Source organism: Dactylosporangium sp. NBC_01737 (genome assembly GCF_035963215.1).
Taxonomy (GTDB): Bacteria; Actinomycetota; Actinomycetes; order Mycobacteriales; family Micromonosporaceae; genus Dactylosporangium.
Genome location: NZ_CP109153.1, coordinates 7802755 through 8264127 on the forward strand (window position 1 = coordinate 7802755; position 461373 = coordinate 8264127).

The 461373-nt window shown below is 71.9% G+C and carries 357 protein-coding genes and 9 pseudogenes (2 of these 366 cut by a window edge); 209 read left to right on the forward strand and 157 right to left on the reverse strand.

What is annotated here, in order from left to right:
• Positions 1–2194, forward strand: the 3' portion of a protein-coding gene (locus tag OHA72_RS35590; protein ID WP_327000433.1) for a tetratricopeptide repeat protein. 1331 nt of this gene lie to the left of the window's left edge; only the last 2194 of its 3525 coding nucleotides appear in the window; its start codon lies off the left edge, out of view; it ends in the stop codon at positions 2192–2194.
• 55 nt (positions 2195–2249) lie between these two features.
• Here OHA72_RS35590 and OHA72_RS35595 read toward each other — a convergent pair whose 3' ends face one another.
• The 3 genes from OHA72_RS35595 to OHA72_RS35605 are packed head-to-tail and all read right to left on the reverse strand — an operon-like array spanning position 2250 to position 3662.
• A complete protein-coding gene (locus OHA72_RS35595) occupies positions 2250–2828 on the reverse strand; it encodes a dihydrofolate reductase family protein (RefSeq protein WP_327000434.1) in 579 nt (192 codons plus the stop codon).
• Positions 2829–2853: 25 nt separating this feature from the next.
• Positions 2854–3207, reverse strand: coding sequence for a YciI family protein (locus OHA72_RS35600; protein WP_327000435.1), 354 nt, complete (start codon positions 3205–3207; stop codon positions 2854–2856).
• Between the two features lie 41 nt (positions 3208–3248).
• A complete protein-coding gene (locus OHA72_RS35605; RefSeq protein ID WP_327000436.1) occupies positions 3249–3662 on the reverse strand; it encodes a DUF6069 family protein in 414 nt (137 codons plus the stop codon).
• A gap of 297 nt (positions 3663–3959) precedes the next feature.
• On the opposite strand from OHA72_RS35605, the gene OHA72_RS35610 reads away from it, so the two are divergent.
• Both OHA72_RS35610 and OHA72_RS35615 read left to right on the forward strand, forming a co-directional pair.
• Positions 3960–5309: a DUF4832 domain-containing protein gene (locus OHA72_RS35610; RefSeq protein WP_327000437.1), complete on the forward strand. Its 1350-nt coding sequence runs from the start codon at positions 3960–3962 to the stop codon at positions 5307–5309.
• A gap of 21 nt (positions 5310–5330) precedes the next feature.
• Positions 5331–7994 carry a fibronectin type III domain-containing protein gene (locus tag OHA72_RS35615; protein WP_327000438.1) on the forward strand — a complete coding sequence of 888 codons (2664 nt, stop codon included), beginning with the start codon at positions 5331–5333 and terminating at the stop codon, positions 7992–7994.
• Between the two features lie 47 nt (positions 7995–8041).
• On the opposite strand, the gene OHA72_RS35620 is transcribed toward OHA72_RS35615, so the two are convergent.
• Positions 8042–9484, reverse strand: a complete 1443-nt coding sequence (locus tag OHA72_RS35620) for an MFS transporter (RefSeq protein WP_327000439.1) — start codon at positions 9482–9484, stop codon at positions 8042–8044.
• 116 nt (positions 9485–9600) lie between these two features.
• Between OHA72_RS35620 and OHA72_RS35625 the strand changes: the two genes are divergently transcribed.
• Positions 9601–10188, forward strand: a complete 588-nt coding sequence (locus OHA72_RS35625; protein ID WP_327000440.1) for a TetR/AcrR family transcriptional regulator — start codon at positions 9601–9603, stop codon at positions 10186–10188.
• On the opposite strand, the gene OHA72_RS35630 is transcribed toward OHA72_RS35625, so the two are convergent.
• Genes OHA72_RS35630 through OHA72_RS35640 form a run of 3 tightly spaced genes read right to left on the reverse strand, consistent with a single transcriptional unit; the run spans position 10145 to position 13625 of the window.
• On the reverse strand, positions 10145–11695 hold the full coding sequence (locus OHA72_RS35630; RefSeq protein ID WP_327000441.1) for an AMP-binding protein: 1551 nt from the start codon (positions 11693–11695) through the stop codon (positions 10145–10147). The genes OHA72_RS35625 and OHA72_RS35630 overlap by 44 nt on opposite strands.
• A gap of 5 nt (positions 11696–11700) precedes the next feature.
• Positions 11701–12828, reverse strand: a complete 1128-nt coding sequence (locus OHA72_RS35635) for a DUF5938 domain-containing protein (RefSeq protein ID WP_327000442.1) — start codon at positions 12826–12828, stop codon at positions 11701–11703.
• Between the two features lie 2 nt (positions 12829–12830).
• Entirely contained in the window at positions 12831–13625 is a 795-nt protein-coding gene (locus tag OHA72_RS35640) for an SDR family NAD(P)-dependent oxidoreductase (protein WP_327000443.1), read from the reverse strand.
• A gap of 138 nt (positions 13626–13763) precedes the next feature.
• Here OHA72_RS35640 and OHA72_RS35645 point away from each other — a divergent pair, with 138 nt between their 5' ends.
• The gene (locus OHA72_RS35645) at positions 13764–14390 is read left to right on the forward strand and encodes a TetR/AcrR family transcriptional regulator (RefSeq protein WP_327000444.1); all 627 of its coding nucleotides are present in this window, start codon (positions 13764–13766) and stop codon (positions 14388–14390) included.
• 749 nt (positions 14391–15139) lie between these two features.
• Here the strand turns inward: OHA72_RS35645 and OHA72_RS35650 are convergent.
• Positions 15140–15817, reverse strand: a pseudogene (locus tag OHA72_RS35650) (serine/threonine-protein kinase); the annotation flags it as partial.
• Positions 15818–16003: 186 nt separating this feature from the next.
• Complete coding sequence (locus OHA72_RS35655) at positions 16004–16225, reverse strand: hypothetical protein (protein WP_327000445.1); 222 nt, start codon at positions 16223–16225, stop codon at positions 16004–16006.
• 166 nt (positions 16226–16391) lie between these two features.
• On the opposite strand from OHA72_RS35655, the gene OHA72_RS35660 reads away from it, so the two are divergent.
• The 4 genes from OHA72_RS35660 to OHA72_RS35675 all read left to right on the forward strand — a co-directional run bounded on the left by OHA72_RS35660 (position 16392) and on the right by OHA72_RS35675 (position 21608).
• Positions 16392–17630 (forward strand): sensor histidine kinase, encoded by a 1239-nt coding sequence (locus OHA72_RS35660; protein WP_327000446.1) that lies wholly within the window; start codon positions 16392–16394, stop codon positions 17628–17630.
• The gene (locus OHA72_RS35665) at positions 17618–18277 is read left to right on the forward strand and encodes a response regulator (RefSeq protein WP_327000447.1); all 660 of its coding nucleotides are present in this window, start codon (positions 17618–17620) and stop codon (positions 18275–18277) included. Before OHA72_RS35660 ends, OHA72_RS35665 begins: the two co-directional genes overlap by 13 nt.
• Before the next feature lie 74 nt (positions 18278–18351).
• A complete protein-coding gene (locus tag OHA72_RS35670; protein ID WP_327000448.1) occupies positions 18352–19137 on the forward strand; it encodes an ABC transporter ATP-binding protein in 786 nt (261 codons plus the stop codon).
• Positions 19134–21608 (forward strand): FtsX-like permease family protein, encoded by a 2475-nt coding sequence (locus OHA72_RS35675; protein ID WP_327000449.1) that lies wholly within the window; start codon positions 19134–19136, stop codon positions 21606–21608. Before OHA72_RS35670 ends, OHA72_RS35675 begins: the two co-directional genes overlap by 4 nt.
• Positions 21609–21777: 169 nt before the next feature.
• Here OHA72_RS35675 and OHA72_RS35680 read toward each other — a convergent pair whose 3' ends face one another.
• Positions 21778–22461, reverse strand: coding sequence for a peptidoglycan recognition protein family protein (locus OHA72_RS35680; protein ID WP_327000450.1), 684 nt, complete (start codon positions 22459–22461; stop codon positions 21778–21780).
• A gap of 186 nt (positions 22462–22647) precedes the next feature.
• On the opposite strand from OHA72_RS35680, the gene OHA72_RS35685 reads away from it, so the two are divergent.
• From OHA72_RS35685 to OHA72_RS35695, 3 genes are all read left to right on the forward strand, one after another.
• A complete protein-coding gene (locus OHA72_RS35685; RefSeq protein WP_442788370.1) occupies positions 22648–23376 on the forward strand; it encodes a lysozyme in 729 nt (242 codons plus the stop codon).
• A 202-nt stretch (positions 23377–23578) separates the two neighbouring features.
• Positions 23579–24943: a ricin-type beta-trefoil lectin domain protein gene (locus OHA72_RS35690; RefSeq protein WP_327000451.1), complete on the forward strand. Its 1365-nt coding sequence runs from the start codon at positions 23579–23581 to the stop codon at positions 24941–24943.
• 220 nt (positions 24944–25163) lie between these two features.
• Positions 25164–26366, forward strand: a complete 1203-nt coding sequence (locus OHA72_RS35695; protein WP_327000452.1) for an MFS transporter — start codon at positions 25164–25166, stop codon at positions 26364–26366.
• Between the two features lie 14 nt (positions 26367–26380).
• On the opposite strand, the gene OHA72_RS35700 is transcribed toward OHA72_RS35695, so the two are convergent.
• Positions 26381–26533, reverse strand: coding sequence for a hypothetical protein (locus OHA72_RS35700; RefSeq protein ID WP_327000453.1), 153 nt, complete (start codon positions 26531–26533; stop codon positions 26381–26383).
• Positions 26534–26628: 95 nt separating this feature from the next.
• On the opposite strand from OHA72_RS35700, the gene OHA72_RS35705 reads away from it, so the two are divergent.
• From OHA72_RS35705 to OHA72_RS35730, 6 genes are all read left to right on the forward strand, one after another.
• On the forward strand, positions 26629–26907 hold the full coding sequence (locus OHA72_RS35705) for a hypothetical protein (protein WP_327000454.1): 279 nt from the start codon (positions 26629–26631) through the stop codon (positions 26905–26907).
• Entirely contained in the window at positions 26908–27585 is a 678-nt protein-coding gene (locus OHA72_RS35710; RefSeq protein WP_327000455.1) for a caspase family protein, read from the forward strand.
• On the forward strand, positions 27477–27890 hold the full coding sequence (locus tag OHA72_RS35715; RefSeq protein WP_327000456.1) for a hypothetical protein: 414 nt from the start codon (positions 27477–27479) through the stop codon (positions 27888–27890). The genes OHA72_RS35710 and OHA72_RS35715 overlap by 109 nt, the downstream gene beginning before the upstream one ends.
• 148 nt (positions 27891–28038) lie before the next feature.
• Complete coding sequence (locus OHA72_RS35720; RefSeq protein ID WP_327000457.1) at positions 28039–29244, forward strand: hypothetical protein; 1206 nt, start codon at positions 28039–28041, stop codon at positions 29242–29244.
• A gap of 27 nt (positions 29245–29271) precedes the next feature.
• Positions 29272–30711 (forward strand): alpha/beta hydrolase, encoded by a 1440-nt coding sequence (locus OHA72_RS35725; protein ID WP_327000458.1) that lies wholly within the window; start codon positions 29272–29274, stop codon positions 30709–30711.
• Between the two features lie 113 nt (positions 30712–30824).
• Positions 30825–31934: a LacI family DNA-binding transcriptional regulator gene (locus OHA72_RS35730; protein ID WP_327000459.1), complete on the forward strand. Its 1110-nt coding sequence runs from the start codon at positions 30825–30827 to the stop codon at positions 31932–31934.
• Positions 31935–31941: 7 nt separating this feature from the next.
• On the opposite strand, the gene OHA72_RS35735 is transcribed toward OHA72_RS35730, so the two are convergent.
• The 7 genes from OHA72_RS35735 to OHA72_RS35765 all read right to left on the reverse strand — a co-directional run bounded on the left by OHA72_RS35735 (position 31942) and on the right by OHA72_RS35765 (position 39998).
• Positions 31942–33807, reverse strand: coding sequence for a glycoside hydrolase family 127 protein (locus OHA72_RS35735; RefSeq protein ID WP_327000460.1), 1866 nt, complete (start codon positions 33805–33807; stop codon positions 31942–31944).
• A complete protein-coding gene (locus tag OHA72_RS35740; protein ID WP_327000461.1) occupies positions 33804–34688 on the reverse strand; it encodes a carbohydrate ABC transporter permease in 885 nt (294 codons plus the stop codon). The genes OHA72_RS35735 and OHA72_RS35740 overlap by 4 nt, the downstream gene beginning before the upstream one ends.
• Positions 34685–35563, reverse strand: a complete 879-nt coding sequence (locus tag OHA72_RS35745; RefSeq protein WP_327000462.1) for a carbohydrate ABC transporter permease — start codon at positions 35561–35563, stop codon at positions 34685–34687. The genes OHA72_RS35740 and OHA72_RS35745 overlap by 4 nt, the downstream gene beginning before the upstream one ends.
• 9 nt (positions 35564–35572) lie before the next feature.
• Positions 35573–36895 carry an ABC transporter substrate-binding protein gene (locus tag OHA72_RS35750; protein WP_327000463.1) on the reverse strand — a complete coding sequence of 441 codons (1323 nt, stop codon included), beginning with the start codon at positions 36893–36895 and terminating at the stop codon, positions 35573–35575.
• A gap of 190 nt (positions 36896–37085) precedes the next feature.
• Positions 37086–38156 carry a maleylacetate reductase gene (locus OHA72_RS35755; RefSeq protein WP_327000464.1) on the reverse strand — a complete coding sequence of 357 codons (1071 nt, stop codon included), beginning with the start codon at positions 38154–38156 and terminating at the stop codon, positions 37086–37088.
• Positions 38153–39034, reverse strand: coding sequence for an intradiol ring-cleavage dioxygenase (locus OHA72_RS35760; RefSeq protein ID WP_327000465.1), 882 nt, complete (start codon positions 39032–39034; stop codon positions 38153–38155). The genes OHA72_RS35755 and OHA72_RS35760 overlap by 4 nt, the downstream gene beginning before the upstream one ends.
• Positions 39035–39422: 388 nt before the next feature.
• Positions 39423–39998 carry a hypothetical protein gene (locus OHA72_RS35765; protein ID WP_327000466.1) on the reverse strand — a complete coding sequence of 192 codons (576 nt, stop codon included), beginning with the start codon at positions 39996–39998 and terminating at the stop codon, positions 39423–39425.
• Positions 39999–40198: 200 nt separating this feature from the next.
• Between OHA72_RS35765 and OHA72_RS35770 the strand changes: the two genes are divergently transcribed.
• Positions 40199–40804, forward strand: coding sequence for a hypothetical protein (locus tag OHA72_RS35770; protein WP_327000467.1), 606 nt, complete (start codon positions 40199–40201; stop codon positions 40802–40804).
• 10 nt (positions 40805–40814) lie between these two features.
• Here OHA72_RS35770 and OHA72_RS35775 read toward each other — a convergent pair whose 3' ends face one another.
• A complete protein-coding gene (locus tag OHA72_RS35775) occupies positions 40815–41948 on the reverse strand; it encodes a uroporphyrinogen-III synthase (RefSeq protein WP_327000468.1) in 1134 nt (377 codons plus the stop codon).
• A gap of 254 nt (positions 41949–42202) precedes the next feature.
• On the opposite strand from OHA72_RS35775, the gene OHA72_RS35780 reads away from it, so the two are divergent.
• The 7 genes from OHA72_RS35780 (at position 42203) to OHA72_RS35810 (ending at position 48626) form a co-directional block, all read left to right on the forward strand.
• Complete coding sequence (locus OHA72_RS35780; RefSeq protein ID WP_327000469.1) at positions 42203–42673, forward strand: TOBE domain-containing protein; 471 nt, start codon at positions 42203–42205, stop codon at positions 42671–42673.
• A 10-nt stretch (positions 42674–42683) separates the two neighbouring features.
• Complete coding sequence (locus OHA72_RS35785) at positions 42684–44024, forward strand: ABC transporter substrate-binding protein (RefSeq protein WP_327000470.1); 1341 nt, start codon at positions 42684–42686, stop codon at positions 44022–44024.
• The gene (locus tag OHA72_RS35790) at positions 44024–45295 is read left to right on the forward strand and encodes a carbohydrate ABC transporter permease (protein WP_327000471.1); all 1272 of its coding nucleotides are present in this window, start codon (positions 44024–44026) and stop codon (positions 45293–45295) included. Before OHA72_RS35785 ends, OHA72_RS35790 begins: the two co-directional genes overlap by 1 nt.
• On the forward strand, positions 45292–46209 hold the full coding sequence (locus OHA72_RS35795) for a carbohydrate ABC transporter permease (RefSeq protein ID WP_327000472.1): 918 nt from the start codon (positions 45292–45294) through the stop codon (positions 46207–46209). The genes OHA72_RS35790 and OHA72_RS35795 overlap by 4 nt, the downstream gene beginning before the upstream one ends.
• Before the next feature lie 95 nt (positions 46210–46304).
• Complete coding sequence (gene treS / locus OHA72_RS35800; RefSeq protein ID WP_327000473.1) at positions 46305–48026, forward strand: maltose alpha-D-glucosyltransferase; 1722 nt, start codon at positions 46305–46307, stop codon at positions 48024–48026.
• A complete protein-coding gene (locus OHA72_RS35805; RefSeq protein WP_327000474.1) occupies positions 48016–48432 on the forward strand; it encodes a hypothetical protein in 417 nt (138 codons plus the stop codon). The genes treS and OHA72_RS35805 overlap by 11 nt, the downstream gene beginning before the upstream one ends.
• Positions 48420–48626, forward strand: coding sequence for a hypothetical protein (locus OHA72_RS35810; protein ID WP_327000475.1), 207 nt, complete (start codon positions 48420–48422; stop codon positions 48624–48626). The genes OHA72_RS35805 and OHA72_RS35810 overlap by 13 nt, the downstream gene beginning before the upstream one ends.
• Before the next feature lie 65 nt (positions 48627–48691).
• Here the strand turns inward: OHA72_RS35810 and OHA72_RS35815 are convergent, their stop codons facing one another.
• On the reverse strand, positions 48692–48841 hold the full coding sequence (locus tag OHA72_RS35815) for a hypothetical protein (protein WP_327000476.1): 150 nt from the start codon (positions 48839–48841) through the stop codon (positions 48692–48694).
• A complete protein-coding gene (locus OHA72_RS65025; protein ID WP_442788371.1) occupies positions 48811–49188 on the reverse strand; it encodes a hypothetical protein in 378 nt (125 codons plus the stop codon). The genes OHA72_RS35815 and OHA72_RS65025 overlap by 31 nt, the downstream gene beginning before the upstream one ends.
• Positions 49189–49295: 107 nt before the next feature.
• Between OHA72_RS65025 and OHA72_RS35825 the strand changes: the two genes are divergently transcribed.
• Positions 49296–51869: a caspase, EACC1-associated type gene (locus tag OHA72_RS35825; protein WP_327000477.1), complete on the forward strand. Its 2574-nt coding sequence runs from the start codon at positions 49296–49298 to the stop codon at positions 51867–51869.
• 63 nt (positions 51870–51932) lie between these two features.
• Positions 51933–52202, forward strand: coding sequence for a hypothetical protein (locus tag OHA72_RS35830; protein WP_327000478.1), 270 nt, complete (start codon positions 51933–51935; stop codon positions 52200–52202).
• Between the two features lie 11 nt (positions 52203–52213).
• Here the strand turns inward: OHA72_RS35830 and OHA72_RS35835 are convergent, their stop codons facing one another.
• Positions 52214–53134, reverse strand: coding sequence for a hydroxymethylglutaryl-CoA lyase (locus OHA72_RS35835; protein ID WP_327000479.1), 921 nt, complete (start codon positions 53132–53134; stop codon positions 52214–52216).
• 165 nt (positions 53135–53299) lie between these two features.
• Here OHA72_RS35835 and OHA72_RS35840 point away from each other — a divergent pair, with 165 nt between their 5' ends.
• Positions 53300–53710: an FAS1-like dehydratase domain-containing protein gene (locus OHA72_RS35840; RefSeq protein WP_327000480.1), complete on the forward strand. Its 411-nt coding sequence runs from the start codon at positions 53300–53302 to the stop codon at positions 53708–53710.
• Positions 53707–54126, forward strand: coding sequence for a MaoC/PaaZ C-terminal domain-containing protein (locus OHA72_RS35845; RefSeq protein WP_327000481.1), 420 nt, complete (start codon positions 53707–53709; stop codon positions 54124–54126). Before OHA72_RS35840 ends, OHA72_RS35845 begins: the two co-directional genes overlap by 4 nt.
• Before the next feature lie 46 nt (positions 54127–54172).
• Here the strand turns inward: OHA72_RS35845 and OHA72_RS35850 are convergent, their stop codons facing one another.
• Both OHA72_RS35850 and OHA72_RS35855 read right to left on the reverse strand, forming a co-directional pair.
• Complete coding sequence (locus tag OHA72_RS35850; protein WP_327000482.1) at positions 54173–55264, reverse strand: CaiB/BaiF CoA transferase family protein; 1092 nt, start codon at positions 55262–55264, stop codon at positions 54173–54175.
• Positions 55257–56504, reverse strand: coding sequence for a CaiB/BaiF CoA transferase family protein (locus tag OHA72_RS35855; RefSeq protein ID WP_327000483.1), 1248 nt, complete (start codon positions 56502–56504; stop codon positions 55257–55259). Before OHA72_RS35855 ends, OHA72_RS35850 begins: the two co-directional genes overlap by 8 nt.
• A 146-nt stretch (positions 56505–56650) precedes the next feature.
• Between OHA72_RS35855 and OHA72_RS35860 the strand changes: the two genes are divergently transcribed.
• Positions 56651–57442, forward strand: a complete 792-nt coding sequence (locus tag OHA72_RS35860; protein ID WP_327000485.1) for an enoyl-CoA hydratase-related protein — start codon at positions 56651–56653, stop codon at positions 57440–57442.
• On the opposite strand, the gene OHA72_RS35865 is transcribed toward OHA72_RS35860, so the two are convergent.
• Genes OHA72_RS35865 through OHA72_RS35890 form a run of 6 tightly spaced genes read right to left on the reverse strand, consistent with a single transcriptional unit; the run spans position 57430 to position 63612 of the window.
• The gene (locus OHA72_RS35865) at positions 57430–58635 is read right to left on the reverse strand and encodes an acyl-CoA dehydrogenase family protein (RefSeq protein ID WP_442788372.1); all 1206 of its coding nucleotides are present in this window, start codon (positions 58633–58635) and stop codon (positions 57430–57432) included. The two genes, OHA72_RS35860 and OHA72_RS35865, sit on opposite strands and share 13 nt — an antisense overlap.
• Before the next feature lie 4 nt (positions 58636–58639).
• Entirely contained in the window at positions 58640–59674 is a 1035-nt protein-coding gene (locus OHA72_RS35870) for a phosphotransferase family protein (protein ID WP_327000487.1), read from the reverse strand.
• On the reverse strand, positions 59671–60501 hold the full coding sequence (locus tag OHA72_RS35875) for a crotonase/enoyl-CoA hydratase family protein (protein WP_327000488.1): 831 nt from the start codon (positions 60499–60501) through the stop codon (positions 59671–59673). Before OHA72_RS35875 ends, OHA72_RS35870 begins: the two co-directional genes overlap by 4 nt.
• Positions 60498–61679 carry an acyl-CoA dehydrogenase family protein gene (locus OHA72_RS35880; RefSeq protein ID WP_327000489.1) on the reverse strand — a complete coding sequence of 394 codons (1182 nt, stop codon included), beginning with the start codon at positions 61677–61679 and terminating at the stop codon, positions 60498–60500. Before OHA72_RS35880 ends, OHA72_RS35875 begins: the two co-directional genes overlap by 4 nt.
• A 17-nt stretch (positions 61680–61696) precedes the next feature.
• A complete protein-coding gene (locus tag OHA72_RS35885; protein ID WP_327000490.1) occupies positions 61697–62884 on the reverse strand; it encodes a thiolase family protein in 1188 nt (395 codons plus the stop codon).
• 32 nt (positions 62885–62916) lie between these two features.
• Positions 62917–63612: an SDR family NAD(P)-dependent oxidoreductase gene (locus tag OHA72_RS35890; RefSeq protein WP_327000491.1), complete on the reverse strand. Its 696-nt coding sequence runs from the start codon at positions 63610–63612 to the stop codon at positions 62917–62919.
• 233 nt (positions 63613–63845) lie between these two features.
• Between OHA72_RS35890 and OHA72_RS35895 the strand changes: the two genes are divergently transcribed.
• The 3 genes from OHA72_RS35895 (at position 63846) to OHA72_RS35905 (ending at position 65951) form a co-directional block, all read left to right on the forward strand.
• The gene (locus OHA72_RS35895) at positions 63846–64469 is read left to right on the forward strand and encodes a TetR/AcrR family transcriptional regulator (protein ID WP_327000492.1); all 624 of its coding nucleotides are present in this window, start codon (positions 63846–63848) and stop codon (positions 64467–64469) included.
• Positions 64466–65230 carry an SDR family NAD(P)-dependent oxidoreductase gene (locus OHA72_RS35900; RefSeq protein WP_327000493.1) on the forward strand — a complete coding sequence of 255 codons (765 nt, stop codon included), beginning with the start codon at positions 64466–64468 and terminating at the stop codon, positions 65228–65230. Before OHA72_RS35895 ends, OHA72_RS35900 begins: the two co-directional genes overlap by 4 nt.
• A 64-nt stretch (positions 65231–65294) precedes the next feature.
• Entirely contained in the window at positions 65295–65951 is a 657-nt protein-coding gene (locus OHA72_RS35905) for a GntR family transcriptional regulator (protein ID WP_327000494.1), read from the forward strand.
• Positions 65952–65962: 11 nt separating this feature from the next.
• Here OHA72_RS35905 and OHA72_RS35910 read toward each other — a convergent pair whose 3' ends face one another.
• From OHA72_RS35910 to OHA72_RS35960, 11 genes are all read right to left on the reverse strand, one after another.
• Positions 65963–67084: an alpha/beta hydrolase gene (locus OHA72_RS35910; RefSeq protein ID WP_327000495.1), complete on the reverse strand. Its 1122-nt coding sequence runs from the start codon at positions 67082–67084 to the stop codon at positions 65963–65965.
• Positions 67081–68004, reverse strand: a complete 924-nt coding sequence (locus OHA72_RS35915; RefSeq protein ID WP_327000496.1) for an enoyl-CoA hydratase/isomerase family protein — start codon at positions 68002–68004, stop codon at positions 67081–67083. Before OHA72_RS35915 ends, OHA72_RS35910 begins: the two co-directional genes overlap by 4 nt.
• The gene (locus OHA72_RS35920) at positions 68004–69437 is read right to left on the reverse strand and encodes a 4-hydroxyphenylacetate 3-hydroxylase N-terminal domain-containing protein (protein WP_327000497.1); all 1434 of its coding nucleotides are present in this window, start codon (positions 69435–69437) and stop codon (positions 68004–68006) included. The genes OHA72_RS35915 and OHA72_RS35920 overlap by 1 nt, the downstream gene beginning before the upstream one ends.
• Before the next feature lie 34 nt (positions 69438–69471).
• The gene (locus OHA72_RS35925; RefSeq protein ID WP_327000498.1) at positions 69472–71043 is read right to left on the reverse strand and encodes a class I adenylate-forming enzyme family protein; all 1572 of its coding nucleotides are present in this window, start codon (positions 71041–71043) and stop codon (positions 69472–69474) included.
• A 14-nt stretch (positions 71044–71057) separates the two neighbouring features.
• A complete protein-coding gene (locus OHA72_RS35930) occupies positions 71058–71348 on the reverse strand; it encodes a hypothetical protein (RefSeq protein WP_327000499.1) in 291 nt (96 codons plus the stop codon).
• Entirely contained in the window at positions 71345–72532 is a 1188-nt protein-coding gene (locus OHA72_RS35935) for an acyl-CoA dehydrogenase family protein (RefSeq protein ID WP_327000500.1), read from the reverse strand. Before OHA72_RS35935 ends, OHA72_RS35930 begins: the two co-directional genes overlap by 4 nt.
• 2 nt (positions 72533–72534) lie before the next feature.
• Positions 72535–73752 carry an acyl-CoA dehydrogenase family protein gene (locus OHA72_RS35940; protein ID WP_327000501.1) on the reverse strand — a complete coding sequence of 406 codons (1218 nt, stop codon included), beginning with the start codon at positions 73750–73752 and terminating at the stop codon, positions 72535–72537.
• A 50-nt stretch (positions 73753–73802) separates the two neighbouring features.
• The gene (locus OHA72_RS35945; protein ID WP_327000502.1) at positions 73803–76520 is read right to left on the reverse strand and encodes an ABC transporter permease subunit; all 2718 of its coding nucleotides are present in this window, start codon (positions 76518–76520) and stop codon (positions 73803–73805) included.
• Positions 76521–76522: 2 nt separating this feature from the next.
• A complete protein-coding gene (locus OHA72_RS35950; RefSeq protein WP_327000503.1) occupies positions 76523–77248 on the reverse strand; it encodes an ABC transporter ATP-binding protein in 726 nt (241 codons plus the stop codon).
• A 30-nt stretch (positions 77249–77278) separates the two neighbouring features.
• A complete protein-coding gene (locus OHA72_RS35955) occupies positions 77279–78484 on the reverse strand; it encodes an ABC transporter substrate-binding protein (RefSeq protein ID WP_327000504.1) in 1206 nt (401 codons plus the stop codon).
• An 80-nt stretch (positions 78485–78564) separates the two neighbouring features.
• Positions 78565–79704 carry an LLM class flavin-dependent oxidoreductase gene (locus tag OHA72_RS35960; RefSeq protein ID WP_327000505.1) on the reverse strand — a complete coding sequence of 380 codons (1140 nt, stop codon included), beginning with the start codon at positions 79702–79704 and terminating at the stop codon, positions 78565–78567.
• 341 nt (positions 79705–80045) lie between these two features.
• Here OHA72_RS35960 and OHA72_RS35965 point away from each other — a divergent pair, with 341 nt between their 5' ends.
• On the forward strand, positions 80046–80774 hold the full coding sequence (locus tag OHA72_RS35965; protein WP_327000506.1) for a TetR/AcrR family transcriptional regulator: 729 nt from the start codon (positions 80046–80048) through the stop codon (positions 80772–80774).
• A 41-nt stretch (positions 80775–80815) separates the two neighbouring features.
• Complete coding sequence (locus tag OHA72_RS35970; RefSeq protein ID WP_327000507.1) at positions 80816–82009, forward strand: flavin reductase; 1194 nt, start codon at positions 80816–80818, stop codon at positions 82007–82009.
• A 180-nt stretch (positions 82010–82189) separates the two neighbouring features.
• On the opposite strand, the gene OHA72_RS35975 is transcribed toward OHA72_RS35970, so the two are convergent.
• Positions 82190–83116: a zinc-binding alcohol dehydrogenase family protein gene (locus tag OHA72_RS35975; protein WP_327000508.1), complete on the reverse strand. Its 927-nt coding sequence runs from the start codon at positions 83114–83116 to the stop codon at positions 82190–82192.
• A gap of 81 nt (positions 83117–83197) precedes the next feature.
• Between OHA72_RS35975 and OHA72_RS35980 the strand changes: the two genes are divergently transcribed.
• Entirely contained in the window at positions 83198–83629 is a 432-nt protein-coding gene (locus OHA72_RS35980) for a MarR family winged helix-turn-helix transcriptional regulator (protein ID WP_327000509.1), read from the forward strand.
• Positions 83630–83700: 71 nt separating this feature from the next.
• Here OHA72_RS35980 and OHA72_RS35985 read toward each other — a convergent pair whose 3' ends face one another.
• The 5 genes from OHA72_RS35985 to OHA72_RS36005 form a co-directional block, all read right to left on the reverse strand.
• On the reverse strand, positions 83701–84033 hold the full coding sequence (locus OHA72_RS35985; RefSeq protein WP_327000510.1) for a YnfA family protein: 333 nt from the start codon (positions 84031–84033) through the stop codon (positions 83701–83703).
• A 64-nt stretch (positions 84034–84097) separates the two neighbouring features.
• A complete protein-coding gene (locus tag OHA72_RS35990; protein WP_327000511.1) occupies positions 84098–84412 on the reverse strand; it encodes a mercuric ion transporter MerT in 315 nt (104 codons plus the stop codon).
• A complete protein-coding gene (locus OHA72_RS35995; protein ID WP_327000512.1) occupies positions 84409–84858 on the reverse strand; it encodes a MerR family transcriptional regulator in 450 nt (149 codons plus the stop codon). The genes OHA72_RS35990 and OHA72_RS35995 overlap by 4 nt, the downstream gene beginning before the upstream one ends.
• Positions 84855–85751, reverse strand: a complete 897-nt coding sequence (locus OHA72_RS36000; protein ID WP_327000513.1) for a MerR family transcriptional regulator — start codon at positions 85749–85751, stop codon at positions 84855–84857. Before OHA72_RS36000 ends, OHA72_RS35995 begins: the two co-directional genes overlap by 4 nt.
• On the reverse strand, positions 85748–86095 hold the full coding sequence (locus OHA72_RS36005) for a hypothetical protein (protein ID WP_327000514.1): 348 nt from the start codon (positions 86093–86095) through the stop codon (positions 85748–85750). The genes OHA72_RS36000 and OHA72_RS36005 overlap by 4 nt, the downstream gene beginning before the upstream one ends.
• A gap of 235 nt (positions 86096–86330) precedes the next feature.
• On the opposite strand from OHA72_RS36005, the gene OHA72_RS36010 reads away from it, so the two are divergent.
• Positions 86331–86714 carry a VOC family protein gene (locus OHA72_RS36010; protein WP_327000515.1) on the forward strand — a complete coding sequence of 128 codons (384 nt, stop codon included), beginning with the start codon at positions 86331–86333 and terminating at the stop codon, positions 86712–86714.
• Between the two features lie 331 nt (positions 86715–87045).
• Positions 87046–87279: a helix-turn-helix domain-containing protein gene (locus OHA72_RS36015; RefSeq protein ID WP_327000516.1), complete on the forward strand. Its 234-nt coding sequence runs from the start codon at positions 87046–87048 to the stop codon at positions 87277–87279.
• Positions 87280–87985: 706 nt separating this feature from the next.
• On the opposite strand, the gene OHA72_RS36020 is transcribed toward OHA72_RS36015, so the two are convergent.
• Positions 87986–89080: an IS630 family transposase gene (locus tag OHA72_RS36020; RefSeq protein WP_442788373.1), complete on the reverse strand. Its 1095-nt coding sequence runs from the start codon at positions 89078–89080 to the stop codon at positions 87986–87988.
• A gap of 49 nt (positions 89081–89129) precedes the next feature.
• On the reverse strand, positions 89130–89462 hold the full coding sequence (locus OHA72_RS36025; protein WP_327000518.1) for an ArsR/SmtB family transcription factor: 333 nt from the start codon (positions 89460–89462) through the stop codon (positions 89130–89132).
• Between the two features lie 329 nt (positions 89463–89791).
• On the opposite strand from OHA72_RS36025, the gene OHA72_RS36030 reads away from it, so the two are divergent.
• The 3 genes from OHA72_RS36030 to OHA72_RS36040 all read left to right on the forward strand — a co-directional run bounded on the left by OHA72_RS36030 (position 89792) and on the right by OHA72_RS36040 (position 91475).
• Entirely contained in the window at positions 89792–90499 is a 708-nt protein-coding gene (locus OHA72_RS36030; RefSeq protein ID WP_327000519.1) for a cellulose binding domain-containing protein, read from the forward strand.
• 473 nt (positions 90500–90972) lie between these two features.
• Positions 90973–91224 (forward strand): hypothetical protein, encoded by a 252-nt coding sequence (locus tag OHA72_RS36035; RefSeq protein WP_327000520.1) that lies wholly within the window; start codon positions 90973–90975, stop codon positions 91222–91224.
• A complete protein-coding gene (locus OHA72_RS36040; protein WP_327000521.1) occupies positions 91221–91475 on the forward strand; it encodes a hypothetical protein in 255 nt (84 codons plus the stop codon). Before OHA72_RS36035 ends, OHA72_RS36040 begins: the two co-directional genes overlap by 4 nt.
• 102 nt (positions 91476–91577) lie before the next feature.
• Here OHA72_RS36040 and OHA72_RS36045 read toward each other — a convergent pair whose 3' ends face one another.
• Both OHA72_RS36045 and OHA72_RS36050 read right to left on the reverse strand, forming a co-directional pair.
• Positions 91578–92207 (reverse strand): response regulator, encoded by a 630-nt coding sequence (locus OHA72_RS36045; RefSeq protein ID WP_327000522.1) that lies wholly within the window; start codon positions 92205–92207, stop codon positions 91578–91580.
• Complete coding sequence (locus OHA72_RS36050) at positions 92204–93415, reverse strand: sensor histidine kinase (RefSeq protein ID WP_327000523.1); 1212 nt, start codon at positions 93413–93415, stop codon at positions 92204–92206. Before OHA72_RS36050 ends, OHA72_RS36045 begins: the two co-directional genes overlap by 4 nt.
• A gap of 76 nt (positions 93416–93491) precedes the next feature.
• Between OHA72_RS36050 and OHA72_RS36055 the strand changes: the two genes are divergently transcribed.
• Positions 93492–93683, forward strand: coding sequence for a hypothetical protein (locus OHA72_RS36055; RefSeq protein ID WP_327000524.1), 192 nt, complete (start codon positions 93492–93494; stop codon positions 93681–93683).
• A gap of 38 nt (positions 93684–93721) precedes the next feature.
• On the opposite strand, the gene OHA72_RS36060 is transcribed toward OHA72_RS36055, so the two are convergent.
• From OHA72_RS36060 to OHA72_RS36070, 3 genes are all read right to left on the reverse strand, one after another.
• Positions 93722–94534, reverse strand: coding sequence for a VOC family protein (locus tag OHA72_RS36060; RefSeq protein WP_327000525.1), 813 nt, complete (start codon positions 94532–94534; stop codon positions 93722–93724).
• A gap of 43 nt (positions 94535–94577) precedes the next feature.
• Entirely contained in the window at positions 94578–95831 is a 1254-nt protein-coding gene (locus OHA72_RS36065) for a hypothetical protein (RefSeq protein ID WP_327000526.1), read from the reverse strand.
• Positions 95832–95915: 84 nt separating this feature from the next.
• Positions 95916–97442, reverse strand: a complete 1527-nt coding sequence (locus OHA72_RS36070; protein ID WP_327000527.1) for a GAF domain-containing protein — start codon at positions 97440–97442, stop codon at positions 95916–95918.
• Between the two features lie 351 nt (positions 97443–97793).
• Here OHA72_RS36070 and OHA72_RS36075 point away from each other — a divergent pair, with 351 nt between their 5' ends.
• The 3 genes from OHA72_RS36075 to OHA72_RS36085 all read left to right on the forward strand — a co-directional run bounded on the left by OHA72_RS36075 (position 97794) and on the right by OHA72_RS36085 (position 103496).
• Entirely contained in the window at positions 97794–99932 is a 2139-nt protein-coding gene (locus OHA72_RS36075; RefSeq protein ID WP_327000528.1) for a winged helix-turn-helix domain-containing protein, read from the forward strand.
• A gap of 82 nt (positions 99933–100014) precedes the next feature.
• A complete protein-coding gene (locus OHA72_RS36080; protein ID WP_327000529.1) occupies positions 100015–100386 on the forward strand; it encodes a DUF4259 domain-containing protein in 372 nt (123 codons plus the stop codon).
• A gap of 407 nt (positions 100387–100793) precedes the next feature.
• On the forward strand, positions 100794–103496 hold the full coding sequence (locus OHA72_RS36085) for an RICIN domain-containing protein (protein WP_327000530.1): 2703 nt from the start codon (positions 100794–100796) through the stop codon (positions 103494–103496).
• Positions 103497–103635: 139 nt separating this feature from the next.
• Here the strand turns inward: OHA72_RS36085 and OHA72_RS65030 are convergent, their stop codons facing one another.
• A complete protein-coding gene (locus OHA72_RS65030) occupies positions 103636–103806 on the reverse strand; it encodes a hypothetical protein (protein ID WP_442788758.1) in 171 nt (56 codons plus the stop codon).
• Here OHA72_RS65030 and OHA72_RS36090 point away from each other — a divergent pair.
• The 3 genes from OHA72_RS36090 to OHA72_RS36100 all read left to right on the forward strand — a co-directional run bounded on the left by OHA72_RS36090 (position 103724) and on the right by OHA72_RS36100 (position 105294).
• Positions 103724–103990: a hypothetical protein gene (locus OHA72_RS36090; RefSeq protein WP_327000531.1), complete on the forward strand. Its 267-nt coding sequence runs from the start codon at positions 103724–103726 to the stop codon at positions 103988–103990. The two genes, OHA72_RS65030 and OHA72_RS36090, sit on opposite strands and share 83 nt — an antisense overlap.
• 651 nt (positions 103991–104641) lie before the next feature.
• Entirely contained in the window at positions 104642–105121 is a 480-nt protein-coding gene (locus tag OHA72_RS36095) for a hypothetical protein (protein ID WP_327000532.1), read from the forward strand.
• A gap of 2 nt (positions 105122–105123) precedes the next feature.
• Positions 105124–105294 carry a hypothetical protein gene (locus tag OHA72_RS36100; RefSeq protein ID WP_327000533.1) on the forward strand — a complete coding sequence of 57 codons (171 nt, stop codon included), beginning with the start codon at positions 105124–105126 and terminating at the stop codon, positions 105292–105294.
• Between the two features lie 132 nt (positions 105295–105426).
• Here the strand turns inward: OHA72_RS36100 and OHA72_RS36105 are convergent, their stop codons facing one another.
• The 3 genes and pseudogenes from OHA72_RS36105 to OHA72_RS36115 form a co-directional block, all read right to left on the reverse strand.
• A complete protein-coding gene (locus tag OHA72_RS36105) occupies positions 105427–106728 on the reverse strand; it encodes a hypothetical protein (RefSeq protein ID WP_327000534.1) in 1302 nt (433 codons plus the stop codon).
• A gap of 388 nt (positions 106729–107116) precedes the next feature.
• Positions 107117–108217, reverse strand: a pseudogene (locus OHA72_RS65035) (FtsX-like permease family protein); the annotation flags it as partial.
• A gap of 28 nt (positions 108218–108245) precedes the next feature.
• Positions 108246–109871 (reverse strand): hypothetical protein, encoded by a 1626-nt coding sequence (locus OHA72_RS36115; protein ID WP_327000536.1) that lies wholly within the window; start codon positions 109869–109871, stop codon positions 108246–108248.
• 339 nt (positions 109872–110210) lie between these two features.
• Between OHA72_RS36115 and OHA72_RS36120 the strand changes: the two genes are divergently transcribed.
• Both OHA72_RS36120 and OHA72_RS36125 read left to right on the forward strand, forming a co-directional pair.
• Positions 110211–110501, forward strand: coding sequence for a hypothetical protein (locus OHA72_RS36120; RefSeq protein ID WP_327000537.1), 291 nt, complete (start codon positions 110211–110213; stop codon positions 110499–110501).
• A gap of 207 nt (positions 110502–110708) precedes the next feature.
• The gene (locus OHA72_RS36125; RefSeq protein ID WP_327000538.1) at positions 110709–111218 is read left to right on the forward strand and encodes a hypothetical protein; all 510 of its coding nucleotides are present in this window, start codon (positions 110709–110711) and stop codon (positions 111216–111218) included.
• On the opposite strand, the gene OHA72_RS36130 is transcribed toward OHA72_RS36125, so the two are convergent.
• Positions 111196–112641, reverse strand: a complete 1446-nt coding sequence (locus tag OHA72_RS36130; protein ID WP_327000539.1) for a class I adenylate-forming enzyme family protein — start codon at positions 112639–112641, stop codon at positions 111196–111198. The genes OHA72_RS36125 and OHA72_RS36130 overlap by 23 nt on opposite strands.
• On the reverse strand, positions 112631–114175 hold the full coding sequence (locus tag OHA72_RS36135; protein ID WP_327000540.1) for an NAD(P)-binding domain-containing protein: 1545 nt from the start codon (positions 114173–114175) through the stop codon (positions 112631–112633). Before OHA72_RS36135 ends, OHA72_RS36130 begins: the two co-directional genes overlap by 11 nt.
• A 62-nt stretch (positions 114176–114237) precedes the next feature.
• Between OHA72_RS36135 and OHA72_RS36140 the strand changes: the two genes are divergently transcribed.
• The 31 genes from OHA72_RS36140 (at position 114238) to OHA72_RS36290 (ending at position 160318) form a co-directional block, all read left to right on the forward strand.
• Entirely contained in the window at positions 114238–115716 is a 1479-nt protein-coding gene (locus OHA72_RS36140; RefSeq protein WP_327000541.1) for an aromatic amino acid ammonia-lyase, read from the forward strand.
• Positions 115717–115721: 5 nt separating this feature from the next.
• Entirely contained in the window at positions 115722–117263 is a 1542-nt protein-coding gene (locus tag OHA72_RS36145) for an NAD(P)-binding domain-containing protein (RefSeq protein ID WP_327000542.1), read from the forward strand.
• A 1-nt stretch (position 117264) separates the two neighbouring features.
• Positions 117265–118293 carry an alpha-hydroxy acid oxidase gene (locus tag OHA72_RS36150; RefSeq protein ID WP_327000543.1) on the forward strand — a complete coding sequence of 343 codons (1029 nt, stop codon included), beginning with the start codon at positions 117265–117267 and terminating at the stop codon, positions 118291–118293.
• Positions 118287–119624 (forward strand): cytochrome P450, encoded by a 1338-nt coding sequence (locus OHA72_RS36155; RefSeq protein WP_327000544.1) that lies wholly within the window; start codon positions 118287–118289, stop codon positions 119622–119624. The genes OHA72_RS36150 and OHA72_RS36155 overlap by 7 nt, the downstream gene beginning before the upstream one ends.
• Positions 119621–120895 (forward strand): cation:proton antiporter, encoded by a 1275-nt coding sequence (locus tag OHA72_RS36160; RefSeq protein ID WP_327000545.1) that lies wholly within the window; start codon positions 119621–119623, stop codon positions 120893–120895. The genes OHA72_RS36155 and OHA72_RS36160 overlap by 4 nt, the downstream gene beginning before the upstream one ends.
• A 54-nt stretch (positions 120896–120949) precedes the next feature.
• Positions 120950–121612, forward strand: a complete 663-nt coding sequence (locus OHA72_RS36165; RefSeq protein WP_327000546.1) for a response regulator transcription factor — start codon at positions 120950–120952, stop codon at positions 121610–121612.
• Entirely contained in the window at positions 121609–122664 is a 1056-nt protein-coding gene (locus OHA72_RS36170) for a sensor histidine kinase (protein WP_327000547.1), read from the forward strand. The genes OHA72_RS36165 and OHA72_RS36170 overlap by 4 nt, the downstream gene beginning before the upstream one ends.
• Positions 122601–122936: a sensor histidine kinase gene (locus OHA72_RS36175; RefSeq protein ID WP_327000548.1), complete on the forward strand. Its 336-nt coding sequence runs from the start codon at positions 122601–122603 to the stop codon at positions 122934–122936. The genes OHA72_RS36170 and OHA72_RS36175 overlap by 64 nt, the downstream gene beginning before the upstream one ends.
• Before the next feature lie 107 nt (positions 122937–123043).
• Positions 123044–123814, forward strand: a complete 771-nt coding sequence (locus OHA72_RS36180) for an IclR family transcriptional regulator (RefSeq protein WP_327000549.1) — start codon at positions 123044–123046, stop codon at positions 123812–123814.
• A gap of 189 nt (positions 123815–124003) precedes the next feature.
• On the forward strand, positions 124004–125476 hold the full coding sequence (locus OHA72_RS36185) for an aldehyde dehydrogenase family protein (RefSeq protein WP_327000550.1): 1473 nt from the start codon (positions 124004–124006) through the stop codon (positions 125474–125476).
• Between the two features lie 5 nt (positions 125477–125481).
• Positions 125482–126555: a quaternary amine ABC transporter ATP-binding protein gene (locus OHA72_RS36190; RefSeq protein ID WP_327000551.1), complete on the forward strand. Its 1074-nt coding sequence runs from the start codon at positions 125482–125484 to the stop codon at positions 126553–126555.
• A complete protein-coding gene (locus OHA72_RS36195; protein WP_442788374.1) occupies positions 126555–128543 on the forward strand; it encodes an ABC transporter permease subunit in 1989 nt (662 codons plus the stop codon). The genes OHA72_RS36190 and OHA72_RS36195 overlap by 1 nt, the downstream gene beginning before the upstream one ends.
• 28 nt (positions 128544–128571) lie before the next feature.
• A complete protein-coding gene (locus tag OHA72_RS36200; protein WP_327011736.1) occupies positions 128572–129552 on the forward strand; it encodes an ABC transporter substrate-binding protein in 981 nt (326 codons plus the stop codon).
• A gap of 103 nt (positions 129553–129655) precedes the next feature.
• Complete coding sequence (locus OHA72_RS36205; RefSeq protein ID WP_327000552.1) at positions 129656–132091, forward strand: GcvT family protein; 2436 nt, start codon at positions 129656–129658, stop codon at positions 132089–132091.
• Positions 132088–133293, forward strand: a complete 1206-nt coding sequence (locus tag OHA72_RS36210; protein WP_327000553.1) for a sarcosine oxidase subunit beta family protein — start codon at positions 132088–132090, stop codon at positions 133291–133293. Before OHA72_RS36205 ends, OHA72_RS36210 begins: the two co-directional genes overlap by 4 nt.
• A gap of 16 nt (positions 133294–133309) precedes the next feature.
• Positions 133310–133579 (forward strand): sarcosine oxidase subunit delta, encoded by a 270-nt coding sequence (locus OHA72_RS36215; protein ID WP_327000554.1) that lies wholly within the window; start codon positions 133310–133312, stop codon positions 133577–133579.
• Positions 133576–136413 carry a 2Fe-2S iron-sulfur cluster-binding protein gene (locus OHA72_RS36220; RefSeq protein WP_327000555.1) on the forward strand — a complete coding sequence of 946 codons (2838 nt, stop codon included), beginning with the start codon at positions 133576–133578 and terminating at the stop codon, positions 136411–136413. Before OHA72_RS36215 ends, OHA72_RS36220 begins: the two co-directional genes overlap by 4 nt.
• A complete protein-coding gene (locus OHA72_RS36225; RefSeq protein WP_327000556.1) occupies positions 136403–136960 on the forward strand; it encodes a sarcosine oxidase subunit gamma in 558 nt (185 codons plus the stop codon). Before OHA72_RS36220 ends, OHA72_RS36225 begins: the two co-directional genes overlap by 11 nt.
• Positions 136957–137271 (forward strand): bifunctional 3-phenylpropionate/cinnamic acid dioxygenase ferredoxin subunit, encoded by a 315-nt coding sequence (locus OHA72_RS36230; RefSeq protein ID WP_327000557.1) that lies wholly within the window; start codon positions 136957–136959, stop codon positions 137269–137271. Before OHA72_RS36225 ends, OHA72_RS36230 begins: the two co-directional genes overlap by 4 nt.
• Positions 137268–138467, forward strand: a complete 1200-nt coding sequence (locus OHA72_RS36235) for an NAD(P)/FAD-dependent oxidoreductase (RefSeq protein WP_327000558.1) — start codon at positions 137268–137270, stop codon at positions 138465–138467. Before OHA72_RS36230 ends, OHA72_RS36235 begins: the two co-directional genes overlap by 4 nt.
• Positions 138464–139585: an aromatic ring-hydroxylating oxygenase subunit alpha gene (locus OHA72_RS36240; RefSeq protein ID WP_327000559.1), complete on the forward strand. Its 1122-nt coding sequence runs from the start codon at positions 138464–138466 to the stop codon at positions 139583–139585. Before OHA72_RS36235 ends, OHA72_RS36240 begins: the two co-directional genes overlap by 4 nt.
• Positions 139582–141246: a choline dehydrogenase gene (gene betA, locus OHA72_RS36245; protein ID WP_327000560.1), complete on the forward strand. Its 1665-nt coding sequence runs from the start codon at positions 139582–139584 to the stop codon at positions 141244–141246. Before OHA72_RS36240 ends, betA begins: the two co-directional genes overlap by 4 nt.
• A 105-nt stretch (positions 141247–141351) precedes the next feature.
• Positions 141352–142482, forward strand: a complete 1131-nt coding sequence (locus OHA72_RS36250; RefSeq protein ID WP_327000561.1) for an ABC transporter substrate-binding protein — start codon at positions 141352–141354, stop codon at positions 142480–142482.
• 8 nt (positions 142483–142490) lie between these two features.
• Positions 142491–143411, forward strand: a complete 921-nt coding sequence (locus tag OHA72_RS36255; protein WP_327000562.1) for an ABC transporter permease — start codon at positions 142491–142493, stop codon at positions 143409–143411.
• Positions 143399–144316, forward strand: coding sequence for an ABC transporter permease (locus OHA72_RS36260; protein WP_327000563.1), 918 nt, complete (start codon positions 143399–143401; stop codon positions 144314–144316). The genes OHA72_RS36255 and OHA72_RS36260 overlap by 13 nt, the downstream gene beginning before the upstream one ends.
• Positions 144313–145368 carry an ABC transporter ATP-binding protein gene (locus OHA72_RS36265; protein ID WP_327000564.1) on the forward strand — a complete coding sequence of 352 codons (1056 nt, stop codon included), beginning with the start codon at positions 144313–144315 and terminating at the stop codon, positions 145366–145368. The genes OHA72_RS36260 and OHA72_RS36265 overlap by 4 nt, the downstream gene beginning before the upstream one ends.
• Positions 145369–145755: 387 nt before the next feature.
• Positions 145756–151164 (forward strand): AAA family ATPase, encoded by a 5409-nt coding sequence (locus OHA72_RS36270; protein ID WP_327000565.1) that lies wholly within the window; start codon positions 145756–145758, stop codon positions 151162–151164.
• A complete protein-coding gene (locus OHA72_RS36275) occupies positions 151161–152540 on the forward strand; it encodes an MFS transporter (RefSeq protein ID WP_327000566.1) in 1380 nt (459 codons plus the stop codon). The genes OHA72_RS36270 and OHA72_RS36275 overlap by 4 nt, the downstream gene beginning before the upstream one ends.
• A 5-nt stretch (positions 152541–152545) precedes the next feature.
• Entirely contained in the window at positions 152546–154993 is a 2448-nt protein-coding gene (locus OHA72_RS36280) for a glycoside hydrolase family 3 protein (protein WP_327000567.1), read from the forward strand.
• Between the two features lie 481 nt (positions 154994–155474).
• Complete coding sequence (locus OHA72_RS36285; RefSeq protein ID WP_327000568.1) at positions 155475–155999, forward strand: hypothetical protein; 525 nt, start codon at positions 155475–155477, stop codon at positions 155997–155999.
• Positions 155996–160318, forward strand: coding sequence for an HAD-IC family P-type ATPase (locus OHA72_RS36290; protein WP_327000569.1), 4323 nt, complete (start codon positions 155996–155998; stop codon positions 160316–160318). Before OHA72_RS36285 ends, OHA72_RS36290 begins: the two co-directional genes overlap by 4 nt.
• Before the next feature lie 73 nt (positions 160319–160391).
• Here the strand turns inward: OHA72_RS36290 and OHA72_RS36295 are convergent, their stop codons facing one another.
• Together OHA72_RS36295 and OHA72_RS36300 are read right to left on the reverse strand one after the other, a co-directional pair.
• The gene (locus OHA72_RS36295; RefSeq protein WP_327000570.1) at positions 160392–161972 is read right to left on the reverse strand and encodes a Na+/H+ antiporter; all 1581 of its coding nucleotides are present in this window, start codon (positions 161970–161972) and stop codon (positions 160392–160394) included.
• 285 nt (positions 161973–162257) lie between these two features.
• Positions 162258–163217 (reverse strand): SMP-30/gluconolactonase/LRE family protein, encoded by a 960-nt coding sequence (locus tag OHA72_RS36300; RefSeq protein WP_327000571.1) that lies wholly within the window; start codon positions 163215–163217, stop codon positions 162258–162260.
• 96 nt (positions 163218–163313) lie between these two features.
• Here OHA72_RS36300 and OHA72_RS36305 point away from each other — a divergent pair, with 96 nt between their 5' ends.
• From OHA72_RS36305 to OHA72_RS36325, 5 genes are all read left to right on the forward strand, one after another.
• A complete protein-coding gene (locus OHA72_RS36305) occupies positions 163314–163754 on the forward strand; it encodes an Lrp/AsnC family transcriptional regulator (protein WP_327000572.1) in 441 nt (146 codons plus the stop codon).
• 50 nt (positions 163755–163804) lie between these two features.
• On the forward strand, positions 163805–163954 hold the full coding sequence (locus tag OHA72_RS36310) for a hypothetical protein (RefSeq protein ID WP_327000573.1): 150 nt from the start codon (positions 163805–163807) through the stop codon (positions 163952–163954).
• Between the two features lie 285 nt (positions 163955–164239).
• Positions 164240–164512 carry an SHOCT domain-containing protein gene (locus tag OHA72_RS36315; protein WP_327000574.1) on the forward strand — a complete coding sequence of 91 codons (273 nt, stop codon included), beginning with the start codon at positions 164240–164242 and terminating at the stop codon, positions 164510–164512.
• Between the two features lie 1489 nt (positions 164513–166001).
• Complete coding sequence (locus tag OHA72_RS36320) at positions 166002–166859, forward strand: universal stress protein (RefSeq protein ID WP_327000575.1); 858 nt, start codon at positions 166002–166004, stop codon at positions 166857–166859.
• Entirely contained in the window at positions 166859–167782 is a 924-nt protein-coding gene (locus OHA72_RS36325) for a universal stress protein (protein ID WP_327000576.1), read from the forward strand. Before OHA72_RS36320 ends, OHA72_RS36325 begins: the two co-directional genes overlap by 1 nt.
• A gap of 220 nt (positions 167783–168002) precedes the next feature.
• On the opposite strand, the gene OHA72_RS36330 is transcribed toward OHA72_RS36325, so the two are convergent.
• Together OHA72_RS36330 and OHA72_RS36335 are read right to left on the reverse strand one after the other, a co-directional pair.
• Positions 168003–168467, reverse strand: coding sequence for a CoA-binding protein (locus OHA72_RS36330; protein WP_327000577.1), 465 nt, complete (start codon positions 168465–168467; stop codon positions 168003–168005).
• Positions 168468–168519: 52 nt separating this feature from the next.
• Entirely contained in the window at positions 168520–169596 is a 1077-nt protein-coding gene (locus OHA72_RS36335; protein WP_327000578.1) for an Acg family FMN-binding oxidoreductase, read from the reverse strand.
• Between the two features lie 178 nt (positions 169597–169774).
• Between OHA72_RS36335 and OHA72_RS36340 the strand changes: the two genes are divergently transcribed.
• Positions 169775–170740, forward strand: coding sequence for an Acg family FMN-binding oxidoreductase (locus OHA72_RS36340; protein ID WP_327000579.1), 966 nt, complete (start codon positions 169775–169777; stop codon positions 170738–170740).
• Positions 170741–170797: 57 nt separating this feature from the next.
• Here the strand turns inward: OHA72_RS36340 and OHA72_RS65040 are convergent.
• Positions 170798–171028 (reverse strand): annotated as a pseudogene (locus OHA72_RS65040) (hypothetical protein); the annotation flags it as partial.
• Between OHA72_RS65040 and OHA72_RS36345 the strand changes: the two are divergent.
• The 4 genes from OHA72_RS36345 to OHA72_RS36360 are packed head-to-tail and all read left to right on the forward strand — an operon-like array spanning position 171027 to position 172303.
• Positions 171027–171272, forward strand: coding sequence for a hypothetical protein (locus OHA72_RS36345; protein ID WP_327000580.1), 246 nt, complete (start codon positions 171027–171029; stop codon positions 171270–171272). The pseudogene OHA72_RS65040 and the gene OHA72_RS36345 overlap by 2 nt on opposite strands.
• A gap of 47 nt (positions 171273–171319) precedes the next feature.
• Positions 171320–171556, forward strand: a complete 237-nt coding sequence (locus tag OHA72_RS36350; RefSeq protein WP_327000581.1) for a hypothetical protein — start codon at positions 171320–171322, stop codon at positions 171554–171556.
• The gene (locus OHA72_RS36355) at positions 171556–172137 is read left to right on the forward strand and encodes a CBS domain-containing protein (protein ID WP_327000582.1); all 582 of its coding nucleotides are present in this window, start codon (positions 171556–171558) and stop codon (positions 172135–172137) included. The genes OHA72_RS36350 and OHA72_RS36355 overlap by 1 nt, the downstream gene beginning before the upstream one ends.
• Before the next feature lie 28 nt (positions 172138–172165).
• Complete coding sequence (locus tag OHA72_RS36360; RefSeq protein WP_327011737.1) at positions 172166–172303, forward strand: DUF1918 domain-containing protein; 138 nt, start codon at positions 172166–172168, stop codon at positions 172301–172303.
• A gap of 84 nt (positions 172304–172387) precedes the next feature.
• On the opposite strand, the gene OHA72_RS36365 is transcribed toward OHA72_RS36360, so the two are convergent.
• From OHA72_RS36365 to OHA72_RS36385, 5 genes are all read right to left on the reverse strand, one after another.
• Positions 172388–174271, reverse strand: coding sequence for a glycoside hydrolase family 9 protein (locus tag OHA72_RS36365; protein ID WP_327000583.1), 1884 nt, complete (start codon positions 174269–174271; stop codon positions 172388–172390).
• Between the two features lie 124 nt (positions 174272–174395).
• Positions 174396–175241, reverse strand: a complete 846-nt coding sequence (locus tag OHA72_RS36370; RefSeq protein WP_327000584.1) for a universal stress protein — start codon at positions 175239–175241, stop codon at positions 174396–174398.
• A 15-nt stretch (positions 175242–175256) separates the two neighbouring features.
• Entirely contained in the window at positions 175257–176135 is an 879-nt protein-coding gene (locus OHA72_RS36375; RefSeq protein WP_327000585.1) for a universal stress protein, read from the reverse strand.
• Between the two features lie 260 nt (positions 176136–176395).
• Complete coding sequence (locus OHA72_RS36380; protein WP_327000586.1) at positions 176396–177577, reverse strand: (Fe-S)-binding protein; 1182 nt, start codon at positions 177575–177577, stop codon at positions 176396–176398.
• Positions 177574–178998, reverse strand: coding sequence for an FAD-binding oxidoreductase (locus OHA72_RS36385; protein WP_327011738.1), 1425 nt, complete (start codon positions 178996–178998; stop codon positions 177574–177576). Before OHA72_RS36385 ends, OHA72_RS36380 begins: the two co-directional genes overlap by 4 nt.
• Before the next feature lie 54 nt (positions 178999–179052).
• Between OHA72_RS36385 and OHA72_RS36390 the strand changes: the two genes are divergently transcribed.
• Positions 179053–179889 carry a FadR/GntR family transcriptional regulator gene (locus tag OHA72_RS36390; RefSeq protein WP_327000587.1) on the forward strand — a complete coding sequence of 279 codons (837 nt, stop codon included), beginning with the start codon at positions 179053–179055 and terminating at the stop codon, positions 179887–179889.
• Positions 179890–180477: 588 nt separating this feature from the next.
• Here OHA72_RS36390 and OHA72_RS36395 read toward each other — a convergent pair.
• Positions 180478–180906, reverse strand: a complete 429-nt coding sequence (locus OHA72_RS36395) for a CBS domain-containing protein (protein ID WP_327000588.1) — start codon at positions 180904–180906, stop codon at positions 180478–180480.
• 896 nt (positions 180907–181802) lie between these two features.
• On the opposite strand from OHA72_RS36395, the gene OHA72_RS36400 reads away from it, so the two are divergent.
• Positions 181803–182501: a phosphate signaling complex PhoU family protein gene (locus OHA72_RS36400; RefSeq protein ID WP_327000589.1), complete on the forward strand. Its 699-nt coding sequence runs from the start codon at positions 181803–181805 to the stop codon at positions 182499–182501.
• Here the strand turns inward: OHA72_RS36400 and OHA72_RS36405 are convergent.
• Positions 182481–183530 carry a Rossmann-fold NAD(P)-binding domain-containing protein gene (locus OHA72_RS36405; RefSeq protein WP_327000590.1) on the reverse strand — a complete coding sequence of 350 codons (1050 nt, stop codon included), beginning with the start codon at positions 183528–183530 and terminating at the stop codon, positions 182481–182483. The two genes, OHA72_RS36400 and OHA72_RS36405, sit on opposite strands and share 21 nt — an antisense overlap.
• A gap of 98 nt (positions 183531–183628) precedes the next feature.
• Between OHA72_RS36405 and OHA72_RS36410 the strand changes: the two genes are divergently transcribed.
• The 3 genes from OHA72_RS36410 to OHA72_RS36420 all read left to right on the forward strand — a co-directional run bounded on the left by OHA72_RS36410 (position 183629) and on the right by OHA72_RS36420 (position 190102).
• The gene (locus OHA72_RS36410) at positions 183629–187255 is read left to right on the forward strand and encodes a hydantoinase B/oxoprolinase family protein (RefSeq protein WP_327000591.1); all 3627 of its coding nucleotides are present in this window, start codon (positions 183629–183631) and stop codon (positions 187253–187255) included.
• The gene (locus OHA72_RS36415) at positions 187252–187551 is read left to right on the forward strand and encodes a hypothetical protein (RefSeq protein ID WP_327000592.1); all 300 of its coding nucleotides are present in this window, start codon (positions 187252–187254) and stop codon (positions 187549–187551) included. Before OHA72_RS36410 ends, OHA72_RS36415 begins: the two co-directional genes overlap by 4 nt.
• A gap of 154 nt (positions 187552–187705) precedes the next feature.
• The gene (locus OHA72_RS36420) at positions 187706–190102 is read left to right on the forward strand and encodes a glycoside hydrolase family 65 protein (protein WP_327000593.1); all 2397 of its coding nucleotides are present in this window, start codon (positions 187706–187708) and stop codon (positions 190100–190102) included.
• A 158-nt stretch (positions 190103–190260) separates the two neighbouring features.
• On the opposite strand, the gene OHA72_RS36425 is transcribed toward OHA72_RS36420, so the two are convergent.
• Positions 190261–190620 carry a hypothetical protein gene (locus tag OHA72_RS36425; RefSeq protein ID WP_327000594.1) on the reverse strand — a complete coding sequence of 120 codons (360 nt, stop codon included), beginning with the start codon at positions 190618–190620 and terminating at the stop codon, positions 190261–190263.
• 1 nt (position 190621) lies between these two features.
• Between OHA72_RS36425 and OHA72_RS36430 the strand changes: the two genes are divergently transcribed.
• The 12 genes from OHA72_RS36430 to OHA72_RS36485 all read left to right on the forward strand — a co-directional run bounded on the left by OHA72_RS36430 (position 190622) and on the right by OHA72_RS36485 (position 204671).
• Positions 190622–193207 carry a heavy metal translocating P-type ATPase gene (locus OHA72_RS36430; RefSeq protein WP_327000595.1) on the forward strand — a complete coding sequence of 862 codons (2586 nt, stop codon included), beginning with the start codon at positions 190622–190624 and terminating at the stop codon, positions 193205–193207.
• 511 nt (positions 193208–193718) lie between these two features.
• Positions 193719–196067 carry a carbamoyltransferase HypF gene (gene hypF, locus OHA72_RS36435; RefSeq protein ID WP_327000596.1) on the forward strand — a complete coding sequence of 783 codons (2349 nt, stop codon included), beginning with the start codon at positions 193719–193721 and terminating at the stop codon, positions 196065–196067.
• A 62-nt stretch (positions 196068–196129) separates the two neighbouring features.
• Entirely contained in the window at positions 196130–196363 is a 234-nt protein-coding gene (locus tag OHA72_RS36440; protein ID WP_327000597.1) for a HypC/HybG/HupF family hydrogenase formation chaperone, read from the forward strand.
• Complete coding sequence (gene hypD, locus OHA72_RS36445) at positions 196360–197499, forward strand: hydrogenase formation protein HypD (RefSeq protein ID WP_327000598.1); 1140 nt, start codon at positions 196360–196362, stop codon at positions 197497–197499. The genes OHA72_RS36440 and hypD overlap by 4 nt, the downstream gene beginning before the upstream one ends.
• Complete coding sequence (hypE, locus tag OHA72_RS36450) at positions 197496–198557, forward strand: hydrogenase expression/formation protein HypE (RefSeq protein WP_327000599.1); 1062 nt, start codon at positions 197496–197498, stop codon at positions 198555–198557. Before hypD ends, hypE begins: the two co-directional genes overlap by 4 nt.
• 67 nt (positions 198558–198624) lie before the next feature.
• The gene (locus OHA72_RS36455; protein WP_327000600.1) at positions 198625–199782 is read left to right on the forward strand and encodes a 4Fe-4S dicluster domain-containing protein; all 1158 of its coding nucleotides are present in this window, start codon (positions 198625–198627) and stop codon (positions 199780–199782) included.
• Complete coding sequence (locus OHA72_RS36460) at positions 199779–200240, forward strand: cyclic nucleotide-binding domain-containing protein (protein WP_327000601.1); 462 nt, start codon at positions 199779–199781, stop codon at positions 200238–200240. Before OHA72_RS36455 ends, OHA72_RS36460 begins: the two co-directional genes overlap by 4 nt.
• Entirely contained in the window at positions 200237–201052 is an 816-nt protein-coding gene (locus OHA72_RS36465) for an FAD/NAD(P)-binding protein (protein ID WP_327000602.1), read from the forward strand. Before OHA72_RS36460 ends, OHA72_RS36465 begins: the two co-directional genes overlap by 4 nt.
• Positions 201052–201840 (forward strand): NADH-quinone oxidoreductase subunit B family protein, encoded by a 789-nt coding sequence (locus OHA72_RS36470; protein ID WP_327000603.1) that lies wholly within the window; start codon positions 201052–201054, stop codon positions 201838–201840. The genes OHA72_RS36465 and OHA72_RS36470 overlap by 1 nt, the downstream gene beginning before the upstream one ends.
• On the forward strand, positions 201837–203138 hold the full coding sequence (locus tag OHA72_RS36475; protein WP_327000604.1) for a Ni/Fe hydrogenase subunit alpha: 1302 nt from the start codon (positions 201837–201839) through the stop codon (positions 203136–203138). Before OHA72_RS36470 ends, OHA72_RS36475 begins: the two co-directional genes overlap by 4 nt.
• Positions 203135–203689: a hydrogenase maturation protease gene (locus tag OHA72_RS36480; protein WP_327000605.1), complete on the forward strand. Its 555-nt coding sequence runs from the start codon at positions 203135–203137 to the stop codon at positions 203687–203689. Before OHA72_RS36475 ends, OHA72_RS36480 begins: the two co-directional genes overlap by 4 nt.
• A 391-nt stretch (positions 203690–204080) precedes the next feature.
• Positions 204081–204671: a protein kinase domain-containing protein gene (locus OHA72_RS36485; RefSeq protein WP_327000606.1), complete on the forward strand. Its 591-nt coding sequence runs from the start codon at positions 204081–204083 to the stop codon at positions 204669–204671.
• 91 nt (positions 204672–204762) lie between these two features.
• Here the strand turns inward: OHA72_RS36485 and OHA72_RS36490 are convergent, their stop codons facing one another.
• The 13 genes from OHA72_RS36490 to OHA72_RS36550 all read right to left on the reverse strand — a co-directional run bounded on the left by OHA72_RS36490 (position 204763) and on the right by OHA72_RS36550 (position 219223).
• A complete protein-coding gene (locus OHA72_RS36490) occupies positions 204763–205830 on the reverse strand; it encodes an MSMEG_0565 family glycosyltransferase (RefSeq protein ID WP_327000607.1) in 1068 nt (355 codons plus the stop codon).
• Positions 205827–206651, reverse strand: a complete 825-nt coding sequence (locus tag OHA72_RS36495) for a carbon-nitrogen hydrolase family protein (protein WP_327000608.1) — start codon at positions 206649–206651, stop codon at positions 205827–205829. The genes OHA72_RS36490 and OHA72_RS36495 overlap by 4 nt, the downstream gene beginning before the upstream one ends.
• Positions 206648–207469 carry a carbon-nitrogen hydrolase family protein gene (locus OHA72_RS36500; protein WP_327000609.1) on the reverse strand — a complete coding sequence of 274 codons (822 nt, stop codon included), beginning with the start codon at positions 207467–207469 and terminating at the stop codon, positions 206648–206650. The genes OHA72_RS36495 and OHA72_RS36500 overlap by 4 nt, the downstream gene beginning before the upstream one ends.
• Positions 207466–208815, reverse strand: a complete 1350-nt coding sequence (locus OHA72_RS36505) for an MSMEG_0567/sll0787 family protein (protein WP_327000610.1) — start codon at positions 208813–208815, stop codon at positions 207466–207468. The genes OHA72_RS36500 and OHA72_RS36505 overlap by 4 nt, the downstream gene beginning before the upstream one ends.
• Positions 208812–209864 (reverse strand): MSMEG_0568 family radical SAM protein, encoded by a 1053-nt coding sequence (locus OHA72_RS36510; protein WP_327000611.1) that lies wholly within the window; start codon positions 209862–209864, stop codon positions 208812–208814. Before OHA72_RS36510 ends, OHA72_RS36505 begins: the two co-directional genes overlap by 4 nt.
• Position 209865: 1 nt before the next feature.
• Positions 209866–210378 (reverse strand): MSMEG_0572/Sll0783 family nitrogen starvation response protein, encoded by a 513-nt coding sequence (locus OHA72_RS36515; RefSeq protein ID WP_327000612.1) that lies wholly within the window; start codon positions 210376–210378, stop codon positions 209866–209868.
• 9 nt (positions 210379–210387) lie between these two features.
• Entirely contained in the window at positions 210388–211188 is an 801-nt protein-coding gene (locus tag OHA72_RS36520) for an amidohydrolase family protein (protein ID WP_327000613.1), read from the reverse strand.
• A complete protein-coding gene (locus tag OHA72_RS36525) occupies positions 211185–212498 on the reverse strand; it encodes an MSMEG_0569 family flavin-dependent oxidoreductase (protein WP_327000614.1) in 1314 nt (437 codons plus the stop codon). Before OHA72_RS36525 ends, OHA72_RS36520 begins: the two co-directional genes overlap by 4 nt.
• Complete coding sequence (locus OHA72_RS36530) at positions 212495–212773, reverse strand: MSMEG_0570 family nitrogen starvation response protein (protein ID WP_327000615.1); 279 nt, start codon at positions 212771–212773, stop codon at positions 212495–212497. Before OHA72_RS36530 ends, OHA72_RS36525 begins: the two co-directional genes overlap by 4 nt.
• Positions 212774–213032: 259 nt before the next feature.
• Positions 213033–215411 (reverse strand): cellulase family glycosylhydrolase, encoded by a 2379-nt coding sequence (locus OHA72_RS36535; protein WP_327000616.1) that lies wholly within the window; start codon positions 215409–215411, stop codon positions 213033–213035.
• 243 nt (positions 215412–215654) lie between these two features.
• Positions 215655–216794 carry a hypothetical protein gene (locus OHA72_RS36540; protein WP_327000617.1) on the reverse strand — a complete coding sequence of 380 codons (1140 nt, stop codon included), beginning with the start codon at positions 216792–216794 and terminating at the stop codon, positions 215655–215657.
• Positions 216794–217183 carry a type III secretion system chaperone family protein gene (locus tag OHA72_RS36545; RefSeq protein WP_327000618.1) on the reverse strand — a complete coding sequence of 130 codons (390 nt, stop codon included), beginning with the start codon at positions 217181–217183 and terminating at the stop codon, positions 216794–216796. The genes OHA72_RS36540 and OHA72_RS36545 overlap by 1 nt, the downstream gene beginning before the upstream one ends.
• An 810-nt stretch (positions 217184–217993) precedes the next feature.
• The gene (locus OHA72_RS36550) at positions 217994–219223 is read right to left on the reverse strand and encodes an MFS transporter (protein WP_327000619.1); all 1230 of its coding nucleotides are present in this window, start codon (positions 219221–219223) and stop codon (positions 217994–217996) included.
• 75 nt (positions 219224–219298) lie between these two features.
• On the opposite strand from OHA72_RS36550, the gene OHA72_RS36555 reads away from it, so the two are divergent.
• Together OHA72_RS36555 and OHA72_RS36560 are read left to right on the forward strand one after the other, a co-directional pair.
• Positions 219299–219802, forward strand: a complete 504-nt coding sequence (locus tag OHA72_RS36555) for a MarR family winged helix-turn-helix transcriptional regulator (protein ID WP_327000620.1) — start codon at positions 219299–219301, stop codon at positions 219800–219802.
• 56 nt (positions 219803–219858) lie between these two features.
• Positions 219859–220479 carry a YdeI/OmpD-associated family protein gene (locus tag OHA72_RS36560; RefSeq protein ID WP_327000621.1) on the forward strand — a complete coding sequence of 207 codons (621 nt, stop codon included), beginning with the start codon at positions 219859–219861 and terminating at the stop codon, positions 220477–220479.
• 34 nt (positions 220480–220513) lie between these two features.
• Here OHA72_RS36560 and OHA72_RS36565 read toward each other — a convergent pair whose 3' ends face one another.
• The 5 genes from OHA72_RS36565 to OHA72_RS36585 form a co-directional block, all read right to left on the reverse strand.
• Positions 220514–221677 (reverse strand): MFS transporter, encoded by a 1164-nt coding sequence (locus OHA72_RS36565; protein ID WP_327000622.1) that lies wholly within the window; start codon positions 221675–221677, stop codon positions 220514–220516.
• Between the two features lie 110 nt (positions 221678–221787).
• The gene (locus OHA72_RS36570; RefSeq protein ID WP_327000623.1) at positions 221788–222030 is read right to left on the reverse strand and encodes an aldo/keto reductase; all 243 of its coding nucleotides are present in this window, start codon (positions 222028–222030) and stop codon (positions 221788–221790) included.
• A gap of 252 nt (positions 222031–222282) precedes the next feature.
• Positions 222283–222966, reverse strand: a complete 684-nt coding sequence (locus OHA72_RS36575; protein ID WP_327000624.1) for a response regulator — start codon at positions 222964–222966, stop codon at positions 222283–222285.
• Entirely contained in the window at positions 222963–224174 is a 1212-nt protein-coding gene (locus tag OHA72_RS36580; protein WP_327000625.1) for a sensor histidine kinase, read from the reverse strand. Before OHA72_RS36580 ends, OHA72_RS36575 begins: the two co-directional genes overlap by 4 nt.
• A gap of 159 nt (positions 224175–224333) precedes the next feature.
• Positions 224334–226499: an MMPL family transporter gene (locus OHA72_RS36585; RefSeq protein ID WP_327000626.1), complete on the reverse strand. Its 2166-nt coding sequence runs from the start codon at positions 226497–226499 to the stop codon at positions 224334–224336.
• A 528-nt stretch (positions 226500–227027) separates the two neighbouring features.
• Here OHA72_RS36585 and OHA72_RS36590 point away from each other — a divergent pair.
• A complete protein-coding gene (locus tag OHA72_RS36590) occupies positions 227028–227231 on the forward strand; it encodes a hypothetical protein (protein ID WP_327000627.1) in 204 nt (67 codons plus the stop codon).
• Between the two features lie 119 nt (positions 227232–227350).
• On the opposite strand, the gene OHA72_RS36595 is transcribed toward OHA72_RS36590, so the two are convergent.
• The 3 genes from OHA72_RS36595 to OHA72_RS36605 all read right to left on the reverse strand — a co-directional run bounded on the left by OHA72_RS36595 (position 227351) and on the right by OHA72_RS36605 (position 230409).
• Positions 227351–228262: a glutaminase gene (locus OHA72_RS36595; protein WP_327000628.1), complete on the reverse strand. Its 912-nt coding sequence runs from the start codon at positions 228260–228262 to the stop codon at positions 227351–227353.
• An 851-nt stretch (positions 228263–229113) separates the two neighbouring features.
• Positions 229114–230001 carry a universal stress protein gene (locus OHA72_RS36600; RefSeq protein WP_327000629.1) on the reverse strand — a complete coding sequence of 296 codons (888 nt, stop codon included), beginning with the start codon at positions 229999–230001 and terminating at the stop codon, positions 229114–229116.
• 45 nt (positions 230002–230046) lie between these two features.
• Positions 230047–230409 (reverse strand): DUF488 domain-containing protein, encoded by a 363-nt coding sequence (locus OHA72_RS36605; RefSeq protein WP_327000630.1) that lies wholly within the window; start codon positions 230407–230409, stop codon positions 230047–230049.
• A gap of 530 nt (positions 230410–230939) precedes the next feature.
• On the opposite strand from OHA72_RS36605, the gene OHA72_RS36610 reads away from it, so the two are divergent.
• Positions 230940–231401, forward strand: a complete 462-nt coding sequence (locus OHA72_RS36610) for a cupin domain-containing protein (protein WP_327000631.1) — start codon at positions 230940–230942, stop codon at positions 231399–231401.
• Positions 231402–231642: 241 nt separating this feature from the next.
• On the opposite strand, the gene OHA72_RS36615 is transcribed toward OHA72_RS36610, so the two are convergent.
• Together OHA72_RS36615 and OHA72_RS36620 are read right to left on the reverse strand one after the other, a co-directional pair.
• Positions 231643–231909, reverse strand: a complete 267-nt coding sequence (locus OHA72_RS36615; RefSeq protein ID WP_327000632.1) for a hypothetical protein — start codon at positions 231907–231909, stop codon at positions 231643–231645.
• A 47-nt stretch (positions 231910–231956) separates the two neighbouring features.
• Complete coding sequence (locus OHA72_RS36620) at positions 231957–232313, reverse strand: hypothetical protein (protein ID WP_327000633.1); 357 nt, start codon at positions 232311–232313, stop codon at positions 231957–231959.
• 894 nt (positions 232314–233207) lie between these two features.
• Here OHA72_RS36620 and OHA72_RS36625 point away from each other — a divergent pair.
• Positions 233208–234017, forward strand: coding sequence for a CBS domain-containing protein (locus OHA72_RS36625; protein WP_327000634.1), 810 nt, complete (start codon positions 233208–233210; stop codon positions 234015–234017).
• An 84-nt stretch (positions 234018–234101) separates the two neighbouring features.
• Here the strand turns inward: OHA72_RS36625 and OHA72_RS36630 are convergent, their stop codons facing one another.
• Together OHA72_RS36630 and OHA72_RS36635 are read right to left on the reverse strand one after the other, a co-directional pair.
• Positions 234102–235655 (reverse strand): NAD(P)/FAD-dependent oxidoreductase, encoded by a 1554-nt coding sequence (locus OHA72_RS36630; protein WP_327000635.1) that lies wholly within the window; start codon positions 235653–235655, stop codon positions 234102–234104.
• 210 nt (positions 235656–235865) lie between these two features.
• Complete coding sequence (locus tag OHA72_RS36635) at positions 235866–236174, reverse strand: hypothetical protein (RefSeq protein ID WP_327000636.1); 309 nt, start codon at positions 236172–236174, stop codon at positions 235866–235868.
• Between the two features lie 442 nt (positions 236175–236616).
• On the opposite strand from OHA72_RS36635, the gene OHA72_RS36640 reads away from it, so the two are divergent.
• Positions 236617–237216 (forward strand): TraR/DksA family transcriptional regulator, encoded by a 600-nt coding sequence (locus tag OHA72_RS36640; RefSeq protein WP_327000637.1) that lies wholly within the window; start codon positions 236617–236619, stop codon positions 237214–237216.
• A 226-nt stretch (positions 237217–237442) separates the two neighbouring features.
• On the opposite strand, the gene OHA72_RS36645 is transcribed toward OHA72_RS36640, so the two are convergent.
• From OHA72_RS36645 to OHA72_RS36655, 3 genes are all read right to left on the reverse strand, one after another.
• Entirely contained in the window at positions 237443–238321 is an 879-nt protein-coding gene (locus OHA72_RS36645; protein WP_327000638.1) for a universal stress protein, read from the reverse strand.
• On the reverse strand, positions 238318–238590 hold the full coding sequence (locus tag OHA72_RS36650) for a hypothetical protein (RefSeq protein ID WP_327000639.1): 273 nt from the start codon (positions 238588–238590) through the stop codon (positions 238318–238320). Before OHA72_RS36650 ends, OHA72_RS36645 begins: the two co-directional genes overlap by 4 nt.
• Positions 238591–239145: 555 nt before the next feature.
• Positions 239146–240387, reverse strand: a complete 1242-nt coding sequence (locus OHA72_RS36655; RefSeq protein WP_327000640.1) for a PucR family transcriptional regulator — start codon at positions 240385–240387, stop codon at positions 239146–239148.
• A gap of 706 nt (positions 240388–241093) precedes the next feature.
• Between OHA72_RS36655 and OHA72_RS36660 the strand changes: the two genes are divergently transcribed.
• Both OHA72_RS36660 and OHA72_RS36665 read left to right on the forward strand, forming a co-directional pair.
• Entirely contained in the window at positions 241094–241357 is a 264-nt protein-coding gene (locus OHA72_RS36660) for a hypothetical protein (protein ID WP_327000641.1), read from the forward strand.
• Positions 241354–242871 carry a heparan-alpha-glucosaminide N-acetyltransferase domain-containing protein gene (locus OHA72_RS36665; RefSeq protein WP_327000642.1) on the forward strand — a complete coding sequence of 506 codons (1518 nt, stop codon included), beginning with the start codon at positions 241354–241356 and terminating at the stop codon, positions 242869–242871. Before OHA72_RS36660 ends, OHA72_RS36665 begins: the two co-directional genes overlap by 4 nt.
• Positions 242872–243506: 635 nt before the next feature.
• Here the strand turns inward: OHA72_RS36665 and OHA72_RS36670 are convergent.
• Complete coding sequence (locus OHA72_RS36670; RefSeq protein ID WP_327000643.1) at positions 243507–245399, reverse strand: sensor histidine kinase; 1893 nt, start codon at positions 245397–245399, stop codon at positions 243507–243509.
• A 199-nt stretch (positions 245400–245598) separates the two neighbouring features.
• On the opposite strand from OHA72_RS36670, the gene OHA72_RS36675 reads away from it, so the two are divergent.
• Both OHA72_RS36675 and OHA72_RS36680 read left to right on the forward strand, forming a co-directional pair.
• The gene (locus tag OHA72_RS36675; protein ID WP_327000644.1) at positions 245599–245862 is read left to right on the forward strand and encodes a hypothetical protein; all 264 of its coding nucleotides are present in this window, start codon (positions 245599–245601) and stop codon (positions 245860–245862) included.
• Positions 245859–246005 (forward strand): hypothetical protein, encoded by a 147-nt coding sequence (locus OHA72_RS36680; protein WP_327000645.1) that lies wholly within the window; start codon positions 245859–245861, stop codon positions 246003–246005. The genes OHA72_RS36675 and OHA72_RS36680 overlap by 4 nt, the downstream gene beginning before the upstream one ends.
• Positions 246006–246029: 24 nt before the next feature.
• On the opposite strand, the gene OHA72_RS36685 is transcribed toward OHA72_RS36680, so the two are convergent.
• Positions 246030–246329 carry a hypothetical protein gene (locus tag OHA72_RS36685; protein ID WP_327000646.1) on the reverse strand — a complete coding sequence of 100 codons (300 nt, stop codon included), beginning with the start codon at positions 246327–246329 and terminating at the stop codon, positions 246030–246032.
• Between the two features lie 539 nt (positions 246330–246868).
• Between OHA72_RS36685 and OHA72_RS36695 the strand changes: the two genes are divergently transcribed.
• On the forward strand, positions 246869–247228 hold the full coding sequence (locus tag OHA72_RS36695) for a VOC family protein (protein ID WP_327000647.1): 360 nt from the start codon (positions 246869–246871) through the stop codon (positions 247226–247228).
• Positions 247229–247489: 261 nt separating this feature from the next.
• Here the strand turns inward: OHA72_RS36695 and OHA72_RS36700 are convergent, their stop codons facing one another.
• Together OHA72_RS36700 and OHA72_RS36705 are read right to left on the reverse strand one after the other, a co-directional pair.
• Complete coding sequence (locus tag OHA72_RS36700) at positions 247490–248407, reverse strand: hypothetical protein (RefSeq protein WP_327000648.1); 918 nt, start codon at positions 248405–248407, stop codon at positions 247490–247492.
• A gap of 284 nt (positions 248408–248691) precedes the next feature.
• Positions 248692–249648, reverse strand: a pseudogene (locus OHA72_RS36705) (transposase); the annotation flags it as partial.
• A gap of 659 nt (positions 249649–250307) precedes the next feature.
• Between OHA72_RS36705 and OHA72_RS36710 the strand changes: the two are divergent.
• Positions 250308–250607, forward strand: coding sequence for a MerR family transcriptional regulator (locus tag OHA72_RS36710; RefSeq protein WP_327000649.1), 300 nt, complete (start codon positions 250308–250310; stop codon positions 250605–250607).
• A gap of 185 nt (positions 250608–250792) precedes the next feature.
• On the opposite strand, the gene OHA72_RS36715 is transcribed toward OHA72_RS36710, so the two are convergent.
• The 4 genes and pseudogenes from OHA72_RS36715 to OHA72_RS36730 all read right to left on the reverse strand — a co-directional run bounded on the left by OHA72_RS36715 (position 250793) and on the right by OHA72_RS36730 (position 254932).
• Entirely contained in the window at positions 250793–252085 is a 1293-nt protein-coding gene (locus OHA72_RS36715) for a GAF domain-containing sensor histidine kinase (RefSeq protein WP_327011739.1), read from the reverse strand.
• 119 nt (positions 252086–252204) lie between these two features.
• Positions 252205–253204: pseudogene (locus OHA72_RS36720) on the reverse strand (PTS transporter subunit EIIC); the annotation flags it as partial.
• Between the two features lie 16 nt (positions 253205–253220).
• Entirely contained in the window at positions 253221–254174 is a 954-nt protein-coding gene (gene pfkB / locus OHA72_RS36725; RefSeq protein WP_327000650.1) for a 1-phosphofructokinase, read from the reverse strand.
• A complete protein-coding gene (locus tag OHA72_RS36730) occupies positions 254171–254932 on the reverse strand; it encodes a DeoR/GlpR family DNA-binding transcription regulator (protein ID WP_327000651.1) in 762 nt (253 codons plus the stop codon). The genes pfkB and OHA72_RS36730 overlap by 4 nt, the downstream gene beginning before the upstream one ends.
• An 877-nt stretch (positions 254933–255809) precedes the next feature.
• Here OHA72_RS36730 and OHA72_RS36735 point away from each other — a divergent pair.
• From OHA72_RS36735 to OHA72_RS36780, 12 genes and pseudogenes are all read left to right on the forward strand, one after another.
• Positions 255810–256328 carry an integrase core domain-containing protein gene (locus OHA72_RS36735; protein ID WP_327000652.1) on the forward strand — a complete coding sequence of 173 codons (519 nt, stop codon included), beginning with the start codon at positions 255810–255812 and terminating at the stop codon, positions 256326–256328.
• Between the two features lie 122 nt (positions 256329–256450).
• On the forward strand, positions 256451–258256 hold the full coding sequence (locus tag OHA72_RS36740) for a cellulase family glycosylhydrolase (RefSeq protein ID WP_327000653.1): 1806 nt from the start codon (positions 256451–256453) through the stop codon (positions 258254–258256).
• Between the two features lie 159 nt (positions 258257–258415).
• Positions 258416–259723 carry an ABC transporter substrate-binding protein gene (locus OHA72_RS36745; protein WP_327000654.1) on the forward strand — a complete coding sequence of 436 codons (1308 nt, stop codon included), beginning with the start codon at positions 258416–258418 and terminating at the stop codon, positions 259721–259723.
• 84 nt (positions 259724–259807) lie between these two features.
• Positions 259808–260773, forward strand: a complete 966-nt coding sequence (locus OHA72_RS36750; protein ID WP_327000655.1) for a carbohydrate ABC transporter permease — start codon at positions 259808–259810, stop codon at positions 260771–260773.
• Positions 260770–261618: a carbohydrate ABC transporter permease gene (locus OHA72_RS36755; RefSeq protein WP_327000656.1), complete on the forward strand. Its 849-nt coding sequence runs from the start codon at positions 260770–260772 to the stop codon at positions 261616–261618. Before OHA72_RS36750 ends, OHA72_RS36755 begins: the two co-directional genes overlap by 4 nt.
• Complete coding sequence (locus OHA72_RS36760) at positions 261615–262442, forward strand: hypothetical protein (protein ID WP_327000657.1); 828 nt, start codon at positions 261615–261617, stop codon at positions 262440–262442. The genes OHA72_RS36755 and OHA72_RS36760 overlap by 4 nt, the downstream gene beginning before the upstream one ends.
• Positions 262439–263455, forward strand: coding sequence for a LacI family DNA-binding transcriptional regulator (locus OHA72_RS36765; protein ID WP_327000658.1), 1017 nt, complete (start codon positions 262439–262441; stop codon positions 263453–263455). The genes OHA72_RS36760 and OHA72_RS36765 overlap by 4 nt, the downstream gene beginning before the upstream one ends.
• 98 nt (positions 263456–263553) lie before the next feature.
• Positions 263554–264207, forward strand: a pseudogene (locus tag OHA72_RS36770) (site-specific integrase); the annotation flags it as partial.
• Between the two features lie 2744 nt (positions 264208–266951).
• Positions 266952–267365, forward strand: a pseudogene (locus OHA72_RS65045) (discoidin domain-containing protein); the annotation flags it as partial.
• A gap of 694 nt (positions 267366–268059) precedes the next feature.
• Positions 268060–268344: a discoidin domain-containing protein gene (locus tag OHA72_RS65050; protein WP_442788759.1), complete on the forward strand. Its 285-nt coding sequence runs from the start codon at positions 268060–268062 to the stop codon at positions 268342–268344.
• Between the two features lie 212 nt (positions 268345–268556).
• Positions 268557–269447 (forward strand): annotated as a pseudogene (locus OHA72_RS65055) (glycoside hydrolase family 43 protein); the annotation flags it as partial.
• A 48-nt stretch (positions 269448–269495) separates the two neighbouring features.
• Positions 269496–270596 carry a glycoside hydrolase family 88/105 protein gene (locus OHA72_RS36780; RefSeq protein ID WP_327000660.1) on the forward strand — a complete coding sequence of 367 codons (1101 nt, stop codon included), beginning with the start codon at positions 269496–269498 and terminating at the stop codon, positions 270594–270596.
• 152 nt (positions 270597–270748) lie between these two features.
• Here OHA72_RS36780 and OHA72_RS36785 read toward each other — a convergent pair whose 3' ends face one another.
• Together OHA72_RS36785 and OHA72_RS36790 are read right to left on the reverse strand one after the other, a co-directional pair.
• Positions 270749–271003, reverse strand: coding sequence for a hypothetical protein (locus OHA72_RS36785; RefSeq protein WP_327000661.1), 255 nt, complete (start codon positions 271001–271003; stop codon positions 270749–270751).
• A 708-nt stretch (positions 271004–271711) separates the two neighbouring features.
• Positions 271712–273559 (reverse strand): sensor histidine kinase, encoded by a 1848-nt coding sequence (locus tag OHA72_RS36790; protein ID WP_327000662.1) that lies wholly within the window; start codon positions 273557–273559, stop codon positions 271712–271714.
• A 716-nt stretch (positions 273560–274275) separates the two neighbouring features.
• Here OHA72_RS36790 and OHA72_RS36795 point away from each other — a divergent pair.
• Complete coding sequence (locus OHA72_RS36795; protein WP_327000663.1) at positions 274276–274545, forward strand: hypothetical protein; 270 nt, start codon at positions 274276–274278, stop codon at positions 274543–274545.
• Positions 274546–274567: 22 nt separating this feature from the next.
• On the opposite strand, the gene OHA72_RS36800 is transcribed toward OHA72_RS36795, so the two are convergent.
• Positions 274568–274885, reverse strand: a complete 318-nt coding sequence (locus tag OHA72_RS36800; RefSeq protein WP_327000664.1) for an MmyB family transcriptional regulator — start codon at positions 274883–274885, stop codon at positions 274568–274570.
• Between the two features lie 443 nt (positions 274886–275328).
• Between OHA72_RS36800 and OHA72_RS36805 the strand changes: the two genes are divergently transcribed.
• A complete protein-coding gene (locus OHA72_RS36805; protein ID WP_327000665.1) occupies positions 275329–275781 on the forward strand; it encodes a hypothetical protein in 453 nt (150 codons plus the stop codon).
• Positions 275782–276707: 926 nt separating this feature from the next.
• On the opposite strand, the gene OHA72_RS36810 is transcribed toward OHA72_RS36805, so the two are convergent.
• Positions 276708–277631, reverse strand: a complete 924-nt coding sequence (locus OHA72_RS36810) for an aldo/keto reductase (RefSeq protein ID WP_327000666.1) — start codon at positions 277629–277631, stop codon at positions 276708–276710.
• Between the two features lie 132 nt (positions 277632–277763).
• Here OHA72_RS36810 and OHA72_RS36815 point away from each other — a divergent pair, with 132 nt between their 5' ends.
• Positions 277764–278681, forward strand: coding sequence for a helix-turn-helix transcriptional regulator (locus tag OHA72_RS36815; RefSeq protein ID WP_327000667.1), 918 nt, complete (start codon positions 277764–277766; stop codon positions 278679–278681).
• A gap of 241 nt (positions 278682–278922) precedes the next feature.
• Here OHA72_RS36815 and OHA72_RS36820 read toward each other — a convergent pair whose 3' ends face one another.
• A complete protein-coding gene (locus OHA72_RS36820) occupies positions 278923–279774 on the reverse strand; it encodes a helix-turn-helix transcriptional regulator (protein WP_327000668.1) in 852 nt (283 codons plus the stop codon).
• Between the two features lie 86 nt (positions 279775–279860).
• Between OHA72_RS36820 and OHA72_RS36825 the strand changes: the two genes are divergently transcribed.
• Positions 279861–280643: an SDR family NAD(P)-dependent oxidoreductase gene (locus tag OHA72_RS36825; protein ID WP_327000669.1), complete on the forward strand. Its 783-nt coding sequence runs from the start codon at positions 279861–279863 to the stop codon at positions 280641–280643.
• Between the two features lie 90 nt (positions 280644–280733).
• On the opposite strand, the gene OHA72_RS36830 is transcribed toward OHA72_RS36825, so the two are convergent.
• From OHA72_RS36830 to OHA72_RS36855, 6 genes are all read right to left on the reverse strand, one after another.
• Complete coding sequence (locus tag OHA72_RS36830; protein ID WP_327000670.1) at positions 280734–282521, reverse strand: sensor histidine kinase; 1788 nt, start codon at positions 282519–282521, stop codon at positions 280734–280736.
• A 183-nt stretch (positions 282522–282704) separates the two neighbouring features.
• Positions 282705–283208: a GAF domain-containing protein gene (locus OHA72_RS36835; protein ID WP_327000671.1), complete on the reverse strand. Its 504-nt coding sequence runs from the start codon at positions 283206–283208 to the stop codon at positions 282705–282707.
• A gap of 120 nt (positions 283209–283328) precedes the next feature.
• A complete protein-coding gene (locus OHA72_RS36840; protein WP_327000672.1) occupies positions 283329–288878 on the reverse strand; it encodes an AAA family ATPase in 5550 nt (1849 codons plus the stop codon).
• A 111-nt stretch (positions 288879–288989) separates the two neighbouring features.
• On the reverse strand, positions 288990–289337 hold the full coding sequence (locus OHA72_RS36845) for a DUF6401 family natural product biosynthesis protein (RefSeq protein WP_327000673.1): 348 nt from the start codon (positions 289335–289337) through the stop codon (positions 288990–288992).
• Positions 289338–289564: 227 nt separating this feature from the next.
• The gene (locus tag OHA72_RS36850) at positions 289565–290485 is read right to left on the reverse strand and encodes a mechanosensitive ion channel family protein (RefSeq protein ID WP_327011740.1); all 921 of its coding nucleotides are present in this window, start codon (positions 290483–290485) and stop codon (positions 289565–289567) included.
• Between the two features lie 142 nt (positions 290486–290627).
• A complete protein-coding gene (locus tag OHA72_RS36855; protein ID WP_327000674.1) occupies positions 290628–290909 on the reverse strand; it encodes a hypothetical protein in 282 nt (93 codons plus the stop codon).
• 701 nt (positions 290910–291610) lie between these two features.
• Here OHA72_RS36855 and OHA72_RS36860 point away from each other — a divergent pair.
• Genes OHA72_RS36860 through OHA72_RS36875 form a run of 4 tightly spaced genes read left to right on the forward strand, consistent with a single transcriptional unit; the run spans position 291611 to position 300913 of the window.
• Complete coding sequence (locus OHA72_RS36860) at positions 291611–293782, forward strand: glycosyltransferase (protein WP_327000675.1); 2172 nt, start codon at positions 291611–291613, stop codon at positions 293780–293782.
• A 45-nt stretch (positions 293783–293827) separates the two neighbouring features.
• Positions 293828–297703, forward strand: coding sequence for a PA14 domain-containing protein (locus OHA72_RS36865; RefSeq protein ID WP_327000676.1), 3876 nt, complete (start codon positions 293828–293830; stop codon positions 297701–297703).
• Positions 297700–299175 carry a glycosyltransferase family 2 protein gene (locus OHA72_RS36870; RefSeq protein ID WP_327000677.1) on the forward strand — a complete coding sequence of 492 codons (1476 nt, stop codon included), beginning with the start codon at positions 297700–297702 and terminating at the stop codon, positions 299173–299175. The genes OHA72_RS36865 and OHA72_RS36870 overlap by 4 nt, the downstream gene beginning before the upstream one ends.
• Positions 299165–300913, forward strand: coding sequence for a glycosyltransferase family protein (locus tag OHA72_RS36875; protein ID WP_327000678.1), 1749 nt, complete (start codon positions 299165–299167; stop codon positions 300911–300913). Before OHA72_RS36870 ends, OHA72_RS36875 begins: the two co-directional genes overlap by 11 nt.
• 46 nt (positions 300914–300959) lie before the next feature.
• Here the strand turns inward: OHA72_RS36875 and OHA72_RS36880 are convergent, their stop codons facing one another.
• Positions 300960–301217, reverse strand: a complete 258-nt coding sequence (locus OHA72_RS36880) for a hypothetical protein (RefSeq protein ID WP_327000679.1) — start codon at positions 301215–301217, stop codon at positions 300960–300962.
• A 558-nt stretch (positions 301218–301775) separates the two neighbouring features.
• Between OHA72_RS36880 and OHA72_RS36885 the strand changes: the two genes are divergently transcribed.
• The 4 genes from OHA72_RS36885 to OHA72_RS36900 are packed head-to-tail and all read left to right on the forward strand — an operon-like array spanning position 301776 to position 308910.
• A complete protein-coding gene (locus OHA72_RS36885; protein WP_327000680.1) occupies positions 301776–303044 on the forward strand; it encodes an ABC transporter substrate-binding protein in 1269 nt (422 codons plus the stop codon).
• A gap of 18 nt (positions 303045–303062) precedes the next feature.
• On the forward strand, positions 303063–304040 hold the full coding sequence (locus OHA72_RS36890; protein ID WP_327000681.1) for a carbohydrate ABC transporter permease: 978 nt from the start codon (positions 303063–303065) through the stop codon (positions 304038–304040).
• Positions 304041–304066: 26 nt separating this feature from the next.
• Positions 304067–304930 (forward strand): carbohydrate ABC transporter permease, encoded by an 864-nt coding sequence (locus OHA72_RS36895; RefSeq protein ID WP_442788760.1) that lies wholly within the window; start codon positions 304067–304069, stop codon positions 304928–304930.
• Positions 304927–308910, forward strand: coding sequence for a glycoside hydrolase family 38 N-terminal domain-containing protein (locus OHA72_RS36900; protein ID WP_327000683.1), 3984 nt, complete (start codon positions 304927–304929; stop codon positions 308908–308910). Before OHA72_RS36895 ends, OHA72_RS36900 begins: the two co-directional genes overlap by 4 nt.
• A gap of 19 nt (positions 308911–308929) precedes the next feature.
• Here the strand turns inward: OHA72_RS36900 and OHA72_RS36905 are convergent, their stop codons facing one another.
• The gene (locus OHA72_RS36905; RefSeq protein WP_327000684.1) at positions 308930–309751 is read right to left on the reverse strand and encodes a cellulase family glycosylhydrolase; all 822 of its coding nucleotides are present in this window, start codon (positions 309749–309751) and stop codon (positions 308930–308932) included.
• A 428-nt stretch (positions 309752–310179) separates the two neighbouring features.
• Here OHA72_RS36905 and OHA72_RS36910 point away from each other — a divergent pair, with 428 nt between their 5' ends.
• Positions 310180–311913: an aminotransferase class V-fold PLP-dependent enzyme gene (locus OHA72_RS36910; protein ID WP_327000685.1), complete on the forward strand. Its 1734-nt coding sequence runs from the start codon at positions 310180–310182 to the stop codon at positions 311911–311913.
• 76 nt (positions 311914–311989) lie between these two features.
• Here OHA72_RS36910 and OHA72_RS36915 read toward each other — a convergent pair whose 3' ends face one another.
• The 5 genes from OHA72_RS36915 to OHA72_RS36935 form a co-directional block, all read right to left on the reverse strand.
• A complete protein-coding gene (locus OHA72_RS36915) occupies positions 311990–312598 on the reverse strand; it encodes a hypothetical protein (protein WP_327000686.1) in 609 nt (202 codons plus the stop codon).
• 8 nt (positions 312599–312606) lie between these two features.
• On the reverse strand, positions 312607–315567 hold the full coding sequence (locus OHA72_RS36920; RefSeq protein WP_327000687.1) for a CHAT domain-containing protein: 2961 nt from the start codon (positions 315565–315567) through the stop codon (positions 312607–312609).
• A 73-nt stretch (positions 315568–315640) separates the two neighbouring features.
• Complete coding sequence (locus OHA72_RS36925; RefSeq protein ID WP_327000688.1) at positions 315641–318280, reverse strand: tetratricopeptide repeat protein; 2640 nt, start codon at positions 318278–318280, stop codon at positions 315641–315643.
• The gene (locus OHA72_RS36930) at positions 318231–318545 is read right to left on the reverse strand and encodes a hypothetical protein (protein ID WP_327000689.1); all 315 of its coding nucleotides are present in this window, start codon (positions 318543–318545) and stop codon (positions 318231–318233) included. The genes OHA72_RS36925 and OHA72_RS36930 overlap by 50 nt, the downstream gene beginning before the upstream one ends.
• Positions 318546–318548: 3 nt before the next feature.
• Positions 318549–319139: a hypothetical protein gene (locus OHA72_RS36935; protein ID WP_327000690.1), complete on the reverse strand. Its 591-nt coding sequence runs from the start codon at positions 319137–319139 to the stop codon at positions 318549–318551.
• On the opposite strand from OHA72_RS36935, the gene OHA72_RS36940 reads away from it, so the two are divergent.
• The gene (locus OHA72_RS36940; protein ID WP_327000691.1) at positions 319102–320100 is read left to right on the forward strand and encodes a CHAT domain-containing protein; all 999 of its coding nucleotides are present in this window, start codon (positions 319102–319104) and stop codon (positions 320098–320100) included. The two genes, OHA72_RS36935 and OHA72_RS36940, sit on opposite strands and share 38 nt — an antisense overlap.
• A 3-nt stretch (positions 320101–320103) precedes the next feature.
• On the opposite strand, the gene OHA72_RS36945 is transcribed toward OHA72_RS36940, so the two are convergent.
• Complete coding sequence (locus tag OHA72_RS36945) at positions 320104–320877, reverse strand: ATP cone domain-containing protein (protein ID WP_327000692.1); 774 nt, start codon at positions 320875–320877, stop codon at positions 320104–320106.
• Between the two features lie 546 nt (positions 320878–321423).
• Here OHA72_RS36945 and metG point away from each other — a divergent pair.
• Complete coding sequence (gene metG / locus OHA72_RS36950; protein ID WP_327000693.1) at positions 321424–323232, forward strand: methionine--tRNA ligase; 1809 nt, start codon at positions 321424–321426, stop codon at positions 323230–323232.
• 20 nt (positions 323233–323252) lie between these two features.
• Here metG and OHA72_RS36955 read toward each other — a convergent pair whose 3' ends face one another.
• From OHA72_RS36955 to OHA72_RS36965, 3 genes are all read right to left on the reverse strand, one after another.
• A complete protein-coding gene (locus tag OHA72_RS36955) occupies positions 323253–326960 on the reverse strand; it encodes a CHAT domain-containing protein (RefSeq protein WP_327000694.1) in 3708 nt (1235 codons plus the stop codon).
• A 29-nt stretch (positions 326961–326989) separates the two neighbouring features.
• A complete protein-coding gene (locus OHA72_RS36960) occupies positions 326990–327718 on the reverse strand; it encodes a hypothetical protein (RefSeq protein WP_327000695.1) in 729 nt (242 codons plus the stop codon).
• 336 nt (positions 327719–328054) lie between these two features.
• Positions 328055–329611, reverse strand: coding sequence for a hypothetical protein (locus OHA72_RS36965; protein ID WP_327000696.1), 1557 nt, complete (start codon positions 329609–329611; stop codon positions 328055–328057).
• Between the two features lie 318 nt (positions 329612–329929).
• Here OHA72_RS36965 and OHA72_RS36970 point away from each other — a divergent pair, with 318 nt between their 5' ends.
• From OHA72_RS36970 to OHA72_RS36995, 6 genes are all read left to right on the forward strand, one after another.
• Positions 329930–330643 carry a response regulator transcription factor gene (locus OHA72_RS36970; RefSeq protein ID WP_327000697.1) on the forward strand — a complete coding sequence of 238 codons (714 nt, stop codon included), beginning with the start codon at positions 329930–329932 and terminating at the stop codon, positions 330641–330643.
• A complete protein-coding gene (locus OHA72_RS36975) occupies positions 330644–331660 on the forward strand; it encodes a sensor histidine kinase (RefSeq protein ID WP_327000698.1) in 1017 nt (338 codons plus the stop codon).
• Positions 331661–331750: 90 nt separating this feature from the next.
• On the forward strand, positions 331751–332374 hold the full coding sequence (locus OHA72_RS36980; RefSeq protein WP_327000699.1) for a hypothetical protein: 624 nt from the start codon (positions 331751–331753) through the stop codon (positions 332372–332374).
• Entirely contained in the window at positions 332338–333114 is a 777-nt protein-coding gene (locus tag OHA72_RS36985) for a hypothetical protein (RefSeq protein WP_327000700.1), read from the forward strand. Before OHA72_RS36980 ends, OHA72_RS36985 begins: the two co-directional genes overlap by 37 nt.
• Positions 333115–333211: 97 nt before the next feature.
• Entirely contained in the window at positions 333212–333883 is a 672-nt protein-coding gene (locus OHA72_RS36990; RefSeq protein ID WP_327000701.1) for a hypothetical protein, read from the forward strand.
• Positions 333880–334824 (forward strand): hypothetical protein, encoded by a 945-nt coding sequence (locus tag OHA72_RS36995; RefSeq protein ID WP_327000702.1) that lies wholly within the window; start codon positions 333880–333882, stop codon positions 334822–334824. Before OHA72_RS36990 ends, OHA72_RS36995 begins: the two co-directional genes overlap by 4 nt.
• Before the next feature lie 18 nt (positions 334825–334842).
• Here OHA72_RS36995 and OHA72_RS37000 read toward each other — a convergent pair whose 3' ends face one another.
• The 3 genes from OHA72_RS37000 to OHA72_RS37010 are packed head-to-tail and all read right to left on the reverse strand — an operon-like array spanning position 334843 to position 342234.
• Positions 334843–337869 carry an AAA family ATPase gene (locus OHA72_RS37000; RefSeq protein WP_327000703.1) on the reverse strand — a complete coding sequence of 1009 codons (3027 nt, stop codon included), beginning with the start codon at positions 337867–337869 and terminating at the stop codon, positions 334843–334845.
• A gap of 2 nt (positions 337870–337871) precedes the next feature.
• Positions 337872–341033 carry a hypothetical protein gene (locus tag OHA72_RS37005; protein ID WP_327000704.1) on the reverse strand — a complete coding sequence of 1054 codons (3162 nt, stop codon included), beginning with the start codon at positions 341031–341033 and terminating at the stop codon, positions 337872–337874.
• A 37-nt stretch (positions 341034–341070) separates the two neighbouring features.
• Complete coding sequence (locus OHA72_RS37010; protein WP_327000705.1) at positions 341071–342234, reverse strand: hypothetical protein; 1164 nt, start codon at positions 342232–342234, stop codon at positions 341071–341073.
• A gap of 222 nt (positions 342235–342456) precedes the next feature.
• Between OHA72_RS37010 and OHA72_RS37015 the strand changes: the two genes are divergently transcribed.
• Genes OHA72_RS37015 through OHA72_RS37025 form a run of 3 tightly spaced genes read left to right on the forward strand, consistent with a single transcriptional unit; the run spans position 342457 to position 344991 of the window.
• Positions 342457–343167 (forward strand): LuxR C-terminal-related transcriptional regulator, encoded by a 711-nt coding sequence (locus OHA72_RS37015; RefSeq protein WP_327000706.1) that lies wholly within the window; start codon positions 342457–342459, stop codon positions 343165–343167.
• 11 nt (positions 343168–343178) lie between these two features.
• Positions 343179–343784 (forward strand): helix-turn-helix transcriptional regulator, encoded by a 606-nt coding sequence (locus tag OHA72_RS37020; RefSeq protein ID WP_327000707.1) that lies wholly within the window; start codon positions 343179–343181, stop codon positions 343782–343784.
• A gap of 10 nt (positions 343785–343794) precedes the next feature.
• Positions 343795–344991 carry a S8 family serine peptidase gene (locus OHA72_RS37025; protein WP_327000708.1) on the forward strand — a complete coding sequence of 399 codons (1197 nt, stop codon included), beginning with the start codon at positions 343795–343797 and terminating at the stop codon, positions 344989–344991.
• Positions 344992–345127: 136 nt separating this feature from the next.
• Here OHA72_RS37025 and eccCa read toward each other — a convergent pair whose 3' ends face one another.
• A complete protein-coding gene (gene eccCa, locus OHA72_RS37030) occupies positions 345128–349120 on the reverse strand; it encodes a type VII secretion protein EccCa (RefSeq protein ID WP_327000709.1) in 3993 nt (1330 codons plus the stop codon).
• Between the two features lie 171 nt (positions 349121–349291).
• Here eccCa and eccD point away from each other — a divergent pair, with 171 nt between their 5' ends.
• The 12 genes from eccD to OHA72_RS37090 all read left to right on the forward strand — a co-directional run bounded on the left by eccD (position 349292) and on the right by OHA72_RS37090 (position 379586).
• A complete protein-coding gene (eccD, locus tag OHA72_RS37035) occupies positions 349292–350719 on the forward strand; it encodes a type VII secretion integral membrane protein EccD (protein WP_327000710.1) in 1428 nt (475 codons plus the stop codon).
• 3 nt (positions 350720–350722) lie between these two features.
• Positions 350723–352126 carry a type VII secretion protein EccB gene (gene eccB / locus OHA72_RS37040; protein WP_327000711.1) on the forward strand — a complete coding sequence of 468 codons (1404 nt, stop codon included), beginning with the start codon at positions 350723–350725 and terminating at the stop codon, positions 352124–352126.
• 51 nt (positions 352127–352177) lie between these two features.
• Positions 352178–352513 (forward strand): hypothetical protein, encoded by a 336-nt coding sequence (locus tag OHA72_RS37045; RefSeq protein WP_327000712.1) that lies wholly within the window; start codon positions 352178–352180, stop codon positions 352511–352513.
• A gap of 50 nt (positions 352514–352563) precedes the next feature.
• Entirely contained in the window at positions 352564–352860 is a 297-nt protein-coding gene (locus OHA72_RS37050; protein WP_327000713.1) for a WXG100 family type VII secretion target, read from the forward strand.
• A 117-nt stretch (positions 352861–352977) separates the two neighbouring features.
• Positions 352978–353346, forward strand: a complete 369-nt coding sequence (locus OHA72_RS37055) for a hypothetical protein (RefSeq protein WP_327000714.1) — start codon at positions 352978–352980, stop codon at positions 353344–353346.
• 28 nt (positions 353347–353374) lie between these two features.
• A complete protein-coding gene (locus tag OHA72_RS37060; RefSeq protein ID WP_327000715.1) occupies positions 353375–355222 on the forward strand; it encodes a hypothetical protein in 1848 nt (615 codons plus the stop codon).
• Between the two features lie 23 nt (positions 355223–355245).
• Positions 355246–355683: a YbaB/EbfC family nucleoid-associated protein gene (locus OHA72_RS37065; RefSeq protein ID WP_327000716.1), complete on the forward strand. Its 438-nt coding sequence runs from the start codon at positions 355246–355248 to the stop codon at positions 355681–355683.
• Positions 355676–356017 carry a hypothetical protein gene (locus OHA72_RS37070; RefSeq protein WP_327000717.1) on the forward strand — a complete coding sequence of 114 codons (342 nt, stop codon included), beginning with the start codon at positions 355676–355678 and terminating at the stop codon, positions 356015–356017. The genes OHA72_RS37065 and OHA72_RS37070 overlap by 8 nt, the downstream gene beginning before the upstream one ends.
• Before the next feature lie 7682 nt (positions 356018–363699).
• Positions 363700–377277, forward strand: a complete 13578-nt coding sequence (locus OHA72_RS37075) for a hypothetical protein (RefSeq protein WP_327000718.1) — start codon at positions 363700–363702, stop codon at positions 377275–377277.
• Between the two features lie 200 nt (positions 377278–377477).
• Entirely contained in the window at positions 377478–377726 is a 249-nt protein-coding gene (locus OHA72_RS37080) for a hypothetical protein (RefSeq protein WP_327000719.1), read from the forward strand.
• 574 nt (positions 377727–378300) lie between these two features.
• Positions 378301–379032: a hypothetical protein gene (locus OHA72_RS37085; RefSeq protein WP_327000720.1), complete on the forward strand. Its 732-nt coding sequence runs from the start codon at positions 378301–378303 to the stop codon at positions 379030–379032.
• 44 nt (positions 379033–379076) lie between these two features.
• Positions 379077–379586, forward strand: coding sequence for a sigma-70 family RNA polymerase sigma factor (locus OHA72_RS37090; RefSeq protein ID WP_327000721.1), 510 nt, complete (start codon positions 379077–379079; stop codon positions 379584–379586).
• Positions 379587–379701: 115 nt separating this feature from the next.
• Here OHA72_RS37090 and OHA72_RS37095 read toward each other — a convergent pair whose 3' ends face one another.
• The gene (locus OHA72_RS37095; RefSeq protein WP_327000722.1) at positions 379702–379956 is read right to left on the reverse strand and encodes a hypothetical protein; all 255 of its coding nucleotides are present in this window, start codon (positions 379954–379956) and stop codon (positions 379702–379704) included.
• 39 nt (positions 379957–379995) lie between these two features.
• Entirely contained in the window at positions 379996–380388 is a 393-nt protein-coding gene (locus tag OHA72_RS37100; protein WP_327000723.1) for a hypothetical protein, read from the reverse strand.
• Positions 380389–380571: 183 nt separating this feature from the next.
• Between OHA72_RS37100 and OHA72_RS37105 the strand changes: the two genes are divergently transcribed.
• A complete protein-coding gene (locus tag OHA72_RS37105) occupies positions 380572–380868 on the forward strand; it encodes a hypothetical protein (RefSeq protein WP_327000724.1) in 297 nt (98 codons plus the stop codon).
• 31 nt (positions 380869–380899) lie between these two features.
• On the opposite strand, the gene OHA72_RS37110 is transcribed toward OHA72_RS37105, so the two are convergent.
• Complete coding sequence (locus OHA72_RS37110) at positions 380900–382573, reverse strand: helix-turn-helix domain-containing protein (RefSeq protein ID WP_327000725.1); 1674 nt, start codon at positions 382571–382573, stop codon at positions 380900–380902.
• A 102-nt stretch (positions 382574–382675) separates the two neighbouring features.
• Here OHA72_RS37110 and OHA72_RS37115 point away from each other — a divergent pair, with 102 nt between their 5' ends.
• The 3 genes from OHA72_RS37115 (at position 382676) to OHA72_RS37125 (ending at position 387411) form a co-directional block, all read left to right on the forward strand.
• Positions 382676–385102: a helix-turn-helix domain-containing protein gene (locus OHA72_RS37115; RefSeq protein ID WP_327000726.1), complete on the forward strand. Its 2427-nt coding sequence runs from the start codon at positions 382676–382678 to the stop codon at positions 385100–385102.
• Between the two features lie 119 nt (positions 385103–385221).
• Positions 385222–386169, forward strand: a complete 948-nt coding sequence (locus OHA72_RS37120; protein ID WP_327000727.1) for a phosphotransferase family protein — start codon at positions 385222–385224, stop codon at positions 386167–386169.
• Positions 386170–386304: 135 nt separating this feature from the next.
• Positions 386305–387411, forward strand: a complete 1107-nt coding sequence (locus OHA72_RS37125) for a glycoside hydrolase family 18 protein (protein ID WP_327000728.1) — start codon at positions 386305–386307, stop codon at positions 387409–387411.
• A gap of 33 nt (positions 387412–387444) precedes the next feature.
• On the opposite strand, the gene OHA72_RS37130 is transcribed toward OHA72_RS37125, so the two are convergent.
• Positions 387445–387579: a hypothetical protein gene (locus OHA72_RS37130; RefSeq protein ID WP_327000729.1), complete on the reverse strand. Its 135-nt coding sequence runs from the start codon at positions 387577–387579 to the stop codon at positions 387445–387447.
• Between the two features lie 15 nt (positions 387580–387594).
• Here OHA72_RS37130 and OHA72_RS37135 point away from each other — a divergent pair, with 15 nt between their 5' ends.
• On the forward strand, positions 387595–387735 hold the full coding sequence (locus OHA72_RS37135) for a hypothetical protein (RefSeq protein WP_327000730.1): 141 nt from the start codon (positions 387595–387597) through the stop codon (positions 387733–387735).
• Positions 387736–387802: 67 nt separating this feature from the next.
• Here the strand turns inward: OHA72_RS37135 and OHA72_RS37140 are convergent, their stop codons facing one another.
• Both OHA72_RS37140 and OHA72_RS37145 read right to left on the reverse strand, forming a co-directional pair.
• A complete protein-coding gene (locus OHA72_RS37140) occupies positions 387803–388204 on the reverse strand; it encodes a DUF8820 family protein (RefSeq protein WP_327000731.1) in 402 nt (133 codons plus the stop codon).
• A gap of 33 nt (positions 388205–388237) precedes the next feature.
• Entirely contained in the window at positions 388238–389395 is a 1158-nt protein-coding gene (locus tag OHA72_RS37145; protein ID WP_327000732.1) for a DUF6745 domain-containing protein, read from the reverse strand.
• A gap of 61 nt (positions 389396–389456) precedes the next feature.
• On the opposite strand from OHA72_RS37145, the gene OHA72_RS37150 reads away from it, so the two are divergent.
• From OHA72_RS37150 to xylB, 3 genes and pseudogenes are all read left to right on the forward strand, one after another.
• On the forward strand, positions 389457–390374 hold the full coding sequence (locus tag OHA72_RS37150; protein WP_327000733.1) for a leucine-rich repeat domain-containing protein: 918 nt from the start codon (positions 389457–389459) through the stop codon (positions 390372–390374).
• The gene (locus tag OHA72_RS37155) at positions 390371–392248 is read left to right on the forward strand and encodes a hypothetical protein (RefSeq protein ID WP_327000734.1); all 1878 of its coding nucleotides are present in this window, start codon (positions 390371–390373) and stop codon (positions 392246–392248) included. The genes OHA72_RS37150 and OHA72_RS37155 overlap by 4 nt, the downstream gene beginning before the upstream one ends.
• Positions 392249–392369: 121 nt before the next feature.
• Positions 392370–393758 (forward strand): annotated as a pseudogene (gene xylB, locus OHA72_RS37160) (xylulokinase).
• Here xylB and OHA72_RS37165 read toward each other — a convergent pair.
• Genes OHA72_RS37165 through OHA72_RS37175 form a run of 3 tightly spaced genes read right to left on the reverse strand, consistent with a single transcriptional unit; the run spans position 393755 to position 397294 of the window.
• Complete coding sequence (locus tag OHA72_RS37165) at positions 393755–394621, reverse strand: SDR family NAD(P)-dependent oxidoreductase (protein ID WP_327000735.1); 867 nt, start codon at positions 394619–394621, stop codon at positions 393755–393757. The pseudogene xylB and the gene OHA72_RS37165 sit on opposite strands and share 4 nt — an antisense overlap.
• A complete protein-coding gene (locus OHA72_RS37170; RefSeq protein WP_327000736.1) occupies positions 394585–395697 on the reverse strand; it encodes an FAD-dependent monooxygenase in 1113 nt (370 codons plus the stop codon). Before OHA72_RS37170 ends, OHA72_RS37165 begins: the two co-directional genes overlap by 37 nt.
• Positions 395698–395728: 31 nt before the next feature.
• Positions 395729–397294, reverse strand: coding sequence for an AMP-binding protein (locus OHA72_RS37175; protein ID WP_327000737.1), 1566 nt, complete (start codon positions 397292–397294; stop codon positions 395729–395731).
• Between the two features lie 224 nt (positions 397295–397518).
• Between OHA72_RS37175 and OHA72_RS37180 the strand changes: the two genes are divergently transcribed.
• Genes OHA72_RS37180 through OHA72_RS37190 form a run of 3 tightly spaced genes read left to right on the forward strand, consistent with a single transcriptional unit; the run spans position 397519 to position 401257 of the window.
• Positions 397519–399072 carry an AMP-binding protein gene (locus tag OHA72_RS37180; RefSeq protein ID WP_327000738.1) on the forward strand — a complete coding sequence of 518 codons (1554 nt, stop codon included), beginning with the start codon at positions 397519–397521 and terminating at the stop codon, positions 399070–399072.
• Positions 399060–400016, forward strand: a complete 957-nt coding sequence (locus OHA72_RS37185; RefSeq protein WP_327000739.1) for a UbiA family prenyltransferase — start codon at positions 399060–399062, stop codon at positions 400014–400016. The genes OHA72_RS37180 and OHA72_RS37185 overlap by 13 nt, the downstream gene beginning before the upstream one ends.
• Positions 400017–400045: 29 nt before the next feature.
• Positions 400046–401257, forward strand: coding sequence for an LLM class flavin-dependent oxidoreductase (locus OHA72_RS37190; RefSeq protein ID WP_327000740.1), 1212 nt, complete (start codon positions 400046–400048; stop codon positions 401255–401257).
• On the opposite strand, the gene OHA72_RS37195 is transcribed toward OHA72_RS37190, so the two are convergent.
• Both OHA72_RS37195 and OHA72_RS37200 read right to left on the reverse strand, forming a co-directional pair.
• Entirely contained in the window at positions 401169–401921 is a 753-nt protein-coding gene (locus OHA72_RS37195; protein WP_327000741.1) for an SDR family oxidoreductase, read from the reverse strand. The two genes, OHA72_RS37190 and OHA72_RS37195, sit on opposite strands and share 89 nt — an antisense overlap.
• Entirely contained in the window at positions 401918–402640 is a 723-nt protein-coding gene (locus tag OHA72_RS37200) for a transmembrane-type terpene cyclase (RefSeq protein WP_327000742.1), read from the reverse strand. Before OHA72_RS37200 ends, OHA72_RS37195 begins: the two co-directional genes overlap by 4 nt.
• Before the next feature lie 218 nt (positions 402641–402858).
• On the opposite strand from OHA72_RS37200, the gene OHA72_RS37205 reads away from it, so the two are divergent.
• Positions 402859–403533 carry a transmembrane-type terpene cyclase gene (locus OHA72_RS37205; protein WP_327000743.1) on the forward strand — a complete coding sequence of 225 codons (675 nt, stop codon included), beginning with the start codon at positions 402859–402861 and terminating at the stop codon, positions 403531–403533.
• A gap of 72 nt (positions 403534–403605) precedes the next feature.
• Here OHA72_RS37205 and OHA72_RS37210 read toward each other — a convergent pair whose 3' ends face one another.
• Entirely contained in the window at positions 403606–405030 is a 1425-nt protein-coding gene (locus OHA72_RS37210) for a DUF6851 domain-containing protein (protein WP_327000744.1), read from the reverse strand.
• Positions 405031–405301: 271 nt separating this feature from the next.
• Positions 405302–407431 (reverse strand): MMPL family transporter, encoded by a 2130-nt coding sequence (locus OHA72_RS37215; RefSeq protein ID WP_327000745.1) that lies wholly within the window; start codon positions 407429–407431, stop codon positions 405302–405304.
• Positions 407432–408227: 796 nt separating this feature from the next.
• Between OHA72_RS37215 and OHA72_RS37220 the strand changes: the two genes are divergently transcribed.
• Entirely contained in the window at positions 408228–410102 is a 1875-nt protein-coding gene (locus OHA72_RS37220) for a LuxR C-terminal-related transcriptional regulator (protein ID WP_327000746.1), read from the forward strand.
• Positions 410103–410111: 9 nt separating this feature from the next.
• Here OHA72_RS37220 and OHA72_RS37225 read toward each other — a convergent pair whose 3' ends face one another.
• Positions 410112–412739 carry a LuxR C-terminal-related transcriptional regulator gene (locus OHA72_RS37225; protein WP_327000747.1) on the reverse strand — a complete coding sequence of 876 codons (2628 nt, stop codon included), beginning with the start codon at positions 412737–412739 and terminating at the stop codon, positions 410112–410114.
• Between the two features lie 404 nt (positions 412740–413143).
• On the opposite strand from OHA72_RS37225, the gene OHA72_RS37230 reads away from it, so the two are divergent.
• From OHA72_RS37230 to OHA72_RS37265, 8 genes are read left to right on the forward strand one after another with little or no spacing between them, the layout of a single operon-like run.
• The gene (locus OHA72_RS37230) at positions 413144–414232 is read left to right on the forward strand and encodes a polyprenyl synthetase family protein (RefSeq protein WP_327000748.1); all 1089 of its coding nucleotides are present in this window, start codon (positions 413144–413146) and stop codon (positions 414230–414232) included.
• A complete protein-coding gene (gene mvk, locus OHA72_RS37235; RefSeq protein ID WP_327000749.1) occupies positions 414232–415284 on the forward strand; it encodes a mevalonate kinase in 1053 nt (350 codons plus the stop codon). Before OHA72_RS37230 ends, mvk begins: the two co-directional genes overlap by 1 nt.
• Entirely contained in the window at positions 415274–416293 is a 1020-nt protein-coding gene (gene mvaD, locus OHA72_RS37240) for a diphosphomevalonate decarboxylase (protein ID WP_327000750.1), read from the forward strand. Before mvk ends, mvaD begins: the two co-directional genes overlap by 11 nt.
• The gene (locus OHA72_RS37245) at positions 416290–417408 is read left to right on the forward strand and encodes a phosphomevalonate kinase (RefSeq protein ID WP_327000751.1); all 1119 of its coding nucleotides are present in this window, start codon (positions 416290–416292) and stop codon (positions 417406–417408) included. Before mvaD ends, OHA72_RS37245 begins: the two co-directional genes overlap by 4 nt.
• Positions 417405–418496, forward strand: a complete 1092-nt coding sequence (fni, locus tag OHA72_RS37250) for a type 2 isopentenyl-diphosphate Delta-isomerase (RefSeq protein ID WP_327000752.1) — start codon at positions 417405–417407, stop codon at positions 418494–418496. The genes OHA72_RS37245 and fni overlap by 4 nt, the downstream gene beginning before the upstream one ends.
• A complete protein-coding gene (locus OHA72_RS37255) occupies positions 418493–419554 on the forward strand; it encodes a hydroxymethylglutaryl-coenzyme A reductase family protein (RefSeq protein WP_327000753.1) in 1062 nt (353 codons plus the stop codon). Before fni ends, OHA72_RS37255 begins: the two co-directional genes overlap by 4 nt.
• Positions 419555–419556: 2 nt before the next feature.
• Positions 419557–420732, forward strand: coding sequence for a hydroxymethylglutaryl-CoA synthase (locus OHA72_RS37260; RefSeq protein WP_327000754.1), 1176 nt, complete (start codon positions 419557–419559; stop codon positions 420730–420732).
• Positions 420733–420762: 30 nt separating this feature from the next.
• The gene (locus tag OHA72_RS37265) at positions 420763–421653 is read left to right on the forward strand and encodes an aromatic prenyltransferase (protein WP_327000755.1); all 891 of its coding nucleotides are present in this window, start codon (positions 420763–420765) and stop codon (positions 421651–421653) included.
• Between the two features lie 6 nt (positions 421654–421659).
• On the opposite strand, the gene OHA72_RS37270 is transcribed toward OHA72_RS37265, so the two are convergent.
• The 3 genes from OHA72_RS37270 to OHA72_RS37280 form a co-directional block, all read right to left on the reverse strand.
• Positions 421660–423627 (reverse strand): multicopper oxidase family protein, encoded by a 1968-nt coding sequence (locus OHA72_RS37270; protein WP_327000756.1) that lies wholly within the window; start codon positions 423625–423627, stop codon positions 421660–421662.
• Positions 423624–424088, reverse strand: a complete 465-nt coding sequence (locus OHA72_RS37275; protein ID WP_327000757.1) for a DUF6220 domain-containing protein — start codon at positions 424086–424088, stop codon at positions 423624–423626. Before OHA72_RS37275 ends, OHA72_RS37270 begins: the two co-directional genes overlap by 4 nt.
• Positions 424089–424188: 100 nt before the next feature.
• Positions 424189–426180 (reverse strand): anthranilate synthase family protein, encoded by a 1992-nt coding sequence (locus OHA72_RS37280; RefSeq protein WP_327000758.1) that lies wholly within the window; start codon positions 426178–426180, stop codon positions 424189–424191.
• Between the two features lie 227 nt (positions 426181–426407).
• On the opposite strand from OHA72_RS37280, the gene OHA72_RS37285 reads away from it, so the two are divergent.
• Genes OHA72_RS37285 through OHA72_RS37325 form a run of 9 tightly spaced genes read left to right on the forward strand, consistent with a single transcriptional unit; the run spans position 426408 to position 435165 of the window.
• Positions 426408–427679, forward strand: coding sequence for an aspartate kinase (locus OHA72_RS37285; RefSeq protein WP_327000759.1), 1272 nt, complete (start codon positions 426408–426410; stop codon positions 427677–427679).
• A gap of 15 nt (positions 427680–427694) precedes the next feature.
• A complete protein-coding gene (locus OHA72_RS37290; protein ID WP_327000760.1) occupies positions 427695–428519 on the forward strand; it encodes a 2-amino-3,7-dideoxy-D-threo-hept-6-ulosonate synthase in 825 nt (274 codons plus the stop codon).
• 29 nt (positions 428520–428548) lie between these two features.
• Complete coding sequence (locus OHA72_RS37295; RefSeq protein ID WP_327000761.1) at positions 428549–429652, forward strand: 3-dehydroquinate synthase II family protein; 1104 nt, start codon at positions 428549–428551, stop codon at positions 429650–429652.
• Positions 429653–429660: 8 nt separating this feature from the next.
• A complete protein-coding gene (locus OHA72_RS37300) occupies positions 429661–430464 on the forward strand; it encodes an amidohydrolase family protein (RefSeq protein ID WP_327000762.1) in 804 nt (267 codons plus the stop codon).
• Positions 430461–431777, forward strand: coding sequence for a phenylacetate--CoA ligase family protein (locus tag OHA72_RS37305; RefSeq protein ID WP_327000763.1), 1317 nt, complete (start codon positions 430461–430463; stop codon positions 431775–431777). The genes OHA72_RS37300 and OHA72_RS37305 overlap by 4 nt, the downstream gene beginning before the upstream one ends.
• 10 nt (positions 431778–431787) lie before the next feature.
• On the forward strand, positions 431788–432978 hold the full coding sequence (locus tag OHA72_RS37310; protein ID WP_327000764.1) for an FAD-dependent monooxygenase: 1191 nt from the start codon (positions 431788–431790) through the stop codon (positions 432976–432978).
• Positions 432975–433763 carry a 2,3-dihydro-2,3-dihydroxybenzoate dehydrogenase gene (locus OHA72_RS37315; protein ID WP_327000765.1) on the forward strand — a complete coding sequence of 263 codons (789 nt, stop codon included), beginning with the start codon at positions 432975–432977 and terminating at the stop codon, positions 433761–433763. Before OHA72_RS37310 ends, OHA72_RS37315 begins: the two co-directional genes overlap by 4 nt.
• 32 nt (positions 433764–433795) lie before the next feature.
• Entirely contained in the window at positions 433796–434449 is a 654-nt protein-coding gene (locus OHA72_RS37320; RefSeq protein WP_327000766.1) for an isochorismatase family protein, read from the forward strand.
• A gap of 14 nt (positions 434450–434463) precedes the next feature.
• Positions 434464–435165, forward strand: coding sequence for an SDR family NAD(P)-dependent oxidoreductase (locus OHA72_RS37325; RefSeq protein WP_327000767.1), 702 nt, complete (start codon positions 434464–434466; stop codon positions 435163–435165).
• Here the strand turns inward: OHA72_RS37325 and OHA72_RS37330 are convergent.
• Positions 435158–435898: a DUF6081 family protein gene (locus OHA72_RS37330; RefSeq protein WP_327000768.1), complete on the reverse strand. Its 741-nt coding sequence runs from the start codon at positions 435896–435898 to the stop codon at positions 435158–435160. The genes OHA72_RS37325 and OHA72_RS37330 overlap by 8 nt on opposite strands.
• Before the next feature lie 183 nt (positions 435899–436081).
• Here OHA72_RS37330 and OHA72_RS37335 point away from each other — a divergent pair, with 183 nt between their 5' ends.
• The 9 genes from OHA72_RS37335 to OHA72_RS37375 all read left to right on the forward strand — a co-directional run bounded on the left by OHA72_RS37335 (position 436082) and on the right by OHA72_RS37375 (position 445840).
• Positions 436082–436417: a DUF485 domain-containing protein gene (locus OHA72_RS37335; RefSeq protein WP_327000769.1), complete on the forward strand. Its 336-nt coding sequence runs from the start codon at positions 436082–436084 to the stop codon at positions 436415–436417.
• Positions 436414–438123 (forward strand): sodium:solute symporter family transporter, encoded by a 1710-nt coding sequence (locus tag OHA72_RS37340; RefSeq protein WP_327000770.1) that lies wholly within the window; start codon positions 436414–436416, stop codon positions 438121–438123. The genes OHA72_RS37335 and OHA72_RS37340 overlap by 4 nt, the downstream gene beginning before the upstream one ends.
• A gap of 61 nt (positions 438124–438184) precedes the next feature.
• The gene (locus tag OHA72_RS37345; protein WP_327000771.1) at positions 438185–439783 is read left to right on the forward strand and encodes an FAD-dependent monooxygenase; all 1599 of its coding nucleotides are present in this window, start codon (positions 438185–438187) and stop codon (positions 439781–439783) included.
• A gap of 29 nt (positions 439784–439812) precedes the next feature.
• Positions 439813–440829: a beta-ketoacyl-ACP synthase III gene (locus OHA72_RS37350; protein ID WP_327000772.1), complete on the forward strand. Its 1017-nt coding sequence runs from the start codon at positions 439813–439815 to the stop codon at positions 440827–440829.
• Positions 440830–440884: 55 nt separating this feature from the next.
• The gene (locus OHA72_RS37355) at positions 440885–441133 is read left to right on the forward strand and encodes an acyl carrier protein (protein WP_327000773.1); all 249 of its coding nucleotides are present in this window, start codon (positions 440885–440887) and stop codon (positions 441131–441133) included.
• Between the two features lie 264 nt (positions 441134–441397).
• The gene (locus OHA72_RS37360; protein ID WP_327000774.1) at positions 441398–442621 is read left to right on the forward strand and encodes a 3-deoxy-7-phosphoheptulonate synthase; all 1224 of its coding nucleotides are present in this window, start codon (positions 441398–441400) and stop codon (positions 442619–442621) included.
• Positions 442622–442959: 338 nt separating this feature from the next.
• Positions 442960–443757, forward strand: a complete 798-nt coding sequence (locus OHA72_RS37365) for a ParB/RepB/Spo0J family partition protein (RefSeq protein WP_327000775.1) — start codon at positions 442960–442962, stop codon at positions 443755–443757.
• Between the two features lie 179 nt (positions 443758–443936).
• On the forward strand, positions 443937–445163 hold the full coding sequence (locus OHA72_RS37370) for a sensor histidine kinase (protein ID WP_327000776.1): 1227 nt from the start codon (positions 443937–443939) through the stop codon (positions 445161–445163).
• Positions 445160–445840, forward strand: a complete 681-nt coding sequence (locus tag OHA72_RS37375) for a response regulator transcription factor (protein ID WP_327000777.1) — start codon at positions 445160–445162, stop codon at positions 445838–445840. The genes OHA72_RS37370 and OHA72_RS37375 overlap by 4 nt, the downstream gene beginning before the upstream one ends.
• An 11-nt stretch (positions 445841–445851) precedes the next feature.
• Here the strand turns inward: OHA72_RS37375 and OHA72_RS37380 are convergent, their stop codons facing one another.
• Genes OHA72_RS37380 through OHA72_RS37390 form a run of 3 tightly spaced genes read right to left on the reverse strand, consistent with a single transcriptional unit; the run spans position 445852 to position 457273 of the window.
• The gene (locus OHA72_RS37380; RefSeq protein WP_327000778.1) at positions 445852–446763 is read right to left on the reverse strand and encodes an ornithine carbamoyltransferase; all 912 of its coding nucleotides are present in this window, start codon (positions 446761–446763) and stop codon (positions 445852–445854) included.
• Positions 446764–446765: 2 nt separating this feature from the next.
• The gene (locus tag OHA72_RS37385) at positions 446766–453791 is read right to left on the reverse strand and encodes a non-ribosomal peptide synthetase (RefSeq protein WP_327000779.1); all 7026 of its coding nucleotides are present in this window, start codon (positions 453789–453791) and stop codon (positions 446766–446768) included.
• Entirely contained in the window at positions 453788–457273 is a 3486-nt protein-coding gene (locus OHA72_RS37390; RefSeq protein WP_327000780.1) for a non-ribosomal peptide synthetase, read from the reverse strand. The genes OHA72_RS37385 and OHA72_RS37390 overlap by 4 nt, the downstream gene beginning before the upstream one ends.
• 152 nt (positions 457274–457425) lie before the next feature.
• Here OHA72_RS37390 and OHA72_RS37395 point away from each other — a divergent pair, with 152 nt between their 5' ends.
• Positions 457426–457629, forward strand: a complete 204-nt coding sequence (locus tag OHA72_RS37395) for a hypothetical protein (RefSeq protein WP_327000781.1) — start codon at positions 457426–457428, stop codon at positions 457627–457629.
• Here OHA72_RS37395 and OHA72_RS37400 read toward each other — a convergent pair.
• Positions 457608–461373: the final stretch of a non-ribosomal peptide synthetase gene (locus OHA72_RS37400; RefSeq protein WP_327000782.1), read on the reverse strand. Its footprint extends 4043 nt past the window's final position; only the last 3766 of its 7809 coding nucleotides appear in the window; the start codon falls outside the window, past its right edge; it ends in the stop codon at positions 457608–457610. The two genes, OHA72_RS37395 and OHA72_RS37400, sit on opposite strands and share 22 nt — an antisense overlap.

Consider the following 461373-nt stretch of genomic DNA (forward strand, 5'->3'; position numbering starts at 1 on the left):
GAAGCTGCTGACGCTGCTGGTCGAGGCGGCGGGCCGGTGGCAGCATCTTGCCGTCGGGTACCTGTACCCCCTGCTGCGGACCCGGCCCGACCTTGCGCTTGCGACGTCGTCGGCGACGCTCAGCACCCTCGCGGCGCTGCCCGACGCCGACATCGACGCGCTGGCAGCGGTCGAGTCGACCTTTCCGGCCGAGTCGCGACTGGACCTCGACGTCGGGTTCGCCGCGATCAGCACCCGGGTGACAGCGCACCGCCTCACCACGACCGACGATCCGCAGCAGCAAGCGGGTCTGTATTTCAACCTCAGTCTCCGGCTTGCCGGTGCCGGTGATCTGGACGCCGCGCTGACCGCGGCGCAACGCAGCGCCGACCTGTACCGGAGCCTGCCTCGTGACGACGCCGACCTGGCCGCCCACGTGACGCTCGCACGGGCGCTGAGCAACCATGCGGGCTGCCTTCAAGCGGTCGGCCGCAACGAGGACGCGCTGGCGACCATGACGGAGGTGATGGCGATCCATGCGCGCTTCATCGGGGAGCTGCCGAGCATCCTGCCCGACGTGGCACACGCAGTCTCACGGCTTGCCATCGTCCTGCACCTCGCCGGGCGGCGCACCGAAGGCATCGAGGCTGCCGACCAGGCAGCCGCCGCCTACCGCGAACTGGCCCGGCACCATCCGGGCAGCTTCGACCACGAGCTGGCGACGGTGCTGTACAACCTGGGGATCCACCGCTCGGAACTCGGTCAGCACGTGGAGGCGTTGCAGACGACCGAGGAGGCGACGGCGCTCTACGAGCGGCTGGCCGGCACGGACCCGGCACAGTTCATGGTGCTGTACGCCGAGTCGCTGAGCAACCTTGCGATCCATCGCGCGGGCGTCGGTCGGTACGCCGATGCCATCGACGCCGCAGCGCGGGCCGTCGACATGGTGCGGCGGGCCGCCGCCGTCAATCCCACGGTCGAGGCGAGGCTCGCCGTGGTGCTGGAGAACCTGGCGCTGCGACAGCACGAGTTCGGTGCGCCTCAGGACGCTGTGGAGACCGGCGCCGAAGCGATCGGGATGTACCGGCGTTTCGCCGTACGCTGGCCGGCGGCGTACGACCCGTTGCTCGCCCGGGCGTTGCTCAACGCCTGCGGGCCGCTCATCGCGGTGCGGGAGCTCGAACGGGCGCTGGCGGCCGCACACGAGAGCGCGCAGGTGTACTCGCGACTCGCCGGGGCGACGCCGATGGCGTTCGAGTTCGACCGATGCCGCGCACAGTTGAACGTCGGCGCGGTGCTCGCGAAACTGGAGCGCTGGGACGACGCCGCCGCCAGCATCGAGAGCGCGGTGCCCGTGCTGCGCCGAGGCGCCGTGGAACAACCCGACGCGTTCGCGCCGGACCTCGCCGCCGCGCTGTCCAACCTCGCCGCCGCGTACACGAAGCTCGAACGCTGGCAGGACGCCCTCGCCTCCGTCGAGGAGGCGATCCGCATACTCAGGCAACCGGAGCGGCAACGCGCGGAAGTCCTGCGGCCGCGACTGGACGCCGCCGAGCAGGCGCTGGCAATCCTGCACCGCGAACACCCGACCCACCGGGCGGAGCGCCTGCTTCGCCAGCTGGCGAACGCGGGCTCTGCCCGCTGCGCCGGTGCGCTCGGTGAGCTCGAATATCGGCGCGGCCGCCTCGACGTCGGCGAGCGGTGGCTCACCGTCGCGGCCACGACCGGTGACCGGCGGGCGATCACGATGCTGGTGCATCTGCTGATGACACACGGCCGGGCCTTCGAGGCCGAGGAGTGGCTGCGGCGGGTGCCGGCGGCGGACGCCGCAGAGATCCGCGCGGTGCTCGGCGGCGGGCCAGAGTCCGAGGAACGCCTCAGACGGGCCGCGGGGTCCGGAGACGTCGAGTCGATGTGGCAGCTCAGTCTCCTGCTGCAATGGCGCGGCCGGCCGACGGCGGCGAACGGCTGGCTCCGCATGGCCGCCGCCGCCGGGCATGTGGACGCCATGGCCCACCTGGGCAAGGTCCTCTCCAGCGGTCCGCGGGTGCGTGAGGCCGAGGCGTGGCTTCGCCGGGCGATCGCGCTCGGCCACACGGAGGCGATGCGCACCCTGGGACTGCTGCTCGGCCGGCAGCGCCGGTACGCTGAATCGCGGCAGCTGCTCGACCGGATGCAGGGCGCACGGCCTCGCCGGAAGAGGCCCAGACGCTGACCTGGGTGCGGACATCGCAACCACGGCGCGGGCTCCTGCTCACCGCGCTGACCGCTCAGCCGTGCAGGGCGGGCCGGTAGATGAGTTCCTGGGTGCGGCCGTCGAGCGTGCGGGTCTCGACCAGCTCCAGGTCGAAGTCGGCCGCGCCCTGGAAGATCGGCTCCGTGCCGGTCCGGCCGGTGATGACCGGGAAGAGCGTCACCTGGACGAAGTCGACCAGGCCGGCGGCCATGAGCGCCCGGTTCAGCGACAGGCTGCCGTGCGATCGCAGGGGCACCCCGGACTCCTGCTTGAGGCGGGCGACGACGTCGGCGGCGTCGCCGCTGACGATGGTCGCGTCCGGCCAGTCGAGGGGTCCTTGCAGGGTGCTCGACACCACGGTCGCCGGGCAGTTCACCATCCGGGTGACCCAGGCGTCGCGGACCTCGGACTCCTCGGTGCTCGCGGCCAGCAGCTGCGAGAACACGCGGTACGTGTCGGCGCCGAAGACCATGCGCTGGTCCTCGGCGTACAGGGCGAGCCGGCGCTCGAGCAGCTCGGGGCCCTGCTTGCCCCAGTAGCCGGTCCAGTCGCCGCCGGCGGTGCCGAAGCCGTCGAGGCTGGAGAAGACGTCGAAGGTGTACGTGGCGGTCATGATGTGCTCCTTTGCGTGTTGGTGTTCAGGCCTGGGACAGCTCGTCGAAGGGGCGCACCTCGATCGGGCCGCAGGCCGCCGCGCACTTCGCGGCCCAGGCCAGGGCCTCGTCCAGGTCGGCGCACTTGATGACCCAGAACCCGGCGATGTGTTCCTTGGTCTCGGCGAACGGCCCGTCGGTCATGCTGGCGGTGCCGTTGTCGACCCGGACGACGGTGGCCCTGTCCGGTGCCAGGAGGCCTCCGGCGAAGACCCAGGCCCCCGCGGCCTGCAGTTCGTCGCTGATGCGGGCGGTCTCCCTGAACATGGTCTGCGTCTCTTCGTCGGACATCTCGGGCGCGCCCTCGACGACGTGCACGGACAGCAGGTACTGCTGCATGACGGGTCCTCCAGAGGATTCGACGGTCGGATGGCGGCGGGTCAGGCGTGCAGGCGGCGGGCGACGGCGGGGATCACGATCGCGGCCGCGACCAGGTGGGTGAGCATCAGCAGCGCCTTGGTGGCCGGTTCGGCGACGGCGACGGCGTCCGGGACCAGCGACAGGACGGTCAGCGCCACCGTCGTGCGCAGGAACGTGCCCCGCGGGCGGCGGGCGAAGCGGGACAGTGCCGCTGCGATGACCACGCCGAGCATGGAGAAGACCGCGGTCAGCATACCGAACCCGGTGACCGGGATCGGCGCGCCGCCCAGGTCCAGGCTGATCCCCGCGGCGTGGCCGGCGGCGGCGACGGCCATGGTGGCGGCGCTCGCGGCGGCCGCGGCGGCGGCACCGGTGCCGGCCAGCGCCGCGATGCTCGACGTGGTGGCGCGGGTCGTGTTCACGGCGGCGGTCATCGTGCCCTCCAGCTGGGGTTCTGGTCCGGCTCGGTGCCGGGCTCTCACCAGGGCTACGAAAAGCGCCGGCCCCGATCGACAGGTCGGCCGGAATTTTTTGAAAACTTTCCGGGGCCGCCGCGCCGGCGGAGGGGCGCGAACGACCGATGTTGGCTCTTGCCAGCCGGCCGGTTCTCGAATAATGATGTAGTCCTTCGTAAGTTCGTCTACACCTCTGCGTAAAGCTTGCCGCCAAAGCCGAGAGGGTGACCGACGCGTCGTGCACTCGCGCGCCCTCTTCCGAGTCGAGGAACCCCTATGAGACGAGCCCTGTGCCTCACCGTCGCCCTGCTCACCGCCCTCACCCTCGCCGCCGGCGCCCCCGCCGCGGCCCACCCCGCCGAAGCGCGGTGGAAACCCCTCACCTACACGTCGGCGCCCGCCGACAACCCGCTCAAGGGCTTCATGCCGTTCGCGGGGGAGTACCAGACGTTCCCGCACAGCATGGAGTGGTTCTACCTGCCGCTGCGCGACGTCATGAGCGGACCGCGGCAGTTCCGCTGGGACGCCTTCGACGCGCAGCTCAACGCCGTCGCCGGTCGTGGCCACCAGGCCGTCTTCCGGTTCTACCTCGACTACCCGGGCAAGCCCACCGGCATCCCGCAGTACCTGCTCGACGCCGGCCTCGTCACCCGGCCGTACCCGGACTTCGGCAACAACGGCGTCAGCGTCGCGCCCGACTACAACGACCCGCGCCTGGTCACCGCCCTGGAGAACTTCATCACCGCGCTGGGGCGCCGCTACGACGGTGACCCTCGCATCGGGTTCATCACCCTCGGGCTCATCGGCTTCTGGGGTGAGTGGCACACCTGGCCCTACGACGGCTGGACCCAGCCCGAGAACTGGATGCCGGGCACCGACGTGCTCACCCGGATTCTCGCCCGGTACGAGGCCGCGTTCGACAAGACGTTCCTGCTCGCCCGGTACCCCAGCCCGCAGAACAAGCCACTGGACATCGGCTACCACGACGACTCGTTCGCGTTCGAGACGCTGCCGGCGCAGTCGTGGCACTTCATGCAGCGGCTCATCGACGAAGGCGTCACCGACAAGTGGCGCACCCAGCCGATCGGCGGCGAGCTGCGCCCGGAGATCCAGTCGTGCCTGTGGGACGAGCCCGTCAGCTGCACGCAGTACGAGAGCTATGCCGAATCCGTCGCGCAGACCCACGCGTCCTGGCTGATCAACCACGCCGCGTTCACCGGCACCGGGTTCACCGGCGACAAGTACCAGCGGGCCGTCGCCGCCGCGAAGTCCCTCGGCTACGAGCTGACCGTCACCGAGGCGGCGCTGGGCCGCGACCGGGTCTCCGTCCGCGTCGCCAACCGTGGCGTCGCACCGTTCTACGCCGACTGGCGCACCGAACTGGCCGCCGTCGACAGCCACGGCCGGATCGTGCGGCGCTGGCACACCGCCTGGAACCTGACCGGCATCCAGCCCGGTCAGGACCCGGCCACACTGTCCGCCCGCATCGACACCGGGGGCCTGCGCCCCGGCCGGTACACGATCGTCATGCGCGTGGACAACCCGCTGCGCAATGGCATCCCGCTGCGCTTCGCCAACACCGCCCAGAACAACAGCACCGGCTGGCTCACGCTCGGCACCGTCTGATTCTGGAAGGGAACCCCGCCCATGCGACCCCTGCGCACACTGGTCGCCGCCGCCACGGCGACCCTGCTCCTCGCCCTGCTGCCCGCCGGAGCCGCCACCGCGGCCCCGGCGGGCCCCCCGCCCCGGCCCGCCGCCGGGCCCGGCCCCGACACCAGCCTCACCACCCACGCCTACGGCTACGCCGACGCCCCGCTCGGGCAGCCGCTGAAAGGCTTCGCCCCGTACCTGTTCCCCGGCGACAACCTGTCCACGAAGTACCCCGGCGGGCTCGTCTGGAGCTACTTCGCCCTCAACGAGGTCATGAAGGACCCTGCCAGCTGCGCAGTGTTCGACTGGAGCGTCTTCGAGAAGGCCCTGGACGAGGCCGCCGTGTGGGGGCGGCAGGTCGCGTTCCGGTTCTACCTGGAATACCCCGGCGGCAGCGGTACCCACCCCGGCAACGGCATCCCGCCGTGCCTGAACGGCAAGACGGCGTTGCGCACCAACGGTTTCTGGGGCACCGTCAGCCCCGACTACGACGACCCCGACGTGATCGCAGCGCTGACCAGCTTCATCACCGCGTTCGCCGGCCGCTACGACCGGGCCGGCCCCGGCGGCACCGCCGACCCGCGCATCGGGTTCATGTCCCTCGGCCTGGTCGGGCTGTGGGGCGAGTGGCACACCTGGCCCTACGACCGCGACGCCGCCGACGGCTACCCGGACCTGATGCCCACCGACGCCACCATCCACACCATCATCGGCGCCTACGACGCCGCGTTCGCCAACATCCAGCTGGAGGTGCGCTACCCCCTCGCCGGCACGGAGACGGCGAACATCGGCTTCCACGACGACTCCTGGCCCTACAAGGAGTGGCGCGGCGGGCAGCTGAAGAGCATGACCCTGCCGGTCTCGATGAACGGCTGGGACGACGCGTTCCTGCAGCTGCAGCTCAACACCGGCACCGAGAACCGGTGGGCCACCCAGTCCATCGGCGGCGAGGCCCGGCCGGAGATCCAGGGCAGCCTCTACACCGACTGGCCAGGCGGCTCCGGCCAGGTCGACAACGTCCTCGCCGCGACCGAGCTCACGCACATCACCTGGATGATCAACCAGACCGGCGCCGGTGGCTACAGCACCAGCGACCCGAAGGTCGCCGCGGGCGTGCGCGCGATGGGCTACAACCTGCACATCCCGCAGGCGAACTTCAACGCCACCGCGGCCGGCACGTTCAAGGTCGGCGTCACCATGCAGAACACCGGCGTCGCCCCGTTCTACTACCCGTGGACGACCGTCATCGGGCTGCGCAACGCCGCCGGCGCCGTCGTCAAGACCTGGGACACGTCCTGGGACCTGCGACAGGTGCAGCCGCTGAAGATCCGGGCGTTCCCCGACTGGAACGTCGGCGCCGACCCGACCTACCTCGACTACGGCCGGCCGGTCAACTTCTCCGCCACGCTCAGCACCGCCGGCGTGCCCGCCGGGTCGTACAGCCTGGTCATGAAGGTCCGCAATCCACTGGAGACGGTCACGCCGGAGGTGCTGCGGGCCCGGCCGGCCGCCAGCCGCCTCACCGACTGGATCATCGACCAGTGGCGCCCGGCGCTGCCGCTGTCGTTCGCCAACGCCAACCAGGGCACCGACGGGTGGGTCAACCTCGGCCCGATCTCGACGACCGGCACCTGCACCGGTGACTGCGCCGCGCCGTCGGCGCCGTCCGGGTTGGCGGTGTCCGGGGTGACGAACACCAGCGTCTCACTGGCCTGGTCGCCCTCGACGGACAACGTTGGCGTCACCGGCTACCAGGTGTTCCGCGACGGCACCCAGGTCGGCACCGTGACCGGGACGGCGTACACCGACACCGGCCGCTCGCCCGGGCAGACATACCAGTACACGGTGCGGGCGGTCGACGCCGCGGGCAACGTGTCGGGACCGTCGGCGGTGGTGCCGGCGACGACCAGCGGCTGCTCCGGTGACTGCACCGCACCGACGGCACCGACACTGATCTCGCCGGCGAAGACCGACACGAGCGTGTCGCTGTCCTGGTCGGGTGCCACGGACACCGTCGGTGTCACCGGCTACGACGTGTACCGGGGGTCCACATTGGTCGGTGCACCGGGCGGCACCACCTACACCGACACGGGACTGACGGCGAACACCGCGTACAGCTACACGGTCAAGGCCCGCGACGCGGCCGGGAACCGTTCCGTGGCCAGCAACACGGTGACGGTGACGACCGCCGCGGCCCCGGCCGGCCTGGTGCTGGACGACTTCGACGGCGCCCCGGCGTACCCGTCGGCGGCGCAGAACGACCTCGGTAGATGGACCGGCGGCAACTGCTTCCTCGACGGCGGCGGCTCCGGCGTGGTGACCGGCGGCGCGTTGAGCCTGCGGTACAACAACTGCGGCTGGTTCGGCTCCGACGTCGGCGCCGACCTCAGCTCCCGCGCCTACCTGGTGATCCGGGTCAAGGGCGCGGCCGGGGGAGAGCAGAGCCACTTCAACCTCGGGCTCGGCGGGACCACGAAGGTGTTCGGCGACTTCACCCTCGACGGCGGCGCCCACCCGGTCATCACCACGTCCTATCAGGACATCCGGATCCCCCTGGTCGCCAACGGGATCAGCCGCACCTCGCCGGGTCAGCTCGCGATGGGCTTCTGGTACGGCGGCAACTCCACCATCACCATCGACAGCATCACCTTCCAGTAGCGGCACGACGGCCCGGCCGGGAAGCTCCGGGCCGGGCCGCACGACCGTCAGTGCACGAACACCGCAGCGTCCCCGTCGGCGGGTGGCCCGCCCGGCAGGGCCGTGGCGAGGACCACGGCGGCGACGGCGGCGGCGACCGCCGCGACCGTGTAGGCGTCGGTGAAGGCGGCGACGGCCGCCGCCGACGCCACCGCGTGGCCCGGTGCCAGGCCGGCGGCGGCGACGGACGACGCGACCGCGACGCCGAGCGCTGCACCGAGCTCGTGGCCGGTGTTCAGCACGCCGGACGCGCGGCCCGCCTCGTGCCCCTCGACGCCGGTCATCACCGACGTGGACGCGGTGATGAAACCGGCGCCGAGCCCGGCCGCGGCCAGGACGAATCCGGGCAGCACGGCGGTGAACGGGTCGTCGTGGACCGAGACCCGGGTCAGCAGGGCGAATCCCGCCGCGGCGACGGCGAACGCGGCGAACGCCACCGGGCGGGCACCGAATCGCCGCAACCCGTGCGCGGTCAGGTGCGCCGAACCGATCGTCGCCACGGTCACCGGCAGGAACAGCAGCCCGGTCCGCAGCGCGGAGTACCCGAAGACGTGCTGGGCGAGCATCGAGGTGAGGAAGAAGCCGGCGATGAGCAGCCCGGACGCGGCCAGCATGACCGCGTTGCCCGCGAGGACCGGCCGGCGCCGCGGCGGTGTCGCGGGCGGCAGCGGGGTGCGCACCGGCCGCCGGGCCACGACGGCGGCGGTCCCGGCCAGGGCCGCGCCCGCGATCGGCAGCAACGCACCGGTCGAGGTCCAGCCGGTGCTCCCGGCCTGGACCAGCCCGTAGATGAGCAGCGCGGCCGTGGCGGTCAGCAGCAGCGCGCCCGGCACGTCGACCCGGCCCGGGTAGCGCGGGGACGCCGGGACCACGAGGTACACCGCGACGCCGACCGCCACGCCGATCGGCACGTTGACGAAGAACACCCAGCTCCAGCCCGGACCCGACACCAGCAGGCCGCCGATGAGCACACCGGCGGCGGCGCCGGCACCGCCGACGGCACCCCACACCGCGAGCGCCTTGTGGCGGCGCGGCCCGTCGAACATCGTGCTCACGATCGACAGCGCGGCCGGGGACAGCAGCGCCGCGCCGACGCCCTGCGCCGCCCGCGCGGCCAGGATGACGACCGTGTCGCCGGCGAGGCCGGCGGTCAGCGACGCCGCGGTGAACAGTGCGAGCCCGGTGAGGAAGACGGTGCGCCGCCCGGCGGTGTCGGCCAGGCGGCCGCCGAGGATGAGCAGGCCGCCGAAGCACAGCGTGTACGCGGTCACGACCCAGGTGGCCGCCGCGCGGCTCAGGCCGAGGTCGCCCGACATCTGCGGCAGGGCGACGTTCACCACGGTCACGTCGAGGATGACCATGAACTGCGCCAGGCACAGCAGTGCCAGGGCCCCCCACCCTCCCCGGCGGACCGTGCCGGGTCCGCCGGCGCTCACCCGTGCGACATCCATGACTACCTCCGATAAACCGTACGTCGTTGTACGGATTAAGGTAGCGCGTGGCAGGCTGTAAACTGAACACATGTGTTCGGGTTCTCAGAACCGGAGTGTGGACGTGGAGGTTTCGGATGCAGGAGCAGGCCGGTGCGCGCGGGCGCCGCGCGGACGCACAGCGCAACGTGGGCGCCATCCTCGCCGCCGCCCGGGAGCGGCTGTCCACGGACCCGACGGCGAGCATGCAGGAGGTCGCCCTGGCCGCCGGGGTCGGACGGGTCACGCTGTACAGCCACTTCAAGTCCCGCACCGAGCTGCTGGACGCCGTCTTCACCCAGGTCATGACCGAGGCCGAGCAGGCCCTCGCGGACGTGGACCTCACCGGCGACGAGCCGGCAGCGCTGGCGCGGCTCATCAGGTCGTCGTGGCGGATCGTCGAGCAGTCCCGGTTGCTGCTGTTCGCCGCGCAACTGGAACTGCCCGCCGACCGCATCCGCGAGTATCACCACCGGCCGCTCGAGCGGCTCGAAAGCCTCATCAGGCGCGGCCGGCGCAACAAGACGTTCCGTGCCGACCTGCCGGTGTCGTGGATGGTGTCCGTCTTCTACAACGTCATCCACGGCGCGGCCGACGAGATCAACGCCGGCCGGCTCACCGCCGAGCGCGCCCCGAAGCTGATCACGACGACGCTGCTGGCGGCGTTCGCACCAGTGACGCCTTGATGTCGCGCTTGAGGACCTTGCCGACCTTGGACCGGGGCAGGTCCGCCCAGATCTCGATCTGCTTGGGTGTCTTCACCGCGCCGATCCGTTCGCGGACGAACGATCCGAGCGCCGCCGGCTCGACGGCGTGGCCGGCGCGCAGTTGCACCACGGCGGTGACCCGCTCGCCCCACTTGTCGTCCGGCAGGCCGACGACGGCGCAGTCCTGCACGGCGGGGTGTTGCATGATCGCCTGCTCGACCTCGGTCGAGTAGACGTTGAAGCCGCCGGTGATGACCATGTCCTTGGCGCGGTCGACGATGAACAGGTAGTTGTCCTCGTCCAGGTAGCCGATGTCGCCGGTGTGGTGCCAGCCGTGCGCCGACGCCGCAGCGGTGGCCGCCGGGTCGTGGTGGTAGCCGCGCATGACCAGCGAGCCGCGCACGACGATCTCGCCCGTTTCGCGCCGGCCCCGCAGCGCGCCGTCCTCGCCCATGATCGCGACCGTGACCAGCGGTGTGGGCCGGCCGGCGGAGGCGAGCCGCTCGGTGGCGATCGTGCCGTCCGGGCGGAAGTGGTCGCGCGGGGCCATCGTGGAGATCATCATGGGCGCCTCGGTCTGGCCGAACAGTTGCGCCATGACCGGGCCGATGCGCCGCAGCGCCTCTTCGAGACGGGCGGGCGAGATCGGCGCGGCGCCGTACCAGAAGCACTGCAGCGACGACAGGTCCGTGTCGTCGAGGCATTCGTGCGCGAGCAGCATGTAGATCAGCGTGGGCGGCAGGAACGTGTGCGTGACCTGATGGGTCTGCACCAGATCCAGGAAGACGCCGAGCCCGGGGCCGCGCATCACGACGATCTCGCCGCCGAGGGCCAGCACCGGGAAGCACAGCACGCCCGCGGCGTGGGTGAGCGGCGCGAGGGCGAGGTAGACGGGACGGCCGTCGAACGGGTAGCTCATCAGCGTGATGGCCGTCATCGTCTCCAGGTTCGTCCCGGTCAGCTCGACGCCCTTGGGCCGGCCGGTGGTGCCGCCGGTCCCGACGATCATCGCCAGGCCGTCATGGGACGGTTCGTCGACAGAGGCGACGCCGAGCGCCAGGAAGTCGTCCCAGCTCAATGTGTCGTCCTGCAAAAAACCGTCCAGGCACACCAGCGTGGTGAGCCCCGGCAGGTCGGCGCGGATCTGCCCGACGAGCGGCGCGAACCGCTCCTGGAAGATCAGCGCGACGCAGCCGAACAGGTCGAGCAGCTCGCGGTTCTCGGCCGCCTCGTTGCGCGGGTTGATCGGGCACCACACCGCGCCGGCGCGGCTGATGCCGAACACGCACGTGAAGGCCGTCGGGTCGTTGGCCGACAGGATCGCGACCCGGTCGCCGGGCCGCACGCCCCGGGCCGCCAGCGCCGCGGCGACACGATGGCTGAGGTGCTGCACCTCGGCGTAGGTGCGGGATTGCCCGTCGGTGGTCAGGCAGGGCGCGCCGGCGTCGAGCGACGCGCCCTTGTCCAGGTAGTCGACCAGCCGCACGGCACTCAGCTCCCGATGGTGACGACGGGTTCGCGGACCAGCCCGAAGCTGCTGAGCACGCCGAGCAGTTCGCGGTGCCCGAACGCCTGGCAGCCCGAGGCGAAGCCGGTGCGCTTCGGCGGGCGCTGCAGCAGCGAGTACGCCGCGTACGCCTGCAGCAGGCCGGTCTGCTTGTAGTTGGAGTTGCCATGGATCACGCAGTGGGCCCGGCCGAGCGGCCCGGACGCGTGCACCGAGTCCAGGGACTTGTTGACCCGTGGGTTCTCCCGGGGCGGCATCTGGTTCATCACCTGCGCGGCGGTGGCCGTCAGCGCGGCGTACTGCTCGTCGGGTGGCAGGTCCTTCGTCGCCTCGACGGCGGCGGCCACGATCTGCGGGACGCCGAGCATCAGCGGCCGGTTGAACACGCCGCCGAGCACCTTGACGTTGGCGACCCTCGGGTCGCGGCGATACCAGACGGGATGCGACGTGCCGCCCCAGGGCAGGGCGAGCGCCAGTTCGTGCTGGCCCGGGATGACCAACTGGTAGAGCCCGGCCTCCGGGTCCCACGGCACGTAGCGGTTCTGCTCCAGGTGGAAGGCGCCCGCGAGCGCGGCGTTGACCAGGATCGTCAGGGTCGACGCGATCGTCGGGCTGCCGCCCCAGAACACCGCGATGTCGAGGGTGTCCAGGCCGGGCCGCTCCAGGCACAGCTCCGCCGCGATCTCGCCGGTGGTGTACATGTGCGCCACGCCGGGCGCCAGCAGCAGGTCCTCCGCGGCGAAGTCGGCGCCGTACAGCTCGTCGCAGGTGATGAGCCAGTCCTGCTCGCCGGTGGTGTCGAGGTAGTGGGTCCCGGTGGCCAGGCACGCCTCGACGACCGAGGGGCCGAGCTTGGCGAACGGGCCGACGGTGTTGCACACGACCTCCGCGCCGGCGAAGAGGTCCTTGAGCGCCTCGACGTCGTGGCCGACCTCGACGATCTCGTAGTCGGCGGTCTCGATGCCGGCCACGTGGGTCTCCATCGCGGCCTTGAGCTTGCCGCCGTCGCGGCCGGCGGCGATGAAGGGGACGTTGTACTCGCGCAGGTACTCGCAGATCAGCCGGCCGGTGTACCCGGACGCGCCGTAGACGACGACGGGCTTGTCGGTCATGGTCACATCCCCATTCCGCCGTCGACCGGCAGGCCGACGCCGTTGATGAAGGCGGCCGCGTCGGAGGCCAGGAAGACCACGGCGGAGGCCATGTCGGCGACGTCACCGAGCCGGCCGGACGGGGTGAGCCCGATGACCGCGCCGACCGCCTCCTCCGGCGAGCCGAACAGGCCGAGCCGCGCGACGTCGTTGGCCAGGCCGGCCCCCATCGCGGTCGGCACCAGGCCGGGATAGATGCAGTTGACCCGCACGCCGTAGCCGAGCTTGCCGGACTCCATCGCCGCGACGCGGGTGAGCCGGTCGACGCCGGACTTGGTGGCCGAGTACACGCCGATGCCGGGGAATGCGATGGTCGCGGCGACCGAGGCCACGTTGATGACCACGCCGCCGTTGCCGGCCGCGCCGCCCGGGCGCATGGCGCGGAACGCGTGCTTGATCCCGAGCGCCGTGCCGAGCAGGTTCACCTCCAGCTGCTTGCGGGCGGCCGCGGCGTCCAGGTCGACGAGCAGGCTGGTGATCTCGATGCCGGCGTTGTTGACGAGGATGTCCAGGCCGCCGAGCAGCTCGGTGGCCTGACCGACGGCGGCCTCCCAGGCGGCGTCGTCGGTGACGTCCAGGTGCACGAACCCGTGCCCGTCGCCGAGCGACTCGGCCACCTTGGGGCCGAGGTCCTGCTGCAGGTCGGCGACGACGACCTGCGCGCCGGCGGCGGCCAGCGCCCGGGCCATGCCCTCGCCGAGGCCCTGCGCCGCGCCCGTGACCAGTGCCTTGCGTCCGTTGAGATCGAGTTGGGTCATGAAGTGCTCCCAGGGTGTGGCGGGTGAGACTCCCATCACAGTCCTGAGTCTTGACGGTTGTCAAGAAAAATCTTGACGGTTGTACAAGGAAATTTGGACACATGGTCAGGACCGGTCGTGACCACCTAGGATGTGAGGGTGGCTCCCTTTCACACCGAGCGCAGACGCGCGGTGCGCCCCGCCGACAAGTTCGACGCGCGCCGTGACCAGCTCGCCGAGTCCGCGCTCACCACCCTGGGCGAGCTCGGCTATGCGCGCGCCTCGCTGCGGGAGATCGCGAACAACTCGCCGTTCAGCCACGGCGTCGTGCACTACTACTTCCAGGACAAGCTCGAGCTGGTCATCTACAGCGTCCGCTACTACAAGGCCCGCTGCGTCACCCGCTACGACCCGGTCATCGCCGAAGCCACCACCGCCGACGGCCTGCTCGACGCGTTCGCCGACAAGCTCGCCGAGACGATCCGCGACGAGGCGCCGATGCACCGCCTCTGGTATGACCTGCGCACCCAGAGCATGTTCGAGGACCAGCTCCGCGACGCCGTCACCCTCATCGACGAGACGCTCGAGTCGATGATCTGGCGGGTGATCAGCCGGTATGCGGAGCTCGCCGACCGGCCGGCGGCACTGGAGTCCAGGGTCGCCTACGGCGTCCTGGACGGGCTGTTCCAGCAGGCGCTGCTCGACCACGTCGCCGGGCGCACCGAGGCGCTCACCGCCCTCGTCGACCGCGTCCACGCCGTGATGCCGCTGATGCTCGCGCGCTGAGCACCCCGGGCGCCGAGGGTCAGGACGTGCTCGCGGACGGCACCCCGTCGGCGCACGTGACGGTCATGCGCGCCAGGTCGTTGCCGTGCTTGAACGTGATCGACGCGGCCGCGGCCGGACCCGCGTTGTAGCTGTCCACCCGGTAGGACGTCGCCGCCGCCCACGACAGCAGCTGGGCCCGGCCGTCGGTGGTGCAGGTGGCCCGGACCGACCCGCCGGGCGAGCTCAGCGTGCGCACCTGCGGCGGCGGTGGTGTCGGATCGGCCGTCGGTGACGGTGGCGGCACCGCGGTCGTGCCCGGTTCGGCGGCACCCGTGCCCGTGCCCGCCGCGGATGGCGTACCGGATGCGCCCGGCCGCGCGCTCCCGAGCGCGGGACGGTCGCCGTGGCGTTCCGGGCGTGGCGGACCCGGCGACCGCCGTCGTCGCGCCGCCGGACAGCACGGCGGTCCGCGGGTCGACGGAGCCCGGGTCCTGGTCCGGCTCCGCGGCCATGGCCGCCCCGACCAGCACCGCCGCCACCACGGCGAGCCCGGCGGCGACGGCGCCGGCGGCGAACAGGCGCGGACGGGCCGGCGCCGGCCCGTCCGGCGGGATGAGGACCACCGACGGTTCACCGCCGCGGACGGGACCCGCCGCGGCGTGGGCCCGCTCGTCGGTGACGACCTGGAGGCTGGCGGCCGCGGCGAGCACGGCGGCGATCTCCTGCGCGTCCGGCCGCCGGGCCGGGTCCTTGCGCAGGCACCGCTCGCACAGCTCGACCACCTCGGCCGGCACGCCCGGCAGGTCCGGCAGCGGCGTCGGCTCGGTGTACACGTGCGCCGTGAGCAGCTGCGTCGTGGTGTCCGTCTGCCACGGCAGGTGACCGGCGATCAGCTTGTACAGGATGACGCCGAGCGCATACACGTCGGAGGCGGGTTCGACGGCGTCGTCGGTGAGCCGCTCCGGGGCCAGGTATGACGGCGTGCCCAGCACCACGTCGGGCGGGTCCCCTTCGCCGCCCGGGCCGGCCGAGGCGGCGATACCGAAGTCGACGACCTTGGCACCCGCCGCCGTCACGATCACGTTCGCGGGTTTGATGTCGCGGTGCACGAGCGAGGCGGCGTGCGCGGCCGTCAGCGCCGCCGCGACCTCGGCGCAGATGCGGAAGGCGACCTGCGGCTCGACCGGCCCCTCGGCGATGCGCTGCTGCAGGGTCGGCCCGGTGACCAGCTCCATCACCACGTACGGGACGGTCAGGCCGTCCTCCTCGACCTCACCGTAGTCGTGCACCTGGGCGATGTTCGGATGCGACAGGGTCGCGGCCGTCCTGGCCTCGACCCGGATCCGCTGCAGCGATGCCAGGCTCGTGGCGTGCCGTCCGGCCAGCATCTTCACGGCGACGGAGCGGCCGAGCACGGCGTCGGTCGCGGCCCAAACGACCGCCATCCCGCCGCTGCCCAGCTCCCGCTCCAGCCGGTAACGCCCGCCCAGCACCCGCTGCTCCTGCACGTCCGGCTGCCTCCATCCATCGACGTCCACGCCGTATCGTGCGCGAGTCGGCGGAGGAATGCCACCTCAACCTTCAGCACCCGCAGTGCACGAAGCGTGGCGGACAGTGCCGCCGGGCCGTCCTCAACGGCGGCGGCGGTAGTGGTGCACGACGAGCGCGGCCGCGCAGGCCAGCGTGACCAGCCCGAAGCCGACGCCCAGGAGGGCGTTGCCGCCGGCGGTGTTCACGGTCGCGTTGGCGGCGGCGCTGAGGATCAGCAGCAGCCACAGCACGGGGCGGAGCATGCCGCCGCGGGACGGCGCGCTGGTGGTGTCGGGCTCGGCGATGCGGTATCGGTCGGTCATGACTGCTCCCTTGGGCGTCTGGTCGGTGATGACCCCAACGCTAGGCAGCCGCGCCCCCGCCGACGATCCAGCCAGCGAGTCGACCGGGGTACAGCAGGCTGTACTTTCTCCGGCCATCGTGGGCCGTGCCGTCCGCCGTCGCCTATTGTCGCTGCCGGAGGTGTTCATGACGGCGGTGCGGCAGTACCTGCGGGACCGGGTGCGCACGACCGTCGACGCCCTCGAGCACCTCGTCGGTGGCCTCGGCACGGCGATCCTGGCCTTCGCGACGTTCATGCTGCTGTTCGTGGTGGCGCTCGCGTCCGTGGTCGGCATCGGCCTGGCGGTGGTCCCGTCGGCGCTGCAGGCGGCCCGGTCCGCCGCGAACCGGGAACGGGGGCGGCTGTCGCGGTGGGGCGCCGGCCTGCCGGTGCCGCCGCCGGTCCCCGGCGACCTGCGCGGCGCCCTGCGTGACCCGTGGGTGCGGCGCGAGGCCGCGTTCGTGGCCACGCACGGCACGGCCGGGCTCGGGCTGGGCCTGATCGGGCTGTCGCTGCCGCTGTCCGCCGTGCAGTACCTGCTGTTCCCGCTGTACTACTGGGCGCTGCCGCCGGACGTGGGCGGCCCCGGCCTCGTGTACTGGCGCATCGGCGGGCTGCTCGACGCGCTCGCCGTCGCGCTCATCGGCGTCGGCTGGCTCGCCGTGTCCGTCGCGCTCATCCCCAGGATGGCCCGCTGGCAGGCGGCGCCGGGCCGGCGGCTGCTGGCGCCGCCGCACGACGTGGACATGTCGCTGCGCATCGCCGAGCTGACCGCGACCCGCGCCGCCGCGCTGGACGCGCACGCGGTCGAGCTGCGCCGCATCGAACGGTCCCTGCACGACGGGGCGCAGAACCGGCTTGTCGCGGTCACCGTGCTGCTCGGCGCCGCGAAACGGGCCCTCGCCCGGGATCCTGCACTGGCGGAGGAGGTCCTGGACCGCGCGCACGACGCCGCCGAGCTCGCGCTCGCGGAACTGCGGGCCGTGGTGCGCGGGATCCTGCCGCCGGTGCTGGACGACCGGGGACTCGCCGGCGCGCTCGACGGGCTGGCAGCCGGCTGCGGCGTGCCGTGCACCGTGGAGGTCGACGTCCCGGGCCGGTGCGCGGCGTCGGTCGAGGCGACGGCGTACTTCGTGGTGGCGGAGGCGCTCACCAACGTCGCCCGGCACAGCGGCGCCGGCGCGGCGGCCGTCACCGTGCGCCGCGACGCCGACCGGCTGCACGTGACGGTGGCCGACGACGGCCACGGCGGCGCCGACGAGGGCCACGGCTCGGGGATCGGCGGCATCCGCCGGCGGGTCGAGGCGCACGACGGCCGGTTCACCCTGACCAGCCCACCCGGTGGGCCGACGACGATACTCGTGGAGCTGCCGTGCGGATCGTGATCGCCGAGGACGACGCCCTGCTGCGGGAAGGCCTGGCGCTGCTGCTGCGGGCCGAATCGCTCGACGTGGTCGCCACCACCGGCTCGCCGGACACGTTCCTGGCCGCGGTCGACGAGCACCGCCCCGACGTGGCGATCGTCGACGTGCGGATGCCGCCCACCCACACCGACGAGGGCATCGTGGCCGCCGTCGAGGCCCGGCGCCGCCAGCCGGACCTTGCGGTGCTGGTGCTCTCGGCGTACGTCGAGCAGGCGTTCGCCACGGACCTCCTCGCCGGGGGAGCGACCCGGCTCGGCTACCTGTTGAAGGAACGCGTCGGCCGGGTCGAGGAGTTCCTCGAGGCGCTGCACCGCGTCGCCGGCGGTGGCACGGCCATCGACCCGGAGGTGGTCGGCCAGCTGTTCGCCCGCAGCCGTCCCGACAGCACCCTGAGCCTGCTCAGCCCCCGCGAACGCGACGTGCTCGCCCTGATGGCCGAGGGCCTCGGCAACACCGCGATCGCGGAGCGGCTGTTCGTCACCGAAGGCGCCGTGCACAAGCACATCCGCAGCATCTTCGCCAAGCTCGGCCTCGCGCCGGACGACCGCGCCGACCGGCGGGTCACGGCCGTCCTGCGGCACCTGGAGGACACCCAGCGCCGCGCGTAGGTACAGCCTGCTGTACCCCGGTTCGCCAGCACGCTGGATCGATCATCGACCGGTGTCGCCATAGCGTCGTCCGCATGGAGATGCGAGCACCGAATGCCGTCCATGTCGGACAGTCCGCCGACGCGGCGGTCCGGGTCGAACGGCTCACCCGCACGTACGGCACCGGCGCGCAGGCGGTCGCCGCGCTCGCGGGCGTCGACGTGACGTTCCACCGCGGCACGTTCACGGCGGTGATGGGGCCGTCGGGCTCCGGCAAGAGCACGCTGCTGCAGACCGCGGCGGGGCTGGACCGGTCCACGTCGGGCCGGGTCTGGGTCGGCGATACCGAGCTGTCCGGGATGTCGGAGACCAGGCTGACGAAGCTGCGCCGGGACCGGATCGGCTTCGTGTTCCAGGCGTTCAACCTCGTCAACGCCCTCACGGTGCAGGAGAACATCGTCCTGCCGCTGCGGTTGTCGGGCGCGCGACCGGACCATGCGTGGCTCAACCACGTGATCGACCGGGTCGGGCTGCGCGAACGCCTGCACCACCGGCCGTCCGCGCTGTCCGGCGGGCAGCAGCAGCGCGTCGCCATCGCCCGCGCGCTCGCCACCCGCCCCGAGGTGATCTTCTGCGACGAGCCGACCGGTGCGCTGGACACCGAGACCGCGGCGGACGTGCTGACCCTGCTGCGCGCGGTCGTCGACGAGCACCGGCAGACGGTCGTCATGGTGACGCACGACCCGGTGGCCGCCTCGTACGCCGACCGGGTGCTGGTCCTCGCGGACGGCCGGATCGTGCGGGACCTGCCGCAGCCCGGTGTGGAGCGCATCGCCGAGCAGCTGGCCTCGCTGGGCCGTCGCCGGGTGGTGGCGGCATGACGAGGCTCGCGCTGCAGATGCTGCGGCACCGGCCGGGTTCGGCGGTCGCCACGCTCGTCGCCCTCGCCGCCGGTGTCATGATCCTCATGGCGATGGGCACCCTCGTCGAGTCGGGGCTGCGCTACCGGCCGGAGCCGGTCCGGTACGCCGCCGCCGACGTCGTGGTCGCGCGCCCCGACATCACCGTCACCGCCAAGGACCTCGACGGCGAGGTGATCCGCTCGAAGGTGCGGCTGCCCGAGGGCGGCACCGTCCCCGCCGACCTGGTCGGCCGCATCCGCGCGCTGCCCGGCGTCGCGACCGTCGCGGCCGACGACCCGGTGACGGTCGTGCTGGGCTCCACCGTGGTCACCGGGCACGGCTGGGGCAGTGCCGTCCTGACGCCGTACCGCATCGTCGACGGGAACGCACCAGCCGGTGACGACCAGATCGCGGCCGACCGGCGGCTCGGTCTCACGGCCGGGCAGGAGACGGAGGTGCTCGTCGGCGGCGGCGCACGGACCTACCGCGTCAGCGGCGTCGTCGACGGGCCGTCCGCCGCGGTCTTCTTCACCGACGCGCACACCGCGACGCTGTCGGCGCACCCGGGCCGGGTCGCCGTCATCGGGGTCGTCGCGGCACCCGGGACGGACAAGGCCGCGCTCGCGACGGCGGTGCGCGGGCTCGCGTCCGAGGCGGGCGTGTACACCGGCGCCGACCGTGGAACGGTCGAGCAGACCGACGAACTCGGCGCGCGGGACCTGCTGATCCAGGCCGGCGGCGCGTTCGGCGGCTACGTCGTGCTGCTGATCGTGTTCGTCGTCGCGGCCACCGTCGGGCTGTCGGTGCGGCATCGCCGCCGCGACCTCGCGTTGCTGCGGGCCGTCGCCGCGACCCCCGGCCAGGTCCGCCGGATGATCATGGCGGAGGCGGCGGTGGTGGGTCTCGCCGCGGTCGCGGCCGGCGTGCCGGCCGGTTTCCTCGCCACCGGTTGGGTGCGCGACCAGCTGGTCGGCCGCGGGTTCGTGCCCGCCGCGTTCCCGATCTCCCACGGCGTGCTCGCCACCGTCGCGGCCGCCGGGGTCACCACGCTCGTCGCCGTGCTGTCCGCGCTGATCGCCGCCCGGCGGGTCACCGCGATCCGCCCCGTCGAGGCGCTCGGCGAGGTCGCGGTCGAACCGCCGCGCAGCGGCAAGGTGCGGCTGATCTCCGGCCTCGTCACCCTCGCCGGCGCCGTCTCGTCGAGCGCGTTCACCCTCGGCGCCAGCGGGCAGACCGCCCTGGCCGGTGCGGTCGGCATGCTGTACCTGTTCGTCGCCGCCGTCGGGCTCCTCGCACCGTGGATCAACCGGGCCGCCGCGAATGTGCTCGCCCCGGTGCTGCGCACGGTGTGGGGGCCCAGCGGCTACCTGGCGACCGCCAACCTCAGCGCGAACGCGCGCGGCATGGCCGCCGTGCTCACCGCGCTGGTGCTGTCGGTCGGCCTCGGCGGCTCCGTGTGGTTCCTGCAGGACAACCTGGAGCGGCAGACGCTGTCGCAGCGCCGCGACGGGCTGCTCGCCCAGCACGCGCTGGTGTCCCCGGCCGGACTGCCGGCTGGCGCGCTCGACGAGGCGCGGAAGGCCCCGGGCGTCCAGGCCGCCACGTCGGTGCGGCGCACGTCCGTCGTCATCAAGTTCCTCGACGGCGCGGAGCCGGTCGCCGCGCAGGCGGTCGACGGCACCGACCTCGCGTCCACAATGGACCTGCGGGTGCGTGCAGGGAACCTCGCCGACCTGAAGGGCGACACCGTTGCCGCATCGTCGATCCGGGCGTCCACGCACGGCTGGGACGTCGGCGACCGCGTCGAGTTCTGGCTCGGCGACGGTACACCCGTCAAGCTGACCCTCGTAGCGATCTATGACCGCGGCCTCGGGTTCGGCGACATCACCCTGACCCGCTCGACGGTCACGGGCCACACGGCACGCGACGCGGACGACGAGGTGCTCATCCGCTCATCCGGATCCGCCGACCTGCCGGCGCTCGCGGCCCGGTACCCCGGCGGCGCCGTCGTGGAGACCGGCAGCCTCACCCGCCGCCTCGCCGACGACCTCGCCGTCAGCGCGTGGCTGAACAAGCTGCTCGTCGGCGTGATGGTCGGCTACGCCGCGCTCGCGGCGGCCAACACGATGGTCATCGCCGCCCTCGCCCGGCGCCGGGAGCTGGCCGTGCTGCGCCTCGCGGGCGTCACCCGCGCCCAGGCCAGGCGGATGGTCCACGCCGAACAGGCCGGACTGCTCGGCGTCGCGGTCCTGATGGGCGCGTCGATCGCGCTGGCGACCCTGGCCATGGTGGTCAACTCGGTGACCGGCGAACCGGTGCCCTACGTGCCGCCGCTGGGCTTCGCCGCCGTGATCGGGGGCACGGCGCTGCTCGCCCTGCTCACCACCGTGCTGCCGATCGGGCGGCTGCTGCGGGTACCGCCGATCGAGCACATCGGCGTGAAGGAGTAGCCGCGGTCACGGCCTCCAGGCAGTGCTCCGCAGCCAGGTCTCCAGCCGCTGCAGGCCCGGGTGGGCGGCCCGCAGCGGCTGGAGGTCGACCGGCTCGGCGGGGTGCTCGTCGAAGAAGGCGAACATCTGCGCCGGCTGCGGGTCGAAGCCGCGGTGCGACCGGCGGGGTTCAGAGGGCGGCGGCCACGGCGGCGCGCAGCTCCGGGAGCCGGTCGTGCAGCCGGCCCGGGCACTCGGTGACGTTGAAGTCCTTGTGGCCGTAGATCTCCGAGGCCGGGATGGCGTACTGCCGGCAGGTGAACGCGCAGAACGCCACCAGACTGTTCCACAGGGCGGCCGGCGGCTGCTCCGTCAGGTAGGTGCCCTCGTTCTCGATGCCGATGGCCTGGTCGTTCTGGCCCTTGCAGTGTGAGCCCTGCACCATGGTCTGCCCGTGCAGCAGCGCGTACAGGCTGCCGTTGCGGCCCTCGGTGAGCCAGCCGCCGCGGCTGTTGGTGAAGTGCTGGCCGCTGTCGAGCCAGCCGTTGCCGTCCATGTGCAGGTCCTGGATGTCGCGGGAGTTCTGGAACGCGTGCGCCTGGGAGTAGTCCGTCGAGTTGGCCATCGCGGTGTGGTGCACGATGATCTTGTTCGGCCGGTACGGGTCGATGGTGAGCGGGCGGGACGGTGGGCGGGCGCCCCAGGTGCCGCAGTTGGCGATCGTGGGCTGTTCGACCGCGGCGGACGCCGGGTCGGCCGGGCCCAGCAGCGTCGCGGCGCCGCCGAGCAGGACGGCGCCGCGCAGGACGCCGCGACGGGTGATGCGGGGCATGAGCGCCTCCCAGGAGTGCCGGTGCCGACTTTCGAAGTTCATGGAAGTTCGTAAACTTCTTGCAGCGGGGCACGTTACGCCTGCTCAGTTGCCCATGTCTATCGATCTGGCTCACTGTAATTTTCTCGCAGAGTTCGACGGATACCTATTGAAAGTTTCCGACGTCCGTGAGCTAATCGGCGAAGCTATCTGCCAAACCGGAGCACACCCCCTCGAAGGAGGCGCACCGTGTCCAAACGACGGCTCGGCGCACTGGCAGTCCTGTCCCTGGCGGCCGCACTGGTCGCCACCGCCCTGATCGGCGCCCCGGCCTCGGCCGCCACCGTGACCTACGGTCAGGACGTCTCTGGCCATCAGGGCAACGTCAACTGGTCGGCGCAGTGGAGCGCAGGCTCCCGGTTCGCGTACATCAAGGCCACCGAGGGTACGTACTACACCAATCCCTACTTCGCCCAGCAGTACAACGGCTCGTACAACGTCGGCATGATCCGGGGCTCCTACCACTTCGCGATCCCGAACGGCGGTGGCGGCGCCGCGCAGGCCGACTACTTCGTCGGGCACGGCGGCGGCTGGTCCAAGGACGGCAAGACCCTGCCCGGGGCGCTGGACATCGAGTACAACCCGTACGGTGCCACCTGCTACGGGCTGTCGCAGTCGGGTATGGTCAGCTGGATCCGGGCGTTCCTGAACCAGTACCACACCCGCACCGGTCGCTGGGCCACCATCTACACGACCACGGACTGGTGGGTCACCTGCACCGGCAACTACAGCGGCTTCTGGGCCAACTCGCCGCTGTGGCTGGCCCGCTACAGCAGTTCCCCCGGGACGCTGCCGGCGGGCGCGCCGACCTGGTCGTTCTGGCAGTACTCCAGCAGCGGCCCGTTCGCGGGCGACTCCAACCAGTGGAACGGGGCGCTGGACCGGCTCAAGGTCCTGGCCTGCAACGGCCCCTGCTGAGCGGACCGCATCGCCCCGGGACGAGCGCTCGGGGCGATGCGGCGCCGGTCCACACAGAAATCAACAGTCAACTTGCTTATTGACAAGAATCTTTCCAGTCCGCCACGATGCTGAGAGCGCTCTCACGTCCGCCAACGCGGGGCGCAGGCATTGCTGTCCGCCGCATTCGGCCAGCTTTCCCCTTCGACGAAGGGTCATCCTCGTGGAAACTGCACAGACCAAACACAGTCGCACACGGCGACTGCCGCTCCTGATCGGCGCCGCCACGGCCGTGCTGCTGGCCGCCACGGTCGCCGCGCTGCCCCAGGCCGGGGCGTCGGTGCCGCCGACGCCCAGCGGCTGGACCCAGGTCTTCGCCGACGACTTCAACGGATCCGCCAACACCGGCGTCAACACCGGCAACTGGCTCTACGACCTCGGCCACGGCTACCCCGGCGGCGCGGGCAACTGGGGCACCGGCGAGATCGAGAACATGACCAACAGCACGCAGAACGTCTACCTCGACGGCGGCGGTAACCTCAACATCAAGCCGATCCGCGACGGGGCGGGCAACTGGACCAGCGGCCGCATCGAGACCCAGCGGACCAACCTCGCCGCGCCCGCGGGCGGCAAGCTGCGCGTCGAGGCCCGCATCCAGCAGCCGAACGTCAACACCGCCAACGGCGCCGGCTACTGGCCCGCGTTCTGGATGCTGGGCGCGGCGGCGCGCGGCACCGGCGCGACCGGCTGGCCCGGTATCGGCGAGATCGACATCCTGGAGAACATCAACGGCCGGCCCTCCGTGTTCGCAGCCCTGCACTGCGGGACCAACCCGGGCGGCCCGTGCAACGAGACCACCGGCATCGGCAGCGGCGAGCGCGCCTGCGGCGGTTGCAACTCCGGCTTCCACACCTACGCGGTGGAGCAGGACCGCAGCACGTCGCCGGAGCAGATCCGCTGGTACCTGGACGGCAGCAACTTCTTCACCATCAACGCCAACCAGGTCGACGCGACCACCTGGAACAACGCCACGCACCACGGCTTCTTCATCATCCTCAACGTGGCGATCGGCGGCGGCTTCCCGGCCGCGTTCGGCGGCGGCCCCTTCGCCTCCACCGTGTCCGGCGTGCCGATGGTCGTGGACTACGTGGCCGCGTACACCAGTGGCGGAGGCGGCAACCCGACGACCCCGCCGCCCACGACGGGCAAGGCCGTGAAGGGCCCCGGCGGCCTCTGCCTCGACGTCCGCTCCTCCAACAGCGCCAACGGCACCCCGGTCCAGATCTGGACCTGCAACGGCACCGGGGCGCAGCAGTGGACGTACGTCGAGGCGGGCAGCACCCTGCGCGCGTTCGGCAAGTGCCTCGACATCCCCGGCGGCGCCACCGCCAACGGCACGAAACTGCAGATCTGGGACTGCAACAGCACCGGCGCCCAGGTGTTCATCCGCCAGTCCAGCGGCAGGTACTACAACCCGCAGTCGAACAAGTGCCTCGACGACCCGAACGGATCGACGACGCCGGGCACCCAGGTCCAGATCTGGGACTGCAACACCTCCGCCGCGCAGCAGTGGACGCTGCCGCAGTAGTCGCTCCGCACCGGCCCGCAGGCGCCGCCCCTTCAGCGGCGTCTGCGGGCTTCGTCATTCGTGCTCTGGGCCCTGACCTTCGCCGAGGGCATCGTGTTCCTCCTCGGCGTCGTAATCTGGCTCCGGTCCCGCCACGCAATCGACCTCGGTCTCGCCGAGGGCACCCCGAGCGCGCCGAGGCGGTGCTCGAGCAGGCCGAGGCCTGAGGTCGGAGGCCCAGGTGGGTTCACGTGAGCGCATGCGCTGGCTGATGCTGGTCATCGGCATGCTGGCGATGACCGCCGGCAGCACGTTCCAGTACGGGCTGGCCTACCTGATCCCGGCGTTCCGCGACGAGGGCCTCTCCCTGGAGCAGACCGGCCTGCTGGTCGCCTGCCCCACCATCGGCGTGATGTGCACGCTCATCGCCTGGGGCGCCGCGGCCGACCGGTGGGGCGAGCGGGTCGTGCTGAGCACGGGCCTCGGGCTGGCCGGCCTCATCCTCCTCGCCGCCCGGTCGGTGCACGGCACGGCGGTCCTGGCCGTGTGCCTGGCCCTGGCCGGCGCGGCCGCCGCCTCGGTGCTGGCCAGCGGCCGGCTGATCCTCGGCTGGTTCGCCCGGCACGAGCGCGCCCTGGCGATGGGCCTCAGGCAGAGCGCCGGGCCGATGGGCCTCGCACTGGCTGCGGCCACGCTGCCCGCCCTCGCCGCCGCCGGCACCGGCCGGCCGCTGCTGTTCCTCGCGGTGCTGTTCCTGGCCGCGGCGACCGCGGCGTTCGTGTTCGTCCGCGGCCCGGACCTGCCGCCGTCCGCCGCCACCGCCGCGCAGCCGGCCTCGGCGTCGCCGTACCGCACACCCGGCCTGTGGCGCATCCACGCCGCCAGCGCGCTGCTGGTGATCCCGCAGTTCACGATCACCACGTTCGCGCTGGTGTTCCTCACCGACAGCCGAGGCTGGGCACCCCTCACCGCCGGGCACCTGCTGGCCGGCGCCCAGGTCTGCGGCGCTCTGAGCCGCCTCGGCGCGGGCTACTGGTCGGACCGCACCGGCAGCCGGCTGCGGCCCATGCGGATCATCGCGGTCACCACCGGCGTGGGCATGCTGGCGCTGGCCGCCGCCGCGGCGGCCGGATCGAGCCTGGCGGTGCCCGCCCTGCTGTTCCTGGGGGTGGTCGCGGTGAGCAGCAACGGCCTGTCGTTCACGGCCGTCGCCGAGTCCGCCGGATCCGCGTGGGCCGGCCGCGCCCTGGGCATCCAGACCACGGGCCAGAACGTGCTGACGGCCGCCACGCCACCGGTGCTGGCCGCGGCGATCGGCGCCGCGGGCTTCGCGCCGAGCTACGCCGTAGTGGCCGCGTTTCCGCTCATCGCCGCGGTGATCGTCCCGGTCGCGGCGGAGCGGACCGCCGTCGCCGCCGAGGCCGGACGGGCCGACCGGGCGTAGGAGCGGGCGGCCGCCTACCGCGCCTGGCCGGCCCGGTGGCCCAGCACCCGGTACAGCCGCAGCGCCTGCCGGCTGTGCTCCAGCGCGACCTCCGGCCGGCCCTGCCCCTCGTGCGGCGTGACCCGACGGCTGCTGAGGGTACCCGGGGCGCGGTCCGTCAGTAGCATGACGACAGCGGTCCGAGCGGTGCCCGCCATCGCGGATGTGGTCACGGCCGAACGGAGGTCGTCCGATCAACGCGTTCAACGAGACGGTCCGCGGCATGATGCTGCGGGGCAGGGGCGACGTCGGCGACGTCGAGCGGATGGAGCGGATCCTCGCCGACGCGGACGGTCTGCGGGTCGGCGGCCTGCTGCCGGAGGCCGAGGAGGCGTATCTGCACGCCTTCGAGGCGGTCGGCGACGCCGCCCACGCCGCGGTCGGCGGGCTCGGCCTCCGCGACGCCCGCCCGCCGGCCGGCCTCGCTCCGGCGCCCTCGGCCGGCGGCGGCCTGCGCGACCCGTGGCAGTGGGGCGCGTTCGTGGTTGTGGGGGCGGGCTGAGTGGACAGGCGGGCGCTGCTCATCGGCAGCCAGACCCACGGGCTGCGCGGCGTGCACGACGACGTCGCGTCGATGCGCGACGCCCTCGCCGGGTTCGGCTTCCAGGCGCGGACCCTGGTCGGGGAGCAGGCCGGCTACGACGGCATCGTGGACGCGTACCGCGCGCTGATCGCCGACACCGCCGACGGCGACGCGGTCGTCGTCTACTACTCCGGCCACGGCGCCCGCTACCGCAACCCACTCGCCGCCAGGGACCCGGACAGCCCGGCGTGGCTGCAGTACCTCGTGCCGACCGATCTGCCCGGTGCCGCCGCGGGCACGTTCCGCGGGGTGCTGGCCGAGGAGCTCAGCCTGCTGCAGTCGGCGCTCACGGCGAGGACCGGCAACGTCACGACGATCCTGGACTGCTGCCACGCGGCGCGGATGTCCCGCAACCCGTTGCTGCGGCCCAGGTCGCCGGCCCGGCCGGGCGCGTTCCCGTGGGCGGCGGTCCGCGGCGCCTGGGAGCGGCTGCGCGCCGACGCCCGCCCGCCGTGCACGCCCGGCCCGGCGCGCACATCCTGCGGGGGGTGCGCGGCGACAGCAACCCGCTCGCCGTCCGGCTCGTCGCGTGCGCGCCCGACGAGACCGCATACGAGCTGCCGGAAACGGCGTCGCGCCGCCCGCAGGGCGTCCTGACCGCGACCCTCACCCGGCTGCTGCGGGAGCCCGGAAGCGAGCGCCTCACCTGGCGGCAGCTCATCGAACTGCTGCGGCCCGCCGTCATGGACCTGGTGCCGACGCAGCGCCCCGAGGTGGCGGGCCCCGTCGACCGCTACCTGTTCCAGGCCGCCGAGCGGTCCGCCTCCGGCGTGCTGGCGGTGCGGATCCGCGACGGCGTGGCGTTCCTGGAGCACGCGGCGCTCTTCGCGATCGGCGCGGGCGACCGGTTCGCCCTCACCGCCCCGGCGCGCCGGTCGCGACGGCGACCGTCGACCTGGTGAGCGCCGGACGGGCCCGGCTGGCCCTGGACACCGACCCGGCGGCGTTGCCGGCCGGCGCCGAGGCGCATCCGTCGGGGGCGCGTCCGGGTGGCTGGCCGCCGCGGTCGTCCCGTCCGGGCATCCGCAGGCCGCCCGCGTCGCGGACGCCGTGCGGCACCGGGCGCACCTGCGGATCGCGGCGCCCGGCGAGGCGGTCGTCGGCACCGTGCGCCTGACCGGCGACGGCGCCCAGCTCCTGGACGCCCAGGGCGAGCCGCTGCACGCCGGGCCGCGGCCGCTCACCGACGCAGCCCTCGGCCGGCTCACGGCGGACCTGGGCCGGCTGGCCCGCGCGACGCACCTGCGCGACCTGGACACCGGCACCGGCGAAGCCGCGCTCGACGAACCCGCCGACGTGCGGTACATCCTGCTCAACGGTGGCACGGAGCAGCCGCTGGAACGCAGCGGCGCGCACCTGTTCACCGGTGACCAGGTCGTGGTCCGCGTCCACAACCCCGGCACCGCCCGCCGCTACGCCACGGTGTTCGACGTCGGGCTGCGCGGCGCCGTGACGCAGCTGACCACGTCGGAGCCGTCCGGGGTGGGCATCGGCCCCGGCGACACGTACGAGCTGTACCGGCTGCCGGGCAGCAACGCGCTGGCCGGCATGGAGCTGTTCTGGCCGCCGGACCTGCCGGCAGGCCCGCCGCGACCGGAGACCGTGGTCACCGTGGTCACCGACGCGCCGCAGGACCTCACCGGCCTGGTCCAGCGCGGCACCGCGACCGGCGGCGGCACCTGGACGGCCGGCCCCGCCGTCCGGTACCAGATCGAGCGGTGCACGTTCTACCTGCATCCCGGGCCGCGCCCGGCCGAGGCACCCCCGTTCGACCTCGATGAACGGCCGCACCCGTCGTTTCGGCTCGTGCCGCCGGAGCCCGCCGGTCCGGTGCCGCGCCGCGTCACCGTGCGGCTGACGGAGCTCGCCGCGCACGCCGGGCGGCCCGTCCGGGTCGACGCCCTGGTCGCGGCCGGTCCCACCCGGTGCAAGGCGACCACCGTCCGGGCCGGGGGAGACCATCTCCTGTTCGACGGGCCCGTCGAGGGCCTGCTGGAGCTCGCGATCTGGGTCACCGAGGGCGGCGAGGGCGAGCCGGACCTGGCCGACCTCCTGGCGACCGCGCCGGCCGGCGGCGATCCGTTCGCGCGGGCGGCCGCGGTCCTGCCGGACGGTGCGTGCGGCGCGTACCGGACCTGGTTCCTGCCCGACGACCGGTTCGGCGCCGGCGACCCGGTGCGCCGGCACCCGGCGGGCGGCCTGCTGCACACCGGGCGGATCTCGTTCGCCTACGAGGTCACCGACACCGGTCGATGAGCACCATTCGATGAAAGGGGTCCCGCGATGGCGGAGAAGCTTCCGGTACGCGACGTCGTCGTGCTGCTGCCAGGAATCCTCGGCAGCGTGCTGGAGCGCGACGGCAAGGAGGTCTGGGCGTTGTCGCCGGGGGCGGTCCTGCGCGGCCTGCTCTCCCTGGGCGGCAACGTCGCGGCGCTCGAGCTGCCACGCGACGACCCGGAGGCACCGGACCTCGGCGACGGCGTGGTCGCGACCAGGCTCATGCCCGACGTCCACCTGCTGCCGGGCTTCTGGAAGATCGACGGGTACAGCAAGATCCGGCGGCTGCTGTTCCAGCGCTTCGCGCTGCAGGACGGCGTCAACTGGTTCGACTTCCCGTACGACTGGCGGCGCGACAACCGGGCCGCCGCCCACCGGCTGGCGGAGCAGGCGCCGAAGTGGCTCGCGGAATGGCGCGACCGGTCCGGGGCGCAGGACGCGAAGCTGATCCTGCTGGCCCACTCGATGGGCGGTCTCGTCGCCCGGTACTTCCTGGAGGAACTGGACGGCTGGCGGGACACCCGCGCGCTGGTCACGTTCGGCACGCCGTACCGGGGCTCGCTCAACGCCCTGGACATGCTGGCCAACGGCTTCGTCAAGGGCGTCGGCCCGTTCAAGGCGGACCTGTCGGGGCTGCTGCGCTCGCTCACGTCCGTGCACCAGCTGCTGCCGGTCTACCCGTGCGTCGACGACGGCAGCGGCGCGCCCCGCCGGATCCTGGAGGCGGCCGGCCTGCCGCCCACCGTCGACGCGGACCGGGTCCGCGCGGCCGCGGGCTTCCACGCCGGGATCGCCGCCGCGGTCGACCGCAACGGCGGCTACGGCCGGTACGACATCCACCCCGTCGTCGGCATCTTCCAGCGCACCGGCCAGTCCGCGGTCGTGCGCGACAGCGGGCTCGTCGTGCTCGACCACGACGGTGCCACCGACGACGGCGGCGACGGCACGGTGCCGCGGGTGTCGGCGACGCCGCTGGAGCTCTCCGACGACCCGCGCGAGGTGTACGCCACCGAGTCGCACGCGTCGCTGCAGAACCTCGACTCGGTGCTGGTGCAGGTCATGGGCCTGGTCACGCGCAAGCCGCTGGGGGCATACCGCGGCTCGCCGTTCGACGGGTTCCGCCTCGAGGTCGACGACCTGCTGCCCCCAGGCGAGCCGGTCGCGGTCGCGGCCGCCACCGAGGGCCCGGCGCTGCGGGTGACGTTCGCGATGCAGGACGTCGACACCGGCCGGCGCGTCGAGGTCATGGCGGACCTGGACGCCGAAGGACGCGCCACGGCGCTGCTGCCACCGGCGGAGCCCGGGGTGTACCGGGTGAGCGTCTCCGACCCGGACAACGTGGGGCTGAAGCCGGTCACGGACCTCGTGATGGTCGCCGACGACCCGGCGGCCGAACGGATCGCGGAGCAGGCACAGGACTCCGCGGACCGGCGGCCGGCGGGGTGAGGTTGCACCGGCGTGTCCCGGTGCCCGCCGGGGTGGGTGTTCACCGCCGTGTTCCGGTGCCCGCCGGGCGCGTGTGAAATCGTTTCCTGCCTGAAAATGCTAGGCTGGAGCCGATGTCGCCTGCAGCACGCGAAGCCCGATCCACCCCGGACGACGCGTCCGATCCAGACGGGCAGCCGGTGCCCAGAGTGGCCCGCCGCCCGGTCGTCACCATGCGGGACATCGCCGCCACGGCCGCGGTGTCGCAGAGCACGGTGTCACGGATCCTCAACAACACCCCGACCAAGGTGCCCATCGCCGAGGGCACGCGGGAGCGGGTGATCCAGGCGGCGCGCCGGCTCGGCTACCGGCCCAATCCCTTGGCCCGCGGGCTGCGCGGCGCGCCGACCAACCTCATCGGCGCCGTGGTGCGCGACTTCAGCGACCTCTTCTACGCCGGCGTCATCGAGGCGCTGGTCCTGGAGTCGATGGCGCACGGCTACAACGTCGTGCTGGGCCACGTGCACGGCCACCTGGACGAGGCGACGTCGCTGACCACCGTGCTGGAGACGCGGCACACCGACGCCATCGTCCTGCTCGGCGACATGCAGGAGTTCCCCGAGCTCCTCGCCGACCTGCGCAGCTCCTCGGTGCCGGTGGTCGCGCTGTGGCAGGGCACCAGCCCGCTGGAGTTCCCGACGGCGGACGCGGACGACCGCGCCGGCATCCGCGAGGGGCTCGACCACCTGGCGTCCCTCGGGCACCGGCGCATCGCGTTCCTCAGCGCGGAGCTGCCCAACGGCTACCGGGTGCGCGAGGACGCCTATGTCGAGTTCATGGGCGAGCGCTTCGGCGGTGTCCCGGCCGGCTATCTGGAACGCTGCCCCAACACCCTCGCGGGCGGCGGCGTCGCGCTGCGGCGCCTGCTGGCCCTGCCGGATCCGCCGACGGCGGTGGCGACGTCGACCGACCTCGTCGCTGTGAGCGTGCTGCACGCCGCGCACAGCCTCGGCGCGACGGTGCCCGACCGGCTCTCGGTCGTCGGCTTCGACGACATCGTCATCGCGGCGCACACGGTGCCGGCGCTCACCACCCTGCGGATGCCCATCTCGGAGATCGTGCGGCACGCCATCGACCGCGCGGTCGCGCTCACGCACGACGCCGGCGGCCCGCGCGAGCCGAGCCTCGACGTGTTCAAGCCGACGCTCATCGTCCGCGACTCCACCGCCCCGCCGGCGGGCTGACGACGGTTCAGCACGGGATCCACACCCGCATGGCTCCGACCGCCCGGTTGGCCCACGCGTAGTAGGGGATGGCGCCGGCCGTCAGGTCGTCCGTGCGCCCGTGCCGGGTCACCGGCACGGTGATCCCGACCATCGCGGGGTCGAGGTCCGGTCGCGGCTCGGTGTGCGGCCGGCGCCGCGAATCCCAGATCAGGTCCTCGATCTCGGTCTGCGGCGGCGCGTCGGCCGCCTCGACGCAGTAGACGAGCGGGCCGCGCTGGACCGCGACGCAGCCGCGCACCGCGTCGACGCGCGGATCGGGCTCGGTGACCCGGATCGGCAGGTCCATGCTCAGTTCGATCGTGTCGCCTGGCTGCCACCGCCGCGTGCGCCGCATGGTGCCCTGCGCGAGGCGCTCGCTGCCGCCCGGCCCTTGCAGCGTCCCGGAGTTGCACCAGCCGGGCACCCGCAGCGACAGCGTCCACGGCCGGTCCGGCGTCTGGACGATGTGGACGGTCACCAGGCCGTCCCACGGGTATCGCGTGCGTACGGACAGCCGGACGTCGCCGGCGGGCATCGGCGCGTGGATGTCCGCGGCGGCGTACTGGTGCAGCTGCACCCCGTCGTCGTCGGCGGTCGCCAGGTACTGCTGCCACGAGCTCAGCAGCCGCATCAGGTTCGGCGGGCAGCACGCGCACGCGAACCACGGCGCCCGCGCCCCGTTGCCGGCCGCCTCGTAGGCCCGGTGGGTGCGCCGCTGCAGCGGGTTGGTGTAGAAGAACCGGGTGCCGGACAGCGAGAGCCCGGGCAGGACGCCGTTGAACATGGCGCGCTCGATGGCGTCGGCGTACCCGGCATCGCCGGTGGCCAGCAGCAGCCGCCAGGCGAGCATGACGCTGCCGATCGCCGCGCAGGTCTCGGCGTAGGCGCGGTCCGGCGGCAGCTCGTAGGGGTCGCCGAACGCCTCGTCCCGGTGCCTGCTGCCCATCCCGCCGGTCAGGTACGTCCGGGTGCGCATCAGGTCGTGCCAGCGACCCAGCACCGCGGCGAGCAGCTCGTCGTCGCCGAGCTCGGCGGCCACGTCGGCGGCGCCGCAGTCGAGGTACATCTGGCGCACCGCGTGACCGGCGACCGAGGCGGCGAGCCGCACCGGCTCATGGTCCTGCCAGTACGTGGCGCCGAAACGCTCGGCACCCGGCAGCAGTCCCCGGCCGCGCAGGTCGAGCATCCGCGCGGCGAGCGCGAGATAGCGCCGCTCGCCGGTGACGCGGGCCAGCTCGGCCAGTGCCATCTCGGCGCCCGCGTGCCCGTCCACGCCGGGCCGCCCGGCCGGCCCCAGCGCCGCGTCGGCGTGGTCGGCCGCGCGGGTCGCCACGGCGAGCAACCGGTCGTCGCCGAGGGCGCGGTGCCAGGCGACCGCCGCCTGGATCAGGTGCCCGAGGCAGTAGAGCTCGTGGCCCCAGGAGAGGTCGGTGTACGGCACCCCGTCGCCGACCACCTGCACGTAGCTGTTGAGGTAGCCGTCGGGGCGCTGCGCCGCGGCGACGACGACGATCACCTCGTCGGCCGCGGCGGCCAGCTCGCGGTCGGGGGCCCGTCCGAGCTCCCAGCCCACCGCCTCCAGCCACTTGTAGACGTCGGAGTCCAGGAACGGGAAGGTGGCGCCGACGCTGTCGGCCCGGGCCTCGTACCGCCCGTCCGCGCCCGCGGCGACCCGCAGGTTGTCCAGGGTGCCGGCGCGGCGCAGCTGCTGCAGGCCGTGCGGGATGGTGCGTTCCCGGTTGATCCGCACCCGCTCGGCCCAGAAGCCGTCCACGAGCTCGAAGCGACCGGCGTCCAGCGGCCGCAGCCGGGCCCGTCCCGTCGCCGAGGGCTGCACGACCACCGCGCTCACTTGACTGCTCCGCTCATCAGCCCGGCCACGTAGTACCGCTGCAGCAGCAGGTAGACGAGCACGCACGGGACGACCGAGATCGTGACGCCGGCCTGCAGCATGCCCCAGTCCGTCCCGCCGAGGCTGGTCTCGGTCCGGGCCGCGGCGAGGATCAGGGGCAGGGTGAACTTGTCGCCGGCGCTCATCATCACCAGCGCGCCGAGGAACTCGTTCCACGACGTGATGAACGCGAACAGTGCGACGGTGACGATCGCCGGTACCGTCGGCGGGACGAAGATGCGGATCAGAATCTGCCAGGACGCGGCCCCGTCCATGATCGCGGCCTCCTCGAGCTCTCGTGGGACGGCGGTGAAGCTGTTGCGCAGGATGTAGAGGCTGAAGGGCAGCTGGATCGCGGTGTGCAGCACGGCGAGACCGACGAGCGAGTTCGTCAGCCCGATCCGGGCGAACATCAGGAACATCGGCGTCAGCAGCGCCTGGTACGGCACGATGAGCGCCAGCAGGAGCACCACGAAGATGACCTCCTTGCCCGGCACCGGGAACCGGGCGAGCGCGTAGGCGGCCGGGACGGTCAGCAGCAGCGTGAAGACGATCGTCAGCACGGCGGTGCCGAGGCTGTTGGCCAGGTAGGTCGGCAGCCCCTCCTGGTAGCTCCAGAGGCGCTGGTAGCTGTCCAGGCTCACCCCGTGCGGCAGGTAGGTCGGCGGGGCGGTGGCGGCCTCGGCCGTCGGTTTGACGGAGGCGGCCACCGAGTACAGCAGCGGCAGCAGCATGACGGTGCTGATCGCGATGCACGCCGCGCCGAGCAGGTAGCCGGTGCGGCCCACGCGGACCTGCACCGCGACGGTGCGGGCCCGCAGCACCTCCAGGGTCGCGGTCACGCCTCGCTCCGCCGGGTCAGCCACAGTTGCACGACGGTGAACGCCAGGATCGTCAGTGCCAGCACCAGCGACAACGCGGCGCCGTAGCCGAGTTTCAGGTACGGGAACGAGTTGAGGTAGACGTAGAAGACCGAGGTCGCCGTCTCGTTCTGCGGCTGCCCGGCGGTCATGATGTAGAACTGGTCGAAGGCGAGCAGCGAGCCGATCACGCTGATCAGCGTGACCAGCAGCACCGTGCGCAGGGTCAGGGGCAGGATCACCCGCCGGACCCGCTGCCAGTAGCCGGCGCCGTCGACCAGGCTGGCCTCGTTGATCTCCGTCGGGATCGCCTGGATGGCGCCCACGAAGAGGATCATCCCGAAGCCGAGGACCTTCCACACCACCGAGACGATGATCGCCGCGTTGGACACGTCGGCGTCCACGCCGAGCCAGAGCACGGGCTCGTCGACGACGCCGAGGTCCAGCAGGACGCGGTTGAGCACCCCGAAGTCGCTGCTGAAGAGCCAGTACCACAGCAGGCTGGACACGCCCAGCCCGATGACGACCGGGATGAACACCACGGTCCGGGTGAGGCTGCGCAGCGGCGAGTTGTGCGAGGTGAGCAGCGCCAGCAGGTAGCCGCCGACGATGAGCAGCGGCGTGATGATCGCGGTGTACTTCAGCGTGAACAGGAACGAGACCCAGAACTGGTGGTCGGTGAGGGCCTGGCGGTAGTTGTCCAGGCCCACCCAGCGCGCCGGTGTGATCAGCGACCAGTTGTGCAGCGACATCCAGATCATCTGGGCCAGCGGGTACACGGTGAACGCCAGCACGAACAGCAGTGCCGGGGCGAGGTAGGCGAGCCCGGCCCACCGGCCCCGCCTGGCTCTCTGCACGGCCGGCCCCTACGACTTGTCGGCGATGCTCTTCATCGCCTTCTTCGCGTCGGCGATGACCGTGTCGAGGTTGTCGTCGGTGTAGTAGGCCCGCTGCATCATCTTCAGCCACGGCCCCTGCGGGGAGTTGATCTGTTCGAAGAACGTCAGCGTGTAGGGCATCCGGCCCACGGTGAGCGCCTTGGCCACGTCCTGCACCAGCGGCTCGGCCTTGAAGTACCTGTTGTCGACCATGTCGGCGCGGGTGGTCAGGTTGAGGGCCTTGGCGTACACCTCGACCTGCACCTCGTCGGAGAGCAGGAACTTCATGACGTTGACCGCGTCGTTGACCCGCTTGCTGCCCTTGGGCACCACGACGAGGTCGCCGCCGATGAAGGAGGCCGAGGAGCCGGCGGTCATGCCCGGCAGCAGCGCGACGCCGAACTTCATCGACGCGTTCTGCTGGCGCGCGAGCGTGATGTTGAAGTTGCCGGTGCCCATCATGCCGACCTTGCCGGTGCCGAACTGCAGGTGGAAGGTCTCGCCGTTCTCGGTTCGGTCGCCGTCGTGGACGTTGCCGGCCTTGACCATGTCGCGGGTGAACTGCAGGACCTGCTTGACCCCGTCACCGGTCAACGGCTCGTCGCCCGGGCCCTCGGCCTCGATCTTGGCGCCGGACGCCCACATGAGCGGCCCGACGGTGAAGATGTTGCACCCGGCGCAGTTGCCGGGCAGGTAGTAGCCCTTGACGTCGCCGCCCAGCGCGGTGATCTTGTCGGCGTAGGCGCGCAGCTCCGCGAGGCTGGTCGGTGGCTTGTCCGGGTCCAGGCCGGCCCGCGCGAACAGGTCCTTGTTGTAGAACAGCGCCGACACGTCGGCGTACAGGGGGACACCGTAGAGCCGCTTGTTGAAGGTCGCGACCGTCATGTGCCCCTTGCTGGCCGTCGCCAGCTCGGACCAGCCGCTGATGCGGTCGGTGAGGTCCACGAGCTGCTGCGCCTTCTCGAACTGCGGCGCGTAGATCAGGTCCATGCCCATGAGGTCCGGCACCTGGCCGGACGCGATGCCCTGCGCGATCTTGCCGACCATCTCGGTGTGCGGGATGTACGTCAGCTTGATCTTGCAGTCGGGGTTCTTCGCGTTCCACGCCTCGACGAGCTGATCCACCATGTCCTTGTTGCCGCCCGAGCGCTCCCACATGGTGATCTCGCCCTTGCTGGCACAGCTGGTGGTCGCCGCCGGGGCCTTGCCGGCATCGGTATCCGTTGACTCGGCGCCCTGCGAGCAGCCCGCGATCCCCACCGCGGCCGCGGCAGCGACCGCTGGGACGGACAACCTGAGACGACTCCTCATCCCACGCTCCTCCGTGTCGAGGACCCGGCGTCACCGAGCGGCGGGACGATGCGCGCAGGCCCTGGCCAGAAGCACCGTACTCCGGACTGCATACGATTGCATACATTCGTTTTCACATCGAGACCGATGAGCTTGCCCGGTGCTGGACGAACCCGGAGAAACCCGGCCGGGTGTCACCGGCCGGCGATGATCACCCGGCTGCGGGCGGCTCGCCGGCCCACGCGGCACGCAGCAGTGCCGTGACGCCGTCCCGGGTGACCGGACGCGGGTTGGCGTAGGGGCTGCCGATGGCAAGGTCGACGATGCGGCCGACGGCGGCCTCGGGCATGCCGAGTTCGCGCAGCGACCGGGGTGCGCCGAGCCGCCCGGCCAGCGCCCACAGCGCATGCGCCGGATCGCCGGCGCCGCCGAGCGCACGGGCGAGCGCGGCGACCGCCCGGGGCGCGGCCGGGGCGTTGTAGGCGAGCGCGTGCGGCAGCACGACGGTGTGGGTCTGCGCGTGGGGCAGGTCGAGGGCGCCGCCGAGCGCGTGGCAGAGCTTGTGGTGCAGCGACATGGTGGTGGCACCGAGCACGGCGCCGCACAGCCAGGCGCCGTACTGGGCGTCGCCGCGGGCGTCCAGGTCGGTGCCGTCGGCGACCACCGCGGGGAGTGCGGCGGCCAGCGCCCGCACCCCCTCCTCGGCCATGAGGGAGATGATCGGGGAGGCGTCCGGGGCGTAGAGGCCCTCGACGGCGTGGGCGATCGCGTTGATGCCGCTCGTCGCCGACAGCCCCGGGGGCAGGCTCACCGTGAGCGCCGGGTCGTAGAGCACGCTGACCGGCAGCACCCGGGGATCCCGGCCGGTCCGCTTGACCCCGCCCTCGGTCAGCCCCCAGATCGGTGTCATCTCCGAGCCCGCGTACGTGGTGGGGACGGCGATGACCGGCAGGCCGTGCGTGAGCGCGACGGCCTTGCCCAGGCCCACCGCGGAGCCGCCGCCCACGGCGACGCAGCCGTCCGCACCGAGTCTCCGGGCGCTGTCCCGGGCGGCCTGGGCCGTCTCGATCGGGACGTGCATCCGGGCGCCGGGCAGGACACCGGCGGCACGGCTGCCGAGGGCGTCGGCGACCAGCTGCCCGGTGGCCTGCTGCTCGGGCGAGCACAGCACCAGCACCCGGGACAGTCCCAGACCGGCCACCTCGTCGGGAAGCCCGGCCAGTGATCCCGCACCGAAGCGCACCCGCATCGGCAGCGCCGAATACACGAACGCGGGCGTCACGCCGGGCCCTCGTGGGCGTCGCCGCGCAGCAGCGTGATGTCGAAGGTCAGTGCCCGGAACGGGTTCGCCATGCCGGTGGCGGCGGCGCGGGCGGGGTCGTCGACCTCCGGCACGTCCCGGATCAGGCTCTCCTTGACACCGAACACGGCGTCGGAGTCCAGGTACGGCGAGTCCGCGACGAACACGTGCGTCGTCACCGGGCGGTGCCCGGGCGCGGAGACGATGAAATGCAGGTGCGCCGGCCGGTAGGGATGCCGCCCGGTGGCGGTGAGCAGCTCACCGACCGGGCCGTCGGCCGGGATCGGGTAGTACCGCGGCACGGCCGAGCGGAACCAGTACCGGCCCTGCTCGTCGGTGGTGAACAGGCCACGCAGGTTGCCGGCGGGCTGGACACCCGGTTGCTGGACGTCGTAGAAGCCGTCCTCGTTCGTCTGCCACACGTCCACCCGCGCACCCGGCAGTGCGGTGCCGTCCGGCCCTGTGACCCGGCCGGACACCAGGCAGGGCACGCCCTTGCCGTCGAGGTTGATGTCGTCGCCGAGCCGCCGGTCCGGCGAGCGCACCTGGTGGAACGGCCCGAGCACCGTCGACTCCGTGGCGACGCCACCGGTGCGATGGTTGACGGTCTCCACCAGCATGGAGACGCCGAGCACATCGGAGAGCAGGATGAACTCCTGGCGGACGTCGGTGCAGGTCTGCCCGGTCCGGGTGAGGAAGCCGATGCCGGCGGCCCACTCCTCGTCGGTGAGGTCGACCTCCTTCACGAAGTCGTGCAGATGGCGCACGAGCGAGGACAGCACCTGCCGCAGTCTCGGGTCGGCGGCGCCCGCGAAGCTCGCCGCCACCACGTCCGCCGAACGTTCCTCGCTGAACCCCATGCCAGCTCCTTCAGCCAGGGTGGTCCGTAGGGAATGCCACCTGTGAGTATGCGGCGGTTCCGGGCAGCGGTGGCCGCGACTGCCGGTCTGAACTCCGTCGCGCGGACGGGGGAGCGACATGCAACGGTGCTGGCCTCCTCCCGGGAGGGCGTCGTGCAGGTGCACGCACGGCCGGTGGCCTGCTGGGCGCGTTCGCGGCCCCTGACGGGAGCCGGGCGCTGCTGTGGACGGGCAACGGCCGGCTGACGCTGCCCGCCGACGGTTCGGCGCCGCCCACGCCGGCGTTCACCGAGGTCGAGGGCGTCACGCCGACCACCTACCTGTTCCGGCTGACCTGGATCTGAGCGTGGGCAGGTCGCACACCTGGACGATGGTGCGCGGCGACCGGTCAGCCGACCACGCAGGAGACGTGGAAGTCGTCGGCGTAGACGACCGCGACCCCGCCCTCGCCGAGGACCGCGAGCCGGATCGTGACGTCACGCGGCCCGGGAGTCCAGCTGCCGGAGTAGAAGTTGGCGTAGGTCGCGTTCGTCAGGTGGTGCGTCTGGACGGTCTCGTACGTCCAGGTCGACGTCCGGATCACCTCGACGTTGACGGTGGCGTCCGACGTCGAGGACCGGATGGCGGCCCGCATGCTGCACCGGCTGGCGCCCGCGGGCAGCCGCACCGAACGGCCGAGCGACCGCCACGCACCCGGGGTGCCGGCCGTCGAGCCGATGACGGCGGAGTGGGTGCCGGTGTTGGCGGACGGGGCGTACGAGGTGACGTAGGCGGGGTCGCAGGTGACGTAGGGCGGGCACCGGTAGCCGCAGCCCTCGCAGTCGTCGTACCACGCCGACGTGCTGCCCTCGAAGCCGTCGTCGAACGACCACGACGTGGCCGCGAGCGCGCGACCGCCGGTGCCGAGCAGGAGCGCGCCGACGGTCAGTACCGTGACGATCGCGTTGCGTAGATGACGATGCATGGGCGCGGACAGTAAACGCGCCGCCGCCGCGCGGACAACCACCGCTGCGCGCCCGGCCCCCGGCACCAGCGCCGGGCACCTGAAACTTCCACGGCTGCCGCCGTCGGGGCCGTCCAGTGCTTGTTCAGTCCGTGTCCAGCACTGCACGCGAGACTCGACCCGACCGTCCGAGCCCGGACGGATGACCGTGAGGAGTCACGATGCTCAAAACGTTCCCAGCACGCGCCGTGGCGGCCGTGTCGGCGGTGGCCGCCGTGGCAACGGGTGTGGCGGCGTTCCCCGGCACCGCCCACGCCAACGACTACTTCGGACCCGTGGTCTCCTGCCCCGGCGATCCGAACATCATCTGGAAGCAGTTCTCCGTGGGCCGCGACGTGCTGCTGCGGGAAGGCTTCCAGTACACGATCCTGTCGGCGACGCCGAAGTTCAACGTCAGCGACAGCCGGTCGGTCACCAACAACCTGACCACGCCGGTCCAGGTCGAGTTCAACTCGATCCGGTCGCAGACCTACACCGTCACCGTCGAGCGGGGCACCTCGCAGCAGCTGGTCGACAAGGTGAACGAGACGGTGTCGGTCACCGTCCAGGTGCAACGCACGAGCAGCATCGGCGTCAAGGCCTCCTTCGAGGTGCCGGCGATGACCACGGTCGTCGGCGAGTACGGCGTGCACTCCTACAACGTGTCCTACACGGCCCGCCGCCTGCTGTGGCGCTACAACAAGGGCTACTGCTACGACCAGGGCACCGTGGCCGGCACCACGAACGCACCGACCGCCGCGGAAGGCTGGCTGTTCCGGAACGCATGACCGGCGCGGTTCAGACGGCGAGGCGATAGCCGCGTTTGATGACGGTATGGACCAGTTCGACGCCGGGGACCGCACGGCGTAATCGTGACACGGCCATCTCGATCGCGTGGTCGTCCGCGTGCGCGAGGCCGGGGACCTGCGCGCGGAGGTCGGCGCCGGACAGCACGTCGCCCGGCGCGCGGGCGAGGGCCCGCAGCACGTCGACGGGGCCCTGCTGGATCGGGTACAGGCGGCCGTCGAGCAGGGCCGCGTGCCCGCGCACCTCCAGGGTCATGGCGCCGAGGGTGGTGTGCACGGCACGGTCGAGCACCGACCTGGCCAGGGCCGCGGCGGTCTCCTCGTCGAACGGCAGCGGCGGCACGTCCGGGGTCACGCCGTGGTGGCGCAGCACGCCGGCGGCGAGGGGGCCGCGGCTGACGGTGACGACGTGGGCGCCGAGCTGCTCGGTCAGGGCCGGCAGCCGGCCGTGGTCGGCGGCGAAGCGCAGCACGTGGCCGGTCGCGAGGGGGTCCAGCCAGGCGACCGCGTCGAGCTGGCGGCGGCTGATGAGTTCCACCACCCGGCGCAGGCCGACGACGTCGTTCGGCGGTTCGGGGCGGAACGCCGGTACCTCCGTCACGTCGGCGCCCAGCTCCCGCAGCGCCTGGCACGCCTCGGCCTGGACCGGCGCGTCGAGCTGGGCCAGGACGTGCCGCCCGGCGGGGGCGTGGGTCAGCAGGTAACGGAACAGTTCGTCGGCGGAGCCGGCCGCGGTCGACAGGATGTCGCGCAGCCCGTGGCCGCGCAGGGCGTCGGCGGTGCGGGCGTCGGCGGCGAGCAGGCGGGCGGTGCGCAGCGTCCGCAGCAGGTGCTCCGGGTCCGGGGCCGCCTGCAGCCAGGACCGGATCCCGCCGGCGGAGGCGGCGAGGACGTCGTCGACCGGCCGGGCGAGGCCGTCGGCCGTGGCCCGGGCCACGGCGGCGCGGTCCGGCTGCGGGACGGCCCGGACGCCCTGGACGGAGACGATGCGGGCGCCGTGGCGTTCGAGGAGGTCGGCGAGGCGGTGCCGGCGCCGGTGGCTGATCACGGCAATGGTGAAGCCGGCCAGCAGCGACGGGTCGGCCGCTGGCTCACCGGCGTTGCCGGTGCCCGCCGGGTGCTGCACCGTGACCTCCTTTCCGGTACCGGCCGGGGCGGGGTCGGGTCCGGATCGTATGCCGTCCCGCGGCCGGAGGTCACTGATTGGCAACAAACGGAAACGGTGTCGCCGCCGGGCGAGGCCGGGCGCCGGGCCGGTCGATAGTGATCTTGTGAGGCCCTTTGCAAGTACGTCACACGCCGCGGCCAACCCTGGTGCGGGTCACCGTCGAGGGCGAACACTCACAGGGACACACCGGGCGCGCGACCGAGGGGGTGCGGATGGGCCACAACACGCTGCTGATCCGGGACACCGGCGCCGCCGCGCCGCGGCCGGAGAACCTGATCGCCGCGGTGCTCGTCGAACGCGGCGGCAGCCTGACCCTCGACGTGTGCGGCCAGCAGATGCCGGTACCGGGGCTGCTCACGACGCATCCGGCGCTGCGGCGGCACCTCAACCAGCGGGTGTTCGTTGCGATCCGGCCCGAGCACCTGCACGACGCGTCGCTCGGGCTGCCACCCGATGCGGCCCGCACGGCGTCGGTGCTGCACGGCACCGTCCGGGGCGTCCGGAGCGACGGCCTGGGCCGGCTGCTGGACGTCGAGGTGGCCGACGCGACCGGCTGGGTGCGGGCGCCGAGGCTGGCGGCGCGGGTCGACCCGCGCTGCACCGCGGAGGCCGGCGACGCGGTCATGCTCGCCGTCGACCTGCGGCACCTGCGGGTGTTCGCCGCCACCGGCGATCCGCTGTGACGAGGCGGCGATGCTGAGATCGACCCTGAGATCGGCCCGGGGATCGGCGCCGGGACCGTGGTGCGGCACCGCCGTCGCGCTGTGCTGCGTCATGCTGCTGGCGGCCGGCTGCTCCGCGGGCGCGGCCGCCGCGGTCGGCCCCTACACCGGGCAGTCGGTCGAGGTGGTCGGCAGCTGGACCGGCGCCGAGCAGGCGAACTTCGAACGGGTCCTGCGCGCGTTCGGCGACCGGACCGGCGCGCGGGTGCGGTACACCTCCGGCGGCAGCGACCTCAGCGTGCTGGTGTCGTCCCGGCTCGGCGCCGGCAACCCCCCGGACATCGCGATGATCCCGCAGCCGGGGGTGCTGGCCCAGTACGCCGCGTCCGGCGCGGCGAAGCCCGTCACGGAGACGGTCGCCGCCGCGGTCCGGGCCAACTTCTCGCCGCAGTGGCAGCAGCTCGGCACCGCCGGCGGGCGGCTCTACGGCGTCTACTTCAAGGCCGCGAACAAGTCCGTCATCTGGTATCGCGCCGACGCGTTCGCCGCCGCCGGGGTCGGCCCGCCGTCGACGCTGGAGGAACTGACCGAGGTCTCGCAGACGCTGGTCGACTCCGGCACGGCGGCGATGACGGTCCCGGGCGCCGACGGCTGGCCCCTCACCGACTGGTTCGAGAACGTCTACCTGCAACAGGCCGGTCCCGAGCGGTACGACCGGCTGGCCGCGCACGACCTGCCGTGGACGGACCCGACGGTGGTCGAGGCGCTGCGCAGCATGGGCCGCTACTGGGCGTCGCCGCAGTTCCTGCAGGGCGGCCCCAAGGGCGCGCTGCAGACGACGTTCACCCGTTCGGTCGCGGACGTCTTCGGCGCGAAACCGAGCTCGGCGATGTTGTACGAGGCGGACTTCGTCACCACCGAGATCGCCAAGCTCGGTGTGTACCGGGTCGGCAGCGACGCCCGGCACTTCGCGTGGCCGTCGGTCGCCGGCACCGGTCGCGTGGTCGTCGCCGGCGGTGACGCCGCCGTGGCGTTCAAGGACCGGCCCGTGACCATGGAGCTCATGGCCTACCTGGCGTCGCCGGAGGCCGCCGCGATCATGGCGCGGCAGGGCGGGTTCCTGTCGGTGAACCGGAGCCTGGACACGGCCGTCTACCCCGACGCGACCACCCGGGCGCTCGCCGAGACGCTGCTGCAGGCGGAGACGCTGCGCTTCGACCTGTCCGACATGACGCCGCGCAGCTTCGGCGGCGGCAACGGCGCGTCGATGTGGCGGCTGCTGCAGGCGTACCTCGCCGCGCCGGCGACCGACCCGGCCGTGATCGCGGCACGCCTGGAGGACGCCGCGGCGAAGGCGTACGGGGCGCCGTGATGGGACGCACCGCCAAGCTCTCGACCGCGGCGTGGTTCCTGGCGCCCGCCGTCCTGCTCGTCGCCGTGCTGCTGGTCTACCCGATCGGGCAGACGCTGTGGCTGAGCTTCCACGACGCCGACGGCCGCACCGCCGTCGGCGCGGCCAACTACGCCGACATCCTCACCACCCCGCAGATCCGCAGGGCGCTGCTCAACAACGCCGTCTGGATCATCGTGGCGCCCAACCTGGTGCTGGCCGTCGGGCTGCTGGTCGCGTTCCTGGCCCAGCGGGTCCGCAGGACCACGGTGATCCGGGTCGTGCTGTTCATGCCGATGGCGATCTCGCTGGTGTCCGCCGGCGTCGCGTTTCGGCTGGTGTACGACGAGAGCCCCGACCGTGGTGCGCTCAACGCCGCCGTGGTGACCGCCCACGACGCCGTCCGGCCGCCGTCGCCGTACCACGGCGCGCGCCCCCGCGACGAGCGGGCGCTGACGCCGTCGGGCGGGGCCCTGCAGACCGCCGGCACGGTCGCCGCCGGTGAGAACGTCATGCTGCCGCTGGTCGGGCTGGCGCCGCAGCAACTGCCGTCACACGCGCGGCAGGCCGGCACCGGCGGGGACGGCGACGCCGGGGTGCACGGCGTGGTGTGGTCGGACTTCACCGCCGTCGGCGGCCGGCCCGGCACCGTCGACACCGGCGAACGGGGGCTGCCGGACGTGGCGGTGGACGTGGTCCGCGACGGCACCGTCGTGGCCCGGACCCGCACCGCCGACGACGGCACCTTCAGCGTGCCGCAGCTGCGCGGCGGCGGGTACGTCGTGCGGCTCGCCGCGGACAACTTCACCGCCCCGTTCGCCGGTCTGACCTGGCTCGGCCCGGCGCTGGTCACCCCGGCGCTCATCGGCGCGTACGTCTGGATCTGGGCCGGGTTCGCGATGGTCCTCATCACCGCGGGTTTCGCGGGCATCCCGAAGGAGACCCTGGAGGCCGCCCGGGTCGACGGCGCGGGGGAGTGGCAGGTGCTGCGCCGCGTCACCGTGCCCATGATGCGGCCCGTCGTGGTGGTCATCCTCGTCACCCTGACCGTCAACGTGCTCAAGGTGTTCGACCTGGTGCTGGTGCTCGCGCCGGAGTCCGCACAGGGCTCGGCGTCGGTCGTCGCGCTGGAGATGTGGCGCTCCTCCTTCGACCACATCGGCCGCGGCAGCGCCCTCGGCGTGCTGCTGCTCGTGCTGGTGCTGCCCGGGGTGCTGTACAACGTCCACCGGCTGCGAAGGAGCGAGCCGTGAGCCTGTTCGCCGCCGTCGAGGCGCCCGAACTGCTGCCCGCCGGGACCGAACCGCCCCCGCCGGCACCGAGCCGCGCCACCCGGGCCGCGCGCCGGGTCGCGCTGACCGCCGCGCAGGCGGCGCTGTTCATCGTCGGGCTGTGGTGGCTGGTGCCCACCGTCGGCCTCGCCGTCGTCAGCCTCCGCGGGCCCGCCGCCAACAGCGGCACCGGCTGGTGGACCGTGCTGACCGAGCCCACCCAGCTCACCCTGCGCAACTACCGCGGTCTCGTCGCCGACGGCCGGCTGACCCACGCCCTGTGGAACACCGTGCTGATCTCCGTCCCGTCGACGTTGCTCGTCGTGGCGATCGGCGCCGTCGCCGCGTACCCCCTGGCATGGCTGGCGTTCCGGGGACGGCACGCCGTCATGCTCACCCTGGCCGGGCTGGTCGCCGTCCCCGTGCAGACGGCGCTCATCCCCGACGCGCGGCTGTTCGCCGCGTTCGGCGTCGCCGGCACCATCCCGGCGGTCGTCGCGTTCCACGTCGCGTTCGGGCTGCCGTTCGCCGTGCTGCTCCTGCGCAACTTCTACCTGGCCATCCCGCCGGACCTCATCGAGGCCGCCCGCATCGACGGCGGCAGCGAGCTCACGATCCTCCGCCGGGTCGTGCTGCCGCTGGCACGGCCGGCGCTGGCGTCGCTGGCCGTGTTCGAGTTCGTGTGGGTGTGGAACGACCTCATCGTCGCGCTGGTCTTCGCCCGTCCCGACAACGCGCCGATCACCCTGGCACTGCAGGAACAGATGCGCTCCTTCCCGTCCAATGTGGACGTCATCGCACCCGGCGCGTTCGTGTCGATGGCCGTGCCGCTGCTGGTCTTCTTCTTGTTCCAACGCTTCTTCATGCAAAGCGCGCTGGCCGGCTCGCCCCGGTAGGCGACGGCACCTGTTTCCCCGCCCGCGGCGGCCGGTCGACGACGACCCGCCGGCCGTGCGGCGTCCCCACCCCACCCCACCACGACGGGACGACGATGCACCAACCCACCCGTACCGCCCGGCGCCTGCCGGTCCAGCCCGACTGGTTCCGGCGTGCCGTGTTCTACGAGGTCCTCACCCAGGCGTGCTTCGACTCCGACGACGACGGCTGCGGCGACCTGCTCGGCCTGGTGTCCAAACTGGACTACCTGCAGTGGCTCGGCATCGACTGCATCTGGCTGCCGCCGTTCTACGACTCGCCGCGCCGCGACGGCGGGTACGACATCAGCGACTACACCGCGATCAGCCCCGAGTACGGCACCATCGAGGACTTCGTGACCCTGCTCGACGAGGCGCACGCCCGTGGCATCCGGGTCATCACCGACCTGGTCCTCAACCACACCTCCGACGCCCACCAGTGGTTCCAGGAGTCCCGCAGCGACCCGACCGGCCCCTACGGCGACTTCTACGTCTGGCGCGACGACGACACCGGCTACCCCGACGCCCGGATCATCTTCGCCGACACCGAGACGTCGAACTGGACCTTCGACCCGGTGCGGCAGCAGTTCTACTTCCACCGGTTCTTCCACCACCAGCCGGACCTCAACTACGACAACCCGGTCGTCGCCGACACGATGCTCGACGTCGTGCGGTTCTGGCTCGACCTCGGCATCGACGGCTTCCGGCTCGACGCCGCGCCGTACCTGTTCGCCCGCGAGGGCACCGAATGCGCCGGCCTGCCCGAGACGCACGAGTACCTCAAACGCATCCGGAAGATCGTCGACGACGAGTACCCGGGCACCGTCCTGCTCGCCGAGGCGAACCTGTGGCCGACGGACCTGGTCGAGTACTTCGGCGACGCCACCGTCGGCGACGAGTGCCACATGGCGTTCCACTTCCCGCTGATGCCCCGCATCTTCATGGCCGTGCGCCGCGAGTCCCGGGTGCCGATCTCGGAGATCCTCGCGCAGACCCCGGCGATCCCCGAGAACTGCCAGTGGGGCACGTTCCTGCGCAACCACGACGAGTTGACCCTGGAGATGGTCACCGACGAGGAACGCGACTACCTGTACACCGAATACGCCCAGGATCCCCGGATGCGGCTCAACCTCGGCATCCGGCGGCGGCTCGCCCCGATGCTCGGCAACGACCGCAACCAGATCGAGCTGTTTACCTCGCTGCTGCTGTCGCTGCCGGGCTCACCGGTCATCTACTACGGCGATGAGATCGGCATGGGCGACAACGTCTACCTCGGCGACCGCGACGGCGTGCGCACCCCGATGCAGTGGAACGTCGACCGCAACGGCGGCTTCTCCCGCAGCGACCCGAGCCGGCTGTACCTGCCGATGAACAACGGCTGGGTGTACGGCTACCAGTCGGTCAACGTCGAACGGCAGCAGGAGGAGCCGGCGTCGCTGCTGCACTGGACCCGCAGGATGCTGGCGATCCGCAAGCGGCACCCCGCGTTCGCCCTCGGCGACTTCACCGACCTCAACGGTTCCAACGGCGCCGTGCTCGCGTTTCTTCGCCGGTACCGCGAGGAGAACGCCGCCGAGGAGGTGCTGTTGTGCGTGCACAACCTGTCCCGGCACCCGCAGCCGGTGCAGCTGCCGCTCGGCGACCTGTTCCACGGCCACGTGCCGGTGGAACTGACCGGCGACACGACGTTCCCGGGCATCGGCCGCCGGCCGTACCTGCTGACCCTGCCCGGCTACGGCTCGTACTGGTTCCGCATCGTCCCGCCGCACCGCAACGGAGGTGGTGGCCGTGTCCGATGAGGACGGTGCCGACCTGTTCGAGGCGAGCCTGCTGCTGCTGGCCGGCACGGCGCCGCTGCGCCACGCGACGGCGGCGCGGCGGCGCACCGAATGGGAGGTCGTCGCCGCCGCGTGGCAAGGCGCGCCGCTGCGGGTGGAGTTCGAGGCGGCGTACGCGGCGGCCAGGTTCGCCGAGGTGATGCGGGCCGTGCCCGAGGCCGACTGCTGGACCGGCCGCCGGGAGGCGGGCATCCGCCGCCGCTACGAGACGTTCGTCGTGGACGTCGTGGCCGCCGACCCCGGCGACGTCCTCGACCGGCTGCACGACGAGTGGGACCGCGCCGCCGGCCTGCTGCTCGGCGACGGCGCCGCGGACGAGACCCGCCTGCGGACCCGCGCCGTGGCGGTCTGGCGGTGCGCGCGCTGACCGCGGCGCCGCGGCACTCACCGGCGGGGCTGCGGCTGCGTGCCCCGGACGGTCGGTCGCTGCGGCTGCTGATGCGCTCCGCCCAGGTCCTCGGCGTCACCTGCGAGGCGCACACCGGCCGCGGCCGGCAGATCCTCTCCGTCGGCGGCCGCGGCGCCGTGACGCTGCGCTCCACCACGCGGGCCGCGCCCTGACCGGCGGGTCGGAGTGTCCTATGTGGATGGGGGTGGTCGAGAACCTGGTCGCTGACCGGCGCGGGCTACCGCAGCGCGTCGAGGACCTCCGCGGGGGCGCCCACCGTCTCCGCCACCCGCAGCGCGCTGCATCCGTGGCTGTCCGGCACGGACGGGTCGACGCCGGCCGCTTGCAGGCGCCGGATCAGGGCGACATCGCCGAAGAGGTGGGCCACGTGCAGCAGCGACCGCCGCTGCAGGCCGCGGACACCGCGAGGGTGAGCACCCACGCGGTGTCCGTCGACAGCCGCAGCCGGTGCGGCCCGTACGTCTCGAAACGGGGGTGCACGACGAGCGCCAGGCCCTTGGGATACTGCGCCAGCAGCAGCGGCAGGTGGACGCCGGGAGCGAACTGGAGGCCACCACCGAACAGGTGCCACCGGAGCAGGTCCGGCGCCAGATGCCGCAGATCGTGCAGCAGCCGGGGCTCCGCCGCGAGCACCGACGCGTCGACCCCCACGCCGGCCGCCGCGCACGCGCCCCGCCAGTCACCCGCCAGCCGGCGTTGCGTGGCGGCCTGCACACCCCGACCGTTGCGGGGCGCGGGGGTTGTTGATGAGATCGTGGCATGGACGTCACGCTGCAGGTGGACGGCGACGACCCGCTCGGCGGGCCGGAGAATCCCGCCCCGTGGCTCAGCGAAGGGCCGAGTTGAGCACGCGGGCGGTCGATCCGGCGCGGTCGCGGATCGTGCTGCTCGGCACGGCCCGGTACCGCGACCCTGAGCTGCTCGATGTGCCGCAGATCGACGCGAACGTGGACGGTCTGCGGCAGGTGTTCCTCGACCCCGACATCGGCCGGTTCGCCGAGGAGCACTGCCGTACCGTCGCCGAGGGCGCCTCGGTGGCCGACGTCGGCGACCTGCTGGAGGAGGCGGCCGAGCAGGCCGAAGACCTGCTGCTGCTCTACTACAGCGGGCACGGGGTGCTGCGCCCGAGCGGGGAGCTGTACCTCGCCCTCGCCGGCACTCGGCGGCAGAACCCGTCGTACAGCGGGCTGCGCATCGACACGATCCGCGACACGTTCCTGGGCAGCCGCGCCACGAACAAGGCGTTGATCGTCGACAGCTGCTACAGCGGCCGCGCGATCGGCGTCACCCTCGGCGTCGATGACCAGATGGTCCGGGGGCAGCTGGAGATCACGGGCACCTACATCCTCACGTCCGCGCCGTCCAACTCGCCGGCGTTCGTCCGCGACGGTGAGGCGCACACCGCGTTCACCGGGCGCATGCTGGACCTGTTCGTCAGCGGTGGCCCCGAGCGGGGCGACCTGATCAGCCTCGGCGAGATGTACGAGCACCTGCGCGCCCGGCTGCGCGCCGACGGCCTGCCGGAGCCCCAGGTGTGCGGGACCGGCAGCGCGGCCCTGCTGGGCCTGGTCCGCAACCGGCGGCCCGGCGAGCATCCGCGCCCGTCGCCGCCCGCGAACCCGCGCGCCTATCGCGTCGGCCCGCTGGAGCACATCGGCCGGCTGCTCGAGGAGGCCGAGCGCACGGCGATCGGCATCGACAGCACCCGGGAGCGGGTCAAGGCGCTGATCGCGGTGGCGGGGGCACTGCCGCCCCGCGAGGCGGCCCGCTGTGCCCGCCTGGCCGACGAGGTCGAGCGGGCCGCGGCCGGCATGGTGTCCTCCTACGACCCCGAGTTCTGTGACCGGGCGGAGAGCCTGGCCGGGGTGGCGGTGCCACTGGCGGCGGTGGACCGGGTCCGGGCGCGGCGCCTCGCCGCCGAGGCCGATGCGCTGGAGCGGAAGGCCGCGGACGAGTACAGCCGCGACGACGCGACGAAACGGGTCGCGCAGGCCCAGGTCGTCCTCGATCCCGGCAACGCCGAGCAGCTCATCAAGCGGGTGGTGCGGCGGACCCGCAAGCGCGCGTACGGCAACTCCAGGGACGACGTGGCCTGCGAGCTCGCCGTGGCCCTCGCACCCTGGCATCCGAAGGCGGCGCTGGCGCTGATCGCCGGCGTCGAGTCGAACTACGAGCGGGCGGCCGTGCTGACCCGGGTCGCGGTCAGCCACGCGGGCACGGACCCGGACAGCGCCGAGCAGGCCGCGGCGGCCATCGGCGGGTCCTACGTGGAGCCGATCGCGATGGCACGGGTCGCGCTGGTGCTGGCGGTGCGGGACTGCGCCCGGGCCGAGCGGTTCGCGGCGCGGATGACCGGCCACGACGGCGCCCGGGCCATGGCGCTGGCCACGATCGCGCGGCTGGTGCGCAGGTCCGACCCGTCGCGTGCGCGGCGGCTCGCCGCCGAGGTCCACGCGCTCACGCACCTGCGGCGCGGCGGCTCCGGCCGTTACGAGGTCGACGACTTCTGCTACGTGGTCGCGACCGCGCGGGTCACCGGCGTGCTGGCCGACACGGACGCCAAGGACGCCGCCGACCGGCTCGGCAAGGCCCGGTCGCACCTCGTCGGCATCGGCGACCGCGGGGAGCGCGCGCTCGCCCTCGCCGAGGTCGCGCAGGCGCTGGCCGGCGTGGAAGCGGCCGCCGCCCAGCCGCTCATGGACCGGGCGCTGGACGACGCCGCCCACAATGACGCGCAGGAGCCCGTCGCGATCTGTCTCGCGATGACCGACCCCGATGCCGCGGAGCGCGTCGCGGCCGGCTACCCCGGGCCGGGGTCAGGGCGGCCTCGCTGGCCGCCGTCGCGCGGCTGCTGCACGACCTGCGCGCCGCGGCGGGCGCCGCCGACGCACCGTGACCTGCCGCCACGGCGGCAGGCACCGCGACGGCGTCGCCGCGGGCCGGCGGCCGGTCCGGCACCTCGTCGAGGGCGCCGTCGCGCACCTGGACCGCTACCTGGCCAACGCCGGCGGCGACCCGCTGCGCAAGCCCGCACCCGCGGAGGACGACGGGTTCGCCGCCGAGCGGGACCGCTGATCGACGAGGTCGTGCGGCCCGCCGTCGCCGCGTACCGTGACGTGCTCGCCACCGAGATCGCGCCCGCCTCCCGCGGCCTGGAGGAGGCCGGGCTGTGCTTCCTGCCCGGCGGTGACGAGCTGTACCTGCGGCAGGTGCGCCTGCACACCACGACGCACCGCACCCCCGCTCGCCGGCTCGCCGATGTCGGCCGACGAGTTCGCGATCTACGGCCTGGTCGTGGACCTTGCCCCGGTCACCGCCGCCGACCTGGTGCGGGCGACCGGCCTGCCGCCGACGACGCTGTCGGGCATCCTCGCGCGCTGCGAACGCCGCGGTGAACCGGGCGGGTCGCCAACGCCGCCGACCGCCGTAGCGCCCTGCTGCAGCTCACCGGGCACGGCATGGGCGTCTACCGGGCCGCGCTGCCCGGCCTGCTCGACCTGCTGTCCCGGCTGGACGACGCCACGGCCGGCGGCAGCGACGGCGTCCGGCCCGCCCTGCAGGTCGTCGACGACGCGTTGCGCGCGGTCCGGGGGGTGAGCGGCCGGCCGTACCGGGTGCCGCCCGCCCCGCAGCGGTCATCGGTCGACCACGACGGCCCGCCGCTGACACCTGCCCAGCAGCGCGAGGTCCGCCGCTACGTCGACTGGCTGCGCCACCGCGACGGCTGATCCAGCCACCGTCATCGCCGCTGCGGGAACCCGCCGGCGCGGCCGACCGCGCTCTGGGCCGGCACGCCGAGCCTGTCGGTCAGCCAGCGTCCGTCGTCGATGAGGCCGGAAAGGTCGAATCCGGTGGGTACGCCCATCCGCCCGAAGCAGTAGACCAGATCCTCGGTCGCCACGTTCCCGGTCGCGTTCGGCGCGAACGGGCAGCCGCCGATGCCCGCCAGGCTCGCGTCGAGGGCCGACACGCCCGCCTGCACCGCGGCGACCGCGTTGGCCACGGCGGTGTTGCGCGTGTTGTGGAAGTGCGCCCGCAGCGGCACCCCGGGTGCTGCCCGCTCCAGCCGGCCGAAGCGCTCCGTCACGTCGCTGGGCACGGCGACGCCGATGGTGTCGGCCAGCGCGATCTCGTCCGGCGCGAGCGCGGCGACCCGGTGCAGCAGCGCGTCCAGCGCGGCGGGCGGCACCTCACCCTCGAACGGGCAGCCGAAGGAAGCGCCGACGGTCAGCGTGAACCGCACGCCGTCGGCGGCCGCCAGCCGGCGGATCGCGGTGGCGGCGGCAAGCGCCTCGGCCACCGTCATCCGCTGGTTGCGGGCGCTGAACGACTCGGTCGCCAGCACCACCATGTTCACGGCGGTGATGCCGGCCGCCCTGGCGCGCTGGTATCCCTTGACGTTGAGCACGAGCGCCGAACATTCGACACCGGGCGTGCCGGCGACGGCGGCGGCGACCTCGTCCGCGTCGGCCAGTGCCGGCACCACGTCGGGCCGGGCGAAGCCGGTCACCTCGACCCGGGTCGCGCCCCGGGCGATGACCCGGCGGATCAGTTCGAGCTTGTCGGGGGTGTCGAGCGGGCGGCGCTCGTTCTGCAGCCCGTCGCGCGGCGAGACCTCGACGAGCTCGACGGCGCCGGCCGCCGGCGGGTTCTGCGTCATGGCGAGAGTGTATGCAAAGAGTGGCTCCTTGCCTATGCTCGTGTGTTCCTGGTGACTGTTCTGGCGGCGATAGGAGCATCTACGATGCCAGAGTTGTATGCAAAGTCAGCCGGCACGCGCAGTCGGATGTCCGAGTTCGAGGGTCGCGCGGGTGCCGAGTTCACGATGACGGTTGAGAGGGGCAAGATTCGCGAGTTCGGGGCCGCCGTCGGTTCGGACAATCCGCGGTACTTCGGCGACGACCCGATCTCCCCGCCCACGTTCCTGTGGTCGAGCGCCTTCTGGGCGACGGAAGCCGGTTCACCGTGGGGCGCGCAGGCGCCGGACCTGTCGCGTGCGCTGCATGCCGGCCAGCAGTACGTGTTCCACGGACCGCCGCCGCGGGCGGGCACCGTGCTGCACTGCCGGCAGCGCATCGACCGGGTGTACACCAAGCAGGGCCGGCGCGGCGGCACGCTGGAGTTCGCCGAGATCGTCACCGAGTTCCGCGACATCGGCGGGAGTCTGGTTGCCGAGGCCCGGGCCACCCTTGTCGTGACGGAGCAGGCCCCGACGGCACCGGCGCCCGCCGGATGACGCGGCTGGGCCGGCTCGGGCCGCCGCTGGTGGATGGCCCGCTCACCGTCACCGACTTCGTGCGCTACCAGGGTGCGTCCGGCGACATGAACCCGATCCACCACGACGCCGAGTTCGCGCGCGCCGCGGGGTTCCCGACGGTGTTCGCCGTCGGGATGCGGCAGGCCGGTGTCCTGGCGGCATTTGCGGCGGACCACCTCGGGCCCGGCAACATCCGCCGGTTCGAGGTGCGGTTCCGTGCGATCGCCTGGCCGGGTGACGTCATCACCTACAGCGGTGAGGTCATCGCCGTCGAGGAGGCCGCGACCCACACGGTCTGCACGGTCGCGGTCCAGGCGACCCGGCAGACCGGCGAGGTCCACCTCGCCGGCACCGCGGTGTTCGAGGTGCCGCACGGGTGGACGCCGGCGTCGTAGCCGTTCGACGACCGTGGCGGTCGCCGGGCCGCCGGCGCGACCGGCGTCAGCGCCAGCCCGCGACCGCGGCGGCGAGCTCGGGGGTGACACCCCAGGCGCGCACGACGTCGGCGGCGGACGCCGTCGCCGTCGCGTGGCCGATCGGAAGCCGGGGCATGCCGTCGGCGAAGGTCCCGCGAGCCACCGCCTGGCCGTGCCGCGGTGCCTCGCTGAGGTTCAGCACCGGCGCCAGGCAGGCGTCGGTGCCGGCGGCGAGGGCGGCCCACTCGTCGCGGGAGCGGGTGAGCACCGCCGCTGCGATCGCCGCGCGCAACGCCGGCCAGCGGGCCGGATCGTCGCGACCCTCGCGCGCCGCGGCACTGAGTCCCAGCAGGTCGGCCAGCGCCGCGAAGAACTGGGGCTCGAGGGCGCCGATCGCGACGTAGCGGCCGTCGGCGCAGGCATACACGTCGTAGTAGGGAGCGCCGGTGTCCAGCAGGTTCGTGCCGGCCTCGTCCTGCCACCGCCCGTCGCGGTGCATGCCGTAGAGCATCGACGCCAGGTACGTGGTGCCGTCGGCGATCGCCACGTCCAGCACGCGCCCGGTGCCGGTGTGCGCGCGTTCGACGAGCGCGGCCAGCACCGCCGTGACGAGGTACATGCCGCCGCCGCCGAAGTCGCCGAGCAGGTTGGCCGGTGGCGTGGGCGGCCGGCCGTGCCGGGCGGCGGCGTGCAGGGCTCCGGTGACGGCGATGTAGGTGATGTCGTGGCCGGCCGTGGCGGCCAGCGGTCCGGTCTGCCCCCATCCGGTCATCCGGCCGTAGACGAGCCGTGGGTTGATGGCATGGCAGTCCTTCGGGCCGAGCCCGAGCCGTTCAGCGACGCCGGGCCGGTATCCCTCGAGGAGGACGTCCGCGGAGGCCACCAGTCCGCTGACGACCTCCACGGTGGCGGGGTCCTTCAGGTTGACGGAGACCACGGGCCGGCCCCGCTCCAGCCCGCCGCCGCCGGGGACCTGGCCGGGGCGGCGGAGCGCCAGTACGTCGGCGCCAAGGTCGGCCATCAGCATGCCCGCGAAGGGCTCGGGCCCGATGCCGAGCAGTTCGAGGACCCGCACGCCGCGCAGTGGTCCGGGCGGCCGGTCGAGGGACTCAGCCACCGCGCTGACCTTCCATGTCTGCCGCCGGCGCCCCGGCCACGATCCCGCGGGTCAGCAGGTCGTCCCAGGTCTCGTCGTCCACCCCGGCCAGCTCGCCGAGGATCGCGCGCGTGTGCTGACCCAGATGCGGCCCCACCGCGGAGACCTCGCCCGGCGTGCGGCTGAACTTCGGGACGATGCCGGCCATCGGCCCGTGCTTGCCGTCGGGCGTCTCCGGCCGCAGCACCATGTCCCGGGCGGCATAGTGCACGTCGGTGACCATGTCGGCCGCGGTGTAGATCTTCCCCGCCGGGACGCCGTGGTCCGCGAGCACACGCAGCAGCTCTGTCGCCGGGAGCGAGGTGGTCCAGCGCTCGATCTCCTCGTCCAGGACGCCCGAGTTGCGGCCGCGGGCCTCGTGTCCGTCGAAGCGCGGGTCGGCCGCCAGTTCCGGGCGTCCCATGGCGTCGCAGAGCCGCCGGTACACCGCGTCGGCGTTGCCCGCGATCGCGATGTCGGCCCCGTCGGCGGTGCGGTACACATTGGACGGTGCCACCCCCGGCAGGACGCTTCCGGTTCGCGTGCGCAGCGTGCCCGCCCGTTCGTAGTCGACCATCGTCGACTCCATGAGGGCCGCGACCGCCTCGTAGATGGCCACGTCGACCTCCTGGCCCTTGCCGCTCGCCGCGCGCTCGACGAGCGCTGTGGAGGTTCCCACGACGGCGAACAACGCGGCCAGCGAGTCGCCGAGGCTGATGCCGGTCCGGGCCGGGCGCGACCCGGCGTCGCCGGTCGTGAACCGGATGCCCCCCATGGCCTCGCCGATGCTGCCGAAGCCGGCCTCGCGTGACCGCGGGCCGGTCTGGCCCAGCCCGGAGACGTGCACGACGATGATGCCGGGGTTGAGCTCGGCGAGCGTCTGGTAGCCCAGGCCCCAGGCGTCGAGGGTGCCGGGCCGGAAGTTCTCCAGCACGACGTCGCAGCGGGCGGCGAGCGCACGTGCCACGGCCTGGCCGTCCGGGTGCCGCAGGTCCAGTGCGACGGACCGCTTGTTCCTTGCGATGGCCGGCCACCACAGGCTCTGGCCGTCCTGCACGATGCCCCAGCGGCGCATCGGATCGCCGCCCGCGGGCGGCTCGATCTTGATCACCTCGGCGCCGTAGTCGGCGAGCAGCTGCCCCGCGAACGGTCCCGCGATGAAACTGCCCAGCTCCAGGACCCGGACGCCCGACAACGGGCCTGACGAACCGTGCTTCGTCACGATCGCTCTCCTAGAATGTGCACAATCTGTCGCCCGGAGCGAGCAAAACTGGGGAATGTGCCGGGCTGGTCCGTACTATTGCACACAATCGGCGGCTGCGGCACACTCCGGTTCATGGACGCCGCACACCTCGCGCAGGTCTACCCATGACGCACGACGCCGTGCGGGTCACGACGGATGGTCCGATCGCCACCGTCACCCTGAGCCGTCCCGATCGGCTCAACGCCCTCGACCTCGCGGGCATGCGACTGCTGGCGGGCCGGCTGCGTGAGGCGGCCGGCCGGCCCGGCGTGCGCTGCGTCCTGCTCACCGGGGAAGGGCGGGGCTTCTGCGCCGGCGCCGACGTCTCACCCGAGGGTGCGGCGGCCGGCGGCGCGGACGGCCGCGCGATCGTCGCCGCGGCGAACGATGTGGTGCTCGCGGTGATCCGGGCCGACGTGCCGGTCGTCGCCGCGGTGAACGGGCCGGCGGTCGGCGTCGGCGTCTCGTTCGCCATCGCCTGCGACGCGGTCGTGGCCGCCGACACGAGCTGGTTCCAGCTGCCGTTCGTCCGGATCGGGCTGCTGCCCGACGGCGGAGCGACCCACCTGCTCCCGGCCGCGATCGGGCGGGTGCGCGCGTCGCGGATGGCGCTGTTCGCCGAGCGTGTCCCGGCGGCGGACGCGCTTGCGTGGGGCATGGTCTCGCACGTCGTGCCGGCCGTCGAGCTCCTCGGCACCGCCCGCGCGCTGGCGGCAGGGGCGGCCGGCGCGTCGCCCGAGGCGCTCCGGCGCACCAAACGGGCCTTGCGGCGGGCCGCTGCCGACGGGCTCGAGGCGGCCATGCGGCACGAGCTGCAGGAGCAGGGTGAGCTGCTGGACGGCCCGGACTACGCGGAGGGCCTGACCGCGCTGCGGGAGCGGCGGGAGCCGCGCTTCGGACCGGCTCACCCCTGGTAGGGGCGTTCGCGCCGGAGCTCCTCCCGGGCGACCGTGCGGCGGTGGACGGCGTCGGGGCCGTCGACGATCCGCAGGACCCGCGCCCACGCGTAGAAGTACGCGAGCGGGGTGTCGTCGCTGACCCCGGCGCCGCCGAACACCTCGATCGCCCGGTCGATGACCGCGGTCGCCATCGCCGGCACGGCGACCTTGATCGCGGCGATCTCGGTGCGGGCGCCCTTGGCGCCGTGCTTGTCGACCAGCCACGCCGTCTTCTGGACCAGCAGCCGGGCCTGGTCGATGTCGATGCGCGACTGCGCGATGAGCTCGCGGACCACGCCCTGCTCGGCGAGGGGCAGGCCGAACGCCACCCGCGACTTCGCGCGGCCCACCATGAGGGCCAGGGCCCGCTCGGCCATGCCGACCGCCCGCATCGCGTGATGGATGCGACCCGGCCCGAGGCGGGCCTGCGCGATCGTGAACCCGTCGCCCTCCTCGCCCAGCAGGTTCGCCCGGGGCACGCGGACGTCGCGGAACACCAGCTCGGAGTGGCCGTGCTGATCCTGGTAGCCGAAGATCGGCAGGTGCCTGACGACCTCCAGCCCGGGGCTGTCGCGGGGGACCAGGATCATCGTCTGCTGCCGGTGTGCCGCGGCATCCGGGTCGGACTTGCCCATCACGATGAACACCTGGCACCGCGTGTCGGCGACTCCGGTGATCCACCACTTGCGTCCGTTGATGACGTAGTCGTCGCCGTCGCGGACGATGGTGGTCGTGATGTTGGTGGCGTCGGAGGACGCGACGTCCGGCTCGGTCATCGCGTAGGCCGACCGTATCGTCCCGGCCAGCAGCGGCTCCAGCCACCGCTGCCGCTGCTCGTCGGTGGCGAACCGGTGCAGCGTCTCCATGTTGCCGGTGTCGGGGGCCTGGCAGTTGATCGCCTCCGGGGCGATCACCGGCGACCACCCGGAGACCTCGGCGACGGCCGAGTACTCCAGGTTGGTCAGCCCGCCCAGCTCGGGCAGGAAGAGGTTCCACAGGCCGCGCCGGCGCGCGGAGGCCTTCAGGTCGTCCATCACCGGCGGGTACTCGTGCGGCCCGTGCCCGGCCAGGTAGGCGGCCCACTGCCGCTCAGCGGGAAAGACCTCCTCCCGCATGAACTCCCACATCCGCCCGACGGTGTCCTCCGCCTTCGGCGAGAGCGCAAAATCCACCTGTTCACCCCTTCCGGTCGAGCACGGCCAGGCCCTCGGCGGTGATCCGCCGTACCTCGCCGTCGAGATCTCCGAACGTCTGCCCGGCCATCGCCCCGGCGGCCGCGCGGGCCGCGACCCCCTGGGCGATGACGGCGAACTTGAAATGCGCGAACGCCTCGTAGAAGGCGAGCTCCGTGAGCTGCGCCCCGGTCCGGCGGGCGTAGCGCTCGGCGAGGTGGCGGCGGCCGGGGAACCCCTCGTCGCGGGTGATCGCCGGGGTCAGCAGCGGCTCGGGCTCGCCGGGTTCACGCCAGTAGAACAGCAGCATGCCCAGGTCCGCCATCGGATCGCCGAGCGTCGACAGCTCCCAGTCGAGCACGGCGCGGACCCGCGCGGGGTCCCGGCGGTCGAGCAGGCAGTTGTCCAGCCGGAAGTCGCCGTGCACGATCGTGGAGCGCCGGGCGGCGGGCGCCGCGTCCGCCAGCCGGGCGCCGAGCTCGTCCAGCGCCGGCAGTTCATGGGTCTTCGAGGCGTCCCATTGGCTGCGCCAGCGGCGCAGCTGCCGCGCCATGAATCCGGCTGGCCGGCCGTAGTCACCCAGGCCGACCGACTCCGGATCGATGCGGTGGAGGTCGGCGAGCACGTCGATCAGCGCGTCGGCCATCGCGGTGCGGTCCGCCGGGTCGGGGGCGTAGTCGCGGGGCAGCGCGTCACGGACCACGTGACCGTCGACCTTCTCCATCACGTAGCACGGCACGCCGAGCAGGTCCCCGGTGCGGTCCTCCAGGATCACCCGCGGCACCGGTACCGCCGTGCCTGCCAGCGCCCGCTGGACCCGCGCCTCACGGCCCATGTCGTGGGCGCTCGGCAGCACCTCACCCGTCGGTGGCCGGCGCAGCACCACCGAACCCGCCGGGCTGACGAGCTCGAACGTGAGGTTCGACTTCCCGCCCGCGATCATCGTGACGTCCAGCTCGCGCCAGCGGTCGTCGTCCAGGGCCTCGGCGAGCGCCGGCCCCGTCCGCTCCGGGCACACCAGCTCCCGCAGGGTGTTCACCGGCCTTCCCAGACCGGCGACCGTTTCTCGGCGAAGGCGGTCGGTCCCTCGACGGCGTCCCGGCTGGCGAAGACGATGCCGGTCGCCTCGTCGTTGACCGCCCACGGCTCGTGCCGCGACCACTGCGGGTCCCAGTCCGAGCCGCCGGCGGCGGCCTGGTGCATCACGCGTTTCGTGTGCTGCACCGACAGCGGCGCGTTGGCGGCGATGCGTTCGGCCAGGGCCATCGCCTCCTCCAGCGCGGCCCCCGGCCGGGCGATCACGTTGACCAGCCCCCAATCGGCCGCGTCGCGCACGTCGACGGCGTCGCCGGTGAGCGCCATCTGCAGGGCGCGCTTGAGCGGGATCTGCCGCTGGAGCCGCACCACCCCGCCCGCGGCGGCCATCAGCCCCCGTTTGACCTCGGGCAGTCCGAGCCGGGCGTCCTCGGCGGCCACCACCAGGTCACAGGCCAGGGCGATCTCGGTGCCGCCGCCCATCGCGAACCCGTTGACGGCCGCGATCAGCGGCTTGTCGATCCAGTGCCGGACGAGACCCGCGAAGCCCCATTCCGGGTGCTCCGGTGCGGCGACCGGGCGACCTGCCGCCAGTTCCTTGAGGTCGGCGCCGGCGCAGAAGGCGCGGCCGTTGCCGGTCACCACCACGACCCGCACCTCGGGGTCGGCGGCGGCCCGCTCCAGCGCCTCCCCGACTGCGGTGGACAGCGCCGCGTTGACGGCGTTGAGGGCGTCCGGCCGGTTCAGCCGGATCACGGCGATGTGACCGGCCCGTTCGTACAGGGCGGCCGGTTGGACGTCGCCGGGTGCCGGCTCGGTGGTGGGTGTCATCGGGTCTCCAGCACGTCGCGCGCGATGATGTGCTTCATGATCTCGGTGGTGCCGCCGTAGATGGTGGTGACGCGGGTGTCGGCGAACGCCCGGGCGATGGGATATTCCTGCATGTACCCGTAACCGCCGAACAGCTGGACGCAGCGGTCGACGAGGCGTTTGTGCATCTCCGTTGCCCACCACTTGGCCTTGGCGGCGTCCACCGCGCTCAGCTCGCCGCGGTTGAACCGCAGCACGGCGTCGTCCACGTAGGTCTGGGACACCTCCAGTTCGGTGAGCATCTCGGCGACGGCGAACCGGGTGTTCTGGAACGCCGCGATGGGCCGGCCGAACGCCTGCCGTTGCGTGACGTGGTCGATGGTCCAGCCGAGCGCCGCCCGGGCGCCGGCGCAGGCGGCCACCGCGATGCCCAGCCGCTCCAGCGGCAGGTGGCTCATCAGGTAGGGCAGCCCGTGGCCTACCTCGCCGAGGACGTTGCCGGCGGGAACGACGGCGTCGTGGAAGAACAGCTCCGCGGTGTCCTGGGACCTCAGGCCGATCTTGTCGAGCTTGCGGCCGCGTTCGAATCCGGGTGTGCCCCGCTCCACGACCAGCAGGCTGAACGCGTGGCTCCGGGTGCCGGGGTCCGGGTCGGTCCGGGCGACCACGATCACGAGGTCGCTGTGGATGCCGTTGGTGATGAACGTCTTGGCGCCGTTGAGCACCCAGTCGTCGCCGTCGCGCCGGGCCGTCGTCCGGATGCCCTGCAGGTCCGAGCCGGTGCCCGGCTCGGTCATGGCGATGGCGCCGATCTTCTCGCCGGAGCAGAGGGCCGGAACCCACCGCCCGGCCTGTTCCGGTGTGGCCAGGTCGAAGAAGTAGGGCAGCACGATGTCGGCGTGGGCGGAGAACCCCGAACCGAGGGAGGTGGCGCCGACCTTGGCGAACTCCTCCATCATCGCGCAGCGGAAGCCGAAGTCGCGGATGGCCCCGCCGCCGCCGTACTCCTCGGGCGCGTTGACGCCCAGCAGCCCCTGCCTGCCCGCTTCGAGCCACGGCTCGCGCGGGATGATGCCCGCCCGGTCCCAGGGCTCGACGTGTGCGGTGACGTGCCGGGTGAGGAATTCGGCGACGCTGGCGCGGAACGCCTCGTGGTCGCCGGTGAAGAACGGGCGGCGGGCCCACAGATCCTTGCTCATGTCGGCTGTCGCCCGGATCAGAGGCGTTCGATGACGGTGGCGTTGGCCATGCCGCCGCCCTCGCACATGGTCTGCAGTCCGTACCGGCCGCCGGTGGCCTCGAGGTGATTGAGCATCGTGCCCATCAACCGGATGCCGGAGGCGCCGAGCGGGTGGCCCAGCGCGATGGCGCCGCCGCGGCAGTTGAGCTTCTCCAGTTCGCCGCCCACTTCGGCCAGCCAGGCCAGCGGCACGGGGGCGAAGGCCTCGTTCACCTCGTACGCGTCGATCGCGTCGATGCCGAGACCGGCCCGCTCCAGCACCCGCTGCGTGGCCGGGATCGGCGCCGTCAGCATGAGCAGCGGGTCGTCGCCGGCAACGGCGAACGCGTGGAAGCGGGCCCGCGCGCGAAGGCCGAGCTTCGCGGCCGTGTCCTCGCCCATGATCAGCGCCGCGGAGGCGCCGTCGGTCAGCGGCGAGGAGTTGCCTGCCGTGATCCGCCAGTCCACGTCCGGGAACCGCTCGCGCATCTCGGGAGCGTCGAAGGACGGCCGCAGCGCGGCCAGGCCCTCGGGGCTCGTCGCCGGACGGATCGTCTCGTCGGCGGCGAACCAGCGCTCGCCGTCCTCCCCGACGTTCACCGGCACGATCTCGTGGTCGAACCCGCCGGCGTTCGCGGTCTCGGCCGCGAGGCGGTGCGACCGGGCGGAGTACCCGTCGAGCCGCTCCCGCGAGAGCCCCCACTTCCGGGCGATGAGCTCGGCCGAGACGCCCTGGTTGACGAGCCCCTCCGGGTAGCGCCGGCGGATCGAGGGCCCCTGCGGGTCCTGACCCAGCGTGCTGACCCCCATGGGAACCCGGCTCATCGACTCCACCCCGCCGGCCACGACGATGTCGTACGCCCCCGCCATCACCCCCTGCGCGGCGAAGTGCACCGCCTGCTGGCTGGATCCGCACTGCCGGTCGATGGTCGTGGCCGGCACCGACTCCGGCCAGCCCGCGGCGAGCACGGCGTTGCGGCCGATGTTCATCGCCTGCTGGCCGGCCTGGCCGACGCAGCCGCTGATGACGTCCTCGATCCGCCCCGGGTCCAGGTCGTTGCGCTCTGCGAGGGCCCGCAGCACGGTGGCGTACAGGTCGACCGGGTGCACGCCGGACAGCGCTCCACCCGGCCTGCCCTTGCCCGAGGGGGTCCGGACGATGTCGACGATGACCGCTTGACGCATGGTCTCTTCCTTCGGTCGGGGGAGGGGCAGGCTCAGCGCGGGGCCATCCGGATGGCCCCGTCGAGGCGGATGGTCTCGCCGTTCAACATCGGGTTGGCGATGACCGCCGCGACCAGTTGGGCGTACTCCGCCGGCAGGCCGAGCCGGCTCGGGTGCGGCACCTGGGCGCCCAGCGAGTCGCGTACCTCCGGCGGCAGCTTCCCGAGCAGCGGGGTCTCGAAGATGCCCGGGGCGATCGTCACGACGCGGATCTTCAGTGCCGCGAGGTCACGGGCGATCGGCAGGGTCATGCCGACCACGCCGCCCTTGGAGGCCGAATACGCGGCCTGCCCGATCTGACCGTCGAACGCGGCGACCGACGCCGTGTTGACGATGACCCCGCGCTCCTCGCCGGGTGCCTCGTTGTCCGCCATTGCCGCGGCGGCGAGGCGCAGCGCGTTGAAGGTCCCGAGCAGGTTCACCCGGATGACCCGTTCGAAGTCGGCGAGCGGGAACGGCCCGCTCTTGCCGACGGTCCTGATCGCGTTGCCGATGCCCGCGCAGTTGACCAGGACGGCCAGGCTGCCGTCCTCGTTGGCGAGCGTGACCGCCGCGCGCACCGCGTCCTCGTCGGTCACGTCGGCGGCAGCGAACCGGACCGCGTCGCCCAGCGCGTCGAGCGGGCCGCGGTCGGCGCCCGGCAGGTCGAGGGCCACCACCCGGGCGCCCGCGGCCGCCAGAGTTTCCACCGTTGCCAGACCGAGTCCCGAGGCACCTCCGGTCACCAGCGCGTGTCTGCCTCGGACCTCCATGCCACAACCTCCGCGTTCGGGGTACTGAGTTAGCGATCGCTAAGCTAGCGTGTGATCAGTACCGAACGCAATCGCTACTGAGCGAGCGTTTGCTCAGCGGCTTCGGCGCGCTCTACGCTCTGCCGCGCGGCGCGGCGAGGGACCTGAGCACGGCAGAGACGAGGGTGACAGTGAGCGACGAGGCGTCCGGCTGGCGGGAGTACCCCCCACTTGAGCTGTCGCCGCTGCTGTCGCTGGCGCTCGACGAGATCGTCGAACACGGCTACGACGGCACGTCGGTCCGCAAGATCGCGAACCGGGCGGGCGTCACCGTGCCGGCGCTCTACTACCACTTCGAGAACAAGCAGGCCATGCTGCGGGAACTGCTCGACCATGCGATGCGGATCGTGCTCACGCACGCCCGGGCCGCCGTCGAGGAGGCCGGCACTGACTGCGCGGCCCGGCTCAGCGCGCTGGTCGAGGCCATCGTCCTGTACACCGCGCACCATCGCGACCTGGCGTTCCTGGACTCCGAACGACGCAGCCTCACACCCGAGAACCGGGCGCACTACGTCGCCCAGCGTGACGAACTCGAGCGCGAACTGCGCGACACGATCCGCGGTGGCGTGCAACAGGGCGTGTTCCGGACCCCGCACCCGGACGAGTGCGGCCGGGCAATCCTGTCGATGTGCCAGGGTGTCGCCGGCTGGTACCGGACGGGTGGCCCGGTCGACGCACCCACCATGGCCCGCCGGTACGCCGACCTGGCGCTCGCCACCGCGCAGCATCAGACCCAGGAGAGGGCACAGCCATGAGCGGCCCGCTGGACGCGTTCCGGCTCGACGACCGGGTGGTGGTCATCACCGGCGCGAGCTCCGGGCTCGGGCTCGGATTCGCCCGGGCGGTCGCCGCCGTCGGAGGCATCCTGGTGCTCGGCGCCCGCCGCGTGGAGCGGCTGCACGAGGTGGCGGAGGAGCTGCGGGCACACGGAGCGACCGTGCTCGTCCAGGCCACGGACGTCACGGTGCCCGAGCAGTGCCAGGCGCTGGTGGACGCGGCGGTGGCGGACCACGGGCGCGTCGACGTGCTCGTCAACAACGCCGGCCTCGGCGGCTCCGTGCCGGCCCTGCGCGAGACCCCCGACGCCTTCCGCCAGGTGATCGACGTGAACGTCAACGGCTCGTTCTGGATGGCCCAGGCGTGCGCCCGGGTGATGCCGGCGGGCTCCTCCATCGTCAACGTGGCCAGCGTCCACGGGGTCGTGGCCTCGCGGTTCCCGGGTGCCTCGTACGCCGCGAGCAAGGCGGGCGTGATCGGGCTGACCCGTGATCTCGCGCAGCAGTGGTCCCGCCGCAAGGGCATCCGGGTCAACGCCCTGTGCCCCGGCTACTTCGCCAGCGAGATGACGGCGACGGGTGAGGACAAGCTCCGCGACATGGTCGCCGAGCACAGCCTCCTGGGCCGCTTCGGCGAGCAGCCCGAGGTCGACGCGGCGCTGCTGTTCCTGGCAAGCTCGGCGTCGTCCTACGTCACCGGCACGACCCTCCTGGTCGACGGCGGCCTCTCCGCCATCTGAGGCCTGCCCCGAGCCACTAGAATCGCGCGCGGATCCGTGCCAGAAGAAGTGTCCGAGGAGTGCGATGGCCAGGGCTGTTGAAGCGGCGTACGAGGCCATCCGCGCCGGCATCGTGTCCGGCGAGTTCGCCCGCGGACAGCGGCTGCGCGAGGAGGAACTGGCGCTGCGCGCCGGTGTGTCACGCACGCCCATCCGCGAGGCACTGCGCCGGCTGGACGCGGAGGGCCTCGTCGAGTTCACGCCGAACCGTGGCGCCCGGGTGACCGCGTGGTCCGAACAGGAGCTCGAGGACAACTACGAGGTCCGCGCGATGCTCGAAAGCTACGGTGCCCGGCTGGCCGCGGAGCGCATCACCGACGACGAGCTCGACGCCATCGCGCGGATCGCGGCGCGGATGACCTCGCTGAGCCGGACGGGTGCGGCCGCCGCCGATGAGCTGACCGTGCTCAACGGCGACTTCCACCGCGCGATTCTGCGGGCCTCACGGCATACGCAGCTCGACAGCATGGTCCGCGGGATCATGGACACCCCGTTGATCTTCCGCACCTTCCAGCGCTACGGCGCGGAGCGTATGCGCACCAGCGTGCGGCAGCACGCCGAGCTCGTCCAGGCGCTGCGGGCCCGCGACGGCGTGTGGGCGGAGGCCGTCATGCGTGCGCACATCCTGGCCGCGCGTTCGACCGTGGTGCGGTCGCTGCGCGAGGAAGCGGACGGCGACTGACCGGGCACCGGTCACGGCCGGGCCCGGCCCGAGAGCCAGTCCGCGAGGGTGTCGGCCACCGTGTCGCGGGCGTCCTCGGACTCCGCGAAGTAGTGATCCCCGGGGAGCGTCACGAACTCCTTGTCCGCCGTGGCCGCCGCGTCGTAGAGGCCCTTGGCGTCGCTGGGGAAGACGCCGGTGTCGGCGTCGGGCTGCACCACGAGCGTGGGCAGGTCCAGACGCGTCAGGTGCGGTGCCGCGGCGCAGTCGGACTCCTCCAGGCTGAACATGTTGAGCCAGGTCCGCATCGTGTTCACCACGCCGACGCCCATGACGCCGTAGTTGGCCCGCCTGGGATCGCCGAAGTAGCACCGCGGCGTCGGCCGCTTCGAAGGGTCGATGCCCGGGTCGACGTAGCGGGGGTCGGCCCAGGTGCGGGCCATCGTGAAGATCCGGTCCCGCGCCGGCCGGTCCCGCGCGGCGTCGAGCTGCTCCTTGCACCACGCGGTCAGCAGCTGGTTGCGCGCGATCTGGGCGGTCCGGTACCGGGCGAGGAACTCCTCGGAGTATGTGCCGTCATGGCGCGGGTCGTACATGTCGAGTTCGGGGTCGACGGCGTTCGGGTCGTTCTCGTCGACCACCGACGGGTCCATCGTCCGCGTGATCCACTCGGGCCGGCCGGGGTGGGCCGCCAGGAACACCATCAGGTCGCCCGGCGGCAGGTGCAGGGCCGGCTCGAACACCCGGGACCGGCCGTACGGCGGGCGGATGTTCGGCTCGCGTGACTGCGAGTGGTACGCCGCCATCAGGGAGCCGCCGCCCGAGTTGCCGAGCAGGACGACGCGCTCGACGCCGCGCTCGCGCAGCAGGTTCACGCCGACACCGATCTCGGCCAGGGCGTGGTCGAGGGTGAAGAGGTGCTCGGCGCCGCGGAACCTGGTGTTCCAGCCGAGAAACCCGTAGCCGCGCTCCGCCATGCGGGTCGCCATGTAGTGCTCGGAGAAGTCGACGTTGTAGTGCGCGGCGATGAAGGCCGTTCGCGGGTTCCGGCCGGACGGCGTGTAGTAGAAGCCCTGGCACGGATGGCCACCGGCGCCGGCACGGCCCAGTGCCGGCGAGGGAACCCCGATGAACTCACGGTCGATGGCGGTCATGCGCGTTCCTCCTGTTGCGTCACCGGGTACTGCACTGCCTGGGTTCGCCGCACGCCGGGACCGTGGGCGGACGGCCAAGGGGGAAGGTCGGTGGACGCCCGGCCGCTCCAGGCGGGGCGGCGGCGCCGCAGGAACGCCTCGATACCCTCGCGGGCGTCGGGACGGTCCAGGAGCGCCTCCATCACCTGCCGCTCCGTGCGGCCGTGCTCGAACGGGTCGGCATCCACCGCTTCCCAGAGCAGGCGCTTGGTCGCCGCGACCGCGACCGGCGCGGCGTGCTCGACGATGTCGCGGGCGAGGGCGTGGGCGCGGGGGAGGACCTGGTCGCTGGGCAGCGCGGCGGCGGCCAGCCCCCAGCCGGCCGCCTCGGCGCCGGTGAAGCGGCGGCCGGTGAGCAGCAGCTCGTGCGCCCGTCCCAGGCCGACGTGGCGGACGAGGTTCCAGTGCCCCATCCACTCCGCGGTCACGCCGAGACGCACGAAGGGCAGCGCCAGCACGGCGTCATCGGCGACGAACCGCACATCGCACTGCATGGCCAGGGTGAGTCCGGCGCCGACCGCCGCGCCCTGGACCGCGGCGAGCACCGGCTTGCGGACCTGGTACGGCGCGATCCACTCGGCGCGCGGGCCCTCCGGCTCGGCGCCGCCGAAGCCGTCCTCGGTCATCTCCGAGCCGGCGCAGAAGGCCCGCCCGGCGCCGGTCAGCACGACCGCGCCGACGTCGTCGTCGGCGTCGCACCACCGCAGCACGGTGCTGAGCTCGTCGAGCATCGTGCGGTCGATCGCGTTGAGCCGGTCGGGCCGGTCCAGGGTCACCGTGGCGATGCCGTCGTCGACGTCGAACCGGATGCGCGTGAGCCCGCCGGGCGGCCCGGCGCATGACGTGTCGGCCCAGGCGAAGGTGTGCTCCTCGTACCGCATCAGGCGGCGAATCCGTGCGGGCCGAAGCGGTGCAGGTCGCCGAGCACCTCGCCGGATTCGGTGATCCCGGCGGTCTTGCGGGCCAGGGCCTTGGCCGTCTCCATGTCGAAGTGGTTGGTGACGACGACCTTCTGGGCGTAGAGCCCGCCGCCGGCCTGGATGACGGTCACGTGTTTCCAGCCGCCGTAGGCGTCGGCGGTGAAGTCGCGGATCGTGTGGAACAGCCGCATCCGGTAGTCGGCGTCGACACCGTCCATGGTGCGCATGTACTTGCGCAGGTCGGCCTCGGTCTCCGGGTTGTGCAGGTCGCGCAGGGACGGCGCGGTCAGCACCGAACCGCCCGCGATGTCGTGCAGGTTGCGCACCATCGTGCTGAACTGTGCGGCCGCGTGGTACTTCGCGGCGTTGGTGAACAGCTCGTCCGGTGAGGCCCATCCCTCGGGAGTGAACGTGGAGTGGGTCATCGCTGCCTCGAACGCGGCGCGGATCAGCGTCGCGTACGTGATCATCTCGGCGATCTTGTCCTTGATGTGCGCGACCCGCTGCAGGCCGTTGGCCTCGGCGATCAGCTGCGCGAGACCGACAAGGGTGTCCGCGAGGCGCACGTAGCTGCCGACGCTCCCGAGGCGCTCCCACAAGCCGAGGGAGTGCACGAAGGTCGCCGAGTGCTCCAGCTCGCCCGCCAGGAAGACGCGCTCGTGGGGGACGAAGACGTCGTCGAAGACGATGAGGCCTTCGGTCATCACGTTCCGGGAGCTGTACGGGTAGAAGTCCGGGTCCAGGTCGGGCCTGGGCGCGAACGAGGCGTTGATGACCCTGACCCCGGGGGTGTTGACCGGCACCGCGGCGGCCACGCTCCAGTCCTCCTCGCCCGGCTTCATCCGCTTGGTGGGCATGACCATGACGTCGTGCGAGACCGCCGCCGAGGAGATGTGCATCTTCGCGCCACGGATGACGACCCCGTCGGGTCCGCGGTCGACGATGCGCACGTACAGGTCGGGGTCGTCCTGTTTGCCGGGGGGCAGCGCGCGGTTGCCCTTGGCGTCGGTGATCCCCTGCACGATGCGGATGTCGCGGCGCTTGCTGTCGTCGAAGTAGGCCAGGGCCCGCTCGGCGTAGACCGGGTGCTGTGCCCGCATCCGGCTCGCGGCGGTGAGCACCATGAGCAGGCTGGCGGACGTGGAGATGGTCGGGAAGTCCCAGTGCAGCTGCCGCTGCTGGGCTTCGCGCAGCTCTTCCACGGAGGTGGGGATGAAGAAGTACGGGCCGTGGACGTCGTCGCCGGGCCGGTAGTGGCGGTCGTAGCCGGCCGCCGCGGCGAGGGCGGGCCCGCGCAGGAGCGGCTCGGCGGTGACGTCGGGCACCGAGTGGCCGTTGACGAAGATGCGGCGGCCGTCGCGGAGGGATTCCAGGTACTGGTCTCCGGTGAGCATCAGGACGGCTCCTCAACACAGGGGACTGACGGGTTCATGAGATCTGGCCCTCCGCGAGGAGTTCACGCAGCCGGACCTTGTCGATCTTGCCGGCGGGGTTGCGTGGGAAGGACTCGACGACCACGACGCGCTGCGGCACCTTGTAGCTGGCCAGCCGGCCGCGGCAGTGTTCCTTCACCTCGGCCGCCGACGGTGCGTCGTGGCCGTCGCGCAACGCCACGACCGCGGTCACCACCTGGCCCCAGTGCGGGTCCGGCTCGCCCACGACCGCGATCTCGGCCACGGCAGCGTGCCCGCCGACGACGTCCTCGATCTCGACGGGGTAGACGTTCTCGCCGCCCCTGATGATCATTTCGTCGGCGCGGCCGGCCAGGTGCAGGAAGCCCTCCGGGTCCTTCCACGCGAGGTCGCCGGCGCAGAACCAACCGTCGCGGACGGCGCGGGCGGTGAGGTCGGGCCGGTCGAGGTAGCCGCTCATCACCGTGTCACCCCGGCTGGCGATCACACCGATCTCCCCGTCCGGCACCTCGGCCCCGTCGGGGTCCAGGAGCCGCACGTCGCAGCCGAAGGCGGGCCGGCCGATCGTGCCGAGCAGCCACTCCTCGCCGCCGAGGGCGCGCCGGTGGTCCTCGGGCCGCAGCACCAGCTGGCCGCCGGCCTCGGTGCCGGCGCCGAACCCGTTGTGCAGGTCGCAGCCGAAGACCTCGGCCATGCGCCGGACGACAGCGGTCGGCATGGGCGCGCCGCCGTACATGATGGAGCGCAGCCCGGAGAAGTCCGCCTCGGCGAGCCGCGGATGTTCCAGCAGCTGGATGATCATGCTCGGGACGAGCATCGCGTGCCGGACACGTCCCGACCCGAGCCACGACAATGCCAGGTCGGCGTCCCACTGCGGCATGACCACCGATGCCCCGCCGCGCGCAACGCCGTAGAGCAGATGCCCGAACCCGCCGGCGTGGAAGAGCGGGGCTCCGGAGTAGATCAGGTCGCCGGGCCGCAGGCCGAGCTCCAGGACCCCGGACTGCGTGATCGCCTTGATCATCCGCTGCGACTGCAGCACGCCTTTCGGCGTGCCGGTCGTCCCGCTGGTGAAGGAGATGCTCAAGATGTCGTCGTCACCGGTGACGGCCTGGAGTTCGCCGCCGTCCGGTCCGCCGGCGAGGAACTCCTCGTAGCCCGCGGCCCCGGTGGCCGCGCCCTCGAACCGGACGGCGGCGCGGAGCCGGCCGGCGAGCTCGGTCATGCAGTCGTCGACGATCTCCTGGTAGCGGGCGCTGTGGAAGATCACCTGGGCGCCACTGGCGGCCAGCACCGTGCGGATCTCTGCCGGAGCGAGCCGGAAGTTGAGCGCCACGTAGGTCGCGCCCAGCTTCATGCAGGCCAGCAGCACCTCGACGTACTCGAGGGAGTCCACGGCGAGCAGCGCGACCCGGTCGCCGCGCCCGATCCCGATCTGCCGCAGTGCACGGGCGAGCCGGGTGATGCGCTCCTCGCCATCGGCATACGTGCGGGTCCGCCCGTCCGCGGCGACCAGGAAGTCCGCCTTCGGTGTGAAGCGTGCCTGCACGGTGACCCAGTCGCCTGGGGCCAGGCCGGAAAGCTGCACGGGGGTGCCTCCATTCATCGACGGCCGTCCGGCTCGGCGACGACGTGCATCCGCACCTCGTCGCCGTGCATCCATCCGTGCCGCCGGGCGAAATCCACCATGCCGTCGAACTCGCCACGCCACCGGCGATCGCTCGCCCGCTCGCCGGCCAGCCGCAGCAACGTCTCGGTGGTCACGAAGACGTGACCGTCCTGCCGGCGTCCCCAGGTGCCGATCGCCGCGTCACCGGCGATCTGCGCGGACAGCGACCGCAGGTCGTCGAGGTCCACCAGCGTGACGCCGCCTTCCCGGACCAGCAGGATCATTGTCCGGCCCGCCCGGGCACGGGTACGGAGCTTCCGGAGTAGAACGAGGCAAGCTGGGTGTCCTCGCCGTGCGCGGCGAGCACGGACGCGGTCAGCAGCCTGGGTTGCTGCCCCGTGGAGTCGAGCAGCTGGCGGTTCGACACGGCCCGCCGGTAGTACAGATGGGCCGGGTGCTCCCACGTGAACCCGATGCCGCCGTGCAGGTGGATCACCTCGCGGGTGATCTCGGCGCCGATCCGCCCGCAGTACATCCGCGCCACGGCCAGCCCGGCCAGCGATTCCGGCCGCCGCCCGATCGCGTCGTTGTGCTGCACCGAGCGCACGGCGACGGACAGCGCGGAGCGTGCCCGCTCCAGCGAGACCAGCAGGTCGGCGCACTTGTGCTTGACCGCCTGGAACGAGCCGATCGGCCGGCCGAACTGGGTGCGCACCTTGACGTAGTCGACCGCCATCTCCAGCGCGCGTTCGGCGGCGCCCACGCACTCGGCCGACATGCCGAGGATCGCGCCCTGGCGGATGGCGGCCACGCCGGCGCGGGCGCGGTCGTCCTCGGCGAGCAGCACGGCGCGGGCGCCCGTCAGCCGCACCGCTCCCATGCGCCGGGTCAGGTCGAGCGCGGCCAGCGGGACGACCTCCACCCCGGGGTCGTCGGCCTCGACCCAGAAGAACGCGTGGTGACCGTGGTGCTCGGCGAGCACGAGGAGGGCGTCGGCCGCGGTCGCGTCGACCACACAGGGAAGTTCGCCGCGGATCTCGAAGTCGCCGCCGGCGCCCGCCTTGGCGTGCGGGTACTCGAGCGGGAACTTCTCCTCGATGGGCAGCACCGGCACCGCGACGAGGTCGCCGGCGGCGATGCGGGCGAGCCGGCGCCGGTTCTCCTCGTCGTCGGCGAGGGCCACGAGTGCCGCCGCCACCAGTGAGGTGGTCAGGAAGGGACCGTCGTCGAGGGCCCGGCCCAGCTCGGTGTGCACGGCGACCTCCTCGGCCAGTCCCATCCCGGCGCCGCCGAACTCCTCGGGAATCCGGACGCCGGGCAACCCCAGCTCGTTCGACTGCCGCCGCCAGCGATCGCGGTCGAGCCGCGGGGCCGCGCCCGGGCCGGGCGCCGCCCCGCGCAGGGCAGCTCCGGGGTCCCGCTCGAGGTGGGCGCGGACCACCTGCCGCAGCTGTTCGATGTCGTCCATGCTCAAGCACTCTTCTCGGTGGCCGGGCGTTCCTCGCGCGGAAGACCGAGCACACGCTCGGCGAGGATGTTGCGTTGAATCTCGTCGCTGCCTCCGGCGATGCGGTGCGACGGCGCGCTGAGCAGCAGCTGCGACCACGAGTACGTGCCCCAGGCGCCGGTGTCGGCGACCATCCGGTAGCCCAGGAGGCGGGCGGCGACGTCGGAGTAGTACTCCATGTCGGAGGTCGTCATGAGTTTGACCACGGATCCCGGGGCGGGCCCGCCGGCGTCGCGCAGCCGTGTGGCGGTCTCGTGCAGCACCTGTTCGCGGGCCCAGCACTCGGCCAGCAGGTCCTGGATGGCCGGGTCGTCGATGGCGCCGGTCGAGCGGGCCAGGGCGAACAGCCGGATGACCGGCTCGATCATGATGCCGTTGTGGGCCCGGCCGAGCACGGAACGCTCGCTGCCGACCGTGGTCATCGCGATGCCCCAGCCGCCGTCGACCGGGCCGAGCCGCCGGGAGTCCGGTACCCGTACACCGTCGAGGAAGACCTCGTTGAAGTGCTCGGAACCGGTCACCTGCCGCAGTGGACGCACGTCGATACCGGGGGAGTCCATGTCGATGAGGAACACGCTCAGTCCGCGGTGCCTGCTGTCCGGCGGTCCGGTGCGCACGAGGAGCTCACCGAGCTGCGCGACGTGCGCGAAGGACGACCAGACCTTCTGGCCGCTGACGATCCAGTCGTCGCCGTCGCGGACCGCGGTGGTGCGCAGGCTGGCCAGGTCGGAGCCGGCCTCGGGCTCGGAGAAGAGCTGGCAGCAGATCAGGTCGCCGCGCCAGATCCCCGGCAGGAAGGCGTGCTGCTGCTCGTCGGTGCCGTGGGCCAGGATGGTCGGCGCCACGATCCCGTGGCTCACCATGTAGGTCGAGGTGGAGGGCACCTCGTACTCCGCGGCGATGCCGGCGACCAGCTCGACGTAGTCGTGGCCGAGCCCTCGCCCGCCGAGACGGGTGGGGCCGTCGAGCCAGGCGAGCCCCGCGTCGAACAGCTCCCGCTGCCACTGCTGGGCCCGGGCGACCACGGCCGCCTCGGCGTCCGGCTGGGTGAGCCCGACGCCGACGATGTCGTCGTCCCCGACGCCGTGCAGCATGCCGCGCCGCTCGCGACGCTGGGCCCGGGCCGCGAAGAACGCGTGTGCTTCGGCCGCCACGGATGCGTGCGTCGTTGGCGTGGTCATCGGCTCCTCCTGCGGGTTGTGCTGTGGTTCGCTGGTCGTGCGGGGGTTGTTCACACGCGGGCGCCGTCGTCGGACTCGTCCGCCTCGCGACCGAGGTAGGCGGACACCACCCGCGGGTCCCGGGCGATGTCCTGCGGCGTCCCGCGGGCCAGCACCGCCCCGGCTTCGAGCACGGTGACCCGGTCGCAGGTGCTGAGCACCAGGTCGACGTTGTGCTCGACGAGCAGGATGCTCATGCCCCAGTCGCTGGCCAGCGTCCGGATGAGGGTGCCGAGCTCACGGGCCTCCTCGTCGCTGAGCCCGGCCGCCGGTTCGTCCAGCAGCAGCACGCGCGGGTCGGCGGCCACCGCACGGGCGATCGCGACCAGCCGCCGCCTGCCGAACGCGAGTTCGCCCGGCTTGCGGTCGAGGTCGTCCTCGAGCTGGAACTCCCGGATGGCCGCGATCGCGGGCGGTGTCAACTGGATGCGTCCCGGCGCGACGAGGTCGCTGAGGTAGCGGAGGGCACCCTCGTTGTCACACGCGACCGCGAGGTTCTCGCGCACGGACAGGTCGGCGAAGAGCTCCAGGGACTGGAAGGAGCGGGCCATCCCCGCCCGGGCCCGGCGCCGCGCGCTCCACGCCGCGACCGATACGTCGTCGAGCCTGATCGTGCCGCGGCTGGGCCGCACGAACCCGGTCAGCGCGTCGATGACCGTCGTCTTGCCGGCACCGTTCGGGCCGATCAGTCCGTGCACCTCGCCGGGGACGAGGTCCAGCGACACGTCGTCGACGGCGACGACGCCGCCGAACTGCACCCGCAGCCCGGATACGTGCAGGGACCGCCGTGGACGCTGGACGTGGGCCGGCATGTCGAGCGCACCCCGCTCGTCGCGACGGGCGGACGTCGTTGCCGTCGGGCGGGAAGGCCATCGCACGAGCCGGCCGATGCTGCGCACGAGGTGGGCGTTCATCTCGTACAGCCCGTTGCGGCCACTGCGCAGGACGTAGAGCAGGAACAGCCCGCTGGCCAGCGGCAGGTACCGCTCGAGGTTGTCGACGCCGTGCAGGAGCTGGGTGCCGACGCCGCCGGGCAGCAGCGTCGCCGCGAGCAGCGCACCGCCGATGCTGCCGATGCCGCCGACGACCGAGACCCCGATGACGGTGATCGAGGTGAGCACGTCGAACTGGGCCGGGAGCACGGTGGCGCCCTGGAAGGCCAGCAGGACGCCGGCGAGCGCCGCGAGCGCCGAGGCGAGGGCGAAGGCGTAGAGCTTCCCGGCGAACACGTTGACGCCGAGGGCCGCCGCCGCGCGTTCGTTGGACCGGACCGCGAGCAGGCGCCGTCCGGCTCGGCCGCGGCGCAGGTTCGCCACGGCCACGGCACTCAGGGTCAACGCGGCGAGCGCGACGAGCCCGTACCGGTAGGGGTGCACGATCGCGCCGAAGTCCCAGCCGAGGATCGACGGGCTGCCGACCCTGATGCCGGTGTCGCCCCCGGCGAACTGGAAGTCGCTCAGCACCAGGCTGAACAGCACGATGCCCATGCCGAGCGTCGCGATGGCCAGGTTGATGCCCCGGGTCCGCAGCGCGGGCAGCGCGACCAGCACGCCGACGAGCGCCGCGGCGGCCATCGCGCCGAGCAGCGACGGCAGGAAGCTCCAGGAGGCGCGGGCGACGAAGGTCGCCGCGGCGAAGGCCCCGGACCCGGCCAGCACGTACTGGGCCAGCGACAGCTGCCCGGCGTAGCCGGTGACCACGGTGACGGACAGGGTGAGGATCGCGAACGCCATCGTGACCGTCAGCGCCTGCGCCCACACGGGTGACACGACGAAGGCGATCAGGAAGGCGAACACGCCGACGACCAGGACCGCGGGCACGACCCGGATGCGGCCGTCACCGACGCTGGGCAGGCGTTCCAGCACGTGACTGCGCAGGGGCAGCGAGCTTCCCCGCAGGATCAGATACGCCACGATGACGATGAAGGGCACACTGTCGCCCCAGCCCGTGACCGTGACGTAGCGGGTCGTCAGCGACTGCACGACGCCGATGCCCAGCGCGCCGGCGAAGGCGATCGGGAACGAGACGAAGCGCGCGAGCAGGGCGGCCGCGAGGGCCGGCACGACCAGCAGCGTGAGCTGTGTGGGCTGCAGGAAGGTGATCGGGCCGAGGAGCGCGCCGGCCAGGGCCGCGATGCCGGTCGCGAGGGCCCAGTTGGCGGTCGCGATGCGGTCCGGGGAATGTCCCAGGCTCGCGGCCGCCCGCTGGTTCTCCGACATGGCGCTGGCCACCCGCCCGAACGACGTCCAGCGGAAGACGGCGTAGAGCGCGGCCGTCAGGACGGCCCCGATCAGCAGGATGATCAGCCGGTCGACACCGAGGACCGCGCCGGGCAGCGGCTCCACGGCGTCGGTCGGCAGGAAGGAGGGCACGCTGATGGCGCTCACCCCGTACCGCAGCACGGCGGCGGCCTGGAGGGTGAGCAGCACACCGAGGGTCGCGATGACCCGTTCGATCGGCGACGAGGTGCGCATCGGCCGCAGGATCAGGAACTGCACGGCGACACCGAGCAGGGCACCGACCGCGGTCGCGGCGACGACGGAGGGGATCGCGGGCCACGCGGCCGAGACGCGGAACTCGTAGTACGCGTAACCGCCGACCATCACGAACGAGCCCTGCGCGAAGTTCACGATGCCGGAGCCCCGGTAGATCAGCACCAGCCCCTGCCCGAGGAGGCTGTAGATCGCGCCGATGCCCAATCCGAGCAGGAGGAACTGAACAACTTCCATGATCACTGCACTCCTGTTGCGGTGCCGTCACCGAGGTAGAGGGACTCCACGGCCGCGATGCCGTCGGCCGCGTTCCCGGCCGCCGCGACGGCGCCGCGCCGCAGGAGATACCAGCGGTCGGCGACGGCCATGGCGCGGCGGGCCTGCTGTTCGACCAGGAGCACGGCCACCCCGTCGTGGTCGGCCGCCCGCCGCAGCGCGGCGAACAGGCGGTCGACCACGAGCGGTGCGAGGCCGAGGGACAGTTCGTCCAGCAGCAGCGCGACGGGGTTTGCGGCGAGTGCCCGCGCCAGCGACAACATCTGCTGCTCACCGCCGGACAGCAGACCGGCCCGGGTCGCGAGCAGCGGGTCGAGCTCGGGGAAGAGCTCCACGGCCCGTTCGATCCGTCCCGCCCCGAGGAGCAGGTTGTCGCGCACCGACATCCCCATCAGCACCGACCGCTCCTCGGGGACGAAGGCCATGCCCATGCGGGCGCGCACGTGCAGCGGTGCCGTCGTGGCCGTCCCGCGCCACCGCACCTCACCCCCGATCGGGGGCAGCTCGCCGGCGGCGGTCAGGATCGTCGTCGACTTGCCCGTCCCGTTCGCCCCGAGGAGGGCGACGATCTCGCCGCGCATCACCTTCAGGTCGATGTCGCGCACCACGGCCAGATCGTCGTATCCCGCACTCAGTCCGCGCAGCTCGAGGACCGGTGCGTCCTCGGCAACCACCGCCGCCGTGCTCATCCGTCTGCCTCCCGCATCGTCCGGTGTCGGTTACTTGGTGGCCAGAGGCTCGATCGGGTCGCCGTCCTGCTTCAGCGTTCCGCCCGTGGCCTGCGACACGTAGACCTTGAAGGTGGGCACCCGGGGGTAGTTGCTCACGACCGGCGGATTGGGGATGCCGGCGTAGTCGGGCACGGTGCCGAGCACGATGGGCTTGTCGAGCTTGCTCAACAGGCCGGTGATCGCGGCGGCGGAGACCTGACCGTCCAGCCGCTTGACGATCTCGACGAAGAACGTGACCGCGTTCCAGGTACCGAGGGAACCGTTGTCGGTCACGGCCTCCGGGTGGTACTTGGCCATGTCGGCCAGGAACTGCTGTACCTGGGGGACCGAGGTGTTGGACACGGGCACCGCGGACGACGCGACGAACACGTTGTCGGCGAGGTCACCGAGCGCCTTCTGGTCGGCGGGTTTGAAGATGTTCGCCAGGGTCGAGATGTTGCCCTTGAAACCGGCCTGGCGGACCGCCTTGATGATCCGGGGTGCGTCGGTCGCGGTGGAGGCGACGGCGATGGCGTCGGGGGTCTTGGCCAGGGCGGAGGACGCGACGGCGCTGAAGTCGGGCGCGCCGAGGGGGGCCAGGACGCGGTACGACTGGGCGCCGCCCGCCTTCGCCCCGTTGGCGATGTCGTCGGCGGCGGCGTAGGCGGCGGCCGCGTCGGCGACGATGACCGCGATGTTCTTGCCGCCCTTGTTGGCCAGCAGCCGGCCCATGCCGACCTGCATCGACTGGGTGCCGCCGGTGATCGGGTAGGACACCGAGCTGGTGCCCTCGATCGGGCCGCCGGATCCGGCTCCGGCCAGCCACGGGATACCCGCGGCCTCGAGCACCGGCAGCGCCGCGGGTGCCTGCGAACTGGCCGCGCCGACCACGGCGACGACGCCGTCACTCACGGCGGTGCGGGCGCAGGCGGCACCGGTGTTGGCGTTGAAGGCGTCGTTGCAGAACTGCACCTCGATCTTGCGGCCGTTGATGCCACCGGCGGCGTTGATGGACTGCACGTGCGCGTCGAGACCCGCCTTGGCGTCGGTCAATGACAGGTTCGGGCTCTCGAAGGTCCCGATCTGCATGATCTTGATCGGGCCGCTGTCGGTGGCGGCGGGTGCCTTGTCCTCACCGCGGCAGGCGGTGAGGCCGGCCGCGAGCGCGACCACGGCTAAGGGGACGAAGACATGGCGGAGTGAACGGATGGGCATGTCGGTCCTTTCGGGTATGCCGAGCTGTCTCCGCGACCGCTCGATGCGGTCGCGGAGAGGGGGTGTCCAGCACGGATCTGTCAGCGCAGGCTTTGGATGTCCGCGCCGGCGGGCAGCTCCCGGCCGGAGTCGGAGTACGCCTTGCTGATCGCGGCCTGGGCCAACGGCTTGTAGGACGGCCGCTTCTGCGTGACGACACGGGCGGAGCGCTGCGCGGCGGCGAGCGTGCCCTGGAAGTGCGGCATGACGTAGCGGGCGAAGAGTTCCAGGCTGGTCAGCGCCTTCTCCCGGCTGGCCCAGTCGTGGGTCATGATCATGAAACCGCCGAAGCCGCCGGTCTGCTCGAGCATCCGCTCGATCGCCGCGATGGCGTCCGCGGGCGTGCCGATGATGGAGCTGTCGTCGGCGATCTCGTCGGCGAGGGTGTAGTCGTTCTCCAGGCCCAGCACCGGTTTGAAGTAGTTCTCCCGCTCCGCCTGCCGCCCCAGCTCGACATCGCGGACCGCCTGCTCACGGTCCTCGGCGAGATGGACGCGCACGACCATCCGCCACTCGTCGCGGCTGATGGTCGTGCCGGCCTCCTTGGCGGCCTGCTCGGCGATCTCCCACTGGGCCCGCATGTCCTTCTTCCCGCCGATGAACCCGGCGCTGAGCGACAGGACGCCGACGCCGTGCCGGCCTGCCGTGGTCACACCCGACGGTGAGGTCGTGCTGGCCACGGCGATCGGGACCCCCTTCGGGCTGAGGGGGAGGAAGGCCAGCTGGGCCTCGCGAAGCTCGAACCAGTCGGTGGAGGCGGAGACGGTCTCGCCGTCGAGGAGACGGATGATCACGTCCAGCGCCTCGTTCATCCGGGACCGCTGGGTCACCGGCGCGATGCCCATCATGTCGGCGTCGGAGATGAGCGCACCCGGCCCGACACCGAGCATCGCGCGGCCGAAGCTCAGGTGGTCCAGCAGCACGACGCGGTCGGCGACCATCAGCGGGTGGTGGTACGGCAGGCTGGTGACGCCCGTCCCGAGCCGGATCCGTGAGGTGCGCACGGCCGCCGCGGACAGGGCCATGAACGGGTCGGAGATCCGCTCGACGCCGGTCGAGTGGTGCTCGCCGACCCATGCCTCGTCGAATCCGAGACGGTCAGCGAGTTCGATGAGCGCCAGGTCGTGGCGCAGGGTGAGCGTCGGGCTGTCGTCGTTGGCATGGAATGGGGCGATGAACACCCCGAAAGTCATGGGCGTCGGACGAGCCATGGAGATCCCCCAATGAGCGGGTGTCGATCGCGAGTGAAGAGCGGCGGATGGCGCCTGTGACGCCGGTCTCAAGCAAGTGAATGCTGAATCTACTCAGAAAGTCGGGGAGCGCAAGGGTCTGACGAAAACCGGTGCACGTCTGTCCGGTTGCGTGCGGTTGCGTGGTTTGGCACGGAACTCGATGCACTGGGCGGGGGCGGCGGGCTCCGAGAACTACCTGAATCTATTCAGATTCAGTGTGGCGTTCCGCACACGATGGCGTTATGGTTCACCGGCATTCAGTGAGAAGCCGGGCGACGGAGGGTGGCGGCATGCAGGATCTGCCTGACGAGCCGGATGCGGCGCGCCGCAGGCGCCTGGAGCGGGTCGCCGCCGACCTGCGTGGAGCGGTGCGGCGGCAGGACGGGCGGGAGACGCCGGTCGGCCCCCGCGCCATGCGGACCCGCAAGAAGCTGCTCGAGGTCGCCGAGCAGCTCTTCGCCCGCGACGGCTACGCCAACGTGTCCCTCGGCGACATCGCCCAGCAGTCCGGCGTGAGCCTGGGGACCGTCTACCAGTACTTCGCCGACCGCGACGACATCGTGGCGACGCTCGCCGGCGAGAGCGCCCTGCGCATGCTGAACCTCGGCGCCGACTACTGGGACGCCGCGACCGGCCGCCTCGGCTTGCGCCGTGCGGTGAGCGCGATCGTGACGACGCAGTGGGAGAACCGCGAGTTCTTCGGCCTCTGGGAGACCGCCAGCCACAGCGATGCGCGGCTGGCCGAGTTGCGCCGCGAATGGGTCGGCAACTTCCGCCATTCCTTCGCGCGGTCCCTGGCCCGCGGCATGAAGAGCGGACACATCCGGCCGGGCCTCGACCCTGAGGAGACGGCGCGGGCCATGAGCCTGATGGTGAGCGCGTACTGCTACGACGCCTTCATCGCCGACCCGCCCGACCCGCCCCTGGACCCGGAGGGCGTGATCGACCACCTGACGATGCTGTGGGCGGACGCGATCGGGCTGCGCGAGGACCGCGAAGTGCGGCCCGCAGACGGGTGAGCTCTCGTCGCCCCCGCCCCGGCCCGATGGAAAGGACGAAGATGTCGCTGCAGCCCACGGCCCACCGGCCGGCCGGATCGGCCGACGACCCCGCCTGGTTCCGCTACGTGCTCGGGCAGTACCCCACCGGCGTCTGCGTGATCACCGCCCAGCCGGAGGACGGCCCGCCGATCGGCATGGTCGTCGGCTCCTTCTCGTCGGTGTCGATGCACCCTCCGCTGGTCGGGTTCTACCCGAGCGTCACCTCCGAGACCTGGCCGCATCTGCAGCGGGCAGGGAACTGGTGCGTCAACATCCTCGCCGCCCACCAGTCCGACGTGTGCCGCCGCATTGCGACGGCACCGCTGCGGCAGCGGTTCGAGGGCATCGCCTGGCGGCCGGCACCATCCGGCGCCCCGATCATCGAGGGCGCGGTGGCCTGGATCGACTGCGTCCCGGTCGCCGTGCACGACGCCGGAGACCACAAGATCGCGCTCGCCCAGGTGCAGCACCTCGACACCGCCAGCACCGAACTGCCCCTGCTGTTCTTCCGCAGTGGCTACGGCAGCTTCTCGCCGCTGACCCTGACCGCCTATGACCCGGAGATGCGCCTCACCCGCCCGCTGCGCCACTTCGAACTCATCCGCTCGATCGCGCAGGAGCTGCCCGACCGCGGACTGCGCTGCCTGGTGACCGCACCGGTCAACGACAGCGTCGTCGTGATCGGGCAGCTCGACCCGCCCTCGGCGGCGGCCGCGGCGCAGCCCACCACGCTGGTCGGGCAGCGCCTGCCCTTCCGGCCGCACGGCCCCTCGATCTTCGAGGCGTGGGCGCCCGACACGGAGCAGGAAGCGTGGGTGGCCCGATTCGCGCCGGACTCACAGGAGGCCGAGATCCGGGCGCTGGCCCGCATCCGGCAGCGCGGGTTCTCCATCGGCCTCGGCAGCGAGGGCCATCGGCGCTTCGCCGCGGCCCTCGAGCGACTCGCCGCCGAACCCGGCACGGTGCCCAACGAGGAACTCGACGCCCTGGTGGCCTCCCTGGACTACGAACCCGCGGAGCTCTCCGACGATGTGCTGGCCCAGGCCCGCGTGATCTCCGCACCCGTCTTCGACAGCGCCGGAGGTCCGGTCCTGGCGCTCACCGTCTTCGGCTTCAAGGCCAAGCCGCAGGTCGTCCGGGACGCGATCGCCGCCGTCACGGGCTGCGCCGACGAGGCGACGCGGACGCTCGGCCTGGCGCCCCGGCGGGACTGAGCCCGCCGTCGACGGCGGGCGGCACAGCCGCCGCCGGAGACCCGCGATGAGAGCGGCCGGCACCAGGAAGCCGGCTGCGTCGACGGCGAGGAACGCACCCGCGCGCCGGCCGGCTCCACGACGCCGGCAATCATGGAGGTCGGCCAGGTCGGCGACTTCGCCGTTGCGCCTGAGCCTGCGCTACGGCACGAGGACGATGCGGTCGTCCGTGTCGGCGGTCCAGGCCTGGGCGACCTCGGCGAGCGGCACCGCGCGGGCCCGCACGTCGATCGCGCCCTGCGCCACCGCGGCGGCGAGGCCCGGCAGTTCCTTGATGAAGTCCTGGGCCGGGACGGAGCCGATGCCGCTGCCGACGATCTGCAGCCGGGCCGAGCGCAGCGCGACCGACGGGACCGGTGCGGTCCGGCCGCCCATCGACCCGATCTGGATCCAGGTCAGCGGTGCGGTGCGGTCGGCGCGGGCGGTGAGCATCGGGATCATGGCGTTGGCGGAGGGCTCGCCCCAGACGTAGTCCAGGACGATGTCGACGTCCGCGGCACGGTCGATCCGATCGAACGTGCACGTCTCGTCCGCGCCCAGGGCGGGCAGCGCGGCCAGGCGTGCCGCGTCACGCCCGGCGGCGATCACATGCGCGGCGCCGAACAGCTTCGCCACCTGTACCGCCATCCGGCCGGCGTTGCCGGTGGCGCCGATGACCAGGACGCGCTGGCCGGGGGTGAACTGGACGCGGCGCCGCAGCGCGACCCAGGAGGACATCCCGGGGTTCATCGCGGCGGCGATCCGGACCGGGTCGGCGCCTTCCGGCAGCACCACACTGCGGCGGACGTCGATCACGGTGCGGTCGGCGAACGTCCCGAGGTTCGTGTCGTCGAGGGCGGCGTAGCGCAGCTGCCCGGACTGATCGCGCACGACGCCGTCGGCGCCGGGCACCAGGGGCAGCGCGCCGGTGCTGCTGTAGTGCGAGCCGTTGGCCTTTGCCCGGGTCAGGTGGTGCAGGCCTGCCGCAAGCACCTCCACGACCATGTCGTTGTCGTCGGTCGCGACGGGCTCCGGGTGGTCGCGGTAGATCGGCGGGGCGTCGAACGCGGTCAGGACTGCGGCGTGCATGAGGGCCTCCGTAGATAGTTTGTATTACCAACAATCTCCAGCATGGTTGGTAATACCAACTATGTCAACTAGCATTGCGGCATGACCTCCGAGGACACCCTGGACGCGCTGGTCGACGCCCTCGTCCGCAGCACGTTCCAGGTGACCGGCGTGCTCACCCGCATCGGCGCCGAGAACGACCTGTCCCTCACGCAGCTGCGGGTGTTCGGCATCCTGCGCGACCGGCGTCCCCGCGTCACCGAACTGGCCGCGTACCTGGGTCTGGACAAGTCGACGATGTCCGGCCTGATCGACCGCGCCGAACGCCGGGGACTGCTGGCGCGCGACAGGAACCCGCACGACGGCCGGGCCGTCGACGTGTTCCTGACCCCGGCCGGCCGCGACCTCACGCAACGGCTGTACGTCGAGGTCCGGGACGCGCTCGCTCCTGAGCTGAGCCGGCTGCGACCCGAGCAACGCGTCCAGCTCCTCCGGCTGCTCGAACCCCTCCTGGACCCGGCCGCCGCGCGCTGAGCGCCGGAGGTTGCATCTCGGGTCCAGCGCCGGCTGGTCCGGCGGCACCTGGTCGTAGCCCGGTCAGCACCTCAAGCGCGTGGCGCGTACATGATGACGGCGACCCCCAGCAGGCAGATGCCGGCGCCGATGAGGTCGTAGCGGTCGGGCCGGAACCTGTCGAACGCCATCGCCCATGCGAGGGATCCGGCGACGAAGACCCCGCCGTACGCGGCGAGGATGCGGCCGAAATTAGCGTCTGGTTGGAGTGTGGCGACGAAGCCGTAGGCGCCGAGGGCGGCGATGCCGGCGCCGATCCACAGCAGGCCCTTGTGTTCGCGGACGCCCTGCCAGATCAGCCAGGCGCCGCCGATCTCGGCGATCGCCGCGAGCACGAACAGCAGGATGGATCGGATGATCGTCATGGGCGTATGGCAGCACACCGGCGTGGTGCGGTCCCGGCGGGGTGCCGCACCACGGGCCGGTGTTTCAGCAGCCGCAACCCCCGCCACCGCATCCGCAGCCGGCGGTGGCGGCGCGCTGGGCGTTGCGTCGCCGGTGCAGCCACCACATGCCCAGCGCGAGCACGGCGAGCTCGGCGGACACCGCCAGCAGCGTCTTCTCCAGGATCGCCGCGCCGGCGCCGGTGAGCACCCCGGCGGCGATGAGCAGCGGGATCGCGCAGCATGCGGCGCAGGCGAGCGCGGCCAGCCCTCCGGTGACCTTGCTCCGCGTCGGCGGCATGGTGTCCACCGGCGGGGTGGTGGTGTGCCTGTGGGTGGGCGTCTGGAGAGGGTGGCTCATGCAGGTGCTCCGTCCGGGTGGGTGGCGGTGCCGATGGTGAGGAACGGGATCGGGCAGTCGGCGCAGGTGCAGTTGGTGAGGCTGTCGCAGCGGGCGTCGACGACCTCGGTCAGGGTGGTGCGGATGGCGGTGAGGTCGGCGATCTTCGCGTCGATCTCGGTGATCTTGTCGATGGCGCGCTGGCGCAGGCCGGCTGTCGGATGGCGGCGCCGGCCGGTGTCGAGGAGCTCGGCGACCTCGTCGAGGGTGAAGCCGAGCCGCTGTGCCGCCTTGATGACGGTGAGCAGGGCGACCGTGTCCGGCGGGTACAGCCGGTGTCCGCCGATGGAACGTGCCGGCTCGGTGAGCAGGCCGCGGCGCTCGTAGTACCGCAGCGTCTGGATGTTCACGCCGGCCCGTTCGGCGACCTCGCCGGTGCGCAACCCGGCCCCGTCCGGCGAGGTCATCGCGCGGCTCTCGGGATCGCTCGGGCGCCCTCGGACTGCACGGCGTGTTCCGGTGGGTCGGGCAGGCCGAACACGGCGGCGAGCTGGCCGGCGGCTTCGGTGGGCATGCGGACTTCCAGGCGGAGCCCGGTGTGGTCGACGACGACGGTGTAGCTGCCGAAGGCGCAGCAGCGGTACTCGGCGGCGACGAGCCGGGCGATGGTCGCGGCGAGGTCGGCGTCGAGCGGGAACCGCAGCGCCACCGCCGCGCCGGCGTCGGGCACCGGATCACGGCGTTGCACGCGGGCGAGGACCTGCTGCCAGACGCCGATCCGGTTGTGCACGTCCCCGCCGTCGGCGGCGAGATCACACGCGAGGGCCTGCCCGTTGTCGACGACCGGGAACTGGTAGGCGATGCCGGGCGCGGCCAGTGCCGTCCGGCACCCGCAGCCGTCACCGCACGGCCCGAGGTGCGGGGTCCCCGCCAGTGCGGTGATGACTGCCTGGAGGCGGGCGGCGTGTTCGTAACCGATGACGCTGGCCTTGGTGGTGTCCGCCCATCGTGCCGTGCCGGGTCCGAGGCCGGCGGCCCGTTGCGCGGACGCGGCGAGGTCGGCCTGCACGGTGTCCAGGCGGGCGGTGAGGGCGGCGATCAGCTGCTGCTGCGCTCCGGCGCACGCTCCCGCGCGCCAGGCGGCCGCGATCTGCGCGAGGTCCTCGGCGGTGACGCCGAGCTGCTCCACGTCGGTCAGCAGCCGCACGAACTCGACCTCACCGGCCGGATAGCCGAACCGGTCGCCGTCACGGCCGGCCGGTGGCAGCAGCCCCGCCTCGGCGTAGTGCCGCAGCCGGTCGGCCGGCACACCGGAGCGGACCGCAAACTCGGGCAGCTCCAGCAGCTCCGGCGCGGTCACGACGCCCGTCCTGACGACACGGCGCCGGCCCGCTCGGCGAGCGAGGCAAGCACGTCGGCGTACTGGGGCGGCACCTCGACGTCGAGCGTCAACGCCTCACCGTCCTGCGCCGGTTCGCGGGTGACCGTGAAGGCGAAGAACGAGCAGCACGCGGTCTCCCGGGCCGTCAGGTCACGAACCGTCGCCTCCAGCCCGGCCCCGCCGGTCAACCGCATCCGCGCGTGCGTCGGGGTGACCGGGTCGACCTGGCGTACCGCCGTGGCGAACAGGTCGTCGAACTCGGCCAGCCGCAGCGGGCGTTCGACCGTGGGCAGGGTGCACGCGTCGGGAACCACGAACGACATCACAGGCTCCTTGAACAGGAATCGCAGCGCCGCACCGGCGCCGTCACCATGACGGTAAGCCTGTACCTGGGTACCGGATGCAAGTCCAGCGGGGCCGTCGCCCACGAATGGCACCCCGGGTGTCCCTCCGGGCGTACGATTGCACACCTCAGGAGTTGCAGACATTATCAACTGATAAATCATTCGTGTGGCAGGGCCCGCGGTGCGGTCGCGGGGAAGCGCGCAGGAGGTTGGCGTGGGCCAGCAGGTGTTTCTGCGCATCTACGCGACAGACCCGCAGCGTGCGGCTGCGTTCTACACCAAGGTCTTCGGGTGGTCGCTGGCCACCGGTGATGGCCGAAGCTGCTGGGTCATCACCCCGAGTCATGACCCGCGAGTGCGTGCCGCCGCGGACGAGGGGATCACCTTCCCCGCCGTCCACGTGGACGACCTCGACGCGGTGACACAGGCCGCCGTCGCCGCCGGGGGCGAGATCCTGGTGCCGCCCATGCCGCTGATCGGCGCGGGTTGGCTGGTCTGCCTCGCCGACACCGAGGGCAACTTCATCGGCGTCATGCGCGACGACCCTGACGCCCACTGGCCGGGCGTGTCCGATGCCCCTGATCAGTTGCGCACTTGAAAAAGTCAACACATTGGTGCTCGCTGCCTTGATCGTCCCGACGGAGGTCTGCGACGCGTCGCACAGCGGGTGCGACGGGCACGCGCGAACCTCGTCATGGCCCGCCACCAACTCCGCCGCATCGAGACGAGCATCGACGTGTAGCCGTGTCATCGGCGAACACCGGCGCGCTCATTTCGCGGCGCCATCATCCTCGCGTTGCTGTGCCGGACGACGCCATGCTTGTTCGTCCGGCCCTGCGTGGATATTGCCTGAAGGGCACCGGCGGGATACGTCTAGTGTCACGTGATCCTGGTTGCGTTATGTCGGGTGGGTCGTTGATGCTGGTGTGATGCTGACGGAGGCCCAGGCCGCGGAGTTGCGGGCGGTGATCAACAGTCGGGATGTCCCGGCGGTGGTGGCGACCCGGGCGCGGATCGTGTTGTGGATGGCGGAGGGCCGCCGCCGTAAGGACGTTGCCGGGTTGGCCGGGGTGTCACTGCCCACTGTGGACCGTTGGGTGCAGCGGTACACGGACAACGGGCGACAACAACGCGAAGTAACAACACCTTCGGACGCTGCCTGAATGCGGATATTTTCACCTGAGCTACGCCAAGCGCGGCGCCGTGTCAACTTTGCCGATGGCCCGCCGAGTTGCAGCCCGGCTGGCGGCGAAGGGTGCATACGCCGCAAACGAGGAAGCCGCATACGTACGGGCGCTGGAGACCGCAGCGGGCAGGGACCGACGGATGTCCTGCGTGGACGATCACTGACATGATGGTCATGTGGCGAACTGGACGACGCCGTATATCGACCCTTGGCGACCATTTGTGTACGGCCTGGCGCTCTTCGGTACGGCCTTCACCGCGGTCGTCACGTTCATGATGGCAACGCACTGGCGAGGCGCAACCGTCGCTGGGGTATTGATCGTTCCGCCGTTCCTAGGCACATGGCTCACGATCGCGTGGCGGTTGGCGCGAACCGGCCTGGTCGTGTCCGATGCAGGAGTACGTATTCGATGGGTGCATCGGACACGTACCTTCACCTGGGACTGGGTGCTGCGGTTCTACACCGCGCCGGACATCCTCGTCCCAGGGAGGCTCTGGATCGAGCTCACAGACGGAACTCGAGTCCGAACCCCGATCCAACGCGTAAGGTATGTGCTCCTCGGATCGGCCCTGCGAGATGGAGGCACGTGGCTGACACCCGATCGGTACGACGCTCTTCTCCAAGATTTGGGCAATCGGCTCGACGCGGCACGGTCCGCCTAGCGTCGCGTGATTCTGGTGTTGCTACTTCGCGTTGTTGTCGACGAGTTGCTTGATGTTGGTCTGGATCCCGCGGACCTTGGCGAGGATCTCGTCGGCGGTGGCGGTCCAGGTGAAGGGTTTGGCTTCGGTGTTCCAGTGCGCGACGTAGTCGCGGATGCGGACGATGAGGGCGTTGACCGAGGTGAACGTGCCGCGGCGGATGGACTGGCGGGTGATCAGCCCGAACCAGATCTCGATCATGTTCAACCAGCTGCTGCCGGTCGGGGTGTAGTGGAACGTGACGTTCGGGTTCGCGGCCAGCCAGGCGCGGACCTCGGGGGTGCCGTGGGTGGACAGGTTGTCCAGCACCACGTGGATCTCTTTGCCGGTGTGGGGTTTCACGGCCTTGCGCAGGAAGGCCAGGAACCGGGCGCCGTCGCGGACGGGCTGGCAGTCGGCGGTGACCTGCCCGGTGGCGACGTCCAGGGCGGCGAACAGGTTGGTGATGCCGTGCCGTCGGTAGTCGTGGGTGCGCTGCTCGGTCACCCCGAAGTCCAGCGGCAGTAACGGCTGGGTCCGGTCCAGGGCTTGGACTTGAGTTTTTTCGTCGATCGACAGGACGACCGCGCCGCCGGGCGGGTCGAGGTAGAGCCCGACGATGTCGGCGACCTTCTCGGCGAAGCGGGGATCTCTCGACAGCTTGAAGGTGCCCTGCCGGTGTGGCTGCAGCTTGTTGTCCCGCCACAGTTTCGCGACGTAGTGCCAGGACACCGACACGCCCTCGGCCCGCTTCAGGTATGCGGCCAGTTGCCGGGACGACCAGTGCGACAGTCCGGTCTCCACCGGCGGCGTGGCACGGGTCAACGCCAGGATCCGGGCCCGGACCGCGGCCGGGACCTGCTCCCGCGGCGCGGCGTGGGAACCGTCTTCCAGCCCGGCCAACCCGTTGTCCGTGTACCGCTGCACCCAACGGTCCACAGTGGGCAGTGACACCCCGGCCAACCCGGCAACGTCCTTACGGCGGCGGCCCTCCGCCATCCACAACACGATCCGCGCCCGGGTCGCCACCACCGCCGGGACATCCCGACTGTTGATCACCGCCCGCAACTCCGCGGCCTGGGCCTCCGTCAGCATCACACCAGCATCAACGACCCACCCGACATAACGCAACCAGGATCACGTGACACTAGTCGCCGCGTGAGCGAAGTTCGACCAGGAGGCTGTCACGGTCGGTGAGGAGCGAACCGAGGATTCTGCGGCCGGCGGCGAGCAGGTCCGCCACGTCGGGGGTGCTCAATGCGTACATCACCAGCGGACCGTCCCGGTAGGACGTGACGATCCCGACCCGCCGTAACACCGCGAGCTGCTGCGACAGGTTCGACGCCTCGACGTCGATCTCGGCCAGCAGGTCCCGGACCGGGCGAGGCCCGTCCTGCAGCAGCTCCAGCACCCGAATCCGGACCGGATGGCCGAGCGTCCGGAACATCTCTGCCTTGGCCTGATACAGCGGCACCGACATTGTTGCACCCCACCTCCGGCCAGCGCTCCAGCATCACAGATTAGCAGTCGTCCGGCCCGAACCAGTGGTACCGAGAGTCGGGCCCGATCAGAACCATGAACAGTTTCAAAATTGCAAGGATCCCGCGACAGCCGCTGGGGTGGAACTTCCACAATCGAGCGCGCTGTGACCCGAACGCGTTGCCGCGGCCGGACCGCGTACGTACCAGCCTGAAGAGCCTCACCCCGGTGGCGGATACCAAAAAGGACGCGATCAGCGCCACCGTGTCCGCGACTGCGGGCCGTATCCTCTGCGCATCGACGGATTGCGATGCGAGCGAGGGGACCGGCATGAAGGTGTACAAGAGGCTCGCAGCTCTGGCCGGGCTGGCCACCCTCCTCAGTGGTGCTGTCGTCGCCGTCTCCGGTCCGGCGTACGCGGCCGCCGGCTGCAAGGTGTTCTACCGCAAGACATCGTCCGCTCCCTTCGCCGGCGTGATCGACATCGTCAACACCGGTGACCCGATCACCAACGGCTGGACGCTCACCTTCGCCTTTCCCACCGGACAGCGGATCACCAATGGCTGGCCGGTGACCTTCAACCAGCCGCCCGGCAGCAACCAGGTGACAGTGACCAGCAACTCGCCCTGGAACAGCAGCCTCGCCACCGGAGTCTCGCTCTCGGCCGGGTTCGTCGGCACGGCCCTCCCGGTCAACCTCGACCCCACGGCGTTCACGCTCAACGGCACGCTGTGCAATGTCCCGGTCAACGCCGCCGCACCCCAGGTGTTCCTGTCCTCGCCGACGGCCGGCCAGATGTTCCCGGTCGGCGCCGCCATACCGCTCGCCGCGTCCGCCTACGACCCGGAATCCGGCGGGGCGGTCACCCGGGTCGAGTTCCACGTCGACGGCGTGCTCCAAGTTGTGGACACCGCGCCGCCGTACACCTGGAACGTGCTGGGCCTGCCCTCCGGCACGCACACCGTCACCGCGACGGCGTTCGACAACGGGAACCCGGCACGGTCCGCGCAGGCGTCCGTCGCGTTCGGCGTGGGGTGAACGGAAGCCCGTCAGCGAGCAGGGCGAGCGCCTGATATTGCTCAGGTCGGTCGGTGCGGTGCCGAAGCGAGCGGCATGAGCGCTGAGTCGGTTGCCGGTCGTTCGGTGGTGTCGCGCACGTCGGTGCGCACGCATCTGGGTGTGGCGTTCGGCGTACTGGTGTTGATCGCCGCGGGGGTGACCGGGTTTGCGTTGTCGGTGGTCGGCGACCTGCGCGACGCGCAACAACGCACGTCGGGCCGGACGGTGCCGTACCTGACCGGGCTGTCGGACGCGGCGTTGGCGGCGAAGTCGGCCGCCAACGACCAGCGGGGATACCTGCTCAGCGGTGACGAGAAGTTCGCCACCGAGGCGCGCGGCCGGCGAACCGCGGAACTGGCAGGTCTGGACACGGCCCGCCTGCATGCCCCACCGCGGCGCAACGCGCGGCGGTCGAGGAGATCAGCACCCGCCTGGACCGGTTCAACGAGGCATTGGACGGTGAGATCGCGCTGTTCAAGACCGACCGGTCGGCGGCGCTGGTGCTGTCCAACGGCGCCAACCGTGATCTGCGCAAGTCCTACGAGCAGGCGTTCGCCGACGCGGTCACGCTGGCGAAGGCTGACATCGCCGAGGCCGACAAGGCCAGCGACCGGCGGGCGTCGCGGTCGTACACGGTGCTGCTGGTGCTGCTCGGCGCGGTCGTGCTCTGCGGTGTGGCGGTCGCGACGAGATCGCCCGGGTGATCGCGACGATCAGCGACTACCAGACCACCATCGCCGGCGCGGTCGAGGAACAGTCCGCCACGACGAACGAGATGGGTCGCTCCGCCGCCGAGGCCGCCGGCAGCACCACCAGCATCGCCGACAACATCACCGCCGTCGCCGAAGCGACCGCACAGACCCGCACCCACAGCCATGACGCCGGTCGGGTCGCTGAACAGCTCAGCCGCTCCGGCGCCGAACTCACCGAGCTGGTCGGCACCTTCAAATACTGAGTTGGAACTGCGGCGTCGTCGGTGAGCTGTCGGTGCGGACCTGGGCTCGCACGCCCGTTGCGTTCGACGGATGGCCGGATCCGGTGGGGGAGCCGGCCGCCGTCAGGCCGGCGGCGCCAGGATGCCGCGGGCGATCGCGACGGTGACGGCGGCCGTCCGGTCGTTGACCGAGAGCTTCTCGAAGATGCGGGTGACGTGGCTCTTCACGGTGGTCTCGCTGATGAACAGCAGCCGTCCGGTCTCCGGGTTCGACCGGCCGGCGGCGATGCATCGCAGCACGTCGAGCTCGCGGGGCGTGAGCGCCGGACGGCCACCACGGACGCTGGTGACCAGCTTCGCGGCGACCGTCGCGGCGAGCACCGTCTCGCCGCGGGCGGCCGCCCGGACGGCGGCGGTCAGCTCCTGCCGCGGGCAGTCCTTCAGCAGGTACCCGGTGGCACCGGCGGCGACCGCGCGGACGATGTCGCCGTCGGTGTCGTACGTGGTGAGGACGAGCACGCCCGCCGAGCCGGCCGCGACGATGCGACGGGTGGCCTCGACCCCGTCGAGGTCCGGCAGGCGCAGGTCCATGAGCACCACGTCGGGTCGCAGGTCGGCGGCGAGCCGCACCGCCTCGGTGCCCGAGCCGCACTCGCCCACCACGTCGATGTCGGGCTCGGTGCCGAGGACCGCGCGCAGGCCCTCGCGCACGATCGGATGGTCGTCGACGATCAGCAACCGTACCGGGCTCACGACGTCAACCGGGCCTCGATCGTGGTGCCCGCTGCCATCGCAGAGCGGACCGTGAACGCGCCGCCGACCTGCGCCAGCCGGGTGCGCATGCCCGGCAGGCCGAAGCCGCCGGTGACGGCGGCCGGATCGAACCCGCGGCCGTCGTCGGTCACCCGCAGGGTCACCGACGCGCCGGCGTAGTCGAGCTCGACGCCGACGTGACCGGCGTCGGCGTGCTTGCGGACGTTGGCCAGCGCCTCCTGCGCCACCCGGAGCAGCACCACCTCCTGGTCGGCGCGCAACACCCGCGGGCAGCCGAGCACGGTCAGCGCGGGCGGCACGCCGAGGTCACCGGCCAGCCGGTCGACGAGCTGGCCGAGCGCGCCGGGCAGCGACCCGCCGTGCAGCGCCGGCGGGGCGAGGTCGGCGATCAGTGCCCGCGCCTCGGCGAGGTTCTCCCGGGCGGTGCTGCGGGCCCGGTCGATGTGATGCCGGGCGATGGCGAGGTCGGGCGCCGTCTCCGCCGCCGCCAGGAGCAGCAGCACGCTGGTGAAGCCCTGGGCGAGCGTGTCGTGCACATCGTGGGCCAGGCGCTCGCGCTCCGCCATCGCACCCGCCCGGCGGCTCACCTCGGCCAGCTCGGCCCGCGTGGCAGCGAGATCGGCGACCAGCTGCGCCCGCTGCCGGCTCTGCTCGATGATCCGGGTGATCCAGGTCCCGAGCGCCAGCGCGACGACCAGGCCGACGCCGGTGATGACCAGCACCGCCTCCGGCGTCGCCGTGCCGTCGGCGACCATGGCCGCGGCCGTCGCGGCGAGGGCGAGCACGGTGGCGGCGACGGCCTGCCGCATCGGCAGCAGCGCCCAGATGTGCGGGTACAGCAGGAACAGCATGACCGCACCGACCGGGGCTGCCGCGAACAGCGCGACGGTGAGCACCACCGCCACTGCCACATACGCCGGGCCGCCCGTGCGGGGATCGCGGTGCAGCGCCCGCCCACCGGCCACCGCGTACCAGCCGCACAACGCCGCCAGGAAGGCGAACGCTGCGTACCGCCGGGCCGGGCCGAGGCCGTCATCGGCAGCGATCAGCACACCGGTCAGCCCGGCCAGCACACCGAACACGACGTGCCAGCCCCTGGCGCGCTGCCACTCGTCGACGCCGGGGTCGGGGCTGTCGGAGCGGCTGGCCATCGGCACAGCATCCCAGCCCGCGACGACCGTACGCATCCGACTGTCGTAGGAGTCACGACTGGTTCCATCGACGGCTGCCGCTGGCAACGCGCCCCGTGTCAGGCTCCCCGGCATGAATCCCAAGACGTCGGCACGGATCCTGGTCGTGCTCTCGATCCTCTACGGTCTCCTGATCGGCCTGCTGGGCGCCCTCGACGCCGCCGTCGCACCGGCCGCCATCGTCGGCGCCGTCGTCCTCGGCGGGCTCTGGACGCTGCGCGGCATCCTGATCACCCGGCACAGCGACGGCGACCGGGCGGGGTGACCACCGACGGCTCACGGGTGTCTTGACGTCCACGGTCGCTACCAGCTGTCGGGCGGCGTGAACTGGCTGAGCGTGAACCGGGCGCCCTGCGGGTCGCGGACCAGGGCATGCCGGGTCCATAGGTTCTCACCTGCCGCGACGATCGTGCCGCCGAGTCGCTCGGCCTCGGCGGCGCTGCCGTCCCGGTCGGCGACGCTGAACGTCACATGCCAGTGCGCCGCCTCCCCGGCCGCAACCGGCACGACACCGCCGATGACGTCGGCGAACCCGGGCGGCGCGGACGCCTGCCGCTGGTGGATGTCGGGGTCGACCGTGGCCGCGAGGTGGTCGCCGTAGCCGGGCACCTGCAGCATGGCCCCGGCGCCGGGAACGTCCACGGCCTTCCAGCCGAACAGCGGCGCGTAGAACGCCAGCGCGGCGTCACCGTCTGGCGTGTGCAGGTCGCTGAAGTTCCAGGTGCCGGGCGCGTTGACGAGTTGGGCACCGGGACGGCGGCGAGCCTGCCACAGCCGGAACCGGGCACCGGCCGGATCGGTGCAGGCGGCGATCCTGCCGCCCGGCCCCGCCTCGGCGGGCGGCTCCTCGACGGTCCCACCGCCCGCGACCACGGCGGCGGCACTCGTGTCGGCGTCGTCGACCGCCACATAGGTGTGCCAGGCCGCGACGCCGGTCGCCGCACCGATCGCGGCGACGTCGCGACCCTCGAGGGAGGCGATGCGGTACTGCGGGGCCACCTCGGTGAACGCCCAGCCGAACAGCTCGCCGTAGAACCGTGCGGCGGCCGGCAGATCCGGCTGCGTCACGTCGACCCAGCAGGTCACGCCGTGCGGGTAGGTCCTGGTAACGGTCATGGCGGACTCCTTTCCTCACCTGCGACCGTAGGCCGGGATCCGGTCAGCCCCTGTCCGCACCTGTCTCAGGTCGAAGGAGTTGGGGCAGCACCTCGAACTGGTCCGGGGTGCGGCTCTGCCATCCGGGCAGTGCCCGGATCCGGGTCTGTCCCTCTTTGACGGTGTCGTAGACGCGCTCGCCGACGACGAAGTCCCGGGCCATATCACCGGATCCGCTGTAGACGACGACGTGATGGTCCGTCTGCTCGTGGCTGCCATCGGCGTCGGGGACCGAGTAGGTGCGGGTGAACTTGCGCACGGCGACCCCTTCGACGTGCGTGCGGGCCCGCTCGAAGTCGTGCCGCCGTCGCCGCATCAGCGCGGCGCGACAGAGCCCCACGAGCAGCCGCAGCCCGAGAGCGCCGAAGTAGACGTAGAGCAGGGGCATGGCGAGGTCGCCCAGGTCCCAGCTGTCGGAGTTGGACACGACGCTGAGCAGGCCGGCCGTCCACAGGATCGCGGCGCCGTAGACGATCCAGACCGGCCAGGCACTGAACCGGATGATCGGCGGCTCCTGGATCCGCCACTGCCGCCAGCCACCCCGGTCGTCGTGGACCCAGCCGGTGCCGTCGTCCCGCAAGGCGGTCAGCGGGCTGTCGTGCACCTGGCCGGACGGCCCGGCGACGGCCGCTCCGGCGCGGGTCAGGACGAGCTTCCTCAGCGTCGCCTGGAGCAGCCACGCGTGTGCCCCGCCACTGAACAGGAAGGCGCAAATGCCCACCGCCAGGCGGGTGTCGCCCTCCAGCGCGGTCAGGGCGTAGGTCACCGGGGCCAGCGAGCCGCCGGCGACGAGCAGGAAGTACACAGGGGCGGCTATCCGGTCACGGATCAGGCCACGACTGCGAGCGTCCCCGACGACGGCGTTGCTGAAGCCCTCCCAGTTCTCCGCCGCGCCTGGGCCTTCGTGGAGCACGTGCAGCGGCGCTGACTGCTCGGCACTCTTGCCTACCACTGCGGACACGTGCCGCAGCACCTGCTCCTCGCCGAGGCTCAGCGGCCGGCCGTCGCCAGGCCCGAGCCTGACCTGATTGCCGTGACCGGCAAACCAGCCCCGGCGCATCATGCTCGCATACGTGGCGTTCACGGCCGGGACAACCCAGTCCTTGACCCGCATCGCCAGCATGACCTGTGTCGCGGGCGGGAGCGAGGCATCGGCCGTGAGGCGATTCGGCCGTGGCGGCCAAGTCAGCAACAGCGTTGCCGCATATGCGACGAACCAGCCTGCTTCGATCACAGCCGCGATGAAGAGGTCGGTCACGCGCGCAGCGTAACGGCCCTGCGCAAGGTCGACACCGTCCACAACGGACAGACGCACCGGCGTTGCTGGGCGCCGTCGTGCAGGTCAGCTGCGGGTGAGGTCGTGCAACAGTTGGTGAGCGAGCTTGCGGGCGTGCCAGAAGGCGGCCCAGCGGGCGCGTCCGGGGCCGATCGGCGGCACGCCGGTGACCGCGAGGAACAGGTTGACGGCAAAAGGTTCCAGGACGTCGACTTCGGTGACCCGGCGCATGATGCGGTGGTGCCCGGTGTGGTCGTCACGGGACAGGGCGAGGTAGAGCGTGGCGAGGTCTCTGCCCGGCAGGTACATCCCGGCCCGGTCGAAACCGATCAGCGTCACCCGGCCGGACGGGAGTTGCTTGAGGTACAGCGGCGACAGGTTTCCGTGCGCGAACGTCCGCACCGACCCGCACTGCTGGACCAGATCGTGCAGCCGGAGGGCGTCGTCGTCCGTGCAGGCTCCTGCCCGGCGGCGTTCGTCGATCGCGCGGTGATAGTCGACCTGCCACACCGCTGCGTCGGGCGGATCGGGCTGCCACGTCGAGAGGTGCACGGCCGCGGCGATCGCGCTGCGCATCTGTGAGGGCGTGAGCGGGCCGCCGGTGTCGCCGTCGGTCCGTAGCAATGTGCCCGGGCCGCCGCTGAGCACCAGGAGCCGGTCGTTGTCGCTCCACCTGTACGCCCCGTTGACGACGGGCGGCGGCACCGGTCCGAACGCCACATATGTGTCGATCCGTCGGTTGAAGCGCCTGCGGGCCCGCGGGGTGTCGGCGATGCGAATCTTGATCGTGACGGCTTCGGCGTGGAGTCGCCCGGTGAGCACCACCTCGTCGCGGATCGAACGGAGCGGGGGGCGCGCGTCGAGTTGCAGTCCCGGCAGCGCGGCGGCTGCGTTCCACAGCGCGGGCCGGCCGGCAGGCTCCGGGTGCGTCCTGCTGACGGGATCGGGCGTCGGCGGCGTCGGCTGGGCCCGTGCTGCGGTCCGGCTCGTCGAGGCCGTTGCCGGGCGGCTGAAATGCTTGCCGCACTGCGCCGCATAGGCAACGACCTTCTGCAGCTCCTCGCCGGTCCAGATCCGGGGGCGGACGTCGATGACGCAGAACGCCCCGAGGATCTGGCCGGTGGCGGTGACGATGGGCGCCCCGGCGTAGGCCACCGTTCCGAGGTCGCCGATCGCCTGGTTGTCATGCAGGACCGGGTGCCTGCGGGCGTCGGCGACGACGAGCGGGCGGCCCGAGCCGACCACGTACTGGCAGAACGAATGCGTCAACGGTGTGCTCCGGTGCCGCTGCCACGGCTCGGGCAGCCCGCACGCGCCGGGGAAGCGCTGATGGTGCCGGCCGACGATCGACACCAGCGCGACCGGCGCACCCATGACGTCCCGGACCGACGTGACGAGGTCGTCGCACCAGGGGTCGGCGGTCAGCTCCCCGAGTGCTGCCACTGCCCGGAGTCTCATGGGTTCGCGCACGGCGGCCGCGGTCTGCACCGGATAGGTGGCGTGCATCGCTGCCCTGACGTTCACCGGCCCCCCTTTTGTTCGGTCTGTGGCCTGCCCGGTTGTCGGGCAGAAATCCGCCGGGGGTGCCCACATCCAGGATCGAGTATGCCGGTCGCAGCAGACATCGGGGTTTCGGTGGTTCTCGTGGCGGAGATGCGACTGACGATGTGTTGAAGCTGGACACACGCTCCGTCAATGCGGCAGGGTGGCGAGGGACATGTACACACGGTCACCGTCGGTGGGCAACAGGGACGTCAGTATAGGTCGGAGGTCCAAGACATTGCCGAGTCGTGGTAGCACCTGGCATGGCGACCTCTGGAAGACACTCGTCCCAGGTCGTCGGTAATGCCGGACTTCGAGAATGCGCCGCGTCACGCGGCGGCACGTCATGTTCGCCGTGCACGCCTGCACGATGCGCTGACCGCCATCGTCCGGCACGGGTCCGTGCTCCTGGCCGCGCCGGCCGGCGCCGGCAAGACCGCACTGGTCCGGACCTGGTCCGCCGAGCAGCCCAGCGCCCATTTCCGTGATCTTGGCTGTACCGCCGCGCCGGTACCGTCGAGCGTGACGCCGCCCGGTGCGCACGGCCTTGTCGTGGTGGACAACGTTCAGCACGCCAGCGCGCCGCAGCTCGATGAGATCATCGGACTGCTCGCTGCCCCGGCGGGCCCGCGGCTGGCGCTGGCGGGTCGCTGGATACCGCCGCGGTTGCGTACCGCCGCGGCAGCGACCGGCACCAAGGTCATCGGCGAGTCCGCGCTCGCGCTCACCGAGACGGAGACCGCCCAGGTCTGCGCCCGCTACGGCAGCCTGCCCCCGGACGTCGTCGCCGAGGTGTTCGCCGTTACCGGCGGATGGGCCGCGGGTGTCGTCATCGCCGCCACGAGCATGGCCGGTGATCCCGTCGGGACCGAGCATCACCTCCAGGAACTGCTCGTCACGGCGCCGACGCTGCACGACTATGTCGTCGGTGACGTCCTGGTGCACCTGTCCGACGAGGATCGCCGTGCGGTCTACGAGACCAGCACGGTCGAGACCGTCTGCGCGGCCCTGTTCACCGCCCTGACCGGCCGGGCGGACGCCGCGCACCTGTTGCGGAAACTCGCCCGCGACGCGATGTTCGCGGTCCACGTCGGCGTCCGCGGCTGGTACCAGTACCGCCGGTTGTGGCGCATCGCGCTCTACAGCCACATGCAGCGCCATGAACCGGGCCGATTACGCACCCTGCACAGCATTGCCAGCCACTGGTACGCCGCCCACGGCCGCTACCGGGAAGCCGTGCATCATGCCGCCGCCGCGCAGGATCACGCCCGTGCAGCCGAACTCGCGGACAGGTACCACGTGGACATCGTCGCCGCAGGAGCACAGGTCGCGTTGACACCGGGGCCCCCGCACACCTGGGTCGCCCCGATCGCCGTCTCCGGAGCGCAGGAACGCCACGCCGCGCGGCGGCCCGCGGCGGCCGCCGCTGCTGCGCCGGACGCCGCGCACCTCGACGCGGGACGTCTCGAGGAACGCGCTGCGACCGTCATCCTGGCACTGCACGACGACCGCCCATCGGAGGCACGGGCCGCCGTCGCCGGATGGCTGCGCGCCGCCCAGAAACTCGGGCCCGCCCCCTACGCGCGGGCGCTGCGACACTCCGCGACCGCGGCACTGCGCCTCGACAACCTCGACACGGCCGCACACGAAGCCTCGCTCGCCCGCCGGATCCTCCAGGACCACGGTGTCGCCGGCGCACACGACGACGGCTGGGCCCGCATCGTGCTCGCCGCAGTACACGTGCAACGCGACGAGCTCGATGCCGCCACCGACCAGCTGTCGGACCTGGCCGTCGACCTGTGGCACGTCGACGGCCCGCTCAACACGGCCGAAAACCTGCTCCGTGCGATGATCGAACAGCAACGCGGCCACGCACAGGCGGCCCTGCACACGACCTACAGGCTGATCCACACCGACACCCCACCGCCGGGCCTGCACCTGCTGCATGCCCAGCTGCTGCTCGCCAACGGCTACCGCACCGACGCCGAACGGCACGCGGCAACGCACGCGGCGGACATCACCGTCCCCGCGCGCCGCCTCCTCGACGCGGAACTGCTGCTTGCCCGGGGACATGCCGCTCGCGCCGCCGCGGCATTGCAGCCGTTCGTCCAGCATGCCGGCGAACCGGTACCACACCGCATCGATGCCCTGCTCCTGCTCGCCGAGGCAGCCGCACAGACCGGCGACCGCCAGCACGCCGTCAACCTGCGCAGCCTGGCGCGGTGCCTCGCCGTGCCGGCCGGGATCCGGCGGCCGTTCCTGCTCGACCGGTTGCGCGGCGGCGGCACCCACGACGCGACGCCCACCGGGACCGTGCCGGCCGTCACCCGCCGATCGACCGCACCGGCGGCGAGACTGACCGACGCCGAACTGGCCGTCCTGGCCCAGCTCGACAGCCTGCTCACGGTTGTCGAGATCGGTGCACGTCTCCACCTCACCGCCAACACCGTCAAGTCCCACATCAGCAGCCTGTATCGCAAGCTCGACGTGCATCGCCGCCGCGACGCGGTACGGAAGGCGGCCGACCTCGGACTGCTCTGACGCGGACGCCCTCACCGGTCATCCGCCCGGTGACGCGGTCGGACGCTACAGTCGCGGGACATCGTGAGCCGGGAGGCATTGCATGGGGACCTGGGACATCGGCCAGGCGCCGCGCGATGCCGCTGAGGAGACCGGCTTTCTGGACTCCCGCGAGGGTGGGCGGGCCAGCGCCGCCGCTGCCGTCATCGTCTCGCAGTTGCCTGGCGGGGTGCCGCTGACGTCGTCGTACGCTCCCGACTTCCTGATCGACGGCGACCGGGTGAAGGTATCGGCGGATCTGCCCGCGTTGGCGGTCCGTGCCCTGGACCGGGTCCTGGCCGCGGACTCGGAATGGTTCGAGCTGTGGGAAGAGGCCAGCGACCCCGACGCCGCCTTCGCTGTGGTCCGTGGCCTGCGCGCTCAACTACAGGCGTCCAGCGGCTCGGCCGAGCCGCTCCTGCCGCTGCTGGAATAGCCCGAAGCCGTTCGCCGTCCTGGCTTCCACCACGGCCAGATCGTAGCGATGTATGTCCATATTCAAAGGCTTGCTCACCATACGTATGACGTATACTCTCTGGTCGGGTCTTCGCTGGCCTGAGGGCGAGGTGGCGGCCGGTCGGCAGCGCTGCCGCCCGACGGTCCGAAGCGTCGCGACCTGCGCCTGTCGTCGGTGCGCACAGGCACAACGTCGCGGCGCCGTTCGACCACGCCCGCAAGGCATCCACGGACATCCGACTCGGCGCGACGGCACCGTGCGCGGCCGCCGATCGATGCCCGGACGGCGAGCCGGCCCGACCCCGCCGATGCGATCACCCACCGATGTGGTTCACCGCCGAACGACGGCCGGCGAGCCACCGATGGGAATGAGGAAAGGACCGAGGCGTGAAGTCAGCGTTTTCCATCGCTGGAAGGTCGCTCGTAGCAGTTGCGGTGTTCGTCGCTGCCGCGCTGCTGCCGGCCGTCGCAGGCCAGGTGCCGGCCGCGGCCGCCACCCAGGCAACGTACTACGTCGCCCCCGACGGCAACGACGCCAATCCCGGGACGATTGCGGCTCCGTTCAAGACCGTGCAGCGTGCGCGGGACGTCGTTCGCACCGTCAATGCGAACATGACCGGCGACATCTACGTGTACGTCCGCGGCGGGACCTACCAGGTCACCAGCACCATCGAATTCACGCCGAGCGACTCGGGCACGAACGGCTACCGAGTCGTCTACGCCGCCTACCAGAACGAGCGTCCGGTGCTGGACGCCGGCGTTCAGGTGACCGGGTGGACGCAGCACAGCGGCAACATCTGGAAGGCCCCGCTCAATCGGAGCAACAAACTCCGGGCGCTGTACGTCAACGGCAAGCGGGCGTTCATGGCCGCCAAGACGATCAACTCGGCCGGGTGCTACGGCACCTACAATGTCAGCGCGGGACAGGCTTCCTGGGCGTGGGAGTCCGGTTCCGAATGTGACGGGTCCAAATACAGCCTCACCGACTTCCCTGCCGTCCCCCGCAACCAGGACGACATCGAGATCGAAACGGCGACGACCTGGACCACCGCCATCGTGGGGGTTCGTCAGGTCACCACGAGTGCTGACGGTGCGAACCGCGTGGCCCTGTTCCAGCAGCCCGGAGCGGCCATCGCGCAGGGCGCGTACAACGGCGACGCACAGGCCGGCGGCAGCCACAAGGTCATGAACGCGTACGAGTTCCTGGACACGCCGGGCGAGTTCTTCTTCGACAAGACGAGCCGGGTGTTGTACTACTACAAGGCCGGTTCCGAGGACATGACGACCGCGCCGGTCTTCGCGCCGAACAACGTGTCCACCGCGCTCCGGGTCGCCGGCTCGTCCACGAGCAGTCACGTTCGGAACATCACCTTCTCCGGGCTCACCGTCGAGCACTCGGACTGGAACCTGTTCAACGTCGCCGGCTCAGCCTTCAAGCAGGCGCAGCAAGGCAATCTCGGTGCGTCCGTGTATGCCAAGGGAAACTTCCACGCCTACTACTACCGCAATGTGGACGTCGCGCCCGGCATCGTCCAGATCGAGAACGCCGACGGGATCCTGCTGGAACGCAACCGGATCCAGCACACCGGCGCCGACGGCGTCAACATGGTCAACGACGTGCAGAACACCCGGTTGATCGGGAACTTCACCAACGACATCGCCGGATCCGGGATCACGGTGGGCCATCCGCAGCACATCTACATCGGCGACGGCACGTCGACGAATCACGAGAGGTACTCCGCCCAGGTCGAGGGCCTGAGCAAGAACATCGAGATCAAGAACAACTACATCTACGACAGCGCCGTGTTGTTCAACGGCCACAGCCCCATTTCGGCGTACTTCGCCGACACGCTGACCATCCAGCACAACCGGATCGAAAAGGCTCCGTGGTCGGGCATCACACTCGGCTGGGGCTGGTGGAACTTCGACGGATCGTCGGGCTCGATCGCGCCGAACCGGCCGACCACGACGGCGAGGAACAACACCATCAGCTACAACCACATCATCGACACGGTGCAGCGCCTCAGTGACACGGCACCCATCTACACGCTGGGCAGCCAACCGGGGACCACGATCAGCAACAACTATCTCGAGGGCGTCCCGGCCGGGCACAAGTACGGCCTCCACCCGGACGAGGGATCGGCGTACATCACCTTCCGGGACAACGTGCTGAGCGTGGACAAGAACGTCACGTGGCTCATCAACTCCGACGACTGGGGGCGCAAGCACGATCTGAGCATCACGCAGACCTACGGCGCCATCAACAAGGTCTCCAACAAGGTCCTGCCGAACAGCACCGTCCAGGACATCCTCGTCTCTTCCGACTACGTCTGGCCGGCCGCGGCCCACGCTATCGCCGTGAACTCCGGACTTGAGGATGCGTACCGCGACATCCTTGCGCAGGGTCAGGTCTCCCTGCCGGACTACGCGCTGCCGGCCAGCACCTTCGTCGGCAGCAGCACGGCGACGATTCCGATCCGCAGCACCGGCGACGCGGCCAGGACCGTGTGGCTGGCCCCCTCGGGGACCACCACGTTCGCCGCCGGTCCGACGATGACCAGGGCAGGCGGCACCGCGACGAGCATTGCCGTGCCGGCGTCGTCCGGGGAATATCGGCTCTACGTCGTGGACGCCCAAGGGAACCGGTCAGCCGAGTCGAAGTGGATCGTCCGGCAGCAGGGTGGCGGCAGCAGCGGCCCGCAGAACGTCATGATCGTGGGTGGCGCGTCCGGCCGGTGCGTCGACATCGGCGGCACGAACCCGGCCAACGGCGCCCAGGCCCAGCTGTGGGACTGCCACGGTGGCACCAACCAGCGCTTCACCTCCACCTCGGGTAAGCAGCTGCAGGTGTTCGGCACCAAGTGCCTGGACGCCAGCGGCCGGGGCACGACCAACGGCACGGCGGTGGTCATCTGGGACTGCAATGGTCAGACCAACCAGCAGTGGAACCTCAACGCCAACGGCACCATCACCGGTGTCCAGTCCGGACTGTGCCTGGATGCCAACGGCGCCGCCACCGCCAACGGCACGAAGCTCATTCTCTGGTCCTGCAACGGCGGCGCCAACCAGCAGTGGAGCCTGCGCAACTAACGCATCTCCGGCGCCGCTGATCGCCGGTCGTTCGAGCGGCCTGGAGCAACGGACGGGGGAGCAATCCCGTCACCGCGCTCCAGGCCGACTCAACCATCACCGGCGATGTGTGTGTGGGGGGCCTCGGCCGCGGCCGGTGCTACGGCGTGCAGCTGGCCGGGTGTTCGGTGCTGGTGCAGCTGTCGCTGCCGGTCCCGCCGTAGACGACGTCGTTGCCGTTGCCGGCGGTGACGTGGTCGGCGCCGCCGAGGGCGCAGACGTCGTCGGCGTTGGTGCTGGTGAGGGTGTCGGCGCCGGCGGTGCCGATGATGGTGCGGCCGTGGGCGTTGGTGACGGTCGCCGTGGTCGTGGCGGTGTTGTCGCCGGGAACGGGGTCCGGCTGGTCGGCGTGCGCGGCCGCGGCCGTGGTGACGGCGCCGGTCGCTTGCGCCTCGACGCCGATCTGGACGGTGGCGGTCGCGCCGGGCGGCAGTGCCGCGCAGGCGGCACCGTAGCCGCTCGACCCGCTGTGCAGCAGGGTGGCGGTGCCGGTGTCCGTGTCCAGATAGGACAGATCCCAGCCGGGTGTGGTCGGTCGTGAGCCGGTGTCACCGCCGCCCGGCGGCGCCCAGCGGCTTGCGGCACCTGCACGACGGCGGCAGCCCTCTTGAGCCGGCCCGATTCGTCCGAGGCTCTGGAAATAGCCGGCCGACTACGCAGAATGGCGGATTCATTTCGTTCCGTATTGCGGGTCGGGTTGGCACCTTGCCGATCTAAGTCATTCTTAACGAACGCCTGTTGACCGCTTAATAAAGAACGTGAATGCATTTCACCTGCCCGCTGGGCCGATTGCCGTCAGCTTGACCGTGCGGATGCCTGTCACCCATACTTGGCGCCAAGTTGTTATCGGGACGCTCCGGTGCCGCGTAGCGGGTGCGGTGCTGCAATCCTCCGGCGTGGGGCTCCGCGACACGAGAAATAGACGGATGATGGCGGGCAAACATTGGAAGCCGATTACACAGCCGGCGTCCGGACGGTTTCGAAACGTGGTGCGGCACGCGAGACGGGCTTCCGAATGGTGGCGTAGCTACGAGGGTCGGTGTCAAGCGCCGCTCGTGGCCGAGATTCAACCCCACATCTCAGGGGCCCGGCGGCTCGCTTATCTTTTGTACGGCGACTGGTTCGCGGCCGACGCCGCACTGGGCCGGGCCGTGCGTCGGCTCGTCACGCCGTGGCGGCGCTGGCTGCACCGCGGCATCGACGTCGACACGCTGCTCGCCGACGACCTCGTGCGCCATTACGTTGTGGAGCGCGGCTCCCGGGTCAAGGGCCTGTGGCGGTGGCTTCCCCGGCGCCGGGCGCGGCTCAGTCGCGCGCACCCGGACAGCATCGCCGCCCAGCCGCTGCTGCTCGCCACCCTCGAAGACCTCACCGCGCGGCAGCGGGCGGCCCTCGTCTGCCGGCACTACCGCGGGATGGACTCGGCCGTGACGGCCGGGGTGCTGCGCAGCAGCGAGCTCGACGTGATCGCCGACCTGATGGCCGCCAGCGGTATCGTGATCACCGCAGTCGACCCGAATCACGACGGATCCGGCCGGGCAGAACCCGTCATCCTGACCGGCGAGGTGGTCGAGCAGTGGGGATAGCCATGACCGACGATGAGCAGTTGAAGCAGGTGCTGCGCGAGGTCGCGTCCGCCCCGCCGCCGGCCGCCGGCTTTCCCCTGGTCACCCAGATCCGGGCCGCGTGGCGACGAGCGCTGCTCGTCACGCTCGTCGTGGCCGCCACCGCGGTGATCGCTGTGCTCTTCGTGTCGTAGCCGACGGCGGCCTTCCGATCGTCGCGGCGCGCCCGGCACAGCGCCGCCGGCTCGGCCGGCATCACATGTCCACGCGGCCGCCGCTCACGGCATCGACCAGGGATCAACCGGTCCCGCCGTGCGGACAGTGCCTTACAGGGGCACGGCGGCGCCGAGGAGCAGCCATGCCACGGCGGCGCACACGGCGCCGAGCGGCAACGCGACGATGACGAGCGAGGCCGGGGACCACCACTCGACGCGGCGGTTCACGCGGGCCGGCAGGCCCTGGATGCGCAGCGGGGCCAGCTCGTCGCGCGGCGCGGTGAGTGTCGTGACGGCAAGGCCGGCGGCGCCGAGCAGCACCGAAAGCGCGCCGGCGAGCAGGAAGAACCGCAGGGCGAGCGCCGAACCGGCCCGGCTGAGCACGGCGCGCTCGTCGGCGACGGTACGCCGGCCGACGATGCTCAGCCCGGCGGCGGTGAGTGCCTCGGCGATCGAGGCAGGGGCGTCGCGGGCGAGCCACACCTCGCCGAGGTTGGTGAGCTCCGAGTCGGTCGCCGCCCGGTCCGCGACCTCGAGGTCGACGAGCGAGCCGCGTGCACCGAGCCGGGGCAGCACATCGGCGTGCCCGACGACAGTGGCGCCGGCCGGGCCGTCGAAGGAGGCGTACGCGCCGTCCGGCGGGAGCGGGCCGGTCGACACCAGCGGGAGGGCGGCCGGGACGTCGGGCGGGAGGAGGCTGCCGGCTTCGCGGCGCGGGGACGGCGGCAGCGTGATGCTGAGCCCGTCGCCGACGGCGGAGGCGGACGCGCCGGACGGCATGCGCCACTCGGCGGTGAACGGCTGTCCCTGGATCGTGTGCAGCGTGAGCCGGGCCGGCGCGCCGAGGTGGGTCGGCAGCCCGATCTGCAGTGACACGAGCCGGCAGCCGGCGGTGCAGGCCGGTGACGGGGCGGTGTACGTGTGCCGGCCGAGCGACAGGGCCCCGAAGTCGACCTGGGCCCGCGGGACGCCGCCGGCCGGTGCGACGAGCGCCGTCAATGTCGCCGGCTTGCCCGCGAGGTCGGCCGCGGTCAGGTCGACGTGCACGGTGGCGCCTGTGATTGTCAGGCTGGGTCCGGCGGCCGGTCGCAACCGCGCGGCGAGCGCCGGCAACGGCTCGGGGGAGTAGCCGGCGCGCCAGTACGCCACCGCCGCCAGCCGCGTCGAGTCGACGGCGAGCGACGCCGGCAGATGCGCGGTCACGGCCGGGATCGGCACGGCGGCCATCGCGTAGCGGCCCTCCGGGTCGGCCGCCCTGGTGGCCCGCAGGAGCTGGGTCCGGGTGGTCCGGTCGATCGACAGCACGGTCGGCGCGCCGACCGTCAGCTCGGCCCGGTGCTGCTGGTCGCGGTCGGCGACCACGGTGGCGATGCCGGCGAAGCCGAGCGAGCCGAGCGCCACGACGAGCAGCACCAGGAGCCGGTGCGCGGCCGGCCGCCGGGCCAGCCGGAACGCGGTGAGCGCGGCGACGAGGGCGCCGCGGCGCAGGCTCCACGGCCAGCCGGGACGACAGCGGCCGCAGCAGCCGCGCCGTGAGCAGCGCGAGCGCGGCGATCACCAGGGCCGGGGCGACGAGCGTGACCCCGGTCAGCACGCCGGTGCGTTGCTGGACGACTGCGGCGCCGGCGAGCAGGATGAAGGGGGTCTCCACGAGCAGCGTCCGCGCCCGGGTGGTGCCGCGGTCCACGTCGCGCAGCAACGCGACGACCGGTGCGCTGACCGTGCGGAACTGCACGGCGAGACCGGCGAGCAGCGACCCGAGGACGGCGATTGCGGCGTAGGGCAGGATCGTGGCGTCGATGCGGGCCGGGGCGGGAGCGGCCGCGCCGGCGACCAGCCACCCCAGCAGCACGCCGGCCGGGGCGCCGGCGAGCATGACGAGGACCGTCTCGCCGGCTGCGAGCCACCACAGGACCCGCCTGGGTACGCCGCGCAGTGCGACGACGCCGAACTCGTAGCGATGCGCGCGGGCGACGTTGGCGACCGCGAGCAGGATCACCGCCCAGGCGAGGACGACGACGGGGATCGCGGCGAACGGCATGACCCGGTGTGCCTGCTCGCGGTTGCGGTCGATGCGGTCGAGCAGGTCGGGCAGCGCGGTGCTGACGCTGACGCGTCCGGTCTCGTCGTCCGCGGCCGTATCGGCGAGCCACCCGCGCAGCGCCGGAAGCCGCTCGATGGTGATCGCGCCCTCGGCCGCGTGCGCTTCGAACGTCTGCAGTTCGCGTGGGTGGTCGACGCCGGCGAGGGTGTTGCGTGCGACGTACAGGGGGTCGTTCTGGTAGTTCTGCTCGCTGTGGGTGGCGCGCCCCCAGTACAGGTCGCCCGGGTCGCGGGGCCTGACCAGCCCGACGACCGTCATCGTCCACGGCTGACCGGCGGGGACGAACAGGTTGAGCGCACTGTTGAACGTGCTGGCCTGGTTGTTCACCCGCTCGCCGACGGCGAGCCCGAGCCGCTCGGCGAGCGCCTCGCTGAGGACCGTCTCGCCACCGCCCATCAGGCACCGTCCGGCCACGATCACCACCTGTGCGCACAGGTCCTCACGGAACGCGATGCGGCGGACCTGGTCGCTGCCGGCGGTGTCCTGACCGGCCGGCATCGCGAGGAACTCGGTGCTGAAGACGCTGACGAACCCGTCCAGCTGGACCTTCTCCGCGGCGAGCCGCTCGAACTCGTCGGGCATGGCACCGCCGGTGGCCCGCTCCACCGGTGCCGACACCCAGAGCGTGCGCTCGGCGTTGCCGGCGTGCCGGACCTCGCCGACGACCACCGCCCGGTCGATCGCGGTGAGGTAGATCGGTGCCGCCACCGCCGCGGCCGTGGCCAGCACCGCGAGGAGCCACAGTGCCAGTGCCTGGCCGCGCCGCGCGCGCAGCATCGCCAGCATCAGCCCCGCCATGGCCGCCCGCTGGTCCGATGGCGTGGGGTCAGCGCGCAGCCGGCGAACAGCGCGGCGATGACCGCAGTGGCGACGGATCGGTGATCGCGCGGGCCGCGGTGGCGGCGAGCACGGCGGTCAGCGCGGCCAGCACGGCCGGGGCCAGCGCCGCCCAGCGGCCCGCCGCGTCCAGCGCCCGGGCCGGCACGCCCTGGCGGCGCAGTGCCACGAGTTCGTCGCCGCGGGCACGGCGCTGGACGGCCGCGATGACCAGGAGCGCGATCGCGGCGGCGAGCAGCCCGAGCAGGCCCATCAGCAGACCGAAGCGGGCCGCCGCGGCCGGGCCGAACCGCGCCTGCCGGGCGTCGGCCGCGCCGACGGAGTCCTCCGCGACGATGGTCAGCCCCGCGTCGCGGAGCCGGTCGGTCAGGTCGGCCGGCGCGGCGGGGGCGAGCCAGACCTGGTGCCGCTCGGCTCGCGGCGGCCCTCCCGCGACACGGTCGGCATACTCGAGGTCGACCAGGATCCCGCGCGTGCCGATGCCCGGCAGCAGCGGCGCGGCGATCGGTGCGACGGGCACCGCCCGGCCGCCGAAGGGGTCGATCATGCCGGTGCGCCACTCGTCGGACGCGGGCAGCCGTCCGGCCACCGCGGCCGGCAGCGGCACAGGCGCGTCGACGACGTAGAGCCGGTCGTCGACCGGCAGCTTCGACAGTCCGGCCGTGACGGCGGCGAGCGAGAGCCGCCCGTCGTACGAGCGCATGCTGATCGTCGCGGCGATGTTGCCGGCGCCGGTACGCCAGCGGCCGGGGTCGGCGAAGACGGCCGGCGTGATCACGGTCCTGCCGTCGGCGTCGAGTTGCCGCAGCTCGACCGCGCGCCCGCCGGCGAGCTCGAACGAGACGAGGCGGCAGCCGGGACGGCAGTCGGGCACGCTCGCGGTGGCCGTGCCGCCCGTGCCGTCGATCGGCGTGAACCGCGCGGTCACCGGGACGCCGGTGGCCGCGACGACGAGCGTGGCCACCAGCACCGGTGATCCGGTCGGTGGGTGGGCGCCGGCGTCGGGCAGACCGACGGCGGCCGGCACGCTCGCCACCAACGTGAGGCCGGTGCCGGAGAACACGATCGGCGCCGGTGCCGCCGGCCGCAGACGGCGGCTGTCCAGTGCCGCCGGGGCGGCGAGCACGTACGGCAGCCGGGGCGAGTCGACAGCGAGCACCGGCTCGCCGCCCGGACCGACGCCGGCGACGACGGCCATCGCCTGCCGGCCGCCCGGGTCGGCGGCCCGGACCGCGGTGAGCAGGCGGACCCGGTCGCCCGAGGCGACGGTGAGGACCCGCTGCCCGCCGACCTCGACCTCGGACCGGTGGTGCCGGGCGTCCCTGGCCTCGGCCCAGTCCTGGGCGGCAACCACGAAGAGACAACCGGCCGCGGCGAGCAGGGGCAGCATGCGGTATGCCGAGGAGCGCCGCGCCAGCAGCAGCGCGCCGAGGCCGGCCGCGATCCGCCCGTTGACGAGCGCCGAACGGCCCACGGCCGTCGCGGCGGGCACCAGGAGCCGGCCGACGAGGATGGCCGCCGATGCGGCCAGCATCCCCGGGGCGAGCAGTTGCACGCCGATCGTGCCGCTGCCGGCGAGGCTCTGGTAGGTGCTCGCCGCGGCGAGCCCGAGCACGCACACCTCGACCACGGCGGTGCCGAGCCGCGGCGGTCTCGGGGTGGTTGCGCGCAGGAGCCGTTCGACCGGCAGCCGGGTGGTCCGCCAGTCGGCCAGGACGGCGCCCGCCAGCGCGGCGGCCAGGACACCCCGGCGATCTGGAGCCGGCCCGGCCCGCCGGCGAGGACCCCCACGAGCGCGCCTGCCAACGTCCCGGCCGCCAGCGGCACGGCGGTCTGCCCGCTCGTGGCCGCGAGCAGCCGCCAGCGCCGGGCACCCCGCAGCGCGAGCTGTGCGGCGTCGAACCGGCGCTCCTCGGCGGCGTATCGGGCGGCGACCGCCATCGCCACCCAGCCGATGACTGCCAGCTGGGCCGCGGCGAGCAGGACGCCGCGCTCCACGACCCGCCGGTCTGCGGCGATCCGCTCCGCGAGCGCCCCTCCGGTCGTGCTGACCTGGAGCGGGACGCGACGCATCCGTTCGACGGCGGACGCCAGGTCGCCACCACGGGTGAACACCGAGGGACTGAGCATCGCGTCGAAGGTGGCCCGGACGGTGGCACCGGCGGCGGCCACCGTGTCGAACGTCGTCCAGGCGGCATCGGCGGCGGTGGCCCAGTACCACGACAGCGGGTCGGCCGGGTGGTAGATGCCGACCAGCCGGAGCGACTGCCGCGCCGACGCCGGGCCGGTCGTCACGTCGAGCCGGTCGCCGACGCGCGCGCCGAGCCGCTCGGCACTCTGCCCGCTGAGGACCACCTCACCGGTCGCTTGTGGACAGTGCCCGTCGACGACGGCGTTGTCGCACAGCGCTTCGCGGTACCGGAGCGGGAGCTGGAGCTGCCGGTCACCGGCGGTGAGCGTGCCGGCGAGTTCGACGCCGACCGACTGGCCGTCGACCGGCAGCGCCAGCGCCCGCAGGGCGGAGGCCGCGAACGTGTGCACGACCGTCTCGCCGGCCAGGTCGACCGAGATCGTGCTGTTCGCGGAGACGGTCCGCTGCGCCTGCGGCGTGGCGGCGATGCGCGCGGCCGTGGCGGTGTCGGTCGCCCGCGACGAATACCACGGCGCGAGGCTCAGCGCGGCGGTGACGAGCGCGGCGAGCAGGAACATCGTGATGGACGCCACGCGGCGGGCGACGAGCGCGCTCCAGATCAGCGGGATCATGCGCCGTCCGGAGCCCGGGCGGGGTCCGCCGGGCCGAGGTCGATGCTGGCCGCCCGAAGCACCGGATCAGTGTAGGGACAATCCGGCCGCCGGCAATCCCGCGAGTGCCGGCCTGCACGGTCCGCAACCAACCCTGTTCCCGGCGCCACCGCTCACCCCTCGCACGGCCGCGGGGTTCACCGGCCGGCCGTGTGGCTGAGGGTCGTCAGCGCGCGCTTGTCCGGCTTGCCGGCGGGCGTGAGCGGCACTCCGGTGATCACCCGGATGGTCCGCGGCACCGCGGCGCCGCCCAGGGCGGCGGCGACCAGCTCGCGCAGCCGCGCGGGGTCGGGTGTGTGTCCGGTGGCGGGCACGACGTACGCGTGCACGGCCTCGCCGGTCACATCGTCGGGCCGGCCGATGACGTACGCCTCCGCCACGGCGGGGTCGGCGGACAAGGCGCGTTCGACGGCGCCCGCGTACACCAGGTTGGCCTCGACGATGATGACGTCGCGAACCCGGCCGGTCAGGTGCAGGTAGCCGTTCGCGTCCAGGCGGGCGAGGTCGCGGGTGCGGACCCAGCCGCCGGTGAAGACCTCTGCCGACTCGGCCGGGTCGGCCCAGTACGCGGTGGCCTGCGCGGGTGTGCGGACGAACAGCTCGCCCTCGGCGGCGGGCCGGCCGGACGCGTCGCGGATCGACAGGTCGATGACCTCGGGCGGGCGGCCGACCGTGGCGAGCACGGCGGGATCGCTCAGCAGCTCGGCCGGGGTCGCCATCGCGATCATGCCGGTCTCGGTCTGGCCGTAGCCGTGGAAGACCACGGGGCCGAGGACCTCCAGGGCCTCGGCCAGCCGGCCCGGCGCCAGCGGTGAGCCCGAGACCAGCAGCGCCCGCAGGCTGCCCAGGTCGGCGGGGCGGGTGCGCTGGTCGTGCACGAGCCGGTGCAGCTTCCCGACGGTGATGACGCTCGCGGTGGCCCGGTGCCGGGCGATCATGGCGGGGAGGTCCGGCTGGTGGGCGGCGACCAGCGTGCCGCCGGCGGCCAGGGTCAGGATGCCGTACTCCAGCATCACCTGACTGCTCAGCGACCCGAAGACGAGGTAGCGCCCCAGCCGGCCGGCGAGCTCGGCGACGGCCGGCGGCCAGCGGTCCGGGTACGGCGCCCAGGCGGCGCTCATCGCCGCGTAGGTCTGTGCGCAGCCTTTGGGGGTGCCGGTGCTGCCGCTGGTCCAGATGATCCGGGCGATGTCGGCCGGGCGCCCGGCGGCCACGAGTGGGGCGCCGTCGTCGGGCGCGGTCAGCAGCCGGGCCAGGCCGGCCTCGTCGACGAGCCGGGCGTCGTCGCTGCCGAGCAGGTGGCCGAGCTGGTCCGGGGTCAGGCCGGGCCGGATCGCGGACACCCGCGCGCCGGCGGCGAAGGCGGCGATGATCGCCGCGAGGGCCTCCGCGGTGACGCCGAGCCGCAGCGCCACGCCGTCGCCGGGTCGCAGCCCGGCCGTACGGAGCCCGGCGACGATCCGGCGGACCAGCCCGGACATCTCGGCGGCGGTGACGACGCGGTCGCCGTCGGAGAAGACCGGGCGGTCGTCGCCGGTGGCGAGCAGGTCCAGCACCGGCTGCGGCCAGAGCTCAGCCGGCATCGGCCAGCACACCCTTGATGAACAGCACGAGCGGCTGGTGGTGCACCGCGGGCAGGTTCCAGTGGTTCTCCAGGTTCTCCGCGAGGTGGTGCACCGCGACGACCGCGCCGTCGCGGTGTACCCGGACGACCGGGTGCAGGTAGCTCGCGTCATGGGCGGCCGCGGCGTCGTTCTCGGCGATGCGGGGGACCGTGATGTCGAACGGGTCGACCTGGTCGTGGTCGGGGCCGTACTCCAGCGTGGTCACGAAGGCGAGCGGCACCGGCCCGAGACCGCCGTCGCGCAGGTAGGCGACCGGCACCTCCTCGTGGTACCGCGCCGTGCCGCCCTCGACCGTGACGACGTCGCCGAGGACCGCGAACTGCTGCCAGAGCGCCGAGGTCCGGTTGATCCGGGCGATGACGGCGTCGGTGATCGCCTCGGGTGTGGCGTCGAGCGTCGTGGCCGGCCACGGCGTCCCGTGATGCCGGGCGCCGAGGATGCGGTGCAGGGCGCGGGTGCCGTAGCGGAAGCCGTGGATGAAGCCGCTCGTGGACCGCTTGAAGTCGCGCTGCTGGGTGAGGGTTCCGGCGAAGTGCAGGCCGGGCACGTTCACCGACTCGTACGCAGAGGTCTGCTCGGGGAAGCGGTCGTTGATGACGAGCCGGGGCCGGGCCGAGGCGTCGAAGATGGAGGCGTCGAAGCGGAAGCCGGTGCACAGGATGATCCGGTCGTAGTCGAGCTGCCGCATCGCCTCGACGGTGCGCGCGTAGCGGAAGTCGATCCGGAAGCCGCCGTCCTCGCGCCGGGCGATCCGCTCGATCGTGCCGTCGAGCACCGCGTTCTGCGACTTGAGCTGATACGTGTCGAGGAAGTTGTTGTTGACCGCGCGCAGATGCCCGACGTAGTGCGACTGCCAGGCCAGCTTGATCGAGTGTGGGCCGGCGACGTGGATGACCGCCGCGGTCTCGATGAGCGCGTCGGCGGTCTCGAAGCCCGAGTTGCCCTTGCCGACGATGAGGACCCGCTGGTTCGTGAACCCGGACGGCTCGACGCTGACGGTGTCGTAGCGCTCGGCGAGCTCCGCTCCCTCGATCGGCGGCACGTACAGCTGGGAGACGCCGGTGGCGACGACGACCCTGCTCGCGGTGTACGCGTCGTCCCCTGCCCGCACGGTGAACCCGGCAGCGTCGCGGGATACCTGCGTGACCCGGGTGTCGTAGCGGACCCGCAGGCCGCGGGCGAAGGCGGCGAGGTACCGGACAAGGTCGTCCGCCTGCGGGAAGTACCGCTCGCTGTAGTGCTTGAACAGCAGCGACTCGTCGTCGGTGAGCAGCGAGTTCCAGTCCGCGCGCAGGTTGAACTCCGGATCGTCCGAGCCGGTCCAGACCTTGTTGATGGAGATCAGCTGCCGGTGCCGCGGGTAGGTGGCGAAGAACGTGCCCGGCGCTGGACCCGCCTCGAGGACCAGGTAGTCGCGGCCGTCGCGCTCCAGCAGGGCGGCGAGTTGGAGCCCGGCCGGCCCGGCTCCGATGATCAGGTAGTCGAGCGTCATGCGCCGCAACGTAACGAGCGGATTTCAGAAGGCTCTGAGAATCGATCGTTAGGTTGCGGCGCATGACGCCAGAGGTAGACCTCGCGGCTCCGTTGCGGATCGCGGACCTGCGCGCCGCCCGCGGCCCCGTCGCCGTCGTGACCGGGACGGCGGTCCGCGACCGGGTCGCGGCCGGCCGGATCTTCCTGTCCAAGGTGCTCGGCGACGACCGGGCGGTGTACGGCAGCACCACCGGCTTCGGCGCCCTCGTCGGCTACGCGGGCCGGGCCGACCTGCGCGACCAGGCCGACAACACGCTCGCCCACCTCGGCGCCGGCCACGGCCCGGACATCGACCCCGACGTCGTACGGGCCACCATGCTGGTCCGGGCCTGGTCGCTGGCCCGTGGTGCGTCGGGCGTGTCCCCGCATGTCATCGACGCCCTCGCGGCGATGCTCGCGACCACGTTCGTCCCGGCGATGCCGCGGCTGGGTTCGGTCGGAGCCAGCGGTGACCTGATCCCGCTGGGCGCGGCGGCCCAGGCGCTGCGCGGCCGCGGCCACGCCTATGTGGACGGCGTCCGGCTTCCCGCGGCGGAGGCGCTGGCCGCGGCCGGGCTGGAGCCGCTGCCACTGGACGGCCGTGATGCCCTGGCACTGGTCAACGGCACGTCGCTGACCACGGCCGCGCTCGCCCTGGCGCTGGCCTCGGCCCGCGCCTCGCACCGGGCGGTGCAGCTGCTCACCTGCCTGCTCGCCGACCTGCTCGGCAGCGACCCGCAGTTCCTCGACGCCCGGCTGCTCGCCGCCTACGGCCACGCGGGCGCGAGCGACGTCGCGGCGGCCATGCGCCGGGTCACGGGCGGCCTGGTCCCGTCCGGGAAACGCCCGCTGCAGGAGCCGTACAGCATCCGGTGCTCGCCGCAGCTGCTCGGCGCGGCCGAGGACGCCCTGCGCTACGTCGACGGCGTCGTCGCGGCCGACCTCGGCAGTGTCAGCGACAACCCGCTGTTCTTCCCCGACGACGACGTCGTCGTGCACGGCGGTAACTTCTTCGGCCAGCCGGCCGCGTTCGCCGCGGACCTGCTGTCGATGGTCGTCGCGCAGGTCGGCAACCTCGCCGAGCGTCAGCTCGACCTGCTCGTCGACCCGCACCGCAACGGCGGCCTCCCGCCGATGCTGGCCGCCGGGCCCGGCCGGCAGCACGGCCTGCAGGGTGTGCAGCTGGCGTCGACCGCGCTGATCGCCGAGATCCGGCGGGACACCATGCCCGCCAGCATGCAGAGCATCCCCACCAACCTGCACAACCAGGACGTCATCCCGCTGGGCAACCAGGCCGCCCTGCGGGCGCTGGACCAGGCGCGGCTGCTGCATCTGCTGGTCGGGTCGCTCGCGGTGGGGCTGCGCCAGGCCGCCCACGTGGGCGCCCGGCCACCCACCGCGCCCGGCTGCGCCGCGGTGCTGGCTGCGCTCGTCGCGGCCGTCCCCCCGATCGACCCTGACCGGCCCCTGGAAGACGACGTGCGGCGCGCGGCCGGCGTCGTCGAAGCGCTCGAAAGGTGACCGTCATGACGCTCGACTACCTGATCATCGGGGCCGGTCCGGCCGGCCTCCAGCTTGCCGCCCTGCTGGAGGCCGAGGGCCGGCGGGACTACCTGGTGCTGGAGGGCGCCGCGGCGCCGGGTGCGTTCTTCGCCCGCTTCCCGCGGCACCGGCAGCTGATCTCGATCAACAAGCCGCACACCGGCACCGACGATCCGGAGCTCAACCTGCGCCTGGACTGGAACTCGCTGCTCACCGACGACGAGGCGCTGCTGTTCAAGCACTACAGCCGCCGGTACTTCCCGCACGCCGACGACATGGTCCGCTACCTGGCCGACTTCGCGCGCAACGTCAAGGTCCGCTACAACACCCGGGTCACCCGGGTGTCCCGCGACGACGCCGGATTCACCGTCGCGGCCGGGGACGAGACGTTCACCGCGAAGCGGCTCATCGTCGCGACCGGCGTGTCGAAACGCTACGAGCCGGACATCGAGGGCTTCGAGCTGGCGGAGCGGTACGACGAGATGCCCGTCGACCCGGACGACTATCTCGACCAGCGGGTGCTCATCATCGGCAAGGGCAACTCCGCGTTCGAGACGGCCGACGCGCTGATGGAGACCACCGCGGTCATCCACGTGGCCGGGCCGAGCCCGGTGCGGATGGCCTGGCGCACCCATTACGTCGGACACCTGCGCGCGGTCAACAACAACTTCCTGGACACCTACCAGCTCAAGTCGGCCAACGCGATCCTGGACGGCGACATCCGCCGGATTGAGCGCGACGGCGACGGGTACCGGGTCGCGTTCAGCTTCTCCCGCGCCGACGAGGTCGTGAAGGAGCTGTCCTACGACCGGGTCCTGGCCTGCACCGGGTTCCGGTTCGACGCCTCGATCTTCGACGGGTCATGCCGTCCCGAGCTCGTGATCCGCGACCGGTTCCCGGCCCAGACCGACGAGTGGGAGTCGGTCAACGTGCCCGGCCTGTTCTTCGCCGGCACGATCTCGCAGGTCCGGGACTTCAAGAAGTCCACCAGCGGCTTCATCCACGGCTTCCGCTACGCGGTGCGCGCGCTGCACCGGATCCTCGAGCGGCGCTACGCCGGCGCGCCGTGGCCGGCCGCGACGCTCGACCCGACGCCGAAGTCGATTGTGGACGCGGTGATCGAGCGGATCAACCGGACCTCCGCGCTGTGGCAGCAGTTCGGCTTCCTCGCCGACGTGGTGACCGTCGACGGTGCGGAGGCCCGCTACCACGAGGAGGTCCCCGTCGACTACTTCACGCGGGCCGGCCTGGGCCCCGCCGACCACGCGTTCGTCGTCACCCTGGAGTACGGCCCGGAGCACGACCAGGTCGATCCGTTCGACATCACTGTCAGCCGCGTCGCACAGGACACCGTGGGGCAGGCACACGCCGCCGCCTACCTGCATCCGGTGGTGCGCTGGCACCGCGACGGCCGGGTCGCCGGCGTGCACCATCTGGCGGAGAACCTGGAGAACCAATGGGACCGTCCGGAGGTGCACGTGCGGCCGCTGGAGGCGTTCATCGAACGTTGCCTGGAAGGCGCCTGAGATGCTCACCGAGCTGGCGGCTCGGGCCCGGGCCAGGCTCGACCCGACGCACTGGGACTTCTTCGCGGGCGGGGCCGGTGACGAGCGGACGCTGCGGGCCAACGAGGAGGCGTTTCAACGCCTTCGACTGGTACCGCGGGTGCTGCGTGCCACCGGCCCGCGGGACCTGCGTACCACGCTGTTCGGCACGCGGCTGAGTGCGCCCCTGCTGGTCGCGCCGACCGCGTTCCACCGGCTCGCGCACCCCGACGGTGAGCTCGCCACGGCCCGTGGCGCCGCCGCGGCCGGGACCGTGCTGGTCGTCAGCATGGCGGCGACCACACCGATCGAGGACATCGCCGCGGCCGGCGGCCCGCTGTGGTTCCAGCTGTATCCGCAGCCGGACCTGGCGTTCACCGCGGCCGTCGTCCGGCGGGCCGAGCGGGCCGGCTGCCGGGCGCTGGTGGTGACCGTGGACTCGCCGGTGTTCGGTCGCCGCGAACGGGACCGGCGCAACGGCTTCACCGACCTGCCTGCCGGGCTGGTCTGCGAGAACATGCGCGACGACACCGGCCGCGTGCGTGACATCGTGATGGACGCGGAGCTCGGCTGGGACCGCATCGACTGGCTGCGGGGCATCACCGGGCTGCCGATCGTCCTCAAGGGACTGTTGCACCCGGCCGACGCGGAGCTCGCGGTCGAGCACGGGGTGTCCGCGGTCCTCGTCTCCAACCACGGCGGCCGGCAGCTCGACGGCGTGCTGTCCACTGTGGACGCACTGCCGGCGGTCGTGAAGGCCGTCGGCGGGCGGCTGCCGATCCTGCTGGACGGCGGCATCCGGTGCGGCGCCGACATCCTGACCGCCCTCGCGCTGGGCGCCGCCGCCGTGCTCGTCGGCCGGCCCGTGCTGTGGGGGCTCGCCGCGGACGGCGGCGACGGGGTGCTGCGGGTGCTCGACCTGCTGCGCGAGGACCTGGACCGGGCGCTCGCACTGGCCGGGGTGCGCCGCCCGGCCGACCTGACCGGCGACCTCGTAGCCGCCCGATGCTGACCGCGCTGGTGCTCATCGTCGCCGGGGCGCCCGTGGTGTGGTGCATGCCGCGCTGGCTGCCGTCCGCGGTCGTCGTGCTCCGGGAGTGGATCTTCACCCGGGTCAACGGGGTGGAGGGCATACCGGTGCCCGGCCCGCTGGTCGGCGCCGAGCACTTCGAGCGCGTCTACGCCGACCCGGCCGCCGACGGGCGCAGCCGCGGCGCGGGCCTCTCCGACCTGTTCTGGTACTGGCTGGCCCCCGGCCCGCAGATGCATCAGGAGCATCTGGAGCCGGGTGAGCGGTACCGCAGCGTGGCGAGGACGACCCGGCAGGTGCTCGCCGTGCCCCACGCACGCTCGGAGGAACTGGCGGAGACCGCCACCCGGCGCCGGCTCGACGCGCTGCCGGCCGGCCGGACCGTCCACACGCGACTGCGCGACCTCATGATGCCGGTCTGGGCCGAGGTGTACTACGAACTGGTCTTCGGTGAGCCCTGCCCGCCCGCCGCCCGCGAGCTGATCGTGGCGAACGCGGACGACGTCGTGACCGCGCTCAAGGGGACGAGCCTGCGGCACATGGACCGGCGCGACCGGCTGACCCGCTACCTGCTCGGCCGCATCGAGCACGGCACCTGCCCGGTCCTGCTGCCGCCACCGTTCACCGACCGGGAGACCGCCTGGTACCTGCAGGGCGCCTTCTTCAACACGGCGGTGGTCCAGATGTCCGAGGCGATGGCGCACGTGCTGCTCAACGCTGCCACACACGCCGATGTGGTGCCGGACCCCGGCGACGACGCCGCGCTGGACCGGTTCATCGACGAGACGCTGCGGGTGCACCCGCTGTTCGGGGTCGCGCACCGGATCACCTCGGCGCCCATCGTCGTCGACGACCGGGTCACGCTCCCGGCCGGATCCGTCCTGCTGTTCAACTACCTCGCCTTCCAGCGCACCGGTCCGGCCGCGGACGACGCGTTCGACCCGGACCGCTGGCTGACGCTCGCCCGCCGGGACGCGCACTTCATCCCGTACGGCGTGGTCGCCAACCGGGCCTGCCCGGCCCGCGGGGCGGCCCCGGTGATGCTGCGCGCCGCCACCCGTGAGGTGCTGCGCCGCTACACCCTCACCTCCTGCGCCGTGCACACCCGCTCGCTGCCCAGCCGAGGGCCCGCGTACCTGACGCCGGCCGGGATCGCCGGCCCCGGTCGCCTGCGACTGGCGGCCCAGCGGCAGCGCGACCGGTGGTCCGGCGTCGGACGGTCACTGCGGCAACTGGTCTTCGGTACCTGGATGGTCGTCGACGCCCGTCGCCGGTGCCTCTGCACCACCTACTTCAAGGAGGTCCGCCCATGACGCCCACCGAGCTCGCGCCGAGGTTCTTCATCGCCGTCGCCGTGATCCTGCTCTTCTGCAAGGCCGTCGCCTGGCTGCTCGGCCGGGCCGGCCAGCCCGCCGTGGTGAGCGAGATGCTGGCCGGCGTGCTGCTCGGGCCGTCGCTGCTGGGCCTGCTGTTTCCCGGCGTGCAGCACGCGCTGTTCCCGGCCCAGCTGCTGCCGATCCTGTACGTGGTCGGCCAGGTCGGGCTCGTCCTGTTCATGTTCCAGGCCGGCTACGCGTTCACCGGGCACCGCAGCACCCGGCTGGCCGGCACCGCCGGCGCGGTCTCGCTGGCGGGGGTGACCGCGCCGCTGGTGCTCGGCATCCTGCTGGTGCTGGTGACCGCCGGGGTCGTGCCGGTGCAGAAGGCGGGCGTACCGCTCGGCGTCACCGCGGCCTTCGTCGGCGTGGCGCTCGCCATCACCGCGTTTCCGATGCTCGCCCGGATCATCACCGAGCGGGGCCAGGCCGGCACCCGGCACGGCTCGCTCTCGCTGGCCAGCGGCGCGATCGACGACATGGTCGCGTGGATCATGCTCGCCGGGGTGCTCGCCGTCGCCTCGGGCCGGCCGGGCCCGGCGATCGTCACCGGCGGCGGCGCGGTCCTCTTCGGACTGGCGCTCTGGTTCGGCGGCCGGCGGCTGACCGGCGCCCTGATGGGCAGCGACCGCCTCGGCGACCAGGCGCGGCTGCTGGGCACGGTCGTGCTGCTCTTCCTGGTTGCCTGGTACACCGACGAGATCGGCCTGTACGCGGTCTTCGGCGCCTTCGCGGTCGGGGTGGTCATGCCGCACACCGCCCGCACCGACAAGGTCGTCGACACCCTCACCCCGGTCGCCGCCATCGTGTTCCTGCCCCTCTTCTTCACCTTCTCCGGCCTGCGCACCGAGTTCGGCCTGCTCGGCGACCCGGCCGTGCTGCTGTTCGCGGTCGCCTGCGTCGCGTCCGCCATCGCCGGCAAGTTCGGTGCGTGCTGGGGCGCGGCCCGGCTGCGTGGCGAGCCCAACGGTGTCGCGTTGCGCGTCGGCGCGCTGATGAACGCCCGGGGCCTGATGCAGCTCATCGCGCTCAACGTGGGCCTCGAGGCCGGCATCGTCACCCCGGCCCTGTTCACCGTGCTGGTGCTGGTCGCCCTGGTCACGACGCTGATGACCACGCCGCTGCTGAGCTGGATCGAGCGCCGGGAGGCCCGGACGAGCCCGGCGGAGGACGACGCCGAGCTGGTGGGTTCCGGTTTTCGAAAGTGATGGAAGAGACAACCATCACTCATGCGCGCCGGGAACATATGCAATGGTCGATGGATGCGCATCAACCGGCTCCTCCTGGTCGAGGATGACGCGGAACTCGGCGATCTGCTGACGGGGACCCTGACCGACGAGGGCTACCACGTCGACCATGCGCGCGACGGGCAGCGCGGGCTGCACCTGGGGCTGACCCGGCCGTACGACGTGATGGTCATCGACCGGCTGCTGCCCGCGCTCGACGGCCTCGACCTGGTCACCCGGCTTCGCTCGCGGGCGGTGCCGGCCCGGGCACTGATGCTCACCGCGCTGGGCGCCGTGGACGACCGGGTCGCCGGGCTCGACGCGGGCGCGGACGACTACCTGGCCAAGCCGTTCGAACTCGACGAGCTCAGCGCCCGGGTGCGGGCCCTGTGCCGCCGCACACCGTCGCCGGGGGAGTTCCTGCCGGTCGGCACCGGCCGGCTCGACCTCACCGCGCGCGACGTGGTCCTGGCGGACGGCACCCGGGTGGCGCTGTCCGCCCGGGAGTTCGAGCTGCTGCGGGTGCTCGCGGCCCGCCCGGCCGGCGTGCACTCCCGGGCCGAGCTGCGCCGCCGGGTCTTCGACGAGGCCGCCGCGGCATCCATTGTGGACACCTACGTGTACTACCTGCGCCGCAAGCTCGGGCGCACGGCGATCCGCACCGTGCACGGCCTCGGGTACCGGCTGGGGGCCCTGTGACGGCCCCGGAGTTCGTCCTCGTCCGCCGGGCGCGGCTGCGGCTCGGCCTCGGTGCGGGGCTGGCCATCACGGCGCTGCTGGCACTGGTCGGCGGGATCTCCTACGCCCTGCTGCTGCACAGCCAGGAGGACCAGATCCGCCGCGAGCTGGCCTGGGGTGCGGCGAACGGCACGATAGCCGGGCCACCCGCATGCAGCTGGGTCTTCCGGTTCGACAGCGGCGTCCTGACCGGGGTGAACAACCCGCCCCCGCCGGGCTTCCCGCTCCGCGACGTGGCCGACCAGGCCCTGACCACCGGCAACGTGCCGGACATCAAGGTCACCCGCAACGACACCGTCTACTACGTGCACACCGAACGCCGCGGCGACACCGTCACGCAGGTCGTGTTCGACGCACGGTTCCAGGTCGCCGACCGCCGGCACCTGTTGTGGGCCTTCACCCTGGCGGCCCTGGTCGGACTCCTCGCCGCGATCCTGACCGGCGTGCTGGTCGGCAGGCGCGCCGTGGCGCCGCTGATCGACGCGCTCGACCGGCAGCGCCGGTTCGTCGCCGACGCCAGCCACGAACTGCGCACGCCGATCGCCCAGGTCCACACCCGCGCCCAGCTCCTCGCCCGCCGTGCCTGCGCCCCGCCCGACGCGGTGCCCGTGTCCGCGGCGCCCGTGTCCGTGTCCGCCGTGGTGCCGGGGTCCCGCCCGCTGCCGCGCCGGCCGCCGGGGTCGCGGTCACGGTCGACCGGCGCGAGCTGGAGCGGCTCGTCAACGGCACCCGACGGCTCGGTGAGATCGTCGAGGAGCTGCTGCTGTCGGCGCGCCTCGGCGCGGCCCCGGCCGGTCGGCCCGCGGCCGCCCCGGTCGACCTGGTGGCCCTCGCCGCCGACGCGGTGGACGCGGAGACCGACCGCGCCGCCGAGCACGGCCAGACCCTGTCCCTCACCGCACCGGACCGGCCCGTGCCGGTGCCCGGGATCGAGTCGGCCCTGCGCCGCGTGCTGGGCGAACTGCTCAACAACGCCCTCGCCCACCTCCCGGACGGCGGCAGCATCGACGTGACCGTGCTCGACCCCGGCGACGGCACCGCCCAGGTGGTGGTCGCCGACACCGGCGCCGGCTTCGACCCGGCCGACGCCGAACGCATCTTCGACCGCTTCCACCGCGGCGCGGGCGCCGGCGACCGCCGCTACGGCCTGGGCCTCGCCCTGCTCCGCGAGGTGGTCACCAGCCACGGCGGCACCATCACCGCCGACGCCCACCCGGGCGCCGGCGCCTCCTTCACCGTCCGCCTGCCGACCGCGCACCCACCCGCCCGCCGCGGCCGGTCCTGACCCTGGCCCACGGGCCGACCGCCTGGACGTGTCCACCGTCGCGGGCTCACCGGACACAATCACCTCCGGCCGCCCCGGCTCAACGACGCGGGACATACTGTTGCTCCATGGGCAACAGTTCGCACAACGGCTCGCCGGTCCAGTCGGTGGATCGCGCGGTCACGGTACTGGAGATCCTGGCCCGTGCGGGCGAGGCCGGGGTCACCGAGATCGCCGCGGAGCTCGGCGTGCACAAGTCCACCGCGTTCCGGCTGGTGACCGCGCTGGAGAACCGTGGCCTGGTGGCCCAGAACGTCGACCGGGGCAAGTACCGGCTCGGCGTGGGCATCCTGCGCCTGGCCGGCGCCACCACCGCCCGCCTCGACCTGGTGCAGGAGAGCCGGCCCGTGTGCGAGGCGCTGGCCCGGGAGGTCGGCGAGACGATCAACATCGCGGTGCTGGCGGACGGTGAGGCGCTGTACGTGGACCAGGTCGCCGGGCCGTCGGCGCTGCAGACCCGCAACTGGGTGGGCCAGCGCCTCGCGCTGCACGCCACCTCCAACGGCAAGGTGCTGCTCGCGTACCTCGCGCCGCACCTGCTTGCCGAGTGCCTCGCCCGGCCACTGGAGCGCTACACCGACCACACGCTGGTCGACGCGGTCCGGCTGGAGGCCGAACTGGTCGACACGCGCGCCCGCGGCTACGCCACGACCGTCGATGAGCTGGAGATCGGCCTGACCGCTGTCGCCGCGCCGGTGCGCAACCTGGACGGTGCGGTGGTGGCGGCGGTGAGCGCGTCCGGCCCGAGCTTCCGGCTGACCCCGCTGCGGGTGCCCGAGGTGGCCGAGGCCGTGCGGCGCTGCGCCGACGAGGTCTCCCGCCGACTGGGCGCGTCCTGACGGTCCCGGACGTACCCGGCCGTTCCTGAACATCGCGACCGCGTTTCGGCGATGTAGAGGATCGCTCACGACTCTTCGAAGGCCTTGACTGTCGATGTCTGCCGGGCGGACACTGTCGCGCATAGCAAGACGAGTTGCGCTGTATGCAACACGCCCTGCGGAGACACGCGCCCCGGACATCGAGGTCTCATGCCGGAACTGTTCATCGCAGGCAAGTGGACGCAGTCCTCGGGAGGCGGACGGCGCGACATCGTCTGTCCGGCCGACGGCAGGCACGTCGCCACGGTCGACGAGGCCGGCCCGGCCGACACCGAGGCCGCCATCGCCGCCGCGCGGGCCGCCTTCGACGAGGGCCGGTGGCCCTCGACGCCCGCGGTCGAACGCGGAGCCATGCTGCTTCGCGTCGCCGACCTGCTCATGCGCGACCGGGACGAGATCGCCCGGGCCGAGTCGCTGGACACCGGCAAACGGCTGGTCGAGAGCGAGTACGACGTCGCCGACGCGGCGGCCGTGTTCCGCTACTACGGCGGCCTGGCCGGCACTGACGCGGGTCGCGTCGTCGACACCGGCAACCCGGACGCGATCAGCCGGATCGTGCACGAGCCGGTCGGCGTCTGCGGGCTCATCACGCCGTGGAACTACCCGCTGCTGCAGGCCTCGTGGAAGGTCGCGCCGGCCCTCGCGGCGGGCAACACGTTCGTCCTCAAACCGAGCGAGCTGACGCCGTCGACCAGCATCCTGCTGGTACGCCTGCTGGAGGACGCCGCGGTCCCGCCCGGCGTGGCCAATCTCGTGCTCGGCGCCGGTCCGGCGGCGGGCGCGCCGCTGGCCGTCCACCCCGATGTCGACCTGGTGTCGTTCACCGGCGGGCTGGACACCGGGCGGCGGGTCATGGCCGCCGCCGCCGGCACGGTGAAGAAGGTCGCGCTGGAGCTGGGCGGCAAGAACCCCAACGTGGTGTTCGCCGACGCCGACGTCGAGACCGCACTCGACTACGCGCTGACCGCCGTGTTCCTGCACTCGGGCCAGGTCTGCTCGGCCGGCGCGCGACTCGTGGTGCAGGACGGCATGCACGACGACTTCGTCGCCGAGCTGGCCGCGCGGGCCGGCCGGATCCGGCTCGGCGGCCCGTTCGATCCGGACGCCGAGGCCGGTCCGCTCATCTCGGCGGCGCACCTGGCCAAGGTCGAGGCCTACGTCGCGATGGGCCTGGCCGAGGGCGCCCGGCTCGTCTGCGGTGGCCGGCGCGAAGGCGAGCTCGGGCACTTCTACCGGCCGACGATCCTCGACGGGTGCCACACCGGAATGCGGGTGGTGCAGGAGGAGTCGTTCGGCCCGGTGCTCACCGTCGAGCGGTTCCGGACCGAGGACGAGGCGGTCCGCATCGCCAACGACACGATCTACGGCCTGGCCGGCGCCGTGTGGACGCAGGACGCCGGCAAGGCCCAGCGGGTCGCGGCGAGGCTGCGCCACGGCACCGTCTGGATCAACGACTACCACCCGTACGTCCCGCAGGCGGAGTGGGGCGGCTTCAAGCGCTCCGGCGTCGGCCGGGAGCTGGGGCCGAGCGGCCTGGCCGAGTATCGCGAGACCAAGCACATCTGGCAGAACGTCCGGCCGAGGCCGCAGCGGTGGTTCGGATCCGAACCAGAGGGACGGTGAGGCGCATGTCCGTGCTCCAGGCGCCCGTGCAGGGCGCCGAGCAGCAGATCGAGCCGGTCTTCGCGGTCAAGGGACTGTGGAAGATCTTCGGACCCCGGGCCGGGAAGATCATCGGCCGGCCCGAGGCCGACCTGCGCGGCGGCGAGCTGATGGCCAGGACCGGGTGCGTCGCCGCGGTACGCGATGTCTCGTTCGACGTGCGGCCCGGCGAGGTGTTCGTCGTCATGGGGTTGTCCGGCTCGGGCAAGTCGACGCTCATCCGGTGCCTGACCCGGCTGGTCGAGCCGACGGCCGGGCAGATCCTCCTGCACGGCGAGGACATCCGCGAGGCGGGCGCCGTCGAGCTGCGCGAACTGCGCCGGCACCGCTTCTCGATGGTGTTCCAGCACTTCGGTCTGCTCCCGCACCGCCGGGTCCTGGGCAACGTCGCGTACGGGCTGGAGGTACGCGGCGAGAAGAAGGCGCAGCGGCGGGCCCGGGCACAGCAGATGGTCGACCTGGTCGGGCTGACGGGCCGCGAGCAGCTGTACCCCGACCAGCTCTCCGGCGGCATGCAGCAGCGCGTCGGCCTGGCCCGCGCCCTCGCCGTCGATCCGGAGATCCTCTTCTTCGACGAGCCGTTCTCCGCGCTCGACCCGCTGATCCGCCGCGACATGCAGAACGAGGTCATCCGGCTGCACCGCGAGGTGGGCAAGACGATGGTCTTCATCACGCACGATCTGAGCGAGGCGCTCAAGCTCGGCGACCGCATCCTGGTGATGCGCGACGGCGAGATCGTTCAGATCGGACGGCCGGACGAGGTGGTCGGCGCGCCCGCCGACGACTACGTGCGCGACTTCGTCCGCGACGTGCCCCGCTCCGACGTGCTCACGCTGCGCTGGATCGCCAGGCCCGCGACGCCGGACGATCCGCTGGACGGTCCGGTGCTCGCCGCCGACGTGGTCATCCGTGACGCGGTCCGTGCCGTGCTCGGCGCGGACCGCCCGATCCGGGTGCAGGCCGGCGACGAGGTCGTCGGGGTGGTCGGCGCGCCGGAGATCCTGGCCGTGATCGCCGCGGAACGGGCGGGGGACGGCTGATGGCCGCCGCCGGGATGAGCGTGCCACGGCGCCGGCTCGCCCGCCTGGACCCGCGCTGGGGCGTGCCGGTCGTCCTCGCCGTCTGGCTCCTGCTGTGGGTCGCCCTGCGCGGGCACGCCACGCTCGCGCTGGACAACGCCGAGCTGACCTCGGTGCATCTGCGGCTGAACCGGCTCAACGACGCGATCGGCGCGAGCCGGAACTCCAACCCGGTCTTCGTGTACTTCCTCAACGACATCCGCTCGGCGATCGACGCCTTCGTCACGTTCATCCAGCACCTCATCAGCCAGCCGAGCGCCGATCGCCCGGTGCCGCAGATCGGCTGGCTCGGCGTCGTGGCGATCGCCACCACGCTCGCCTACGGGTTCGGCAACTGGCGCGTCGCGCTGCTCACCGCCGCCGGCTTCGTGCTCTTCGGCCTGCAGGGGCTGTGGCAGGAGAGCATGGACACGCTCGCGCTGACCCTCGCCACGGTGCTGCTGACCGTGCTGTTCGGACTGCCGCTGGGCATCTGGGCCGGCGTGAACCGCCGGGTCGACGCGGTGGTCACCCCGGTGCTCGACTTCATGCAGACGATGCCGTCGTACGTGTACCTGGCGCCGCTGGCGCTGTTCTTCCTGATCGGGCCGGCGTCCGCGGTCATCGCGACGTTCATCTATGCGATACCGCCGATCATCCGGATCACCGCCCACGGCATCCGCGACGTCGACTCCTCGACCGTCGAGGCCGCCCGGGCGATGGGCTCCACCCGATGGCAGATCCTCACCCGGGTGCAGCTGCCGATGGCGAAGCGGACCATCGTGGTGGGGCTGAACCAGACCATCATGGCAGCGCTGTCGATGGTGACCATCGCGGCGCTCATCGCCGCGCCCGGCGTCGGGCAGACCATCATCCGCGCGCTGACGACGCTCAAGGTCGGGGTGGCCTTCAACGCCGGGCTCGCGATCGTCGTCATGGCGATCGTCCTGGACCGCACGACGACGGCCGCGAGCCAGCGGGCCCGGCCCCACCGCACCGACCGCGCCGGGGGCCGGATCTGGTTCGACCGCCGGCTCGCCGTGCTCGCCCTGACGGCGGTGACGATCGTCTGCGTGTACCTCTCGCACACGTATGTGTGGGCCGCCTCGTTCCCCGGCACCGCCCCGAACCTGGGCGGGACCATCATCAGCGCGGTGGACTCGGCCACGAACTGGGTGCAGCTGCACCTGGCCGGGGTCACCGGCGCGTTCAAGGACATCATCAGCTACGGCCTGCTCAACCCGCTGCAGGCGGTCCTGGCCGAGGGGCCGTGGTACCTCACCGGCTCCGCCGTGGTGCTGCTGGCGCTGCTGCTCGGCGGGCGGGTCGCGGCCGTCGTCACGGCCGGCTGCCTCGGGCTGATCGTCGCCCTCGGCGTCTGGTACGACGCCATGTTCACCCTCGCGGCCACGCTGGTCGCCACGGTCATCGTGATGCTCCTGGGCGTCGTCGTCGGCGTGTGGATGGCCCGCAACGCCGCCGCCGACCGGGTGATCCGGCCGGTCCTGGACGCGGGCCAGACCATGCCGGCGTTCGTCTATCTCGTGCCGTTCCTCGGCCTGTTCGGGGCGAGCCGGCTGACCGCGATCACCGCGGCGGTCGTCTACGCCGCGCCGGCCGCCATCAAGCTCGTCGCCGACGCCGTGCGGGGCGTGCCGCACTCAACCGTCGAGGCCGCCACCGCCTCCGGGTCGACGACCTGGCAGATCATCACCAAGGTCCAGCTGCCGATGGCCCGGCGTGGTCTCGCGCTGGCCGCCAACCAGGGAATCATCTACGTCCTTTCCATGGTCGTGGTCGGCGGCCTCGTCGGCGCCGGCGCGCTGGGCTACGACGTCGTCGCCGGCTTCGCGCAGATCAGCCTGTTCGGCAAAGGCCTGGCGGCCGGCGCCGCGATCGTCCTGCTCGGGGTTCTGCTGGACCGGACCGCGCGGGCGGCCGCCAACCGGACCGGGCGGGCGCACCACTGAGTACGACAGAAGGAGGAGATCGAGCGTGCTGAGTTCGGTGTTGAGGACGTCGAGACGGTCGGTCCGGGGGGTGGCGCTCACCGCGGTCGTGGGCCTGGCGCTCGCCGGCTGCGGTGGCGAGAAGATCGGTGGCGGCGCCCCGGCCGCCAGTGGCAGCGCCACGCCCTGTGGCACGGTCAACCTCGCGATGAACGCCTGGGTGGGCTACACGGCCAACGGTACGGTGCTCGGGCAGGTCCTCAAGGACAGGCTCGGCTGCACCGTGGTGGAGAAGAACATCGACGAGCAGGTCTCCTGGCAGGGCTTCAGCACCGGCGAGGTAGACGTGATCGTGGAGAACTGGGGTCACGAGGACCTGGCGAAGAAGTACATCACCGAGCAGAAGGTGGCGGTCGACTTCGGGCCGACCAAGAACATCGGCTACATCGGCTGGTACGTGCCGCCGTGGCTGGCCAAGCAGTACCCGGACATCACCAAGTGGGAGAACCTCAACAAGTACGCGGACTTGTTCAAGACCTCCGAGTCCGGCGGCAAGGGCCAGTTCCTGGACGGCGAACCGTCGTTCGTCACCAACGACGCGGCGCTGGTCACCAACCTGAAGCTGAACTTCAAGGTGGTCTTCGCGGGCAGCGAGACCGCGCTGATCCAGGCGTTCCGGCAGGCCGAGGCCCAGAAGAAGGCGGTCATCGGCTACTTCTACGAGCCGCAGTGGTTCTTCAGTGAGCTCAAGCTCGTGCGCGTCGAGCTGCCTCCCTACACCGCCGGGTGCGACGCCGACCCGCAGAAGGTCGCGTGCGGCTACCCGCCGTACACGCTGAACAAGGTCGTGAGCAAGAAGTTCGCCGATTCGGGCAGCCCGGCGGTGGCCGTGGTGAAGAACTTCAACTGGACCAACGACGACCAGAACCTGGTCGCCCAGGACATCGCCGTGAACAACATGACGCCGCAGGCGGCGGCGAAGAAGTGGATCGACGCCAACCCCGACAAGGTCAAGGCCTGGCTCGGTTAGTCGCTGGCGGCCGCCGCGCCCTTGACGGGTGCGGCGGCACGACCGCAGACTGTTGCGTAATACGTTTTGTGTTGCGGGATACGAAACACGGACGGAGGGCGTTATGCCTCGGGTCGTCATCATCGGCGCCGGCATCGTCGGGTGCGCCCTCGCCGACGAGCTGACGGCCCGCGGCTGGACCGACGTCACCGTCCTGGATCAGGGGCCCCTGTTCGCCACCGGCGGCTCCAGTTCGCACGCGCCGGGGCTGGTGTTCCAGACCAACGGCGCCAAGACCCTCGCCGACTTCGCGCAGTACACCGTGCGCAAGTACGTGGAGCTGGGCTGCTTCAACCAGGTCGGCGGCCTGGAGCTGGCCACGACGCCGCAACGCCTTGCGGAGCTGCACCGCCGGCACGGCTGGGCCACCGCGTGGGGGATCGGTGCGGAGATCATCCCGCCGCAGGCCTGCGCCGACCTGCACCCGCTCATCGCGGCGGATCGCGTGCTCGGCGGGCTGTACGTGCCCAGCGACGGCCTCGCCCGCACCGTCGCCGCCGCCGAGGCGCAGGCCCACGCGGCGCAGGCCCGCGGCGCGACGTTCCTCGGTGGCCACGAGGTGCTCGACGTCCGGGTCACCGGCGGACGGGTGCGCGCGGTCGTCACCGCCCAGGGCGAGTTTCCGGCCGACGTCGTGGTCTGCTGCGCCGGCATCTGGGGCCCGCGCGTGGCCCGCATGGTCGGCATGACGCTGCCGCTCACGCCGCTCGCGCACCAGCTGGCGTGGACCGGCCAGGTCCCGGCGCTCGCCGGGCAGACCGCCGAGGCGACCCACCCGATCCTGCGCCACCAGGACCGCGACCTGTACTTCCGCGAGCGCTACGACCGCCTCGGCATCGGCTGGTACGGCCACCGCCCGCTGCCGATCGACGCGGACGAGATCGTCGCCGTGGACCCCGCCATGGACACCGCCGAGACGATGCCGTCGATGCTGCCGTTCACCGAGGCCGACTTCGCCCCGGCCTGGCAGCACACCCAGCAGCTGCTCCCGTCGACGCGGGAAGCGAAGCTGGACACGGGGTTCAACGGGCTCTTCTCCTTCACGCCCGACAACATGCCGCTGATGGGCGAGTCCGCGCAGGTCGCCGGCTTCTGGGTGGCCGAGGCCGTCTGGGTGACGCACTCCGCGGGCGTGGCCCGCGCCATGGCCGAATGGCTCGTCGACGGCGCCGCCACGACGGACCTGCACGACTGCGACGTCAACCGGTTCGAGCCGCACCAGCGCGGCCCCGAGTACGTGCGCATGCGCGACTGCCAGAACTACGTCGAGGTGTACGACATCATCCATCCGCTGCAGCCGATGCAGGCGCCGCGGCCGCTGCGGACCAGCCCGTTCTACCCGCGGCAGCAGGAGCTGGGTGCCTACTTCCTGGAGGCGTCCGGCTGGGAACGTCCACAGTGGTACGAGGCGAACGCCGGCCTGCTCGACGGCCGTGACATCCCCCGGCCCAACGCGTGGGCAGCCCGGTACTGGTCGCCGATCGTCGGCGCCGAGGCACAGGTCACGCGCGAGCGGGTCGCGCTGTTCGACATGTCGGCGCTCAAACGCATCGAGGTGAGCGGGCCGGGCGCGCTGGCGTTCCTGCAGCGGCTGAGCACCGGCCAGCTGGACAAGTCCGTCGGCTCGGTCACCTACTGCCTGCTGCTCGACGAGCGCGGCGGGATCCGCAGCGACATCACCGTCGCCCGCGTCGGCCCCGACGAGTTCCAGGTCGGCGCCAACGGCAACCTCGACCTGGACTGGCTCAACCGGCGGGCGGCCGCGACGGGCGACGGGGCGCCGGGCGTCGTCGTGCGCGATGTCACCGCCGGCACGTGCTGCGTCGGGGTGTGGGGGCCGCTCGCGCGGCAACTGCTGCAACCGCTCACGACCACCGACCTGTCCAACGACGGGCTGCGCTACTTCCGCGGCACCCGCACCTACGTCGGCACGGTGCCGGTCACCGCGCTGCGACTGTCCTATGTGGGCGAGCTGGGCTGGGAGCTGTACACCACCGCGGATCTCGGGCTGAAGCTGTGGGACACGCTGTGGCAGGCCGGGCAGCACCTCGGCGTCATCGCCGCCGGCCGGGGCGCGTTCACCAGCCTCCGCCTGGAGAAGGGGTACCGCGCGTTCGGCGTGGACATGACGCCCGAGCACGACCCGTACGAGGCGGGCCTCGGCTTCGCGGTACACATGAACAAAGGCGAATTCATCGGACGGTCGGCCCTGCACCGGCGCGACGAACCCCGGCGCAAGCTGACCTGCCTCACCATCGAGGACCCGGCACAGGTGGTGCTCGGCAAGGAGCCGGTGTACGACGGGCCGCGCTGCGTCGGCTACGTCACCAGCGCCGCGTACGGCTACACGATCGGGCGCGGCATCGCCTACGCGTGGCTGCCGGCCGAGCTGTCGGTGCCCGGCACGAGCGTGCAGATCGGCTACTTCGACGAGCGCGTCGACGCGATCGTGACCGCGGAGCCGCTGTTCGACCCGGGAATGCAAAGGCTGCGGTCATGACGGAACCGCCGGAGTTCCTGTGGGCCGAACCCGAGCTGCGGCGCGGATACGACGTCGTCATCGTCGGCGCCGGCGGGCACGGCCTGGCCACCGCGTACTACCTGGCCCGCAACCACGGCATCACGAACGTCGCGGTGCTGGAGCGCGGCTGGCTCGCGGGCGGCAACATGGCCCGCAACACCACGATCATCCGCTCCAACTACCTGTGGGACGAGAGCGCCGCGATCTACGAGCACTCGCTGCGGCTGTGGGAGACGCTCGCCGACGACCTCGACTACGACATCCTGTTCAGCCAGCGCGGCGTGCTCAACCTCGCGCACAACCTGTCCGACGTCCGGGAAGGCCGGCGCCGGGTCAATGCCAACCGGCTCAACGGGATCGACGCCGAGTGGCTCACCCCGGCCGAGGTGAAGAAGCTCGTGCCGATCATCAACGTCTCCGAGGACCTCCGGTACCCGATCATGGGGGCCACCTTCCAGCCGCGCGGCGGCATCGCCAAGCACGACTACGTCGCGTGGGCCTACGCGCGGGCCGCGCATCGCCTCGGCGTCCACCTCATCCAGAACTGCGAGGTGACCGGGTTCCTCCGCGACGGCGAGCGGGTCACCGGCGTCACGACGAGCCGGGGAACGATCGAGGCCGGTCGGGTGGCGCTGTGCGCCGCCGGGCACACGTCGGTGCTGGCCGCGTCGCTCGGGTTCCGGCTGCCGCTGCAGAGCCACCCGCTGCAGGCGCTCGTGAGCGAACTGCTCGAGCAGGTGCTCAACACGGTCGTCATGTCCAACGCCGTGCACGTCTACGTGTCGCAGGCGCACAAGGGCGAGCTGGTGATGGGCGCCGGCATCGACGCGTACAACGGCTACGGCCAGCGTGGCTCGTTCCACGTCATCGAGAGCCAGCTCGCCGCCGCGGTCGAGCTGTTCCCGATCTTCGCCCGCGCGCACGTGCTGCGGACCTGGGCCGGCATCGTCGACGTGTCGCCGGACGCGTCGCCGATCCTCGGGCTCACCCCGGTCGGGAACCTCTTCATCAACTGCGGCTGGGGCACCGGCGGGTTCAAGGCGACGCCGGGCGCCGGCTGGGTCTACGCCGACACGATCGCCGGCGGGCGCCCCCACCCGCTCGCCGCACCGTTCGCGCTCGAACGGTTCACCACCGGTGCACTGGTCGACGAGCACGGCGCCGCGGCCGTGGCGCACTGAGGGGAGGGATCGGGAGATGCTGTCCATTCCGTGCCCCTGGTGCGGACACCGCGACGAGACCGAGTTCCGCTACGGCGGGCAGGCCGGCGTCGCCTACCCGCCGGACCCGATGGCGCTGCCGGACACCCGGTGGGCCGAGTACGTCTTCATGCGGGACAACCCCAAGGGATGGTTCGCCGAGCGGTGGTGCCACACGGCCGGATGCCGGCGCTGGTTCACCATCGTGCGGCACACCGTGTCGAACGAGATCCAGCCCGCCGGTCCCGCCACCGGGGACCGGCGATGACAGCGGCGGGGCAGTTCCGGTTGCCGGTCGGCGGTCGCGTCGACCGGACCCGCACCGTCACGCTGCGTTTCGACGGCCGGGAGTACCCGGCGCACCCCGGCGACACCCTCGCCTCGGCGCTGCTGGCCAACGGCGTGCGGATCGTCGCACGCGGCCCGTACACGGGCCGCCCGCGCGGCGTCGCCGACCTCGGCCCGGCCGAGCCGCACGCGTTCGTCCAGGTCGACAGCGGTCCGGGCGAACCGATGGCCCGCGCGACCACGCTGGAGGTCTACGACGGCCTGACCGCCCGGTCGCTCGCCGGCAAGGGCGAGCTGCCGGACACCCCGGACCCCTCGCGGTACGACAAGACCTGGATCCACGTCGACGTGCTCGTCGTCGGCGGCGGCCCGGCCGGGCTGGCCGCCGCGCTCGCCGCCGGCCGGACCGGCGCCCGCGTCCTGCTCGCCGACGAACAACCGGAGCTCGGCGGTGCGCTGCTGGCCGGGCGGCCCTCACCGGCGCTGGACCGGGTGCCGGCGATGGCCGCCGAGCTGGCCGCGCTGCCCGAGGTGCGCGTGCTCACCCGGACGGCCGTCACCGGCTCGTACGACCACAACTTCCTCGTCGCGGTGCAGCGGCGCACCGAGCACCTCGGCGATGCGGCACCGGCGCACGTGGCGCGGCAACGGCTCTGGCACATCCGCGCGGGGCGCGTCATCCTGGCCACCGGCGCGCACGAGCGTGCGATCCTCTTCGCCGGTGGGGACCGGCCCGGTGTCATGCTCGCCGGAGCCGCCGCCGGGTACGCCTGGCGCTACGGGGTGCGCACCGGCCGGCGCGCGCTGGTGTTCGGCGCCCACGACCGCGCGCTGCGCGACGCGCTGGACCTGCTCGACCTGGGCGTGGAGCTGACCGGTGTCCTCGATGCGCGCGCCGGCGCGCAGGGGCCGCTCATCGAGGCGCTGCGGGGCAGGGGAGTGCCGGTCTGGACCGGGTACGGCGTCACCGGCACGGACGGCGACGCGGGCGGCGTGCTCACCGCCGCACACGTGGCGCCCATCGACGTGCACGGCTCGCCGTCCGGCCCGGCGCGGCGCATCGAGTGCGACCTCCTCGCGGTGTCCGGCGGCTGGAATCCCAACGTGCACCTGTACAGCCAGGCCGGCGGGCGCACCTCCTGGTCCGACGCCGTGGCGGCGTTCGTGCCCGGCGCGGCCGTCGGCGGGCACCGCCCGGTCGGCGCGGCCAACGGCACGTTCGACCTGGCCGAGGCGATCGCCGAGGGCGAGGCTGCCGGTCACGAGGCACCACCGCGCCCGCGTGCGAGGCCGGCGGCGCCGGGCACCGGGCCGGCCACGCTGTGGCTGGTCGAGCCCGGGCCCGGGCGGGAGGACCAGGTCTTCGTCGACGCGCACCGCGACGCGACCCTGCGCGACCTGCGCCGGGCCGTCGGCGCGGGGATGCGCTCCAGCGAGCACGTCAAGCGGTACACCACCATCGGCACCGGCGCCGACCAGGGCCGGTCCACGGGCGTGGCGGGTGCTGGCGTGCTCGCCGCGACCCTCGGCCGGCCGGTCGGCGAACTCGGCACCACCACCCACCGGCCACCGGCCACGCCGATCTCGTTCGCGCTGCTCGCCGGCCGGGACCGCGGGCAGCTGCTCGACCCGGTGCGCCGCACCCCGGTCCACGACTGGCACGAGGCCAACGGCGCCGTCTTCGAGGACGTCGGGCAATGGAAACGCCCCTGGTGCTACCCCCGGCCCGGCGAGGATCTCGACGCCGCGGTGCTGCGCGAGTGCCGCGCCGCCCGCGAGGGCGTGGCGATGATGGACGTCAGCACGCTCGGGAAGATCGACCTGCAGGGCCCCGACGTCGGGGTGCTGCTGGACCGGATCTACACCAACAAGTTCTCCTCGCTCGCCGTCGGCCACTGCCGGTACGGCGTGATGTGCCGGCCGGACGGGATGATCTTCGACGACGGGGTGACCGCCCGGCTCACCCCGGACCGGTACCACCTGACCACCACCACCGGCAACGCGGCCGCGGTGCTCGACTGGCTTGACGAGTGGCTGCAGACCGAGTGGCCGGACCTGCGCGTGCACGCCACCTCGGTCACCGACCAGTGGGCGGCGGTGGCGGTCGCCGGGCCGCGCGCCCGCGACGTCGTGCGCATCCTCGCGCCCGACCTCGACGTCTCGGCCGAGACGTTCCCGTTCATGACCGTGCGTGAAACGGTGCTGCGGACCGCGGACGGCGGCATCCCGGCGAGGATCTTCCGGATCAGCTTCACCGGCGAGCTCAGCTACGAGATCAACGTGCCGGCCTGGCACGGCCTCGCGCTGTGGGAGGCGGTGCACGCGGCCGGGATGCCCTACGGCATCACCCCGTACGGCACCGAGGCGATGCACGTCCTGCGCGCCGAGAAGGGGTTCATCATCGTCGGACAGGACACCGACGGCACCGTCGCGCCCGCCGACGCGGGCCTCGGCTGGGCGGTGTCGAAGGCGAAGCACTTCATCGGCGAGCGTTCGTTCCAGCGCGCCGACACCGCCCGCGCCGGCCGCAAGCAGCTCGTCGGGCTGCTGCCGGCCGACCCGGACACCGTCGTCGCCGAGGGCGCGCAGCTGGTGGCGGGCGTACCGCCACTGATACCGGCGGCGATGCTCGGGCACGTCACCTCCAGCTACCGCAGCGCCGCGCTGGGCCGGTCGTTCGCGCTCGGCCTGCTCGCCGGCGGGCTCGACCGGCGGGGCGAGACCCTGTTCGCGGTGTCGGACGGGCAGGCCCATCCGGTCGTCGTGGTCGAGCCGGTGTTCTACGACAAGGAGGGCGCGCACCGTGACGGCTGACGTCCACAGTGGACCGCATCCGCGCCGCAGCCCGCTGGAGCACCTCGCGGGCGAACTGGCCGCGGCCGGCGGCGCGGCGACGGTACACCTGACGGAACTCGCGTTCCTGCACCAGCTGGAGGTGCGCGGTGTCGCCGCGACCCGACTGGCCGCTGTTGCCGCAACGCACACCCTGCTGTGGCTCGGCCCGGGCTGGCACCTGCTGGTCGGCGAATCCGGCGAGTCGCTGGAGCCGTTGCTGCGCAAGGAACTGGGCGACGAGCACTACTCGGTCGTCGACGTCTCCGCGGCGCGTACCGTGCTGCAACTCAACGGACCGCGGGCGCGCGACGTGCTCGCCCACGGCTGTTCGCTGGACCTGCACCCGGAGGCGTTCCCCGTCGGCGGGTGCGCGCAGACCAACCTGGCCAAGGCGCAGGTCGTGCTGCACCGGCCCGGCCCGGACCGCTACCACGTGTTCGTGCGGGCCTCGTTCGCCGACTACCTGGCCCGCTGGCTGCTCGACGCGCTGGTCGAGTACGTGACGGCGGCGGGGGCAGCGGCATGATCGCGGTGTGCGCCCTCGCAGCGCTGGCGCCCGGCGAGGCCCGGCGGCTCGACGTCGACCCGCCGATCGCGGTGTTCCGCACGGAGGACGGCGACGTGTACGCGATCGACGACACGTGCACCCACCAGGACGCGTCCCTCACCGACGGCTGGCTGGAGGGGTGCGAGGTCGAGTGCCCGCTGCACGCCTCGCGGTTCGACCTGCGCACCGGCCGGGCCGACGCGCCACCGGCGAAACGGCCGGTGCGCACGCACCGGGTCGACGTGGTCGAGGGCACCGTCTACGTGACGCCGTCGGTGAGCGCGCCATGAAGCGGATCGTCATCGTCGGCGCCTCCCTGGCGGGCCTGTGCACCGCCCGCGCCCTGCGTGCGCACGGCTTCGACGGCGAGCTCGTGCTCGCCGGCGCCGAGGCGCACCGCCCCTACGACCGGCCGCCGCTGTCGAAGGAGTTCCTGGCCGGGCAGTACACCGAGGAGGACCTGACCCTGGAGGGCGGCGGCGAGGACCTCTCGGCGCGCTGGCTGCTCGGGCGGGCCGCGACCGGACTCGACCCGGTGACGCGGACCGTTCGCCTCGACGGCGGCGCCACGCTGCGCGCTGACGGCATCGTCCTGGCGACCGGTGCCGTCGCGCGCGAGCTGCCCGGCCACACCCGGACCGGGCGCCCGCCGGGCATGCACACGCTGCGGACCCTTGAAGACGCCCGGGCACTGCGCGCCGACCTGACCTCGGCGCGCCGCCTCGTCATCGTCGGCGCCGGCTTCATCGGCGCCGAGGTCGCCTCGACCGCCCGCGCGATGGGCGTGGACGTCACGGTGGTGGAGGCGCTGCCGACGCCCCTCGCTGGCCCGCTCGGCATCGCGATGGGCGCGACGGTCGCCGCCTTGCACGCCGAGCACGGGACGACGCTGATCTGCGGCGCCGGCGTGGATCGCGTCACCGCCGGCGGCGCCGGCGGCACTGAGCGCGTCGACGGTGTGCTCCTGCGCGGCGGCCGGCACCTGCCCGCCGACGTGGTGGTCGTCGGCGTCGGCAGCCGCCCGGCGGTCGACTGGCTGGCCGGCTCCGGCCTGACCGTCGAGGGAGGCGTGCACTGCGACGCGCACGGCGCGACCGGTGCGCCGGGCATCGTGGCGGTCGGTGACTGCGCCAGCTGGTACGACCCGGACCTGGGCGTGCATCACCGCATCGAACACTGGACCTCGGCGCGCGAGCGGGCCAGGACGGCTGCGGCCACGCTGCTCGGAGCGGCACCACCCGCCCCGGCGCCCGCGTACTTCTGGTCCGAGCAGTACGGCGCCCGGATCCAGTTCGCCGGACACGCGCTGCCCGGCGACGACGTCAGCATCGAGGACGGCGACGTGGCCGGCCGCAGCTTCCTGGCGGTGTACCGGCGCCCAGGGCCTTCAGGGCGCCCGGTCGCCGTCCTCGGCATGAACCGCACGCCGGCCTTCTCCCGTTGGCGACGCCGACTCGCTGCCCCACTGCCCTTGGAGGCGCCGTGACCCTCAGCCTGCCCCCCAGTCTCATCGCAACGCTGCCGGGCGACGCGTACACCGACCCGCAGGTGTTCGCCCAGGAGCAGGAGCGCATCTTCGAGGCGATGTGGTTCTGCGCGGCCAGATCCGACGAGCTGGCCGCGCCGGGTGCGTTCCGGACCGTCCAGGTCGGCCGCGAGAGCATCCTGGTCACCCGGGCCCGCGACCAGTCCGTGCGGGCGTACTTCAACGTCTGCCGGCACCGTGGCGCCCGGCTGTGCACGGAGCCGAGCGGCACGGTGCAGCGGGCGTTCCGGTGCTACTACCATGCGTGGACCTACGACCTCGGCGGCCGCCTGATCGCGGCCCCGAACCTGACGAAGATGGCCGACATCGACCGCGACGCCTACGGCCTGGTGCCGGTCCACGTCCGCGAATGGCTCGGGTACGTGTGGCTGTGCCTCGCCGACGCGCCGCCGTCGTTCGAGGAGCAGGTCATCGGCGCGGTGACCGAACGCCTCGGCGACCCGGCCGCCATCGAGCGGTACGGCATCGAGCAGCTGGCCCTCGGCCGCCGGATCGTCTACGACGTCAAGGCGAACTGGAAGCTCATCGTCGAGAACTTCATGGAGTGCTACCACTGCGCGACCATCCACCCGGAACTGGTCGAGGTGCTCCCCGAGTTCGCCGACGGCTACGCGGCGCAGTACTTCGTCGGGCACGGCGCGCAGTTCGGCGCCGGCATCGAGGGGTTCACCGTCGACGGCTCGCCCGGGCTGGACCGTATCCCGGGGATCGCGCCGGAGCAGGACCGCCGCTACTACGCGGCCACCATCCGGCCACAGGTGTTCCTCAACCTGGTGCCCGACCACGTGATCCTGCACCGGATGTTCCCGCTCGCCGCCGACCGCACGATCGTGGAGTGCGACTGGCTCTACCTGCCCGGCGTCGTGCGCTCCGGCAAGGACATCGAGCGTTCGGTCGAGCTGTTCCACCGCGTCAACCTGCAGGACTTCGAGGCGTGCGAGCGGTGCCAGCCGGCGATGAGCTCCCGCATGTACGCGCGGGGCGGCGTGCTGGTCCCCAACGAGCATCACATCGGCGACTTTCATTCCTGGGTCAGCACGAGGCTGGGCGCGCGATGAACGACGTCGACTTCGTCATCGTGGGCGGCGGATCGGCCGGCAGCGTGCTGGCCAACCGGCTCTCCGCCGACCCCGCGCACCGGGTGCTGGTCCTGGAGGCCGGCCGGTCCGACTACCCGTGGGACGTGTTCGTCCACATGCCGGCGGCGCTGACGTTCCCGATCGGCAGCCGGTTCTACGACTGGCGGTACTCCTCGGAGCCGGAGCCGCAACTGCACGGGCGCCGGATCTACCACGCCCGCGGCAAGGTGCTCGGCGGATCGAGCAGCATCAACGGCATGATCTTCCAGCGCGGCAACCCGCTGGACTATGCGCGGTGGGCCGCCGCCCCGGGCATGGCCGCCTGGGACTACGCGCACTGCCTGCCCTACTTCCGGCGGCTCGAGACGTGCCTTGCCGCCGAGCCGGACGACGCGTTCCGGGGCCACGACGGCCCGCTGGTGCTGGAGCGCGGACCGGCCGGCAACCCGCTGTTCCAGGCCTTCTTCGCCGCCGTGCAGGAGGCCGGCTATCCGCTCACCGACGACGTCAACGGCTACCGGCAGGAAGGGTTCGCGCCGTTCGACCGCAACGTTCACCGTGGACGGCGGCTCTCCGCGGCGCGCGCCTACCTGCACCCGGTGATGCGCCGACCGAATCTGCGGGTGCGCACGCGCGCGTTCGTGACGCGGGTGCTGTTCGAGGGCACCCGCGCCGTCGGCGTCGAATACCGCCACGGCGGCACGGTCCGGCAGGTCCGCGCCGGCGAGGTCATCCTGTGCGGCGGCGCCATCAACTCCCCGCAGCTGCTGCAGCTGTCCGGTGTCGGCAACGCCGCGGAGCTGGCCGCGCTCGGCATCGACGCGGTCGCGCACGTGCCCGGCGTCGGCGAGAACCTCCAGGACCACCTGGAGGTCTACGTCCAGCACGCCTGCACTTCTCCCGTCTCGATGCAGCCGAACCTGCAGCGGTGGCGCTACCCGTGGATCGGCTTCCGCTGGCTGTTCCTGCGCGAGGGCCCCGGCGCCACGAACCATTTCGAGGGCGGCGGATTCGTCCGCGGCAACGAGGAGGTCGCCTACCCCAACCTCATGTTCCATTTCCTGCCGCTGGCGGTGCGGTACGACGGCTCCGCCCCTGCCGGCGGCCACGGCTACCAGGTGCACGTCGGCCCGATGTACTCCGACGCCGTGGGCTCGGTCAAGATCACGAGCGCCGATCCACGGGTGCCGCCGGCGCTGCGCTTCAACTACCTGTCCACCGAGAAGGACCGGCGGGAATGGGTCGAGGCGATCCGCGTGTCGCGGCACATCCTCGGGCAGCCGGCGCTGCGCGGGTACGACGGGGGAGAGCTGTCGCCCGGCCCCGGCGTGGAGACCGACGAGCAGATCCTGGACTGGGTCGGCCGGGAGGCGGAGACGGCGCTGCACCCGTCGTGCTCGTGCCGGATGGGCACCGACGAGTCGGCGGTCGTCGACCCGTCGAGCCTGAGGGTGCACGGCGTCGACGGCCTGCGCGTGGTCGACGCCTCGGTCATGCCGTACGTCACCAACGGCAACATCTACGCGCCGGTGATGATGCTCGCGGAGAAGAGCGCCGACCTCATCCTCGGCAACACCCCGCTCGCCCCCGCCGAGGTCGAGTTCTACCAGCACCGGGTCGCGGACAGGCCGCAAGCATGATCGTCATCCGCAGGCCATCGAATGGTTACTGATTGTCCCGCCCGGATGGGCGATGATCACGTCCGGCCGGGCGGCTCCATGCCCGGCCGCTTGAAGGAGGCTTCTATGCACACCCGATTTGCCCGTGCCAGCGCACTCGTGGCGACCTCGCTCTTGGCCATCTCCGTCGCTGCGTGTTCGCCGCCGGAGAAGGAGAGCCCGGCATCGTCGAGCAACGCGGCGACGGCGGCCAGCGCCGCCGATCTGGGCGGAATGGACCAGCTCGTCGCGGCCGCGAAGAAGGAAGGCCAACTCAACGTCATCGCGCTGCCGCCGGACTGGGCCAACTACGGCGAGATCATCAAGGCCTTCGAGGCGAAGTACGGCCTCAAGGTCAACTCCGCGCAGCCGGATGCCTCCAGCCAGGATGAGATCAACGCCGCGAACCGGCTGAAGGGCCAGGGCAACGCGCCGGACGTGTTCGACCTGGGTGGCGCCGTGGCGCTGGCGAACGTGGCGATGTTCGCCCCGTACAAGGTCGCCACCTGGGCCGAGGTGCCCGACGCGCTCAAGGAGGCCGGCGGCGCCTGGATCAACGACTACGGCGGCTACATGTCGATCGGCTACGACGCGGGCAAGGTGCCCGCGCCGGCCACGGTCGCCGACCTGCTCAAGCCGGAGTTCAAGGGCAAGGTCGCACTCAACGGCGACCCGACGCAGGCCGGCGCCGCCTTCAGCGGTGTCGCCATGGCGGCCCTGGGCAACGGTGGCTCCGCCGACGACATCGCCAAGGGTGTCGACTTCTTCGGCCAGCTCAAGAAGGCGGGCAACTTCCTGCCCGTCGACCCGACGCCGGCCACGATCGAGTCCGGTCAGACCCCGGTCGTCATCGACTGGGACTACCTCAACGTCGCGCAGGGCACGAAGCTCAAGGGCAAGCTCGACTGGAAGACGGTCGTGCCGGCCAACGCCGTGGTGGGTTCCTACTACGTGCAGGCCATCAGCAAGGACGCGCCGCACCCGGCCGCGGCCCGGCTGTGGCAGGAGTTCCTGTACTCCGACGCCGGGCAGAACCTCTGGCTGAAGGGCGGCGCGCGGCCCGTGCGCGCCGACGCGATGGACAAGGCCGGAACGCTGGACAAGCCGGCGTACGCGGCGCTGCCGCCCGTCACCGGCTCGCCCGTGTTCCTCACCGACGCGCAGACCCAGAAGGCCAAGGACTACCTGGCCGCCAACTGGGCCAAGACGGTCAGCTGACCGTCGGCATGAGCACCGTCCAACAACGCTCGGACCCCGCGGCGCCCGCGCCCGGGGTCCGAGCCCGCGGCCGGCGAGGCCTGCGCCGCGGCCTGGACCTGTTCGGCGTCGTGCCGTTCTTCGCGTTCGTCGCCGTGTTCCTCGCGATCCCCACCCTCGTCGTGGCGATCGGTGCGTTCGCCGGTGACGACAACCGCCCGACGCTGGACAACCTGACAGCGCTGACCGACGGATACATCCTCGACGCGTTCGTGCGCAGCATCGTGCTGTCGGCCGCCACCGCCCTGCTCGGCGCGGTGCTCGGCGCGCTGCTCGCCTACGCGCTCGTCACGGCGAAGCCAGGCGGGCTGCTGCGCCGCATGGTGACCGCGGCCGCCGGGGTGCTGGCGCAGTTCGGCGGGGTCACCCTCGCCTTCGCCTTCATCGCCACGATCGGGCTCAGCGGCTTCGTCACCGTGTTCCTGCGCGACCATCTCGGCGCCGACATCTACGCCGGCGGCGTCTGGCTGTTCGAGCTGCCCGGCCTGATCCTCGTGTACACCTACTTCCAGATCCCGCTCATGGTCATCGTGTTCCTGCCGGCGCTGGACGGCATCCGTCCACAGTGGCGTGAGGCCACCGAGAGCCTGGGCGGCTCGACGTGGCAGTACTGGCGCCGGGTGGCGGTGCCACTGCTGGCCCCCGCGTTCCTCGGCTCGACCCTGTTGCTGTTCGCCAACGCGTTCTCGGCGTACGCCACCGCGGCGGCGCTGGTCAGCCAGGGCAACCCCATCGTGCCACTGCAGATCCGAGGGACGATCACCAGCGAGGTGGTCCTCGGACGGGCCAACCTCGGCAAGGCGATGGCGCTCGGCATGATCGTGGTCGTCGCGATCGTGATGTGGCTCTACGCGCTGCTGCAGCGGAGGACCTCGCGATGGCTGGGCTGACCCGGGTGGACGCACCGGCCCGGCGAGGCGGCCTGCGCCGCCGTCGCGCCCGGCGGCAGCGGGTCTTCCGATGGGTCGTCGTCGGGCTGCTCGGGCTGTTCTTCGCGCTGCCGCTGCTGGCCATGCTGGAGTTCACCACCCGCGGCGCCGGAGGCAAGGTGTCGTTCGACACGTGGCGCCTGCTCGTCGACTGGCCGCGCCTGAGCGAGACCTACCCCGACCTGTCGGCCGGCATCACGACCTCGTTCGGCCTCGCCCTGCTGACCACGGTCCTGATGCTCGTGCTCCTGGTCCCCACCGTGATCTGGGTGCGCCTGCGACTGCCCCGGCTGCGCCGCACGATCGAGTTCCTGTGCCTGCTGCCGCTGACCATCCCGGCGATCGTGCTGGTCGTCGGGCTGGCACCGGTGTACGCGTGGGTGACGTACTTCCTGGGCGGCTCGTCGCTGACACTGACCTTCGCCTACACCGTCCTCGTGCTCCCGTACGCCTACCGGGCCATCGACGCCGGGCTGACGGCGATCGACGTCCGCACGCTCGCCGAAGCGGCCCGTTCCCTCGGCGCGGGCTGGGCCACCGTGATCTGGCGGGTGGTGCTGCCCAACATCCAGTCCGCCGTGCTGTCCGCCGCGTTCCTGTCCGTCGCGCTGGTGCTCGGCGAGTTCACCCTCGCGTCCCTGCTCAGCCGCACCAACCTGCAGGTCGCGATCGAACTGCTCGGCAAGAGCAGCGCGACCATGTCGGTCGCGGTCTCCCTCGCCGCGCTGATCCTGGCCTTCGCGCTGCTGTTCCTGCTGTCATTCGCCGGTGCCGTCAGAGGCCGGCGGCGCAACCGTTCAAAGGAGCCAACCGTGAGTCCGAGCAGTGAGCCCGCCAGCCCCGTGGCGCCGGAGGTGACGTTGTGAGCGGCGAGCGGAGTGTTGCGGTGCGGCTGGAAGGACTGCGCCGGCGGTTCGGCGGCGTGCAGGCGCTCGACGGGCTCGACCTCGACCTCGTGCCGGGCGAACTGATCGCGCTGCTCGGACCGTCGGGCTGCGGCAAGACCACCGCGCTTCGGGTGCTGGCCGGGCTGGAGGACGCGGACTCCGGCTCGGTGCTGGTCGGCGGCAAGGACATCACGATGCTGCCGGCCAACCGGCGGGACATGGGCATGGTCTTCCAGGCGTACAGCCTCTTCCCGCACCTGAGCGCACTGCAGAACGTCGAGTTCGGCCTGCAGCTGCGCGGCCGGCCGGCCGCCGAGCGCCGCCGCACCGCCGCCGAGATGCTGGAGCTGGTCGGCATCAGCACACACGCCGACCGGTACCCGCATCAGCTCTCCGGTGGCCAGCAGCAGCGCGTGGCGCTGGCCCGCGCCCTGGCGATCCGCCCGCAGGTGCTGCTGCTGGACGAGCCGCTGTCAGCGCTCGACGCGAAGGTGCGCGTGCAGCTCCGCGACGAGATCCGCCGCATCCAGATCGAGGTCGGCACCACGACGCTGTTCGTCACCCACGACCAGGAGGAGGCGCTGGCGCTCGGCGACCGGGTCGGCGTCATGCGCGACGGCCGGCTGGAACAACTGGGCCCGCCGGCCGAGGTCTACCAGCGACCCGCGTCCGCCTTCGTGGCCAACTTCGTCGGGTTGAGCAACCGCCTGCCGGGCCGCGTCTCGGCCGGCACCGTCGAGGTGCTCGGCGTCGCTCTGCCGCTGATCGATCCGTCCGCGGCACCGGCCGACCGGACCGCGCCGGTGACCGCGCTCGTGCGCCCCGAGTCCGTCGACGTGGTCGCCGATGCGGAGGGCGCCGGCCGGATCCTCGCGGCGAGCTTCCTCGGACCCACGAGCCGGGTCACCGTCGCCATGCCGGGCGACGTGCTGGTCACCGCGCAGGTCTCCAGCGCCCGGCTGGCCGAGCTGACCCCGGGCGCGGCCGTGCGGCTCGACCTGCAGCCGGTGCCGGTGGCGCTCGCCACCTGATCGGGGCGGGTCCGCCTCGATGGCCGTCCGGGCATGGACAGGTGCGTTCTCGCGGCAGGTCGCAGCCAGGCAGGGCAGCACGGCGCGGACGTGCTCCGTGTTGTCCGGGAACACCTGAAACACGTCCACCTGGCTGACCGTCGACTCGCTGTCCACGCCGGCCCAGGCGCAGGGTGAAACCTTGCAGTGGGTGCGTCCTCGTGATCAGTCGGCTTCGCCGTTGAACAGGTGGTAAGTAGGCTATGAAGTGGCTCCGACCATGTGTGGGGGTGTCGGATGCGGCCGGGCACAGTGCTGCCGGGCAGGGATCCACCTGCTCGGCCTGAGGTATTGCACGACAGTGAGCACACGCGTGTCACTCGGCAGTTCCTTGCGGGGTGCACGGTCGTGCGTAAGGAGCCGCTGGGGCGGGATGCGCAGCGGCGGGTGCGGCATGAGTTGGCGATCCTGGAGCGGCTGCGTGGTGTGACGGGCGTCGCCCAGTTGGTGCAGGCGCCGAGCTTCCCAGGGTCGGTGGTGGTGCGGGACGTCGGCGGTGTGAGCCTGGCCGAATTGGTGAAGCCGTTGCCGGTCGATGATCTGGTCGGGATTGCGGTGGGGTTGGCGCGGGCGGTGGCGGGGATGCATCGGCGGGGTGTGATGCATCGGGACATCACGCCGGCGAATGTCGTGATTGCTCGTGACGGCACGCCGTGCCTGGTGGATTTCGGGTTGGCGTCGTCGTTTGCCGAGATCCGTCCGGAGTTTACGCATTACACGGAGATTGTGGGGACGCTGGCGTATCTGGCGCCGGAGCAGACGGGGCGTACGGCTCGGTCGGTGGATCAGCGGGCTGATCTGTATGCATTGGGTGCGACGTTGTATGAGTTGGCGACCGGTGCGCCACCGTTCGGTTTCGGTGATCCGCTGCGGCTCGCGCATGCGCATCTGGCTCGGGTGCCGGTACCGCCGGCGGAGGTGAACCGGGCAGTGCCGGGGTTGCTGTCGGAGATTGTCATGCATCTGTTGGAGAAGGAGCCGGACAACCGGTATCAGACGGCGGAGGGTGTGCTCCACGACCTGGAGCGGTTGCGGGATACCGGCGGGGGGCAGGGAGCGGTCGGGGTTCGGGTCGGTGCGCGTGATGTTCCGTTGCGGTTGTCGCCACCGTCGCGGCTGGTGGGCCGTGATGCGGAGGTGGCGGCGTTGGGGGCGGCGTTTGCGGAGGTGCTGTCGGGTGGGTGTCGCGGGGTGTTGGTCGGTGGGGTGCCGGGGGTGGGGAAGACGGCGTTGGTCGATGAGTTGCGGCCGGTGGTGACGGGTGGTGACGGCTGGTTCGTGGCGGGCAAGTTCGACCAGTATCGGCGGGATCTGGCGTTCAACGCGGTGCATCAGGTGCTTCGTGGGGTGGGCCGGTTGCTGCTGGCCGAGCCGGAGGATGAGCTGGCTGAGGTCCGTGAGCGGATCTTGGAGGCGGTCGGTTCGAACGCGGGGTTGTTGACCGCGGTGGTGCCGGAGCTCGCGGCGTTGCTGCGGGTGCCGCCCGATCCGGGGGATCCGCTGACGGCGCTGGTTCGCTCGCAACGGGTGGCTGCGGGGGTGTTGCGTGCGGTCGCCTCGCGGAAGCGGCCGTTGGTGGTGTTCGTCGATGATCTGCAGTGGGCGGGGCGGGCGCCGCTGGGTCTGGTCGATCTGGTGTTGAGTGAGGAGCGGGTCGACGGCCTGTTGCTCGTGGGTGCGTATCGCGAGGACGAGGTGGGTGCGGCGCATCCGTTGGCGCCACTGCTGTCGCGGTGGTGTGAGCATGCGGAGGTGCGGCATCTGCGGTTGCTCAACCTGCCGGTGTCCGACTCTGTGGCCATGGTTGCGGAGATGCTGCACGTGGATCGGGCCTCGGCGGCGGGCCTGGTCGAGCTGATCAACCAGTACATGTCCGGTAATCCGTACGAGACCGTGGAGTTGCTCAACGCGCTGCGGCGCGACGGTGTGCTGGCCGCCACGGCCGCCGGCTGGCGGTGGGACGCGGCGTCCGTGCGCGCCTATGTGGGCCGCTCCGACGTGGCCAGGCTGCTGGCCGCCGGTGTTGATGCCTTGTCGGGGCAGTCGCGCCGGATGGCGGAGGCGATGGCGTGTCTCGGTGGGCGGGTCGAGCTGAGCCTGTTGCGGGCTGCCACCGCTGAGCCGGCGGGTGTGGTGGAGCAGCGGCTGGCACCCGCCCTCGACGAGGGCCTCGTGTTGATGGAACCCGGAGTGCACGAGGCGATCCGGTTTCGCCACGATCGGATCCGCGAGGTGATCCTGTGCGGGCTGGGTCCGCGGCGGCGGCGTGTCCTGCAGTTGGCGATGGCACGGCGGTTGGCTGGTGTGCCGGAGTTGTTCGCGGTCGCGGCGGAGCAGTACCTGCCGGTGGTCGACGAGGTCGATGACGCCATGGAGCGATCCCGCGTGGTAGTGCTGTTGCGGCGCGCCGCCGGTCAGGCAACGCTGATCGGGGACTACGCACTGGTGAACGCCCTGCTCACCGCCGCGCTGCAACTCGTCGACGCCGGCGACACCGCCACCCTGATCGAGGTGCACACCGGCCGCCACACCGCCCTGTACAGCATCGGACGCCTGGAAGACGCGGACGACGAATACCGCGCCATCGAAGCGCTGTGCACCAACACGCTGGACCGTGCGGACGCCACCGTGGTCCGGGCACGCAGCCTGACCCACCGCAACCGTTTCGCGGAGGCGATCGGGCTCGGCCTGCAAACGCTGCGGGAACTCGGCATCGCCGTGCCGGCCGCCGACGAACTCCCGATGGAGGCCGACCGCCGGCTCGACCATCTGCACCAGTGGCTGGATCACACCGACGACGCCGACGAGCCGACTCGACCGGAGATCACCGACCCGGCGCTGCTGGCCGCGATTCGTCTGATCAATGCGGTCCTGCCGGCGGCCTTCTTTGCTCCCGATCAGGCCTTGGTCGCCTGGCTGAGTTTGGAGGCGTTGCGGATCTGGATCGAGCACGGCCCGGCCGGTGCCCTGCTCGGCCCGGCGAGCCATGCCGCGTTCGCCGTTGTGGACATGCACGGCGACTACGCCTTCGGGTACCGGGCCCTGCGGCGGATCGTGGCGCTGGGCGAAGCCCGCGGCTACGAGCCGGACACCTCGCAGGTGCGTTTTCTGTCCGCATTCCAGAGCTGCTGGTTCGAACCGGTCGAACATGGTGTCCAGACAGCTCGGCGGGCCCGGGAGGGGTTGATCGTGGGGGGTGACCTGGCCAACGCCGGACACACCTACAACGTCACCGCGCAGGGCCTGCTGGAGTGCGCGTCATCGCTGGACGTCTGCGTTGCCGAGGTGGAGGCGGGGCTGGCCTTCGTCCGGCGGACCGGCGACGAGCAGACCGGCGAAACGCTCGGAAGCTACCAATGGCTGGCTGGTGTCCTGCAGGGCGAAAGCTCCGCCGCGGCCGGGGCGGAAGCTCACACCGACAGGTACGCCAGCAGCGTGCTGGCGTGCCTGTCGGTACATGTCACCCGCGCGATCGCCGCCGCCGTCTTCGGTGACCTGGCCGACTTGACACGGCACACCGCAGCGGCGATGCCGCTGCAACCGGTCGCTTCGGGCGCCGCCGTGACACAGGTGCTGCGTGGGTTGGCTCTTGCCGGGCAGGTCCGGGCCTGCCGTGGTGATGAGCGTGGGGGTCTGCTGTCCGAACTGGACGAGGTGACGCGGTGGCTGGCCGCCCGGGCGGTGGACGCGCCGGAGAACTTCCAGCATCTGCTGCGGCTGCTGGAGGCGGAGCGGGCCTGGGCGGTCGACGACTTCCGCGCCGCTGTCCTCGCCTTCGACGCGGCGCGGCACGACGCCGCCCAGGTGCAACGGCCGTGGCACCGGGCCCTGATCACCGAACACGCGGCCCGCTTCCACCTCGCCCACGGCGTTGAACACACCGGCTACACCCTCCTCGCCGAAGCCCGCCAGGAATACCTCGCCTGGGGCGCGACAGCGAAAGTCAACCAACTCGACTGGGCCTACCCGACCCTACGACCGCAGATCGACGCGACCACCGCGCCCGCCGGCGACCAACGCTCCACCGTCACGACGGGCACGATCGACCTGCTCGGCATCCTGTCCGCCTCACAGGCACTGAGCTCCGAAACCAACGTTGCAGGCCTGCACACCCGCTTGGTCGAGGTGCTCTCCGCGATGACCGGCGCCACCGGCGTACACCTGCTGCTGTGGAGCGACGACCGGCACGACTGGCTCCTGCCCGCACCCGACGGCGACGCCATCCCGGCCAGTGGCACCGGCCACGAACGCACGGTGCCGCTGTCCGTCCTGCGATACACCCAACGGATGCGGGAACCCCTCGTCTTGGCCGACGCCACCCGCGACGACCGCTTCACCCGCGACCCCTACCTCGCCGACCTCACCTGCTGCTCACTGCTGGCCGTCCCGGTCCTCAGCCGCGGCACACTGCAAGCGGTGCTCCTGCTGGAGAACCGCCTCATCCGCGGCGCGTTCACCACCGAACGCCTCGACGGCGTCAAACTCATCGCCGGGCAACTCGCGGTGTCCCTCGACAACGCCCACCTCTACGCCGAATACCGCCGCATCGCCGACGAACAAGCCGCGCTGCGACGCGTGGCGACACTCGTTGCCCGCGGCGAACGCCCCGAACTCGTCTTCGACGCCGTCGCCGACGAAGTCAGCGCACTCTTCGGCGCCACCGGCACACTGATCATTCGATTCGAACCCGACGGCGACGCGACCGTCATGGGAAGCTACGGGCTCGAATACCCACAAGCCGGCTGGCGCGGCGCGCCCCCACCCGGCCGAGCCCTCGCCACCGTCCGGGCCACGGGCCAGGCAGCCCGCACCGACGTCGAGGACCCCACGGCAACAAGCCGCTCCGAAGCCCTCCACCTCGGACTCCTCTCCGTGGTCGCCAGCCCCATCGTGGTCGAAGGTCGGGTCTGGGGCGCCATGGCCGCCGGTTCACGCCGCGAACGCCTCCCCGACAACACCGCACAACGACTGGCCGACTTCACCGAACTCGCCGCCACGGCCGTCGCCAACGCCGAAAGTCGCACCGAACTCACCAGGTCACGGGCGCGGATCGTCGCCGCCGCCGACCAGACCCGCCAGCGCATCGAACGAGACCTGCACGACGGCGCCCAGCAGCGGCTGGTCGCGCTGGCGCTGCAACTGCGCATGGCGCAGGCCGAACTGCCCCCCGAACTCGACACGTTCCGTGCATGCCTCGACCGCGCCGTCACCGGAGCAACCGGCGCCGTGGACGAACTCCGCGAGATCTCCCGCGGCATCCACCCGGCGATCCTGACCGAGGGCGGCCTCGGCCCGGCACTGCGGGTCCTTGCCCGCCGCTCACCGCTCCCCGTCGACCTCGACCTGCACGCGGTGCGGCGGCTGCCCGAACAGGTCGAGGTCAGCGCGTACTACATCATCGCCGAGGCACTCACCAACGTGGCCAAACACGCGCATGCCCCCGCCGCCACAGTCACCGTCGAAGTCGACCCCACCGACACCGTCCTGCGCATCACGGTCCATGACGACGGCGACGGCGGCGCCGACTTCACCCGCGGCACCGGCCTGCTCGGCCTCAAAGACCGCGCCGAAGCACTTGGCGGCCGAATCGTCCTCCACAGCCCACACGGCGAAGGCACCAACCTCCACGTGGAAATCCCACTCACTCCACAAACAGCAACGACACATCCCGTCACAGACGTGTCACTGACTCGTTTGGATCGCCCTGATCGGGCTATTCAAGGCGCGTCCACCCCGGTAGAGGAGGTGGCGTCATGAGCGCCGGTCCTCCGACGGCGCACCATCACGCGTTCATCGAGACCATCAACGCGGCCACCCCGAGCAGCTCCGAGCTGCCCACGTCGATCATGACGTCGGGGGTCACCGGTCACGAGCACGTCGAGCCGGAGTACGAGGCCGGCATCGCGCCGCCGACCGAGCCGGCCGGCGGCAAGCTGATCGTCACGTTCGCTTTCGCCCAGTTGGCGTTGTTCATCGCGCTGCTCGGCCCGGTGACGGTCAGCATGGCCATCAAGGTGACCACCGTCGTCGGCGAAGATCGCGCTCCCGCGGCCCAAGGCATCATCCTCGGCATCGGGGCCATCGCCGCCCTGCTCGGCAACCCGATCTTCGGCCGGCTCTCCGACCGGACCACCGGCCGCTGGGGACGGCGCAGGCCCTGGATGGTCGGCGGCAGCATCGGGCTGGCCTGCTGCCTGTTCGTGATCGCGATCGCCGGCAGCGTGCCCACCCTGGTCATCGCGTGGTTCTGTGCGCAGCTGGCCGCCAACGCCTGCTTCGCGGCCTACCTGGCCACCATCGCCGACCAGATCCCGCCCCGGCAGTCGGCCACCATCACGGCCCTCGGCGGCGTCATGCAGAGCGTCGGCATCCTGGCCGCCGTCTACCTGGCCAGCGCGCTCACGGCCAACATGGTCGCGCTGTTCATGATCCCGGCGGCCATTGGCGTCGCCGGCATGGTCCTTTACGCTCTCGTCCTGCCGGACAAGCGACTGCCGCACCGCCCACCGGCCGCGGGTCTGCGAGAGTTCCTCGAGACGTTCTGGGTCAGCCCCCGCCGGTATCCCGACTTCGCATGGGCCTGGGTCTCCCGATTCATGCTGATCCTCGGCAGCTTCATGTTCACGACGTTCCGGTTCTTCTGGATGAAGGACGTGATCGGCCTCACCGACGCCACCGCCGCCAGCACCGTCGCGACCGGCGTGCTCGTCTACACGGTCGTGCTCGTCATCGTCGGTCAGACCACCGGATACATCTCCGACCGCCTCGGCCGCCGCAAGTTCCTCGTCTTCGCCTCGACCGCGCTGTTCGCGCTCGGCCTGGTCATGCTGACCCAGGTCGGCACGGTCGGAGGCTTCTACCTCATCGAGGCCATCCTCGGCGCCGCGTACGGCATCTACATGGGCGTCGACCTGGCGCTCGTGCTCGCCGTCCTGCCCCGCCCCGAGAACAACGCCAAGGACCTCGGCGTCTTCAACATCGCCAACGCCATGCCGCAGACCCTGGCCCCGCTGCTCGGCGCCGTCCTGCTCGGCGTCGGCGCCGGGCGGAACTACGACCTGCTGTACGTCACCGCCGCCGTCCTGACCTTCCTCGGGGCACTCGCCATCATCCCCGTCAAGAAAGTGCCGTGACCACCATGACCACCGTGACCGACGACTACGCCGACCTGATCGGCACCCTTGACCTGCCCGGCAAGATCACCCTGCTGACCGGCGCCACCACCTTCACCCTCGCGCCCTGCGACGCGATCGGGCTCGGGGAACTGCGGCTCTCCGACGGCCCCACCGGTGTGCGCGGCCTGAAATTCAGCGGCGGCCGGACCGTCGCGCTGCTCCCGAACGCCACCCTGCTCGCCTCCGCCTGGAGCGAGGACGCCGCCTACGAGGTCGGCCGGCTGCTCGCCGAGGAGGCGATGGCCCAGCAGATCCACGTGGTGCTCGGCCCGACCATCAACCTGCACCGCTCGCCGCTCGGCGGGCGGCTCTTCGAGGCGTACTCCGAGGACCCGCTGCTCACCGGCCGCCTCGCAGCTGCCTGCGTGCGCGGGATGCAGGACAGCGGCGTCGGCGCCTGCCTCAAGCACCTGGTCGCCAACGAGTCCGAGACCGACCGCAACACCATGAACAGTGTCGTCGACGAGGCCACGCTCCGCGAGCTGTACCTGCTGCCGTTCGAGATCGCGGTCAGCGAATCCGACCCGTGGTCGATGATGGCCGCCTACAACGACGTCAACGGCGTCGCCGCCACCGAGCAGCAGCACGTGAACAACGAGGTCGTGAAGGGCGAATGGGGGTACCAGGGACTGATCATGTCCGACTGGTTCGCCACCCGTACCGTGGCCCCGGCCGCCAACGGCGGGCTCGACCTCGTCATGCCCGGCCCCGACGGCCCCTGGGGCGACGCCCTCGTCGCCGCCGTCGAGTCCGGCGAGGTCAGTGAGCCAGTCATCGACGAGCACCTGCGCCGGCTGCTGCGTCTCGCCGACCGGGCCGGCGCCCTGGGCGAGCCGCGCGACTACCCGGCCGACCTGCCGGCGCCCGACAGTCCCAGGCGCCGCGAGCAGCTGACCCGGCTCGCCGCCCAGGGCATCACCGTGCTGACCAACCGCAACGCGGGCCTGCCGCTGCACCCGGGGGAGCGGGTGGCCCTCATCGGCCGGCACGCGATCGAGACCATCGACATGGGGGGCGGCTCGGCCCAGGTCAATCCGCCCTACCAGATCAGTGTCGCGGAGGGCCTCGGCCTTCGGCTGCCCGGCGACGTGGCGGTCGTCGACGGCGTCGAGGTACGCACCCGGCCGGTACCGGCGCGCGGCGGCTTCCTCACGAACCCCGCCACCGGCGAGCCCGGCGTGCACGTCACCTTGCTGGACGGGGCCGGCGCTGTCATCGAGGAGCGGCATGCCCCCGCCGCGACCACCGTGGTCGGTGTCGACGACGACTTCGATGCCACCGTGTCCACCATCCGGTTCCGGGCCCGGATCAACGCGAGCGGACCGGCCGAGCTCGGCTCGATGGGCGTCGGCTCGTGGCACGTGCGCGCCAACGGCCACGAGCAGCGCCACGAGCTGCGGGTGTCCGGTTCCGGAATCGGCGAGGAGCTCCTGGCGCCGCCGGTGGCGACCGGCACGGTCGAGGTCAACGGCGGCGACGTGTTCGAGGCCGAGGTCCTGCTGCGCCCGCCGGGCCGCGATGCCGCGGCCGCCGGCACGCCGGCCGCAGGCGTCGGGCTCTACGGCCTGATCGCCCGTGCCGCGCCCCGCGACGCCGCCGAGGTGATCGCCGAGGCCGCCGCGGCCGCAGCCGCCGCCGACGTGGCCGTGGTCGTCGTCGGGCTGACCGAGGAGCAGGAGACCGAGGCCGTCGACAAGTCCACGCTGCGGCTCCCGGGCGCTCAGGACGACCTGGTCTACGCCGTCGCCGCGGCCGCGAAGCGGACCGTGGTGGTGGTCAACGCCGCGACCCCGGTCCTCATGCCGTGGCTCAACGAGGTCGAGGCGGTGCTGTGGGTGGCCCTGCCGGGCCAGGAGGGTGGCCACGCGGTGGCGGCCGCGCTGACCGGCGACATCGAACCGGCCGGCCGTCTGGTCACCACGTTCCCGGCCGCCGACGGGCAGACCCCGGCCTGGTCGGTGACCCCGGTCGGCGGCGACCTGCCGTACGCCGAGGGCACCTTCATCGGATACCGCGGGCACTTCGCCGGCCACACCCCGGCACCGCGGTTCTGGTTCGGCCACGGGCTGGGGTACGCCACCTGGGACTACGCCGACGTCGGCCTCGTCGCAGGGGCGCCCGTGCCAACGGTGACGGTCACGGTCACCAACACCGGCAACCGCCCGAGCCGCGAGGTCGTCCAGGTGTACTTCGAGCCTGCCGACCCGGCACAGCCCGTGCGACTCGCCGGCTGGCGCGCGGTTCCGGCGACACCGGGCCGGCGGGTGACAGTCGAGGTGCCGACAGATCCGCGATCGCTGCGGCGCTGGGACACGGCGAACAATGGCTGGGCGGACGTCGGCCCAGGACGCCTGCTGGTGGCGCGCGGCCTCGGCGACATCCGTGCCACGGTGCCACTCACAACCGGATGAGGCAGGACGCGCCCGGCGGCCCCGGGGCGGAGGCGAAACGCACGGTGGCGCCGCTCTCGTAGACGGGCAGGATCTCGGGCTGCCGGGGTCACGGTCCGCGACGCATCACCAGAGCTCGTTGCGGTTCGGCGGGCCACGAGCAGCATCCCGTCGACGCGGTTGCGGATCGCGAGCAGGTCACAGCGGTTGCAATACCACCGTGAACCACCTTGACGTTCCTGTTCGGTCATCCGGCGTTCACATGCCGCGCCTACGTTTTCGGCGCACGCGATACAGAAGGAGCACCGCCATGGCCGAACTGCTTGCCGCGATCGCGATCGAGGTGGTCAGCGCCCTGCTGATCTCGCTCATCGTCGCCACGTTTCGCCGCCTCATGAGCCGTCCCGCTTGAGCAAACCGCAACCTCAGGTCGGCAGATTAGTTCCGTACCGTCCGGGTATGTGCGCATTTTCCGGAACGACTCCGGTGGAGGTGCCTACCCATGACGGCCACAGCAACGAGCTCACGAACCCGTCCGCAGAAGCGTCCCACTGGTTCGCGCGCTGCCGGGACGTCAACGACGCAGTCTCGGCGCCGCAGCCCGGCGAAGAATGCCACCCCGACGAGGGCAGCCGAGCAGTCGGCGGCGGCGAAAGAACGCCCGACCGTCGGCGCGGCCGCACATCCCCAGGGCGAGTCCGAACTGGTGACCTGGCAGGAAGTCCCGATGCCGCACGTCAAGGTGCCGGTTGTCCACATAGCCGGGCCAGCCGCACGATCGATCCTCACAAACGTCCGCTGGACGGCAAGGACCGCCGCGTCCGCCGTGCCGCAGCCGAAGCAGGTGCTGTACTACGGTGGCGTCGGCGTGCTGGCTGCGCTCGGCATACTGGAATGGCCCGCCGCCGTCGCGGCCGCCGCCGGTGTGTGGGTGGCGACCCACAGCGGCGGGCAGGCCCAGCCGCAAGACCTGTTGGGGCGTGAGACGCGGGCCACGGCTCGTCCCGCCACTGCCGCCGCACGGTGACGGCGACGGGCCGACTGTCCGGCGGCCGGCGGAAGGCGTGGGCCAAGGACGGCCTCGCCCACGTCGAGGTGCGCGGAGCCCGAACCCAGCTGATCAGCACAGAGCACGGAAAGCTGCTGGAGAAGGCGCTCGAAACGCTACGCGGCGTCGACTGGGCCGCATGGAACGCCGCCCTCGGCCGGCTGCTGATCAGCTACGACGAGGAAACACTCGGGCTCGACGACCTCGTCGAATTGGTTGCGGCCGCTGAATCCGACCACATCCCCGCCGATCGGGCGCCCGGACCGCCACACCTCGACGCGGAGACCCGCCACCTGGTGACGCTCGCCGGCGACCTGCTCGGTGTCGCCGGCGCGTCCGTGGCGCGGGGGCTGCGGATGCCAGCGGCGCCGCGTGAGTTGGCCGCCGTCGTCGCGATGGTCGACCACATACCGGGGCTGCGTGCCCGGCTGCGCCGGTCCGTCGGCCACCACTGGGCAGACCTGGCTGTCTCCATGGCGAGCGCGGGGATCGACGCCGCCGGCCAGGCGAGACTGTCCGCGCTGGCGGACGCCGCCATGCGGGTCGTCCTGCTGCGGGAGGCGTCCGCGCAGCGGGACACGTGGCAGCGCAGAACGGCCGAACTGCCACGGGAGGCCGGCGCGAGCCGTGCCGGCAGCCTCGACGACGTACGGCCGGCGACATTGCCCGACGGACCGGTCGAGCGCTACGCCCGCCGGATCAGCACACTGACGCTGATCGCCTCCGGCGCGGTCGCGCTGCTCCCCAGCGGCGCCCGGCGTGCGGCCCGAATACTCGCGGCCGGTTCGCCGGTCCCCGCGCACGCCGGTCGGGAGGTGTACGCAGGTGAGCTGGGCCGGCTCCTCGCCCGCCGGGACGTGCTCGTCCGGGACCCGGGCGCGCTGCGCCGGCTGGACCGGGTCGACACGGTGGTGATCGACGCCCGGGCGCTGACCAGGGGCCGTCATGTCATCACGCACGTGGCGCCCATCAACGGCCCGGCGGAGGCCGCTTGGGAAGCCGCGAGCCGCCTTGTCGACGGGCACAGCGGCACGTTGCCGACGGGCGAAGACACCGACGGCTGGGCAATCACCGCCCTGCAGCACCTTGACGCCGCGATCCCGCAGGCCGTCCTGGACGACATACGCACTTCGGGCGGCATGAGGGGGAAGGTGTACGCGCTGACCCGCAACCGACAGCCCGAGGCGGTTGTCATGGCCGAGTCGGCACTGGATCCGTTGACCACCGCCGTGATTGCGGCCGGTCGCAAGGTCGGGCAGGTGCTGCTCGCCGGAGCGCCGACCGAGGTCCGTCGCCGGGTGCCGGCGGACGGCACCGTGCCAGGAGGCTCACGGCTGACCGAGTCGATCCGTGCGTTGCAGCGGGACGGCCACGTCGTCCTGCTCATCGCAGAGCGCAACGACACCGCACTCGGGTCGGCGGACTGCGGCTTCGGCGTGCTGCAGGCGGATCGCCGACCTCCGTGGGGCGCCCACCTGATGGGCGGGCCCGGGCTGGAGACGGCCTGGCTGCTGCTCGAGGCGGCGATGGTGGCCAAGGCGGTGAGCAGGCGCAGCGTGCTGGTGGCGTCGCAGGGTTCGGCGGCCGGCGCACTGCTGGGCAACGCCGACCTGGCGCCGCGGGGCGCGCGCCGCGGGACGTTCGCCACCGGTGTCGCGCAGACCGCCAACGTCGTCGGCGCGGTGTGGTCGGCGCGCGGCCTGTCCCGCCGCGCGGTGCCGGTGGCCACGGTCGACGTCGCCTGGCATGCGCTGCCCATCCAGGAGGTCACCCGAATCCTGGACACGTCTGCGGAGGGCATCGGCGAGGAGGCCGCCGAACAGCGCCGGCACGCCGAGGCTCCGGCAGACGAGACGACATCGCCGGCGCGGAGCCTGCTCGACACCATCGTGGCCGAGCTGGATACGCCTTTGACGCTGCCGCTCGCCGCCGGTGCGGGTGTCTCCGCCATGACCGGTGCGAAGAGCGACGCGGTGCTGGTCGTCGCCGTCATCCTGGCCAACGCGCTGCTGTCGGGCGTTCAGGACGTGGCCGCCCGGCGGGCATTGAGCCGGCTGGTGAGTGCGGCGAGGCCACGGGTCCGGTTGCGCCGGGCCGGCGTCGACCGGGCCGGCAGCATCGACGAGCTCGTGCCGGGCGATGTCATTCTGCTGGAGCCGGGAGATGTGGTGCCGGCAGACTGCCGCCTGATCGGCACCTCCAGTCTCGAGATGGACGAGTCCTCGCTGACCGGCGAATCCGTGCCGGTCGCCAAGAGCGTCGCCGCCACCCGTGCCGCCGCCGTCGCCGAGCGCAGCTGCATGGTGTACGCAGGCACGACGGTCGCCGCCGGGTCAGCCACGTGCATCGTCGTGGCGACGGGTGAGAAGACGCAGGCCGGTCGCAGCGCGCGGATCGCGTTGCAGGAACCGCCGAAGAGCGGCGTGCAGCAGCGGCTGCGCGAGCTGACCAAGGCGTCGCTGCCGGCGGCGGGTGCCGCCGCGGTGGCGCTCCTCGGCACCGGTCTGCTTCGGGGGCGGCTGGCCGAGTCGATCAACAGTTCGGTGGCGCTCGCCCTCGCCGCGATCCCCGAGGGGCTGCCGTTCATCGCTACCGCAGCCGAACTGAGCGCCAGCCGCCGGTTGTCCGAACGCAACATCCTCGTCCGCGATCCCGGATCGATGGAAGCGCTCGGCCGGGTCGACGTGATCTGTTTCGACAAGACCGGCACTCTGACCGAGGGGCGCATCGCGTTGCGCACCGTCTCCGACGGCCGTGTGCACGTGCCGACCGAGCGACTTACCCCGCGGCACCGGCTGGTCCTCGCCACCGCGCTGCGCGCGAGCCCGGCGCCCAATGGGCAGGAAACGCTGCCGCACCCCACCGACCAGGCGGTCGTGGTCGGCGCCGCGGGCGCGGGTGTCCGCACCGATGAGCAGGCCAAGGACTGGCGGCCCGTCCGCGAGCTGCCCTTCGAGCCGGCACGCGGGTTTCATGCTGTCCTCGGCGGGGCCCGCAACGGCCAGGTGATCAGCGTCAAGGGCGCACCGGAGGTCACACTGCCGCGCTGCGCAACCTGGCGCCGCGACGGGACTGCCCGGCCCATCACGCCGGCCGACCGGCAGGAGATCGAGGCGGAGGCCGACCGGATGGCCCGGCAGGGGCTGCGGGTGCTCGCGGTCGCGGAGCGGGCAGCGTCGGCACGGCGCCGCCTCGACGACGAACGCGTCGACAACCTGGAGTTCCTCGGCCTTCTCGGGCTGGCCGACCCGATCCGCGCCACCGCCGCCGAGGCGATCGACCGGCTGCGGCGCGCCGGCATCAAGGTACTCATGCTGACCGGCGACCATCCCAGCACGGCGGCGGCGATCGCCGCCGAGCTCGACCTGCTCGACGGCGGCACAGTGGTGACCGGGCCGGACCTCGACGGTGCCGACGACGCGACCGTCGACGCGCTGGTGGCCAAGGCCTCGGTCTTCGCGCGGGTGAGCCCGGAGCACAAGGTCGCGGTGGTCCGCGCGTTGCAGCGCGCCGGGTCGGCCGTCGCAGTCACCGGCGACGGCGCCAACGACGCGCCCGCCATCCGGCTCGCGGACGCCGGCATCGCGCTGGGCGGGCAGGCCACGGATGCCGCCCGCCAGTCTGCGGACATGATCGTGATGGACGGCCGCATCGAGACGATCGCCGATGGGGTGGTCGAGGGCCGCGCCATGTGGACGTCGGTGCGTGAGGCGCTCGCCCTGCTCCTCGGCGGGAACCTGGGCGAGGTCCTGTTCACCGTCGGCAGCTCCCTGGTCTCCGCCACACCACCGCTGAACGCGCGGCAGATTCTGTTCGTCAACCTCATGACCGACCTGCTGCCCGCGATCACGGTCGCCGCGCGGCCGCCGAAGCACGTCACCGCGGACCAGCTCGTCCGCGAAGGACCGGAAGCATCACTCGGCGCGGCGCTGACCGCCGACGTCGCCCGCCGCGCCGTCGCGACCTCGGCGGCCACGGCCGCGGCGTGGTTGACGGCCAAAGCCACCGGGACGGCCGGGCGAGCCAGCACCGTGGCACTCGCCTCCCTCGTCGGCGCGCAGCTGGGCCAGACCGCGCTGCTCTCCAGCGGCGACCCGATCGTCCTGGGCGCCGCCGGCGCTTCCGCGGCGGCGCTCGTCGGAGTCGTGCAGACCCCCGGCCTGAGCCGGTTCTTCGGCTGCCGCCCGCTGGGCCCCGTCGCCTGGGGCATCGTCGTGGCGGCGACAGCCGCAGGCACGACGATGGGGGCGCTGCGACTGCCGCGCCAGTCACCGCAGCACACGCCTCCGAAGTGTTGAATCCCGCACGGTCCCGACAGCGACGAACCGGTGGCATGACCGTTTGACCGCCGATCGGTGGGTGGTGCGGCGGCTATTCCGGCGAGGCGGGGCCGAGCAGGCGCATCTCCTCGATGTCCATCGCCGCCTGCAGGTCCCGCAGGACGATGTCGTCGATGGTGTGCGCGTCCCGCATCGCGGTGATCGCGCGCCGCTTGTGGTGCAGCACCTTCAGCCGCAGGCGCCGTTCGAGCTGCTCCATGCGGAACGCCTCGCCGTCCTCGTCGGCCTTGGCGAGGACCTGCTGCAGGTGGTCCTCGTAGTCGGCACGGACCCGGTCGACCATGTCCTGCGGCGCGTCGAGGTCTCGGCCGACGTCGTCCAGAGCGGCAATGCCCGCCCGGGTGGCCTCGATCTGTGCGTGCAGCGTCTCGTCGGCGCGGGCGCCGTCTTCGGTGAGGCCCGCCCAGCGGACCACCATCGGCAGCGTCAGGCCCTGCACCAGCATCGTCACGACGATCACCACGACGGTCGTGAAGACGATGAGGTCCCGGTCGGCGAACAGCGTGCCGCCGGGGAGCACGGCCGGCACCGCCAGCGCGGCGGCGAGCGACACCGCGCCCCGGAAACCGGCCCAGCCGTTGGCGGTGCGGACCTTCCAGCCGACCCGCCGCGTCCGCTGCACCGCACGGCGGTCCACGACCCGGATCACCGCTGTCGCGGCGTGGACCCAGAGCAACCGGGTGACGATCACCGTGGCGGCGGCCAGCAGCGCGATGCCGAGCGCGCGTGGAACGGCGGTGTCGTCGATGGCCCGCACCGCGCGCGGGATCTGCATCCCCACCAGGACGAACAAGCTGCCGTTGAGCATGAACGTGCCGAGGTCCCAGAACGCGAACGCCTGGACCCGGGAACGGGCCCGGACGACCCGCGGACTCACCTGGGTCAGGGTCAGCCCGGCCACGACGACCGCCACGACGCCGCTGGCGTGCAGCACCTCGCCGAGCAGGAACGCGGCGAACGGCGTGATGATGCTCAGACCGCCCTCGCGCCGCGGATCGTCGAGGCGTCGCCGGACGAGAATGATCGCGCCGGCGGCGAGCAGCCCGGCGAGGATGCCACCCGCGCAGGACCACGCCAACTGCCCGGCGAGACGCAGCGGGCCGGGCATCGAGCCGCCTACGAGGGTACCGACGGCGACGGCGAACAACACAAGCGCGGTGCCGTCGTTGATGAGGCTCTCGGCCCGCAGCGTTGTCACGATGCGCCGCGGCATCCGCTTGGCCAGCCCGGACACCGCCGCCGCGTCCGTCGGGGCGAGCACCGCGCCCAGGATCCACGCGGCGGACGCCGCGACCCCGACCGCCTGCAACGCGTACGCGACGGACGCCATCGTGGCCAGCACCAGCACCACCGCCGACAGGACGATGACCCGCAGGTTGGCACGGATCTCCCGCAGACTGGTGTTCAGGCTCTCCCAGTACAGGATGGCGGGCAGGAACAGCCCGAGCACCGCCTCCGGCGGCAGCTCCACCGCCGCCAGCGGGGGTGCCAGCGCCAGCAGCCCGCCGGACACGATGAGCAGCACCGGTGGCGCCACGCTGTATCGCCGGCCCACCGTCGTGCCGACCAGCACCGTCACACCGAGCACGATGACGAGGGACAACGCCTCCACCCGGACATCCTGCACGAAGATCGTCGCCGCGGCAGCGCGATCGGGGGCGGCGGGCGGGTCAGGTGCGCATCGTGTCGCTCGGGCTGCGGCCGTATGCGGCGCGGTAGTCGGTGCTGCAGCGTCCCGGGTGGGTGAAGCCCCACCTGGCGGCGATCGCGGCGACGGTCACTCAAGGACACTGACTTGGGTCGCTCAGTTGGGCGACCAGCGCCGCGGCGTCCATGGTCGCCGAGCCTGTCTCGGGGTGTTTCCCGGTCTCGGGATTGTGCGCGGCCACCCGTGTTCTCACCGGGGCGGCGTGTCCAGCCAGGGCCGGCGTCCCGGTCCGGTCGGGTGGGTGCCCGTGACACCCATGACGACCGAGTACAGGCTGGTCTCGGCGGTGATGAAGAGGCGGTTGCGTTTGCTGCCGCCCCAGGAGATGTTGGCCACCGACTCGGGGACCAGTAGCCGCCCGAGCAGGGTGCCGTCGGGGTCGTAGCAGTGCACGCCGTCGCTCATCGCGGCGGCCCAGAGGCGGCCGGCGTCATCGAAGCGGAGGTTGTCGAAGCGGGCGTTGTCGCGGGCGGCCGCTTCCGCGAAGACCCGGTCCTCGGACAGGGTGCCGTTGTCGCGGACGTCGAAGACCCGGATGACGCCGACACGGGTGTCGGAGACGAACAGCTGCCGCTCGTCGCCGGAGAAGACCAGGCCGTTGGGTGCGCCGAAGCAGTCGGCGACGAGTTCGACGCCGCCGGTGGCGGGGTCGATGCGGTAGACGTTGTTGGACCCGATCTCGCTGTCGGCGCGGTAGCCCTCGTAGTCGCTGGTGATGCCGAAGTCCGGGTCGGAGAACCAGATCGAACCATCGGACTTGACCGTCGCGTCGTTCGGGCTGTTCAGGCGCTTGCCCCGCCACCGGTCAGCGAGCACGGTGACGGTGCCGTCATGCTCGGTGCGGGTCACCCGGCGGTTGCCCTGCTCGCAGGTGACCAGCCGGCCCTGACGGTCCAAGGTGTTGCCGTTGGTGTGCCCGGCGTTGCGGCGGAAGACGCTGACGGCGCCGGTCTCTTCGTCCCAGCGCAGCATCCGGTCGTTGGGGATGTCGCTCCAGACCACCTGCCGCCAGGCGGGAACGTAGATCGGCCCCTCCGCCCAGCGGCAGCCTGTGTACAGGACCTCCAGCCGGTCGTCACCGTTCATGCACCGCCCGGTGCCGAACCGGTCGTCGAACATCTCGTACAGCGGGGGAGTGTCGCCGCTCATGAACCTTCCCTTCTCGTGAACCGAACCTGGTTCGGCGTCGGCTCCAGACTGGACGATCCTGTATGGTGAATGCAAGCTCGGGCAGGACGGAGATCTGTGGATCACATCGATCGGGCACTGGTGGCGAAGCTCCAGGAGGACGCCGCCCAGTCGTACGCCGCGCTGGGGCAGGCCGTCGGTCTCTCCGCCGGCGCGGCCCACGAGCGCGTGCGGAAACTGCGGGAACGCGGCGTCATCCGGCGCACCACGGTCGACGTGGACCCGGCCGCGGTGGGCGGCGGCGTCCTGGCCTTCGTCATGGTCGACTCGGCCTCGTGGATGGGTGACTCGGCCGACGACTTCGCGGCGCTCCCCGAGATCCTCGAAGCGCACGTCATCGCCGGCAGCGCGTCGGTCCTGGTGAAGGTCAGGACGACGACCACGGCACAACTGCAGGACGTGCTGCGCCGGATCTACGCGATCGGCGGGGTCAGCGGGACGCAGGCCACAGTGGTGCTGGAGACCTTCTTCGAACGCCCCGTCTCCCCGCAGGCCTGACGGTACAGGGTCTCGGCGCCAGCGGTTTCCCGGGCCTGCGACTGCGGCGGATGCTCGGCAACGTCGGCTATCCCGCGATCGGCGTCCGAATCGGTGTGCCGCCCACGGGGCCGGCCCCGCCGAAGGTCCCGCGCCGTCCGGCGGCCGAAATGATCGAGGTCGTCGCCCCTCAGGCAGCCAACCACCCGGCCCACGACTGATCCACGGCAAGGCAATCAGCCGACATCGACGACGGCAACGTGTCTGTTGACAATGGAGCTCGGCATCCGCGGGTTGTGCCTTTCAGCCCTGCCGGAAGTGACGTTGTCCCGTGCCCGTCGAGAGCGTCCGGAGGGACAGTAGAGATGGCAGCTCGGTAGGGGCTTGAAGCGCCGATCGTGGACCGTGTGCACGTTCGTGGCCGCCCTCGGTGATCGACGGTCTCGCCCTCGCAAGCACGTACCGACCACTGGGCGGCAGCAGGGCAGGCGGATGGAGGCATCGCGATGATGTACTGGGGCGACGGTATGAGCGGCTTCGGCATGGCCCTCATGGCGTTGAACACGCTGCTGTTCTGGGGCTTGGTGATTGGCGGTGTCTTCCTGTTGGTCCGCCACTTCGGCCGCGGCACGCAGGCCGGCACGTCGAGCAGTCCGCGACCGGCACCGCAGCAACTGCTGGCCGAACGGTTCGCCCGGGGCGAGATCGACGAGGACGAGTACAGCCGGCGGTTGCAGGTGCTGGGCGGCGACATGCCGACCCACCAGCCCAGTGGTTGACCGGATATCCGGCAGGCGAACCCTGTCGCCAATGAACCCTGTCGCCAAGCCACTGCCCGACAGGCGGCCCAGGGTTCACCTGGGGGCAGTTGAACGTGAGGCCCCGAAGCCACAGCTCTGGCGCACCTCGAAGTCGTGTCTGGGAAGTCGTGTCCGGGCGTTGCCGCAGCGAACACGATGAACCTGCGAGGCGATCTTCCGTCACCAGCATTGCCGGATCAGGTGCTCGATATCACCGCCGAACCTCTCGGTCTTGCGGCTTCTCAGCTCCGCTGTGCTAACAGCTTCGCTTGCTCGGTCGTCTCGCAGGCAATTACGACGCTACACCGGAACCGACCGGCACCAGGGTGAACGCGTGGGTGATCCGGGTCCGCACGCGTAGGCCACCGTGCCGGCCGGGCGGACGCCTGGGTGGTCGTTCGACCTCTCCGGGGTCAAGGTCCCGGTCGCGCGACAATCGCGACCGCGTAAGGGGGCGGCTCGCGAATGCGCTGCTGACCGAGCCGAGCCGCAGCGGCCCGGGCATGGGCAGGCGGTGCCCATGGCGGCCAAAGATGAGCAGCGGGGCGCCTTGGGCGGCGCGTGCAGGCCTCGACACACCCCACCGTGCAGAGCTGTTGACGCCGACCACGACGTGCCCGGCGAACGGCCCTGCACGGTGGGCGGCATTGCCCGCACAACCTCCACGGGCGCGGGCGCATGGGCAGCGACACGGATGGCGGTGGACAGGTGTCCCGGACGGGTCGTCGCGGCGGCACCGACCACCAGGAGGCCGGCGTCGGCGCCACCCAGGCGACCATCGGCGGGCAGGTTCTCTGGATCATGAATGACCGCGCGGTCTTGCGTTACGTCGACGACCTGGCGTTGTGTCTGCCGCTGATGCCCTCCGAACTTGGTCGATACAGTGACGTCGTTCGGCAGCCGCCACGGATCCAGTTGACCGGGAGCAGAGCCGGAAGTCCATCGACGACATCGAGTCCTGGTCCACCAACGAGGTTGCGATCAACTGGAACTCCGCACTGTCCTGGATCGCGTCCTTCGCCGCGGACCAACGCCCGCCCGACAACCACGACGGCCCGTACCACATCGGCGACGTGACCGTCAGCCTGGGCGAGAACCATCAGGTCAACGTCGTGGTGCCGGTCGGCTGGTCGCTGCACGTCGAGTCGGCCGCGGCGGGGTGATTCGCGTATCCTCCCAGTCCAGTCCTGCCGTCCGGGTCCTGTCGTCAGTGCATTGCTGTGTCGTCGGGCCACTGACGACGTCCGGAACGCGGACGATGTCCCGTTCGCGCAGCCCGCTCACCCTGTCAGCATGATTCGCCGGCAACGCCTGGCATGGCCTTCCAAACCGGAACACGCTGGATGGGGCTGTTGAACGTGCCACGGGTGTGATGCCCGGCCCGGGACCGGATCGACGCTCCAACAGCCAGTGCGGAGGACTGGCGGAGAAGAGGGGCGGTGTGGACCGAGCTGCGATTGTTGTCGGAGTGGACGGCGCGGCGCCGTCGCTGGAGGCCGTCCGGTGGGCGGCGGCCGAGGCGGACCAGCGGCACGCATCACTCCAGCTCGTGCTGGCCTACCATTGGAGGGTCCCGCTGACCGCGTTCGCTCCCTCCGCAGAGCTCACCGAAACAGCGCAACACCTCGCCTCCGACGTGGTGAATGATGCCGCCCGAGAAGCTCTCCAGGTGGCACCGGGCATCGACGTGGCAGCGACCGCGATGTTCGGCCATCCCGTGCAGACTCTGCTGCGCGCCGCTGCCGACGCGGCCATGCTCGTCGTCGGCACCCGCGGTCGCCACGGCATCGCCGGTGCCGTGCTCGGCTCCGTCAGCCAGCAGGTGGCTATGCACGCCACCTGCCCGGTCGCCGTCGTCCGCGGACAGGTCCATCCCACCGGCGGCGTGGTCGTCGGTGTCGACAGTTCACGGTGCGCGGCGCAGGTGACGAACTCGGCATTCGTCGAGGCGCGACAACGCGGGCGCCACCTGCTGGCGGTGCGGGCGGTCGAGACGCCGATGGCACCATGCACGGTCGGCATGCCACCGCTGATGTATGACACGGCCGAGGTCCGGCGGTCACTGACCGACGAAGCGACCCGCCTGGTGGCCGCGGTCGGTGCACGCTACCCAGATGTGCAGTGGGAAGTGCACGGCGTCGACGGCGATGCCGCCTCGGTGCTCGTCCACTGGACCCGTGATGCTCAGCTGATCGTCGTCGGTAGCCGCGGCCATGGCGGGTTCACCGGGCTGCTGCTCGGGTCGGTCGGCCTGCACCTGCTGTACGGGGCGGAGTGCCCGGTACTCATCGCGCGCGACGGCATGGATTCGGGAGGGGACGCCTGATGGGATATCGATACGGGCCTGTTGTCGTGGGCGTCGACGGTTCTGCGGACAGCCTCGGTGCGCTGCGGTGGGCCGCGGACGAAGCCTGCAGCAACACCCGGGAGCTCCTTGCCGTGCATGCGCTCGATCCCGCGGTGCAGCCGGGCGACCGTCCTCCTGGCGGCGCCGACATCGCCGAACAGGGGGCCGAGGAGGCGTTGCGATGGCGGCCCGGCGTCTGCGTGACCGGCGTGACCGAGGGCGGCGCTCCCGCCGAGGTGCTGCGGCGCCATTCGCAGCGATCCCGGCTCCTCGTCGTCGCCAGCCACGGCAGCGGCAGCAACATGGCCGAGCCGCTCGGCTCCGTCTCAGACGCGCTCTGCGCACAGGCGGAATGCCCGGTCCTCATTGTTCACGCGGCACGACGATGGGCCGACCCGTTCGCGGCCCTGCCCCGCACCGGCCCTGTCGTGGTCGGTTTCGACGGTTCGGACTCGGCCCGCCGCGCGTTGCGGCTCGCGTTCGAGGAAGCCGCCGGCCGCAGCAGGCGTCTCGTCGTCGTCCAGGTCTGGCAGCATCCGGACCTGTGGGGTCCTGGCGAGCACAGCGATCAGCACCAGGGCCAGCACCATGGTCCTGATCTGACGGTCGACGAGTCGGCGGTCCACGAGGCGCTCGTGGCAGCCGCCGAGCCGTGGCATGTCAAGTTCCCGCTTGTGGACATGGAGCTGCGCAGCGAACCGGGCGATCCCGTCGAGGCACTGACCGTCGCGTCCCAGTGGGCGATGCTCATGGTGCTCGGCACCCGGTGCCCCACCGACACGATCCAGCCGTCCAACCCTTCGGTGATGCGCCGCGTGCTGCGCACCATGGCCTGTCCCGCGCTCGTCGCGCACGGCACGGCCGCGGAGGCACGACCGGCGCAGGCGACCGGTCCGCATTGACTGGGGATCACATCGGGACGCCGGGACGCTGCCGCATTGCAGCAGTAGGACCCTGTTCCAGATGACACAGAGGCCGCAGCGACCCACCCCCACCGCCGTCCGGTGATCGTCGGTGTCGACGGTTCGCCACCAGCTTCGGAGCCGTCCGGTGGGCCGCCGACGAAGCAGTACGCCACGGGCAGTCGCTGCGCATCGTCCACGTGTTGGAGACCCTCGGTACCTACGAACGTATATCCGGTGTCGGGGGGTTGCCGTGGTAGACGCGGCAGTGTGGCTGCTCGCAGCCGTGGAGCATGTCGTGCAGTGCGCGTTCCTGGCCCATGCAGACGTCCTCGACGTAGTCGAGTCCGGCCTCGCCGGCGATCTGCCGTGCGTCGGGGCTGACGAGGCCGAGTTGCAGCCAGACCGCGCCGGCGCCGATCGCCGCGGCCGCGCGGACGATCTCCGGTGCTTCGTCTGGGGGGCGGAACACCTCCACGACGTCGACATGCATGGGGACGTCTGCCAGGCGGGCGTAGGCGTGCTCGTCGAGGATGCTGTCGGCATGCGGGTTGACCGGCACGATGTGCCAGCCCTGTTCCTGCAGCATTCCCGGTACCCAGTGGGCCGGTTTCTGTGGATCCCGGGAGGCGCCCACTACGGCGATGGTGTGCGCCCCGGCGAGGATCTGCAGCGCAGTACGCATCTGGATGATCTCCGTTCCTGCGGTGGGGTACGCGTTCGGGCGGCGGCTGGTTTCAGGTGGCAGCCGGCGGTGGCGTCGGTGCCGGCATGTCCTGGGGTGGGTCGGCGGCGACCTCGACGACGTCTGCGGCCGGGCGGCGAGGAGCTTGCGCCGGTGCGGTGCCCTCGGCCGGGATCCCGATCCGGACGCCGATCGCGGGATAGCCGACGCCGCCGAGCATCCGGCGGATCGTGCTGCGAGCCGTCTCGTGTTCCACCAGGTCGCTCATCGTGGAGGTGGCCAGATGCTCCCCTGCGGCGGTGAGCAGCACTGCGGACAGCGACACGCCAGCAGTCAGCCAGTCATCGGGGCCGTCGCCGTCGGTGACGACGATGCCGTATCGCGCGTACTGGTCCTCGATGTCGTTGGTGCTGTGCAGCCCCATGAGATAGCCGGTGGCGCTGAAGTCGCGCAGTGGGATCTCGCGCTGGCCGTCGCCGCTGAGGGTGTCGGTGGGAACGCCGTCGTGCGCCTCGCCGGGCCGGCGTATCCAGGCGGCCAGTTCCGCGCGGTAGGCGGGGTCGGTCAGCTCTGCGGCGGCCGCGTGCGCGGCGGCCGTCGCCATGTTCACCAGGTCCCGGGACCGGGCCACGTGCAGGTGAGCGCCGAAACGTTCAGCGGCGCCCCGCAACCGCTCGAGACTTTCGTCGGGCACGGGCCGGTCGGCGAACGGGCGCCGGTCGGAGCGGCGCACCGGGATCGCGTCTGCAAGCCGCTGCGCCAAAGGCGACGGCGGAGCCGTCCCACGGTAGTGCACCACGGCCATCACATCCGGGCCACGGCCGGATGGCAGCGACTCGACGGCGAAATCGGCGCCTTCGGCGGCCAGCGTGACGCACGCGTGGTGCAGGGCAGCGCCACAACTGAGGGTGAGCAGCCGCCCGTCCGGGTCGATCGTCGGCAGCCCGCGGGCACGGTCGGCGAAGAGCAGTGCCGTGTCGTGCTCGATCCTCCAGCGCCAGGGCTGGGTGTTGAGCACCGACGGCGCGTGGACGGCGGCCACGGCGGCACGGGCGAGGAGCCGGCATACCGCTGTGACGGTGAACCCTTGCGTGGGATCGTTGCGCGCCGGGTGCTGCTGCGTCCGCATGGTGTGCTTCTTTCGGGCGGTGCTGGTCGGTCTGTTGGTTCCTGCCCGGCGCAGCGCGAACCAACCACCGTTGCGGTCGGGCACGCCGGCCCGTACTGGGGGCGTTGTGCCCTCGGCGGCCGGGGCCGGGCGAGGCAGAGTGGAGAGGAGCGACGACGCCCGGACGGGAAGGTGTGTCATGACCTCGATGACGACGCCGCGGACCTGGAGTCCTGAGGTGTTCACGGCGGCGGTCGGCGATGCGGTGTGGGCACCGTCGATCCACAACAGTCAGCCGTGGCGGTTCCGCTCCACGGCCGATGGTGTGGACGTGCTGCTGGACGAGGCCGGCCGCCTGGCGGCCTGCGACCCGGACGGGCGGATGGCGCGGATGTCGTGCGGTGCGGCGGCGTACAACCTGCGGCTGGCGTTCGCTGCCGCGGGCCGACCGGCCCAGTTCCGGCTCGGAGGTGGTCGTGTCGTGGTGCATCTGTGGCCCGGGCCGCCGCACCCACCGACGCCGTTGGAGCGCCGCCTGCACTGGCAGATCCGGCGCCGGCACACCAATCGTGGGCCGTTCGCCGACTGCCGCATCGACCCGAGCGTGCCGGCGCAACTGACGGACGCCGCACGGCGCGAAGGCGGCTGGCTGGCCTTCATCGAGGGCAAGCAGGCGATCACCTCGACGGCGGAGGTGATCCGCGCCGCGGACGCGCGGCTGCGGGCCGACCCGGCGTACGTCCGCGAACTGCGGGCGTGGAGTACCGCGGCCGACGAGCGGGTCGAAGGCATCGGCCGCGGCGCCGCCGGCGCCGCGCCGCATCCGGCGGAGCTGTTGACGCGGCGCGACTTCGGCGGCCCCGGTCACGACATGAACCGGGACGTGGCGCACGATCCGGTGGTCGCGGTGTTCGGCGTGCTGGGCGACGGACCGCATGAGGCCGTCCAGGCCGGGATGGCCCTGCAGGGTGTGCTGCTGACCGCGGCGGATCTTGGGGTGGCGGCGGCGATGTACTCGCAGCCGACCGAGATGGCGGAGACGCGGGGGTGGCTGCGGGACATCGTCGGAGGGCTCCACGATCCGCAGATGGTGCTGCGCTTCGGCTATGCGCCGACGACCTGCTACACGAACCGCCGACCGGTCGCCGACGCGATCCTGCTGTGAGGCGGTGTCCGCCGGTGGTGTGCCGCGGTAGCCGGTCAGCAGCGCCACGGCGCGCAGCGACCGCCACATGCGCGCCGCGTCGCGGTCGGTGAGCGGCAGCAGTCGCAGGGTCCGGTCGTCGAGCAGGTCGGTGTGCCGACCGGCAACGTTCCGGCGCTCGGCAGCAGCTTCCACGTCGGCCCGTCCGTCGAGCAGCCCCGGGCCGGCACCAAGACCGGCGCACCCCGGCCGCATCCACCGGCTGGTCATCCCGTGGTCGCAGACCGACAGGCGGATGGCCGCGAGCATGCACGCCACCGACCCCGGCGAGGCTGTACTCCTTGCCGCCACGCTCGGCAGACTCCCCGAACAGCTGGTCGTGTACGCCGTCGAAGCATCCGGCACCGGCTTCGGCGTGTACCTGCCGCCGGAGGTCGATGCCGCTGCCGACCTGGTGGCCGAGCAGGTCACTGCCGAGGCGCGGGCCGTGACCCAGGCGGACGGGACCAAAGTCCCTGAACGACCACCGCCCGGGCGTGGACCGTTGGGATGAGAAGCCACACCGGCAAACTTGGGAAGGGAGGCGCGACGACGATGTTGATGACTACTGCGACGCGCTCGGCGCCGACACCGACCACGGACACCGGCGACATGGCGCTGCGTACAGCGTGCATGGAGCGACGGATCGAGGCACTGGCGACGGCAGTCGTGCTGCTACTGGAACAGCCGGTCACCCCGGCGCAGCGGCCCGCCGCCGACCTCGCCCGCGCGGCGCTGCGCGAGGTCGACCTGCCACACACTGAGTATCTAGAGGCCGCACGACGTGAGGAGGCATGATGCACGCCAAGGACATCATGAGCGCCCCGGCGTACACGGTGCGCGCTGATGCGCCGGTCGCGGCGGCGGTGGACCTGCTCGAACGACAGTCGATCACCGCCGTCCCGGTCGTCGACGAGGGTGACGTGCTCGTCGGGCTGGTCACCGAGGGAGACCTGCTGCGACGGGAGGCAGGCGGCACCGCGGCGGCCGACATCGGTACGCGCCGGGTCCGTGACGTGATGTCGGGCCGGCCGGTGATGGCGTGGCCGGACGCGGACGTCGCCGATCTGGCCGCGGTCATGGTCAAGTACGGTGCGCACACCGTGCCGGTTGTCGTCGACGAACAGGTGGTCGGCGTCGTCAGCCGCTGCGACGTGCTGCGGACGCTACTGCCCACCGACGCCGCGGCCCAGCGCGAGGCCCAGCGCCGGCTCGACACCTACGCAGACGGCCGGCACCGGTGGCCGGTCTGCGTCCACGACACGATCGCGACCATCGACGGCCGGTTCGACGACGACACCGAACGCGCGGTCGCCGAGGCGTTGGTACGCACCACGGCGGGAGTCACCGCGGTGCGAGTCGTAACGCCGACCGGCTGAGCACCATGACCACCGGCGGGTCGGTGTCATCACGGCCGTCCGGCACGATGACGGCGCCCCACCGTTCGTCGTGCGCCGGCTCGACACCGAGCACGAGGCGTTGGTATTTCCCGGTTCTGACTGCCGGATCGAGCCGGCGCACGGGGACGAGCCAGCCCGCCAATAGCACGGCACAAGCGGCGTGGTGCATCGCAGTTCGGCTGACCGAGCCGCGGAAGCCGGCGACGCGCAAGGGCCGTATGAGCGGGCCTCAGTCGGGGTGGGTGCGGACGAGGACGGACCATCCGTGGGGCAGGTCGACGGTGAGCTCTCGGCTTGCGGTGACGGCGACGGTCACGTCGCGGGGCAGTGCGTGGCGCGGGTGCGCGGGTGCGGTGGGTGCCGGTCGGGACTCCGGTTTGGGTGCCTGGTCGGCGGCGAACGAGGCGACCCAGGACAGGGCGGAGTTCCAGTTGATGGCGATGCCGTTGGTGGACCAGGATCGGATGTCGTCGAGGTAGCACCGCTGCGGCGCCGGCCGTTCGCTGTCCGGCCCGAGGGGCGTGTCGTGGACAATCGGGTTCTGCAGACCGGTGTTCGGCCCGCCGGCCAGGGCTCCGACGGGCGGTGGGGGCAGCGCCGGGTCCAGCTGATGGGCGAACGTGCGGCTGTGCTGGTGGTGTGCGTGGCGGGTGCCGTAGCCGGTGACATAGGACTGATTGAGTGGGTTACGGCCGAGGAGGTAGTCCATGGCCTCGAGGACACCGTCCCGGTAGTGAGGCTCGCCGGTGATGTCGAAGGCAGTCGCGATCACCACGAGCTTGTTCAGCAGGATGCTGTTGGAGCCGAAGCCGTATTCCGCCACGCTCAGCGGCACACCGTACGGCTGCTCGTGGATGGTGGTCAGGTATCGGTCGGCGGCGGCCTGTATCGAGACGCGGGCGTCGTCGCGGTCGCGGTCGGGCAGGTGGCTCGGCACCGTGGCCAGGTCGAGCCGGCCCAACGCGGCGACGAACCTCCAGTCGAACCCGGTGGCGCCGAACGCGTCGCCGGTCCAGTACGGCGAGTTCCGTAGCGCGTCGAGGAAGGCGTGTTCGCCAGTACTGATGAACAGCTCGGCGGCGGCCCAGTACCGCTCGTCGAGGACGTCGTTGTCGTCGTACGGGTGGCCGCCGATCTTGTCGGCCGGGTCGGCGTACATTGCCGGGTGCTGCTGCGCGGCGGCCCAGGCGGTGCGGGCCGCGCCGAGGCAGCGAGCAGCGAACCGGGGGTCGAACGGGCGGAACAGCCGGGCGGCGTGCGCGGCGACCGCGGCGACGTTCAGCGTCGCCGCGGTCGACGGCGGGTGCAGGTGACGTGGTTGTGGGTCCTGGTGGGGCAGGCACGGCATAGCGGTCCACGCCTCATCGTGCACCTTGTGGTGGGCCATGCCGGCGTTCGGCTTGCCGGGCGGGATCTGCATGCGGAGCAGGAACTCCAGTTCCCACCGGACCTCGTCGAGGATGCCCGGGATGTCGTTGCCGTTCTCCGGGATGGTGAGGCTGCAGTCGTCCAGCGCTGCGCTGGTCACCACGGTTGCCGTTCTGGTGCGTTCGTACTGGCTGAGGAGCTGCGCGACGGCGATCCCGCCGTTGACGACGTACTTGCCGTGATCACCGGCGTCGTACCAGCCGCCGCGCACGTCGAGGGCGTAGTCGCCGACGCCGGGCTGGCAGGGGACGTTGGTGTCGCCCTGGTTGGGTGGGATGCCGATGTGACCGGCGGGGCGGGCGTAGTCGGGCAGGAGCGGATTGTCGATCGGGATCCCGCTGCGCTGCAGGTAGAAGAAGTGCAGCGCGTCGCGGTGAAGCTCGGCGTAGACGGTGTCGGCGGCGTCGAACGGGTAGCTGTGCTGACCGTCGACGTACAGCCGGTAGCCGTGGCCCGGGCGTTGCATGTCGGTGAAGTCGATGGTGTGCACGCGATGCCCCGCGGCGCGGTCGAAGCCGCGCGGTGTCGAATCTCCGGATGCGGCGACGTCGCCGCTGTCGGTCAGCAGTTCCCAGAGCAGGGGCTCCTGCGCTTCCGTCGCGATGGTCGCCCGTTTCGGGCCGTTCGGCAGGTAGCCGACCTGGTTGACGTGCACTGCCGGGCCGGTGTCCGGGGCGTGTGCCATAACTGGATCGTCCCGCGCGGCCGGGCCGGCGACCACACCCGCGGGCCTGACAAGCATCGCAGTGCAAGAGTCCGCCGCCGGGCGGCGGTGACGGGTCGCGTTCGCGCGGCGGTCGCCGGCCGCGTCACCGGCGGGCGACCAGCACCGGTACCGGGGCGTGGTCGAGCACCTGCTGCGTGACCGACCCGAGCCGCAATGCGTCGAAGCCGCCCGTACCACGGGGGCTGAGCACGACCATGAGCGCGTCTTGTGCCTCGGCGAGCAGCACCGGCACGACAGCGCCGTGCACGCTACGGAGCTCCACGCTGACCGCGGGATGCTTGCTCAGCCACGGCTCCAGCTCTCTTGCGAGGGCGTGCTGCACATCGTCGGCGAGCCGTTCACGGCGGCTGGCGCGTCCCCAGTGGCGTGGCGGCTCCTGCCAGGCCCGGACCGCAATGAGGTCCACGTGCCGCGAACCGGCTTCGGCGAAGGCGAGTTCGATGGCGTGCTGGGCGTGAGCGGAACCGTCCGTGCCGACCACGACCGGCCGTTGCTGCGGCAACGTGACGGACGGGTCGGCCCATCGTTGTGCGTCGTGGACAACAAGGACCGGGCAGTGCGCATGGGCCGCCAGCTGTTCCCCCACCGATCCCACCGGCAGGGCCTGGAAGCCGCCCGTTCCGCGGCTGGCCACCACGACGAGGCCGGCGTGGCGGGACTGGTCGATGAGGACCCGGCCCGGCCCGCCGCGCCAGGTGCAGGTGGTGACGTGCAGGCCCGGGTGCCAGCCCCGCGCGTCGACCGCCGCCCGCACGGTCAGTTCATGTTCGTCCGGTGCTGGCCCGGACGCTTCGGTTGCCTCCAGGGCGTGGACGATCTGCAGTGGCTGCCGCAGGCGTACAGCTTCGTCCGCGGCCCAACGAACCGCGCCGAGACTGGCCGGCGAACCGTCGACACCGACGATCACCGGCCGGTGGATGTCTGTCATGCCGCCCCCTCCTCGCTACCGGACCACGACCACCGGGCAGGCGGCGTGGCGGATGGCCGCCTGGCTCACCGAACCCAGCAGCAGACCGGTGAAGCCGCCACGGCCGCGGGAGCCGACAACGAGCAGCTCCGCACCCGCGGACAGTTCCGTCAGGACCGCGGCGGGCCGGCCCTGGACGAGCGAGTGCCGCACGTCGACGTCGGGGTACTTCCCGGCCCACCCGGCCATCGATTCGGCCAGCGCCCGCCGCTCGTCCTCCCGCAGATCGTCGGGGTCGTAGACCAGCGGCAGCATGTCACCGGGCCCGGTGGACGTCGGCCACTGATATGCGTGGACCGCGGTCAGTCCGACGGTGCGGTACGACGCCTGCTCGAAGGCGAACTGCAGGGCCTGTTCAGCGTCGTGTGATCCGTCGACACCGACGACGACTCGGCCCGCTTCGGGGCCTGCCAGCCGGGCCTCGTGGCGGACGATGACGGTCGGGCATGCCGCGTGTGCGGCGAGCGCAGCACCGACAGAGCCGAGCAGCAGACCGGTGAAGCCGCCGCGGCCACGATTGCCGACGACAACCGTCGCGGCCTGCCGGGAGGCGGCGACGAGTGCCGCCGCCGGCTGTTGCAGCTGCAGGTCCGTGTGTACGGCGAGCCCCGGCGCGACCGCTCGGGCGTGGTCTGCGGCCTTGGTGAGTGCCTGCTCGGCCACTTCGCGCACGCGCTCGTCATACGGCGACGGCACCGGGCCCGGCACCGGTGCATACACGGTCGGCCGGACGAACGCGTGCACGACCTCAAGCCGGCACCGGCGCTGCAGGGCGTCGGTGGCCGCCCACGCCACAGCTTCGAGGCTCGCCCGTGAGCCGTCCACACCGACCACGATGGTCCGATCGTTGTGCACCGTAGACCCCCTTGCCGCGCGGATCCCGTGTCCCGCCGAGCTACCCGGTGCCGATGTGGGTACGCCTTGCCGCACGTGGCCAGTTCGGTGGCGATGACCGGACCGTGGCTGCGGTTACCAGAGCCATGCTGCGGTGGCGGACGTTACGCGGGAGTGCCCGCCGCTTCCGGGACGATGGCCACCGGGCATGCGGCGTGCTCGGCGAACTACTGCGGTCTTGGCCGGATCCATGATCTTCTCCTGACGGGTCGGGTGTGAGGTCACATGGCGGGTGGTGCTGTTGGTGCGGATAGTGCCTGCCGGGCCGGTGGTCTCGCGATGGCGAGCAGTTCGGCCAGGTGCAGGACGCGGGTGGCCGACCGGCGCCGGCGCAGTCCGCTGATGAGCTGCCGCTGGCAGCCCGGGTTGACCACGACGAGGTAGTCGACACGGGCGGCGTCGATCTCGTCGAGCTTCGGATCGAGTACCGCCGCAGAGTCCTTCGGGCGCAGCAGCGAGTACGTCCCGGCGGCGCCGCAGCAGGTACCCGCGGAGGGCAGCTCCACCAGCTCTGCCACGGCCGCGACGAGGCGCCGCGGCTCCCGCCAGGTACCGAGCCCGTTGCGCAGGTGGCAGGAGTCCTGCACGGCCACCCGGGCCGGCCGGCCGTCCACGGTCACCGGCCCGAAACCGGTGGTGTCGTCGAGGAACTCCGACAGCTCCCGGATCCGTTCGCGGCCCAGCACCTGCACCAGGTGCGCGGCGCAGCCGCCGGAGGTGGTCAGAATGGTGCCGGGCATGGCCCGACCCAGCTCCCGAGCCAGCCGGGTGCCTTCCGCGCTCGCCCCGTTGTGGGCATGCAGCGCGCCGCAGCAGCCCTGCTTCGCGGGTATCCGCACCCCGGGCACCAGCCGCTGGACAGCCCGGGAGACGCGCGGGAACAGCACGCGCTCGGCACACCCCAGCATCAACTGAGGCCCGTCCCCGCCGGTGTTGCGTGGGGTCCGTGCGGCGCGGCGCAGCCAGCCGCCAAGCGCAAGGAGCGGACCCAGCCGCAGCCCGATCCGTAGCGCCCACACCTTCGGCGGTACCCACCGGCCCCGCCACTGGTGGTCGCGCCACTGCTCAAGCAGTTCGCCGTAGCGCACCCCGGCTGGGCAGACCGGCTCGCAGGCCCGGCAGCCCAGGCAGAACGACGACTGCTCACGTAGGGTCGGATCGTCGGGTTCAAGCCGGCCGTCCTGCAGCGCCCGCATGAGCGTGATCCGCCCGCGCGGGCTGGATCGCTCGTCCTGGGTCAGTGCGTAGGTGGGGCAGGCCGGCAGGCAGAAGCCGCACGAAATGCAGGACGAAAGCGTTGCGGGGTCGAAGATCGTCCCCTTCGCGGGCGCTCCGTCCGGGCGGCTGTCCGTGGGGTGGCCAGCGCTGGCGGCGGGAGGCTGGGATCCGGCTACGTCGCTCATGAGCCGAGCTTTCCGGGGTTGAGGATGCCGGCCGGGTCGAACGCGGACTTGAGCCGGCGCAGCAGCGCCATCTGGTCCTCGCCCAGCCGCGCAGCGAGCCAGGCCCGCTTTGCGGCCCCCACCCCGTGCTCACCGGTGATGGTGCCGCGCAGCTCCAGGGCGGTACGGAAGATCTCGTCGAACGCCTTCTCGGCCCGCTCCCGGGCGGCCTCGTCGGCCGGGTCGAACACGATCGTCGGGTGCAGGTTGCCGTCACCGGCGTGTCCGAAGGTGGCGCAGACGACGTTGTGGCGCTCGGCGATCTCGTCGATCGCGCCGACCATGGCGGGCAGCTGCGGCCGGGGTACGGTGATGTCCTCCAGCATGGTGATCGGGGCCAGTCGGGCAAGTGCCGGCAGGGCGCAGCGCCGAGCGGCCAGCAGTTCCTCGGACTCGGCGATGTCGGCGGCCAGCTCGACGCTCCGCGCCCCGCGGTCGCGGCACGCCTCACTCATCCGGCGCAGGTTCGCCGCCACGGTCTCCTCGTCACCGTCGTCACCGAACAGCAGGAGCGCTCCCGCATCGCGGTCGAGGCCGAGGTGCGCGTAGTCCTCGACGGCATTGACACAGCGCCGGTCCAGGAACTCCAGGGTCGCGGGGAGGATACCGTCGGAGAGGATCCGGGTCACCGCCTCACCCGCGTCGGACAGCGAGTCGAAGCAGGCGACACCGGTGCGCGAGGTGGCTGGCATCGGCAGCAGCCCGACGGTGACCTCGGTGAGCACCGCGAGGGTACCCTCCGAGCCGGTCAACAGCCGCGTGATGTCGTACCCCGCGACGTCCTTCCACAGCCGCCCGCCGGTGCGGATCACTTCCCCCGTGGGCAGTACCGCCTGCAACCCCAGCACGTAGTTGCGGGTGACCCCGTACTTCAGTCCGCGCAGCCCGCCGGCGCAGGTAGCCACGTTCCCGCCGACCGTGGAGACGGTGCGGCTGCCCGGATCCGGCGGGTAGAGCAGCCCGACCCGCGCCGCGGCGCCCGCCAGCGCGGCGGTGGTCACGCCCGGCTCCACCACCGCGAGCAGCTCCGCCGTACTCACCTCGATCAGCCGGTTCATCCGCGTCATCGACAGCACGATCCCGCCGTGCTCGGGAACCGTTGCCGCAGCGAGGTTCGAGCCAGCCCCCCGAGGTGTGACCGGGATCCGGTGCCGGCTGGCCAGGCGGAGCACAGCTGCCACCTCATCCACTGTGGACGGGGCCACGACGGCGTCCGGCCTGGCCCGGTACAGCGGCGTGGCATCCCGGGCGTACGGCTCGACATCGCCGGGCTCGGTGAGCAGGTGGCCGGTACCCACGATCGAACGCAGCTCGCGCAGCACGGCCGCGTCGACGGCGCCGAAGCGGTCGTCGCGGGTGTCCGGCTGGTTCCGGCTCAGCATCACGGCAGCACTTCCCGTCTGTACTTCCCGTCCGCGGCTCTGTGGTCAGACCACATGTGGACTGACCACACGATAGGCTGCCCGAAACGCGATGACAACCATCCGATGACAGGCAGGAGCGGCACCGTGGCGGATATCCGGCCGCAGCAGGCTGATGAGGGCGACGCCCGCGTCGGGCGGCGCCGCATCCACGAGGTGGTGCTGGAGCAGATCGAGGAGCAGATCGCGAGCGGCCAGCTCAAGGTCGGCGACCGGCTACCAGCGGAACGGGACCTGGCTACAAGCCTCGGCGTCAGCCGGCCTGCCGTCCGCGAGGCGATCCGCGTCCTGGAGGCGATGGGCACCGTCGTGCAGGGCACCGGTTCCGGCCCCGACGCCGGTACCCTCCTCTCCGCCGTTCCCGGTGACGCCCTCACCCACCTCATCTCCCTGCACGTCATGCTCGCCAGCATCGATACCGCCGACGTGGTACGTGCCCGGGTGGCCTTGGAGCGTGAATCCACCCGGCTGGCCGCTGGTCACGCCGGCCCGGCCGATCACGAGACGATGGCCGGGCACCTCGCGGCGATGGACGACCCGGCAATCAGCGTGGCCGAGTTCAACGACCGGGACACCGCCTTCCACCTGGCCATCGCCCGCGCCAGCGGTAATGTGCTGGTGGCCGAGCTGACCACGGCGCTACGGGTCGCGATGCGCCCGACACTCTTGCACGCTCTCCAGGCGCTGCAGGACTTCCCGGCGACGGCCGCGCGGCTGGCTGCCGAACACCACGGGATCCACGCGGCGATCCTCGCCGGCGACGGGGACCTCGCGGCAGACCGAGTCGAGGCGCACATCGACGGCTTTTACGACGGTCTGCGCCCGCCCGGGGCTGCCGCACCAGGTACCTGATCCGTGACCGGGGCGCCAAATTCCCCGCCTACCCGACAGCATCCCGGCTGACGCAGGCATCCAGGTCGCATGCAGCCGGATCCGGCAGGTGCCGAGCAGTACGACGCCGTGATCGATGCCGGTCGGTGGGACTCATGCCGCCCGGTGCGGACCGCAGGGCCGTAAGGCCCACCGCCACCACGCTTTCCCCGGCGGACAGGGTCCATGGGCGGGGGGCCTTGCTGGCGGACCGCGGCAGGGACGGGGCGACTGCTGGAAGATGGATCGCGCCGGGCACCTACGCGGCCGGCTGTTACAACCGCCTTTCGGACACCGTGGCGGGGGAGATCATCGAGAACGAGAGTCTGGTCAACCTGCCGAACTGACTACCGCTGACGCTCCGCGCCGGGGGAGGGGCCGTGGCTGGGACAGGCGGGCGTCGAGGTGCTTCAACAACCTCAAGGGCCAACTCGACCGCGAAGTCCACGGCGGACGCGCCTTGGCCGGCGTGGTCACCCTGCGTCTCCCGACGCCTGCTCACCGTGTCGCGGCGACCTGTCACAAGGCCATGTGGCGCAAGGCGCGACCTGGCACAGCCGGTATCGGCACTCAACTGGTCGGTTGTGCTGAGTAGATCGTCGAGGCGAACTGGCTGACTTCCCGCTCGGTCAGGTGGGTGGCGAGGTCGGCTTCGCTGATCATGCCGACGAGGCGGTGGTTGTCCAGCACCGGCAGCCGGCGGATGGTGCGCTCTTTCATCAGGCGGAGCACGTCGCGGGTGTCCGCTTCGGCGCCGACGCAGATCGGTGTGCCCTGGGCCAGTTCGCGTGCGGTGACTGTCTGTGGGTCGCGGCCGTCGGCGATGCACTTCACCACGATGTCGCGGTCGGTGATGATGCCGTGCAGTCTGTCGTTTTCTCCGCAGATCGGCAGCGCGCCGACGTGCAGATCGCGCATCTTGCGCGACGCGTCGGCAAGCGTCTGGTTTTCCTCGATGCACTCCGCGCCTTGGTGCATGATGTCTCGCGCGTTGGTCATCTCGGCCCCCTCTGTGTCCGGCGGTCCTGCGACCGCCGCGCTGTCCAGCCGTCGAACGGGGATGGCATTCAACACAGGCGGGTATGCCCCAGCCTTTCGCGCGGTAACGCGACGCCGGGGCATATCTGCCCGCCATCGGACAGCAGGGTGCCGCAGGCGACGGCGCGCCAGGCGGACGGCGCTTCGTGTTCGATGCGGAACTGCGATGAACGCCGCCGACTTCCTGACCATGGACGGCAGGATCGTACGGATCCGACCGGTCCGGCCAGAGGACTCGGGGGCACTGCTGGCCCTGCACCAGCGGCTGTTGCCGTACAGCCGGTATTTGCGGTTCTTCAGCGCCGGGCCGGACGTCCGGCGATCCCGTTGGCGGGCCGACGCGTCGTCATCGTCCATGAGGGATGGCAACGGGGGCGACCGTCCACGCCGCGTGCCAGGTCGCCCGTAACGAGGGGGCGGTGCTGCCGCGGTGAGCCTGGTGCACACGGGCTCGCGGACGGTACCAGGCCGGGCTGGCCGTGCCCGCCGGCCCAGTGCTGGCAGGGAGCAGCCGCCGACAGGATCGCCCAGCGCGCTGCCGAGTTCGGTCAGCACGATCGCGTGCCCCCGCACCGTCGGACCGACGATGGTCCGACCGTTCGCCCGCAGCGCGGCGAAGAGGACGCAGGCACCGCCGCATACGCGGATCTGGCCCTGACGGGGTATTTAGCATTCCGGCCCTTGGTGCTCGACGCTGCGGGTAAGATCGCGCTGAGGCAAGCGGCATGCCCCGACCAGCCATCACGGACCCGTCCGGGAACGACACCGTGCCGACGAGGTGCTCATTGCGCGGCTGGCGTTGGCGAGCCGGTATTGGCGCGGCGTAGCGATCCTGGCGTCGACATCATCCAGCAGACGTGATCCAGCAGGAGCCCGATGTGCCGTATCGTCAGAAATCCGGCGGGCTGAGCGGAGGGCTCAGCGAGATGGTCGAGCTCTCGCGAGTTGCGTTGGAGCACGCTACCGCGGCGCTTTGCGACCGCGATCCTCCGGCTGGGACCTGTCTCCCGCACGCCGAGAAGGCGCTCTACGCACTGCGTCAGGCAGTCGAGGACCAGGCGTTGGCGATCGACGCGACTCGTGTCCTGCCGCCGGCGACCGCCGTGCGGACCATCGTCGTGGCCGCACAGGTCAACGCCGATGCCGAAGGCGTCGCAGAACTCGCGCGGCAGTTGGTGGAGATCGCCGGGTCGCGGCCTTCGAGGCCAACGGTACCGGTCGAAGTGCAGGCCACAGTATGCAGCATGGGTCGCGTCTGCGTGGAAATGATGGCCATAGCAGGCGGCGCCATAGGGTCGGCGCAAGCCGACGTAGAGGCGGGGATGCGCGCGGCTTATGCCGAGATGCATCGGCTCCGACAACTGCTCTACCGGCTGTTGCTGAATGACTCGGGCGCTGTCGATGTAGACGCCGCGCTGGACGCTTCCCTGGCCGGCAGGTGCTACATGCGATGCGCTGAACACGCGGTGTCGATGGCGCGGCACGCCGTGCTGGCTGCCGATGGGAATCCCGACCAGCACCAGGGCATAAGGGTGTCAGGGCAGACCCGCCAGTGAGATCTGGTCGAGAATCCGTTGCCACACCGCGTGGTTGTAGACGCTCCGGTCATGTGTGACCACCACTTCGGATTGGATAGGGTCAGTGAGGTCGATCGAGAGTGCGCCGCCGCGGACGAGATGTGCGAGCAGGGCCGCGATGCTCGTGGCGTAGGCAGCTGAGGCGCTGGTGGGTGTTTTCGAGGCCAGGTTGTCGTCGCCGATAACGGTGACGCCAGGCTCCACCACCCTGATGGCGTTCGGTTCGGCGAGTTCGACAGCACAGCCGAACGCGCTCGCCGTGGTGTCTACGATGACTGATCCCGGGCGCATGGCCCGAACGCTCCGGGCGGGCACCAGTACCGGCGGCCGATGACCCGGGATCTCAGCGGTGACGACGATGATGTCGATGCCGCGAGCGGCGATGTCCGGGCACGATCCCTCACAAGCCTCGCAGACACGGACGATCGCCCCCAGCCGACGAGCGGTGAGGGCGGCCTCGCGGCCCGCCGGCCCACGACCGAGAACGAGGATCTGCGGGGGCGGCCCTATTTCCCCGCCGGGAGGTGGTTCGGCGAGGCAGCGGCCGAAGGTGTCAGCGGCGGTCAGTATCGCCTGGTAGCCGGCGACCTGGTCCTGCGAACTGAGGGCATCCATCAGCTGGGCTCGGCCGGGGGTGCGCGGAACCAGGTCGGCAGCGATCGCGGTGAGGCCCTGGTCGGCCCAGCGGCGGATCACGTCCGGCATGTACAAGGGTTGCAGGAGGCAGGTCAGCGCCTGTCCGGCACGGAATCGGTGCGTGGAAGTGATGTTCGGCGGCCGAACGCCGATAAGCATGTCGGCAGCGTCGAACAGCTCGGAACGCGAGACGATCCTGGCCCCAGCGCAGATGTAGGCGCTGTCGGGGAAGTAGGCCCTGCGCCCGGCCTCAGTTTCGACCAGAACCTCGAGTCCGAGTTCCAGAATCAAATGGACGGCCCCGGGCACGACTGCGACTCGTCGTTCGCCGGGCGCGGTCTCGCTGTAGACGCCAACTGTCTGGCAGGCCATCGGAATGTCACCTCACCGGTGATACGAAGCAGGATACACCGCCTGCAGCTACTACACCGCCTGCAGGCGCGCACGCACGGCAGAAGGAGGGGATCCGGGTGGTAGGTGGGCGTTGGCAGTTCTGGGTCGACCGCGGCGGCACGTTCACCGACATCGTCGCCCGAGCACCGGACAGCGGCCGACTGCTGACACACAAGCTGTTGTCGGACAACCCGACACGCTACGGGGATGCGGCAGTCGCGGGAATCCGAGCGCTGCTCAGCATCCCCGACACGGCACCGATCCCGGTCGACCAGATCGAGGCGGTGCGGATGGGGACCACAGTCGCCACGAACGCACTGCTGGAACGCAAGGGCGAGCGCACCGCACTGGTCGTCACCAAAGGCTTCGGTGACGCGCTGCGCATCGGCTACCAGAACCGGCCGCGCATCTTCGACCGACACATCGTGCTGCCGGAGATGCTGTACGAACGCGTGATCGAGGTGGATGAGCGAGTGCTGGCCGACGGCACCAACGTCAATTCGCTATCTGTCGAACAGGCGGCCGCCGATCTGCAGCGCGCGCGCGACGAGGGTGTCCGCGCGGTCGCGGTGGTCTTGCTTCACAGCCATCTGTACCCAGCGCACGAGCGGCAGATCGAGAGGCTGGCGGAGCGAATCGGCTTCGAGCAGGTCTCCTGCTCCAGCGAGGTGAGCCCGTTGATGAAGCTGGTGCCGCGCGGCGACACCACCGTGGTCGACGCGTACCTGTCGCCGGTGCTGCGCCGATACGTTGAGGCCGTGGCGCAGCAGCTGAACGGCGTACGGCTGATGTTCATGCAGTCAAACGGCGGTCTGGCGGAGGCGGGGCATTTCCGCGGCAAGGACGCGATCCTGTCCGGTCCGGCCGGCGGCATCGTCGGCATGGTGCGCATGTCGCAGCTGGCCGGCTTCGACCAGGTGATCGGCTTCGACATGGGCGGAACCTCCACCGATGTCTCGCACTACGCGGGCGGGTACGAGCGGGTGTTCCACACCCAGGTGGCCGGCGTACGGATGCGTGCCCCCATGATCGACATCCACACCATCGCCGCGGGAGGCGGGTCCGTCCTGCACTTCGACGGCGCCCGATACCGGGTCGGACCGGACTCGGCGGGAGCCGACCCGGGTCCGGCCTGCTACCGCAACGGCGGTCCACTCACGGTCACCGACGCCAACGTGATGCTCGGCCGGATCCAACCCGGAACCTTTCCCCGCGTGTTCGGCCCGGACGGCGACCAGCCATTGGATGCCGACGTGGTCCAGCGGCGGTTCGCCGAGCTGGCGGCGAGCATCGCCCAGCAGGCCGGTGACGAGCGCAGTGTGGAGCAGGTCGCCGAAGGCTACCTGCAGATCGCGGTCGCCAACATGGCTAACGCGGTGAAGCGAATCTCCGTGCACAAGGGTCGCGATGTCACCGAGTACGTGCTCACCACGTTCGGCGGTGCCGGCGGGCAACACGCGTGCGCGGTGGCCGACTCGCTGGGTATTCGTACCGTGTTGGTGCCGCCGATGGCGGGCGTGCTGTCCGCGCTCGGCATCGGCCTCGCCGATGTCACCGCCATGCGCGAACAGTCGGTTGAGGCACGCCTGGAGCGCGCGGCGATGCGGCGGTTGACCGACGTCGCCGACGCCCTGGAGGCAGCGGCACGCGCGGAGCTGCTGGATGAGGACGTGCCGGCCGAACGGATCCGGGTAACCCGGCGTGTACAGGTGCGCTTCGACGGCACCGACACAGCGGTGCCGGTCGAGCTGGCGGGACTGGACGTCATGGTGGCGGCGTTCGAGACCAGCTATCGACGAATGTATGCCGTCCTGATGGACCGTCCGCTGATCGCGGAGGCGGTCACGGTCGAGGCCGTCGGGCTGAGCGAGCCGCCGGACCTCTCCCACCTGGGCGAGCATTCCAGTACATCAGAAGCCGATGCCGAGGCCACCACGGCCGCGACGCCGCTGAGCACAGTACGGCTGTATTCCAGCGGGGCGTGGCGTGAGGTGCCGCTCTACGAGCGAGAAAGTCTGCGCGCTGGAGACACGATCAGCGGCGCGGCGATCGTGGCCGAGGCCAACGCGACCACGGTGGTCGACGATGACTGGTGGGTCGACGTAACGCCGTACGGGCACCTGCTCATGCACCGGTTGCGGCCACGCGCGGAGAAGTCCGAGGCGGACACCCAGGTAGACCCCGTGCTGCTGGAGCTCTTCAACAATCTCTTCATGTCGATCGCCGAGCAGATGGGCACGCGGCTGGAGTCGATCGCGCAGTCGGTGAACATCCGGGAGCGGCTGGACTTCTCGTGTGCGCTGTTCGACCCGGACGGCAATCTCATCGCCAACGCGCCGCACATTCCGGTCCACCTCGGCTCGATGAGCGCCAGCGTGAAGGAGGTCATCGGCCGCCGTGGCACCGGCATGAAGCCCGGCGACGTGTACGCGATCAACGACCCGTATCACGGCGGCACCCACCTGCCCGACGTCACCGTCGTCACCCCGGTCTTCGGGGCCGGGCGGACGGAGATCCTGTTCTACGTGGCGTCCCGCGGCCACCACGCGGAGATCGGCGGGCTCACCCCCGGCTCCATGCCCGCGACCAGCCGCAACGTGCACGAGGAGGGCGTGCTGTTCGACAACTGGCTGCTGGTGGAGCACGGCCGGTTCCGTGAGCAGGAGACCGCGCAACTGCTCGCCGAAGCGCCGTACCCGTCCCGTAACCCGGCCACCAACCTGGCTGACCTGCGCGCGCAGATCGCTGCGAACGTCATGGGGGTCGAAGAGGTGGGCAAGATGATCGACCACTTCGGCCTCGACGTCGTGCAGGCCTACATGCGGCACGTCCAAGACAACGCCGAAGAGGCGGTACGCCGGGTCATCGATGCTCTCACCGACGGTGAGTACCGCTACCAGATGGACTCCGGCGCGGTGATCTCGGTGCGGGTCACCGTGAACCGCGCACACCGCTGCGCGGCCATCGACTTCACCGGCACCTCACCACAGCTGGAAACGAACTTCAACGCGCCCTCGTCCGTCGTCACCGCAGCAGTGCTGTACGTCTTCCGGACCCTGGTCGCCGACGACATCCCGCTCAACGACGGCTGCCTACGCCCGCTGCGCATCGTGGTGCCCGAAGGTTCGATGCTCGCACCGGTCTACCCCGCCGCCGTGGTCGCCGGCAACGTCGAGACGTCGCAGGCGATCGTCGGGGCGCTGTACGCCGCGCTGGGCGTCCAGGCCGAAGGGTCCGGGACGATGAACAACGTGAGCTTCGGAAACGCCCGGCACCAGTACTACGAGACCGTCGCCTCCGGCTCCGGAGCCGGCGACGGGTTCGACGGGGCGTCGGTGGTCCAGACCCACATGACCAACTCCCGGCTGACCGACCCCGAGGTACTCGAATGGCGGTTCCCGGTGCTGCTCGACGAGTTCGCCATCCGCCGCGGCAGTGGCGGCGCCGGCCGGTGGCGGGGCGGGGACGGGGCAGTGCGTCGCATCCGGTTCCGTGAGCCGATGACGGTCAGCACCCTGTCCGGCCACCGGCGGGTGCCGCCGTACGGCCTGGCCGACGGCTCACCCGGCGCGTTGGGAGCCAACCGGGTGGAACGCGCCGACGGCAGCTTCGTCCACCTCGCCGGATGCGACTCCGTCGAGGTGCAGCCGGGTGACGTGCTCGTGATCGAGACACCCGGGGGCGGCGGATACGGCAGCCCGTGATCGTCGCGGCCGGCGGGCTCGTCGCCCGCTGCATGATCGAGAAGGTGGCACGCAGCGCCGATCCTCGCACCGGACAGGCCCGCGAACCTGCCGACGAGCTGGTGGACAAGCTGTTCACCTACGGCACCCCGCACGGCGGGATCGTCTTCGACATCGGGGGCGGACTGGTCGACTGGGCGATGGAGACGTTCGGGCCTGCGGTTCAGACGTCTTCGCGCCCCACAAGATGTACGGCCACCTCACCCCGGGCGTCTCCTCGGATACGCACGCGCCGCCAGGCTGGCAGCCGGACGTGATCGCGGACGACGTCTTCGACGTACGCCGGGTGTTCTGCCTAGCGCGATGACGGCTGCGTCGGTCCAGTCGCCGGTCCATGGCGGGGGACCTGCTGGCGGACCGCGGCAGGGACGGGGCGGCTGCTGGAAGATGGATCGCGGGGGTGCATGCACCGTGAACGCTTGGCGGTTGGCCTACGAGGGCTTCGATCCGGCGGTCGAAGGGCTGCGGGAGGCGTTGTGCACGTTGGGCAACGGATACATGGCCACCCGGGGCGCGGCGCCGGAGTCGACCGCCGGTGGGGTGCACTACCCGGGCACCTACGCGGCCGGCTGTTACAACCGCCTTTCGAACACCGTGGCGGGGGAGATCATCGAGAACGAGAGTCTGGTCAACCTGCCGAACTGGCTACCGCTGACGTTCCGCGCCGGGGACGGGCCGTGGCTGGGACAGGCCGGCGTCGAGTTGCTCGACCAGCGCCTGGAACTCGACCTGCGGCGCGGGGTGCTGACCCGGCGGCTGCGCGTGCGCGACGGCGCGGGACGCACCACTCGCGTGACGCAGCGGCGTTTCGTCCACATGCGTCACCCGCACCTGTGCGGGTTGCAGACCACGCTGGTGCCTGAGGACTGGTCGGGGACGCTGCGGGTCAGATCGGTGCTGGACGCCACGGTGGAGAACAGCGGGGTGGCGCGGTACCGGGGCCTGGCCGGCCGCCATTTCGCGCCGGTGTGCGCTGACCCGGTCGGCGAGGATGCCGTGCTGCTCGTCGTGGAGACCAATCAGTCACATGTTCGCATCGCACAGGCGGCTCGGACGAGGGTGATGCGTGGCGGTCGGCGGGTGGGCGTGGCACGTGAGCCGGTGGAGGAGGACGGGCGGGTCGGGCACGAGCTGGGCCTGGAGGTGCGGGCCGGGCACGCGATCACCATCGAGAAACTGGTCACGACCTTCACCTCGCGGGACGCCACCATCGCCGACCCGGCAGTCGAGGCGGTGCAGCAGCTGGGGTGGGTCGAGGATTTCGACCAGCTGCTTGCCGAACATGTACTGGCCTGGCGTCAACTGTGGCAACGGTTCCGGGTCTCGCTGCGTGGCCGCGGTGAGCGTGTGCTGCGCGTGGTGCGGCTGCACCTGTTTCACCTGTTGCAGACGGTGTCGGAGCACAGCGTCGACCTCGATGTCGGTGTACCGGCCCGCGGCCTGCACGGTGAGGCGTACCGCGGCCACGTGCTGTGGGACGAATTGTTCGTGTTCCCCATCCTCAACGTGCGCGTTCCGCTGCTGACCCGGGCACTGCTGTGCTACCGGTACCGGCGACTGCCCTGGGCGCGGCACGCCGCACGCGTGGCCGGCCACATCGGGGCTGGGTACCCCTGGCAGTCCGGGAGCGACGGGCGGGAGGAGACCCAGCATCTCCATCTGAATCCCATGTCGGGCCGATGGACCAGCGACCCTACCCACCGCCAGCGGCACATCGGGCTTGCCGTGGCGTACAACGTCTGGCAGTACTACCAGGTCACCGGCGATCGGGAGTTCGTCACGTATTACGGCGCCGAGATGCTGTTGGAGATCGCCCGCTTCTTCGCTGACCTGGCCGGCTACGACCACAACCGCGGACGGTACGTGGTCCCGGGCGTGATCGGCCCGGACGAGTTCCACACCGGCTACCCCGAGGCACCCGAGCAAGGCGTGGACAACAACGCGTACACCAATGTGATGACCGTCTGGGTGATGCTGCGGGCGCTGGAGGCGCTCAGCCTGCTACCCGACTGGCGCCGCGCCGAACTGACCGAGACCCTGGGGCTGCGCCCCGAAGAGCTACGGCGCTGGGAGGACATCTCGCATCGGATGTACGTGCCGATGCATGATGAGGGAATCATCAGCCAGTTCGAAGGCTACGAACGACTCGCCGAGTTCGACTGGGAGGCCTACCGGGCCCGCTACGCTGACGTCCGTCGCCTGGACCGCATCCTGGAGTCCGAGGGCGACAGCCCCAACCGATACAAGGTGTCCAAACAGGCCGACGTACTCATGCTGTTCTACCTGCTGTCGGCTGACGAACTCGGCGAACTGTTCGACCGGCTCGGTTACCGGCTCGAACCTGACACCATCCCGCGCAACATCGAGTACTACCTGGCCCGCACCTCCCACGGGTCAACCCTCAGCGCTGTCGTCCACGCCTGGCTCCTCGCCCGCAACCACCGGGAACAAGCGTTGGAGTACTTCATCCAAGCACTGGACGCCGACGTCGCCGACATCCAAGGCGGTACCACGCCGGAAGGGATCCACCTGGCCGCCATGGCGGGATCGGTCGACGTCCTGCAGCGCTGCTTCGGCGGCGTCGAGACCCGCGGCGACACCCTGCGGCTCAACCCGTACTGGCCACCGCAACTCGGCACGCTTGAGTTCGACCTGCGCTACCGCGAGCACCCGCTTACGTTGCGGATCACCGGCAAAGGCGTCCGGATATCCGCGGGCGCCGGCATGCAACGTCCGATCCGCCTGCACTGCCGCGACGAGACCGCGCTGCTCAGCGCAGGGGAGACGGTCGAGTTTCCCGTACCGTGACGGCACACCGTGTCAGCCGCCTCCAGTTCAGCCATCTGGCAGTGTGCCGTGGCCAGGACATCCTCCAGCCGTGGGATCCGGTGCCGCTTCAGCGTCCGGACCGCTGCCGGGCGCCGGAACTGTCTCCGATCGTCCGCGGCCAGCAGGCGGCTCGGTGGTCAATGGCTGGCCGTCGCTGGACGACGACGCCCTGCCTGCCGATCGTCCGCCGCAGCATCTGCCCGATTCGCCGAGCGCGGAGCAGACGTTCGGACTCTGGCCGGATTTGCCACGGCCGACCGGCCCGCGGCGCCGTCGCGCCGGTCGTAAGCAATGTTCGAACGTTGTGCGACGAGTGCCGCCGGCCGTTCCGCCTCAGGAACGATGCCGCGGTAGACGATGCAGCGCGGTGTGTATTCGCCGTGCACCATCTGGCTCAGCGTTCGTTCCATGCCCATGCACGTGTCCTCGACGTAGTCCAGCCCGAGCTCGTGCGCCAGTTGGCGGGCCTGCGGGTCCGGCAGGCGCAGCTGCAGCACGGTGCAGCCGGAGACGAACGCTTCATGGTCGAGTCCGTGGAAACCTCCTGGACCAGTTCCGTCTCAGCGCTATGCCTTTCAGCTTCCGCGCTACCAGCTTCGCTCTCCCACTCATCTCGCAGGCTTCCCGCACCGGAACCGTGGAAACCCGCCCTCTTGCCTGTGGGTCCCGGACAAGGACCTTCGGCACTGGGCGCTGTCGCGCGGAACGGAGATTGTTGACCGGAGGGAGGTGGGATCGGTGCCGGACAGCGTTGCGGCCGACCCGCGCGGTCGGCATGAGTCGCGTCTTGCGGGGCTGTGGGAAGCCCGGGAGGTCATCCTGTTCGCTGTGGTGACCCTGCTGCTCCTCGCCGGGGTGGCGGCCGCCGTCGCGGGCGCGCAGGAGTGGGCGTCGGCGGTGTGGGCCGGGACGACGCTGCTCGGGCTGGCGTATTCGACGGTCACCATCGCTGTGGCACTGCGCCGCCGCCAGCCGTCGGTGGACGTCATCGCGTGGCTGGCGCTGGCCGGTGCCCTGCTGGTCGGCGAGCCGCTCGCGGGCGCGGTAATCGCGGTGATGCTGTTCACGGGCGGTGTGCTGGAGGCCCGCGCGTCGGCTCGGGCCCGCCGGGAACTCAGCCGCTTGGCAGCCGGCGCGCCGCGGACCGCGCGCCGCGAGGGGCCGGACGGCGTGGACGAGATCCCCGTGGATCGGGTAGCGGTCGGTGACCGGCTGCTGGTCGGCGCCGGTGAACTCGTGCCGGTCGACGGGAGGCTGCTCGACGGCGGCGTCTTCGACGAATCGACGCTGTCGGGCGAGGCGGTGCCTGTCGAGCGCCGCGGCGGCGAAGACGTCCGTAGCGGTGTCGTCAACGCCGGCTCGGTGACGCGGATGCTGGCCACCCAGACCGCCGCCGAATCCACATACGCGGGCGTTGTCCGCCTCGTCGAGCAGGCCCGGGCGAGCAGCGCACCGTTCGTCCGCGTCGCCGACCGGTTCGCCCTCGTCTTCGTCCCGCTCACGCTGCTGGCGGCAGGACTGGCCTGGGCGATCTCGGGTCAGGCGGTTCGCGCCGTGGCCGTGCTCGTCGTGGCGACCCCCTGCCCGCTGCTGCTGGCCGCCCCGATCGCCATCATGTCGGGCCTGTCCCGGGCGGCCCGGCACGGCGTGATCATCAAGGGCGGCGCCGCCCTCGAACGGTTGGCCGCCGGACGCGTCCTGCTGTTCGACAAGACCGGCACCCTGACGCGCGGTCGACCCGTGCTGACCGGCATCGTCACCGCCCGCGACGTGCCGGCCGGCGAGGTGCTGCGGCTGTGCGCGTCGCTCGACCAGGTGTCGGCGCACGTGCTCGCGGCCTCCATCGTCACCGCCGCCCGTGACCGCCGGCTGGCGCTCTCACCGGCGTCCGGTGTCCACGAACGGCACGGCTACGGCGTCGAAGGAAAGGTGGACGGTCATCTGGTACGACTCGGCAAAGCGTCCTGGATCATCGACGGCCCCGCACCGGGCTGGGTACGCCGTGCGCGCCGCCGCGCCGCGCTGGACGGGTCGCTGACCGTTTTCGCGGCGGTGGACGGCCGGCCCGCCGGTGTGCTGCTGCTCACGGACCCGCTCCGGCCCGACGCGCCGCGCATGATGCGCACCCTGCGCGACGCCGGCATCGACCGTACGGTGCTGGTCACTGGTGATCGGGCCGACATTGCCGAGACCGTTGGGCGCATCGTCAGGGTCGACGCCGTGTACGCCGACCGCGACCCGGCCGACAAGCTCGCCATCGTCCGCACCGAGCAGGACGAGGCACCGACGATCATGGTCGGTGACGGGGTCAACGACGCCCCAGCGCTGGCCGCCGCCGGTGTGGGCGTGGCCCTGGCGGCGCGTGGCGTCACCGCCTCCGCCGAGGCCGCCGATGTCGTGCTCACCGCCGATCGCGTTGACGGCCTCGCCGACGCGATCCTCATCGCCCGCCGCAGCCGCCGTATCGCCCGCCGCGCCGCTGCGGTCGGTATGGCCTTGTCGCTGGCGGCGATGGTCCCGGCCGCGGCCGGGCTGCTGGCGCCGACCGCGGGCGCCATATTGCAGGAGGTGATCGACGTTGCCGCCATCGGCTTTGCGTTGACCGTCCTGCTGCCGGGGCGCACCCACACCGTCACCCTGCCGGCCGCCGACCTCGCCGCGGTCCAGCAGCTGTATGAGCAGCACACCGCCATCCGGCCACTCGTCGAACAGATCCGCGCCGTCGCCGACGGCCTCTCGGTCACCGAACCCGACCTCGGGCCCCTGCGCGGGCTGCTGGACCGTCTCGAAGCCGACCTGCTCCCGCACGAGTGGGCCGAGGAGGCCCAACTGCTGCCGATCGTCGCGCGTGCTCTCGGTGGTCCCGACCCGACCGGGGCGCTCAGCCGCACCCATGCCGAGATCGAGCACCAGATCCGCCGGCTGCGCCGCGCCGCGCAGGATGTCGGTGATCAGGCCGAGCCCGAGGACGTCACCGATCTGCGTGCCGGCCTGTACGGCCTGTACGCCATCATGCAGCTGCACAACGCCCAGGAAGAGGAGAACGCGTTCAGCCTCATGCCGCCGGCGACCATCGAAACCTGAGGCGCGTCCGCGAGGTCGCCGCCGGAAGTCAGCAGGTGCGGGCGGGGAGTGGCGGCCCCATGCGTGAGCGGTACGCCGGCGCGTCGGCCGCCTCCAGCTCTGCCAGTTGCAGCGTGCGGGCGGCGAGGGCGCTTCGGGGTACCGGACGCTCATCACGGTGGTCCACGGCACCGTGAGTTCCGCCGGCGGTACCCCGGCTGCCGCCTCGATCGTCTCCAGGCCGTCGAGCATCGTGGCACGCTCCCGCCAGCCGAGCGCCGTCCCGTCCGTGGCGGCCCAGTCGCGGGTGGTTGCGGCGTGGCGCTGCCGGAGGCGCTCGCGCTCGGCGGTGAGCAGGGTGAGTTTGCGGCGCAGCGCCGTGCTGCCGTTGACAACCCCTTCGCGGCGAGGACCAAGAGGGCAGGGTGAGCGCCGCGAAATGCCCCCGCACTTGGCGCGTTTCTGGACGAAACTTGAACCACGGTCCGGCTCAGGACCGGTGATCGGCCGTGACGCGGCGGGTGCTGAGGGTATGCAGGCGATCGAAGCGCGGGTGGCGCGCCGCATCGAGATCCACGGGACGGTGCAGGGCGTCGGTTTCCGGCCGTTCGCCTATCGGCTCGGCAGCAGCCTGGGCCTCGATGGATGGGTCCGCAACGACGGCGGTCTCGTGGTGGTCGAGGCGGCCGGCTCGGCCGAGGCGATGACCGCGCTCACGGTACGGCTGCGCACCGACGCTCCGGCCCGAGCTTGGGTGTCTGACGTGCGGGTCAGCGAACTGGACGGCCGCGTGCCGGCGCCCGGTACCGGCTTCCGGGTGGATCTTTCGGCAGGACGGCGCCCGGCGGGGACCGGGGCGGAGGTCCGCCGGATCCCGCCGGACCTCGCCACGTGCGACGCGTGCCTGGCGGAACTGTTCAACCCGAGCGACCGGCGGTACCGCTACGCCTTCCTCAACTGCACCGACTGCGGCCCGCGCGCGACGATCATCGATGCCCTCCCGTATGACCGGGTGTGCACGACGATGCGGCGCTTCGACATGTGCGCGGACTGCGCGGGGGAGTACACCGACCCGACCAATCGCCGCTTCCACGCCGAACCGATCGCCTGCCCGGTGTGCGGTCCCCGGCTGGCGTGGCACGCCCCGGGCCGCGGCCCCGCGGCCGACCGATACGGCGAAGACGCGCTCGGCGCGGCCGAGGCGCTCGTGTGTCGTGGCGGTGTTGTCGCGCTCAAGGGGCTGGGCGGCTACCAACTTGTCTGCGACGCGACCGACGAGACGGTTGTTGCGCGCTTGCGGGCCCGTAAGCACCGCCCGGCGAAACCATTCGCCGTCATGGTGGGCAGCCTGGCCGCGGCACGCCGGTTGGCGCATGTCTGCGAGGCGGAGGCAGCGCTGCTGACCTCGGTCGCCCGGCCGGTGGTCCTGCTCGCCCGACGACCGGAGCACCCGCTGGCGGATTCCGTGGCGCCGCGCGTGCCTCGGCTGGGGTTGTTCCTGCCCAACACGCCGATGCATCACCTGCTGCTCGCCGACCTCGCCCGCCCATTGGTGGTCACCAGCGGCAACGTGTCGGACGAGCCGATCGCGATCGACGACGCCGATGCTCGCGAGCGGCTGGCGGGGCTGGCCGACGGGTTCCTCAGCCACGACCGCGAGATCCGCTCCCGGTACGACGACTCGGTCACCCGCGTCGTCGCCGGGCGGTCGTCGGTCGTGCGGCGTGCCCGCGGCTACTCGCCCGAGCCCATCGATCTACCGGTGCCCGTGTCCGAGCCGCTGCTCGCCGTTGGCGGGCAGCTCAAGCACACGTTCACGTTGGCCCGTGACGGAACCGCGATCGTCGGACCTCACACCGGCGACCTGGAACAGCACGCCGCGATGGAGGCGTTCACGATGAACCTCGCGCGGCTGTCCCGTGTCGTGGGCGTCGAGCCCCGCGTCGTCGCCCACGACCTGCACCCCGGGTACCTGTCCACGCAGTACGCCGCGAGCCTGCCGATGGACCGCCGGGTCGGGGTGCAACATCACCACGCGCACGTCGCGTCGTGCGCCGCCGAGCACGGTGTCACCGGGCGGTACATCGGCGTCGCATACGACGGACTGGGTCTGGGCGACGACGGCACGCTGTGGGGCGGCGAGCTGCTCCTCGCAGACCTTGTCTCCTACCGGCGGGTGGCGCGGTTCGCTCGGGCTCCGCTGCCGGGTGGCGCCGCCGCTGTACGCCGACCGGCTCGTATGGCGCTGGGCTACCTGTTCGGCGGTGAGCTGGTCGACGAGGGCTCGCGCGAGACTGCCCTGCGGCTGGCCGAGCCGTTCCTGCGGCGGTTGCCGCCACGGGAGGTGTCCACCGTGCGGCGGATGGTCGAGCGCGGCGTCAACTGTCCCGTCGCGTCGAGCGCGGGTCGTCTGTTCGACGCTGCCGCCGCGCTGCTCGGCCTCTGCGACGACGCGACCTACGAGGGTGAGGCGGCGGTCGCGCTTGAAGCGGTCGCCGCCACCTGTCCGGGCGGGCGCGAGATCCCGTGGCGTGTGGTCACCCGCGGTGGCATGCTGGTATACGATCCTGGGCCCACGTTGCGGGCCCTGCTCGAAGAGCGCCGCGAAGGTGTCGACGCCGGGATCCTCGCCGCCCGCTTTCACGCGACGATCACCGCGGTCACCGTGGCCCTGTGTTCGGACGTTGCGGCGCGGCACGGCGTTCGAACCGTCTGCCTCTCCGGTGGGGTCATGCAGAACCAGCTCCTCGTGGAAGCCCTCGTCGGTGGCCTGTCCGGTGCTGGGCTGGAGCCGTTGGTCAACGAGCGGGTACCGGTCAACGACGGCGGGATCAGCTACGGCCAGGCGGCGGTCGCCGCCGCACGACTGCGGAGGGGGTGAGCCGGATGTGTCTCGGAGTGCCCGGCCGGATCGTGGTCACCAGTGACGCCGCCGGAATACTCATGGGAACGGTCGACTTCAGCGGCGTCGTACGTGAGGTCTGTCTCGCCTACGTTCCCGAGGCGTGCGTGGGCGACTACGTGATCGTGCATGTCGGTTTCGCCATCAGCCTCGTGGACGAGGTGGAGGCGTGGCGCACCCTGGATGTCCTGCGGGCGATGGGTGATGCGTTGGAGCAGGAGCTTTCCCCCGAGAGTGTGCTCGGGTCGGGGCCCGCGGAGAGGACAGCGCCGTGAAGTACGTCGACGAATACCGCGACCCGGCGCTCGCGCGGCGCCTGTTCGCCCAGATCGAGGCGGTGACCTCGAAGCCCTGGACACTCATGGAGGTGTGCGGCGGCCAGACCCACACCATCGTGCGGCAGGGCATCGATGAGCTCCTACCCGCCGGGGTGCGGATGATCCACGGGCCCGGCTGTCCCGTCTGTGTGACGCCGCTGGAGCTCATCGACAAGGCGCTCGCCATCGCCCAGCGCGACGACGTCATCTTCACCTCCTACGGCGACATGCTCCGCGTGCCGGGCACTGCCACCGATCTGTTGGCGCTGCGTGCCCGGGGCGCGGACGTGCGTGTGGTCTACTCCCCGCTCGACGCGGTCCGCATCGCCGCGGACAGCCCCGGCCGCGAGGTGGTCTTCTTCGCCGTGGGTTTCGAGACCACCGCGCCGGCCAACGCCATGGCGGTGCTGCGCGCCCACCAGCTCGGCCTGCCCAACTTCAGCATGCTGGTCAGCCACGTGCTGGTGCCGCCCGCGATGACGGCGATCCTCGACGCGCCGGACTGCGAAGTCCAGGCGTTCCTCGCCGCCGGCCACGTCTGTGCCGTCATGGGCTGGACGCAGTACGAGCCGATCGCCGAGCGCTACCACGTCCCGATCGTGGTGACCGGTTTCGAGCCGCTGGACCTCCTCGAGGGCATCCTGATGGCCGTCCGGCAGCTCGAGGAAGGCCGCGCGGCAGTGGAGAACCAGTACGCCCGTGCGGTGCGCCGCTCCGGCAACACCGAGGCGCAGGACGCCATCCGGCGGGTGTTCCGCATCGGTGACCGCGCCTGGCGCGGCATCGGCACCATCCCCGGCAGCGGGCTGATGCTCACCGAGGAGTTCTCCCGCTACGACGCCGAGCCGCGCTTCGCCGTGGCGGACCTGACCGCACGGGAACACCCAGCCTGCATCGCCGGGGACATCCTCAGAGGGACGCGCGTGCCGACCGACTGCACCGCATACGGGACGCTGTGCACCCCGCGTACCCCACTCGGCGCGCCCATGGTCTCCACCGAAGGCACCTGCGCCGCCTTCTACAACGCGGGACGACGCCCACAGCCGAGCGCACTGCGGCCACACTCCCCGGCGACCGCCACGGGGTCACGATGAGCGCCGCTGACCCTGTTCGCGGCACCTGCCCGACTCCGCTCACGGAGGCCGAGAAGGTGCTGCTCGGGCACGGCAGCGGGGGCCAGCTCTCCACGGAACTGCTGCGCGAGGTCGTGGTCCCGGCGCTCGGTGCCGCCGCCACCGAGACCGTGCCGGAGGACGCCGCCGTGGTGGACGTCGCCGGTGTCGACCTGGTGATCAGCACCGACGCGTTCGTGGTCAGCCCGCTGTTCTTCCCCGGCGGCGACATCGGCGTGCTCGCGGTGCACGGCACCGTCAACGACCTGGCGATGATGGGCGCGGAACCGTTGGCGATGGCCGTCGCGTACATCATCGAGGAGGGTTTCCCGGTCACGGATCTACGGCGGGTCACCGCCTCGATCGGCGCGGCCGCCGCGGCCGCCGAGGTGCGGATCGTCACCGGCGACACGAAGGTGGTCGGGCGCGGTGCGGCCGACGGTCTGTTCGTGACCACAACCGGAATCGGCCGCCGCCTGCCCGGCGTCCGGGTCTCGGCCGCGTTCGCCCGTCCCGGAGACGTCGTGCTGCTGTCCGGTCCGATCGGCGCGCACGGTACGACCATCCTGAGCACGCGCGAGGCCCTCGGGTTCGAGGCCGAGATCGCCTCCGACACCCGCCCGTTGCACTGGCTCGTCGCGAAGATGGTGGCCGACGCGAGCTACGGAATCCACACGATGCGGGACCCCACACGTGGTGGGGTGGCGTCGGCGCTGAACGAGATCGCCACGGCCTCCGGAGTCGGCATCGAGATCGACGAGACGGCAGTACCTGTACCAGCACCCGTCGCCGCCGCCTGCGAGCTGCTGGGCCTGGACCCGTTGCACGTCGCCAACGAAGGCTGTCTGGTGGCGATGGTCGCACCCGAATCCGCGGAGGCGCTGCTGGCCACGATGCGGTCGACGCCCGAAGGGCGCCGCGCGGTTCGACTGGGTGAGGTGGTGAGCGAGCATCCCGGGCGGGTGATCATGAACACGCTCATGGGCGGCAAGCGAGTCGTCGACATGCTCGTCGGCGAGCAACTGCCCCGCATCTGCTGAGCGGAGCGCCGTGCCGGCAACATCACACCGATCGTGGTCGGCGTCGACGGATCCAAGGAGGGACACGATGGTCACGGAACACGGGTCGCCGACCACGGACGCCGGCCGGGACGGACCTGTCGACGGTCCGGTCCTGCTGTCCGGACTCGACGACCTCTTCACTGCGCTCCATGCGGACGGCCGGACCATCATCGGTCCGGCGGTACGGGAGCACGCGATCGTGCTGACCGAACTCGGCAGCGCGTCGCAGTTGCCGTACGGCTGGCAGACCGAGGTCGAGGCAGGAACCTACCGGCTCCGGCGGGGCGACGACCGGCTCGCGTTCACACACACGTCCGGGCCGCAGTCGTGGAAGCAGGTGCTGCATCCGCCCCGCGACCTGCTGTGGTCGGCCGACCGGTCCGAGGAAGGCTTCCGGGTAACCGACCAGGCGGCGGAACCGCGGCGGTTGGCGCTGTTCGGCGTGCGGTCGTGCGACCTCCGCGCGATCGGCGTCCTCGACCATGTGCTCGGCGACGGCGGTCGCTACGCCGCACGCCGAGCCGAGATCCTGATCGTGGCGGTCAACTGCACCGAGCCGGGCGGCGCCTGCTTCTGCGTGTCGGCAGGCGGCGGTCCCGGCGCCGAGACCGGCTACGACATCGGGTTGACGGAACGCCCGGACGGGACGTACCTGGCCAGCAGCGGAACAGCCGAGGGCGAGGCGGTGCTCGCGCAGGTGCCCACGGCACCGGCATCCGCCGCGGACGTCACATCCGCGGCGGATGCGGTGGCGTCGGCGGCGACGCGGATGGGCCGGACGCTACCGGAGGTGGATCTGCGCACGTTGCTGGCCGGACATCGCGAGGACCGGCAGTGGGACGATGTGGCGGAGCGCTGTCTGACCTGCGGCAACTGCACGATGGTGTGTCCGACCTGCTTCTGCACCTCGGTCACGGACACCACGGACCTGACCGGCGACCACGCCGAGCGCTGGGAGACCTGGGAGTCCTGCTTCGACCTGGACTTCAGCTACCTGCACGGCGGACCGGTGCGCAACTCACGGGCCGGCCGCTACCGGCAATGGCTCACACACAAGTTCGGCACCTGGCACGACCAGTTCGGCGAATCCGGATGCGTGGGCTGCGGCCGGTGCATCGCCTGGTGCCCGGTCGGCATCGATGTCACCGCCGAACTCCATGCGCTCAACACCCACCCGCCCACGACCACCGAGGACCCGCGATGATCACAACGTACGACCTCCTCGTCGGGCACCCGTTCCTCGCCGGCCTGCCGCCGCGCCACCTCGAGCGCCTGTCGCATTGGGCCTGCCGCGCACCGTTCCACGCGGGCGCGCGGATCTTCGAGGAGAACGGCCGAGCCGACCGGTTCTGGCTGATCCGCGACGGCTACGTCAACCTCGACATCCGGGTGCCCGGGCGCGGCGACGTCATCGTCGAGACGCTCGGCCCAGGCACGGTGCTCGGGTGGTCCTGGCTCTTCCCGCCGTACCGCTGGCACTTCGGCGCGATCACCGTCGACCCGGTGCTCACCGTCGCGATCGACGGCGCCGGTACTCGCGCCTTGTGCGACGCCGAACCCGCCTTCGGCTACGAACTGACCAAGCGTTTCATGGCCGTCGTCGTGGAACGCATGCAGTCGACCAGGATCCGCCTGCTCGACCTGTACACGGTGCCGACATGACGACGATGACCCCGGCCCGCTACCGCGTGGTCGAACGGACGCTTGAGACCGCCGACACGGTCACGCTGGCTCTTGAGCCGGTCGACGAGCCCCTGCCGGTGTTCCGGCCCGGCCAGTTCGCGATGCTGTACACGTTCGGGGTGGGCGAAGTACCGATCTCTGTCTCCGGGCGGCACGGCGTGGGTGGTCTGCTGCACACGGTGCGGGCGGTTGGAGCGACAAGCGGTGCGCTGTCCCGCGCCGAGCCGGGGTGCCTGCTTGGAGTCCGTGGGCCGTTCGGCGCGGGTTGGGACCTGCCTGCGCCCGCTGGTGCCGATCTGGTGGTCGTCGCCGGCGGGCTCGGCCTGGCCCCGCTACGGCCGGTGGTGCACCACGCCGTCGAAGACCGGGACCGCTATCGCACCGCATCGGTGCTGATCGGTGCACGGACGCCGGAGGACCTGCTGTACCCCGACGAGTACGAGTCCTGGCGGTCAGCCGGAATCGACGTTTTCGTCATCGTCGACCGCGCCACCGTCGACTGGACCGGTCAGGTGGGCGTGGTGACCGCGTTGTTCGACCGCCTCCACAACCGCCCCGCCGACACGGTCGCCTACGTGTGCGGACCCGAGATCATGATGCGCTTCGCCGCGCGCGGCCTCACCGACCGGGGCGTACCGCCCAGGCGGGTGTGGCTTTCCCTGGAGCGCAACATGCACTGCGGCCTCGGCCACTGCGGGCACTGCCAACTCGGCCCCCTGCTGCTGTGCCGGGACGGCCCGGTCGTCGGCTACGACGTCGCCGGGCCGCTGCTGTTGACGAAGGAGCTGTGATGACGAAGCCGAAGCTCGCGGTCTGGAAGTTCGCGTCCTGCGACGGCTGCCAACTGACCCTGCTGGACTGCGAGGACGAACTGCTGCCGCTCGCCGAGCACGTCGAGATCGCGCACTTCCTGGAGGCCTCCAGCACGGTCGTGGAGGGACCCTACGACGTCTCACTCGTCGAGGGGTCCGTCACCACCCAGGCTGACGTCGAGCGCATCCACCACATCCGGGAACAGTCCGGGATGCTGGTGACCATCGGCGCATGCGCCAACGCCGGAGGTGTCCAGGCGCTGCGGAACTTCGCCGACGTCAAGGAGTTCCAATCGGTCGTCTACGCGAAACCGGAGTACGTGGCCACCCTGGAGCACTCGACGCCCATCTCGGCGCACGTGCGGGTGGATCTGGAACTGCCCGGCTGCCCGATCGACCGGCGCCAGCTCATCGGAGTCCTGACCGCCGTGCTCGCCGGCCGCCGCCCCGGCCTACCTGTTCACAGCGTCTGCCAGGAATGCAAGCTGCGCGGCACGACCTGCGTGACCGTGGCACAGGGAATCCCGTGTCTCGGCCCGGTCACCCGCGCCGGCTGCGGCGCGCTCTGTCCCGCGTACGGCCGCGGCTGCTACGGCTGCTTCGGTCCGATGGCGCAGCCGAACACCGCCGCGATGGTCGCCTCGCTGCGTCACCTCGGCATGTCCCCGCAGGACACGGCGCGGGTGTTCCGCACCTACCACGCCGCCAAGCCGGAGTTCGAGGCCGCCGCCGAGCAGGGGAAAGCCGGGCAGGGGGAAACCGAATGAGCCATCGCAACGACCGGGCGCTGCGCGTCGGTGCCCTCGCCCGCGTCGAGGGTGAGGGTGCCATGCACATCCGGATCGACGGAACGACGGTGACCGACGTGCGGCTGCAGATCTATGAACCGCCGAGGTTCTTCGAGGCGTTCCTGCGTGGCCGCGGCCACGTCGAGCCACCCGACATCACCGCCCGCATCTGCGGCATCTGCCCGGTGGCGTACCAGATGAGCGCTTGCCTGGCCATCGAGGACGCGTGCGGTGTACAGGTCAGCGAACCGATCGCCGAACTGCGCCGGCTGCTCTACTGCGGCGAGTGGGTCGCAAGCCACGCCCTGCACGTGTATCTGCTGCACGCACCAGACTTCCTCGGCTACCCCGGCGTCGTGGAGATGGCCCGCGACCACCGCGGCGCCGTCGAACGCGGACTCGCCCTGAAGAAGGCCGGCAACGCCATTCTCGAGCTCGTCGGCGGACGCGCGATTCATCCGATCAACGTGCGCGTCGGCGGTTTCTACCACGCGCCGTCCGCCGCCGAACTGCGCACCCTTGCCCGCGACACGCTGCGGCCGGCGCTCGACCATGCGCTCGCCACGGCCGAGTGGGTCGCCGGCTTCCCGTTCCCGGACTTCACGACCGACCACGAGTTGCTCGCCCTGGTCGACGCGGACCGATACCCCATCGACCGCGGCGAGCCGAGAACCTCGACCGGGCGGTCGTTTCCGGTACGTGACTTCGAACGGCACATTGTCGAGGCACAGGTGCCACACTCGACTGCCCTGCACGCGCAACTCGCGAACGCCGGAATGTATCTCACCGGTCCGCTCGCCCGGTATGCGCTCAATCACGCCGCGCTGTCCCCGCTCGCTCGTGAGGCGGCGAGCGCCGCCGGTCTCGGGGAGCGCTGCGGCAATCCGTTCCGCAGCATCGTGGTGCGCGCCGTGGAACTCGTCTACGCGCTCGACGAGGCGTTGCGGCTCATCGAGGCGTACCGGCCGCCGGAACCGTCATATGCGGAGGTTCCGGCGCAGGCGGGCAACGGGTACGGCGCCACGGAGGCGCCACGCGGTGCACTGTTCCACCGGTACACGCTGGACAGCGACGGAACCATCCGCAGCGCCCGGATCGTGCCACCTACCTCGCAGAACCAGCCGAGCATCGAGGACGACCTGCGTCGGTTTGTGCAGGACCGGTTGGACCTCGACGACGAAGGGCTCACCGCTCAGTGCGAGCAGGCGATCCGCAACTACGATCCGTGCATCTCATGCGCCACACACTTCCTCGACGTCACCGTCGAGCGCACATGAACCCGGCGGTCGTGGTCATCGGCGTCGGCAACCCGTACCGGCGCGACGACGGCGTCGGTCCAGCTGTCATCCAGCGGCTGCGCTCTGCCGGTCTGCCGGAGACAACCCTGGCTGAAAGCGACGGCGAGGCCTGCGCGCTCATCATGCTGTGGGAACGGCGACCCCTCGCCGTCCTCGTCGACGCGATACACGCACAGCCGGCGCACCCGGGCCGCATCCATCGACTGGTTGCGTCATGTCCAGCGCCCGAACGGGCCGGGACCACCAGTTCACACACCATCGACATGGGCGAAGCGGTGGCGTTGGCCCGCGAGCTCGACCGGCTCCCCGACCGGATGATCGTATACGGCATCGAGGTGGCCGACACCGACTTCGGCACCGGCCTGACGCCGGCCGTGGCGAGAGCCGCCGACCAGGCGGCCGAGGAGATCGCCGCCGAGGTGCGTGCGCACCTGTCACCCGAGCGGCGGTCTGCTGGAGCGGAGGGGGCATCGCTGCCGCCTGCCGGCAGCCCGTCATGGTGTGCTGACCCCGCGCAGCAGGTCCCGTAGGTATGAAACGACTTCGCATCCGCTGGGGGAACGCCGCGACGACATCCACCAAGCCTTCCCCACCCTCGCGACCTGCGTCATCACCTACCGACACGTCACCCGACTTCGTTAGGACCTCTCAGTACGATATGAGGTGGGTCCGACCACGCGTGGAGGTGTCGGATGGGGAACGGCAGAGTGCTGCCGGGCCGAGATCCACCCCGTCAGGGCGAAATACTGCACGAGAGCGAACGCACGCGTGTGACTCGGCTGTTCGTTGCTGGGCGCGCGGTCATCCGCAAGGAGCCGCTGGGACCGGACGCGCAGCGGCGGGTCCAGCACGAGTTGACAATCCTGGGGCGGCTGCGCGGTGTGGTGGGCGTCGCACCGGGACATCACTCCGGCGAACATCGTGATCTCCCGGGACGGCGCGCCCTGCCTGGTGGCCTTCACCTTGGCGACATCGTTCGCCGAGATGCGTCCCGAGTTCACGCACCACACCGAGATCGTCGGGACGTTGGCGCACCTGGCGCCGGAGCAGACCGGGCGCACCGGCCGGTCGGTGGATCAGCGTGCCGATCTGTACGCGCTGGGCGCGACGCTGTATGAGTTGGCGACGGGTGCGCCGCCGTTCGGTTCCGGGGACCCGTTGCGGCTCACCCATGATCATTTGGTCCGTGTGCCGGTACCGCCGGCGGAGGTGAACCGGGCCGTGCCGGGGCTGTTGTCCGAGATCGTCATGCATCTGCTGGAGAAGGAACCGGACAACCGGTACCAGACGGCGCAGGGCGTGGTCTACGGCCTGGAGCGGTTGCGGGATGCCGCCGCGCGCCCAGGAGCGGCTGCGCCGCGGGTCGGCGAGCGCGATGCTCCGCTGCGGCTGCTGCCCCCATCGCGGCTGGTGGGACGCGATGACGAGATGGCGGCGGGATCTGGAGTTCGACGCGGTCTACCAGGCGTTTCGCGGGTTGGGTCGGCTGTTGCTGGCCGAGCCGGAGGATGAGGTGGTCAAGCTCCGCGAACGGCGCGGGGCCGGGGACCAACATGCGCATGGAGCTCCCGCTCACCGTCGCGAACGGCGGCGTCACCTCCCGCTAGCGTGACCTCGGACCCTGCCGCAGCCCTTGGTAGAAGGCGACGTGGCGTTCGGCGGCTGCTCGCCAGGTGTGCGCGGCGGCGAGGGCTCGACCGGCCGCGGTCCGTTGTGGCGAGGGTTCTGCGATGGCCTCGCGGAGCGCCGCGGCGAGGCCGGTCGGGTCGGAGCCGTAGGTGACCGTGTCGCCGAAGACCTCCCGCAGCACGGGCAGATCGCGTACGACGACGGGCACGCCGGCGGCGAGGGCTTCCATGGCGGCGAGGCCGAATCCTTCCTTGGTTGAGGGGAAGGCGAACGCGGCGGAGCCGGCGACGAGGCCGGGCAGGGCGTCGTGGTCGACCGGGCCGAGCACGTCCGGGGTGACGCCGAGGGCGGTGGCGCGTTCCTGCCAGGCGGTGCGGTAGTCGCGATAGTCGAACAGGGTCTCACCGCCGGCGATCACGAGGTTGAGCCCGGGAAGGCCGGCGCGCAGTTGTGCGTATGCGTCGAGCAGGTCGATGGAGCCTTTGCGGGGCTCGATGCCGCCGACGGCGAGGATGTAGCGGCCGTGTCCGGTGGAGGGGACGGCGGTGGCGAACCGGTCGGCGTCGACGCCGTTGGGGATGACGGTGGGCAGGATCGCCCAGCCGTCGCGGACTTCGCGGGCGACGGCGGCGGAGACGCACAGGTGCGCGTACGGCCGGACGATGGCCTTTTCGTGGCAGGCGGCCAGTTCCGGGGTGGTGAACTGGTCGAGGTGGTGAATGGTGCGCACGCACCGGTCGACGGCGTTGGCGCTGATGCAGTCCTGGGCGTGGACGATGTCGTAGTCGCCGGGGGTGAAGGCGGCGCGCAGCACGTCGATGGAGCGCAGAATCCGCGGGCCGACACCTTCGTCCGGGACGTCGGGGAACGGCACGATGGCGAGCCGCACGCGCGGGTCGACCGCTCGGAAGAAGCCGCCGCCTCGGCCCAGGGTCCAGACCGTGACGTCCTGGCCCAGGTCGGCGAGCGCCTCGGCGAGGGAGAGGGTGTGCACGACGCCACCGCGGGGGCGGGTCGAGTAGGTGAGCAGGGCGATCTTCACCGGTACGTCTCGGGTCGCAGTTCGTCGAGGTGGGACAGCACGCGGCGGGCGGTGGCGATCTCGGCGGTCACGTCGAGCTCGGCGACGGCGAGGCCGGCCTTGCCCCAGGTCCGGGCGAGGATGTTGCCGGCGGGGCCGACGACTTTGGCCTGGCCGAGGAAGCGCATGCCGCCGACCGCGCCGGTCTGGTTGGAGGAGACGACGACGATCTGGTTCTCGGCGGCGCGCGCGCAGTCGTAGAGGTCGAACAGCCGTGACTGCCGGTCCTGGGACAGCTTGGACGCGGCGTTGGTGATGCTGGCGGGCCAGGCGGACAGGCAGGCGACGATCTGCGCGCCGTTCAGCGCGAGGGTGCGGGCCGATTCGGGGAAGGTCTTGTCGTAGTCGATGAGCATGCCGATGCGCCCGACCGGGGTGTCGAACGCGGCGAACTCGTTGCCGGGACGATAGGCGGTGGCCTCGGCGGCCGGCAGGTGCACTTTGCGGTGCCGGCCGAGCCGGCCGTCACCGTGCAGGCAGACCGCCGCGTTGTAGCGGTCTTCGCCGTCGGCCTCGCAGTAGCCGACGCAGACCACCATGTCGCCGGCGAGCGCGGCGACCCGGTCGAGGATCGGGTCGTCAGGCCTCAGCGCTGGAGGCAGCGCTTCCGGGTCGGGGTGGCGCAGGTCGGCGAGGTAGCCGCCGATCGCCGCGTCGGGAAGCACGAGCAGGGCGGCACCGGCGGCGCGCGCATCAGAGATGATCTTGCCGATCCGGCCGAGGCTGTGGTCGAGGTCGCGGCCGAAGTGCGCGGCCGCGGCGGCGATGCGGGTCAGGGTCACGATCCGTACGTGTCCGGGCGCCGGTCACGCAGGTGACCCATGGAGCGGCGCGCAGCTTCGAGGGCGGCAGCGACGTCCATGTCGGCGACCGCCATGCCGGGCGCGACTCCGGTGGTGGCCAGGATCTCGCCGCCGGGGTCGACGACTTTCGCGCTGCACACGAACCGCAGCGTACCGAACGTGCCGGATTGGTTGGCCGACAGCCAGGCGACCTGGTTCTCCAGGGCGCGGGCCCGGTCGAACAGGTCGAAGCGACGGGTCCACCGGTCCTCGGCGAGGTCGTCGGGGGCGTTGGTGCGGCTGCCCGGCCAGGCGGAGACGCAGACGATGATCTGCGCGCCGTCGAGGGCGAGCGCGCGGGCAGACTCGGGGAAGGCCTTGTCGTAGCAGATCAGCATGCCGATGCGGCCGACCGGAGTGTCGAAGGCGGTGAACGATTCGCCGGAGGCATAACTGGCACCCTCGCGCAGCGGCTGGTGGACTTTGCGGTGGTTGCCGAGGACGCGGCCGTCGCCGACGCAGACGACGCTGTTGTAGCGGCGCTCGCCGTCGGCCTCGCAGTAACCGGCGCAGACGATCATGTCGCCGGCGAGCTCGATCAGCCGGGCGATCTCCGGTCCGTCGACGTGCAGCGCGGGAGGCTGCTCGGCGGCGCCGTCGAGGTCTGCGAGATAGCCGCCGAGGCACGCCTCGGGCAGGGCGAGCAGTTGGACGCCGTCCGCCCGGGCGCCGACGATGATCTTTTCGATGCGTTCGAAGTCGCATTCGAGGTCGCGGTCGAAGGCCTCGGCGACCGCGGCCATCCGTAGCATGCTCATGCGGCTGTTCCCAGTTCTGTGACACCGGCCGGCACGGCTTCGGTGAGTTCTCCGTCCGGCCAGCGCAGCTGGACTCCGCTGCCGGTTGTCAGTTCGCCGCAGTCGGCGTTGACCGCGGGTGTCGGCGGGGTGGCCCGTGCGTCGGCGGTGAGCATGGCGAACCCGGGGAAGCAGGTGAGCCAGTCGCCGACGGTCGCCGAGGCGGGCCGGGGTACCCGGGCCACGTCGAGCACGGCGGCGCACCCGCTGGCCTCGGCGAGCATGCCGAGCGTGCCGACGATCCCCGCCATGGACACGTCCTTGGCGGCCGCCGGGCGGGCGGCGGCCACGTATCCGTGCAGCGCGCGCAGTTCCGCCGGGGTGCGGTGGCTGGTGGAGTCCCACTGCCTGCCGTGGTAGCCGGGCCGCCACCCGCCGGCCAGGTCGGCGGTGAGCCGGATGCCCTGTCCGGGCCGGCCACCGCCGCCCGGCACCGGGGCAGCGGTACGCCCGAGCGCGGTCGCCGACAGCGCCGCGGGCACACCGAGCTGGGTGTGCCCGCCGAGCACCGGCACGCCCCACGCGTCGGCGGCGCGGCGCAGTCCGCCCAGAATCCGGGCGGCGAACGCGGCGTCGCGGGCGCCGACGGCGTTGAGCAGGCCGACCGGGGCGGCGCCCATCGCCGCCAGGTCGTTCATGTTGACCAGGACCGCGCACCACCCGGCCCAGTCCGGGTCGCGTTCCACCATCGAGGGCAGGATCGCGTCGCAGGCGGCGATCAGGTCCGACCCTGGCACGGGCGCTCCGTCGTCGCCGACCCAGCCGGCCGGGGCCAGCCCGCCGACGAGGGCGCCGAGCGGCTGCTTGGTCGCGGTGACGAGCCGGACGATCCGGTCGATCGGCCAGCGCATCAGGACGTGCCGCCGGCCAGCGACGGTCACCGGCCGCACCGTGCGCCAGCCGAGCGCACGGAACATCCGCTCGTTTTGGACCTGAACGGTGGCGTCGAACCGCAGCGCCCCGGCGCTCTCCGCGTACGCGCAGGCCGCCCGGATCAGTGCGGGTCCGATGCCGCGGGCCCCGCGCACGGCCGGGTCCACGGCCAGCCGGCCGCCGGTCCACCAGCCGATGTCGTCGCCCGGCCCGGCGGGCCCGACCCGGACCCCGCCGAGCAGCTCACCGTGCGCACCGCGGGCCTGCAGGACCACGGTGCGCGGGTCGTCGTCGCGGTCGTCGCGGTCGGTGCGGGTGAACAGACGCTGCTCGTCGACGAATACCCGGGTGCGCAGGTCGTGGTAGGCGCTCGGATCGTCGGCCCGTTCGATGATCAGGCGGGAACCGAGCAGGGCGGGCACCAGGTCGCTCATCCGCCGGCCGCCTGCAGCACACCGCACGCCCCGCAGGCCGCGCAGCCGGCCTTCTGGTCGGCGCCTGACATCCCGGCCTCGCGCAGCAGCCGCGCCACTCGCTCGCTGACGTCACGTACCAGCGACGGCGCCGGTGCGGTGATCCCGTCTCGGCGGGCCAGCGTGCCGGCCATCGGCCGGAACGGCACCACGAACGGATACACGCCCCGATCGATGAGCGCAGCCGCCCCGGCGACCAGCTCGTCCGGATCCTCGCCGAGCCCGATGAGCAGATAGGTGGAGACCCGGTTACGGCCGAACACAGCGACCGCCCGATCCCAGGCATCCTCGTACTCGGCCATCGGCACCGAACCCTTGCCGGGCATCCAGCGGCGGCGGACCTCGTCATCGAGGGACTCGACATGGATGCCGATCGTGGCGGCGCCGGCGGTGTACAGGTCGTCGATGACCTGCAGGTCCCCGGGCGGTTCGATCTGTACCTGGATCGGCAGGCCGGGCACGGCTTCGAGCACGGCCTGGACGCTGCGCATCAGGTTGCGGGCGCCCCGGTCGGTGCCGGTGGTGGTGCCGGTGGTCATCACCATCTGCGTGATGCCGTCCAGCCGGACGGCGGCCTCGGCGACCTCGGCGAGCTGGGCCGGGGTCTTCGCGGCGACGGTGGCACCGGCGCGCAGGGACTCCTCGATGGTGCAGAACCGGCAGCGCTGGTCCTCGGCGTAGCGGATGCAGGTCTGCACGACGGTGGTGGCCAGGACGTCCTTGCCGTGCAGGCGCGCGATCTGTTCATAGCGCACACCGTCCGCGGTCACCAGGTCGTAGAACTTCGGGCGGCGCACGACATCGAGCGTCAGCCCGGTGTCGGTCTCGCCCAGCCAGACCCGGCCCTCCCGGACCGTGTACGGGCTCGCCGGATTCACCGGCAGCGCGGCGTTGCGACCGTCGATCAGCACGTGGCCGTCATCGCTGGGGCCGGCCCCGGCCGGGCGGCGCACGGGCATGGGCACCCGTACGCCGCGCACGGCCAGGTCGGCGTGGACGTCGATGCTCATCTCAGAACATGTACGTCGAGTTGATGATGGCGCCCTTGCGCGCGTAGTGGATCAGCGCGTCCTGCACGTCGAGCGGGTGCGTCGGGATGACGCCCTCGATCAGGTCCTCCTCGCGGGCACCGTGCAGCGACAGGCCGAAGCGGCAGCAGAACACCTTGCCGCCTTCGGCGATGAACGTCTTCAGCGAGTTGTTGATGTTGTGCTCGCCGGGGAACGCCGAGGTGCCGGTGGTCGGGAAGCCGCGGGTGGCCAGGGCGTTGAGCGAGCCGGGCCCGTAGAAGTAGATCGCCGACTCGAAGCCCTTACGCAGGGCGCGGGTGGCCTGCAGGATCGCCACGAAACTCACCGAGGACTCGTGGGCGATGCCGTGTACCAGGGTGAAGTACGACTCGCCGTTCTCGGCCTGATAGTCGGGGAAGACCTTGGTGGCGCCGTAGAGGCTGGAGCCCTCGGGCAGCGACGGGTGCGGGATCTCGGTGAGGCTCTTCTGCTCGAGTTCGGTCAGGTCGGACATGGGGGTCTCCTAGCTGTAGAGCTTGTCGAAACTGGCGTGGAAAACGGCATGGGACAGTTCGGAGCCGACGGCGACCGCACGCAGCCGGGCGTACTCCCCGGCGTGGTCGCCCCACGGTTCGTCGCTGGCGAACAGGACCCGGTCGTGGCCGATGCCGCGCCGGTCGATCTCGGTGGCGAGCCAGCGCGGGGCGAACCCGATGGCCCAGGACAAGTCGGTGTAGACCTGCTTGCCGGCGCTGATCCAGTCGAAGAACCGGCCGCCGATCAGCTTGATGTGGCCGCTCATCCCGCCGCCGAAGTGCACGAGGTGCACGCGGACGTGGTCGCCGTAGCGATCGACCAGGGTGGCGATCCGGTCGATGTCGGAGGCGGCGCCTGGGGAGGTGTGCACGTGGACGGTGAGGTCGTGTTCCCGGGCGGCGGCGAAGATGGTGTCCAGGCCGGGGTCTTCGATGCCGCCGCCGAGCAGGAAGCTGAGCTTGAGCGCGCGTACCCCCGGCTCGCCGGCCAGCCGCAACGCCTGCGCGGTGCGTTCGGTGTCCTCGGCCCTGGCCGAGACCCACAGCCCGGCCCGGATCCGGTCGTCGCGCTGGGCCGCCTCGACCACGAGGTCGTTGAAGCCGAACGCTACGGCGGGGTCGGGGACGCCGTAGTTGGGCAGGACGAGGGCGCGTTCGGTCCCTTCGGCGTCGAGGTCGGCGATCAGTTCCTCGATGGTGGCGCGGGCGGTGGTGTCCGGGTTGACCGGCGGGCCGCCGTAGAACGGGTAGGCGGGCAGGACGCCGAGGTGGCGGTGGGCGTCGTTCATGCCGCGATCCTCGGGGTGAACCAGTCCAGGGCCGGGAACGTCTCGGTTGCCGTGCCGGCCAACCAGCTCACGTCCTCGGTGACCCGCAACCGGCGGACCTCGGTGATCTTGTCGGCCAGGTGTGCCGCGTCGCGGGCGATGCCGGCGAACCGGCCCGATCCCCAGGTCCACTGCCAGGGCAGGCCGAGGAAGTAGAGGCCGGGGCAGCTGGTCGCGCCGCGTTCGTGGGTGGGGTAACCGCGCCCGTCGAAGACCGGTACCCGGATCCAGCGGTGGTCGCGGTGGAAGCCGGTGGCCCAGACCACCGCGGCCAGCCGGGCGGCGTCCAGGACGCGTTCGCCGGCCGGGGGGTGCCACACCGGCACGTAGCGATCCTCGGCGGGGGCGTCGATGCCGTTGGTGGTGATCCAGCGGTCGATGGCGTCCTTGATGCCCTCGGCGACCGCGTCGGCGTTGTCCAGGTTGGCGGCCAGGTCACCGGCGAAGTCGATGGTGGTCGCGGTGATCTCACGCAGCCGGCCGTACAGTTGCATGCCCTGCAGCGCGAAGGCCCGCAGATCGATGTCGCGGCCGCCGTCGCGGCCGGTCATGTAGTGGTTGGCGCGCAGCCTGACCTCGTCGGCGTCGGCGAACTCGTCGACGCCCCGGCTGTAGTGGCCCATCGCGTCGAGCCAGGCGAGGGTGTCCCGGCCGCGGTAGCGGCGCGCGGCGCGTGGAGCGCTGCCGACCGCGAGGTGCACGCGGCGGCCGGCCAGGTGCAGGTCCTCGGCGATCTGGCAGCCGGACTGGCCGGTGCCGACGACCAGCACGTCACCGTCGGGCAGCTGGTCCGGGCGCTGGTACTGCGAGGAGTGCAGCTGCACGATGCCGGCGGGCAGCCGTTCCGCGATCCGTGGGACCGCCGGCTCGTGGTAGGGGCCGGTCGCGACGACGACCTGGTCGGCGGTGTACGCGCCGGCGGTGGTCTCCAGCTTGAAGATCCCGGCAGGGGTGCGGGTCAGCCGGGTGACCGTGACACCCTCGCGCAGCGGGGGCGCGAAGGAGGCCGCGTACCGCTCCAGGTGGCCGACGACCTCGGCGCCGGACATGAACCCGTCCGGGTCGTCACCGGTGTACGGGAAACCGGGCAGGTCGACCTGCCAGTTCGGGGTGACCAGGCAGAAGGAGTCCCACCGCCGGTCGCGCCACTCGTGACCGGCGCGGGCACGTTCGAAGACGACGTGGTCCACGCCCCGCCGGCCCAGGTGCCAGCTCATCGCCAACCCGGCCTGGCCGCCCCCGACGACCACGACCGCGTGATGCGTGCTCATGCCTCGATCCCCTCCACGGTCACGTCGCCGTCGGGATACCGCGCGGCGTGCTGTTCCACCTGTGCGAGGGAGCGTGCGGCGTTGGCGCAGGGAAATCCGTAAGCGGCCTGTACCCGGTCACTCGCGATTCGCAACGCCTTCCGGCACTGCTGCAAGAATTCCTCGACCGCGTATTCCTGGCCTGCGGCGAAGTATTCTTCGACCACCGTGGAAGGCGAATAGATCCTCTGCTGCAACCCTTCCGGCCAGCGCACCACGACGTACCGTTCCGGCATCTGCGACGCCTCCTTGCCCAGGTCAGGCGATTGTTGCGAGGCCTAGTCAAGAAACTGGATGTTTCCGCACGGTTTCATCCGGAACAGCGTGGCGTTAGATAGTCTTCACTATATTATTCGATGTCGGCGGCATTTCGCACGCGTTTCCCTGGCTCACCCATGCATTACCGTTTGCCATTTCGCCGGCACGGTGGCTCGTTCCGGCACGCCGCACCGGGCAGCGCCCATGTTCTGCGCTTCGGCAGCCGGACGGCCTTGGTCAGGTGGCCATGATGGAGTAGGCGCCGCTGGCGCAGCCGGTGATGCGCCAGCCGCCCGGCACCTGCTCGGCTGATGCGTTGAGAACGCTCGTGGTGCGCAGGCGCGGTGGGGCTTCGCCGGGGAACCAGATGTCGACCTGACAGTTGGCCGGGTCGGTCGCGGCGGTCGCGGTGATCCGTAGGTCGGTGCCGCGCGGGCCCGCCGTCAGTGACTCCAGCCGGCCGGGGAAGGCGCGCGCCGCCGCGAAGCGCTGCATCTTGGCGCCGTCCGCCGCGGGCTCGCCGAACCAGCCCCATTCGCCGGTCCACAACGCGGCGCCGTAGGCGGCGGCTGCGCGGGCCGACACGGTGAGGTTCCGCTCGATCGACGCGATCGTCAGGCCCAGGCTCTGATCCATGCTGATGGACTCGCTGTACGGGTGCGGGGCGAACACCAGCTGCCGGTCCGCGGTGAATCCGGGCGGTGGGGTCACGTCGAAGCCGAGGCCGGACCACAGGACACTCGGCTGGAAGAAGGCGATGTGGGGGAACCCTCCGGCGGCGCGCTCGGCCTCGCGGATCGCGGTGATGGCGGCGTCGTAGAACCGGCCCAGCAGCAGCCCCGAACTGATCGGCGGGTTGGGCCCGATGCCCGGTTCGTTGAGCAGGTCATACCCGGCGACGGCGGGTTCGTCGGCGAAGGCGCGGGCGACGAACGCCCAGGTGCGCACGAGCTCGGTCTGGATGCCGTCCCGGTCGGTGTACAGGTTTCCGAACGCCGTCGCCACCGCGGGTGCGAGGTCCCGGGCCAGGAACTGGCAATGTGCCGTGCCGTCGGTGATCGTCGCCCAGGCCGGCGCGCCGTCCCAGCCGGTGGTCGGCGTGGTGGCGCCGCCGCACTGCTCGGACGGCCGCGCGAGGGCGTTGCCCCACGCGTCCTGGTGCATGTCGAGCACGGTGTAGATCCCGTGCGCCTTGGCCGCGGCGACCGCCGCCTGGATCTGGCGGAGGTAGGACTGGTCGAACCTGCCGCGCTCGGGCTCCAGCAGTGACCACGACATGCCGAGACGGATCACGTTGAAGCCCATCGCCGCCATCTGGGCGAAGTCACCATCGGTCAGCGGCTGCGTCGCCGGTACGGCCGGGTCGCGCAGATAGTAGTCGATCAACTGGTTCACGTTGACGCCCCGGAGGATGACCTGCCGGCCGGTGACGTCGCCGATCGTGGCCATCCCGTCGCGGTCGGGTGCCGGGTGCACCCGTAGCCGTTGCAGACCGCCGGCCCCCGCGACCGCGGCGACGGACGGTGGTCCGGGCTGCACCGGTGCGCCGATCATGGGAGCGAGCGCGAGGAGCAGCACCCCGGCCACCACGAGGGCCCCCAGCCGCGATCGCGGGTGGGGACGCGGCAGCAGTACGGACGGCCACCGCGAGCCGAGCCCGACCAGCAGCACGACCAGGAGCGCCGCCGTCAGGCCGACGGCCGCGCCGTAGCTGAGCCCGGTCGCGACGCCGATCAACGCGGTGCTGATCCACCAGTTGTCCGGTCCGGCGCCGGAGAGGCCGCCGGACAACGGCGCGACCGCCGCGTCGACGACCCCGAGGCCGAGACCGACGACCACCGCGGCCAGCCACACGATCACGCCGCCGCCGAGCGGACCGGCGTCGGGCAACCGTGGCCCCAAGGCCCGGACGACCGCCACGACGACGGCGAGGAACACGGCCATGCCGAGGAGGAATCCGACCACACCGTTGGCGGCGGTCGGGGCGACCAGGAATCCCGTGAACGCGTACCCGACCGGCCCGCCGCGCCACCACTGCGACGCGGGTCCAACCGCGAAGAGCGCGGCCACGGCGAACACCACGAGCACGGGCGCGAGCACCGGCTGCGCCGTCGGGGACCCGACCCGGGAACGGGCTGCTGTCGGGCCGACGCGGAAGGCGAGCGCGGCACAGGCCGCGACCACGGCGCCGACGACGAGGTACTTCAACGCTGCGAAGCCGGCCGTGCTCACCGCGTACCGCAGCGCCAGACCGGCGGAAAGGTGCGGCCCCAGCACGGGAATCGCCGACGCGAAGCCGCTGGCGGCGCTCGCCCAGGCGCTTGCGCCGACGGTCGCGACCCACGCGGCGACGAACACCCACCGGGCCGTCAACCGCCGGCCGACGAGCACGACCGGGACCGCCGCGCCGGCCAGGAGGATCGGAAGCCCGACCACAAGGGGTGCCCAGCGGTAGGTGCTGCCGGCGCCGGCGAGGGGCAGCCCACGGCCGCCGACCGGTGCGAGCAGACCCGAGGGATCCGTCGCGGCACCGACCGCGAGCACGGCGGCGAGCACGGCGACAACCGTAGCGGCGGCGCGGCCCTGCGGCGCTGTCCACAGCCGTCGGAGGATCATGAGCGCGGGATGGCAGTCATAGTGAACGCGATTCTTACTCGCGTTCGGTGCGTTTGTCAGCCCCCGCCGACCGCGCCGGCGTCAATCGAAGCGGCCCATAACCGGCCAGGGCCGCTGACACGCCCGGCGACTCCGCCATCGAACTGCGGACGCCGCCGGGCTTCGCGGCCGAGCGGGGATCGAGACCATCCAGGCGGTCCGGGCGGCGGCGGGTCGCACGCCGTCCACACCGCGGGCCGGATTTCAGTCGTCGTCGCCACCGAAGATGCGGTCCTGCAGGGTGTCCGCGCTCAACGCGACCTGGTAACAGTGTGCGGCCAACTGCTGGCTCGACGCGCCGGCCAGCGGGGTGAACGACTGCGCGACGATCTGTGGAACACCCGTGCTCCCGCTGATCAGTGCGATGCGGCCGTACCCCGGCCGGGCCGAACCGGCGAGCAGCTGGTCGGGCGTGATCAGGACCGACATCGGCCCGATCGCGGCCTCGATCCCACAGAGCTGCACACCTTCGGCGAACGGCTCGGCACCGTCGACGACGAAGATCTGCACGACCTGGGAACGCTGCTGCGGCAGCGGAACGGTGAGGTCGTAGTGGGTCTCGTGCTCCGCCCACTCGGCGCCGAGGTGCTCGGCGATCACTGGGATGCGCCGCCGTAGCGGGCCGATCCGCCCAGTGGCCACGGCGGAGGGCGACAGACCCGTCGTGACCGCCGCGGCCGGGATCGGATCGTCGGTCAGCAACCAACGCTCGATCAGGTCGTCCAGGCCGACGTCGGCCTCCCGGCTCGCCTCCAGGAAGTCGACGGCGCGTTCGAGGGTCACCGGGTTACCCCACCCGGCGACCAGGGGGTAGCCGCCCAGCGCCGCCCGCCAGGCCGGCGCGTAGGCGCCGACGTAGCAGGCGCCGAGGACGGCCAGCCGCAGCCCTGGTGAGACGCCGGCCGGATCGATGTCGTGCGGGAAGACCACGGAGCCGTCGCAGCACTCCAGGCTGCCGTCGTCGATGCCGTGTGAGCTCCAGTAGAAGCCGGCCGGGGTGAGCCCTTCGACGCCGGCGCCCTTGCCGGTGACCGCCTCCCGCAGATCGTCCCGGCTGGCCTGCTGGTCGACGACCACGGTGTATCCGGCGGCGCGCAGGACCGCGACGTCGTCGTCGATCTGGGCGAGCTCCTCGTCCAGCATCGACCGGTCCCGCCCGCTGGCGGTCTTGTACCCGAACAGGAACAGGAACGACTTCCCGGTGCCCAGACCCGATCCCGTCGGCGGGTGCACCACCCGGGCGGCCGGATCGTCGCTGCGGGCGTCGGAGGTCCAGTGCTTCGGGCCGGGCTGGGTGGCGCCCCAGCCGGCCGGCAGGAACACCTCGTCGGTGTCGTCCGGCATCAGAAGTCGTCCCGGGCGCTCAACTGGAGCTCCAGTTCGTCCGCCGTGGCAGCGATCATCCGCAGCGGTAGGTCGAACTCGTCCGGGTCGAGCGTGGCGAGCAGTGCGTGGTGGATGAGAACGTAGTCACCCTCCTCGTCGAGGGCGAGCGCACCGAGGCTGAGGTCGTCGTTCTTGCGGAGCGCGACCCGAGGCTTCAGCTCCTCTGCCTTGCACACGAAGCTGCGGAACTCGATCCACTGCTGGTCGAATGCCTCGTAGCAACGCACCATGATCTTCTGTGTGCGCTCCGATTCGTACGTCCAGAGCAGCGAGAACCAGCCGTCCTCGAGATCCTCCAGCTCATACTTGGTGCGCGCATGCTCGCGCAACTCATACCACGTCGGCATTGTGTCCTGTCTCCTGTCGAGGGAACCACGGCGATCGCTGAGACTACAGACGAGGCCACCCGCGCCCCCATCGACGTCCGGCGAAGCTCCCGAGCTTCAGCCTGCGGGACACCCGATCCTCGGGCAGGACACCTGCGCGATGCGGGCCACCGTATCGCCGCCGACGCCGGTGAGGACCTGCAACAGCGCCACGTTTCTCCACGACGCAGGTGTACGTGCACCGACGACGACGAGGCACGGCCGGAGCGCCCATTGGGCCGGCGGCACGTCATCGGCACGGTGGCGGTCGCCGGCGTACTGGTGGGTGGTATCGCGGCACTGATGCTTGTCATGCCGGACCATGGGGACGTGCCGGGGCGCGGCACACTCCAGCCGCCGGGTTGTCGTCCATGCCGCGGAATGTGCGCCAGGGTGCTTCCGTGCGGCCCGTCGAGGGCGGCGAGCACGGAGGAGGTCAGGGGCCTGCGTCGCCGCAATCGCTGCCCACGTCGGTTCCGGCGCCGTCCGTAGTGCCGATCACGCCGTCAGGTAGTGCCGATCACGCCGTCAGGACGACCGACGCGGTCGCCTCTACCGCCGACTGAGGTCACCCCTCCACCGGGGCGGTGAGTCCCGCTGGTGACCGGTCCAAAGTCCCACCCGGTATCCCCGGACCGACCAAGGTCAGGTGCTCGCACATCGGCCGTGAGTGCGCGCCGGTGAGCTGCCAGCACAACGACACACGGTAGCTGCGGCGTGGGGTCGGTTCGATCATGCTGGGCCAAATATGTTTGTGCGTTCCGGCGCCAGATGGTTCGACCTCTGGCGGCCTCAGTCTTCCGGTTTGCGCTGCAGCCGGCGTACCGACGGCGGCGCCAACGACGCGACGACCGCCGCGGTCATGACGGTCGCCGTCACCAGCAGCCAGGTGCGCTCACCGACGACCGCCGCGACGGGACCGGTGAGCGCCAGGCCGAGCGGACGCATCACGAACGAGCCGACCTGGTCGAACGCGAAGACCCGCGCCAGCTTGTCGGGGGCGACGTTCTGCTGGATCGCCAGGTCCCAGTTGACGCTGAAGACCTCCAGCCCCAGGCCGTGCAGGAACGCGCCTGCCATGACCACGGCGAGGGGGACCGGCAGCGCCATCGCGAGGGGGAAGCACGCGGTCAGGGCGAGGAACACGGTGCCGGCCAGCAGCATCCGGCGCGGCCGGTAGCGCAGCGTGATGACGCCACCGACCATGAAGCCGGCCATCAGCGCCGCCAGCGCCCAGCCCCACGCCGCGTCGCCGAAGCGCTCCGTCACCAGGACCGGGCCGAGGACGCCCTGGACGCCGCCGTAGATCAGGTGGTAGATCAGCGCCTGCACGAGCAGCGTCCACAGCCACGTGTGGCGGAACACCTCGCGGGCGCCGGCCGACAGGTCCTCGAGCATCGAACGCGCCGCGGACGCGGCCACCGGGGCGATCCGCATGACGGTGAAGCAGGCCGCGGCCGCCGCGAACGTCGCCGCGTCCACGGCGATCGCCCAGCCGGCGCCGAACAGGCCGACGAGCAGCCCGGCCAGGCTGAACCCGAGGATCATCGCGGTGTTCTGCGACAGCCGGAGCACGGATATCGCGGTCGGCAGCGCCGCGGCGGGCACGGTCTGCGGCACGACGGCGCGGGAGGCCGGTCCGGCGATCGCGGCGAGCCCGCCGTTGACGGCACTCATCACGGCGAGCATCGGCACGCTGGCCGCACCGGTCGCCAGGCTCACCGCCACGATCGCCTGGGAGAGGCACGCGAGCGCGGCGGCGCCCCGCATCAGCATCGCCCGGGGGAGCCGGTCGCCCAGGACGCCCGCGAACAGGGTGGTGACCACGTCGACGAGCGCGTAGGCCGCCACGACCAGGCCGAGCTCGGTCGCCGAGCCACCCAGGTGCAGCACCGCGAGGGCCATCGCCACCGGTGTGATCGCCGACCCGAGGCTGATCAGCGTCCGCCCCGTGAGCAGCCAGCGGAACGCCCCCGACCGCCATGCCGTCTGTTGCCGGGGCCTTTCGAGCACATCCACCATGCCGTCCAAGCTATTTCGCTGACGAAATGTTTGTCAACGAACTGTTCGCCAGCAAACGAATGCTAGGATGCGGCGATGGGCAACGACTTCGCCGACCTCCACGTCGCCCGCTGGCGCGACCACTGGATCGACATCCCGTTCGACGACCAGATCGAGGCCGCCACGGTGCGCCTGTCCCGGATCGCGCGCTTCTTCCGCGACAGCAGCCAGACCGCGTCCGCCGAGGTCGGCCTGCAGCAGTTCGAATACGAGACACTGCACCAGCTGATGATCCGCGACACTCCCGGCCACGCCTCACCCCGGGCCCTCGCCGAGGACCTGGGCGTCTCCCCGCCCGGGATGACCGGCCGGCTCGACACGCTGGAGAAGGCCGGCTACATCAAGCGCACCCCCAGCCCCACCGACCGCCGCAGCGTCAACATCGAGGCCACCACCGCCGGCGTCGCCGTGTGGCGGCGCGCCATGCTGCTGCGCGGGCACGCCGAGATGGAACTGCTCGGCGCCCTGTCCGAGCGGGAGCTGGCAACCCTGAACCGGCTGCTCAAGAAACTGACCACGGCGATCGAGGCCAGCGACTGATGGCGCCCGCCCGCACCGCGGGTCCGGGGCATGATCGTCTCGGTTAACCTGCTGGGGTGGCGGGAGTCGACCTGGATGAGTTGATCGTCGCGGACGCTGAGGCGCTGCGGGCGTGGTTGTCGGGCAACCACGCGGCGTCGAAGGGCGTCTGGCTGGCCTTGACCAGGAAGGGCGGCACTGTCACGACCGTGACCTGGCAGCAGGCGGTCGACGAGGGGTTGTGCTTCGGTTGGATCGACGGGCAGGCCCGCAAGGGCGATCAGGACATCTCCTGGATCCGGTACACCCCGCGGACGCCCCGCAGTCCCTGGTCGCAGCGCAACGTCGCGCACGTGGCCCGGCTGGAGGAGCAGGGGCGGATGCTGCCCGCGGGGCGCGCCGCGGTGGACGCCGCGAAAGCCGACGGGCGGTGGGCGGTCGCCTACGCGCCGTCCTCGGAGGCCGAGGTGCCGGCCGACCTCGTCGCCGCGATCGCCGCCGACCCTGAGGCCCAGGCCATGTTCGACGTGCTGACCAAGACCAACCGGTTCGCGCTCATCCACCGGCTCAACGCCGTCAAGCGGGAGCAGACCCGCGAGCGGAAGATCGGCGAGTTCGTCGCGATGCTGGCCCGGCACGAGACGATCCACCCGCAGAAGGCCAGACCCGCGAGCCCGCCACGGTCGACGCCTTCGTGATCGGCGCTGATTCGGCCGTACGGTGCGGACGCGCTCATCGCGGCCTGCGGCCGTGGCGCAGCGTCAGGAGGGTCGCAGCGGCGAGTGCGGCGGTGACGGCGAGGCCGAGCGGGTAGCCGGTCGCGGACGCCAGGAACCCGAAGCCCGCCGCCCCGGCGCCCAGGCCGGCGTCGTAGGCGACGCTCCAGACGGCGGTGACGGTGCCGAACCGCGCCGGTGCGACCGCGTCGAGCAGCACCGCCAGGCTCGCGGTCTGCAGGGCGCCGAAGCCCGCGCCGAAGACGACCGCTGCCGTCAGGATGCTCGCCGGGTGCGCGGCGACGGCCAGCCCGGCGAAGCCGCCGGCGGCGACCAGCATCGCCGGCGCCAGGAGCCGGCGCGGGCCGTGGTGATCTCCGATGCGGCCGGCCCACCAGCGGGTGACGGTGGCGGCGAGCGCCTGCAGCAGCAGTGCCGTGGCGATGAGACCGGCACCGGCGTGCGGCAGCGCCGCGGGCAGGAAGGTGGCGACCACGCCGGCGAGCGTGGCGGCGGCGGCGAAGACGAGCGCCGGGCGGGTCAGGCCCGGCTCGCGGAGCGCGTGGGTCATCCCGTCCGCCGTGACGTCCTCATGGGCGGTGCGACCGTCCCGGCCCGGCAGCATCGGCAGGGCGAGCAGGCCGGCCAGCGCGAGGACCGCGCCGGTGGCGAACGTGGCCGGGTAGCCGGCGTGGGCGGCCAGCCACAGTCCGGCGGGCATGCCGATGATTGCCGGTACCCCGGCGACGACACCGATCACGCCGAGGCCCTCGCCGCGACGGTCCGGTGGGATGAGCTCCGCCGACCATGCGCCGCAGGCCACGAAGATCGTCGCCACGCCGGCGCCGCGCAGCGCACACACGGTGAGGACCGCGCCGAAGCCGCTCGTGCCGGTGAGCGCGAACGCCGGCAGGCCCAGGAGCAGCAGGCCGGCGGCGATGACCGCGCGGTATCCGAACCGGGCCACCACCCGCGGCAGCACGAGCTCGGCGGCGACCGTCGAGGCCATCAGCACGCCGGTGGTCAGCCCAGCGACGGCCCCGCCCGCACCGGAGGCGACGACGGCCGCGGGGACGACGGGCAGCAGCACGTAGAAGGCGGCCAGGCCGAGCAGGTCGGTGGCGGACACCAGCAGCAGCGGGCGGCTGAGCAGCCGCGGCCGGGGGAGGGACGTCGTCATGCGCCGACCGTACGAACGAAACGGTTCGGTTTGAAGTACCGAAGCCGACCCCTTGAACAGGACCAATTCTCGTTGGACGGCGCGCCCCAAGCTGGACGGGCGCGCGCCGATCAGTGGCCGAAGGCGTCGGAGTCGGCGCCGGCAGCGTCGCCCCGGTCCAGCGCGGACAGCGACGCCACCTCGTCGGCGGACAGCTCGAAGCCGAAGATGTCGAGGTTCTGCCCGAGCCGGACCGAGTCGGCGGACTTGGGGACCGCGGTCAGCCCGAGCTCCATGTGCCACCGCAGCACGACCTGCGCAGCCGTCCGGCCGTGGCGCTCGGCGATCTCGACGACGACCGGCTCGCGCAGCACATCGTTGCCCTGGCCGCCGATCGGCGACCACGACTGGGTGACGATCCCGTGCCGGGCGTGGTACGCGCGGGCGGCCGCTGCTCCCCGTCGACGCGGTCGCGGACGCCGGGTCCGTGCGCACCCTCGCCGAACTCCTGGCGCGAAGGCCCCCGACCGGAGCCCGCCGGAAACGCCGGCGGCCGAACCGGCGGCGGTGTTCTGATCCACCGGTCGACCGGGCCGGCACGCGTGCCGGCCCGGTTCTCGCCTTCGTCAGCCGACACCGGGGTCCGGCGTCACGAGCCCGTTCTTGTAGGCCAGCACGACCATATGGGCCCGGTCGCGGACATTGAGTTTTGCCATCGCCCGCTGCACGTGGGTACGCACGGTCAGCACGCTGAGGTGCAGGACCCGGGCGATGTCGTCGTTCGACATGCCGTCGGCCGCCATCGTCACGATCTCGCGCTCGCGGTCGGTCAGCTCGGCGATCCCCGGCGTGCGGGGGCGCGGGGCGGCGGCCGTCGGTGCGGCGGCGAGGAACTGGTTGATCAGGGCTTTGGTCGCGCCGGGGGACAGCAGGCTTTCACCAGCGGCGACGACACGGATGGCTTCGAGCAGGGCGTCGGTCGTGACGTACTTGCCGAGGAAGCCGCTGGCGCCGGCGCGTAACGCTCGGGCGACGTGCTCGTCGTTCTCGAACGTTGTGAGGATGAGTACTCGCGTGTCGGTGAGGTCGGGGTCGGCGCAGATGGTCTCGGTGGCGGAAAGTCCGTCGGTGCCCGGCATCCGTACGTCCATCACGATGACGTCGGGATGGTGTATCCGGGCGAGTTCGACGGCCTGCGCGCCGTCGGCTGCCTCGGCCACGACCTCCAGGTCGTCGCATGAGTCGATCAGCATGCGGAAGGTGCCTCGCAGCAGCGCTTGGTCGTCGGCGAGGAGGACACGGATCGTCATGGCGTCGTCTTCTCCGCGACGGGGTGCGATGCCGGTGCGTGTGGACGCAGCGGGAGTGCGGTCACGACCTCGAAGCCGACGCCGCCGCTTTCGCCGGCCCGCAGGTGACCCCCGACGGCATTGGCCCGCTCCCGCATCCCGATGATGCCGTAGCCGTGAGCATTGCGCGTCGGTTGGTCGCTGGTACGTCGGTCGTTGGTCACGGTGATGGTGAGCCTGGTGCTGCTGTAGCAGAGGCGGAGCGAAGCCGCTGCCGACGCGGAGTGCTTGGTGGCGTTCGTCAGCGCCTCCTGAATGATGCGGTAGGCGGTCAGGTCGACTCCGGCTGGGAGGTGCTGCGGCTCGCCCTCGATCTCGAGGCTGACGGTCAGGCCCGCGGATCTGCAGACCTCGAGCAGACCGGGGAGCTGAGCCAGCCCCGGCGCCGGTTCGAGACTATCCGTGTCCGGGCCGATCCGGCGCAGCACGCCGACGGTGTCGCGCAGTTCGAGCATGACCGACGAGGTGGTGGCCTTGAGATCATTGAGGAGCCGCTTGGTGAGCGCCGGGTTGGACTCCAGCAGGTGCGCCGCGGTGCCGGCCTGGGCGTTTGCCACCGCCATATGGTGGGCCACGATGTCGTGCAGGTCGCGGGCGATGCGCAGTCGCTCCTCGGTGACGCGCAGCCTGGCCTCCTCCTCGCGGGTCCGCTCGGCGTGTTCGGCACGGGCCTGGACGGCTTCGAGCCAGGCGTGGCGCAGCCGGACCTTGCTGCCCATCGCCAGCGGGAGCAGCAGCCACAAGGCCGGGCCGATGGCGCGCAGCGCCACCATCTCATCGAGGTCGGCGCCGATGGCGGCGGCGACGGCGAGCACGGTCGCGGTGCCACCGTAGGCCCAGGTCGTCCGGGAGTCGGTTGTGGCTGCCAGCCAGTACAACGCGACCATCAGCGGGGCGAGCAGGAGGGGGGAGAGGATGAAACCGAGGCCCCCTGTGACGACGGCGCAGACGGTGCTCACCACGACTGTGCCCCGTGGTCGCTCACGTCCCTGGAACAGCACCAGGCAGGCGATCCCCGTCACCACCTCGGCGACCCAGACGTTCTGCGGGCGACTGTCGCCCGGGCCGAAGAGGTTCGCCCCGACCGCCGCGCCGCCGAGCAGCGACAGCACGATGACCGCGTCGGTGAGCTTCGGGTGCCGTTCGGCGTACTCCACCAGGCTCACCATGGATGGTTCCTCCTCGCGTGCTGCGGGCCGGTGGTGGATTCGAGGAGCCCGAGCGGACCCGGGTTTGTGTTCGGAGCGTCGTCGGCCGGGCCTGCCTGCTCGGCAGGCCCGGTCTCTGATGATCGATGGTTGCTCAGTGACAGGGTGACTCCGGACCCGTCATCGAGTGTGCGCAGGCATGAGGCCCTGCTCGGCCTCCAGCCGGTCCGGTGCGTCCCTGTTCAGGCTAGCGCCCTCGGTGTCGACCCTTGGCAGTGTCTTGTCGAGCCAGCGCGGCAGCCACCAGGCGCGATGCCCGAGCAGCGCCATGACCGCCGGGACGATCGCCATCCGGACCACGAACGCGTCCAGGAGCACGGCGGCCGCGAGACTGAACCCGATCATCTTGATGAACGTGTCGTGCTCGGTGATGAACCCGGCGAAGACAGCCATCATGATCAGCGCGGCCGCGACAACGACCCGTGCGCTGTGCCGGAAACCGGTTTCGATCGCCTCGTGCGGCTGTTCGCCCTGGACGTAGGCCTCCCGCATCCGCGATACCAGGAACACCTGATAGTCCATGGCCAGCCCGAAGACGATTCCGATCATAAAGATCGGCACCGCACTCATGATCGGACCGGTCTGCTCGACGCCCAGGAGGTCGGCGGCGAATCCCTTCTGGAAGACCAGCACCATCGCCCCCAGGGCGGCCAGCGCCGAGAGCAGGAACCCCAAGGCTGCCTTGACGGGGATCAGGACGGAGCGGAACACCAGCAGCAGGAGCAGGACGGCGAGCCCGACCACGGTGGCCAGGTAGGGCACGAGCGAGTCCTGGAGCTTGGTGGCCAGGTCGATGTTGACCGCCGTGGTCCCGGTGACCTGGAATCTCGCGCCGGTATCGGCGATGAGCGCGGCCCGTTTCGTGCGGAGCTCGCGCACCAGGTCTTTGGTCGCTTCAGCGGTCGGGCTGGTGGTGGGAACGATCTGGAAGATGGCGGTGTCGCCGACGTCGTTGAACTGCGCCGGCGACGTCGATGCCACGCCGTCGGTTCTTGCCATCTTGCCGGCGATCGAGTCGACCGCCTGCTGCGGCTCGGCCGCGTCCTTGGCGTCGACCACGATCATCAATGGGCCGTTGAACCCGGGCCCGAACGCCTTGGCCAGCGCGTCGTAGGCACGGCGTTGGGTGGTCGAGGTCGGTCTGGCCTCGTCCCCCGGCATGCCCAGTTGCAGGGCCGTGGCCGGGACGGCGAGCGCTGCGAGCGCCACCACGCCGAGCATCAGGATCGCGATCGGGTGGCGCAGGACCAGCCGCGCCCACCGCGCGCCGCCGCGCCCCGGGGTCTTCGCACCGGTACCGCCAGCCGAGGTGCCGGTGCGGGTGCGGGTGCGGCGAACATTGCGAGACAGCACCTTGTCGGGCATGAACCCGAGGACCGCAGGCACCAGGGTAAGTGCGACCAGAACGGCCACCACCACGGCCGCGACGGCGGCCAGGCCCATCTTGGTCAGCATCGGGATGCCGATGACCGCCATGCCGCCGAGCGCGATCACCACCGTCAGGCCGGCGAACGCCACGGCCGAGCCGGCGGTACCCACCGCGAGGGAGACCGCGTCGATGGCGGAGAGACCGCGTGCGCGTTCTTCCCGGTACCGGGAGACCACAAACAGCGCATAGTCGATCCCGACGGCGAGACCGAGCATCATCGCCATCGTGCCGCTGGTCGCGGACAGGCCGAGCGCGTGGCTGACAGCGAGAATCGACATCATGCTCACCGCCACCCCGATGAGCGCGGTCAGCAGCGGCAGCCCTGCGGCGAGCAGGGATCCGAACGTGATCAGCAGGATCAACGCGGCGAGTGCGACAGCGATGATCTCCGCGACGCCTCCACCGGAACCGACCTCCATCGCGCTGCCGCCGGCCTCGACGGTCAGCCCCGCCTTCCTGGCCACGCCGGCCGCGGCGTCGATCTCCGCACGACTGTGTTCGGTGACCGCGCTGGCCTTCACGGTGTACCGCACGCTGGTGTACGCCGCGGTTGCGTCGCCACTGACTGCGCCGGCCTCGAACGGGTCATCCACCATGGCGACCTGACCGCCGTGGGCAAGCTGCTGCACCGCCGACTCGATGGCCGCCTTGTACGGTGCCGATGTCACCTGCTGACCCGCCGGAGCCACAAACACCACCATGGCTTCGCCCGCGTCCGCCGTTATCCCAGGGAACCGCCGCTGCATCAGGTCCAGGGCCGTCTGCGACTCGATGCCAGGCACCGAGAAGTCGTCGTCGGGGACCGATGCCGCCGTCAGTTCCGCGAAGATCGCGCCCGCCAGGACGGCCAGCCACACCAGGACGACCGGGCCGCGGCGCCGGAAGGCGAAACGGCCCAGCCGAGCCAACAGATTTGCCACAGAACGTCTCCTCAGGAAGTGTCGGATGAGATCACGATCCCGGCTCGACCCGCGGCCGTCGTCCTGCAGCCGACGACACCTGACTACTGCGTTCGCACCCGTTTGTGGCCGCCGAACTCATGCCACAGCAGTACCGGCGCCAGATAGCTCAGGCGTGAGGGAGTGTCTGACCTATGAGGTCTCCGGCGACGGCGTGAACGTCCGCACTGTCGGCAACATCGACAGGCCCACCCATCGGCGCCGGTATCCAGGCCACGACCTACCGGGCGATCAGCCTCAACGAGTTGGCCCGGTACGTGCGGGTCACTGTCGACGGCGGCGACGCCTGGACGATGCTCGGCGAGTTCGAAGTCCGCGGCGGGTGAACCACCACCGTCCCACGGCGGGCCCGGATACGCGGAAAACCGATTGCGGGCTGCCGTGATCCTATCGTCGAGGAGTCGCGCGGCGACCCGCGCTGCCAGGATGTCACTGACACCGCGACCGAGCCGCGGACTGCTGCTCATCGGCGGCGCGACCGGCCCGCAACTCGCGGCCCGTCCGGCCGGCGCGTTGGGTATGGCCGCGCGTCCCGCAGCCGGGCCACATGCCGCCGCCGTGCGCGGTGCCGGCCTTGCCGCCTCGGCCGCCCTGGCCGCACTACGCCGTGCCGCCATGACCGGCACCTGAGCCCGCCGCCGGCCCGCACAACGGAGCCGTCCTCGCTGATGCCTCGCCGGATTCCGGCCGGCGTGACGCCGCAGTGCCGCCTGAGGTCTGGCGCAGGCGGCGGGATGATCCCGACATGGTCAGAACACCGACCAGCCGGTCAGGGTGGTGAACGTGTCCAGCGCCGCCTGCCCGGCGTACGAGTTGCCGCACTCGTCGAGCCCCGGGCTCCAGACGGCCAGCGTGCAGCGGTTGGGCACGACGGCCAGGATGCCGCCGCCGACACCGCTTTTGGCGGGGAGGCCGACCCGGTAGGCGAACTCGCCGGAGCCGTCGTAGGTGCCGCAGGTGAGCATGGTGGCGTTGAGCCGTTTGGCGTCGCTGCGCGACAGGAACCGGCTGCCGTTGGAGCGTAGCCCGTGGCGGGCGAGGAGGCCGGCGGCCCGGGCGAGGTCACCGCAGCTCATCGCGATGGCACATTGGGCGGTGTACTGGTCCAGGACGGCGTCGACCGGGTTGGTCAGGTTGCTGTAGCTGGCCACCAGGTGCGCCAGTGCGGCGTTGCGATGGCGGTGTTCGGCCTCGGACTTGGCCACCTGTTCGTCGACGCCGATCGCGGGGTTGCCGGCCTCGGCGCGTAGCAGGTCGAGCACGGCGAGGCAGGGATCACCGGTCAGGGTGAGCAACTGATCGACCACGACCAGCGCGCCGGCGTTGACGAACGGGTTTCGTGGGATGCCCAGGTCGTGTTCCAACTGGTGCAGCGAGTTGAACGGGCTGCCGGACGGTTCGCGTCCGACGCGCCGCCAGATCGCGTCGCTGTCGTGGCTGAGCACCAGGGCGAGGGCGAACACCTTGGACACGCTCTGGATGGAGAACGGGGTCTGCCAGTCGCCGGCTCCGTACACCGCGCCGTCCTTTGTCGCGAGGGCCAGCCCGAAGTGGCGCGGATCCACCCCGGCCAGCCCCGGGATGTAGTCGGCCACCCGGCCGCACCCGATCAGCGGCGCGACCTTCGCGTGGACGGCATCGACGATCTGCTGGCTCTGCACGTGTCTGCCCCCTTCGGCGGAACCGGGCCGACCGGACGTCGACCGTCCCAGGGGCAGCCTCGCGCCCTGGCGGCGGCTTTGCATACACCCTGCCGCGCCGAACCGGCGCGTGACACCGGTCGTGTCCGGCGAACTGCGGGGCACCGGCATTGCCGATCCTCGGCAATGCAACGCCGCCGTCCGGCCACGATGCGCGATCGGATCTGAAGGTCGAAGGCAGGAGTGTGCAGGCTGAGCAGCTTCCCTGCCAGCCGTCGGCAATGGCAGCGGCCGCTGTCTGCGTGAGGTGCACCTTTGCAGCTGGGCGCGGTCGAGCGATGCTGAAAACGAAGCGGGCGGAACAGATTCAGCTCCGCACCGCGGCGCAGCGGACCCGTACGAAAACGGCGAACCGGCGGCCACGCTGCGCCGACGCGGCTACGGCCAGTGCGCCTCGCCACAGCGCAAGTGCCACAGCGCAAAGCGAAGGAGGAAACCAGATGGGTCCGCGCACCCGGCATCCGATCCGGAAGACCTTGCTCATCACGCTGACGCCGGCCTTCGTGTTCGTCTGCGTGTTGGTGGCGGCGGGCATCGTGGCGTACGTCGTCGACGACGGAGCCGCGCCCGCTGTCATCGCAGCCGGTGCAATCATGGCAGTGGCCACCATTCACCCGGTGGCGCGGTACGCGGACGGCGACCGCACGCCGAGCGGTCCTCGACAGTGCAGCGATCCGGCGGCCCACGACCTCGGCCTGGAAGCGGATACTGCGCCTGGCAGAGACCCGGCCGCGACGGCGGCCGGCAGCCCCGACCCACCGGCCAGACGAGCCATGCCCGCGAGGCATGAGATCTTGCGGGCCCGGCGTGCCTCATTGCGTGGATCTGCCCGGCCGGTCCTCGGTGGGCTCCGGTGGCGGAACCACCATGACCGGGCGGTCGGCGCGGTGCAGGGTCGCCTTGGCGACGCTGCCGAGAAGGACCTCATGCGCCGCGGAGCGGCCATGGGACCCGACGACGAGTATCGCGGCGCCGTTGGTCCGAGCGTACGCCGAGAGCGCCCTGGCCACGGTACGCGGGCGGATGCGGCGGGCGGCGGACAGCTCGTCGACCGGACCCGGCGGGTCCGGCACGACCTGCGCCACGCCGTCACCATCGACCGTTGCCGCAGCAATTCGCCGGCCGCCGAACAGCTCACGCGCACTGCGCCACGCCAGAGCCGCGCTTGGTGAGCCGTCCCAGCCCACCACCGCGGCACCCTCGGCGAGTGCCGTGTACTCGTCCAGCATCAATGGGTGCGGCACGACAATGATGGGGCGGGAACCGAAGTGCACCACCATGTCCGAGACGCCGCCGAGCGGTGCCCGGCTGCCGCGCATGCCGTGGGACCCGACCAGGATGACGTCCGCGCGCGTCTCGGCGGTGATCTGCGCGAGCTGGACGCCTTCGCCGCCGTACGTGCGCCGCGTGAGGTGTTCCGCGGTCCAGCCGGCGGCTTGAGCCAGCTTGACCCCGACTGCCGCGATGCGTTCCGCCTCACGGCGCCCCTCGCGCTCAACTGCCTCGACGAACGGCTCGATGTCCCGTGAACCTGTCCACAACCGTTGCCGCAGGCCGGTGTCCGCGAACGGTGGGCTCCACAGGTGGACGACGACGGCATGTGCGGCAGGCAGCAGATGGGAGCCGGCGTCGATGGCGGTGCTCGCCGCCGGCGAGCCGTCATATCCGACCAGTACACGGACGGGATTCGAGTCTCGCATGACGTGGGTTTCCTCCGGGAAGCGATGCTCTCGTGGGATGCGGGATCACGTGGTGTCGCGCAGCTGCTCGGCGAGGACGGCCGCCTGGCTGTGGTCGATGTCCCGGGTGGCGGTGAGCAGCGTGACCCGTCTCGTCCGGCTCAGTTCCCGAAGCCGGTTCATTGCGGCCGCCGGTCGCGGGCCGGCGAGTTCGGCGAGGTAGCGGCGACGGAACTCGGTGAACCGCTCGGGCCGGTGGCCGTACCAGCGCCGCAGCGGCGTGGACGGGGCGACGTCCTTGAGCCACTCGTCCAGGTGGGCGGCGTCCTTGCTCACGCCCCGTGGCCACACCCGGTCGACCAGCACCCGGAAGCCGTCGTCGGACGACGGATCGTCATAGATGCGGTGCAGCAGGACCTGCCGCGTCATGGCTGTGCTCCTCGTCGGGTGAGGCGGGCTCGCGTCCGGCGTGCCGGCACGCTGCCCTGTGTCCATGCACGGCCACGCCGCCGCAGCTGTACCCGGTCCGTGCCGTATCACACCGACGCGCCGGAGTGACGGGCGACGCTGACGGGGCATCCGTGCTGGACGGGAAGTCCGGCCGCCACCGGTCGACGCTGTCGTCTCCAGCCGCCGCGCCGACGGGTGACGGACCGCATCAGTTGGCGCCGCCGTGCGGTGGATGGTGCGGCCGATGCTGTATTTGCTGACGGTCGGCAACCACACCCGATGATTGTTCGCCGGTGGTGGCCCCTGTCGCCCCTGCCGTGACGGTGCAGGCTGGGCTTCGACAGGTTGTTCCCACCGAGGAAGGAGGCCGATGGTGACGCTGTGGATGCTGATCCCGCGGCAACGGCCGGAGATCCTGCCGCACGCCCGGTTCCGCGTCCCGGCCCCGGTGCCGACAGGCCGGCTGAGCAGGTACACGGATTCGCGTCCCGGGAGAAGGTGAGTCGGAGATGGAGAAGTGGTCATTGACAGCGCACGCCGACGGTCTGCTCCGTCACGCCCTGCGCGGGTCGGGCCGCCGCGGCATGCGCACCGTCAACCGTGGACATCCGCATTCGCCCTGCCAGGCCATGATCGCGTTGGGTCGCGGTCTGCGGCTGGACGAACACGACAACCGCGGCGCGGCGACCGTGCAGGTGCTGCGCGGCCGCGTGCGGGTGACGGCCGGCGACGATGTCACGGACGGCACGGCCGGACAACTGCTGATCGTGCCCGACGGCCGGTCGACGGTGACCGCTGTGGAGGACACGGTCGTGCTCCTCACCGCCGCCGAACACGCATCGCCACGGGACGCGGCTGCGGCGCAGACCGGCCCGTGCCGTCCCGTTCCCGCACCGGCGCGGGCGACGCCGTCGCACGGATGCCGCGCTGGTCGAACCCCACAACGTTCGACACGGGAGATGAACCCATGAACCAGCGACGGACGTCCGTGATCGTCGGGGCCGGCCTGGCGCGCCCCGGATCACGCATCGGGGTGCCGGGCACGCCCCTGGTCGGGTCGGACCCGCACACCTGCGCGGCACCTGATCCCCGCGGCTACAGGTGACGGGTTTGCGGTGCAGTCCGATCTGCCACACGTCGGGGCCGTCCTGCAGCCATTGGGTGTCGACCTGTCCCGGGTAGCGGGCGTCGATCTCGGCCAGCAGGCGGCCGCTACGCGATGATCTCATCGATGGTGAACCGCGGCGTCCACGGGTAACTGCTCCCTTCCGGATCGGGGATCCCCAGTCGCAGCACCAGATGGGGATGGCCGACGCTGCCGAGGAACCGTCGAATGGCCTGCCGTGTGCGGGTGACTTCGATGACGTCGCTCAGCGGGACCACGGACACGCCGCGGACCGTGGCGGCCAACCAGAGCGCGGACAGCGCTTCGCCGCTGCGCAGCCAGCTTCGTGGGTCGTCCGCGTCGCCGAACAGCAACGCGTAGGTGGCTGCACGGTCGTGTCCTGGGCCGATGGGTAGCGTCCCTACGCGACCGAAGTCCCGGCCGGGAACGGTGGTGTGGGCAGGTGCTCGGGCAGCGCCTCGGCGGGAATGCCGGCACCGTGCGGTGCGGCTGGGCCGGTCCAGTACTGCAGCTCGGCACGTGCCGATGGCTCATCGGCCTGCACGGCTGCGGCGCGGCAGGCGGCCGTGGCCAGGTCCAGAACCTGGCTGGGGGTGAACATGTGGAGGCCGGCTTCGGCGCGAGCTGCCGCGACGATCGTGTCCAGGTCGGCGGTGGGCACCGGGGCCTCGCTGACCGGTCGCCGGTCGGTGTGCCGGCGGGAGATGGCGCGGGCGAGGTCTACTGCGGCAGTGGTGATCGGGGTCCGCCCGGTCACGATGAGCGTGGCGAGGAGATCGGGTTGATCGGGATCAGGGAGTCGTACGGCGATGCTTGACCGGCCGGCGGCGGACAGCGCGGTTCGGGCGTGGTGCAGGGAGGCGCCACAGCTGAGCGTCAGGCACCGGCCCTGTGGGTCGGTTGCCGAGAGTTGACGGGATCGCTCGGCGAACAGGTTCAACCGGTCAGAACCGACCTGCCACAGCCACGGCTGCGTGTTCAGCACTGAGGGAGCCTGGGCGGCTGCAGTGACGACCCGGGTGAGGGTGTCGCCGGAAGGCCGAGTGGTGGTTGGCGTATGGCGCATCGAGGACCTCCGGTACATCGGGATGCGTGGTGCGGGCCAGGCCGTCGTCGACGCTGTGGTTGTCTTCCATCCTGCTGCCGCGTCCGCACGCGGCATCAGGCCAGGCTTGGGCAAAGATCGTGCCGCGAAATGTGCCGACTGTCGGCAGCGAGCACGGTGATGCCCCGTCGCGCCGCAGTGGCGCGGATCGCATGTCGAGTCGGCGGGCGTGCACGGCACCGGCCGGTGAACCTTGACCGGCGAGCCGAGGGGCGGCACAACACCATCGAGCGGTACACCTCACCTCGTTCCCAGTCCGTTGCCGACACTCGGCAACGAACGCCTACGGATGTCTGTACCCGACGGCCCTGTCGGGCGGCAGCAGGCGTGGGCACCCTGGAAGCGAACCCGAGCAGCCGCACTTCGTGCCTCCGTGCCGGGCATCGGATGCGTCGGTGCCGCCACAGGGCATCTGCAGCTGCACCTCCGGCTCGTGCTGGATGTGCGGTGACAGGTGCGGCCGCTCGAGGTGGAGCGATCGACGCCATCGGCCACGGTTCGCCGGCTCGTTGATTCGGGTCGGCCGACGTCAGGAGAGGAGCACCCATGCCGCAGTCACGAGTGCGCGACGTGATGACCACCCAGGTGGTGACCGCGCGGGACGACACGCCGGTTGCCGACATCGCAGCCTTGCTGACCGGTCACAGCGTCAGCGCCGTGCCGATCGTCGACAGGTTCGCGGTCGTCGTCGGTGTGGTGTCCTGGACCGACCTGCAGGACGAGGCCGACCTGGACGAGCCGGTCGATGGTGTTCGTGGACGTCGGTGGCGTCGGCGGACGTCAGCGCTGCCGCGGTGGTCCGAGCGCACCGCCGCGCAGGTGATGAGCGCGCCACCGGTGACCATCGGTCCCAGCGCCTCCGTGCCGGCCGCCGGCAGGGCGATGTACCGCCGGAACGTCGGCCGGCTCCTGGTCGTCGACCGGACAGGCCGCCTTCGGGGCATCGTGACCCGTAGGGACCTGTTGAAGGTGCACGCCCGCCTGGACACCGTCATCCGCGACGAGGTGATGCAGCGCGTGCTGCGCCGTACTCTCCTGGCGGGGCCGGGGTCGGTCCGGGTCACCGTCGACGACGCAGTGGTGACACTCGTCGGCCGCGTTCCGCGGAAGACGACGGCCGTCGCTGCCGTCGGGCTGACCGAGGCGGTCGAGGGAGTTACCGAGGTCGTTGACCGGCTGACCTTCGACGTCGACGACACGGTCGCGCCGGCCGATCCGCCGGAGACCGGCAGTCACTGCTCCCGGCAGGGCGGGCTGATCGGCCGCCGACCGGCCAGGATCGTCGGCCACGCCGCCGGTGGCGACCTCCATGAACGCGATGGCCGGCAGGCGATGAGCGCGGTGGCCCAGGCATGATCGGCAACCTGGCTGATTCGCCGCCGGGCCCGCCACAGCGCACAGCGCGTGGCGGGCCCGGCTCCCCATCCGTCGGATGAGACCTCAGCGCAGCGGGTCGAACGGCAGCAGCTCCGTCGGGGTGTCGCCTTTCACCATCGCTTGAGCGAGCAGCTGTCCGGTGACGGGGCCGAGCGCGATACCCCACATGCCGTGGCCACCGGCGACGAAGACCTGGGGGCATCCGGTGGCGCCGATCAACGGCAGCCCGTCGGGCGTACACGGCCGCGAACCGACCCATTCCTCACGCCGATCGTCCAGGTTCACACCGGTCAGCAGCGGTCGGACAGCCTCGACGATGGCCGCGACACGTCGCGGGTCCAGCGGGTCGCTGTGATGACGGAACTCCATCATGCCGGCGACCCGCAGTCGGTCGTTCAGCGGTGTGCACGCCACACGTTGTTTCGGGAAGTACAGCGGGCCGCCCGGCATGTGCTCGACCGGCACGCTGAAGCTGTAGCCGCGACCGGCCTGCACCGGCTGCCGGACACCGAAGGGGCCGGCCAGGTCCGGCAAGGACGCGCCGGTGGCGACGACAACGGCGTCATGCTGGTGTTGTTCACCGTCTTCGCAGGCGACGAAGACCGTGCCGGCCCTGTGGTGCAGACCGGTCACCCTGACCTGCTCCACGACCTCTGCGCCGCGGGCCCGCACTGCGAGGGCCAGACTGTCGATGAACTCCGGTGGGTTGAGGTATCGCTGCCCGTAGATCTGGATCGCGGCGCCGACCTGAGGGGTCAGGACAGGCTCGACGGTCCGTGCCCACCAGCCGAGAATCGTCCGGAAGCTCACGTCCTGCCCGGCGTCACGGATGTGTTCGAGCTCTGTCAGCAGGCCACGGGCGTCACGTTCACGAGCAAAACACGCCAGGAAGGTGGCCGCAGTGCGTGTCCGGGCGGTGACACCGCCGGCGGCCAGGACGTCGAACGCCTCCAGGGCGCGCTCGTTCAGCGGTATGTAGGCGGCCATGCCTCGGCGCCACTGCCGCGCCGTGCTGTGCGATACGAAGGAGGCGAGGAAGCGCCACAGATTGCGGTCCGCGCGCAGCGGCAGGTACACCGGCGATCGGGGACTGAGGACCGCCCGCAGGCCGTAGCGGAGCACTGCGGGTTCCGGCAGCGGCGCCGTCAACGTCGGTGTCAGCCATCCCGCGTTGCCCCACGACGCACCCGACCCGACGTGACTGCGTTCGTAGACGGTGACGTGCACGCCGGCTTCCTGCAGGAACCATGCCGTGGACAGCCCCACCATCCCGGCACCGATGACGGCGACGTGGCGTGGCGAGTGCATGGGCGAGGCGGAAGCAGGTGGTTGCCGCGACATGATCACTCCTTGGGAAATGCGCCCGGCAGGGGTCTGGATGCCGACCGGTCGTCGCCGGGCGTGTGCCGGTGACCGGCCAGGCCGGGCTCCGGCTGGTGCGGTCGTCGACCGCCTGCCGCCGCGTCGGGTGTCGAAGCAACGGCCTGCCCAGTCCAGGCGTCCCGGGAAAACTCGAGCCGGGCCGTTGTGCTTGCTTCGACCATCTCGTGTACCGGCGTCCGCGACCAGGTCGGTGGCCGGTGACTTCCGCTGCGCGTGATTGCCGGTGTTCGGCAATCGTCCGCGTGCGTGCCGGCGTCCACCAGCACGCCGCGCGCCGAACGCATCACTGTGCGCCGCAGTACATCGGCACGGTGTTCCAACAGCCCGGCCTCCTGCCGTCGTTGACCGCGGTCGGACAACTCCAGGTCATGGCGCGGCCCGGCGGACGGTCGCGGGTCAAGGCGCGCGGCCGGGCCGTGGAACCGCTCGACTCCGTCGGTCTCGTCACCCTGGCAGGGCTGCGCCCTCAGCAGCCGCCGACGAGCAGGCGGGACACCGATCAAGGACCGGACGCTGGGCCAGATGCTCGATCGGGATGTCGCAGCCACAGGTACGGCACGTGCCGTACACGCCGTGTTCCAGATAGTGCAGTGCCCGGGCGATCTCACCCAACGCTCGCCGCGATGCCGCGGTGAGCGTCGCCGCCGTCCGGGCGTCGGCGGCGCTGTGGACGAGGAGCCGCTCCTGACGGGCGAGCATTTCCAGTTGGATCGTGTGCCGCTCGTACTGCTCCTCCAGGACCAGACGCAGCACGCCGAGCTCATCCTGTCTGCAGGACCGGTACATCTTGATTCCTCCACGATGAAGACGGGTACAACGACGAAGGGCGGAGCACGATGTGCGCTCCGCCCGTACCGATACCTTGCTCAGGTATGTGATCTCGGCGGCGGACGACGCTGGTCCGGCCGCAACGCCAGCAGGGTCGACCGTCGCGATGTCTCACGCTGAGCTGGAACGCACGCCTGCGCTGTCAGCACAGTGCTGAACGGCGGGAACGAGGCAGCGGTGCTCATACCCGCCACCATAGCCCGTCTGCACGCGATGTGGTCCGGCACCCGCATGGCGTACGCGGTCGGCTGCCGACAACGCGTCCAACGCCAGCGCATGCGCCCTCGAACGAGCGCTCGCTGCGTTCCTCGCCCAGCCACGAGAAACCGCGGTGGTCTCCGCGCGAATGTCGACCTATGGTGGCGTCATGTACCCGGTCGACCGGCAGCAGTCCGTCCACGTCGTCCTCAGCGCGCTGAGGACGACGTGGACGGACTGCTGCGCACCGCGGGGCGTGGCGGCGTGCGGGATGCGTGATGCCGGTGCACAGCTGTGCACCGTTGCTGCCGGTGTCGAACTGCCCAGCCCGCCTCGGACCAGCCGGGGCCCTCCCGGTGTTCGTGCATCCGTTGCGGAAAACGACCACCAGGGCGAAGCCTCGCAGCTTCGGCCCTTTTTTGTTGGAGTAGAAAGGACGACCGTGATGAGCACGAACATGCAGGCAGCCACCGACCGAGCCTGGATCGAAGCGTTGCGTCAGACGTTGCTGGAGCACTTCGAACTGCAGACCGCCAGGCTCACGCAGCTCACTGCCGACACCGGGGATCCCGGCCAGGAGCACACCCGAGCTGCGATGACGGTCAACGTCCGGCAGAGTCTCGAGCAGATCACCGGTGCGTTGGAGCGGATCGCGCAGGGCCGCTACGGCAACTGCGACAGGTGCGGCATGCCGATCCCACGCGAGCGGCTGCAGGTGCTGCCGCACGCCCGATGCTGTGTGCCGTGCCAGCAGCGGCACGGCAGCTGACGGGAAGCCGGACCTGCCGTGCGGCGCGCCGCACGGCAGGTCCGCGGCTGCCGGATCACGGCTGGGGTCACGCGACCGGAGCGCGACGACAACGCGCGGGCCACACGACGCCAAGTGCTGTCATCGAGTCCGGTCACAGGTCGGTGGCGCATGGCCGGCAGCAGGACGGGGTGAGTCCGGCGCCGTTGCGGTGATCCCACCCCGCGTGTGCGTGATCACTGTGCGGTCAGCCCGCCGCGGTGGCCGCCGGTGGCACGATCATCACCGGGCACGGTGCGTGTTCGATCAGGCTCCTTGACGTTGAACCCATCACCAGTCCTCGGAAGCCTCCGAGCCCGCGCGAGCCGACGACGATCATGCCGGCGTGGACTCGGTCGGCGGCCGCGATCAACGCTGCCGCTGGATGTTCGCCATGCACCACACCACGTTGATACGTGACGCCCGGGTAGTGAGCGGGCAGGCTGTCGAGATCCTCGGCCGGATCGTCCACGGCGGCGGCCGACCGGCCCACCGGCTCGTGTATCAGTGGAGCGTGCCGTCGGGTCTCGGACGCACACACCTGCAGGTGGAACAGTTCCACGCCCTGCTGTTGCGCCTGCTCGAACGCCGCGACAGCGGCGAGGTGGGCACCCGCGGAGCCGTCGACGCCGACGACGATCGGGGCACCGTCTGCGACCGGGGCGCCGCGGACGACCACAACCGGGCAGCGCGCATGCCCGGCGACCTGGACACCGACAGACCCGGCGAGCAGCCCGGTGAAACCGCCGAGCCCCCGATGCCCGACCACCAGCAGGCCGGCGTCGGCGGAAGCGCTGACGAGCACACCGCCGGGGGAGCCGTCGAGGAGGCGAGCTGCGACGGACAGGCCGGGCCGGGCACGGCGAACCTCGTCCGCGGTCTCGTTCAACAATTCGAGGCTCCGCACCCGGGGTCCGTGATCCGGCGGGGCGTCGGCCGGATCGGCCATCGGGTACAGCAGCGGCCAGGTGAAGGCATGACACAGGTGCAGGGGACGGTTGCGTCGTTCGGCCTCGGCCGCGCCGAAGTCGACGGCGGCTCTGGACGGGGCCGAGCCGTCGAAGCCGACGATCACTGGAGATGTCATTGCGCACGCTCCCGGTCTGCGACGGCGGTGGCCGTTGACGGTTGCATGGTGATCTTGGCTGGGCGCCCGGTGGCGGCAGCGGCCCGCTGGTAGATGCCCCATGTCCGGGCGTGATGACGCAGGAGATACGACATGCCGAGCACGGCCAGGACTCCGGCGAGTGCGACGGGTTGTGCGCCGGCGGGGGCGAGGGTGGCGACGAGCAGCATCGCCACGATCGTCGGGAGCAGGATGCGCCACGATCGGGTGGGCGGTTGCGGCGAATGCATGGGGTCCTCCTCGTTGACAGCGTTTCGGCGACGTCACCGGCGGGCGGCGAGCAGTGCCGGTGGTGCCACGACATGCAGCTCCCGAGCGGCCACCCGGTTCGATGCCGGGTCCGGGCGTCGTGCTCACCTTCATGGCGTTGCGGGGTTGTGCATCGGACAGGCACACAGCGGTCAAGGAACCACCGCCGTCATTGCCGCTCGTGTCTTCATGGTCGTCGGATCCGTCGCAGCGGACCACGGTGACGACCGGTAGAACTTGACGCGCTTCCTTGCCGAGCCTGCGCAATGAAGGATGTGCGGCGGTGACGGTCGTCGCCGTTCCTGCCGTACTGGCGCGCGGATCGGCCGAGGTCGGCGGGCCGAGCAGAAGGAGCGCATGCGCCGGTGTGTTGCCTCGGATCGGCAACATCACCAGTGGAACGTTGCCTGCGGCCGGTATGTCGGGTCCGGCTCGCACAGGAGATGCTGGAGTGGCCGCCGGATCCGCTGAATGCATTGTCAACGCCCGGCTTCACCGCACATGCGACGCGAGGAGGGTGTTGCGTCGGCGTTCGCCTATGTTTGACCCGGCAGCTGCTGCTGCGGCCAGTTGAGCGCCTTGGCGCCCAGGACTGCGGCGTTGAGCGTGAACCGGTGGGTCGGGTCCGTCGGGTCGTAGCCGGTCAGGGCCTTGATGCGTTCCAGCCGGTAGGTGACGGTGCGGATTGCCAGGTGCAGGCGTCTCGCCGATTCGGTCGCGACGCCGCCGGTGTCGAAGTACGTCTCCAGGGTTGTCAGCAGCGGTTCGGCGCCGCCGCGGGCCCGCGTCAGCGGGTCGAGCACGGCATGGACGAGGTCCACCATGGCGGGCTGGTCGCGGAGCAGCACGCGGTAGATGAGCAGATCGTGGGCGTGCACGACGGGCGTGTCCACCTGGAGCCGTCCAGCCATGCTCAGCGCCTCACGCGCCTCCTCGTAGGAGCGGGCGATGCCGTACAGGCCGGGATGCGGGCGGCCGACGGAGACCCGCCACGGGCGGCCGCGTGGCAGCCGGGTCAGCTCTCGGTGGATGAGCCAGCCGAGCTGACCGGCGACGTCCGGTGGCGGCTTGAGCCGATCGGCTGGTGCGGTCTCCGCCGGCACCAGCACGACCAGCAGACCTTCCTTGGTGGCGACGAGCACGTCACGGTCGCCGAGGCGGTCGAACATGACCGCCTCGAGGGCGGTGATCGCGGTGTCGGCGTCCGGCAGGCGCTGGCTCGGCGCCGCCAGGGCGACCTGATGCACTCGGGCCAGGTCGAGTCCGAACGGTTCGGCGCGTTCCACCAGACCGCCGAGGTCGGAGTCGCCACGCAGCAGGTCGTCGACCAGCTCGCGACGCAGGGTCTCCTCGCGGCGTACCAGATCGCGGCGGGCGACTGCGTAGGCTTCGGCGAGGGTCGCGACCGCTTCGTCGACCACATGCAGCACCGCCGTCGCCGCGGAACGAACCGCCTCGCGGTCGCGGGAGAGCACCACCGGCGGCAGGTCCTGCCACAGCCGCCGTGCCGCGGACAGGTACAGCTGCACCACGCGACCGGCCGAGATGCCCTGCTCGGCGGCGCGCCGGCCGAGCAGCCCGACCGCGTCCAGCTCTCCGCGTCTCGGTCGGCGCCCGTGGATGGCGGCGTCGGCCAGCAGGGTCAGGTATTCACCGAGCAGCTGCACCGGCACACCTCCGGCGTCGCGGCTGGCACCTTCGGCCACCTCGACCAGCCACGCCTGCTCCGACGGTGCGACCGGCCGCTCACCGCGTCGTTTTCGTGCACCGTCAGCCATGCCAGCCTCGATCCGTTTCGCCGTTGTCCAGCACGCTGCCGTTCGGGCAGACGCCGCGACCAGTACCGTTCGTTCACCTCACCGCAGGCTCCGCGGCAACAGGACCATCATGGGGGGCCTTCGTGCCGCACGTTGCCCGACGGTGGCCGACCACACCGGCGGCTCACCAAAGCGGGTGGGCCTGCCCCGTTTCAGCGGACATCTGAGATCAGGAGCCTGCGGGCGCAGGGCGCGACGGTGCGGGCGCGTCCGACCGCATGCGGCGGACCGCAGCGGTGCGCATGAACTCCCGTGTGAGCGCCGGAAGGGCCGGAATCGCACAACGACCGTTGTGGGTGGGCGCCGGGCCAGGTGGGGTGGTCTCGTGGTGAGAACTACCTGGCGAATGTCCCGCAACCGGATCCGGAAGTGTCATTCTGGAATAGCGGTGTCAGCCAGATGTCGATTTCGTGATGAGACCGGAAACCACCACATGACCGGGAATGTGTCGATTGTTGACCACCGGATATAGGCGTCCGTGCCGCGCAGTGCAGGCGCTGCCACGCCGGGCCGAGCAGCCCTGATTCGGATAGCCCGGTCGGACGCGTCTGGAACCGCCTTCCCGCGCGACCTGGGAAACGCCGCTGAGACGCGGATGGCGATCCTGCTACGACGCAACGTTCCGTACATCGCTTCGCACGCTGTTCTGCAAGGAGTGCAACACCCCGTGAACATCGAACTACTGGACTGCGAATCGGCACGCTTCCGGATCGCGTACGAGATCAACTCCAATATGCACATGGAGGCGCGGCCCGCGACCGTAGTGGCCATGTATCCCAACGGCCCCGGCGCTGCCATCGCCGCCGGGTTCGGGCACGGTCGGGCCGACACTGATCGACACCCGAAGACCACTGGGGACCGGTTCATCGCCCCCGGGCTGACCGGCGACCGGCTCGGCATCGACCTGATGGATGCGGTGAAGCGGCCATGACGTCGCGAACGCTCGATGCCGGACCTTCTTCGCCGGTCGTGTCGGCGTCGGCCGTGCCGGCATCCTCAGTCTCGTCTTCACAAGCGCCCGCGACGAAGCAGCGGGCCCGGCTGCTAGGCGTCGACGCCGCCCGCGGCGTGTCACTGCTCGGCATGATCACCCTGCACTCCCTGTACGAGTCCGACGCGGCCGGCAACCCGACCTGGTCAGACACCGTCTTCAGCGGCCGAGCCGCGGCGGCGTTCGCAGTGCTGGCCGGGGTCGGCGTCGCGCTGGCGACCGGCCGCCGCCGGGTCCGGCCCGCCGACGCCCGCTCGACCGTGGTCCTGCTCGCGGTCCGGGCGCTGACCATCGGCGCGATTGGCCTACTGCTCGGCGCCGCGGACAGCATGCTCAACGCGGTCATCCTCGCCTACCTCGCCGTGGTGTTTCTCCTGGCGATCCCGCTCGTGTTTCTGCCGACCTGGGCGGTGGCTGCGATCGGCGTGACCCTGCTGACGGCCGGTCCCGCGGGCGCCCACCTGCTGCTGCCTCACCTGCCTCAGCCCGAGCTTGTCAATCCGACCTTCGCCTGGCTGTTCGACGATCCGGTCGGCCTGGTCACCGAACTGACCCTCACTGGCTTCTACCCGTCGCCGGCGTGGCTTGCGTACATGAGCGTCGGCGTGGTGATCGGGCGGCTGAACCTCGCCCGGGCGCGGGTCGCAGTCACGCTGCTCACCGGCGGCACGGTGCTCGCCGTCGCATCCGGCGCCGCGTCGTGGCTGCTACTGCACCGCTACCACGGCCTGGACCGGATCTGGGCCGCGCAGCCGGCCAGCGGGGTCAGCGTCGAGCGCACCAACGGACTGCTCAAGCTCGGCGGCAACGGCAACACACCCTCGTCGACCTGGTGGTGGCTCGCGATCGACGCCCCGCACACCAGCACACCGCTCGACCTGCTCGGCACCACCAGCACGGCGGTCGCCGTCCTGGGCCTGCTATTGCTCATCGGCCGGCTCCGGCACCGGGTCGGTCGGTGGCTGGCCGGGGCGATCCTCGTACCGCTGGCCGCCGCCGGCAGCATGACCCTCACCTTCTACGCCGCGCACGTCCTGTTCATCAACTCCGACGACGACACGTACAGCGCGACGACCGGCTGCCTCGTGCAACTCATCGCCGTCGTCCTTATCGCGCTCGCCATCCGGTACACCGTGGGCCGTGGGCCCTTGGAGGCGATCGTGATCGTGCTGGCCACCCGGGGCCGCCGCATGGCGTCGCGCCGACCGGCGCCGGTGGCCGGTCCCGTTGCGGGTGTCGAGGCCGCGGTGACGATTCCCGCGCAGCGCAGCAAGGCCACGGTGACACCTTCCGCAGCGCGTGACGCGGCCCTGCCGGTGAACCGTCCCGCAACGACCCCGGCGGCGCCCGCGAGCCCGCTCCGGAAGGTGCGCATGGTACGGCGGCGGCGCCACCACCTGCGCCGGTCCACCCGCCACCGGGCCCGGACGGGGCGATCCTCGGCCCCGCGATGATGTGTATGCGATGGACGAGGTTCTGGCCGATCAGATTGGTTACTACCGTCGCCGTGCGAGCGAGTACGGCGTATGGGGATCTTGCGGCGGCTCGTGAGCGCATCGCGCGGCTGGTCGCGCAGATACATCCGAGCCGACGAGTGTGGAGATCGCGCCGGGAGATCTCCACCCCCGAGATGGACCCTGCCAAATGCACCACAATCAGTGCGCACATCTGGCGCTGGTGGCGCGCGACGCCGGGACGCTGGTCGTCACAACGAGCGACAGCCCCGGTGACGTGACGGCGGGTCGGCCGGGGCGAACTCCGCGACGGCGCACCGACCCGCGACCTGACCGGCCTGGGTCAGACGACGCGGGGCACCGGGGGCGCCGCCGCATCATCCGCCGCGAACGCCCGCACCACGCCCATCCGAAACCGTTCGATGAACCTCGGCGGTCATCGATACTGCCGTTCGGCAAGTTTCAGTGCCGGAGACGGGTGGTACTGGAACGTGAAGAAGTCGGTCTCGTCGATGGGCCGGGCGGCAAATACGAGGTGTCGAGTTTCCCACGTGTCAGTTCTGACCAGGGCGGGTGAGGTTCGGCAGGGGCGCCCCTGTCGGTGAGTAGCGCGGCGCGGTGGCGAGGAAGGCCGGCTACCGAGCGTCTCCGCGACCCGGTGGATTCCCGACTTGTGCAGTGGCAGGGAGGCCGATGCAGTCGTTTGCGATCGGGAGCTCAATGCGCAGTGACGTCCCGCCTCCTACCGGACTGGTGATCCGCATCCGTCCGCCGAGTGCCTCGACCCGGTCGGTGAGGCCGACGAGCCCGGAGCCGAGGCGGGGGTCAGCGCCGCCGATGCCGTTGTCCCGGATCGAGAACGCGAGGACCTCGCCGTCGCTGTCGACGTCGACGTCGACATCGATCTCGGTCGCATGCGCATGTTTCGTGGTGTTGGTGAGCGCTTCGGACACGACGTAGTACGCGGCCACTTCCACGGACTCGGGCAGCCGCCGGCGGGTGCCTGGGTTGATGTTGACCGGGACCGGGCAGCGGCGGGCGAGCGTCTTGAGTGCGGGCCCGAGACCACCCTGGGAGAGGATCGCCGGGTGGATGCCCCGGGAGATCTCCTGCAGATCCTTGAACGCGTCCGTCAGGCCGTTGGCGGTCTGAGACAGCCGCGCCTTGAGCTCGTCGAGTCCGCACGGCACCAAGGCCTCGGCCACTCGCAGTTCGAGCCCGAGCGAAACGAGACGTTGCTGGATGCCGTCGTGCAGATCGCGCTCGATGCGGCGGCGGGCGTCGTCGGCGGCGACGACGATGCGGGCGCGTGACGCGTTGAGCTCGGCGCGGCTTTCGGCGTTCGCGACGGCGGTTGCCACGAGCTCGGTGAACTGCGCCAGCCGTTCCTCGACACCGACCGGCGGTGGCTCGAGCCGCGACCACAGGACAATCAACGTGCCCCACAGGCGGCCTTCGACGAGGATCGGCGCGGCCACCGCTGAGCGAAGGCCCTCCTTGCGGGCCAGGTCGGCGAGCGCGCCTGTGCGATCTTCGTAGGAGTCCACCCGGGCTGGGCGGGAGGTACGAAACACCATCTCTGTGGCTCCACCGCTGATGACCAGACGCCTGCCCAGCAACGCTTCGATGCCGGGCCTGCTGAACTCCGCGATGACGGTGACCGTGCCGGGGGACTCAAAGCGCAGCAGCCTGCTGGCGTCGGAGTCCAGCAGTCGGGCCGTCTCCGTGGCGACCGCGGCAAAGACGTCGGCTGGGGGAACACCGCGGGCGACGAGCGTCGCCACACGCCGCAGGACGGCCTGCTCTTCCGCCAGTACGCGCAACTTGTCGCGGCTTGCCCGCAACGACTTGTCCATCATCTCGCCATCGCGTGCTGCGCGCAGCAGTGCCTCCAACGCGGGCACCACCCGGTCCCGCAGGCGACGCAGCACCGGCCCTGGTAGGTCGGCGGAGACCAGGAGCGTGCCCAGCGGGCCGCGATAGTTCAACGGGAACGCCACCCGATGCTCGTCGCCGCCGACCGCTTCGAGCACGATCGCCGCATACGGCACCTCCAGCGCCGTGGTGAGGCGGCGGGAAGCCTCCGGCAGCAGCGAAGGAAGGTCGTCGGTGCCCAGCATCAGATGGGCCAGGTCGGCAACGAGGTCGGCCTCCCGGCGGCGCTCGACAGACTCCGCCGCCCGCGAGCGGGCCAACTGTGCCATCGAGCTGGCCACCAGTGCGACGACGAGGAAGACCGCGAGTTCCACCCAGTCCTGGCTGTCGGCGGCAGTGAGGCGCCCGACGGGCGGGACATGGAAGTAGTTGTAGGCTACGGCGCTGACTACCGACGTCACGACGGCCAGACGCAACCCCCACACTGTCGAGACCGCCAGCACGCCGACCATGAAGACGACTGCGAGGGCCTCGCGCTGCGCGATGCGCGCGAGCGGGTACAGCAGCAGGGTCTCGGCCACGACGAACAACGCAGCAACCGTGATTCCCACGGCGAGCGGCGGGGGCGTCGAACGCACCAGCCAGGTCGCCAAGCGTGCGTGCATTCTCGGCCCACTCCCCGCCTCGGCAGGCGGACGCATACGGTGGTCGGCCTCATGTCGCCGACGGCCGTCATCGGGTTGCGTTCTGAGGGAAGCGCATATCGATCTTGGATGGTCAGAAAGTAGCTACAATACCGAGCATACCGGACTTACTCCTGCGCAACGGAATGCACGATGATCGTTCTGCAAGGTGATGGCCTATCGATGGTCGTATCTGCCGTACCACGTGTGGTACGGCAGGCATGCAGAGCGTTTCGGAGTGGCGCGCTGGCCGGCACCCGTCCTTGACTCCTGCGCCGCTGGGCTGTGCGTGACCGTGTCCCTGTCCGGCGGCACCCTGCGCGTGCATGTGGTCGGCGACATTGACCTGGCCACCGCACCGCGACTCAAGGCGATGCTGGACCTGTCGCGGCTGGAGGATGTGTACCGGCTGAGCTGGACCTGTCTGGAGTGACGTTCTTCTCCTGCGCCGGGATCACCGCGATCCACGGGCCGCGCCGGGACGGCCTCAGTCTGCATCTGGTGGCTGCCGCGCCGTCGGTGGCTCGGATGCTGGCGTTGCTGCCAATGCCGGATCGGCAGCGCCAGGCGGCCTGACCGTCGGGCGTTCGCTGCGGCAGGTCAGGCCAAGCGGGTTCGACGTAGACATGCGCCGAGGTAAATCAGCCAGGCGGCGAACATCGCCTGCGCGGCGAACGTCGGCACGGGACCGACGAGCCACGGGCAGGAACCCGCAATCTGGGCCGCACCCGTACCGACGCTGACGACTGCGGCCGACCGGCCGAAGGGCCCGCGTCGCATCGCGAGCCCGATGACGATCAGGGCCATGCCCAGCAGCAGGGCGACCAGGTGGGCGCCGCCGTGATACAGGGACACGATCAAAGCGACGGTGGCAGGATGGTCGAGGCGGATGGCGTACACCGGGTATACGAGCCGTCCGTGGACAACCACGAGGACAAGTAGGACCGGCACGGCGGTAGCGAGCCGGTCCCTACCGGATGCGCTGCGTCGGCTGCGGTCACTTCCGCAGCGACGCCTCCTACCTACCCGAGACCCGTCGGGTCGGCGGGTGCTGGCTGGGTCAGCTGGCGCTGTCGCATTTGCCGATCGGGTGACGCGGCGAGCCCGACTCTCTGCCGGCTCAGATGGCCCCGGCGAGTTCGGTGAATGCTGCGGCGACGCGGAGTCCGCGTGGGGCGTCGATGCCGAGTTCGTAGTGTCCGCGGCGCAGGTTCCGTATGAAGGCGTGCCCGGCGATGATGGTCTGTGTGGTCCGTTCGGTCCGTAGGCCGAACCGTGCCTCACCTCTTGCCCACGCGGCAATATTGGCCAGCGGTTCCCCTGCCCGGATCCTGGAGCGTGCTCTGGCCGCCACCGTCGTTGACAACCACACCAGAGACATTGGCACCACGCTCGGCGGGGGACGTGTGCCGTCCGCAGTCGTCGATATATTGGCCGTCATGGCCATCGCTCGTTTGCCCGTCACCGTTATCGACTGTCCCGATCCTGGTGCGCTCGCCAGGTTCTACGGCGCGATGCTGGAGTGGAAGATCGACGTTGTCTCCGCCGACCGGGCTTCGGTTTGCGCTGATGACGGCCAGTGCATCGCCTTCCATCGGGTTGCTGGTTACACACCGCCGACGTGGCCGACCCAGGAGCGGCCCAAGCAGATGCACCTCGATGTGCTCGTTGACGACCTCGACGCCGCTGAGGCGGCAGTGATCGACCTCGGTGCGACCAGACATCCGGACCAGCCCGGTACGTCGTACAGAGTCTTCCTGGACCCTGCAGGTCACCCATTCTGCCTGTGCCTGAACTGATCCGGACGGGAGACCTTGGGGGCGTAGCGTTCGCGCTCATCGCCGCGTCGTACTCGGCGATCATCGCCAACGTGGTACTTCCTGCACTCGCCCTGCTCAGACCATGTACGAAAACCAGGTGTCTCAACTCAGCCTGACAGAGAGGGGCCCTCGCACGCGGGCGCGGAATCAACCTCTACCTACCCCCATGAAGTCAACAAACTACCGCCAGAAGCATCGAGCACAAGAACGCCCAGCTGCGAGCTGACCCAGGCAGGCACTCTAGAAGCCCAGGCCGGCTCGGTCTACGTTGCGGTGGAACCGCATGCCGGCCAGTCCACCGAGAACGGCGCCGATGAGGCTGACGACGGCGACGGCGAGCAGCGCGATGATGCCCGCGGTCGTCACGGTGCCTTCATTGACAGGCACTCTGGGCAGGCTGTTGAGTCTGGCGAGCACGTCGTACTGGTCGCCGGCCACCAGGCCGAGGATGGCTACGACGGCGGCGATGACCACGGCCCAGAGCCAGACGGCGATACCTTGTTTGACGCCGTTGAACCGGGCCATCCGAGCGGCGACGTACCCGCCGCAGTAGTAGGCGACGAACGTGATGATCAGCAGGGCGAGCGCACCGATGATGCCGATCGTCCTGGATCCCTGGGTGGTTTGGGCGGCGTTGCCGAGGTTGGTGCCGGTCGCGAGACTGATGGCGGTACCGGCGGCGCTGAGCAGCGCGGTGAGCAGGACCGCCATGCCAATGGCGGTGAGCCAGCCGAAGAACGCCGCACCGATCTTGACGCCTCCGTACCGCTCCTGCTCCCGAGCGACGACGGTCTCCCGATCGATGCCACGGCGATCGTCCAGATCCGACGCCCGAGCGTCGATGTCGCCCCGGTCGCTCCCCGTGGGCCGGGTTTCCCGTGTGTCGGTTGCTGGCCGGTCGTCGAAGGGTTCGTGGTCGACGACGGTCTCCCGATCCACGCCACGGCGATCGTCCAGGTCCGACGCCCGAGCGTCGGTATCGCCCCGGCCGCCGGGCCGGCGAGCGTCACGGCCACCGGGACGGCGGCGGGCGTCGCGGTCGCTTGTCGCGGACCGTGCGTCACGCGATCTGGTCGGGTTCCGGTCGTCGGTGTAATCGGGGTCGAAGCTATTGCTCATGATCCCCTCCGGAAGTGCTCGAGGAGCCGGTGTCGGCACGCCTGTCCGTCGACACGACAAGCAGTGATACCAGCTACGTACGACAGGGTGGCCAGCAACAGACACATAGACCAGGACATGACGACCTGCGCGGGCTCGTTAACGTCGCGTCGGTCCAGACATCGCTGGTACCACGTTTGACCTCATTCGCTACCCGGACCGCGGCCTGGCAAACGGTATGCCCGCCACCGCCTGGCGACGACACCGGCGGCGCGGCTGCAGCCGCGGCGGACAGTTGACTTGATCTTTAACCTGTGCGATGGCGTCGGGGTTGGTCGGCTCCTTTTTCTTTTGAGGGGGTTGTCTCTTCCGGCCTGGTTGCTGGTGGCGGTGTGGATGCCGTGTCGGTGGGTGGGTTGTCGGTTGGGTTGGCCGGGTGGCCGTCCGGGTCCTGGCCGGGATGGTTTTGGTGCGTGGGCTGGACAGGTGCACGGTTCGGGCGGAGGTTCCGAAACCCTCGCCGGACCCGGGCCGGGGTGAGCCGATCGGGTGGCGATGGACGCTCCCATGGGCGGCATAGATCGATGGCGAGGGGTCGGGCCGGCCGTAGTTGCGTGTGGGCGGCAATCATGTTGAACAGGCGGAACGTGTGCTCCAGATCGAAGCGTCGTAGGTATGCCTGCCAGACCCGGTCCGCAGCGGCAGGATCCGCGCCGGTGCCGGACCACCACAGCCACATGGGCTGCGCGTCGCGGTCACCGGGCAGGCAGTCGACCTGAAGCCGGATGACGGTGCCCTCGATGATCGGTAGCTTGCCCTGATGATCGAGCCAGGCGGCGACCGCCGCACGGGTTGTACTCGTACGGCGGCGCGGGCAACCGCAGAGCCCGGTCGGCGCGGATGCGCCCGACCACCTCGACGGGCAGGTCTCGCAGCACCCAGGCCAGGCGGGTGACGTCGTAGCCGGCATCGCACACGACCAGGATGTCCGGCTCGCCGGCGCGGTGCTGGCCACAGGCGATCAGCCGGTCGACAACGTCGCGCAACTGGGTCGCGGTGACCGCCGTGGCGTCATCGGCGGGCCCGAGACGCACCACGTCCAGCATCGCTGTCCACGAGGTGCGTCCGGGTTCCAAAGCCACGACGAACGAGTACGGCAAGCCGGGAATGAACTGCGCGGCGCTCTTGGCGCGGCCATCCACGTGACAGAACAGCCGGTCCGGGCTGCACGCGGCGTCCGAGCGCAGCCACGGCGACACGTCGACCGCGAGGACGATCCTGCCTGATCTCTCACGATCAATGCAATGAACGTCGATCAAAAGGGACTCGGATCAAGCCCGGCCGCGGTCGACGTGTCCTCGGTCAAGATCAACCCGAAGGGCAACTGCGGCGACGATGCCAGCGCCTCGACCGGTTTCTACCGGGTCGAGACGTCGACCGACGGCCAGACCTGGACGCCGAGTACCTCAACGCGAACGACATGCCGTAGCGCCGGACAGTCGAAGCATGGCGGGATCCGACACGCCGACACAAAATCTATGCTGGCGAGACTAGACATGCTCGCTTGCCCCGGTTAATGTTTCTCGGGTCAAGAGGGAAGTAAATAAGGCGCTGACGAGCCGCCCCCTCCGAGGGCGAAGGAGCGGAGCCGTGAAGTGTGAGGCTCAGCTCAGGTATGTGAGCAGCTTAGGCACGTAGGTAAGGAACGCAGAGGAAAGGGAGGGCCGTACACCGTTGGATCGCCCGTCACCGGCCGGTATCTGAGGTCGGGCGGACACCGCAGTATCCATCGAACGAGAGGTGGTCTCCGGTCACGCTTACGCGATCCTCGCACCCGACGCCGTCATCGACGGTTGGTGCGGACACGACAAGCCGACGTTCCTGTCGGTAGATGGTGTTGCAGACCCGATAACCCCGGGCCCCGGCGCACATGCGCCGGGGCCCTCGACGTGGAGGTGACATGACCCAACCCGGCAGACTGGACGACGAGGACTACCCCGCCTACACCATGGGCCGCGCCGCGGAGATCATCGGCGTCTCCCCGGACTTCCTGCGCCGCATCGGCGACCTGAAGCTGATCACCCCGCTGCGCTCCGCCGGCGGGCACCGACGCTACTCCCGCTACCAGCTACGCCTCGCCACTCGGGCCCGGGAACTGTGCGACCAGGGAACCGCGCTGGAAGCGGCCTGCCGCATCGTCATCCTCGAAGACCAACTCGAAGAAGCCCTCCGCCGCAACGAACACCACCGCTCCGCCTGACCTTCGCCGCACGCGGCACGAGCACCGCCCGGTCCCTTCCGTCAGGGCAGGGACCGCCCAGCGGGCAATCTGCAGCCGTGATGCCGCAGCGGTGCCGCACCAGCGTCCGAGGACATGATGAGGCGCGACGCCCCGCCGCGGTGTCCAAGATCTGGGGCGAAGGCCCCCTACGTGCCAGAGCGTCCTTACTCTGGCAAGACCGTTCTCGACGTTTCTCCCACCACCCGCGTCCTGGCGCTGGCGCTGACGTCGGTAGCGGTCGCTATGCCCGTGTCGACCCGATCAAGCCGATCTAGGCTTAGGTCCCAACGTTGGATGGGTAGCTCGGCTCGTATGTGGGTACCTTGACCGGCAGGGCTGCTGATCGTGATGGTTCCGCCCAGTGCTTCGACCCGGTCGACGAGTCCGATGAGGCCGGAACCGCGGGCAGGGTCGACATCGCCCACGCCGTCGTCGTCGATGGACAAGTTCAGCCGACCCGCGCAGATTGCGGCTTCTACGTGTACCAGCGAGGCGTCAGCGTGTTTGATGGCGTTCGCGAGTGTTTCCGCGACAACGTAGTACGCCGCCACCTCGACGGGCTCGGGAAGTCGCTCGTCGAGGTGGACGCTGAGGTCCACCGCGACGCAGCTCCGGCGGGCCAGCGTGCGCAGTGCGGGTCGGAGGCCGCCTTCGGACAGGATCGCTGGATGGACACCGCGCGAGATCTCCCGCAGGTCGTCGAACGTGCCCGTGAGCCCGCTCGTCACCGCGGACAGTTGCTCCCGCACTTCGGACATCTCAGGTGGGACACTCGCCTGCGTCTCACGTATCTGGAGGGCAAGCGCGAGCAGCTGCTGCTGGACGCCGTCGTGCAGGTTGCGTTCGATGCGGCGCCGGGCTTGGTCGGCGGCGATTACCGTGCGCGCCCGGGAGGCCGCCAGGTCGGCGCGGGCTTGGGCGTTGGCGATGGCGATGGCGACCAGGTGGGTGTAGTCGGCGAGGCGCGTCTCGGCGTGGGGTGCCAACAACTCGTCCCGCATCATGGAGGCGGTCACCAGTCCCCAGAGGCGTCCCTCGACGTAGATCGGGGCGCCGACCGTCGAGCGGATGCCGTGCTCGCGTATGAGCGCGGCGAGCGCGCCGTGGGCGTCCGCGAAGTTGTCTATCCGAGTGGAACGGCCGCTGCGCAGCACGAGCGCCGCAACATTGCGTCCCTCCAGCGGCATGTTCGTCCCGACCGGGATTGCTGTGCCGGACCGACTCCAGGCTGCGACCGCGGTCGCCGTACCGTCGGTCTCATAGCGGATGATGTTTGCCGTGTCGGCGCCGACGAGCTGCCCCAGCTCCTTGGCGACTGCGTTGAAGACCGCAGCTCCGGTGGCGCCGCACGCGACGAGCACGGCGATCCGCTGCAGCGCGGTCTGCGCCGCGGTGAGCTGTTGGTGTAGGGAGATGACCCGGGTGGCCTCGGAGCGTCCGGCGGCGGGCGCTGTCACGTGTGGAGTCGCAACGGACCTAGGTGGGCACGGCCGGTTACGCCTCCGTTCCGTCAGCTTCGCGTTGACGTTGGCTGGCTTCGCGCAGTTACCGCCCGCCTCGGGGGCTGGTTCGCCGTGGCCGAGCGCGAGCAGGGGCGAAGCGACGGCGAAGGTGACGGCGGCGGAGATGGCGATGCCGAGCAGGACGGCGACGTAGCCGCCGTGTGGGGTGACGGCCATGTAGGCGAAGATGCTGCCGGGCGAGGGGGTGGCGACGAGGCCGGCGCCGGTGATCATGAAGGTGCCGACGCCGGAGGCGCCGCCGCAGATCATGGCGAGGATCAGCTTGGGCTTCATGAGCACGTACGGGAAGTAGATCTCGTGGATGCCGCCGAGGAACTGCACGATGATCGCGGCCGGGACGCTGGGGCGCAGCGCGCGGGGGCCGAAGAGCATGAACGCGAGCAGCAGGCCGAGGCCCGGGCCGGGGTTCGACTCGATCATGAACAGGATGGACTTGCCCTTGTCGGCGGCCTCGGCGACGCCGAGCGGGCCGAGCACGCCGTGGTTGATGGCGTTGTTGAGGAACAGCACCTTCGCCGGCTCGACCAGGACCGAAGTGAGTGGCAGCAGGTCGTGGCTGACGAGCCAGTCGGCGCCGTGGCCGGCCTGCCTCGTGAGCCACTGCGCGACCGGGCCGATGCCGTAGAGGCCGCCGATGGCCATGGCGCCGCCGATGATGCCGGCGCTGAAGTTGTCGACCAGCATCTCGAAGCCGGGACGGATCCGGTTCTCCACGAGCCCGTCGAAGAGCTTGAGGATGTACGCGGTCAGCGGGCCGATGATCATGGCGCCGAGGAGCATCGGCACGTCGGCGCCGATGACGAGGCCCATGGTGGCGACCGCGCCGACGACCGCGCCGCGCTGGCCGTGCACCAGCCGGCCGCCCGTGTAGCCGATGAGCAGCGGCAGCAGGATCTTGATCATCGGGCCGACGATCTGCGCGATGGACGCGTTGGGCAGCCAGCCGGTCGGGATGAACAGCGCGGTGATGAGGCCCCAGGCGATGAACGCGCCGAGGTTCGGCATGACCATCGCGGCGAGGTAGCCGCCGACGCGTTGCACGGAGGCCTGCAACCCGGTGCCGGTGACCTCAGGTGTGTAGATCGGCACGGGGTGCCTCCTTCAGGAGGGCGGGCCAGCGGTGGATCGTGACCCTGTGGCGATCCAGGTCGGCGGGGCCCGGCATGCGGCTGGCCGGCAGGCTGACGGCGGCGGCGCCCCAGGCCAGGCCCTCGGCCAGCGCGGCGGCGCCGCGCGCGCCGGCGGCCAGGAACCCGGCCAGCAGCGCGTCGCCGGCGCCGACGGTGCTGCGCGCCCGGGCGATCGGGCACGTGCCGGACAGCACACCGTCGGCGTCGACGAGCACGGCGCCGTCGGCGCCCAGGCTGGCCAGCACCGCGCCGGCGCCCCAGGCCCGCAGCCGCTGCGCCGCAGCGACGACCGCGGCGAGGTCGGTCAGCGGCCCGGTGACGACCTCGGCGAGCTCGTCCCGGTTGGGCTTGAGCAGCGTCGCGCCGGCATTCGCCGCCTTGCGCAGCGCCGGACCGCTGCCATCGACCGCGACCCGGATGCCGACGGCGCGCAGCTGGCGGCACAGCTGGGCGTAGGCGTCCGCCGGTAGTCCCGGCGGGACGCTGCCGCACAGTGCGACCCAGTCGGCGCTTCCGGCCCAGGTCAGGACTCGGTCGATCACCTCGTTGAGGTCGGCGCGGTGCATCGTCGGCCCGGGCTCGTTGACCTTGGTAACAGTGCCGTCGGGCTCGGCGAGGGTGATGTTGGAGTGGGTCCGGCCGGTGATCGGCACCACGAGGACCTCGACGCCCTCGGCCTTGAGCAGCCGCACGAGCTGGCCGCCCTCGTCGCCGCCGCACGGCAGCACGGCCACCGACGGCACGCCGTTGGCCAGTAGCGCGCGTGAGACATTGACGCCCTTGCCGGCCGGGTCGAGGTGCGCCGCGGTGGCCCGGATGACCTCGCCGCGCGCCAGCGTTTGGATCTCGACGGCCAAGTCGAGGCTGGGGTTCAGGGTAACGGTGACGATCATGCCAGCACCACCCGAACGCCGGTGGCCTCGATGTCGCCCACGAGGTCGTGGTCGGCCTGGCTGTCGGTGATGAGCAGGTCGAGGTCGGCCAGCTCGCCGAAGCGGGCCAGGCAGTCGTTGCCGAGCTTGGTGTGGTCGGCCAACACGACGGTGCGGCGGGCGGCATGGATCATCGCCCGCTTGACCGCGGCCTCGGCTGGGTCGGGCGTGGTCAGGCCGCGCTCGACCGAGATGCCGTTGGTGCCGAGAAAGGCGACGTCAACGTAAAGCTCGGCGAGGGGCCGCAGCGACCAGTCGTCGACCGCGGCGAGCGTCTTGCCGCGGATCCGGCCGCCCAGCACGAGGACGTTGAGATTCTTGCGCGTGCCGATCGTTGTGGCGATCACCGGGGAGTTCACCACGACCGTCAGCTCGCGGTCGCCGGGCAGTATCTGCGCCAGCCGCGCGGTGGTGGTGCCCGCGTCGACGATGATGGCGCCCTCGTCGGGCACCTCGCTGAGTGCCAGCTTCGCGATGCGCTCCTTCTCGTCGATGTAGACGGTGTCGCGCGTCGCCAGGGCGGGCTCGAAGCCGATTCGTTCGACCGGGATCGCCCCGCCGTGCACCCGCCGCAGCTCGCCGGCCCGCTCCAGGGTGGTGAGGTCGCGCCGGATGGTCTCCGCGGTGACGTTGAGCTCGTCGGACAGGCCCGCCACCTCGACCCGGCCCCTGGCCTGGGCGATGCGGAGGATCTCGCGCTGTCGCTCTTCGGCGTACATGTCTGTTTCACTGCCGTTGTGCCTTGCTTAGTCCAGCTTTACACCCGATTATGTGGGCCGGCAAGGGTTCAAGCCGCAGAAAATCCACACGACCTAGTTGCGGCTCCAGACCGCAACAAACGAGGGGTCGACGGGCTCCCGGCATGGCCACATGAGCAGGTCGTCGGCTGAGGCCATGCGATACGGACGATCTCCCGCCCCGGGCCAACACCCGTCCAGGCCGTTGTTTCACCCCCGTTTCACCCTGACCGAACCACATTTGCGTCCGATCTGGTTTGGTAGTCCGAACGCCATACCAACACAAACCAACACACTCAAACTCGGCGCGGCGGGGATTCCGGCGCCATGCAAGGCCTTGCGGGTCCGTTGGGTGGCGTGGTCGGCGGCAAGGTCGCCTGCTTCGCCGCGACGAACGGCGCGACGATCCTCGTCCACAACAACGACAGCGATCCGTGCCGCAGCGTCGCCGACGCCCGAAGCCGGTCGGACCCGCCGCGACGTCCAGCGCCCGGTGTTCAGGTCGGCGGCAGCAGGCCCGCCTGGCGGGCCCGGTGCAGCCAACCTCTAGCCAATGGGTGGGGCCAGAGTTGTTCTAGGCTTACGGGTGGCGGGTCCGGGTTGTGGCTTGTCCGAAGAGGCGGCTGTCGGGATTGGGCCGTCTGCGCTGGATTGGCAATCAAGGTCGCCCCTTCCACGGTCTGGGAGATGCTGCGGTGCGACGGGATTGAGCCCGCACCGCAGTGTGACCGCCAAACCTGGGCCACCTTCCTGCGCGGCCAAGCACACGCGATCCTCGCCGCCGACTTCTTCGAGACCCGGACCCTGCCCGGCGCACGGCTGTACGTCTTCGCCGTCATCGAAGATGCCACCCCGCCATGTGCGCATCCACGGCGCCACCGTCAGGTACCTGATCCGCGACCGCGACAGCAAGTACGCGGCCGCCTTCGACACGGTCCTGCAAGACGAAGGCATCGCCATCGCGAAGACCGGCATCCGCGTACCTCGGATGAACGCAATCGTGGAGCGCTGGGTGCGCTCATGCAGAGCCGAACTCCTCGTCCAGACCCTGATCGTGAACCAGGCCCACCTTCTCCACGCGCTGCGCGAGTACGAGACCTTCTACAACGAGCACCGGTCCCACCGTGCGCTCCACGGCGCGGCACCTCTGCGCCCGCTCGCCCAACTGATCAGCACCCGATCGACTCGCCCACCTCGACATACGACGACACGATCGACTCGCCGGCATCTTCCACGAATACGGACATGCCGCTTGACCTGGCAGGACGGTCTTTCCGGCACCTACAGGGTTCGTGAGCGGAAAGTTTCAGCGCTCGACGCGTCCGTCGGCGGTTTGGCTCCGCGGGTGGGTGCGGGTTTCTCCTGGCCAGCGGTTTGACCAGAAACCTGCCGTTGCGGGTGCGTCCCTGGGCGGCACGGCCGGCGATTGACTTAAAGGTTTAAGGTCGCCACCTTCCTTGGCACGTCGATTGACGATGACCTCTGGAACGAGGAGACCTCATGAGGCACCGAAGAGCCCTGCTGGCGTCCGGCGCGGTGGGCGCGCTCGTGGCCGCCGCAGCGGCGGTTGTGGCGCTGCCGGCCTTGGCCGCGGCCGCGGGCTGCTCCGTCACGTACCAGAACACCAGTGCGTGGCAGTCGTCGCCCACGTCGGGCGGCTTCAACACCACGCTGGCGATCACCAACCTCGGTGACCCGGTCAGCCATTGGACCCTGACGTTCACGCTGCCGGCCGGGCAGACCCGCACCGGCGGCTGGAACGCGACGTTCACCGGCACCACCGCGATCTCCGCCACCGACATCGGCTGGAACGGGGCGATCGGCACCGGCGCGACCAACACGAGCGTCGGGCTGCAGGGCGACTGGACCCGGCCGGCCGCCGGATCCACACCGCCGGCGCCGCTGCCGCAGCCGGCGAACTTCGCGCTCAACGGTGTCGCGTGCACCGGCAGCACGACCAGCCCGAGCGCCTCCGCCAGCAGCTCGCCGGGCGGCAACCAGGCGCCGACAGTTGCCCTGACCAGCCCGGCGGCGGGCCAGACGTTCCCCGTGCCGGCGACGGTCAACTTCGCAGCCACGGCGAGCGATCCCGGCGGTTCGGTCGCCCGGGTCGAGTTCCTGAACGGCTCGACGGTGCTCGGTTCGGACACCACGGCGCCGTACACGTTCGCGTGGGCGAACGTCACGGCCGGGACGTATTCGGTGAGTGCCCGCGCGGTGGACAACCTGGGCGCGACCACGACCACCACCCCGATCTCCATCCGGGTCAACCCGTCGAACCCCGGCGGAGCGGCACCGGCGCTGCACGTCAGCGGCAACCACCTGGTGACCGCGGCCGGGGCGACGTACCGGCTGCTCGGCGTCAACCGGGCCAGCGCCGAGTTCGCCTGCGTGCAGGGCAAGGGCCTGTGGGACAGTCCGCAGCCCGATCAGGCCAGCGTCGATGCGATGAAGGCGTGGAACATCCACGCCGTGCGGATTCCGCTGAACGAGGACTGCTGGCTGGGCACGTTCGGTACCCCCAGCGGCACCACGTATCAGCAGGGTGTGAAGGACTACGTGGACCTGCTCGTGGCCAACGGGATCACGCCGATCGTGGAGATGCATTGGAACCACGGCGTGTACACGGGCCCCGCGTCGGCCTGCGCGGACGCCACCGCGACGTGCCAGAAGCCGATGCCGGACGCGCAGTACGCGCCGACGTTCTGGACCCAGGTGGCCGCCATGTTCAAGACCAACACCGCGGTCGTCTTCGACCTGTTCAACGAGCCCTACCCGGACGCGGCCAACAACTTCAGCGACGCGACCGCGGCGTGGAAGTGTCTGCGCGACGGCGGCACCTGCGCCGGCATCGGCTACCAGGTGGCCGGCATGCAGAGCCTGCTCAACGCGGTGCGCGGCACCGGAGCGACCAACGTGGTGATGGTGGCGGGCCTGACCTGGACCAACGACCTGACCCAGTGGCTGACCTACAAGCCGGCCGACCCGACCGGCAACCTCATGGCCTCGTGGCACACGTACAACTTCAACGGCTGCGTGACCACCACCTGCTGGGACAGCCAGATCGGCACGCTCGCCGCGCAGGTGCCGGTGGTGGCCGGTGAGATCGGCCAGAACACGTGCGCCCACGACTACATCGACCAGGTGATGGCCTGGGCGGACACGCACGGCGTCGGCTACCTCGCATGGACCTGGAACCCGTGGGGCTGCACCCAGGGCAATGTCCTCATCACCGACTACGCCGGCACGCCGACCGCCGGCTTCGGTGAAGGGTTCAAGGCTCACCTGCTGACCCAGAACCCGTAACGGGTCGAGGCGACGGGCCGGCCATGGTCCCCACCGGGGCGCGACCCGGCCCGTCGCCGAGCCGGCCGAGCCGCTTCCCGGCCGGCACTTAAACGTTCAAGACAGCGATCGACCACCGGGTCCGTTCCGTCGGACATCCCTGACCCCGGGAGATGGCACATGAAGAAGCGATCGGTGGCCCTGCTCGCCGCGGTGTTGCTGTGGACGGCGGGCTGTTCGGGTGGTGGCGGCGACGGCAGTGCCGCGGTCCCGGCCGACCCGGCCAAGGTGAACGGTGACATCACCGTGCTCACCCACAAGACCGACCTGGCCGGCGACGGCACCTTGGACAGGTACGCGGCCGAGTTCAACAAGATCTACCCCAACGTGCACGTCAAGTTCGAAGCGGTCGTCGCCTACGAGACCGACGTCAAGGTCCGGATGAACAGCGACAACTACGGCGACGTGCTGATGATCCCGGCGGCCGTCGCGGTGCCCGACTACCCGAAGTTCTTCGCCCCGCTCGGCGACGCGGGTGAGCTCAGCAAGAAGTACAGGTTCGTCGACAAGGGCACCTACAACGGTCAGGTGTACGGCATCGCCACGAACGGCAACGCGAACGGCATCGTCTACAACAAGGACGTCTGGCAGCGGGCCGGGATCACCAGGTGGCCGACCACCTTCGAGGAGTTCCGTGCCGATCTCCAGGCGATCAGGACGAAGACGCCGGCGACCCCGCTTTACACCATCTACCACGAAGGATGGCCGCTGACCGCGTGGCAGGGCTACGTGGGTTCGAGCAGCTGCGACACGAAGGCCAACGACAACCTGGCCACCGAGACCGCGCCGTGGAGCGCCGGCAAGGAGCTCAACCAGATCGACACCCTGCTCTACAACGTGGTGCACGACAAGCTGGTCGAGGCGGATCCCACGACGACGGCCTGGGACGGCGGCGCCAAGAGCGGGATCGCCACCGGGAAGATCGGGACGCTGATGCTGGGATCGTGGGCGATCTCGCAGATGCAGGCGGCCGCGAAGCAGGCCGGCAAGGACCCGGCGACCATCGGCTTCATGCCGTGGCCCGCGCAGGTGGACGGGCACTTCTGCTCGGTCGTCGGCCCAGACTACCTGCAGGGCGTGAGCATCCACTCCAAGCACAAGGAGGCGGCGCGCGCCTGGGTCGACTGGTTCGTCGACAAGAGCACCTTCGCCCAGGACGAGGCCCTGCTGCCGACGCTCAAGAGCGGGGCGCTGCCGCCGGAGCTGACGGCATATCAGGACGCGGGAGTGCAATTCATCGAGCTCAGCCAGGAGAAGAACCCCCTGGTGTCGAAGATCGACAACGAGTCCGAGATCGGGGTGAACAAGCCGGACTACCGCCAGAAGCTCGTCGACATGGCCCGAGGCGCCGCCGGCGGCGGCGTGGACGCCTACTTCGCCGACCTGAACAGGAGATGGTCGGCCGCGATCAAGTCGGCGGGTTCCTGACGGGCCGCCCGGTGCGGGCGGGGAGGCCCGGCCACCGCAGGCCTTCTCCGCCCGGCCCGGACGGGACACGACGAGCGAGGCGACATGTTTGACCGACACGGCACCATTGCAGCCAACCCCCGCCCCGACGACCGCCCGACCCACGACCGGGTCACCCCGTCACCGGCCCGGCGGCAGCGGCCGCACCGCATGCTCGCCCGGTTGACGCCGTGGCTGTTCCTGGCCGTGCCGCTGGTGTTCCTGCTGACGTTCACCTATGTACCGGCGGCCAACCTGCTCTACTACAGCCTGACCAAGTGGGACGGCTTCAGCCCGGAACAGCAGTTCGTGGGACAGGACAACTACGTCCAGCTGTTCACGCGGCCGGAGCTGTTCCAGGTGTTCTTCGTCAGCCTGTTCTACCTGGCGTCCGGGGCCGTGCAGATGGTGCTGGCCCTGTACTTCGCGACCGTGCTGAGCTTCAACACGAGGTTCCGCAACGTCTTCAAAGGTGTCCTGTTCTTCCCGTACCTCGTCAATGGCGTCGCCATCGGCTTCGTCTTCCTCTACTTCTTCCAGCCCGGCGGCACCCTCGACTCCGTGCTGCGCCTGTTCGGCGTGCACGGCCGGTACCTGTGGCTGGGCGACCCCGACATGGTCAACTGGTCGCTCGCCTCGGTGTCGCTCTGGCGCTACCTGGGCCTGAACTTCGTGCTCTTCCTCGGCGCGATCCAGTCGATACCGGGGGAGATCTACGAAGCGGCGGAGATCGACGGCGCGAACCGCTGGCACCAGTTCCGGCACCTGATCCTGCCCGGGATCCGGCCGGTGATCAGCCTGAGCGCGATCCTCGTCGTGTCCGGTTCGCTGTCGGCGTTCGAGATCCCGTACATCATGACCGCCGGCGCCAACGGCAGCACCACATTCGTCATCCAGACGATCAAGCTGGCCTTCCAGTTCAACAAGATGGGACTGGCGTCGGCGTCCGCAGTGTTGCTGCTCGCCGTCATCATGCTGGTGACCTGGGTCCAGCGGCGCATCGTGCCCGACGAAGGGGTGGACCTCGTATGACCAGCATCGAAGGGCGCGGTGCGGGCGCCCGTGCCGCCGTCGCCGGCAAGTATCTGTCGCTCGTGGCCGCGTCAGCGGTGACGCTGCTGCCGCTGGTGGTCGTCGCCCTGGCCGCGCTGAAGACAGAGCGGGAATCTGCGGACGGCGGGCCGCTGAGCCTGCCGGGCAACTGGCTCAACCTGCACAACTTCGAGGTCGCCTTCACCCAGGGGCACATGCTCCGCGCGTTCGCCAACACCGCCGTCGTGCTGGTGTTCTCGATCACGGGCACGGTCGTCATCGGCTCGGCGACGGCATACGCGATCGACAGGTTCAAGTTCCGGTTCCGTCGCCTGGTCATCGCCATGTTCCTGGTCGCGGCGCTCGTGCCGGGTGTCACGACGCAAGTGGCGACATTCCAGATCATCGACCGTCTCGGGCTGTTCAACACGCGGGGTGCCCCGATCGCGCTGTACATGGGCACCGACATCATCTCGGTCATCATCTTCCTGCAGTTCATGCGCTCCATCCCGGTATCGCTCGACGAGGCGGCCCGTATCGACGGCGCCTCGTCGTTGCGGATCTACCGCTCGGTGATCCTGCCGCTGCTCAAGCCGGCTATCGCGACCGTGGTCATCGTCAAGGGCGTCGTCGTCTACAACGACTTCTACGTCCCGTTCCTCTACATGCCCTCGCCGGACCTCGGGGTCATCTCCACGTCGCTGTTCTACTTCAAGGGTCCGTACGGCGCGCATTGGGAGATCATCTGCGCCGGTGCGGTCCTCGTCATCGTGCCGACGCTGATCGTGTTCCTGTTCCTGCAGCGGTACATCTACAACGGATTCACCAGAGGTGCGACGAAGTGACACAGGTGAAGGTGCACGCGGGCCGGACCGTTCGCGCGGTCGGTGGCGACACCCCGGCGCAACTGGCCCGGCCCTGCACCCCCGGCTCCCCGTACTCGTTCGACCCGCAGCGGCACCCAAACGAGCCGGCGCACGGCACGACCCACATCTGGGACGTGTGGAACACGCTGGACCACACCGGGTGCCGCAGCACCGCACCCCGGTTCGTCGCGGAGTTCGGCCTTCACGTACCGCCTACCCGGGCGACCCTGACCAGGGCTGTGCACGACGAACCCCTGCGGCCCGACTCGCCGGGCGTCCGGCTGCACCAGGAGGCCGCCGACGGCAACGCCAAACTGGCCGGCGGCATGAGCGGCCATCTCCCGCCGCCCGAGACCTTCGAGGACTGGCATTGGGCGACGTCGCTGAACCAGGCATGTGCGCTGGCGTTCGGCGTCGAGCAACTGCGCTCGCTCACCCCGCTGTGCATGGGCGCCGTGCGCTGGCAGCTCAACGACGTCTGGCCGGTCATCTCGTGGTCCGCGGTGGACGGTGACGGACGCTGCAAACCGATGTGGTACGCGTTGCGTCGCAGCTTCCGGGACCGGTTGCTGACCGTGCAGCCACGCGAGGGCGGCCTGGCGCTGGTCGCAGTCAACGACAGCGGCCTGCGATGGTGCGTGGACGTCCCGGTGCGCCGGTGCGACGTCGACGGTGCCGTGCTGGCGGCCGCCTCGGTGTCGCCGGAGGCGTTCCCCGACCCGCTGGTGCTGCGCAGCGCGAACCAGTTGGTCGCCGGGCCGGACCGGGCCGCTGCCCTCGGTATCGGAGGGGCGGGGCGGTGAAGCGGCCGACCATCGCAGAGATCGCGGCGCAGGCCGGCGTGTCGATCGGTGCCGTGTCGTATGCGCTCAACGGCCGGCCCGGCGTGTCCGCGACGACCCGCCAGCGCATCCTCGACATCGCCGACGAGATCGGCTGGCGGCCGAGCGTCGCCGCCAGGTCGCTGTCCGGCTCGCGGGCACACAGCGTCGGCCTGATCATCACCCGGCCGGCGGACACGCTCGGTGTCGAGCCGTTCTTCATGCGGTTCATCGCGGGGCTGGAGCGCGAGCTGTCCGGGGGACGCATCGCCCTGCTGCTGCAGGTCGTCGAGGACCACCGCGCCGCCATCGAGGCGATGCGGCTGTGCTGGGCCGAGCGGCGCATCGACGGCATCGTGGTCACCGACCTGTGGAGCGAGGACTCGAGGATCCCGGTCATCGAGGAGCTGCAGATGCCGGCCGTGCTGGCCGGCCGTCCCCGGGAGGGCACCCGGCTGCCGGCGGTCTGGACCGACGACTCGGCCGCGGTGGACTCGGCCGTCGACTACCTGGTGGCGCTCGGGCACCGCCGCATCGCCCGCGTCGCCGGGCTGCCGGCGCTGGACCACACGCAGGTGCGCATCGCGGCCTTCCGGGCGGCAGTGTGCCGGCACGGCCTCGGCGAACCGCAGGTGGTCGAGACCGACTACACGTGGGAGGAGGGCGCCCGGGCCACCCGGGCACTGCTGTCCCGCCGCGACCGGCCGACCGCCATCACATTCGACAACGACGTGATGGCCGTCGCCGCGCTCAACGTGGCGCAGGAGATGGGCGTCGCCGTCCCCCAGGACCTGTCGATTGTGGGCGGTGACGACTCGCAGCTCAGCGTCCTGGTGCGCCCGGCGCTGACCGCCCTGTCCTGGGACATCCAGGCGTACGGCGCGCACACCGCGCGCGTCCTGCTGGACGCCATCGACGGTCATTCGCCCGGCTCGCACCAGGAGCGAGCCGCCCGCCTCGTCGTCCGCGCGAGCACCAGCTCGCCGCCCCGCTGACGCCTCGCCCGCCGCCCACGGCGCAACCGTCCTCCGCGTTCCGCGCGATCGTCCGCGCTTGAGGCCATGCCGCAGCCGGTGTGGTGCAGACGGGACACGTGGGCCGCAACGTCACCGCGCTGTGCGACCTGCCGAAGGGGCAACCGGGCAGACCATCGAAGTCGCTCACGCTGGAGCAGGGCACCGCGCTGCTGGAGACGGCCAAGGACACGCCGCTGTATGCCTACGTGGTGCTGTCCCTGCTCACGGGGTTGCGCACCGAACAGGTGCGGGCGCTGCGCTGGGAGCTGCTCGACCTCAAGGGACGACCGGACGACACGCCGCCGGTGCCGCCGTCGGTGTCGGTCTGGCGGTCCGACCGGGTGGGCGGGGACACCAAGACCCCGAAGTCACGCCGCACGCTCGCTCTGCCGGCACTCTGCGTCTACGCGCTTGAGCTGCACGGCCAGGAGCAGGACAAGGCGCGGCGGCAGGCTGGCGAGTCGTGGCACGAGACCGGCCCGGTGTTCGTGTCGGCCGTCGGTACGGTGCTCGACGCCGCCAACGTCCGGCGATCCTTCCGCCAAGTGGTGAAGACGGCCGGGCTGGCGCCCGACGACTGGACGCCCCGCGAGCTACGGCACAGCTTCGTGTCGATCGCGTCCGCACTGGGGATGTCCCTGGAGCAGATCGCCGACCTTGTCGGGCACGCGGGGACGAGGGTCACAGAGGCGCTCTACCGCCACCAGCTCCGACCGGTGCTGCTGAACGGCGGAGGTCGTGAACCAAATGTTCGGCTTGCCTGGTGGGACGGCCGCAGCGCCGTATACCCCTGGACAGCCGCAGTGGTGGCGAGGCATTGGAACCAGATGAGTAAGGCTGACAGCTCGTCACCCTTCCGTACCGTCGGTTCGGTTGCTGGAATAGTCGTCGTCGCGCTGGCGCTGACGTCGCGCCACTGGCTGCCTGGATACCCCGGACTGGCAGAAGCTCCGGCAGCCGGATTGGTCGGCCTCGCCGTGGGCGTGATCGTTCACCGCATCATCCTTCGATTGAAAGACCGATGACGGTGACGGCGCAGCGGCGGCCCTGGGCGATAGTGGGTTTGAACCAGTGACCTCTTCCGTGTCGAGCAACGATCAATTGTGGCTGAGGCTGGTCGCGCTCGATCCGGAACCTGATCACCGTGTGGCGGCTCGAATGCCTGCGACGAGCGCGGCAACCAGTAGCCCGAGCACGAGCACGAGCAGTACAACAGGAACCAGCAATAGCGCCAGTGTCAAGATCAACACCACGGCAAGTTTCAGCGCGGGGCTTGTCCCCGACCAAGCACCCTTGATCGCCGCCCAGACAGGGTTCTTTCCCTTTAGCTTGGCTTTCAGCCCCCTCGAAGACCGCCTGCGTGGTGGACCCTCGGCTTGCCACAAAATCGTTCAGATCGTCGGCCCGGTCCTCCACCTTCCGCGACGCCTTCGCGGCGGCGTACCGCAGGGCGGCTTCTCGCAGGTCACTCAGCGCAGGTGCGAGGCTCGTCGCCACGGGGGCGCTCTTGCTCGCGCCGCTGGCCCGCCGCGGCTGGTTCAGCTCGGTGGGAGGCCGCCGGCTCGACGACCCGGATCGCTGACCCCACCGGCTCAGTCGCCGGTCGGGTCGTCGATGTACGACGTGCAGTGCTCTGCCTTGCCGAACGACCCGGACGTGCTCGTCGTGTTCGACGCCGGCCATGACCTGGCCCGTCTGGCGTTCCTGCTCACGGCTGCCCGGTGGCCACGACCTGAAACCGGTATGGCTGTGGTCTTCCCGCACCGGCGCACGTGGACAGACTCTGACAGGCGTCTACGTCCGGCCCGTGCCGGAGGCGCGGAGGTTTTTGTAAACCTTCCTTGCAGATATTGACGGGGCACCGGGGCGTTGCGAGGGTACAGACATGCTGACCCGCCGCACCCTGCTCGCCGCGATCGGCGCCGCCGGGGGTGCATTCGCCCTGCCTCTGCCGGCTGCGGCCGTGGCCGCGGATCCGGTCGCCGATGAGTACCACCGCCTGCTGCTCGTGCACACCCGCTGGGTGCAGCAGCAGTGGGACGCGGCGATCGGCGCCTACCGTGCCGCCGACTTCCGGTTCGCCGCTGTCCTCGGCAACGCCGTGCTGCTGACCACCGACGGCTACGACGCCGGGCTCGCCGGGGTCGACGCCGCCACCCTGCGCGCGCGCACCCTTGCCACGATCAGCCGGTTCGCCGCGACGAACCGGCTGGCCGGCGGCAGCGAGTGGGGGCGGCGCCTGTTCTGGGACTCGACGTTCGAGCTGTACTTCGTGCTCGCCGCCCGGCTGCTGTGGGCGGAGCTGGACGCCACCACCCGGTCGAACGTCGAGGCGATCGCCCGTGGACAGGCCGCCTACGCGTACGGGCTCGGCACCGGCAACGACCCGCTCAGCGGCTCCTGGACCCCGAACGGCAGCACCGGCGGCTACCGCGGCGACACCAAGCTCGAGGAGATGGGCGTCTACGCGCAGGCCATCGCGCCAGGGCTGGCGTGGGCCCCGGCCGGAGACGCCGAGGCCGACCGCTGGCGGGAACGGTTCGTGTTCTGGGCGGCCAACTCAAGCGGGCTGCCCGCTGCCGACCGGGCGAACCCGGCGCTGCTGGACGGCCGCGCGGTCAGCGCCTGGAACGTCGCGCACAACCTGCACGACACGTTCGTCGTGGAGAACCACGAGTCGGTGAATCCGCACTACCAGGCCGAACTGTGGCGTACCGCGGGACGGGCCGCCGCGCACTTCCTCGCGGCCGGCAAGCCACTGCCGCAGGTCCTCACCCGCCAGCCCAACGGGCGGGAGCTGTGGGCCACGCTGCGGCTGCTGGCCAGCGACGCGGGCGAGCCGGTGATGCCGATGGTCGCCGACCGCTACCACCTGTACGGGCGCGACGTGCTGCCGCTGGCCTTCCTCGCCCAGGTTCAGGGCGACCCGCATGCCGCCCGAGCCGAGGCCGACCTCGCGGCACGGTTGATGCCGTACCTGCAGTACGCACCGGAGAACCGGCTGACGAAGTTCAGCGGCGAGGAGAAGTACGAACCCGAGGCGCGCGCCGAACTCGCCATCGCCTACCTGTTCCACCGCTGGCGCGCGACGCCGGTCCAGCCGGTGACCAGCACCGAGTTCTTCACCGCCGCCGCCGGCGCACGGTTCTTCGGAGCGGACGCCGGGCTGACCGCGCACCAGAGCGTCACCGGCTTCGCGGCAGCGATCACCAAGCCCGGCTACGTCCGGTTCCTGTGGCAGCCCGGGCACGACAACTGGTTCATCGACACCCGGGCGCCCGCGTTCCTCCCGGCGCAGACCACCCCACCGACCCGCCAGTGGACGGCCGCGTACACCGCGGCCCGGGACGGCGTCGACGCCACCATGACGGTGCTGCAGACCGCGGCCGGGTGGGCCGGCTACGCCACCCTGCCGACCGGCACCGTCGTCTACGCCGGGCCCGGCCCGTCGGCGCTGACCCTGTTCAACCTGAGCATGCCCGGCGTGCCCGGCCTCGATGGCAGCCGCACCTTCACCGGCTCCGGCGGCGCCGTGACACCCGCGGCCGGCGTCGGCGACGGGGGGACCGACGAGCTCACGTTCGCCGCCCGCACCGCACGGCACGTGCGGTTCCTCGGCCGGACCGCCGCGGGCGAGTACGGCTACTCGCTGTTCGCCTTCGAAGCCTTGGACGCCACCGGCACCGACCGGGCCCGGGGCCGCACCGTCACCGCCTCGTCCGCCGACCCGGCCTACCCGGCGGCGAATGCCGTGGACGGTGACGCCGGCACCCGCTGGGCGGTTGCGCGCGAGGAACGCGGCCGCGCCGACAGTTGGCTCGCCGTGGACCTCGGCGCCACCGTCCAGCTCGCCGGTGTCCGGCTCCGCTGGGAGGTCGCGTACGCCACCTCGTACCTCATCCAGACCTCGACCGACGGCACGACCTGGACCACCGCGGCCACCGCACCCTCAACGGTGACGTTGGGCGCCTGGGCCGGCATCGACGGCCGCGCCGGCCTGGTCTGCCACGGCGCCACCGGCCCGATCACCGCGTCGTCGGCGATGGTCGCCATCCCGCCCGCCGCGCTCGTCGAGGGGTACACCGGAGCGGGCACCGACCTTGCCGCGGCGCGCGCGGCGGCTGCCCACCGGCGGGCCGGCGGCCCTGCGCCTGAGCGACGCCGACGGGTACCTCACCCTGCTCAACCTCTCCGCGACCGCCTTGAACGGCGTGGTGCTGACCCTGCCGCGCCGCGACCGGCTGTACCGCGGGCTGTCCGTCGTCCGCGCCGACGGCGGGCTGGACCTGACCGCCTCGGTGCCCGCAGCGACGGGTGCCGTGCGACCCGCCCGGTTCACCGTGACCGGCAGCGCACCGACCGGCACCCGATTCTCCGTCGCCGACTCGCACAACGTCACGATCACGGCACCGGCGGGCGCGGCCGTCGACGTCCGCCTGTCCGCCGGGTCCTGGTCGGCGCAGGCACAGGTGCCCGCCGGCGCCACCCGCAGCTTCGCCAGGCCGGTCGACGGGCCGGTCACCCCTACCGCCGACCTGGCCCGAGACCGCTCCACGTTCCCCACCTCACCGCTGCCCGCCGGCATGGGCGAACCGTCGCACGCCGTCGACGGCAACCCCGGTACCTCCTGGCGGCCCGGACCGAACGGGCGCATGGTCGTCGACCTGGGCTCGTCCCGCGCCATCGACACCGTGTCACTGACCTGGACCAGCGGCACCCGCCGCACGGCCCGCATCGAGACCTCGACCGACGGCGCCGCCTACACGATCTTCAGCGGACCGTCATCCGCACGGTACGTCGCGGTGTCGGTGCCCGGATGGACGGCCGGCGACGCGGAGATCACCGAGGTGTCCGTCACTGCCGGGTAGACGTCGCCCCTGCCCTCCTGACCGAAGGGAACTCCATGCCGCAACGTCGCCTCAAGGGCCTCGGCGTGCTCTCGCTCGCCGCCGTCGTCGCGTTCGGACTGAGCCTGATTGTCGTGCGGCACGCTGACGCCGCCGCCACCACCCTCGGTGGCGCCGATCCCAGTGTCATCGTCGTCAACGGCCGCTACGTCTCGGCGAAGTCCGTCGACGGCGGCATCGCGGTCCGGTCCGCCACCACCCTCGCCGGCATCGCCACCGCACCCAAACACCAGGTCTGGCGCGACACCGGCAACCTCGGCGAGGTGTGGGCACCGGAGATCGTCCACCAGGACGGCCGCTACCAGATCTACTTCGCCGCCGGGCGCAGCGGCGCCCACCGGATGTACCACATCAGCTCGACCAGTCCGGACTCCAACTACTCGGCTGCCACGAAGGTGGCGTTGCCCGGTGACAAGTGGGCCATCGACGGCGTGCCGTTCACGTTCCAGGGGCAGCGCTGGTTCGTGTGGTCCGGATGGGCCGGCGACACCAACGTCGAGCAGAACCTGTACATCGCCCGGATGAGCAGCCCCACGACCACGACCGGCGGCCGCTACGTCATCTCACAACCCCGCGAATCCTGGGAGCGGGTCGTCGGCAACCCCTACATCAACGAGGCTCCCGAACCGATTCTCGACCCGAACGGGCAACTGCACATCGTCTACTCCGCCAACGGCAGTTGGAGCAGCCGTTACTGCCTGGCCGACCTGCGGTTGCGGGCCGGCGGGAACCCGACGGACGTGTGGGACTGGTACAAGAGCAACGGCTGCCTGTTCGGTTCGTACGCCGACGACATGATGTCCGGGTGGGACCCGACGCTGCAGGTCGACGGCCCGGGCCACCACACCTTCGTGCTGGAGCGCGGGGACATTGCGGCCAGCCCACCGTCCGGCCGCCGGTTCCCGACGATGTTCCACGCCGTCGCCAAGGGCACGCCGTACGCCTGGTCGAACCGCTACTGGTACACCGGCACCGCCGTCTGGTGGAGCAACACCACCTATCGACGCGCCAACGTTCCCGGCGCCACCACCGACGTCGGCTACAGCCTCAAGTTCTTCGAATAGGAGCGCCGCATGAACCTGTCCCGACGCTCGGTACTCGCGGGATCGGCAGTGGCACTGGGTTCCCTGGCGGTGCCGGGGAGGGCCCAGGCGGCGCAACTGCCGGCCGACGTCTCGCGCGCCGTCATCGACTCGACGATGGCACGTTTCACCCCTGCCGCCTTCGGCGGATGGGAGTATCACAAGGCCCTGTACCTGTACGGCCAGTACTTGTTCTACCGGCGTACGGGCGAGTCGAAGTACTTCGACTACATCAAGGCGTGGGTGGACCGGTTCGTGACCGACAGCGGTATCAGCAATCAGCTCAACAGCCTGGACTCGATGCGACCCGCGCAACTGCTACCGCTGCTGTACGCCGAGACCGGGCTCCGCAAGTACCGCACCGCGGCCGACCAGGTCCGCCGACGTCTGAACACCTACCCGCGCACCACCGACGGCGCCCTGATCCACAACATCAACGCCACGGGCCAGCTCTGGTGCGACGGGGTGTACATGGCCCTGCCGTTCCTGGCCCTCTACGGCCGCACCTTCGGCGATGCGCAGTACTGCTATGACGAGGCCGGCAAGAACATGGCTGTCTACTTCAAACACTTGAAGTCGGACAACGGGCTGATGTTCCACGCGTACGACGAAGACGGCTCCGCACCGTGGGCGAAGGGCAACGGCGGCCGTTCGACGGTGCACTGGGGGCGGGCGATCGGCTGGTTCGGGATGACCTGCGTGGAGCTTCTCGAGGTCCTTCCCGCCGATCATCCCCGGCGAGCCGCCTTGATCGACATGGTCCGCCACCTCGCCGCCGGATACCGTCGCTACCAGGGCGCCTGGACCGGCATGTGGTACCAGGTCGTGAACAAGAGCACCGACACCCGCAACTGGCGGGAGACGTCCTGCTCCGCGATGTTCACCTTCACGCTGTCGCGCGCGGTCCAGCGCGGATACCTCGGTCCCGAGTACCTGCCGGTAGCGGCGAAGGGATACCAAGGTGTGCTCGGTCAGCTGTCGATCGGTTCCGACGGCCTGACCCGGATCGTCGACATCTGCGAAGGCACCAACGTCGGGGACGAGGACTACTACTTCAATCGTCTCCGCAGGGTGAACGACTCGCACGGACTGGGTGCGTTCCTCATCATGAACGAGCAGCTGCGCGCGTAGCATCGAGCCGGGCCGACCGGTTGGGCCGAACGGCGACCGCGGACTGGTCGCAACTCGGTCGCCGGCGGCCGCCCGGCTGCATCACGGTGGTCGTCCGAACCCGGCGCCACGGTTCCGACTTGCAGCGGGGTGGCCGCGGCTGGGTTGCCGGATTAGTTGACGGCGAAGACGGTCAGGACGGCGGCGTGGTCGGACGGCCAGGCGTTGCCCGACGGGTTGGACTGCGACGGGGCTTCCTCCCAGAGCGCGTCGGATGACAGCACCGTCAGCGGCCCGCGGTAGTGGACGAAGTCGATGCGGTCCTGGGGTTCCGGCTCGCCGGTGTGGGAGTCGTACCCGTACCCGCCGGCGAACGTCTTGTCCACTGGCGACCAGGTGTTGCCGGGGGCCGCAGCCTGTCCTGACACGCCGCCGGTCAGGTCTCGGGAGGCTGTGATCCCTCGTGGGCCATCAGCCGTGGCCACAGATCGACGTTCAGGTGTTGCCGATCGGAATGCTGAACAGGAGTGCGGTGCCGCTGCCGACCGGACTCATGATCTCCATGTGGCCGCCGGCTGCCGCGCGACGTGCTGCGCCGGGTACGGCTGCTGGCGCGCCCCGACACGGTGCTGCGCTGGCATCGCGACCTGCTCGCCTGCCGGCACGCGCGCATGTCCCGGCCGAACCCCCCGGGCCGGCCGCGGACCGTGCGTTGCGTCCGGGCCCTGGTGCTGGGGGTGAAGGGTGGCCGCCTCGACAGTGTGGCAGATCCTGGAGGAGGCCGGGATCGACCCGGCACCTGAGCGGGCCCGCAGCACCTGGACCGACTTTTACGCTCCCAGCCGACGCCCTGCTGGCCTGCGACTTCCTCGAGACGGTAACCCTCACCGGAACCCGTCGGGTGGACATCGAACGGTACCTGCGCTGGCTGCAGCGAAGGCAGCCGGCGATGCACCTGCCCGACGCGCATCCCGGCGTCGGCCGCTGACGCGGGCAGCAGCGGAACATGGCTGGCGGACAACACCAATTACCAGCATGGTCGGCAGTCTCCGGCCAGGCATGATCGCGTGTTCGCTGATGCCGCGATCAGGGCGCCGATCGTGCTGCGCACTCAATCAACATCTGCCAGTACAGCGTCAGGTCGGCTCGCGCTCGATGTCGGTCGGCAGCGTGACGAGCAGTGACGTGCCGCGACCGGCCGGACTTGAGAGCTGCAGGTGTCCGCCGAGCGCCTCGACCCGGTCGACGAGACCCACGAGCCCCGAGCCGAGGGCCGGGTCGGCGCCACCGACGCCGTCATCCCGGACAGAAAGCACGAGGACCTCACGCGCCGTGTGATCGTCGACGGTGATGTCGACGTCCACGTCGACGGTGGAGGCGTGGGCGTGCTTAGTCGCGTTGGTGAGCGCTTCGGACACGACGTAGTACGCGGCGACCTCGACTGATCTGGGCAGCCGGCGTTTGGGGCCCGGGTTGATCGTGACCGGGACGGGGCTGCGGCGGGCGAGCGTTTTCAGCGCGGGCATGAGGCCGCCCTGGGACAGGATGGCCGGATGGAGACCTCGGGAGATCTCCTGCAGTTCCTTGAACGTATCGGTCAGGCCTTCGGTCGTCCGGCCGAGCCGCGCCCTGACCTCGTCGGGGTCGCCCGGCAGCAGCGCCTCGGCCGCGCGGAGTTCGAGGCCGAGCGACACGAGGCGCTGCTGGACGCCGTCGTGCAGGTCGCGTTCGATACGGCGGCGGGCCTCGTCGGCGGCCAGGACGATCCGGGTGCGCGACATGTTGAGTTCGGCCCGGCTCTCGGTGTTCGCGACGGCGGTGCCGACGAGCTCGGTGAACTGTGCCAGTCGCTGCTCGGTGTCGGGTGGCGCCGGTTCACGCCGGGCCCATAGGACGACCAGGGCGCCCCATACCCGGCCCTCGGACATGATCGGTGCGGCGACCGACGAGTGGAACCCTTCTTTGCGCGCCTGGTCGGCGAGGGCCCCGCTGCGGTCGTCGTAGCTGTCTACGCGGGCCGGGCGGGAGGTGCGCAGCACCAGCTGCGTGATGCCGCCGTCGACGGCAAACTGCCGCCCCAGCAGGGGCTCGCTGCCGGGCTTGCTGTACTCGGCGATGACGCTGGCCGTGCCGGGCGCCTCCTGGCGCAGCAGCCTTGTGGCATCCGCCGCCAGCAGCGACGCCGTCTCGGCAGCGACCGCGGCGACGACGTCGGCCGGCGGGGCGCCGTGGGCGACGAGCACCGCAACCCGCCGCAGGCTCGCCTGTTCCGCCGCAAGCTCGCGCAGGGAGTGGGCCATGGCCTCGCGCTCGGTCGCGGCCTGCAGCAGTATCTCCAGGCGGGGCACGACCCGTTTGCGTAGCCGGCGCAGGATCGGCTCCGGCAGGTCGGTGGGGATGAGCAGGGTGCCGGTCTGCGAGCCGTACTTCAGCGGGAGTGCCGTTCGGCGGTCCTCGGCTGGGGCGCTGTCGCGTTCGATCGTCGCGAACGGCAGCTGCAGCGTCTGGGCCAGGCGGCGCGACGCTTCCGGGAGCACCGACCTGAGGTCGTCCACGGCCAGGCACAGGCGGGCCAGGCCGGCGAAGAGGTCGGCCTCCTGGCGGCGTTCGACCGACTCGGTCGCTCGAGCGCGGGCCAGCTCGGCCATCACGCTGGCCAGTACCGCCGCGACGAGGAATGCCGCGAGTTCCGCCCACTCCCGGGTCTGCCCGACGTCGAGGCTCCGGACCGGCGGGACATAGCCGATGTTGTAGGCCGCGACGCTCACGACCGACATCGCCAACGCCAGCCGCAGGCCCCAGATCGTAGAGATCGCCAGCACGCCGAGCAGGAAGAACACCTGCAGGGCGTCCTGCGACGCTACGTGTCCGAGCAGATAGACCAGCAGCATCTCGACCACAACGAGCAGCGCGCCGACCGCGATCCCCAGCCCGAGCGGCGGCGGCGTCGGTCGCACCAGCCGGGCCGCCAGGCGTGCCAACATCACCGAACCCTCTCTCCATCGCCCGCCACCAGCGTCACGCTCTGTCACTCCCACGATCGGTTCGTGGGTGCGACGCGAGCGATGCGACCGCGTTGCCTCCACCCAGCGGCCATGCCGCCTGCGCGATCTGGACGCCCGGGATGAGGCAGGTGTGCCTGCACCGATCACCACCATGTCGGCCACCGCAGGTCACGCTATGCCGCTCACCCGGTGCGATCGAGGGAGGCGAAGGGTGACAACCGACCGGTCGACCAGCCCGACGCTCGAACCACCAGCGCACCGGGCGGCCAAGCTGCTCGCCCTGTCATGCTGATCCCGACAGTCGGGTGAGGCCGCATCTCCCGGCTTGCGCAACGGTGTAAGCGGACGGCATCTGCTGTCGGGCTGAAGGGCGGCGGTGGAAGCGTCAAGGCGCGGTGCCGTGCGGCGGACGGTGAGCGGACCAGTAAGGCTCCGGTGCGTCAGCGGGGCGCTTACCGTGGTACTGATGCTGGGGGAATGCGCATCAGACCGGACGCCGGAGTCAGACCCCGGGGGCGGGCACGATCATCTCCCGGTGGCTTGCTACGCCCCCTGCGGGGAAGGATGCCACCGACTTCAGCCATGGACCGGCTGATCCGTCCGCTCACGGCGATACGTTGGTGTCGGTCACCCCGTTGGTGCGACACCTCGAATTTCCCTGGGGCGTCACGTTCCTGCCAGACGGCGCTGCGCTGGTGACCGAGCGGCGGACCTCGCGGATCCTCAAGGTCGGGCCAGGCCGAACGCCGACCGGCGAGCTGACCATGGCGGCGGCGGCCACGATCACCGAGGCGAGCGCGGGCAACGAGGGTGGCCTGCTGGGTATCGCGGCCTCACCGACCTTCGTCAAGGACCGGACCGTGTTCATCTACTGCACCACCAAGACGGACATCCGGATCGCGAAGCTGCGGCTCGGTGGACGTCCGCAACCGATCGTCACCGGCATCGGGTCTACACCACCGTGATCATCGCGACAGGGGCGGAGGTTCATCCGCCTGATGGTTGCCGCGCCGGTGTTGCCGGTGCCTGTGTCGCGGCCCATGAGGCCAGCAGATGCAGGGCGTCCTCGGTCGGGGAGCCGGGTTCGGCGGTGTAGAGGGTCATGGTGAGGTCCGGGTCGGCGCGCAGGTCCATGCTTTCGTAGGCGAGGGTGAGACCGCCGACATGGCCGGGGTCGGCGGCGTCGCCCCGATCGCCGGGCCGATGATCGCCGGCGCCGCCACGTCCATGCTCGGACTGCTCGTCATCGCCCGCCCTACAACTGGAAGGGTCTAATCTCGCGCTGGACGGCTTCGTGTTCGGCACCAGTCACGAGCGGGGGGCTGACCCGAAGCGCCATCTGTGTCCACTGTCAGCTTGGACCGTCAAGATCAATCGAATCGCAGGATACGACTGACAACTTCTCAGTGGCGGTCGTAGGCGGTGGTCTTGCTGGTCCCTGCGGCTGCGGTGAGTCTTCTTCAGAGCGTTCGCCGCCCGCGGCAGCGCACGGCGCCTTGCAAGTGTGCCTCGACCGGGTCACCCCGGGTCTGATTCCTCAGCAGCGGCCGGAGCATGGTGGAGGCTGCGGGCAGCGGCGACACGGGGCGAGCGCCCCATGATCCCCGCGCCGTCGGGTGAATCCGTATCCGCCGGGGTTGCAGATTTGACCTATCGTCCGGCATCGTTGCGAGCAACTGCTGATCGATGGTGGCGCCGACGGAGGCGTGTCAAGGTCCCCAGGTCCTGGTAACAGAGAGCTGGGCTCCGTGGTGCTGGTCCTGCTGTTGCCTGCTGCCGCGACCATGGCGATCACCCGTGGCCCGGTGATCGCCGCCGTCGCCGCGCTGGCCCGCCGCAAAGAACTCATTCTCGTGATGGCCGAGGTTCCCGACGCTGCCGGCTATCGCGGCACCAGCCGATTCGTCGCGCAACTTGGGCTGGCGTTGCCTCAGTTCACCATCACCGAGGTCATGATCAGCGTGACCGTCACGGATGCCTGGGCGTCAGACGGACACGACAGCTACGCCCTGGTCGCCGACCTGCTCAACGACGGCGTCATCGCCGTCACCCCGACCAGCAGCAACGACGCGCCGCACCTGGCCGCATTGCTGGCCTCCCGATTCGGCGCTGAGAAGCTCGTCCTCACCGTAGACAACGCCGAGGACGTCGCCAACGCGATTACGTTGTGCGACAGCCCAGAACCCTGGTCGAGCAACTGACCGCCTTCTGGCGCCGGCCGGGCAGCAGCCGGACTCCTCATCCTCGCTCGCCGTTGCCCATCGGTCGGCGGGCCGCGCAACTCCACGTACACGGTGAGACAAATGAGCAGCGGGCCAGGATGGGACAGGGCAACGGCGGACACCGTTTCGCCATCAACATGACCGCCGTCCCGCAGCGGCGGCAGCTCACTGTGACCAATGCAAACTTCACCTGCACCGGACGCTGCGTGCGTGTCAACGGCGCATCTCGATTCGGGGTGAACCAGCCATGGCCGTCTGGTCGATGCCGTCACGCAAGTTGGACAACCCGCGAGCGCATCCGCGAGCCCGGCCACCGTCGAACCGTGCACACCCGCCCGCAGCTGCATCCAGCACGGTGCACCGTCGCGGCCGGGTGCGACGGTCAACACGCCTGCCTCACCGGCGACTGTGACGTCCACGGTGCTGCCGACGGTCCGCTGCTCGCGTGGCCGCGGCACCGCTACCTCACTCATTGATTCACCCCGTTCGGTCTGGCGCCGACCGTTCGCGGGTCGGCGACGGTTCGTAGGTTATGCCGCCGGGGACTGCTGCGGCAGCGCCCGAACCGGTCGAAATCGAACGTGTGTCCGACGCGCCGGAGGGGGTTGGCGACACGCCGAGCGACCCAACGCCGCTCTGCACGCCGCCAACGTCGAAACTGGCTTCTGGGACGACAACGACCGCCCCGCACCGTGGCCCGACGACCTCGACGACTGGACCGACTCAAACCACGTTGCGCGGCCGGACCAATAGCCGAGAGGCGACGAGCCGCAGCCGGGCCCGACCCACTCCATCGAGATTCCGCACCAAACGGGCCTCCAAGCGACACGCGCGCCCGCGATCGCAGCCGACCCCTGTGCCGGCTCAGCGAAGCGCCTTCTCCACAACAGGGGAGATAGTGCTTGCTACATCTCGTGCTCCCACCAGCCGCGCGTGTCGACGTCCGCGGCGTCCGCCAGCGCCTCCAGCTCCGCGATCTCCTCGTCGGCGAGCTCGATGCCGCGAGCTCGGACCAACCCGTCGATGTAAACCGCCTTCGTGACGCCGATGATCGGGGTGGTCCCCTTGGCGATGGCCCAGGCGGTGGCGACGTCGGCGGCGGACGCGCCCCGGTCCCCGCCGATCGCGCGCATCCTGTCCGTCAGGGCCTGGAGCTTGGGCAGGATGCCGTTGTACGCGGCCGCCCGGTTGCTGCCCGCGGGCAACGGATGGGCCGGGCCGTACCCGCCGGTCAGCGCTCCCTGCTCGAGGACCATGTAGGAAAAGAACCGCACGTCGTGCTCGCGGCAGTGATCGAGAATGCCCGTGCGCTCGGAACTGCGGTACAGCAGACTGTAGTGGTTCTGGACCGCCTCTACGCGAAAGCCGGCCTCGCCGAGGATCTGGTCGGCAAGAGCGATCTCCTTCATGTTGTGGTTCGAGACGCCGACATGCCTGATCTTGCCGCTCCGCAGCAGCGGAATCAGAAGCGGCGTCCAGCGGGCCACGTCGCCGGGGTTGTGAATCCAGTACAGATCAACATATTCCGTACCCAATCGGTCGAGGCTCTGTTCCAGCATCTCCGCGACCGGATCGTCGCCGTCGCCCGCGGCCTGCGGGGTGAACTTCGTCGACAACTGGTACTCGCTGCGGGCGTAACCCTTCAGCGCCTGAGCGAGGGCCTTCTCCGAGTGACCCATGCCGTACACCACCGCGGTGTCCCACAGGGTGAACCCGTTCGCTTGCGCCTTCTCGACGACCTCACGCAGGCCGGACGCGGTCAGCTGACTGCCGAAGTAGCCGTCGCCCGCCTCGCCGCTGTCTCCCCAGGCCCACGTGCCCAGCGCCACCGCCGATACTGTCAGTCTCTTGCTCGTCATGTCCCCAGCAGACCGCGACGGCCGCCACCGGAGAAGATCGCGTTTATAGGGGATACAACCTCAACCCCCCTCGCGCCGCGACCGGCGGATACCGTGAAGGGCATGGACCAGCAGCCGGGAAACCGCGGCGAGATCCGGGATTTCCTCGCCGGCCGACGCGCCAGAATCACTCCGGCGCAGGCCGGACTGCCGACCAGCGCCCGTCGCCGGGTCGCCGGGCTGCGGCGCGAGGAGGTCGCCCTCCTCGCCGGCGTGAGCACAGAGTGGTACACGCGGCTGGAAAAGGGTCACATCGGCGGCATGTCCGAAGACGTCCTCGACGCGGTCGCCCGCGCCCTGCGACTGGACGACGACGAACGCACCTACCTGTTCGACCTGGCCCAGTCATCGCGGGCCGGGAGTCGCACGCCATCGCGTCGCCGGGACGTCGAGGTCCCGCCCCGAGTCCAGTGGCTGCTCGACTCCATGACGATGTCCTCGGCGTTCGTGCGCAACGGCCGCACGGATGTCATCGCCAGCAACCCCCTGGCCCGAGCCCTGTACGCGCCGATGTTCGACAGCGCCACCATCGACAAGCGCGGCCGCCCCAACATCGCCCGCTACATCTTCCTCGACCCCGGCGCGCACGACTTCTTCGTCGACTGGGACGCCGCCGGCAACGCCACCGGCGCCCTGCTGCGCGCCGAGGCCGCTCGCGAACCCCACGACCGGGCGCTGCGCGACCTCATCGGCGAGCTGTCCACCCTCAGCCCCGAGTTCCGTGCCCAATGGGCCGCACACGACGTCCTGATCCGCCACGACGGCATCAAACGGCTCCAGCACCCCGAGGTCGGCCACCTGGAACTGACCTTCCAGCACCTCGACCTGCCCCTGTCCAGCCGAGCCGTGCACAACCTGATCATCTACACCGCCGAACCCGGCACCGCGTCCGAAGACCGACTCAAACTCCTCGCCAGCTGGTCAGCCACCCCATCCCGGGCGGCAGACCCCCATTATCGGAGCGGCGCTGCGACCTCATGAGCTACGGCGACACAACACCGACGAACACACCGCCGATCCCGTACGGCGACGGACATCCCACCCCGGAGCGCTGATCCTCGACCAGTCACGGGAGAGTTCGGGAGCGGCCCAACCGGCCGCGCCTTGACCAGCCGTTGTGCGAGAGGTACCGGCGCGGCCGCCTCACCCGGCAGGCGGGCGTCCGGCGAAGAGGGGCCACCGGCCAGCATCCACGGCGGTTTCGCCGTGGCCGGCTGCGAGGCTACCGCAGATACTCACTGGTCTCGGCTCCAAGGACGCTCAGGAGAGCCAGAGCCTCGGCACCAGAGGATCCCGGCGGCGCGCTGTAGAGCACGAGGTGCTGGTCCCGGTCGGTGAGCGTGAGCGCGTCGCAGTCGACGGTGATGTCCCCGACGACCGGATGGCGGAAGGTCTTCGTGAGCACCGACGCGGCCTGCACGTCGTGGCGCTCCCAGAGCCGGGCGAAGTCAGGGCTGGCGGCGCGGAGCTCGTCGACGAGTCCGCTCACCGCGGGATCCGTCGGGTAGCGGGCGAGGGTGGCGCGGAGTTCCATGACGACGTGGTGCCGGAACTCGGCGGCGTCGGAGATCCCGTACGGCGTCGCATCAGGCCGGGCCGGGGGGAGGAAGGCACGGCGTGCGAGATTGCGGTCCGTCGGGGCGAGCGCGGCAAAGTCCTCCATGAGCGCGGCCGCGAGGTCGTTCCAGGCGAGCACCTCGAACGTGGCGGAGATGACCAGGGCGGCGGTCTGCGGCAGCCGATCGAGGAGCGCGAGGATGCTCGGGCGGACGTCGCGCCGGTGCAGCCGGGTACGGGTCGGCGCGGTACCCGCGAGGACATGGAGGTGGTCGGACTCGGCGTCGGTGAGCCGTAGCGCGCCTGCGATCCCGGCGAGGACCTCGCCCGACGGCCGTGGCGCCCTGCCCTGCTCGAGCCGGACGTAGTACTCCGTGGAGATGTGCGCGAGGACCGCGGCCTCCTCACGGCGCAGACCCGGCGTCCGGCGTCGCGGTCCGGACGGGAGGCCGACGTCCTCCGGCCGGAGCCGCTCGCGACGGCTACGGAGGAACGCCCCGAGCTCCTGCTTGTCCATACCCCAAGTCTGCACGCCGCGCGGCGACGGATCCTGGTACCGCCTGTGCCTGCATACGGCACGCAGGCCGGCCTGACACTGGCGTCATGACAAACAACGTCGGCATCACACCCATCGGCCTGCTCACCGGCAAGGTTGTGTTCATCACCGGCGCCAGCCGCGGCATCGGGGCGGCCGCGGCCCGGCTCTTCGCCGCCGAGGGCGCCGCCGTCGTGCTCGCCGCACGCAGTACGGACGCCCTCGACGGCATCGTCACCGAGATCCGCGCCGACGGAGGCGTCGCCGACGCCGTCGGCCTGGACCTCGCAGACCGTGCGAGCATCCGCGCGGCGGTCGACCGCGTCGAGGAACTGCACGGGCGCCTCGACGGCGCCTTCAACAACGGCGCGGCGATCCAGCAGCCCGGCCCGCTCGACACCACGAGCGACGAGGACATCGATACGCAGTTCGCCGTGAACTTCCGCGCACACTGGACCGCCATGACCGCCGAGGCGGCACTCATCCGGCGCAGCGGTGGCGGGGCGATCGTCAACACCTCGAGCATCGGCAGCCGCCGCGCGAACCCTGCCCTCCCTGCGTACGGCGCCATGAAGCGCGCGCTCAACAGCATCACCGAGACCGCGGCCGTGACGTGGGGCCCTCAGGGCATCCGGGTCAACGGCATCACCCCTGGCGGCACCGCCACGGAGATGATCGACGCGTGGGAAGCGGTGTCCCCGGGCATCATCGAGCGCATCAGCGCATCGACCCCGCTCGGCCGCATGGCCGAGCCCCGCGAGGTGGCCGAGGTCGCCGCGTGGCTGCTCAGCGACCGTGCCTCGATGGTGACCGGCGCGATCGTGCCGGTCGACGGCGGCGCCGGCGCCTGAACGGCGCAGCCCGGGCAGGCCGTGGCTGCACCGCGCCGAGCTCAGGGGGCTCGGCGCAACCGGTTGGCGTTCCTGTCCAGTGCTGTGTGTTCATACCTCGTCGATTGGGATCTTGACCAGGAGTGCTGTGCCGTGTCCGACGGGGCTCAGGATTTCCATGTGGCCGCCGAGGGCCTCGATGTGGTCCTGCAGGCCGATCAGCCCGGATTCCTCGCCGGGGCTGGCTCCGCCGATACCGTCGTCCTGTATCGAGAGCCGGAAGACCGCATCCTCCGCCTCGGCGTTGACATGCACGACAGTTGCCTGGGCATGCTTGGTGGCGTTGGCGAGCGCTTCGGACACCACGTAGTACGCGGCTACCTCGGCAAGTTCGGGCAGCCGCCGGTCGATGTTGAGTTGGAGTTCCACCGGGATCTCGCTGCGACGGGCGAGTGACTTGATCGAGGGGCCGAGCCCGCCCTTGGACATGATCGCCGGATGGATTCCGCGCGAGACCTCCTGCACGCACGCGAACACGCCGTTCAGGCGCCGTGTCGTGCGTGACAGCTGCTCTTTGTACCTGTTCAGCTCGGACGGCATTGATGCCTCGAGCATGCCCAGGTCGAGCCCGACCGAGACGAGACCTTGCAATGCGCCGTCGTGCAGCTCTCGTTCGAGCTGTCGTCGGACGTGGTCGGCTGCGGTGACGATGCGGGCGCGAGAGGCGGCGAGCTGCGCACGGCTCCCGGCGTTGGCGATCGCGGCCGCGATGAGGTCGGCGAAGTCCGCCAGGCGCGCTTCGATCGCGGGCGGTATGGGCTCGGCCGTGAACGACACCACGGCGAGGACGCCCCAGAGACGGCCCTGCGCCATGACGGGAACGCCCACCGCTGAGCGCATACCCGGCCCGCTCGCGGTCGGGCCCGTGGCATGCTCGTCGCCGTCGGCCCGGGTCGGACGCCTGGTGCGCAACACCGCCCCGGCGAGCCGGTCCACTTCGAGCGGCACGGGCGGGCCGTTCGGCTCGCCGTGACCCGCAAGGCGGGTGGCGGTGCCGTCCGGCTCGTAGCGCATCAGCGCTGTGCGGGCCGGCCCGAGGGTCCGGCAGAGTTCTGCCGTTACCGCGTCGAACACGTCGGCCGGTGAGGCCCCACGTGCGACCAGCGTGGCCACGCGCCGCCACGCGGCGTGCTCTTCCATGAGCACGGTGAACCTTTCGCGGCTCGATGCGGCGATCGCCTCACGGGCAAGCGCGGCGCACAGCAGCGACTCCAGCGACGGCACCACCCGGTGCAGCCGCTCGCGGGTCTGTTCGGGGAGGTCGGCCGGAACCAGCAGGGTGCCCAGGCGTGTCGCGCCGTCGCGCAGCGGGAACGCTGCCCGCCGCTCGTCCCCGGGGACCGCATCGAGCTCGACCGCCGCGGACCGCAGCCCGAGCACGTGCGCGAGCTGCTGTGCCACCGGGCCGAGCGCCGTGTGTACGTCGTCCGCGCACAACATGTGTCTGGCCAGCTCGGCGGTGAGGTCGGCGTCCTGGCGCTGTTGTGACACCTCGGCGGCTCGGGAGCGGACCACGTCGGCAAGGCGGCCGGTCACCAGCCCGGTGGCGATGAACATCACGACGGTCGGCAGGTCCCAGCGCGCGGTGAAATGGAACGTCCAGAAGGGCGGGACGTGGAAATAGTTCAAGGCAACGGCGCTGGCCACCGCTGTCACGACACCGGGCCCGGCGCCCCACGCCATCGACACGACCAGGATGCCGCAGAGGTAGACCACGGCTGGGGCGCCCGTTGGAGTGTCTCCCCTGAGGGGAAACAGCACGATGGTCTCCGCCGCGATGAACGCCGTGGCGACCACCAGCCCGAGCCAGAGCGGCGGCGGCTTCGGCCTCAGCAGCAACGGAACTCGGTTTGCGCGCACCGGCTACCGTCCTTCACCTTGCGTCGACACGCGACGCCGGCGCTGACCCATCACTCCGGGGAAGCCAACCGTGCATTGCAAGGCGTGTGACGCGCCCTCACGCAAGGGCATGTCGATCTTACCGCACCAGCACGGTGTGATCTCGGCGAGCGGGCGGTCCTGCTATACCGGTGTGCCCGTCGCCCCCGAGCTCACCGGCCTGCTGGGCCGCCGCACGGTGTCTGCCGGCGTCACCAGGCGTGTCAGCGCTGCGCCGGCCGCCTCGGCCAGTGACTGGAGCCGGGCCAGTTCCTCATCGGTGACATGGTGTGGCTGGATCCAGTAGACGCCGATGGCCCCGAGCGGATCGTCGACGCGCATCGGGACGATGACGAGGCTCTTCACGAACGTCGGCCGGTACGCCTCCTGCGGGACCCGCTCGTCGACCTGGATGTCCGGCACGATGGCCGGCTGACGGTTGAGGATCGCCCACCCGCTGATGCACTGCTGGACAGGAAATCGCTTGCCCTTCCACAGCGGGCTCACTGCGTCCTCGTCGGCGTAGAAGCAATATCCGTCTTCCAGCAGTACCACGGTGGACCCGTGAGCGTTCACCAACCGCCTGGCGGTGCCACGGATGATGTGTTGGCCCTGTTCCAGGTCCTGTACCAGGGTCAGGTCACCCACTGCGGTGTCCAGCAGCTCGACTGCACCCGTCATGGAAAATCCGTCCCCTTGCTGTTCAGTGTTGTGCCGTCTTGATTCCCATTGATACGGCCAGGTTGTCCCGCCCTTCGCGAGATGTTGTCATCCTTTCCGGATGATCGTCGCCGGGTCCTCGGCCGCGGGTGAGGTGGCGGTGCGCGGGAACTCCACGCGCAGGCTGGTTCCCGCCCCTCGGGAGCTGTTGAGCGAGAGCCGGCCGCCGAGTGCCTCGACGCGGTCCTTGAGGCCGACCAGGCCGGTGCCGTGGGCGAAGTCGGCACCGCCGACGCCGTCGTCGCGGACCGAGACGCGCAGGACCGCGTCGGCGGTGTCGGCTTCGACGGTGATCGTGGCGGCCGAGGCATGCGCGTGCTTGGCCACGTTGGTCAGCGCCTCGGCGACGACGTAGTACGCGCTGACCTCGACCTGCTCGGGCAGCCGCCCCATCGGTTGCATGTCGAGGTCGACCGGGATCGGTGAGCGGCGGGCGAGCGTGCGCAGCGCCGGGCCGAGGCCGCCCTCGGTCAGGATCGCCGGGTGGATGCCGCGGGCGATCTCGCGGAGCTCGTCCAGCGCGCCGGTCGCCCCGGCGACGGCGCGGTCCAGCTGTGCACGGAACACGTCGAGCTCGGGTGGCAGTGCCGCCTGTGCCGTGCGCAGTTCCAGCGCCAGGCCGACCAGCCGCTGCTGGGCGCCGTCGTGCAGGTCGCGCTCGATGCGCCGGCGCGTCTGGTCGGCGGTGGCGACGATCCGCGCCCGCGAGTTGGTGAGCTCGGCCCGGCTCTCAGTGTTGGCGATGGCGGTCGCGACGAGCTCGGTGAAGTCGGCCAGCCGTTGCTCGGTGTCCTCAGGTAGCCGTTCGTGACGCGACCCGACGCCCATGGCTCCCCAGATCCGGCCCTCGACCTCGATCGGGCTGGCGACCATCGAACGGAGCCCGACGTGGGTGGCCTCGAGCAGGATCGCGGATATCGGCTCGTCCACATCGCGGCGAGCCGCGCGGCCGGTGGCCTGGACCGACGCCATGGCCAAGCGGGGGTCGGGTCTGCCGCGCGTGCCCAGTTGGGTGTCCTCGAACCCGTAGCCTCCCATCAGCGTCGCGTCCCCGTCCGCCTCGAACCGTATGATCACCGCGCCGTCGGCGCGGAAGAGCGCGCCGACCTCGTCGGCCACCGTGGCGAACATGAGATCCGGCCCCGCGCCGCGGGCGACCAGCGTCGCCACCCGCCGCAATGCCGCCTGCTCGTCGGCGATCCGGCGGAACTCGGCGTACAGCTGAGCGTTGTCGAGGGAGACGGCGAGTTGGCCGGCGATGAGCTGGACCGCCTCGAGCCGTCCGGTGGTGAAGGCGCCGCGGATGAGTCGATTCTCGAGCAGCAGCACCGCCTGCAGCGTGCCGCGGCTGAGGATGGGCACGGCCAGCAGCGAGCAGCACGTGACGTCGGTGAAGTACGGGTCGCGGGCGAAGCGGTCGTCGCGGGTGGCGTCGCCCACGACCAGCGGCTCACGCGTCCGCTGGGCGTATCGCACCACGGACATCGGCACCGCGTGTTCGGTGCCGTTGACCGGGACGATGCCGCTGTCGCCGCCCGGCGCAGGCAGCAGCCACTCCTGCCGGTCGTCGCTCCACAACAACAGGAACACGCCGGTGGCACCGGTCATCGCACCGAGCACGTCGGCCACCCGCGAGTGCAGCCGCTCGATGCTGGTCTCCGAACTCAGCGCTTGCGAGGCGGACAGGATACCGAGGAGATCGAGCGTTCCGGCCGTGACGGCGGCCCGCTGGTAGAGGGCATCATCGGGCTGGGCGGTGCTCGGTGCGGCGGTTCGGTCGGGTGGCGGTCGCAGGGTCGGGTACGCCCGGTCGAGTTGGTCAACTTTCGCGGTCGCGCCCCAGGCGAGGTACTCCCGGCGCGCCTCGGCAAGCAGGTTGTAGCCGGCGTGTTCGAGGCCATGGGCGAGGTGGAAACGGGCCGCGCGTTCGGTGATCAGAGCCCGGTGCCATGGACGCTGGCGCTGGGCGACCGCGCGCAAGGCGGCGTCGAAGCCGAGGGCGGCGGCTCGGAGGTTGCCGACCGCCCAGGCCCGCTCGGCCTCGACCAGACGCAGCAGGTGCAGGAAGTTCATCGGCGCGTCCGCGGCGCGAGCGGCCAGCCACTGCGCCACGTCGTCCAGTTCGGACAGCAGACCGTCGCACCCGCCGTTGCGGCTGTCACGGATCTGCCGGGCAAGGGCGAGCCCGCGCAGCAGGTAGGCCGCATCGGTCGGATATGGGCCCACGGTACTCAGCAGCAACGACATCGCCGCCGCGCTGTGCCGCGTCAGGCCGGCCGGATCGTCGAAGATGGCGGCCGCCGTCGCGTGGGTGAGATGCGCTGGGAGCGGCGTGGGCGTGTCGATCGGGTACGCGTCGCCCGCGGTGTCGAAGCTTTCGCCGCGCAGCACCGCAACCAGCCACCGGTAGCTGTCGAGCAACCGGCCGGTCTGTTCGTTGCCGGTACGCCGGAGAAACGCCAGCCCGGCGTCGACCTCGGCGACGAAGCTGTCCAGCGTCGGCGCACAGTCCACCAGGCCGGACACGGTCTGGTAGTACGTGTAGCCGGCGTTCGCCAGATCACCACCGGCGATCAGTCCCTCCCTGGCGCGTTGACACGCTCGGACACCGTCTTCGGCCGGTTCGAACCAATGGCTGTGGCCGGCAAGCAGGCAGCGCGCCTGCGAGGTGCCGGGTTCGTAGCCGCGGGCCTCGCCCTGCGCCACGAGCCGCCGACCCGAGCGGTAACCGGCCGAGAAGTCCCCGCGCAGCACCGCGGCGGTGCAGGCGACACTGGCGGGCCCGATCAGGGTGGGGTCCGGGCCGTGCTCGACCCAGACCCGCAGCGCCTGCAGGCCGAGCCAGCTGTGCGTGGCATAGTCGGCGGCGAAGTACGACGCGGCGATGACCGCATTGAGCAGATGCGCCGTGGCGAGCAGCGCGGGGTCGGTGAGTTCCGGCCGGTTCAGGTCCTCGGCGCTGTCGGGGCGATCCAGCCAGCAGCGCATGAAAGCGAACTGACGTTCGAGCTCGGCGGGGAGCCGGTCCGCCGTCGGGACGGTGACGCCGAGCGCTCGCAGCGACTCGACGCCCAGCCTGGTCGCCTCGGCGAAGCGACTCCGGTGGGTGAGGCTGCTCACCTGCACACCGGTCGCGTCCGCCCGGTCCACGACACTGTCGCACAGCCGCTCGATTGTGCGGTACTCCTCGTCCGCGTCGTCCAGGTGCCCCAGGCCGTACAACGCTGCGTGGCGGGCGGTATGCACGTCGACGAGGGTGGCGGTCTCATCCGGGCCGATCAACCGCAAGGCGGCCCTCAGCACCACGTCCACCAGCGCGTGGTCACCGGTCAACGCTGCCTGGCCGGCGGCGCGCCGCAGCAGATCCACGACCCGGTGCCGTTCCGCCGGGTCGTCGACCGCGTCGATCACCGGCAGGTACTGATCCGCCGCGGCCGCGAACAGCTCCGGCACCGCGGCCAGCCGCCGCGCAACGGACAGCTGCACGGCGCGGTGCCGGTGCGGGTCCATCGCGCGCAGGACCACCGCGCGGGTCTGGTCGTGCCGAAACCGCACCGCCTTGCGCACCCCGGCCTCCATCACGAGAAGGCCTTCATCGAAAGCGGGAGCCAGCCACTGTTCCACCGTGTCCACGCCGGTCGCGGTCTGCAGCAGGCCCAACTCGGCGCGCCCGCCAAGACACGCCATCGACTCCACAAGCTGCCGGGACCGCGCCGGCATGGCCTCGAGCCCCGCCTCCAGCATGCCCGCCACATCGGACCGGCGCAGGCGACGGCGCACCTCCGCCTCGTCCCAGCGCCACCCGTCCGCCGCCACGGTCATGACGCCGTCGCGGCGCAGTGCGTTGAGCAGCTCCACCGTCTCGTGAGGGTTTCCGGAGGTGTACGGGCCGATGGTCCCGGCAAGTCCTGCCGCCCGATCCGGATCCATGTGCAGCATCTCGGCGACCATGGTGACGAGATCAGGGCCGGGCAGGTTGACCAGCTGCAGGTGCCGCACCCCGGGCTGCTCGCGCCATCGGGACAGTGGCGTCGCCATCGGGTGCGCCGCGTCGACGTCGCCTTCGCGGTACGCGCCCACGAGCAACAGGCCGTCGACCGGCTCCTCGCTGAGCAGAAGGTCGACGAAACCCAGCGTCGTGCGCCCCGCCCACTGCAGGTCATCGACGAACACCACGACCGGCCGAGCTTGTGACGCCACTGCGCACAGGACCTCCACGGCCGCGCGCTGCATCCGCACCTGCGCGGTCAGCGGATCCCCGGCATCGGGCCGCACCCCGAGCAGGGCCGCGAACTCCGGCAGCACCGCGGTCAGCAACCCCGCGTTCGGCCCGAGCGCCTCCAACATCAAGCCGCGGACCTGGGCCAGCTCATCCTCCGGCTCGGCCAGCAGCAGCCGACCCAGCGCGCGAAACGCCTGGTGCGCCGCGTCGAACTCCAGATCCCGCCGATACTGGTCGAACTTGCCCGCCACGAACCAGCCATCCCGGCCCGTCACCACCGGCCGCAGCTCGTCGACCAGTGCTGTCTTGCCCACCCCCGGCGCCCCGCCGACCAGCACCCCACGAGACCGGCCCGCCAGCGCATCCTCGAACGCCGCCCGCAGCACCGCCATCTCGTCATCGCGGCCCACCAGCCGCGACGGCGGCAGCAGCCGCAGCGGAACATCACGCTCACCGACCCGCAGCGGGGCCGCACGCGGATCTGCGTCGCGCACACGCTTCAGGTCGTGGACCACGCCGTCGGCCGTCTGGTACCGGTTGTCCGGCTCCTTCTCCAGCAGATGCATGATGATCTCAGACAACGGCCCGGGCACGGCCGGGTTCACCTGCGCCGGCGGCACCGGCACCCGAGCCAAATGATCATGTGTGAGCCGCAACAGGTCACCGAGACCGAACGGCGGATCACCCGTCGCCAGCTCGTACAGCGTCGCGCCCAGCGCGTACAGGTCGGCACGCTGATCCACCGACCGGGCGGTACGCCCGGTCTGCTCCGGCGCCAGGTACGCCAATGTGCCGACGATCTCGGTGTGGTGCGTGAACTCGGGACGCAGCTCGGCCGACGACGACGCCAACGCGAAATCGACCAGGGACGGCGTGCCGTCGCGGGAGACCACGATGTTCGCCGGCGTGATGTCCCGGTGCATGACACCGCGCCGGTGCATCCCCGCCACCGCCTGTGCCAACTGCACAGCGAGCCCGATCAGGTCGCCGACGGCCGGCGGCCTCGCCAGCCCGGCCAGGCTCGTGTCACCGACGTCCGACATCATGATCGACCCGGGCTGTCGCGGCGTCTCCACCAGTTGCGCAACGCCCGCAACGCCGCGCAGTCGTTCCAGAATCGCCGACTCGTGCTGCACCCGCCGTTGCCCGTCCGGTCCCAGTGGGTCCTTGCGGATGACCGTGTGCCCGGCGACGAACAGCCGGGTGACGCGTGTGTGCTCGGTCTCGTGCACGAGTTCGCCCCGAACAGGCGGATCCCGGCCCGACGGCACTCCGCCTGTTCCCATCCGGCACCTCCACGCACACCTCACGCCGTGATCACCCCGTTTTGTGCGCAGGTGACCATTCACAATGCTAAGACAGCGGCGATGATCCACGAGTGGACGCGGCGTAAAGCTCGCCCGGGATCGGGAGGTCGTGCATTGCATGGATCGGGCCACCAGCGGTGCGGGACCAGGGGGCGCGCGCCGGACGCGCTGTTGCTGCCGCTATGCCATGGCGCTGCGGGCCAAGGCGCACAGCGCCATGAGCCGGACCGTCACACCGTCCGCGCCGACCCAGCTCGCCAGATCGTGCTGCGGCGCCTGCCATCCGCGGTCGGTGGCCCCGTCCAGGAGCCCGTCGGCGTAGCTGGCCAACGCCGCGAGGGTCGGCCGGCGGCCCCGGACGCCGAGCAGGTCGCGCACCTCGGCTGCGTGCTGGTCGACCCGTGCCGACAGGCCGGGAATCACGGCTGCCGCCGCGAGGCCGGCGGCGCCGATCCGTTGGTGGAGGCGGTCAAGCAGCATCTGCACGGTCGCGTGGCCGGCGCCCAGGTTTGCGGTGGGGGTGCTCATGAAGTACGACACTAGAAGGGCCGTACCGGGGCGAAAAGGCCGCAACTACTCCTTTGCTGGCATCATGACCGTTCGGCTACCGACCGACTGGCCGACCGGGCGAGTCCGGGACGGTCCGCCCGACCCGGCAACCCGGCAGGCCCGCAGAGCTGCCGGGTTGCCGCTCGCACGAGCGGCGGTGGCCCGGGAGGGTCGCGACCACCGCCGCGGTCAAGCATCCGCCCGCTCTACCGGGCCGTCGGGGGCCGCTGACCGGTCTGCGACGGCATGGTCCGCGTGGCGTCATCCGCCGCGGGCGGTGGCGACGGCGGGCGGGTGGCACGCTGGCCGGCGGACTGGTCGCGGTAGGTCGAAGAGGTCTGCTGGCCGGCGGCGACCGGCGTGGCGGCGGGCTGTGGCCTTTCTGCCATCAGCCGCTCGGCGTCGCTCTGGCCGGCCGTGTACGCCTTCGGGAGCTCGGACCGGCGGGCCGACTCCGTCTCCGCCCGGTCCAGCCACCTGTCCCAGCGCGCCTGCATCGGCCTCACCAGCCCGCCGCCGACGCCGACGATCAGGATGCCGGCCACGGTGGCGAGAACCGCGATCAGGACCGGGGTCGTGACAGTGGTCGCCACTCCGATCTGGTTGAGCGCGGCGATGATGCCGATACCGAGGATGAACACGGAGGCGATGTTCGCCAAGGCGCGGCCGTAGGAGAATCCCCCCAACGTGTTGGACACGATGTCTCTGACCGCGGAGGCGATCGCCGCGGCGACCACGACGATCAGGATCGCGACGAAGAGCCGCGGCAGCCAGGCGATCACGGCCGTGATGAGTGTGGAGACCGCATTCGGGCCCCAGACGTCGAACGCTATCCGCAGGGTGATCAGCAGCACCGCGTAGAAGACGAGCTGTCCGACGATGCCGGAGGCGTCGTAGCGGGAGCGCGCGAGGGCTGTCTTGAGGCCGCCGCGTTCCACCAGCCGGTCGAAGCCGACGCGCTCCAGCAACTTGTCGACCGCCGTGCGGAGCAGGCGGGCCAGCAGGTACCCGACGATCAGGATGACGATGAACGCGATCGCCCGAGGAAGGAAGGCGGCCGTGGATCGGAGCATGCTGTTGAGCGGGTTGCTGATGTCCACGTTCCGCATGGCGAGGTATTCGGACATCATGACTCCTCGTTTGTGGCCGGTGACTGAACTAGCCGCATACCCGATCAATCACCCGAAAACCACAAATCATCACACCAGCCGGTCAATCGGAGCGCCCAAACCGCAGCGTCGTTGATCCGCGCCGCGGTGGGCGGACCGGCTACCGGACCTGTCCGCCGAACGGTGCCGCAAGGTCGGACCGGCCGTGCTGGCGGTCACCGCCGCGATTCTGCTGATCGCGGCGAACGTCGGCCTGATCGTGGTCGGCACGCCGCCGTGAGAGCTGCTCGCGACGGCGATCGAGGATGTCACCGCCGACAGCGCATCGATCACCAGCGGATAGCGGTACCCCGCCGGCCACCGGACACCGGTCCCGGCGGTCGAACTGGAACGACACGTATTCCGGCGCCGCCGAGCTTTCCGCTAACTCGCTGAACGTCATCGGTCACAGCGGAACATCGCGAACGTGGCGGCAACTCACCCGGTGCGGGTGAAACGCCGGAATGGTACGCGTGGCGACACTCTTCACCGGTCCGGAGCCCGGTTTTCCGAGGGATGCCTGCGGCAATAGGAATCACGCGTCAGATGTCGATATCTGGTATGTGATGTAGATCACAGATTGCACATTGTTCGGAGTTCGACGGCATGGTCGGACTACATATTGTCCAGCAAGGCGATCACCGCTCCGCATCCGCCGGACAACCGGTGCGCTGCGCGCTGGATTCATTCAGAAAGCGGTGGTCATCTTGTCGCGAATAACGCGATAGTCCGACTTCGTCCGCTTTTTGCGCATCCCGGTGCGGTCGAGTGAGGACTCGTTCCCCCAACCTGTGGCCTGTGCGCCATTTTCTGCCGAACGGCGCCACCGGTCGCGACGAACTGCTCGCCCATTGGTGTGACGCGTCGGCCGAGAAATTCACCGAAACCAACTACTGTGCTCTCTTACTTTGTTTCGGAGACCATTCCTTTGTTTGACTCGGCGGACCGTAGATCCTCTGGTTGTGCCACCTTGGCAGCTGATTTCGGTATGGACCCGTTGCCGCGGCTGAAATCGCCGGTCGACGACCGGTTGTGTTGCGATCCGGCGGTGAACCGGTGAGTGGGTCTCCGCATATCGATCTGCCAGCGGACGCGAGCGTCCTGGTGAACGCCTCCAACGGCGAACGGGAGGCCCTTGCGGGCGCCGTGGAATTGCTGGAGCCGGCGCCGCAGTTCACGATTGTCATCCCGACCTGCAACGAGTCCGACAACGTGGCGCCGATGCTGAACCGGCTCAACGCCGTGTTGACCGATGTGCCGGCGGAGGTCCTCTTCGTCGACGACAGCGACGACGGCACCGCGGAGCTGATCCGAGTCGCCGCCGCGGACGCCGCGGACCGGATCCGCCTGCTGCATCGCCCGCCGGGTCAGCGTTCGGGTGGCCTGGGCGCGGCGGTGGCGGCCGGTATCGCCGCCGCCCGCGCGCCCTGGGTGATCGTGATGGACGGGGACCTGCAGCACCCGCCCGAGGCGCTGCCGGCCGTTGTCGAGGCGGTCGACACCGCCGGGGCAGACGTCGTCGTGGCCAGTCGCTACCGTGCGTCCGGCAATGCCGACGGCCTCGGCGGCCCCGTCCGGCGCCTGGTCTCGCGGATGTCGGGCCACCTTGCCAGGCTTGCCTTTCCGTACCGCTTGCGACACGTCACCGATCCCATGAGCGGCTTCTTCGCGGTACGGCGGGAGGCGGTCGACGACAACCTCCGCCCGAACGGGTTCAAGATCCTGCTGGAGATCCTCGTTCGCAGCCGGATCCAGCGCATCGCGGAGGTCCCGTACACCTTCCAACCGCGGCTGGCGGGAGCGAGCAAGGCCTCCGTCCGCGAAGGCGTCCGATTCGCCCGCCAACTGGTTCGGCTGCGTGTGCAGACGGCGGTACGGCCGTCGTCACGGGTCGCGCGGATGTTGGGGTTCGCCGCGGCCGGAGCGTCCGGGATCGTCGTGAACTCGGTGCTGCTGTGGCTGCTCACCCGTTGGCTCACGGTGCCCTACCTGGCCGCCGCGGTCGTGGCCACGCAAGCGGCAATCGGGTGGAACTTCGCCGTGATCGACCGCCTCGTCATGCCGGACGTCGAGGATCGGGCGCGTCGGCGGTTCGGGCGTTTCTGGCTGCTCAACAACGCGCTCCTCCCGCTGCACCTCGCCGCGCTCGCGGTGCTGGTCCAAGGCCTGCACCTGCACTACCTCGCGGCCAACGTGGCGGCGATCGGGACGGTCTTCGTCGCCCGGTATGCGGCCGTGAGCCGGTGGATCTACGGCGGCCGCGGTTCGGCGATGGCCTCGGTCGTCGGGCGGACGGCCGTCGCCGTCCGCGGATCGGCCCGGGTGCGGATGACGCTGGCGTGCCTGTTCACCGCGGCGGCGTTCCCCGGCACGGCCACGCGGTTGTGGGCGGACCTGCGCGACAGTGAGCCCAACGTGCCGCTGGTGATCCCCTTGGTGGTGGCCGCGGCCCTGCTGGTCGGCCGGCTCAGGCCGTCCGCCGCGGAGCCGGAGGTCCACGATCGGCAGGTGGACGGCCTGATAGCGGCGGGGCTGCTCGGGACGGCGGCCGCGCTGACCGTGTTCGCACCCGGCGGTGCGACTCCTCGGGTCTGGCCGCTCCTCGCCGCGGTCGCCTACCTTGCCGGCGCCACCGTGCTGCTGCTGGGCACCAGAGCTGCGGCCCGGCTGCGTTGGGCGCTGATCCTTCCGCTGATGGCGGTGGTCACGCCCACGGCAGCGCTGCGCGACGTCGGCGGCTGGATGGTGGTCAACGGTGCGGCGTTGCTCAGCGCCCCGTTCGCCGACCGGCTGGGCGCGGGTGCGCTGTCCGTCCGTTACGGCGGACAGCCGCTCGTGCTGACGGAAGCGGCCGCTCCGGCGGCTGCCCTGCTGGGGGCACTGCTGAGCGTCCTGCTGGCCGGGTTGTGCTGCTTCGGGGCGACGCCGCGCTTCTTGACCCGGGCGTTGGTGGCGTGGGCCGCGGTGCTCGCCACAGCGGTCGTCGGCCTGATCTGTGCCCTGCTGGCCGGACGGCTGTTCGGCCCGGACGCCTTCCGGGCGGTCACGGCGCCGGGTGCGCTCGACCTGGTGCCGGCCGTCACGATTGCGATCTTCGCGTGGCGATGGTCGCGGACGGTTGCGGCGCCGCGAGCTGCCGGACGCCGTTACGTGCCTCGGGGACGTCTCGCCGCAGTGGCGCTGGCGCTGGTCGCCGGCGGGTTCGGCGGCTCCGCGCTGGCGTCGGTCGCGGTGCCGGTGGTCACCGCGATCTTCGATAACACCGTGCTGCGTTGACGAACACGCAGCCATTTCATCCATGAATGCTGACCTGGGGAAACCGTGAAGATTCGAGCTCTGGTCATGGTCGCGTGCGTCTTGGCGGCCCTGCTGTTCGTCGCCGCGCCGACGAAAGCCGCACCACCGGACAACTTCCAGACCTCACTGCTCGTCGGTTCGGGCCTGGACGGCCCGTCCGGCTTCGAGATCGCGCCGGACGGCCGCATCTTCATCATGGAGCGCACCGGCAAGATCAAGATTTTCAAGGACGGGCGGCTGCTGCCGCAGCCGTTCGCGGAGCTTCCGTCGGAGGCGACGGGTGACCGGGGCCTCATCGGCATCGCGTTCGACCCGGACTTCGGCATCGCGAACCATTACGTGTACTTCTACTACACGGGGCTGGACCTGTTGAACCGCCTGGTCCGCTTCGACGCGTCCGCGGACGTCGGCGCGGACGGGCCGTTCACGATCTTCCAGACGCAGTCACTGTCCCAGCACCTGCACGTCGGCGGCAGCATCCGGTTCGGGCCGGACGGGAAGCTGTACTTCGCGGTCGGCGACAACGGCTACTCGAGCAACGCCCAGGACCTGAGCAACCCGCACGGCAAGATCCTGCGCATCAACAAGGACGGTTCGATCCCGGCCGACAACCCGTTCGCCGGGCAGCCGGGCAAGCTCGGCGCGATCTGGGCGTACGGATTCCGCAATCCGTGGCGCTTCCAGTTCGACAGCGCGACCGGGCAGCTCTACGGCGGTGACGTGGGCGACTTCACCTGGGAGGAGATCAACCGCATCGTCAAGGGCGGCAACTACGGCTGGCCGCTCAAGGAAGGCAAGTGCACCGCCGACTGCGCCGGGTTCGTCGACCCCGTCTACACGTACAACCATGACGGCGAGAGCGCCGCGGTCACCGGCGGGCCGGTCTACCGGGACACCATGTTCCCGGCGGAGTACCGCGGCAACCTGTTCTTCGGCGACTACGCCAAAGGCTTCATCCGCCGGGCGGAGCTCGACGGGAGCGGCAACGTCACCGCCGTGCACGACTTCGACACGAACGCCGGCAGCGTCGTCGACCTGAAGGTGGCCCCCGACGGCTCGTTGTACTACCTCAACTACTACCCGGGCGAGCTGCGTCGCATCACGTACAACACCACCACGCACCTGCCGGTCGCCAACGCCACCTCCGACGTCACCAAGGGTGTCCAGCCCCTGGAGGTGCACTTCTCGAGCGCGGGCAGCGGCGATCCGGACGGGGACGCGCTCACCTACCGGTGGGACTTCGGTGACGGCACCACGAGCACCACGGCGAACCCGACCAAGACGTACCCGAACGTCGGCGTCTACACGGTGCAGCTGACCGTCTCGGACGGGCAGAACGCGGTGCCGGCCAAGCCCATCGTGGTCCAGGTCGGGGTACCGCCGACGGTGACCGTTGCCGTGCCTGCCGACGGCGCGCTGTACCGCGCGGGCGACACCATCACGTACAACGCCTTCGCCACCGACGGTGCGGGCTTCGACCTCAACGACGGCGCGATCAAGACCGAGGTGCGGTTGCACCACCACACCCACTTCCACCCGTTCGTCGGGCCGCTCACCGGCAGGGTCGGGTCGTTCACCATCCCGACGACCGGCGAGGCGTCGGCGGACACGTGGTACGAGATCATCGTCACGGCCACCGACACGACCGGACTGTCGACCTCAAAATCCGTCAACATCCATCCCCGCACGTCGCACATCACGCTGCGCACCGAGCCGGCGGGCCTGGGCACGATGCTCGACGGCGTTCCGGTGGCGACACCGCTCACCGTCGAGGGTGTGACCGGCTTCCAGCGTGAGCTTGCGGCACCGCCGATCGCTGTCGCCGCCGACGGCACCGTCTACCACTTCACCGGCTGGTCGGACGGCAAGGCCATCCGGCACACGATCAGCACACCGGACACCGACGCCGACTACACCGCGACGTACACGCCCTCGCCGGCGTTCAGCGGCGCCTACTTCGCCAACAAGAGCCTGTCCGGCGCCCCGGTGCTCACCCGGTCGGATCCGCAGATCAACTTCGTCTGGGAGGAAGGTGCGCCCGGCCCCGCCGTGCCCGCCGACGAGTTCTCGGTCCGCTGGACGAAGACGCAGTACTTCGCCGCGGGTCGCTACCGGTTCACCACCGTCAGCGACGACGGTGTACGGCTGTTCATCGACAACAAGCGCGTCATCGACCAGTGGCACGGCCAGTCGGGCACGGCCTACACCTACGTCGGCGACCTCGGCGCCGGAGACCACACCATCGTGCTGGAGTACTTCGACGAAGGTGGCGACGCGCTCGCGAAGCTCGACTGGGACACCACCACGGACCAGCCCAGCCAGTCGTTCCTCGCGAAGTACTGGAACACCCCCGGGGCCGGGTCGGCACCGGCCATCCCGACCAGCGCTGCGACCGTGACCAGGCAGGAGCCTGAGATCGACCACGACTGGGGCGCCGGCGCCCCGGCCGCCGGTGTCACAGCGGACCACTTCGTGGCCCGCTGGACCGGGACACTGATCTTCACGCAGGGGGAGTACGAGTTCACCACCACCACGGACGACGGCGTGCGGCTCAGCGTCGACGGCGTGCGGGTCATCGACAAGTGGATCGACCAGGGCGCGGCCGGCTACACCGCGAGCGTGGTGCTGGACAGCGGCCCGCACAGCATCGTCATGGACTACTACGACAACGGCGGCGACGCCGTGGCCCGGCTGACCTACCGCAAGGTCGGCGACGCGCAGGGGTCCTCCGCCTACACCGCCGAGTTCTGGAACACCCCGTCGGCGACGGACGCGCCGCCGATCCCGACCCGCGCACCCGACCTGGCGCGGGAGGACATCTCGGTCAACTTCGACTGGGGCGGCGGCTCACCCGACCCGGCGGTCGCGGCCGACCACTTCGTCGCGCGGTGGACCCGCACCGACGTCCTGCCCGCCGGGCTCTACCGCTTCAGCGGCGCCAGCGACGACGGCATCCGGGTGTACGTCGACAACGTGCCGGTCGTCGACCGGTGGCAGAACCAGAACGCGCCGTACAGCGTCGACAAGGTCCTGCTGAGCGGCAACCACACCATCCGGGTCGAGTACTACGAGAGCGGTGGCGGGGCGCTGGTCGGGTTCGGCTACGAGCGGATCGGTGACGTCACCGTGCAGGACGGGTACACCGGCGAGTACTACGCCAACCAGACCCTTGCCGGTGCTCCCGCGGTGACCCGCCAGGACGACACCGTCGGCTTCGACTGGGGCGACGGATCGCCCGATCCCGCCGTCCCGGCCGACGGGTTCTCCGCGCGGTGGACGAGGTCGGCGCAGCTGACCGCGGGCTACTACGCCTTCACCGTCACCGCCGACGACGGCGTGCGGCTGTTCGTCGACGGGGTGAAGGTGCTCGACAAGTGGGTGGACCAGGGGCCGACCCGGTACTCGGTGACCCGTGCGCTCGCCGACGGCGCGCACACGATCGTGCTGGAGTACTACGAGCACGGCGGCGGCGCCGTCGCGCGGCTGGACGTCGTCAAGACCGACGAGCCGCCGCCACCCGCCGTCCCGTTCGCCGCCGAGTACTTCGCCAACCCCACCCTCACCGGTCCGGCCGTGCTGACCCGCGACGAGGACGAGATCGACGCCGACTGGGGTGGCGGCTCGCCGGATCCCTCGGTGCCCGCCGACGGCTTCTCGGCACGCTGGACCAGGACCGCGCAGCTGGACGCCGGCACGTACCGGTTCAGCGCCACGGGTGACGACGGCATCCGGGTCAGGCTCGACGGCAACGTCGTCATCGACGGCTGGAGCGACCACGGGCCGACCGCCTACACCGCCGACGTCCCGATCGCCGCCGGCCAGCACACGATCGTCGTCGAGTACTACGAGAACGGTGGCGGCGCGGTGGCCCGCTTCAGCCTCACCGGAGGTCAGCTGTGACCACCGCCCCCGACGAGCTGGACTCCGGCACCGACATCCACCTCGCCCGCAGCATCAACGGGCTGCGTGACCTGTGGCCGGACCAGTCCGCGCACATCGTGCTGACCCGGCCGCAGCGGGCCGTGCTCGTCATCGCCGCACTCGTGGTGGCGGCGGCGCTGCTGTGGTGGACGGTCGGGACGCTGCAGGTCCTCATCGCCGCCGTCACGGTGCTGTACGCCGGGGCGATCACCTTCCGGATCGCGCTGGTCTGGGCCGCCAACCGGCGCGAGCACCGGGTGCGGGTGACCGACGAGGAGGCCCGCTCGGTGCCCGACGACGACCTGCCGGTCTACACGGTGCTCGTCCCGGCGTACCGCGAGCCGGAGATCATCGGGGTCCTCATGGACAACCTCGCGGCACTGGAGTACCCGGCTGCGAAGCTCGACGTGCAGCTGCTGCTGGAGGCCGACGACCAGGAGACCATCGCGGCCGCCCGGGCCGTGCTGCCCGGTCCGCACGTGCGGCTCGTGGTCGTACCGCCGGCACACCCGCGGACCAAACCGAAAGCCTGCAACTACGGCCTCCAGCTCGCCCGGGGCGACCTGGTCACCATCTACGACGCCGAGGACCGGCCTGATCCGCTGCAGCTGCGCCGTGCCGCCGTCGCGTTCGACCGGCTCGGCCCCACGTACGTGTGCCTGCAGGCCGAACTGGGGTACTTCAACACCGACCAGAACCGCATCACACGGTGGTTCACGCTGGACTACGCGACCTGGTTCCGTTCACTGCTGCCCGGGCTCGTCGCGCTCGGCATGCCGATCCCGCTCGGCGGCACCAGCAACCACCTGCGCATGGCGACATTGCGCCGGCTGGGCGCCTGGGATCCCTTCAACGTCACCGAGGACGCCGACCTCGGCATCCGGCTGGCGCGTCTGGGCTACCGGGTCGGCGTGCTCGACTCGGTGACCCTCGAGGAGGCCAACTCCGACTTCATCAACTGGGTCAAGCAACGCAGCCGCTGGTACAAGGGGTACCTGCTGACCTGGCTCATCCACATGCGCGCGCCGCGAACGTCGGCGCGGCAGCTGACCTGGCGCGGACTGCTGTGCCTCAACCTCTTCGTCGCCGGCACGCCGCTCACCGCGTTGCTGAACACGGTGTTCTGGGCCATGACGGCGCTGTGGTTCGTGGCCCGCCCGGCCGCCGTACAGACGCTGTTCGACACCCCGTTCTACTACGTCGGCCTGGCCTGTCTCGTCTTCGGCAACGCCGTGGTGATCTACCTCAACGTCCTGGCGGTCCATCAGATGGGCCGGCCCGATCTCCTCCTGACCGCGCTGCTCTCGCCGGTGTACTGGGTGATGGCGAGCATCGCCGGGGCGAAGGCGGCCCTGCAGCTGGTCTTCAACCCGTCGTACTGGGAGAAGACGACGCACGGACTGCACCTGCCGACGGTGCGCCCAGCCACGGAGCAGGCCAATGCCGAATGAGACCGCCCGCTTCCGGATCCGTCCCACCGAAGGCCGGATCGTCTTCACCGCGGCGCTGCTGTGCTACCTCGCCGTCGCCTGGTGGTTCTGGCGCGGCGGGCTGATCCCCGGCGACTCGACCAGCCGGGTCGCCAACGCCTACTACATTCTGTTCAGCCGCGACCCGCACCTGGCCGCGGTCGGGTTCGTGTGGAACCCGCTGCCCTCCCTGCTGCTGCTGCCGGTGCTGCCGTTGAAGGCCGTCATGCCGGCGCTGACCCACGACGGGGTGGTCGCCGCGCTGTCGTCCGCGCTGTTCATGGCCGCCACCATCGCCGCCGCCAACGACACGTTCCGCCGCCTGCGGGTCTCCCTGCCGTCCCGCGTCACGCTGACCGTCGTCCTGGCGGCGCATCCGATGATGCTGATCTACTCCGGCAACGGCATGAGCGAAGCCTGCTTCATGTTCTTCCTCGTCATGTCGGCGCGCGCCCTGCTGCGCTGGCTCGCCGACGGGCGGCCGCAGTCCCTCGTCCCGCTCGGCCTGAGCCTCGGGCTCGCCTACGGCGCGCGCTACGAGGCACTCGCCCCAGGACTCGCCGTGCCGGCGCTCGTCGGCGCGGTGAGCTGGTGGCGCGGCCGCAACCGGACGCAGTGGCGGTACGCGACCGCGCAGGCCGACGCGGTCCTGGCGGCCCTGCCGGTCGTGCTGTCCGTGGCGGGCTGGGCCCTCGCCAGCAAGATCATCGTCGGTCAGTGGTTCGCGACGTTCTCATCGGAGTACGGCAACGCCGCCCAGGTCGCCGCGAACGAACGCGGCATCCACGCCATCACCGGCGAGACCCTCGGCGACCGGGCGGCGTACGCCCTCAACCAGCTGCTCGGGCTCCAACCGCTGCTGCCGCTGCTGCTGGTGCTGGCCGCCGCAGTCGCCCTGCGGCGGCGCGATCCACGGATGCTCGCGCCGACCGCCGTCTTCGGCGCCGTGCTCGCCTTCGGCAACATGGCGTTCCTGAGCGGCAACTCCTTCGGCTGGCTACGGTTCCAGATCGCGGCAGTGCCCCTGATGGTGCTGCTCACCGCGATCCTGCTGGCCGGCCCGGCCCACGATCCCGCGCCCGCGACGGCCGGCGTCACACCGGTCGACCCCGGCAAGCGCTCCCGGCTCACCCTGGCCCCGCTGGCCGGTCTGCTCATCGGGATGCTGCGTGCCGCACAACGCGACCGCGGGGCACTCGTCACGACCACCGCCGGACCCGTGCCGGGGCGGCCCGCCGGGCCACACCCCCGGCGCGTCAGGGCGGTCGCCGCGCTGCTCGCCGTCGCGCTCGCACTGCCGGCCGCGACCTCCACGCTGCGCATCCCGAGACTCGCCCGCGAGGAGTCGGAGTGGCTCACCGACGCCGGCGCCGCCCGCACCGCCGGCCTGGCCCGGCTGCACGCACACGTCGCCCGGGACCTCGACGCCATGGCCCTGCCCGACGGGTCGGTGGTCACCGACTCCGCCTACGCGTTCGCCATCATCGTGGCCAGCCGGAACCCGCGGCAGTTCGTCATCACGTCGGACCGCGACTTCACGGCCACGCTCGCCGCCCCGCGCAGCAACCACGTGCGCTACCTGCTGATCTCCGCGAGCGGCGCCGCCGACGCCGTGCGAACCGCCCACCAGGTCAACGGCGGCACGGAAGGGACCCGCACGTGGGCCGATCAGTGGGGCAAGGTGCTCTGGACGCTGGTCCCGATCACCGACGTCCCCTGAGCGAGCACAGCGCCGAGCTGTGCGCCAAGGGTGCCGGGTCGGATCGTCAGGCGGCCGCGCCGGCGAGCGCGGGCGGCATGGCGCGGGCGCACAGCTCGCGGGCCCACTGGATTCTGGGCAGGGCAACCTCGGGACGGTCGCCGAACACCTCCGCGGCCCGGGCGTAGCACTCGTCCGGTCCGAGCTGTTCGAGGGTCTGGCGAACGGTCTCGCGAATGGTGGCGTCGTCCAGGTCGCTGGTCGCGGAGGCGTCCGAGACGAACAGCGCCGTGCTCAGCATCGGCTCAACCGGGCAAGTCGTCATGAGGATCACCTGTTCAACGGGGGCGTGGAATGTTTCTCCATCCACGTTCTCTCCTACCGTTGGGGGACAGCCTCGCCGCCAGCGGGACTCTCCGACTGCGGGTTTCCGCACCCACGTATACCTGCTGGCAGGTATGCCCATCCCACCCCTTCGTCACCTCTCGGGGGATGCGGACAGCGGGGACGGCTGTCTCGGCCGGAGCCGGCACTGGTTGCCGAGCGGATAATACGAAAGTTCGCTGTAATTCGGACTTTACAGGTACAAAGCGAGCGGGTTAGAGTCTCCGGCAGTTGGGGCCGCTTCCGCGAGGTTGTGCTGCGGACCGGTGCCTGACCGCCGCCGCGAAGGCCGGGTGCACTGCGCTGTTGACCGCATTGCACGAAGCCGTCGTCCTGCTAGCGCCTCCGCCGCGGCCTCGCGTTCGTGCCCGGTCGACCGGGCCGGCGACGGCCTTGGGCCGACCTCGGATTCGGGACAGCACCCATCGTGCGGCGGTGCCGCGCCCTCGTTGCTCCGCATCCGATCCTGCCAGCAGTCCGAACGCCTGAAGGAGATTCGATGCGCACCCGCAGGCCCGCAACGTTGACGGCGCTGATGCTGGGCTGCTTGGCGCTCGTCGCCACGTCGGTCGGCGCGTGCGGCTCCGCCACGCCGGGCCAGACGCAGCTCGTGGTCGAGATCTTCGGCGACCTGGGATACCGCGACCTGTACGCCAAGTATGAGCAGAGCCATCCCGGGGTCAAGATCGTCGAGCACGTCGTGTCGTACGACGACCACCACAAGAACCTGCAGGCGCATCTGCTGGGCGGATCGGGAACCGGCGACATCGAGGCCATCGACAGCGGCTACATCGCGCAGTTCAAGGTCATGTCCGACAAGTTCGTCGACTTCAGGGACCACGGCGCCGACCCGGGCCAGTGGCTGCCGTGGAAGTCGCAGCAGGCGACCGGCCCCGACGGCAGCCTGATGGGGCTGGGAGCCGACGTCGGCGGCCTGGCGATGTGCTACCGCCGCGACCTGTTCGCGCAGGCCGGCCTGCCGACCGACCGCGACCAGGTGGCCGCCCTGTGGCCGGACTGGCAGTCGTACATCGCGACCGGCAAGCGGTTCAAGGCCAACGCGCCCGACGGTGTGGCCTGGTTCGACTCCGGTTCCAACGTCTTCAACGCCATCATCGGCCAGGCGCCGGTCGGCTACACCGCCGTCGGCAACAAGGTGGTGGTGGCGGACAACCCGGCCGTCAAGAACGCGTTCAACCTCGCGGTCGAGGCCGTGCAGGCCGGCGAGTCGGCGAAGCTGGCGACGTTCAGCCAGCAGTGGAACGCCGGGTTCCAGCAGGGATCGTTCGCCACCGTGGCCTGCCCGGCCTGGATGACCGACACCATCAAGCAGAACGCGCCGCAGACCAGCGGCAAGTGGGACATCGCCACGGTCCCCGGCGGCAGCGGCAACTGGGGTGGCTCGTTCCTGACCGTGCCGAAGCAGAGCAAGCACCGCAAGGAGGCCGCCGAGCTCGCCAGGTTCCTGACCGCACCCGAGCAGGCGAGCTGGATCTTCCGCACCCAGGGCCACCTGCCCAGCCAGGCCGCGCTCTACGACGACCCGGCCGTGCTCGGCAACACCAACGCGTTCTTCAACAACGCACCGACCGGCCGCATCTTCACCGAGGCCGCGAGAACCCTGCGGCCGCAGTACCAGGGCCCCAAGGACGGTGACATCGGACCGCTGATCGGCCTCGGGATCACCCGGGTCGACAAGGGCAAGCAGCGACCCGAACAAGCGTGGCGCCAGGTACTCAAGGACGTCGCGAATGCCACCGAGCCGTAGAAAGGAACGACGAGCCAGATGGCAGTAATCGCACCTCCGCAGGTGTCGAGCGAGCGGCGGGACACCGAACCGGTCAAGGTCGAGCGGTGGTCCCACCTGCGCCGCAAGTTCGACGTGAGTGGCGCGCCGTACCTCTACATTGCACCGTTCTTCGTGGTGTTCGCGGCGTTCGGACTGTTCCCGCTCCTCTACACCGGCTGGATGGCCGTCACCCAGTGGAACCGCGACATCCCCGGCAGCGACCACACCTTCGTCGGGCTGGGCAACTTCGTGCGGCTCATCCACGACGACTACTTCTGGAACGCGCTGCGCAACACCGCCGCGATCGGCGTGCTGAGCACCGTGCCGCAGCTGCTGCTCGCGATGTGGATCGCCCACCTGCTGCAGCGCCGGATGCGCGGCCGCACCCTGCTGCGGATGGGCGTCCTGCTGCCCAACATCACCTCGGTGGCCGCCGTCGGAGTGATCTTCGCCCAGCTGTTCGGGCGGGACCTCGGCGTGATCAACTGGGTGCTCAGCCTGGTCGGCCTGGGCAAGGTCGACTGGCAGTCGGGCACCTGGCAGTCGTGGCTGGCGCTCGCCGTCATCCTGACCTGGCGCTGGACCGGCTACAACGCCCTGATCTACCTCGCCGCGCTGCAGGCCGTGTCGGACGACCTCTACGAGGCGGCGGACCTCGACGGCGCCAGCCAGTTCCAGAAGTTCAAGACCATCACCGTCCCGGCGCTGCGCCCGACCATCATCTTCAGCGTGATCATGTCGACCATCGGCACGATCCAGCTGTTCACCGAACCACTGATGTTCAACCCGGGGATGAGCCCGACCGGCGGCGACTCCCGCCAGTTCCAGACCCTCGCCATGTACGTGTACGAGCAGTTCTGGACCCACGGCAAGTACTCCTACGCCGCCACCGTCTCCTGGGCCATGTTCATGATCATCGTGCTGGCGGTCGGCGCGAACTACCTGCTGTCCCGACGCATTCGGAGCTCCTCATGACGACCCTGATACCGGTCTCCCGTGCCATGACCGGCGCCCGCCGCGGCCGCGGGCAGCCTGCCGCGCCGGGCCAGCGCCGCGCCGGAACGAGGACCTACCTGCTGCTGGGGCTCATCGCCGCGGTGTCGGCGTTCCCGCTGTACTGGTCGCTGGTCGCGGCGTCCAACGACAACTCCGCGGCGGGCAGCTGGCCGCCCCGGCTGCTGCCCGGCAGCCACCTGTGGGAGAACCTGCAGCGGGCGTACCTCCAGGCGAACTTCGGTCTCGCCCTGCTCAACTCGATGATCGTCGCGACCGTGATCACGGTCTCCGTCGTGCTCACCAGCACGCTGGCCGGTTTCGCGTTCGCGAAGCTGCGGTTCCGCGGCAAGAACGCCCTGCTCGGGTTCCTGCTCGTGACGATGATGGTGCCGGCCCAGCTGGGCATCATCCCGCTGTACATCATGATGTCGCAGTGGCTGGGCTGGACCGGGCACCTGCAGGCGGTCATCGTCCCGGCGGCCACTTCCGCGTTCGGCGTCTTCCTGATGCGCCAGTACCTGTCCGAGGCACTGCCCGACGCGCTGCTGGAGGCAGGCCGGATCGACGGATGCTCGACGCACCGGCTGTACTGGCACGTCGTGCTGCCGGCGGCCCGGCCCGTCGCCGCGGTGCTCGCGCTGTTCACCTTCATGAACGCCTGGAACGACTTCTTCTGGCCGCTGCTGGCCCTGGGCCAGGGCAACCCGACCACCCAGGTCGCACTGTCCACATTGGCCGGTGGCTACTACATGGACTACTCGCTGGTGCTCGCGGGAACCCTGATCAGCACGGCGCCCGTGCTGCTGGTGTTCCTCTTCCTCGGCAAGCAGATCATCGGCGGGATCATGCAGGGGGCGGTGAAGGCGTGAACTGGACCGTCTGGCTCATCCCGCACTTCCACTACGACCCGGTGTGGTGGAACACCCAGTCCGCGTACACCCAGACCTGGGATCAACAGGCCCCCGATGCGGGCGAGGCGCGCTTCGCCTGGCCCGGGCACAGCGCGTTCAGCCTCGTCAAGGCGCACCTGGCGAAGATCCGTGAGGATCCGCGGTACAGCGTGGTCCTCGCCGAGGTCGACTACCTCAAGCCGTACTGGGACACGTATCCCGAGGACCGCGAGTTCATCCGGCGACTGATCGCGGACGGCCGCCTGGAGCTGGTCGGCGGCACCTACAACGAGCCCAACACCAACCTCACCGGCATCGAGACGACGATCCGCAACGCCGTGCACGGCACCGGGTTTCAGCGCCACGTCGTCGGAGGCGTCCCGTCCACCGCGTGGCAACTGGACGTCTTCGGCCACGATCCGCAGTTCGCGCAGGTGATGGCCGGCGCCGGGCTGACCTCGATCGCCTTCGCCCGCGGCCCCTACCACCAGTGGGGGCCCATGCTGACCAGCTGGAACATCCGCGAGCATCGCAAGCCGTTCGCGCCGACCCAGTTCCCCACCGAGTTCGAGTGGGTGTCGCCCGGCGGGGACGGCCTGCTCACCCACTACATGGCCGGCCACTACTCGGCCGGCTTCAGCCTCGACGCCGCCCAGGACCCGCAGACCGCGGCGGGGGAGCTGCACGAGCTGTTCACCCAGCTGCGCCCGGCCGCCGCGACCCGCAACGTCATGATCCCGATGGGCAGCGACTTCAGCCCTCCCATGCGCTGGGTCACCGAGCTGCGGGCGGCCTGGGACGAGCGGTACCCGCAGGTGCGGCTGCAGTACGGCCTGCCGCGCGACTTCTTCACCGCCGTGCGGGACGAACTCGCCGCGAGGGGCGTGCACGCCACGCCGCAGACCCGCGACATGAACCCGATCTACACCGGCAAGGACGTCACCGCGATCGACACCAAGCAGGCCCACCGCCTGGCGGAGACGCTGCTGCTGGACGCCGAGAAGTGGGCCACCTTCGCCACGCTGCACGGCGCGGCCTATCCCGCCGCGGCCGTCGACAAGGCGTGGCGGCTGCTGCTGTTCGGCGCGCACCACGACGCGGTCACCGGCACCCAGTCCGACCAGGTCTATCTCGACCTGGTCGCCGGCTGGCGCGAGGCGCACGACCTGGCCGCCGACGTGGACCGGTCGGCCCGCCGGCACCTGGCCCGGCACGTCGACACCCGAGGGGAGGGCACCGCGGTCGTCGTGTTCAACCCTGTGGCGCACCCCCGGACGGACACCGTCGGCCTGGAGATCGACCTCGACCCGGCCGTGGGTGTCACGCTCACCGACGACGGCGGGATCCCGGTCCCGCACCTCACCGAGGTCCTCACGCACGCCGCCGACGGCCGGCCGGGCCGGGCGCTGCTGCGGTGGGTCGCGCGCGACGTGCCGTCGATGGGATACCGCACCTACCGCCTGCTGCCAGGCACCGCGCAGCCGCCGGCGTCCGCTTGGCAACCTGTCGAGGCCACAGGCATCGCCAACGACCGCTACCGGGTCCGTGCGGATCCCGCGCGGGGCGGCGCCCTGACCGAGATCACCGACCTCGCCGCCGGCCGGAACCTCCTCCCGCAGGGCCGGGTCGGCAACGAGCTGGTCTGCGTCGCCGAGCACCGCGATCATCCCGAGTTCGGCGAAGGCCCGTGGCACCTGCTTCCCCACGCCGTCGCCTGGCGCAGCGCGGACACCGCGGCGGCCGTCACCGTCGAACGCTGCCCGATCGGCGAGCGCATCACGGCCACCGCGACGGTCGACGGATGCCACTACACACAGCAGACCACCCTGTGGTACGGCATCGACCGGATCGACTTCGCCACCAGCATCGACGGGTTCGCCGCCACCGACCACCTCCTGCGGGTGCGCATACCCTGCGACGTCCCCGGCGGCATGCCCGTCAGTGAGACCGCAGCCGCCGTCATCGGCCGCGGCTTCGCCCTCCTCGACGCCGACGCGGCGGAGCACCCCCGGACCCTGGACAACACGGCGCACCAGTGGTTCGGCCTCGCCGCGGCATTGACCGTCCACCTGCACGATCCGCAGGAGCGCTCAGGGAGTTCTGAGCGCTCGCGAGCGGTGTCCGTCGCCGAGGTCGTCGTCCCCGACGGCGACGAGGGCCTGCCCTCGACCCGGCGGCTCGCCGTCGGGCTGGCCCGGGCGGGCGTCACCGCCACCGTGACGAGGGCGACGGGAAACCGTTACGGCGCGCTGGACACCGACTCCAACCTCCCCGACTGCCGCGTCGCGGTCGGCACCCCGCAGCGCAACGAGTTCGTCGCCGAACTCCTCGACCGGGCACCGGCGCCGTTCGCCGCCGAACTGGCCGCTCGGCTCGCGGCCACCGGCACGGCCTGCCTCTGGATCCCCGCCGAGCGGCCGCTCGGCGAGGTCTGGCGGCCGGGCGCCGACGTACGCCCGATCCGGGACCTGCCCGTCCTGCTGATCGCCGGAATCGACGCGGACGCCGAGCGGCGGGCCCTCACCGAGCTCCTCGACGACCTCGGCGACGCGAACGTGCACGTCACGCAGCCGTCCGCGCTGCACCACGGCGAGACGACCGTCGCGGACCACGCCGTCGCGCTGCTCAACCGCGGCACCCCCGGCTTCGCGGTCGAGCCCGACGGCACGCTGAACATGTCGCTGGCCCGCGCGAGCACCGGCTGGCCCACCGGAACCGCGATCAACTTCCCGGACAGCAACGCACCGGGCGGGCGCAGCTTCCAGCACCACACCAGCAGGCGCTTCGAGTACCACCTGGTGAGCGGCACCGGTGGATGGCGTACCGCCGGGTTCGTCGCCGCCGGGCAGTCCGTCAACCATCCGCTCGCCGCGACCGCCGCGCCGGCCGGCGACGGGGCGCTGCCGGCCACCGGATCCCTGCTGAGCGTCGAGCCCGCCGGGCACTTCGTCGTCACCGCGGTCAAGCCGCTGGGGGAGCCGCTCGCCACCGGCTCCGCGGCGCCCGCCGACGCGTGCGACAGCCTGATCGTCCGCGGCTACGAGCCCCACGGCCGCTCCGGCAGCGTCGCGATCCGCCTCGCCGGCGGTATCACCTCGGCCACCGCCGCCGACCTGCTCGACCGCCCCGGCGCGCCCCTCGAGCACGACGGCCGGGAGCTGCGGCTCGACGTCGAGGGGTACCGGATCATGTCGCTGGCCGTGTCACCGGCTCGCGCCGAGCGTGGCGGGACGGCGCTCGCGGCAGGCACAGAACCCGTGCAGCCCGTGTTCACCCGCTACTGGCTGCACAACAGCGGCCCCGCGCCCATGGGCAACCTGCCGGTCGCGCTCACCCTCAGGCCGGACGACACAGCCGACGGCGTGGGGTTCTGCGCGCAGGTCGTCTGCGACGACACCGACGCCGGCTACGACGGGGAGCTGCTCGTCACGGCGCCGGAGGGCTGGGCCGCCACACCCCGGTCAAGCCACGTGACCGTCGCCGCGGGCGGCCACGTCGGTGTGCCCGTCACCGTCACGGCTCCCGACGACGCCGAACCCGGCTGGTACGCGGTCGCGGCGAGCATCACCCACCGGGGCCAGGAGCTGCAGGACGCCCTCATCGTGCCCGTGGGCCGGCCCGCACCCGGGCCGCTGCTGCACGCGCGCGCCGAGGACCGGGAGCTCACGCTGACCCCCGGGGCGCGTGGCCACGTCCGCGTGCGGGTGAGCCACGACCTGCGCACCCCGTTGCGGGGGCACGCCCAGCTCATCACCCCGCACTACATCTGGCCGCTGACGGGCGAGCCGACCCGGAGCCTCACCATCGCGCCCGGGGCCACGCAGCACGTCGAGTTCCCCGTCACCGTCCCGGTCGGGATGCCACCCGGGGAGTTCTGGGCCCAGCCCAAGATCTGCGCCTTCGGCCAGATCGCCTACTGCGAACCCGTCCGCATCGTCGTGCGCCATGACGACGCCTGACCCCGGGCGCGCGCCTGCACTACGGCTTGTAGACAGTCGCCTCATGGGCGGTCTGCCGGATGCCGTTGGGACCGTCGAACACCCGCCGGCCCCACCAGGTGAGCGCCCTGGCGTCGAACCGGTCGACCATGTCGAGGTTGCTGACGTCTCCGCTGTTGCCGCTCCAGGACCAGGCGAGGTAGCCGACGCGGTCCGCCTGCGCCTCGGACATGATCGCGTCCTCGTCGACGTCGCCGTCGTGATGCGTGTATCCGAACTCGGTCACCGTGATGGGAAGCCTCGCCCGGATGTACCGGCCGAAGTAGTCGTGGACGTTCGTGGCGCGGAAGAAGGCGCCGTACATGTGAATGGAGAAGACGGTGTTGCGCTCCGGATCGCCGGCGAAGACGTCGGCGGCGTGGTCCCGCATGGTGAATGACAGGTCCTGACCCCAGTCGGGCGCGTCGACCATGAGGGTGTGACGGAGACCCGCCCGGCGCAGCCGGCGGATCGAGTCCATCGTGTCGCCGGGCCAGGTGCGGACGTTGTCGAGGACGTAGGGTTCATTCGCGACGTTGATGATGGCGTACTTCTCCTGGCCGACCAGGGCCTGGCGGATGCTGATCCAGTAGTCCACCGCCCGCGCTTGCGGAACGGCTTCCTTGCGGTAACCCCACCCTGTGGTGTCGTGCACCACCAGGACGCAGACGAGGTGGTTGCGCCGGCACAGCCCGATCAGGTGCGCGACGTCGGCGGCGTCGTCCCGTTCCGCGGTGACCCCGGTGGACACCTCGACACGTACGGTGTTGGCACCCATTGCCTTGACGTCACTGAGCATCCGGGCCGTTCTCTGCGGATACACGGCATAACTGTGGCCCACACCACGCATGACGAACTCATGGTCGTTCGCATCGTGGAGACGCCCGTCCTTCACGTGGAACCCGGTTCGCAGCCGTGCCCCAGCCGAATGATCCGGTCGCCCCACGAGATCCGGATGGTGCAATCGCCCCACGAGGATGACCGAGACGACGACGGCGATGAGCACCGTACCCGCGATCATGGTGCGCACGCTCATGACCCACCTCGGACCTCACCCTGCTCACCCTGAGAGCCCGACGAGCGGGCGCAGGAGACACTTCCCCGGCTCCGCCGCGCGAACCCCTCCCGCGGCGATCTCGTTCCCGTCGCCGTCGCCGTCGAGGACGTGTCGGATCGCCGACTCCACCGTGCCGTTTCGGTTGCCTGAACGTGCCATGAGGCACACGTCACATCCTGTCGGGAGCGCGCACCATGGATGAACGCATCAGCGAGCCGCAGCCGGCCATCGATGAAACTCCGCTGCTGCGCCGGATCCGCGACGCCGTCATCGGCGACGGCGCCGCGATACCAGGACCGTTCGGGCCGCGCCCGCTCGTGTACGCCGACCACACCGCCTCCGGCAGGGCCCTGTCGTTCATCGAGGACTTCCTCCGCGACCAGGTCGTTCCGTGGTACGCCAACACCCACACCGAGGCCTCGGCGACCGGGCGGCGGACCACCCAGCTGCGGGAGGAGGCGCGCCGGCTGGTGCTGGAAGGGGTCGGCGGCGACGACGCGCACGCGGTGATCTTCTGCGGCTCCGGGGCGACCAGCGCGATCGACAAGCTGGTGCGCATCCTGACCCGGTCGCCCTGCTGGTCCACGCAGCCACAGGCGCGGCCGGTCGTGTTCGTCGGCCCGTACGAGCACCACTCCAACGAGCTGCTCTGGCGGGAGAGCGCCGCCGACGTCGTGCGGATCGGGGCCGACGCGTCCGGCCGCATCGATCCTGCGCAGCTGGAGACGGAGCTGTGCCGGTACGCGGACCGGCCGGTGCGGATCGGCTCGTTCTCGGCCGGTTCCAATGTCAGCGGTGTGCTCACCGACGTCGATGGGATCTGCGACCTGCTGCACCGGCACGGGGCGATCGCCTGCTGGGACTACGCGGCGGCCAGTCCGCACGTCGGCCTCGCCATGAACGGCACCGGCAGGTACCCCCTGGGACACCGCGACGCCATGTTCCTCTCGCCCCACAAGTTCGTCGGTGGTCCCGGTACCCCGGGTGTCCTGGTCGTGCGGCGCGACCTGGTCCGCAACCCGGTGCCCACCGTGCCGGGCGGCGGCACGATCGCCTACGTGGACTCCGGCGACCGGCACTACCTCGACGACCCGGTGCACCGTGAGGAGGGCGGCACACCCGCGATCGTCGAGTCCATCCGGGCCGGCCTGGTGTTCCAGCTGCACCGCGCGGTCGGCGTCGAGGCGATCGGCCGCCGCGAGACCGGCTTCGTCCGCCGGGCGCTGACGTCGTGGCGCCGCAACCGGTCCATCGAGCTGCTCGGCGACCCGGACGGCGAACGGCTGCCGATCGTCTCGTTCGTGGTGCACGGGCCGAGCGGACGCCGGTTGCACCACAATCTGGTGGTCGCGCTGCTCAGCGACCTGTTCGGCATCCAGAGCCGGGGCGGGTGCTCGTGCGCCGGCCCGTACGGCCACGACCTGCTGCGCATCGGCCCGGAACTGGCCCGTCGGATGGCCGCGCAGGCGGTGGACGGCTGGTCCGGGATCAAGCCGGGCTGGACCCGGCTCAGCTTCAGCTACTACCTGTCGGAGGCGACGTTCGAGTACATCGTCGCCGCGGTCCACCTGGTTGCCACCTACGGTGCCCGGCTGCAGCCGAGCTACCGGTTCGACCCGCAGAGCGGCCTGTGGTCGCACCGGGACCGGCCCGCCCAGGCGCCCGGCCTGACCGGCGTCTCGTATGACGAGGCGGGCGCGTTCTGCCACCCGGGCACGGGGCTCGGCGCCGCACCGGCAGTCCCGCTCGACCGGTACCTCGACGACGCGCGGGCAATCTTCGCCGCAGCGGAGCCGGCCCACGGTAGCGGCGCACCGCCGGCAGCGTCCGCGGCGCCCACCGCGCCGGCGGTACCGGCCGAATTCGAGCGGCTGCGCTGGTTCGACCTGCCTCCCGCCTGCGTCGACCAGCCGCGCGTGCCACGCTGACCGGACTTCGTGAGCCGCGCGGAGCCCATCGAGGCGTCCCGGACCTGGGTGACGGCCGGGCCCCTGCCCTCGCCGCCTACGCGTTCGGGAACACCACGACACGGAACTGGTCGTCCACCAGGACGCCGTACTCGACGCGCTGAGGGACGTCTGTCGAGCCGTGGGGCGGGTACGCCATTCGTACGAAACAGTAGATGCCTGGATGCGCGGCGAGGAACGTCTCGATGTCACGCCAGAGGTTTCCCATCGCCGTCCCGCGCTGGTTGACCCGGGGGTCCTGAGGAAAGTAGTTGGGGCCTCCGTCTCGGCCACCGTGCGCGTGTGCCATGCCGTGGGCCCGGTCGAAACCGGGCCGCGTCGGGAAGCCCCGGTGGTAGGCGTCGTCGCGGCTGTTCGGCGGCGTCGACCGGGACAGGCCGTGGATCAGGACGGTCCGCTCGTGCACGGCGTCGAACATGACGTCGAACGCGCCGTCGGAGAACTCCAGCAGCTCCGACGGCGGTTCGGTCCCGGCCGTGTACAGGTCGTCGGCAACGTCGACGACGGCCCTCCGGAGCACTGCGGGCCGCGGTGCTCCGCCGGTCCAGCCCAGTTCGGTCAGGCGGCGAAGATACGGTGCGTCCCCGGCGATCACGCCGGGGACGCCGCCGCCGAGCGCGGCGTCGATGCGTTTGATCAGCGACATGATCGCTCCTACGTCAGGGAGCCGTAGTGGACGAATGCCGCCCACTCGGACGGGCTGGACGGGTACCGCTGACGGTGCTGCCGGACCGCGATGCTGAGCGCCTGGTGTGGCGGTGCGACCGCGAGCGCGGTGTAGAAGGCGGTGGCGACGTCCAGGGCGGCCCGGTCGGACACCCGCCACAACGTGCCGATGACGTGCTCGAAGCCGGCCAGCTGGAAGGCCGACGCGATGTGGATCGCCTCGTCCGCCAGGCCCGGACTGCCCGCAGCCGTCTGGCATGCGGACAGGTACGCCAGGTCTCCTCCGGTGCTGCGGCTTGCGCCGATCTCGCGCACGCGGAGCACGTCGTCGGCGAACTGCAGGTGACTGTCGGACGGGTGCCGCGGATCGGTCACCGCGTGGCAGGCCAGGTGCAGCCGTCCTGCGGCCGGCAGTTCGGCGAGGACCGCGGCCCTGGTCGCGGCCGCGCCCGTCAGCGAGACCACCGGCAGCGTCGCGCGGGCGCCAGCCATGGCGGTCTCAGCGATCATGGCCGGTAACGGCATCGCCTCGGTGTCGACGCCGACCACGAGCGTGGAGCCGGGGCGGTGTGCACCCGGCACGCCGTGGATCGACCCGTCCGTGCCGTGGGCCGTCAGCGGCCGGATGGCGGGCAGGTAGGAGCTCACCATCTGGTCCAGCGCCGCCGGTTGGGCGGCGTCGTCGTACCGGCCCGCGGCGTGCATCGGGAGCAGGCTCAGCGGTCCGGTCGGGATCCACCGGACGTGCGCGTCCGGCCCGTGCAGGCGCAGTGCCGCCACGATGGGTCCCACGGCCGCGTTCCAGAGCCAGGCCAGCGTCTGCGACAGCACCTCGTTGGTCTGCCAGGTGTTGGCCGAGACCGCCTGCGCGAAGGACTGCAGCCGGGACGTGCACTCGTCCTGGGTCAGGTCCGGCAGATGCACGACGTCGAGGTCACCGTTGGCGGCGATCAGGGCGTCACAACGGGTCGGCGCCACATTGACGGTGACCACCGTCGCGTCGTGGACGCCGCGCAGCAGCTGGTCCGCGTCAGGGCGGAGCAGGAACCGGGTGAAGCCGGGCCGGGACCTGATCCGGTCGACCACGGCGGCGCGTCGCAGTTCGAGGCGTTGCCGCTCCAGCAGTGGGATGCCGGCCGGTGCGGATTCGATGGCGTCGAGCACGTCGCGCAGCTCCCGCTCCAGGTCCGGCTCGCGGGCCGACAGCTGCCGATGGCGGGACCGGCGGTCCAGCGCACGGCCGAGCAGGATTGCCCGCCCCTGCTCCGACATCGTGATGGCACGTCCGGCGTCGCCGTGGGCGACGGCGCACGCCGCGGCCGAGCGCCCGAGGCCGCCGTACAGCGCCAGGGTGCGTTCCTGGTCGTCGTGGCGCAACCCTTGCCAGGCGGCGAGGTCGAGCAGGTCCAGCGCGGTCGAGTAGGTGTCGAGCGCGGCTGCCGTGTGCCCGCCGTGTTCCTGCAGCCGGGCGAGGTGCCGACCGGCCGCCAACCGGATTCCCGCCGGCGCGGTCGGTGTGTGCAGCGCCTGGCCGAACGCGTCGGTCCCGTCCTGGTACGCCGCCCGGCTCCAGGCGTGCCGGCAGCGCGCCGCGTGCGCCAGGCCGAGGTTCAGGTGCAGCTCTGCCCACGTGGGCGTGCCGGTGGCGCTGATCGCCAGCGCCTCGGACATGGTGGCGACCGCACGGTCGTACATTGCCTCGTCCCACCGCAGCTCGATGATGCTGACCAGGACGCCGCCGAGGTTGATGCGGTGCATGACGGCGTCGCGATGATCCAGGCCGGTGGCGGCGACCGCGGCGCCGAGTCGTCCGGCCGCCTCTGCCAGCGGGCCCGGATCGCGGTCGGCGATGCCGAGGCGGTGCAGGACATGGGCCATGTCGCCCTGCCACTTCTGCCATTCGACGTGCTGTTCGCCCGCGGTGCTCAGCACCCGATCGAGCAGGGCCCTCGCCTCGTGCAGGTCCGCGGTGTCGTGGTGGGCCTCGAACCTGTTCCGCAGGGCCATGGCGAGATCGGCCTGGCGACTGACCCGCTGTGCGTGGGACTCCGGCGTTCGCTGCAGGGCATCCCGGCGAGCGGTGATCGAGGCGTCCAACGCCTGGGTGTCACCGGTGAGGGCGTAGCTGCCACGGAGGGCCTCGGCCAGCTGCATCAGGAAGAGGGGCGCGTCCGGGTCGTCGGGCCTGAGCCGGTACACGGAGGTCTGCAGCGTCTCGATGGCCGCTACGGCGGCCGCTGGGTCGGCGTAGAACGACGCCGACGCGGCGAGTGCGTCACCGAGGCCCGCCAGACATCCCCGCGCGAAGGCATGCTCGACCGGCACCGTGCGGACCGCTTCCTGGGACGCGGCCACCGCTTCCCGGAGGTGCCGCGGGTCAGCGGTGATGCGGAAGCGCAGCATCAGCGCGGCGCTGACGTTGGACAGCATCGCGGCCCTGGCGGCCGGGTCGCGCTCGGCGGCAGCCGCCTGGCGGCGCACGGTGACGGCCTCCTCGGCCGGTGCGTCGCGTCCGGTGTGCTCAGCGAGTCCGAGCAGCGCCAGTCCATGGTTGGCCAGATAGGACGTGCGGCGGGGGTCGTCCTCGGCGACCAGTGCCACCGCCTCGCGGAGATGGACGACGGCCTCGGTGAGGGCGTCGACGTCCTCGTGGTGTTCGAAGGTGCGGTACAACGCGAGGCCGAGATTCGTCCGCGACCTCGAATCGTCCGGGCGCGCGTCGACCGCCGAACGGTACAGATCGACGGACTCGCGCAGCGCTTCGGTGTCGCCGGTCAGGTCGTAGCGCACCAGGAGCGCCACGCCGAGGTTCGCTGCGTGCGCGATCGGGTTCGCCGGCCGGACGGCTCGCAACAGGGCGACGGCGCGGTCGGCGAGCTCCGGATCGCCGGCGGCGACGGCCTGCTTGAGCAGGTCCGACACGGTCGGCGGCGGCTGGTCCCCGCTCATCCGCGGCCTCGCATCGCCCGTGCCGCGCCGCCGCGGCACGCGGCGCCTGATGATGCCGGAGCAGGTTGTCGTGTCACCGCGCCGGCTCGAGTCTGTCCAGGTCGGCCGCCACCCGGGCGGTCGCCGGATGACGATGGCCGAGCACGTGCCGGCTGGTGGCGAGCACCCAGTGCAGCGTGGTGCGGGCGCCCTCGACGTCGCCCAGGTCGTGCTGGATGAGCGCGAGCCTGCGGTGGGAGGCCAGGGTCGCCGGGTGCCGCGGGCCGATGGTCCGCGTGCGCCGGTCGAGGACGTCGCGGGTCAACCGCATGGCCTCGGGGAGGTCTGCGCGGGCGTGCCGCACGTCGGCGAGGGCCTGCAGCGCGTTCAACGTCCGCGGGTGGTCGGCGCCGAGCACCCGCGCGCCGATCGTCGCCAACGCCCGGAGCTGGTCCTCGGCGGCCACCAGGTCACCGCGGTCGTTGGACACCATGGCCAGGTGGTACAGCGTGACGAGGGTGGCCGGATGATCGTCACCCAACTGCCGGCGGCGGGCCTCGAGGACCTGGCTCAGGAGCCGTTCGGCGTCGTCGAGCCGGCCGAGGCCGCGGGCCAGGTCAGCCACGTTGTTGAAGCTGGTCAGGGTGTCAGGATGGGTGTCGCCCAGCACCTGCCGGCGCGACGCGAGCACCTCCTGGAACAGGTGCTCGGCGTCGCCGAGCTGTCCGTGGTCGCGCAGGACCCGTGCCAGGTAGTGGGCGGTGGTCATGGTGTCCGGGTGGTGCGGGCCGAGCGTGCGGCGTTGCGCCTCCAGCACCTTGTGGAACTCCCGCTTCGCCTGGTTGTACTCCCCGGCGTCGTACAGGACCCTGCTGAGTTCGTGGCGCAGGGCCAGGACGGTGGGATGATCCCTGCCGACGACGGCGCCGCCCTGGGTGACCAGCGCACGTGCCTGGCCTTCTGCGCGATGCAGCAACCCCGAGGCGCGCAGGTATCGCACCGCCAGCAGCGCCGGCTCCAGCACGTAGGGCGCGGGACCGGGTGGTTCGATCCGGCGGTCGTGGATCAGGTCGAGCGGGGCGCCGCAGTGCTCGGCAACCGCCGACCAGGTGGCCCAGGACGACGGGTGCTTCGGATCGAGATCCCGCACCGCGGCGTGCAGGAGATCGACGAGCAGCTCGAGGTAGGTTTCGGGGTTTCCGTCGACGTCGTGATGGCCCCGCGACGCGTCACGGACCAGGGGATGCAGGACGAGGGCGCCGGCTGCCGTGTCGTTGGCCGGATCACGTTGCCGGTCGAGCAGACCGATGTCGATCAGATCGCAGACGGTCCGCCACAGCTGGCGGGCGGTGATGCCGGTGAACGGCGCGACCCTTGCCATGATGTCCGCGCGGAGCAGCCCGAGCGGCACGTCCGCCGGGCGGAAGCAGGACAGCAGGCGCAGCAGCGGGCGGGCGTGCTGCGCACCGCGTGAGGCCAGCAGGTCCAGCGACAGCTCCCACGTCAGGCCCACCACCTCACGATTGCGCCGGTCGGCCGGCCCGACGCCGGCAAGGTCGTCGTCGAGCAGCCGCCGACGGTTGCCCTCGTCCAGGGCGGCCAGGTAGTCCTCGAACGTCCGGACCTCCTTGGCCGCCGTGAAGCCGGCCGGCATCGCCGCCGTCTCACCGAGGTAGCGGCCGACGATGCCGAGCGCGAGTGGCAGCCCGCCGAGGCGCTCCGACAACCGCCGTGCCGACGCTGCCGAACCGGCACCTGGACCGGCCAGTTCCTGCAGCACCAGGGCGCCGTCGTCCGGGTTGAGCATCTGCACGGGATGCAGGATGAACCATGGTGGATCACCCGCACTCCAGGTCTGCGTGCCACCGTCGCGGGTCGTGACGATCACCGCGCCGTACGGTGCCGCAACCGCGCGGACCCATCCGTTGCCGTCGGAGACCTGCGCTCCGGGGATGCTCAGGGTCCGGCGGGGGTCGTCGGCGTCGTCGATGACGAGCAGCCAGGGGAGGGTCCGGCCGGCGAGCAACCGCCAGACCTGGTCCGGGAGGCTGCCGACGCGCAGCTGATCCGGCGTCGCGCCCAGGTCGACGGCGATGGCGTGCATGCTCGTCAGGAAAACCCCGGGATCGCTGGCCGACGCCCACCAGACCTGAACACCGAGGCTCTCGGCCTGGCGGGCCACGGCGAGGGCGACGGTGCTCTTGCCGCATCCGCCGAGGCCGTGCAGGACGTGCACGTGGACCGGCACCTCGGGTGGGTGCGGCTGCCGGAGCGTGCGCGCCAGGACGGTGAGCAGCGCGTCGCGGCCGCGGATGTCGGGCTGGCGAGCGAGACGGTCCGTGGGTGCCCGTGTCGACACGGCGACCGTGTCAGGGCCGGGAGGTGCTGCGTTCGCGGGATCGTTGGTGTACGCCGGTGCCGGGACCGCCGGTGGTGCGCTGACGGCGCCCCGCCGGGCCCGGCGCAACGCCAGGAGCCATTGCCCGATTGCGTGCCGGTCCGTGACTCCGCAGGTCAGCAGGACCTTCTTGAACTGCTCGACCGCCCCGCGGCCGGGGAGGTGCGTGCCGGCGAAGTAGCCGCCGAGCGTGCTGGCCGGCACGCCGCTGCGGGCGGCCACGTCGCGGACGGTCAGCCCGGCGCTGTCGCGCAGGAAGCCGAGCTCCCGGGTGAAGTCGCCCCGGTCAACGACTCTCAGCGGCTCCGGCTCCATCGCTGGCGTCGCACTCGGCACCGGGCACCTCCTCGGCCGACGTCGGCTCGTTCCGTTGTACCGCAGTGCCTCCGCCGCGGCCACCATGGGCGCGGCGGCGGCGCGTCGCGGCGGTGAACACCCACACCACCGCCAGCGCGCAGACGAACTGCGACTGGCCGCCGGGCAGCATGACGCTCTGCAGGACAGCCAGCGAGGTCTGCAGGTCCAGCGCGTCGACATCGGTCAGAACAGACCGGATGCGGGCGCGCCAACCACCCTGGTTCGCAGCGGACGGGCTGATCATGGACTACCTCCGTTGTCGTGTGCCGTCCACGATCCGGTCAGCGATCGGCTGCGGTTGACGTTCCAGCCGGAGGTCGGGCAAGGTCGTACAGTCCGCAGCCGGCTCGTACAGGGTGGTCATCACATGCACGACGTGCGGCGATGGCTGGAGCTGTCCGGTGCCGGCGACCCGGACGTCGTCCTCGACCCGGCCGCGTTGGCAGCCGTGCGGGCGCTCGCCGCGACGGCGCCGCGCGACGATCTTGATACGGCGCTCGTGATCGCGCTGGCCCACGCCGCGATCGAGCATGTGCGTGCGGCGGCCGAGGCGGTCGGACCAGGGCATCCGCGCCGGCCCGGATATCTGTCGAACCTCGGCTCGATGCTCCGGAACAGGGCAGAGACCACCGGGTCGCAGCCGGATCTGGATGCGGCGGTCGACGCCGCGGACGCCGCCGCAGGTGCGGTGGGCGACCTCGATCCCGACCGTCCGATCATCCTGTCGGCGCTGGCGTTCGTACTCGACGCGCGGTTCGGCGCGCGGGGAGATCCAGGACCTGCACCGTGCGGTCGACGTGATGGAGCGTGCGGTCGCCGGATCGCCGCTCGGCAGCACAGACCGGCCGCGATGCCTGTCGGGGCTGAGCAACCTGCTGCGCCGGCGGTTCGAGCACACAGGCGCCGCCGAGGATCTCGACCGGGCCGTCGTGCATGCGGATGAGGCCGTGCGCGGGACCCCGCCGCAGCACGTCCATCGCGCCGCTTACCTGGCACATCTGGCCAACGCACTGCACGGCCGGTTCGAGTACGCGGGCGCGACCGGCGACCTCGATCAGGCCATCACGTTCGCCCGGGAGGCCACGCGGGCCGGGCGTGGCCTCCCGGAGGCAGATCCGGACCGCGGTCGCTACCTGACGAATCTGTGCGGGTTCCTGAACGACCGGTACACCCGCCATGGACAGGTCACCGACGTCGAGGAGGCCGTCGTCGCAGGGCGGGCGGCGGTCGCCACCGTCCCGGCCGCGCACCCCGAGCGCGGCACGACCTTGTCGAACCTCAGCAACGCCATGATCTCCTGGTTCGGGGAGACCGGTGACGTCGACGACCTGGGTCGCGCTGTCGAACTGGCGACCGGCGCCGTGGCGGCGGTCGACGCCGCGCATCCCGAACGGGCACGGTTCGCCTGCCACGCCGTCACCGGAGCGGACGATCCCAGCGACGGGCGGCTGGAGCTGCACGCGGAGTCGCTCATGATCAGGGAGCTTGCCGCGCTGACGGTCCCGCGCGGCCACCTGGCCTACCTGTCCGCGTGCGGGACGGCGTTCGGTGGAACGGTGTTGCTGGACGAGTCGGTGCACATCGCCTCCGGGCTGCAGCTCGCCGGCTTCGCCCACGTCATCGGCACGTTGTGGCGGGTCGCCGACGCGGACGCCGCCGAGATCACGGCGATGTTCTACGAGGGGCTCGCGGCGGGTGCCGGCCCGGCCCAGGCCATGCACCACGTCACCCGTGGCATGCGCCGCCGGTACGGCAGCAACCCTGGCATGTGGGCGGCCTACGCCCACTTCGGGCCTTGAGTCCTACGCCTCCAGCGCCAGCAGGTCGAACCAGAAGTCGTCCACCGACCGGTAGCGCTTGACGATCGACGCATAGCGCAGATAGCTCGCCTGGTCGAGCACACGGAGCGACTTCAGTGCCTCGGCAGCGATCTGCTGCGACGTCACCAGGGCCTGACCGGCAAGCTCCCGCGTCACCGCCGAGGTCACGTTGAGCGCCAGACTGCGGCCCTGCCGGGCACCTCCCGCACCGGCGGCGAGCTCGATGCTGCGGGACAGCTTCTCGGGCTGGAACGGCTCGACCTTGCCGTTCGTCTTGGCGACCGCGGATGGTGTGCCGGGCGCCACGGAGATCCGCGGTGGCCCGTACTGCCGCTCGAGCCACGCGCGCACCTCGGCTCCGCTCCACTGCCCGCCGGGCGTCGCCTTGCGCTCGAACACCATCGCGAACCGGATGTAGGTCACATCGGTGATGGCGGCGTTGCACCGGAGCTGTTTGAGCACCAGGCCGCCGATGTCCTTGCTGCTCACGGGAAGATCGGGGGCGTCAGGGTTGAGCAGCTGCACGACGCCGTCCACGAACGCGTTGACGTCGGCGACGGACAGCTCCGACCCGACCGCCGCATTGAGGATGCCGTTGCGGATCTTCGCCCTGGAGAACGGCTCGGTCCGGCCGTCGCGCTTGCGGACCTGAAGGTACTCGGCTGTGATCCGCTCCGCGGTGGAGAACCGCTCGCCACACTTTTCGCAGACCCGCTTGCGGACGAGCTCACCCTTGCATCGACGTGTGTCCTTCACGCGGGTCGCATCGCTTCCACAAAACGGACATCGCATGAGAGGAACGCTACATCTAGTCGATGCGACGGCGGAACCCTCGAGACAGTGCCATATCTAGTGGGCTCGGCGGTGCCCGGCACTGCGCGCTGCAAATCGCCCACATCTTGGAGGGCGTTTGCAGGGAACCACGGCAGCATGGCCTTCAGCGCAGGTATCTGCGGCGGCGGTCCGGGATTCTCCCCTGTGGCGGGCGGTTCCCGGCCCGCTGCCGATCAGGGCCCGCGGCATCTCGATTCCCGGGAATCGGCAGATTGGACTGCAATGGCGACAGCACCGGCCCGTCTCCTGCGGTGCGGCGCCTGCAGCACCATCGATCACGAGCGCCTGGCTGCGGCGGCATGACCGCAGGCGAGCCGAGGTTGTGCAACGCCCCGGACGCAGGGGGTAGGTTCAGCGGATCCGGAGTGGTTGCGCCGGTGCAGGGGGGCACCGGCGGCATCGGGCAGGTCATCGTCAGGGCCTGTCCGGTGCCGGCGCCCGGGTGGCGTCCGTGCACGCGGAGCACCGATGATCCGTAGCTCCGATCGGCGGACCGGCGGACCCGGCCGCGTGTTCACCGGCGTTGTCTGGCCGGGTGCGAGCGGTCCTCGGCACCTCGGCCACCTTGCGGGCTCCGGTGTCCCGTCGGACATCTTCAGCAGGTACCAGCGCATGGCCGGCAACCAGGTGCTGATGATCGGCGGGGCCAGCAGCCACGGCACCTCCGTCGTCGTCGAGGCCGACCACGACGGCGTTGCGCCGCGGCAGCTCGCCGACCGCTGCAGCCGGGTGATCGCCGAGGACCTCCAGGCGCTGGGGCTGTCCTTTGACCTGTTCACCCGGACCACCACACCCAACCACTACGCCGTGACGCAGCAGGTCTTCCGGTCGCTGCTGGACAACGGCTACGTCAGCCGGCGCACCGTGCCCGGCGCGATCTCACCGTCGACCGGACGCACCCTGCCGGACCACACCATCGAGGGGACCTGTCCGGTCTGCGCCTGCCCGGCTGCCCGCGGTGACCAGTGCGGGCACTGCGGCAACCTGCTCGATCCGGCTGACATCATCGACCCGCGGAGCAGGATCACCGGTGAGACGCCAGCATTCGTCGACACCGAACACTTCTTCCTCGACCTGCCGGCCTTCGCCGAGGTCCTCGGAGGCTGGCTGCAGTCCCGTGACGGATGGCGCTCCGACGTCCTGAAGTGCACGCTGGACCTGCTCGACGACCTCAGACCGAGGGCCATCAGCCGCGACCTCGGCTGGGGCGTGCCGATCCCGCTCGACGGGTGGGTCGGGCGGCCGGACAAGCGCCTGTGCATGTGGTTCGACACGGTGATCGGCCATCTCTCCGGCTCGGTCGAATGGGCCCGGCGCACCGGTGACCCGGACCTCTGGCGGGCATGGTGGCACGACCCGGCCACCCGTGGCTGCTACTTCATGGGCAAGGACGACATCGCGGTCCACAGCGTCATGTGGCCGTCGATCCTGCTCGGCCAGAACGGCACCGGTGACCGGGGTGGCCGAAGCGGTCCGTACGGACTGCTGCAACTGCCGCAGGAGGTGGTGGCCGGCGAGGTGCTCACCATGGAGGGACGCAAGGGCTCGGGGCCGCGCGACGCCGCCGTGCACGTCAGCGACTTCCTGTCGCGGTACTCCGCCGACTCGTTGCGCTACTACCTTGCGGCGTGCGGTCCGGAGACGTCGGACACCGACTTCACGTGGTCCGAGTTCGTCCGCCGCAACAACGACGAGCTCGTCGCCGGATGGGGGAACCTGGTCCACCGGGCCGTTTCGCTGGCGCACCGCAACTTCGGCGCGGTGCCGGAGGCGGGGCCCTTCACCCCGGCCGACGTCGAGCTTCTCACGACCGTCAACGACGCGTTCGACACCGTTGGAGATCTGCTCGACCGGCACCGGCACCGGGCTTCGCTCGACGGTGCGATGAGGACCGTCGCCGCGGTCAACGCGTACCTCATGGACGAGGCACCGTGGAGCCTGTGCGACACCGATCGGGAGCGGATGGGGACCCAGCTGCACGTGGTGCTGCAGGCGGTGCAGGACTGCAATGCGCTCCTGACGCCGTTCATGCCGGCCGCGGCGAACCGCGTCCATGCGCTGCTCGGAGGGGCGGGGACCTGGGCCGGCATGCCGGAGCTGCACGACGTCGAGGACGGGACGCCCTACACGGTGCTGATGGGTGACTACCAGGGGGCAGCGCGTTGGGGCACCAGTCGCATCCAGCCGGGGACACCGCTCGATGCACCGGTCCCGGTGTTCACCGAACTCGATCCTGCCCTGGTCGAGGGTGAGCTGACCCGGCTGCGAGCCGGCTGACGTGCGCGCCGGGTCGGTGGTCACGGACCGAGATGGACGAACGCCCCCCACAGCATGGGGTTCGCCGGATAGCGGTGGTACTGGGCGCGAACGGCGGCGTTGACGGCCGCGGCGGGCTCGAGACCGTCAGCGAGCCGGCGATAGGTCGCCGCGGCCAGGTCGTAGGCGATGTCATCGTCGACCCGCCACAGTGTTCCCACCACGTGCCGGAAACCGATCAGCTGGAACATCGACGAGATGTGCATCGCCTCGTCGACGAGCAGGCCGCCGGTCAGCGCGGTGGTGCACGCCGAGAGGTACGCCAGGCGACGGTCGCCGCTGGGCAGGATCCCGATGTCACGGACCCGTAGCGGCCCGTCATCGAGGATCAGGGCGCTCGCCGCCGGATCCGACAGGTCCGTGAGCGCATGGCAGGCGAAGTGTGCCCAATCGGCATCGCGCAGCCGGTCCAGGACCTCGCCGCATGCGGCGCCGGCGCCGGTCCGGATCGCGGTGGCATGCAGATGGCCGGCGGCGGCCTGGCATTCGTCGGCAGCGCGGCGCAGGGTGGGCCGGGCGCCCGCGTCGGGCACCGCGACGACGAGCGGACTCGAGGCCAGGTCCGGTGCTGTCCCGGCTGGCACGGCCGCCTCGGTGGAACCGCGGGCGCGGATGAGTGCCCGGAGCGTCGAGGTGTACGACGAGACGCTCACGTCGAGCAGCGACAGCTCGGCGCGGCCGGCGGCGTGCAGCGGCAGCACACCGAGCGCACCGGTCGGCAGCCACCAGAGCCGGCCCGCCTCGGCGTCTGTCAGCGAAGCGAGCACCGGCGCGACGACGTCGTCCCAGAGCCAGCCCAGGATCCGCAGGATCGTCGCGTTGCTGTCCCAGTCATTGGCAGCCGTCGCGGTCAGGAACATCTGCGCGTTCGCCGTGACATCCTCGTGCCGCAGCGTGGGCAGCGGCACGACCTCCACACCGGTTGTCCGGATGATCAACCCGTCGCAGCGGTACCGCGAGACGTTGACGACGATGACCGGCCCGCCGGCCGCCGCCGCCAGCAGGTCCTCAGGTTCCGGATCGCGGAGCAGGCCCAGCGCTCGGACGCGGGCCATCACGTCGTCGAAGCGGGCGGCCGCTGCCCGCCGCCGGGTCGCCGAGGCGGCGACCACGCCCGGTGACGCGTCCAGCTCGCTGGTCGGCGTGGTGTCGGCGTTGATGACGTCGCGGATCTCCTCGAACTCCTCGGCCAGACGCGGGTCGACGAGACGCAACGCGCCGATGTCCCGGCGCTGGTCCGCAGCCTGTCCGAGCAGGATGCCTCTGGCCTGTTCCAGCACCGCCACCGCGCGGAGCCGGTCGCCGGCGTGCAGGGCCACCGCGGCGGCGTCACTACCGAGGCCGGCGAGCCGCGCCAGCTGCGCATGGCGGCTGTCCCAGCCGAGGCTGCGTCCGGCGAGCATCGGCAGCAGGTCCAGGGCCTCGGCGTAGGCGGCGCCCGCAGGAATCCAGTCCTCAGCTGTCGCGGCGGGGGACATGGGCGCAACCAGTTCGGCGCGGTAGGCGGCCGCGGCGGCGCGGATCACCGGCATCGTGGTGGGCGAGCGCGAGCACCGCTGGAACGCCTCGGCGGCCGCCGCGAGGTCGCCGGCCGGGTCGGTTGACGATGTGCCGGCGACGCTGACGAAGCGGGCGCGCAGGGCCATGGCGAGGTTGAACTGGAAGCCGCCGTTGTCCGGTGCGCCGCCGTCCGCGGACACGGCCGCCCGGGCGGCGGCAACGGCATCGGCGAGGTCCGCGTCGTCGCCGTCCAGCGCGTACCGGCGCAGCAGCGGGGCGACGAGGTTCGACAGGTAACCGAGCCGGTCGGGGTGATCCGCGGCGCTGGCGACGACGGCATGACGGTCGGCGTCGATGGCGCTGTCGAGATCTGCCCGGACGTCGAACGCCTCGAACCGCCGGAACACCATCAGTCCCAGATTCGCTGCGTACATCGACCGGTGCGGGTGATCTGCGGGGGTGGCGTCGATCGCCGCGGCGGCTGTGTGGACGGCCTCGTCGATGTCCGCCCGCTGCCGGAGGCTTTCGAAGCGGCGCAGCACCGAGGTGGCGAGCATCGCCAGTCGCCGCGGGCGCAGGGCATCGTCGCTCGGCGTTGCGGCAACGGCCGCTCGCGCGTCCAGCACGGCTTCGTCGAGGTCTGCCAGATCGCCTGTGCGTTCGTAGCGGACGCGCAGCGCATTTGCGGCGTTGACCAGCATCCGGGGGCGCAGCCGGCTGCCGGCCGGTGTTGCGGTGAGTGCCAGCCGTCCGAGCTCCACGGCCTCGTCGAGGTCGCCGGCGTCGCCGGTCCGAGTGGCGCTGCGCAACAGAACGAGCCCGAGCGCCGAGCGCCGGCGGGGGAGGCCCGGGTCGTCCGGTGAGGTCGCCTGGACCGATGCGCGTCCCGCTCGGAGTGCTTCGGCGAGATCGGCGACGTCGCCGGCACGGTCGTAGCGGGCCCGGTAGGCGGCGCAGAGATTTGCGAGGAAGCGGCCGCGCTCCGGCGAGCGATCCGTGGTGGCGTTGACAGCGCGCTGACCGGCGGTGATGGCGGCGTCGATGTCGTCCGGATCGCCGACCCGCTGGTAACGGTCCAGCAGTGTGGTGGCCAGTCCAGACAGCAGGGCCGCCAGTTGCTCGGGCCCGGGTCCGGCGGCGATGGCGTCCCGGCGGAGCGTCACCGCGGCATCGAGGTCGTCGGTCGACCCGGTCCGCTGCCAGCGCGACAGGTAGGCGGACGCCAGGTTTGCCGCTGCCGCGACCCTGGTGGCGCCGCCCGGCGGGGCGGTCTGCACGGCGAGCTCCCCGACGGTGATCATCGAGCTGAGGTCCGCCGGATCCGCGGTGGCGTCGTACCGCGCGTGCAGCACGGCGGCGAGGTTCGTGGCGATCGCCGACGTCCCGGTGTGGTGTACCGGCATCGCATCCAGCGCTGCGGTGAGCACCAGCGCCGCACGATGCAGGTCCTCGGGCGCGCCGCAGTGCTGATACCGGAGGAAGAGCGCGGCACCGAACGTCGAGTGCACCGACGGACCGTCGGGGTGGGTGAGCGGCAGGTCTGCCGCAGCACCGGCCAGTGCCACGCACCGGTCCAGATCCTCCGGGTCGCCGTTGCGGATGAAGCGCAGGCGCAGCAGTGCGCTGCCGGTGAGCCGCAGCCGCCGCTGCTGCGCTGCGTCCTCGGTGACGTCCAGCTCCGCCGTGACCAGGTCGATCGCCTCGGCCAGATCGCCGGGAGCGCTGCTGTGCTCGGCCGCGGTGCGCAGCACCGAGACGATCGCGGCGCGTAGTGCGGCGCGCTGGGGATGACCGCCGACAGCGGGTGCCGCGGCCCGTGTGAGCGCCACGGCCCGGTCGAGGTCCGCGCGACCGCCGGTCCTGGTGAAGCGTACCCGCAACGACACCGCAAAGTTGATCATCAGCGCCGGGCGGTCCGGATCGTCGTGCGCGGCGGCATCGATGGCCGCCTCGTGCACCTGCAGGCAGCTGTCCAGCAGCTGCGGGTCGCCTTCCACCCGAAATCTGGAGCGGAGCATCAACGCCAGGTTCGACAGGTAGCCGGCGCGCGCCGGGTCGTCGGGAGGGCACTGCGCGACGACCCGGCGGGCGAGGGACTCGGCGTGGATGAGGTCGGCAGGATCGCCGGTCTCCTCAAATCTCGCCAGCAGCAGCCGCGCGTACTCCGCGCGGGCGGCTCGGGGTAGCACGACGGTACGGTAGCACCGTCGTGGCCGCACTACCGTGCGACACTGAACTGGGCCGGGTCGGTGAATCTCCGAGGCAGCCGGATCAGCTTCTGGACCGGAAACCCTTCTGCCAGACCGGCGAAGACCACACTGCTCTGGCCTCTGGTCTCGGCGGTCAGGGCAGACCGCGCCGCCGGGCTGTAGATCCGGACGTGTTTGAGCCAGGCGGCCTCCTCGCCGTGCCGGTCGAAGCCGCGCCCCGCGGCGGCGTGACCGAACACGTCATGCACTGCGCGGAACATGTCGTTGTCGTCATCGCTCAGCCATGGATGAGGATTGCCGCACGCCGCGGTGGCGAAGATGTCGAGCCGCCCGCGGCGCAGGTCCGCGACCATCTCGACCGCGTCCTCGTAGGGGTCCTCCGCGGTGATCCGCACGTCGAGGCCGAGCCCACCACGGCCGGCCGGCCTGGTCAGCAGGTCGAACTGCAGCTGGGTGTCCAGCCGGAAGGCCCGGTACGACGGCAGCGCGGCCCGGCAGAACATCGGGCTGCGCAGGTACGCGCGGGCGATGAGCTGTTCCCGGACCGGGCACGAGACCACCGCGCGGTAGTCAACGGCGGGCGCGGGAACCGTTGACGTCGCGGACGGGAACCGGCGCAGCACGGCGTTGATGTCAGCCGCGACGTCCGGGTCGAGCAGGACCCGGGGACTGCCGTCCGTATGGCGGCAGATGCCCCGGCAGGGAGTCGGGTACTTTCGGCGGTGCCTGCGCAACATCGCATTCGGGCTCCCGCGGGCTTATCGGGCGCGGGAGGCGCGCGTTGCGAGGCCGCCGCCGACCGGCGACCGTGCTGGAGCGGAGAGCTGGTGGAGCAGGCGTGTGTACTGCCGTTCGCGGTGCATCCGCTGGAACGAGTCCCGCCGGCGGTCGCCGCGGGTCCTGACGATTCTGGCCATGGTCTGCCGCAATCCTTCCGGAGCTCGCTGGTAGCGGCCCGGAGGTGTGTTGCGGTGGCCGCCAAGGGCGACACTGCGCCGTTGCGGCGGCGGGATACACGCTGTACGACGGGCCGGGACAACCCCGGCACCGGTCGTACAAACTCGTTCAGGACATCACCAGAACTCGCGCCTCATGACGCCGGGGCGCAGCTCGCAGCGCGGGTCGCCGGCCTGAGGGCCGGCGGGCTTTGCGACGCGGTCGCAGGGCAGTTGCATCGGGCACGAGTAGACGACGTCGTTCAGCGCCTCCGCGTCCTCCGGTGAGCGGAGGTTGTCGGCCGGGCCGCCGAGCACCCGCACGAACTCGACGAACTCGTCGGTGCGGTTCGTGCCAGTCCTCGCGGCTTCCAGCAGGCGATCAAGCTCGGGCCGGTGCTCCGGCCGTTGCTGCGTTCTGGCCTCCATGAACGGCAGGTACGGGCAGAACGCCGCAACCCACGTGCGACCCGGCTGCGGAGTCTTCCTCTCAACCAGGTCCGCGACCATGCCTGCGGTGACGGTCGTCCCGGCGTGTTCGGCGGCCGTGAACGTCGGCCCCAGGAACCCGCCGGCCGCGCGCCCAGCCAACTGCAGCAGCCACAGCTTGGCAGCGTCCGGGGTGGTGCCGCGACTGAGCAGGATGAGGGCGCAGGCAACCAGGGACAGCAGCCACTGCTCCCGCCATTCGCGGAGCATGCCGGTCTCGTGCGCGAACCGTTCGCCGGTGTCCCTGATGGCCCGTACGAGCTTCTGCAGCCATCCGGGCAGGAGCGTGCCCCGACCACTGTCCGGATCGACGATGAACTCGATCAGGGCACCTCGACGATCAGGGTCGATGTCGTGCAGCGTCCGGACCACGATGTACAGCATCAATCCGGCGGGGTCGCGGGCGAGCGGGCCCTCCGACTGGTACTTGGCCAGGTCGACCAGGCGGAAGGCGGTGGGCGCCTTCAGGTTGTTCACCGGAACCAGGATGTTGCCCGTGTGCAGGTCACCGTGGCACCTGCCAAGGACCGCGGAGATCGTCCGTTGACCGCCCGGCTGGTCGGGTGCCAGCACCACGAACGGATTGGGCAGCGCCTCGCGATGGCCGGGCAGGCGCATCGTCGCACCGTGCAGCCGCCCGGACAGCGTGTGCAGCGGCTTGCCGGCCTGCAGGCGCCCCCGCAGGTGCCGGTCGAGGTAGGTTGCGGCGTCCATCCGTGCCACCCGGCCTCTGGTCGCCCAGTCCCGCAGGACGGCGCCCGCGACCTGGGCGCAGACGTCGGCGAACGTTTCGGGATCGCAGACCACGGGTGCGTCCAGGCCGCGCCCCGTTGCGTCGACGGAGCCGCCGGCGCGCGCCGCCGCCAGGGCCTTGGTCAGAATGTCCAGTTCGTCAATACCACCGCGCAGCTCGATGTCCTGCGGGGCGAGCCCCGCGATGCGCTGGAACACGATCCAACGGCCGTCGCCGACCCGCACCAGATCATGGCCGTCCGGCGCCAGCTCGGTGAGATGCCGTCCGGCGAACGGCTGTGGTGCCTCGCGCAGGGCCGTCCGCTGCCGCTGAAACTCCGACTCGTCGAGGGGTCCGTCAGGAAAGTTGTCGAGCTTCAACAGCAGCTTGCATGAGCCTCCGGCGTGCGTGTCGGTCTCGAACACGAAGCACACGAGCGCGCCGGAACGCCCGTGGGTCAGCAATCGGTCCATCTGGTACGTCAGACCTCGTTGCCGGCCCCATTCGCGAAGTGCGGGTGCCGCACTGCCGAGGGCAGCGGCCAATGCCTCGTCCAAGGTGTCGTGGTGATCCATGGTCCACCTCCGGGAAACCACGGTATCGAGTCCGGAACAGTGCCGATCGCGAGGGACCGGGGGTCGGGCGACTCCGAACCGGCGTCCGCACCGATCCGCTGACGCTGCTGTCGACGACGCGGAGGCGCCGCCACGACCAGGACCATGATTGTCTAAGATGGTGATCCGCTGCCGTCATCCGCGCGGAACGGTACAAGACACACGCAGGGCGGTCGGTTGAAGGTCTTGCTCGTCGAGGATGACCTGCGGTTGGCGCGGGTGCTGGGCACGGCGCTGCGCCGGGCCGGATACGAGCTGACGCATGTCGGCACGGCCACCGAGGCGCTGGCCGCGGCGCCGGTCGACGTGGTGCTGCTGGACCTGAACCTGCCGGACTGGGACGGCCTGCACGTCTGCCGCCAGCTGCGGGCGCGCAGCGAGGTGGTCATCATCGTGCTCAGCGCCCGTGCCGAGGAGGGCGAGCGCATCGCCGGCCTGCGCGCCGGTGCGGACGACTACCTGGTCAAGCCGTTCAGCTTCGGGGAGTTGCAGGCCCGCATCGAAGCGGTGCTGCGCCGGGCCCGGCCGCGCCCGGCCGGCGTCCGGGAGGTCGGCGCCCTGCGCGTCGACCTGGACCGCCATGAGGCGTTCGTCGACGGGGACCGGGTGCAGTTGAGCCGCAAGGAGTTCCAGCTGCTGGCGCTGCTGGCGGCCGAGCCGGGCACGGTGCAGCGCCGGGACCGCCTGATGATCGAGGTGTGGAACACGTCCTGGCCGGGCACGGCCCGCACGCTCGACGTGCACATCGCCCGCGTACGGGCGAAGGTCGAGGCGGCCGTGCACGTCGAGGCGATCCGGGGCGTCGGCTACCGGATCGTGCCGCTCGGCGGCGACGGACCCGGTGCCGCGGCGCCGTCCGGTGGGGACGAGCTGGACCCGGTGGACGGGTAGATGCTGCGCCGGATACTCGCCGTCCAGCTCGCTCTGGTGGGGGCCGCCGCCGTGGGGCTGGGCACGCCGCTGGTGCTCCTGCTGCTCGCCCGCCCCGGTGGTGTGCCGGTGGCCTGGTGGATCTCGCTGGCCTGGTTCGTGGTGCTGCTGGTCGCCGGCGCGGTGCTGGGCGCCCGCCGGCTGACCCGCTGGCTGGGCGTCCCGATCGTGGCCCTCGCCGCCGAGGCGCGGGCCTGGCGGGACGGCACGTCCCAGCGGCCGGTGCCGCCGTCCGGCCCGGCCGAGCTGCGCCGGCTCGCCGACGCCTTCAACGAGCTCGGCGCCCGGATGACGGTGCTGCTGGATCGGCAGCGGGCGTTCGTCTCCTACGCCAGCCACCAGCTCCGCACCCCCCTTGCGACCCTGCGGCTGGGCGTCGACAACCTCCGGCCCGTGCCCGGCGCCGGCGACGATGATCAGCAGGAGGAGTACGACGTCCTCGTTGACGAGATCGACCGGATGACCCGGATCTGCGACTCGCTGCTGGCCTACGCCCGGGCCGAGGCAACCGCCGCGCACGCGGCCGACCTCGACCTGTCGGCGCTGGTAGCGACCAGGGTGGAGATGTGGGAGCCGGCCGCCGCGGTGGCCGGCGTGGAGATCGTGCGCGGCGGTGCCGACGCCGTCGTCGCCCGGGCCGCCGAGGCCGCCATCAGCCAGTGCCTGGACGCGCTGATCGACAACGCGGTGAAGTACGCGGGCCCGGGGGCGCGGATCGTGGTCGCCGCGTTCCGCCTCCCGGACGGCTGGGCGCAGCTCGACGTGATCGACAACGGGCCGGGCCTGGCCGGCGAGGAGCTGTCGAGCGCCAGGCGGGCGTTCTGGCGCCGGGCCGCCGACCAGAACCAGCTCGGCTCCGGGCTCGGCGTCACCATCGCCGAGACCCTGATCACCGCCTCCGGCGGCACGCTGACGCTGCTGCCGGCCCGGCCGCGCGGGCTGCGGGCGCACATCCGCCTGCCGGCCGGGAGCCGGTGAGTGGACCGGACCCGTATCCTGGTCGCGGCAAAGGACGGCCGATCGCCGATCCGGGACGTCTACGGTGGACTGAACACTGGTGAGGCCGGGATGACACGGTGGCTGGGGGGTCGGCGGCGTGCCGCGGCACCGACGGGCTCGGCTGGGGACCGCGCCGTCGACGGGGACACCGGCGCCGTCACGGCGGCGCGCCGGCCGGTGGGGCCGGCGCCGATGTCGGAGTGGCTCAGCGACGGGGTGCTGCTCATCGGCCCCGACCCGGACGGCACGGTCGCGGCCATCGCCATCGACCTGCCGGTCGAGCCCGGCGCGGTGACCGTGGTCAGCCTGTTGACCAGCATCCGGGACTGGACATGGTTGACCGACGCCGTCATCGCCGTGGCGCCGCCCGGCGCCACGGTCCGGCTCGCGATCTCCGACGCCGGGGCGCCGGACGGTGCCGCGCCGGCACCCGCGCGGCGGCTGGCCGAGCGGCTGCGGGCCGACGTGATCGCACCGGACGGCCGGGTGCTGCTGACGCCGGGCGGCACGGCGTTCGTCGCGCCGCGCGCCGGCCCGGCGACGCCGGGGAGGGCCCGCGGGCCACGGGCGGCGCCGGCCAGTGGCTGCGGTTCGCCCCGGACGGCTCGGTACGGCCCGCCGGGGCGAGGTTCCCGGAGCCGCCGTGGGCGCCGGCCGTGGCGCGGCTGGCCGGCGGGCGCCCGGCCGGGGTGACCCTCGTCGAGGTCCCGGCCGGCCTGTGGGTCCTGGCCGGGACCGGTGCCGTGGTGCCGCCGCCGAGCGACCTCGCCTTCGGCGTACCGGCGGATCCCGAGCTGTGCACGCTCATCGTGGGATCCGCCGGCACCGCGCGTCCGGACCCGGCGCTCGTGGCGGCGGCGGTGGCCGACCTGCCGCCGGCGGTGCGGGACCGGCTGCTGGTGGCGCCCTACGGATCCGGCACCCGCGGCGCCGCTGAGGTGGCCGGTGAGCTGGCCCGCCGCTGGGGCCGACCGGTCCAGCTGGCCAACGGGCTGCCCGTGATCGGATCCGACGGGGTGGCCCGCACCCTCGCCACGGACGAGGCCGGCAACCCGCTGTGGTGGCCGATGAGCCGGCGGATGCGGTGTGATCCGGCCGGGCCGCCCGTGCCCGTCGATCCGGCCGCCCCGCTGGCGGACCTGCCGGTCGTCGCGGAGCGGGTCTGGTCGCTGCAGGGACCGTGGTTGGTCGAGCTGACCCATTTCGGGCTGTGGGTCCGGCACCGCGACGCTCCTGCCGGCGCCGCGCAGCTCGCCCAGATCCCGTGGGACCCGCGCTGGCTCACGGTGGTGGCGGGGGTCCCCGGCCAGCCGCCCGACGGCATCCGGCCGGTCGTGGCCGGCCTGCTGGCCCGGCTCCCCGAGCAGGCCCGGGCGCGGGTCCGGATGGTATCGCCGGAGTTGCTGTCCCGGCTCACCTCGGCCGAACCGTGACCGGCGAGTTTAAATGTTCATCACGTTCCATCGCGAACCCTGGCCCTGCGTGCGGTTGGCGGCGAGTCTGCGAGACGACCGGATTCGAGGAGCGGGGATGGGCAGCGCATTGACGCGGACCGACAGGCTGGTCACGTTCGAAGCCGCGGCGATGTACGTCTGCGCGACGTCCTACCGCAGGACGGCCCGGGAGCGGTTGCCGGCCAATGTGGTCGACGCGGTCGACACCGTCGACTCGTTCGCCACCGGCGCCGGCGCCGGTGGACTGATCGCCGAGTTCACCCAGCTCGCGCCGGCCAGGCTGCTGAAGGCGCTGCTGGAGCAGGCGGCGGACGGCGCGGTGTGGGTCGAGTCCAGCGGGTATGGCGTCCGCCGGCGGCTGGGCCGGCACCGGGTCCTGATCGCGCCCGCTCGGCAGACCCGGATGCTGGCCGGGCTGCGGGAAGCGTGGCGGGTCGGGGTCGAGGCGGTCAACGACGCCGGCCCGGCGCGGGCTGTGGCGCAGGCGACCGAACTGTGGCGAGGGCTGCTCGCCGCGGGGGCGCCGGTGCGGACCGGGCGAGGACTGTGCCTGCCCCTCCCGGCCGGTCCGCTGGCCGAGGTCGCGTTGCACGGGGCCCGGCATCTGGGGATCTCGGCCCGGGTCCGGCACACGGCGCAGTTCTCCGTGGTGACCGTCGACAACCAGGTCCACGTCCTGCAGTTGATGCGCATCATGCCGTACCGCAACGGACATGCACCGACAGACTCAGAGGAACCCCGCAGGTGAGCTCAGATCCGCCCGGCGACCTGACCCCGATGCACGCCGTCGTCCTGCCCGGCATGGCGGAGCCGCCCGAACCCGTCCCGCCTCCAGCGACCGGGGCCGATGTCGCCGACGGTGCCGTTGCCGTTGCCGAGGTACGGCCGGCCGGACGCAGCCGGCGGGGAGTCCGCACGGCGGTGGTGGCGGCGGCCGCCGGGCTGCTGGTCGGCCCGCTGATCTACAGCTTCGCGACCGGACCCGGCGGCGGGCAGTCCCCCCGGACGGCGCTCCCGCCACTCGGCCTGGAGCAGCCGTTGCACTCCGGCACACCGTCGCCGCCGGACCTGGCGGCCACCCCGGCAGCCGGTTCCTCGAGCGGACCGGCACCCAGATCGAGCGGTGCCGGCGCACCGCCGGCGGCGTCGAACGGCGCGGCCGCCGGCGTGGTGACGCAGACGTCCACGGCGGCCCCCGCCGGGACCACCGTCGTCAAGACCTCCGGCGTCGGCTGCGCGAACGACAACTCGCAGAACTGGTACACCAACGGCATGGACGGCACCTGGTCGGAGAAGGCCGGCGGCGCCGGCGGCTGCGGCCGGTTCGTGTCGATGCCGATGTCCGGCGAGCCGTCCGTGGACGGCACCCCGTACGTGGTGTGGTGGTTCGAGACCAGCCCCGTGGTGACCGGTGCGTGTGCCGTGACGGTCTACATCCCGTCCAGCGGGGTGCCCGGCGACGTGGCCGGGCACCCGGCGTTCTACAAGATCCTCGGCGGGCGCACCAGCAGCACGGTGCGGGCGAGCTTCACCATCGACCAGACCGTGAACCGGGGGCGGTGGGTCAGCGCCGGCACGTTCCCGCTGAGCGGCGGCGCCATCTCGATCCATCTGGGCAACCGGGGGGCAGCGCCGGCCGGTGAGCGACTCGGCGCGGCGCAGGTCCGGGTGTCGTGCACGCCGTCGTGAGTGGGCGCGGCCGGCACGTCACGGCCGTACGTCCGCGGGGATCAGGGTCCGCAGGTCGTCCACGGTCGCGGTGCCGCCGAGCGACCGCAGCCTGCCGGCCTGCCGGGTGATCGCCTCGTCCAGCACCTGCCGGGCGTAGCGGCCGTTGCCGAACGACCGGTCGCGCGGCACCCGCTCGAAGTGCTGCCGCAGCGCCGTCAGCACGTCACCGGAGCACTCGTACCCGTTCGACCGGGCGAGGTGCTCGAAGATCGCCACCAGCTCGTCCGGGCTGTAGTGGGCGAAGTTGATCCGCCGGCTGAACCTCGACGCCAACCCGGCGTTGGCGGCGAGGAAATGCTCCATGTCGTCGGTGTAGCCGGCAGCGATCACGACGACCTCGTCGCGATGGTCCTCCATCAGCTTGACGAGCGTGTCGACGGCCTCCCGCCCGAAGTCGTTGCGGGCGTCCGGCGGGGCGAGTGTGTACGCCTCGTCGATGAAGAGCACCCCGCCCCGGGCCCGCTCGAAGACCTCCCGGGTGCGCTGGGCGGTGTGTCCGATGTACTCCCCGACCATGTCCGCCCGTGCCACCTCGACCAGCTGGCCGCTCGGCAGCGCACCGAGCGCCGTGAGCAGCTGCCCGTAGAGGCGGGCCACGGTCGTCTTGCCGGTGCCGGGCGGCCCCGCGAAGATCAGGTGGCGGCCGACGGACGGCGCGGGCAGCCCCGCCGCGATCCGGGCCCGCACCGAGGCGAGCAGGTCGATGAGCTCGCTGACCTCCTGTTTCACCGCGGCGAGACCGATCATGCCGGTGAGCTTGGCGAGCAGCGCGTCGAGCTGGTCGCCGTCCCGGGAGCCCGGCCCGTCGCCGTGCGCGGCGCCGGCCTCGACATCCTCGGGCAGCAGCTGCGCCAACTGCCGGTCGGTGGGCTCGGGCAGCTCGGCGAGCCGGAACGCCTGGCGGCCGATCATCTCCTCGAAGACCTGCCGGGCGACCCGGGCGTTGCCGAACGACTCGCCCCGCGGGATCCGGTCGAAGTACTTCACGAGCGCGATGCTCGTCTCGTACTCCAGGCTGTAGTGGTGGGTTCGGCAGGTCCGTTCGACGATCGTGACCAGCTCGGCGGTCGAGTAGCTGTCGAACTCGATCGTCTTGGAGAAGCGTGAGGTCAGGCCGGGGTTGGCGGCGAGGAACGCGCGCATCTGCGCGGAGTACCCGGCGGCGATCACCACGACGTCGTCACGGTGGTCCTCCATGAACTTGACGAGGGTGTCGACCGCTTCCCGGCCGAAGTCGTTGCCCTCGCCCGTGGTGAGGCTGTACGCCTCGTCGATGAAGAACACCCCGCCGAGCGCCTCGGTGAACCGTTCGGTGGTCTTCACCGCCGTCCCACCGACGTGCTCGGCGACGAGGTCGGCGCGGGCGACCTCGACGAGCCGCCCGGTCCGCAGCACCCCGAGCGCGGCGAGCAGCTGACCGTACAAGCGGGCCACGGTCGTCTTGCCTGTGCCGGGAGGTCCCGCGAAGACCATGTGCCTGGACATCGGCGGCGCGAGCAGCCCCGCGGCCGCGCGGCGCTGCGCCACCCGGTGCAGCCCGACGAGCGTCGCGACCTCCCGCTTGACGCCGCCGAGACCGACGAGGAGGCCGAGCTCGGCGAGCAGCGGCCCGGTCGGGTCGCCATCCTCCGGCGGTGCCACGACGGCCGTGGCCGGTTCGCTCATCCGGACGGGGACCGCCGGGACCTGGGTTCCCCGCACGGGTGGCGTCATGTCCCGGGCGCCCGGTCCGGTGACGTCCGTGACGTCCAGCGCGTCGGTGGCCACGCCGACCCGGATCGCCTCACCGTGGTTGCCGTGCAACTGCGAGCGGGCCACCACCACCGCCCCGGCGGTCAGCACGTGGACGCCGTCGGCCCGGTTCTCCGACACCAGCGAGTCGGTGATCGTGGCGGTCGAGCCGGCTTCCAGCCGGACACCGGGGCCGCCGTTGCCGCGGATCGTGCTGTGCACGACCTCCACGTGGCCACCGCCGGCGACGCTGACCGCCGGTCCGGCCGCACCGGTCACCTCACACACGTCCAACGTCGCCCGCCCGCCGCCCACGTGGACGCCGACGCCGCAGTCGGTGAACTGCGAGCCGGTGAGGACCGGCGCGGCGTCGTCGAGGACGAGCAGCCCGCACTCGGTCGCGTCACTGACGGCGACGCCGGTCAGCTCCGGCCGGGCCGCACCCGCGACCACCAGCGCCCGCCGGCCGCCGTGCACCGCGAGCCGCTCCACGGTGCCCCGCGCGGAACCGGCGAACACCGCGCCGATGGTGACGTCGCGGACCCGGCAGTCGACGATCGTCGGGGCGGCGTCGGTGACCTGGATGCCCACCGGGGCCGGCCCGTGGACCGTGCTGTTGCGGGCGTCGAGCCGGCCGTCCTGCTCGACGACGATGCCCGGCCCCGTGGTGCCGCCGATCGTGCATCCGTCGAGGTGGCCGGCGCCGCCCCGGGCGCTGACCATCCCGGCGCCGGCCGTGGCGGCGACGGTGCAGCCGACCAGGCGCGGATCGGCCTGCTCGGTGATCACCACGGCGTTGCCGGCGATCCCGGTGAACGTGACCCCGGTCAAGGTGCCGGCCGCGGTCCCCTCCGCCAGCAGGCCGGCGCCGCCGCTGTTGCTGACGGTGCCGGCGTGCATCTCCAGCCGGCCGCCACGCACGTGCACCGCCACCACGCCCGCCGCGTCGACGGTGCAGTCGTGCAGGGTGAGGCTGCCGGCGGCGACCTGCACCACCGGGAAGCTTTCGGTGCCGCCGCGCAGGGCGATGTCCCGCAGGACGCAGGCCCCGCCGCGCACGAACACCCCGACACCGCCGGTGGCGACGATGGTGACCGTGCCCGGCCCCTCCTCGGGGATCAGCGTGACGTCGGTCGCGAAGACCAGCGGCTCCCGGTATGTCCCCGGCTGGATCGCGATCGTCGCGCCCGGACCGGCCTGCGCCAGCGCGTGCGCGATCGACGGCAGGCACCCGGCGTCGTCCCGCGCCACGGTCAGCACGTCGAATCCCACGGTCACCGTCCCCAATCAGCCGCGGCGTCGACCGTTGCGTTCACGGTGGCGTCGGCCTCGTCGATGGTGAAGCGCCGACCGTCGTCGTCGACGCCGATCGTCCAGTCCGGACGGTCCGCCGGGTCGGCGTCCCCGTCCGCGGCCGTCCCGGCGACCGGCAGTGCCCGGCGGAGCCGATCCAGCTCGCGCTCGTCGGCGGCCCGGGCGTCCTCGCCGGTGCGGCCGCTCGCGACCTCCCGCAGGTACACCCTCGTCGGCTCCCTGTCGATCTTCTCGACGGCGAGGACCCGGAAGCGGGTGGCCGGCGCGAACAGCGCGAGACCCGACCGGTGCCCGCCGCGGGGTGCGGCCAACCGCAGCGGGTCGAGGCGCCGGGCGCTGCGGGCCCAGATGACGTACTCGACGGTGGCGCCGTCCGGCGCGACGGGACGCACCGCACCGGCGTCGACGAAGGCCGGCTCCACCAGCGGCACGCCGGCGCGGTACACCGCCAGCGGAGCCGGGTCGCTGAAGCCGAGCCGGAACACCGGCCCGAGGACCGTCGGCAGGTTGCGCAGCGCCAGGGTCGCCCACCAGGCGAGCACGTGGACCTCGGTCGCGGTCACCGGGTCCGCCGCTCGCCGCAGCGTGGCGTTGACCCGGTCCCGGCCGCCTGCGCAGTAGGCCCGCAGCGCGACCAGCGCGGCCGCCATGTCCTGCTGCTGATACCTCCCGGCCACCCGCAGGCCGGGCTGCTCGGACAGGATCCGGGTCACGGTGCGGGCGTGCACGTCGTACTGCCCGCCGAGCAGGTCACGCAGCGCGTTGCGGTCCGTGGGCGCGGGCTCGGTGGCAAGGTCCATCAACGGGATCCGGGCAACCGGCCGGGCGTCGACGGCCGCGGCCGGTGACGCGGGGACGTCCGGCACGGCGGGGGCCGGGGAGCCGGTGCCGGGCAGCGTGCCTGTGAGGGTCTCGGTCAGGGGCTCCGCGGTGACCGCGGGTGCGAACGGCTCGATGGCGGCGAGGTACGGCTCGGGAATCGACCACCGTCCGGGGCGGAGCAGGCCGATCCGGTCCGGGTCGAGGCCGAGCGGCTCCCGACCGGCTGCGAGCGGTGTCTGCACTTGTGCCGGAGCCAGATCCGATGCCGATGTCGATGCCGACCTCGGATGAGCGGGGCGCGGCGGCGCGAGTGCGGGAACGGCAGTGGCGGCAGCGGCAGTTCCTTCAGGGGCGGCGACGGCAGCAGGGGCGGCGGTGGCAGTTGCGGTGGCGGCAGCGGCGGCGATGGCAGCAGGGGCAGCGGCGGTAGCGGTAGCGGTGGCAGCGGCGGCGGCGGTGGTGGCGGGCGGGGGAGTGGGAGCGGGCGGGAGGGGGACGGCGCGCGGTGGCACCAGCGTGCCGGCCTCGCGGACCGTCCGTGTCCTGCCCCGGGACTCGCCCCGCCGGGGCAGCCACCAGCGGGACCTCCTGGTGGTGACCAGGGCGCCGAGCCACGTGACCGCCGTGCCGGGAGCCGTCGCGAACACCGGCACACCGAGCCGGTCGGCGAGCGCGCCGTACAGCAGGTCACCGGCCATGCCCTCCGGGCCGTCGCCGGGGTGGACGACGATCACCGGCCGATGCCGCCACCCCGGGCAGGCACGGACGGCCGCGGCCAGCGCGGTCGGGTTGCCGAGGCGACCGTCGATGCGGATCCCGGACCGGTCGGTGGCGACCTCCACGACGTAGCCGGCCAGGACCGCCGGCCAGTCCATGGTGGTCGCGTCCCCGGCGGGACGGATCAACGACCGGCCCGCCCGGGTCGCCGTGCCCGGCGGGGACGTCGTGCCGGGCGCACCGGCCGCGACCGAGCGCGGCCGCCATGCGGGCGGCGGGACGGGTCGCCACGCCGGCCGGTCGCCGTACACCGACAGGGCGCCACCGGCTCCCACGGCGACGACGAGCCGGCTGCCAGGACCGTCCAGGTCGAGGTCGGGCCGGTGGTAGGTCACCGGCACCCCGACCGGGACGACCCGGGCCACCGGCACCGGCACGGCCGGTGGCGGCCCGGGTGCGCCGGTGCCGCGCAGCGCGAGCACCGGATGCTGCGGCACCTCCGCGCGGACGGCCTCCAGCACCGCCGGATCCCCGGCACCGGCCACGAGGATCCGCAGCCGGTCCCGGGCGGCGACCGGCAGCCGCGCGACGATGCCGGCCAGCAGCGGCTTCCACGCCTGGTCGGCCGCGGCCGCGCCGTCGAGCACGATGACCGGGTGGTGCCCGTCCGGGTGGTGCCCGCGGAGCTCGGCCAGGTCCCGGTCCCGGTCGGCGTCCGGGTCGAGCCGGTACAGGAGCAGACGGGCGGCGCTCACCTCGATCCGCCAGTGCGCCGCCAGGTCCGGCCCGGCGGGCCCGGGCGGGGCGAGCGCGGCGGCGTCGAACGCGAGCAGCGGGTCGATGCCGGGCACGGGCAGCCGGCCGGCCGCCACCGACCATGGCGCGCGGAGGACCAGCGTGTCCCGGGCCGCCGGTGGCAGCAGCGCCAGCGCGGTGACGAGGTCGGACGCCGGCACCGACGGGCGGGCCGGCCGGCCGAGGATGACGGTGAGCGAGGCCGGCCGCACCGGGACGGCGAACGCGGCTTCCGCGGCCTCCTGCCAGTCACCGGCCCCGAACGGGCAGAGCCACAGACCCGCGGGCACCTCGATCAGCGCCGACGCATCGAGTTCCGTGCCGGTGAGGGGGACCGTCGCCAGGTGGTGCTGCCATGGCGGCCCCGGGTGCCGGGGGCCGAGCGGCAGGGGATCCCGGCCCGGCTCACCCACCCACCATCGACCGGTCGGGGCGGCCGGCGCCACGACGTGCAGGCCGTGGCCGCCGTCGGTGACCAGCCGGCCGTCCGGGGCGACGACCCGGCGGCCGAGCCGCTCCGCGAGCCGGTGGGTGGGGCCCGCGCCGCGATGTGACCCGGCCGGGCCGAGCGGGACGAGGCGCAGCCCACCCGGGTAGTCGCTGAGATATTGCCGCACGAGCCGCTCGAGCAGGTCCGGCAGGTCCGCCCGCCCGGCGACCGGCGGTGAGAGCACCACCGACGCCAGGCCGGGCTCCGCGGGCAGTGTGAACGCCAGTGCCCGCAGCGGCCCGGCCGGTTCGGTGGCGTCCCGGATCAGCAAAGCCAGACCGGCCGTTTCGATCACCACGCCGGCGGGTCCGTCGGACCCGGGCGGTCCGTCGGGATCATGCACCGCTCGGCGCCGCGGCCTGGGGATCTGCCCCGCCGACCGTCCACACCGGCTCGGGCTGCGGCGCCTGGAGCACGGCCATCGCCCGGTGCAGTGCGACGGAGTCGGGCACGGGGACCTCGAACCTCTGGTTGCGGATGTGCGTGAGCAGGTCCGCGTCCGGTGCGAGCAGGTGCGTGGCGAGGTAGTAGTGCACCGTGTCGGTCCAGATCCAGGCGCCGTCGGTGCGGAAGCTCATCGGCACCCGGCCGGTGTTGGCCGGCTCCACGACGTCGTCCATCAAAGCGGTGGTGTACAGCAGGACCGTGCCGCCCAGCAGGTACGCCTGGACCTGCTCGCGCTCGGTCTGGTCGGTCAGTCTCGGGTGGTCGGGCTCGAACCGTGGCCCGGACCCGGCGTCGACCCGGTCGAAGACACGGGCGAGGCGGATCCCGGGCCGGGCCGACGACGTCCAGAGCAGCGCCGCGCAGGCGCGGGCCATCCGCTGGTACACGGGGAGATCGTCGCCTTCGCCGCTGACCTCCACCTGGGGGCTGGTCTCACCGGCGGTGAGCAGCGCCGCCTGGAGCCGGTCGGTGAGCGCCGCCACCGGCGCCGCCCCGGTCCGCTCGTCGACCGCGGTCGCGAGCCCGGGTCGTACCGTGGCGAGGTAGATGCGTTTCGGTGCGGGCCACCGGCTCTGCCCGGTCGGGAACCGCCAGGCCCGCCAGAGCCCGATGATCTCCGGCTCCCGGCCGGCGGCGGCGACGGCGGCGACGTCGATGCCGTCCGGGCCGGCCACCTCGTCGTGGCCACCGGTGAGGTCGAGGGTGGCCGGGATCGCGTCGCCGTGCTCGTGCAGCACCGCAGCGTTCGCCGGGGCCATCTCGAACGGCGGCATGAGCTCGACGTCGGCCCGGTCGAGCTGCGCCAGCGCGTCGGAGTCCTCGCCGGCCGCGCGCAGTGTCCTGGCGAGCAGCGCCGCCTGCGCGTCGCTCACCGGCACACCTCCCGTCGCCGCGGCGTACGCGATGCCCTGGGCCGCCTCCGCGAGCCGGCCCTGCGCGACCCAGGTCCTCGCCTCACTGATCAGGTCGTCGGGCAGCCGGCCGGCGAGACCCAGCAGCAGCCGGTGCCACTCGACCTGTGACGGCGGCACGTCGAGGTCGTCGGGGGCCATCGCATCTCCTTCGTCGGGCCGGACGCTGACCGTGTCCATCGTGGTGCACCCGCCGCCAACCCGGCGCGCAACGGCGGGGGACAAAACGAGGTACCCCCTCCCCGGCGGGCGGCGGCAGGGTGATGTTGCCGCCGAGTCCGCCTGGCGTGCGATGCACGCGTCGCGCAAGGTGAGCGGCGGTACCGACCCCTTTCGAGGGACCCCTGTGCATGACCCCCTTGAATGACCGAGGTGACGATGGTGACGAAGTCCCGACCCGAGGTGGCGATCGCGGCATGGGATCCGCTCGCGTTGGCGGGCCTGGTGCATCTGCTGTCGCAGGACACATCGCTGCGGCTCGTGCGGCTCTCCCGGACCCTTGACGACGTGCTGGCGGGTGCGCCGCTGATCGGCCCCGCACCGGACGTGGTGGTGCTCTTCGACCGGATGCCGGACGGCCGGGCGTTCCAGGCCACCCGGAGACTCCGCGAGTACGCCGGCGTCGTGCTGGTCTGCGCCTTCGACGCGCTGCCGTGCCCGGTCGCGGCGATCCAGGCCGGCGCGAGCGGGGTGGTGAGCACGGGCAGCAGCGGGACGGATCTGCGGCGGGCCGTCCGGGCGGTCGCGGGGGGCGGGGTGTACGTCGGCACCGGCCTGGCCGGCGGGGTCCGCGGCCGGATCACCGAGGCGGCCGCCAGCCGCGCGGTGCCGGCCGGGCGGGTGCCCACGCTCGCGCCCCGCGAGGTGGAGACGCTGCGGTGGATCGCCGACGGCTACACCCACGCGCAGGCCGCCCGGCGGATGCGGGTGTCGCCGGGGACGATCAACACGTATGCCAAGCGCCTCCGGCTGAAACTCGACGCCCGCAACAAGGCCCAGCTCACCCGGCGGGCCGTGGAACTGGGGTACGTCAACCGCCCGGAGCACGCGGCCCGGCTGCGACCGGTCGGTTGAGGACGGCCGGGATGCCGCGCGACGCGACGCCCGCCGGGCGCTGCGAGGTCGTGCTCGTCGTCGCCGGCGATCCGGCCGAGGCCCTGATCCTGCGGGTCGTCCGGGAGCACGGTGGCGCCGCCCGTGCGGTGGCCAGGCTGGACGCCGTGACGGCCGGTGGCCGGGTTGTGGTGGTGGTGGCGGACCGGGCCGGACCGGCCGGGGTGGCGGCGGCGGTGGCAGCCGGCGCCTCCGCGGTCGTGGCGGTCGTCGGACCGGGCGCCGACGTCGCCGGGCTGCTCGGTGCCGGCGCGCTCGCGGTCGTGCCCGCCGCCGACGTGGAACGGGAACTGCCGGCCGGTCTCGAGGCCGTCTCCGCGGGCGCCCTGTACGTCGCACCGGACTGCACCGGCACGCTGCGCTCCGCGCTGAACCTCGAAGCGGCGGAGACGCTGACCCCGCGGGAGCTGGAGACGCTGCGGTGGGTCGCCACCGGCTGCACCCACCGCGAGGTCGCCGAGCGGATGCGGGTCGCCGAGGCCACGGTGAACACGTATCTGAAGCGGCTCCGGTCGAAGCTCAACGTGACGAACAAGGCCGAGCTGACCCGCGTGGCGTTGCGCCTCGGACTGGTCTGAGGGGGATCGGATGCGACGGCGAAGCTGGTCGGCGGCCGCGGCGGTCGTCGCCGCGCTGCTCGCGGTCCCGTTGCCCGGGACCGCGGCGCGGGCAGAGCCGGCAGCGCCGGCCCTGCCGGAGCTACCGAACCCGAGCAGCGGCTGTGTCCCGGCGTCCCCATCGGTGCAGCGGGGCGTGGGCTGGGCGCAGGCGAGGATGGCGGCACCCGCCGTCTGGCCGCTCACCCGGGGCGGCGGCGTCACCGTCGCGGTCCTCGACACCGGGGTCAGCCCGGCCGCGCCCGCGCTCACCGGCGCCGTCCAGGCCGGCGTCGACGTGGCCGGTACCGGTGCCGGTGTCGAGAAGGGCCGTCCGGGACGCGCCGACAGCGACTGCCGCGGGCGTGGGACGTTTCTCGCCGGGCTGGTCGCCGGCCGGCCGGTCGACGGGACGGACTTCGCCGGCGTCGCGCCGGCCGCGACGATCCTGCCGGTGCGGGTCACCGACGCGCGGGGCAAGCTCACCGCCGACACGCTCGCCGCAGGGCTGCGGGCCGCCGTCACCGGCGGGGCCCGGGTCGTCCTGATCGCCGCCGCGGTCGCCACGCCGACCGTGGCCCTGCGGGACGCCGTGGAGTTCGCGGTGGCGAACAACGTGGTCGTGGTCGCCGCGGTGGCCGGCGCCGAGAGTACGGCCGCCACCGCACCAGCCGGGCCCGGATACCCGGCGGGGTACCCGCCGGTGCTCGCCGTCGCCGGTGTCACCGCGGACGGCGGCCTGGTGGAGACCTCCGTGCCGCAGGCGGCGGACCTGGTGGCGCCGGGTGAGGGCGCGGTCAGCGTCGCGCCCACCGGCGCCGGGCACTACACCGGCGGCGGCAACGGCGTCGCCGCCGCGTACGTCGCCGGCGTCGTGGCACTGGTGCGCGCGTACCACCCGGCGCTGACCGCCGCGGAGGTCAGCCGGCGGTTGACCGCGACCGCGGTCCCGCTGACCGCCGCCGGGACCGGCGCCGGGCTGGTCGACGGGTACGACGCGGTCGCGGCGGTGGAACTCGGGGCCGTGCCCGGCGAACGCCCCGCCGACCTCGCCGTGCTGCCGGCGGTGCCGGCGCGGTCGGCGGCACCCGGCCGGGCGTTGGCGGTGGCGGGGCTGCTGCTGGTGGTTCTCATGGTCACCGTGGCCGCTGTCACCGCCGCAAGAGCCCGGCGCCGCAGGACCGGCTGACCAGGGCAGGCCCTCCCTGCGCCGCAAGGGGTCATGAGGTGTCCGGCCGGAAGGAACCATGGTCGCTCGGTCCCGGATCGGGACGCCGGGACCGACATGTCCGATGCCCTCGAGACCAGCACGCCGGCCACGGTGCTCACGTCGCCACGGTGAGCGGCGCGGCGGCCGGGCACAGCGCGGTGTGGATCAGCCGGCTGCTGCGGCGGGTGCACAGCAGCGCCCGTCCCGGTGGCAGGACCCGCGGCTTCACCCCGCCGATCAGCGGACCCTCGGACGGCGGGCAGGACAGGGCGATGTCCGGGCTGTTGGTCTCCTGCAGCCGGCGCAGCAACGGGTCCATCGCCATCCGCATCGCGCCCGCCGCGCCCCGGGTCAGCACCAGGTGCATCCCGATGTCCGCGCCGTGCTGCACCAGCGGCACGAGTGGCTGCAGTGGGCTGTCGTGCCCGCTCAGCATGTCGTAGTCGTCGACCAGGATGAACAGCGTCGGGCCGGTCCACCAGTCGCGGCGGCGGAGCCGTTCCGCGGTGATGTCGGCGCCGGGCACCCTGGCCTTGAGCCCCAGCACGGCATCGGCGACGGTCTCCCGGGTGGCGTCGGGGGAGACCGAGTAGCCGAGCCGGAAATCGGCCGGGATGTCGTCGAAGAGCTCCCGCCGGTAGTTCACCACCATGATCCGTGCCTGCTCCGGGGTGTACCGGGTGGTGATCGCCTGGGCGAGCAGGCGGAGCAGGTTCGTCTTGCCGGTCTCGTTGTCGCCCAGGATCGTCAGGTGCGGCACCTCGGCGAAGTCGTGCCACACCGGTCGCAGGCCGTCCTCGTCCAGCCCGACCGCCACGCGGAGGTCGCCCTCGGGCGGTGGGAGCTGGGTGAGCGGGACGATCGCCGGCAGCGTCCGCACCCGGGGCGCGGTCGGGCCCGACCAGCATTCGTTCACCGTCTCGACGAGCGCCCGCACGCCGTCGGTGAGGTCGACCGGGCCGCTGTCGCCGTCGATGCGGGGCACGGCGCCAAGGAAGTGCAGCTTGTCGCTGGTGATCCCGCGCCCGGCGACGGACGGCACGGTCGCGGCCGTGCGCATGTCGATCGCCGAGTCGACCGGGTCGCCGAGGCGCAGCTCCAGCCGGGTGCCGATCTGGTCGCGCATCCCGTGGTACACCTCGGACCAGCGGGCGGCGGTGAGCACGATGTGGATGCCGAAGTTCAACCCCCGGGCGGCGATCTCCCGGATCGCGGTCTCGGCCTTCTCGAAGTCCTGGCGCAGGGTGAACCAGCCGTCCACGACCAGGAAGACGTCACCGTACGGGTCGTCGGTCACCGCCCCGTCGGCCCGCATCCGCCGGTACGTGGCGATGCTGTCGATGCCGAGGGCGGCGAAACTACGCTCCCGGGCGGCGACCAGGTTGACCACCTCGGTGACGGTCCGGCCGACCCGGTCGGTGTCGAGCCGGCTGGTGACACTGCCGACATGGGGCAGGTTCGCCAGCGCCGCCAGCGTGCCACCACCGAAGTCCAGGCAGTAGAACTGCACCTCGCGTGGCGTGTGGGTGAGCGCCAACCCGCAGATCAGGGTCCGCAGCAGCGTGCTCTTGCCGCTCTGCGGGCCACCGGTGATGCCCAGGTGGCCGCCGACCCCGGCGAGGTCGACCGTGAACAGCTCGCGCAGCTGCTCGAACGGCCGGTCGACGAAGCCGACCGGGGTCACCAGGGCGCCGTTGCCGGGCCAGTCGGGTGCGTGCAGGCCGAGCTCGGGGTCCGGGCTCAGGCCGGGCAGGAGCAGGTCCAGGGTCGGTGAGGTGGCGAGCGGCGGCAGCCAGACCTGGTGCGCGGGTGGCCCGGCGCCGACCAGCTGGTCGACGACCACGTCGAGGATGCTGCGCTTGGGGTCCTGCGCCGCGACCGGCTCCGCCGACAGGGTCGGCTCTGCCGCGTCGGCCGCCCCCGTCGCCGAGGTGGGTCCCCGGTGCGGCACGTGCTGCGTGACGTACGGGACCACCTGCCGCCGCACCACGTCCTGCGCGATCCGGGCGCTCCTGGGCCGGTACGGCCCGGACACGTACGCCGCCTTGAACCGCACCAGCGTGGACACGTCGAGCCGCAGGTAGCCGTTGCCGGGCGCCGGGGGCAGCTCGTACGCGTCCGGCACCCCGATCACGGAGCGGGACTCCGTCGCCGAGAAGGTCCGCAGCCCGATGCGGTACGACAGGTGCGACTCCAGCTGCCCGATCCGGCCGTCGTCGAGCCGCTGGCTGGCCAGCAGCAGATGGACGCCGAGCGAGCGGCCGAGCCGGCCGATCATGACGAAGAGCTCGACGAACTCGTGGTGCGCCGCCAGCAGTTCGCTGAACTCGTCGACGACCACGACGAGGCTCGGCAGCGGATCCAGCGCCGTGCCCTGCGCCCTGGCCCGCTCGTAGTCCAGGGCCGAGCTGTAGTTGCCGGCCTTGCGCAGCAGCTCCTGGCGGCGGACCAGCTCGCCGTGCAGCGCGTCGCGCATCCGGCTGACCAGCGCGGCCTCCTCGGAGAGGTTGGTGATCACGGCCGAGACGTGCGGCAGACGGTCCAGCCCGAGGAACGTGGCGCCGCCCTTGAAGTCGACGAGCACCATGTTCAGCGTCTCCGACGAGTGCGTCATCGTCAGGGCGAGCACCAGCGTGCGCAGCAGCTCGCTCTTGCCGGACCCGGTGGCGCCGATGAGCAGTCCGTGCGGGCCGGAGCCGCCCTGCGCCGGCTCCTTGAGATCCAGGTCGATCGGCAGGCCGTCGGCCCCGACCCCGATCGGCACCCGCAACCGGTCGGCGGCGCCGCGGCCGCCCCAGAGCGTGGTGAGGTCCAGTCGGCCGAGATCGTCGACGTTCAGCAGCGTCGCGAGGTCGAAGTCGGTGGCGAGCGCGTCTGCCGTCACCTCGGTCGAGACGCTGAGGCGGTACGGGGAGAGCAGCCGCGCCAGCGACCGTGCCGCGACGGTCCCGAACCAGTCGGCGTGGGCCAGCGGCGTGCGGATCTCCCGGCCGACCCGGTCGACCTTGACGATGGTCAGGTCACCGTCGGCGGCGTCGATCCGCAGGATCTGCTTGGACGGCGGCACGGCCGGACCGCCCACGTCGAGCAGGACCATGTTGCGGTATCCGGCGGCGATGGCCCGGTGGTTCGGCGGGATCCGGCCGCCGTCGCACAGAACCACGACGTATGGCTCGTCGCGGCTGGGGACGGCGTCGGACTCGTACCGGGCGCGCGCGACGAAGCCCTCACCGAGCAGCGTGATCAGCTCGTCGATCGAGTCGGTGACGAGCCGTGCCGCGCCGGCCGCGTCCTGCGCCTGCGCGCTCTGGCTGTGCGGCAGCCACTTCAGCCAGTCCCACCGTTCGGCGGCGTCGCCACCGACGCACGCGGCCACCACCAGTTCCTCCGGAGGGTGGAACGTGACGAGCTGCGCCAGCAGCGCGCGGAGCATGCCGCGGGCCAGGTCCAGGTCGCCGGTGAGCCGGATCTGGGCGAAGCCGCGGACGTACAGCGCGACCGGCTGAGCGGCGAGCGTGCCGTACGCCTTGATGAACCGGCGCAGTGACTTCGCCGCCAGCGGTTCGAGGTCCTCGATGGGTTTCGTCTGCATCGGCGCGATCCGCACGGCCAGCCGCTGCTCGCCGGTGCCGATGCGGACCTCCCCGAAGTCCGGATGGGCGGGCCGGCGTTCCCAGCGCCGGCTCGTCATCGCCAGCGACCACAGCGACGCCGGGTCGGGGTGGCGCCAGTCCAGCGCGTCGCGCTGCTTCGCCGCGACCTGCCGGATGCGCCGCCGCTGCTGGGAGAGGTACCGCAGGTAGTCCCGGCGGTCCCCGGCCATCCGCTGGGTCCGGTCGCCGGAGCCGCCGAGCATCTGGCCGCCCATCATGGCCACCATCGCCACCATCATCATCCCGCCCATCAGCCACGACGAGGTGCCCGACGAGCGGGTGAACATCAGCACCATGACCCCGGACATCAACGCCATCGGCAGCAGCATCAGCAGCATCCGCATGCCGCCGCGCTGGACCTCGGGGATGACGGGCGGTTCCTGCAGGTTGAGCTCGCCGTGGGGCAGCTCCGGCCCGTTTCGCCGGGGCGGCCGCCGGAACAGCAGGGTACTCACGCACTCGCCTCGTTTCTGCGACGCCGGTCGAGCGACGACCTGGCCGGAACAGTGCACTCATCGGATACAACGTCGTGCCGGCGGCCATGGCTCATGTGCCGGGCGTCCCTGGAGGTCCCCAGTCCGGGGACAGCGGGCCGTCCCGCTCGAACCGGGCCGGGTGGGGCGGGCGTGGTGTTCTATGTGACGGCGGCGACGACGAGCGAGATGTGCCGGCTGGCGGTGTACGGGCCGCATCGGCGCATCGACATCGCCGTGCCCGTCCACGTGCCGATCGCGGACCTGCTCCCGACGCTGCTGCGGCAGCTGCAACCGGCGGACCTGGCCGAGGAGTCGGGGCTCGCCGATTCCGGCCTGGAGCACGGCGGCTGGGTGCTGCAGCGGCTGGGCGAGGCGCCCCTGGACGAGAACCTGAGCCTCGCCGAGGCCGGGCTGCACGACGGGGACACCGTGCATCTGCTGCCCCGGGCCGATCAGATCCCACCGATCGACTTCGACGACCTCATCGACGGTGTGGCGACCGCGGTCCGCGGCCGCGCCCCCCGGTGGCTGGCGGCGTCCACCCGCGCGGCGGCGCTCACCGCGCTCGGCCTGGTGCTGGCGCTCGGATGGGTGCTGCTGGCGTTGCCCGGCCCGGCGGCGGCGCGGATCGCCGTCGCCGTCATCGTCGCGGTGCTGGCGATCCTCGCCGCGTGGGCGGTGCGGGTCACCGGTGACCGGATCGCCGCCGCCGTCCTCGCGGCCGGCGCGGCGGGCTTCGCCGCGGTGGCGGGCCTGCTGAGCCCGGACGTCTCGACCGGCCCGGCGGCGCTGCGCCTGACCGCGCCGAACGTGCTGGCCGGAGCCGTTGCGGTCTTCGCCGTCGCGGTGCTGACGGCGGTCCTCGTCGACGTGGTCCGGGCGGCCGCCGCGGGTCTCGCGGTCGCCGCCGGCGGGGTTGCCGGCGGGGCGCTGCTCGCCGTCGTGGTGCCGATCGGGTACTCCCGGGCGGCCGCGACGCTCGCGCTCGCCGCGACGATCGCCGCGACCGCCGTGCCGATGACGGCGTTCCGGCTGGCCGGCATGCGGCTGGCGCCGCTGCCGACGGAGCCCGGCCACCTGCAGGAGGATCTCGACCCGATCCCCAGCGCCCAGATCTTCGCCGGCGCGGCCCGGATCGACCGGGTGATGCTGGCGCTCTACGGCGGGCTGGCGGTCACCGCCACGGTCGGCGCGGTCGCGGCGGCGTGGCTGCCCGGCTGGGCGCCGGCCACGGTGGTGATCCTGATCGCGCTGGCGCGGATCCTGGGTGCCCGCCCGATGACGAACGCCTGGCACCGCCTGACCGCGATCGTCCCGGCGGCGGTCGGGCTGGTCGCGGTGACGGTCGCGCTCGCCGTCGGCACGGATCCAGCGGTCCGGCTCGTGGTCTGCGCCGCCGGCGTGCCGGTGGCCGGCGCGATCCTGTACGGGATCGCGGTGGTCCTCCCGGGGCGGCGGCTCACCCCGTACTGGGGCCGGGCCGGCGACGTCCTGCAGTGGCTGGCCACCTGCGCGGCGTTCCCGGTGCTGTTCGCCGTGCTGGACCTGTATCAGTTCGCACGGGGACTGCGCGGGTAGGCCATGATGCAGTCCCGGAGCGACCAGATCAAGGCGCAGTCCGCGCTGCACTCCCGGCTGACCTGCGCGCTGGTGGCCGCCGACCCGGACGCGCTGGAGCACCCGCACCGGCGCACCGTCGTCGGTACGGTCGCCGGACTGCTGATCGGGTGCCTCGTGGTCGTCGGGTTCGCGGTCTACGGCTACTTCGTCCCCGGTGGTTCCTCGGCGTGGCGGCAGCCCCGGGTGCTCATCGTCGAGCGGGAGACCGGCTCGCGCTACCTGTACGTCGACGGCGAACTGCGACCGGTGCTCAACTACGCCTCGGCCCGCCTGCTGCTCGGCCCGGCGCCGAAGGTCCAGACCGTCTCCCGCCGGTCGCTCGCCGAGGCCCGGCACGGCCAGCCGATCGGGATCGTCGGCGCACCGGACGCGCTGCCGACCGTGCCGCTGCGGGCGTTGTCGTGGACGCTCTGCGCCGAGCAGACCGTCGACGAGGCGGGCGCCGCACGGACCGGCAACGTGCTGTCCGTGACGGCCGACCGGTCCGGTGCGGCGCTCCCCGCCGACCGGGCGATCGTCGCCACGACCCGGACCGGCACCCATCTCGTCTGGTCCGGCCGCCGGTTCGCGTTGCGCCAGCCGTGGCTCGTGAAGGTGCTCGGGTACGAGGGGCTCGCCGTGGCGGTCACCGCGCCCTGGCTCGACGTGGTGCCCGCCGGTCCGGACGTCGACTCGATCGACGTCACCGGTCGCGGCCAGCCGGGGCCCAACCTGGACGGCCGGCCGTCGCGGTTCGGGCAGGTCTTCGTGGTCCGCAACACCGGCACCACCGAGCGGTACTACCTGCTGCGCGCCGACGGGCTCAGCCCGTTGACCGCGACCGGTGCGGCGATCGTCCTCGGCGACCCGGCCACGGCGGCGGCATACCCGGGGCAGAGCCCGGCGGCGCTGCCGCTGAGCCCGGCGGCACTCGCCACGACGACGACCACGTCCGCGCCGGCGGTCCTGGCGGCGCTGCCGGCACAGCCACCGGCGGTCGCCGCCGTCGCCGGCGGCCAGGTGCCGTGCGTGCGGCTGCCGTCCCCGTCCGGCCCGCCGGAGGCACCCGTCGAGGTCCTGACCACCGCGCCGGACCCGGACGCCCGTCCGGTCAGGCCGGCGCCGGACATGACCGGGCTGCGCGGTGACGTCCGGGTGCGCATCGATGCCGGCGGCGGGGGCCTCGTCACGGTCGCCCGGGCCGGGCAGCCGAGCGGCGCGAGCCTGCACCTGCTCACCGACGCCGGGGTGGGTTATCCGGTGGCCGGCGCCGCGGTGGCGAAGTCGCTCGGCTTCCCGGAGGCCACAGCGGTGGCGGTGCCGTCGGCACTGCTGGAACTGCTGCCGGCCGGGCCGGTGCTGGACCCGGCCCGGGTCCGGGGGTGAGGCCGGCGCGGCCGGCCACCCGATCCGCGAGGGAACTACAGAGGAGGAACCATGCCGGCAACACCCAATCTGGCTTCTGTCACTGACGCCACCACCAGGCTCATCAACCAGTTCAACCAGACCGTCGCCGACCAGCAGCAGGCCCGCGTCGCGGCGGAGAGCTGCGAAGCGGCGCTGACCTCGCACTGGGGCGGTCAGGCGTCCCTGACGTACCGCCAGGCGCTGGGCACCTGGGCGCTGAACCTCGACCAGGTCCGCCAGGCCCTGCTCAAACTGCAGGAGGCGATGAGCCAGTACTCGAGGAACACGGACTACGCCGAGGACAACAACCTCCAGTCGGTGAACGTCGTGTCCCAGCAGGTCGCCGCGTCCGCCTCCTGGACCTGATCCGAGAAGCCCCCGTCGAGAAACCTGATCGGAAAAGAGAGGACGACATCATGGCCGACTACAACGTCAACCCGAACGGTCTGCTCGACACCGCCGACGAGCTGAGCGCCATCCAGAGCAGACTGCGGTCGTCGCTGGACGCGCTGTCGACCGCCGTGGCCAACTTCGAGAACGCGAACAACGGTAACGCGGTCGTCGGTTACCAGGGCGCGCAGACGATGTGGAACGACGCGATGGGCCGGATGGACGCGGCGGTGCTGGCCGCCCAGTCCGCACTGCACAACATCCATGACCAGTACCGGCTCGGCGACAACAAGTCCGCGGCCATGTTCAACGGCCTGGTCTGACCGGACCCGCGTTCCTGATCCGCAGCAGACAGCAGCACCGACCGCGGCTCCGGCGTCCCCGGACGTCGGCCGCGGCCGGGTCGTCGACGCACCACCCGCGAGCACGAGGAGGCCGCCATGGCACCGAGCGACAAGATCGTCATCGATGACGACTTCATTCAGAAAGTCCACGACACGCTCGACACCTGCGCGACCACGCTGGCGGACATGTGGCTCCGTCCGGTGCCGCGCTTCAACAGCGTGAAGGTCGCCGCCGGGGCGGACGGGTACGTCCCGGGAACGGACCTGGAGTCCGTCGTGGCCGCCGCCGGTCTGGACCTCGACAAGTTCTGCAGCGACCTGAAGGACGACCTCGACCTCCAGGTGAAGCGCCTGACACGGATGTTGGAGGTCACCGACGAGATCGAGTCGCTGAACACACAGACCCCGGCGTCGATCATGCAGTTCCTGGAGCGTGACTTCACAGGGCCGGGCACGGGGCTGTGACGGCCGGCGCGCGTGGCGGTGAGCGCTGATGCCGCTGACGGACTGGGACAGTGTCCTCCAGACGATTCTGGGCAACCCCAACGTCGACCGGAAGAAGGTGATCGCGAAACCCTGGCTGAGGCACGGCGGGTTCTGGGACGAGGCAAACCGGTTCTACTCGAACCCCAGCGAGTACCAGAACATCTGGAGCCACCCGGGGTTCAACGAGGCGCACTTCTGGCAGTACCGGGACGTGTCGGGCGAGGGTCACTACGAAGCCTGGATCACCAGGGTACTGGTGGACTACTACGCCAACGGCAGTGAGAACGACTATCAGACGTACTGGAACAACAGCAACAAGGCGATCTATGACTGGCCGATCGTCAACCTCGACAAGCTGACGTTCGACACCGCCTACGGGGCGTTCAAGCGGGCCGAGGAGTGGCTCACGGCGAACGTGGCCATCATGGACAAGCTGATCGCCGAGGTGGACACCGAGTCCTCGGGGTTCAAGGGATCGGCGGGCGAGGCGTTCACCATCGTCCTGCGCAACATCCGCGAGTTCATGACCAGCGCGCAGGCCGACATGACGGTCGGCACGAGCACCTGGTCGGCCCTGCTCGCCGACAACTCCGCCGCGATCGTGACCTTCACCAACGCGCTGCGAACCGCGTTCGCCGCCTACAACACCGGTGGAGGTGAGGGGAGCAGGTACGGCGACCCTCGCAAGATCATCATGGACATACTGCGGCAGGTCAAGGAGGCCGTCGACGCCTTCGGGCTCGCCGCGGTGACGGAACAGCTGTCATGGACGGTCACCGTTCAAGCCGCCAACCTGCCGGCGGTAACGGTCGACATCAGCAAGGCCGAAGGATGGACCGCGCTGGACACCCTGGCGAAGAACGCCTGGATCGCGACGCTCAGCGAGTATCTCGACAAGCCGATGACCGATGCCACCACCGCGCTGGAGAACAGTTTCACGGCCACCCGCGTCCCGTTGACCACGGGCCTGACGCCACCGCTGCTCTACGGCATGACCACGCCCACCCCGGGCCCCAACGGCGGTTCCGGCGGCGGCAACCAGGGTCCGGGTGGGAACCTTCCGGGTGCGGACGGCTCAGGTCTGCCGGACTCCGGGAGCGGCTCAGGTCTGCCGGACTCCGGCGGCGGGTCGGGACTGCCGGAGTCCGGCGGCGGGTCGGGCCTGCCGGACTTCGGCGGCGGGTCGGGCCTGTCCGACTTCGGCGGCGGGTCGGGACTGCCGGACTTCGGGAGCGGCTCAGGTCTCCCGGACCTCGGCAGCGGGTCGGGCCTGCCGGACCTCGGCGGCGGGCCGGGTGTGTCACCGCTCATCCCGCCGTTCGGGTCGATCCCCGTGTCCACGGTCCCCGGAAGCTACGGCAGGGGCCCGTTGGCCGGGGGCGGCGGATCCGGGGGCAGGTCCGACGACGACTCGGGTCTGCTGTCCTCGCTGCTCCCGACCGCGATCGACGGCCAGGACATCGGCACGCTCGGCGGCGCGCCCGCGCCGGCCGCGGGCGGCGGCGGGGCGATCGGCACGCTCGGTGTGCTCGGCGCAGACGGTGCGATGCCGCCCGGCGGCGGGTTCGCCGCCGGCACCGGCACCGGTATGGGCGGCATGCCGTTCATGCCGATGGGCGGCATGGGTGGCATGGGAGCTGGCGGCCAGTCGAAGGAGCGCGAGCGCACGACCTGGCTGGCCGAGGATGAAGACGTCTGGGGCACCGACCCGGACTGCACGCCGGCCGTGATCGGCCGCGACGACACCGCCGACACCGATGCCGGCAGCGTCACCCAGCGGGTGCCCGTCGCGCCGTACAGCCCGAACGGACCCAGACCCGGCACGACCCGCACCACCCGCCGTGGTGGCGGCTGACCCGTGGAGGAGCTCGAGCGAGTATGACGATCCCACTGCACAACCAGGTCGAGCAGGCGATGGCACGGCTCCGGGCCACCCAGGACGCGTTGGGTGCCGCCCAGCGCGAACTGGCCGGGACGACGACAAGCAGCACGGCCCGCAACCGGTCGGTGACCGTCACGGTCGACGGCCACGGCGAGATCTCGGCGATCACGTTCCCCACCGGGGCGTACCGGTCGATGGCACCGGCCGAGCTGGGTGACCTGCTGGTGGAGACGATCCGCGAGGCACGGCGGACCGCGTCGGCGACGGCGGTGTCGCTCTTCACGCCACTGATGCCGGCCGGGAGCAGGCTCGGCGGGCTCCTCGACGGCGAACTCGACCTGGACGGCATGATCGCCGAGGCCATCAAGGTGGCGACCGCCCCGCTGCCCGGCGAGCAGTCCGGGCCGGCCGACCGGGACGGGCGCCATGCCTGACGGCGTGATCGCGGCGAGCACCGCGGACATGCGGGCCAAGGTCCCGGAACTGGGCCAGGCGTCGACGATCGCGTCCCGCATCGGCAGCACGCTCAACGGTGCGCTGGCGTCGAACGAGCCGCTCGCGGAGTGGACCCATGACGAGGTGACCGCGCAGTACCTGCCCGTACACCAGCAGATCAAGCAGTTCGTGGGTCAGGTCTTCGAGCTGCTGCCCGACGCGGTCGGCGGCGACCAGGAGCGCACCCGTGCGCTCATCGACCTGCTGGAACAGGCCGAGGAGAACAGCACCGAGGACGCCGAGCAGGCGATGTCGCTGATCGTGCACACGTAGCGCCAACCGTCGCAAGGGGTGAGTCCGGTAGCGATCCAACCGTCACGCGAGGTCGCCGAGTTCCTCAAATGGGTCAGCGGCGAGGAGGTGCCGGGCCTCAACGAGGACCGGCTCTTCGCCGTGGCCCAGGCGTACCGTGACGCCGCTGCCGGGCTCACCGACGAACTCGCCCCGGTCGTCGTGGCGGCGGTCAACGGCATCCGGGCGAACTTCAGCGGCGCGGGCGAGCGGGCGTACGCCGCGTCGATGGCGAAGTTCGTCAGCGAGGAGCCGCGCTACCTCTACGTGGCGGCGGAGGAGCTGACCAAAGCGGCGACCGCCGCTCGCAAGACCGCGTTGCAGGTCCAGTACGTCAAGCTGATCATCATCCTGACCATCATCGAGCTGATGATCGAGTTCGCGATCGCGCTCGTGATGGCGTTCATCAATCCAACGTTCCTGACCTGGTTCGCGGCGCGGTCCGCGATCGTCCGGTTCCTCGTCGAGACGGTCATCGGCCGGCTGATCCGCGCCGTGGTGACGAACATGGCCCTGGGCATCGCCTTCCAGATCGCGATGGACTTCCTCGCCCAGCGCATCCAGATCGACATCCTGCACACCCGCAACTCCGACGAGTGGGACTGGGACCTGACCAGGCAGTCGGTGGAGGTCGGCGCGCTCGGCGGCGCGGTCTCCCTGATCAGCGGCGGGATCGGCGGTGCCGTCGTGAAGAAGCTGCTCAACCGCCCGCCCAAGGGCCCGACCGGCAGGAACGGCGCCGGCACGGTGTCCGACCCGCCGAAGTCGACACCGAAGCCGACGCCGAAGGGTGCGGACGGGGGCAACCAACCGTTCGTCGAACTCCTGACCCGGCGCGGGATGAGTGAGCGCACCGCAAAGCGGGTCACCGCCGGGCTCGACATCCTCAACGAAGGCGCCGTCGAGTGGTTCACCGAGTTCCTCTACGGCGGCCTCACCGGCCAGGGCTGGGAGGCGCATCCGTTCGCGTTGACCTCCGGGCTCATCTCGGGGGTCGTGGAACAGGTGGGGCACAAGGGCGGCAGGTCGCTGGGCGCGTCGTATCCGGAGTTCCGGCAGGAGGTCCGCAGGGCGCTGTCGCTGGATCCGCACACCGGTGCGTATGCCGGCTCGCGGGACCAGCTGCCGAGCTACGACGAATCGTTGGATTCGCCGGCGTACGACGACGTGGACAAGCCGCCGGCGTACGGCGACGCGGTCGGTGACCCGGCGTCGTCGCCGGACGGGCCGGGCACGTCGACGGATCCGGTGCCGTCGGCGGTGGACCAGTCGGGGCTGGTCACGCCTGCCGGGACACCGGTGCCGGGCAGTGGCCTGGACCTGGCGTCGGCCACGTCCGGACAAGACACCGGCCAGGGCAGCGGGTCGGGCACCGGCCAAGGCGCCGGGCAGGCCACCGGCCTGGGCAACGGGCAAGATCCCGGCCAAGGCACTGGGCAGGCCACCGGCCCGGGCAACGGGCAAGACCCCGGCCAAGGCACTGGGCAAGGCACTGGGCAAGGCACTGGGCAGGGCGCCATGTCCGCGTCGGCGCACAGCGGGGCCGATGCGGCCGCGCTCGCCGCCGGCGACACATCGGACACGCCGACGTCGTCCGTGGGCGAACAATCGCAACCTCTCCCTTCCGAGTCGCCGGCACCCCAGTCCACGTCGCCGCATGCCGGGGCGGACGTGTCGTCGTCGCCGGACAGCGGGAGCGTCACCGGATCCGGGTCGCACCCGGGGCACGGCCAGTCCGACGGCGCGAGGTCCGACGGCGTGGCAACGGGAGGGATCACCGCGACCGGATCGGTGGTCCTCCCGGTGCCGAGGTTCGACGACGATCTCGGCAAGGGCTGGCGGAAGGTCGGGCGGGCCACGGTGATCCCGGCCGAGCGGCCGGGGGAGTCGCCGGAGCGGGCGCAGGCGCGGTGGGCAGCGGAAGTCGAGGCCGCGAAAGCGATGTCGGCCATGGACCCTGACACCGTCGCGGTGTTCGTCCACTCGGCCCATCAGGGGTTCGCGGTCCGTGACGAGGTGCTGAACCCGACCGAGTTCGCCAACTGGCTCGTGCGCAACGGGGTGGTGCACGGCGAACGGCGGGTGGTCCTCGTCTCGTGCCGGGCCCTTGCCGACGACACGGGCTTCTTCACCTCGATGGAGGTCGCCCCGGCGCCGAGGTCGTTGGCCGTCCAGGTGACCGCCGAGCTGTCCAAGCACGGTGTCACCACGGTCGTGGCGGCGGACGAACGGGTGTTCTCGCTGCCGGGCGACCGCCCGACCCTGTTCAGCTTCGCCCCCGTCGGCTTCGATCGCGACGGGCGGCCGGTCCTGCGCGGCGCGCGGCCGGGCCTGTGGAAGGAGCTCGCGGTCCGTTTCCGGACGACCGATGACGGCTCCACCACCGTTCCCGGGACCAAGCAGGACGATGCCGTCGAGGTCGCCGAGACGCCGCTGCCGGCCGATGATCCACTGGCGCGGGTCCTGGTCGGCGGGGTTCCGCCCGAGGGTACGGATCTGACCTTGGTGATCGAGTGGGGTTCGTCGGACACTGTCGCGACGGCGACCGGCTCCTCCTCGGTCCTCGCCCCCGACTCCGGCGCCGACCAGGCGAGCACTGCGTGGCGGCAGGAGGTGCGGCAGCGGATCGACCGGGCACAAGCGATCTTCGGGCGGCTTGCGGATCCGGATGATGCGCGGCTGCGGGACCTGCAGGTGCGCTTCGGGCTGTGGAACCTCGAGGCGCACAATCTCGGGGCGCTCGGGCCGGAGCATCGAGCGTTGCTCGGGCTCACCGGAGGGGCGGACAGCCGCACCGACGAGCTCCGCCAGGTCTTCGACCAGATCATCGACGAGATCCAGGTCCTGGCGCCGGACGCCGTCAACGTCCCCCAGCCGGTGCCTCAGCCGGTGCCTCAGCCGGTTCCCCAACCGCAGCCTCAGCCGGTGCCCCCACCGCAGCCTCAGCCGGCCGTCGTCGCCGACGCGGTCGTCGTCGCGGCGGTGCGGATGGTGGCGGCCGGTCCCCGGCGGTCCGGCGGGCGCCGCTGGCAGATCCAGCACACCGTCGGCACGACCGGCACGGTCACGTTCCGGGCCGGACGGGGCCGGGTCGACGTGGTCGTGGACCGCTCGACCGCGGTGGACGCGCCGGTGGCGGTCACGCTGGTCGGCGCGGACGGCCGGCAGCCGACGCTGCGGGTGCCGCCGACCGCGACGGCGGACGAGATCGCGGTGGCGCTGGTGCGGCTCGGCACCGAGTTCGCACGGGGCGGCGGCGTCCTGGCCGCGCGTCTGGGTCGCACGGTCGTCCACCGCCGCCACCGGTTCGGCGCCGGCACCCGCCCGCGGTTCTTCAGCCGCACCGACCACGCCCGGCTGGCCGGGCTCGCGCACAGTCTGCACCGCCTCGCCCAGCCCGCCGATCCGGCCGTGAGCCTGCAGGAAAACGAACAGGCCAGGGAACGGGCGGCCATGCAGTTGCTCACCGTGCTGGCCGACCTCGGTGTACTGCGCGACCAGCACGGCGGCGTCCAGCGGGCCCGGGCACTCAACCGGCGGCTCGGCCGGCTGCACCCGGACGTCACCGCCCTGCTGCTGGCCAGGCTCTTCGACACCCGGATGAGGGCGGACGACAAGGACGCGCTGGCGGCGGTCGCCAGGGCGGCGGGCCTGTACCAGTACCACTCACCGCACGTGCTGCGGGGCGCGGAGCTGCGGACCGACGCGGGCGGCTCGGCCACGCTCCGGCTGGCGGGTACACCACCGCACGGCCAGGCGTTGACCGACAACCACATCACGACCTACCCGGTAAGGGTGGTCTCCACGGCGGCCGTCGGCGTCGCCGGCCCGCACGTGGTGGACCGGCCGGCGGTATGGATCGACCGCACCGGCGCCGAGGTGGAGGTGCGGGTACGCCGCGACGCGAGCGACGCGGCGATCGAGGCCGGGCTCGCGGGCGTGATCGCCGAGCTGACGAGCGGCCAGGCAGAGGTCGGGCTCGCCGAGCAGCACCGCACCACGCTGCGGATCTTCCAGCAGCGCAGTGCCTTCTCCCGCAACGGCAGCGCCATCGGCCGCTGGTTCCTCGGCCGGAGCCGGCACACCGTCACGGCCGGCGCGGCGACCCGGATGGCGATCAGAAGCCGTGCCGCGATGCGGGCACAGACCCTCGACGAGCGGGTGATCGCCCAGGCCCTGGCCCGGGCCGAGCAACGGCTGCGGGACCGGACCGAGGCACCGGACGACTCCCCGCTGCAGGCGCCCGCGCGGGCGTTGTCGGATCAGGCCCCCTTCGGGCTGCACCTCGTCCGGCGTGGTGTCGGCGCGAGCATGGCGGCCGTGTACACGCTGGTGACGAGCGCCCTGGCCAACCGGGCACCGGAGCTGACACTCGGCAGCGTGGGCGCGACCGTGGCCCAGAACGTCACCCAGGCGGTGTCCGACGCCGCGTCCAACGCGTTGACCACCGCCGGTCCCGCCAGGTCGGTGCTGACCGGTCCCGGGGTCAGCCGGCGGCGCAAGCCGTTGGCGCGGACCGATCGCGGCTACGGCACCCCACAGCTGGTGAAGCGGATGCCGGCCGGGATGGCGGCGTCGATGGCCAACGGTGTGGTGCTCGGCCTGGTGGCGGGCTCCGCGCCGGTGCCCGTCGCCGCCACGACAGGTCTGCTACCCGGGTCGAAGGCGCTGGTCGGCGCGGCCATCACCGTCGGTGCCAACCTCGCGCAGTCCTTCGCCGACTACATCTACGACCGGCCCGAGGCCGAGGCGAAGAACCTGCGCAAGCACCTGGAGAAGCTCAGCCCCGACCACCTGCGCAACGTCGGCGTCGCCAGCATGTACTACCGGCTGCGTGAGCTGGTCGCCCGGATCGGGAACCACCGGCCGCTCGCCCCCGGGCTCAGTGCCGACCTGACCGCCGCCCGGGACAGCCTGAGAGCCCTGGAGACCAGACTCCGGCTGCAGGTCGACGCGCAGATCGCCGACATGACGGCGCGCCGGCAGCCGGTGCGACTGCCGGCGCAGGCAGGCGCCGTCACCATGACCTTCGACCCGGCGGCGCGCGGCGTCCCGGTCGGGGCGCCGCTGGCGTGGCACAACGCGCTGCGGGTGGGCAGTCAGCAGGCGGCGTCGGGGGTGCCGTCGCTGGCGCTCAGCATCATCGGTCAATCCGCGGTCGAGCTGGCCACGGCCAACATCGCCGCCGCCGCGGCATACGGGCTCACGTACGGCGCCGGCTGGAGTCTGCTCAAGCCGCACGAGTTCGCCGACGCGGCCGCGGTCGCCGCCTGGGACGCCCTGTACCAGACGCGGTGGTCGATCGAGACAATCGGATACCTGCTCGGTGAGACGGCCGACCCGCCCGCGGACCGGCTCGACCGGCCCGAACCGGACGGATGGGGAGGCCTGCGGCAACTGGGTATGTACCGCACGGCCGACATCCTGACCCAGCAGCGGGCGAACCGGGCCCTGGACCGGCCCAAGGAGGTCTCCGCCTGGCTGCAGACGTTCTACAAGCACATCCCGGCCGGGACCGCCAAACTCGCGGTCGGTGGGGCCCTGGTCGCGGCGACCGGGCTGACCGGACCGGTCGCCGCCGCCGTCCTGGCGGGCGGTGTCGCCGTCTCCGCCGGCCTCGCGATCGGGGAGAACGCGCTGCGGGTGGCCTCCGCGACGTACGCCCAGACCGCTGCCGCCGCGGCGGCCGGCGCCGAGGCCGCCGCGCTGACCGACACGACGGACCAGTTCGCCACCACCATCAAGGAGCTGGCGGCAGAGGCCCGGGGATATCAGGACACGATCCTGGCGGTGCCGGTGCCGGCCCCCCGCACGTGGGCGGAGTACTTCGCCGCCGAACGGGCGAAGGCCCGCCGGGCCGTCCACCGGCTCGGCGACCGGCTCGCCACAACCGCCTGGCAGGGCCTGCCCCAGGCGCTGTCCCGCGGACCGGCGCCGGCCGGTCCGGTCTGGCTGACCGGCGCCGATCTGGCCGACGTCGACCGGCTGCATGAGCTGGTCACCGACTACGACGCCGCGACCCACCCGGACCACAACGCGCACCCGTTCCACCTGACCGCCGTCGACCCGGCCCGTCCCGACGCCGATCCGTTCTCCGACGACATCCTGGTCCTGCTCGACAACCTCGGCCTGCGGACCCAGCAACCCGGCGCAGCCGTGCGCTGGCAGGCCGTCGTGGACGCGGTGCGGCAGCGCCACGGCGTCGACCTCGAGGCGCACCCGCGGGTCACCGCCCTGCGCGGCGTCACGTACGACCGGCTCGCTCACGCGCCGGTGGCCGGCACCCTGTCGGCGACACTCGCCGCGCACCGTGACGCCGACGCGCTCACCGACACCCTCTGGCAGGCGGTGACGCACTCGGCCCTGCAGGCCCCCGGGTACACGTTCGACATCCGACCGGGAGGCCGGGTCACCGTCCACGCGCCCACCGGCCGCCGGCACACGATCGTGGTGGCCGGCGGGCCGGTGGGGAGCCGGTCGGCCGCCGAGCTGGTGCTCGCCGGCAACGGTGCCGGTCGCCGGCCGCCGCACCACGTCACGGTCCCCGCCGGCACGCTCACCGATCCCGGGCGGCTCGCCATCACGCTGAACTGGGCGGTCGAGCAGGTCCGGTCGGCGCGGCACCCGGCCGCCCTGGTCGGGTCGGCCGGGTCGGCGCCGTTCCCGGACCTGCACGTGCAGCCGCAGCTCACCGGCTACCAGGCCGACCTGGCGCGGGGGTTCCGGGCGGTGGGCTCGGGGGTCGTGATCCCGCGATCGGGCGAGACGCCGGCCGACTGGGCGGCGAGGGTCGCCGCGGCGCAGGCATTCCCGGCTGACCCGGGCGTGTTCGTGGTCCACGCGCACATGACCCCGGCCGGTGTCGCGGTCGGCGCCCACACGCTGGATCCGGCCCGGTTCGCGAACTGGCTCCGCGGACCCGGCCGGCTGACCGGCCAGGGCCGGATGCTGCTGGTCGGCTGCTCGGCCGGCACGGGCGACGGACAGTCCTACGCGGCCGGCCTCACCCGCGCGTCGGGCATCCCGGTCGTCGCACCGACCGGGGACGCGTGGTCCGGGCAGGGCCAGGTGTACTCGTTCACGCTCGGCTTCGATCCCACCGGCGCGCCGTCGATGCGGCCGGGACTGTGGCACGCCCACGACGTCGATCCGGACGACCCGACCAGCGTCACGGTGACCGAGCTGCCGGCGGGTGACCCGCTGCGGGCCGTCCTGGTCGACGGGCCCGCGCCGGACGGCACGCCACTGCTGCGATGGGGCGTGGATGAGGGGCAGGGACCGCCGCAGGCCGCGGATGCCGCCGACGATGCGGCGCTGGGCAAGGCGACACCGGCGCAGCTGCGGCAGGCGGAGACCATCACCGCGCGGCACCTGCCCCGGCCGCGGTCAGCCGATGACCTGCCGCGGTACCGTGCCGCTGTCGAACGGGTCGTGCTCGCGCTGCGCCGGGAGGGCGCGGCGCAGGCCGAGGCACTGGCCGAGGCACTGGCCGAGGCACTGGCCGAGGCACTGGCCGGGCGCTGGCCGGCGGCACGGCGGAGCACACCGCGGATCCCCGGCGCCGCGAGTCGCGGCTGCCGGATGAGGGCTGGCGGCAGACCCGGGCCGGGTTCGCCCACCCGGAGTCGCGGATCCTGCTCACCCTCCGGGGCGAGCTGCTGCGGTTGCCGACCGGCGGCACCTTCGACGGCGCCCCGACCGCGCGGCTGGCGTGGGTCGACGGGCTCAACGTCGCCTCGTTCGTGGTCGACGGTGGCCGCGGCGCGGTCGACGTCGCGATGCGCTTCGCCGACGACGCGCCCCTTCCCGTGGCCGATCCCGATTCGGCCAGGCCGGCGACCGGGTACCGGACCCGGGTGATCCCGGCGGGGCTCCTGCTCCTGCACGACACCCCCACGACCTCCGTGCCGAAGCCCGGGATCACCATCCACCCGCCGGCGCAACCGCAGCAGGGCAGCCCGGAGCGGCTGCTGGCCCTCGCCGAGGCGGTGCTTCCCCACGACGGTCGGCCGACCCTGGTCGTGACCCTCGGCCCGGACCTGCCGGGTCTGGTCGCCGCGGTCGCCGATCACCTCGCCCACCTGCCACGCGACGTTGCCGAGCGGACGGTGATCAGGGTCGTCGGCGAGACCCCGCTGCGCCCGGCCGAGGTGGTCGAGCTCGCCGACGGGATCTTCAGCGCGACCGGCACCGAGGTGCCCATCCTGGTGGCCGCGAACCTGCTGACCGGGCGACCCAGAGCACCGCACCGGTCCCAGCCGGTCACCGCGGACCTGCCCGGCACCATTGACCCGCTCACGGGCGAGCCGGACCGGCCGGTCACGGACTTTCTGATCCACCCGAGCGGCTTCCGGGAGGTCGAGGTGCCGGCCGGGATCCTGCTGTACCCGGCGCCGACCCCGTCCGGCGCCGTGCTGGAGCTCGCGAACGCGATCCCCCATGACCCCGACCGGATCACCTTGGTGATCGCTCCCGGTCCCGGGGTGAGCGTCCACGTCCAGGACATCATCGGCCGGCTGTCCCGGGACGCCGCCGAGCGGTTGCGGATCAGGGTGGTCAGCGAGGCCCCGTTGAGCCTCGCCGCCGTGTTGGAACTGGCCGATCAGCTTTCCCGGGTTCGTGGCTTCGCGCCGCCGCTGGTGATCCCCGCGGAGCTGCTGAGCGAGGTCCCGCCGCCGTCACACCGGATCGTGCCGGTCACCGCCGACGGCCGTGTCACCGCCCACGAGTTCGCCACGGCCTTTTACATCTACCCGACCACCGGCCGCGGGCCCCGGGCGAGTGCCCGGCAGGATCCGCCGGCCACCGGCACCCGCGCTCCGGTGTGGCAGGCGCCGCTGATCGGGCACGCGCTGCGCCCGCCGGCCGGCTTCGGCGTCACGCACGTGCCGTCGGGTCTGGTCCTGCACGGCCCGGCGCCGGACGGACAGCAACTGGCCGTCGCGACGGCGATCCCAGCGGCGAACACCACCCTGCGGGTCATGCCGGACGCCGAGTCGGCCGATCCCGCCGTGCTCCACCAGCTCCTGAACGCGTTGCCGGCGCCGCTGCGCCGCCGGGTGGTGCTCGACCTGAGGCTCGCCGACCCGGCGCTGACCCCGCAGCAGGCGGCGCGGCTGGCGAGCGCCGTGAACGCGCCGGTGGTCGTCGACGCCGCCCAGGTCAACCCGGAGGCACTGGCGCAGCTCGCCGCGCAGGGTCAGGTCGCGGTGCCGGTCACCGCGGACGGCCGGCTCAGCACAGCGCCGCACGCCGCGCAGTGGCGGGTGCTGCCACCGGGCCAGGCCGGACCGTCCACGCCGAACTCGCCGCCGGCGTCATCGGCGGCCTCGCCCGCCCTGCCTGCCGACCCGAAGCGCTCGCGGGACCGCGGCCCGCAGACACCGGTGCCGTCCCGTCCGGTGCCGTCGCCACCACCGGTGCCGTCGCGTCCGATGCCGTCGCGTCCGGTGCGGCGCAAGCCTGGCCGGCAACTGTTCCGGAAGCTGGACGGGCAGGTGGAGCTCGTCACCTTCGTGGAGCGTCCGCCAGGCCCGGGAAAGACGCTCGGCGGGACGGCACGGACCGGGACCGGCACGCCGGCACCGGTGGCCGACGACGCCGCAACGTACTTCCACGTCGATCCCAGGACGCTGCAATGGACGCCGGTGGCACCCGACCCGGGCGAAGCCGTCCACACCGTCGAACCGACGGCCATCGCCGCCCGATCCCTTGACGGGAACCTGCATCCAGACCCGAACCACCGGGTGGTCCTGGTGTACGACCACGCCAGCGGCCGCTGGAGCACGGTCACCGTCGCGGTCGGCGAGGCACCCGTCGAACCCACCGCGCCGGGCCACCGGCAGGTGCTGCGGCGCGACTCCGCCGGCCACATCGACCTGGTGACGTTCACCGGCACGCCGGCGCGCCCCGACGGACAGGACGGACAGGCTGCGTTCCAGTACCACAGCCTCGACGGCACGCCGGGCTGGACCGCCGAGCACCTGTCCGGACCTTCTGCCGTGCAGCGGGTCGGTCAGATCGGGGACGGCGCGTCCGGGTCCGCCGTGCTCGTGCAGGACCAGCGGACCGGGATCTGGTCCGTGGTGGCCGCCCAGCCGGCACCGCAGCCCAGCCCCATCGGTGCCAAGCACCCCGACGGCACGCCGATGCCGGTGGCGCCGGTCGCCGAGCCGACCGCGGCGTACGCCCCGTCGTACTTCCACCTCCGTGGCGACGCCGAGCCGGCGCTGCATCCGCTGCACGTCAACGGCGTCCGGGCGATCGAGATCGACCTGGCCGACGGCGCCGTCGTGGGCAGCGCCTTCCTGCCGCCCACCGACCCCTCGACGCTGACCCTCAGCCCGCAGGGCGACCGGCTGCTGCCGCCGTCGACGCCGTCGATCACCGCCGACAGGCTGTTCACGAAACCCGGCGGCATCCTCCACCTGTCGGCACGATCCGACGGGGACTCCGGCGGGAGCGGGCGCAGCGGGTCTGGACAGCGGGGTCCCGGGCCGGCGACCCCGCGGCGGCGCCGCGGCGGACGGACGGCACAGGTGGTGACCGAGGAACCCGCCATCGAACTGCAGAAGCTCCCAGCGCATCCGGTGCCGCATCACGGCGACGCCGCGCCGGAGGGGAACGCCGAGGGTGCCCAGCAGTCCCACTCGGACCACGACCCGGCAACCACCACGACGACGACCGGGTTGAGCGAGCAGGAGCGCAGACAGGTTGCGCAGCGGCGCCTCGAGTGGCTGCAAGCGGTGCAGGCACCCGGTCCCACGCAGGGAGACGGCGTCCAGCAGCAGGACGTCCGGCAGCAGGACGTCCAGGAGACACACGGGGGCAGCGAGACCGTCGAGGTCCACGTCGTCGAGGTCCACGTCGTCGAGGTCCCGGACGGCGACGATGCGGTGACCGAGGTCCATGTCGTCGAGGTCCAGCCGCAGCCGTCACCGGACGACGGACCGCCGGCGCAGAACCCACCAGGTGAGCACGCGGTCGGGGAGCCGATCGACGACATCGATCCGGCGCTGCTCAGTTCCGGAATGCCGAAGGCCGGCCTGCCGCACCTTCCCCAACTGGTCGACGCGGTACGAGCGCAGGCGAATGGTTCGATCCCGACGAATCTCCTGGAGGCGTTGCCGCAGCTGCTGTTGAGCAACTACCGGTACCTGGTGGGGGACGGCGATCAGCTCGCCGACGGCAACGGTGGGATGGTGCTGCCCCTCGGCGGGGCGGAGTTGCTGGTGTGGCTCAACCCGACCGACGCGCGTTCGGTGCCCGACCCGGGCGGGTCGATCGACCAGCCGGCATCGCAGCAGTCCGGGCAGGACGGGGACGGAAAGGCGGGCGACCCGGCCCGGTTCCGCGCCGGCCAGAAGACCGACGGGGTGTTCCAGACCGGCGCCACGTCCAGCAGCCACTCCAACCAGACCATCGGCTACGGCGGCGCCGTGGGCGCGAACCTGGGTGCGCCGATCCCGGTGTTCAAGTTGGGCGGGTCGGCGGACTTCAGCGCCAACGCGCAGCAACGGAAGGTCGGCACCATCCATGACGCGGAGGTCGGCCGGGTCAACGACGTGCGGGGTCCGTCGCAACTGATTTCATTCGATCCCCGATGGAGATTCAAGGTCCGCACCGACCCGGGGACGTCCTGGGACAGTGTCCCCGCCGTGTCCGTGACGGATGGACCGCCGCAGCAGCGGCTGCTGCTCTGGATCGCGGAGCACAACCTGCGCAGGGCGACGCAGCGGAAACTGCGCGGCGACGGGCAAGGCACCGCAGAGCCCGGCGCCACCGTGCCGAAACCGCCCCCGGTGCGGGCGGCACCTCCGCAGCTGCCGGCCGTCGCACCGACCAGCCTGACGCCCGCGCAGCAGGCCGCGTACACCTCGGCGATCGAATCCTTCGCCGGCAACCAGCGGCGGATCCCGGGGAACTTCTTCGCGTCCGGCCTGACCGGCCTGCCCGAGCTGTACCAGCGGATCATCGACGGGCTCGACGCCAACGGGGTGAAGCTGCCGCTGGACAGTCCTGTCCGGGCCACGCTGCTGCAGAAACTGTGGAACCTGGACACGCACCTGGACAAGGCGGTGAACTACCCGGTCGACACCGAGGGCGCCGATGTCAACGTCACGAAGACGGGCCCCGACGGCTACCGCTTCACGCTGAGCGACAAGGGCCGGGTGCTGGCCGAGGTGACGATCAAGAGCACCCGGAACGCCGATGAGGTGCCGAGGCAGGTCGGCAACACCAGCAACGAGGATCACCTGGAGGACGTGCGGGTGCCGATCGTGGGCGGCAGCGGCGGTCACGCGTTCGGCAACGGCGTCGGGGGCAAGGTGGTCGCCGGCTTCGACCTGGTCCCGGAACATCTCAAGCTGCCGTTCGAGATGTCGCTGACCACCTACGGCGGCGTCAGGTACAGCGACTCGAACGAACTCGATGCCGGCCGGGCCGGGCTGGGCGTGCTCGTCGCCCGGTACACCGGCTTCACGGTCGGCTACCGGGTCACGTTCGAGCACACGGCGACGGTGCGGCTGTCGACGACGCCGGCCACGTTCACCACGGAGGCCGTGCCGGGCACCGCGCTGCTGCGCATCCCGGAGCCCGACGCCTTCTCCCACGGCTTCCCCGTCAACCCGGAGGCACTGACCGGGGACGCCATGGCGGAACTCGTCAAGGACCACACGCTCACGTACCGCCCGGACGCGTTACGGGGCACGGTCCCTTGGCGGGGCGACCCCGACCGCCCGCTCGACGACCCGAAGCACGACCCGGATCCGGTGGACGTGCCGCTGCCACCGTACGCGCGCGACGGCAACGGTTTCGGGCAGAGCCTGATCTCGGTGGACGGCACCGCGTGGCGCCAGTTGCTGGCCGGTGTCGTGCCGGAACTGCAACGCACCGGCTTCGTGCCCGCAGACCTTGACGCGCCGTTCGTCACGTCGGGATTCGACGCGCTGTCCGTGGCGCGCCGGGACCGACGGATGACCAACCTGGAACTGCTGTACAAGATGATCTCCAAGTCGGCCCTGGACGGGTACTACACCCAGATCCACCAGGACGGTATGGCGTTCACGTTGTTCTACCGGGACGGGCTGGGCAAGGTGCACAACGCCCGGGTCACCGTCACGGCGAGCATGTCGGGGCTGGCCGAGGGCGCCCCGTCCGGTTTCGTGCGCCGTGCCCGTGACCACCACACCGTGAACCTGGCCATGGGCATGATCAGCTCTGGGCAGGGCACGTCCGGCGGCAAGCAGGGCGCGCTCGGTGTGCGGTTCTCGGCCGGGCCGAAGGGTTCGGTCTTCAAACCGGTCGGCGTGGGCGTCGAGGGGAGGCGTGGCATCAGCGCAGGCAACCGCGTGAACCTGCTGTCCAACCGCCCGGAACTGGACGAGTACTCGGGGGCGGTGGACGAGTTCCGGGTGGCGAGCACGTTCACCATCGCCGTCGAGTACGGCGACGGCACCGGGTTCAGCCACACGACTCCCGAGCCGGTGTCCAGCGCCGTCTACCTGTTGCCGTTCCTCACTGCCGCGCCCGCGCAGCCTCAACCGGGAACGACGACAGACTCGTCGGTGCTCGAACAGGCGGTCATGTTCCGGGTGGGCAGCAAGGGTCTGACCGATGCGGCCCGCAAGGCGCTGCCCGGGCTGACCGGCGTCGGCTCGCCCAACGACGCGTTCGTGTCGCAGTTCGCGACCAACACCGCGGTCAAGGCCGGCTTCAAGGAGATCGTCAACAACGCGTACAGCACGGATGTGCTGTCCGACGCGAACCTGGTCACCAACAGCGTCGCGGCGCTGAGCATCGGGGCGACGCTGGGCGGGTCGAGCTTCCTCGGCGCCACCCCGGACCCCTACGTCCTCGGCCTGATCAAGCTGTCGTTGTCGGAGGCCGGCGAGTCCTCGACCAGGAGCCACGGCATCGCGATCGACCTGGGCGGGGCTTTCCAGTCCGATGTGGACTCCGGCGGCGTGGCGAGCTTCAGGTCCGATCATGGCGGCAACTGGAGCCGGGGCGGCGCGACCACCCGGTCGCAGAGCCACACCGGGGCAGAGGAACTGCTGCAACTGTTCTTCAAGCGGGCGTACGCGTTCAGCGCCCCGGTCACCTACACCGTCAAGGCGGCGCAGCAGCAGAGCACGCTGGGGCTGCCCTACCAGATCCGGCCCGGCACCCAGCAGGTCACGGGCAGCGTGATCTTCCTGTTGTCCGAACATGAGGCGCTGGCACGCTACGGCGAGGGTCGGCTGCCCCTCTCCGAGGACCAGCTGCACGACGCGATGTCCCGATGGGAGCGCGGCGAACTGCGGCTCAGCGGCACGGTGGTCGCCAACCTCCTGACCCGGTGGCACGGGGAGGCCCTGACGCCCGACGCCGCGGCCGATGCGGCGCCGGCTGCCGCGGCATCGGCGCGGGCCCGGCAGGCGGCTCAGGCCGGGGACGAGGCCCGGGTCCGCTGGGCGGCGCGGCTGGCGTACCTGCACACCAACGAGCTGCCACTGCTGCCGGCCGACGCACCCGATCCCAGCACCCCGCAGATGGATCTCCGCTACCGGGTCGCCATCCTCGACCCCGCCGCCCTCATCTCGTTCAGGACGGCGTTCGGCCTCACCGTCCATCAGGTGGAGAACCCGTACCGGCACCTGACGATGCCCGAGTACATGACCAGGCCGGGGCCGAGGGCGCTGGGCCAGAGCGGTGTGCGCACCATCAGGTTCGACGGCGGCACGACGCTGTACGACCAGGTGTCCAGCGCGATCGACACGATCGCGCCCGGCCTGCTGGCCAAGCACATGCAGGCGTTGACGTTCACCGGCGGCGAGCAGGTCGGCCGGCTGCACGGCAGCGCCGAATCCCTGCTGGGCCAGCTCCAGCCGGGCCGGGTGGACAGCCTGATCAAGAACCTGATGCACGCCTCGGGCATGGAGTGGTACCTGCTCAACCCGCGCGGCCCGGTGTCCGATGTGGTCCGCGTGACGGTGCGCCTCGTGCCGGAGTCCGAGAAGCTCGAGGTGGTCGACTACGTCGACAAGGCCGGCATCGAGGTCTACTCACACGGGTACAACGCAGACGGCACGAGCGCCTCCGTCAGCACCTCGTCCGGCCTCAACGCGTTCAGGTTCAACCTGACCGGTGACACCGGCACGTCCGGTGCCACCGGGCTCGGCATCGGCACGGGCACCTCGCGGGGCACCTCGCAGAACGTCCAGGGGGTCACCGAGCAGACCGTCTACGACTGGAACGGGTTCTACCTGGCCGACCTGCCCTACCGGGTGGTGATCAAGGCGGTGGTGCTGAACACGAAGGGCAAGTGGTTCAGCAGGACGGCCATGGCCGGTCTCCGGAAGGCGAAGCAGCGATCCCGTTCCCAGACCACGGCGCTCACCGGCACGATCGAGCTGATGATCCCGCAGGGGCTTGCCGAGTCACGGCCCCGGTTCGGCCCACACCACCTGACCGACCTGTCCCCGCTTCCCCGGTGGCCGGGCGACGGCTACCTGACCGCGGCGCTGCTGGACGAGGCGTTGCCGATCGCCCGCCGCCTGCTGGCCGAGGCGTTCGGGCCGCACGCCGACGACGAATACACCCGCTCGGCCCTGTCGCTGTCCACCCTGCTGTCGCGGTCCCACCTGGACAACCACCTGCCGGAGGCCCTCACACCCGCCGGCTACAAGCTGGGCGAGGACCTGTTCATACCGGGCCGCCCCAACCAGCGCGCGGAGCTGCGCATGTACGGGAAACTGTACGATCTGACGGTCCTCAGGGAGGTCAAGGGCACCGGCTCCGGCCGCTACACCAAGCACCAGAGCGGCACCACGACGAGCCACGGGACCAACCATGTGAGCGCCAGCGTGCCGGTCGCGCTCGGCCAGGGCGAGAAGTCCGACAGCGCCGACCCCGACCATCCCTGGACCCCGGGCCAGGACCTGTCGACCGGCTTCGACGCGCCGAGCGGCCAGGGCGGCTCCAGCACCGAGAACTACCGGCGCGAACAGCACGTCAAGCAGCAGGGACCGGTCTACCTGGTGGAGCTGCGCGGGACGTTCAACCTCGTCGCGGACCTCTACGACCACCGCGTCCTGATGCGCACGCCGAAGTCCAAGGGCGATTTCACCAGCTCCGCGATCACAGGTGTCGTGTACGCGGAGCTCTTCGCCGGCGAGGTGGAGGAACTGCGCAGGCAGACGCGCGACGGGAACGCCGCCCGCGCCGACGACGACCCCGCCGATCGGCGGTTCCAGCGGGACGCGCCCGACGTCGACCTCGACCGGCTGCTCGCCGACTCCTCCGGCAACGGCATGGACGCGTTCGAGGCCTCCCGCGGGGTGCCGCTGCCCGGCCACGGCACGGTCACGCTCACCTCCAGCGTCGCGACCCGGGCCGCCCTCACGCACGCCGCGCTGCTGGACTGGGCGGAGCCGCTGCTACCGGCGCAGCGCAACCTGCTGACGCGATGGCGCGCCGACTTCGAACGCGACCGGACGCAACCGCAGAGCCAGGCCGGGATCGCCGGCTGGGAGCAGCGCAGCCACGACCTCATCACGCTGGTCAACGCCGCCCAGCCGAAGACCGCCGGGCCGCAGCCGCTGCCCCCGATCGTCGCCGTCCTCGCGCTCGACCCCGTGCACGTCGCCCGGCAGACAGCGTTCGCGCTGGACCGCAGCGTGCAGGTCCGGCACACGGAGGCCGACGGGACCGTCGTCGAGCACGTCATCGACCCGGCGGGCCGGGTGTACCGGGTCGGTGCCGACGGCGTACCGCAGTCGTCCACCGAGGCCGTCGAGCACCTGCCGGCGGAGCTGATACCCGCCGCCCGGTGGTTGGGCGCCCAGCGTCTCGACGAGCTCTACCGCGGCTCGTGGAACCACCAGCGAACCTTCGAACAGGCTGTGCTCCGCGAGCTCAACGCCGCCACGTCGGCCAACACCCTGGATCCGGGCGTCCTTGGGCTGGTGTCCACGGGGTACGACGCCGCCGCGTCGGCTCAGGCCGCCCAGCGGGCCCTGGATGCCGCGACAACTGCCGACTCCCACGCCACCGGGTCCGGCACCGCGGATGCCGCGCAGAAGGCCGCCGGGACCGCCAAGGCGGCCGTTTCGGCCGCCCGGGCTGCCCTCGAGGCCGCCCGGGCACTGGTCACCAGGACGGAAGCCTTCGCTGACAAGCTCATGCGTGACGCGATGCGGATGTACCGCGAAGCCACCCAGTCGCAGCACGACGGCGACCCCGATTGGCGGCGGATGGTCGAAGCCGCCGACGTCGTGCACCGCCGGGCGGTCGACGCGCGCGGGATGGTGACCGATGCGCAGCGCACCATGACCGCCGCGCGGCGCAGGGAGCGGCAGGCAGCCGGCTTCGACACCCGGTGGCAGCCGAAGGGCAAGGGCAAGGCTGTCGTCGCCGGTGCCACGATCGCGGGCTCCTCGCGGAGCAGACCCCGCTTCGTGCCCGCGCACCCGGTGCAGGCCCCGTCCGCGGTCGCGGATCCGTCAGCGCCCGAACCGCCTGGTGGCGTGTCTGCCGACGTCCCGGGCCGGCCCGACCGGGCCGAGGACGCCGGCGACGAGGTGGATCCACCGCCGCGACGCACGCCGAACGCCGTGGTGGTGGTGCCGTCGACCGTGCCCGGCGAGACCCCGCAGGCCGCCCAGGCACGCGAGCAGGCGGAGTTCACGGTGGCCGGCGCCCTGCTGCCGCTGCCGCCGGGCAGCGTCGCGGTCCACGTCCACGCGACCAAGGACGGGTTCAGGGTCGGTGACAGGGTGCTGGGCGTGCGGGAGTTCGCCGGGTACCTCCTCAAGCAGAAGGTCATCGACGGCAGCGTGCGGCACGTGGTCCTGATCGCCTGCGACACCGGCTCCGGGCAGCATCCCCTGGCTGAACAGCTGCTCCCACTGCTGCGCGGTCAGGGTGTCGAGGCGGTGGTGGCGCCGCGTGGGGTCGCCTTCATCGCCCCGACGCTCGGCGGGCGGGTCGTGGCGGCGAACGCCGGCTACGGCGCGGATCGCAGGCCGACCGTCGCCGGCGCGACCCCGGGCAGCTGGGTGCGGTTCCAGGCCGGGGAGCCGGGATCGGACGGCGTTGTCCCGGTCACCGCGACCCCGCTGGCCCCGGACGGCGACGCCCCGACCGATGCCCTGAGTGACGCCTTGAGCAACGTGCTCGTCACCGACGTTCCAGGCGGTTTCGCCGCGCCCACCGTCGACCTGACGGACGCGATCTTCTGGACGTCGGGTGACCCGGAGAGCACTCACCCCACCGCGTTGACCGACGTGCAACGGCACGCGCTGGCGCGCGCCGCGGAGCGGGGCGCGCAGCGGCATGAGGCCGACCGGGCCGCCGCGATGGAGCGCGTCCGCAGGATCAACCAGAGGGGGCGTACGAACTATCCTGTGGACGACCCGGAGGCGATGGACCGGATCCTCGAGGCCGCCCACCGGCGCCTGCAGACCATGCCGATCGCGCGGAACATCGACCTCGGTCGCGCGCCGCAGGATGCGCCGCATGCGTCAGGACGGCGGGCGCCGACGTGGGCCGAATACCTGACCCGGCACGAGCGCTTCCCCAACTTCTGGGAGAGCGGCTACACCACCGGCACTCCCTTCCACGGCGGTCGCGGCTGGGTCGAGGAGCAGATGGGGTACGCGCCGGTGCTCAACCGCCTCACCGGTGACCCGACCGATGTCGGGGACATGACCGCGCAGTTCGCCCCGACGGATCCTGCGGCCATGCCGATCTACGCCGCGCTGGTGTCCGAGCTCCAGCGCGGCGGCACCTACGGGTTCGGCTCCACGGTGCTGTACCTGAAGGAGGACGTCCGCCAGCGGGCCACCTACACCCCGGACGACAGCGCCGCCACGGGTTCCGCGGGCACCCAGGGCTACACCGACCACGAGCACCTCTACGGCCTGCTCGCGCACGGCAACGAGCACAACGTGCGGCTCGCGCTGGGCAGCGTCACCGGGTTCCGGTACGACCCGGAGACGGCCGATGACATCCGGCGCGCCGGCTACACACTCGTCCCGCGCTACTTCGAGGCCCAGATCCACGGCGGTATGTCCTGGCACGACATCGCGAAGGTGACCGTGCACTGGGGCGACCTGTACGGGTCCAGCAGGGCCACCACGCAGCAGGAGGCGGAAGGGCAGGTGGAGTTCCTGCGCTCCTTCGCCGCCGAGCACGGCTACGACTTCACCGTCGAGCTCGGTCCGCAGATCGGGCAACCCGACGGCCTGCGCCGCGCCGAAGCTTCACGGGCACTGGAGATGTTCGACGCCGACCTCGACGACCCGCACGTCGAGGCGACCATCTCGGCGCTGGACCGTCTCGCCAAGGACACACCGTTCCCCAGCCGGGCCAACCGCGAAGAGATGCTGCTGCTGGCCGGACGTGCCGGCATCCGCGGCTCCGATCCGGACGAGCGGCTGCGGCACCTGTTCGACCGGGCCCACGCCGTCATCGCGGACGGCGGCACCGTCAAAGAGCTTGATGATCTCGGCCTGCCCGACGACGGGACCCCGACCGGCGACAGCGCCGACGACCATGGACCCGACGCGGTCGAGCACCTGCTCCCGGTGCCGTACGGGTTGGTGGTCGACCCGCGGTACTCACCGGGATGGCTGGACTCCGCACGGGTCTTCGAACGTGCGGTGGGCACCGCGATGGCCGAGACGGTGGGCATGCGTGCGGTCGCGGCCGGGCTGGTCGCGTCGGCCGGGCTGGTCGGGCCGCCGCACGGCGATGCCGGTTCGGCGGTCGAGGCGCTGCTGGCCGTGGGGGACTGGTCGGCGGACGCGCGGGCGAGGGTCCTGGCCGTCGTGGACACGGTGGAGTTCCGGCAGCGGCACGCGGCGCTCGGGCGCGCCGGGTTCCCGCTGTCCGCGCCGATGCCGGTGGAGGACCTGGTCGCCGTCGCGTCGGTGCTGCTGGCGGTGCGGGAAACCGAGCAGAGCCGACCGCCGGTGGGGCCGGGGGAACGGTCGTGGCCGGCGCGTGCGACGGAGCTGATGTTCTCGTGGGCGTTGAGCACCGGCCGGTTGTCGGCCGGTGAGGTCGCGCTGGCGGCGACCGTCGCCGGGATCCCGATCGCGGGCACGCTGGTGACCGCGGCGCCGGTACTGCACACGTTCCTGGCGCGCCTGGCCGGCGACTACCTGGGGCCCGACGCCATGGCGGACGGCGACCTCCGGCCGCCGCACCTCGACCGGGCGGTCGCGTTGTTCGAGCAGCTGCAGGCCACGCAGCGGGGATGGGCCGACCCGGGCCAGGGGATGCGGCAGAACGTCCCGAGCGAGCACGACGCCTACGGTCTGCCCGAAGCCAGGCTGCTGCACGCCGCGGCCGTCTCGGTCTCGCGGGCCGTGCCCTCGTCCGGCCTCGGCCAGATGTTCAAACGCCTGCTCGGCAGCAGCACCTACTTCACGGACGCGCGGGTCGAGGCCCTCGACGCGATGCGGAGCGTGATCGGCCAGGAGGGCGGGCAGCCGGCCCTGCTGTTCCATCCCGCCTACACGCTGCCGCTCTTCGCGTACACCGCGGACGAATTCGACCTGATGGAGCCCTACCTGGCGAACACGCACCTGCCGGTGGCGGAGCAGGTCGAGCGGTTGACGGCCGTGGCCGTCACGATGGCGAAGTCCAACGCGACGCTGCCGTTCCTGCTGCGAAACTACGCCAGGGTCGCCTTCACGGTGGCGGCGGTGCGGCGGGGCGGGGCCGGCGCCCCGACCGACGCCGAGCTGACCGCGGTCCTCGGTGCGGCGGTCAGGCACGTCCTGCCGTTGCTGGATCTGCGCATCCGGTTGCTGAACGAGATGCTGGACCATCTGCCCCGCACCGCGCAGCCGGTCTTCCACGGCTGGGAGCCGCAGACGCAGCGCACCACCCTGGAGTGGTGGGTCGCCAACGTGCTGCGCGAACGGCTGATCCGTCAACACAGCTACCAGAGCAACAGCACCAACCGTGACGTGGCCGTCCGGTTCGCCAGGGCCACGGTCAAGCGGATGTGGCACCGGCTGCCGGTGGTCATCCGGGTCAACGGCGGCGCGCGGCCGATCCAGGCGCTGTCGAATTGGCAGGGCGAAGGCGAGGCGCTGCTGCCCGCCGGTTCCGCGCTGCGGGTCCTGAAGTTCCGGTTGAAACTGCGGAACGGGATCCGGTACTGGCTGATCGACACCCAGGTGGTGCCCAGCGGCACGCCCGGCTCATGGTTCCTCACCGGCGGGGTCACCGGGCCTTCTTCGTCGTGACGCACGCCCACGGTGGCCCCGGCTCCGGCGGGCCGTCACGTAACGTTCGGCCGGCGCCGGTGCGCCGGCGAACGCGCCGGTCACGCCGCTGTGGGCGGTTGTCAAGATCATCTAATTTACATACGTGAAATGTGTGCGAAGTCGCTCCGAAACACTGCGACCGTGGTCCGGCGCGGCTGCCGGGTGGTGGACTTCTGCTCGTGCCGGAGACCATCTGGATGACCAACATCGCGCCGCTGCCCGACCGGCCGACCGTGAGCGGCGCCCGTGCCGCCAACGGCCGTCCGGGCGTCTACGACGACGTCGCCAACCGCACCGGCCAGACCCGCGCCGTGCCTGGACCGGTGCCCGGCCCGGTGCCCGCACCGGCGCCTGGATCGGTGCCCGGCCCGGTGCCCGCGGTCGCGGGGCCGGACAACCCACCGAACCGAGAGGAACCACACCCGTGACGGGCGACCCGACCGCGAACCGTGTACCGGACCAGCAGCCGGCCGGCGTGGGCCAGGCTCCCGCGGAAGCCGCGTTGACCCCGCTGCGGGCCGTCGTGCTCCCCGGGCTCACGGAGCCGGCCGAGCCGGCGCCGCCATCGGAACCGGCGGCTCGGCGACTGCCCCGGTTCCGCCGGCCCGGCCGGTCCACCGGGGCGCCGGCACCGCAGTCCGAGCCGGTGCGGGTGACCCAGCCCGCGTCGCCGCCGGGCGGGCCGGCGTCAACGCCGGCCACGGCGCCGGCCGTCACCACCTCGGCCGACGCCACCGCGCCCGTCACCACGGCGACCGGGCCGGTCGCTGCGGCGGCGACTTCCGCAGCGCCGGATCCGATGCCGGCGTCGGGCGCCCCGATGGACCTGCCGGAGCGGCGGCACACCGAGCCCGTCCAGGCCCTGACGGGCGCCGCGCGCCGGACGTCACGCCGGTTGCGGGTCGCGCTCGCAGCGGCGGCGGCCGTGGTTTTGATCGGCCCGCTGGTGTACGCGTTCAGCAGCGGATCGGGCGCGCCCCCGAGCGTGCCGCGTCGCTGCCGGTGGTCGGCGCGGCGCAGCCGTGGCCGGAGGACTCCCCGGCCGGCGCTGCCCTGCCCGGCGCGGCATCGGCCGCACCGGACCCTTCGGCGGCCGGTTCGTCGCAGCTGGTGCCGACCTCGGGCGCCACGAAGGACACGACGACGGCACCCGGCGCAGGCGGCGGCAACGGTGCCGGCGGTGGGCAGCCGACCACCCAGGCCGGTGCGCTGGCGCCGCCGCCCGCGGCCACCACGGTCGCGGCGAAGGCCAGCAGTACCCGGATCGCCGGGGTCGGCTGCGCGAACAACGACTCCCAGAACTGGTACGCCAACGCCATGGACGGCCAATGGTCGGAGAAGGCCGGCGGCGCTTCCGGCTGCGGCCGGTCCCTGGCGATGCCGATGTCCGGCGACGCGAGCTACGACACGAGCCCGTACGTGGTGTGGTGGTTCGTGACGAAGCCGGTGGTGACCGGCTCGTGCGCGATCTCGGTCTACGTCCCGTCGACCGGGGTGGCGAACGACGTGGCCGGGCATCCGGCGTACTACAAGGTCCTCGGCGGCCGCACCAGCAGCACGGTCGCCGCGAGGTTCGCCATCGACCAGACCGTCAACCGGGGCCGGTGGGTCGACGCCGGGACGCACCAGGTGCGCAACGGCGAGATCTCGGTGCACCTGGCGAACCGGGGCAGCAATCCGGGCGGCCAACGCATCGGCGCGGCGCAGGTCCGGCTCTCCTGCACCGCCGCCTGAGTCCCCCAGGCCGCTCCATACTCCCGAACCAAGGAAGTAGCGACGTGCAGGACGTCCGATTTTTCGCCCATGCGCACGGACAGGCGCTGCTGGTGTACGTGCGGCGCCTGGTCAACGGAGACGTCCATCTGGCCGAGGACATCGTCCAGGAGACGCTCGTGCGGGCCTGGCAGCATCCGGCCGCGTTCCTGCCGGGCTCCGGCTCGGCCCGGGGATGGCTCTTCTCGGTCGCGCACAACCTGGCCGTCGACGCGCAGCGCCGGCGAACCCGCCGCGGGGAGGTCGCCGTCGACGTCGTCCCGGACGCCCCGATCGGCGACCGGGTCAACGCGGTGCTGCTGCGGCACGAGGTCCACGAGGCACTGGCCAGGCTCAGCGCCGACCACCGGGCTGTCATGGTCGAGCTGCATCTCAACGGGTACACCATGGCCGAGGTCGCCAGGCGGCTCCAGGTCCCGATCGGCACCGTCAAGTCCCGGGCGTACTACGCGCAGCGCCAGCTCTCGGCGATCCTGCGGCAGCGTGGCGTCGACCGCACGGTGCTCTGCGCATGAGGCGGCGGGCGGCGACCGCCGGCGTCGTGGCGCGCCCCGTCGGGGCCGCGTGCCTGCTGCACCGCGGGCAGGACCGGCCGGACGAGGGGCTGATGGCGGTCCTGAGCCGGCAGGGTCACGAGGTCGGCAGCCTCTGGCTGGCGGTGCAGTCACCGGTGCGGATCGCCGCCGACGCCACCGTCGCGGTCATCGGCGAACTGCTCGCCGGGTCGCCGCGCACCGTCACCGGCATCAGGCTGGTCGGGTCCGGCTCGGCGGCGCCCGGGTCCCCGGTCGGGACGCTCGCCGGCCGTCTCGGGGTCGACGTCCTGGTGCCGACCGGCTCGTTGCTGTTCGGCCCGGACGGTTCGCTCTTCGTCCACGGCCGCACCCCGCCGGCCGGGTGGCGCCGGTTCCGCGCCGACGGCCGTCACGAGGACCTCGGCTCCCGGATCCCCGCGCCCGCCTGGGACGACGCGGCGCGGTCGGCGGTCGCCTCGCCGCTGCCGGGGGCGGTGGCCGAGGAGATCCCGGCCGGCATCTGGCTGCGATCCGCACCGGGATCAGCGTCCGGCGACCCGGCCGGCCTGGACGATCTGGCGTACGCGATCCCGGCCGCCGACGACCGGCTGCGGGTCCTGCTCGGCGGCACCGGGCACGGTCCGGTGCCCACCGAGGCGGTCTGTGCGCTGCTGCGCGCGCTGCCGGAGGCCATGCGCCGGCAGGCGGAGCTCGTGCCGTACGGCGACCCGGCCGGCACGGCGGACCTGGCCGTCGCGGTGGCGACCGCGCTCGGCGCGCCGGTGCTGGTCGGCTGCGGCATCCCGACCGTCGAGCTGTCCGGGGCCCGGTCGCGGCGCTGGGTCGCGGCGGGCGACCGACCACCTGGGAGCCGTTCGGCCGGCTGCTGCGCTTCCGGCCCGGCCGGCCGGACCCGGAGATCGCCGAGGCGGTCCCGCCGGTCGCCGGTTGGCCGGTCGCGCCGGGTCTGTGCACCTGGCCGCTGGTGCCGGGCTGGCAGGTCGGCGCGGTGCCCGGCGGCCTGTGGATCCACCACGCGCCGGCCGCCGGGATCGCCGGCCTGCCCGACTGTGCGCTGGCGGACCCCGACCGGGTCGCGGTGGTCGTCGGTGAACCGGACCTGGTGGTCCCGTCCGCGCTCTGGCCGGCGGTCGCCGCGCTGCTGTCCCGGCTGCCCGCCGTCGCCCGGTCCCGGGCCAGGGTCGTGGTGCCGCACCCGGCGTTCGGCGGCCCGGACCTGGCCGTCCTCTCCGGCTGGCCGGTCGAGGCGTTCCGGCCCTGACCCGGGTGCTCACGCCGAACCCGGGCCCGGGTCAGGGCCGCACGGCGAGTTCCAGATGGCTGCGATGGCGTGCCTCCGCGGCCCGGTCCGCGAGTGTGACGGCGGCGGCGACCGACCGGGTGAACAGCTCGTGCCAGGGCAGCAGGGTGCGGCGCCGCCGGGCGAGGTGGCTCAGCGACTCCGCGGTGACCAGCAGCTCACGCCGGCGTCCCCGCTCGGCGAGTCGGAGCGTGGCCCACCACCAGCGTTCGTGGTGCTCGACCAGCCAGGTGACCGCCTCCTCCTGCGATCCCGTCCACCGCCCCGGCTCCTGCGATCCCGTCGGCCGCCCGGGCGCGTCCGGGGCCGGACCGAGCCGGTCCGCGGCCGCCCGTGCCGTGACGAGCAGCGGCGCGCAGACCCGGTCGACGGCCTCGGCCTGGACCGTGGCGCCGTCCTCGGTGACCTGCTCCGCGCAGTACAGGGCGGTCAACAGGTGCAGCCGGAACCGTCCCGGTGCACCGGCCGGCAGCAGCAGGCCGCTGTCGTGGAGCGCGCCGGCCACCGCCGGGTCCGCATCCGGCCCGGCGAGCGCGAGCAGCGTGGCGTCGTCGTGGGAGGGCCAGGGCAGCAGGCTCAGCCGGCGCATCGCCGATTGCGCAGCCGGCGGCAGGTGGCGGTAGGACGTCGCGATCGCGCTGCGCACGTCGAGGTCGCCCGCGCTGAGCCGATCGAGCCGGCGGCGGGCGTCCCGGAGTCGTTCGGCGAGGGACTCCAGGGTCCAGGCCGGGCGGCTGCTGAGCCGGTTCGCGACGACCCGCAACGCCAGCGGGAGCCCGCCGCAGAGGGCGACCAGCTCGGCCGCCGCGTCCGGCTCGCGGGCCGTCCGATCGGCGCCGACCGCCGTGGCGAGCAGCCGCAGCGCCTCGCCCTCGGGCAGCGCGTCGACGGTGATCCGCGGGGCCGCCGGCAGGCCGGCCAGCTCCCGCCGGCTGGAGATCAGCACCCGCCAGCCGGTCCCGACCGGCAGCAGCGGCCGGACCTGCTGCTCGTCCAGGGCGTTGTCGAGCACCAGGACCCCGCGCCGGCCGGAGGTCAGCCGCCGGTACGCGGCGAGGCGTTCACCGTGGTCGGCCGGGATCCGGGCGGACTCGACGCCCAGCGCGGTGAGCAGGTGGCCGAGCACGTGTCCGGGGGGTGTCGCGGTACCGGTGGCGTCGGCGAGCTCCGTGTAGACCACCGTGGCGTACGCCGCCGTGAGCAGGTGGGCCGCATGGATCACGACGGTGGTCTTACCGGCGCCCGGCGGACCGTTGACGATCGTGATGCCGCCCTCGGGCCCCGCGTCCAGGAGTTCCCGTAGCTCCCCGGCCCGTCCGACGAAGTCCGGCGGGTCGCGGGGCAGCGAACGGGCCGCGGCGGCGGTGCCCGGGTCGCCCCGGTCGGCGCCGCTGCCGACGATGCGGGCAGTGCGGGCCCGCTCGATCAGCGTCTCGCGTTCGGCCGGGCCGACCCGCAGCGCCGCCGCGAGTCGCTCGACCGTGCGCCGCTGCGGCCGGGCCGACACGCCCAGCTCGAGATCGCGGAGGGTGCGGACGCCGAGCCCGGCTGCCGCGGCGAGCTCCTCCTGGGTGAGCCCGGCGGCGCCGCGCAACCGCCGCAGCAGCGACCCGAGGTCGTCGTCCGGTTGCAGCCGGGTGCGAGCGGGACGCGATGGCTGTTCCACGACGGCGTTTCCGGCTCGATTCCTCGGGATCGCAGTGATCACGTCATGGTGACATACCTCATCGCCGGTCAATCCCGCCGGACGCTTCGCTATGTTTCCGGCGTGACACCGCACAGCCGGGCGAGCGACTCCTTCGGATCTCTGTTGCGCCGGCACCGGCTGCTCGTCGGGCTGACCCAGGGCGACCTGGCCGAGGCGGCGCAGGTCAGCATCCGGACGGTGCGCAACCTGGAGCGGGACACCGTGGCCGCCCGGCGGCAGACGGCCGAGCTGCTCGCCGACGCCCTGGACCTGCACGGCCCGGCCCGGCGGCGGCTGCTGGCGGCGGTCGGCCATCCGGATCCCGGCGCGGCCCCCGACCGGCGCGGCGGCGACGTCGCCGGGGTTGTCCTCGGCCTCCCGCCCGACCTGCCGGACTTCGTCGGCCGGGAGGCCGAACTGGACCGGCTGCTCGCGTTGAGCAGGCCGGCACCCGGCGCGGATCCGGTCGGCGCCGTCGCGGTCGTCAGCGGGCCGCCCGGCGTCGGGAAGACGGCACTGCTGGTGCGGGCCGCGCACCGGCTGGTCGACCGGTTCGCCGGGCGGGTGGTCTACCTCGGCCTCGGCGGCGTCGGGGGCGAGCCGCTCACCGCCGACGAGGCCATGATCGAGCTGCTGGCGGCCCTCGGCGTCGCCGCCGAGCAACTGCCCGGCTCCGCGGGGGAGCGGGTCACGCTGTACCGGATGCTGACCGCCGACGATCCCGGCCTGCTGATCCTCGACAACGTCACCGACGAGGAGCAGGCGCGGTCCCTGCTGCCGGCGGGCCGCCGGTGGCTGACGCTGCTGTCCAGCCGGGGACCGCTGGCCGGCCTCACCGCCGTCCACCGGCTGCTGGTCGACCCGCTGTCCGAGGACGAGTCACGGCTGCTCCTCGCCGACCTGCTGGGCGCCGGACGGGTCGCGCGGGCGCCCGTGGCCGCCGCCGAACTGGCGGCGCTGTGCGGCCGGCTGCCACTCGCGCTGCGCCTGGTCGCGAGCCGGCTGCTCGACCATCCGCAGTGGAGCATCGAGGCCCTGGCGGAGAGCCTGCGCGACGAGCGGCACCGGGTCGACCTGCTCGGCGCCGGCGACCACGCGACCCGGCGGGCGTTCGTCGTGTCGTACCGGCGGCTCGGTGACGAGGAGCGGCTGCTGCTGCGCCGGGTGGCGCTGCTGCCCACCGCGGCCGTCTCGGCCCGCTCCGCGGCGGTGGCGGCCGAACTCGACCTGGCCGACGCCGCCGACCTGCTGGACTCGCTCGCCGACACCGGCCTGCTCAACCCTGCCCCGCAGGCGGACCGGTTCCTGCTGCACGACCTGGTGCGGGCGTTCGCGCAGGAGCGCGCCGACGCCGAGGAGCTGCCGGCCGACCGCGACCGGGCCCTGGACCGCATCGAGGGCTGGCTCCTGGCCGGGGTGAGCGAGGCGGCCCGCTGGTCCGACCCGCACCCGGATCCGGTCGAGCGCCCCGCACCGGCCGTGACGACGGCGCCCGCGTCCGCCGCGGTGACGTTCGGATCGGTCACCGAGGCGGAGTCCTGGCTCACCGGTTCCCGGGTCGAGTGGTGGTGGGCGATACGGCGCGCGTCCCGGGCCGGCCGGCACGAGTCCGTGATCACCGCGGCCCGCGCCCTGTACTGGTACGCCGACAGTCACTACCACGCCGTGCCGTGGGTCGAGCTGTTCGACCGCTCCGTCGCCGCCGCGCAGGCCCTCGGCGACCGGCGGGAGGAGGCCCTGCAGCGGCGCGACCGTGGCTGGGCCTACGGCACGGTGCTGCGCCGGCCGCTCGACGGGCTTGCCGACCTGGACTGGGCGCTGGAGCACTTCGAGCGAGCCGGGGTCGACCCCGGAGCCGGCTCGGCCCTGGGGCTGACGGCGTGGATCGCCTCCCAGCTGAACCTGATGGCGGGCCGGCTCGACGAGGCCACCGAGTGCTGCCGCCGGGCCCTTGCCGTGTTCGAGGCGGCGACCGGCGCGGAGGGCCGGATCATGGCCGGCACCTGCCGGACCGGGCTGGCGCAGATCGAGGCGGTCCAGGGCGAGCACGACGCGGCGATCGCCCGGCTCGGCGCGGTGATCGCCGGCGTCGACCCGGGCAGCACCTCCGTCCGGGAGCAGCTCACCCTGACCCGGGCGAACCTGACCCTCGCCGGTGTCTTCCAGCACCGGCGGCAATGGCCGGCGGCGGTCGCCGCGGCGCGACGCGCGCTGGACGCCGCGACGGTGTCGCACCACCCGATCGCGTACGTGCGGGTGCTCACGGTGCTCGGGACGGCGCTGGCGCACGTCGACCCGGCCGAGGCGCGCACGGTGCTGCGCCAGGCGGTCCGCACGGCGCGGGACAACTTCGACCTGATCGACGAGGCGACCGCGTGCCTGGCGCTCGGCGATCTCCTCACCGGCGCCGAGCGGGCCGGGCAGCGGCGCCGGGCGGCCGACGTCCTCGGTGCGCTCACCACCCCGGAGGCGGAACGGTTGCGAGCCTGGATCGCCGTGGACGGCTGACGCGAGCCGGTCACCCCAGGAACGCACGCGAAGGTCCGTCGTGGCCGGTTGCCGGTGCCGGGGCCTGTCGGTGGACTATTCGGTGCCACGATGCGGTGCGAGCCCCTAGATTGCGTGGGGTGACCGCGGACGACGACGTGCCTTCCGACCTTGCACATCTCGGCGCCCCCATCCGGCCGATGATCCGTGTCCACGGTGGGTTCGCCAACCGGATGTACCGGCTGGACACCGATCAGGGGTCGTTCGCGGTGAAGGAGTTGAACCTCGTCGACCGCCGCGGGACCTACCGCGTCGAGGACGTGTTCAGGTTCGAGCGGGCGGCCTTCGCCGCCGGCGTCCCGATGCCGGAGCCGATCTCGGCCGGCCGGCACACGCTCGTGCACCGGTGGGTCGAGGGCGAGAAGGTGCCCGAAGCGCCGGTGTCGGCGGCGTACGCGTTCGAGATCGGTGCGATCCTTGCGCGCGTCCACGCGCTCGACGTCGAGTGGACCCACGTGCCGGTCGAGGAGCCGACGAAACGGGACTGGCCCGAGCTCGCCGGGCGGGCGGCGGCGACCGGGCAGCCGTGGGCCGACGAACTCGCCTCCCACGTCGAGACGTTCCTCGCGATTGCCCACTTCGTCGACACCTGTGAACGACCGGGCCCCGTCGTGCTGACCCACAAGGACATCCGACCGTGGAACCTGCTCGCTCGGGACGGTCGGCCGGTGGTGCTCGACTGGGAGCTCTCGGGGATGCTCGACCTGGCCGGTGAGCTCGGCTCGACCGCGCTGAGCCTCGCGAAGGGACGTGGCTTCGACACCATCGAGCCCGCCGTCTTCCGCTCGGTCCTCGACGGCTACGTCGCAGGGGGCGCAGCGCTGCCGCCGCCGGGTCCAGGCTGGTTCGTGTTCATGATCGGCGGCTGGCTGGGATTCACCAGGTGGAACATCCTGCGCTGCCTCGCCGGTGCCGAGGCGGGCACCGGCCCTGACCTCGCACTGTCGCACGAGTCCGTGCGCAACGGCGTGCGCGGCCTCCCGGACATCTTCCGCCGGCTTCCGCAGCTCGAGGCGCTGCTCGTGTGACAGTGACCCGCTGCCGTGCCGGGTGCGCGGCGTACCCCGTGGCGCGCTGAGGAGGACCGCCGGGGCGTGTAACGGCGGCACCGCCGACTGCGCTGTTTCAGTAAGGAGTCTTTTCAGTCAGCCTGGAGGTCCATCATGTGGCGGTCGGTCCGTTCACGTCGACGCGCGGGCACATTGCTCGCCGCACTGCTGCTGGCGCTGTTCCCGTTGGCCGGTCCGGCGTCGCCCGCCGCCGCGGCCGTCACACCCGTGTCCGTCTTCGGCGCGTGGCATTGCAGCAACGACGCCTGCCTGTGGGCGGCCGTGCGCAGCGCGGCCGAGTTCGACAGCCAGAACCACTGGCTCGTCGACCGCGGCGACGGCCGCCCGTCCGTGAACCTGGTGGTGCTGAGCTTCGTCAACCCGCTGCGGCTGCTCAACCAGACCACCGACGCCGGCAACGTCAACGGTGTGCCGCGGGGGATGACCCAGGAGATCGTCAACTACTTCACCGCCCGGGGCATCCGGGTGATGTTCTCCATCGGTGGAATCACCTACACCGGCGACTGGGACACCGCGCTGGCGCAGAACGGCACGCTGCTGGGACAGCGCGCCGCCGCCGTGGCGACGCAGTTCGGCGTGGGCATCGAGATCGACTACGAGCAGAACAGCAGCCCGAACCTGACGCAGCTGCAGAACTTCATCTCGGCGTACCGGGCGGTCCATCCGTACAACGCCGCGGGCACCGACCCGGCCGCGCGGCTCACCATCGACGTCGCCGCCGGCGACCGCTGGCTCATCGACATCAACCGCAAGGCGAGCGCCGACTGGCTGCGCACCGATGTCCCTGTGCTCGACTTCGCCAACGCGATGGTGTCGGCGCGGCAGCCGTCGGCGTCGACCGCGCAGAGCAATTGGCAGGAGCACATCGACGGCAAGTCGCAGTACAGCCCGCCGGTGCCGCCGCTCGCGCCGGCGAAGTTCACCGGCGGGCTGTACATCGCCGAGGGCAGCAAGGTCCGCCCGGAGTGCACCAGCTACGGCACGTCGGTGACCAAGGCGCTCGCGCCGTACGTGCAGACGGCCGCGCCGAACGGTGCGGGAGCCACCGCCGGCATGCTGGGCTTCATGTTCTGGGCGGCCGAGCGGCCCTCGACGCGTGGCATCGGCACCGCGCCGCCCAACACGTGCGAGGGCGGCGTCGGCGCAGGTGCGACGGCGCTCGGCGTGCCCGTTCCGCTGCCGCCGCTGCGCCAGAGCTGAGCGCTCCTCCGACCGGCCCGTCGGCGGCCAGGCTCAGATGATCGCCGGACCGGCCAGGGCGTCGTAGTTGATCCAGCCCGGGGCTGGGTGGGCCGCGCGGCGCGGCCCACCCATGCCGAGGCCGGTGTGGTCCGCCTCGACCTGCGCCCGCACCTCGTCCAGCTGCACCGTCCTGCCGACGACATGCGGTTACTGCGCCCGGCCTTCTTCGCCGAGGTCAACGACAACGCCAGGGTGGCCCTGACGTTCCACTTCTGGAGCGGCACCAGAGTCACGTACTTCGTGACGAAGTCCGGCAGCACCGTGACCGGCAGTACCTCCTGACCCTTGCCCGGCACGCCGGCCCGTCGTGGAATCCACGGCGGGCCGGGTGGTGCACGGGCTCGCAGACTCAGTCGGCGACCGGCCGCGTCTCCCGGTCGCCTTGCTCGCGCTGCCGCCGCAGCTCATACGTGCCGGGGCCGATGCCGCTGAAGGCATGCTCGGGGTGGGCGAGGTACGCGGTCGCGCCGTCCGCGACGGTCAGGACGCCGAGCACCGTGCCGAGGCCGTCCGGGGTGTAGCAGACGTTGCCGGTGGCGAGCAGGAGATGGGTGTTGGTGCCCGCCTCGCCGCGCACCACCGCGACACCGTCCGCCGGGACGGGTGTGCGCGACGGCGTCCGGTCGGCCGGGACGACCGCCACGTCACCCTGGAACTGCAGGCCCGACAGGATCGGGATGTCGGCCTGCCGGTCGAGGTGCGGATCGACGGTGACACCGAAGGCGGCGATGGCCTCTTCGACGGTGGGCATGGATGGCGGCTCCTCTGGCGGGGACGGCAGGGATCAGGTTCGTCGTTGTGCCGTGGCGTACTGCGCGGGCGTCAGTCCGTACGTCCACGCCGCGGCGGTGATCGGGTCGCCGCAGTCGGCGGGGACGGTCAGGCCGAAGCGGCGACGGGTGCCGTCGCGTTCGACGGTGCCGTTGGTGCACAGCAGGACACGGACGTGGTTGGTGAAGATGCCGGACGGGACGTCGTGCAGGGTGAGGGTCTGACCCGGGTTTCCGGGGTCGTCGGCGGGCGGCCCGATCTGCGCGAGGCCCGCGTCGGCGACGAAGCGGTCCCAGCCGCGGCGCTCGATGGCGCAGCGGCGCACCTCGGCGTTGGGTTCCCGGAGGATCTCCTCGGTGCTCAGCGCGTCGTCGATGACGGCGCGGGGGACGTGGACGCCGTGCCAGTAGTACAGGCCGAAGCCGTCGCCCCAGACGACCGCGGGACCGTCGGCGCGGTGCGGGCGGCGCAGCATCCGGGGGTCGGGTTCGAGGTGCAGCGTGGCCGGCGGCGGGCAGAGCATGACGAAGTGCCGGAACGGCCACCACCACCAGCCGTCGCGGGTCGACGGCGGGTCCTCCTCGGCAGGCGCGCCGTCCGGCCAGCACCGGTCGACGAGGCGTAGCCAGGCGGTGCTGCGCCTGCCCGGCAGGCGCGCCTGCCACAGCGTGCGGATGTGGCCGCGGAGCGTGTCGTGCAACGGCCCGCCGACGGCGGCGTCGACCGCGGCCCGTACCGCCGCGTCCGTCGCCTCGAACACGACGCCGAGGGCACCGGTCAGCGGGTCGCGGCGCGGCCCCGCGTTCCGGACGGCTGAGGCCATTGCGGCGGCGATCTCCGTGTGCAGCGCTGTCGCCGTCGCTCCGTGCACCGGGTCGTGGACGGAACCGTCCGTGGCGGCACCGACCGCGGCCCGCACCGCGTCGCCCACACCGCGGCCCGCACTGTCGTCGACCGCACGGTAGACCGACTCCAGGACACGGCGGTTGCGGTGCCCGGTGTACAGACAGGCCGCTATCGGCGCGGCCAACGCGGCTGCGAGCGGCGAGGGCACCCACACGACCCGGTCCGGGAAGGGCACACCGAGCTCGCGGTAGCAGGCGCGGGCCGCGGACTCCCACGCCCGCCGGCCCGGGGTCGACTCGTCGGCGGCGGTCTGCGGTGCATGCACCGCGACAATCTAGCAACGCGGCCCCCTTGACAGCTCGGGCTCGGTCACTAGATTCGTCCGGGTGCGGGTGTCCAGTGTCGAGGCGGCGTTGCGGAACAGCCCGGACGACCGGGCCCTGTGGCACACCTACAGCGACGGGCTGCTGGAACGCGGCGACAGCCGGGGCATGCTGATCCGCCTCGAACAGCGGCTGGAGCTGCTGCACGGCGCCGACCGTCCCGCCGTGCAGCGCGACATCGCCGAGCTCGTCGACCGGGACGAGGCGGCGTGGGACGCCGGGCTGCCGGTCGGGGTGCGCGTCCGCGGCCGCCGTCACGGGTTCCCCACGGATGTCGCCGTCACGTGGACCGACGACGTCCGCGAGACGGCCGCGCAGGTGCTCAGCGCGCCGTTCGTGACCACGCTGAGGTTCGTTGCGGACGCCGTCGACCAGGACGACCTGGACGACAAGGAATGGGACGACGACGACTACACGTGGGAAGGCGGGCCGGGTGTCGCCGCCCGGCCGGGACGCCTCGACATGAGCGCGCTCACCGGCCTGGACACCGGACGGCTCGTCGAGCTGGACCTCGCCTACCTCGACCTCGGACCCGACGGCGCCGAGACCCTCGCCACCGCGTTCGACCTCGGCCGGTTGCAGGCGCTCGACCTGCGGTACTGCCGCATCGGCGACGCCGGACTGGCCGCGCTGGCCGCATCGGCGCAGCTGGATGGGCTGCGCCGGCTGCACCTGCAGCGGGACAGGATCACCGGCGCGGGCGTGCCCGCCCTGCACCGGTTCCCGGCACTCACGGAGCTGGACCTGCGGTACAACGCCATCGGTGCGGACGGTGTGGACGCCCTGCTCGCCGCCCCGTTCGCCGCCGGGCTCGCCCGGTTGTGGCTGTACGGTGCCGATGTGGGACCCGATGGTGCGCGCACCTTGGCACGGTCCGGGATCCTTCCCCCGGCGCTGCGGACATTGTGGAGGTGCGTGTGAGCGTCGAGCTGCGGGACCGCTTCTTCGCGGTGTCCTCCGGGTCCCTGGAGGAAGCGGAGCGCTACCGGGCCGAGGTGAACGCCACCCACGCCGAGCCGGTCGCCTCCGTCGACGGGCTGGACGTGTCGTGGCACCCGACCGCCCGCTACAAGGCGGTCCGGCTCGTCGACGCCGACCGCATCGACGCGTCGGTGCGGCACCTGTTCGCCCGGCCCGCCCCGGACGCGCCCGAGCTGGCGGCGGCCTTCGCCGACCCGCAGGAGCTGTCGTTCCGGACGTTCGAGAACATCGTGCCGCTGGACCGCCTCTTCGACGACGTGGCGCTGGACGTCGAGCTGGCCGGGCATACGGCCCGCGCCGAGGGCGTCCACACCTTCGAGGCGCGGCTGCCCGCCGAGGCGCGGGACCGCCTGGCGCGGCTCGACGGACTGAACCTCTACGTGACACCGCTCAACGCGGCGTCACGCGGTGGCGTGCGGTTCATCTTCCATTCGGCGCTGCTCGCGGAGGCGCTGACCGCGGCGGTCGCCGAGGCGCTGCCACCGGACGTGGGGGAGGGGTTCTCCCACGTCAACCCGGTGTTCCGGTGCAACCGGTTCGAGCCGGACGACACCAACTTCCACCGGCACCGTGACACGCCCTACTTCGACGCGGCCCGGCGGCACGTCTCGCGGTACACGGTGCTGCTGTACCTCACCGGCGGCACCGGCTCACCGGCGCTGGACCTCGGCGACGGCGCCGCGTTCGACCGCATCGACGCGTTCACGTGTGTCATCTTCGACCAGGAGCGCGAGCATGAGGGCGCCCCGTTCGACGACGGCCGCAAGGTGTTCCTGCGCACCGAGCTGGTCTTCGCGGCCGACGGGATCACCGAATCGCCGCGGATCGGCGCGCTGTTCAGCAAGGCGTGCTACCTGACCGGGGAGAGCGTCTTCGCACCGGAGCTGGCCTGTCAGGCCGACGACTACTACAACCGTGTCGCCGCCGCCCACTGGCACGGCCTCGGCACCGGACCGGCCCGCGAGACGTTCGTGCACAAGGAGTTTCGCGGTGTGCACTTCGTCGCCAACGGCTACGACTTCTGGTTCCCGCGCACGGACGCGTTGTCGCTGGCCGAGTGCGCCGCGCTGACGCTGCTGGACTACTTCAACTGCAAGGTCGGCGACACCGCGTTCCGCGCCCTGTGCCGCACGGCGGTGATCGAGGCCGACGACGCCGACTGGGTCCCCGCGTTCCTGCGGGAGCGGGGCAGTGGCAGCGCGACCACGCCCGTCGACAAGGCCGCGTTCTTCCCCGAACCGGAGCAGCCGGACGGCGACATCTGCTGCCCGTTTCACTCCAGCGACGTCTACGACCCCACCCGCCACGACGAGATCATCAAGGTCTACACCGGCGCACAGTCCTTCGCCAAGGCGCACATCCTGCCCGCCCCGATCCTCATGCTCGGTGAGGAGGTGGCGGTGGACCCCGAGCAGTTCGTCGTCCAGGACGGCCGCATCCACGTGCTGGGCAGCGACGCGCTGGCACCGGTGAACTTCGCCGCCTGCTGGAACGACGGATCACACCCCGACGACTACGTGACCGTCGCGGCCAAGGTCGGCGTCGCGCATTTCCTCGTGCCACCGATCCTCTACACGCAGCGGGACGACCACTGGCACCTCCGGTTCGACTTCTTCCGCAACTCCTGGATGGTCGCCCACCAGCAGGGGACGGTCCCGGTCCCGCAGATCACCGATCTGCAGTGGGTCGACGAGGACGAGAGCGCTCCGTGGTGGCGTGCGGTGGACCGGTCCCTGGTCGACGAGCGGCACCCGCTGCCGGTCCTGGACGACTGGGACGACGAGGACGACGACGAGGACGACGACGAGGACTGACCGCGCCGGGTCACCGCCACGGGTGCATGGGCGCGGCGTCACCGAGGGGTTTGGAAGGTTATTGAACTAACCGGTTGGCGGGCGTACAGTCGGCCGCAACGCCGACCCACGGAGGCATCCGATGACGCTCGTTGCCGGGGTCGACACCTCGACGCAGTCGACGAAGGTCGTGGTGTGCGACGCCGACACCGGCGAGGTGCTCCGCGAGGGCCGCGCCCCGCACCCCGACGCCACCGAGGTCGACCCTCGCGTGTGGTGGGCCGCGTGGGAGCAGGCAAGCGCCGGGCTGCTGGACGGTGTCGCCGCGATCGGTGTCGGCGGCCAGCAGCAGGGCATGATCTGCCTCGACGAGGCCGGCGAGGTGGTGCGCCCCGCCGTGCTGTGGAACGACACCCGCTCGGCGCGCGACGCGGTCGACCTCACCGCCGAGCTCGGCGGCCCGAAGGCGTGGGCCGACGCGGTCGGGCTGGTGCCGGTGGCCAGCTTCACGGTCACCAAGCTGCGCTGGTTCGCCCGCGCCGAGCCGGAGCTCGCGGCCCGGACCGCCACGGTTGTCCTGCCGCACGACTGGCTCACCCACCGGCTGCGCGCCGACGGGGGAGCGCCGACGACCGACCGCGGCGAGGCCTCCGGGACCGGGTACTGGTCGGCGGCGACCGGGCAGTACCGGCGGGACCTGCTGCGGCTCGCGTTCGGCCGGGACGTGGCGGTGCCCACGGGTCGCCGGGCCCGCCGAGGTGGTCGGTGAGACCGCGTCCGGCGCGCTGCTGGCGGCCGGCACCGGTGACACCATGGGCGCGGCGCTCGGCGTCGGCCTGCGGCCCGGCGACGTGGTGGTGTCGCTGGGCACGTCGGGGTGTGCGTTCGGGCTCAGTGACGCCCCGGCCGCCGACGCGAGCGGCCTCGTCGCCGGGTACGCCGACGCGACCGGCCGGTTCCTGCCGCTGGTGTGCACCCTGAACGCGGCCCGGGTGCTGGTCACGGTCGCCGGCCTGCTGGGCCGCTCACCGGCCGGGTTCGACGAGCTGGCGCTCTCGGCGCCGCCGGGTGCGGGCGGGTTGACGCTGCTGCCGTACCTGGACGGGGAACGCACCCCGGACCTGCCCGGCGCCCGCGGTCTGCTCGCCGGGCTGACGCGGGGAACGCGTCGGCGGCGAACCTGGCGCGGGCCGCGGTGGAGGGCATGCTCGGCGGCCTCGCCGACGGCCTCGACGCGCTGCGCGCCCAGGGCACCCCGGTCGACCGGGTGCTGCTGATCGGCGGCGCGGCGAACTCCCGTGCGGTGCAGGCGATCGCGCCGGCGCTGTTCGGTGTGCCGGTGAGCGTGCCGAGCCCCGGCGAGTACGTCGCGCTCGGCGCCGCGCGTCAGGCGGCCTGGGCGCTGTCCGGCGGCGCCGAGCCACCGCAGTGGCCGGTCCCGGCCGAGGAGGTCACCGCCGCCGGCACGCCGGAGGTACACGAGCGTTACGCCGACGTCCGCCGGCGGGCACTGCCGCTGCTGACGCCCTAGCCCCACCGCAGCAGGATCCGGTCGGTGAGCCGTGGCGCCACCGTGTCGAGCAGCTGCAGCAGGAGCACGTAGCGGGGCACGATGCGCACCGGACGGCGGTGGATCGCGGACGCGATCCACCGCGCCGCCTCGTCCGGTGTCAGGCCGGGCAGGGCGCGGTACCGCTGCGTCGGAGCGCTCATCTGCGTGTGGACCAGCGGGAAGTGGACGCTCGTCACCCGTACCCCACGTCCGGCCACCTCCGCGTCGATACACCTGCCGAACCCGTCGAGCGCGGCCTTGGAGCTGTGGTAGGCCGCGAACCGCGGCGACGTGCCGACCGGGACCGTCCACGTGCCGACGTTGACGACCTGGCCCGACCCGCGCCGCAGCATCGCCGGCAGCAGGCCCATCGTGAGGTGCACGGGCCCGAGGAAGTTGACGGCCATGGCCCGGTCGAAGTCGTCCAGCCGCTCGAAGGCCTGGGACAGGGGCCGGCGCATCGACCTGCCCGCGTTGTTGACGAGGACGTCCACGCCGGCGTACCCGTCCTCGACCCACCGGACCAGCGCACGCACCTGATCCCGGTCCGACAGGTCGCACGCGCGGTAGGCGGCCGTGCCCCCGCTCGCCCGGATCTGCTGCTGCAACGACGCGAGCTCATGTTCCCGGCGCGCGACGAGCAGGACGACGGCGCCCCGGCCCGCGAGGTGCGCCGCCGCCGACCGCCCGATCCCCGATGACGCGCCCGTGACCAGGATCAGCTTGCCGTCGAGCGACGGCGATGCCGGACGCGGGAGCGCCGCCGGGCGGCTCAGGTACCGCCCGACGCCTCGCCCGAGGCGGCTCAGCGCGACGATTGCAGGTCCCCGTCGGGGGTCCACGCCCAGTCGGCCTTCATCATGCGCAGGTTGACCGCCAGCGGCACGGCGGTCATCGACAGGTCCCGCATCCACGCCCCGAGTGGTGACGTGACGTGCGCCATGTCCATGACCAGGCGGCTCATCCGGAGGATCCGCTGGGTGCGGCCGCGGCGGGCCCGGTCGTAGCGGAGCAGGTCGTCGCCGCACCGGCCGAGGATCACGGCGTCCTCGATCGCCGTGCAGGCACCCTGTCCCAGGCTGGGCTGCAGCGCGTGCGCCGCGTCGCCGAGCAGCGCCACCCGGCCCCGCACGTACGACTTGAGCAACGGCCCCTCGAAGACGTCGTGGCGCAGCACGCCGTCCTCGCCGACGTTGGCGATCAGCTGCGGGATCGGGTCGCGCCAGTACTCGAACGCCGTGAGATCCGTGCCGGTGCCGCCGGCCGGCGCGAGCTCCATCGCGTAGGCGTACGCCCGGCCGCCGGGGAGCGGGGTGTAGCCGAAGCTGCGGCCTGGGCCCCAGACCCAGGCGCCGTCGGGCACCGGCTCGTCGAGCACGCACGTGTTGAACCGCTTGGCCACCACACCCGTGTAGCGGGGCGCCGGGGCGTTGGGCCACAGGCGGCGGCGCGTGCCGCTGCGCACGCCGTCGGCGGCGACGACGAGGTCGGCGCGGTGCTGGCCTTCGCTGGTCCTGACGGTGCCGTTGGCGTCCACCGACTCCACGGTCGTCCCCGCGTGCAGCGACTGCTGCGGTGCCGCCTTCAGCAGCAGCCGCAGCAGGTCCGGCCGGGTCAGCACCACGACCTCGCCGTAGCGTGCCTTGACGTCCTCGGTGTTCAACCGGGTGAGCCAGCGGCCGTCCGTGGTCATGAACCCACCGTCGAAGCCCGTCAGGGCGGCGGCGCGGACCTCCGCGCCCACCCCGAGCTCGTCCAGTGCGGCGAGCGCGTTGGGCCAGAGCGTGAGCGACGCGCCGATCTCGGCGAACTGCTCATGCCGCTCGAACAGCTCGACGGTCCATCCGGCCTTGTCCAGTGCTATGGCGGCGGCCAGTCCGCCGATCCCGCCGCCGACCACAATGGCGTGTCGTCCCATGAGTCAAGACTCCAATCATAACGGTGTACGGCTAGTCGGCCCGGTCGAGGTCGCGACGCATGAGCTTGCCCATGGCGTTGCGTGGCAGGGCGGCGAGGAACACGACGTCGCGCGGCACCTTGTAGCGCGCGAGATTCGCCTTCACGTAGTCCTTGACCTCCGCAGGATCGAGCGCGGCGCCGGGGGCCGGGACGATGAACGCGCGCAGCCGCTTGCCGAAGTCGGTGTCGTCGACGGCGACCACGGCGGCGTCGCGGACGTCGGGCCGCTGGATCAGGAGGTTCTCGACCTCGACCGGGAAGACGTTCTCGCCGCCGGAGACGATCATCTCGTCGTCGCGGCCGTCGATGAAGAGCAGACCCTCGCCGTCGAAATGGCCGATGTCGCCGGTACAGACGAGCCCGTCGACGATCTCCTTGTTGCCGCCGTCGGTGTAACCGGCGAAGCTGAGTCCGTTGCGGGCGAAGATGGTGCCGCGGTGCCCCGGCCCGGTGACCGGCCTGCGGCCGTCGTCGTAGAGGGCGAGCCGGCAGCCGACGGGCGGCCTGCCGACGGTTCCCGGGGCCCGGCGCAGTTCGGCGGGGGTGGCGACCGCGGTGTTGCCCGTCTCGGTCGAACCGTAGACGTTGTACAGCACGTCGCCGAACGCCTCGGCGGCCCGCCGGCACAGGTCCGGCGCGAGCGCGGCCCCGCCGCAGACGATGACGCGCAGCGCGGACGTGTCGTGCCTCGCCAGGGCCTCCGGACCCAGGTCCAGCAGCCGCTGCAGCATCGTCGGGACGACGACGAGCGTGTCCGCGCGGTGCGCGGCGAGGTCGGCGAGCATGACCTCGGCGTCGGCCCGCCGGCGGAGCACAACCGTCTTGCCCAGGGTCATCGCGACCACGACCTGCCCCAGTCCGGTGCCGTGGAACAGCGGCGTGCCCAGCACCAGCACGCCGCTGCGGGACAGCGGAATGCGGTGCAGCAGCTGTGCGGACTGCGTCGGCGACATCCTGCCACGCGGGGCACCGCGCGGGCTTCCGGTGGTGCCGCTGGTGAACAGGACCATCCCGCCCGGTCGTGCGGGAAGCGGTGGCGCGTCCGCCGGCCTTCCCGCGATCAGGTCATCGAGCGAGGGCACACCACCACCACCACCACCGTCGGCGACGGTCAGGATGCGGCGTACCGCGTCAGGCAGTCCGACGGTCAGCGGGAGGAACTCGTCGTCGAGGAACAGCACGGTGACGTTCTCGCGCCGGATCGCCTCGCGCAGCTGCGGCCTGCCCTGACCGGTGTGCAGGAAGACGGCCCGCACGCCGAGCTTGCCCGCAGCGATGAGCGCGACCACCAGCCCGCAGTCGTCACGGCACAGGAACCCGGCGACGTCGCCGGCCGTGACGCCCGAACCGGTCAGGCCGTGGGCCAGGGCGTTGGCCCGTCCCTCGAGCTCGCCGTAGGTGAGTGTGCCGTGCTCACCGACGATGGCGACGGTACCGGGATCCTCGTGCGCGGTCTCGGTGATCATCGCGGCGAACGGCCCGGCCCTGCGGGCGATACGCAGGGTGCGCAGGTTCGCGCCGAGCCGTCGCGGGCGGATGAGACCGCGTCTGCGCATGATCTCGAGGGAAGCGAGGAGTTCGTACAACTGGCGCCACCCACTGGTCGAAGTCGATGCGTCTGCCTGGGCATCATCCCCAGTCGATCTCATCGGCGGCAATCTCCCCGCGGGTAGTACCCCGCTACTCGATCGGGTAGTGGACCGATCGTGGGCGACGGGCAACCATGACTGGCAGCGCCGCATGCCGTCTCCCGAGAGGAACGACGATGAGAAGCCACACTTTGATCTTTGATCAGCTGTGGGCGGCGTCCGCGACCGGCGCCCGCTGGATCTTCGACCACGAGTCGGACGCGGTGAAGTCCCGCGACGGGCAGGTCTCCCTGCGGGAGATCGCGATCGCCGCCGGCAAGGCCGCTGCCCTGTTCGAGTCGCAGGGCACCCGACCCGGCGACCGGTGTGTCGTGTGGCTCGACACGCCCCTGGACATCATCATCGCCGCCGCCGGGCTCTCCGCGATCGGCGCCGTGCCCGTCCAGCTCAGCCCGGCGCTCGGCATCGACATGGTGGTCCAGATGTTGAAGCCGGTCCCGCCCGTCGACCGGGTCATCACCACGGCCGCGAGGCTGGAGGCGTGCTCCGCACTGGAGGTGCGGACGCGGACCGACGACTGGGCCTCGCTCGTGGCGGCATCCTCCGGCCTGCAACCACGCCGCTCCTCGCTCGCGCTGCCCGAGACCGCGCCCTACGTCATCACCCACACCTCCGGCACGACCGGCGTGAACAAGCTCGTCATGTACTCCAGGGGCGCCACCGACCACAACAGCCGCACGCAGGAGATCCCGGCCATGATCCAGCGGCTGCGGGGGCACGCGGCGATCAGCTTCTCCCCGGTCCACTTCCGCTTCGTGGTCGGCCTGCTCGCCGCGCTGCGCCGCAGAGTCCCCGCGATCGTCCTCGCGGACGAGGACCCGATCGCGGTGGGCCGGATCCTGCGGCGGTGGCGGCCGACGTATCTCGAGGCGCATCCCAACACGTTCATGAAGTGGGAGCGGCTCGCCCCGGCCGGAGCGCTGGCGTCGGTGAAGTGCTTCCTCACCACCTTCGACGTGATCCACCCGGGCACCGTCAAGACGTTGCTGGCCGGCAGCCGCCACCCCTTCGCACTGTTCTGGGAGATCTACGGGCAGTCGGAGATGTGCGCCATCGCCGGCATCCTGCACGTCAAGGGATTCGCCGGGCGCAACTGGGGGCGCGGCATCGCGCACCGCATGAGCGGGCATCTCGTCGGATGGGGAGTGCCCGGCCACTCGCAGATCCGCATCGTCGACACCGACGGCAGAAGCGTCCGGCCCGGCACCTCGGGCCGGATCCAGGTGCGGTCCAAGGGTTGCTTCACCACCTACCCCAACCGCCCCGAGGCGGTGACGGCCAACATGACGACCGACGGCTGGTGGGACACCGGAGACTGGGGCAGGAAGGACCGCCTCGCCCGGGTCGTCCTGCTGGACCGTCAGGTCGAGCGGTTGGAGTCGGCCCCGAGCGCGATCGCCCTGGAGGACATCCTCCTGGACAGGATCCCGTCACTGCTGGAGGCCGTCGTGCTCGAGCGGGACCATCAGCTCGTCCCGGTGGTGGCGACCCGCAACGGTCCGCTGGACCTCGCGCGGTGGCGAGCGGCCACGCGGGACCTCCCCTTCGGCTCGCGCGAACCGATCGTCGTCGACGACGGTGACATCCCCAGGACGGCAACCGGCAAGGTGCAGCGCGCGCTGCTCGCCGAGCGGGTCGCCGCGTCGTTCGACGACGGCGTGCCGTTCACCGTGTGCCAGCCGTGATCACGTACGCCGACCGGCGCATCGATTGGCCGCAGAAGGTCGCGGGGCTGGCGCAGCTGGCGAAGCTACGGGTCTACTACCATGCCTACGAGTGGCTGCTGGCGGTGCTGTTGCTGCGCATGCAGCACTTCTGGCCGGTGGGAGCGGTGACCTCGCTGGTCCTGTTCCTCGTGGCGATGTTCGCCGTGCAGGCCGCCGCGTGCGCGATCGACGACGTCATGGGCTTCCGTGACGGCAGCGACGCGGAGAACTACCGGAAGAACGAGCTGTCCGCGCGGCCCCGCAAGCTGCTGCCCAAGCCGCTGCTGACCGGCCTGCTCAGCGAGCGCGACGGCGTCACGTTCGCGGTCGCGGCGGCCCTGACCGCCACTGCGGCGGCCGTCGGGTCGCTGCTGGTGGTGCAGGCGCCGAAGGCGTCGCCCCTGGGCTACCTGGCGGTCCTGGCGTGCGCGACGCAGTACTCGTGGGGACTGAAGCTCAGCTACCGCCCGGGCGGCCTGGAGTTCGTCATCGTCGCCGTCAACGCCGCGACCATCATCCTGCCGTACTGGTGGATCGCGCACCGGGTCACGGCCGCCGCCGTCATCATGGCCGCCGTGGTGTGCGTGTGGACATTGCTCGTCGTCTCCTACGGCAACGCCGCCGACCGGGACGGCGACGAGGCATGCGGCCGCCGCACCTTCGCCGTGCTCGCCGGCCCGCGGGTGTACCGGGCGATCCTCGTCGTGCTGTGGCTCGCGAGCCTCACGCTGAACCTGCTGCCGTTCGCGCTGGGCCTGCTCCGGCCGGTCGGCGTGCTGTTCGTCGTCCCCCTGCTGGTGGCCCAGGTGGTCCAGCTGCGCTGGGGCGTCCTGCACGGCGACGCACGCCGGGCCATGGGCATCGGCATGCGGTGCTACGACCTGGGCGGCCTCGGCTTCGCCGCCGCGATCCTCCTGACCTGACCGCAGCGGTTCGACGCAGGGAGCTCACAGTGCGATTCGGAGTCGCGGACCCGTGCATCCACAGCCAGGTCGCCCCCGACCTGGTGCTGACCAGTACCCGCGCGCTCGCGGCGACGACGGGGGCGGACGCCGTCTTCCTGCCCGACCACCTCATCGGCGTCATACCGCGGTCCATCTACACCGCCGACCAGGTCGCGATCAAACGGCTCGTCCCCGACCTCGACGCGTGCTACGAGCCGTGGACCGTGCTGGGGCACCTCGCGGCGCGCGGCCGGCTGCGGCGCGTGCGCCTCGGCACCGCCTGCACCGACACCGAGCGGCGCCACCCGGCGGTCATCGCCCAGGCCGCCGCCACCCTCCACCAGTTGAGCAGGGGCCGGGCGATCCTCGGCGTCGGCGCGGGCGAAGGCATGAACCTGTCGCCCTTCGGCATCGCCACCGACCGCCGGGTGGCGAGGTTCGAGGAGGCGATCGCGACCATCCGCGCCCTGTGGGACTCGGCCGGACGGCCGGTGACGCGCGACTCGCCCTACTTCCCGTTGCGCGACGCGATGATGGCGGTCCCGCCCTACCGCGGCACCCGGCCGGAGATCTGGATCGGCGCGCACGGCCCGCGGATGCGGCGCATCACCGGGCGCCTCGCCGACGCATGGCTGCCCGGGGTGACGATGGATCCTCAGCAGTACGGCGAGCACCTGGCCGGCATCCGGGACGCCGCCGCCGACGCGGGGCGGGACCCGATGTCGGTCACCGCGGCCAAGTACTTCTTCGTGGTCACGGCGGCGTCCACGGACGCGGTGGAGGAGATCCTCGCCGCGCCCGTGGTGCGGTCCTACGCGCTGTGCGCGTCCTCGGAGCACTGGCGCCGCCACGGGACGCAGCACCCGCTGGGCGCCGGGTTCTCCGGCGTGAACGATCTGATGCCGCACACCATGGACGCCGCGACCGCGCTGGAGTACGCGCACCGGGCTCCGTCGTCGCTGCTGCGCGAGGTCATGCTGGCCGGCACGCCGGCCCAGATCCTCGACCAGCTGGCCGAGTGGCGGGATCAGGGGATGACCTACCCGGTGCTGCTGAACATGGGCCTGCTGCAGCCGGACCTGCGCGCCGGCGTGCTGTCGAACGTCGCCTTCGTGCGGGCGCTGCGCGGGATCAGGAAGCTCGAGCGTCGGTCTGCAGCCAGTCCTCGAACGACAGCACGCCCCGGGGGCCGGCCTGGTCGGGAACAAGCCCTCCGCTGAGCGCCGCCTTCCCGGCCGCTCCGGGGACACGGAACGGGATCACGAGGCGACGGGCACCGCGGGCGCGCGCCAGCCGGCGCACCATGTCCGGCATGGTGTGCTGGTCCGGCCCGGCGATGTCGGGCACCCGCCCGGCCGGGGCGCCCGACGCCAGCTCGACGAGCGCACCGGCGACCTCACGGGCCGCGATCGGCTGGCAGAGCATCTTCGGCACGAGCGTGAAAGGCCCCGGCTGCTGCAGCAGCGTCCGGTCCGCGAACTCGTAGAACTGGGTGGCGCGCAGGACACTGCACGGGACGGGCCCGGACAGGACGAGCTCCTCCTGCCGCAGCTTGCCCGCGTAGTAGCCGAGCGGCACCCGGTCGATGCCCACAATGGACAGTGCCACGAAGTGCGCGACACCCGCGCGTGCCGCCGCGGTGAGCAGGTTGCGCGTGACCGTCTCGAAGAAGGCGATCGACTTCTTCGCCGTGAACGTCACCGTGTTGCTCACGTCGATGATGGTGGACACCCCGCGCAGCGCCTCGTCCAGCCCGTCGCCGCCGGTCAGGTCGAACCCCGTCGAGCGGGCGAGCACCACGGGGGTGCCGCCGGCCTCGCGGATCAGCTCGGTGACCCGTCGACCGGCGAAGCCGGTGCCCCCGGCCACAGCCACCTTCGTCATATTCTCCGCCATGGTGAGAAGCCGCACTCCTGGAGCCTTGCGCGCAGCAGCGCGATGTACAGGATATCGGTGACGAACGTTGCCGCGTAGAGGAAGTTGACCAGCGGTGTCAGCGGGTATTCGGTGTGGCCGAACGTGTCGGTCACGAACGTCCAGGGACTCGACGGCCACAGCTGCTCGGCGGTGGCGGTCACCGTCAGCGACGTCGCGATCCAGGCCAGAAACGTCCCCAGGCACTTCGCCACGGCGATGTACATCGACTGGCCGCCGACACCGGGGCGCCTGATCAGCAGGCCGATGAACAGGATCGACATCAGCAGGGCCCCGCCGGCCGCGGTGTACTCGGCGTACCAGTCGTCGAACTCCTTGAAGGCCAGGTACGTGACGGGTGCCGCGATGACGATGCCCGCCGCGAAGAGCTTGCGGTGATGCTTGCGGATGAACGGATCGGTGGCGTCGTTGGCGCCGTACATGAGGCACTGCGCGGCGATGACCAGGTCGATGACGAACCACGGGATGACCAGGATGTGGCCGGGATCGCTGAACGGCTTGATGACGAACGCCCAGATCGCCTCCCACGACAGGTTGGCGGCCAGCGACGGCATCGGCATGCCGTAGGTGCGGTCCTTGAAACCCCGGTAGATGATCAGGAGGTAGGCGACACTCCAGGCGAGGACGGATCCGGAGAAGACGAGGACAGCGGAGATTTCTGGCTTCACCGTGCGCCACCTTCGGGGGTCCCGGACGGTCCTGAGTGGACAGTGCGTGATCTGCTGACACGGCCGTGGGCGTCGCCGATCATCCTATCGGGAGACCCCGGCGGAATAAGGCGTTGCCGGGTCACGCGTTCACGCCATGCGGCCCGGCGCCGGGGGTGGTACAGCGGTGATGCCTTCACGTCATGCGCGACGTGATGCGCCGCCGGGAGCATTGACGCATGCATCCCGTTTTCCTCGCAACCGGCCTCTGCTGGGCCGTGGCATACGTGCTGATCATCCGACAAGGCTTCGCCGATCGGACGTACGGCATGCCGATCGTGGCGCTCTGCGCAAATCTGTCGTGGGAGTTCATCTTCTCGGTGGTGCGCCCGGTGGAGGCGGACGCCCAGCGCATCGGCAACTTCCTGTGGCTCGCGTTCGACGTGGTGATCGCGTACACATTCCTGCGGTTCGGCCGGCGGGAGTTTCCGAAGCTGTCGAAACCGGTGTTCTACGGCGGTTTCGCCGGCACGCTCGTGCTGTCCTACCTTGCCGTGGACCTGCTGTGCCGCGAGTTCGAGAACGGCCTCGGCAACTACGCCGGGTTCGCCGACAACCTCATGATGTCCGGGCTGTTCGTGGCGATGCTGATCAGCCGTGGCGACCTGCGCGGGCAGTCCGTGGCGATCGCGGCGCTGAAGTTCGTCGGCACCATCTGCGCCTCGGTCGGCTACTGGCAGTACGGCCGCACCAACCCGCACTCCGCGTTGTTCATGTACCTGTACTTCGGCAACGGCATCCTCGACTTCGTCTACCTCTCCGCGGTCGTCTACCTCCGCACCCGTATCCGCAACCGGGCCGGCGCGGTCCCGGCGCAGCGGGCGGCGCAGACCGTGGCACAGCCGACGACCTGACGCTGCACGGAAAAACAAGCTGCCAAGGGAGCCCAGAGGCGCCCTTGGCAGCTTGCCGGGGGAGAGAAAAGATCAGCCGCCGTTCAGCTTGCGCTGAACGAAGTCGTAGGCCAGGTCGCCGATCTGCGACGCGTACTGCGTCGCCACCGCGACCGCCGCGGGGAACTCCTCGCCGCCCCAGACCCTGCTCTTGCCGCAGTCGGAAGCGTAGTCGGTCAGGGTGCCCCAGTGCAGGACCGTGTCGGCGGCCGGGGTGATGCCCGGCTCGACGAGCGAGGAACCCTTGAGCACGGGGATGTTGACGGACATCACGTCGGTGCCGGTGAAACGCCGTGCCTGCTGGACGTAGGCCAGGCAGTTCGCGGCAACGTCGGACGGGTAACCGGGGGAGGCGGAGGCCACCGGGCTCAGGTAGCTGCGCCAGTCGCTGCCGCTGATGTCGTTGACGGTGCCCTTGCCGGGCCCGCCCCACGCCGTCAGCCGCTTGTTGCCGTACAGGTAGCGGACCGCGGTCGACGGCCGGACCGCGTCGAACTTGCGCTTGTAGTACCAGGTGGCGATGGTGACATCGACACCGGAGATGACGGACGTGACGATGTACTGCACCGACGCCTGGGTGTCGAGGCGGCCGCCGAGGACGATGGTGGCGGCGATCGGTGCGAAGAGCCGGCCGTTGTCGTTGAAGACCTCGGTCATCGCCTTCTGGGTCTCGGTCAGGTTCGCCGAGGCCGCCAGCACCTGGTCCGTCTGATCCTTGTACGCCGCGCGGTTGAAGTGGTGGTTGATGGCCGGCGCGGAGACGCGGAACTGGTCGGGGTTGCGGAACGTGAACGGCTTCACCCAGCCGTACTGCGGCGTGTCGAACTGCTGCACCGTGTAGACCTTGCCGTTCGACGTCACCTCCGGCTGCCAGCGCGACGGGTTGCGCAGTTCGTCGGCCGTGTTGACCGGCTGGTAGCCCGTGAAGTCGGAGTAGGGCTTCAGGTTGTAGCGACGGCCACCCTCGTCGCCGTACCGGTTGGTGCCGTCATGCCGCCTGGCCGCCAGCGCGTTCTTGGCCGCCAGGATGCCGATGCCACTGGCAGTGGCCGGATCCTCGGCGGTGACGTTCGGATCGAGGCCGGCCACGTTCATCATGTCCAGCCACTTGGACCGGTACTGCGGAAACACCGCATTGAGCGAGGTGAAGGTCGAATAGATGACGGCGATGTTCCTGTTACGCGTGGTGCGTTCCTCCGGTGGCCGGCGGCCGAGGTCGGAGAAAATGCCTTTCGCCGTGGCGTTGTACGGTGCGATGGCGTCGAACCACGGAATTTCGATGAGCATGTGCTGATCCGAGGCCCACGACATGGGACGGCCGAAGCTCTCCGCCGCCGTCACCGGCCCCAGGATCGGGTAGATGACCTGCATCGGGGCGTTGCCGTTGTCGAGGTCGAAGGCTGCCAGCTGCTGCGGCGCGGCCGCCGCCGCACTGGTCAATGATGCCGCCAGCGCCATCGCTGACGCGAAAGCAACCGCCGCCCACCGCCGTCTCAACGGTTGCCTTGAAATCGTCACCCGGATTTCTCCTTTCGATCGGTCCGCCGTGAATTTGCCATTGAAGAAAAATGGCACGGCCGTCGCAAAAAGATATTAACCGAGTTCGTTTGATGCATGCGACTACTCGGTTGAGTAGTCGCAAACAAAGGCGCCCGGACATCAGCGTGCCGCGATGTTCAACTGCGCAGTGCGGACAGTTGAACATCGCGACGACCGCTGAGCGGGCCGGTCAGGTCTGCAGCGCCGGCTCCTGCTCCTTCCCCGGCTCGAGCTCCTCGACGTCGAGCTTCTTCGACAGCTTGCTGGGCCACCAGATGTGCCGGCCGAAGTCGAGGTTGAGTGCGGTGACCAGGATGGACCGCACGACGATGGTGTCGAGGATGACGCCGAGCGCGATGGCGAGGCCGATCTCGACGAAGGACACCACCGGCAGCGCGCCCAGGGACGCGAAGGTGCCGGCGAGGACCAGCCCGGCGGAGGTGATGACGCCACCGGTGACGGTCAGGCCGGCGAGCGTGCCCCGCCTGGTGCCCAGCGTCAGCGACTCCTCGCGCACGCGGGTCATCAGGAAGATGTTGTAGTCGATGCCGAGTGCGACCAGGAACACGAACACGAACAGCGGGAACCCGGTGTCCTCGGCGGGCCATCCGAATACGTGCTGGAAGATCATCGAGCTGGCCCCGAGCGCGGTGCCGAACGAGAGCACCACGGTCGCCACCAGCAGCAGCGGCGCGACGATCGCCCGCAGCAGCAGGCCCAGGATGATGAGCACCACGAGCATGACCAGCGGGATGATGCGCATGTTGTCCCGGGCGGTGGCCTCCCGGATGTCGTGCGCGACCGCGGTCTGTCCGCCGACCTTCGCGTCGGCGTCCGGGATCGCGTGCACGGACGAGCGCACCCGCACGACGGTGGCGTCGGCGGCGGGGCTGTCCGGCGCGTCGCGCAGGGTGGCGGTGACGTAGGCCAGACCGTCCTTCACCCGGGGCTGGCCGGTCTCGGCGATGCCTTCGGTGGCGGCGACCGCCGAACGGATCTGGTCGGCTGCCGCGGCCTTGCCGATCACCACCACGGGCGAGCCGCCGCCCGCCGGGAAGTGCCGGGCCAGCACCTCGGCACCGGTCACCGACTCCGGCTTGTTGATGAACGAGTCGGCGGCGCTCAACCCGTCGGCCTTCATCCCGGTGGCCGTGAACGCCAGGGCACCCAGGATGAGGGTGGTGACGATCCAGATCGGCCGCGGGCGCTTGGCCACGGTCCGTCCCACCCAGGCCCAGAGTCCCTGGCCGGTGGGGTCGGTGCTGCCGAACGCGGGCCGGGCCGGCCAGAAGATCCACCGGCCGAAGATCACCAGGAGTGCGGGCAGCAGGGTGAGCATGGCCAGCAGGCCCACGACGATGCCGATCGCGTCGACCGGCCCCATGCCCTTGGTCGGCCCCATCTCCGCCACCATCATGCAGAGCATGGCGGCGGCCACGGTGGCGCAGCTGGCGATGATGGCGGGCCCGGCGCGGAGCAGGGCGACGGCCATCGCCTCGTGGTGGTCCTCGTGGCGGCGCAGCTCCTCGCGGTAGCGGGCGATGAGCAGCAGCGCGTAGTCGGTGCCGGCACCGAACAGCAGCACCGTCAGGATGGCGGCACTCTGCGCGTTGACCGTCAGCCCGGCGTGCTTGGCGAACAGGTAGATGACCGCCTGCGCGGCGACCAGCGCACCGCCGGCGCTGACGATGGGCAGCAGCCATAGCACGGGGCTGCGGTAGGTGAGCAGGAGAATCACCATCACCACGGCCAGCGTCGCGTACAGCAGCGTTCCGGTGGTGCCCTTGAAGGCCTTGTTCTGGTCGGCGTTGAGCCCGGCGAGACCGGTGACGTGCACCGTGAGCCCGTCCGGCTTGCCGGCCTGCACGATCGCCCGCATCTGGTCGACGGTGGCGCCCATCGCGGCCCAACCGCCGGTGCCGACGGCAACCGGGACGATCGTCTGGATCGCCTGCGGGGTCGCACCGTCCTGTGTGGACTTGACCGGATCCTGCACCGTGCCGGCGAGGTTGGACAGCGCCGCGAACTGCCGCGCGTCGGCCGCGGCCTTGTCCGCGTCGGCCGAGGTGATGCCGGACTTCCGCTCGTACACCACGATCGCGGGAGCGGCGTCCTGCTGGCGGAACGTGCGCTCCAAGTCGATCACCTTGGTGGCTTCGGCGCTGGCGGGAAGCCAGGCCGAGTTGTCGTTCTTCTGGACCCCGTTCAGCTTCCCGGCCAGTGGCCCGGCGACCGCGAACACCGCGATCCACACCGCGAGGACAATCCACTTGGTCCACCGGCCGCTCACCAGCCGGGCAGACCCGCGCGCCACTCCCATCAGACCCCCGCCTTCGCGGGTCGGGCAGAGTGCGGCGCCGGCGCGTTCATATGCAGAGCTTCCTGTGGTCTCACGATCTCGATCGTTGCGCGCACGGCGGCGTCCGTCATCTGACAGGGGACGGCAGCACCTACGCTGTTCTGCGTAGAAAGCCTGCGCATACCGCGCTCGTTGTCGTAGGCGGTCCTGCGAGACGCGCCGATGCGCAGGACTCGCATTGCCTCGCCCTATCGCGCGTGCTACACGCTGACGTAGCATTCAAGACCGTGAGTGGCAGTCGGCCCTTGCCGGCGCTGCCGCAAGACCCAGGTCCGGCCGCAGAACCCCAGGCTGGACCCGACGTTCAATCAAAAAACGGGGAGAGGTCATGTGTTCGGGTCCGCTTGTGAGGTAGCGCCACCGCCCGTCAACCGTGGCCTTGACTGAGGCTGTCCTGCACGAACGAGCCAACGGGTCACGGTAGTTCTTGCGACAACGGCGACGGCTCATCGAGGTGCCATTCCACGCCGGCGTGTCTCAGATCAACGCGTGGACCGCCGGTGACGGATCCATCCGTTCTTGAACACCTTCGTCAGGCATATTCGCGTTGTCTACATAATCTATGGGGAAGATTATGATCACGAGATCGTCGCAGGAAAGCGATGGGCCAGACGCATTACTGGCCGCAGGACATGCCGACGCAGGGATGGAGACCGGGCCACTGGACGCTGACGGACAGGTGCTGAGGGGGGTCCTCGGCGCTGACGTGGACCACGAGTTACTCGACTTCGCCGCGGGTGCCGGCGGGAATCGGCACATGCTCGCCGAACTTGCGCTCGGCCTGTCGGAGGAGGGGCTGGTCCGGCAGGACAATGGCACGGTCCGACTGGTCGGACGCCGAATCCCACGTCGCGTCCTGGAGTCCGTGAGACTGCAGCTGAGCGAACTGAGCAAGAGCTGCCAGCAGTTCCTGAAGGTCGCCGCGGCATTGGGCAGATCGTTCATGCTCGAGGACGTCTCCAGAATGCTGGACCGGTCCTCGGCAACCCTGCTCGCCCCGCTGGACGAGGCAATCGCCTCCGGATTCGTCGTCGTCGCCGGCCATGAGCTGGCGTTCGCGAGCGAGTTCCTCTTACGTGGGATCATCGAGTCCATTCCCGCCCCCGCGCGCGACGCGGTGCGGCGGGAGGCGACGAAGCTGTCCCGGCGGCGCATCCAGGGGCACGATCACGGCGTCTGGGAGAGCGGGCGGCCGCGCGCGCCGCACGGCGCGGGCACCGAGGTCGCCGACGGATCCTGTTCGACGGCCCACAGCCTGATCATGAACGGCGACGCGGCGGCCGGCGTACGCGTCGCGGAGCACGTCCTCAACACTCCGGGCACGTCGCGCGCGGCTCGGCTGGACGCGGAAGCATCGTTGATCCTCGGCTACTTCCTGCTCGGCAGGCAGGAAGGCGAGCAGGTCTCAGATCGGGTGCTGCGGGAACGCGGCACCGAGCCGGGGGACATCGCCGCCCTGATGGCGCTGACCGCCCGGTCCACCACCCTGTGGCGTGCGGGGGACCTCACCGAGAGCCTGGACCTGGGCCGGGTGGCGGTGCACTACGGGGAGGACTGCGACCCGGCCTGGCGGCTGCATTTCCAGCTTGCGCTGGCCGGCAAGCTCGCGAATCTGCGTGAGTTCGACAAGGCCGAATCGCTCATCATCGAGGCGGAGTCGGGCCTGCGCCGGCTGCCCACGCCGATCTGGGCGGCCGCGCCGGCGGTGGCACGGTCGCGGCTGTACCTGCAGTCGGGACGGATACTCGACGCGCGCCGGGAAGCGGCGATGGCGAGCGCGGCGGCCGGACGCGACGGCGTGCCGATGCTGCGCCCGCTCGCGCACTGCGTGTTGAGCATGACGTCGCTGTACATGGGGGATCTGCCCGCCGCGGTTGAGTATCTGCGGCAGGCGCACAGTGAAGCGGCGAGCCACACGGTGTTCGACTCCGTCCAGTACGCCTGGACCGAACTCCTGGTCACAGCGAAGAAGGACGGACCGCACGCGGCCGCCCGGCTGCTGACCGACAAGCATCAACGCCTGCCGACGCGCCGGAGCCTCTACATCGAGGACCCGAGCGCGGCCGCGTTTCTCGTGCGTCTTGCGCGCGACACGGGCGACACCGACCTCGAGGTCGCTGTCCTCGACACGGTCGACGGTCTGTCCCGGGACAATCCCGGCGTCCCCGTGGTCGGCCTCACCGCCCTGCATGCCAACGCGCTGGCCAAGAGCGCACCGGCCGCGCTGGCGCTCATCATCGTGCAGTCCCCGGATCCGATCTCGGTGGCGCTGGCGACCGAGGAGCTCGCCAAGATCTACGCCCCCGGCACCCCGGTGCGGTCCCTGCCGCTGCCTTCGGACGAGTCGGCGGGAGGCGGCGCGCGGGGTGCCGCCTGCTGGTCGGCGCTGTCCGACAAGGAACAGCGCATCGCCTATCTGGTGAGCACGGGACTGACCAACCGGCAGATCGCCAAGCAGGTGTACCTGTCGGAGCACACGGTGAACTACCACCTCCGGAAGGTCTACAAGAAGCTGGGCTTCAACACCCGCGTCGAACTGGCGCACGCCGCCGCGATCTATTCGCGTGGCGCCGCGATCTACTCGATGGGGGACGAGGGGTGGAGCGCGGACGTCGACGGTGAGGCCGTCTGAGCGGTCCGCTCAGCCGGCGAACCGGTGCTGCTGTGCGCCGGCCATGGCCGGCGGGAAGGTCTCATGTGCGATGAAGTGCTTGGTCAGCTCGACGCGGCTGTTGATGTCCAGCTTCGAGAACACCCGGCGCAGATGGGTGTCGACGGTGTGCGGCGACAGGAACAGCACGCTCGCCGCCTCCCGGTTGGTCATGCCGTCGACGATCGCCCGCACGACGCGCAGTTCCGCCGTGGTGATGCTCTCCCAGCCCGACTTGGGCCGCTCCGGACCCAGCCGGCGCACGTTCTGCGCGTCGAGCCGCCGCAGCTTGCGCTGCACCCGCTCCACGTCGCCCTGCGCACCGCACTCCTGGTACAGGCCCATCGCAGACTCCAGCAGCCGGACCGTGCGGGTCTTGTCCCGCCCGCCGGGTTCCACCTGCGCCGCGTCCTCCAGCGCACTGCCCGCCGCCAGCTGGCGCCCGGCGAGCCGGTAGAGATCGGCGGCGCGGTTCAGGGCGACCACGTCGTTGCGCAGGAGGCCCTCGGCGTGTTCGGCGCCACCCACCAGCGACTGCGCGAGCGGGTGGCACCGGGCGATCCGTCGGGCGAACTCGGCGGCCCGTTCGGCCTCCGCGCCGAGTCCGGCCTGGCGCGCATGGCGCACGAGCGTCGCCGCCGCCGTCGGGGCCTCGGTGAACAGCAACGGGTCGGGTCTGACCTGACCCTCGACGTTGATGAGGGTCTGCACCATCATCGCCGGACGCCCGCTGACCGCGTGGAACTGTGCGAGGGCCCAGTCCAGGCGGGCCTGGTCCGCCGCCGCGTCGCCGGTCATCAGCCGTTCGGTCATCCGCAGCTGGTCGCTCGCGCTGGCCAGGTCGCCGCGGTGCACGCTGATGTGGGCCAGGACGAGACGTGCGGGCACGCAGTCCTGTGGTGTCGAGCGTTCCGTGAGCCGCAGCGCCGTCTCCGCTTCGATGCGTGCCTCATCGAGCCGGCCCGCGGCGGTCAGGAGCTCGGCGCGGTGGCCGAGCCACAGCGCTGCGGGCAGAGCGTCGCCGAGCTCCTCCGTGTGCTGCTTGACGGCGTCGAGGGCGGCGGCCGCCTCCTCGAACTGGTCGGAGGCGACCAGTGCCCGCACCAGCCACGTCCACAGTGGACGTGCGTCTGTCGTGCAGCACGCGGCCGGCGGCTGCCCGGGCCGGTGCGCGCCCGCCGCTGCGGGCGTGGTGCCCGCACGCGTCGCGACGTCGGCGAGCGTCCTGTTGAGCTTGGCGCGGTGCAGCTCGCTGACGTCCTGCCGCGCCAGGGTCCGGCGCAGCAGGTCGGCCGCCATGCCGTGCCGGTCGGCTTCCCGCAGTCCCTGAGCCACCTCCAGGACCAGGTGCGCTTCCAGCGATGCCTCGATGCCGGAGCGCAGCGCGATGTCCGCCAGGCCGCAGGCTTCGGCGACCCGCCCGGTCGCGGCGAGCAGCCGCAGGGCACGCGCCAGCGTCCGTGGTACCTCGTAGAAGATGCCTTCCAGGCTGGAGATGGCCCGCGTCACCACATCGGCACAGCTGCATCCGGATGGTTGCGGCGGCGCGGGAGCGGGAAGCACCGCGACCGGGGCGGCAACCGGCCGTGCCGGACGGGAGTCCGTCACGGCGGCCGGGGACGGGCGCAGGTCCGGCACGGCCGAAGGCCCCGTGAAGGGCGCGGTCGTCTGCGGCCGCTGGAACTCGGCATGCTCCAGGGCTTCCCAGATCACCCGGTGGACGAAGGTCAGCTGCGGGCTGTTGCGGCGCAGCAGACCCACCTGCACCGCCTCGTCGACGCCGGCGGACAGCTCAAGGGCCGGCTCGCCGAGCAGGGCCGCGGCCTCCTGCAGCGTGAACGTGCGGCCGATGCCGCTGCATTCGACGAGCAGGCGCGCGACCGCGGGCGACATCTCGTCCAGCAGGCCGCGGACGCAGGTGAGCACGCCCTCGGGCAGGTGCTCGACCACCACCCGGGCCGTGCCGTTCGCGATGATCATCTGCCCGGCCTTGATGAGCGCGTTGAAGACGTGCTCCATGAGGCGCGGATTGCCGCCGCACCGGGCCGCCCAGTCGAGCACGGACGCGTCCGGCCTGGCGCCGAGGATCGCGCCGCAGACCTCGGCCACCGCCGCATCGTCCAGTGCACGCAGCTGGAGCCGCACCGCGGCGTGATCGTGCAGCCAGTCGACGGCGTGCTGCGCCAGCGACTGCGTGGAGACCGGCCGGCGGGCGAGCAGCCACAGCACCGGTGACGACGCCAGCGACTGCACGAGCCCCCGCAGCGCCAGGGCGCTGACGTCGTCGATGCGGTGGACGTCGTCCAGGGCGACGACGAGGGGCTGCCTGCGGGCCGCCGCCTCAACCAGTTCGCCGACCCGATCGATCAGCCAGAAAGGATTCCTGTCCGGCCGGGCAAGGTCGTCGAAATCGGCTTCGCCGTGCATCACGTGGCGCAGAAAATTGATCAAAAGATTGACAGTTATCGGCTGGTGCGTGATGCTCGCGCGCCCGGCGACCACGCACAGGCCGCGCTTGGCGCCTTCCAGTGCCGTGGCCTTCAACAGGTGCGTCTTGCCCACGCCGAATGGACCGTCGACGATGACGCAGCCGCTGGCGCCGCGCAAGGTGGCGTCCAAATGACTGTCCAGGCAGGACAGTACGCGCTCACGTCCTATCAAGGGAATCATGGTCACCGTCCAGTAATCCTCGGGCCCGGGGCAGCGGGAACCGCCGGCTGAGTCGCAGGTCGCTCGGCCGCCGCGGTGCAGGGACTACGTAAGTTATACGGGATCCCCGGCGAAACGGCGTGAATGCGTGTACTAGCCCGCACTACTCATGTAAGTAGTGGGCAGCGGTAGACCCCGCGATTATTGTCGACCATGCCGACCCGTCGGAAGAAATCAGCGTCGTCTTTCCGGGATTCCCCTGTTCAAACGGGCCGGAAACCTCTGGAACCGAAACCGGCATCGACAGTGCTGATTCCGGTGGTTCGAGATACCTGGCTGCCAGGGTGATCGTCGCCTCGACAGGAGATGAGAGCATGACCATCAGCTATCTCGGAGCGACCGTGGATACGGCCGCGGTCGACACCGCCATCAAGGCATTCTTCGCCGAACGCCGTGCTGAGGCCGAAGTGTTCGGCCCGGACTGCGCGGCGATGACCGACGAACTGGAGCGCTTCATCCTGCGCGGAGGCAAGCGGCTGCGGCCGACCTTCGCCTGGCTGGGCTGGATCGGCGCCGGCGGTGACCCCGAGGACCCGGTCGCCACCGCCGTGCTCAGCGCCTGCGCGGGGTTCGAGTTGCTGCACGCCGCGGGCCTCATCCACGACGACATCATCGACGCCTCCCTGACCCGCCGCGGCCATCCCGCCGCGCACGTGACCTACGCCGAGCGGCACCGGGCGCGGCGCTTCTCCGGTGACCCGCACACCTTCGGTACCAGCATCGCCATCCTCATCGGCGACCTGGCCCTGATCTGGGCCGACGTGCTCATCCAGGGGGCCGGGCTGCCGGCGGACGCACACGCCCGGGTGATGCCGGTCTGGTCCGCCGTGCGCTCCGAGGTCACCTATGGCCAGCTGCTGGACCTGATCAACCAGGCGAGCGACGACGAGGACATCGAGGCGGCGCTGCTGGTCAACCGGTACAAGACCGCGTCGTACACCGTGGAGCGCCCGCTGCACTTCGGTGCCGCGATCGCCGGCGGGAGTCCCGACATCGTCGCGGCCTACCGTGCCTTCGGCGCCGACATCGGCGTCGCGTTCCAGCTCCGCGACGACATGCTGGGCGTGTTCGGCGACCCGGTGGTGACGGGCAAGCCGTCCGGTGACGACCTTCGCGAGGGCAAGCGAACGGCGCTGCTCGCCACGGCACTGAAACGGGCGGACCTGGAGGACCCGGACTCCGCGCGGTTCCTGCGGGCGAAGGTCGGCACCGACCTCACCGACGACGACCTCGCCCGCGTCCGCGCCATCCTCGTCGACACCGGTGCCGTGGAGCAGATCGAGGCGCAGATCGCGCAGCGCGCGGAGCGGGCGCTGTCGGTCATGGAGGCGAGCAGCACCGCCGGTCCCGCAAAGCAGCAGCTCGCCGAGATGGCGATCAAGGCGACGCAGCGGATCCAGTGATGTCACGAGCCTTCACCGACCACCGCGGGTGCGCCGACGGTCCCTACGCCGGGCACGGCCGGCGCGGGGCCGGAGGCGCCCATGGCAAGGCCATCCTGCTGGGCGAGCACGCCGTCGTGTACGGCACCCCGGCGTTGGTCATCCCGGTACCGCAGCTGACGGTCACCGCGAACGCGACACGATGCCCGTGCTCGGGCGAAGGCGGTGACCGGATCTCATTCGCGACGACCGGACCGCAGACGGCGTCCGTCACCCCACTGATGAGCGACAGCATGCAGCACCTCGTGGCGGAGTTCCGGAAGCGGACCGACGTCGTCGAGCCGATGTGCGTCGACGTGCTCATCGACTGCCTGATCCCGCAGGCCCGCGGGCTCGGCTCCAGCGCCGCGTGCGCCCGGGCGGCCGTCCTCGCGCTCGCGGACGTCTTCGACCGCCGGCTCGACGCCGGGACGGTGTTCGAGCTCGTGCAGGCCTCGGAGACCGTGGTGCACGGCAGGGCGAGCGGCATCGACGCGCTCGCGACCGGTGCGACGTCGCCGCTCTTCTTCCGCTCCGGTACGGCACGCGCCCTGCCGATCGCCATGGCGGGCGACGGCCCGGGTGAGCCGGGCGGCTTCAGCGGGCTGTTCGTGGTCGCCGACAGCGGCGTGGACGGCAGCACCAAGGAGGCGGTCGAGCTGCTGCGGCGCACGTTCGAACGCGACGCGCAGGCCAAGGCGGCGTTCGTGCGCCGGGTGTCCAACCTGACCTACGCGGCCCTGCACGACCTGGAACAGGGCCGGCTGAGCGACTTCGGTGCCCGGCTGACCGAGAACCACGGACTGCTGCGCGACGTCGGGATCAGCACGGACCGCATCGACGCGCTGGTCGAGGCCGCCCTGGCGGCCGGTGGATTCGGCGCCAAGATCAGCGGTGGCGGGCTGGGCGGCTGCATGGTGGCGCTGGCCGGCGACCTGCGCCAGGCCGAGGCGGTCGTGCGAGGGCTGGAGCAGGCCGGCGCCGTCCAGACCTGGGTCGTGCCGGTGGGAAGGTTCGCGGGCCATGCCGACTGACCAGCAGGTGGAGGCGGCCGTCACGGCCGTCGCCCACCCGAACATCGCCCTGATCAAGTACTGGGGCAAACGCGACGAGCGGCTCATGATCCCGTACACCGACAGCCTGTCGATGACCCTCGACGTCTACCCGACGATCACCACCGTGCGGCTCAGCCCCGCGGCGCCGGCCGACGACGTCCGGCTCGACGGCGCGCCCGCCGAGGGGGAGCCACGGCAGCGCGTCGTGGACTTCCTGGACCTGGTGCGGGGCATGGCCGGGCGCGGCGAGCCGGCCGTCGTCGACACCCGCAACGCCGTGCCCACCGGGGCGGGCCTGGCATCCTCGGCGAGCGGCTTCGCCGCCCTCGCCCTGGCCGCCGCCGCCGCGTGCGGGCTCGACCTCGCGCCCACGGCGCTGTCGCGGCTGGCCCGGCGCGGCTCCGTGTCGGCCGCCCGCTCCGTGTTCGAGGGGTTCGTGCTCTGCCACGCCGGCCGGGGTGCCGGCACGGCCGCCGACCTCGCCTCCTACGCCGAGCCGGTGCCGGTCCCGGGCTTCGACCCCGCGCTGGTGATCGCGCTGGTCAACGCCGGGCCCAAAGCCGTGTCCAGCCGGGCGGCCATGCGGCGCACCGTCGAGACCTCACCGCTCTACCGGTCGTGGGCCACCTCCAGCGGTCACGACCTGTTCGAGATCCGGGCCGCGCTGCGCCGCGGCGACCTCGACGCGGTCGGTGAGGTCGCCGAACGCAACGCCCTCGGCATGCACGCGACGATGCTGGCCGCCCGTCCGGCGGTGCGGTACCTGTCGCCGGCCACCGTCGCCGTGCTCGACGGCGTCCTGCGGTTGCGGGCGGACGGCGTGTCCGCCTACGCGACCATGGACGCCGGGCCGAACGTCAAGGTGCTCTGCCACCAGGCGGATGCCGCCCGGGTGGCCGAGACGGTGCGCGCCGCCGCCCCCGGGTGCTCGGTGCTCACCGCCCGGCGCGGGCCGGGAAGCCACCTGCGGGCGGAGACCGGGCAGTGACCGCACGGGAACCGGTCACCAGGCATGCGCCAGGCAAGCTGTTCATCGCCGGCGAGTACGCGGTGCTGGAGCCGGGCCACCCGGCGATCCTGGTGGCGGTCGGCCGGGGCGTCGCCGTCACCGTGTCCGCGACGACCGGCGCCGACGTCGTCGTCGAGTCCGATCTCCACCCGGCCGCGACGCGACTGCGGCGCCGCGACGGCGAACTCGCCGGGATCGGTGCCGACGACGCGCACCGGGCGCAGGAGAGTCTCGGCCAGGTGACGTCGGCGATCGAGGTCGTGGACCAGCTGCTGGCCGAGCGTGGGCGGCGCATGCCCCCGATCCGCGTCTCGATCACCAGTCACCTGCACCGTGACGGCACCAAGCTCGGCCTCGGTTCCAGCGGCGCGGTGACGGTCGCGACGGTCGCCGCCGTGGCCGCGTACTGCGGCCTGGACCTCTCGCAGTACGCGCGGTACCGGCTGGCGATGCTGGCCGCGGCGCGGCGCGACCCCGGCGGCTCCGGCGGGGATCTCGCCGCCGGCGTGTGGGGCGGATGGATCGCGTACCGGGCGCCGGACCGGACCGCCGTGCTCGACCTGGCGCAGCGCCACGGCATCGAGGAGTCCATGCGCGTGCCGTGGCCGGGCTTCGGACTGCGGCGGCTGCCGACGCCCCGCGGGCTCGCGCTGGAGGTCGGCTGGACCGGGCAACCGGTCAGCAGCGCCACGCTGACCGGGCGGCTCGGCACGGGGCGGTGGTGGGGCAGCACCGCGCAGCAGCGCTTCGCGGCACGCAGCGACACGTGCGTGCTCGCCGCGATCCGCGCGCTCGAGCGGGGAGACGACGGCCAGCTGCTGCAACAGATCCGCACCGCCCGCCGGCTGCTGGCCGACCTGGACGACCAGCTGCGGCTGGGCATCTTCACCACCAGGCTCACGGCACTGTGCGACGCCGCCGAGGCCGCCGGCGGCGCGGCCAAGCCGTCGGGAGCCGGCGGCGGGGACTGCGGCATCGCGTTGCTGGACGCCACCGCGACGAGGGAGATCTCGCAGCTGCGCAGGGAGTGGGCCGCCGCGGGAGTGCTCCCCCTGTCAACGCACCTCCAGCCCACGAACAGGAGCGCTGCATGATCTCCAACCGCAAGGACGACCACGTCCGCATCGCCGCCGAACAGCAACGCCACCTCGGCGGGCACAACGAGTTCGACGACGTGAGCTTCATCCATCACGCACTGGCCGGCATCGACCGCTCCGACGTCTCGCTGGACACCCGGTTCGCCGGCATCGCATGGCCCGCTCCGCTGTACATCAACGCGATGACCGGCGGGAGCGCCAAGACCGGCGTCATCAACCGGGATCTGGCGACCGCCGCGCGCGAGACCGGCGTGGCCATCGCGACGGGATCGATGAGCGCGTACTTCGCCGACCCGTCCATGGCCGACACGTTCAGCGTGATGCGCCGGGTGAACCCGGACGGGTTCATCATGGCCAACGTCAACGCGACCGCCACGGTCGACAAGGCACGCCGGGCCGTCGACCTGTTGCGGGCCGACGCCTTGCAGATCCACCTGAACGTCATCCAGGAGACCGTGATGCCGGAGGGCGACCGGTCGTTCTCCGCGTGGGCGCCGCGGATCGCGCAGATCGTGGATGGTGTCGACGTGCCGGTGATCGTCAAGGAGGTCGGCTTCGGGCTGAGCTGCGAGACCCTGCTGTGCCTGCGGGAGCTGGGCGTGTCCGTGGCCGACGTGGCCGGCCGCGGCGGCACGAACTTCGCGCGCATCGAGAACGACCGGCGCGACGGCGGGGACTACTCCTTCCTCGACGGCTGGGGACAGTCCACCCCCGCCTGCCTGCTGGACGCGCAGGACGCCGGCATCCCGGTGCTCGCCTCCGGCGGTGTGCGCAACCCGCTCGACGCGGTCCGCGGGCTGGCGCTCGGCGCCTCCGCCGTCGGCGTGTCGGGCCTGTTCCTGAAGACGGTGCTGGACGGCGGCGTCGCCGCGCTGGTGGCGCTGATCACCGGCTGGCTCGATCAGCTGGAGGCCCTGATGACCGCACTGGGCGCGCGGACCCCCTACGACCTGACCCGCTGCGACGTGCTGATCCGTGGCAGCCTGCACGCGTTCTGCATCGAACGGGGAATCCAGACCGGTTCGCTCGCGACCCGCTCCAGCTCCCGCAGCGCCAGCTTCGAAACGATTGGAGGCACCCGATGAGCGACGCGACCGCGGTCGCCAGTGTACCGATGCAATGGGTAGGTCCCCTGCGAATCACGGGCAACATCGCGGCGATCGAGACGGAGGTTCCGCTCGCCACGTACGAGTCGCCGCTGTGGCCGTCCGTCGGCCGCGGCGCGCGGATCTCCATGATGGTCGAGCAGGGCATCGTCGCCACCCTCGTCGACGAGCGGATGACCCGCTCCGTGCTGGTCAGGGCCCAGGACGCGCAGACCGCCCACCTGGCCGCACTGGAGCTGGACGCGCGGCTCGACGAACTGCGCGGGATCACCCGGACCTGCGGCAAGTTCGTCGAGCTGATCGGGTTCCACCACGAGATCACGGCCAACCTGCTGTTCATCCGGTTCGAGTTCACCACCGGCGACGCCTCCGGCCACAACATGACGACCCTCGCGGCCGACGCGCTGCTGACCCACATCCTCAAGGCCATCCCCGGGATCTCGTACGGCTCGATCTCCGGCAACTACTGCACCGACAAGAAGGCCACCGCGATCAACGGCATCCTCGGGCGCGGGAAGAACGTCGTCACCGAGCTGCTCATCCCGCGCGACATCGTCCACAGGACGCTGCACACGTCGGCCGGGGCGATCGCCGACCTGAACGTGCGCAAGAACCTGATCGGCACCGTGCTGGCCGGCGGGATCCGCTCGGCGAACGCGCACTACGCGAACATGCTGCTCGGCTTCTACCTGGCCACGGGCCAGGACGCCGCCAACATCGTCGAAGGCTCGCAGGGCATGACCGTCGCCGAGGACCGCGACGGCGACCTCTACTTCGCCTGCACCGTGCCGAACCTGATCGTGGGCACCGTCGGCAACGGCAAGGGCCTCGACTTCGTCGAGGAGAACCTGACGCGGCTCGGCTGCCGCAGCCCGCGCGAACCCGGCGAGAACGCCCGCCGGCTCGCGGTCATCGCGGCCGCGACGGTGCTGTGCGGTGAACTGTCGCTCCTGGCCGCCCAGACGATCCCGGGCGAGCTCATGCGCTCGCACGTGCGGCTGGAACGCAGGCACGAGACCACGAAGATCGGAGGCTGACGATGTCCGGTGATCTCGCGATCGGCATTCACGACCTGTCGGTCGCCACGGCACAGTACGTGCTGACGCACGAGACCCTCGCGGCCCGGCACGGTGCCGACGTCGCCAAGTACCACACCGGCATCGGGCAGCGGTCGATGAGCATCCCGGCGGCCGACGAGGACATCGTGACCATGGCGGCGGCCGCCGCCGCGCCCGTCATCGCCCGGCACGGCGCCGAGCGGATCCGCACGATCGCCTTCGCCACCGAGACGTCCGTCGACCAGGCCAAGGCCGCCGGCATCCACGTCCACTCGCTGCTCGGCCTGCCCACGACCACCCGTGTCGTGGAGCTCAAGCAGGCCTGTTACAGCGCTACCGCGGCCCTGCAGTTCGCCATCGGCCTCGTCCACCGTGACCCCTCGCAGCAGATCCTGGTGATCGCCAGCGACGTCTCCCGGTACGACCTGGCCAGCCGCGGCGAGGCGACCCAGGGCGCCGCGGCGGTGGCCATGCTGGTTGGTGCCGATCCCGCGCTGGTGCGCATCGAGGAGCCGTCGGGCGTGTTCACCGCCGACATCATGGACTTCTGGCGGCCGAACTACCGCACCACCGCACTGGTCGACGGGTACGAGTCCATCTCGGCCTACCTGCAGGCGGTGGAGGTCGTGTGGAAGGACTACACCGAGCGGGGCGGCCGCTCGCTGGAGGAGTTCCGCGCGTTCTGCTACCACCAGCCGTTCACCAAGATGGCGTACAAGGCGCACCGGCACCTGCTGCAGCACTGCGGGCACGACGCCGACGACGCCGGGATCAGCCGCGCCGTGGAGCACACCACGACCTACAACCAGGTGATCGGCAACAGCTACACCGCGTCCATCTACGTCGCGCTGGCGTCGCTGCTCGACCACGCGGAGGACCTGACCGGTGAGGCCATCGGCTTCCTCAGCTACGGGTCCGGCAGCGTCGCGGAGTTCTTCGCCGGCACGGTCGTGCCGGGATACCGCTCGCAGCTGCGGACCGACATGCACCGCGAGGCGATCAGCCGGCGGCTGGACATCGACTACGACACGTACCGCGAACTGCACCAGCGTCCCACGCCGGTCGACGGCGGCGAGCATCCCCTGCCGCGGCAGACCACCGGGCCGTACCGGCTCGCGGGACTGTCGCAGCACAAGCGCATCTACACGCCGCGGTAGCACCGCGCGACCACACCCCTTGGAGGATCAATGTCCGCAACGCCCGCGGTGGCAGAGCTCTACTCCACCATCGAGGAATCGGCCCGCCTGCTGAACGTGCCGTTCTCGCCGGACACGGTCTCGCCCGTCCTCGACGCGTACGCGGCCGCGTTCGCGCACCCGGCCGCCGTGGTGGCCTTCCGGGTGGCGACCGCGCTGCGTCACATGGGCGAGCTCGACTGCCGTTTCAGGACGCACCCGGACGAGCGTGACCCCTACGGCGTGGCCCGGTCGAAGGGCCTCATCGCCGCGACGGGCGATCCGGTCGACACGCTGCTGGAGAACGTCCAGAGCAGCTACCCGATCGACAGCTACGGCATCGACTTCGGGGTCGTCGGCGGGTTCAAGAAGGTCTACGCGGCGTTCAAGACCGACGACCTGGAGGAGGTGGCCAAGCTTGCCGACGTGCCCGGCATGCCGCCCGCCCTCGCCGAGAACGTGGAGTTCTTCACCCGCCACGGCCTGAACGACCGGGTCGCCGGCGTCGCCATCGACTATCCGAGCCGGACGGTCAACGTGTACTTCAACGAGCTGCCGGCCGGCTCCTTCGAGCCGGAGACCATCCTGGCGACGCTGCGCGAGGTCGGCACCGTCGAACCGAGCGCGCGGATGCTCAAGCTCGGCGAGCAGGCGTTCGGCCTGTACGTCACCCTGGGCTGGGACTCGCCGAAGATCGAACGGATCTGCTACGCCGCGACGACCACGGACCTGTCGACGCTGCCCGTCCAGATCGAACCGGAGATCGAGCAGTTCGTGAAGAACGTGCCCTACGGCAACGAGGACCGCCAGTTCATCTACGGCGTGGCGCTGCTGGCCCAGGGGGAGTACTACAAGCTCGAGTCCCACTACCGGTGGCGGCCGGGCGCCCTGAAGTTCCTCTGAGCGCCGTCAGTGGGCATGGCTGCCGTCCGCGAACGGTGTGGTGACGCCGTCGTAGACCAGCCGCAGCATCATGCCCTGGTCCTGGTGCGGCAGGTTGTGGCAGTGGTTCATCCAGACGCCGGGGTTACTGGCCTGGAACGCCACGTCCCAGATTTCGCCCGGCCGCACGTCGAAGGTGTCCACCCACAGGGGGCTGCCGGAGCAGGGCGTCCCGTTCCTGGAGACGATCAGCACGGTGTGGCCGTGCAGATGCCACGGGTGGGTCTCCAGCCCCCGGTTGACCACGGTGTAGCGCACGACGTCGCCCTCGGCGACCAGTTGGTCCGGGATCGACGGATGGCCGTGGCCGTTGACGGTCGAGGCGTAGGCGGGGCTGCCGTCGACCACGGCCAGCCCCCGGTCCAGCACCATCGTGAAGTGCCGGTCGGCCTTGCCGGCGTCGAACGGCAGGGCGGCCGGCTCGCCGTAGTGCAGCAGATCCAGCTCCGCCCAGTCGGCGGTGACCGGCGGCACCGGATCCCCTGCGGTGGAGCCGGCCGGGCGCAGCAGGATCCCGCGGTTGCGGTCGTCGTCGAGGACCACGGCCACCGGCGTGTCCGGCATGGTCAGGACCACGTCGTACCGGCCGCCCGCGGGAAGGCGGAGCACGACCTCGCGCACCTCGCCGGGCCGGTTGAGGTCCCGGCCGTCCACGGCCGCGACCCGGAACGCGGCGCCGGCCACCGCGAAGCGGTGCGGCGTCGAGTCGGTGTTGACCAGTCGCAGCCGCACGGGCGCGCCCGGGTCGGCGGTGTGCACGACGCGTCCGGACTCGGTGCCGATCAGCACGGTGCTGTCGAAGGTGTGCACGGGCAGCGTGAGGTCCAGGCCCTGCGGCAGCGGCTGCCGCGGCGTCACGACGAGCGTGCCGTAGAGCCCTTTCCGGACGCCGATGTGTGAGCCCTGGTGGGTGTGGTACCAGTACGTGCCGACCTGGTCGGCCCGGAACCGGTAGACGAACGTGTCGCCCGGCGCCACCGCGTGCTGCGTGGCGCCCGGCGCGCCGTCGTCGCCGCACCGCACGTCGTAGCCGTGCCAGTGCACGGTGACGCCGCCGGCGATGTCGGCGTTGCGCAGCGTCGTCTCGATGAGGTCGCCCTGCACCGCGGTGATCGGGGGACCGGGGAGCGCGCCGTCGTAGGTCCACGCGTCGAGGTCACCGCCGGACGGCAGGCGGACGGTGGCGGTCCTGGCGGTGAGCGTGTGCCTGACGACGCTGCCGCCCGAGGCCGGGTCGCCGGGACCCCGCAGGTCCGCCACCGAGAGGGTCCGCGCCGCGGGGTCGGGTCCGGGGCCGCCGCCGGTGACCACGCGTCCGGGCGTCCTGAACAGCAGGCCCGCGCCGGTGAGCCCGGCTCCCGCCGCGACGACCCTCGCGGCCACGAGCATGAAGCCGCGGCGGGACAGCACCCGGCGCCGTGGCGGCGCCGGCATGTCGTCCGCGGCGCCGGTGCGCCGCACGGCCGGTGGCGCGACGACGCGCCAGGTCAGCAGCGCGCCGACGCACACAACGGAGACGGTGATCAGCGCGGTCGCCCAGGTCAGCGGGTATCCCGCGAGGAAGGTCACCACCGGGCCGGCCAGCGCCGCGAAGCCGGCGGTGAACAGCGCCAGGAGCCCGGCGGGTGGCAGGCTCGCACCGGGTGCGCGGGCCGCGGCGAGCAGCCGCGGCCCTGCGAGGAACACGGCCGCCAGGCCGGCGGCCGCGAGCAGGGGCAGGCCCAGCAGGACCTTCTCCTGCGCGAACCACCAGCCCCGACCGGCCAGCATCACGACCGTGGCCGCCCGGCCGAACATCGCCAGGACCGCTGCGCCGAAGAGGCCCAGGGCGAGCCGGGGCCGCTGCAGGGCCGCCGTGGCACCGGCGGCGAACCAGCAGGCGGCACCCAGCAGCGCCACGACATGGTCCAGAATGATCCACTGGACGGTCGTCATGAGGCCGAGTGCGCCGAGCTTTCCGCCGGCCCGCTCGCCGGTGCGCCGCCGGCGGGGCCGCCCGTGCCGGTCGCCAGCTCCCGCGACTGGCGCATGACGTTGCGGAGCACGACCAGGATGACGACCGCGTTGAGCCCGTGCAGGCCGAACATGAGCTTCCCGGCGGTGGTCGCGTGTCCCGGGTCTCCGAACGCCTCGGCGACCTTGGCGATCACCGGCTGCAGGATCATGAGCCCCGCGACCAGCCCGGACAGGCCGATGAGCCGGCCCGGCAGCCGGATCACAGCGGCGAGCACCGTCAACAGCACAGCGAGATACAGCAGGCCGTATCCCAGCGCACGATGGGACTTGAACGCCTCTTCGGTGGGTGCGGTGTCGAACGCGTCGCTGGCGGCCAGGAAGAACTGCACCGCCACGGCGAGCATCAGCAACGCCGCCAGTCCGGAGAACACTTTACGCATGGCAGGGGGACCCTTCAGGTCAGTGACGTTCGTCGGCGCCATCCCACGCATCCTCGCGTCGGCGACCCGGGTGCGTCGTCAGCCGACGGTCGCGCAGTGACTACGTGTTCAGGCGTAGAGCGCACGGCCCGACCGCGCCTCTCGTCGTAGGGTCGGCGTCCTGGAGCAACGAGGCGAGCAGGTCGTTGAGGATCTGCGGGCCGTGCTGGGTGAGGACGGACTCCAGATGGAACTGCACGGATCGGAAACCCGCACCACGGATGGCGTGCACCTCGCCCGTCTCGGGGTCCCTGCTGACCTCGATCGGCGTGCCCTGCCCGATCCCGGCCAGCAGGTCGCGTTCGGAACGGGCCGTGTAGGTGTTGTAGAAGCCCACGAGCTCGGGCCGGCCGAAGAGGTCGACCCGCTTCTGGACGCCCTGGTTGGGCACGGGGCGCCGCGCCACGTCGAATCCGAGCTCGAGGGCGAGCACCTGGTGGCCCAGGCAGATGGCGAGGAACGGCACGGTGCCGGCGAGCAGGTGGCGGGTGAACGCGCGGAGCCCGTTCATGCGCGGGTCCGCCACGTCGGTGGGGTCACCGGGGCCGGGACCGACGATGACGAGGTCGTAGTCGTGCGGCCGCAGCGGATCACCGAACCGCGTGATGGTGGTCCGCACGCCGAGGGCGCGCAGCTGGTGACCGAGCATCGCCATGAAGGCGTCCTCGTTGTCGACGACGAGCACGCGCCGCCCGTCCAGCACCGGGTCCGGTGTGCGCCGCCGGGTCTGGTCGAGCCAGAAGCGGGACAGGGTGCTGTTGCGGGTCTGCAGCGCCTGGCGTACCCGGGGGTGGGTGGCCAGTGACGGGCGCGCCGCGGTCACGGCCGGCACGCGGGCGGGTGCGGCGTCGCCGGAGGTGAGGCCGATCGCGGTGAGCACGGAGGCGGCCTTGGCCCGCGTCTCGGCGACCTCCGACTCCGGATCCGAGTCACGGACCAGGGTGGCGCCGACGCCCAGCCGGAGCATGCCGCCGTCGCGGACCTCGGCGGTCCGGATCATGATGGCCGAGTCGAGCGTGCGGCTGCCCGCCACGTCGCGGCCGATGAGCGCGAGGACGCCGCCGTAGTACCCGCGGCCCGTCGTCTCGTGGCGGACGATGACCCGGAAGGCGTTCTCCAGCGGGCTTCCGGTGACGGTCGGTGCGAGCAAGGTCTCCCGCAGCACGTCGCGGACGTCGAGGTCGCTGCGGCCGGTCAGGACGTACTCGGAGTGGGTCAGGCGCGCCATCTCCTTGAGGAACGGGCCGTGCACCTGGCCGCCGCCGCTGCACATGCGGGCCATCATCTTCAGTTCCTCGTCGACGACCATGTACAGCTCGTTGGCCTCTTTCGGATCGTTCAGGAACTGCAGGAGCCCGGCGACGTCCGGGCCGGTCGAGGGGTGCCGGTAGGTCCCGCTGATGGGGTTCATCGACACGATGCCGTCGGCCATGCTGACGTGCCGCTCCGGGGACGCGCCGATGAACGTCGCCGTGCCGGTGTGGAACAGGAAGGTCCAGTACGAGCCGACCTCATCGGCCAGCAGCCGCCGGAAGATGGCGAGCTCCGCGCCGACCGAGGAGTCGTCCAGGCGTGCCACGAAGGAGCGCCGGATGACGAAGTTCGATCCGGCCCCCTGCCCGATCTCGTCGCAGAGCACCCGCTTGACGATCGTGGCGTAGTCGTCGTCGCTGACGTCGAAGCCGGCGTCGGACACGGTCACGGTGCGCTCGGGCAGCGCGGCGAGGGCCTCGGCGCGGCTGAGTTCGGCCCGCTGCCGCACCTGCATGGCCAGCAGCGGCGCGTGGTCGTCGTGGCAGCTGTACCCGCGCTCGGCGATCTGCCGGTACGGCACCGCCACGAGCAGGTCGTGCCGCACGCCCGCGTCCCCGCCGCCGACGGGCAGCGGCAGCGCGGCGAGGCGGTCCACTTGGCAGACCTCGCCGGTCAGCACCTCCACCTTCGCGTCGCGGGCCGAGCCGGGCCGGTACAGCAGCGCGAAGGCATCCCCGTCGCGGCCGAGGCCGGCCAGGACGTCCGGGGGGCTGGCCGTGCTCGAATCCGTCCGGTCCATGTCGCTCCCTTGGCGTCAGATCAGGTCACCCGTCTCGACACTGCTGGGGCGAACGGCGTCATGCATGACGTGAAGCCACCATCCCGTATATCCGGCAAGGCCACGCCGGTGTGGCGCAGATACCTGATTGAAGCGCCACTACTCGCTCAGGTGGTGGTCCGGCGCGGTCGGCCGCGATTACCGTCGACGCCACGGCGCACCAGAGCAACGAGAGGCGGTGAACGGCTGTGGATGTCCTGGTCCAGAAATACGGCGGTACCTCGCTGGAGACACTCGACCTCGTTCGTCGCGCCGCCATCCGGATCGCGGCGGCACGGCGGCGCGGATCGCAGGTTGCCGTGGTCGTCTCGGCGCGCGGCAGCCGGACCGACGACCTGCTGCGGCTGGCGGCCGACGTCGGCGCCGCGTCGCCGTCGCGGGAGCTGGATCAGCTGCTGGCGGTGGGCGAGACCGAGTCGGCGGCGCTGATGGCCCTGACCCTCAACCGGCTCGGGACACCGGCGGTCTCGCTGAGCGGGCCCCAGGCCGGGATCCAGACCACGGACCGGCACGGCGACGCGCTCATCTCCAGCATCGGGGCCGAACGCGTGCGGGCCGCGCTGGACGGCGGCGAAGTCGTCGTCGTCACGGGATTCCAGGGCGTCGACGGCGCCGGGGACATCGCCACGCTCGGGCGCGGCGGCTCCGACACGACCGCCGTCGCGCTGGCGGCGACGCTGCACGCGTCGGCGTGCGAGATCTACACCGACGTGGACGGCGTCTTCAGCGCCGACCCACGCATCCTGCCCGCCGCCCGCTGCCTGCCGTGGGTCGCGCCCGGCGTCATGGCGGAGATGGCCTTCGCCGGCGCGAAGGTGCTGCACACCCGTTGCGTCGAGCTGGCCGCCATGGAAGGGGTCGAAGTGCGCGTCCGTAACGCATCGTCGGAGGCGCCCGGCACCGTCGTCGCGGAGCTGACCGACCGCTGGCCGCTGGAGACCCGGCGGGCCGTGGTCGCGGTGACCCACGACTCGGACGTCGCCCGGGTGCTGGTGCACTGCCGGGACAGCCGGCGGGACCTGGCCCCCGACGTGTTCGAGGTGCTGGCCGCCCACGGCACGGTGGTCGACCTGGTGGCCCGGTCCGGTCCGTACGAGAACGAGTTCCGGATGGGATTCACCATCCGCCGCAGTCAGGCGGACATGGTGCGGCGTGCCCTGCACGAGCTGACCGCCGCATTCGGCGGGGGTGTGCACTTCGACGAGAACGTCGGCAAGGTGTCGGTGGTCGGCATGGGCCTGCTCAGCCGTCCCGAGTACACGGCAAGGCTCATGGCGGCGCTGGCCACGGCCGGGATTCCGACGAGCTGGATCTCCACCTCCCAGATGCGGCTGTCCGTGATCGTTCCACGCGAACGCACGGTCGACGCCGTCGAGACGCTGCACCGTGAGTTCCACCTCGACCGGCACGAGCTGACAGACATCGCGTCCGTGACCTCCGGCCGTTCCGCTACCGCTTGAGAGAGGCAGGACACCGTGGCCGTCCTCAACGCTTCATTCGCTCGAGGCCTCCGCCTGCGACGCCTGTTCCGGCACGGCGACGGGCGCCTGCTCGTCGTGCCGCTGGATCACTCCGTCACCGACGGCCCGCTGCGCTGCGGCGACCTCAACTCCCTGCTCGGCTCGCTCACCGGCACCGGGGTCGACGCCGTGGTGCTGCACAAGGGCAGCCTGCGCCACGTCGAGCACGGCTGGTTCGGCGACATGTCGCTGATCATGCACCTGAGCGTGAGCACGAGACTCGCCCCTGACCCGGACGCGAAGTATCTGGTCGCCGACGTGGAGGAGGCGCTGCGGCTGGGTGCCGACGCGGTCAGCGTGCACGTCAACCTGGGCTCGCCCCAGGAAGCCCGCCAGGTCGCCGACATGGCGGCCGTCGCGGGGGAGTGCGACCGCTGGAACGTCCCGCTGCTGGCCATGGTGTACGCCCGCGGCCCGCGGATCAGCAACTCGCGGGCGCCGGAGCTGGTGGCGCACGCCGCGACCCTCGCCGCCGACCTCGGCGCCGACATCGTCAAGACCGACTACGCGGGCACCCCCGAGCAGATGGCCGAGGTGGTCCGATCCTGCCCGATCCCGGTCATCGTGGCCGGCGGCCCGCGCTCGGCCGACACCGCCACCGTGCTGGCCTACGTGGCCGACGCGTTGCGCGGCGGCGCGGCCGGGGTGGCCATGGGACGCAACGTCTTCCAGGCCGACCAGCCGGGCTGGATGGCGGCCACCGTCGCGCGGCTGGTGCACGAACCACGGCGCGTCCCGGACCGGGACGGCGCCGACGAGCGGCTCGCCCTTTCCCTGTAAGACTTCCACCGCCCGCCGAGGAGAACCCCGTGAAGCTGTGTTGGCTGGACATCCGTGACGTCACCGAGGCCAAGGAGGCAATCGTCGAGGAGGCCGTCCACCAGAAGATGGACGCCATCGTGGCCGCCGATCCGGAAGACCTGGAGCTGCTTCCCCCGACGGTGAAGAAGGTCCTGTTCCCGCAGCACCGGCCGCTGCCGGAGAAGCTGGCGCCGGCCGACCTGGTCATCGTCGAGCCGGCCCTGCACGGGGAGCCCGCCGAGCTGGCGCAGCGGCACCCCGGGGTGGAGTTCGGCCGGTTCGTCGAGATCACCGACGCCGACAGCCTCGAAGAGGCATGCCGGGCGGCGCGCCTCGACAAGTGGGCGGTGCTGTACTTCCGGGACCCCACCAAGATTCCGCTGGAGATCGTGCTGGCCGCCGCGGCCGGTGCGGACGGCAGCATCATCACCCAGGTGGCCGACGTCGAGGAGGCCGCGATCGTCTTCGGCGTCCTGGAACACGGCTCCGACGGCGTGATGCTCGCCCCGCGGGTCGTCGGGCAGGCGACCGAGCTGAAGGCGGCGGCGGTCAGCAGGACCGCGGACCTGTCGCTGGTCGAGCTGGAGATCACCGGGATCCGGCGGGTGGGGATGGGCGAACGGGCCTGCGTCGACACCTGCTCCAACTTCCGGCTCGACGAGGGCATCCTGGTCGGCTCGCACTCGACCGGCATGATCCTGTGCTGCAGCGAGACGCATCCGTTGCCGTACATGCCGACCCGGCCGTTCCGGGTCAACGCCGGCGCGCTGCACTCGTACACGTTGTCGGCGAACGGGCGCACCAACTACCTCAGCGAGCTCGTGTCCGGCGGCCAGGTGCTGGCCGTGGACTCCACGGGCAGGTCGCGGATCGTCACCGTGGGCCGGGTCAAGATCGAGACCAGGCCGCTGCTGGCGATCGACGCGGTCGCACCCTCGGGCGTGAAGGTCAACCTCATCGTCCAGGACGACTGGCACGTGCGGGTGCTGGGGCCGGGCGGGACGGTGCTGAACGTCACGGAGCTCACCCCGGGGACCACGGTGCTGGGCTGCCTGCCGGTCGAGCAGCGGCACGTCGGCTACCCGATCGACGAGTTCTGCATCGAGAAGTGAGCGCGGCGATGACCGCGCAGCCCGTGCTGGACTTCCACGTGCGTCTGGCGCCCCGGCCCGGTGCGGCGGAGCGGCTGCTGTCCACAATGGACGAGTGTGGTCTGGCGCGGGCCGTGGTCTGCGCCGGTGGCACCATCGACCTGGACCGGCTGTCGCGTCAGCTCATCGAGGGCGGGCACGTCGAGACCGACGCCGACAACGACGCGGTCCTCGACACCTGCGCGGGCTCCGGCGGGCGGCTGGTGCCGTTCTTCTTCGCCAACCCGCACCGGCCGGCCGCGGCGTACCGGGACCGGGCCGCGCAGTTCCGCGGCCTGGAGATCTCGCCCGCCGTGCACGGCGTCGGCCTGAGCGACCCCCGGGTCGTGGAGCTCGTCGCCGTGGCCGCGCGGTCCGGGCATCCGGTGTACGTGGTCTGCCTGGACCGCCGGGGCGCGCAGGTGGCCGACCTCGTCAGCCTGGCCCGCCGGTTCCCGCGGGTGGACTTCGTGCTCGGGCACAGCGGCATCGGCAACATCGACCTCTACGCCCTCACGCTGATCCGCGACGAGACCAACATCCTGCTGGAGACCTCCGGCGGCTACTCGTGCGTGGCCGAGGCGGCGGTGAACCGCCTCGGCGCCGGCCGGGTCGTGTTCGGCTCCGAATACCCGCTCCAGCACCCGTCGGTGGAACTGGCCAAGTTCCGCGCGCTGCGGCTGCCGCCGGAGCAATGGCGGCAGATCGCCTGGGACAACGCACATCGGCTGCTGTCACCCGTGGCCCGCCGGACAGCGGCCGAGCCAGCGATTCCCGGAGGGGAGATGCGATGACGGACCCACGTTCGAGCCTGCCGCAACTCGGCCAGTGGCAGGGGCCGGAGGAACTGCTGCAACTGCAGGAGAAGCAGCTGGCGCAGACGGTCACCTGGGCGACCCGCTCGCCGTTCTACAGTGGACGGCTGAACCCGGCGGCCCTGCCCACGACCGCCGCGGACCTCGCCGGCCTGCCGCTGACCACGAAGCAGGACCTGCGGGACAACTACCCGTTCGGCATGCTCGCGGTACCGAAGGAACGGCTGGACACTTACCACGAGTCGAGCGGGACCGCCGGCCGGCCGACCCCGTCCTACTACACCGCCGAGGATTGGGTCGACCTGGCCGAGCGCTTCGCCCGCAAGTGGATCGGGATGTCCGCCGAGGACGTCTTCCTGGTCCGCACGCCGTACGCGCTGCTGCTGACGGGCCATCTCGCGCAGGCGGCCGGCCGGCTGTGCGGGGCGACCGTGGTCCCCGGCGACAACCGCTCGCTGGCCATGCCGTACGCCCGCGTGGTCCGGGTCATGCACGACCTGGGCGTGACGCTGACCTGGTCGGTGGCGACCGAGTGCCTCATCTGGGCCGCCGCGGCCACCGCGGCCGGGCACCGGCCCGGCACCGACTTCCCCGCGCTGCGGGCGCTGTTCGTCGGCGGCGAGCCGCTGACCGAGCACCGCCGACGCCGCATCAGCCGGATCTGGGGCGTGCCGGTGATCGAGGAGTACGGCTCCACGGAGACCGGCAGCCTCGCCGGGGAATGCCCGAACGGCCGGATGCACCTGTGGGCCGACCGGGCCCTGTTCGAGGTGTACGACCCGCGGACCGGCGCCGTCAGCGCTGAGGGCGACGGCCAGCTCGTGGTGACGCCGCTGTTCCGTGAGGCGATGCCTCTGCTGCGCTACAACCTCGAGGACAACGTGTCGGTCTCCTACGACGACTGCGGATGCGGATGGAACCTGCCCACCGTCCGGGTGTTCGGCAGGTCGGCGTTCGGCTACCAGGTGGGCGGCGCGACGATCAACCAGCACCGGCTGGAGGAGATCGTCTTCACCCTCCCGGAGACCTACGGCGTGCTGTTCTGGCGCGCGAAGGCGGAGCCGGCTGCGTTGCGCATCCAGATCGAGGTGGACGAGGAGCACACGGCCGCCGCCCAGGCGGAGCTGACCGCGCTGGTCCGTGCCGCGTTCGGCGTCGACGTCGAGGTCGTCGGGCTGCCGCCGGGGACGCTGGTGCCGCACGAGGCGCTGACGAACATGCCTGACGTGGTCAAGCCGCGCAGCCTGTTCGGGCCCGACGAGGACTGGGGCAAAGCGCTCCTCTACTACTGACAGGACCGACATGGCGCACATACGGGTCGCCGTCGTCGGGGCCGGCATCGCCGGTCTCGCCTTCGCCGCCACCCTCCACCGGGCCGGCATCGACTGCCACGTCTACGAACAGGCCGAGCGGCTGACCGAGGTGGGAGCGGGAGTCCAGCTGGCACCCAACGCCACCCGGCTGCTGCACCAGCTGGACCTCGGTGCCCACCTGCGCGCCGTCGCGGTCGCACCGCAGGCGATCGAGATGCGTCGCTGGGACGACGGCGGCCTGCTGCAGCGGACGCCACTGGGCGACCTCTGCGTGGGCCGTTTCGGCGCGCCCTACTACACCGTGCACCGCGCGCACCTGCACAGCGGCCTGCGCTCGCTCGTGCCCGCCGACCGGGTCCACCTCGGGGTCCGCTGCACGGCCGTGACGCAGAACGCCGACGAGGCGCGGCTGCACACGGCCGGCGGTGCGACGGTCGCGGCGGACCTGGTGGTCGGGGCCGACGGCATCCACTCGGCCGTCCGCGAGCTGATCGCGGCCGATCAGCCGCGGTACTCCGGGCAGAGCATCTACCGGGGACTGGTGCCGGCCGAGCGGGTGCCGTTCCTGCTCACCGAGCCGCGGGTGCAGCTGTGGTTCGGACCGGACCAGCACTGTGTCTGCTACCCGGTCTCCGCGGGCCGGCAGGTGAGCTTCGGCGCCACCGTGCCCGCCTCGGACTGGCGGGAGGAGTCGTGGTCGGCGCGCGGTGACACCGCCGCGCTCGCCGCCGCGTACGCGGGCTGGCATCCCGACGTCGCCCGGCTGATCGCCGCGGCGGAGACGGTCAGCCGGTGGGCGCTGCACGACCGGGACGGCATCGACCGGCTCAGCGCGCAGCGGGTGGCCGTCATCGGCGATGCCGCGCATCCGATGCTGCCGTTCCAGGCGCAGGGCGCGAACCAGGCGATCGAGGACGCCGTCGTGCTCGCCCGGTGCCTGGCGGAGGCGGGCGCCGGCGGCCTGAGCGCGGCCTTGCGCAGATACGAACGGATCCGCCTGCCGCGCACCAGGCGGATCCAGCAGCAGTCCAGGGACAACGCGCAGACCTTCCACCTGGCCGACGGGGACGAGCAACGCCGCCGCGACACCGCCGCCCAGACCTCGTCGGGTCTGGACGGGCATGCCTGGCTCTACGGGTACGACGTCGAGCACGCCATCACGACCAGCGGGAGTGGATGATGGAACTGACCGGAATAGAGTCGACGGTCGCACTGGTCACCGGTGCGGGACAGGGCATCGGCGCCGCCGTGGCCGGCGTCCTGGCCGGCGCCGGAGCGCACGTCGCGGCCGTGGACCGCAACGCCGAGACGCTCGCCACGGTCGTGACCAAGCTCGAGGCCGAGGGCGAGACGACCCGCGGCTACACCATCGACGTGTGCGACAGCGAGGCCGTCGACGCGCTCGTGCGGCGCATCGAGGACGAGATGGGCCCCATCGGCATCCTCGTCAACGCGGCCGGCGTGCTGCACACCGGGCGGGTGGTCGACCTGACCGACCGGCAGTGGAGCGACACCTTCTCGGTCAACGCCGCCGGGGTGTTCCACGTGTCCCGCTCGGTGGCCCGGCGGATGATGTTCCGCCGCCGGGGCTCGATCGTGACCGTGGCGTCCAACGCGGGCGGCGTACCGCGCCGGGAGATGGCCGCCTACGCCGCCTCGAAGGCCGCGTCGGCCCACTTCACCCGGTGCCTGGGGCTGGAGCTCGCCGACTACGGCATCCGGTGCAACGTCGTGTCGCCCGGCTCCACGGACACGCCGATGCTGCGCGCGATGCTGGGCGAGGGCATCGACCCGCGGCGGGCCGTCGAGGGCTCGCCGGAGGCGTACCGCGTCGGGATCCCGCTGCGGAAACTGGCGCAGCCGCGGGACGTCGCCGAGGCGGTCGCGTACCTCGTGTCCGACCAGGCGGGCCACGTCACGATGCACGACCTGTACGTGGACGGCGGCGCCGCCCTGCACGTGTGACCGCTGTCCAGCGCAACAACAGGAGGTAGACCATGGCGATGACGCCCATCGCGCCGTACCGTATGCCCGGCGCCGGCGACCTGCCGGCCCCCGTCGTGCCGTGGCGCCCCCACCCGGACCGGGCCGCCCTGCTGGTGCACGACATGCAGCGGTACTTCCTGCGCCCGTTCGCGGCCGGGCAGTCCCCGCTGACCGAGCTGGTCGCCAACGTCGTGCAGCTGGTCGTGGCGGCGCGTGCGGCCGGGGTGCCCGTGCTGTTCACCGCGCAGCCGGGTGGCATGAGCCGTGAGGACCGCGGGCTGGTGCACGACTTCTGGGGCCCCGGCATGGGCACCGACGAGGCCGACCGGGGCATCATCGAGGAGATCGCGCCCGAGCCGGGCGACACGGTGCTGACCAAGTGGCGCTACAGCGCGTTCCACCGCAGCGACCTGCAGGAGCGGCTGCGGGGGTCGGGACTGGACCAGCTCATCGTCTGTGGCGTCTACGCACAGATGGGCTGCCTGCTCACCGCCTGCGACGCGTTCAGCCGCGACATCCAGCCGTTCCTCGTCGCGGACGCACTGGCCGACCTGTCGCTGGACGACCATCTCATGGCGCTGCGCTACGCCGCGGCCCGCTGCGCGGTGCCGCTGTCCACGGCCGACGTGCTGGCCGAGCTGAAGAGTCCGTCGCATCATCCATAGCCGAAGGAGCACCAATGTCCGATCGCACGCAGGTCGTCGTCATCGGCGGAACGTCGGGGATCGGGCGGCACTTCGCCCGGTCCTGCGCCGACCGGGGAGACGACGTGATCATCACCGGCCGTTCCGAGGAGCGGACCAAGCGCGTCGCCGACGAGATCGGCGGCCTGACCCGCGGGATCGCCCTGGACCTGGCCGAGCCGGAGCAGGTCGTGGACGCGCTGGCCGGCCTGCACCGGGTCGATCACCTGGTGCTCGCCGCGGTGGACCGGGACTACAACACGGTCCGCGAGTACCGTCCGGCCGCCGCGACGCATCTGCTGGCGGTGAAGCTCACCGGCTACACGACGGTGGTGCACGCGCTGGCACCGCGCATGGGCGACGGGAGCGCGGTCGTGCTGCTGGGCGGTCTCGCCAGCCACCGCCCGTACCCGGGATCGACGACCGTGACGACGGCCAACGGCGGTATCACCGCGATGGTCAGAACCCTCGCCACGGAGCTGTCGCCGGTGCGGGTCAACGCCCTGCACCCGAGCATCGTCGCGGACACGCCGTTCTGGAGCGACAAGCCGGCCGCGCGGGACACCGCCGCGTCCCGCGCGCTCACCAGGCGGCCGGTGACGATGCAGGACTGCGCCGAGGCGATCGCCTTCCTGCTGACCAACCGCGCCGTCAACGGGGTCAACCTCAACATCGACGGCGGCGAACTGCTCATGTGACGCCCGTCGTGACCCGCCACGGCCCCCACCGGCCGGTCGCGCCCTGCCCGTGTTCGCGCTGGGCGCGGGTGTAGCGCGCCGGGTTCCGCGCCGAGAACAGCGCCATGCCGGCCGTGAAACCGGTCACCGGGACCGGGATTCGGGTCCAGTAGGCCGGGCGGCCGTCCACCTGGAACTCCACGTCCGACGACGCCGCCCGGTAGGTGATGGCGTAGTCGTGCACCCGCCCGGGCTCCGTCGCCACGTCCAGCACCACCCGGTGGATGTAGTGCTCGTCCGGGCGGGTCACGCCGGGCAGCACCAGGCGTTCGACCACCGCGTACAGGGTGTCGTTGGTCGCGGCGGCGTTGAGCACGATGCCGCTGTCCAGGTCGAAGAGGTTCACGGTGCCGAAGGCGTCGAGCAGGTCGTAGGGGATCTGGCCGTAGGTGCGCACGCCCATCGTGACCCGGAACGTCAGGCTGCCCTGCTCCGGCGCGCCGAAGCGCTGCACGGACCGGTACATGTGCTTGGCGTTGTTCTGCCGCGGATCGCTGTCGTGGAACCGGGTGAACGGGTGCACGGTCAGCTCCAGGCACCCGTTGCCGGTGCGCACACGCGCGTTGCGGTCCCGGTACGGGTGCACGAGGCCGTCGGCCCCCGGCATCGACATGATCCGCCAGCGGCCGGGATCGAGCTCGCCGCTGGTGAAGTCGTCGTACGTCCACGCGTTGGTCCCCAGTGCCGACGTCATGCAGACACCATCGGCCCGGCGACCGGCCGTGGACATCGCACATCCACGCGGTTCGGCGGCACGACACCTACCGGGAATCCCGTGAATAGGCGATGCCCGATGTGGCACCGGCGGCCGAGACTGCCCAGGAACTGATCGCGACGGCACGACGTCGATTTCGAGGCGTCCTCGACTGGAGGTGTCATGGTCACGACCGACTCGACAATGGCCGATGACCGCTATCTCGCGGTGTACGACAGCCCCGAGTTCAAGACTCTGCGGCGCAGTTCGAACAGGTTCATCGCCTGGGCGAGCATCATCTTCTACGGGTGGTGGCTGGCCGTTGTCGTGCTCGCCGCGTTCGTGCCGCAGTTCTTCCGGCAGAGCCTCGGCGGGCCGATGAACGTCGGCCTGCTCTTCGTGCTGCTGTCACAGATGCTCGTGGTGGCGGTCGCCGTGGTGTATCTGCGGTACGCGCGGACCCGGCTCGATCCGCTGGCCGAGCAGATCCGGGCCGACGCGGAAGGAGATGCCCGATGAACGTCATTCTTGCGATTCCTCAGCCGACGCCGGTGAACAACACCTGGGCGGCGCCCGTGCTCGCCACGGTGCTCAGTGTCGTGCTGGTGGTCGCGGTGCTCGCGCTGGTGTTACCCGTCCGCCGCGGCATCCGTGACGCGGGCGACTTCCTGCTCGGGGGCCGGAAGATCGGCATCGGTCAGAACACGCTCGCGATGGTCGGCTCCGGCCTGATGTACTCGACGGTGATCATCATCGCCGGGCACGTGTCGCTGAACGGCTTCGACGCCATCATGCTGCTGACGGCCTTCACGATGTCGACGGTGCTGGCGGTACTGATCTACGCCTCGCCCGCACGCAACGTGGGCGGCTACACGATCGGCGACATCTTCGTGCTGCGGGCCCGGCAGCGACCGGCCCGGGCCGCGTCGGCGGTGCTCACCCTGTCGATCTACGCCATGTTCATGGTCGCCGTGCTGGCCTCGATCGGTCTGGCCGCCAGCCGCATGTTCACCACCGCCTCCAAGGCGAGCACGCCCTTCGTGGCGCTGGTGATCATCCTGGCCGGCCTGGTCGCGATCCTGCTGGTGTACCTGGGCGGCATGCAGGGACTCACCCGGATGCTGTCGCTCAAGGTCGTGCTGTTCGTCACGCTGGTGGCGGTGCTGACCGTCATGGTGATGCTCAAGTACAAGTTCAACCCGTTCCAGCTGCTCGACGCCGCCCAGGCCAACCAGGTGCCGAACGGGCGCGGCGACCTGCTGGGCCCCGGCCGCCTGTTCGGCAGCGGCGCCACCTTCCAGTCCGGCCAGGACCCGTGGGTCCACCTCTCGAAGATCGTCTCCGTCACGGCCGGGGTCATCGGGATGCCGTTCCTGTTCACGCGGTTCCTCGTCGCGAACAGCGGCCGCGACGCGCGGAAGTCGGCCGGCTGGGCATCGATGATCGCGGTGACGTTCTACCAGTTCATCATCATCCTGAGCCTCGGCGCGACCGCGATCCTCGGCGGCAGCAGCATCGGCAAGGCGTGGGACACCCGCGACATCACGCTGCCGAAGCTCGCCGAGCACCTGGGCGGCAAGACGATGTCCGGCATCCTCGGCGCGGTGGCGATGCTGTCGGTCGTCGCCATCTTCGGGGTCCTGCTGCTCAACGCCGTGACGTCCTACACCAAGGACATCAACGCGTACCGTGGCCGCCGGCTGGAGCCCGCCACCGAGCTGCGGGAGGTGCGGCGCAACGTCCTGGTGATCGGGATCGTCTCCCTCGTCGGCGGGCTGGCACTGGCGCCGATCCTCACCCACGTCTTCATCCCCACGTCGATCGACCTCGGCGCCACGTGCGTCCTGCCGGCGATCGTCTACTCGCTGTTCTGGCGGCGCTTCAACACCCGAGGGCTGCTCTGGACGGTCTACGGCGGCTTCGCCGCAGTCATGATCATGGTGCTGTTCTCCAACGGGATCACCGGCGATCCCGCGAACGCCATGTTCCCCGACATCGACTTCAAGGTCATCGACTTCGAGCCCGGGCTGGTCGGGTTGCCCATCGGCTTCCTGCTCGGCCTCATCGGCACCCTCACCAGCCCCGAGCGCAACGACGCGGCCTTCGCGCAGATGCAGGTCCGTTCCCTGACCGGCGCCGTCATCCCCGCCGGCAGGAAGCCGGCCGCCACGGTCGGCGCGGACGAGCCGGCCCGCGAGATCCGGACACCCAGCGAAGCGCACTGAACAAGCCGCAAACGGTGTGGGGCGGTGCGACCGCCCCACACCCCGTTCGGGAGGATCAACCTTGGATCCGGTACCGGTTCTGGTCGTGGGCGCGGGCCCGGTCGGCATGGTCGCCGCGCTGGCGCTGGCCCGCCAGGGCGTCGCCTGTGTTCTCGTCGACCAGGGCTTCGAGACGTCTGTGCATCCCAAGCTGGACTTCGTCAACACCCGAAGCATGGAGTTCTTCCGGCAGCTCGGCATCGCCGACGGCGTCCGCGCCGCGGGCGTCGCGCCACAGCACCGCTCCGACGTGATCTGGTCGACCGGCCTCGCCGGCGCGCCGATCACCACGTGGGGGCTTCCCTCCGTGGCCGAGCAGTGGCGGTACATCGCCGAGCACAACGACGGCAGCCAGCCGGTCGAGCCCGGCCAGCGCATCTCCCAGGTGGAGCTGGAGCCGGTCCTGCGTGCCCGCTGCCGGCGCAACCCGCTCATCGACCTGCGCTGCGGCCTGCGGCTGGAGTCCCTGAGCCAGGACGAGGACGTGGTGACCAGCCGGCTGGTCGACGTGATGAGCGACCATCAGCTGCAGCTGCGGTCCCGGTACGTGCTCGGTTGCGACGGCGCGTCCAGCCAGGTCCGCAAGGCCGTGGGCATCGGCGAGGAGAGCTTCGACATCCCCGGGCTGCCGGGCGCCTTCATGGTGCACTTCAAGAGCCGCGACCTGGACAGCCTGCACCGGCACGGGCGGTTCTGGCACTACTTCGCCTTCCGGTACGTCATCATCGCCCAGGACGAGACGGACACCTGGACCGCGCACGTCAACGGCATGGAGGCGGCCGAGTTCGACACCCCGCCGACCGATCCCGCGGCGTTCCTGCTCGACACGATGCGCACGGACCTGAAGATCGACAAGGTGCTGCTGACCTCACGCTGGCGCCCCGGGTTCGGGCTGGCGGACACCTACCGGGCCGGTCGCGTGCTGCTGGCCGGCGACTCCGCGCACCGCATGTTCCCCACCGGCGCCTACGGGATGAACACGGGCATCGGCGACGTGCTGGACGCCGCGTGGAAGATCGCCGCGCTGCTGAGCGGCCACGGCGGACCCGCACTGCTGGACAGCTACGAGACGGAGCGCCGCCCGGTCGGCCTGCGCAACCTGCACACGTCGCACCGGCACATCGGCGTCCACCTCAAGGCGGGGAACCTGGTCCGCGAGGGCGCCTCGAACACGGCCGTCGCCTCGTTCCTCGACGCCGCGCGCGGCGAGAACGAGTACCGCGGCGTCGAACTGGGCTACCGCTACGACGGCTCGCCCGTCGTGTGCCACGAGGACGGGCCCGAACCGCCGTGGAGCCCGCAGGAGTACACGCCGACGACCTGGCCCGGTGGCCGCGCGCCCAGCGTCCTGCTGGCCGGCGGGAGACCGATCCACGACCGCTTCGCCGCGTCCTTCACGCTGATCGACTTCGCCGGGGACGGCCGGGCCGCCCCGCTGCTGGAGGCGGCGGCCGCGCAGGGGGTGCCGGTCAGTCACGCCGAGGTGTCCGACTCCCGGGCCCGGCAGGTGTGGCAACGGGATCTGGTGCTCGTCAGGCCGGACCACCACGTCGCCTGGCGCGGGAACACGGCCGGTCCGGACCCGGCCGCCGTGATCCGGCGCGTCCGAGGCGCCCTGTAAACCGGCCGCACCATACGAGGGGGACCGTCATGGCACACTTCGCCGCGCTCGCCGGGCTGGGCAGCTACCTGCCGCCCCGGCTGGTCACCAACGCGGAACTCGCCGCCAGGTTCGACACGTCCGACGAGTGGATCACCAGCCGGACCGGGATCCGCACCCGGCACTGGGCCACGCCCGGCGTGGCCACCAGCGACCTCGCGGTCGAGGCCGGCCACCGTGCGCTGAAGTCGGCCGACCTGCCACTGGAGCCGGGCGCGGTGGACGCCGTGGTGCTGGCGACCACCACACCCGACCACCCCTGCCCGGCGACGGCGCCGCAGGTCGCTGCCCGCCTGGGACTGGGCACCATCGCCGCCTACGACATCGCCGCGGTGTGCTCCGGGTTCCTGTACGCCCTGGCCGTCGCCTCGGCGCAGATCGCCGCGGGGCAGGCGCGGCGGGTGCTGGTCATCGGTGCCGAGACGTACTCGACCATCCTGAACCCCGCCGACCGCACGACATCGGTCATCTTCGGTGACGGCGCCGGCGCCGTCGTGCTCAGCGCGACGCCCGACGCGGACCGGCCCGGCGTCGTCCTCGGCGTCGAACTGGGCTCCGACGGCTCGCAGCAGGACCTCATCATCATCCCGGGGGGCGGTTCCCGGGAGCGTGCGACGCCGGGCAGCCCCGACCCCCAGGGCCGCTACTTCGCCATGCAGGGCAAGAAGGTGTTCGCCGAAGCGGTCACCAGGATGGGTGATTCGGCGTCGGCGTTGCTGGACCGGGTCGGCTGGCCGGTCGAGTCCCTCGACCACCTGGTCGGCCATCAGGCCAACATCCGCATCCTCGCGGCGCTGGCCCAGCGGCTCGGCATCGACGAGGAGCGCGCCGTCGTCAACGTCGACCGCGTCGGCAACACCTCGGCGGCGTCCATTCCGCTCGCGCTGTCCGACGCGGCCGCCGCGGGCACCCTGACCGCCGGGTCGCGGGTCCTGCTCACCGCGTTCGGGGGCGGGCTCACCTGGGGCGCCGCCGTACTGACCTGGCCCCATCTCAACGTGGCCTGACCGGCCCGTTGCCCAACCATCCACAGCACACGTAGAGAGCGAGGCGAACCCTCCGATGAACGCACCGGCCGGGACTCTGACCGGCGACCTGCTGCACCTCATCATCTCCAAGTACTCCGCCCCGGCGGACACCACCGCCGAGACCTCCTTCGAGGAGCTCGGGTTCGACTCGCTCGTCCTCGTCGAGGTGGCGGTCGCCCTGAGCGGCCGCTTCAACATCATGCTGACCGACGAGGATCTCGCCGAGGCCGGCAGCGTCGCCGGGACGGTCGCGCTGATCGAGGCGAAGGGCGTCCAGGTCTGACGGCCGGGACATGCAAGCGATCGTGGCGGGGGAGGCCGGATGCCGGCCTCCCCCGCCGGCGTGGGTACCCGTCCCCGGCGCGGTGACTGACGCGAACGCGCCATTTCCGTTTCCGGGGACGTGGTTGACGGGGCGTGCGGCGTCCCGCGTGGCGTCCGGCAAAGGGCGCTTCCGGCAGCGCGAAGACGTGATACGCGGGCACCCGTGGCTGGGTCACCCTTACCGGGTGGAACCGTCCCGCTGGATCTCGGACTGGGAGCAGACATGCAGCCACCCGGCACTATCGGGCAATCCTCCCAACTCGGGACGCTCGCGGCCGCGCCGGCCGCCCACCAGCCGGAGTGGCAGGACCGCCCCGCCTATCGCGAGGCGTGCCGCGCGCTGTCGTCCGCCCCGCCGCTGGTGACGGCCACGGAGGTCCGCCAGCTGCGCGAGGCCCTGGCGCGACTGGTGACCGGCGATGCGCTCGTACTCCAGCTGGGCGACTGCGCCGAGAGCTTCCACGAGTGCACGCCCCGGCACACCGCAAGGAAGCTGGACGTCATCAACCGGCTGGGCAACCGGCTCACCGAGCTCACCGGCCGCGGTGTCATCCGCATCGGCCGCATGGGTGGACAGTTCGCCAAACCCAGGTCCCAGGCGATCGAGCGGCACGCGGGGCTGAGCATGCCGCCCTTCCGGGGACACATGATCAATTCGGAGGTCGCCACCCCGGCGGCGCGGGCGGCGGATCCGCAGCGCATGGTGCGGGCCTATGAGGCCGGCGACCGCGTGCAGCGGCTGATGCGGACGTACCGGCAGGCGACGGGTCCCGCGGCCGTGGCGGCGGGCCCGTGGTCGAGCCACGAGGCACTGGTCATCGACTACGAGTCGCGGCTGGTCCGCCGCGATCCGGACACGGACGACCGCTACCTGGGCTCGGCCCACCTGCCGTGGATCGGGGAGCGGACCCGGCAGCCGGCCGGCGGGCATGTGGCCCTGCTGGCCTCCGTGGTCAATCCGGTGGGGTGCAAGATCGGTCCGGCCGCGGACCCTGAGGACGTGGTGCGCATGTGCGAGGTGCTCGACCCGGCCCGTGAGCCCGGCCGCCTCGTGCTGATCCCGCGCATGGGCCGGGACCTGGTCCAGGAGGCGTTGCCGCCGATCGTCCGCGCCGTCACGCACGCCGGACATCCGGTGATCTGGCTGAGCGACCCCATGCACGGCAACACCGTGCGGTCCCTGACCGGGCAGAAGACCCGGCACCTCACCGATGTGGTCACCGAGGCGCTGCGCTTCCGTGACGTCGTCGAGGAGCACGGGCAGTACGCCGCCGGACTCCACATCGAGGTCGCGGCGGACGACGTGACGGAGTGCATCGGAGGATCCGTGACCGACGACGATCTGCGGCGGCACTACACGTCGCTGTGCGATCCCCGGCTCAACGCGGAACAGGCCACGGAGCTGCTGGAGGCGTGGGTCAAGGGCACGGTGACGTGCCGGTCCTGACCCGCCCACCACTCGATCGGGTAGGAACACTACCCGACCTGGTGCCCCGGCCGGTGTTGCTCACGGGGATGCCACCTGGCAATGATGCCAGGGCAGGCGTCCTGCTTGCCGATTGACACATGGCGATGACAGGTGAGTGTCCAATGTGGATGGCGTCGGACGATCTGAAGGCAGGCGACGAGGGGCCGGCCGCGCCCGGCGGGACGCCCTCCGTCACAGTGCCGATATCGTCGCTGCTCCCCGGTGACTCACCCCGGGTGTGCGGGGAGAACCCGGAACACATCCAGCTGTTGGTGGCGGCGCGGAGCGTTCCGCCGATTCTTGTGCACCGCAGCACGATGCGCGTCATCGACGGCATGCACCGGCTACGGGCGGCGAAGATGCGGGGTGACGAGACCATCTCCACCAGGTTCTTCGAAGGTGACGACCGGGAGGCGTTCCTGCTCTCCGTCGAGGCGAACATCAGGCACGGCCTGCCGCTGTCCCGGGCCGACCGGGAAGCCGCGGCCCGCCGGATTCTCGTGCTGTACTGGCAATGGTCCGACCGGGCCGTCGCGGCGGTCGCCGGCCTGTCGCCGACCACGGTGAGCGCGATCCGGGGCCGTCTCGACCTCCCGGCCGAGCACGAGAGCCGCCGCATGGGCAGGGACGGGCGGGTCCGCCCCCGCGACGGTTCGGCCGGCCGGCGCCGGGCGGGCGCGGCCATCGCCCGGCGGCCCGACGCGCCGCTGCGCGCCATCGCCGAGGAGGCGGGCGTCTCGGTGGGCACGGCACGGGACGTGCGGGCCCGCCTGCGGGCGGGCCAGGACCCCGTGCCGGCCACCGCCCGCGTGGCCGCCGGGGACGGTGGGACGTCCCTCGACGGTGGCAGCGAGCCGCCGCGGCGCAGGACCGCCGGTCGCACCGTCGACTGGCCCTCGGTGCGGGGCAACCTGAGCAAGGATCCGTCGGTGAAGTACGCGGAGAGCGGCCGCGCCCTCGTCCGGTGGCTCAACACGCACGTGATCGAGCACGGCGGGCTGAGCGACGTCGCCGGCGCCGTGCCGGCACACTGGCGCGGCTCCGTCGCCGAGCTGGCCCGCTCGTGCGCCGAAGGCTGGTTGGCGCTCGCGCAGGAACTGGAGGACGGGACGTGACACAATCCGGGCATGCCGGCACCCGACCTGAGCCGCGATCCCGGTGACGTCCTCGGCACCTGGTCGGCGGCGCCTACGCACATCTGCGTAGGCGACGAGGACCGGGCCGCGCCCGGCGGCGTAGCCGGACGCTCCGCGCACCTGACCCGGCCACCCGGCGTTGCCACTATCATCGGGACATGAGACGCCCAGTGCTGCGCAAACACCTGTCCGTCCCGGCGCAGGACGCACTGCTCGCCGTCTTCATCGCAGTGATGCAGGTCGAGGCCAGCATGGCCAAGCCCCAGGACGTGGGCTCGCGGCCGTTCACCGACTTCGGAAACCTCGGATACGTCCTGCTGACCGTGACCGGGCTGATCCTGGCCGTGCGGCGCCGGTGGCCGGTGCCGGTGTTCATCGCCTCCGCGCTGATCAGCCTGGCCTACTACGCCATCGGCTTCTCCGACGGGCCCGGCTGGATCGGGCTGTTCGTCGCCCTCTACACGCTGACCGCCTACGGCGACGGCCGTAGGTCGCTGGCGATCGCCGGCGGGGGCATCACGGTGCTGGCCACCTGCTGGCTCATCTTCGCCGCCGACATCCAGCCGCGGGCCGCCCTCGGCTGGGTGTTCTTCCGGATCGCGGCGTCGATCATGGCCGCCGCCCTCGGCGAGTCCGTGCGGTCGCGCTCGACCGAGGCGCTGGAGCGCGCCCACAAGGCCGAGATGACCAGGGAAGAGGAGGCCCGGGCGCGCGTGGACGCCGAGCGGCTGCGGATCGCCCGCGAGGTTCACGACACCGTCGCGCACGCCATCGCCATCATCAACGTGCAGGCGGGCGTCACCGCGTATCTGCTGGACAAGGGCCCCGGGCAGGCGCGCCAGGCGCTGGTGACCATCGAGCAGACCAGCGCACAGGCGCTGCACGAGATGCGAGCGGTCCTCGGGGTCCTGCGCGACACCGACAACGGGCGGGTGCCGCACCCCGGCCTGGAGCAGGTCACCGAGCTGACCGCGATGGCGCGCGACGCGGGGCTCGACGTCACCGTGGACGTGACACCGCCCGCGGCGCCGTTGCCGAGCGCCGTGGATCACACCGTGTACCGGATCCTGCAGGAGTCGATCACCAACGTCATCCGGCACGTCGGTCCGACCCGGGTGACCGTTGCGATCGACCACGGAGCCGACGTCCTGGAGGTGCGGGTCACCGACGACGGCGGCGGCAACACCGTCGCGGCCGGCGCCCGGCCGCGGGTGGCGGCCGGCGGCGGCAAGGGCGGTCCGGCGCAGCCGGGCCACGGGATCGTGGGGATGCGGGAGCGCTGTGGACTGCTGGGTGGGGAGTTGACCGCCGGCCCGCGACCGTCCGGCGGGTTCGAGGTCAAGGCGCGGCTGCCGCTGATCCCGGCCGGAGCGTTGCACCTGTGACCAGCGCCGGTGAACCGATCAAGGTGCTGCTCGCCGACGACCAGGCGCTGGTCCGGTCCGGGTTCAAGCTGCTGCTCGACGGCGAGTCCGACATCACCGTGGTCGGTGAGGCGGCCACCGGCGCCGAGGCCGTGGAGCGGGCCAGGGCCCTGCGCCCCGACGTGGTGCTCATGGACATCCGCATGCCGGAGCTGGACGGGATCAAGGCCACCGGCGAGATCGTCCGGACCCGCGGCCTCGAGCAGGTCCGGGTCCTGATCCTGACCACGTATGACACCGACGCGTATGTCTTCGAGGCGCTCCAGGTCGGCGCGAGCGGCTTCCTGCTCAAGGACGCCGGGCCGGCCGAGCTGCTGCACGCCATCCGCGTGATCGCGGCCGGCGAGGCGTTGCTGGCGCCGCGGATCACCCGCCGCCTCATCGCCCAGTTCACCGCCGAGCGGACCGCCACCCAGATCGCGGAGGACCGGCTGGCGGTGCTGACCCAGCGCGAGCGCCAGGTGCTGGCCCTGGTCGGGCAGGGCCTGAGCAACGACGAGATCGGCACCCAGCTGTTCCTCAGCCCGGCCACCGCCCGCACCCACGTCAGCCACGCGATGGCGAAACTGGGCGCCCGCGACCGCGCCCAGCTGGTCGTCGTCGCATACCAGACGGGCCTGGTCAGCCGCGGGCAGTGATCACGGCCGGGTCACCTGGGCAGGCACCACTCCAGCACCGCCATGGCGCTGTGCAGCTTGTGCCGGGCCTGGGTGAACGCGATGCTCCGCGGGCCCTCCAGCACGTCGGCCGTCACGTCCTCGCCGCGGTGCGCGGGCAGGTCGTGCAGGAACACCGCCTTGGGGAAGGTGTCCATGAGTGCCGCGTTGACCTGGAACGGGGCGAACACGGTGCGCCAGTCCGGGTCGGGCTTCGACGTGCCGGTCGTCTGCCACCGGGTGGTGTAGACGACGTCGGCGTCCTGCGGCAGATCGGTCAGGTCGTGCCGTTCGCTGATCCGGCTGCCGTGCCGGTCCGCGAGCGCCGCCGCCTCGGCCAGCAGCGCCGGGTCCAGGCCATAGCCGGCCGGGGTGCGCAGGTCGAGGTGGGTCCCGGCGAAGCGGGGCAACGCCAGGGCGAGCGCGGCGGCGGTGTTGTTGCCCTCCCCGACGTACACGACGCGCAGGTCCTCGACGCGGCCGAAGTGGACCTGCAGCGTGGTCAGGTCGGCGAGGGCCTGGGTGGGGTGCTCGTCGGCGCTCATCGCGTTGACGACGGCACCGCAGTGCGCGGCGAAGGTGCGCATGTCGTCGGGTGACCCGGCGGTGCGGATGACCAGGGCGTCGAGCATGCCGCCGAACACCCGTGCGGTGTCCTGCAGGGTCTCGCCGGTGTTGGTCTGCAGGTCGCCGGGGCCGTAGGCGATGACCTTCGCGCCGAGGCGCAGCGCGCCGGTGGTGAACGCGGTGCGGGTCCGGGTGGAGGTCCGGCTGAAGTAGACGCCGACGATGCGCCCGCGCAGTGGTTCGTCGTGGTCGGTGCGGTCGGCGGCGAACGCGGCACCGCGGTGCACGATCGCGCGCAGGTCGCTGTCGCTGAGATCCCGCAGCGAGATGATGTGCATGCTCACTCCACTTCAGACAGACGGGAAAGAACTTCGGCGAGCCCGGCGACGTGCGGTGCGCGCAGCACGCCCAGGTGGTCCCCGGCGATGCGGTGCACGCGCAGTCCGCCGCCCGCCAGGGCCCGCCAGTGCGCCAGGTAGTCGTCGTAGCGCATGCCGTGGATCGAGTCGTGCCGGCCGTCGGCGAGCTCGTCGCACAGGATCAGGTCGACGGGCCCCGGGTAGGGCTTGAACGGGTAGGAGAGCCGGGCCTGCAGCAGCTCCCGCCACCCCCGGATCCGCTGGGCCCAGGCGGCGCCGAGGTCGTCCTCGTCGATCCACACGTCGCCGTCGTCGACGGCGCCGCGGACCAGCGCGACCAGCTCGGCCCGCGCGTGCGCGCGGCTCTGCGGCGGCAGTCCGGGCAGCGACGCGAACAGTGCCTCCGCCCGGCGGAACGTGGACAGGTTCACCAGCTGCTGCTGCTTGTGGTGCAGGGTCAGGTCGACGACCGGGTCGAGCAGCACCAGCCGGCCGGGCGTGCCGCGGGTGTGCAGCTGCTGGGCCATCTCCCACGCGATCGCGCTGGACGCGCACCAGCCGAGCAGCGTGGACGGCGCCGGCCCGGCCGGGTACTCGGCGAGGTAGCGCTCCGCGATGTCCCCGATGTCGGCCGCGGCCACGTCCGCGTCGTGCAGGCCCGGCCACTCGTACGCGGCGAGGGGCAGGTGCCCGGCGAGCTCCCGGTACCAGTGTGCGCTGCCACCGCCGGGGTGCAGGCAGTACAGCCGCGGGTCGCCGGCGCCGAAGCGGACCAGGGCCTGCTGCGCGGCGCCGGTGCCGAGGGCGGCGGCGATCCCGCGCACGGTGCGGCCGGTGAGCAGGTCGCGGAACGTGACGGCCAGGCCGTGGCGCCGCTGGAGCTGCTCGACGACCTTCAGCATCAGCAGCGAGTGCCCGCCGGCGGCGAAGAAGTCGTCGTCGCGTCCGATCCGCGGCACCCCGAGGACGGCCTGCCACACCGCGGCGATCGCCTCCTCGACCGGCCCGTCCGGCCGCCGGTAGGCGGTCGTGGCCGGGCCGCCGCCGGGGACGGGCAGGGCCGCGCGGTCGACCTTGCCGTTGGCCAGCCGCGGGTACGTGACCATCTCCACGACGTGGGCGGGCACCATGTAGGACGGCAGGAGCTCGCCGGCGAACCCGAGCAGGTCCATGGTGGACAGTTCCGGCCCGGCGGGCACGACGTAGGCGACGAGGACGGGGTCGCCCTGCGGGCCTGGCGCCGGGTGGACGACCGCCGCGCGCACCGACGCGTGCCGCACGAGGGTGTTCTCGATCTCGCCGAGCTCGACCCGGAACCCGCGGATCTTCACCTGGTGGTCGCGGCGGCCGAGGATCTCCACCCGCCCGTCGAGGCGCCGGCGGCCGAGGTCACCGGTGGCGTACATGCGGGCGCCGGGCGCGGCGCCGTGCGGATCGGGCAGGAACGCCGCCGCGGTCGTGCCCGGCCGGCCGAGGTAGCCGCGGGCCAGTCCGTCCCCGCCGACGAAGATCTGCCCCGGCAGGCCGTCGGGGACCGGCCGCAGGTCCTTGTCCAGCAGGTAGATCGACGTGTTGCCGGCCGGGACGAACGGACCGCCGGGTAGCCGGGTGCCGAAGCAGAACACGGTCGCCTCGCTCGGGCCGTACATGTTCCACACCTCGGCGCCGGACGCGCACAGGGTCGCCATCAGCTCGGCGTTCATCGCCTCACCGCCGCTGAGCAGCCGGAACCCGGCCGGCGGCGACCAGCCGGACTCGACCAGCATCCGCCAGGTGGTCGGGGAGGCCTGCATGAACGTGGCGCCGCTGTCGCGCAGCAGCCGGGCCAGGGACTGCGGGTCGCGGGCCAGGTCCTCACCGGCCAGGACGAGCCGGGCGCCGTCGGCGAGCGCGATGAACGTGGCGAGCTGGGCGACGTCGGTGACGATCGGCACGACCGCGACGACGACGTCGTCCTGGCGGATGCGCATGGTGCGGCGCATCGACCAGACCCGGTCGGTGAGCGCCCCGTGGGTGATCATGACGCCCTTCGGGGTGCCGGTCGACCCGGAGGTGTGCACGACGTAGACGAGCTCGTCGCGGGCCGGGTGGTGCACCGCGTACGACGGCGGCGGCAGCGGCCCGGTGTCCTGGGCGGTCGTCACGACGCCCGCGTCGCGCAGGATCGCCTCGACGCGCGCCGCCGGGTGCGCCGGGTCGACCGGCACGTAGGCCGCGCCGAGCCGCAGCGCGCCCAGCAGCGCCGCGACCAGGTCGGGCACCCGCGGCAGGCGCAGCCCGACCAGGTCCCCGGCGCCGACGCCCTCGGACGCCAGCCGCGCCGCCCACGCCCCGGCCCGTTCGTCGAGCTCCCGGTAGGTGAGCCGCTGACCGGCCGCCTCCACCGCGACCGCGTCCGGCGTGGTCGCGGCGTGCTCCGCCACCAGTTCGTGCACGCCCCGGTCGGGCCGTGGCGCGCGGACCGCAGCGCCCCGGGCGGCCAGCCGCCGCTGTTCGGGCGGCGGCAGCAGCGTGCCGCCGGTGTTCGAGGCGGGGTCGGCGGCCATCGTCTCCAGCGCCGTGCGGTACATGCGGGCGAGCATCTCGGCATGCGGCCGCCCGATGCGGGCGGACCGGGCGCTGATCAGCATCGCGCCGCCCTGGGTGGACACGGCGAACGGGAACTCGTTGGGGCTGACGTCGGTGCTGCCCTCGGTGTCGACGGCCTTGCGGTCCAGGACGTGGAAGTCGAGGTAGTTGAAGGCGACCTCCAGCAGCCGCTCCGGGCCGCCGAACGCGCGCTGCATCTCCGGCAGCGGGAAGCGGCGGTGCGCCCACAGCTCGACCTCTTCGGCGAAGACGGCGCGGACCAGGTCGATCCAGGTGGATGCCGAGGTGGGCGCCACGAACGGCACCGGGTTGAGGAACATGCCGTAGACCAGGTCGCCGCCGTCGACCTCGGTCCGGCCGTTGCAGACCAGGCCGGAGGAGAACGGCGCGTCCCCGGCGACGGTGCGCCACACCGCCAGGTGCGCGGCGAGCAGGACGCTCTTGAGCGCCGCGCCCGCGGCGGCGGCGAGGGCCCGCAGCGGGGTCTCGAGGTCGCGGAAGGGCACGGCGATGGCGTAGGCCGGCTCGCCGTCGGGATCGGCCCAGGCGGCCGGGACGGTGAGCCGGTCGGCGCCGCCGAGCCGGCCGGCCCAGAACGCCCGGTCGGCGGGGTCGGCGAGGCTGTGCTGCTCCTGCGCGATGAAGTCCGCGTAGCGCACGGCCGGGGGCACCGTCTGCGGCGTACCGCGGTAGCCGGCCAGGATCTCCGAGACGAGGGAGTTGTGGCTCCAGCCGTCGAGGACGGCGTGGAACTCGGTGATGGTGAGGTACCAGCGTTCGCCGGAGACCCGGTGGGCGTGGAAACGGATCAGCGGCGCCGTGCCGAGGTCGAACAGGCGGGCCCGTTCGTCGTCGCGCAGCCGCTCCATCGCCTCCTGCTGCCCGCCGGTGCCGCGGAGGTCCACTGTGGTCAGTTCGACCTCGACGGTGCCGTGCACCAGCTGCATCGGCTGGGAGAAGCCGGTCAGGTCGAACGACGTGCGGAGGATCTCGTGCCGCTGGACGACCGCTTCCAGTGCCGCCCGCAGCGCGGCGGCGGAGAAGTCGCCCGTGTCGCGGATCAGGTAGCTGGTCACGTTGTGGTAGGGCCGGTTGTGCGGGTCGGCCAGCAGCTCGTAGACCATGCCGGCCTGCACCCGCGCCATCGGGTAGGCGTCCACCACCCCGGCCGGCAGCGCGGCCAGGTCGTCGGCGGTGAGCAGGCTGAACGCCGCGACGCCCGAACGTTCGGCCGCGGAACTGCCGGAGCGGTCGCCGGCGCCCGCACGGACCAGCTCGGCGACCGTCTGGTGCCGGAACACGTCCTGCACGCTGTAGTCGAAGCCGGCCGCGCGCAGCCCGCCGACGAGCCGCACCGCCCGGATCGAGTCGCCGCCGAGGGCGAAGAAGTTGTCGTCCATCCCGACCGGGCCGGCGTCGAGGATCTCGGCCCAGACGGTGGCGACGGCCCGCTCGGCGGCGGTGCGCGGCCGCTGCGGCGCGGCCCCGTCGCGCAGCGCCTGCTCCGGTGCCGGCAGCGCCCGCCGGTCGATCTTGCCGTTGGCGGTGAGCGGCAGCTTCGGCACGACCACGAACGCGGCCGGCACCATGTACGCCGGCAGCCGCGCGGCGAGGTGGGCCCGCAGGTCGGCGACGGTGACCGCGGCCCCGCTGCTGGGCACCACGTAGCCGACCAGCCGCCGCTCGGCCCCGGCCGGCTCGTGCACGCAGACCACGGCGGCATCCAGGTCGGGGTGGCCGGACAGGCAGGAGCCGACCTCGTCCAGCTCGATGCGGAACCCGCGGATCTTCACCTGGTCGTCGAAGCGGCCGAGGAACCCGACGTCGCCGCCGGGCAGGACCCGCGCCTTGTCCCCGGAGCGGTACAGCCGCGCGCCGGGCGGCCCGAACGGGTCGGGCACGAACCGTTCCGCCGTCATCCGGGGCAGCCCGAGGTAGCCGCGGGCGACCCCGGCGCCGCCGACGTAGAGCTCGCCGGGCACGCCGACCGGCGCGGGCCGCATCCGCGGGTCGAGCACGTGCAGGCTCAGGTCCCGGATCGGCGCGCCGATCGGGCTGCGGTCACCGTCCAGATCGGACAGTCCGAGCGGGCGGACGGTGACGTGGACGGTGGTCTCGGTGATGCCGTACATGTTGACCAGCCGTGGCGTCCGGTCGCCGAAGCGCCGCCACCACGGCGCCAGCATCGCCACGTCCAGCGCCTCGCCGCCGAACACGACGGTGCGCAGCCGCAGCCCGTCCATGGCGGGCTCGCCGCGCGCCGCCAGCTCCACCAGTGACCGGAACGCCGACGGCGTCTGGTTGAGCACCGTGACGCCCTCCTCGGCCAGCAGCGCGACCAGGTCCCACGGCGAGCGGGACACCTCCTGCGGCACGACGACCAGCCGGCCGCCGTAGGCGAGCGGGCCCCAGATCTCCCACACGGAGAAGTCGAACGCGAAGGAGTGGAACAGCGCCCACACGTCGTAGGGGCCGAACCGGAAGTCGTCGTCGGTCGCGGTGAACAGCCGGGCGGCGTTGCCGTGGGTGACGCGGACCCCCTTGGGCCGCCCGCTCGACCCGGAGGTGTAGATGACGTAGGCGAGGTCGTCCGGGTGCACCCGCACCTGCGGCGCCGTCGCCGGGTGCGCCTCGATCCGCCGGTCCTCGGCGGGGTCGTCGAGCAGCACCAGCGCGGCCGGGGCGGTGATGAGCGCCGCGGACGGCGACGCGGTGACGACGACCCGGACGCCGGCGTCGCGGAGCTGGAAGTCGATGCGTTCGGCCGGGTGCTGCGGGTCCAGCGGCAGGTACGCCGCGCCGGCCTTGAACGCGGCGAGCAGCGCCACGACCATGTCCTCGCCGCGCGGCAGCAGGATGCCGACCAGGTCCTCCCGGCCGGCGCCGAGCGCGCGCAGCCGGTGCGCGAGCCGGTTGGCCCGGGTGTCCAGCTCGCCGTAGGTCATGCGGCGCATGCCGGAGCTCAGGGCGACCGCGCACGGTTCGCGTTCGGTGTGCGCGGCGAACCGCTCGTGCAGCAGCGGCCCGACCGGCACCGCGGCGGCCGGCCGGGACACCAGGGCGTCGCGCTCGCCGGGGGTCAGCAGCGGCAGGTCGCCGACCCGGGTATCCGGCCCGGCGACCGCGGCGGCCAGCAACCGTCCATAGTGGACCGCCATGCGCTCGGCGGTGCCGGTGTCGAACAGCGCGTGCGGGAACGTCAGCTCACCGGCGACGGAGCCGTCCGGCTGCTCCTGCAGGGTCCAGCTCAGGTCGAACTTCGCCTCCCGGGCCGGCACGTCGACCGGGTCGCCGGTCAGCTCGCCGGCGGTGAACCGGGCCGGGCCGGTGTTCTGCAGGGTGAGGTTGACCGTGGTCAGCGGGTGGCCGGCCAGGTCCCGGCCGACGTCGAGGGCGTCGACGATCCGCTCGAACGGCACGTCCTGGTGCGCGTAGGCGTCCAGTGCGGTGCTCCTGGCGAGGTCCACGAGGTCGGCGAACGTGGGGTCGCCGGTCAGGTCGGCGCGCAGCACGAGCAGGTTCACCAGGAACCCGACCAGGTCGCCGGTGCCGGGGTGGGTCCTGCCGGCGATCGGGCTGGACACCGCGAAGCCGGTCTGCGCGGTGTAGCGGTGCAGCAGGGTCCACAACGCCGCGAGGTACACCATGAACGGGGTCGCGCGGTGCCGCCGGGACAGTTCCGCGACCCCGCGCGCCACCCCGGCGGGCACGGTGAACGGCACGGTCGCGCCGGCCGCCTGCCAGACCGGCGGGCGGGGCCGGTCGGTGCTCAGTTCCAGCGGCGGCAGGTCCCGCAGCTGCTCCCGCCAGTAGCGCAGCCCCGCGACGGTCTCGCCGTGGTCGCGCTGCCAGGCGGCGAAGTCGGCGTACTGCACCGGCTCCGGCAGGTCCCGGCCCTCGTAGAGCGCGGCGAGGTCGCGGATCAGCACGCCGCCGGACCAGCCGTCGACCGCGATGTGGTGCACCACCAGGCTGAGCAGGTGCTCGCCGGGCCCGGTGCGCGCCAGCCCGGCCCGCAGGACCGGCCCGCGGCCCAGGTCGAACGGCTCGCTCAGGTCCGCCTCGGTCGCGCCGTCGAGGAGCGGTACCGGCGCCGGCGGGTCGATGATCTGGACCGGCTCGCCGTCCGCCCCGGCCGTGTAGCGGGTGCGCAGCACCTCGTGCCGGGCGACCAGTGCGGTGAGGGCCAGGCGGAGCCGGTCGGCCGACAGCGGGCCGGTGAGCCGCAGCACGATCGGCACCAGGTACTCGGCGCCGCCGGGGCGCAGCCGGTCCAGGAACCACAGCCGCCGCTGCGCCGCCGACGCGGGGATCGGCTCGTCGCGGGCCACCACCGGGAAGCGGGGCCGCGGCTCGCCCGGTGTGCGCTGGCGCAGCCTGCCGAGCAGCCTCGCGGTGCCGGTGGTCGGGTCGCTCACAGTTCCTCCTCGTCGGCGGCCAGGCGGGCGAGCGCCGTGGCCTGGGTCGCTACGGTGGTCGCCTCGAAGAGCAGCCGCAGCGGCACCCGCAGGCCGAACAGGTCGTCCAGCCTGGTCAGCAGCCGGGTCGCCAGCAGCGAGTGCCCGCCCAGGTCGAAGAAGTCCTCGGTGACGTCCACCGTGGACACGCCCAGGACCTCGGCCCACACCGCGGCGATCGCGGCCTCGACCTCGTCGCGGGGGCCGGTGTGCTCGCGCTGCCGGAGCACGTCGCCGGGGCCGGGCGTGGGCAGCGCGCGGCGGTCGACCTTCTTGCTCGCGGTCAGCGGCAGCCCGTCCAGCGCCAGCCACGCGGTGGGCACCATGTAGTCCGGTACCCGGGCCCGCACGTGTTCGCGCAGGTCGCCGAACGCGATGGTGCCGCCGGGGCGGGGCACCACGTATCCGACCAGCCGCGGGTCGCCGGGTGTCAGGTCGCGCACCGCGACGGCCGCCTCGGCGACCGCCGGGTGGCTGCCGATCGCGGCCTCGATCTCGCCGAGCTCGATGCGGAACCCGCGCACCTTCACCTGCGTGTCGAGCCGGCCGAGGAACTCGAACAGCCCGTCGGCGCGCAGCCGCACCTGGTCGCCGGTGCGGTAGAGCCGGTCGCCGGGGCGGCCGCCGAACGGGTCGGGCACGAACCGGTCCGCGGTCAGCCGGGCCCGGCGTAGGTAGCCGCGGGCGAGCCGCACTCCGCCGAGGCACAGTTCGCCGGCCACGCCGACCGGCACCGGCTGGAGGTGCTCGTCCAGGACGTAGGCGCGGGTGCCGGGCACCGGCCGCCCGATCGGCAGTCCGGCGCCGTCGGCGGCGCCGAGGTCGGCCGGGTCGACGGGGTGGGTCAGCGCGACCACCGTGGCCTCGGTCGGCCCGTAGGCGGAGGTGAACGACCCGGGCAGGTCCGCCGCGTACCAGCGCCGTGCGTCGCCGTGCGTCACCTGGTCGGCGCCGACGTGCAGCATCCGCAGGCCGGCCAGGCGGGGGTCGCCGGGGCGCACGCCGTCCATCACCTGCCGGTAGTAGGCGGGCGTGAACAGCACGTGCGTCACCCCGGCCGCGGCGAGCCGGTCCGGAACTTCCGACGGCGCCCAGAACCGGGCGTCGCTGATCGCCAGGGACCCGCCCGCCAGGAGCACCACCCCGAGCTGCTCCATGGCCAGGTCGAAGGTGAGCGACGACAGAAGCACCGCCCGGTCGTGCGGGCCGAGGCCGTACATGCCGGCGGTCACCCGGCAGTGGTGGGTGTAGGCGCGGTGGGTCACCATCGCCGCCTTCGGCCGGCCTGTCGACCCGGACGTGTAGATCATGTACGCCAGCTGGTCGGGGACGCTGCCGGGCAGGTCCGTCGCCCGGGCCGCCGGCGGCGCGGGGTCGTCGACGGCGAGCACCGGCACTGCCACGCCGGCGAGGTCGCCGCGCAGGCGCTCGTGCGTGACGAGCAGCGCCGGTTCCAGGTCGGCGAGCATGCCGGCCAGGCGTTCCGGCGGCTGTCCGGTGCCCAGCGGCACATAGACCCCGCCCGCCTTGGCGACGGCCAGCAGCGTGACGACGGCCGCCGAGGAGCGTTCCAGGTGGACCGCGACGGGGCTCTCGGCCCGTACGCCCGCGTCGACGAGCCGCCGCGCCAGCTCGGTGGAGCGCCGCGACAGCTCGCGGTAGGTGATCCGCTCGCCGTGGTCCTCGACCGCCAGGGCGTCGGGGTCGCGGGCCGCCTGCGCCTCGAACGCCTCGTGCAGGCACTCGCCGGCCTCGGGGTCCGGCGACGGGTTCCAGCCGTGCAGGAGCAGGTCCCGTTCGGCGTCGGTGAGCAGCTCCAGGCGGCTCACCGGCCGGTCCGGGTCGTGGGCGACGGCCGCGGCGAGGGTGGCGAGGTGCCCGGCCATCCGCTCGGCGGTCGCCCGGTCGAACAGCGCCGTCGCGTACTCCAGCTCGGCCCGGTAGCCGCCGGCGCCGGGCAGGGCGGTGAGTGTCAGGGTCAGGTCGAACTTCGCGGTCCGGCGTTCGGCGTGTACGGGTGCCACGCCCAGCCCGGCGAACGCCGGTACCGCCGCCGGGGTGTCCCGCAGGTCGAACATCACGTCGCACAGCGGCAGCCGGCCAGGATCCCGGTGCGGCGCGACCTCCTCCACGAGCCGGTCGAAGGGCAGTCCCGCGTGACCGAAGGCGTCGAGCGCCCGGTCCCGGACCCGCCCGGCCAGTTCGGTCGCGGTCGGGTCGCCGGAGGCGTCGACCCGCACCACGACCGTGTTGACGAACAGCCCCGCGACGTCGTCGAGCCCGGGGTGCTCGCGGCCGGTGACCGGCATCCCGATCGCGAGGTCGTCCTCACCGGTCCACCGGCGCAGCAGCGCCGCGAAGACACTCAGCATGGTCATGAACGCGGTCGCGCCGTGCCGGCGGCCGTGCTGGAGCAGCGGCCGCATGACCCGGTCCGGCAGGTCGACGGTGACGGCGGCGCCGCCGGTGTCGCGCACGGCGGGTCGTGGCCGGTCGGCGGGCAGGTCGAGCGGGCCGATCCCGTCCAGCCGCTCCCGCCAGTGGGCCAGCTCGGCGGCGACCACGTCGTCGGTGAGCTGCGCCCGCTGCCAGGCGGCGTAGTCGGTGTACCGCACGGGTGGTGCGGCGGTGGCGACGCCGGTGTAGTGCGCGGCCAGGTCGCGCAGCAGGATCTCGTCGGTGCGGCCGTCGGTCGCGATGTGGTGCAGCACCAGCAGCAGCACGTGCTCGTCGGCGCGCACGCGCAGCAGGTGCACGGCCAGCGGCGCCCGCGCCGCGAGGTCGAACGGCTCGCCGGCGAGCGCATCGACCACTGTGGACAGTGTCTCCGGCGGGACGTCTTGCACGGGCAGGGCGACCGGCGCGGCCGGGTCGACGACCTGCACGATGCCGTCACCGGGCCCCGGCACGTACCGGGTGCGCAGCACGGCGTGCCGCTCGGTGAGCGCCGTGAGCGCCCGCGCGAGCGCCGGGACGTCGAGGGGGCCGGTGAGCCGCAGCCCGGTCGTGACGTGGTACTGGCGGCCGCCGTCGAGCAGGTCGAGGAACCACAGCCGCTGCTGGGCGAAGCTCAGCGGGGCCGGGCCGTCGTGGCGGGGGATGACCGGGCCGGCGCCGGGCGCGGCGAGCGACGCCCGGCCGGCCAGCCCGGCGACCGTGCGCGCCTCGAAGACGGCGCGGACCGGCAGGTCCACCCCGAGTTCGGCGCGCACCCGGGTGGCGACGCGGATCGCGAGCAGCGACTGCCCGCCGAGGTCGAAGAAGTCGTCGTCGACGCCGACCTGCGCGACGCCGAGCACGTCGGCGAAGACGGCCGCGAGCCGGACCTCGAGCGGCGTCCGCGGGGCCTGGCCGGTGGTGCGGGCGGCGTCCGGTGCGGGCAGCGCCGAGCGGTCGACCTTGCCGCTGGCCGTGGCCGGCAGCCGGTCGAGCGCGACGAACACCGACGGCACGTACGGCTCGGGGAGCCGTTCGAGCAGGAACGCGCGCAGCTGCGCCGGGGACGGCGGCTGGTCCCGCGCGACCAGGTAGGCGACCAGCCGGGCGAGGCCGTCGGGGCCCGGCCGGGGACGACCACGGCGGCGGTGAGCGCCGGGTGGCGCTCCAGCGCGGCCTCGACCTCGCCGGGTTCGATCCGCACGCCGCGGATCTTCACCTGCTGGTCGGCGCGGCCGAGGAACTCCAGGACCCCGTCGGCGCGGCGGCGGACCGTGTCGCCGGTGCGGTAGGCGCGGGCGCCGGGCGGGCCGTCCGGGTCGGGGACGAACCGTTCGGCGGTCAGCCGGGGCGGCCCAGGTAGCCGCGGCCGACCCCGGCGCCGGCGACGACCAGCTCACCCGGCACGCCCGGCGGCACCGGCGCGCCGCCGGGCCCGAGCACGGCCGCGCGGGTGTTGTCCAGCGGGTGGCCGATCGGGACGGTCCCGGTCTCCTCGCCGGACACCTGCCAGGCGGTGACGTCGATCGAGCATTCCGTCGGGCCGTACGTGTTGACGAGCGTCGCACCGGTCCGGGTGATGAGCGCGCGGGCCAGGTCCGGCGGCAACGGCTCACCGGCGGAGAAGATCAGCCGCAGGGTCGTGCACCGGTCCAGGCCGGGCTCCTCGGCGAGGGCCCGGAAGAACGACGGCACCCCCTGCAGCACGGTGACGGACCGTTCGGCGAGGACCGCGGCCATCAGCGCCGGGTCGCGTTCGGTGCCCTCCGGCGGCAGGACCACGGTGCCGCCCCAGACGAGCGGGCCGAGCAGCTCCCACACGGACGCGTCGAACGTGACCGACGTCTTCTGCAGCATCCGGTCGCCCGGGCCGAGGCCGTGCCGCCCGACGGCCCACAGCACCCGGTTGACGATGCCGCGGTGCGGCACGCCGACGCCCTTGGGCCGGCCGGTCGAGCCGGAGGTGTACATGACGTAGGCGAGCCCGTCGGGGTCGGTGGCGACCGGTGCGGCGCCGCCGGGCCGGGCGGCGATCGTGTCCCGCTCGGGGTCCAGGCCGAGCAGCCGCCAGCCGCCGGTCACGGCCGCGAGGGGCGAGGTCGCCGGGTCGTCGACGAGCACCAGGCGCACGTGCGCGTCGGTGAGGGTCCACGCGAGACGCTCGACCGGGTGGGCGAGGTCCAGCGGCAGGTAGGCCGCGCCGGCCCGCTGGATGCCCAGCACCGCCGTGACGAGGGCAGGCCCGCGGGGCAGGCAGACCGCGACGATGTCGTCACGGCCGGCGCCGGCGGCCCGCAGGTGGTGGGCGAGCCGGTTCGCCGCCCGGTCCAGCTCGGCGTAGCCGACCTCGGCGCCCGGACAGGACACCGCGACCGCCTCCGGTGTGCGGGCGGCCTGCGCCGCGAACAGCTCGGGCAGCCCGGCGTCGCCGCGCGGCACCAGCGGACCCGCCGACGGGGCCGCCTCGGCCGGGTCGAGCGGCCGCAGCCGGCGCACCGTCGCGTGTGGACGGTCGGCGGCGTCGGCGAGCAGCCGGGTGTAGTGCCGGGCGAACCGTTCGACCGTCGAGCGGTCGAACAGCGCGGTGGCGTACTCCAGCTCGCCGGTGAGCGCCCCGTCGGGGCGCCGGGTCAGCTCCAGGGTCAGGTCGAACTTGGCGGTCCGCCACGGCACCGGCTCGGCGGTGACGTCCAGCCCGCGCAGCCGGAACCGTTCCTCACCCTCCTCCCGCAGCGCGAACAGCAACCCGAACAGCGGGTGCCGGGACAGGTCCCGCTGCGGTGCGAGGTCCTGCACCAGCAGCTCGAACGGCAGCTCGTCGTGCCGGTAGGCGTCCACGGCGGTGTCGCGGACCTGGCCGAGCAGCTCGCCGAACGTGGGGTCGCCGGTCAGGTCGGCGCGGACCACGACGGAGTTGACGAAGTAGCCGATCAGCTCGTCGACGAAGGCGCTGCCCCGCCCGGACACCGGCACGCCGACGGCGAGGTCGGTCCGGCCGGTCCAGTGCGCGAGCAGCGCGAGGTACCCGGCGAGGTAGGTCATGAACGGGGTCGCGCCGTGCCCGCGGCCGAGCGCGTCGAGCCGGGCGACCAGGTCGGCCGGCACGGTGAAGCGCAGGACGTCGCCGCGCCCGTCGCGCACGGCGGGCCGCGGCCGGTCGGTGGGCAGCTCGGTCGGGTCGAGGCCGTCCAGGCGCTGCCGCCAGTACCCCTGCAGCTGCTGGAGGTGCCGGCCGGTGAGGTGGCGGCGCTGCCGGATCGCGAAGTCGCCGTACTGCAGCGACGGGACCGGTGTCGTGACGCCGGCGTAGGCGTCGGCGAGGTCGGCGGCCAGGATGCCGGCGGACCAGCCGTCGGTGGCGATGTGGTGCACGACCAGGCTGAGCACGTGCTCGTCGGGTGCGGCGCGGATCAGCCGGGCGCGCAGCACGGGGCCGGTGGCGAGGTCGATCGGGGTGCCGAGCTCCTCGGTGAGCACGGCCCGCGGGTCGGCGTCGGTGACCGGCAGCGGCACGGGCCCCGGCGGGTCGACGACCTGGACCGCGACGCCGTCCGGGCCGGGCTCGTAGCGGGTGCGCAGGATCTCGTGCCGGGCCACCACGGTGCTCAGCGCCCGGCGCAGCGCGTCGACGTCGAGCCGCCCGCGCAGCCGCAACGCGGTCAGCACGAGGTATTCGGTGCCGCCGGGGTTGAGCTGGTCGACGATCCACAGCCCCTGCTGGGCGTAGGACAGCGGCCGGGGCCCCGCCGTGTCGAGGGCGGCGGACTCGGCAGCCTCGCCGTAGAACGACTCCAGCTGCGCCCGTGCCCGCGCGCCGAGCAGCACGGCGAGCGAGGCCACCGTCGGCGCGGCGAACACGTCGCGGACGGTCACCGGGAGCCGGTCCCGCAGCCCGGCCACGACCCTGGTGGCGAGCAGCGACTGCCCGCCCAGGTCGAAGAACCGGTCGTGCCTGCCGACCCGCCGCACGCCGAGCAGTCGCGCCCAGACCTCGGCGATGGCCCGCTCCGCCGGCGTGGCCGGCGCCTCGTAGTCCTCCACAGTGGACGGTGCGACCGGCGGCAGGGCCCGGCGGTCGAGTTTGCCGTTGCGCAGCAGGGGCAGCTCGCGCAGCGTCGCCCACAGCGTCGGCACCTGGTGCTCCGGCAGGCGCTCCGCCGCGAAGCGGCGCACCGCCGCGACGTCCAGGCCGGGGTCCGAGGGCACCAGGTGGGCCGCGAGCTGGGTGCCGTCGAGGACCACCGCCGCGGCGGCGACCGCGGGATGGGCGACCAGGACGCTCTCGACCTCGCCGGGCTCGACCCGGTGGCCGCGGACCTTGAGCTGCCCGTCGCGCCGGCCGAGGAACAGCAGGGTCCCGTCGGGCAGGCGGCGGGCCAGGTCGCCGGTGCGGTACAGGCGGGCGCCGGGCTCGCCGGACCACGGGTCGGGCCGGAACCGGTCGGCGGTCAGCCGCGGGTCGCCGAGGTAGCCGCGGCCGACCCCGTCGCCGCCGACGTGCAGCTCGCCCGGCACGCCGACCGGCACGGGCCGCAGGTCGTCGTCGAGCACGTGGACCCGCACCCCGGGCAGCGGCCGGCCGATCGGCACCGGGCCGGGGCCGGGCTGCCCGGCGGTCGTCACGTGCACGCAGCAGGCGACGGCGGTCTCGCTCGGCCCGTAGCTGTTCACGACCACGGTGCCCGGCGCCCACCCGGCCAGGTGCTCCCCGCGCAGCTCCTCGCCGCCGATGACCAGTGCGCCGACGGGCGCCGGGTCGAGCAGCCCGAGGTGCGTCGGGGTGAGCTTCACGACGTCGAACGCGGTGCTGTCGAGGGCGGCGGCGAGACCTTCGACGCCTGGGCCCTCCGGGACCAGGTGCAGCGGCGCCCCGGCGGCGAGCGTCGGCCACAGCGCGGTCAGCGCCAGGTCGAACGCCAGGGACGTGTGCAGCGGCTGGCCGGCGGCGCCGGGCCCGCCGAGCGGCAGCGTGGCGACGGCCCAGCGCACGTAGCCGGCCAGCCCGCGGCGGGTCACCATGGCGCCCTTGGGCCGGCCGGTGGACCCGGACGTGTAGACGGCGTACGCGAGGTCGTCGCCGGTCGCGACGTCCTCGATCGTGCCCGGC

Bases quoted from the DNA above. Each gene is read 5' to 3' on its own strand.
- OHA72_RS35595 (WP_327000434.1), bottom strand. From the start codon at position 2,828: ATGACCGCCACGTACACCTTCGACGTCTTCTCCAGCCTCGACGGCTTC.
- OHA72_RS35600 (WP_327000435.1), bottom strand. From the start codon at position 3,207: ATGCAGCAGTACCTGCTGTCCGTGCACGTCGTCGAGGGCGCGCCCGAG.
- OHA72_RS35605 (WP_327000436.1), bottom strand. From the start codon at position 3,662: ATGACCGCCGCCGTGAACACGACCCGCGCCACCACGTCGAGCATCGCG.
- OHA72_RS35610 (WP_327000437.1), top strand. From the start codon at position 3,960: ATGAGACGAGCCCTGTGCCTCACCGTCGCCCTGCTCACCGCCCTCACC.
- OHA72_RS35615 (WP_327000438.1), top strand. From the start codon at position 5,331: ATGCGACCCCTGCGCACACTGGTCGCCGCCGCCACGGCGACCCTGCTC.
- OHA72_RS35620 (WP_327000439.1), bottom strand. From the start codon at position 9,484: ATGGATGTCGCACGGGTGAGCGCCGGCGGACCCGGCACGGTCCGCCGG.
- OHA72_RS35625 (WP_327000440.1), top strand. From the start codon at position 9,601: ATGCAGGAGCAGGCCGGTGCGCGCGGGCGCCGCGCGGACGCACAGCGC.
- OHA72_RS35635 (WP_327000442.1), bottom strand. From the start codon at position 12,828: ATGACCGACAAGCCCGTCGTCGTCTACGGCGCGTCCGGGTACACCGGC.
- OHA72_RS35640 (WP_327000443.1), bottom strand. From the start codon at position 13,625: ATGACCCAACTCGATCTCAACGGACGCAAGGCACTGGTCACGGGCGCG.
- OHA72_RS35655 (WP_327000445.1), bottom strand. From the start codon at position 16,225: ATGACCGACCGATACCGCATCGCCGAGCCCGACACCACCAGCGCGCCG.
- OHA72_RS35660 (WP_327000446.1), top strand. From the start codon at position 16,392: ATGACGGCGGTGCGGCAGTACCTGCGGGACCGGGTGCGCACGACCGTC.
- OHA72_RS35670 (WP_327000448.1), top strand. From the start codon at position 18,352: ATGGAGATGCGAGCACCGAATGCCGTCCATGTCGGACAGTCCGCCGAC.
- OHA72_RS35675 (WP_327000449.1), top strand. From the start codon at position 19,134: ATGACGAGGCTCGCGCTGCAGATGCTGCGGCACCGGCCGGGTTCGGCG.
- OHA72_RS35680 (WP_327000450.1), bottom strand. From the start codon at position 22,461: ATGAACTTCGAAAGTCGGCACCGGCACTCCTGGGAGGCGCTCATGCCC.
- OHA72_RS35700 (WP_327000453.1), bottom strand. From the start codon at position 26,533: ATGCTACTGACGGACCGCGCCCCGGGTACCCTCAGCAGCCGTCGGGTC.
- OHA72_RS35705 (WP_327000454.1), top strand. From the start codon at position 26,629: ATGATGCTGCGGGGCAGGGGCGACGTCGGCGACGTCGAGCGGATGGAG.
- OHA72_RS35725 (WP_327000458.1), top strand. From the start codon at position 29,272: ATGGCGGAGAAGCTTCCGGTACGCGACGTCGTCGTGCTGCTGCCAGGA.
- OHA72_RS35730 (WP_327000459.1), top strand. From the start codon at position 30,825: ATGTCGCCTGCAGCACGCGAAGCCCGATCCACCCCGGACGACGCGTCC.
- OHA72_RS35750 (WP_327000463.1), bottom strand. From the start codon at position 36,895: ATGAGGAGTCGTCTCAGGTTGTCCGTCCCAGCGGTCGCTGCCGCGGCC.
- OHA72_RS35760 (WP_327000465.1), bottom strand. From the start codon at position 39,034: ATGGGGTTCAGCGAGGAACGTTCGGCGGACGTGGTGGCGGCGAGCTTC.
- OHA72_RS35765 (WP_327000466.1), bottom strand. From the start codon at position 39,998: ATGCATCGTCATCTACGCAACGCGATCGTCACGGTACTGACCGTCGGC.
- OHA72_RS35770 (WP_327000467.1), top strand. From the start codon at position 40,199: ATGCTCAAAACGTTCCCAGCACGCGCCGTGGCGGCCGTGTCGGCGGTG.
- OHA72_RS35780 (WP_327000469.1), top strand. From the start codon at position 42,203: ATGGGCCACAACACGCTGCTGATCCGGGACACCGGCGCCGCCGCGCCG.
- OHA72_RS35785 (WP_327000470.1), top strand. From the start codon at position 42,684: ATGCTGAGATCGACCCTGAGATCGGCCCGGGGATCGGCGCCGGGACCG.
- OHA72_RS35790 (WP_327000471.1), top strand. From the start codon at position 44,024: ATGGGACGCACCGCCAAGCTCTCGACCGCGGCGTGGTTCCTGGCGCCC.
- treS (WP_327000473.1), top strand. From the start codon at position 46,305: ATGCACCAACCCACCCGTACCGCCCGGCGCCTGCCGGTCCAGCCCGAC.
- OHA72_RS35830 (WP_327000478.1), top strand. From the start codon at position 51,933: ATGGGCGTCTACCGGGCCGCGCTGCCCGGCCTGCTCGACCTGCTGTCC.
- OHA72_RS35835 (WP_327000479.1), bottom strand. From the start codon at position 53,134: ATGACGCAGAACCCGCCGGCGGCCGGCGCCGTCGAGCTCGTCGAGGTC.
- OHA72_RS35840 (WP_327000480.1), top strand. From the start codon at position 53,300: ATGACGGTTGAGAGGGGCAAGATTCGCGAGTTCGGGGCCGCCGTCGGT.
- OHA72_RS35845 (WP_327000481.1), top strand. From the start codon at position 53,707: ATGACGCGGCTGGGCCGGCTCGGGCCGCCGCTGGTGGATGGCCCGCTC.
- OHA72_RS35860 (WP_327000485.1), top strand. From the start codon at position 56,651: ATGACGCACGACGCCGTGCGGGTCACGACGGATGGTCCGATCGCCACC.
- OHA72_RS35875 (WP_327000488.1), bottom strand. From the start codon at position 60,501: ATGACACCCACCACCGAGCCGGCACCCGGCGACGTCCAACCGGCCGCC.
- OHA72_RS35880 (WP_327000489.1), bottom strand. From the start codon at position 61,679: ATGAGCAAGGATCTGTGGGCCCGCCGCCCGTTCTTCACCGGCGACCAC.
- OHA72_RS35885 (WP_327000490.1), bottom strand. From the start codon at position 62,884: ATGCGTCAAGCGGTCATCGTCGACATCGTCCGGACCCCCTCGGGCAAG.
- OHA72_RS35900 (WP_327000493.1), top strand. From the start codon at position 64,466: ATGAGCGGCCCGCTGGACGCGTTCCGGCTCGACGACCGGGTGGTGGTC.
- OHA72_RS35905 (WP_327000494.1), top strand. From the start codon at position 65,295: ATGGCCAGGGCTGTTGAAGCGGCGTACGAGGCCATCCGCGCCGGCATC.
- OHA72_RS35910 (WP_327000495.1), bottom strand. From the start codon at position 67,084: ATGACCGCCATCGACCGTGAGTTCATCGGGGTTCCCTCGCCGGCACTG.
- OHA72_RS35915 (WP_327000496.1), bottom strand. From the start codon at position 68,004: ATGCGGTACGAGGAGCACACCTTCGCCTGGGCCGACACGTCATGCGCC.
- OHA72_RS35920 (WP_327000497.1), bottom strand. From the start codon at position 69,437: ATGCTCACCGGAGACCAGTACCTGGAATCCCTCCGCGACGGCCGCCGC.
- OHA72_RS35930 (WP_327000499.1), bottom strand. From the start codon at position 71,348: ATGATCCTGCTGGTCCGGGAAGGCGGCGTCACGCTGGTGGACCTCGAC.
- OHA72_RS35935 (WP_327000500.1), bottom strand. From the start codon at position 72,532: ATGGACGACATCGAACAGCTGCGGCAGGTGGTCCGCGCCCACCTCGAG.
- OHA72_RS35940 (WP_327000501.1), bottom strand. From the start codon at position 73,752: ATGACCACGCCAACGACGCACGCATCCGTGGCGGCCGAAGCACACGCG.
- OHA72_RS35945 (WP_327000502.1), bottom strand. From the start codon at position 76,520: ATGGAAGTTGTTCAGTTCCTCCTGCTCGGATTGGGCATCGGCGCGATC.
- OHA72_RS35950 (WP_327000503.1), bottom strand. From the start codon at position 77,248: ATGAGCACGGCGGCGGTGGTTGCCGAGGACGCACCGGTCCTCGAGCTG.
- OHA72_RS35955 (WP_327000504.1), bottom strand. From the start codon at position 78,484: ATGCCCATCCGTTCACTCCGCCATGTCTTCGTCCCCTTAGCCGTGGTC.
- OHA72_RS35965 (WP_327000506.1), top strand. From the start codon at position 80,046: ATGCAGGATCTGCCTGACGAGCCGGATGCGGCGCGCCGCAGGCGCCTG.
- OHA72_RS35970 (WP_327000507.1), top strand. From the start codon at position 80,816: ATGTCGCTGCAGCCCACGGCCCACCGGCCGGCCGGATCGGCCGACGAC.
- OHA72_RS35975 (WP_327000508.1), bottom strand. From the start codon at position 83,116: ATGCACGCCGCAGTCCTGACCGCGTTCGACGCCCCGCCGATCTACCGC.
- OHA72_RS35980 (WP_327000509.1), top strand. From the start codon at position 83,198: ATGACCTCCGAGGACACCCTGGACGCGCTGGTCGACGCCCTCGTCCGC.
- OHA72_RS35985 (WP_327000510.1), bottom strand. From the start codon at position 84,033: ATGACGATCATCCGATCCATCCTGCTGTTCGTGCTCGCGGCGATCGCC.
- OHA72_RS35990 (WP_327000511.1), bottom strand. From the start codon at position 84,412: ATGAGCCACCCTCTCCAGACGCCCACCCACAGGCACACCACCACCCCG.
- OHA72_RS35995 (WP_327000512.1), bottom strand. From the start codon at position 84,858: ATGACCTCGCCGGACGGGGCCGGGTTGCGCACCGGCGAGGTCGCCGAA.
- OHA72_RS36005 (WP_327000514.1), bottom strand. From the start codon at position 86,095: ATGTCGTTCGTGGTTCCCGACGCGTGCACCCTGCCCACGGTCGAACGC.
- OHA72_RS36015 (WP_327000516.1), top strand. From the start codon at position 87,046: ATGCTGACGGAGGCCCAGGCCGCGGAGTTGCGGGCGGTGATCAACAGT.
- OHA72_RS36025 (WP_327000518.1), bottom strand. From the start codon at position 89,462: ATGTCGGTGCCGCTGTATCAGGCCAAGGCAGAGATGTTCCGGACGCTC.
- OHA72_RS36030 (WP_327000519.1), top strand. From the start codon at position 89,792: ATGAAGGTGTACAAGAGGCTCGCAGCTCTGGCCGGGCTGGCCACCCTC.
- OHA72_RS36050 (WP_327000523.1), bottom strand. From the start codon at position 93,415: ATGCGTACGGTCGTCGCGGGCTGGGATGCTGTGCCGATGGCCAGCCGC.
- OHA72_RS36055 (WP_327000524.1), top strand. From the start codon at position 93,492: ATGAATCCCAAGACGTCGGCACGGATCCTGGTCGTGCTCTCGATCCTC.
- OHA72_RS36060 (WP_327000525.1), bottom strand. From the start codon at position 94,534: ATGACCGTTACCAGGACCTACCCGCACGGCGTGACCTGCTGGGTCGAC.
- OHA72_RS36070 (WP_327000527.1), bottom strand. From the start codon at position 97,442: ATGTGGGCACCCCCGGCGGATTTCTGCCCGACAACCGGGCAGGCCACA.
- OHA72_RS36080 (WP_327000529.1), top strand. From the start codon at position 100,015: ATGGGGACCTGGGACATCGGCCAGGCGCCGCGCGATGCCGCTGAGGAG.
- OHA72_RS36100 (WP_327000533.1), top strand. From the start codon at position 105,124: ATGACCGACGATGAGCAGTTGAAGCAGGTGCTGCGCGAGGTCGCGTCC.
- OHA72_RS36120 (WP_327000537.1), top strand. From the start codon at position 110,211: ATGACTGCCAGCTGGGCCGCGGCGAGCAGGACGCCGCGCTCCACGACC.
- OHA72_RS36130 (WP_327000539.1), bottom strand. From the start codon at position 112,641: ATGCCGGCTGAGCTCTGGCCGCAGCCGGTGCTGGACCTGCTCGCCACC.
- OHA72_RS36135 (WP_327000540.1), bottom strand. From the start codon at position 114,175: ATGACGCTCGACTACCTGATCATCGGAGCCGGGCCGGCCGGGCTCCAA.
- OHA72_RS36140 (WP_327000541.1), top strand. From the start codon at position 114,238: ATGACGCCAGAGGTAGACCTCGCGGCTCCGTTGCGGATCGCGGACCTG.
- OHA72_RS36145 (WP_327000542.1), top strand. From the start codon at position 115,722: ATGACGCTCGACTACCTGATCATCGGGGCCGGTCCGGCCGGCCTCCAG.
- OHA72_RS36150 (WP_327000543.1), top strand. From the start codon at position 117,265: ATGCTCACCGAGCTGGCGGCTCGGGCCCGGGCCAGGCTCGACCCGACG.
- OHA72_RS36155 (WP_327000544.1), top strand. From the start codon at position 118,287: ATGCTGACCGCGCTGGTGCTCATCGTCGCCGGGGCGCCCGTGGTGTGG.
- OHA72_RS36160 (WP_327000545.1), top strand. From the start codon at position 119,621: ATGACGCCCACCGAGCTCGCGCCGAGGTTCTTCATCGCCGTCGCCGTG.
- OHA72_RS36165 (WP_327000546.1), top strand. From the start codon at position 120,950: ATGCGCATCAACCGGCTCCTCCTGGTCGAGGATGACGCGGAACTCGGC.
- OHA72_RS36180 (WP_327000549.1), top strand. From the start codon at position 123,044: ATGGGCAACAGTTCGCACAACGGCTCGCCGGTCCAGTCGGTGGATCGC.
- OHA72_RS36185 (WP_327000550.1), top strand. From the start codon at position 124,004: ATGCCGGAACTGTTCATCGCAGGCAAGTGGACGCAGTCCTCGGGAGGC.
- OHA72_RS36190 (WP_327000551.1), top strand. From the start codon at position 125,482: ATGTCCGTGCTCCAGGCGCCCGTGCAGGGCGCCGAGCAGCAGATCGAG.
- OHA72_RS36195 (WP_442788374.1), top strand. From the start codon at position 126,555: ATGGCCGCCGCCGGGATGAGCGTGCCACGGCGCCGGCTCGCCCGCCTG.
- OHA72_RS36205 (WP_327000552.1), top strand. From the start codon at position 129,656: ATGCCTCGGGTCGTCATCATCGGCGCCGGCATCGTCGGGTGCGCCCTC.
- OHA72_RS36210 (WP_327000553.1), top strand. From the start codon at position 132,088: ATGACGGAACCGCCGGAGTTCCTGTGGGCCGAACCCGAGCTGCGGCGC.
- OHA72_RS36215 (WP_327000554.1), top strand. From the start codon at position 133,310: ATGCTGTCCATTCCGTGCCCCTGGTGCGGACACCGCGACGAGACCGAG.
- OHA72_RS36220 (WP_327000555.1), top strand. From the start codon at position 133,576: ATGACAGCGGCGGGGCAGTTCCGGTTGCCGGTCGGCGGTCGCGTCGAC.
- OHA72_RS36230 (WP_327000557.1), top strand. From the start codon at position 136,957: ATGATCGCGGTGTGCGCCCTCGCAGCGCTGGCGCCCGGCGAGGCCCGG.
- OHA72_RS36235 (WP_327000558.1), top strand. From the start codon at position 137,268: ATGAAGCGGATCGTCATCGTCGGCGCCTCCCTGGCGGGCCTGTGCACC.
- betA (WP_327000560.1), top strand. From the start codon at position 139,582: ATGAACGACGTCGACTTCGTCATCGTGGGCGGCGGATCGGCCGGCAGC.
- OHA72_RS36250 (WP_327000561.1), top strand. From the start codon at position 141,352: ATGCACACCCGATTTGCCCGTGCCAGCGCACTCGTGGCGACCTCGCTC.
- OHA72_RS36255 (WP_327000562.1), top strand. From the start codon at position 142,491: ATGAGCACCGTCCAACAACGCTCGGACCCCGCGGCGCCCGCGCCCGGG.
- OHA72_RS36260 (WP_327000563.1), top strand. From the start codon at position 143,399: ATGGCTGGGCTGACCCGGGTGGACGCACCGGCCCGGCGAGGCGGCCTG.
- OHA72_RS36275 (WP_327000566.1), top strand. From the start codon at position 151,161: ATGAGCGCCGGTCCTCCGACGGCGCACCATCACGCGTTCATCGAGACC.
- OHA72_RS36280 (WP_327000567.1), top strand. From the start codon at position 152,546: ATGACCACCGTGACCGACGACTACGCCGACCTGATCGGCACCCTTGAC.
- OHA72_RS36285 (WP_327000568.1), top strand. From the start codon at position 155,475: ATGACGGCCACAGCAACGAGCTCACGAACCCGTCCGCAGAAGCGTCCC.
- OHA72_RS36300 (WP_327000571.1), bottom strand. From the start codon at position 163,217: ATGAGCGGCGACACTCCCCCGCTGTACGAGATGTTCGACGACCGGTTC.
- OHA72_RS36310 (WP_327000573.1), top strand. From the start codon at position 163,805: ATGCTCGGCAACGTCGGCTATCCCGCGATCGGCGTCCGAATCGGTGTG.
- OHA72_RS36315 (WP_327000574.1), top strand. From the start codon at position 164,240: ATGATGTACTGGGGCGACGGTATGAGCGGCTTCGGCATGGCCCTCATG.
- OHA72_RS36325 (WP_327000576.1), top strand. From the start codon at position 166,859: ATGGGATATCGATACGGGCCTGTTGTCGTGGGCGTCGACGGTTCTGCG.
- OHA72_RS36330 (WP_327000577.1), bottom strand. From the start codon at position 168,467: ATGCGTACTGCGCTGCAGATCCTCGCCGGGGCGCACACCATCGCCGTA.
- OHA72_RS36335 (WP_327000578.1), bottom strand. From the start codon at position 169,596: ATGCGGACGCAGCAGCACCCGGCGCGCAACGATCCCACGCAAGGGTTC.
- OHA72_RS36340 (WP_327000579.1), top strand. From the start codon at position 169,775: ATGACCTCGATGACGACGCCGCGGACCTGGAGTCCTGAGGTGTTCACG.
- OHA72_RS36345 (WP_327000580.1), top strand. From the start codon at position 171,027: ATGCACGCCACCGACCCCGGCGAGGCTGTACTCCTTGCCGCCACGCTC.
- OHA72_RS36350 (WP_327000581.1), top strand. From the start codon at position 171,320: ATGACTACTGCGACGCGCTCGGCGCCGACACCGACCACGGACACCGGC.
- OHA72_RS36355 (WP_327000582.1), top strand. From the start codon at position 171,556: ATGCACGCCAAGGACATCATGAGCGCCCCGGCGTACACGGTGCGCGCT.
- OHA72_RS36365 (WP_327000583.1), bottom strand. From the start codon at position 174,271: ATGGCACACGCCCCGGACACCGGCCCGGCAGTGCACGTCAACCAGGTC.
- OHA72_RS36370 (WP_327000584.1), bottom strand. From the start codon at position 175,241: ATGACAGACATCCACCGGCCGGTGATCGTCGGTGTCGACGGTTCGCCG.
- OHA72_RS36380 (WP_327000586.1), bottom strand. From the start codon at position 177,577: ATGAGCGACGTAGCCGGATCCCAGCCTCCCGCCGCCAGCGCTGGCCAC.
- OHA72_RS36385 (WP_327011738.1), bottom strand. From the start codon at position 178,998: ATGCTGAGCCGGAACCAGCCGGACACCCGCGACGACCGCTTCGGCGCC.
- OHA72_RS36390 (WP_327000587.1), top strand. From the start codon at position 179,053: ATGTGGACTGACCACACGATAGGCTGCCCGAAACGCGATGACAACCAT.
- OHA72_RS36395 (WP_327000588.1), bottom strand. From the start codon at position 180,906: ATGACCAACGCGCGAGACATCATGCACCAAGGCGCGGAGTGCATCGAG.
- OHA72_RS36405 (WP_327000590.1), bottom strand. From the start codon at position 183,530: ATGGCCTGCCAGACAGTTGGCGTCTACAGCGAGACCGCGCCCGGCGAA.
- hypF (WP_327000596.1), top strand. From the start codon at position 193,719: ATGCAGGCGATCGAAGCGCGGGTGGCGCGCCGCATCGAGATCCACGGG.
- OHA72_RS36440 (WP_327000597.1), top strand. From the start codon at position 196,130: ATGGGAACGGTCGACTTCAGCGGCGTCGTACGTGAGGTCTGTCTCGCC.
- hypE (WP_327000599.1), top strand. From the start codon at position 197,496: ATGAGCGCCGCTGACCCTGTTCGCGGCACCTGCCCGACTCCGCTCACG.
- OHA72_RS36455 (WP_327000600.1), top strand. From the start codon at position 198,625: ATGGTCACGGAACACGGGTCGCCGACCACGGACGCCGGCCGGGACGGA.
- OHA72_RS36460 (WP_327000601.1), top strand. From the start codon at position 199,779: ATGATCACAACGTACGACCTCCTCGTCGGGCACCCGTTCCTCGCCGGC.
- OHA72_RS36465 (WP_327000602.1), top strand. From the start codon at position 200,237: ATGACGACGATGACCCCGGCCCGCTACCGCGTGGTCGAACGGACGCTT.
- OHA72_RS36470 (WP_327000603.1), top strand. From the start codon at position 201,052: ATGACGAAGCCGAAGCTCGCGGTCTGGAAGTTCGCGTCCTGCGACGGC.
- OHA72_RS36475 (WP_327000604.1), top strand. From the start codon at position 201,837: ATGAGCCATCGCAACGACCGGGCGCTGCGCGTCGGTGCCCTCGCCCGC.
- OHA72_RS36480 (WP_327000605.1), top strand. From the start codon at position 203,135: ATGAACCCGGCGGTCGTGGTCATCGGCGTCGGCAACCCGTACCGGCGC.
- OHA72_RS36500 (WP_327000609.1), bottom strand. From the start codon at position 207,469: ATGAGCATGCTACGGATGGCCGCGGTCGCCGAGGCCTTCGACCGCGAC.
- OHA72_RS36505 (WP_327000610.1), bottom strand. From the start codon at position 208,815: ATGAGCGACCTGGTGCCCGCCCTGCTCGGTTCCCGCCTGATCATCGAA.
- OHA72_RS36510 (WP_327000611.1), bottom strand. From the start codon at position 209,864: ATGAGCATCGACGTCCACGCCGACCTGGCCGTGCGCGGCGTACGGGTG.
- OHA72_RS36515 (WP_327000612.1), bottom strand. From the start codon at position 210,378: ATGTCCGACCTGACCGAACTCGAGCAGAAGAGCCTCACCGAGATCCCG.
- OHA72_RS36520 (WP_327000613.1), bottom strand. From the start codon at position 211,188: ATGAACGACGCCCACCGCCACCTCGGCGTCCTGCCCGCCTACCCGTTC.
- OHA72_RS36525 (WP_327000614.1), bottom strand. From the start codon at position 212,498: ATGAGCACGCATCACGCGGTCGTGGTCGTCGGGGGCGGCCAGGCCGGG.
- OHA72_RS36530 (WP_327000615.1), bottom strand. From the start codon at position 212,773: ATGCCGGAACGGTACGTCGTGGTGCGCTGGCCGGAAGGGTTGCAGCAG.
- OHA72_RS36535 (WP_327000616.1), bottom strand. From the start codon at position 215,411: ATGATCCTCCGACGGCTGTGGACAGCGCCGCAGGGCCGCGCCGCCGCT.
- OHA72_RS36540 (WP_327000617.1), bottom strand. From the start codon at position 216,794: ATGCCGGACGACACCGACGAGGTGTTCCTGCCGGCCGGCTGGGGCGCC.
- OHA72_RS36545 (WP_327000618.1), bottom strand. From the start codon at position 217,183: ATGCCGACGTGGTATGAGTTGCGCGAGCATGCGCGCACCAAGTATGAG.
- OHA72_RS36550 (WP_327000619.1), bottom strand. From the start codon at position 219,223: ATGGTGGATGTGCTCGAAAGGCCCCGGCAACAGACGGCATGGCGGTCG.
- OHA72_RS36555 (WP_327000620.1), top strand. From the start codon at position 219,299: ATGGGCAACGACTTCGCCGACCTCCACGTCGCCCGCTGGCGCGACCAC.
- OHA72_RS36565 (WP_327000622.1), bottom strand. From the start codon at position 221,677: ATGACGACGTCCCTCCCCCGGCCGCGGCTGCTCAGCCGCCCGCTGCTG.
- OHA72_RS36575 (WP_327000624.1), bottom strand. From the start codon at position 222,966: ATGACGATCCGTGTCCTCCTCGCCGACGACCAAGCGCTGCTGCGAGGC.
- OHA72_RS36580 (WP_327000625.1), bottom strand. From the start codon at position 224,174: ATGGTGAGCCTGGTGGAGTACGCCGAACGGCACCCGAAGCTCACCGAC.
- OHA72_RS36590 (WP_327000627.1), top strand. From the start codon at position 227,028: ATGTCACTGACACCGCGACCGAGCCGCGGACTGCTGCTCATCGGCGGC.
- OHA72_RS36600 (WP_327000629.1), bottom strand. From the start codon at position 230,001: ATGCGAGACTCGAATCCCGTCCGTGTACTGGTCGGATATGACGGCTCG.
- OHA72_RS36605 (WP_327000630.1), bottom strand. From the start codon at position 230,409: ATGACGCGGCAGGTCCTGCTGCACCGCATCTATGACGATCCGTCGTCC.
- OHA72_RS36610 (WP_327000631.1), top strand. From the start codon at position 230,940: ATGGAGAAGTGGTCATTGACAGCGCACGCCGACGGTCTGCTCCGTCAC.
- OHA72_RS36625 (WP_327000634.1), top strand. From the start codon at position 233,208: ATGCCGCAGTCACGAGTGCGCGACGTGATGACCACCCAGGTGGTGACC.
- OHA72_RS36640 (WP_327000637.1), top strand. From the start codon at position 236,617: ATGTACCCGGTCGACCGGCAGCAGTCCGTCCACGTCGTCCTCAGCGCG.
- OHA72_RS36645 (WP_327000638.1), bottom strand. From the start codon at position 238,321: ATGACATCTCCAGTGATCGTCGGCTTCGACGGCTCGGCCCCGTCCAGA.
- OHA72_RS36650 (WP_327000639.1), bottom strand. From the start codon at position 238,590: ATGCATTCGCCGCAACCGCCCACCCGATCGTGGCGCATCCTGCTCCCG.
- OHA72_RS36655 (WP_327000640.1), bottom strand. From the start codon at position 240,387: ATGGCTGACGGTGCACGAAAACGACGCGGTGAGCGGCCGGTCGCACCG.
- OHA72_RS36665 (WP_327000642.1), top strand. From the start codon at position 241,354: ATGACGTCGCGAACGCTCGATGCCGGACCTTCTTCGCCGGTCGTGTCG.
- OHA72_RS36695 (WP_327000647.1), top strand. From the start codon at position 246,869: ATGGCCATCGCTCGTTTGCCCGTCACCGTTATCGACTGTCCCGATCCT.
- OHA72_RS36710 (WP_327000649.1), top strand. From the start codon at position 250,308: ATGACCCAACCCGGCAGACTGGACGACGAGGACTACCCCGCCTACACC.
- pfkB (WP_327000650.1), bottom strand. From the start codon at position 254,174: ATGATCGTCACCGTTACCCTGAACCCCAGCCTCGACTTGGCCGTCGAG.
- OHA72_RS36730 (WP_327000651.1), bottom strand. From the start codon at position 254,932: ATGTACGCCGAAGAGCGACAGCGCGAGATCCTCCGCATCGCCCAGGCC.
- OHA72_RS36740 (WP_327000653.1), top strand. From the start codon at position 256,451: ATGAGGCACCGAAGAGCCCTGCTGGCGTCCGGCGCGGTGGGCGCGCTC.
- OHA72_RS36745 (WP_327000654.1), top strand. From the start codon at position 258,416: ATGAAGAAGCGATCGGTGGCCCTGCTCGCCGCGGTGTTGCTGTGGACG.
- OHA72_RS36750 (WP_327000655.1), top strand. From the start codon at position 259,808: ATGTTTGACCGACACGGCACCATTGCAGCCAACCCCCGCCCCGACGAC.
- OHA72_RS36755 (WP_327000656.1), top strand. From the start codon at position 260,770: ATGACCAGCATCGAAGGGCGCGGTGCGGGCGCCCGTGCCGCCGTCGCC.
- OHA72_RS65050 (WP_442788759.1), top strand. From the start codon at position 268,060: ATGGGCGAACCGTCGCACGCCGTCGACGGCAACCCCGGTACCTCCTGG.
- OHA72_RS36790 (WP_327000662.1), bottom strand. From the start codon at position 273,559: ATGTTGGCACGCCTGGCGGCCCGGCTGGTGCGACCGACGCCGCCGCCG.
- OHA72_RS36815 (WP_327000667.1), top strand. From the start codon at position 277,764: ATGGACCAGCAGCCGGGAAACCGCGGCGAGATCCGGGATTTCCTCGCC.
- OHA72_RS36820 (WP_327000668.1), bottom strand. From the start codon at position 279,774: ATGGACAAGCAGGAGCTCGGGGCGTTCCTCCGTAGCCGTCGCGAGCGG.
- OHA72_RS36825 (WP_327000669.1), top strand. From the start codon at position 279,861: ATGACAAACAACGTCGGCATCACACCCATCGGCCTGCTCACCGGCAAG.
- OHA72_RS36845 (WP_327000673.1), bottom strand. From the start codon at position 289,337: ATGAGCACCCCCACCGCAAACCTGGGCGCCGGCCACGCGACCGTGCAG.
- OHA72_RS36850 (WP_327011740.1), bottom strand. From the start codon at position 290,485: ATGTCCGAATACCTCGCCATGCGGAACGTGGACATCAGCAACCCGCTC.
- OHA72_RS36855 (WP_327000674.1), bottom strand. From the start codon at position 290,909: ATGACGTTCAGCGAGTTAGCGGAAAGCTCGGCGGCGCCGGAATACGTG.
- OHA72_RS36875 (WP_327000678.1), top strand. From the start codon at position 299,165: ATGCCGAATGAGACCGCCCGCTTCCGGATCCGTCCCACCGAAGGCCGG.
- OHA72_RS36880 (WP_327000679.1), bottom strand. From the start codon at position 301,217: ATGACGACTTGCCCGGTTGAGCCGATGCTGAGCACGGCGCTGTTCGTC.
- OHA72_RS36885 (WP_327000680.1), top strand. From the start codon at position 301,776: ATGCGCACCCGCAGGCCCGCAACGTTGACGGCGCTGATGCTGGGCTGC.
- OHA72_RS36890 (WP_327000681.1), top strand. From the start codon at position 303,063: ATGGCAGTAATCGCACCTCCGCAGGTGTCGAGCGAGCGGCGGGACACC.
- OHA72_RS36895 (WP_442788760.1), top strand. From the start codon at position 304,067: ATGACCGGCGCCCGCCGCGGCCGCGGGCAGCCTGCCGCGCCGGGCCAG.
- OHA72_RS36910 (WP_327000685.1), top strand. From the start codon at position 310,180: ATGGATGAACGCATCAGCGAGCCGCAGCCGGCCATCGATGAAACTCCG.
- OHA72_RS36915 (WP_327000686.1), bottom strand. From the start codon at position 312,598: ATGTCGCTGATCAAACGCATCGACGCCGCGCTCGGCGGCGGCGTCCCC.
- OHA72_RS36920 (WP_327000687.1), bottom strand. From the start codon at position 315,567: ATGAGCGGGGACCAGCCGCCGCCGACCGTGTCGGACCTGCTCAAGCAG.
- OHA72_RS36930 (WP_327000689.1), bottom strand. From the start codon at position 318,545: ATGATCAGCCCGTCCGCTGCGAACCAGGGTGGTTGGCGCGCCCGCATC.
- OHA72_RS36940 (WP_327000691.1), top strand. From the start codon at position 319,102: ATGGAGCGTGCGGTCGCCGGATCGCCGCTCGGCAGCACAGACCGGCCG.
- metG (WP_327000693.1), top strand. From the start codon at position 321,424: ATGATCCGTAGCTCCGATCGGCGGACCGGCGGACCCGGCCGCGTGTTC.
- OHA72_RS36960 (WP_327000695.1), bottom strand. From the start codon at position 327,718: ATGTTGCGCAGGCACCGCCGAAAGTACCCGACTCCCTGCCGGGGCATC.
- OHA72_RS36965 (WP_327000696.1), bottom strand. From the start codon at position 329,611: ATGGACCGATTGCTGACCCACGGGCGTTCCGGCGCGCTCGTGTGCTTC.
- OHA72_RS36975 (WP_327000698.1), top strand. From the start codon at position 330,644: ATGCTGCGCCGGATACTCGCCGTCCAGCTCGCTCTGGTGGGGGCCGCC.
- OHA72_RS36980 (WP_327000699.1), top strand. From the start codon at position 331,751: ATGACACGGTGGCTGGGGGGTCGGCGGCGTGCCGCGGCACCGACGGGC.
- OHA72_RS36990 (WP_327000701.1), top strand. From the start codon at position 333,212: ATGGGCAGCGCATTGACGCGGACCGACAGGCTGGTCACGTTCGAAGCC.
- OHA72_RS37010 (WP_327000705.1), bottom strand. From the start codon at position 342,234: ATGGCCCCCGACGACCTCGACGTGCCGCCGTCACAGGTCGAGTGGCAC.
- OHA72_RS37015 (WP_327000706.1), top strand. From the start codon at position 342,457: ATGACCGAGGTGACGATGGTGACGAAGTCCCGACCCGAGGTGGCGATC.
- OHA72_RS37020 (WP_327000707.1), top strand. From the start codon at position 343,179: ATGCCGCGCGACGCGACGCCCGCCGGGCGCTGCGAGGTCGTGCTCGTC.
- OHA72_RS37025 (WP_327000708.1), top strand. From the start codon at position 343,795: ATGCGACGGCGAAGCTGGTCGGCGGCCGCGGCGGTCGTCGCCGCGCTG.
- eccB (WP_327000711.1), top strand. From the start codon at position 350,723: ATGATGCAGTCCCGGAGCGACCAGATCAAGGCGCAGTCCGCGCTGCAC.
- OHA72_RS37045 (WP_327000712.1), top strand. From the start codon at position 352,178: ATGCCGGCAACACCCAATCTGGCTTCTGTCACTGACGCCACCACCAGG.
- OHA72_RS37050 (WP_327000713.1), top strand. From the start codon at position 352,564: ATGGCCGACTACAACGTCAACCCGAACGGTCTGCTCGACACCGCCGAC.
- OHA72_RS37055 (WP_327000714.1), top strand. From the start codon at position 352,978: ATGGCACCGAGCGACAAGATCGTCATCGATGACGACTTCATTCAGAAA.
- OHA72_RS37060 (WP_327000715.1), top strand. From the start codon at position 353,375: ATGCCGCTGACGGACTGGGACAGTGTCCTCCAGACGATTCTGGGCAAC.
- OHA72_RS37065 (WP_327000716.1), top strand. From the start codon at position 355,246: ATGACGATCCCACTGCACAACCAGGTCGAGCAGGCGATGGCACGGCTC.
- OHA72_RS37070 (WP_327000717.1), top strand. From the start codon at position 355,676: ATGCCTGACGGCGTGATCGCGGCGAGCACCGCGGACATGCGGGCCAAG.
- OHA72_RS37100 (WP_327000723.1), bottom strand. From the start codon at position 380,388: ATGCCGCAGCCGACCAGCACCGGCGCGCCGAGCGCGGTCGCCACCGCG.
- OHA72_RS37125 (WP_327000728.1), top strand. From the start codon at position 386,305: ATGTGGCGGTCGGTCCGTTCACGTCGACGCGCGGGCACATTGCTCGCC.
- OHA72_RS37135 (WP_327000730.1), top strand. From the start codon at position 387,595: ATGCGGTTACTGCGCCCGGCCTTCTTCGCCGAGGTCAACGACAACGCC.
- OHA72_RS37140 (WP_327000731.1), bottom strand. From the start codon at position 388,204: ATGCCCACCGTCGAAGAGGCCATCGCCGCCTTCGGTGTCACCGTCGAT.
- OHA72_RS37170 (WP_327000736.1), bottom strand. From the start codon at position 395,697: ATGGGACGACACGCCATTGTGGTCGGCGGCGGGATCGGCGGACTGGCC.
- OHA72_RS37175 (WP_327000737.1), bottom strand. From the start codon at position 397,294: ATGCGCAGACGCGGTCTCATCCGCCCGCGACGGCTCGGCGCGAACCTG.
- OHA72_RS37195 (WP_327000741.1), bottom strand. From the start codon at position 401,921: ATGACGAAGGTGGCTGTGGCCGGGGGCACCGGCTTCGCCGGTCGACGG.
- OHA72_RS37205 (WP_327000743.1), top strand. From the start codon at position 402,859: ATGCATCCCGTTTTCCTCGCAACCGGCCTCTGCTGGGCCGTGGCATAC.
- OHA72_RS37210 (WP_327000744.1), bottom strand. From the start codon at position 405,030: ATGGCGCTGGCGGCATCATTGACCAGTGCGGCGGCGGCCGCGCCGCAG.
- OHA72_RS37215 (WP_327000745.1), bottom strand. From the start codon at position 407,431: ATGGGAGTGGCGCGCGGGTCTGCCCGGCTGGTGAGCGGCCGGTGGACC.
- OHA72_RS37220 (WP_327000746.1), top strand. From the start codon at position 408,228: ATGCTCGCCGAACTTGCGCTCGGCCTGTCGGAGGAGGGGCTGGTCCGG.
- OHA72_RS37230 (WP_327000748.1), top strand. From the start codon at position 413,144: ATGACCATCAGCTATCTCGGAGCGACCGTGGATACGGCCGCGGTCGAC.
- mvk (WP_327000749.1), top strand. From the start codon at position 414,232: ATGTCACGAGCCTTCACCGACCACCGCGGGTGCGCCGACGGTCCCTAC.
- mvaD (WP_327000750.1), top strand. From the start codon at position 415,274: ATGCCGACTGACCAGCAGGTGGAGGCGGCCGTCACGGCCGTCGCCCAC.
- fni (WP_327000752.1), top strand. From the start codon at position 417,405: ATGATCTCCAACCGCAAGGACGACCACGTCCGCATCGCCGCCGAACAG.
- OHA72_RS37255 (WP_327000753.1), top strand. From the start codon at position 418,493: ATGAGCGACGCGACCGCGGTCGCCAGTGTACCGATGCAATGGGTAGGT.
- OHA72_RS37260 (WP_327000754.1), top strand. From the start codon at position 419,557: ATGTCCGGTGATCTCGCGATCGGCATTCACGACCTGTCGGTCGCCACG.
- OHA72_RS37265 (WP_327000755.1), top strand. From the start codon at position 420,763: ATGTCCGCAACGCCCGCGGTGGCAGAGCTCTACTCCACCATCGAGGAA.
- OHA72_RS37270 (WP_327000756.1), bottom strand. From the start codon at position 423,627: ATGACGACCGTCCAGTGGATCATTCTGGACCATGTCGTGGCGCTGCTG.
- OHA72_RS37275 (WP_327000757.1), bottom strand. From the start codon at position 424,088: ATGCGTAAAGTGTTCTCCGGACTGGCGGCGTTGCTGATGCTCGCCGTG.
- OHA72_RS37280 (WP_327000758.1), bottom strand. From the start codon at position 426,180: ATGGACCGGACGGATTCGAGCACGGCCAGCCCCCCGGACGTCCTGGCC.
- OHA72_RS37300 (WP_327000762.1), top strand. From the start codon at position 429,661: ATGACCGCGCAGCCCGTGCTGGACTTCCACGTGCGTCTGGCGCCCCGG.
- OHA72_RS37305 (WP_327000763.1), top strand. From the start codon at position 430,461: ATGACGGACCCACGTTCGAGCCTGCCGCAACTCGGCCAGTGGCAGGGG.
- OHA72_RS37310 (WP_327000764.1), top strand. From the start codon at position 431,788: ATGGCGCACATACGGGTCGCCGTCGTCGGGGCCGGCATCGCCGGTCTC.
- OHA72_RS37315 (WP_327000765.1), top strand. From the start codon at position 432,975: ATGATGGAACTGACCGGAATAGAGTCGACGGTCGCACTGGTCACCGGT.
- OHA72_RS37320 (WP_327000766.1), top strand. From the start codon at position 433,796: ATGGCGATGACGCCCATCGCGCCGTACCGTATGCCCGGCGCCGGCGAC.
- OHA72_RS37325 (WP_327000767.1), top strand. From the start codon at position 434,464: ATGTCCGATCGCACGCAGGTCGTCGTCATCGGCGGAACGTCGGGGATC.
- OHA72_RS37330 (WP_327000768.1), bottom strand. From the start codon at position 435,898: ATGACGTCGGCACTGGGGACCAACGCGTGGACGTACGACGACTTCACC.
- OHA72_RS37335 (WP_327000769.1), top strand. From the start codon at position 436,082: ATGGTCACGACCGACTCGACAATGGCCGATGACCGCTATCTCGCGGTG.
- OHA72_RS37340 (WP_327000770.1), top strand. From the start codon at position 436,414: ATGAACGTCATTCTTGCGATTCCTCAGCCGACGCCGGTGAACAACACC.
- OHA72_RS37350 (WP_327000772.1), top strand. From the start codon at position 439,813: ATGGCACACTTCGCCGCGCTCGCCGGGCTGGGCAGCTACCTGCCGCCC.
- OHA72_RS37355 (WP_327000773.1), top strand. From the start codon at position 440,885: ATGAACGCACCGGCCGGGACTCTGACCGGCGACCTGCTGCACCTCATC.
- OHA72_RS37360 (WP_327000774.1), top strand. From the start codon at position 441,398: ATGCAGCCACCCGGCACTATCGGGCAATCCTCCCAACTCGGGACGCTC.
- OHA72_RS37365 (WP_327000775.1), top strand. From the start codon at position 442,960: ATGCGCGTCATCGACGGCATGCACCGGCTACGGGCGGCGAAGATGCGG.
- OHA72_RS37370 (WP_327000776.1), top strand. From the start codon at position 443,937: ATGAGACGCCCAGTGCTGCGCAAACACCTGTCCGTCCCGGCGCAGGAC.
- OHA72_RS37380 (WP_327000778.1), bottom strand. From the start codon at position 446,763: ATGCACATCATCTCGCTGCGGGATCTCAGCGACAGCGACCTGCGCGCG.